395 protein-coding genes, 5 pseudogenes and 3 riboswitches (2 of these 403 only partly in view) are annotated in these 457,770 nt (G+C 72.4%); of the genes and pseudogenes, 195 read left to right on the top strand and 205 right to left on the bottom strand.

Annotated features, from left to right (window positions below):
• A protein-coding gene (locus GTY67_RS02740) for an ABC transporter permease (RefSeq protein WP_161277647.1) crosses the window boundary here: on the bottom strand, positions 1-841 show its 5' portion. It extends 137 nt beyond the left edge of the window; only the first 841 of its 978 coding nucleotides appear in the window; its start codon is at positions 839-841; its stop codon lies beyond the left edge, outside the window.
• A 117-nt stretch (positions 842-958) separates the two neighbouring features.
• On the opposite strand from GTY67_RS02740, the gene GTY67_RS02735 reads away from it, so the two are divergent.
• The 8 genes from GTY67_RS02735 to GTY67_RS02700 all read left to right on the top strand — a co-directional run bounded on the left by GTY67_RS02735 (position 959) and on the right by GTY67_RS02700 (position 8,006).
• The gene (locus GTY67_RS02735; protein ID WP_161277646.1) at positions 959-1,579 is read left to right on the top strand and encodes a TetR/AcrR family transcriptional regulator; all 621 of its coding nucleotides are present in this window, start codon (positions 959-961) and stop codon (positions 1,577-1,579) included.
• A gap of 139 nt (positions 1,580-1,718) precedes the next feature.
• Positions 1,719-2,021, top strand: coding sequence for an urease subunit gamma (locus GTY67_RS02730; protein WP_161277645.1), 303 nt, complete (start codon positions 1,719-1,721; stop codon positions 2,019-2,021).
• 13 nt (positions 2,022-2,034) lie between these two features.
• Complete coding sequence (locus tag GTY67_RS02725) at positions 2,035-2,346, top strand: urease subunit beta (protein WP_161277644.1); 312 nt, start codon at positions 2,035-2,037, stop codon at positions 2,344-2,346.
• Positions 2,339-4,060 carry an urease subunit alpha gene (locus GTY67_RS02720; RefSeq protein WP_161277643.1) on the top strand — a complete coding sequence of 574 codons (1,722 nt, stop codon included), beginning with the start codon at positions 2,339-2,341 and terminating at the stop codon, positions 4,058-4,060. Before GTY67_RS02725 ends, GTY67_RS02720 begins: the two co-directional genes overlap by 8 nt.
• Positions 4,061-4,075: 15 nt before the next feature.
• Complete coding sequence (locus tag GTY67_RS02715; protein ID WP_161277642.1) at positions 4,076-4,738, top strand: urease accessory UreF family protein; 663 nt, start codon at positions 4,076-4,078, stop codon at positions 4,736-4,738.
• Positions 4,739-4,799: 61 nt separating this feature from the next.
• A complete protein-coding gene (gene ureG, locus GTY67_RS02710) occupies positions 4,800-5,477 on the top strand; it encodes an urease accessory protein UreG (RefSeq protein WP_161277641.1) in 678 nt (225 codons plus the stop codon).
• A complete protein-coding gene (locus tag GTY67_RS02705) occupies positions 5,474-6,262 on the top strand; it encodes an urease accessory protein UreD (protein ID WP_161277640.1) in 789 nt (262 codons plus the stop codon). The genes ureG and GTY67_RS02705 overlap by 4 nt, the downstream gene beginning before the upstream one ends.
• Positions 6,263-6,422: 160 nt before the next feature.
• The gene (locus GTY67_RS02700; RefSeq protein WP_343238636.1) at positions 6,423-8,006 is read left to right on the top strand and encodes an alpha/beta hydrolase; all 1,584 of its coding nucleotides are present in this window, start codon (positions 6,423-6,425) and stop codon (positions 8,004-8,006) included.
• A gap of 33 nt (positions 8,007-8,039) precedes the next feature.
• Here the strand turns inward: GTY67_RS02700 and GTY67_RS02695 are convergent, their stop codons facing one another.
• The 7 genes from GTY67_RS02695 to GTY67_RS02670 all read right to left on the bottom strand — a co-directional run bounded on the left by GTY67_RS02695 (position 8,040) and on the right by GTY67_RS02670 (position 14,520).
• The gene (locus GTY67_RS02695; RefSeq protein WP_161279941.1) at positions 8,040-9,071 is read right to left on the bottom strand and encodes an NAD-dependent epimerase/dehydratase family protein; all 1,032 of its coding nucleotides are present in this window, start codon (positions 9,069-9,071) and stop codon (positions 8,040-8,042) included.
• An 86-nt stretch (positions 9,072-9,157) separates the two neighbouring features.
• Positions 9,158-9,874, bottom strand: coding sequence for a lysophospholipid acyltransferase family protein (locus GTY67_RS02690; protein WP_093694601.1), 717 nt, complete (start codon positions 9,872-9,874; stop codon positions 9,158-9,160).
• A 192-nt stretch (positions 9,875-10,066) separates the two neighbouring features.
• Positions 10,067-10,225, bottom strand: coding sequence for a hypothetical protein (locus GTY67_RS34425; RefSeq protein ID WP_015607149.1), 159 nt, complete (start codon positions 10,223-10,225; stop codon positions 10,067-10,069).
• Positions 10,226-10,290: 65 nt separating this feature from the next.
• Positions 10,291-11,238, bottom strand: a complete 948-nt coding sequence (locus GTY67_RS02685) for a cytochrome c oxidase assembly protein (RefSeq protein WP_093694600.1) — start codon at positions 11,236-11,238, stop codon at positions 10,291-10,293.
• Between the two features lie 111 nt (positions 11,239-11,349).
• Positions 11,350-12,375 carry a 6-phosphofructokinase gene (locus tag GTY67_RS02680; RefSeq protein ID WP_093694599.1) on the bottom strand — a complete coding sequence of 342 codons (1,026 nt, stop codon included), beginning with the start codon at positions 12,373-12,375 and terminating at the stop codon, positions 11,350-11,352.
• 143 nt (positions 12,376-12,518) lie between these two features.
• On the bottom strand, positions 12,519-13,247 hold the full coding sequence (locus tag GTY67_RS02675) for a glutamine amidotransferase (protein WP_093694598.1): 729 nt from the start codon (positions 13,245-13,247) through the stop codon (positions 12,519-12,521).
• A 34-nt stretch (positions 13,248-13,281) separates the two neighbouring features.
• Positions 13,282-14,520, bottom strand: a complete 1,239-nt coding sequence (locus GTY67_RS02670; protein WP_093694597.1) for a MurT ligase domain-containing protein — start codon at positions 14,518-14,520, stop codon at positions 13,282-13,284.
• Between the two features lie 114 nt (positions 14,521-14,634).
• On the opposite strand from GTY67_RS02670, the gene def reads away from it, so the two are divergent.
• Positions 14,635-15,186, top strand: coding sequence for a peptide deformylase (def, locus tag GTY67_RS02665; RefSeq protein WP_093694596.1), 552 nt, complete (start codon positions 14,635-14,637; stop codon positions 15,184-15,186).
• A gap of 162 nt (positions 15,187-15,348) precedes the next feature.
• Here def and GTY67_RS02660 read toward each other — a convergent pair whose 3' ends face one another.
• Complete coding sequence (locus GTY67_RS02660; RefSeq protein ID WP_093694595.1) at positions 15,349-16,023, bottom strand: TetR family transcriptional regulator; 675 nt, start codon at positions 16,021-16,023, stop codon at positions 15,349-15,351.
• Positions 16,024-16,209: 186 nt separating this feature from the next.
• Between GTY67_RS02660 and GTY67_RS02655 the strand changes: the two genes are divergently transcribed.
• Positions 16,210-17,436 carry an acyl-CoA dehydrogenase family protein gene (locus tag GTY67_RS02655; RefSeq protein WP_161277639.1) on the top strand — a complete coding sequence of 409 codons (1,227 nt, stop codon included), beginning with the start codon at positions 16,210-16,212 and terminating at the stop codon, positions 17,434-17,436.
• A gap of 54 nt (positions 17,437-17,490) precedes the next feature.
• Here the strand turns inward: GTY67_RS02655 and GTY67_RS02650 are convergent, their stop codons facing one another.
• Together GTY67_RS02650 and GTY67_RS02645 are read right to left on the bottom strand one after the other, a co-directional pair.
• A complete protein-coding gene (locus tag GTY67_RS02650; RefSeq protein WP_093694593.1) occupies positions 17,491-17,979 on the bottom strand; it encodes a glutathione peroxidase in 489 nt (162 codons plus the stop codon).
• Positions 17,980-18,028: 49 nt separating this feature from the next.
• Positions 18,029-18,553, bottom strand: coding sequence for a GNAT family N-acetyltransferase (locus GTY67_RS02645; protein WP_161277638.1), 525 nt, complete (start codon positions 18,551-18,553; stop codon positions 18,029-18,031).
• A gap of 97 nt (positions 18,554-18,650) precedes the next feature.
• Between GTY67_RS02645 and GTY67_RS02640 the strand changes: the two genes are divergently transcribed.
• Complete coding sequence (locus GTY67_RS02640; RefSeq protein ID WP_161277637.1) at positions 18,651-18,887, top strand: DUF6011 domain-containing protein; 237 nt, start codon at positions 18,651-18,653, stop codon at positions 18,885-18,887.
• A gap of 12 nt (positions 18,888-18,899) precedes the next feature.
• Here the strand turns inward: GTY67_RS02640 and GTY67_RS02635 are convergent, their stop codons facing one another.
• Complete coding sequence (locus GTY67_RS02635) at positions 18,900-19,766, bottom strand: acyl-CoA thioesterase II (protein WP_161277636.1); 867 nt, start codon at positions 19,764-19,766, stop codon at positions 18,900-18,902.
• Positions 19,767-19,800: 34 nt separating this feature from the next.
• Positions 19,801-22,374 carry a DEAD/DEAH box helicase gene (locus tag GTY67_RS02630; protein WP_202461293.1) on the bottom strand — a complete coding sequence of 858 codons (2,574 nt, stop codon included), beginning with the start codon at positions 22,372-22,374 and terminating at the stop codon, positions 19,801-19,803.
• A gap of 77 nt (positions 22,375-22,451) precedes the next feature.
• On the opposite strand from GTY67_RS02630, the gene GTY67_RS02625 reads away from it, so the two are divergent.
• Both GTY67_RS02625 and GTY67_RS02620 read left to right on the top strand, forming a co-directional pair.
• Positions 22,452-23,243, top strand: coding sequence for a metal-dependent hydrolase (locus GTY67_RS02625; protein ID WP_093694588.1), 792 nt, complete (start codon positions 22,452-22,454; stop codon positions 23,241-23,243).
• Positions 23,244-23,299: 56 nt separating this feature from the next.
• Positions 23,300-24,835, top strand: coding sequence for an ATP-dependent DNA ligase (locus GTY67_RS02620; protein ID WP_161277634.1), 1,536 nt, complete (start codon positions 23,300-23,302; stop codon positions 24,833-24,835).
• Positions 24,836-24,877: 42 nt separating this feature from the next.
• Here GTY67_RS02620 and GTY67_RS02615 read toward each other — a convergent pair whose 3' ends face one another.
• Together GTY67_RS02615 and GTY67_RS02610 are read right to left on the bottom strand one after the other, a co-directional pair.
• Positions 24,878-26,239: an NAD(P)/FAD-dependent oxidoreductase gene (locus GTY67_RS02615; protein ID WP_161277633.1), complete on the bottom strand. Its 1,362-nt coding sequence runs from the start codon at positions 26,237-26,239 to the stop codon at positions 24,878-24,880.
• A 125-nt stretch (positions 26,240-26,364) separates the two neighbouring features.
• Positions 26,365-27,228 carry an aminoglycoside phosphotransferase family protein gene (locus GTY67_RS02610; RefSeq protein WP_161279940.1) on the bottom strand — a complete coding sequence of 288 codons (864 nt, stop codon included), beginning with the start codon at positions 27,226-27,228 and terminating at the stop codon, positions 26,365-26,367.
• Positions 27,229-27,417: 189 nt separating this feature from the next.
• On the opposite strand from GTY67_RS02610, the gene GTY67_RS02605 reads away from it, so the two are divergent.
• Complete coding sequence (locus GTY67_RS02605; protein ID WP_161277632.1) at positions 27,418-28,956, top strand: fused MFS/spermidine synthase; 1,539 nt, start codon at positions 27,418-27,420, stop codon at positions 28,954-28,956.
• 15 nt (positions 28,957-28,971) lie between these two features.
• On the opposite strand, the gene GTY67_RS02600 is transcribed toward GTY67_RS02605, so the two are convergent.
• The 5 genes from GTY67_RS02600 to GTY67_RS02580 form a co-directional block, all read right to left on the bottom strand.
• A complete protein-coding gene (locus tag GTY67_RS02600; RefSeq protein ID WP_093694583.1) occupies positions 28,972-30,753 on the bottom strand; it encodes an ABC transporter ATP-binding protein in 1,782 nt (593 codons plus the stop codon).
• Positions 30,750-32,576 (bottom strand): ABC transporter ATP-binding protein, encoded by a 1,827-nt coding sequence (locus GTY67_RS02595; RefSeq protein WP_161279939.1) that lies wholly within the window; start codon positions 32,574-32,576, stop codon positions 30,750-30,752. Before GTY67_RS02595 ends, GTY67_RS02600 begins: the two co-directional genes overlap by 4 nt.
• Positions 32,577-32,741: 165 nt before the next feature.
• Positions 32,742-34,214, bottom strand: a complete 1,473-nt coding sequence (locus GTY67_RS02590; protein ID WP_161277631.1) for a Gfo/Idh/MocA family oxidoreductase — start codon at positions 34,212-34,214, stop codon at positions 32,742-32,744.
• 242 nt (positions 34,215-34,456) lie between these two features.
• On the bottom strand, positions 34,457-37,426 hold the full coding sequence (locus tag GTY67_RS02585; RefSeq protein ID WP_161277630.1) for an FAD-binding and (Fe-S)-binding domain-containing protein: 2,970 nt from the start codon (positions 37,424-37,426) through the stop codon (positions 34,457-34,459).
• A gap of 136 nt (positions 37,427-37,562) precedes the next feature.
• On the bottom strand, positions 37,563-38,072 hold the full coding sequence (locus GTY67_RS02580; protein WP_176727628.1) for a MarR family transcriptional regulator: 510 nt from the start codon (positions 38,070-38,072) through the stop codon (positions 37,563-37,565).
• Positions 38,073-38,178: 106 nt separating this feature from the next.
• Between GTY67_RS02580 and GTY67_RS02575 the strand changes: the two genes are divergently transcribed.
• Both GTY67_RS02575 and mltG read left to right on the top strand, forming a co-directional pair.
• On the top strand, positions 38,179-39,996 hold the full coding sequence (locus tag GTY67_RS02575) for an ABC transporter ATP-binding protein (protein WP_161277629.1): 1,818 nt from the start codon (positions 38,179-38,181) through the stop codon (positions 39,994-39,996).
• Positions 39,997-40,568: 572 nt separating this feature from the next.
• Positions 40,569-41,423, top strand: coding sequence for an endolytic transglycosylase MltG (gene mltG, locus GTY67_RS02570; protein ID WP_161277628.1), 855 nt, complete (start codon positions 40,569-40,571; stop codon positions 41,421-41,423).
• Positions 41,424-41,435: 12 nt separating this feature from the next.
• Here mltG and GTY67_RS02565 read toward each other — a convergent pair whose 3' ends face one another.
• The 5 genes from GTY67_RS02565 to GTY67_RS02545 form a co-directional block, all read right to left on the bottom strand.
• Positions 41,436-42,533, bottom strand: a complete 1,098-nt coding sequence (locus GTY67_RS02565; protein ID WP_343238635.1) for an NAD(P)-binding domain-containing protein — start codon at positions 42,531-42,533, stop codon at positions 41,436-41,438.
• An 80-nt stretch (positions 42,534-42,613) separates the two neighbouring features.
• The gene (locus GTY67_RS02560; RefSeq protein WP_161277626.1) at positions 42,614-43,822 is read right to left on the bottom strand and encodes an LLM class flavin-dependent oxidoreductase; all 1,209 of its coding nucleotides are present in this window, start codon (positions 43,820-43,822) and stop codon (positions 42,614-42,616) included.
• Positions 43,819-44,853 carry an ABC transporter substrate-binding protein gene (locus GTY67_RS02555; protein WP_161277625.1) on the bottom strand — a complete coding sequence of 345 codons (1,035 nt, stop codon included), beginning with the start codon at positions 44,851-44,853 and terminating at the stop codon, positions 43,819-43,821. Before GTY67_RS02555 ends, GTY67_RS02560 begins: the two co-directional genes overlap by 4 nt.
• Before the next feature lie 47 nt (positions 44,854-44,900).
• On the bottom strand, positions 44,901-45,725 hold the full coding sequence (locus GTY67_RS02550) for an ABC transporter ATP-binding protein (protein WP_161277624.1): 825 nt from the start codon (positions 45,723-45,725) through the stop codon (positions 44,901-44,903).
• Positions 45,698-46,588 (bottom strand): ABC transporter permease, encoded by an 891-nt coding sequence (locus GTY67_RS02545; protein WP_161277623.1) that lies wholly within the window; start codon positions 46,586-46,588, stop codon positions 45,698-45,700. Before GTY67_RS02545 ends, GTY67_RS02550 begins: the two co-directional genes overlap by 28 nt.
• A gap of 480 nt (positions 46,589-47,068) precedes the next feature.
• Between GTY67_RS02545 and GTY67_RS02540 the strand changes: the two genes are divergently transcribed.
• Both GTY67_RS02540 and GTY67_RS02535 read left to right on the top strand, forming a co-directional pair.
• Positions 47,069-47,491, top strand: a complete 423-nt coding sequence (locus GTY67_RS02540) for a YjbQ family protein (protein WP_161277622.1) — start codon at positions 47,069-47,071, stop codon at positions 47,489-47,491.
• Between the two features lie 110 nt (positions 47,492-47,601).
• Positions 47,602-48,006 carry an FKBP-type peptidyl-prolyl cis-trans isomerase gene (locus tag GTY67_RS02535; RefSeq protein ID WP_161277621.1) on the top strand — a complete coding sequence of 135 codons (405 nt, stop codon included), beginning with the start codon at positions 47,602-47,604 and terminating at the stop codon, positions 48,004-48,006.
• Positions 48,007-48,105: 99 nt separating this feature from the next.
• Here GTY67_RS02535 and GTY67_RS02530 read toward each other — a convergent pair whose 3' ends face one another.
• The 4 genes from GTY67_RS02530 to katG all read right to left on the bottom strand — a co-directional run bounded on the left by GTY67_RS02530 (position 48,106) and on the right by katG (position 54,724).
• Positions 48,106-48,750: a TetR family transcriptional regulator gene (locus GTY67_RS02530; protein WP_161277620.1), complete on the bottom strand. Its 645-nt coding sequence runs from the start codon at positions 48,748-48,750 to the stop codon at positions 48,106-48,108.
• 50 nt (positions 48,751-48,800) lie between these two features.
• Positions 48,801-50,819 (bottom strand): AAA family ATPase, encoded by a 2,019-nt coding sequence (locus GTY67_RS02525; RefSeq protein WP_237502693.1) that lies wholly within the window; start codon positions 50,817-50,819, stop codon positions 48,801-48,803.
• Between the two features lie 327 nt (positions 50,820-51,146).
• Entirely contained in the window at positions 51,147-52,214 is a 1,068-nt protein-coding gene (gene recA / locus GTY67_RS02520; protein WP_161277619.1) for a recombinase RecA, read from the bottom strand.
• A gap of 254 nt (positions 52,215-52,468) precedes the next feature.
• Positions 52,469-54,724 (bottom strand): catalase/peroxidase HPI, encoded by a 2,256-nt coding sequence (gene katG / locus GTY67_RS02515; RefSeq protein WP_161277618.1) that lies wholly within the window; start codon positions 54,722-54,724, stop codon positions 52,469-52,471.
• Between the two features lie 378 nt (positions 54,725-55,102).
• On the opposite strand from katG, the gene GTY67_RS02510 reads away from it, so the two are divergent.
• Together GTY67_RS02510 and GTY67_RS02505 are read left to right on the top strand one after the other, a co-directional pair.
• Complete coding sequence (locus tag GTY67_RS02510; protein ID WP_161277617.1) at positions 55,103-55,513, top strand: Fur family transcriptional regulator; 411 nt, start codon at positions 55,103-55,105, stop codon at positions 55,511-55,513.
• Positions 55,514-55,643: 130 nt separating this feature from the next.
• Entirely contained in the window at positions 55,644-56,912 is a 1,269-nt protein-coding gene (locus GTY67_RS02505) for a pyroglutamyl peptidase (protein ID WP_161277616.1), read from the top strand.
• Positions 56,913-57,187: 275 nt separating this feature from the next.
• On the opposite strand, the gene GTY67_RS02500 is transcribed toward GTY67_RS02505, so the two are convergent.
• Both GTY67_RS02500 and GTY67_RS02495 read right to left on the bottom strand, forming a co-directional pair.
• Entirely contained in the window at positions 57,188-58,966 is a 1,779-nt protein-coding gene (locus tag GTY67_RS02500; protein ID WP_161277615.1) for a siderophore-interacting protein, read from the bottom strand.
• Positions 58,966-59,952, bottom strand: a complete 987-nt coding sequence (locus tag GTY67_RS02495; RefSeq protein WP_161277614.1) for an ABC transporter substrate-binding protein — start codon at positions 59,950-59,952, stop codon at positions 58,966-58,968. Before GTY67_RS02495 ends, GTY67_RS02500 begins: the two co-directional genes overlap by 1 nt.
• Positions 59,953-60,091: 139 nt before the next feature.
• Between GTY67_RS02495 and GTY67_RS02490 the strand changes: the two genes are divergently transcribed.
• From GTY67_RS02490 to GTY67_RS02465, 6 genes are all read left to right on the top strand, one after another.
• Positions 60,092-60,838, top strand: a complete 747-nt coding sequence (locus GTY67_RS02490; RefSeq protein ID WP_161277613.1) for a helix-turn-helix domain-containing protein — start codon at positions 60,092-60,094, stop codon at positions 60,836-60,838.
• 176 nt (positions 60,839-61,014) lie between these two features.
• On the top strand, positions 61,015-62,076 hold the full coding sequence (locus tag GTY67_RS02485) for an iron chelate uptake ABC transporter family permease subunit (RefSeq protein ID WP_093694819.1): 1,062 nt from the start codon (positions 61,015-61,017) through the stop codon (positions 62,074-62,076).
• Positions 62,073-63,104, top strand: a complete 1,032-nt coding sequence (locus GTY67_RS02480; protein WP_161277612.1) for an iron chelate uptake ABC transporter family permease subunit — start codon at positions 62,073-62,075, stop codon at positions 63,102-63,104. The genes GTY67_RS02485 and GTY67_RS02480 overlap by 4 nt, the downstream gene beginning before the upstream one ends.
• A gap of 59 nt (positions 63,105-63,163) precedes the next feature.
• Positions 63,164-63,793: a class I SAM-dependent methyltransferase gene (locus GTY67_RS02475; RefSeq protein ID WP_161277611.1), complete on the top strand. Its 630-nt coding sequence runs from the start codon at positions 63,164-63,166 to the stop codon at positions 63,791-63,793.
• A gap of 152 nt (positions 63,794-63,945) precedes the next feature.
• Complete coding sequence (locus GTY67_RS02470; RefSeq protein WP_093694562.1) at positions 63,946-64,815, top strand: alpha/beta hydrolase; 870 nt, start codon at positions 63,946-63,948, stop codon at positions 64,813-64,815.
• 40 nt (positions 64,816-64,855) lie between these two features.
• Positions 64,856-66,817 (top strand): acyl-CoA dehydrogenase family protein, encoded by a 1,962-nt coding sequence (locus tag GTY67_RS02465; RefSeq protein ID WP_093694561.1) that lies wholly within the window; start codon positions 64,856-64,858, stop codon positions 66,815-66,817.
• Between the two features lie 50 nt (positions 66,818-66,867).
• On the opposite strand, the gene GTY67_RS02460 is transcribed toward GTY67_RS02465, so the two are convergent.
• The 3 genes from GTY67_RS02460 to GTY67_RS02450 all read right to left on the bottom strand — a co-directional run bounded on the left by GTY67_RS02460 (position 66,868) and on the right by GTY67_RS02450 (position 69,128).
• Entirely contained in the window at positions 66,868-67,050 is a 183-nt protein-coding gene (locus GTY67_RS02460) for a hypothetical protein (RefSeq protein WP_093694560.1), read from the bottom strand.
• The gene (locus GTY67_RS02455; protein ID WP_093694559.1) at positions 67,016-68,368 is read right to left on the bottom strand and encodes an OFA family MFS transporter; all 1,353 of its coding nucleotides are present in this window, start codon (positions 68,366-68,368) and stop codon (positions 67,016-67,018) included. The genes GTY67_RS02460 and GTY67_RS02455 overlap by 35 nt, the downstream gene beginning before the upstream one ends.
• Positions 68,369-68,522: 154 nt before the next feature.
• The gene (locus GTY67_RS02450; RefSeq protein WP_161277610.1) at positions 68,523-69,128 is read right to left on the bottom strand and encodes a helix-turn-helix domain-containing protein; all 606 of its coding nucleotides are present in this window, start codon (positions 69,126-69,128) and stop codon (positions 68,523-68,525) included.
• 105 nt (positions 69,129-69,233) lie between these two features.
• Between GTY67_RS02450 and GTY67_RS02445 the strand changes: the two genes are divergently transcribed.
• Positions 69,234-70,253 (top strand): oxygenase MpaB family protein, encoded by a 1,020-nt coding sequence (locus GTY67_RS02445; RefSeq protein WP_237502543.1) that lies wholly within the window; start codon positions 69,234-69,236, stop codon positions 70,251-70,253.
• Between the two features lie 126 nt (positions 70,254-70,379).
• Here GTY67_RS02445 and GTY67_RS02440 read toward each other — a convergent pair whose 3' ends face one another.
• Positions 70,380-70,673, bottom strand: coding sequence for a hypothetical protein (locus GTY67_RS02440; RefSeq protein WP_093694557.1), 294 nt, complete (start codon positions 70,671-70,673; stop codon positions 70,380-70,382).
• A 449-nt stretch (positions 70,674-71,122) separates the two neighbouring features.
• On the opposite strand from GTY67_RS02440, the gene GTY67_RS02435 reads away from it, so the two are divergent.
• Together GTY67_RS02435 and GTY67_RS34420 are read left to right on the top strand one after the other, a co-directional pair.
• Positions 71,123-73,678, top strand: coding sequence for an ATP-dependent Clp protease ATP-binding subunit (locus GTY67_RS02435; RefSeq protein ID WP_161277609.1), 2,556 nt, complete (start codon positions 71,123-71,125; stop codon positions 73,676-73,678).
• Between the two features lie 3 nt (positions 73,679-73,681).
• Positions 73,682-73,849, top strand: a complete 168-nt coding sequence (locus GTY67_RS34420; RefSeq protein WP_176727627.1) for a hypothetical protein — start codon at positions 73,682-73,684, stop codon at positions 73,847-73,849.
• 16 nt (positions 73,850-73,865) lie between these two features.
• Here the strand turns inward: GTY67_RS34420 and GTY67_RS02430 are convergent.
• The 3 genes from GTY67_RS02430 to GTY67_RS02420 form a co-directional block, all read right to left on the bottom strand.
• Positions 73,866-74,695, bottom strand: a protein-coding gene (locus GTY67_RS02430) for an IS5 family transposase (protein ID WP_343238740.1) whose coding sequence is annotated in 2 segments (ribosomal slippage) — positions 73,866-74,356 and positions 74,356-74,695 — 831 coding nt in all. Because the reading frame shifts where the segments join, the coding sequence is not laid out codon by codon here.
• A 107-nt stretch (positions 74,696-74,802) separates the two neighbouring features.
• Positions 74,803-75,915 (bottom strand): FAD-dependent oxidoreductase, encoded by a 1,113-nt coding sequence (locus GTY67_RS02425; protein WP_161277608.1) that lies wholly within the window; start codon positions 75,913-75,915, stop codon positions 74,803-74,805.
• A gap of 76 nt (positions 75,916-75,991) precedes the next feature.
• A complete protein-coding gene (locus GTY67_RS02420; protein ID WP_161277607.1) occupies positions 75,992-76,495 on the bottom strand; it encodes a GNAT family N-acetyltransferase in 504 nt (167 codons plus the stop codon).
• A 240-nt stretch (positions 76,496-76,735) separates the two neighbouring features.
• Between GTY67_RS02420 and GTY67_RS02415 the strand changes: the two genes are divergently transcribed.
• Positions 76,736-76,909, top strand: a complete 174-nt coding sequence (locus GTY67_RS02415) for a hypothetical protein (RefSeq protein ID WP_161213730.1) — start codon at positions 76,736-76,738, stop codon at positions 76,907-76,909.
• 66 nt (positions 76,910-76,975) lie between these two features.
• Here GTY67_RS02415 and GTY67_RS02410 read toward each other — a convergent pair whose 3' ends face one another.
• The 4 genes from GTY67_RS02410 to GTY67_RS02395 all read right to left on the bottom strand — a co-directional run bounded on the left by GTY67_RS02410 (position 76,976) and on the right by GTY67_RS02395 (position 79,439).
• The gene (locus GTY67_RS02410; protein ID WP_093694553.1) at positions 76,976-77,242 is read right to left on the bottom strand and encodes a DUF4235 domain-containing protein; all 267 of its coding nucleotides are present in this window, start codon (positions 77,240-77,242) and stop codon (positions 76,976-76,978) included.
• Positions 77,239-77,805 (bottom strand): DUF3618 domain-containing protein, encoded by a 567-nt coding sequence (locus tag GTY67_RS02405; RefSeq protein ID WP_161277606.1) that lies wholly within the window; start codon positions 77,803-77,805, stop codon positions 77,239-77,241. The genes GTY67_RS02410 and GTY67_RS02405 overlap by 4 nt, the downstream gene beginning before the upstream one ends.
• Complete coding sequence (locus tag GTY67_RS02400) at positions 77,802-78,242, bottom strand: phage holin family protein (protein ID WP_161277605.1); 441 nt, start codon at positions 78,240-78,242, stop codon at positions 77,802-77,804. Before GTY67_RS02400 ends, GTY67_RS02405 begins: the two co-directional genes overlap by 4 nt.
• Positions 78,243-78,392: 150 nt before the next feature.
• Positions 78,393-79,439, bottom strand: coding sequence for a YihY/virulence factor BrkB family protein (locus GTY67_RS02395; RefSeq protein ID WP_093694550.1), 1,047 nt, complete (start codon positions 79,437-79,439; stop codon positions 78,393-78,395).
• Between the two features lie 175 nt (positions 79,440-79,614).
• Here GTY67_RS02395 and GTY67_RS02390 point away from each other — a divergent pair, with 175 nt between their 5' ends.
• On the top strand, positions 79,615-80,478 hold the full coding sequence (locus GTY67_RS02390) for a SigB/SigF/SigG family RNA polymerase sigma factor (protein WP_237502542.1): 864 nt from the start codon (positions 79,615-79,617) through the stop codon (positions 80,476-80,478).
• Between the two features lie 69 nt (positions 80,479-80,547).
• Here the strand turns inward: GTY67_RS02390 and GTY67_RS02385 are convergent, their stop codons facing one another.
• A complete protein-coding gene (locus GTY67_RS02385; RefSeq protein WP_161277603.1) occupies positions 80,548-81,027 on the bottom strand; it encodes an ATP-binding protein in 480 nt (159 codons plus the stop codon).
• Between the two features lie 257 nt (positions 81,028-81,284).
• Between GTY67_RS02385 and GTY67_RS02380 the strand changes: the two genes are divergently transcribed.
• The 4 genes from GTY67_RS02380 to GTY67_RS02365 all read left to right on the top strand — a co-directional run bounded on the left by GTY67_RS02380 (position 81,285) and on the right by GTY67_RS02365 (position 85,265).
• Positions 81,285-82,154: a universal stress protein gene (locus GTY67_RS02380; RefSeq protein WP_093694549.1), complete on the top strand. Its 870-nt coding sequence runs from the start codon at positions 81,285-81,287 to the stop codon at positions 82,152-82,154.
• 231 nt (positions 82,155-82,385) lie between these two features.
• Positions 82,386-84,056 carry a GAF domain-containing sensor histidine kinase gene (locus GTY67_RS02375; protein ID WP_161213731.1) on the top strand — a complete coding sequence of 557 codons (1,671 nt, stop codon included), beginning with the start codon at positions 82,386-82,388 and terminating at the stop codon, positions 84,054-84,056.
• Positions 84,057-84,168: 112 nt separating this feature from the next.
• Positions 84,169-84,849, top strand: coding sequence for a response regulator transcription factor (locus GTY67_RS02370; RefSeq protein WP_093694813.1), 681 nt, complete (start codon positions 84,169-84,171; stop codon positions 84,847-84,849).
• 158 nt (positions 84,850-85,007) lie between these two features.
• Positions 85,008-85,265, top strand: a complete 258-nt coding sequence (locus GTY67_RS02365) for a hypothetical protein (protein ID WP_161277602.1) — start codon at positions 85,008-85,010, stop codon at positions 85,263-85,265.
• A 90-nt stretch (positions 85,266-85,355) separates the two neighbouring features.
• On the opposite strand, the gene GTY67_RS02360 is transcribed toward GTY67_RS02365, so the two are convergent.
• Positions 85,356-86,978 (bottom strand): NAD(P)/FAD-dependent oxidoreductase, encoded by a 1,623-nt coding sequence (locus tag GTY67_RS02360; RefSeq protein ID WP_161277601.1) that lies wholly within the window; start codon positions 86,976-86,978, stop codon positions 85,356-85,358.
• 45 nt (positions 86,979-87,023) lie between these two features.
• Positions 87,024-87,503, bottom strand: a complete 480-nt coding sequence (locus GTY67_RS02355) for an SRPBCC family protein (protein ID WP_093694545.1) — start codon at positions 87,501-87,503, stop codon at positions 87,024-87,026.
• A gap of 388 nt (positions 87,504-87,891) precedes the next feature.
• On the opposite strand from GTY67_RS02355, the gene GTY67_RS02350 reads away from it, so the two are divergent.
• The 3 genes from GTY67_RS02350 to GTY67_RS02340 all read left to right on the top strand — a co-directional run bounded on the left by GTY67_RS02350 (position 87,892) and on the right by GTY67_RS02340 (position 91,148).
• Positions 87,892-88,683, top strand: coding sequence for a SigB/SigF/SigG family RNA polymerase sigma factor (locus GTY67_RS02350; protein ID WP_161277600.1), 792 nt, complete (start codon positions 87,892-87,894; stop codon positions 88,681-88,683).
• A 191-nt stretch (positions 88,684-88,874) separates the two neighbouring features.
• Entirely contained in the window at positions 88,875-90,065 is a 1,191-nt protein-coding gene (locus GTY67_RS02345; RefSeq protein WP_161277599.1) for a zinc-dependent alcohol dehydrogenase, read from the top strand.
• A 36-nt stretch (positions 90,066-90,101) separates the two neighbouring features.
• Entirely contained in the window at positions 90,102-91,148 is a 1,047-nt protein-coding gene (locus GTY67_RS02340; RefSeq protein ID WP_161277598.1) for an NAD-dependent epimerase/dehydratase family protein, read from the top strand.
• Positions 91,149-91,295: 147 nt separating this feature from the next.
• Here the strand turns inward: GTY67_RS02340 and GTY67_RS02335 are convergent, their stop codons facing one another.
• Positions 91,296-92,090 (bottom strand): RNA polymerase sigma factor SigF, encoded by a 795-nt coding sequence (locus GTY67_RS02335; protein WP_161277597.1) that lies wholly within the window; start codon positions 92,088-92,090, stop codon positions 91,296-91,298.
• A gap of 441 nt (positions 92,091-92,531) precedes the next feature.
• Here GTY67_RS02335 and GTY67_RS02330 point away from each other — a divergent pair, with 441 nt between their 5' ends.
• On the top strand, positions 92,532-93,326 hold the full coding sequence (locus GTY67_RS02330) for a VOC family protein (RefSeq protein WP_343238634.1): 795 nt from the start codon (positions 92,532-92,534) through the stop codon (positions 93,324-93,326).
• A gap of 226 nt (positions 93,327-93,552) precedes the next feature.
• On the opposite strand, the gene GTY67_RS02325 is transcribed toward GTY67_RS02330, so the two are convergent.
• The 3 genes from GTY67_RS02325 to GTY67_RS02315 all read right to left on the bottom strand — a co-directional run bounded on the left by GTY67_RS02325 (position 93,553) and on the right by GTY67_RS02315 (position 95,125).
• A complete protein-coding gene (locus GTY67_RS02325; protein ID WP_161277595.1) occupies positions 93,553-94,218 on the bottom strand; it encodes an HAD family hydrolase in 666 nt (221 codons plus the stop codon).
• 66 nt (positions 94,219-94,284) lie between these two features.
• Entirely contained in the window at positions 94,285-94,758 is a 474-nt protein-coding gene (locus GTY67_RS02320; protein ID WP_093693733.1) for a DUF5709 domain-containing protein, read from the bottom strand.
• A gap of 40 nt (positions 94,759-94,798) precedes the next feature.
• A complete protein-coding gene (locus tag GTY67_RS02315) occupies positions 94,799-95,125 on the bottom strand; it encodes a plasmid stabilization protein (protein ID WP_093693732.1) in 327 nt (108 codons plus the stop codon).
• A 604-nt stretch (positions 95,126-95,729) separates the two neighbouring features.
• On the opposite strand from GTY67_RS02315, the gene GTY67_RS02310 reads away from it, so the two are divergent.
• Positions 95,730-95,969 carry a DUF5133 domain-containing protein gene (locus GTY67_RS02310; protein WP_093693731.1) on the top strand — a complete coding sequence of 80 codons (240 nt, stop codon included), beginning with the start codon at positions 95,730-95,732 and terminating at the stop codon, positions 95,967-95,969.
• A 67-nt stretch (positions 95,970-96,036) separates the two neighbouring features.
• On the opposite strand, the gene GTY67_RS02305 is transcribed toward GTY67_RS02310, so the two are convergent.
• Positions 96,037-96,768 carry a GAF and ANTAR domain-containing protein gene (locus GTY67_RS02305; RefSeq protein ID WP_093693730.1) on the bottom strand — a complete coding sequence of 244 codons (732 nt, stop codon included), beginning with the start codon at positions 96,766-96,768 and terminating at the stop codon, positions 96,037-96,039.
• A gap of 254 nt (positions 96,769-97,022) precedes the next feature.
• On the opposite strand from GTY67_RS02305, the gene GTY67_RS02300 reads away from it, so the two are divergent.
• The gene (locus GTY67_RS02300; protein WP_093693729.1) at positions 97,023-97,511 is read left to right on the top strand and encodes an STAS domain-containing protein; all 489 of its coding nucleotides are present in this window, start codon (positions 97,023-97,025) and stop codon (positions 97,509-97,511) included.
• A 611-nt stretch (positions 97,512-98,122) separates the two neighbouring features.
• The gene (locus GTY67_RS02295) at positions 98,123-98,857 is read left to right on the top strand and encodes a GAF and ANTAR domain-containing protein (protein WP_093693728.1); all 735 of its coding nucleotides are present in this window, start codon (positions 98,123-98,125) and stop codon (positions 98,855-98,857) included.
• 27 nt (positions 98,858-98,884) lie between these two features.
• Here the strand turns inward: GTY67_RS02295 and GTY67_RS02290 are convergent, their stop codons facing one another.
• Positions 98,885-99,484 (bottom strand): NAD(P)H-dependent oxidoreductase, encoded by a 600-nt coding sequence (locus GTY67_RS02290; RefSeq protein WP_093693727.1) that lies wholly within the window; start codon positions 99,482-99,484, stop codon positions 98,885-98,887.
• Positions 99,485-99,700: 216 nt separating this feature from the next.
• Between GTY67_RS02290 and GTY67_RS02285 the strand changes: the two genes are divergently transcribed.
• Both GTY67_RS02285 and GTY67_RS02280 read left to right on the top strand, forming a co-directional pair.
• Positions 99,701-101,017 carry an ATP-grasp domain-containing protein gene (locus tag GTY67_RS02285; protein ID WP_161277594.1) on the top strand — a complete coding sequence of 439 codons (1,317 nt, stop codon included), beginning with the start codon at positions 99,701-99,703 and terminating at the stop codon, positions 101,015-101,017.
• Positions 101,018-101,073: 56 nt separating this feature from the next.
• Positions 101,074-103,107 (top strand): CocE/NonD family hydrolase, encoded by a 2,034-nt coding sequence (locus GTY67_RS02280; RefSeq protein WP_161277593.1) that lies wholly within the window; start codon positions 101,074-101,076, stop codon positions 103,105-103,107.
• 27 nt (positions 103,108-103,134) lie between these two features.
• Here GTY67_RS02280 and GTY67_RS02275 read toward each other — a convergent pair whose 3' ends face one another.
• Positions 103,135-103,962 (bottom strand): pentapeptide repeat-containing protein, encoded by an 828-nt coding sequence (locus GTY67_RS02275; RefSeq protein WP_161277592.1) that lies wholly within the window; start codon positions 103,960-103,962, stop codon positions 103,135-103,137.
• 164 nt (positions 103,963-104,126) lie between these two features.
• Between GTY67_RS02275 and GTY67_RS02270 the strand changes: the two genes are divergently transcribed.
• Together GTY67_RS02270 and GTY67_RS02265 are read left to right on the top strand one after the other, a co-directional pair.
• The gene (locus GTY67_RS02270) at positions 104,127-104,699 is read left to right on the top strand and encodes a PadR family transcriptional regulator (RefSeq protein ID WP_093693723.1); all 573 of its coding nucleotides are present in this window, start codon (positions 104,127-104,129) and stop codon (positions 104,697-104,699) included.
• 78 nt (positions 104,700-104,777) lie between these two features.
• Positions 104,778-106,499 carry an acyl-CoA dehydrogenase family protein gene (locus GTY67_RS02265; protein WP_161277591.1) on the top strand — a complete coding sequence of 574 codons (1,722 nt, stop codon included), beginning with the start codon at positions 104,778-104,780 and terminating at the stop codon, positions 106,497-106,499.
• A gap of 9 nt (positions 106,500-106,508) precedes the next feature.
• On the opposite strand, the gene GTY67_RS02260 is transcribed toward GTY67_RS02265, so the two are convergent.
• The 3 genes from GTY67_RS02260 to GTY67_RS02250 form a co-directional block, all read right to left on the bottom strand.
• Positions 106,509-107,267, bottom strand: a complete 759-nt coding sequence (locus GTY67_RS02260; RefSeq protein WP_093693721.1) for an IclR family transcriptional regulator C-terminal domain-containing protein — start codon at positions 107,265-107,267, stop codon at positions 106,509-106,511.
• 145 nt (positions 107,268-107,412) lie between these two features.
• Positions 107,413-109,473, bottom strand: a complete 2,061-nt coding sequence (locus GTY67_RS02255; RefSeq protein ID WP_093693720.1) for a neutral/alkaline ceramidase — start codon at positions 109,471-109,473, stop codon at positions 107,413-107,415.
• A gap of 202 nt (positions 109,474-109,675) precedes the next feature.
• Positions 109,676-112,015 (bottom strand): FdhF/YdeP family oxidoreductase, encoded by a 2,340-nt coding sequence (locus GTY67_RS02250; protein ID WP_161277590.1) that lies wholly within the window; start codon positions 112,013-112,015, stop codon positions 109,676-109,678.
• Positions 112,016-112,293: 278 nt separating this feature from the next.
• On the opposite strand from GTY67_RS02250, the gene GTY67_RS02245 reads away from it, so the two are divergent.
• A complete protein-coding gene (locus GTY67_RS02245) occupies positions 112,294-112,938 on the top strand; it encodes a DUF1345 domain-containing protein (RefSeq protein WP_093693719.1) in 645 nt (214 codons plus the stop codon).
• On the opposite strand, the gene GTY67_RS02240 is transcribed toward GTY67_RS02245, so the two are convergent.
• The 20 genes from GTY67_RS02240 to GTY67_RS02145 form a co-directional block, all read right to left on the bottom strand.
• Positions 112,928-114,715, bottom strand: coding sequence for an ABC transporter ATP-binding protein (locus tag GTY67_RS02240; RefSeq protein WP_161277589.1), 1,788 nt, complete (start codon positions 114,713-114,715; stop codon positions 112,928-112,930). The two genes, GTY67_RS02245 and GTY67_RS02240, sit on opposite strands and share 11 nt — an antisense overlap.
• Positions 114,712-116,361 (bottom strand): ABC transporter ATP-binding protein, encoded by a 1,650-nt coding sequence (locus GTY67_RS02235; protein ID WP_161277588.1) that lies wholly within the window; start codon positions 116,359-116,361, stop codon positions 114,712-114,714. Before GTY67_RS02235 ends, GTY67_RS02240 begins: the two co-directional genes overlap by 4 nt.
• Complete coding sequence (locus GTY67_RS02230) at positions 116,358-117,425, bottom strand: iron chelate uptake ABC transporter family permease subunit (protein WP_161277587.1); 1,068 nt, start codon at positions 117,423-117,425, stop codon at positions 116,358-116,360. The genes GTY67_RS02235 and GTY67_RS02230 overlap by 4 nt, the downstream gene beginning before the upstream one ends.
• The gene (locus tag GTY67_RS02225) at positions 117,422-118,498 is read right to left on the bottom strand and encodes an iron chelate uptake ABC transporter family permease subunit (RefSeq protein WP_161277586.1); all 1,077 of its coding nucleotides are present in this window, start codon (positions 118,496-118,498) and stop codon (positions 117,422-117,424) included. Before GTY67_RS02225 ends, GTY67_RS02230 begins: the two co-directional genes overlap by 4 nt.
• Positions 118,499-118,523: 25 nt before the next feature.
• Positions 118,524-119,612: an iron-siderophore ABC transporter substrate-binding protein gene (locus GTY67_RS02220; protein ID WP_161277585.1), complete on the bottom strand. Its 1,089-nt coding sequence runs from the start codon at positions 119,610-119,612 to the stop codon at positions 118,524-118,526.
• Between the two features lie 145 nt (positions 119,613-119,757).
• Positions 119,758-120,621: an AraC family transcriptional regulator gene (locus GTY67_RS02215; protein ID WP_161277584.1), complete on the bottom strand. Its 864-nt coding sequence runs from the start codon at positions 120,619-120,621 to the stop codon at positions 119,758-119,760.
• A gap of 35 nt (positions 120,622-120,656) precedes the next feature.
• Positions 120,657-122,291 (bottom strand): alpha/beta hydrolase, encoded by a 1,635-nt coding sequence (locus GTY67_RS02210; RefSeq protein ID WP_237502541.1) that lies wholly within the window; start codon positions 122,289-122,291, stop codon positions 120,657-120,659.
• Between the two features lie 84 nt (positions 122,292-122,375).
• Complete coding sequence (locus GTY67_RS02205; RefSeq protein ID WP_161277583.1) at positions 122,376-123,713, bottom strand: HAMP domain-containing sensor histidine kinase; 1,338 nt, start codon at positions 123,711-123,713, stop codon at positions 122,376-122,378.
• On the bottom strand, positions 123,710-124,375 hold the full coding sequence (locus tag GTY67_RS02200; protein ID WP_161279935.1) for a response regulator transcription factor: 666 nt from the start codon (positions 124,373-124,375) through the stop codon (positions 123,710-123,712). The genes GTY67_RS02205 and GTY67_RS02200 overlap by 4 nt, the downstream gene beginning before the upstream one ends.
• Before the next feature lie 63 nt (positions 124,376-124,438).
• Positions 124,439-125,185, bottom strand: coding sequence for a maleylpyruvate isomerase family mycothiol-dependent enzyme (locus GTY67_RS02195; protein ID WP_161277582.1), 747 nt, complete (start codon positions 125,183-125,185; stop codon positions 124,439-124,441).
• A gap of 32 nt (positions 125,186-125,217) precedes the next feature.
• Positions 125,218-125,574, bottom strand: coding sequence for a PRC-barrel domain-containing protein (locus GTY67_RS02190; RefSeq protein ID WP_093693709.1), 357 nt, complete (start codon positions 125,572-125,574; stop codon positions 125,218-125,220).
• A gap of 149 nt (positions 125,575-125,723) precedes the next feature.
• Positions 125,724-126,503, bottom strand: a complete 780-nt coding sequence (locus tag GTY67_RS02185; RefSeq protein WP_093693708.1) for an FkbM family methyltransferase — start codon at positions 126,501-126,503, stop codon at positions 125,724-125,726.
• Positions 126,500-126,718, bottom strand: a complete 219-nt coding sequence (locus tag GTY67_RS02180) for a Trm112 family protein (protein WP_161277581.1) — start codon at positions 126,716-126,718, stop codon at positions 126,500-126,502. Before GTY67_RS02180 ends, GTY67_RS02185 begins: the two co-directional genes overlap by 4 nt.
• A 53-nt stretch (positions 126,719-126,771) precedes the next feature.
• The gene (locus GTY67_RS02175; protein ID WP_161277580.1) at positions 126,772-127,668 is read right to left on the bottom strand and encodes a hypothetical protein; all 897 of its coding nucleotides are present in this window, start codon (positions 127,666-127,668) and stop codon (positions 126,772-126,774) included.
• A 4-nt stretch (positions 127,669-127,672) separates the two neighbouring features.
• The gene (locus tag GTY67_RS02170; RefSeq protein ID WP_093693705.1) at positions 127,673-128,401 is read right to left on the bottom strand and encodes a class I SAM-dependent methyltransferase; all 729 of its coding nucleotides are present in this window, start codon (positions 128,399-128,401) and stop codon (positions 127,673-127,675) included.
• On the bottom strand, positions 128,398-129,699 hold the full coding sequence (locus GTY67_RS02165) for a condensation protein (RefSeq protein WP_161277579.1): 1,302 nt from the start codon (positions 129,697-129,699) through the stop codon (positions 128,398-128,400). The genes GTY67_RS02170 and GTY67_RS02165 overlap by 4 nt, the downstream gene beginning before the upstream one ends.
• Positions 129,696-134,057 (bottom strand): alpha-(1->3)-arabinofuranosyltransferase family protein, encoded by a 4,362-nt coding sequence (locus GTY67_RS02160; RefSeq protein WP_161277578.1) that lies wholly within the window; start codon positions 134,055-134,057, stop codon positions 129,696-129,698. Before GTY67_RS02160 ends, GTY67_RS02165 begins: the two co-directional genes overlap by 4 nt.
• On the bottom strand, positions 134,054-134,782 hold the full coding sequence (locus GTY67_RS02155; protein WP_093693702.1) for a class I SAM-dependent methyltransferase: 729 nt from the start codon (positions 134,780-134,782) through the stop codon (positions 134,054-134,056). The genes GTY67_RS02160 and GTY67_RS02155 overlap by 4 nt, the downstream gene beginning before the upstream one ends.
• Positions 134,779-135,948 carry a glycosyltransferase family 4 protein gene (locus tag GTY67_RS02150; RefSeq protein ID WP_093693701.1) on the bottom strand — a complete coding sequence of 390 codons (1,170 nt, stop codon included), beginning with the start codon at positions 135,946-135,948 and terminating at the stop codon, positions 134,779-134,781. Before GTY67_RS02150 ends, GTY67_RS02155 begins: the two co-directional genes overlap by 4 nt.
• Positions 135,949-136,215: 267 nt before the next feature.
• The gene (locus tag GTY67_RS02145; protein ID WP_093693700.1) at positions 136,216-137,199 is read right to left on the bottom strand and encodes a DUF3068 domain-containing protein; all 984 of its coding nucleotides are present in this window, start codon (positions 137,197-137,199) and stop codon (positions 136,216-136,218) included.
• Positions 137,200-137,386: 187 nt separating this feature from the next.
• Here GTY67_RS02145 and GTY67_RS34415 point away from each other — a divergent pair, with 187 nt between their 5' ends.
• Entirely contained in the window at positions 137,387-137,539 is a 153-nt protein-coding gene (locus GTY67_RS34415) for a hypothetical protein (RefSeq protein ID WP_176727596.1), read from the top strand.
• Positions 137,536-138,744, top strand: a complete 1,209-nt coding sequence (locus tag GTY67_RS02140; protein ID WP_093693699.1) for a PucR family transcriptional regulator — start codon at positions 137,536-137,538, stop codon at positions 138,742-138,744. The genes GTY67_RS34415 and GTY67_RS02140 overlap by 4 nt, the downstream gene beginning before the upstream one ends.
• 25 nt (positions 138,745-138,769) lie before the next feature.
• Here GTY67_RS02140 and GTY67_RS02135 read toward each other — a convergent pair whose 3' ends face one another.
• From GTY67_RS02135 to GTY67_RS02125, 3 genes are read right to left on the bottom strand one after another with little or no spacing between them, the layout of a single operon-like run.
• Positions 138,770-139,555 carry a 3-oxoacyl-ACP reductase gene (locus GTY67_RS02135; RefSeq protein ID WP_161277577.1) on the bottom strand — a complete coding sequence of 262 codons (786 nt, stop codon included), beginning with the start codon at positions 139,553-139,555 and terminating at the stop codon, positions 138,770-138,772.
• A gap of 5 nt (positions 139,556-139,560) precedes the next feature.
• Positions 139,561-140,943 carry an aldehyde dehydrogenase family protein gene (locus tag GTY67_RS02130; protein WP_161277576.1) on the bottom strand — a complete coding sequence of 461 codons (1,383 nt, stop codon included), beginning with the start codon at positions 140,941-140,943 and terminating at the stop codon, positions 139,561-139,563.
• A 31-nt stretch (positions 140,944-140,974) separates the two neighbouring features.
• Positions 140,975-142,339: a glutamine synthetase family protein gene (locus GTY67_RS02125; RefSeq protein ID WP_093693696.1), complete on the bottom strand. Its 1,365-nt coding sequence runs from the start codon at positions 142,337-142,339 to the stop codon at positions 140,975-140,977.
• Positions 142,340-142,487: 148 nt separating this feature from the next.
• Here GTY67_RS02125 and GTY67_RS02120 point away from each other — a divergent pair, with 148 nt between their 5' ends.
• From GTY67_RS02120 to GTY67_RS02110, 3 genes are all read left to right on the top strand, one after another.
• Entirely contained in the window at positions 142,488-143,222 is a 735-nt protein-coding gene (locus GTY67_RS02120) for an FCD domain-containing protein (protein WP_161279934.1), read from the top strand.
• 159 nt (positions 143,223-143,381) lie between these two features.
• The gene (gene eat / locus GTY67_RS02115) at positions 143,382-144,860 is read left to right on the top strand and encodes an ethanolamine permease (protein WP_093693695.1); all 1,479 of its coding nucleotides are present in this window, start codon (positions 143,382-143,384) and stop codon (positions 144,858-144,860) included.
• A 103-nt stretch (positions 144,861-144,963) separates the two neighbouring features.
• The gene (locus GTY67_RS02110; RefSeq protein ID WP_161277575.1) at positions 144,964-145,689 is read left to right on the top strand and encodes a gamma-glutamyl-gamma-aminobutyrate hydrolase family protein; all 726 of its coding nucleotides are present in this window, start codon (positions 144,964-144,966) and stop codon (positions 145,687-145,689) included.
• Here GTY67_RS02110 and GTY67_RS02105 read toward each other — a convergent pair.
• The 3 genes from GTY67_RS02105 to GTY67_RS02095 form a co-directional block, all read right to left on the bottom strand.
• Positions 145,660-146,430 (bottom strand): hypothetical protein, encoded by a 771-nt coding sequence (locus GTY67_RS02105; protein WP_161277574.1) that lies wholly within the window; start codon positions 146,428-146,430, stop codon positions 145,660-145,662. The two genes, GTY67_RS02110 and GTY67_RS02105, sit on opposite strands and share 30 nt — an antisense overlap.
• A gap of 88 nt (positions 146,431-146,518) precedes the next feature.
• Positions 146,519-147,100: a TerD family protein gene (locus GTY67_RS02100; RefSeq protein WP_161277573.1), complete on the bottom strand. Its 582-nt coding sequence runs from the start codon at positions 147,098-147,100 to the stop codon at positions 146,519-146,521.
• A 55-nt stretch (positions 147,101-147,155) separates the two neighbouring features.
• Complete coding sequence (locus GTY67_RS02095) at positions 147,156-147,731, bottom strand: TerD family protein (protein ID WP_093693691.1); 576 nt, start codon at positions 147,729-147,731, stop codon at positions 147,156-147,158.
• A gap of 237 nt (positions 147,732-147,968) precedes the next feature.
• On the opposite strand from GTY67_RS02095, the gene GTY67_RS02090 reads away from it, so the two are divergent.
• Complete coding sequence (locus GTY67_RS02090; RefSeq protein ID WP_093693690.1) at positions 147,969-148,478, top strand: BlaI/MecI/CopY family transcriptional regulator; 510 nt, start codon at positions 147,969-147,971, stop codon at positions 148,476-148,478.
• Between the two features lie 2 nt (positions 148,479-148,480).
• Positions 148,481-149,419 carry a M56 family metallopeptidase gene (locus tag GTY67_RS02085; protein ID WP_093693689.1) on the top strand — a complete coding sequence of 313 codons (939 nt, stop codon included), beginning with the start codon at positions 148,481-148,483 and terminating at the stop codon, positions 149,417-149,419.
• Positions 149,420-149,473: 54 nt separating this feature from the next.
• Here the strand turns inward: GTY67_RS02085 and GTY67_RS02080 are convergent, their stop codons facing one another.
• Together GTY67_RS02080 and GTY67_RS02075 are read right to left on the bottom strand one after the other, a co-directional pair.
• Positions 149,474-149,692 carry a hypothetical protein gene (locus GTY67_RS02080; protein ID WP_093693688.1) on the bottom strand — a complete coding sequence of 73 codons (219 nt, stop codon included), beginning with the start codon at positions 149,690-149,692 and terminating at the stop codon, positions 149,474-149,476.
• Positions 149,693-150,023: 331 nt separating this feature from the next.
• Positions 150,024-151,355 (bottom strand): geranylgeranyl reductase family protein, encoded by a 1,332-nt coding sequence (locus tag GTY67_RS02075; RefSeq protein ID WP_161277572.1) that lies wholly within the window; start codon positions 151,353-151,355, stop codon positions 150,024-150,026.
• Positions 151,356-151,773: 418 nt separating this feature from the next.
• Between GTY67_RS02075 and GTY67_RS02070 the strand changes: the two genes are divergently transcribed.
• Entirely contained in the window at positions 151,774-152,430 is a 657-nt protein-coding gene (locus tag GTY67_RS02070) for a hypothetical protein (protein WP_202461288.1), read from the top strand.
• A 22-nt stretch (positions 152,431-152,452) separates the two neighbouring features.
• Here GTY67_RS02070 and GTY67_RS02065 read toward each other — a convergent pair whose 3' ends face one another.
• Entirely contained in the window at positions 152,453-153,016 is a 564-nt protein-coding gene (locus GTY67_RS02065; protein WP_161277571.1) for a DNA polymerase ligase N-terminal domain-containing protein, read from the bottom strand.
• 315 nt (positions 153,017-153,331) lie between these two features.
• Between GTY67_RS02065 and GTY67_RS02060 the strand changes: the two genes are divergently transcribed.
• From GTY67_RS02060 to GTY67_RS02050, 3 genes are all read left to right on the top strand, one after another.
• Positions 153,332-154,231 carry a glycoside hydrolase family 16 protein gene (locus GTY67_RS02060; RefSeq protein WP_161277570.1) on the top strand — a complete coding sequence of 300 codons (900 nt, stop codon included), beginning with the start codon at positions 153,332-153,334 and terminating at the stop codon, positions 154,229-154,231.
• A 145-nt stretch (positions 154,232-154,376) separates the two neighbouring features.
• Positions 154,377-155,786 carry a chitinase gene (locus GTY67_RS02055; protein ID WP_161277569.1) on the top strand — a complete coding sequence of 470 codons (1,410 nt, stop codon included), beginning with the start codon at positions 154,377-154,379 and terminating at the stop codon, positions 155,784-155,786.
• Positions 155,787-155,893: 107 nt separating this feature from the next.
• Positions 155,894-156,886: an aldo/keto reductase gene (locus GTY67_RS02050; RefSeq protein ID WP_161277568.1), complete on the top strand. Its 993-nt coding sequence runs from the start codon at positions 155,894-155,896 to the stop codon at positions 156,884-156,886.
• Between the two features lie 22 nt (positions 156,887-156,908).
• Here GTY67_RS02050 and GTY67_RS02045 read toward each other — a convergent pair whose 3' ends face one another.
• The 3 genes from GTY67_RS02045 to GTY67_RS02035 form a co-directional block, all read right to left on the bottom strand.
• Positions 156,909-158,081, bottom strand: a complete 1,173-nt coding sequence (locus GTY67_RS02045) for a serine/threonine-protein kinase (protein ID WP_202461613.1) — start codon at positions 158,079-158,081, stop codon at positions 156,909-156,911.
• A gap of 225 nt (positions 158,082-158,306) precedes the next feature.
• A complete protein-coding gene (locus GTY67_RS02040; protein ID WP_161277566.1) occupies positions 158,307-159,023 on the bottom strand; it encodes an HAD family phosphatase in 717 nt (238 codons plus the stop codon).
• A gap of 24 nt (positions 159,024-159,047) precedes the next feature.
• The gene (locus GTY67_RS02035) at positions 159,048-159,533 is read right to left on the bottom strand and encodes an Lrp/AsnC family transcriptional regulator (RefSeq protein WP_161277565.1); all 486 of its coding nucleotides are present in this window, start codon (positions 159,531-159,533) and stop codon (positions 159,048-159,050) included.
• A 945-nt stretch (positions 159,534-160,478) separates the two neighbouring features.
• On the opposite strand from GTY67_RS02035, the gene GTY67_RS02030 reads away from it, so the two are divergent.
• Positions 160,479-161,987 carry an FUSC family protein gene (locus tag GTY67_RS02030; protein ID WP_161277564.1) on the top strand — a complete coding sequence of 503 codons (1,509 nt, stop codon included), beginning with the start codon at positions 160,479-160,481 and terminating at the stop codon, positions 161,985-161,987.
• A gap of 103 nt (positions 161,988-162,090) precedes the next feature.
• Positions 162,091-163,152 carry a lactonase family protein gene (locus tag GTY67_RS02025; RefSeq protein WP_161277563.1) on the top strand — a complete coding sequence of 354 codons (1,062 nt, stop codon included), beginning with the start codon at positions 162,091-162,093 and terminating at the stop codon, positions 163,150-163,152.
• Positions 163,153-163,300: 148 nt separating this feature from the next.
• Here GTY67_RS02025 and GTY67_RS02020 read toward each other — a convergent pair whose 3' ends face one another.
• The 4 genes from GTY67_RS02020 to GTY67_RS02005 form a co-directional block, all read right to left on the bottom strand.
• A complete protein-coding gene (locus tag GTY67_RS02020; RefSeq protein ID WP_093693676.1) occupies positions 163,301-164,224 on the bottom strand; it encodes a hypothetical protein in 924 nt (307 codons plus the stop codon).
• Between the two features lie 62 nt (positions 164,225-164,286).
• Complete coding sequence (locus GTY67_RS02015) at positions 164,287-165,450, bottom strand: BadF/BadG/BcrA/BcrD ATPase family protein (RefSeq protein ID WP_161277562.1); 1,164 nt, start codon at positions 165,448-165,450, stop codon at positions 164,287-164,289.
• A complete protein-coding gene (locus GTY67_RS02010) occupies positions 165,447-166,124 on the bottom strand; it encodes a uracil-DNA glycosylase (RefSeq protein WP_093693674.1) in 678 nt (225 codons plus the stop codon). The genes GTY67_RS02015 and GTY67_RS02010 overlap by 4 nt, the downstream gene beginning before the upstream one ends.
• 76 nt (positions 166,125-166,200) lie before the next feature.
• Positions 166,201-167,286, bottom strand: coding sequence for an exo-alpha-sialidase (locus GTY67_RS02005; RefSeq protein ID WP_161277561.1), 1,086 nt, complete (start codon positions 167,284-167,286; stop codon positions 166,201-166,203).
• Between the two features lie 211 nt (positions 167,287-167,497).
• Between GTY67_RS02005 and GTY67_RS02000 the strand changes: the two genes are divergently transcribed.
• Complete coding sequence (locus GTY67_RS02000) at positions 167,498-168,214, top strand: cupin domain-containing protein (protein ID WP_161277560.1); 717 nt, start codon at positions 167,498-167,500, stop codon at positions 168,212-168,214.
• Here the strand turns inward: GTY67_RS02000 and GTY67_RS01995 are convergent.
• Positions 168,202-168,747 (bottom strand): GNAT family N-acetyltransferase, encoded by a 546-nt coding sequence (locus GTY67_RS01995; protein WP_237502540.1) that lies wholly within the window; start codon positions 168,745-168,747, stop codon positions 168,202-168,204. The two genes, GTY67_RS02000 and GTY67_RS01995, sit on opposite strands and share 13 nt — an antisense overlap.
• 134 nt (positions 168,748-168,881) lie before the next feature.
• Here GTY67_RS01995 and GTY67_RS01990 point away from each other — a divergent pair, with 134 nt between their 5' ends.
• Both GTY67_RS01990 and GTY67_RS01985 read left to right on the top strand, forming a co-directional pair.
• The gene (locus tag GTY67_RS01990) at positions 168,882-169,286 is read left to right on the top strand and encodes a hypothetical protein (RefSeq protein WP_161277559.1); all 405 of its coding nucleotides are present in this window, start codon (positions 168,882-168,884) and stop codon (positions 169,284-169,286) included.
• Between the two features lie 91 nt (positions 169,287-169,377).
• Positions 169,378-170,106, top strand: a complete 729-nt coding sequence (locus GTY67_RS01985; RefSeq protein WP_161277558.1) for a class I SAM-dependent methyltransferase — start codon at positions 169,378-169,380, stop codon at positions 170,104-170,106.
• Positions 170,107-170,118: 12 nt separating this feature from the next.
• Here GTY67_RS01985 and GTY67_RS01980 read toward each other — a convergent pair whose 3' ends face one another.
• Both GTY67_RS01980 and GTY67_RS01975 read right to left on the bottom strand, forming a co-directional pair.
• Positions 170,119-171,486, bottom strand: a complete 1,368-nt coding sequence (locus GTY67_RS01980; protein WP_161277557.1) for an FAD-dependent oxidoreductase — start codon at positions 171,484-171,486, stop codon at positions 170,119-170,121.
• Positions 171,487-171,683: 197 nt separating this feature from the next.
• Positions 171,684-172,370 carry a DUF305 domain-containing protein gene (locus GTY67_RS01975; RefSeq protein WP_343238633.1) on the bottom strand — a complete coding sequence of 229 codons (687 nt, stop codon included), beginning with the start codon at positions 172,368-172,370 and terminating at the stop codon, positions 171,684-171,686.
• A 160-nt stretch (positions 172,371-172,530) separates the two neighbouring features.
• On the opposite strand from GTY67_RS01975, the gene GTY67_RS01970 reads away from it, so the two are divergent.
• Positions 172,531-174,024, top strand: a complete 1,494-nt coding sequence (locus GTY67_RS01970) for a hypothetical protein (RefSeq protein ID WP_093693666.1) — start codon at positions 172,531-172,533, stop codon at positions 174,022-174,024.
• A 226-nt stretch (positions 174,025-174,250) separates the two neighbouring features.
• Here the strand turns inward: GTY67_RS01970 and GTY67_RS01965 are convergent, their stop codons facing one another.
• The 4 genes from GTY67_RS01965 to GTY67_RS01950 form a co-directional block, all read right to left on the bottom strand.
• Entirely contained in the window at positions 174,251-174,430 is a 180-nt protein-coding gene (locus GTY67_RS01965) for a hypothetical protein (protein WP_093693665.1), read from the bottom strand.
• 90 nt (positions 174,431-174,520) lie between these two features.
• The gene (locus tag GTY67_RS01960; protein ID WP_161277555.1) at positions 174,521-175,213 is read right to left on the bottom strand and encodes a phosphatase PAP2 family protein; all 693 of its coding nucleotides are present in this window, start codon (positions 175,211-175,213) and stop codon (positions 174,521-174,523) included.
• An 81-nt stretch (positions 175,214-175,294) separates the two neighbouring features.
• Positions 175,295-176,230: a M56 family metallopeptidase gene (locus GTY67_RS01955; protein WP_093693663.1), complete on the bottom strand. Its 936-nt coding sequence runs from the start codon at positions 176,228-176,230 to the stop codon at positions 175,295-175,297.
• 97 nt (positions 176,231-176,327) lie between these two features.
• Positions 176,328-176,936, bottom strand: a complete 609-nt coding sequence (locus tag GTY67_RS01950; protein WP_161277554.1) for a DUF5134 domain-containing protein — start codon at positions 176,934-176,936, stop codon at positions 176,328-176,330.
• 233 nt (positions 176,937-177,169) lie between these two features.
• On the opposite strand from GTY67_RS01950, the gene GTY67_RS01945 reads away from it, so the two are divergent.
• A complete protein-coding gene (locus GTY67_RS01945; RefSeq protein WP_093693661.1) occupies positions 177,170-177,727 on the top strand; it encodes a GNAT family N-acetyltransferase in 558 nt (185 codons plus the stop codon).
• 22 nt (positions 177,728-177,749) lie between these two features.
• Here the strand turns inward: GTY67_RS01945 and GTY67_RS01940 are convergent, their stop codons facing one another.
• Positions 177,750-178,433, bottom strand: coding sequence for a glycerophosphodiester phosphodiesterase family protein (locus GTY67_RS01940; RefSeq protein ID WP_093693660.1), 684 nt, complete (start codon positions 178,431-178,433; stop codon positions 177,750-177,752).
• A 306-nt stretch (positions 178,434-178,739) separates the two neighbouring features.
• Between GTY67_RS01940 and GTY67_RS01935 the strand changes: the two genes are divergently transcribed.
• Genes GTY67_RS01935 through GTY67_RS01925 form a run of 3 tightly spaced genes read left to right on the top strand, consistent with a single transcriptional unit; the run spans position 178,740 to position 181,989 of the window.
• Complete coding sequence (locus tag GTY67_RS01935; RefSeq protein ID WP_093693659.1) at positions 178,740-180,137, top strand: DUF6421 family protein; 1,398 nt, start codon at positions 178,740-178,742, stop codon at positions 180,135-180,137.
• 26 nt (positions 180,138-180,163) lie between these two features.
• Entirely contained in the window at positions 180,164-180,931 is a 768-nt protein-coding gene (locus GTY67_RS01930; RefSeq protein ID WP_093693658.1) for an SDR family oxidoreductase, read from the top strand.
• Positions 180,928-181,989, top strand: coding sequence for a low specificity L-threonine aldolase (locus GTY67_RS01925; protein ID WP_176727597.1), 1,062 nt, complete (start codon positions 180,928-180,930; stop codon positions 181,987-181,989). Before GTY67_RS01930 ends, GTY67_RS01925 begins: the two co-directional genes overlap by 4 nt.
• 152 nt (positions 181,990-182,141) lie before the next feature.
• Here GTY67_RS01925 and GTY67_RS01920 read toward each other — a convergent pair whose 3' ends face one another.
• The gene (locus GTY67_RS01920) at positions 182,142-182,864 is read right to left on the bottom strand and encodes a lysophospholipid acyltransferase family protein (RefSeq protein WP_093693656.1); all 723 of its coding nucleotides are present in this window, start codon (positions 182,862-182,864) and stop codon (positions 182,142-182,144) included.
• A gap of 229 nt (positions 182,865-183,093) precedes the next feature.
• Here GTY67_RS01920 and GTY67_RS01915 point away from each other — a divergent pair, with 229 nt between their 5' ends.
• From GTY67_RS01915 to GTY67_RS01895, 5 genes are all read left to right on the top strand, one after another.
• Positions 183,094-183,420, top strand: coding sequence for a thioredoxin family protein (locus tag GTY67_RS01915; protein WP_093693655.1), 327 nt, complete (start codon positions 183,094-183,096; stop codon positions 183,418-183,420).
• 196 nt (positions 183,421-183,616) lie between these two features.
• Positions 183,617-184,123 (top strand): flavin reductase family protein, encoded by a 507-nt coding sequence (locus GTY67_RS01910; protein WP_093693654.1) that lies wholly within the window; start codon positions 183,617-183,619, stop codon positions 184,121-184,123.
• Between the two features lie 207 nt (positions 184,124-184,330).
• Positions 184,331-185,116, top strand: coding sequence for an electron transfer flavoprotein subunit beta/FixA family protein (locus GTY67_RS01905; RefSeq protein ID WP_161277553.1), 786 nt, complete (start codon positions 184,331-184,333; stop codon positions 185,114-185,116).
• A 60-nt stretch (positions 185,117-185,176) separates the two neighbouring features.
• Positions 185,177-186,139: an electron transfer flavoprotein subunit alpha/FixB family protein gene (locus GTY67_RS01900; RefSeq protein WP_161277552.1), complete on the top strand. Its 963-nt coding sequence runs from the start codon at positions 185,177-185,179 to the stop codon at positions 186,137-186,139.
• Between the two features lie 163 nt (positions 186,140-186,302).
• Positions 186,303-187,601 carry an aldolase/citrate lyase family protein gene (locus tag GTY67_RS01895; RefSeq protein ID WP_161277551.1) on the top strand — a complete coding sequence of 433 codons (1,299 nt, stop codon included), beginning with the start codon at positions 186,303-186,305 and terminating at the stop codon, positions 187,599-187,601.
• Between the two features lie 5 nt (positions 187,602-187,606).
• Here GTY67_RS01895 and GTY67_RS01890 read toward each other — a convergent pair.
• Both GTY67_RS01890 and GTY67_RS01885 read right to left on the bottom strand, forming a co-directional pair.
• Positions 187,607-187,834: pseudogene (locus tag GTY67_RS01890) on the bottom strand (hypothetical protein); the annotation flags it as partial.
• Positions 187,835-188,012: 178 nt separating this feature from the next.
• Entirely contained in the window at positions 188,013-188,561 is a 549-nt protein-coding gene (locus GTY67_RS01885; RefSeq protein ID WP_161277550.1) for a CGNR zinc finger domain-containing protein, read from the bottom strand.
• A 92-nt stretch (positions 188,562-188,653) separates the two neighbouring features.
• On the opposite strand from GTY67_RS01885, the gene GTY67_RS01880 reads away from it, so the two are divergent.
• Positions 188,654-189,478 carry an alpha/beta hydrolase gene (locus GTY67_RS01880; RefSeq protein WP_161277549.1) on the top strand — a complete coding sequence of 275 codons (825 nt, stop codon included), beginning with the start codon at positions 188,654-188,656 and terminating at the stop codon, positions 189,476-189,478.
• 143 nt (positions 189,479-189,621) lie between these two features.
• Here GTY67_RS01880 and GTY67_RS01875 read toward each other — a convergent pair whose 3' ends face one another.
• On the bottom strand, positions 189,622-190,650 hold the full coding sequence (locus GTY67_RS01875) for a LacI family DNA-binding transcriptional regulator (RefSeq protein ID WP_093694179.1): 1,029 nt from the start codon (positions 190,648-190,650) through the stop codon (positions 189,622-189,624).
• A 259-nt stretch (positions 190,651-190,909) separates the two neighbouring features.
• Here GTY67_RS01875 and GTY67_RS01870 point away from each other — a divergent pair, with 259 nt between their 5' ends.
• The gene (locus GTY67_RS01870; protein ID WP_161277548.1) at positions 190,910-191,839 is read left to right on the top strand and encodes an ROK family protein; all 930 of its coding nucleotides are present in this window, start codon (positions 190,910-190,912) and stop codon (positions 191,837-191,839) included.
• A gap of 320 nt (positions 191,840-192,159) precedes the next feature.
• Here GTY67_RS01870 and GTY67_RS34410 read toward each other — a convergent pair whose 3' ends face one another.
• Positions 192,160-192,336 carry a hypothetical protein gene (locus GTY67_RS34410; RefSeq protein ID WP_176727615.1) on the bottom strand — a complete coding sequence of 59 codons (177 nt, stop codon included), beginning with the start codon at positions 192,334-192,336 and terminating at the stop codon, positions 192,160-192,162.
• Positions 192,337-192,565: 229 nt separating this feature from the next.
• On the opposite strand from GTY67_RS34410, the gene GTY67_RS01865 reads away from it, so the two are divergent.
• On the top strand, positions 192,566-193,603 hold the full coding sequence (locus GTY67_RS01865; protein ID WP_161277547.1) for an NUDIX hydrolase: 1,038 nt from the start codon (positions 192,566-192,568) through the stop codon (positions 193,601-193,603).
• Positions 193,604-193,956: 353 nt separating this feature from the next.
• Here GTY67_RS01865 and GTY67_RS01860 read toward each other — a convergent pair.
• Both GTY67_RS01860 and GTY67_RS01855 read right to left on the bottom strand, forming a co-directional pair.
• A pseudogene (locus GTY67_RS01860) lies at positions 193,957-194,451 on the bottom strand (MBL fold metallo-hydrolase); the annotation flags it as partial.
• Positions 194,452-194,460: 9 nt separating this feature from the next.
• On the bottom strand, positions 194,461-195,825 hold the full coding sequence (locus GTY67_RS01855; RefSeq protein WP_161277546.1) for a dipeptidase: 1,365 nt from the start codon (positions 195,823-195,825) through the stop codon (positions 194,461-194,463).
• Positions 195,826-196,021: 196 nt separating this feature from the next.
• Here GTY67_RS01855 and GTY67_RS01850 point away from each other — a divergent pair, with 196 nt between their 5' ends.
• Together GTY67_RS01850 and GTY67_RS01845 are read left to right on the top strand one after the other, a co-directional pair.
• Complete coding sequence (locus GTY67_RS01850; protein ID WP_093694183.1) at positions 196,022-197,239, top strand: geranylgeranyl reductase family protein; 1,218 nt, start codon at positions 196,022-196,024, stop codon at positions 197,237-197,239.
• Between the two features lie 8 nt (positions 197,240-197,247).
• Positions 197,248-197,928 carry an alpha/beta hydrolase gene (locus GTY67_RS01845; protein WP_161277545.1) on the top strand — a complete coding sequence of 227 codons (681 nt, stop codon included), beginning with the start codon at positions 197,248-197,250 and terminating at the stop codon, positions 197,926-197,928.
• Here the strand turns inward: GTY67_RS01845 and GTY67_RS01840 are convergent.
• Positions 197,912-198,370, bottom strand: coding sequence for a nitroreductase/quinone reductase family protein (locus tag GTY67_RS01840; RefSeq protein ID WP_093694184.1), 459 nt, complete (start codon positions 198,368-198,370; stop codon positions 197,912-197,914). The two genes, GTY67_RS01845 and GTY67_RS01840, sit on opposite strands and share 17 nt — an antisense overlap.
• A 201-nt stretch (positions 198,371-198,571) precedes the next feature.
• On the opposite strand from GTY67_RS01840, the gene GTY67_RS01835 reads away from it, so the two are divergent.
• Positions 198,572-199,291 (top strand): TetR/AcrR family transcriptional regulator, encoded by a 720-nt coding sequence (locus GTY67_RS01835; protein ID WP_093694185.1) that lies wholly within the window; start codon positions 198,572-198,574, stop codon positions 199,289-199,291.
• Positions 199,292-199,337: 46 nt separating this feature from the next.
• On the opposite strand, the gene GTY67_RS01830 is transcribed toward GTY67_RS01835, so the two are convergent.
• The 3 genes from GTY67_RS01830 to GTY67_RS01820 form a co-directional block, all read right to left on the bottom strand.
• Positions 199,338-199,646, bottom strand: coding sequence for a DUF6332 family protein (locus GTY67_RS01830; RefSeq protein ID WP_093694186.1), 309 nt, complete (start codon positions 199,644-199,646; stop codon positions 199,338-199,340).
• Positions 199,647-199,956: 310 nt separating this feature from the next.
• Positions 199,957-200,742, bottom strand: a complete 786-nt coding sequence (locus GTY67_RS01825; RefSeq protein WP_161277544.1) for a maleylpyruvate isomerase family mycothiol-dependent enzyme — start codon at positions 200,740-200,742, stop codon at positions 199,957-199,959.
• Positions 200,743-200,780: 38 nt separating this feature from the next.
• Positions 200,781-201,905, bottom strand: coding sequence for an MFS transporter (locus tag GTY67_RS01820; protein WP_161277543.1), 1,125 nt, complete (start codon positions 201,903-201,905; stop codon positions 200,781-200,783).
• Positions 201,906-202,157: 252 nt separating this feature from the next.
• On the opposite strand from GTY67_RS01820, the gene GTY67_RS01815 reads away from it, so the two are divergent.
• Complete coding sequence (locus GTY67_RS01815; protein WP_161277542.1) at positions 202,158-203,372, top strand: ROK family protein; 1,215 nt, start codon at positions 202,158-202,160, stop codon at positions 203,370-203,372.
• Positions 203,373-203,430: 58 nt separating this feature from the next.
• Here the strand turns inward: GTY67_RS01815 and GTY67_RS01810 are convergent, their stop codons facing one another.
• A complete protein-coding gene (locus GTY67_RS01810) occupies positions 203,431-203,949 on the bottom strand; it encodes an ATP-binding protein (protein WP_176727616.1) in 519 nt (172 codons plus the stop codon).
• Positions 203,950-204,203: 254 nt separating this feature from the next.
• Positions 204,204-204,521, bottom strand: coding sequence for a hypothetical protein (locus GTY67_RS01805; protein WP_093694505.1), 318 nt, complete (start codon positions 204,519-204,521; stop codon positions 204,204-204,206).
• Between the two features lie 251 nt (positions 204,522-204,772).
• Here GTY67_RS01805 and GTY67_RS01800 point away from each other — a divergent pair, with 251 nt between their 5' ends.
• Positions 204,773-205,918 carry a PLP-dependent cysteine synthase family protein gene (locus GTY67_RS01800; RefSeq protein WP_093694191.1) on the top strand — a complete coding sequence of 382 codons (1,146 nt, stop codon included), beginning with the start codon at positions 204,773-204,775 and terminating at the stop codon, positions 205,916-205,918.
• A gap of 13 nt (positions 205,919-205,931) precedes the next feature.
• Here the strand turns inward: GTY67_RS01800 and GTY67_RS01795 are convergent, their stop codons facing one another.
• The 5 genes from GTY67_RS01795 to GTY67_RS01775 all read right to left on the bottom strand — a co-directional run bounded on the left by GTY67_RS01795 (position 205,932) and on the right by GTY67_RS01775 (position 211,627).
• Positions 205,932-206,411 carry an SRPBCC family protein gene (locus GTY67_RS01795; RefSeq protein ID WP_093694192.1) on the bottom strand — a complete coding sequence of 160 codons (480 nt, stop codon included), beginning with the start codon at positions 206,409-206,411 and terminating at the stop codon, positions 205,932-205,934.
• A gap of 58 nt (positions 206,412-206,469) precedes the next feature.
• On the bottom strand, positions 206,470-208,044 hold the full coding sequence (locus GTY67_RS01790; protein WP_161277541.1) for an SDR family oxidoreductase: 1,575 nt from the start codon (positions 208,042-208,044) through the stop codon (positions 206,470-206,472).
• An 82-nt stretch (positions 208,045-208,126) separates the two neighbouring features.
• Positions 208,127-210,115: a hypothetical protein gene (locus GTY67_RS01785; protein ID WP_161277540.1), complete on the bottom strand. Its 1,989-nt coding sequence runs from the start codon at positions 210,113-210,115 to the stop codon at positions 208,127-208,129.
• A gap of 130 nt (positions 210,116-210,245) precedes the next feature.
• On the bottom strand, positions 210,246-210,701 hold the full coding sequence (locus GTY67_RS01780) for an SRPBCC family protein (RefSeq protein ID WP_161277539.1): 456 nt from the start codon (positions 210,699-210,701) through the stop codon (positions 210,246-210,248).
• Between the two features lie 80 nt (positions 210,702-210,781).
• On the bottom strand, positions 210,782-211,627 hold the full coding sequence (locus GTY67_RS01775) for a DeoR/GlpR family DNA-binding transcription regulator (RefSeq protein ID WP_161277538.1): 846 nt from the start codon (positions 211,625-211,627) through the stop codon (positions 210,782-210,784).
• 254 nt (positions 211,628-211,881) lie between these two features.
• On the opposite strand from GTY67_RS01775, the gene GTY67_RS01770 reads away from it, so the two are divergent.
• Positions 211,882-214,320: a hypothetical protein gene (locus GTY67_RS01770; RefSeq protein WP_161277537.1), complete on the top strand. Its 2,439-nt coding sequence runs from the start codon at positions 211,882-211,884 to the stop codon at positions 214,318-214,320.
• On the opposite strand, the gene GTY67_RS01765 is transcribed toward GTY67_RS01770, so the two are convergent.
• The 4 genes from GTY67_RS01765 to GTY67_RS01750 form a co-directional block, all read right to left on the bottom strand.
• A complete protein-coding gene (locus tag GTY67_RS01765) occupies positions 214,290-216,716 on the bottom strand; it encodes a right-handed parallel beta-helix repeat-containing protein (RefSeq protein ID WP_161277536.1) in 2,427 nt (808 codons plus the stop codon). The two genes, GTY67_RS01770 and GTY67_RS01765, sit on opposite strands and share 31 nt — an antisense overlap.
• 195 nt (positions 216,717-216,911) lie before the next feature.
• A complete protein-coding gene (locus GTY67_RS01760; RefSeq protein ID WP_161277535.1) occupies positions 216,912-217,508 on the bottom strand; it encodes a hypothetical protein in 597 nt (198 codons plus the stop codon).
• A gap of 26 nt (positions 217,509-217,534) precedes the next feature.
• Entirely contained in the window at positions 217,535-218,359 is an 825-nt protein-coding gene (locus tag GTY67_RS01755; protein ID WP_161277534.1) for an MOSC N-terminal beta barrel domain-containing protein, read from the bottom strand.
• A 73-nt stretch (positions 218,360-218,432) separates the two neighbouring features.
• The gene (locus GTY67_RS01750; RefSeq protein WP_093694201.1) at positions 218,433-218,918 is read right to left on the bottom strand and encodes a DUF6643 family protein; all 486 of its coding nucleotides are present in this window, start codon (positions 218,916-218,918) and stop codon (positions 218,433-218,435) included.
• Positions 218,919-219,428: 510 nt separating this feature from the next.
• Between GTY67_RS01750 and GTY67_RS01745 the strand changes: the two are divergent.
• Positions 219,429-219,607 (top strand): annotated as a pseudogene (locus GTY67_RS01745) (2-phosphosulfolactate phosphatase); the annotation flags it as partial.
• A 163-nt stretch (positions 219,608-219,770) separates the two neighbouring features.
• Positions 219,771-221,105 carry a TerD family protein gene (locus GTY67_RS01740; protein WP_161279932.1) on the top strand — a complete coding sequence of 445 codons (1,335 nt, stop codon included), beginning with the start codon at positions 219,771-219,773 and terminating at the stop codon, positions 221,103-221,105.
• Positions 221,106-221,157: 52 nt separating this feature from the next.
• Here the strand turns inward: GTY67_RS01740 and GTY67_RS01735 are convergent, their stop codons facing one another.
• On the bottom strand, positions 221,158-222,357 hold the full coding sequence (locus GTY67_RS01735; RefSeq protein WP_161277533.1) for a glycosyltransferase: 1,200 nt from the start codon (positions 222,355-222,357) through the stop codon (positions 221,158-221,160).
• A 58-nt stretch (positions 222,358-222,415) separates the two neighbouring features.
• On the opposite strand from GTY67_RS01735, the gene GTY67_RS01730 reads away from it, so the two are divergent.
• From GTY67_RS01730 to GTY67_RS01715, 4 genes are all read left to right on the top strand, one after another.
• Positions 222,416-223,201 carry an aspartate/glutamate racemase family protein gene (locus tag GTY67_RS01730; RefSeq protein WP_161277532.1) on the top strand — a complete coding sequence of 262 codons (786 nt, stop codon included), beginning with the start codon at positions 222,416-222,418 and terminating at the stop codon, positions 223,199-223,201.
• Positions 223,202-223,295: 94 nt separating this feature from the next.
• A complete protein-coding gene (locus GTY67_RS01725; protein ID WP_161277531.1) occupies positions 223,296-223,871 on the top strand; it encodes a hypothetical protein in 576 nt (191 codons plus the stop codon).
• 118 nt (positions 223,872-223,989) lie between these two features.
• On the top strand, positions 223,990-225,579 hold the full coding sequence (gene lnt / locus GTY67_RS01720; protein WP_161279931.1) for an apolipoprotein N-acyltransferase: 1,590 nt from the start codon (positions 223,990-223,992) through the stop codon (positions 225,577-225,579).
• Between the two features lie 31 nt (positions 225,580-225,610).
• Positions 225,611-226,093: an NUDIX domain-containing protein gene (locus GTY67_RS01715; RefSeq protein WP_093694207.1), complete on the top strand. Its 483-nt coding sequence runs from the start codon at positions 225,611-225,613 to the stop codon at positions 226,091-226,093.
• Positions 226,094-226,096: 3 nt separating this feature from the next.
• Here the strand turns inward: GTY67_RS01715 and proP are convergent, their stop codons facing one another.
• Positions 226,097-227,596 (bottom strand): glycine betaine/L-proline transporter ProP, encoded by a 1,500-nt coding sequence (proP, locus tag GTY67_RS01710; RefSeq protein ID WP_161279930.1) that lies wholly within the window; start codon positions 227,594-227,596, stop codon positions 226,097-226,099.
• A 205-nt stretch (positions 227,597-227,801) separates the two neighbouring features.
• Between proP and GTY67_RS01705 the strand changes: the two genes are divergently transcribed.
• The 4 genes from GTY67_RS01705 to GTY67_RS01690 all read left to right on the top strand — a co-directional run bounded on the left by GTY67_RS01705 (position 227,802) and on the right by GTY67_RS01690 (position 231,039).
• A protein-coding gene (locus GTY67_RS01705; RefSeq protein WP_246570322.1) for an IS5 family transposase occupies positions 227,802-228,631 on the top strand; the annotation gives its coding sequence in 2 pieces (ribosomal slippage) (positions 227,802-228,141 and positions 228,141-228,631; 831 coding nt in all).
• Positions 228,632-228,688: 57 nt separating this feature from the next.
• On the top strand, positions 228,689-229,162 hold the full coding sequence (locus GTY67_RS01700; RefSeq protein WP_161277530.1) for a carboxymuconolactone decarboxylase family protein: 474 nt from the start codon (positions 228,689-228,691) through the stop codon (positions 229,160-229,162).
• Positions 229,163-229,201: 39 nt separating this feature from the next.
• Entirely contained in the window at positions 229,202-230,131 is a 930-nt protein-coding gene (locus GTY67_RS01695; protein ID WP_093694209.1) for an oxidoreductase, read from the top strand.
• 122 nt (positions 230,132-230,253) lie between these two features.
• Positions 230,254-231,039 carry an SAM-dependent methyltransferase gene (locus tag GTY67_RS01690; RefSeq protein ID WP_161277529.1) on the top strand — a complete coding sequence of 262 codons (786 nt, stop codon included), beginning with the start codon at positions 230,254-230,256 and terminating at the stop codon, positions 231,037-231,039.
• A 55-nt stretch (positions 231,040-231,094) separates the two neighbouring features.
• On the opposite strand, the gene GTY67_RS01685 is transcribed toward GTY67_RS01690, so the two are convergent.
• Complete coding sequence (locus GTY67_RS01685) at positions 231,095-231,760, bottom strand: HSP18 transcriptional regulator (RefSeq protein ID WP_093694211.1); 666 nt, start codon at positions 231,758-231,760, stop codon at positions 231,095-231,097.
• A gap of 128 nt (positions 231,761-231,888) precedes the next feature.
• Between GTY67_RS01685 and GTY67_RS01680 the strand changes: the two genes are divergently transcribed.
• The 3 genes from GTY67_RS01680 to GTY67_RS01670 all read left to right on the top strand — a co-directional run bounded on the left by GTY67_RS01680 (position 231,889) and on the right by GTY67_RS01670 (position 233,357).
• The gene (locus tag GTY67_RS01680; RefSeq protein WP_093694212.1) at positions 231,889-232,320 is read left to right on the top strand and encodes an Hsp20/alpha crystallin family protein; all 432 of its coding nucleotides are present in this window, start codon (positions 231,889-231,891) and stop codon (positions 232,318-232,320) included.
• Positions 232,321-232,428: 108 nt separating this feature from the next.
• Positions 232,429-232,824: a DUF2267 domain-containing protein gene (locus GTY67_RS01675; RefSeq protein ID WP_093694213.1), complete on the top strand. Its 396-nt coding sequence runs from the start codon at positions 232,429-232,431 to the stop codon at positions 232,822-232,824.
• Positions 232,825-232,922: 98 nt separating this feature from the next.
• Positions 232,923-233,357, top strand: a complete 435-nt coding sequence (locus GTY67_RS01670; RefSeq protein WP_237502539.1) for a DUF2267 domain-containing protein — start codon at positions 232,923-232,925, stop codon at positions 233,355-233,357.
• A 55-nt stretch (positions 233,358-233,412) separates the two neighbouring features.
• On the opposite strand, the gene GTY67_RS01665 is transcribed toward GTY67_RS01670, so the two are convergent.
• The 3 genes from GTY67_RS01665 to GTY67_RS01655 all read right to left on the bottom strand — a co-directional run bounded on the left by GTY67_RS01665 (position 233,413) and on the right by GTY67_RS01655 (position 236,790).
• A complete protein-coding gene (locus GTY67_RS01665; RefSeq protein WP_093694215.1) occupies positions 233,413-233,901 on the bottom strand; it encodes a carbonic anhydrase in 489 nt (162 codons plus the stop codon).
• Positions 233,902-234,082: 181 nt separating this feature from the next.
• Positions 234,083-235,552 (bottom strand): SulP family inorganic anion transporter, encoded by a 1,470-nt coding sequence (locus GTY67_RS01660; protein WP_093694216.1) that lies wholly within the window; start codon positions 235,550-235,552, stop codon positions 234,083-234,085.
• Between the two features lie 560 nt (positions 235,553-236,112).
• Positions 236,113-236,790 (bottom strand): class I SAM-dependent methyltransferase, encoded by a 678-nt coding sequence (locus GTY67_RS01655; protein WP_161277528.1) that lies wholly within the window; start codon positions 236,788-236,790, stop codon positions 236,113-236,115.
• A gap of 163 nt (positions 236,791-236,953) precedes the next feature.
• On the opposite strand from GTY67_RS01655, the gene GTY67_RS01650 reads away from it, so the two are divergent.
• Positions 236,954-237,214: a hypothetical protein gene (locus tag GTY67_RS01650; RefSeq protein WP_076966994.1), complete on the top strand. Its 261-nt coding sequence runs from the start codon at positions 236,954-236,956 to the stop codon at positions 237,212-237,214.
• A gap of 25 nt (positions 237,215-237,239) precedes the next feature.
• Here the strand turns inward: GTY67_RS01650 and GTY67_RS01645 are convergent, their stop codons facing one another.
• Entirely contained in the window at positions 237,240-239,129 is a 1,890-nt protein-coding gene (locus GTY67_RS01645; protein ID WP_161277527.1) for an ABC transporter ATP-binding protein, read from the bottom strand.
• A gap of 207 nt (positions 239,130-239,336) precedes the next feature.
• Here GTY67_RS01645 and GTY67_RS01640 point away from each other — a divergent pair, with 207 nt between their 5' ends.
• Positions 239,337-240,131, top strand: coding sequence for an SDR family oxidoreductase (locus tag GTY67_RS01640; RefSeq protein WP_161277526.1), 795 nt, complete (start codon positions 239,337-239,339; stop codon positions 240,129-240,131).
• Between the two features lie 110 nt (positions 240,132-240,241).
• Positions 240,242-240,955 (top strand): ribonuclease H, encoded by a 714-nt coding sequence (locus GTY67_RS01635; protein WP_161277525.1) that lies wholly within the window; start codon positions 240,242-240,244, stop codon positions 240,953-240,955.
• A 67-nt stretch (positions 240,956-241,022) separates the two neighbouring features.
• On the opposite strand, the gene GTY67_RS01630 is transcribed toward GTY67_RS01635, so the two are convergent.
• Positions 241,023-241,433 carry an ATP-binding protein gene (locus GTY67_RS01630; RefSeq protein ID WP_093694222.1) on the bottom strand — a complete coding sequence of 137 codons (411 nt, stop codon included), beginning with the start codon at positions 241,431-241,433 and terminating at the stop codon, positions 241,023-241,025.
• A gap of 168 nt (positions 241,434-241,601) precedes the next feature.
• On the opposite strand from GTY67_RS01630, the gene GTY67_RS01625 reads away from it, so the two are divergent.
• The 4 genes from GTY67_RS01625 to GTY67_RS01610 all read left to right on the top strand — a co-directional run bounded on the left by GTY67_RS01625 (position 241,602) and on the right by GTY67_RS01610 (position 244,414).
• The gene (locus GTY67_RS01625; protein ID WP_161277524.1) at positions 241,602-242,435 is read left to right on the top strand and encodes a Scr1 family TA system antitoxin-like transcriptional regulator; all 834 of its coding nucleotides are present in this window, start codon (positions 241,602-241,604) and stop codon (positions 242,433-242,435) included.
• Positions 242,436-242,504: 69 nt separating this feature from the next.
• Positions 242,505-243,629, top strand: coding sequence for a PP2C family protein-serine/threonine phosphatase (locus GTY67_RS01620; RefSeq protein ID WP_161277523.1), 1,125 nt, complete (start codon positions 242,505-242,507; stop codon positions 243,627-243,629).
• Positions 243,630-243,710: 81 nt separating this feature from the next.
• Positions 243,711-243,968, top strand: a complete 258-nt coding sequence (locus GTY67_RS01615; protein WP_093694225.1) for a WhiB family transcriptional regulator — start codon at positions 243,711-243,713, stop codon at positions 243,966-243,968.
• 92 nt (positions 243,969-244,060) lie between these two features.
• Complete coding sequence (locus tag GTY67_RS01610; protein ID WP_161277522.1) at positions 244,061-244,414, top strand: DUF1232 domain-containing protein; 354 nt, start codon at positions 244,061-244,063, stop codon at positions 244,412-244,414.
• A gap of 55 nt (positions 244,415-244,469) precedes the next feature.
• Here GTY67_RS01610 and GTY67_RS01605 read toward each other — a convergent pair whose 3' ends face one another.
• Positions 244,470-245,828: a DUF6777 domain-containing protein gene (locus GTY67_RS01605; RefSeq protein ID WP_161277521.1), complete on the bottom strand. Its 1,359-nt coding sequence runs from the start codon at positions 245,826-245,828 to the stop codon at positions 244,470-244,472.
• 179 nt (positions 245,829-246,007) lie between these two features.
• Here GTY67_RS01605 and GTY67_RS01600 point away from each other — a divergent pair, with 179 nt between their 5' ends.
• Positions 246,008-247,348, top strand: a complete 1,341-nt coding sequence (locus GTY67_RS01600; RefSeq protein ID WP_161277520.1) for a streptophobe family protein — start codon at positions 246,008-246,010, stop codon at positions 247,346-247,348.
• On the opposite strand, the gene GTY67_RS01595 is transcribed toward GTY67_RS01600, so the two are convergent.
• The 5 genes from GTY67_RS01595 to GTY67_RS01575 form a co-directional block, all read right to left on the bottom strand.
• Positions 247,345-248,361 (bottom strand): serine/threonine-protein kinase, encoded by a 1,017-nt coding sequence (locus GTY67_RS01595; protein WP_093694228.1) that lies wholly within the window; start codon positions 248,359-248,361, stop codon positions 247,345-247,347. The genes GTY67_RS01600 and GTY67_RS01595 overlap by 4 nt on opposite strands.
• 6 nt (positions 248,362-248,367) lie before the next feature.
• On the bottom strand, positions 248,368-249,009 hold the full coding sequence (locus GTY67_RS01590; RefSeq protein ID WP_161277519.1) for a hypothetical protein: 642 nt from the start codon (positions 249,007-249,009) through the stop codon (positions 248,368-248,370).
• A 9-nt stretch (positions 249,010-249,018) separates the two neighbouring features.
• On the bottom strand, positions 249,019-251,382 hold the full coding sequence (locus GTY67_RS01585) for an FHA domain-containing protein (protein WP_161277518.1): 2,364 nt from the start codon (positions 251,380-251,382) through the stop codon (positions 249,019-249,021).
• Positions 251,383-251,490: 108 nt separating this feature from the next.
• Positions 251,491-251,907, bottom strand: coding sequence for an ATP-binding protein (locus GTY67_RS01580; RefSeq protein WP_176727617.1), 417 nt, complete (start codon positions 251,905-251,907; stop codon positions 251,491-251,493).
• A gap of 98 nt (positions 251,908-252,005) precedes the next feature.
• On the bottom strand, positions 252,006-252,620 hold the full coding sequence (locus GTY67_RS01575; protein ID WP_161277517.1) for a sigma-70 family RNA polymerase sigma factor: 615 nt from the start codon (positions 252,618-252,620) through the stop codon (positions 252,006-252,008).
• A gap of 54 nt (positions 252,621-252,674) precedes the next feature.
• Here GTY67_RS01575 and GTY67_RS01570 point away from each other — a divergent pair, with 54 nt between their 5' ends.
• Positions 252,675-253,538: an alpha/beta hydrolase gene (locus tag GTY67_RS01570; RefSeq protein ID WP_237502537.1), complete on the top strand. Its 864-nt coding sequence runs from the start codon at positions 252,675-252,677 to the stop codon at positions 253,536-253,538.
• Between the two features lie 106 nt (positions 253,539-253,644).
• The gene (locus tag GTY67_RS01565; RefSeq protein WP_202461283.1) at positions 253,645-256,998 is read left to right on the top strand and encodes a LamG-like jellyroll fold domain-containing protein; all 3,354 of its coding nucleotides are present in this window, start codon (positions 253,645-253,647) and stop codon (positions 256,996-256,998) included.
• Positions 256,999-257,064: 66 nt separating this feature from the next.
• Here GTY67_RS01565 and GTY67_RS01560 read toward each other — a convergent pair whose 3' ends face one another.
• A complete protein-coding gene (locus tag GTY67_RS01560; RefSeq protein ID WP_093694233.1) occupies positions 257,065-257,445 on the bottom strand; it encodes a MerR family transcriptional regulator in 381 nt (126 codons plus the stop codon).
• A gap of 143 nt (positions 257,446-257,588) precedes the next feature.
• On the opposite strand from GTY67_RS01560, the gene GTY67_RS01555 reads away from it, so the two are divergent.
• Positions 257,589-258,545, top strand: a complete 957-nt coding sequence (locus tag GTY67_RS01555; RefSeq protein WP_161277516.1) for a dienelactone hydrolase family protein — start codon at positions 257,589-257,591, stop codon at positions 258,543-258,545.
• A gap of 134 nt (positions 258,546-258,679) precedes the next feature.
• On the opposite strand, the gene GTY67_RS01550 is transcribed toward GTY67_RS01555, so the two are convergent.
• Positions 258,680-261,031 (bottom strand): AbfB domain-containing protein, encoded by a 2,352-nt coding sequence (locus tag GTY67_RS01550; RefSeq protein WP_161277515.1) that lies wholly within the window; start codon positions 261,029-261,031, stop codon positions 258,680-258,682.
• A 58-nt stretch (positions 261,032-261,089) separates the two neighbouring features.
• The gene (locus GTY67_RS01545; RefSeq protein WP_161277514.1) at positions 261,090-263,534 is read right to left on the bottom strand and encodes an RICIN domain-containing protein; all 2,445 of its coding nucleotides are present in this window, start codon (positions 263,532-263,534) and stop codon (positions 261,090-261,092) included.
• A gap of 628 nt (positions 263,535-264,162) precedes the next feature.
• Between GTY67_RS01545 and GTY67_RS01540 the strand changes: the two genes are divergently transcribed.
• The 8 genes and pseudogenes from GTY67_RS01540 to GTY67_RS01505 all read left to right on the top strand — a co-directional run bounded on the left by GTY67_RS01540 (position 264,163) and on the right by GTY67_RS01505 (position 272,252).
• Positions 264,163-265,248, top strand: coding sequence for an ABC transporter substrate-binding protein (locus tag GTY67_RS01540; protein ID WP_109167089.1), 1,086 nt, complete (start codon positions 264,163-264,165; stop codon positions 265,246-265,248).
• A 132-nt stretch (positions 265,249-265,380) separates the two neighbouring features.
• Positions 265,381-266,991 (top strand): sugar ABC transporter ATP-binding protein, encoded by a 1,611-nt coding sequence (locus tag GTY67_RS01535; RefSeq protein ID WP_093694238.1) that lies wholly within the window; start codon positions 265,381-265,383, stop codon positions 266,989-266,991.
• Positions 266,988-267,962, top strand: coding sequence for an ABC transporter permease (locus GTY67_RS01530; RefSeq protein ID WP_093694239.1), 975 nt, complete (start codon positions 266,988-266,990; stop codon positions 267,960-267,962). The genes GTY67_RS01535 and GTY67_RS01530 overlap by 4 nt, the downstream gene beginning before the upstream one ends.
• A complete protein-coding gene (locus GTY67_RS01525; RefSeq protein ID WP_093694240.1) occupies positions 267,959-269,005 on the top strand; it encodes an ABC transporter permease in 1,047 nt (348 codons plus the stop codon). The genes GTY67_RS01530 and GTY67_RS01525 overlap by 4 nt, the downstream gene beginning before the upstream one ends.
• Before the next feature lie 59 nt (positions 269,006-269,064).
• The gene (locus GTY67_RS01520; protein WP_093694241.1) at positions 269,065-270,084 is read left to right on the top strand and encodes a LacI family DNA-binding transcriptional regulator; all 1,020 of its coding nucleotides are present in this window, start codon (positions 269,065-269,067) and stop codon (positions 270,082-270,084) included.
• Between the two features lie 29 nt (positions 270,085-270,113).
• Positions 270,114-271,208, top strand: coding sequence for an aldose epimerase family protein (locus GTY67_RS01515; protein WP_161277513.1), 1,095 nt, complete (start codon positions 270,114-270,116; stop codon positions 271,206-271,208).
• A 35-nt stretch (positions 271,209-271,243) separates the two neighbouring features.
• Positions 271,244-271,759: pseudogene (locus GTY67_RS01510) on the top strand (hypothetical protein); the annotation flags it as partial.
• A gap of 76 nt (positions 271,760-271,835) precedes the next feature.
• Complete coding sequence (locus tag GTY67_RS01505; protein ID WP_161277512.1) at positions 271,836-272,252, top strand: acyl-CoA thioesterase; 417 nt, start codon at positions 271,836-271,838, stop codon at positions 272,250-272,252.
• 67 nt (positions 272,253-272,319) lie between these two features.
• Here the strand turns inward: GTY67_RS01505 and GTY67_RS01500 are convergent, their stop codons facing one another.
• The 6 genes from GTY67_RS01500 to GTY67_RS01475 form a co-directional block, all read right to left on the bottom strand.
• A complete protein-coding gene (locus GTY67_RS01500; RefSeq protein ID WP_093694243.1) occupies positions 272,320-272,853 on the bottom strand; it encodes an EF-hand domain-containing protein in 534 nt (177 codons plus the stop codon).
• Between the two features lie 260 nt (positions 272,854-273,113).
• The gene (locus tag GTY67_RS01495) at positions 273,114-274,346 is read right to left on the bottom strand and encodes a cytochrome P450 (RefSeq protein WP_237502536.1); all 1,233 of its coding nucleotides are present in this window, start codon (positions 274,344-274,346) and stop codon (positions 273,114-273,116) included.
• 44 nt (positions 274,347-274,390) lie between these two features.
• The gene (locus GTY67_RS01490) at positions 274,391-275,584 is read right to left on the bottom strand and encodes an FAD-dependent oxidoreductase (RefSeq protein ID WP_161277511.1); all 1,194 of its coding nucleotides are present in this window, start codon (positions 275,582-275,584) and stop codon (positions 274,391-274,393) included.
• Positions 275,581-275,781, bottom strand: a complete 201-nt coding sequence (locus GTY67_RS01485) for a ferredoxin (RefSeq protein ID WP_093694245.1) — start codon at positions 275,779-275,781, stop codon at positions 275,581-275,583. The genes GTY67_RS01490 and GTY67_RS01485 overlap by 4 nt, the downstream gene beginning before the upstream one ends.
• Positions 275,778-276,446 (bottom strand): TetR/AcrR family transcriptional regulator, encoded by a 669-nt coding sequence (locus tag GTY67_RS01480; protein ID WP_161279925.1) that lies wholly within the window; start codon positions 276,444-276,446, stop codon positions 275,778-275,780. The genes GTY67_RS01485 and GTY67_RS01480 overlap by 4 nt, the downstream gene beginning before the upstream one ends.
• 50 nt (positions 276,447-276,496) lie before the next feature.
• Positions 276,497-277,711, bottom strand: a complete 1,215-nt coding sequence (locus GTY67_RS01475) for a cytochrome P450 (protein WP_161277510.1) — start codon at positions 277,709-277,711, stop codon at positions 276,497-276,499.
• 204 nt (positions 277,712-277,915) lie between these two features.
• Between GTY67_RS01475 and GTY67_RS01470 the strand changes: the two genes are divergently transcribed.
• From GTY67_RS01470 to GTY67_RS01415, 12 genes are all read left to right on the top strand, one after another.
• Positions 277,916-278,689 carry an AraC family transcriptional regulator gene (locus GTY67_RS01470; protein WP_161277509.1) on the top strand — a complete coding sequence of 258 codons (774 nt, stop codon included), beginning with the start codon at positions 277,916-277,918 and terminating at the stop codon, positions 278,687-278,689.
• A 228-nt stretch (positions 278,690-278,917) separates the two neighbouring features.
• Positions 278,918-279,958, top strand: coding sequence for an iron-siderophore ABC transporter substrate-binding protein (locus tag GTY67_RS01465; protein ID WP_161277508.1), 1,041 nt, complete (start codon positions 278,918-278,920; stop codon positions 279,956-279,958).
• A gap of 35 nt (positions 279,959-279,993) precedes the next feature.
• Positions 279,994-280,998 (top strand): iron ABC transporter permease, encoded by a 1,005-nt coding sequence (locus tag GTY67_RS01460; protein ID WP_161279924.1) that lies wholly within the window; start codon positions 279,994-279,996, stop codon positions 280,996-280,998.
• Complete coding sequence (locus tag GTY67_RS01455) at positions 280,995-282,068, top strand: iron ABC transporter permease (protein WP_161277507.1); 1,074 nt, start codon at positions 280,995-280,997, stop codon at positions 282,066-282,068. Before GTY67_RS01460 ends, GTY67_RS01455 begins: the two co-directional genes overlap by 4 nt.
• The gene (locus tag GTY67_RS01450) at positions 282,065-282,871 is read left to right on the top strand and encodes an ABC transporter ATP-binding protein (protein WP_161277506.1); all 807 of its coding nucleotides are present in this window, start codon (positions 282,065-282,067) and stop codon (positions 282,869-282,871) included. The genes GTY67_RS01455 and GTY67_RS01450 overlap by 4 nt, the downstream gene beginning before the upstream one ends.
• Before the next feature lie 166 nt (positions 282,872-283,037).
• On the top strand, positions 283,038-284,273 hold the full coding sequence (locus tag GTY67_RS01445) for a cytochrome P450 (RefSeq protein ID WP_093694514.1): 1,236 nt from the start codon (positions 283,038-283,040) through the stop codon (positions 284,271-284,273).
• A 19-nt stretch (positions 284,274-284,292) separates the two neighbouring features.
• Positions 284,293-285,426 (top strand): type III polyketide synthase, encoded by a 1,134-nt coding sequence (locus GTY67_RS01440; protein WP_343238739.1) that lies wholly within the window; start codon positions 284,293-284,295, stop codon positions 285,424-285,426.
• A 98-nt stretch (positions 285,427-285,524) separates the two neighbouring features.
• Entirely contained in the window at positions 285,525-286,715 is a 1,191-nt protein-coding gene (locus GTY67_RS01435) for a S8 family peptidase (RefSeq protein WP_161277504.1), read from the top strand.
• 230 nt (positions 286,716-286,945) lie between these two features.
• A complete protein-coding gene (locus tag GTY67_RS01430) occupies positions 286,946-291,235 on the top strand; it encodes a discoidin domain-containing protein (RefSeq protein ID WP_161277503.1) in 4,290 nt (1,429 codons plus the stop codon).
• Positions 291,236-291,355: 120 nt separating this feature from the next.
• Positions 291,356-292,363, top strand: coding sequence for a LacI family DNA-binding transcriptional regulator (locus GTY67_RS01425; protein ID WP_161277502.1), 1,008 nt, complete (start codon positions 291,356-291,358; stop codon positions 292,361-292,363).
• 171 nt (positions 292,364-292,534) lie between these two features.
• On the top strand, positions 292,535-292,852 hold the full coding sequence (locus tag GTY67_RS01420) for a cupin (RefSeq protein WP_161277501.1): 318 nt from the start codon (positions 292,535-292,537) through the stop codon (positions 292,850-292,852).
• A gap of 157 nt (positions 292,853-293,009) precedes the next feature.
• Positions 293,010-293,954 (top strand): YihY/virulence factor BrkB family protein, encoded by a 945-nt coding sequence (locus tag GTY67_RS01415; RefSeq protein WP_161277500.1) that lies wholly within the window; start codon positions 293,010-293,012, stop codon positions 293,952-293,954.
• On the opposite strand, the gene GTY67_RS01410 is transcribed toward GTY67_RS01415, so the two are convergent.
• A complete protein-coding gene (locus GTY67_RS01410) occupies positions 293,938-294,948 on the bottom strand; it encodes a zinc-binding dehydrogenase (RefSeq protein WP_161277499.1) in 1,011 nt (336 codons plus the stop codon). The two genes, GTY67_RS01415 and GTY67_RS01410, sit on opposite strands and share 17 nt — an antisense overlap.
• 64 nt (positions 294,949-295,012) lie before the next feature.
• Complete coding sequence (locus tag GTY67_RS01405) at positions 295,013-295,858, bottom strand: M12 family metallo-peptidase (RefSeq protein ID WP_161277498.1); 846 nt, start codon at positions 295,856-295,858, stop codon at positions 295,013-295,015.
• Positions 295,859-296,086: 228 nt separating this feature from the next.
• Here GTY67_RS01405 and GTY67_RS01400 point away from each other — a divergent pair, with 228 nt between their 5' ends.
• A complete protein-coding gene (locus GTY67_RS01400; RefSeq protein ID WP_161277497.1) occupies positions 296,087-296,941 on the top strand; it encodes an ABC transporter substrate-binding protein in 855 nt (284 codons plus the stop codon).
• Positions 296,942-296,962: 21 nt separating this feature from the next.
• Here the strand turns inward: GTY67_RS01400 and GTY67_RS01395 are convergent, their stop codons facing one another.
• Positions 296,963-297,388 (bottom strand): nuclear transport factor 2 family protein, encoded by a 426-nt coding sequence (locus tag GTY67_RS01395; protein WP_161277496.1) that lies wholly within the window; start codon positions 297,386-297,388, stop codon positions 296,963-296,965.
• Between the two features lie 126 nt (positions 297,389-297,514).
• Between GTY67_RS01395 and GTY67_RS01390 the strand changes: the two genes are divergently transcribed.
• From GTY67_RS01390 to GTY67_RS01335, 12 genes are all read left to right on the top strand, one after another.
• Positions 297,515-298,072: a PadR family transcriptional regulator gene (locus tag GTY67_RS01390; protein ID WP_161277495.1), complete on the top strand. Its 558-nt coding sequence runs from the start codon at positions 297,515-297,517 to the stop codon at positions 298,070-298,072.
• Between the two features lie 94 nt (positions 298,073-298,166).
• A complete protein-coding gene (locus tag GTY67_RS01385; RefSeq protein ID WP_093694261.1) occupies positions 298,167-298,781 on the top strand; it encodes a helix-turn-helix domain-containing protein in 615 nt (204 codons plus the stop codon).
• A gap of 41 nt (positions 298,782-298,822) precedes the next feature.
• Positions 298,823-300,181, top strand: a complete 1,359-nt coding sequence (locus GTY67_RS01380) for an MFS transporter (RefSeq protein WP_161279923.1) — start codon at positions 298,823-298,825, stop codon at positions 300,179-300,181.
• Between the two features lie 112 nt (positions 300,182-300,293).
• Complete coding sequence (locus GTY67_RS01375; protein ID WP_093694262.1) at positions 300,294-301,250, top strand: carbohydrate kinase; 957 nt, start codon at positions 300,294-300,296, stop codon at positions 301,248-301,250.
• 191 nt (positions 301,251-301,441) lie between these two features.
• Positions 301,442-302,476 carry a beta-ketoacyl-ACP synthase 3 gene (locus GTY67_RS01370; protein ID WP_093694263.1) on the top strand — a complete coding sequence of 345 codons (1,035 nt, stop codon included), beginning with the start codon at positions 301,442-301,444 and terminating at the stop codon, positions 302,474-302,476.
• Positions 302,460-303,716 (top strand): beta-ketoacyl-[acyl-carrier-protein] synthase family protein, encoded by a 1,257-nt coding sequence (locus GTY67_RS01365; RefSeq protein WP_093694264.1) that lies wholly within the window; start codon positions 302,460-302,462, stop codon positions 303,714-303,716. Before GTY67_RS01370 ends, GTY67_RS01365 begins: the two co-directional genes overlap by 17 nt.
• Positions 303,717-303,779: 63 nt before the next feature.
• Positions 303,780-305,834, top strand: a complete 2,055-nt coding sequence (locus GTY67_RS01360) for an acyl-CoA dehydrogenase (RefSeq protein ID WP_161277494.1) — start codon at positions 303,780-303,782, stop codon at positions 305,832-305,834.
• Positions 305,835-305,922: 88 nt separating this feature from the next.
• Positions 305,923-306,204, top strand: coding sequence for an acyl carrier protein (locus tag GTY67_RS01355; protein WP_256063377.1), 282 nt, complete (start codon positions 305,923-305,925; stop codon positions 306,202-306,204).
• Positions 306,201-307,424: a beta-ketoacyl-[acyl-carrier-protein] synthase family protein gene (locus tag GTY67_RS01350; RefSeq protein WP_161277493.1), complete on the top strand. Its 1,224-nt coding sequence runs from the start codon at positions 306,201-306,203 to the stop codon at positions 307,422-307,424. Before GTY67_RS01355 ends, GTY67_RS01350 begins: the two co-directional genes overlap by 4 nt.
• A 115-nt stretch (positions 307,425-307,539) precedes the next feature.
• A riboswitch (cobalamin riboswitch) is annotated at positions 307,540-307,727 on the top strand.
• A 60-nt stretch (positions 307,728-307,787) separates the two neighbouring features.
• Positions 307,788-308,837: an ABC transporter substrate-binding protein gene (locus GTY67_RS01345; RefSeq protein WP_161277492.1), complete on the top strand. Its 1,050-nt coding sequence runs from the start codon at positions 307,788-307,790 to the stop codon at positions 308,835-308,837.
• A 101-nt stretch (positions 308,838-308,938) separates the two neighbouring features.
• Positions 308,939-309,940, top strand: coding sequence for an iron chelate uptake ABC transporter family permease subunit (locus GTY67_RS01340; protein WP_343238738.1), 1,002 nt, complete (start codon positions 308,939-308,941; stop codon positions 309,938-309,940).
• A complete protein-coding gene (locus tag GTY67_RS01335) occupies positions 309,937-310,722 on the top strand; it encodes an ABC transporter ATP-binding protein (protein ID WP_161277491.1) in 786 nt (261 codons plus the stop codon). The genes GTY67_RS01340 and GTY67_RS01335 overlap by 4 nt, the downstream gene beginning before the upstream one ends.
• A 111-nt stretch (positions 310,723-310,833) precedes the next feature.
• Here the strand turns inward: GTY67_RS01335 and GTY67_RS01330 are convergent, their stop codons facing one another.
• Positions 310,834-311,844 carry a PRC and DUF2382 domain-containing protein gene (locus GTY67_RS01330; RefSeq protein WP_161277490.1) on the bottom strand — a complete coding sequence of 337 codons (1,011 nt, stop codon included), beginning with the start codon at positions 311,842-311,844 and terminating at the stop codon, positions 310,834-310,836.
• Positions 311,845-312,063: 219 nt separating this feature from the next.
• Between GTY67_RS01330 and GTY67_RS01325 the strand changes: the two genes are divergently transcribed.
• The gene (locus tag GTY67_RS01325) at positions 312,064-312,831 is read left to right on the top strand and encodes an adenosylcobinamide amidohydrolase (protein ID WP_161277489.1); all 768 of its coding nucleotides are present in this window, start codon (positions 312,064-312,066) and stop codon (positions 312,829-312,831) included.
• On the opposite strand, the gene GTY67_RS01320 is transcribed toward GTY67_RS01325, so the two are convergent.
• The 8 genes from GTY67_RS01320 to GTY67_RS01285 form a co-directional block, all read right to left on the bottom strand.
• A complete protein-coding gene (locus tag GTY67_RS01320; protein WP_161277488.1) occupies positions 312,824-314,083 on the bottom strand; it encodes a sulfite oxidase in 1,260 nt (419 codons plus the stop codon). The genes GTY67_RS01325 and GTY67_RS01320 overlap by 8 nt on opposite strands.
• Positions 314,080-315,279: a homoserine O-acetyltransferase gene (locus tag GTY67_RS01315; protein WP_161279921.1), complete on the bottom strand. Its 1,200-nt coding sequence runs from the start codon at positions 315,277-315,279 to the stop codon at positions 314,080-314,082. Before GTY67_RS01315 ends, GTY67_RS01320 begins: the two co-directional genes overlap by 4 nt.
• Entirely contained in the window at positions 315,276-316,637 is a 1,362-nt protein-coding gene (locus tag GTY67_RS01310) for a bifunctional o-acetylhomoserine/o-acetylserine sulfhydrylase (protein WP_161277487.1), read from the bottom strand. Before GTY67_RS01310 ends, GTY67_RS01315 begins: the two co-directional genes overlap by 4 nt.
• Positions 316,638-316,860: 223 nt before the next feature.
• Positions 316,861-317,376, bottom strand: a complete 516-nt coding sequence (locus GTY67_RS01305; protein WP_161277486.1) for a thioesterase family protein — start codon at positions 317,374-317,376, stop codon at positions 316,861-316,863.
• Complete coding sequence (locus tag GTY67_RS01300; RefSeq protein ID WP_161277485.1) at positions 317,373-318,365, bottom strand: 3-hydroxyacyl-CoA dehydrogenase NAD-binding domain-containing protein; 993 nt, start codon at positions 318,363-318,365, stop codon at positions 317,373-317,375. The genes GTY67_RS01305 and GTY67_RS01300 overlap by 4 nt, the downstream gene beginning before the upstream one ends.
• A gap of 41 nt (positions 318,366-318,406) precedes the next feature.
• The gene (locus tag GTY67_RS01295) at positions 318,407-319,300 is read right to left on the bottom strand and encodes a 3-keto-5-aminohexanoate cleavage protein (RefSeq protein WP_176727619.1); all 894 of its coding nucleotides are present in this window, start codon (positions 319,298-319,300) and stop codon (positions 318,407-318,409) included.
• A 132-nt stretch (positions 319,301-319,432) separates the two neighbouring features.
• On the bottom strand, positions 319,433-320,293 hold the full coding sequence (locus GTY67_RS01290; protein ID WP_161277484.1) for a TetR/AcrR family transcriptional regulator: 861 nt from the start codon (positions 320,291-320,293) through the stop codon (positions 319,433-319,435).
• 105 nt (positions 320,294-320,398) lie between these two features.
• A complete protein-coding gene (locus GTY67_RS01285; protein ID WP_161277483.1) occupies positions 320,399-321,274 on the bottom strand; it encodes an RNA polymerase sigma factor SigF in 876 nt (291 codons plus the stop codon).
• A gap of 625 nt (positions 321,275-321,899) precedes the next feature.
• On the opposite strand from GTY67_RS01285, the gene GTY67_RS01280 reads away from it, so the two are divergent.
• From GTY67_RS01280 to abc-f, 6 genes are all read left to right on the top strand, one after another.
• Positions 321,900-322,688: a GNAT family N-acetyltransferase gene (locus GTY67_RS01280; RefSeq protein WP_161277482.1), complete on the top strand. Its 789-nt coding sequence runs from the start codon at positions 321,900-321,902 to the stop codon at positions 322,686-322,688.
• 188 nt (positions 322,689-322,876) lie between these two features.
• On the top strand, positions 322,877-324,085 hold the full coding sequence (locus tag GTY67_RS01275; protein ID WP_161277481.1) for a PP2C family protein-serine/threonine phosphatase: 1,209 nt from the start codon (positions 322,877-322,879) through the stop codon (positions 324,083-324,085).
• Between the two features lie 78 nt (positions 324,086-324,163).
• Positions 324,164-324,871, top strand: coding sequence for a TetR family transcriptional regulator (locus tag GTY67_RS01270; protein ID WP_161277480.1), 708 nt, complete (start codon positions 324,164-324,166; stop codon positions 324,869-324,871).
• Positions 324,868-325,641 carry an SDR family NAD(P)-dependent oxidoreductase gene (locus GTY67_RS01265; RefSeq protein WP_161277479.1) on the top strand — a complete coding sequence of 258 codons (774 nt, stop codon included), beginning with the start codon at positions 324,868-324,870 and terminating at the stop codon, positions 325,639-325,641. The genes GTY67_RS01270 and GTY67_RS01265 overlap by 4 nt, the downstream gene beginning before the upstream one ends.
• A 102-nt stretch (positions 325,642-325,743) precedes the next feature.
• Positions 325,744-326,784, top strand: coding sequence for an NAD(P)-dependent alcohol dehydrogenase (locus GTY67_RS01260; protein WP_161277478.1), 1,041 nt, complete (start codon positions 325,744-325,746; stop codon positions 326,782-326,784).
• 336 nt (positions 326,785-327,120) lie between these two features.
• Complete coding sequence (gene abc-f / locus GTY67_RS01255) at positions 327,121-328,800, top strand: ribosomal protection-like ABC-F family protein (RefSeq protein ID WP_161277477.1); 1,680 nt, start codon at positions 327,121-327,123, stop codon at positions 328,798-328,800.
• Here abc-f and GTY67_RS01250 read toward each other — a convergent pair.
• The 4 genes from GTY67_RS01250 to dhaK all read right to left on the bottom strand — a co-directional run bounded on the left by GTY67_RS01250 (position 328,761) and on the right by dhaK (position 331,468).
• The gene (locus GTY67_RS01250) at positions 328,761-329,267 is read right to left on the bottom strand and encodes an NUDIX domain-containing protein (protein WP_161277476.1); all 507 of its coding nucleotides are present in this window, start codon (positions 329,265-329,267) and stop codon (positions 328,761-328,763) included. The two genes, abc-f and GTY67_RS01250, sit on opposite strands and share 40 nt — an antisense overlap.
• A gap of 124 nt (positions 329,268-329,391) precedes the next feature.
• On the bottom strand, positions 329,392-329,802 hold the full coding sequence (locus GTY67_RS01245; protein ID WP_161277475.1) for a PTS fructose transporter subunit IIA: 411 nt from the start codon (positions 329,800-329,802) through the stop codon (positions 329,392-329,394).
• Entirely contained in the window at positions 329,799-330,413 is a 615-nt protein-coding gene (gene dhaL / locus GTY67_RS01240) for a dihydroxyacetone kinase subunit DhaL (RefSeq protein ID WP_161277474.1), read from the bottom strand. Before dhaL ends, GTY67_RS01245 begins: the two co-directional genes overlap by 4 nt.
• 62 nt (positions 330,414-330,475) lie before the next feature.
• Positions 330,476-331,468 (bottom strand): dihydroxyacetone kinase subunit DhaK, encoded by a 993-nt coding sequence (gene dhaK, locus GTY67_RS01235; protein ID WP_161279920.1) that lies wholly within the window; start codon positions 331,466-331,468, stop codon positions 330,476-330,478.
• Between the two features lie 120 nt (positions 331,469-331,588).
• Between dhaK and GTY67_RS01230 the strand changes: the two genes are divergently transcribed.
• On the top strand, positions 331,589-333,070 hold the full coding sequence (locus GTY67_RS01230; RefSeq protein WP_161277473.1) for an amidase family protein: 1,482 nt from the start codon (positions 331,589-331,591) through the stop codon (positions 333,068-333,070).
• A gap of 14 nt (positions 333,071-333,084) precedes the next feature.
• Here the strand turns inward: GTY67_RS01230 and GTY67_RS01225 are convergent, their stop codons facing one another.
• The 5 genes from GTY67_RS01225 to GTY67_RS01205 all read right to left on the bottom strand — a co-directional run bounded on the left by GTY67_RS01225 (position 333,085) and on the right by GTY67_RS01205 (position 338,817).
• A complete protein-coding gene (locus tag GTY67_RS01225) occupies positions 333,085-334,050 on the bottom strand; it encodes a DUF5996 family protein (RefSeq protein ID WP_161277472.1) in 966 nt (321 codons plus the stop codon).
• A gap of 121 nt (positions 334,051-334,171) precedes the next feature.
• Positions 334,172-334,786, bottom strand: coding sequence for a TetR/AcrR family transcriptional regulator (locus GTY67_RS01220; RefSeq protein ID WP_093694290.1), 615 nt, complete (start codon positions 334,784-334,786; stop codon positions 334,172-334,174).
• Between the two features lie 155 nt (positions 334,787-334,941).
• A complete protein-coding gene (locus tag GTY67_RS01215; RefSeq protein WP_161277471.1) occupies positions 334,942-336,540 on the bottom strand; it encodes a succinic semialdehyde dehydrogenase in 1,599 nt (532 codons plus the stop codon).
• A 27-nt stretch (positions 336,541-336,567) separates the two neighbouring features.
• Positions 336,568-337,494: an acetoacetate decarboxylase family protein gene (locus tag GTY67_RS01210; RefSeq protein WP_161277470.1), complete on the bottom strand. Its 927-nt coding sequence runs from the start codon at positions 337,492-337,494 to the stop codon at positions 336,568-336,570.
• Between the two features lie 78 nt (positions 337,495-337,572).
• Positions 337,573-338,817 carry an NADH:flavin oxidoreductase/NADH oxidase family protein gene (locus tag GTY67_RS01205; RefSeq protein ID WP_161277469.1) on the bottom strand — a complete coding sequence of 415 codons (1,245 nt, stop codon included), beginning with the start codon at positions 338,815-338,817 and terminating at the stop codon, positions 337,573-337,575.
• 223 nt (positions 338,818-339,040) lie between these two features.
• On the opposite strand from GTY67_RS01205, the gene GTY67_RS01200 reads away from it, so the two are divergent.
• The 3 genes from GTY67_RS01200 (at position 339,041) to GTY67_RS01190 (ending at position 341,994) form a co-directional block, all read left to right on the top strand.
• Positions 339,041-339,754 (top strand): type 1 glutamine amidotransferase domain-containing protein, encoded by a 714-nt coding sequence (locus tag GTY67_RS01200; protein WP_161277468.1) that lies wholly within the window; start codon positions 339,041-339,043, stop codon positions 339,752-339,754.
• 242 nt (positions 339,755-339,996) lie between these two features.
• Positions 339,997-340,971 (top strand): alpha/beta hydrolase, encoded by a 975-nt coding sequence (locus GTY67_RS01195; protein ID WP_161277467.1) that lies wholly within the window; start codon positions 339,997-339,999, stop codon positions 340,969-340,971.
• A gap of 63 nt (positions 340,972-341,034) precedes the next feature.
• Positions 341,035-341,994 (top strand): NAD(P)H-quinone oxidoreductase, encoded by a 960-nt coding sequence (locus tag GTY67_RS01190; RefSeq protein WP_161277466.1) that lies wholly within the window; start codon positions 341,035-341,037, stop codon positions 341,992-341,994.
• A 50-nt stretch (positions 341,995-342,044) separates the two neighbouring features.
• Here GTY67_RS01190 and GTY67_RS01185 read toward each other — a convergent pair whose 3' ends face one another.
• From GTY67_RS01185 to GTY67_RS01170, 4 genes and pseudogenes are all read right to left on the bottom strand, one after another.
• Entirely contained in the window at positions 342,045-342,872 is an 828-nt protein-coding gene (locus GTY67_RS01185) for a tyrosinase family protein (RefSeq protein ID WP_161277465.1), read from the bottom strand.
• A gap of 52 nt (positions 342,873-342,924) precedes the next feature.
• On the bottom strand, positions 342,925-343,326 hold the full coding sequence (locus GTY67_RS01180) for a tyrosinase cofactor (RefSeq protein ID WP_093694297.1): 402 nt from the start codon (positions 343,324-343,326) through the stop codon (positions 342,925-342,927).
• A gap of 381 nt (positions 343,327-343,707) precedes the next feature.
• A pseudogene (locus GTY67_RS01175) lies at positions 343,708-344,439 on the bottom strand (reductase); the annotation flags it as partial.
• Between the two features lie 203 nt (positions 344,440-344,642).
• The gene (locus GTY67_RS01170; RefSeq protein WP_161277463.1) at positions 344,643-346,421 is read right to left on the bottom strand and encodes a cytochrome c biogenesis protein DipZ; all 1,779 of its coding nucleotides are present in this window, start codon (positions 346,419-346,421) and stop codon (positions 344,643-344,645) included.
• A gap of 237 nt (positions 346,422-346,658) precedes the next feature.
• On the opposite strand from GTY67_RS01170, the gene GTY67_RS01165 reads away from it, so the two are divergent.
• The 3 genes from GTY67_RS01165 to GTY67_RS01155 all read left to right on the top strand — a co-directional run bounded on the left by GTY67_RS01165 (position 346,659) and on the right by GTY67_RS01155 (position 350,463).
• Positions 346,659-347,303 (top strand): molybdopterin-dependent oxidoreductase, encoded by a 645-nt coding sequence (locus GTY67_RS01165; protein ID WP_343238631.1) that lies wholly within the window; start codon positions 346,659-346,661, stop codon positions 347,301-347,303.
• 184 nt (positions 347,304-347,487) lie between these two features.
• Positions 347,488-348,195, top strand: coding sequence for a M24 family metallopeptidase (locus tag GTY67_RS01160; protein ID WP_161277462.1), 708 nt, complete (start codon positions 347,488-347,490; stop codon positions 348,193-348,195).
• Positions 348,196-348,339: 144 nt separating this feature from the next.
• The gene (locus GTY67_RS01155) at positions 348,340-350,463 is read left to right on the top strand and encodes an ATP-binding protein (protein ID WP_161277461.1); all 2,124 of its coding nucleotides are present in this window, start codon (positions 348,340-348,342) and stop codon (positions 350,461-350,463) included.
• Here GTY67_RS01155 and GTY67_RS01150 read toward each other — a convergent pair.
• The 3 genes from GTY67_RS01150 to GTY67_RS01140 form a co-directional block, all read right to left on the bottom strand.
• Positions 350,434-351,741, bottom strand: coding sequence for a hypothetical protein (locus tag GTY67_RS01150; protein WP_161277460.1), 1,308 nt, complete (start codon positions 351,739-351,741; stop codon positions 350,434-350,436). The two genes, GTY67_RS01155 and GTY67_RS01150, sit on opposite strands and share 30 nt — an antisense overlap.
• 541 nt (positions 351,742-352,282) lie before the next feature.
• Positions 352,283-352,765 (bottom strand): molybdopterin-dependent oxidoreductase, encoded by a 483-nt coding sequence (locus GTY67_RS01145; RefSeq protein ID WP_161277459.1) that lies wholly within the window; start codon positions 352,763-352,765, stop codon positions 352,283-352,285.
• 165 nt (positions 352,766-352,930) lie between these two features.
• Positions 352,931-353,350: a TOBE domain-containing protein gene (locus GTY67_RS01140; RefSeq protein ID WP_093694302.1), complete on the bottom strand. Its 420-nt coding sequence runs from the start codon at positions 353,348-353,350 to the stop codon at positions 352,931-352,933.
• A 272-nt stretch (positions 353,351-353,622) separates the two neighbouring features.
• On the opposite strand from GTY67_RS01140, the gene GTY67_RS01135 reads away from it, so the two are divergent.
• The 8 genes from GTY67_RS01135 (at position 353,623) to GTY67_RS01100 (ending at position 373,859) form a co-directional block, all read left to right on the top strand.
• Positions 353,623-354,978 (top strand): lysine N(6)-hydroxylase/L-ornithine N(5)-oxygenase family protein, encoded by a 1,356-nt coding sequence (locus GTY67_RS01135; protein ID WP_161277458.1) that lies wholly within the window; start codon positions 353,623-353,625, stop codon positions 354,976-354,978.
• Between the two features lie 86 nt (positions 354,979-355,064).
• Positions 355,065-356,123: an iron ABC transporter permease gene (locus tag GTY67_RS01130; RefSeq protein ID WP_202461281.1), complete on the top strand. Its 1,059-nt coding sequence runs from the start codon at positions 355,065-355,067 to the stop codon at positions 356,121-356,123.
• An 11-nt stretch (positions 356,124-356,134) separates the two neighbouring features.
• Positions 356,135-357,223 carry an iron chelate uptake ABC transporter family permease subunit gene (locus tag GTY67_RS01125; RefSeq protein ID WP_161279918.1) on the top strand — a complete coding sequence of 363 codons (1,089 nt, stop codon included), beginning with the start codon at positions 356,135-356,137 and terminating at the stop codon, positions 357,221-357,223.
• A 64-nt stretch (positions 357,224-357,287) separates the two neighbouring features.
• The gene (locus GTY67_RS01120) at positions 357,288-358,151 is read left to right on the top strand and encodes an ABC transporter ATP-binding protein (RefSeq protein ID WP_161279916.1); all 864 of its coding nucleotides are present in this window, start codon (positions 357,288-357,290) and stop codon (positions 358,149-358,151) included.
• Between the two features lie 150 nt (positions 358,152-358,301).
• Positions 358,302-359,351 (top strand): iron-siderophore ABC transporter substrate-binding protein, encoded by a 1,050-nt coding sequence (locus tag GTY67_RS01115; protein ID WP_093694306.1) that lies wholly within the window; start codon positions 358,302-358,304, stop codon positions 359,349-359,351.
• A gap of 46 nt (positions 359,352-359,397) precedes the next feature.
• Complete coding sequence (locus tag GTY67_RS01110; RefSeq protein WP_161277457.1) at positions 359,398-361,185, top strand: ABC transporter ATP-binding protein; 1,788 nt, start codon at positions 359,398-359,400, stop codon at positions 361,183-361,185.
• A gap of 56 nt (positions 361,186-361,241) precedes the next feature.
• Complete coding sequence (locus GTY67_RS01105) at positions 361,242-372,149, top strand: non-ribosomal peptide synthetase (RefSeq protein ID WP_161277456.1); 10,908 nt, start codon at positions 361,242-361,244, stop codon at positions 372,147-372,149.
• A gap of 9 nt (positions 372,150-372,158) precedes the next feature.
• Entirely contained in the window at positions 372,159-373,859 is a 1,701-nt protein-coding gene (locus GTY67_RS01100) for an ABC transporter ATP-binding protein (RefSeq protein WP_161277455.1), read from the top strand.
• A gap of 36 nt (positions 373,860-373,895) precedes the next feature.
• On the opposite strand, the gene GTY67_RS01095 is transcribed toward GTY67_RS01100, so the two are convergent.
• Positions 373,896-375,005: an alpha/beta hydrolase-fold protein gene (locus tag GTY67_RS01095; protein WP_161277454.1), complete on the bottom strand. Its 1,110-nt coding sequence runs from the start codon at positions 375,003-375,005 to the stop codon at positions 373,896-373,898.
• A gap of 252 nt (positions 375,006-375,257) precedes the next feature.
• On the opposite strand from GTY67_RS01095, the gene GTY67_RS01090 reads away from it, so the two are divergent.
• Positions 375,258-375,935: a pyridoxamine 5'-phosphate oxidase family protein gene (locus GTY67_RS01090; RefSeq protein ID WP_161277453.1), complete on the top strand. Its 678-nt coding sequence runs from the start codon at positions 375,258-375,260 to the stop codon at positions 375,933-375,935.
• Between the two features lie 57 nt (positions 375,936-375,992).
• Here the strand turns inward: GTY67_RS01090 and GTY67_RS01085 are convergent, their stop codons facing one another.
• Positions 375,993-376,874: a universal stress protein gene (locus tag GTY67_RS01085; RefSeq protein ID WP_093694312.1), complete on the bottom strand. Its 882-nt coding sequence runs from the start codon at positions 376,872-376,874 to the stop codon at positions 375,993-375,995.
• A 196-nt stretch (positions 376,875-377,070) separates the two neighbouring features.
• Between GTY67_RS01085 and GTY67_RS01080 the strand changes: the two genes are divergently transcribed.
• A complete protein-coding gene (locus GTY67_RS01080; RefSeq protein ID WP_161277452.1) occupies positions 377,071-377,979 on the top strand; it encodes a universal stress protein in 909 nt (302 codons plus the stop codon).
• A 63-nt stretch (positions 377,980-378,042) separates the two neighbouring features.
• Here GTY67_RS01080 and GTY67_RS01075 read toward each other — a convergent pair whose 3' ends face one another.
• A complete protein-coding gene (locus tag GTY67_RS01075) occupies positions 378,043-379,032 on the bottom strand; it encodes a nitroreductase family protein (RefSeq protein ID WP_161277451.1) in 990 nt (329 codons plus the stop codon).
• A gap of 187 nt (positions 379,033-379,219) precedes the next feature.
• Here GTY67_RS01075 and GTY67_RS01070 point away from each other — a divergent pair, with 187 nt between their 5' ends.
• On the top strand, positions 379,220-380,089 hold the full coding sequence (locus GTY67_RS01070) for a universal stress protein (RefSeq protein WP_161277450.1): 870 nt from the start codon (positions 379,220-379,222) through the stop codon (positions 380,087-380,089).
• A gap of 124 nt (positions 380,090-380,213) precedes the next feature.
• Positions 380,214-381,971: a GAF domain-containing sensor histidine kinase gene (locus tag GTY67_RS01065; protein WP_093694316.1), complete on the top strand. Its 1,758-nt coding sequence runs from the start codon at positions 380,214-380,216 to the stop codon at positions 381,969-381,971.
• 148 nt (positions 381,972-382,119) lie between these two features.
• Here the strand turns inward: GTY67_RS01065 and GTY67_RS01060 are convergent, their stop codons facing one another.
• Complete coding sequence (locus GTY67_RS01060) at positions 382,120-382,812, bottom strand: response regulator transcription factor (protein WP_161277449.1); 693 nt, start codon at positions 382,810-382,812, stop codon at positions 382,120-382,122.
• A gap of 244 nt (positions 382,813-383,056) precedes the next feature.
• Here GTY67_RS01060 and GTY67_RS01055 point away from each other — a divergent pair, with 244 nt between their 5' ends.
• The 6 genes from GTY67_RS01055 (at position 383,057) to GTY67_RS01030 (ending at position 389,783) form a co-directional block, all read left to right on the top strand.
• Positions 383,057-384,394, top strand: coding sequence for a radical SAM protein (locus tag GTY67_RS01055; RefSeq protein WP_093694318.1), 1,338 nt, complete (start codon positions 383,057-383,059; stop codon positions 384,392-384,394).
• A gap of 270 nt (positions 384,395-384,664) precedes the next feature.
• Positions 384,665-385,426 (top strand): DeoR/GlpR family DNA-binding transcription regulator, encoded by a 762-nt coding sequence (locus GTY67_RS01050; protein WP_093694524.1) that lies wholly within the window; start codon positions 384,665-384,667, stop codon positions 385,424-385,426.
• Between the two features lie 151 nt (positions 385,427-385,577).
• Complete coding sequence (locus GTY67_RS01045) at positions 385,578-386,948, top strand: sugar ABC transporter substrate-binding protein (protein WP_161277448.1); 1,371 nt, start codon at positions 385,578-385,580, stop codon at positions 386,946-386,948.
• Positions 386,945-387,910, top strand: coding sequence for a sugar ABC transporter permease (locus tag GTY67_RS01040; protein WP_161277447.1), 966 nt, complete (start codon positions 386,945-386,947; stop codon positions 387,908-387,910). The genes GTY67_RS01045 and GTY67_RS01040 overlap by 4 nt, the downstream gene beginning before the upstream one ends.
• On the top strand, positions 387,907-388,797 hold the full coding sequence (locus GTY67_RS01035; protein ID WP_093694321.1) for a carbohydrate ABC transporter permease: 891 nt from the start codon (positions 387,907-387,909) through the stop codon (positions 388,795-388,797). The genes GTY67_RS01040 and GTY67_RS01035 overlap by 4 nt, the downstream gene beginning before the upstream one ends.
• The gene (locus GTY67_RS01030; RefSeq protein WP_093694322.1) at positions 388,794-389,783 is read left to right on the top strand and encodes a zinc-dependent alcohol dehydrogenase family protein; all 990 of its coding nucleotides are present in this window, start codon (positions 388,794-388,796) and stop codon (positions 389,781-389,783) included. Before GTY67_RS01035 ends, GTY67_RS01030 begins: the two co-directional genes overlap by 4 nt.
• 160 nt (positions 389,784-389,943) lie before the next feature.
• Here GTY67_RS01030 and GTY67_RS01025 read toward each other — a convergent pair whose 3' ends face one another.
• Positions 389,944-392,133, bottom strand: a complete 2,190-nt coding sequence (locus tag GTY67_RS01025; protein WP_161277446.1) for a discoidin domain-containing protein — start codon at positions 392,131-392,133, stop codon at positions 389,944-389,946.
• A 354-nt stretch (positions 392,134-392,487) separates the two neighbouring features.
• On the opposite strand from GTY67_RS01025, the gene GTY67_RS01020 reads away from it, so the two are divergent.
• Positions 392,488-394,221 (top strand): discoidin domain-containing protein, encoded by a 1,734-nt coding sequence (locus tag GTY67_RS01020; protein WP_161277445.1) that lies wholly within the window; start codon positions 392,488-392,490, stop codon positions 394,219-394,221.
• Between the two features lie 68 nt (positions 394,222-394,289).
• Here the strand turns inward: GTY67_RS01020 and GTY67_RS01015 are convergent, their stop codons facing one another.
• Together GTY67_RS01015 and GTY67_RS01010 are read right to left on the bottom strand one after the other, a co-directional pair.
• Positions 394,290-395,057, bottom strand: coding sequence for a dienelactone hydrolase family protein (locus GTY67_RS01015; RefSeq protein ID WP_161277444.1), 768 nt, complete (start codon positions 395,055-395,057; stop codon positions 394,290-394,292).
• A 204-nt stretch (positions 395,058-395,261) separates the two neighbouring features.
• The gene (locus tag GTY67_RS01010; RefSeq protein WP_161277443.1) at positions 395,262-396,227 is read right to left on the bottom strand and encodes a DUF3048 domain-containing protein; all 966 of its coding nucleotides are present in this window, start codon (positions 396,225-396,227) and stop codon (positions 395,262-395,264) included.
• A 250-nt stretch (positions 396,228-396,477) separates the two neighbouring features.
• On the opposite strand from GTY67_RS01010, the gene GTY67_RS01005 reads away from it, so the two are divergent.
• The 5 genes from GTY67_RS01005 (at position 396,478) to GTY67_RS00990 (ending at position 400,218) form a co-directional block, all read left to right on the top strand.
• The gene (locus tag GTY67_RS01005; RefSeq protein WP_161279915.1) at positions 396,478-397,041 is read left to right on the top strand and encodes a TetR/AcrR family transcriptional regulator; all 564 of its coding nucleotides are present in this window, start codon (positions 396,478-396,480) and stop codon (positions 397,039-397,041) included.
• Complete coding sequence (locus GTY67_RS34760; RefSeq protein WP_237502534.1) at positions 397,038-397,181, top strand: hypothetical protein; 144 nt, start codon at positions 397,038-397,040, stop codon at positions 397,179-397,181. The genes GTY67_RS01005 and GTY67_RS34760 overlap by 4 nt, the downstream gene beginning before the upstream one ends.
• The gene (locus tag GTY67_RS34755) at positions 397,178-397,450 is read left to right on the top strand and encodes a DUF6069 family protein (protein ID WP_343238737.1); all 273 of its coding nucleotides are present in this window, start codon (positions 397,178-397,180) and stop codon (positions 397,448-397,450) included. Before GTY67_RS34760 ends, GTY67_RS34755 begins: the two co-directional genes overlap by 4 nt.
• A gap of 144 nt (positions 397,451-397,594) precedes the next feature.
• On the top strand, positions 397,595-398,050 hold the full coding sequence (locus GTY67_RS00995) for a hypothetical protein (RefSeq protein ID WP_093694328.1): 456 nt from the start codon (positions 397,595-397,597) through the stop codon (positions 398,048-398,050).
• A complete protein-coding gene (locus GTY67_RS00990) occupies positions 398,047-400,218 on the top strand; it encodes an NB-ARC domain-containing protein (RefSeq protein ID WP_343238630.1) in 2,172 nt (723 codons plus the stop codon). The genes GTY67_RS00995 and GTY67_RS00990 overlap by 4 nt, the downstream gene beginning before the upstream one ends.
• Positions 400,219-400,228: 10 nt before the next feature.
• On the opposite strand, the gene GTY67_RS00985 is transcribed toward GTY67_RS00990, so the two are convergent.
• The 6 genes from GTY67_RS00985 to GTY67_RS00960 form a co-directional block, all read right to left on the bottom strand.
• The gene (locus tag GTY67_RS00985; protein WP_202461572.1) at positions 400,229-401,947 is read right to left on the bottom strand and encodes a hypothetical protein; all 1,719 of its coding nucleotides are present in this window, start codon (positions 401,945-401,947) and stop codon (positions 400,229-400,231) included.
• Positions 401,948-402,152: 205 nt separating this feature from the next.
• The gene (locus GTY67_RS00980) at positions 402,153-403,037 is read right to left on the bottom strand and encodes an ECF transporter S component (protein WP_161277441.1); all 885 of its coding nucleotides are present in this window, start codon (positions 403,035-403,037) and stop codon (positions 402,153-402,155) included.
• Entirely contained in the window at positions 403,034-404,704 is a 1,671-nt protein-coding gene (locus GTY67_RS00975; protein WP_161277440.1) for an ABC transporter ATP-binding protein, read from the bottom strand. Before GTY67_RS00975 ends, GTY67_RS00980 begins: the two co-directional genes overlap by 4 nt.
• Positions 404,701-405,882: an energy-coupling factor transporter transmembrane component T gene (locus GTY67_RS00970; RefSeq protein ID WP_161279913.1), complete on the bottom strand. Its 1,182-nt coding sequence runs from the start codon at positions 405,880-405,882 to the stop codon at positions 404,701-404,703. Before GTY67_RS00970 ends, GTY67_RS00975 begins: the two co-directional genes overlap by 4 nt.
• A 22-nt stretch (positions 405,883-405,904) precedes the next feature.
• Positions 405,905-406,804, bottom strand: a complete 900-nt coding sequence (locus tag GTY67_RS00965) for a hypothetical protein (RefSeq protein ID WP_343238736.1) — start codon at positions 406,802-406,804, stop codon at positions 405,905-405,907.
• 77 nt (positions 406,805-406,881) lie between these two features.
• Positions 406,882-409,653, bottom strand: coding sequence for a prenyltransferase/squalene oxidase repeat-containing protein (locus GTY67_RS00960; RefSeq protein WP_161277439.1), 2,772 nt, complete (start codon positions 409,651-409,653; stop codon positions 406,882-406,884).
• A 141-nt stretch (positions 409,654-409,794) separates the two neighbouring features.
• Positions 409,795-409,868, bottom strand: a riboswitch (cobalamin riboswitch).
• A gap of 151 nt (positions 409,869-410,019) precedes the next feature.
• Positions 410,020-410,098: riboswitch (cobalamin riboswitch) on the top strand.
• Between the two features lie 121 nt (positions 410,099-410,219).
• On the opposite strand from GTY67_RS00960, the gene GTY67_RS00955 reads away from it, so the two are divergent.
• Positions 410,220-411,638: a hypothetical protein gene (locus GTY67_RS00955; protein WP_161277438.1), complete on the top strand. Its 1,419-nt coding sequence runs from the start codon at positions 410,220-410,222 to the stop codon at positions 411,636-411,638.
• A gap of 28 nt (positions 411,639-411,666) precedes the next feature.
• Here GTY67_RS00955 and GTY67_RS00950 read toward each other — a convergent pair whose 3' ends face one another.
• Positions 411,667-413,151, bottom strand: coding sequence for a short-chain fatty acyl-CoA regulator family protein (locus GTY67_RS00950; RefSeq protein WP_161277437.1), 1,485 nt, complete (start codon positions 413,149-413,151; stop codon positions 411,667-411,669).
• 372 nt (positions 413,152-413,523) lie between these two features.
• On the opposite strand from GTY67_RS00950, the gene aceA reads away from it, so the two are divergent.
• The 5 genes from aceA to pgm all read left to right on the top strand — a co-directional run bounded on the left by aceA (position 413,524) and on the right by pgm (position 420,517).
• Positions 413,524-414,804, top strand: coding sequence for an isocitrate lyase (gene aceA / locus GTY67_RS00945; RefSeq protein ID WP_093694334.1), 1,281 nt, complete (start codon positions 413,524-413,526; stop codon positions 414,802-414,804).
• Between the two features lie 80 nt (positions 414,805-414,884).
• Positions 414,885-416,477, top strand: coding sequence for a malate synthase A (aceB, locus tag GTY67_RS00940; RefSeq protein ID WP_161277436.1), 1,593 nt, complete (start codon positions 414,885-414,887; stop codon positions 416,475-416,477).
• On the top strand, positions 416,474-417,352 hold the full coding sequence (locus GTY67_RS00935; RefSeq protein WP_161277435.1) for a 3-hydroxybutyryl-CoA dehydrogenase: 879 nt from the start codon (positions 416,474-416,476) through the stop codon (positions 417,350-417,352). Before aceB ends, GTY67_RS00935 begins: the two co-directional genes overlap by 4 nt.
• Before the next feature lie 245 nt (positions 417,353-417,597).
• Positions 417,598-418,665, top strand: coding sequence for a chitinase (locus GTY67_RS00930; RefSeq protein ID WP_161277434.1), 1,068 nt, complete (start codon positions 417,598-417,600; stop codon positions 418,663-418,665).
• Between the two features lie 208 nt (positions 418,666-418,873).
• Entirely contained in the window at positions 418,874-420,517 is a 1,644-nt protein-coding gene (pgm, locus tag GTY67_RS00925) for a phosphoglucomutase (alpha-D-glucose-1,6-bisphosphate-dependent) (RefSeq protein ID WP_161277433.1), read from the top strand.
• A 137-nt stretch (positions 420,518-420,654) separates the two neighbouring features.
• Here the strand turns inward: pgm and rho are convergent, their stop codons facing one another.
• From rho to GTY67_RS00895, 6 genes are all read right to left on the bottom strand, one after another.
• Positions 420,655-421,794, bottom strand: coding sequence for a transcription termination factor Rho (rho, locus tag GTY67_RS00920; RefSeq protein WP_237502533.1), 1,140 nt, complete (start codon positions 421,792-421,794; stop codon positions 420,655-420,657).
• A 349-nt stretch (positions 421,795-422,143) separates the two neighbouring features.
• Positions 422,144-422,374, bottom strand: coding sequence for a phosphopantetheine-binding protein (locus tag GTY67_RS00915; protein WP_343238629.1), 231 nt, complete (start codon positions 422,372-422,374; stop codon positions 422,144-422,146).
• Between the two features lie 5 nt (positions 422,375-422,379).
• Positions 422,380-423,012, bottom strand: a complete 633-nt coding sequence (locus GTY67_RS00910; protein WP_093694340.1) for an isochorismatase family protein — start codon at positions 423,010-423,012, stop codon at positions 422,380-422,382.
• A 48-nt stretch (positions 423,013-423,060) separates the two neighbouring features.
• A complete protein-coding gene (locus GTY67_RS00905; RefSeq protein WP_093694341.1) occupies positions 423,061-424,695 on the bottom strand; it encodes a (2,3-dihydroxybenzoyl)adenylate synthase in 1,635 nt (544 codons plus the stop codon).
• Entirely contained in the window at positions 424,692-425,897 is a 1,206-nt protein-coding gene (gene dhbC, locus GTY67_RS00900; RefSeq protein WP_161277430.1) for an isochorismate synthase DhbC, read from the bottom strand. The genes GTY67_RS00905 and dhbC overlap by 4 nt, the downstream gene beginning before the upstream one ends.
• Positions 425,898-425,993: 96 nt before the next feature.
• Positions 425,994-426,824: a 2,3-dihydro-2,3-dihydroxybenzoate dehydrogenase gene (locus tag GTY67_RS00895; protein WP_161277429.1), complete on the bottom strand. Its 831-nt coding sequence runs from the start codon at positions 426,822-426,824 to the stop codon at positions 425,994-425,996.
• Positions 426,825-426,926: 102 nt separating this feature from the next.
• On the opposite strand from GTY67_RS00895, the gene fhuB reads away from it, so the two are divergent.
• On the top strand, positions 426,927-429,272 hold the full coding sequence (gene fhuB / locus GTY67_RS00890; RefSeq protein ID WP_202461279.1) for a Fe(3+)-hydroxamate ABC transporter permease FhuB: 2,346 nt from the start codon (positions 426,927-426,929) through the stop codon (positions 429,270-429,272).
• Positions 429,273-429,286: 14 nt separating this feature from the next.
• On the top strand, positions 429,287-430,561 hold the full coding sequence (gene fes, locus GTY67_RS00885) for an enterochelin esterase (RefSeq protein ID WP_161277428.1): 1,275 nt from the start codon (positions 429,287-429,289) through the stop codon (positions 430,559-430,561).
• Positions 430,562-430,714: 153 nt separating this feature from the next.
• On the opposite strand, the gene GTY67_RS00880 is transcribed toward fes, so the two are convergent.
• The 3 genes from GTY67_RS00880 to GTY67_RS00870 are packed head-to-tail and all read right to left on the bottom strand — an operon-like array spanning position 430,715 to position 439,688.
• Complete coding sequence (locus GTY67_RS00880) at positions 430,715-432,178, bottom strand: DHA2 family efflux MFS transporter permease subunit (RefSeq protein ID WP_161277427.1); 1,464 nt, start codon at positions 432,176-432,178, stop codon at positions 430,715-430,717.
• Complete coding sequence (locus GTY67_RS00875; protein ID WP_161277426.1) at positions 432,175-432,372, bottom strand: MbtH family protein; 198 nt, start codon at positions 432,370-432,372, stop codon at positions 432,175-432,177. Before GTY67_RS00875 ends, GTY67_RS00880 begins: the two co-directional genes overlap by 4 nt.
• Before the next feature lie 5 nt (positions 432,373-432,377).
• On the bottom strand, positions 432,378-439,688 hold the full coding sequence (locus tag GTY67_RS00870; RefSeq protein ID WP_161277425.1) for a non-ribosomal peptide synthetase: 7,311 nt from the start codon (positions 439,686-439,688) through the stop codon (positions 432,378-432,380).
• A gap of 137 nt (positions 439,689-439,825) precedes the next feature.
• Between GTY67_RS00870 and GTY67_RS00865 the strand changes: the two genes are divergently transcribed.
• On the top strand, positions 439,826-441,034 hold the full coding sequence (locus GTY67_RS00865) for an amidohydrolase (protein WP_161277424.1): 1,209 nt from the start codon (positions 439,826-439,828) through the stop codon (positions 441,032-441,034).
• A gap of 84 nt (positions 441,035-441,118) precedes the next feature.
• Here the strand turns inward: GTY67_RS00865 and GTY67_RS00860 are convergent, their stop codons facing one another.
• Positions 441,119-442,132, bottom strand: coding sequence for an ABC transporter substrate-binding protein (locus GTY67_RS00860; RefSeq protein ID WP_161277423.1), 1,014 nt, complete (start codon positions 442,130-442,132; stop codon positions 441,119-441,121).
• 148 nt (positions 442,133-442,280) lie between these two features.
• On the opposite strand from GTY67_RS00860, the gene GTY67_RS00855 reads away from it, so the two are divergent.
• Complete coding sequence (locus GTY67_RS00855; RefSeq protein WP_161277422.1) at positions 442,281-443,072, top strand: ABC transporter ATP-binding protein; 792 nt, start codon at positions 442,281-442,283, stop codon at positions 443,070-443,072.
• A gap of 77 nt (positions 443,073-443,149) precedes the next feature.
• Here GTY67_RS00855 and meaB read toward each other — a convergent pair whose 3' ends face one another.
• Genes meaB through GTY67_RS00840 form a run of 3 tightly spaced genes read right to left on the bottom strand, consistent with a single transcriptional unit; the run spans position 443,150 to position 448,257 of the window.
• Positions 443,150-444,145: a methylmalonyl Co-A mutase-associated GTPase MeaB gene (meaB, locus tag GTY67_RS00850; protein ID WP_093694350.1), complete on the bottom strand. Its 996-nt coding sequence runs from the start codon at positions 444,143-444,145 to the stop codon at positions 443,150-443,152.
• A gap of 12 nt (positions 444,146-444,157) precedes the next feature.
• Positions 444,158-446,395, bottom strand: coding sequence for a methylmalonyl-CoA mutase (gene scpA, locus GTY67_RS00845; RefSeq protein WP_161277421.1), 2,238 nt, complete (start codon positions 446,393-446,395; stop codon positions 444,158-444,160).
• On the bottom strand, positions 446,395-448,257 hold the full coding sequence (locus GTY67_RS00840; protein WP_161277420.1) for a methylmalonyl-CoA mutase family protein: 1,863 nt from the start codon (positions 448,255-448,257) through the stop codon (positions 446,395-446,397). The genes scpA and GTY67_RS00840 overlap by 1 nt, the downstream gene beginning before the upstream one ends.
• A 291-nt stretch (positions 448,258-448,548) precedes the next feature.
• On the opposite strand from GTY67_RS00840, the gene GTY67_RS00835 reads away from it, so the two are divergent.
• Entirely contained in the window at positions 448,549-449,070 is a 522-nt protein-coding gene (locus GTY67_RS00835) for a DUF6325 family protein (protein WP_093694353.1), read from the top strand.
• A gap of 77 nt (positions 449,071-449,147) precedes the next feature.
• Positions 449,148-449,945: a tyrosine-protein phosphatase gene (locus GTY67_RS00830; protein WP_161277419.1), complete on the top strand. Its 798-nt coding sequence runs from the start codon at positions 449,148-449,150 to the stop codon at positions 449,943-449,945.
• 102 nt (positions 449,946-450,047) lie between these two features.
• Here GTY67_RS00830 and GTY67_RS00825 read toward each other — a convergent pair whose 3' ends face one another.
• Positions 450,048-450,710, bottom strand: coding sequence for a hypothetical protein (locus GTY67_RS00825; RefSeq protein ID WP_161277418.1), 663 nt, complete (start codon positions 450,708-450,710; stop codon positions 450,048-450,050).
• Positions 450,707-451,291 carry a hypothetical protein gene (locus GTY67_RS00820; RefSeq protein WP_093694356.1) on the bottom strand — a complete coding sequence of 195 codons (585 nt, stop codon included), beginning with the start codon at positions 451,289-451,291 and terminating at the stop codon, positions 450,707-450,709. Before GTY67_RS00820 ends, GTY67_RS00825 begins: the two co-directional genes overlap by 4 nt.
• A 220-nt stretch (positions 451,292-451,511) precedes the next feature.
• Between GTY67_RS00820 and GTY67_RS00815 the strand changes: the two genes are divergently transcribed.
• On the top strand, positions 451,512-452,006 hold the full coding sequence (locus tag GTY67_RS00815; RefSeq protein WP_161277417.1) for a GNAT family N-acetyltransferase: 495 nt from the start codon (positions 451,512-451,514) through the stop codon (positions 452,004-452,006).
• 10 nt (positions 452,007-452,016) lie between these two features.
• Here GTY67_RS00815 and GTY67_RS00810 read toward each other — a convergent pair whose 3' ends face one another.
• On the bottom strand, positions 452,017-452,397 hold the full coding sequence (locus GTY67_RS00810) for a VOC family protein (protein ID WP_093694358.1): 381 nt from the start codon (positions 452,395-452,397) through the stop codon (positions 452,017-452,019).
• A 228-nt stretch (positions 452,398-452,625) separates the two neighbouring features.
• Between GTY67_RS00810 and GTY67_RS00805 the strand changes: the two genes are divergently transcribed.
• Entirely contained in the window at positions 452,626-453,144 is a 519-nt protein-coding gene (locus GTY67_RS00805; protein WP_161277416.1) for a DUF6328 family protein, read from the top strand.
• A gap of 5 nt (positions 453,145-453,149) precedes the next feature.
• Here the strand turns inward: GTY67_RS00805 and GTY67_RS00800 are convergent, their stop codons facing one another.
• From GTY67_RS00800 to GTY67_RS00790, 3 genes are all read right to left on the bottom strand, one after another.
• A complete protein-coding gene (locus GTY67_RS00800) occupies positions 453,150-453,974 on the bottom strand; it encodes a VOC family protein (RefSeq protein WP_161277415.1) in 825 nt (274 codons plus the stop codon).
• 100 nt (positions 453,975-454,074) lie between these two features.
• The gene (locus GTY67_RS00795) at positions 454,075-454,989 is read right to left on the bottom strand and encodes a cation diffusion facilitator family transporter (RefSeq protein WP_093694361.1); all 915 of its coding nucleotides are present in this window, start codon (positions 454,987-454,989) and stop codon (positions 454,075-454,077) included.
• Positions 454,986-455,333, bottom strand: a complete 348-nt coding sequence (locus tag GTY67_RS00790) for a DUF6479 family protein (protein WP_093694362.1) — start codon at positions 455,331-455,333, stop codon at positions 454,986-454,988. The genes GTY67_RS00795 and GTY67_RS00790 overlap by 4 nt, the downstream gene beginning before the upstream one ends.
• Before the next feature lie 88 nt (positions 455,334-455,421).
• On the opposite strand from GTY67_RS00790, the gene GTY67_RS00785 reads away from it, so the two are divergent.
• From GTY67_RS00785 to GTY67_RS00770, 4 genes are all read left to right on the top strand, one after another.
• Entirely contained in the window at positions 455,422-456,387 is a 966-nt protein-coding gene (locus tag GTY67_RS00785) for an LLM class F420-dependent oxidoreductase (protein ID WP_161277414.1), read from the top strand.
• Positions 456,388-456,476: 89 nt separating this feature from the next.
• Positions 456,477-456,866, top strand: coding sequence for a hypothetical protein (locus tag GTY67_RS00780; RefSeq protein ID WP_093694364.1), 390 nt, complete (start codon positions 456,477-456,479; stop codon positions 456,864-456,866).
• An 87-nt stretch (positions 456,867-456,953) separates the two neighbouring features.
• Entirely contained in the window at positions 456,954-457,517 is a 564-nt protein-coding gene (locus tag GTY67_RS00775; RefSeq protein ID WP_093694365.1) for a 2Fe-2S iron-sulfur cluster-binding protein, read from the top strand.
• Positions 457,514-457,770: the beginning of a xanthine dehydrogenase family protein subunit M gene (locus tag GTY67_RS00770; protein ID WP_161277413.1), read on the top strand. It continues 754 nt past the right edge of the window; 257 of the gene's 1,011 nt are visible here — the first part of the coding sequence; its start codon is at positions 457,514-457,516; the stop codon falls past the right edge of the window. Before GTY67_RS00775 ends, GTY67_RS00770 begins: the two co-directional genes overlap by 4 nt.

Here is a 457,770-nt window from a genome sequence, read left to right as displayed (position 1 = left end):
AGAACGCGACCGAGCGCAGCAGTGACCCGCCCGCGCCCGGCGGCAGCGACTGGCCGATCGCGCCGACCGGTTCGGGGAGCAGCTGGGGAGCGCTGGTGACCCCGGAGAAGGAGTTGCCCAGCAGGATCATCAGCAGCCCGCCGACCCCGAGACCTCGTGTGCCCAGCAGGGCGCCGAGCCCCGCCACCGCCGCCCCGATGGCCAGGACGGTCAGGGCGATCGCGCCCGCCTCGGTCCACCAGTCGCCGGTGATCACGCCGAGCCAGCTGTGCGCGACGGCCGTGGCGGCGAGGCCCACCATGGCGGCCGCTCCGGTCAGCGTCAGCGCCGCCCGCGCCCCGCGCAGCCCCAGCAGGGTGATCGCCGCCCCGGCCCCCATCCCCGCCAGGGCCAGCGGCAGCACGCTCGCGCCGAGTGCGCTGCCGCGCGGGTCCCCGGAGGGCGCGGCGACCACATCGGTGACCCGGACCCGGGTGCCCTCCGGTGCCCCCGCCGTCACCGCCTCACGCAGCAGCTGGGCGACCACGGGGCTCGCGGCCGTCGCGGTGAGCACGTGCGGGCCCTCCGGTCCGGCGACCACGGCTCCGTATACGACCCGGTCCTCGATCGCCTCCCGCGCCGCCGCCTCGTCGGCGAAGCGGTGCACCTCGAAGGCGCCCTCGCGCTGCTCGAACCGCTGCTGGAGCTGACCGGCCGCGGGCGCCGCACCCGCGACGCCCACCGGGAGGTCGCGGGGTGCGATCCGGGCGGCGGGCCAGGCGAAGGACCAGAGGGCGAGCGTCACCACCAGCGGGATGAGCAGGACGACCGCCACCGCGCGGCGGTTGGGTGCAGTGGACATGGGGGCCTCGTTCCGGGTGGCGATCAAAAAGAAGGATCGTTCGTTTTTCGTACGGCCTCCACTGTCGGGACGGGGTGCTCTCTTGTCAAGAAGGAACGTTCGTTTTAGGTTGGGCCCATGGCTCGTGTATCCCAGGAACACCTCGACGCCCGGCGCCGCCAGATCCTCGACGGAGCGGCGCGCTGCTTCGCCCGCAGCGGATTCCACGGCACGTCCATGCAGGACGTCCTCAAGGAGGTGGGCCTCTCCGCCGGTGCGGTCTACCGCTATTTCCCCGGCAAGGAGGACATCATCGCGGCCATCACCGAGGAGACCTTCGCCGCCATCCGCGACGCGTTCGAGGAGGCCGGCCGCGTGGTTCCGCCGCCCACCCCGGACGTGCTGCTGAGCAGTGTCCTCGGGCGGGTGCTCTCGGGTGAGCTGCACGGGCTGGATCGCCGGACCTTCGCCGCCCTCGCCGTACAGCTCTGGTCCGAGACGCTGCGCGACCGGCGGCTCGCGGCGCAGCTGGACGAGGGGTACGCCACGATGCGCACCGCCTGGACCGGGCTGGTCGAGGCCTACCGGGACGCCGGGCTCCTGGGCGGCGACGTGGTGGCCGACCACATGGCGCGGACGATGATCGCCACCGCCCAGGGCTTCATCGTGCAGGAGGCCCTCTTCGGGGACGTACGCCCCGAGGTGCTGGAGGACGGCTTGCACGGGCTGATGTCCATGGGCCCGCAAAAGCCCAGTTAACGCAACGGAAAAACTTCCGCCCTAACGTGCAATACCTGGTCGCGAGAGCCGGGTTCCCCGTTCAACGAACTGTTGAACGGGGATAGGGTCCCGCTGCGCCCGGAGGCCGGTACCGGGCGGTAGACGATGAGGTGGAAGCGTGCAACTTACCCCGCACGAGCAGGAACGCCTGCTCATCCATGTGGCCGCCGACGTGGCCGACAAGCGCCGGGCACGCGGGCTGAAGCTCAATCACCCCGAAGCCGTCGCCCTCATCACCGCCCATTTGCTCGAAGGCGCCCGCGACGGCCGCACCGTCGCCGAACTCATGGCGTCCGGCCGCAAGCTGCTCACCCGGGACGAGGTCATGGAGGGCATCCCCGAGATGCTCCACGACGTCCAGGTCGAGGCCACCTTCCCGGACGGCACCAAGCTCGTCACCGTCCACGACCCGATCGTCTGACGGGGCCGCGCCGATGATTCCCGGAGAGATCCTGTACGGGAACGGGGGCATTGCCCTCAACGAGGGGCGTCCCGTCACCCGCCTCACCGTCCTCAACGCCGCCGACCGCCCCGTCCAGGTCGGCTCCCACTACCACTTCGCCGAGGCCAACCCCGGGCTGCGCTTCGACCGGGACGCCGCCCACGGGCTGCGGCTGCACATCGCGGCCGGCACGGCGGTCCGCTTCGAACCCGGCATCCCCGTCGACGTCGAACTCGTCCCCCTCTCCGGCCGGCGCATCGTCCCCGGCCTGCGCGGCGAGACCGGAGGTGCCCTCGATGGCTGACCTCGACAGGGCCGTGTACGCGGACCTCTTCGGCCCCACCACCGGCGACCGCATCCGGCTCGCCGACACCGACCTCTTCGTCGAGATCGAGGAGGACCGCTCCGGCGGCCCCGGACGCGCGGGCGACGAGGCGGTCTTCGGCGGCGGCAAGGTGATCCGCGAGTCCATGGGGCAGGCCCGCACCACCCGGGCCGAGGGCGCACCCGACACCGTCATCACCGGCGCGGTCGTCATCGACCACTGGGGCATCGTCAAGGCCGACATCGGCATCCGCGAGGGCCGCATCACCGGCATCGGCAAGGCCGGGAACCCGGACACCATGGACGGGGTCCACCCCGACCTGGTGATCGGCCCGGAGACCGAGATCATCGCGGGCAACGGCAAGTTCGTCACGGCCGGAGCGGTCGACGCGCACGTCCACTTCATCTCGCCGACCCTTCTCGACCAGGCGCTCTCCAGCGGCATCACCACCCTCGTCGGCGGCGGCACCGGACCCGCCGAGGGCACCAAGGCCACCACCATCACCCCGGGTCCCTGGCACCTTGCCCGGATGTTCGAGGCGCTGGAGACCTTCCCGGTCAACATCGGGCTGCTCGGCAAGGGCAACACCACATCCCGCGACGCCATGTACTCCCAACTGCGGGGCGGTGCCCTGGGGTTCAAGATCCACGAGGACTGGGGCGCCACCCCGGCCGCCATCGATGCCTGTCTCACCGTCTGCGAGGAGACCGGCGCCCAGCTCGCCATCCACACCGACACCCTCAACGAGGCCGGGTTCGTCGCCGACACCCTCGCCGCCATCGCCGGGCGTTCCATCCACGCGTACCACACCGAGGGCGCGGGCGGCGGGCACGCGCCCGACATCATCACCGTGGTCTCGGAGCCGTACGTCCTGCCCAGCTCCACCAACCCGACCCGGCCGCACACCGTCAACACCATCGAGGAACACCTCGACATGCTGATGGTCTGCCACCACCTCAACCCGGCCGTCCCCGAGGACCTCGCCTTCGCGGAGTCCCGGATCCGGCCCTCCACCATCGCGGCCGAGGACATCCTCCACGACCTCGGCGCCATCTCGATCATCTCCTCGGACTCGCAGGCGATGGGCCGCATCGGCGAGGTGATCCTGCGGACCTGGCAGACCGCCCACGTCATGAAGAAGCGGCGCGGCGCGCTGGCCGGGGACGGGGCGGCCGACAACCACCGAGTCCGTCGCTATGTCGCCAAATACACCATCAACCCGGCCGTCGCCCAGGGCCTGGACCGGGAGATCGGCTCGGTGGAAAGCGGGAAGCTCGCCGACCTCGTGCTCTGGGACCCGGCGTTCTTCGGGGTGAAGCCGCAGACCGTCATCAAGGGCGGCCAGATCGCGTACGCGCAGATGGGCGACGCCAACGCCTCCATCCCGACGCCCCAACCGGTGCTGCCCCGGCCGATGTTCGGCGCACTGGGCCGGGCGGCGGCACGCGGCTCCTTCAACTTCGTCACAGAGACGGCGATCGAGGACGGCCTGCCCGAACGGCTCGGCCTGGACAAGCAGTTCACACCGATCACCAGCACCCGGGGCGTCACCAAGGCGGACATGCGGGAGAACGACGCCATGCCGCACGTCCACGTCGACCCCGACAGCTTCGCCGTCACCATCGACGGCGAACCGGTCGAACCCGCACCGGCGGCGGAACTGCCCATGGCCCAGCGCTACTTCCTCTTCTGAGCCGGGGACCGAGCCATGTCACGCGCAGCCCTGCTCGTCCTCGCCGACGGCCGGTTCCCCGCCGGAGGCCACGCCCACTCCGGCGGCGCCGAACCGGCCGTCACCCAGGGCCGCATCCGCGACGCGGACGACCTCGCCGCCTTCTGCCGGGGCCGCCTGCACACCACCGGGCTCACGGCCGCCGCCCTCGCCGCGGCGGCCGCCCACGGCCTCGACCCGCTCGCGCTGGACGAGGCCGCCGACGCCCGTACGCCCTCACCGGCTCTACGGGCCACCGCCCGCAAGCTCGGCCGTCAGCTGATGCGGGCCGCCCGCGCCACCTGGCCGAGCCCCGAACTCGACGCGCTCGCCGCCGCCCGGCCGCGCGGCGCCCACCAGCCCGTCGTCCTCGGCCTCACCGCGAGGGCGGCCGGGCTGGACCCCGAGGACGCCGCGCACTGCGTCGCGTACGAGACGGTCAGCGGACCGGCCACCGCCGTGGTCCGGCTGCTCTCCCTCGACCCCTTCCACGCCACCGCCGTACTCGCCCGCCTCGCTCCCGAGCTGGACCAGGTGGCCGCTCAGGCCGCCGAGGCCGCCCGGCACGGCATCGACGCCCTGCCCGCCGCCTCGGCACCGCTCCTCGACATCACCGCCGAGGCGCACGCCGCCTGGCCGGTCCGCCTCTTCGCGTCCTGACCCGCAACCGATCGGCCTGCGAGCCGGACGTCCGCACACCCGCACCCCGACAGGAGCCCCCATGCACCTCGGCCACACCCACGACGGCCCCGCAGCCGTCAGCGCCGACGCCACCCGCCCCGACGGCACCCGGCGCGCCCTGCGCATCGGGCTCGGCGGCCCCGTCGGCTCCGGCAAGACGGCCACCGTCGCCGCCCTCTGCCGCGAGCTGCGCGACCGGCTCTCCATCGCCGTCGTCACCAACGACATCTACACCCGCGAGGACGCCGCCTTCCTGCTGCGCAACGCCGTCCTGCCGCCCGAGCGCATCCAGGCCGTCGAGACGGGTGCCTGCCCGCACACCGCGATCCGCGACGACATCTCCGCCAACCTCGAAGCCGTCGAGGACCTGGAGGACGCGGTCGGCCCACTCGACCTGGTCCTCGTCGAGTCCGGCGGCGACAACCTCACCGCCACCTTCTCCAAGGGGCTCGTCGACGCCCAGGTCTTCGTCATCGACGTGGCGGGCGGCGACGACATCCCGCGCAAGGGCGGCCCCGGCGTCACCACCGCGGACCTCCTCGTCATCAACAAGACCGACCTCGCCCCCTACGTCGGCTCCGACCTCCAGCGGATGGCCCGCGACGCCAAGGAGCAGCGCGGTGAACTCCCCGTACTCTTCACCTCGTTGACCTCCGCCGAGGGCGTCGGACCGGTCGCCGACTGGGTGCGGGCTCAGCTCGCCGCCTGGACCGCATGAGCGTCCACGCCACCGCCCGCCTCCGCGCCGAACCCGACGGCCGGGGCGGGACCGCGCTGCCCGTCCTGGAGTCCGCCGGGCCGCTCGCGCTCCGCCGCACCCGCTCACCGCTCCCCACCCACGCCCGGGCCACCGTCGTCGGCGCCATGAGCGCCCCGCTCAACGGCGACCGGCTGGCGATCGAGGCCGAGGCCGCCGACGGCGCACGCCTCACCGTCGACGCGGCGGCGGCCACGGTGGCGCTCCCGGGCGCACGGCCGGACGGCGAGCCCTCCACGTACGGCATACGCCTGACCGTGGGGGAGGGGGCCACCCTGCACTGGCTCCCCGAACAGCTCGTCTCCGCCCACGGCAGCGATCTGCACCAGACCACCCGCGTCGAACTCGCCCCCACGGCCCGCCTGTTGCTCCGCGAGGAGCAGATCCTCGGCCGCCACGGCGAACCCGCCGGCGCCCTCACCACCCGGCTCACCGTCCGCCGCGCTGGCCGCCCGCTCCTGGACCAGCAACTCGCCTACGGGCCCGGCGCACCCGGCGGCTGGGACGGCCCCGCCGTCCTCGGCGGCCACCGGGCGGTCGGCCAACTCCTCCTGGCCGACCCGTCCTTCGAGGACGCCCCGCTCCCCGCCCGCCTGCTCGCCCCCACCGCCGCCCTCACCCCGCTCGCCGGACCCGCCGTCCTGGTCACCGCGGTGGCCGCCGACGCCCGCCTGCTGCGCGAGATCCTGGACGAGGCGATGCGCGAACTGCTGGACGGGCTCAAAGCGGACACCGGTAACGGCTGAGTCCGCTCAGCGGACCTCCTTCACCGGTTATGGGTTCGGTAAAGAAACAGGTGTACGCCCTGGCCCCAGGAACCCCACAGACGAAAGGATCCCCGGAACGCTCCGATGGAGACCACGCCGCCACCGGCGGCGCATCGGACGACGATGGGGGAGGTTCCACGTGGGACGTACAGCAGTGCTCGGCGCGGCCGGCGCGCTGATCGCGGGCACGCTCGTGGCCGGAGCGATAACCGCGCCCGCCGCCAGCGCGGACGGCCGCCACCACGGCCGGGCGGGCGCCGAGGCGCGCGGAGTCAGGATCGCCGCCGAGCGGGCGGGCAGGGCCGGGATCGAGTGGAAGAACTGCCCGGAGGACTGGGGGCTGGCCGCCCCCATCCAGTGCGGCTGGGTGACCGTGCCGCTGGACTACGCCCAACCGGACGGCAGGAAGATCAAGCTCGCCGTCGACCGGCACGTCAGCACCGGCACCAAGGGCGAGCGCCAGGGCGCCCTGGTCTACAACCCGGGCGGGCCCGGCGGTTCGGGGATGCGCTTCCCCACCCGCATCACCACCAAGAACCCGCTCTGGACCAAGACCGCGAAGGCGTACGACTTCGTCGGATTCGACCCGCGCGGGGTGGGCCGCTCGGCGCCCATCTCCTGTGTGGATCCCCAGGAGTTCGTCAAGGCGCCGAAGGCCGACCCGGTCCCCGACAACGAGGCCGACAAGCGCGCGCAGCGCAAGCTCGCCCGTGAGTACGCCGAGGGGTGCGGCGAGCGCAGCGGCGCGATGCTGCCGCACATGACCACGCCCAACACCGCCCGCGACCTGGACGTCATCAGGGCCGCCCTCGGGGAGAAGAAGCTCAACTTCCTCGGCGTCTCCTACGGCACCTACCTGGGCGCCGTCTACGGCACGCTCTTCCCCACCCACGTACGCCGCATGGTCGTCGACAGCGTCGTCAACCCGGCGCGGGAGAACATCTGGTACCGGGCGAACCTGAACCAGGACATCGCCTTCCAGATGCGCTGGGACGACTGGAAGGCGTGGGTCGCGCAGCACGACTCCGTCTACGGCATCGGCGACACCCCGCAGAAGGTGGAGAAGGAGTGGCTGAAGCTCCGCGCGGCCGCGAAGAAGAAGCCCATCGGCGGCGTCGTCGGACCGGCCGAGCTGATCGGTTTCTTCCAGAGCGCCCCGTACTACGACTCCGCCTGGGCGCCCACCGCCAAGACCTGGAGCGCCTACCGGGCCGGTGACACCCAGGCGCTGATCGACGCCGCCGCCCCCGACATGGACGACCTCGCGGGCAACGCGGCGGCCGAGAACGGCAACGCCGTCTACAACGCCGTGGAGTGCGCGGACGCCAAGTGGCCCACCGACTGGCGCACTTGGGACCGGGACAACACCCGGCTGCACCAGAAGTACCCGTTCATGACGTGGGCCAACGCCTGGATGAACCTGCCCTGCGCCACCTGGCCGGCCAAGCAGCAGACCCCGCTCAACGTGAAGACCGGCAAGGGGCTGCCCCCGGTCCTCATCGTGCAGGCCACCCGCGACGCCGCCACCCCGTACGAGGGCGCCGTCGAACTGCACCAGCGGTTCAAGGGCTCGCGGCTCATCACCGAGAAGGGCGCCGGGTCCCACGGCGTCACCGGGCTGGTCAACCCGTGCGTCAACGAGCGGGTGGACACCTACCTGCTCACCGGGAAGACCGACCGCCGCGACGTGACGTGCACCCCGCACGCCACGCCGAAGCCGTAGGAGAGCCGTGAGGCGTACGACCGGGGCCCGGCCTCAGCGCCGGTCCCGGTCGTACGCCTCCAGCCACGCGTCCTCCGCCGCATAGCCGAAGAGCGCCTCCCCGTAGTTCCGCGCCATCTTCGGGAACGCCTCCCGCCAGTCCCGCCCCGCCAGCTCCCCGGCCAGCCACTCCACGGTCTCCGGGAGCGACTCCACGTACCCCGTCACCGGCCGGTACCCGAGCTCCCGCTCCGCCGCCGTCATGTCGTACACGACGGGATGCGCCCCGCTCCACGGCGTATCGCCCACGCCCCCCTCGGGCGCCGGGCCGTCGACCAGGACCGTCTCCGCCTCCCGTCCCAGCACCGCGTCGATCGCCGCCCCGATCTCGGCCACCGTCGGCGCCTGCGGGTCCGCCGCGTTGAGCACCCGCGAACCGGGGCGGCGGGCGGCGAGGCGGATCAGCTCGGCCGCGTTCGCGACATGCAGCGGGTGGAAGCGGCTCTCGCCGCCGTACGCGAGGACCCGGCGCCGACGCCCGTCCAGCAGCCGCTTCACGAAGTACAGCTCGCGCGGTGTGCGGCAGTACGGGCCGTGGACCGCGCCCGCCCGCAACAGGGTGACCGGCAGTGCGTCGCCCGCCGCCAGCAGCTCCCGCTCCAGCAGCGCCTTCCGGGTCCCGTACGTCGCGTCGCCCGGTGCCACCGTGCGCTGCTTCTCCGGCAGCGGCACGGGGTAGCGCGGGAAGCCGTCCGGTTCGGCCTGGGTGTCGAAGCTGCGGCCGCGGTCGTCCTCGTACACCGCACCGCTGGAGATCACGACCGCCGAGCCGACCCGCCCGGCGAGCGAAGCCAGCTGCCGTGCGTGCGTCCCGTCGAACGCCACCATGTCGACCAGGACGTCACAGCCCTCGCCGACCGCCTTCTCCAGCGCGCCTTCCTCGTCCCGGTCGAGGGCCAGCGCGCGGACCCCGTCGCCCCACCGCTCGTCCCGGCCGCCGCCGCGCGAGACGGCGGTCACCTCCCAGCCGTCCCGGGCGAGCGCGCTCACCGCCGCCCGCCCGATCTGTCCCGTCGCTCCCAGCACCCACGCGTGTCCCTGGTTCATGGGCACGACGCTAGGGGGAGCGGGACCGGCCGGACCAGCCCGCTCTGCCGGTGGCGAATTCGCCGTCAGCGTCGCAGCTTGGGGAACTTCCTCGGCGGCGCGGCCTCCTGCTCGGCGGCCTTCACCTTCGCCGCGTACTCGTCCACGTACTCCTGGCCGGACAGCTCCAGGATCGCGTACATGATCTCGTCGGTCACCGCCCGGATCGCGGCCTTCTGGTTCTCCATCCCCGCGTACCGCGAGAAGTCCAGCGGCTCACCGAACCGGATCGCGACCTGCTTGATCTTCGGGAGTTTCTGGCCGGGCGGCTGGATCTCGAACGTGCCGAGCATGGCGCACGGGATCACCGGCACCTGGGCGGTGATCGCCATGACCGCCACCCCGACCTTGCCCTTGTAGAGCCGGCCGTCGTGCGAGCGGGTGCCCTCCGGGTAGATCCCCAGCAGCTCGCCCTTGCTCAGCACGCCCAGGCCCTCGCGGATCGCCGCCTGCCCGGCGTCCTTGCCCGAGCGGTCCACCGGGATCTGGCCCGCGCTGCGGAAGAACGCGGCGGTGAGCTTGCCCTTGATCCCCGGTCCGGTGAAGTATTCGGCCTTCGCGAGGAAGGTGATGCGCCGCTTGATGATGGCGGGCATGAGGAAGTGGTCGGAGAAGGAGAGATGGTTCCCGGCGACGATCGCCGCGCCGTCCTCCGGGATGTTCTCAAGACCTTCGATACGAGGGCGGAACAGCACCCGCAGCAGGGGTCCCAGCACGACATACTTCAGGACGTAATAAAACACCTTGTGGGTGCTCCTCGCTCTGCCGGGCCGGCGTCAGGGCTGCGTTCTGCCAGGTCATGGTCGTGCCGGGGACCGTCAGTGTAGATCCCCGGCAGGACCGTGCGACCGTGGCGAACCGGTCACCCGGCTCGTACCCCGCCGCCGGGCCCGTCAGGCGTGTCCGCCGCGACGGTCGGTGTCCTGGTGGAGCGGTCAGGTGTCCTGGGTGGCCAGCATGCCGAGCGTGCACAGCCCCAGCACCACCCAGCCGAACCAGAGCCAGCCACTGCTGCCCAGCGCCACCGTGTACGCCGTCACCGTGACCAGTGCTCCGACGGTCAGATACCCCATGGTTTTCGTCGATCCGGACATGCGCGTCCCTCCTCGTCGGCCGCGCGGCCGTTCACCCCATGGTCGCCCCGGGAGCGCCCCCCGCGCTACTGTCGCGCCTGCAATGACGCGAGATAGGCGTTGTACGCCTCCAGCTCCTTGTCACCGTCGCGGTCGGCGGCCCGGTCCGAGCGCTTGGCCGTGCGCTGCTCGGAGCGATACCACTGGTAGACCAGCGCGATCAGCACCAGCACCGAGGGGATCTCGCTGAACGCCCACGCGATGCCGCCCGCCCAGTTCTGGTCGGAGAGCGCGTCGATGCCGAGGGACGCGGGCGGATTCTCGTACGTCTTGACCATCGGGGTGCTCGCCATCATCAGCGCGATCCCGAAGAACGCGTGGAACGGCATCCCGGCGAACAGCTCCAGCATCCGCATCACATAGCCGGGCCGGTGCGGGCCCGGGTCCACGCCCATGATCGGCCAGAAGAAGACCAGGCCGACGGCGAGGAAGTGCACCATCATCCCGATGTGGCCGGGCTTGGAGCCCATCAGGAAGTCGAAGACCGGGGTGAAGTACAGCGCGTACAGGCTCGCGATGAAGAGCGGGATCGTGAACGCCGGATGCGTGATGATCTTCATGTACCGGCTGTGCAGCAGCTTCAGGAGCAGCTCGCGCGGCCCGGTCCGGCCCCGGGCGGCGGGCGGCAGCGCCCGCAGCGCCAGCGTCACCGGGGCGCCCAGGAGCAGCAGGATCGGCGACAGCATGCTGATCACCATGTGCTGCACCATGTGCACGCTGAACATGACCATGCCGTAGTCGTTGAGCTTGGTGCACATCACCAGCGCGACACTCAGCACGCCCACGGTGAAGAAGACGATCCGGTTGACCGGCCAGCCGTCCCCGCGCCGACGCAGCCGCACCACGCCGTACCCGTACAGGGCGAGCGCCAGGAGGCAGCCGGTCAGGAAGAACGGGTCGGGCGAGAGCTCCAGCCCCCGTCCCAGCGTGAACGGCGGCAGATCCATGTTCATGCCGTGCCCGCTGTGATCCATCTGTTCACTCCCGATGGGGACACGTCCCCGTTTCGTGCCGGTTGTCCGGTACAGCGTAGAACTGCCCCCGGCCGCGCTCGCGGCCGGGGGCAGTTCTCAGGTACCTGGTGACTAGAGCACGCACTCCGCCTCGGCGTACCGCTCGGCCGGGACCGTCTTCAGCGTCTCGACCGCCTCCGCCAGCGGGACCATCACGATGTCGGTGCCGCGCAGCGCGGTCAGCATCCCGAACTCGCCCCGGTGCGCCGCCTCCACCGCGTGCCAGCCGAACCGGGTCGCCAGGACCCGGTCGTACGCGGTCGGCGTGCCGCCGCGCTGGACATGGCCGAGTATCACCGGCCGGGCCTCCTTGCCGAGCCGCTGCTCCAGCTCCCCGGAGAGCTGCGTGGCCACCCCGGCGAACCGCTCGTGGCCGTAGATGTCCTTGACGCCCTGCTCGAACTGCATGGAGCCCGCACGGGGCTTGGCACCCTCGGCGACCACCACGATGGCGAACTTCTTGCCCGCCGAGAAGCGCTTGCCGACCAGCTCGGTCAGCTCGTCGATGTCGAAGGGGCGCTCGGGCACCACGATCGCGTGGGCGCCGGCCGCCATCCCGGAGTGCAGGGCGATCCAGCCGGTGTGACGGCCCATCACCTCGACGATCAGCACCCGCTGGTGGGACTCGGCGGTGGTCTTCAGCCGGTCCAGCGCCTCGGTCGCGACCCCGACGGCGGTGTCGAAGCCGAAGGTGACGTCGGTGGAGGAGATGTCGTTGTCGATGGTCTTGGGGACGCCGACGATGGGCAGCCCCGCCTCGGAGAGGAGGTTGGCCGCCTTCAGCGTGCCCTCGCCGCCGATCGGGATGATGGCGTCCAGGCCGAGGTCGGCGACATGGCCCCGGGCCCGCTCCACACCGTCCCGCAGATGGGCCGGCTGGACCCGGGAGGAGCCGAGGATCGTGCCGCCGCGGGCCAGGATGCCGCCCACCGCGTCGAGGTCCAGCTTGCGGTAGTCGGCCTCCAGCAGGCCCTTCCACCCGTCGTGGAAGCCGATGACCTCGTCGCCGTGGTCCACCACCGCGCGGTGCACGACGGAACGGATGACGGCGTTGAGGCCGGGGCAGTCGCCGCCGGAGGTGAGTACGCCAATGCGCATGGCCCGGAAACCTTTGCAACGTTAAGTCGACGACCGGACCACGTCGTCCGGTTGGATCCCCGCCACCCTACCGGCGCAGGGTGGCGGGACCGAACCGTCCGTCCGCCTGCTGGACTCCGCTCAACCGAGCGGAAAACCCCTCATCAGGCGGGCTGTGTCGCCGATGCGATCCGCTCGGCGCGCAGCGCCTCGTACCAGCGGTCGTCCGTGGGCGGCAGCGCGTTGACGTCGAGGGCCAGTTTCAGCAGGTGGTCGGCGATCTGCGGGTTACGGGCCATCACGGGGCCGTGCATGTACGTCCCGAAGACCGTGTCGTTGTACGCCCCCTCCGTGCCGTCACCGGTGCCGTTGCCCCGGCCGAACCGCACCCGGGCGAACGGCCGTGCGGTGGGGCCGAGATGGGTGACGCCCTGGTGGTTCTCGAACCCGGTCAGCGCTTCGAGCCCGAGCTGCGGGTCGATGTCCGCCAGTACGTCGCCGACGCACCGGGCGCCCTCGCCGCGGGTGGAGACCACGTCGAGGAGGCCGAGGCCCTGCTCGCGCTCACCGAGGTCGTTGATGAACTCGTGGCCCAGGATCTGGTAGCCCGCGCAGACCGAGAAGATGATCGCGCCGTTGGAGGCGGCCCGGCTCAGCCCGCCGTCGCGGCGCAGCCGCTCCGCCGCGAGGCGCTGGGGCCGGTCCTCGCCGCCGCCGATCAGATAGATGTCGCCGGACGTCGGCACCGGCTGGTCGCTGCGCACGTCGACGCGCTGCACGTCCAGACCGCGCTGCCGGGCCCGCCGCTCCACGACCAGGGCGTTGCCCTGGTCGCCGTAGGTGCTGAGCAGGTCGGGGTAGACCCAGACCAGACGCAGACCGTTGTTGCTCATGCTTCGTCCTCTCCGGAGGTGGCCGGGGCCGGGGTCAGTTGCCGACACGACGGCGCAGATCCTGGAAGGCGGTGTAGTTGGCGATGACCTCGATACGGCCGGGCGGGGCGTACTGCACGGCCTCGTCGAGGTTCTCGCAGACCCGGAAGTCGAGACCGGCGACTTCGAGGCGGACCGCGAGGTCCAGCTTGCGGTCGCCGAGCACGAAGATCGGGTGGCCGGCCAGCTGGGTGTAGTCCACGTCCCAGAGCCACGAGGTGTCCGTGCCGTCGGCGCCGCGGGCGTTGACGGAGAGGATCACCGGCGTCGGCGGCGGGTCGATCAGCGAGAACGTCTCCAGCCAGCCGGCCGGGTTCTTCGCCAGCAGCAGGCGCAGCTCACGGTTCTGGAAGGTGACGACGTCATAGCGTCCGGCGACCGCCTGCACCTGGTACATCCGCTCCAGCGCGACCTGCGGCGGCACCCCGAAGACGGCGGCGACGGCGGCCGAGCTGGTGGCGTTCGCCTTGTTGGCGCGGCCGGGCAGCTGGAGGTGGATCGGCCAGGCCGAACCGTGCGGGTCCAGGACGTAGTCGCCGTTGAGCGCCCAGCTCGGGGCGGGGCGGCGGAAGCCGCACTGCCCGCAGAACCAGTCGTCGCCGGGGCGCTGCATCACACCGCCGCAGGACGGGCAGGACCAGGCGTCGTCCTTCCACGCCTGGCCGGCCGCCACCCACACCACGTTCGCCGAGGAGGAGGCCGCCCAGACGACCAGCGGGTCGTCGGCGTTGGCGATGATCACGGCCTTCGAGCCGGAGAGGCCCTCGCGCCAGTGCTCGGCCATCATCCGGGTCTCCGCCGCGCGGTCCAGCTGGTCGCGGGAGAGGTTGAGCAGTGCGATCGCCTTGGGGGTGGTGTCGCGGGCGACGCCCGCCAGGTACTTCTCGTCGACCTCGATCACGCCGAACTTGGCGTCCGAGCCGCCGGCCAGCGCCGAGGTGATGCCCGCGGGCATGTTCGCGCCGAGCGCGTTCGACACGACGGGCCCAGCGGCCCGCAGCGCCTCGGCGATCAGCCGGGTGGTCGTCGTCTTGCCGTTCGTCGCCGACACGAGGATCACGTCCAGGTGCTGCGCCAGCCGCCCCAGCAGGTCGGGGTCGAGTTTGAGCGCCACCCGGCCGCCGATCACCGATCCGCTGCCCCGCCCCGCGGCGCGTGACACCGCCGCCGCGGCCTTGCCCGCCGTCACGGCCAGCTTGGCCCGCGGCGACAACGGCTCCGTGTTGCCTGCCATCGTCCTAGATCCTCCTTGCATCGGTCCGCGCCCAGCCTATCGATGTCCGGCGCGGCGACCGCACCGCGGCACCACGGGAACTCCCCGGCAGCGGCGGAACGTACGCTTGCCGCCATGCGAAACCGCCCGATCCCCGGCAGTTCCGGACTCATCCGTGAGATGAGTCTGCTCGGCGACCCGTTGCTCCACCGTGCCTGTGAGGACGTGACGGAGTTCGGCCCGTCGCTCGCGAGGCTGGTCGAGGACATGTTCGCCACGATGTACGCCGCGCAGGGTGTCGGGCTCGCCGCCAACCAGATCGGCGTCCCGCTCAAAGTGTTCGTCTACGACTGCCCGGACGACGACGACGTCCGTCATCTGGGACACGTCGTCAACCCCGAACTGGTCGAGGCGGACGGACTCACCGTACGCGGACCGGAGGGCTGTCTGTCACTTCCGGGCCTGGAAGCGGGCACGGAACGCTTCGACCACGCGGTGGTCGAGGGCTTCACGATGACGGGCGAGCCGGTGCGGATCGCGGGGACGGGGTGGTTCGCCCGCTGCCTCCAGCACGAGTGCGACCACCTGGAGGGCATGGTCTACACCGACCGGCTGACCGGGCTGCGGCGCTCCCGCGCGCTGCGTGCGGCGCGGCGGGCGCCGTGGGCCCGCAAGGACGCCCTCTAGGGCCTGTCGTCAGACTGCCGTCTGCCGTGCGACGCCTGGCACGCACTTCCCCCAAGCTCTCGGCTTCGCTTGAGCAGGGGGCCCCTCCGGCGCCTTGCGATCGCACGCACCGGACGCCGCGCGGCCGCCCTTCGGGCGACGACGGCAGTCTGACGCCAGGCCCTAGAACCCCGGGCCGCCCTTGACGTCGCGGTCGCCCGCCTCCGCCAGCCGCCCCCACAGCAGGTCGGCCAGGCTGCGCACCAGCCGCTCGCGGGAGCAGGGCCGGTCGGCGAGCCACCAGTCGCCCGCCGCGTGCATCATGCCGACGATGCCGTGGCCCCAGATGCGGGCCATCTGCTCGCCGTCCGGTCCCAGGTCGACGCGTTCCACGATGACCTGGCCCAGCTCCTCGCCGAGCCGGCGCAGCAGCGGGGCGGAGTGGCGGCCGACGTCGAAGCCCTGCTCGGTGGAGAGGGCGGCCTCCGCGGAGGTGGCGGAGTCGTCGGAGGGGTGCATCAGGAAGCGGTAGACCTGCGGGCGGGCCTCGATCGCGGCGAGATAGGTGTCCAGGGTGGCCTCGACCCGGGCGCGGCGCTCGGCGGGGGCGTCCAGGGCCGCGCGCAGCGCGCTGAGCAGGGCGTCGGTGTGGCGTTTGGCCAGTGCGCGGTAGAGGCCGCCCTTGTCCCCGAAGTGCCGGTAGAGGATGGGCTTGGTGATCCCGGCCTCGGCGGCGATCGCGTTCATCGACGCCTGCGGGCCGTCCCTGAGCACCACCCGGTCCGCTGCTTCGAGCAGCTCGCGGCGGCGGGCCTCGGCCGCCGTCCGCTGTCGCTCGGCGCCGCGTGCGGTCTCCATGTCGTCTCTCCCACCCCTGGCCATGCAATTTCTTCACGTCTGCTTCTTCGCGCCTGCGCAACGTAACACCCTGTCCGGCGCCCCTGTCGATCAGCTCCGGGGCGGTTGACAGCGGCTACTGTCCGGTAACAGACTGCGGTTACCGCAAGTAACGCATGCTTTTCACGGCAGTGCATGGAGGGGAACATGGCCGAGTTCACACTCGATCTCAACGACGACCAGAAGCAGGTCCGTGACTGGCTTCACGGCTTCGCGGCGGATGTGATCCGCCCCGCGGCCTCGGAGTGGGACGAGCGTGAGGAAACGCCCTGGCCCGTCATCCAGGAGGCGGCCAAGGTCGGCATCTACTCCCTCGATTTCTACGCCCAGCAGTTCTTCGACCCTACGGGGCTCGGCATCCCCATGGCCATGGAAGAGCTCTTCTGGGGCGACGCGGGCATCGCCCTCTCCATCGTCGGTACGGGCCTGGCGGCCGTCGGCGTCCTCGCCAACGGCACCGAGGAGCAGATCGGCACCTGGATCCCGCAGATGTACGGCGACGCGAACGACGTGAAGGTCGCCGCCTTCTGCTCCTCCGAGCCCGACGCCGGCTCCGACGTCGCCTCCATGCGGACGCGGGCCGTGTACGACGAGGCCAAGGACGAGTGGGTCCTCAACGGCACCAAGACCTGGGCGACCAACGGCGGCATAGCCAACGTCCACGTGGTCGTCGCCGTCGTCGACCCCGGCCTCGGTTCCAAGGGCCACGCCTCCTTCATCGTGCCGCCCGCCACCCCCGGCCTCTCCCAGGGCCAGAAGTTCAAGAAGCACGGCATCCGCGCCTCGCACACCGCCGAGGTGGTCCTGGAGGACGTCCGCGTCCCCGGCTACTGCCTGCTCGGCGGCAAGGAGAAGCTGGACGAGCGCCTCGCCCGCGCCCGGGAGCGCGCCAAGGCGGGCGGCGAACGGGTGAAGAACGCGGCGATGGCCACCTTCGAGGCCTCCCGCCCGGCCGTCGGCGCCATGGCCGTGGGCACCGCCCGGGCGGCGTACGAGGTCGCCCTCGACTACGCCAAGACGCGCAGCCAGTTCGGCCGCCCCATCATCGACAACCAGGGCATCGCCTTCCAGCTCGCCGACATGCGCACCCGCATCGACGCGGCCCGGCTGCTGGTCTGGCGCGCCTCCTGGATGGCGACCACCGGGAAGCCGTTCACCTCCGCCGAGGGCTCCATGTCGAAGCTGTACGCCAGCGAGACCGCCAAGAGCGTCACGGCGCAGGCGATCCAGATCCTCGGCGGCAACGGCTTCACCCGCGAGTACCCGGTGGAGCGGATGCACCGGGACGCCGCGATCTACACCATCTTCGAGGGCACCAGCGAGATCCAGCGCCTGGTCATCGCCCGCACGCTCTCGGGCATGCCGATCCGCTGACGGAGACACGAAAAGAAGGGGGCCGTCCGTGGACGGCCCCCTTCATGTCACCGCTCAGCCGGGCAGCTGCGCCTCGATCGCCGCCACGACCTCCGCCGACTCCGGCTCGCTGCGCGGGCGGATCCGGGCCACCGGCTCACCGGCCGGGGAGATCACGAACTTCTCGAAGTTCCACTGGACGTCCCCGGCCTCGCCGTCCGCGTCCGCCAGCTTCGTCAGCTCGGCGTACAGCGGGTGCCGGCCGGCCCCGTTGACCTCGGTCTTCTCCAGCAGCGGGAAGGTGACGCCGTACGTCGTCGAGCAGAACGTCTCGATCTCCTCCGCGCTCCCCGGCTCCTGCCCGGCGAACTGGTTGCACGGCACACCGAGCACGGTCAGCCCCCGGTCCCCGTACGTCTGCTGCAACCGCTCCAGTCCCTCGTACTGCGGGGTGAGCCCGCACTTGGACGCCACGTTCACCAGCAGGACGGCCCGGCCGCTCCAGGCGCCCAGGGTGGTCGGCTCACCGGCGAGGGTGTGCAGCGGAATGTCGTGCAGCGTCATGAAGCTCTCCCCTGATCATCGCGTGCGTGGTGCTCATTGTGCCCGCCGCTCATGCGGCGGCGAGCTCCTTGTAGTAGAAGGTGGTCGGCTTGAGGCTGCCCGCGGGATCGGCCGCGTATCCCGGTACGGAGCCGACCTCCGTCCACCCCGCCTTGCAGTACACCTGCTCGGCCAGGCTGCCGCTCTCGGTATCCAGGATCAGCAGCGTGATGCCCTCGGCCTCCGCGTACGCCTCCACGGCGTCCAGCAGCGCCCGCCCGAGCCCCTGCCCCCGGGCGGCGGGGCGGACCATCAGCTTGGCGACCTCCGCGCGGTGGCGGGCGTTCGGCAGCGGCGCCCGGACCAGGGCGATGGTCCCGGCGACCCGGCAGCCCTCCCGGGCGATCCAGATGGAGACCTCACCGGACTCCACGGCGCCCGCGCGCTCCCGCCACCAGACGGCGGCCTTCTCCCGGTCCAGCGGCGCCAGGAAGCCCACCGATGAGCCCTCCTCGACGGTCTCCACCAGCAGCTCGGCCATCTCATCGGCGTACGTGACCAGCTCGGGGCCGGACACGTGGACGATCTCGGTCATGGGGTACGGGGTCCTTTCAAGCGGAACGGTCACGGTGCGGATGTCGGGCGCACCGGTCAGGGCCCGATACGGCTCCCGATGAGGAAGGATCTCCCCTGTGCAGTCTCCCGAACCTTTCCCCGAACCGCTGCCCGCAGTCGACCGCGAGGAGCATTCCGGTGACGCCCCGGCCCGCCGCCTGGTCCGCTGCCGCCTCTGCGGCCGCCCCCTCACCGGCGCCGACTCCCGCCGCACGGGCCTCGGCCCGTCCTGCGACGCCAAACTGCACCCCGCCCCGCCGGACATCCGCACCCGGCGGCACGAGGTGGAGCAGGACACCCTGCCCGGCACCTGATAGAGCCGCGTACTACAGCCGCCGGAACAGCCCCTCCTGCACCACCGACACCAGCAGCTGCCCCGAACGGTCGTAGATCCGGCCCCGCGCCAGACCGCGCCCGCCCGTCGCGATCGGCGACTCCTGGTCGTACAGGAACCACTCGTCCGCCCGGAACGGCCGGTGGAACCACATGGCATGGTCCAGGGACGCCATGTCGAAGCCGCGCGGCCCCCACAGCGGCTCCACCGGGATGCGCACCGCGTCCAGCAGCGTCATGTCGCTGGCGTACGTCAGCGCGCAGGTGTGCACCAGCGGGTCGTCGCCCAGCGGGCCCACCGCCCGCATCCACACCGCGCTGCGCGGATCGGCGTCCTTGATCTCGTCCTTCGTCCAGCGCAGCCGGTCGACGTACCGGATGTCGAAGGGCTGGCGCCGGGCCATCCGCTCGAACGCGTCCGGCAGCCCGCCCAGGTGCTCGCGCACCTCCTCGGCGACCGTCGGCAGCTCCTCCGGGTCCGGGACGATCCGGGCCGGCGGCAGCTGGTGCTCGAAACCGGCCTCCTCGGGGCGGTGGAAGGAGGCCGTCAGGTTGAAGATCGTCCGGCCCTCCTGGACGGCCGTGACCCGGCGGGTGGTGAAGGAGCGCCCGTCGCGCACCCGCTCCACCTGGTAGACGATCGGCACGCCGGGGCGCCCCGGGCGCAGGAAGTAGGCGTGCAGCGAGTGCACCGGCCGCTCCCCGTCGGTCGTGCGGCCCGCCGCCACCAGCGCCTGGCCCGCGACCTGCCCGCCGAAGACCCGTTGCAGGGACTCCTCCGGGCTGCGGCCCCGGAAGATGTTGACCTCGATCCGTTCCAGGTCGAGAAGGTCGACCAGGCGCTCGGCCGGATTCGTCATGCCGTACCTCTCCCGTCACGCCTCAGGGGCCGGTTCACAGCTGCCCGACCTCCGTGACCCGGACGACCGCCCGGCCCTCCTCGTCGGACGCGGCCAGGTCCACCTCGGCCTGGATGCCCCAGTCGTGGTCGCCCGCCGGGTCGGCGAACGCCTGCCAGACCCGCCACAGCCCGTGCGCCGGGTCCTCCTCGATCTTCAGCAGCTTCGGGCCGCGCGCGTCCGGGCCGGTGCCGATCTCCTCGTGCGCGTCCCAGTAGGCGTCCAGCGCCTCGCCCCACGCGTCCTCGTCCCACCCGGAGTCGCCGTCCAGCTCGCCCAGGTCGCGCACCCGGTCCAGCGCGGCCAGCTCCACCCGCCGGAACATCGCGTTGCGCACCAGCACCCGGAAGGCGCGCGGGTTGGCCGTGACCGGCTTGACCTCGTCCGCCTTCTCCTGCGCCTGCTCGGCCGTCTCCACCTCGGGGTTGGCCAGCTGCTCCCACTCGTCCAGCAGACTGGAGTCCACCTGGCGCACCATCTCGCCGAGCCAGGAGATCAGGTCCTGGAGGTCCTCGGACTTCACGTCGTCCGGGATCGTGTGCTCCAGGGCCTTGTACGCGCTCGCCAGATACCGCAGCACGATGCCCTCGGTCCGGGCCAGCTCGTAGTGCGAGGTGAACTCGGTGAAGGTCATGGCCCGTTCGTACATGTCACGGATGACCGACTTCGGGGAGACGGGGTGGTCGTTCACCCACGGGTGGCTCGTGCGGTACACGTCGTAGGCGTGCCACAGCAGCTCGCTCAGCGGCTTGGGGTACGTGACCTCCTGGAGCCGCTCCATCCGCTCCTCGTACTCGACCCCGTCCGCCTTCATCCGGCCCACGGCCTCGCCGCGCGCCTTGTTCTGCTGGGCGGCCAGGATCTGCCGGGGATCGTCCAGCGTCGACTCGACGACCGAGACCATGTCCAGCGCGTACGACGGGGATTCGGCGTCCAGCAGGTCGAACGCGGCCAGCGCGAACGTGGACAGCGGCTGGTTCAGCGCGAAGTCCTGCTGGAGGTCGACCGTCAGCCGCACGATCCGCCCCTCGGCGTCCGGCGTCTCCAGCTGCTCCACCACCCCGCCGTCCAGCAGCGAGCGGTAGATGGCGATCGCCCGGCGGATGTGGCGCAGCTGCGCCCGGCGCGGCTCGTGGTTGTCCTCCAGCAGATGCCGCATCGCCTCGAAGGCGTTGCCGGGACGGGCGATGACCGCGAGCAGCATCGTGTGCGTGACCCGGAAGCGGGAGCTCAGCGGCTCCGGCTCCGACTGGATCAGCTTGTCGAACGTGGTCTCCGACCAGGCGACGAACCCCTCGGGCGCCTTCTTGCGGACCACCTTGCGCTTCTTCTTCGGGTCGTCGCCCGCCTTCTTGACGGCCTTCTCGTTCTCGATGACGTGCTCGGGGGCCTGCGCCACCACGAACCCGGCCGTGTCGAACCCGGCCCGCCCGGCGCGCCCCGCGATCTGGTGGAACTCCCGCGCGCGCAGGGTCCGCACCCGGGTGCCGTCGTACTTGGTGAGCGCGGTGAACAGCACCGTACGGATGGGTACGTTGACGCCGACGCCGAGCGTGTCCGTACCGCAGATCACCTTCAGCAGACCGGCCTGGGCCAGCTTCTCCACCAGGCGGCGGTACTTGGGCAGCATGCCCGCGTGGTGCACGCCGATGCCGTGGCGCACGTACCGGGAGAGGTTCTGGCCGAACTTGGTGGTGAAGCGGAAGCTGCCGATCAGATCGGCGATCTTCTCCTTCTCCTCCTTCGTGCACATGTTGATGCTCATCAGCGACTGCGCCCGCTCCACGGCCGCCGCCTGCGTGAAGTGCACGATGTAGACCGGCGACTGCCGGGTGTCCAGCAGCTCGGTCAGCGTCTCGGTGATCGGCGTGAAGCGGTACTCGTAGCTCAGCGGCACCGGACGGGTCGCCGAGCGCACCACGGAGGTCGGGCGGCCGGTACGCCGGGTCAGGTCCTTCTCGAACATCGAGACGTCGCCGAGCGTCGCCGACATCAGCACGAACTGCGCCTGCGGCAGCTCCAGCAGCGGGATCTGCCAGGCCCAGCCCCGGTCCGGCTCGGCGTAGAAGTGGAACTCGTCCATCACGACCTGGCCGATGTCGGCGTACTTCCCGTCGCGCAGCGCGATGGAGGCCAGCACCTCGGCCGTACAGCAGATCACCGGGGCGTCCGCGTTGACCGAGGCGTCACCGGTGAGCATGCCGACGTTCTCGGTACCGAAGAGCTTGCACAGGTCGAAGAACTTCTCCGAGACCAGCGCCTTGATCGGCGCGGTGTAGAAGGTGACCTTGTCCTGGGCCAGCGCGGTGAAGTGCGCGGCCGCCGCCACCAGGCTCTTGCCCGAGCCGGTCGGGGTGGAAAGGATCACGTTCGCCCCGGAGACCACCTCGATCAGCGCCTCCTCCTGAGCCGGATACAGCGTGATGCCCTGGCTCTCGGTCCATGACGAGAAGGCCTCGAAGAGGGCGTCGGGGTCGGCGGTCTGGGGGAGCTGGTCGATGAGGGTCACGCCCCCATCTTGCCTGGCTTCCGCCCGGATGAGGGAACCGGCGGACACCACGAAGATCATGGACGATACGCTGCGCACTCAACCAGCCCACGCCGTACCGGTGATGGGCGCATGACGCACTGGGGGCGGAACAGACCATGATGGGACCGGCACACTCTCTGTCAGGGGCAGCGGCCTGGCTGGGGGTGGGCGCGGCGGCGGCCGCCGCGGGCCACACGATGCCCTGGCCGGTCCTGGTCGTAGGAGCGCTGATCTGCGCGGGCGCCGCCCTCGCCCCCGACCTCGACCACAAGTCGGCGACCATCTCGCGCGCCTTCGGCCCGCTCTCCAAGTGGCTCTGCGAGATCACCGACAAGCTCTCGTACGCCGTCTACAAGGCCACCAAGAGCAAGGCCGACCCCCGGCGCACCGGCGGCCACCGCACGCTCACCCACACCTGGTTCTTCGCCGTCCTCATGGGCGCCGGCTGTTCCTTCGCCGCGGTCAGCGGAGGGCGCTGGGCGGTCCTCGCGATCCTCTTCGTCCACCTGGTCCTCGCCGTCGAGGGCCTGCTCTGGCGGGCCGCCCGGGTCTCCAGCGACATCCTCGTCTGGCTGCTCGGCGCCACCAGCGCCTGGATCCTGGCGGGCGTCCTGGACCAGCCCGGCAACGGGGCGGGCTGGCTCTTCGACGCCCCCGGCCAGGAGTACATGTGGCTCGGCCTGCCCATCGTGCTCGGCGCCCTGGTCCACGACATCGGGGACGCGCTGACCGTCTCGGGCTGCCCGATCCTGTGGCCGCTGCCGATCGGCGGCAAGCGCTGGTACCCGCTCGGCCCTCCGAAGTTCATGCGGTTCCGGGCCGGCAGCTGGGTGGAGATCAAGGTCCTGATGCCCGCGTTCATGGTGCTCGGGGGAGTGGGCGGGGCCGCCGCACTGAACTACATATGACCCGTCGGCCGTGTTGCGGGCGGGCGGTCCGCCCGGCCCCGTAGCACCATGGCCGCATGCTGCTCGCCGAGCTCGCCCAGGTCTCCCTGGAGGTCGCCGCCACCTCCGCCCGCTCCAAGAAGGTGGCGCTCCTCGCCGAGCTCTTCCGGGACGCCGGACCCGAGGACGTGCCCGTGGTCATCCCGTACCTCGCCGGGCGGCTGCCCCAGGGCCGGATCGGCATCGGCTGGCGGAGCCTGGGGGACCCCGTGGAGCCCGCCGCCGAGCCCACGCTCACCGTCACCGGGGTCGACGCCGACTTGACCGAGCTGGCCGCCGTCTCCGGCACCGGCTCCCAGGCCCTGCGGCGCGAGCGCCTGCGCGCCCTGTTCGCCGCCGCCACCGCCGAAGAGCAGCACTTCCTGAAGGCCCTGCTCACCGGGGAGGTCCGCCAGGGCGCCCTGGACGCCGTCGCCGCCGACGCGCTGGCCCGGGCCGCCGAGGCCCCGCCCGCCGACGTCCGCCGGGCCGTGATGCTCGCCGGATCGCTCCAGGAGGTGGCCCGGACCCTCCTCGCCGAGGGCCCCGGAGCGCTCGCGGCCTTCCGCCTCACCGTGGGGCGGCCCGTCCAGCCGATGCTGGCCCACACCGCCGCCTCGGTCACCGAGGCCGTGGAGAAGCTGGGCCCCTGCGCGGTCGAGGAGAAACTCGACGGCATCCGGGTCCAGGTCCACCGGGACGGCGACCGGGTCCGCGCCTACACCCGGACCCTCGACGACATCACCGACCGGCTGCCCGAACTCGTCACCGCCGTCGCCGCACTGGAGACCGGGCGGTTCATCCTGGACGGCGAGGTGATCGCGCTGGGGGAGGACGGCAGGCCGCGCCCCTTCCAGGAGACCGCCTCCCGGGTGGGCTCGCGCCGTGACGTGGCCGCCGCTGCCGCAGGCGTACCGATCGTCCCCGTCTTCTTCGACGCCCTCTCCGCCGACGGCGAGGACCTCCTCGACCTCCCCTTCGCCGAGCGCCACGCCGCCCTGGCCCGGCTGGTCCCCGAGGCTCTGAGGGTCCGGCGCGCGCTCGTGCCCGACCCGGCGGACGAGGACGCCCGCCGGGCCGCCGAGGCGTTCCTCGCCGAGACCCTGGAGCGCGGCCACGAGGGCGTCGTCGTCAAGGACCTGGCCGCCGCCTACAGCGCGGGCCGCCGGGGCGCCTCCTGGCTCAAGGTCAAGCCGGTGCACACCCTGGACCTGGTGGTGCTGGCCGCCGAATGGGGGAGCGGCCGGCGCACCGGCAAGCTCTCCAACCTCCACCTCGGCGCCCGACGCTCCGACGGCAGCTTCGCGATGCTCGGCAAGACCTTCAAGGGGCTCACCGACGCCCTCCTGGAGTGGCAGACCGAGAAGCTGCGGGAGCTGGCGACCGAGGAGAACGGCCACGTCGTGACCGTACGGCCGGAACTCGTCGTGGAGATCGCCTACGACGGGCTCCAGCGCTCCACCCGCTACCCGGCGGGCGTCACCCTCCGCTTCGCCCGCGTCCTGCGCTACCGCGAGGACAAGACCGCGCAGGAGGCCGACACGGTGGAGACGGTCCTCTCACGGCAGCGGTGAGCCGCGCCCCGGGGTGACAGGGCGCGGCTCGGGCGCCGGGGGTCAGTGCTTGATGACCGTCGACTCCGTGTGCTCCTTGATCTGCTCCGGCGTCAGATAGGCGTCCGTGTACTCGAAGTCCCGCAGCGTCGCCGCCTTGCGCGACTGGAACCCGGTCCGTACGAAGTCGTCACCGGCGATCGCGTTGAGCATCCAGTTCGTCATGACCCGGGTCTTGGCGACGTTCGTCCGCAGCGCCGACCAGTGGTAGCCCCGCGCCACGGCCTGCGCGGGCAGCCCGTGCAGTTCGACGCCCAGCGGCTTGGAGACCGCGTCCTTGCCACCGAGGTCCACGACGAGCCCCAGGTCCTTGTGGACGTAGTCCTTGAGCGGCTGATTGCGCAGCGAGGCGATCAGGTTGTCCGCCATCACCTTGCCCTGGCGCATCGCGTGCTGAGCGGTCGGCGGGCAGACCGCCCCGTCGCCCTTGGCCAGGTCGGGCACCGCCGCCGCGTCGCCGAGCGAGAACACCCCGTCCTCGCCCGGCAGCCTCAGCTGCGGTGTCACGGCGAGGCGGCCGCGTACGGTCTCCGCGCCCAGCGTGGCGATCAGCGGGCTCGCGGCCACCCCGGCGGTCCAGATCAGCGTCCGGCAGGGCAGCACCCGGCCGTCGGTGAACGTGACCTCCTCCGCCCCGGCCTTGGCGATCGAGACCCCGAGCGACACGTCGATGTTCCGCTTGCGGAGCACGTCCAGCGCGGCCCGCCCCAGCTTGTCGCCCAGCTCCGGCATCAGCTTGGGCGCGATGTCGATCAGATGCCACTTGATCAGCTTCGGGTCCAGCCGCGGGTAGTGCCGGATCGCGTTGGTGGTGAGGCGCTGGAGGCAGGCGGCCGTCTCCGTACCGGCGTAACCGCCGCCGACCACGACGAACTGGAGCCGGGAGGCCCGCTCCGCCTCGTCCTGGCTGGCGTCGGCCAGATCCAGCTGGGCGATCACGTGGTCGCGCACGTACGCCGCCTCCGCCAGCGTCTTCATCCCGCGGGCGTGGTCCAGCAGCCCCGGGATGTCGAACGTCCGGGTCACGCTGCCCGCGGCCAGCACGATGTAGTCGTACGGCTCGTTGACGACCTCGTCCGTGATCTTCCGGATGACGCAGACCTTGGCCTTCGTGTCCACGCCGATCGCTCCGCCGGGGATGATCCGGGTGCGGTGGCGGCGGCTGCGGCGCAGCGAGACCGCGACCGACTGGGGGGTGAGCACGCCGGAGGCCACCTGGGGCAGCAACGGCAGGTAGAGCTGGTAGGAGAACGGCGTCACGAGCGCGATCTCGGCCTCGCCCGGAGCGAGTTTGCGCTCCAGGCGTTGTACACATTCGACACCTGCGAAGCCGGCGCCGACGACGAGAATCCTGGGTGGTGCCACGGTCTGCGTCCCTTCTCGGGTTTGCGTGGTTCTGCGCTCGCCTGCCCCGTATACCGGCCGATGCACTCCTCATCCTCACCGGATGCAACCGAGTCCGCCTCCTGGCAGGGGTCAACGGGGGCCGCTCACAGCGGCGGGCCGACCGCCGGCTCCCGCAGCCAGGAGGCCGCCTCGGCGCCCCCGGGGGCGTCCGGCAGCCGGGGCAGCACCTCGGGGCCGCAGCGCTCGAAGGCCGTACGGGCGGGGACCAGCAGGCTGTGGAAGGGGTGGCCGACCAGGGCGTCGCCCCGGTCGAAGAAGGCGTACCGGCCGGGTGCCGGGGCGAACAGCTGGCCCTCGTGCAGATCGGCGTGGTCCAGCGAGTCCGCGACGCCCGAGGACGCCAGCTCCTCGGACCAGTCGGCGACCCGGGGCCGCAGCGCAGCCGGCGCCACCCGGTCCTCCCGGGCCGGCGCGGTGTTCTCCGCGACCAGCCGGTCGAACAGCTCCGGCAGGGCGCGCGGGCCGGCCGCGGGCACCCCCAGCGCCTCGATGGCGTCGTCGTACGGGATGAGATCCCGCTGCATCGCGGCGTACCGGCGCAGCGGCTCCTCCCAGTACCCGGGGTCGGCGGGCTGCCCGTCCAGCGCCTCCCACAGCACCGGGCCGCCGTCCGGGAGGAGCATCCAGCCGCGTGCCGCCTCGACGGCGAGCGGGGTCAGCACATGGTCCGGGACCCAGCGGGCCAGGGCCTCGCTGAGCGGTGCCTCGAAGGCGGCGCCGGGCGGAACGGCCTTGAACCACACGGGCGCCCGCCCCGCGACAGCCAGCCGCACCAGCACCGACCACGGACGCAGCCGCACCCGCCGGGCACCCGTCTCCACGAGCCCGTGGGCGGCGAGTGCCCCGGTCACCCAGCCGAGGGCCTCCGCCCGCCAGACCGGGTCCTCCCAGGGGGTGACGGCGTCCGGGAAGCGCCCCCGGTCCACGGTCGTGTTCTCGGCAGCCAGGGTCGCGCCGGTCGCGGTCTCTTCGGCCAGGGTCTCGTCGTCGCAGGTCACCGGCTCATTGCAGCACCGGGCCCGGCGGGGACGCACCGGGATTTCCGGCCGCCGGGGGAGGGCCCGCTGCCTCCGGCCGTGAGGACAGCGGGGGTTCGGGCAGCGGGAGTCCGGTCGTCCGCATGCGAGGATGCTGCGGTGACCACACCGCCCTCCCCGCCCGTGGCCGACGACCCGCCCCGCGACCAGGGGCTGGGCCAACGCGCCGCAGCCGTCCTGGTGTTCGGCTCCTCGGCCGCGGTCCTGGTGGTCGAGATCGTCGCGCTGCGGCTGCTCGCCCCGTACCTCGGCCTCACCCTGGAGACCAGCACCCTGGTCATCGGCATCGCCCTCACCGCGATCGCCCTGGGCTCCTGGCTGGGCGGGCGCGTCGCCGACCAGGTCGACCCGCACCGGCTCATCGGCCCCGCGCTCGGGGTGTCGGGCGTGGTCGTCGCGCTCACCCCGCTGCTGCTCCGCACCACCGCGGAGTGGGCCGCGCCGCTGCTCCTGCTGGTCGCGGCGGGCACCCTCCTCGTGCCCGGGGCGCTGCTCTCCGCAGTGACCCCGCTCGTGACGAAGCTGCGGCTCACCAGCCTCGCCGAAACCGGCACCGTCGTGGGACGGCTCTCCGGTGTGGGCACCTTCGGCGCCATCGTCGGCACCGTCCTCACCGGCTTCGTCCTGATCTCACGGCTGCCCGTCAGCTCCATCCTGATCGGGCTGGGAACGCTCCTGGTGCTCGGTGCCGTCCTAATCGGCCGGCGGGCCCGCCGCTGGCGCCGGGCCTCGGCCGTGGCGCTGGCCGCCGTCGTGGCCGGTTCCCTCGCCACCGCGTTCGCCCCCGGCGGTTGCGACGCGGAGACCCGCTACCACTGCGCCCGGATCGTCGCGGACCCCGACCGGGCCACCGGCCGCACCCTGGTCCTGGACGGCCTGCGCCATTCGTATGTCGACGTCGAGGACCCGACGTACCTCCGGTTCGGTTATGTGCGCGCCATCGCGGCCGTCGCCGACACCGCCTTCCCTGCGGGCGAGCCGCTCGCCGCCCACCACATCGGGGGCGGCGGCCTCACCTTCCCCCGCTATCTCGCGTCCGTACGCCCCGGGACCCGCAGCCTCGTCTCCGAGATCGACGGCGGGGTCGTCCGCATCGACCGCGAACAGCTCAACCTGGGGGCCTCCAGCGGCATCGACGTACGCGTGGAGGACGCCCGGCTCGGCCTGAAGCGGCTGGAGGCCGACAGCCGGGACCTCGTCGTGGGCGACGCCTTCGGGGGTGTCAGCGTGCCGTGGCACCTCACGACCACCGAGGCGCTGAGGGACGTCCACCGGGCGCTCAGGAAGGACGGGCTGTACGCCGCCAACCTCATCGACCACGGCCGCCTCGCCTTCGCCCGCGCCGAAGTCGCCACGCTGGCCGAGGTGTTCGAGCACGTCGCCGTCATCGGCGCCCCCGTGGACATCGGCCTCGACCCGGCCGCGACCCCGGTGGGCGGCAACATGGTGGTGCTCGCCTCCGACCGGCCCCTCGACGCCCCCGCGATCCAGAAGGCCCTGGACGCCCGGGAGACCGGCTGGAGGATCGCCACGGGCGACACCGTGACGGCCTGGACCGGCGACGCCCCGGTCCTCACCGACGATCACGCGCCCGTGGACCAGCTCCTCCAGCCGCACCCCGTCCGAACGGCCCGGTGAACCCTTGAAGGGCCCTCACCCGTGCCAGGACCGCCACAGCGCCGCGTAGGCCCCGTCCGCCGCCACCAGCTCGTCATGGCTGCCCAGTTCGCTGATCCGGCCGTCCTCCACCACCGCGATCACATCCGCGTCGTGCGCGGTGTGCAGCCGGTGCGCGATCGCCACCACCGTACGGCCCTCCAGCACCCGGGCGAGCGAACGCTCCAGATGGCGGGCGGCCCGCGGGTCCAGCAGCGAGGTCGCCTCGTCCAGCACCAGCGTGTGCGGGTCGGCCAGCACGAGACGGGCGAGCGCGATCTGCTGTGCCTGCGCCGGAGTCAGCGCGAACCCGCCCGAACCGACCTCCGTCTCCAGCCCGTTCTCCAGCCCCTTCGCCCAGCCGTCCGCGTCGACCGCGGCCAGCGACGCCCACAGCTCGGCGTCCTGCGCCCCGTCCCTGGCCAGCAGCAGGTTGTCCCGCAGCGAGCCGACGAAGACGTGGTGCTCCTGGTTGACCAGGGCCACATGCTCCCGGACCCGCTCCGCCGTCATCCGCGACAGCTCGGCCCCGCCGAGGGTCACCTCGCCCGTGCGCGGGGCGTAGATACCGGCCAGCAGGCGGCCCAGCGTCGACTTGCCCGCGCCCGAGGGCCCGACCAGGGCGAGCCGCGTGCCCGGAGCCACGTCCAGCGACACCTGGTGCAGGACGTCGACACCCTCCCGGTACCCGAACCGCACCTCGTCCGCCCGTACGTCCCGGCCCTCCGGCCCGACCTCGGCGTCACCGGCGTCCGGCTCGATCTCCCGTACGCCGACCAGCCGCGCCAACGACACCTGGGCCACCTGGAGTTCGTCGTACCAGCGCAGGATCAGGCCGATCGGGTCGACCATCATCTGGGCCAGCAGCGCACCCGTGGTCAGCTGCCCGACCGTCAGCCACCCCTCCAGCACGAACCAGCCGCCGAGCAGCAGGACCGCGCCGAGGATCGTCACGTACGTCGCGTTGACGACCGGGAAGAGGACCGAGCGCAGGAACAGCGTGTACCGCTCCCACGCCGTCCACTCCGTGATCCGCCGGTCCGACAGGGCGACCCGGCGGTCACCGAGCCGGTGCGCCTCCACGGTCCGCCCGGCGTCCACGGTCTCGGCGAGCATCGCGGCGACGGCCGCGTAACCGGCGGCCTCCGAGCGGTACGCCGACGGCGCGCGCCGGAAGTACCAGCGGCAGCCGATGATCAGCACCGGCAGTGCGATGAGCACGGCCAGCGCCAGCGGGGGAGCGGTCACGGTGAGCGCGCCGAGCAGCAGCCCGGCCCAGACGATGCCGATCGCCAGCTGCGGCACGGCCTCGCGCATCGCGTTGGCCAGCCGGTCGATGTCCGTGGTGATCCGGGAGAGCAGATCGCCGGTCCCGGCCCGCTCCAGGACGCCCGGCGGCAGCCCCACCGACCGTACGAGGAAGTCCTCGCGCAGATCGGCGAGCATCTCCTCGCCCAGCATCGCCCCGCGCAGCCGCATGGACCGGGTGAAGACCGTCTGGACCACCAGCGCGACGGCGAAGATCGCGGCCGTGCGCTCCAGATGGAGGTCGGTGACCCCCTCGGAGAGGTCCTCGACCAGCCCGCCCAGCAGATACGGCCCGGCGATCGACGCGATGACCGCCACCGCGTTGGCGCCGATGAGGAGGGCGAAGGCCTTGCGGTGGCGCCGCAGCAGATGCCGTACGTAACTCCGTACGGTCGTGGGGGTGCCCACGGGCAGGGTGGTGGCCGACTCCGGGGCGGCCGGGTCGTACGCCGGTGGTGCGACGCCGATCATGCCCTCTCCTCGATTTCCTGGGTGCTGGTGTTCATGGCGGGGACCGTGACGTTGCCCGCCGCCGCTTCCTCGTCGGTCTCGCGGGTGACGACGGCCCGGTAGCGCGGCTCGGTGCGCAGCAGGTCGCGGTGGGTGCCCACGGCGACCACGCTGCCCTCGTGGACGAGGACGACCCGGTCGGCGACGTCCAGCAGCAGCGGGGACGAGGCGAACGCGACCGTCGTACGGCCCCGGCGCAGCCCCGCGACCCCGGCGGCGACGCGCGCCTCGGTGTGCGAGTCGACGGCGGAGGTCGGCTCGTCCAGGACCAGCGCCTCCGGGTCGGTGATCAGCGACCGGGCCAGTGCGAGGCGCTGGCGCTGACCGCCCGAGAGCGACCTGCCCCGCTCGGTGATCCGGGTCCGCATCGGGTCCCCGTCGTCGTCCGGGGAGGCCTGGGCCAGTGCGGCGAGCACATCGCCGCACTGCGCGGCCTCCAGCGCCTGTTCGGCGGTGACCAGGCCGGAGGACGGTACGTCCAGCAGCTCCTGGAGCGTGCCGGAGAGCAGCACCGGGTCCTTGTCCTGGACCAGGACGGCGGTCCGGGCGGTGTCCAGCGGGAGTTCGTCCAGCGCGACGGCGCCGAGCAGGACGGACGGTGCCTTCTTCGCCTCCTCGGTGCTCTCGTCGCCGGTCTGGGCGTGGCCGCCGAGGCGCTCGGCCAGCCGTCCCGCCTCGTCCGGGTCGCCGCAGACGACGGCGGTGAACTGCCCCTGGGGAGCCATCAGTCCGGTGGCCGGGTCGTACAGGTCGCCCGACGGAACGCCCGCCTCCGTCGCCGTCCGGTCACTGCGGCGCAGCGACAGCACCCGTACGGCGCGCTGTGCGGACGGCCGGGAGAAGGAGTAGGCCATCGCGATCTCTTCGAAGTGGCGCAAGGGGAACAGCATCAGCGTGGCCGCGCTGTAGACCGTGACCAGCTGGCCCACGTCGATGCGGCCCTCGCGGGCCAGCGTCGCCCCGTACCAGACCAGGGAGATCAGCAGGATGCCCGGCAGCAGCACCTGCACCGCCGAGATCAGCGCCCACATCCTGGCGCTGCGCACGGCCGCCTTCCTGACCTCCTGGGAGGCGCGGCGGTAACGGCCGAGGAACAGCTCCTCGCCGCCGATGCCGCGCAGCACCCGCAGTCCGGCCACGGTGTCCGAGGCCAGCTCGGTAGCCTTGCCCGCCTTCTCACGCTGCTCGTCGGCGCGCCGGGTGGCGCGGGGGAGCAGCGGCAGCACGGCGAGGGCCAGGACCGGCATGGCGACGGCCACCAGCACACCGAGGGTCGGGAGGTAGATGACCAGCCCCACGCAGACCACGACGAGCGCGATGGCGGCGGCCAGGAAGCGCGAGAGCGCCTCGACGAACCAGCCGATCTTCTCCACGTCACCGGTCGACACGGCGACGACCTCACCGGCGGCCACCCGCCGGGTCAGGGCGGCGCCCAGCTCGGCGGTCTTGCGCGCCAGGAGCTGCTGCACCCGGGCGGCGGCGGTGATCCAGTTGGTGACGGCGGTCCGGTGGAGCATGGTGTCGCCGACCCCGATGAGGACGCCCAGGGCCACGATCAGACCGCCGGCCAGCGCCAGGCGTGTGCCGGAGCGTTCGATGACGGCCTGGACGGCGACGCCGACGGTGACCGGGAGCCCGGCGATGCTCAGCTGGTGGAGCAGTCCCCAGCCGAGGGACTTGAGCTGTCCGCCGAGCTGATTGCGCCCGAGCCAGTACAGGAAGCGAGGGCCCGACCGTACATCGGGGTCGCCGGGATCCGAATACGGAAGATCGCGAATCTGCATGACGTCCCAGGGCTCGGTGTGCGCGAGGCCCGTGCGGGCCTCGGAGAACGGGGTGACCAAACCGTGCAAGGTTCGCTTCCCGTCCCCCTCAGGGGCAACCGGTTTTCTCCGCCCTGGAGGCCGCCTTCGGGGTCCCGTGCCGAGCCGCCCGGGACCCCGCGGCCGTCACGCGGCCGGCTTCTCCGAGTCCATGCCGGACCTGGCCTTCTTCCACGCGCCACGGGTGAAGTCCGGTATGGGGAGCGGGGCGCCCTTGGCCTTGATGGAGAGATGGCTGAGCGGCACCGGGGCCGTCCAGGTCGCCGCGTCGTACACGTCGAAGTCCGGGACCAGTCCCAGCCGCATGCACTGCATCAGCCGGAACACCATGATGTAGTCCATCCCGCCATGGCCGCCCGGCGGATTGGCGTGTTCCTTCCACAGCCAGTGGTCCCACTCGGCGTACTTCGAGAAGTCGGCCCACCGGTCGTCCGTGTGGTCGGGCTCGATGTAGATCCGCTCCGGGTAGTCCTCGAATACCCCCCGGGTACCACCGAGGCTGTTGATACGGGAGTACGGGTGCGGCGTCGACACATCGTGCTCCAGCCGGATCACCCGGCCCTTGGCGGTCTGCACGAGGCTGATCGTCCGGTCGGCGCCGATGTACGACTCCTTCCAGCTGGGGTCGCCCGGTGGCATGTGCTCCTTGCGGTACTCGGCGAGGCCGAGGGCGGGGGTGCCGATGCTGGTGATGGAGACGGCACGGTCGCCCCGGTTGACGTCCATGTAGTTGGCGACCGGCCCGAACCCGTGGTTGGGGTAGAGGTCCCCGCGCAGCCGGGTGTGCCAGAGCCGCCGCCAGGGGCCCTCGTAGTAGTCCGGGTCGAACATCAGCCCGCGCAGATCGTGGTTGTACGCCCCCGCCCCGTGCAGCAGCTCCCCGAAGAGACCCGCGTGCGCCATCCGGAGCACCCGCATCTCGTTCTTGCCGTAACAGCAGTTCTCCAGCTGCATGCAGTGGCGCCGCGTGCGCTCGGAGAGGTCGACGAGCTGCCACAGCTCTTCGAGCCGCATCGCGATCGGACACTCGACGCCGACGTGCTTGCCGTTCAGCATCGCCGCCTTCGCCATCGGGAAGTGCAGCTCCCAGGGCGTGGCCACATAGACGAAGTCGATGTCCCCGCGCCGGCAGAGGTTGACGTAGTCCTCCTCGCCCTTGGCGTAGACGGCGGGCGCGGGCTGCCCGGCCTTCGTCACCTTGGCGGCGGCCTTCTCCGTCTTCTCCCGGACCGGGTCGCAGACCGCCACGACCCGGACGCCGGGGACCGCGAGGAAGAGGTCGATCATGCTGTCGCCCCGGTTGCCGAGGCCCACGATGCCGACCCGCACGGTCGATCGCCGCTCGAAGGGGACGTCGGTCATCGTGCGGCCCTGGCGGGCGGGGGCGGCTGTCGCGGCCTGCACGGCCTCCGGCGTGGCGGCTTCGGCGGCCGACGCGGTGCCGCCCGTGAGCGAGCTGAGGCCGAGTCCGGCGCCGGCCACGCCCGCCGTGGTCCACAGCACCGAACGGCGGCTGGGATCCTGCCGGTCGGTGTCGTCGCCGGTCTGCTGCGGGGGGAGGTCCTGCGGTGCCTGTCCGGGCCGGGCGTCGTCGTTCATCGAGCCTCCAGGTGGGGTGTGGGGGTTCTGGACGTGCGCGAGCGGGGCCGGGTCCCGTAGGGGTGTGAGCGACCCCGGGACCGGGCCTCGGTAAGGACCCTGGACGGTGAGGCTGATGGTGCGCAAGGGAGCCAATTGGACTCTCGTCCTCAAACCATGGACTTTTCTTCCGGGCGCGCGAACGCCCCGACTGGTTCAACCAGTCGGGGCGTCTGACCTGCGCTGTCGGTCCCTCGGGGCAGTCAGCGGCCGGGCGGCCGGGTGGCGCGCTCCAGTGCGATCAGGGCCGAGCGGTACGGGTGCCCGGTGGCTCGCTCCATGCCGATCTCGCACATGCGGTTGGCCGACAGATAGGAGTCGTACGTACGGGAGTTGACCTCGGCCGCCTCCTTGGCCGTGGCCGCGGCGGTCAGCTCCTTGTGCAGCATGCCCCGGTCGCCCGCGAACGCGCAGCACCCCGCTCCGTCCGGGACGGTCACCTCCTCTGCGCACGCCTCGGCCAGCACCCGCAACTGCTCGGTGTCGCCCAGGTGTTCCATGGAGCATGTCGGATGGACGACGGCCGATCCGGCCCTCTCGGACACCGTCAGCTCCGGCAGGAGGTCACCGGCCGCCCAGACGAGCGAGTCCACCACGGTCAGCTCCCGGTGCAGGGCCCGGTTGTCCTCGGTGAGGTAGGGCACGACCTCCTCGGCGATACCGAGGGTGCAGGAGGACGCGTCCACGACCAGCGGCAGGGCTCCACCGGCCGTCCAGCCCCAGGCCGCCTCCACGATCCGGTTCGCCATGACCCTGTTGCCGGCGTCGTACCCCTTGGAGTGCCAGATCGTCGCGCAGCACGTGCCCGCGACGTCCTCGGGGATCCATACCGGCTTTCCGGCCCGCTCGGAGACGGCGACCACGGCCTCGGCGAGGGAGGGGCTGCGGCTGCCGTCGGGCCCGGCCTCCCGTCCCGTCTCCGGTCCGGCGAAGATGCGGTTCACACAGGCCGGGTAGTAGACCGCGCTCGCCCCCACCCGTGCGGTGCGCGGCAGCTTCCGGGCGGCGGAACCGGGGAGCTGGGGCAGCCACTCCGGTACGAGGTCGGGGCGGACGGCCCTGCGGGCGAGCCGCGTCACGGTTTGCAGCAGCCGGTCGCCGCCCCGCTCCCCGATGGCGTTCCCCGCTGCCACGGCGAGCCGCGCCGAGGCCTCCACCACGCGGAAGTTCTTCGCGGTGAGCGCGGCGATCCGCTCCTCGCGCGGGGAGTGCCTGAGATGCCGGAACCCCTTCATCATCGCCCCGGTGTCGATGCCGACCGGGCAGGCGAGCTTGCAGGTGGAGTCCCCGGCGCAGGTGTCCACCGCGTCGTATCCGTAGGCGTCGAGGAGACCGGCCTCCACCGGGGAGCCGTCCGCTTGGCGCATCATCTCCCGGCGCAGCACGATCCGCTGGCGCGGAGTGGTCGTCAGGTCCTCGCTGGGGCAGGTGGGTTCGCAGAAGCCGCACTCGATGCACGGGTCGGCGACCGCCTCCACCTTCGGAATGGTCTTCAGCCCCCGCAGATGGGCCCGCGGATCACGGTCGAGGACGATCCGCGGCGCGAGCACGCCTTCGGGGTCGATGACCTGCTTGGTCCGCCACATCAGCTCCGTCGCCCGCGCGCCCCACTCGCGCTCCAGGAACGGCGCGATGTTGCGGCCGGTGGCGTGCTCCGCCTTCAGCGATCCGTCGAAGCGGTCCACGACGAGCGCGCAGAACTCCTGCATGAAGGCGTCGTACCTCTCGACGTCATCGGGGCGCGCCGCGTCGAAGGCGAGCAGGAAGTGCAGATTGCCGTGGGCCGCGTGACCGGCGACGGCCGCGTCGAAGCCATGGCGCGACTGGAGCTCCAGCAGCGCCTCGCAGGCGTCGGCCAGCCGGTCCGGCGGCACCGCGAAGTCCTCGGTGATCAGCGTCGTACCCGAGGGGCGGGAGCCGCCGACCGCCGTCACGAACGCCTTGCGCGCCTTCCAGTACCCGGCGATCGTCCGCGCGTCCCGGGTGAACGCGTTGGTGACGGAGGCGGCCGGCACCACCAGGTCGAGTCCCCGCATCACCTCGGCGGCCGCTTCCTCGAACGCCTCTTGGCCCGCCTCGTCCGGGGCCCGGAACTCCACCAGCAGCGCGGCCGTCTCCCGGGGCAGCGCCGCCCAGTCCGCCGGGACGCCCTTCACGCTGACCGAGGCGCGCAGGGTGTTGCCGTCCATCAGCTCCACCGCGATCGCCCCGGCCTCGTTGAACCGGGGGACGGCGGCCGCTGCGGCGGTGAGGGAGGGGAAGAAGAGCAGGGCGCTGGTCACCCGCTTGTCCAGCGGCAGGGTGTCGAAGACGGTCTCGGAGATGAAGCCGAACGTGCCCTCGGAGCCGACCATGAGCCCGCGCAGGATCTGTACGGGCGTCTCCCCGTCGAGGAACGCGTCCAGCCGGTAGCCGTTGGTGTTCTTGATCGCGTACTTGGCGCGGATACGGGCCGTCAGCTCCTGGTCGGCCTCGATCTCCGCCTTGAGCTCCAGCAGCCCGGCGCACAGCCTCGGCTCCGCCCGCGCCAGCTCCTCGTCGGCGGCCGGGTCGGCGGTGTCTACGACGGTGCCGCTCGGCAGGACGAAGGTGAGCGAGGCGAGCGTGCGGTAGGAGTTGCGGGTGGTGCCGGCCGTCATGCCCGAGGCGTTGTTGGCGACGACCCCGCCGACCGTGCAGGCGATGGCGCTCGCCGGGTCGGGGCCCAGCAGCCTGCCGTACCGGGCCAGCGTGGTGTTGGCCCGCAGGACGGTGGTGCCGGGCCGGATACGGGCCCGCGCCCCGTCGTCCAGCACCTCGACGCCGGTCCAGTGGCGGCGTACGTCGACGAGGATGTCCTCGCCCTGCGCCTGGCCGTTGAGGCTGGTGCCCGCGGCCCGGAAGACGACCTCGCGGCCCTTGCCGTGGGCGTACGACAGGATCGCGGAGACGTCGTCGATGGAGTCGGGGACCAGCACGACCCGGGGGAGGAAGCGGTAGGGGCTGGCGTCGGAGGCGTACCGCACGAGGTCGGAGATCTTCCAGAGCACCTTGTCCGCGCCGAGCAGGGCGGTCAGCTCGGAGCGCAGGGGCTCCGGGGTGCCGGACGCGCTCCGGTCGGTGACCCGGTCGACGGCGGGTGCGCGCGCCGTACGGGGGCGGAGGGCTTCCGGGTCGGGCTCCAGCAGCGGCATGTCGGCATCCTCTTCGACGTTCGGTACGGTCCGGCGCACGGCCCCGGCGGTCCCGGTGGCTTCTACCCCGGTGCCGGCCCCGGCACCTGGTCCCCGTTGCCTTCCGGTTCCCGGGCTCCGGCTCCGGCGCGCGGGCTCAGCAGCGGCGCTCCGGCATTCCGTCGACCAGAGCGGAGAGCAGCCCGCCGAGCACCTCGCGCTGCTCGGCGGTCAACGGAGCCAGGATCTCCTCCGCGGCCGCCCGGCGCGCGTTGCGCAGGGAACGCAGCGTGGCGCGCCCCTCGTCGGTGATCTCGATGCGCACCACCCGGCGGCTGTCCGGATCCGGGGCGCGGCGGACCCGCCCGCTCGCCTCCAGGGCGTCGACCAGCGTCGTCACGGCGCGCGGGACGACGTCCAGGCGCTGGGCGAGATCGGCCATCCGGGGGGCGGCGTCGTAGCTCGCGACGGTCCGCAGCAGCCGGAACTGGGCCGGAGTGATGCCGATCGGCTCCAGCTGGCGGCTCTGGATGCGGTGCAGCCGGCGCGTCAGCCGCAGGAGCTGCTCGGCGAGCATGCCGTCGGGGTCGCGGTCACGATCGTGGGACCGCTCAGTGGCGGCCGCCGCATCCGCGGCATCGGCGTCGGGGGAATCTGAGGCGTCCATACGGGAACAATATCAGGACCCCGTTCATTGTGAGTACAGGTAACAATGAGCTAAGCTCTGAACGCCGGATATGTCCGGCCGTTCCTCACGCCCCACGAAGGAGCCCATGAAACCCGACGAACTCACGTGGACGCCCCCGCCCGATGCCCGCGCCGCCTCCGACCGGACGCCCGGCGAGGTGCGCCGCATCCTCCGCCTCTTCCATCCCTACCGCGGCCGGCTCGCCGTGGTCGGCCTGCTGGTCGGCGCCTCCTCCCTGGTGTCGGTCGCCTCCCCGTTCCTGCTGCGCGAGATCCTGGACACAGCGATCCCCCAGGGGCGCACGGGGCTGCTGACGCTGCTGGCGCTCGGCATGATCGCCACCGCCGTGATGAACAGCGTCTTCGGCGTCCTGCAGACCCTGATCTCGACGACCGTCGGCCAGCGCGTCATGCACGACCTGCGCACCGCTGTGTACACCCAGCTCCAGCGGATGCCGCTCGCCTTCTTCACCCGGACGCGCACGGGCGAGGTCCAGTCCCGCATCGCCAACGACATCGGCGGCATGCAGGCGACGGTCACCTCGACGGCGACCTCGCTCGTCTCCAACCTCACCGCCGTGATCGCCACCGTCGTCGCGATGCTCGCCCTCGACTGGCGCCTCACCGTCGTCTCGCTGCTCCTGCTGCCGGTCTTCGTCGCGATCAGCCGCCGTGTCGGCCGGGAGCGCAAGAGGATCACCACCCAGCGCCAGAAGCAGATGGCCGCCATGGCCGCCACGGTGACCGAGTCCCTGTCGGTCAGCGGCATCCTGCTCGGCCGCACGATGGGCCGCTCCGACTCCCTCACCAAGGGGTTCACCGAGGAGTCCGAGCGCCTGGTCGACCTGGAAGTCCGCTCCAACATGGCCGGCCGCTGGCGGATGTCCACCATCGGCATCGTGATGGCCGCCATGCCCGCCGTCATCTACTGGGTGGCCGGCCTCACCATCCAGCCGGGCGGGACCGCCGTCTCCATCGGCACGCTCGTCGCCTTCGTCACCCTCCAGCAAGGGCTTTTCCGCCCGGCGGTGAGCCTGCTCTCCACCGGTGTGCAGATGCAGACCTCCCTCGCCCTCTTCCAGCGGATCTTCGAGTATCTCGACCTCACGGTGGACATCACCGAGCCCGAGAAGCCCGTCCGGCTGGAGAAGATCCGCGGCGAGATCGCCTTCGAGAACGTCGACTTCAGCTACGACGAGAAGAGCGGCCCCACGCTCAGCGGTATCGATGTGACCGTCCCGGCCGGCAACAGCCTGGCGGTCGTCGGCCCCACCGGCTCCGGCAAGTCCACGCTCAGCTATCTCGTGCCCCGGCTCTACGACGTCACCGGCGGCCGGGTCACCCTCGACGGGGTCGACGTCCGGGACCTGGACTTCGACACCCTGGCCCGAGCGGTCGGCGTGGTCTCCCAGGAGACCTATCTCTTCCACGCCTCCGTCGCCGACAACCTGCGCTTCGCCAAGCCGGATGCCACCGCCGAGGAGATCGAGGCCGCGGCCCGGGCCGCGCAGATCCACGACCACATCGTCTCCCTGCCCGACGGGTACGACACCCTCGTCGGCGAGCGCGGCTACCGCTTCTCGGGCGGCGAGAAGCAGCGCCTGGCCATCGCCCGCACCATCCTCCGCGACCCGCCGGTGCTGATCCTCGACGAGGCGACCAGCGCCCTCGACACCCGTACGGAACACGCCGTGCAGGAAGCGATCGACGCCCTCTCCGAGGGCCGCACCACCCTCACCATCGCGCACCGCCTCTCCACCGTCCGCGACGCGGACCAGATCGTCGTCCTGGATGCCGGCCGCATAGCCGAACGCGGCACGCACGAGGAGCTGCTCGGCCGGGACGGGCGCTACGCCGCCCTGATCCGCCGCGACTCCCACCAGACCCCGGTCCCGGCCTCCTGACCGTGCGCCGCAGCAGGCCGGACCCCGACGCCACCCGCGCACGGCCCGCACCCGCTGACCCGGGTGCGCCGGACACTCGACGCGCTCGCGGAGGTGGTGACGGCCGACTCCGGGTTCACCGCGCGGCCGCCCTTCGCCGGACCGGGCGCGGCAAGGGGCTGAAGCCGTACGCGGGCTGTACGGCGCCCAGGCTCCGTACACGCAGCGGCGCCGCCGCTCCCGTGGGACGGGGAGCGACGGCGCCGGGCGGAGCGATGGTCAGACGAGCCAACCCACGAAGTGGACGATGCCGGCCAGCAGGTTGGTCAGGAAGTTCATCTGGTGCTTCTCCTTGTGCGTGATGCATGTGTGGGACGTGCGCGGTAGCGGTCTGCAGCCCGTTGACTGCGCTCTGCAATCATCACGCCCGGCGGGGAGGATCAGCAACGAATTCCCATACGATCACGCGTTCCAGCGAACACCCGATCCCTTGTTCGTGTGTTCTGGTCGTGCGGTACGGCGTTCGTGTCGCCCGGGCCGACGCCGCAGCCGGGCTACCGGCCCGGGGGAGCGGACCGGGTTAACGTGCCCGCATGGTGAACGAGTCCCCGGACGCCCGTCCCCGTCGCAGACTCCGCCCGACCCGCCGCGGAAAGATCGTCCTGATCGTCACCGCGCTGCTCGTCGTGTCGGCCGCCGTACTGATCCCGCTCTCCCTGCTCGGCTCGGACGAGGAGAAGAAGCAGGAGCGCCCGCAGAGCACCCTGGTGATCCCGGAGGGCTGGCGCGCCTCGCAGGTGTACGAGGCCGTCGACCGGGCGCTCGGCCTGAAGTCCGGCTCCACGGAGAAGACCGCGGCGACGGTGGACCTGGAGCTGCCCGAGCAGGCCGAGGGCAACCCCGAGGGGTACCTCTTCCCGGCCACGTATCCGATCGACTCCGCGACCGAGCCGGCGGGCCTGCTGCGCTACATGGCTGACACCGCCCGCAAACGGCTCGGCGCGGACCACATCACCGCCGGGGTGCAGCGCAACAACGTCACGGTCTACGAGACGGCCACGATCGCCAGCATCGTCCAGGCCGAGGCCGACACCGCCTCCGACATGGGCAAGGTCGCCCGGGTCGTCTACAACCGGCTGCTCAAGGACATGCCGTTGCAGATGGACTCCACCATCAACTACGCCCTCAAGCGCTCCACCCTGGACACCACGACCACCGACACCCAGCTGGACAGCCCGTACAACAGTTACGTACGCAAGGGCCTGCCGCCGACGCCCATCGGCAACCCGGGCGAAGAGGCGCTGCGCGCCGCGATCAGCCCCACGCCCGGCCCCTGGCTCTACTTCGTCACGGTCGCGCCTGGGGACACCCGGTTCACCGACAGCTACGACGAACAGCAGAAGAACGTCGAGGAGTTCAACCGCAACCGCCGCGCGGCCACGGGCTGACGGCCCCGGCCCTCAGCCGACCGCCCCGGCCTTCTCGTCCACGCTCCGTCGGCCACCGGTCTCCTCCAGCAGCCGCAGCACCGACCGTACGGCGGTGCGCCCGGCCCGGTTGGCGCCGATGGTACTGGCGGACGGCCCGTACCCGACGAGATGGACGCGTCGATCCCGTACGGCCCGGGTGTTCTCCGCCCGGATGCCGCCGCCCGGCTCGCGCAGCTTGAGCGGTGCCAGGTGGTCGACGGCGGGCCGGAAGCCGGTCGCCCAGAGGATCACATCCGCCTCGACGCTCCGGCCGTCGTCCCAGGCCACCCCGGTCGGCGTGATCCGGTCGAACATCGGCAGCCGGTCCAGCACTCCCTGCTCACGGGCGCGCCGCACCGCGTCGGTGACCGGCAGCCCGGTCACGGACACCACGCTCTGCGGCGGAAGCCCCTGGCGGACCCGCTCCTCCACCATCGCCACGGCCGCCCGCCCCCATTCCTCGGTGAACGGCTCGTCGCGGAAGACCGGTTCGCGCCGGGTCACCCAGAACGTCTCGGCGGCGTACTCGGCGATCTCCATCAGGTGCTGCGTACCGGAGGCGCCGCCCCCGACCACGATGACCCGCTGCCCGGCGAACTCCTCGGGCCCCGGGTAGTTCGCCGTGTGCAGCTGGCGCCCGCGGAAGGTCTCCTGGCCCGGGTAGCGCGGCCAGAACGGCCGGTCCCAGGTGCCGGTCGCGTTGATCAGCGCGCGCGGGGCGTACGTACCCTCGGAGGTCTCCACGAGCAGCCGTCCGCCGCTCCCCTCCCGTACGGCGCTCACCTCGACGGGCCGGTGCACGCGCAGCTCGAAGCGCTCCTCGTACGCCGTGAAGTATTCGCGGATGACCTCGGACGAGGGCCGGTCGGGGTCGGCGCCGGTCAGCTCCATGCCCGGCAGCGCGTGCATCCCATGGACCTTGCCGTACGTCAGTGAGGGCCAGCGGAACTGCCAGGCGCCGCCGGGCCGGGGCGCGTGGTCCAGCACCACGAAATCGCGGTCCGGTTCCAGACCGACGCGGCGCAGATGGTGGGCGGCGGACAGCCCCGCCTGCCCGGCGCCGATCACGACCACGTCCAGCTCGCGCACCCCAGTAATGTTCACGTTTCTACTAACTCGCGGGGCGCCCAGGATCTTCCCCGGACGCCCCGCTCGCCGCACCCTGGGGCTCAGCGCCCTCCGGCCAGCAGCAGCGGCGCCCCGCCGGAAGCCGGAGCCGTCCGCGATTCGGTGCCGGGCGCCCCCAGCCGCGGGGACGCCGGAACGGTCGACAGCAGCCCGCGCCGGGCCAGCTCGGGCGTCACGCCCTCACCGAACCAGTACGCCTCTTCCAGATGCGGATAGCCCGAGAGCACGAAGTGCTCCACCCCCAGCGCGTGGTACTCCTCAATCCGGTCGGCCACCTCCGCATGACTGCCCACCAGCGCGGTCCCGGCCCCGCCGCGCACCAGGCCGACGCCCGCCCACAGGTTCGGCGCGATCTCCAGCTTGTCCCGCGAACCGCCGTGCAGCGCCAGCATCCGCTGCTGCCCGACCGACTCGCTCTTCCCCAGCGCCTGCTGGGCCGCCGCGATCGTGTCCGCGTCCAGGTCGTCCAGCAGCCGGTCGGCCGTCGCCCACGCCTCCCGCGACGAGTCACGCGAAATGGTGTGCAGCCGGATACCGAACCGGACCGTACGCCCCTGCTCCTCCGCGAGCCCGCGAATCCAGTCGATCTTCTCCTTCACCTGGGCCGGCGGCTCACCCCAGGTCAGATAGACATCGGCGTGGGCGGCGGCCACCGGACCGGCGGCCGCCGAGGACCCGCCGAAGAAGATCTCCGGCAGCGGGTCCGGCGGCAGCGCGGTCAGCCCGCCCTCCACCTGGTAGTGCTCGCCGTCGAAGTCGTACGGCTGCCCGCTCCAGGCACCCCGGACGACCGACAGGAACTCCGCCGTGCGCGCATAACGCCGGTCGTGGTCCAAGTGGTCGCCGAACCGGCGCTGTTCGGTCGAATCGCCCCCGGTCACCACGTTGAGCAGCAGCCGCCCACGGGTGATCCGCTGGTAGGTGGCGGCCATCTGGGCTGCCAGCACCGGCGAGATGACCCCCGGCCGGAAGGCCACCAGGAACTTCAGCCGCTCGGTGTGCTGCGCGAGCGCCACCGTGGTCAGCCAGGCGTCCTCGCACCATGTGCCGGTCGGCGTCAACACGGCCTCGAAGCCCAGCTGTTCGGCCGCCTTGGCGATCTGCGCCAGATACTCGATGTCCGGGGCGCGCACCCCGCTCACCGGGGTGATCCGGTCGCGCCTGATCCCGCCGTCGGTGTACGCGTGCCGGTCCACGAGCGTCCGGCCGTCACCGCCGGTGGGCAGGAACCAGTGGAGATGGACGTTCATGAGGAGGCCTTTCCGTACGAGCGGGGTGCGGTGGAGGACGGCGGGAGGTTCCGGTTGAAGCGGGTGTCGACGTAGTCCTTGAAGTCGAACCGCCTTGGGATCAGCTTGAGTGCGGCGAACGTGTCGGCGATCTGCTGCTCGGAGGCGATGACGGCGTCGTCGATGGCCACGGGGACGCGGGTGCCGTAGGTGAGCTTCACGGCGTCCAGCGCCACCTCGTAGGGGAGCCCGGTCTCCTTGGCCCACACCTTCGCCCACTCCTCCGGGTGCTCGAAGACCCAGTTCTGCGCCCGCTCCAGCCGGACGAGCAGATCACCGAGGGCCTTCGACTTCTGCTTGTCCTTGAGCGCAGCGGGCGAAGCGACCTGGAAAGCGAGGCCGTTGACGACACCCTCGCCGGTCGTCAGCACCCGGGCGTTGCCCGCCCGCAGGATCTGCGAGGTGTACGGGTCCCAGATCGCCCAGGCGTCCACCTTGCCCCGGCTGAACGCGGCCAACGCGTCAGCGGGCTGGAGGTAGTTGAGCTTCACGTCCTTGATGGAGAGACCGGCCTCCTTGAGCGAGGCGACCAGCTGGAAGTGGGCCGAACTGCCCTGCGCCACGGCGACGGACTTCCCCTTGAGCTGCTCCGGCTTCTTCAGCGGCGAGTCCTTCGGGACGACGATGGCCTCACCGGCCGACGAACCGTGGCTCGCGCCCACGACGACGATGTTCGAGTCCGAACCGGCGGCGAAGACGGGCGGGGTGTTGCCCACCCCTCCGATGTCCACGGCCCCGGCGCTCACGGCCTCCAGCAGCGGTGGGCCGGAGGTGAAGGTGGACCATTTGACGCGGTAGTCCAGGTCGTCGAGTTCTCCGGAGGCCCGCAGGATCGCCTCGTAACCACCCTTCTGGTCACCGACGTTGAGCGTCACGCTGCCCTTGCCGTCGGTGCTGCCTCCGCCCGCCCCCGTGGACGAAGCGCCGCCACCGCAGGCGGCGAGGAGCAGGGCGAGCGGAAGGAGCAGGGCGGGCAGGGGGCGGCGTTTCATGGTGGTTCTCCGTGATGCTCGGGGAAGGGAGCGGGTGGTCAGGGGTGTCATACGTCCGAGTGCGCGGCGGCGGCCGTTTGCTGTTGCGGGTCTGCCTCGGCCTCGGCGTCGGCGGCACCGCCGTCCTCGACGCCGAGCTCGCTCAGCAGCCGCGAACGCAGGCCCGCGAAGCCGGGGGCGCCGACCCCGCGCGGGCGGTCCAGGCCGACGGACGTGTCGTACGCGATGCCGCCGTCCCGCATCACCAGCACCCGGTCGGCCAGCAGCAGCGCCTCGTCCACGTCATGGGTGACCAGGAGGACCGCGCAGCCGCGCCGCTGCCAGAGCTCCGCGACGAGCTGCTGCGCCTTGATCCGGGTCAGCGCGTCCAGTGCGCCGAACGGCTCGTCGAGGAGGAGCAGATCGGGCTCCCGTACCAACGCACGCGCCAGGGAGGCGCGTTGGGCCTCACCGCCGGAGAGCGTCTTGGGCCAGGCGCCCGCCCGGTCGGTCAGCCCGACCTCCGCCAACGCCTTCTCGGCCAGGGCCCGTTCGGGCTTCCCGGGCAGCCCCAGCAGGACATTGCGCCAGACCCGCTTCCAGGGCATCAGGCGCGGCGCCTGGAAGGACACGGCACGGCGACGGGGCACCAGAACTGTCCCCGCTATCTCGCGGTCGAGTCCCGCCAGCACGCGCAGCAGGGTCGACTTTCCGCAACCGCTGCGTCCCAGCAGCGCGGTGAACTCCCCGGCTTTCAGGGTGAGATCGAGACCGTCGATGACGGCACGCCCGTCGAAGGCCCGGGTGAGCCCTTCGACCCGTACGGCGGCTTCGGGCTCCCCGGTGGGGGAGGGGGCCGGGGCGGTCACTGGCCGGTGAAGGTCGGTCGCCATTGCAGCAGCAGCCTTTCGAGGGTCCGGACGATGACGTCGGCGGTGAGGCCGAGGAAGGCGTACACGACGAGGCAGACGACGATCACGTCGGTCCGGAAGAACTCCCGGGCCTGGTTCATCAGGAACCCGATCCCGGCATCGGCGTTGATGGACTCGCCGAAGACGAGCGCGAGCCAGGCGGTGGCCAGCGAGTAACGCAGCCCGGTCATGGCCCCGGGCAACGCCCCCGGCAGCACCACATGACGTACGAGCCCCCACCGGTTGAGCCCCAACGACTCACCGGCTTCGATGAGTTGGGCGTCGACACCCCGAATCCCCGCATACACATTGAGATACAGATGAAAGGCGACCCCGAGCGCGATGAGCGCCACCTTGGGCGCCTCACCGATCCCGAGCCAGATGATGAACAGCGGGATCAGCCCCACCCAGGGGACGGTGCGCAGCATCTGTACGGTCGCGTCGACGAGGTCCTCGCCGAGCCGCGAGAGCCCGGAGACCAGCGCGAGCGCCGTCCCGACGACCCCGCCGAGCACCAGCCCCACGGCCACCCGCTGGAGCGAGACGCCCATGGCGGCGGGAAGGGTCCCGTCGGCGATCAGATCGCCCCCCGCACGGGCGATGGTTCCGGGCGAGGCGAGCACATCGGGGTGCAGCACCCCCGTGGCGCTGAAGACCTGCCAGAGCGCGAGCAGCAGCAGCGGCCCCACGGTGCGCCGCAGCCACCGGGGCACGGACCGCAGCCGCGCCCGGCGCACGGATGCCGGGACGATCGGCTCCAGGTCGGGAGGCGTACGGCTGCTGCCGGAGGCCGGGGCCTTCTCCAGGCCGTCGGACAGATCGGGCGGTGCGTGGCTGATGGTCATGGGGGCTCCACGGAAGGTCGTACGGAGACGGTGATCGGCGACGCTGACACGGCTCACCACTCCGCCCGGCCCCACGACGGCGGCTGCGCCCGGCCCGCGGGCCAGGACACCAGGAACGCCCGGGAGTCCCGGCGCCCCGACCACGTCAGGAGACCGGTGGCTCGGAGGCGGCGGACCCCGGCTGTCGACAGGCCGAAGCAGCCCGGACGGACGCGTGACGGGGAAGGCGAAGGCGCGGCCGACAGGGGGCGGGAGCGGGCGGGGAGGCCCGGTCAGAAGAGGCGCGAAGGGCGCTGAGGGAACGTCAGCAGCCGCGACAACACGCGGCGGATGCCACCCGCAGCAGGTCGATGTGACCGCGCGAGGTGAGCAGAGCTGATCGGAACATGGCGATGAACGTAGTCATCCGGTCAGGACACGGTCAATGGCGTCTCGGAGGGTGGACGTGTGATCTCGCCCTCCGGAAGGGAAGATGGAGCCATGTCCGATTCCTTCACCACCACTGTCCTGAACATCACCACGGGTGCGAGCGAGCGCGTCCTGGACCTGACCCGGGAGTGCGAGGAGTTCCTCACCCGGGCGGCGCCCGGCCGGGACGGCCTCCTGAACATCTTCGTCCCCCACGCCACCGCGGGCATCGCGATCCTGGAGACGGGCGCGGGCAGCGACGACGACCTCCTGGCCGCCCTCCACCACCTGCTCCCGGCGGACGACCGCTGGCAGCACCGCCACGGCAGCCCGGGCCACGGCCGCGACCACGTACTCCCCGCCCTCGTCCCGCCCCACGCCACCCTGCCGGTGATCGGGGGAGCGCTGGAGCTGGGGACCTGGCAGTCGGTGTGCCTGGTGGACACGAACAGGGACAACCCGGAGCGCCAGGTGCGGTTGAGCTTCCTCGGTTAGTGGGACGGCGAAAGGCGACTCCGGCGTAGCGTGATCGTCTGCCGCATGGAAGGTCCGTGTGTCCGGTCGGCCTGTGCGAAGGGTGCCCGGTGGCGAGTGAGGGGACCGTGATGAGCGAACTGACGAAGCCGGTGGTCGAGGTTCCGGAGGGCGACGCGCCTGACGAACTGACGATCCGGGACCTCGTGGTCGGGGATGGGTCCGAGGCGCGGCCGGGCGGAGTCGTGCAGGTCCACTACGTAGGGGTGACGTTCGCGTCCGGGAGGGAGTTCGACTCCTCCTGGGAGTCCGGCCGGCCGTACAAGTTCGCCGTGGGCGGCGGCAAGGTCGTCAGGGGCCTGGACCGGGGGGTGAGGGGGATGAAGGCGGGCGGCCGGCGCGAGATCGTCGTTCCCCCGTGTCTCGGTTACGGCAAGCAGTCGCCTTCCGCGTCGATCCCGGCGCACTCGACGCTGATCTTCGTCGTGGACCTGCTCACGGTGGTGGGCGCCGCCCCGGGGCGGCGCCCGGCTTGACCGGCTGATCGACGAGACCGTCCCGTACGTCGACAACGCGCCCATCCGGGGAGAGCGGTTCCGCCTCCGGGTGGCGGCCCCCTGGCCACCGCGGAGGGCTCACTTCGGCGGGGCGGCCCCGGCCGGGTCGTGAGAGAGCAGGGCGTAGGCGTGGTCGGCGTCGGCCACCGCCTCGGGGTAGAGCTCGTCGGCGGACCGGCCGGCGACGATGCGCCGCCAGTTCACCGACGCCAGGATGCGCTCCGTGGCGATCACCTGGCCGGCCAGCAGGGCGGGGGTGATCTCGCGGACCGAATCGAGAGCGTCGGCCAGGGCCCGGGCCAGCGCCTCCTCGGCCTGGGCCAGGTATTCGCCGACGCGCGCGACCAGGCTCGGGGTTGAGTAGACGAGGCGGTGGAAGGCCAGGACCTCTTCGTCGTCGTTGAGCCCCGTGATGGGGTCCCGGGCCGCGAGCCCGTCCAGGAAGTGCTGGTGCAGGGCGGCGAGGGGGGACACCCCCGGCGGCCGCCCGGCCACGACGGCGCTGCTCGCTCCCTGGTGGTCGGCGAACCGATGGACGACCAGGTCCTCCTTGGTGGGGAAGTACCTGAACAGCGTGGGCTTGGAGACTTCGGCCACGGCCGCGATGTCGACGACCGAGACCTGGTCGAATCCATGCTCCAGGAAGAGCGCGATCGCCGTGTCGGAGATCGTCTCTCTCGTTCGCTGCTTCTTGCGCTCCCGCAAGCCCATGGGTGCATTCACCCGGCCACCGTAGCACCGTCCTTACTCGGGCAATCAGGTGACTGAGTTGCTTAAGTGGCTTGGTTGTGGAATGTGCGTCGGCCTTTGTCAGTGAGCGGTTCCGGTAGCGGCCGGGCGTGCAGGATGTCGAGACGGGACACCGCACGCGTCACCACGACGTACAGCCGGTGCAGTCCGCGCGGTTCGGATTCGACGATCGCGGCCGGCTCCACCACGACGACATGGTCGTACTCGAGCCCCTTGACGACCGTCGCCGGCAGCACGGTCACGCGGGCGGCCGTGCCGACCTCCTCGGCGGTCGCTGTCTCGACGCCCGCCTCGCGCAGGACCGCCGAGGTGGCGGCCACCGCGTCGTCGGCGGTGATGACGGCGACCGACCCTTCGCGATCGAGGGCCGCGTGGACGGCGGACACGGTGGCGGTCGCCAGGTCGTCGACCGCGCTGACCGTCAACTCGCCGTCGTGGCGCAGCGAACGGGCCGGCGGCACATCCACCCGGAGGGCGCCCACCAAACGGTTGGCCAGCTCCATGATCGTGGCCGGGACCCGGAAGCCGGTGGTCAGGGGGGTGACCGTGGCCTGCTCCTTGCCCAGGTACGTCAACTGCTCCTGCCAGCTCCGTGCCGACCAGGGCGCCGTGGCCTGGGCCAGATCACCCAGGACCGTGAGGGAGCCGAACGCGCTGCGCCGGGCGATCGCCCGGCATTGCATCGGCGACAGGTCCTGGGCCTCGTCCACCACCACATGGCCGAAGCCCTCGGGGCGTTCGATGAGCCCCGCGACCTCGTCCAGGAGCAGCATGTCCTCGACCGACCAGGTGGCACTCCGGTCCGACCTCGGGGGCTTCGCCCACAGCAGGGCCCGTTGCTCGGCGGCGTCGAACACACCGTCCGCCGCCTCCTCCATGACCGCCGGGTCGCTGAGCAGCGCGGCCACGACCTCCTCCGGACGCGCCACCGGCCACGCGGCCTCCAGCAGTGCCGCGATCGGCTTCGAACGGCCGATCTTCCGGGCCCACGTGACGCTCTTGGGGCCGGCCCGCCGCTCGGCCTGCTGCTGGATCAGTGTCACCACCCGCGAGCGCACATGCTCGCGGCCCACCCCGTACGGCACCCCCATGCCCCGCACCTCGTCGATGACCTGGGCCAGATCCCATGAGCCGACCCGCCAGCGGTACGAGCCGTCGGTGACCGCGATGGACTCCTCGGGGTGCCTGACCCGGGCGTACAGGGCGCGCTCCAGGACCGTGGCCATACGGTCGCTGTGCTTCAGGACGCCGACCTCCGTCCCGTCCACCCGCCGGACAGGGTGCCTGGCAACCACGTCCTCCACGGTGAGCTGGGCGATGCCGATCTCGCCGAGCGAGGGCAGCACCTCCGAGATGTAGCGCAGGAAGGTCCGGTTCGGGCCGATGATCAGCAGACCGCTGCGCTGCAACCGCTCGGGGAAGGTGTAGAGGAGATAGGCGGCGCGGTGCAGGCCGACGGCCGTCTTGCCGCTGCCCGGCGCGCCCTGCACGCAGACCGACTCGTTCAACTCGCTGCGGACCAGGTCGTCCTGTTCCGGCTGGATGGTGGCGACGATGTCCTGCATCGGGCCCAGACGGGGGCGCTCGATCTCGGCGGCGACGATGGCACTCGCCGCGCCGTCGTGGTCCCGGGAGTGGTCGAGGCGCTCGTCCTCCAGCCCGGTGAGGTCCTCCGGGGCGCCGTGGCTCCACGGCGCCCAGCCGAAGCGCCGCCGCACCGCCACTTCGCGCGGCTCCAGGGCGCTGGCCTGGTAGTACGTCCGTGAGACCGGCGCGCGCCAGTCGATCACCAGGGGCGGTGCGGCTGGATGTTCCGAGACCCGCCTGCGGCCGATGTAGTACCGCTGCCGCCGGTGGTCGCCCGCCTCGTCGGAGTCCTCGAAGTCGAGTCGGCCGAAGAACAGCGGGCTGTCGGGCTCCTCCGCCATCTGCCGTGCGCGGGTCCGCAGGTAGCGTCCGAGCGCCTCGGCGCTCGCACCGTCACCCGACACGTCCTCGCCCGCGACGACCTGGTCCTGGGCCTCGTCCACCTGATGGGTCATGGCCTCGCCGCACATCGCGACGTACGCGCGCTCCAGGGCGAGTTCGTCGTCGAGTCCGCCCGCCTCCTGGGTGCCGTACTCGTCCTGGACGTGTGGCGTCATCGATGGGGACCCTTCCGAAGTGACGGCCCTGCGCGCCGCCGGGGGTGGGGCGGCTGGTACCGGTGTTCCGGGGGCTCAGCATAACTGAACCGGGTTAACAGAGTGGCCGGGTTGCGTTATTGGGGGCGTTTGCTGATCCGTAGAGCAGTCTTGGTGCGCAGCGCCCGTCGCTTCCCGGCCCCGTCCTGCTCGCGGTGGTGGCCGGCCTGCCCGCCCCCCTGTCTGTCAGGCGGCGGTTCCCGCCGAGGGGCGGACGTCAACGGGGGCCGGGGCGGCCTCGGCGGACTCGGCCTCCGGGTGGACGCCGACGCCCAGCTTCTCGAGGATCTTCTTCTCGATCTCGTTGGCGAGGTCGGGGTTGTCCTTGAGGAAGTTGCGGGCGTTCTCCTTGCCCTGGCCGAGCTGGTCGCCCTCGTACGTGTACCAGGCGCCGGCCTTGCGGACGAAGCCGTGCTCCACGCCCATGTCGATCAGCCCGCCCTCACGGCTGATGCCCTGCCCGTAGAGGATGTCGAACTCCGCCTGCTTGAACGGCGGGGCCACCTTGTTCTTCACGACCTTGACGCGGGTCCGGTTGCCGACCGCGTCGGTCCCGTCCTTCAGCGTCTCGATCCGCCGGATGTCCAGACGCACCGAGGCGTAGAACTTCAGCGCCCGGCCACCGGTCGTGGTCTCCGGCGAGCCGAACATCACCCCGATCTTCTCGCGCAGCTGGTTGATGAAGATCGCCGTGGTCCTCGTCTGGCTGAGGGCGCTGGTGATCTTGCGGAGGGCCTGGCTCATCAGTCGGGCCTGGAGGCCCATGTGCGAGTCGCCCATCTCGCCCTCGATCTCGGCGCGGGGCACCAGGGCCGCGACGGAGTCGATCACGATCAGGTCGATCGCGCCGGAGCGGATGAGGATGTCGGTGATCTCCAGCGCCTGCTCACCGTTGTCCGGCTGGGACAGGATCAGGTTGTCGGTGTCGACGCCGAGCTTCTTGGCGTACTCGGGGTCCAGCGCGTGCTCGGCGTCGATGAACGCCACCGAACCGCCGAGCTTCTGCGCGTTCGCCACGGCGTGCAGTGTCAGCGTCGTCTTACCGGAGGACTCCGGCCCGTACACCTCCACCACACGGCCACGCGGCAGCCCGCCGACGCCGAGGGCCACGTCCAGGGCCGTCGATCCCGTGGGGATCACCTCGATGGGCTCGTTGGGCCGCTCACCGAGGCGCATCACCGCACCCTTGCCGAACTTCCGCTCGATCTGTGCGAGCGCGGTGTCCAGCGCCTTCTCGTGGTCCGTTCCTGCCATGCGGTTCACCCGGTCCGATTGAGAGGCCCGCCGCACGTCGGAGAACGTGGGCGTCTACTGCCGACAACGGACGTTTCGGAGATCCCAAAAACGAACATCCGATCGATTTACGTGTCAGTGAAAGGTACCAAACCGAGGGAACCGGGACGGGGCGGCGCGCAAAGGGCGGCTCCGGACACCGCCCGAGCCGCCCTTGTCCTGCGGAGGGGCTGAGGGGCCGGTGCGCGTATGCACCGGCCCCTCAGCCGGAGTGATCAGACCAGGTCGAAGCGGTCCAGGTTCGTGACCTTCGTCCAGGCCGCGACGAAGTCCGTCACGAACTTCTGCCGCGCGTCGTCGCTCGCGTAGACCTCGGCGAGGGCGCGGAGCTCGGAGTTCGAGCCGAAGACCAGGTCGGCGCGGGTGCCGGTCCACTTGACCTTGCCGGACGCGTCGCGGGCCTCGAACTCGTCCTGCGCCTCCGACGTCGACTTCCAGGTGAGCCCCAGGTCCAGCAGGTTCACGAAGAAGTCGTTGGTCAGCGTGCCCGGGCGGTCGGTGAGGACGCCATGCTTCGAGCCGCCGGTGTTGGCGCCCAGCACACGCAGACCGCCCACCAGGACCGTGGTCTCCGGGGCGCTCAGCGTCAGCAGGTTGGCCCGGTCCAGCAGCAGGTACTCGGCCGGCAGGCGGGTGCCCTTGCCGACGTAGTTGCGGAAGCCGTCGTACGCGGGCTCCAGGGCGGCGAAGGACTCGACGTCCGTCTGGTCCTGCGTGGCGTCGACCCGGCCCCCGGTGAACGGCACCTCGACCTCGACGCCGGCGTCCTTGGCCGCCTGCTCGACGGCCGCGTTGCCCGCGAGGATGATCAGGTCGGCCAGCGAGACCTTCTTCCCGCCCTTGGCGTTGAAGGACTCCTGGATGCCCTCCAGGGCGCGCAGGACCTGGGCCAGCTCGTCCGGGTCGTTCGCCTCCCAGCCGCGCTGCGGCTCCAGACGGACCCGGGCGCCGTTGGCGCCGCCGCGCTTGTCGCTGCCGCGGAAGGACGCGGCCGAGGCCCAGGCGGCCGAGACCAGCTGCGCCACCGTCAGGTCCGTGGCGAGCACCTGCTCCTTGAGGGCGGCGATCTCCGCGGCGTTCAGCGGCTCCTCGGTGCGCGCGGGCAGCGGGTCCTGCCACAGCAGCACCTCGGAGGGGACCTCCGGGCCCAGGTAGCGCTGGATCGGGCCCATGTCGCGGTGCGTCAGCTTGTACCAGGCGCGGGCGAAGGCGTCCGCGAACTCCTCCGGGTTCTCGTGGAAGCGGCGCGAGATCTGCTCGTACGCCGGGTCGAAGCGCAGCGACAGGTCGGTGGTGAGCATCTGCGGCTTGTGCTTCTTCGACGCGTCGTGCGCGTCCGGGATGGTCGCCTCTGCGTCCTTGGCGATCCACTGCTTGGCACCGGCCGGGGACTCGGTCAGCTCGTACTCGTACGCGAAGAGGTTGTGGAAGAACTCGTTGCCCCACTGCGTCGGCGTGCTGGTCCAGGTCACCTCCAGACCGCTGGTGATGGCGTCCCCGCCCTTGCCCGACTTGTACGAGCTGCGCCAGCCGAGGCCCTGCTCCTCCAGCGGGGCGCCCTCGGGGTCCGCGCCGACGCTCTCGGCCGGGCCCGCGCCGTGCGTCTTGCCGAAGGTGTGGCCACCGGCGATGAGGGCGACGGTCTCCTCGTCGTTCATCGCCATCCGGCGGAAGGTCTCGCGGATGTCGCGGGCGGCCGCGATCGGGTCCGGGTTGCCGTTGGGGCCCTCGGGGTTGACGTAGATCAGGCCCATCTGGACCGCGCCGAGCGGGTTCTCCAGCTCACGGTCGCCGGTGTAGCGCTCGTCGTCCAGCCAGGTGGTCTCGGGGCCCCAGTAGACGTCCTCCTCCGACTCCCAGACGTCCTCGCGGCCGCCGGCGAAGCCGAAGGTCTTCAGGCCCATGGTCTCCAGGGCGACGTTGCCGGTGAGGATCAGCAGGTCGGCCCAGGACAGCGCCTGGCCGTACTTCTTCTTGACCGGCCACAGCAGTCGGCGGGCCTTGTCCAGGTTGCCGTTGTCCGGCCAGCTGTTCAGCGGGGCGAAGCGCTGCTGACCGGCGCCCGCACCACCGCGGCCGTCGCTGATGCGGTACGTGCCGGCGCTGTGCCAGGCCATCCGGACCATCAGCGGTCCGTAGTTGCCGAAGTCGGCGGGCCACCAGCCCTGCGAGGTGGTGAGCACCTCGGCGATGTCCCGTTTCACCGCGGGCAGGTCGAGTGCCTGGAACGCGGCCGCGTAGTCGAAGTCCTCGCCGAGCGGGTTCGCCACGGCGGGGTTCTTGGCGAGGATCTTCAGGTTGAGGCGGTCCGGCCACCACTGGCGGTTTCCCCCGCCCTGAGTGGGGTGCGGCGCGCGGCCGTGGGCCACGGGGCACCCGCTCGCCTGCGCCTCGGGCACCTCCGGGACGGCCGTCTCAGGCGAATCCGGGGTGACGGGATCGAAGACATGCGACTCGTGGTTGTCGGTCATGAGAAATCCTTCCGGACCCGGCGGGTCGTGGAGCGCTGAACGGGGGAGGAGGATTCGGGCCGTGCAGAAGGGGCACGCTGTGGGGCAGGGTCTTGCCGCGGGCCGCTCGAACGCCTCGTGGATCACCGGACCGTCGGGTCCCTGGCGATGCGACGAGGACGGCGTGCGGCGTTGCGCTCTCGACCGGCGGTGTCCCGTCACGTGTCTCTGCTGCCGTACCGGAGTCTTCCTGTCTCTTGGATGTCGCCGGGATCGATCCTACGATGGACTTCGTCCAAGTCAAGAAGTGCGCTAAAACGATAACGACCGGGGCTCGGCGCGTCGGACCCTCCGGGGCCGCACGCACCCCCCCCGGCGGACCGGAGCAGGTGAGACGAGATGAGCGACCTCCTTCAGCGGCTGCGGAACTGTGGCTGGCGGCTGACCTCGCAGCGGCGCGTCGTCGCGGAGGTCCTCGACGGCGACCACGTGCACCTCACGGCGGACGAGGTGCATCTGCGGGCCGCCGCACGACTGCCCGAGATCTCCCGCGCCACCGTCTACAACACGCTGGGCGAACTCGTCACGCTCGGCGAGGTGCTGGAGGTCTCCACCGTGGGCCGGGCCAAGCGCTACGACCCGAACGCGCGGAACCCCCACCAGCACCTGGTGTGCTCCGGCTGCGGCACGGTCCGCGACGTCCACCCGGTCGGCGACGCCCTCGGCGACCTGCCCGAGACCGAGCGGTTCGGGTTCACCGTGGGCTCGGTGGAGATCACCTACCGAGGGGTGTGCCCGGACTGCGCCTGACCTCGGAGCCCGCCCGGCCGCGGGAGCGCGACGCAGGTGCCTCGACAGAGCTGACGCCCCATGGCGCCGCCCGAGGTGGTGCCGCGATACTGCGCGGGACCGACCGTTCTGCTCTGCCGAAAGGGCCCACGTGAAGCACCAGTTCCCCGCCATCACCCGGCTCGGCCTGGGGGGTGTGACGCTCCTGCTCGTCCTCGCGGGCTCCGCCCTTCCCGCCACCGCATCCTCTACCGACACCGCCCGCAGCGCCGCGCAGCCCACCGTCGAGGAGCAGCGCCTGGACCGGGCCGCCCCGCAGGAGATCCTGCGCCTCAGTGGGTTCGACGCCCTCGCCCCGCGCTTCGCCGACGACCTGGAGCGTTCACGTGGTTACGCGCAGGCGGAGCGGTCGGTGACCCGTCATGGCGCGGCGCTGTGGCGGCGCGCCGTGGACCGCGCCCAGGGGCGTGGACCCGCCACGGGTGACCTGAGCCGGGGCGATGACCGTCCGCTGTACTGGGCCCGGCTCGCGCTCAGCCGTGAACTCCGCGCCTGGACACCCCGGTTCGGGCTGGACGAGCGGCAGCGCAAGGCCCTGCACACCGCTCTGGAGACCTCTTCGCGCGGCCAGGAGGACATACGCCGTCCGGGCCGTCAGGTGAAGCGGGTCCTCGTCACCGGCTTCGATCCGTTCACCCTGGACAGGGACGTCCGGATCGGCAACCCCTCGGGCGCGAGCGCGCTCGCCCTGGACGGCACCCTGGTGCAGACCGCCGACGGTCCGGCCCGGATCGAAACCGTCGTCTTCCCCGTGCGCTGGGCCGACTTCGCCGAGGGGGCCGTGGAGCGGGCCCTCGCCCGGCATCTGCCGCACGTGGACCTGTTCACCACCATCAGCCAGGGCCGCCAGGGCCGGTTCGACGTGGAGCGCACCAACGGCGCCTGGCGCGGCGGCTTCCCCGACAACGAGAACGTGGCGTCGACCGGAACCGTGCCCGTCACCGACCCCGCCTCGCAGCCGCAGTGGACGTCCACGACCCTCCCGTACCGCCGGCTCACCGAAGCGGACACGGGCCGCTTCCCGGTGTACGACAACACCGAGGTCACCGAGATCCCGGCGGGCGCCACCCAGCCGGTGACCAGGCCGGACGGCCCCACCCCCGGGTCGACCGCGCGAGCCGGGGGCGGCGGCGACTACCTCTCCAACGAGATCGCCTACCGGGTCACCCTGCTGCGCGACCGGCTGGGGTTGCCGAAGCTGCCGGGCGGCCATCTGCACACCCCGGTCCTGCAGTTCGGCGCGGGGAACACCGACCCGGCGACGGGCGGGGTCACCGACCCGGAGTTCGAGCGCAACCGTTCGGACATCGTGAGTCAGGTGCGGGCACTGGTGAAGACGGCGGCGGGCACGGCCGGTTGAGGTCCCGGCCACGCCCGCGAATTTGGCTGGGGGGCCCTGGCCGCGCTTGCGGATCGCCTGGAGGGCGCCCGCCACGCCCGCGGATCGGTTGGAGGTCCCTGGCCGCGCCCGCGAATCGGCTGTAGAACCCCGGCCGCGCTTGCGGATCGCCTGGAAAACCCTGGCCGCGCCCGCGAATCGGCTGGGGGCCCTGGCCGCGCTCGCGGATCGCCTGGGGGTCCCCCGCCGCGCCCGCGCATCGCCTGAGGCCCCCGGCCGTCGCTCGTCTCCGGGTGTCAGGCCCGGTGCAGCACCGTCGCTTCCGTGCCCCAGCCGAGCGCGACGGTCCGGGCGACGGCCCAGCCCGACCGCCTCGCCAGCGCGGCGATGGCGGCGGAGTCCCGTAGAGGGCTGCCGGTCGCGGCGTACGCGTGCAGCGCCGCCTCGGCCGCGTGCGGGCTCAGGCCGTCGGGGCGGGAGGCCTCGACGAGGACCGCCGTACCGGTCCACTCCGCGAGCCGGGTGAGGAGCAGCGTGGCCTCCTCGTCGGTGCGGTACGCGAGAGCCTTCGCGGCCACGGCGACATCGGCGGGACCGGCCGTCCAGTCGATGCGGTCCGGCGCGGTGACGTGCCCGCGCAGGACCGACGCCGGTACGGCGTCCTCCGCGACCCGCAGCCGAGGCCGACGTCCCGCGTCGTCGAGAGCGGCGACCACCGAGGCGCTGCCCGGACCGGTCAGGAGGCAGGAGCCGACCCCCTCCCAGAGGGGGTCGGCCGTCAGACCGTCCAGCAGGAACACCAACTGCTCGCACTCCTCGACCAGTTCGCCGTAGCGTTCCGCGTCGCCCTTCACCGTCCCGTGCAGCGTGGCGCCCGAGGCGAGGCTCCACGGGGACGACGTACCGCCCCGGAGTGCCGGAGCCAGATGCGTGAGGGCGAGCAGCAGCTCGGCCTCTTGGCCGGTGTACTCCTCGCGCTCGTGGTCGGCCAGGAGTTCCTCGCCCGCCGGGCCCAGGCGCAGCCCGCCTCCATCGCCGTCGCCGACGACCACACCGTACGAGGCGAGCAGCGGCAGCAGTACGCCGATCCCCGGTCCGAGCACACCCAGGCGGGCCGCGAGCGCGTCGGCGGAGAGTCCCGGTGTGTCGGCCACCGCGTCCACGAGGCCGAGCCGCAACGCAGCCCGTGTGACCAGCCACGGCAGGGGCGACGGGATCGGACCGGCGGCAGGAGCGTGCGCACCGGCCTCGGCCGTGGCCTCCGCCTCCGGCGTGGCCGCCTCCTCGCGGTGCCAGTAACCCGTGATGTTCAGGCGGTCCTTGGGGAACTTGAGTTCGCGCTGGAGGTAGCGGCGTACGGGAAGCAGCGCCCGGCTCTCCGCGGCCGCCCAGGCGTACCCCTCACCCGCCGGAACCGGCAGCGCGCGGACGGCGGCCTCCAGCGCGGCCGCGTCACCCGGCTCCGAGACCACCCAGGTGACCGTGTCGCCGTCGCGCAGGGCCAGTTCCTGGCGTGCCGCGTCGTCCGAGACGGTCACCAGGACGTGCGCAGTGGCCTCGAGGGGGCGCTCGTCCAGGAAGCGGCCGATCGCGGGGAGCGCCGTCTCGTCCCCGATGAGGAGGATCCAGTCCAGCCCGTCCGGCAGCCGGAGCGACGACTTGGGTCCGACGAACCACAGCTCGTCGCCCTCCCGCGCCGACGCGGACCAGGCCTCCGCGGGCCCTTCGCCGTGCACCACGAAGTCGAGGTGCAGCTCGCCCGCGTCGAGGTCCACCCGCCGGGGCGTGTAGTCGCGGGTCAGCCGGTGTTCGGACGGCGTCCACTCGATGCCGTACGGCAGTTGGGCCGGAAGCGCCGCGCGGACGTCCCCGTCGGCGGCGAAGATCAGCTTGATGTGGTCGTCGAACCCGGGTGCGACGAAGGCGGGATGACCGGTTCCGTCGCGGGTGAACCCGGCGAGTTCGTCGCCGCCGAGGACGACCCTCCGCATCCTCGGCGTCACCTCGTGGACGCGGCGCACCGTGACCCGGCGCAGGACGAGCGGGTGCGTCGTGTACGCGCGTCGGGCGGCCATCAGGAGAACTTCTTCTCGATGAGGTCGAGGAGGGCCATCGACTCGTCGTAGTCGCCGCGCAGCACCCAGTACGGCAGGTCATAGGCGTGGTTCGTCTTGAAGGCGGGCAGCGCGCTGTAGACGGGGTTCTTCTTCAGGGTGGCGACGTCGGTCGTGTCGGCGTTGAAGCCCATGACGAACACGGACGGCTGGGTGATGGTCTGGCCCACCTTCTCGGTGGACAGCTCGAACATGTCACCGCCCTGCCCGTACACCTTGAAGCCGCCGTCGGCGAAGACCGGCGCCGGTTCGATCCCGACCTTCTTCAGCTCGTCGGGCAGGCCGACGCTCTCCACCAGGCCGTAGGCGGTGCCGTCGCCGGTGAGGGTGAGGAAGGACACCGGGCCGGGCGGCGGCGTGATGGCCGCCTTCACCTCGCCGATCCGCTTGTCGTAGGCGGCCACGTGCTGCTTGTACACGTCGGGCTTGCCGAACACGTCGTCGGCGAGGAAGGAGAACTGGCTCCGCCAGTCGCCGAGCTTCTTGCCGACGAGCACGGTGGGGGCGATGCCGGAGAGGTCGTCGTACACCTTCTCCGCCTGGAACAGCGGGAAGCCGATGCCGCCGCCCACGATGAGGTCGGGGTCGAGGGCGAGGATCGCCTCCAGGTCGAAGCCGTCGACGCTCCACGGCAGGAACGTCGTGCCGTCCTCCTTGGCCTCCTTCTCCCAGTACGGGGAGAACTCGCCCTTGCCGTCGGCGTCCTCGGGGATCGTGGCGTGCACCGGTACGTCGAGGTCGTAGAGGTACCCGGCGAGGGCGTGGTTCAGCACGACCACGCGCTTGGGCTCGGCCGGCACCTCGACCTTGCCGTAGTCGGTCGTGACGGTACGGGTCTTCGCGGCGGACGCCTTGTCCCCGTCGTCCGACGAGGAGGAGGCGGAGCAGCCGGTGAGGGCCAGCGCGGCGACGAGCGCGCAGGCGAGAAGGCGGGCGGGAGCAGACATGGGACCTCAGGTGACTGGGCAGGCCCGAAGGTTCGAGCCGTTGGTAAGGTGAGGCTAACCTCGCTGGTTCCGCTGCGCCGATCCGCGTGCGACATCGCTGGTGACGGAGACGACGCATCGCACACAACGGGAGGCACGCTTGCCGGTGACATCCCTCGGCACCGTGGTCGCCGAGAACGCCATCCGCTTTCTCGGCCACGACACGCACGAGCACGACGAGCCGCACCTCGTCTACGTGGTCAGCGGCAGCGCCCGCCTGACCGCCGACGGCGAGGAGTGGCGGCTCGGCCGGAACGAGGCCCTCTGGCTCGCTTCCCGGGTGCCGCACGCGCTGCGGATCGAACCGGGCGGCATGGCGCTCGGCCCCTTCCTCAACCCTTCTGACCAGCCACGATGCCGTGTTCAGCCGCTCGGGGTGGTCCCCGCGATCGTCGAGGTCATGACCACCACACTCGGCGCGGCACCGACCACGGCGGAGCAGATCCAGCCGTTCCGCCAGGCGCTGGGACGCGTGCTGGGAGGCATCTCCCGGCAGCACTTCCCGGTCGTCCTGCCCGCCCATCCGGTGGTGCGCGCCCTCGCCCGCGAGGCCCTGCGCACCCCCGCCAGAACGCTGGAGCAGCTGGCCGAACAGCACCACATGAGCGCCCGCCAGGTGCAGCGCGTCTTCCTCGACGAGACCGGACTGCCCTTCACACGGTGGCGCAACCGGGCCAGGATGAACGCCGCCGTCGAACACCTCCGCGGCGGAGGTGAGCTGACGGCGGCGGCCAGGGCGGCCGGCTACGCGACCCGGGCCGGGCTGCTGCGCGCGCTGAGCCGCGAGTCCGGCGTCCCGGTGAGCGCGCTCACAGCGGACGCGGTGGGGGCGCTCGGCGGTTGCTGAACCGTGCGCCCGGAAGCTGCTGGACCGGGCGCCCGCCGGGTGGGGCGAAGCAGTTCGGGTACGTCGGTGCAGTTGAGGTGCGCCGCAGCAGTCCAGGTACGTCGATGCAGTTCAGGTACGTCGATCACGCACGGCACTTCCGGCTGTCCGGGTGGCGGATCGCTCAGGGAGGTTCGATGCCACAGGCGCTCGCGAAGACGACCGCGCCACCACCGCCGGCCGCGCCGTCGTGGGCGTCGCGTCGCAGGACGCGCCGGCTCCTCGGCCTGGGTGTCGCCGTCGCCGTGCTCCTCGTCGCGGTGCTGCTCAGCGTCGCGATCGGCTCGGCGATGCTCCCCCTGGACGTGGTGTGGCAGGCGCTGACCGCCCCCGACGGTTCCGCCTCGCACGCCACGGTCAGCGGCGCCCGCGTGGACCGTACGCTGCTCGGCATCGCCGTCGGGGTCTCCCTGGGCGTGGCGGGGGCGCTCATGCAGGCGCTCACCCGCAACCCGCTCGCCGACCCGGGGGTCCTCGGAGTCAACGCCGGGGCCGGGTTCGCCGTCACCCTGGGCGTGGCCGTCTTCGGCGTCACGCGCATCGAGGAGTACCTGCCCTTCGCCTTCGCCGGGGCCGTCGCCGGTGCGGCGGTGGTCTACCTCGCCGCGAGCGGCGGCCGGGCCGGGCCCTCGCCGCTGCGGCTCACCCTCGTCGGGGTCGCCTTCACGGCGGTGCTGGCCGGTATCTCCCAGACCCTCGCCCTGATCGACACGGAGACCTTCGACCGTATGAGGTTCTGGGGAGCGGGCACCGTCACCGACCGCCCGACGGGCACCGCCGGTGACATCCTGCCCTTCGTCCTGGCCGGCCTGGTGGCCGCCGCCTGCTGTGCGCGCCCGCTCAACGCGATGGCCCTCGGCGACGACGCGGGGCGGGCGGTCGGGCTGCGGGTCGGCGCGACCCGGTGCGGTGTGGTGGTCGCGGTGACCCTGCTGTGCGGTGCGGCGACGGCCGCGGCGGGCCCGCTGATGTTCGTCGGCCTCATGGTGCCGCACGCCGTGCGATGGCTCACCGGGCCCGACTGGCGCTGGATCATCGCCTACTCCGCCGTCCTCGCCCCGGCGATCGTGCTGACCGCCGACGTCCTGGGGCGGCTGATCGTGGCCCCCGCCGAACTTCCGGTCGGCGTCATGATGCCGCTCATCGGCGCGCCCGTACTGATCCTTCTCGTACGCGGAAGCCGGGTGAAGGAGCTGTGAGCGGGATCCTCGTCCTCAGGGCAGGCACCCTCAGCCTGAGAGCGAAGCGCCGTACGGTCGTCGTGTGCGCGCTGCTGTGGGTCACGCTGCTCGCGCTCGCCCTGTGGGCGTTCACCCTCGGCAGCTATCCGCTGAGCCTCGGCGACCTGGCCGATGTCGTGTCGGGCGACGCCAGGAACAGCGTCCGCACCGTCGTCCTGGAGTGGCGGGCGCCGCGCATCGTCGCCGCCGTCCTGTTCGGGGCGGCGCTGGCCGTCGGCGGCGCGATCTTCCAGTCCCTGACCCGCAACCCGCTCGGCAGCCCCGACGTCATCGGCTTCACCACCGGCTCGTACACCGGTGTCGTCCTCGCGCTCCTCGCGGGCGCGAGCAGCTACTCGGCCCTCGCGGCGGGTGCGCTCACCGGTGGGCTCCTCACCGCCTTCACCGTCTATCTGCTGGCGTTCCGGCGCGGTGTGCGGGGCTTCCGGCTCATCGTGGTGGGTATCGCGATCGGCGCCTTGCTGCACTCGGTCAACACGTGGTTCCTGGTGAAGGCCGATGTGGACACCGCGCTGCGGGCGGCGGTGTGGGGCGCGGGCTCACTGAGCGGCATCGGCTGGCCCGCCCTGCTGATGGCCGCCGTTCTGACGGCGGGGGTCGCGCTGGCCGCGCCCGTGGCGCAACGCCGGATGCGCTGGCTCGAACTGGGTGACGAGACGGCGGCGATGCTGGGTATCCCCGTGGAGCGTACGAAGCTGCTGCTGGTCGTCCTCGGTGTGGCCGCGACCGCCGCGGTGACCGCCGCCGCGGGCCCCATCGCCTTCGTCGCGCTGGCCGCGCCGCAGATCGCCCGCCGCCTCACCGGGCGAGGAAGCGTCGACCTCGCCGGTGCCGCGCCCGTCGGCGCGCTCCTGCTGCTCGGCGCGGACATCGCGGCGCAGCACGCGATCCCGGGCGTGCTGCTGCCGACCGGCGCGGTCACCGTGTGCGTCGGCGGGGCGTATCTGCTGGTCCTGCTGGTACGGGAGTCCCGGCGCGGGTTCTAGGCTCTGCCAGGTGAGGGGCCGCCCGCACGGGGGCGGGGCTGACGGGAAGGCACACGGACATGACCGGCAAACGGGACCGCTGGGCGGAACTGACCGGCGGTGAGGCCGGGGAGCAGTACGCCCGGCGTTTCGCGCGGCTCGCCGCATCGGGGCACGACATCCACGGCGAGGCCACGTTCTGCGCCGCGCTGCTGGAGCCCGGCGCCCGGGTACTCGACGCCGGGTGCGGCACCGGGCGGATCGCGATCCGGCTCGCCGGGCTGGGCCACCGCTGCACCGGCGTGGACGTCGACGCCTCGATGCTCGCCGTCGCCCGCCGTGAGGCCCCCGCACAGGAGTGGCTCCTCGGGGATCTGGCCCGCACGGACGCCCTCGGCCTGGAGCCGGACTTCGACCTGGTGCTCGCCGCCGGAAACGTCATCCCCCTCCTGGCCCCGGGCACCGAGGCGGCCGTCATCGGGCAGCTGTCCGCCGTACTGCGGCCCGGCGGTCTGCTGGTCACGGGCATGGGGCTGGACGCCGCGCACCTGCCGCTGCCCGAAGCCCCCTTCGGCCTCGCGGAGTTCGACCGGTGGTGCGCCGGGGCCGGACTGACCCTGCGGCAGCGCTACGCCACCTGGAGCGGCGACCCCTACGTCCCGGGCTGCGGTTACGCCGTCAGCGTGCACGCCCGCCCGGACGGGAGCTGAACCCCGGCGGCACGGAATCGGGGCGGCCGGGGAAGCCGGCGGCCGGTGGTTCCCGGCGGCCACGGTATGCGGGCGGGGGCGTCCGCGAAACTCCGGTCGAGGCGCACCGTCCGGACCGATGAGTTCTGGGGCCGGGGACGGTCTGCCCTGGTATGAAGACCCACACGCTCACAACAGCCGACGCCGATCTCGTGTACGACGTCCACGGGCCGCTCCCCACCACCGACGGCCGCCCGCCGTTGCTGATGATCGGGCAGCCCATGGACGCCACCGGCTTCGCCGCGCTCGCCGCCCGCTTCCCCGACCGGACCGCGGTCACCTACGACCCGCGCGGACTGGGCCGCAGCGTCCGCAGGGACGGCCGGGCCGACCACACCCCCGAGACCCAGGCCGACGACGTGCACGCCCTGATCCAGGAGCTCGGCGCCGGACCGGTCGAGATGTTCGCCAGCAGCGGGGGAGCGGTCACCGCACTCGCGCTCGTGGCGAAGTACCCCGGCGACCTCACCGTCCTGGTCGCCCACGAACCGCCGCTCATCACCCTCACGCCCGACGGTCCCGCCGCCGTGCGGGCCCGCGCCGCCGTCCGGGAGGCGTACGAGAAGCGGGGGTGGGGGGCCGGAATGGCCGCCTTCGTGGCCATGACCTCCTGGGAGGGCGCATTCACCGAGGCGTACTTCGCACAGCCGGAGCCCGATCCGGCCGCGTTCGGGATGCCCACCGAGGACGACGGATCGCGCGACGATCCGCTGCTGTCCGACCGGTCCTGGGCGATCAGCAGCTACCGGCCGGACGCCGACGCGCTCACCGGCGCCCCCACCCGTGTGGTGATCGCGGTGGGGGAGGAGTCCGAGGGCGTCCAGACCGGGCGTATCGCCGTCGCGACCGCCGAACTGCTCGGCCGGCGGGTGACCGTGTTCCCGAGCCACCACGGCGGATTCCTCGACGGGGAGTTCGGCTACCCGGGGAAGCCGGACGAATTCGCCCGCCGTCTGCGTGAGGTACTCGACGGCGCCGCCTGAGGTACCGCGTGATCGCTGCCGGCCGGGGTAGCGAAAGGCTATGAGCACCGACAGAACACCCACTGCCCCCGACGGATACGCGCAGCCGGAACTCGATGTCCAGGCCCTCACCGAGGTCCTGGACGGCGAGTACGCCGAGATCCGTGACCTGGTCCGCACCAACCTGGTGACGTACGCCTCGGTCCTGGAAGAGGCCGACGAGCTCGGCTTCGACGCGTTCCGCGAACGGGTGCGCGACCTCGTGGTCGAGATGGCGGCGACGGGCCAGACCGGCATGGGCTTCCCGAAGCAGTACGGCGGAGGCGGCGACGTCGGGGCCTCGATCGCCGCGTTCGAGACGCTCGCCTTCGGTGATCTGTCGGTGCTGGTGAAGGTCGGTGTGCAGTTCGGACTCTTCGGCGGCGCGATCCTGCACCTGGGCACCGAACGCCACCACGACACCTATCTGCCGGACCTGATCACCGGGAAGCTGATGGGCTGCTTCGCGATGACCGAGACCGGGCACGGCTCCAACGTGCAGGCGCTCGGCACCGTCGCGCGGTACGACGCCGCCGCCCAGGAGTTCGTCATCACCACCGAGGGCGACCAGGCGCGCAAGGACTACATCGGCAACGCGGCCCGCCACGGCGAGCTGGCGGTCGTCTTCGCCCAGCTGGAGGTGGGCGGGGAAGGCAAGGGCGTGCACGCCTTCGTCGTACCGATCCGGGTCGGCGGCGAGGAGGCGCCCGGCGTCCACATCGAGGACGACGGCCGCAAGATGGGTCTCAACGGCGTGGACAACGGGCGCATCCGGTTCGACGGGGTGCGGGTCCCCCGCGAGGCGCTGCTCAACCGGTTCGCCGACGTCACCCCCGAAGGCGTCTACGAGAGCACGATCGACAACCCCGACCGCCGCTTCTTCACCATGCTCGGCACCCTGGTCCAGGGCCGGGTCAGCGTCGGCGGCGCCGGGGTCAACGCCGCCAAGGTCGCCCTCGCCATCGCCATCAAGTACGCCCTGCGGCGCCGGCAGTTCGCGGCGGGCTCCCAGGAGGAGGAGCAGCTGCTCCTCGACTACGGCCTGCACCAGCGCCGTCTGCTGCCGCTCATCGCGCAGACGTACGCGCTGCACTTCGCGCAGGATGTCGTCCGTACGCAGCTGCACGACGTCTTCTCCGGCGCTCAGGACGACCCGCAGGGGCGGCGCCGACTGGAGGCACGGGCCGCCGGAACCAAGGCGCTCGGCACCTGGCACGCCACCCGGGTGATCCAGGAGTGCCGGGAGGCGTGCGGCGGCGCCGGCTATCTCGCCGTCAACCGCTTCGCCGCCCTCAAGGCCGACAGCGACATCTTCACCACCTTCGAGGGCGACAACCACGTCCTGTTGCAGCTCGTGGCCAAGGGCCTGCTCACCGACTACGCGAGCGAGTTCGAGGACCTGGACCAGCTCGGCATGGTCCGCTACGTCACCAACCTCGCCGTCGAGACGGTCATCGAGAAGACCTCGGCCCACAAGCTGCTCGAACGGGTACGTGACCTGCTGCCGGGCGGCGACCAGTGGGACCAGGAGGCCGGCCTGCTGGACTCGGAGTACCAGCTGGCGATGTTCCGCTACCGCGAGGAGCACATGCTCGCCGGAGTGGCCCGCAGGCTCAAGGCAGGGGTCGACCGCAAGCGCGACCCGGGCGCGGTCTTCTCGGAGGTGCAGGACCACGTCATCGCCGTCGCCCACGCACATGTCGAGAGGCTGGTGCTGGAGGCGTTCGTCGAGAAGATGCGTACGCTGCCCGAAGGCGGCAACAAGGTCGCGCTGGGCCTGCTGTGCGACCTGTTCGCCCTGTCGACGATCGAGGCGGACCGGGCGTGGTTCATGGAGCACGGCCGGCTGACCGTCCAGCGTTCCAAGGCGATCACCCGTGAGGTGAACGACCTCTGCCGCAAGGTCCGGCCCCTCGCGGGCGACCTCGTGGACGCGTGGGGCATCCCGTCCGCCATGCTGCGCGCCCCGGACCTGGTGGGCTGACCGGCCGACGCCCCCTCCGCCGGGCCCGGTTCGCCGGGCCCGGCGGAGGTTCAGCCGGTGAACAGCTGGGTCGCCTTGCGGACCAGCTCGTACAGCCCGTAGGCGAGCGGCGTGCCCACCCACAGCCAGGTGAAGGCGATCAGCGGCCGCCGGTCCTCGACCCCGGGCGGCCGCTGCCCGCCGGTGCCGTCGTCCCCATCAGGCGGACTCTGACCGCTGGCGTCGTCGGACATCGGGCGCTCCCTTCTCCGGTGTGACCGCGTCGAGGTGGTGGGACGGGTGCACCGGCCGCACCAGCTCATTGGCGGCGAAGCCGATCACGAGCAGGCCCATCATGATGACGAGCGACGTCCCGTACAGCTCCGCGCCGTGCTTCCCGGCCTCCTCCTGCCGGTCGGCGATCCAGTTCACGATGAGCGGCCCCAGAACACCGGCGGTGGACCAGGCGGTGAGGAGCCGGCCGTGGATCGCCCCGACCTGATAGGTGCCGAAAAGGTCCTTGAGGTAGGCGGGGATCGTCGCGAAGCCGCCTCCGTAGAAGGAGAGGATGACCAGCGCGCACAGGACGAACAGGGGCTTGGACGAGCTGCCCACCAGGGCGATGAGCGCGTACATGAGCGTGCCCGCACCGAGGTAGACGCGGTAGATGTTCTTGCGCCCGATCAGGTCGGACGTGGAGGACCAGCCGATGCGGCCCGCCATGTTGGCCGCGGACAGCAGGGCGACGAACCCGGCGGCGGCGGTCGCCGACACGGGCGTGGAGGTGTCCGCGAAGAAGTCCGCGATCATCGGCGCGGCCTTCTCCAGGATGCCGATCCCGGCGGTGACGTTCATGCAGAGCACGACCCACAGCAGCCAGAACTGCGGGGTGCGCAGCGCCTGCCGCGCCGACACCTGGGGCCCGGCCGGCACCGCGGGACGACCGTCCGCCGCCCGCTCCTCGCCGGCCGGGCGCGGTACCCGTACAAGAAGGACGCCGAGCAGCATGAAGACGGCGTAGGACAGTCCGTGGACGAGGAAGGCCAGCGCGATGCCGGAGCTGTCGCTGCCGAAGGACTCCAGCATCTGGGCCGACCAGGGCGAGGCGATCAGCGCACCGCCGCCGAAACCCATGATGGCGATGCCCGTGGCCATGCCGGGCCGGTCGGGGAACCACTTGATCAGCGTCGAGACGGGCGAGATGTAGCCGATCCCGAGACCGATGCCTCCGACGAAGCCGTACCCGAACACGATCAGCCAGAACTGCTCGGTCGCGGCGCCGAGCGCGGAGAGCAGGAAGCCGGAGGAGAAGCAGATGAGGGCGACCGTCATGGCCCAGCGCGGCCCCCGGCGCTCCACGAGAGTGCCGCCGAAGGCGGCGGAGAGGCCGAGCATGACGATGCCGAGCTGGAAGGGGAGCGCGCTCTGCGTACCGCTGAGGCCGAGCGCGTCCTCCAGCGGTGGCTTGAACACGGACCAGGCGTAGGCCTGGCCGATGGAGAGGTGGATCGCGAGGGCGGCGGGGGGAACCAGCCAGCGACTCCAGCCCACGGGGGCGATGGGGGGACTCATGGGTCCCCAACCGTACTGAGTGGGAAAGTGGTTGAGAAGGTCGTTGTTTAATCTTTCACCGTGTTCGTTTTACGTGAGGGTGCGGCGCCCGTGCCTCGCGCGGGCGGACCGGCCGGACCTGCGGCCGCTGCCGAGTCGTCGCGCCGGGGGAGGCCTACGCCCGGGAGGCCGTCGCCGCCAGCACCAGCGCCACGCAGTGTGCTTCCAGCCGTTCGCGCGGCACGTCGAGTGTGCCGTGCAGCCACCCCGCGAAGAGGCTCGCCAGGCCGCCGACCAGGGCGTGCGCGGCCATCCGGCGGTCGATGTCGTCCCCCACCCTTGAGAGCTGGCCGCCGACGAGGTCCGTGAACACCGGCATGAGGCGGTGGCTGTGGGCCCCGAGCACCGGGTCGGCGAAGGGCTCCAGGAGGAGCAGCCGGCCCTTGTGCGGCGCGTCGAGGACGAGGGCGACGAAGGCGGAGACGGCGGCCCGGGCCCTGACTTCCTCCTGCCGCGGGTCGCTGAGCGCCACGGCTTGTTCCAGGGCGCCCCTGGCCTCGTCGGCGACCCGCTCGAAGGCGGCGAGGAGCAGGTCGTCGCGCCCGCTGAAGCTCTCGTAGAAGTAGCGGTCGGTCAGGCGCGCCTGCCGGCAGACGGACCGGACCGTGACGGCCGCGCACCCCTCCTCGCCGGCCAGGCGCTCGGCGGTGTCCAGCAGGGTCTGCCGACGGGCCGCGCGACGGTCGGCGAGCTTGGTGCCGCCCCAGCTCCGCTCGGCCAACTCGCCTTCCCCTCCGCTCTGTTGCCTGCCGGCCCATTGACGACGGCTGTCCTCACACTTTACCTTTCCATGTGATGACAGGTGTCCTCAGAAGTGGAGGCGCACATGGAGACATCAGCTGCCGGCCCGGCACCGGGCGGCCGGGGCCCGACCGATCCGGGAACCGTCGAACCGCTGGGCCCCGACTCCCTCACCTGGCGCTGGTTCGGCGACTGGAGGGGCCTCCTCCTCGCCCCCTGGGCCGGGTCGATGCAGAACATGCACCCCGAGCTGGGTGCGGGCGTCGCCGAACACTCGCGCTTCTTCGAGGAGCGCTGGGAGCGCCTCTTCCGCTCGCTTTACCCGATCGGGGGCGTGGTCTACGACGGCCCGCTCGCCGCCCGGACGGCCCGCGAAGTGCGCGGCTACCACGCCTCGATCAGCGGCGTCGACGAGCGGGGCCGCCCGTACCACGCGCTCAACCCGGACACGTTCTACTGGGCGCACGCCACGTTCTTCATGCTCACCGTCCAGGTGGCCGAGCGCTTCGGCGGCGGGCTCACCGAAGCGCAGCGGCGCACGCTCTTCGACGAGCACGTCCGCTGGTACGCGCTGTACGGCATGTCCATGAGGCCCGTTCCCGGCAGCTGGGAGGAGTTCCAGAGGTACTGGGACCACATGTGTACCGACGTCCTGGAGGACAACCGGCCGACCCGGGACGTCCTGAACATGCGACGTATCGCCCGACCACCCCTCCTGCGGCTGCTGCCCTCGCCGCTGTGGGCCCTCGCCCGGTTCCCGATGGTCCGGCTCACGCTGTGGATGACGGTCGGCATGTATCCGGAGGCCGTACGCGAACGCCTCGGGCTCCGCTGGACGCCCCGCGACGAACGGCTGCTGCGCGTACTGGGCCAACTGGTCCACCACGTCTGGCGGTTGGTCCCCGAGCGGCGCCGCTTCCACCCCCGCGCCCGCGCGGGCTGGGACCGCGAGCGGAACCGGCCGGCTCCCGGCCCGGTGGAGACACCGGCCCGGAACCTGCCGCCTGAGGAGCGGCGCGGGCTTCCCCAGCATTACGTACCGGCTGCTCCCCGTCCGGGGAGGTGGTCGCCGGGGAAAGGGAGATGGCCGGGGAAGGCGAGATGAACGTTTCTTCGGGGGCCGGGGCCGGGGCCGGCCAGGGCTGGGGCCCGGTTCGGGGCTGCGGGCGGGCCTGAGGCCTGGGTCGGGGCTGGACCGGGGCTGAGGCCCGTGGTCTGGTGCCTGGGGCGATCAGTCGACAGGAGCGCCCCAGGGGTGAGGGGAGGAGGAGCGTTTCTGCGGATGATGACCCGAACGCCCGTCCTGAGCTTCGCGCGGCGCGGTCCAGATGGCCTCGATCCCGAGGGGGCGGTAGTCGTCCTCCGGCGTCCACGCCGACGAGCTCGAACGTTCCTGCGTGGGGGTGTGCGCGAGGGGTGTCGGCAGGGCCTTGCGCTCGATGCCGCCCAGGCGCCGCTCGAAGTCGGCCTGTAGCCGGTTCATGGTGTCGAGGAAGTCCTCAAGCGGAATGCTTCCTTCGTACATCTGCTCCTCTTTTCCTGATTGACCGATTTCCTGCTTCTCCTGCGCCGTTTTCCCTCGCCGCACGCCGGAGCCGGGACATGGCGTGCGGCGAGGGAAAACGACGGGCGATAGGCGGAGGCGTGACCGCCGTCGCGGACACGGCCTCGAAGTCGTCACATGCGAAACGAAATGCGCTTTTCGTTGCCGCACTCCGCACAACGATCTCTTCCGCCGGGGGGAATGCTGCATTCGGGTGAACCGCTGAGGTGGCGAGGGGTGGCGGCGACGGCCGGCGCGGAGGCGAGGGGCGGATCGGTGAGCACCATGACGATCAGTGCGTCGGGCCAGTTCGCGGGCTCCGTGCCGACGCACCCGCTGCCCCCGAAGGTCGGGCCCGCCGCACCGTTTGCGGAGCCGGGAGCATCGGGTTTCAGTGGGTGGGACCGTCCATTCGCTCATCTGGAGCTGGCATGTCGATGGCATTCGGTTCTCCCCCCGGTTCGCCGGACCCCTTCAGCGACCTGCTGAATCGCTTCTTCGGCATGTCCCCGGCCTCGTCGCCCCCGGCCGTGCAACGTGTCCCCATCGGCCGGCTCCTCACGGAGTCCTCGCGCGAACTCCTCGACGCCGCCGGCCGCAGGGCCGCCGAGGACGGCACGTCCGACCTCGACACGGAGCACCTCCTGTGGGCCGCCACCCAGGTGGAGCCCACCCGCAGGCTGCTCGCCCAGGCCGGGGTCGACCCCGAGCGGCTCGGCGACCGGATCGCCGAGGTGCTGCCCCGGGAGTCGCAGGAGCCGTCGTCCGAGCCCGGCCTCACCCCGGCGGCCAAGCGGACCCTGGCCCTCGCCCACGCCAGGTCGCAGGCGGCCGAGGTCTCGTACATCGGGCCCGAGCACATCCTCGGCGCCCTCCTCGGCGACGCCGACTCCGGTGCCTCGCGGTTCCTGCGCGCCCAGGACGTGGACACCTCCAAGCTGAACGGCATGGCCGACGGGGCGGGCCGCAGGCCCGGCGCATCCGGCTCCGCGCAGCAGCCGTCCACCACCCTGGACGAATTCGGGCGCGACCTGACCGAGGAGGCCCGGGCGGGCAAGCTGGACCCCGTGGTCGGCCGGGCCGACGAGATCGAGCAGACCATCGAGATCCTGTCGCGGCGCTCCAAGAACAACCCCGTGCTCATCGGTGAGCCGGGCGTCGGCAAGACCGCCATCGTGGAGGGGCTCGCCCAGCGCATCGTCGCGGGCGAGGTGCCGGACACGCTGAAGGACAAGCGGGTCGTCTCGCTGGACCTGTCCGGCATGGTGGCCGGGGCCCAGTACCGCGGGCAGTTCGAGGAGCGGCTGAAGAAGGTCATCGAGGACGTCCAGGAGGCGAGCGGCGAGATCATCCTCTTCATCGACGAGATCCACACGGTCGTCGGAGCGGGTGCGACGGGCGAGGGTTCGATGGACGCGGGCAACATGCTCAAGCCCGCCCTCGCCCGCGGCGAGCTCCATGTGGTCGGTGCGACGACGATCGACGAATACCGCAAGTACGTCGAGAAGGACGCCGCCCTGGAGCGCCGCTTCCAGCCCGTCCTGATCCCGGAGCCCACCGTCGAGGAGACCGTACAGATCCTCGAAGGGCTGCGGGACGCGTACGAGGCGCACCACCAGGTCCGTTTCGCCGACGGGGCGCTGACGGCGGCCGCCGAGCTGTCCGACCGCTACATCAGCGACCGTTACCTGCCCGACAAGGCCATCGACCTGATGGACCAGGCCGGTGCCCGCGTACGGTTGCGCAGCGCCAACCGCTCCACCGAGGTCGTCAGCCGGGAGGACCGCCTCGCGAAGCTGCGCAGGGAGAAGGACCAGGCCGTCGCCGCCGAGGAGTTCGAGCAGGCCAAGGCGCTCAAGGAGCAGATCGCCGAGGTCGAGGGCGAGCTCGCCGGGATCGAGGAGCGCCGCGAGGGCGTCGTCTCGGTCACGGCCGCCGACATCGCCGACATCGTCTCCCGCCGCACCGGCATCCCGGTCTCCCAGCTCACCGCCGGTGAGAAGGAGCGTCTCCTCAAGCTGGAGGAGGAGATGCACGCCCGGATCGTCGGCCAGGACGAGGCCGTCACCGCCGTCTCCGAAGCCGTACGCCGCAACCGGGCCGGCATGGGGGACCCGAACCGGCCCGTGGGCTCGTTCCTCTTCCTCGGCCCCACCGGCGTCGGCAAGACCGAGCTGGCGAAGACCCTGGCCGAGCTGCTGTTCGGCGCGGAGGACCGGATGATCCGGTTCGACATGAGCGAGTTCCAGGAGAAGCACACGGTGGCCCGGCTCGTCGGAGCGCCGCCCGGATACGTCGGTTACGACGAGGCGGGCCAGCTGACCGAGAAGGTGCGGCGCAACCCGTACAGCGTGGTGCTGTTCGACGAGGTCGAGAAGGCGCACCCCGACGTCTTCAACACGCTGCTCCAGATCCTCGACGACGGCCGGCTCACGGACGGACAGGGCCGCACGGTCGACTTCCGCCACTGCGTCGTCATCATGACGTCCAACATCGGCGCGCACCGCATCCTCGCCCACGAAGGCGACGCCGCCGAGCTCAAGGACGAGCTGATGGAGGACCTGCGGGGGCGGTTCCTGCCCGAGTTCCTCAACCGCATCGACGACATCATCGTCTTCCACAGCCTCACCGAGGACGACCTGTCCGAGATCGTGGAGCACCTGCTGGACCGCAGCAAGCACCGCGTCCACGCGCAGGGCCTGACGCTGGAGGTCACCGAGGCGGCGAAGAAGCTCCTGGTGGCCCACGGCTACCAGCCGGCGTTCGGCGCCCGTCCGCTGCGCCGAACGATCCAGACGGAACTCGACAACCGTATCGCCTCCCTGCTCCTCGGCGGCGGGGCCGAACCGGGCGACACGATCGTCGCCGATGTGAAGGACGACTCCCTCCACTGCACGATCCGCAGGGGCGACGGCGCCGACGCCGGGAAGACGCGCGGGGCCGACGAGGCACCCGCGGCGACCGACCACTACGACGGCAAGGAGTGACCGATGGCTCACCACCACCACAAGTCGAACGAAGAGGTCGAGGGCGACCCCGACACCGGCCACAGCCGCGGTATGCCCCGCCGCCCGGACGAGCGGAAACTCGACGAGCGCCTGGAGAAGGACCGCGAGGAGGTACGCCGTCCTCCGGAGGACGACACCCGGGCCGACTAGGTCCTGTCGTCAAATGTCACGCCCACATCAGGAGTGACGCGAGCGTGACGGCCGCTTCGTAGGACTGGGCGGTTTTGTCGTAGCGGGTGGCGATGCCGCGCCACTGCTTCAGGCGGTTGAAGCACCGTTCCACGACGTTGCGGTGCTTGTAGGCCTCGCGGTCGAAGGCCGGCGGGCGGCCACCGCGACTGCCCCGCCTGGCCCGGTTGCCGACCTGGTCGGCACGCTCGGGAATCGTGTGAGGGATGCCGCGGCGGCGAAGCCAGGCGCGGATCGCTTTCGAGCTGTAGCCCTTGTCGCCCAGGACGTGATCGGGCCGGGTGCGGGGTCGCCCCGGTCCGATCCGGGGCACCCGGATCGCTTCCATCACGGCGGTGAACCGGGTGCAGTCGTTGGTGTTGCCGCCCGTGACGACGAAGCCGAGCGGACGGCCTCTGCCGTCACAGGCAAGATGAATCTTGCTGGTCAGGCCGCCCCTGGACCGCCCGAGGGCCGGGTCGCGGAGCCCCCTTTTCGAGCCCCCGCCCCATGCTGGTGGGCCCGGACGATCGTGGAATCGACCGACACCAGCCACTCGATGTCGCCCGCCGCGTCCGCTTCCGCCTGGGCGGCCCGCAGCATTCGGTCGAACGTTCCGTCCGCCGCCCACCTGCGGAAACGGGTATGCAGCGTGGCCCACGGACCATAGCGCTCGGGCACGTCCCGCCAGGCCGTCCCGGTCCGGAACTTCCACACGATCCCGTTCAGGACCCTGCGGTCGTCCAGCCGCTTCCGCCCCCGCAACGACACGGGCAGCAACGGCCGGACGAACTCCCACTCAGCATCGGACAGTTCATGGCGACGTATCACGACACCATGATCCACCAGCGATGATCATTTGAAGACACTGCCTAGGGCCCGCCGTCCTCCGGTAGGAGGACACCGGGCGCGACCGGCCGGCCCCGGGAGCGGGTTCAGCGCGCGGGGGCCGTCCGGCCGAGGGCGAACCGGGCGGTGCCCGGCCGGCCCTCGACCAGGTCGGCCGCCAGTTCGCCGATGGCGGGCCCGAACTTGAAGCCGTGCCCGGAGAAGCCCGCCAGCACGGTCACCGGGCCCTGCCGGTCGATCACGAAATCCTCGTCGGGCGTCGTGGTGTAGAGGCAGGTGAGGGGGGTCGGCTCGGTGCCGGCCACGCCGGGCAGCCATTCCTCGGCGTAGGCGCGGAGGCGTTCGACGGCTGCCGGGTCCGGCGTACGGTCGCGGTGGTCGGGGTCCACGACCGGCCCGACGCCGTGCAGCCCGATCTTGACGCCGTCGACGCTGCCCAGCCCGTACAGCCCGCCCGGCACGTTCCACCCGGCGCCCGGGTGGTGGATGAACGAGGGCCAGTCCAGCGCGTCCGGGACCGGGAAGTGCACCGGCTGCTCCTGGGTGACGCGCATCGGCGGCAGGCCGCTCACCACGGCCGGCAGGAACCCGGGCGCCCAGCCGCCCACGGCGACCACGGCCGCGTCCGCCGTCAGCGCCTCGTCGGTGTCCGTGACCACGGTGACCCCGCCTCCGGTACGCCCGGTGTCCCGGATCTCCGTCACCCGTACCCCGTGCCGCACCTCGGCACCCCGCTGCCCGGCCGCCTTGAGCAGGGCGGACACGGCGTCGTCGGCGTGCACCCGCCCGGCGTCCGGGTGGTACAGCGCGGTCGTGTCGGCCCGGAGCCCCGGCCACCGGTCGGCCACCTCACCGGGGGACAGGCGCCGCGCGGCCCGCCCCGCTCCGGCGAGCACATCGGCCAGCCGGTCCACCGCCTCGGGCAGCCCGTGGTCGACGGCCCCGGTGAGCGTCAGCACCGACTGCCCGCTCTCCTCCTCCAGCCGCCGCCACAGGGGCAGCGCCCGCAGCGCCAGCTCCGTGTACGAGGGCTCCGCGTACGCCAGCCGGAAGATCCGGGAGGTGCCGTACGAACTGCCGCGGTCGTGGCCCGGCCCGAAGCGCTCCAGCACGGTGACCTGGTGGCCGCGTACCGAGAGGCGCCAGGCGGCGGCCGCTCCCATCAGCCCGCCGCCGACGACGAGAACTCGAAGAGCCATGAGGTGTGTTCCTTTCGCGTACCGGACCCTGACGTCCACCAGGTGAGCATGGAGCCCTCGGGGGAGTGGCCCGGGGTCACGGCAACGAGCGCGTGAGCCAGGCGACTTCGCCGTTCTCCTCCATGGAGACGCGGTCCCGTTCGAACCCGAGCTTCTCCAGGACCCGGAGCGACGGTGTGTTCCATGTGCCGACGGTCGACCAGAGCCGTTTCCGCCCGGTCGCCACGGCGGCGTCGACCACCGCACCGGCTGCCTCGGTGGCGTAGCCACGCCCGTGCACGCGCCGGCACAACTCGTAAGCGATCTCGGGCTCTTCCAGGGTGGTGCGGCCGATGATCAGCCCGCAGTAGCCGATGAAGTCGCCTTCGTCGCGCCGCTGGACGGGCAGCAGGGCCATCCCCGTGGTCTCCGTCGCGGCGAGCAGCTCCCCGATGGAGGTCCGGCTGCGCTCAACAGTGGGAGTCCCCTTGCCGCGTTCGGAGAGGAGAGCGCTGAAGTCGGCGGCGTCCGACTCGGCCCACGGCCGCAGGACCAGCCGCTCGGTCTCCAGGTGGAAGGGCATCGTCTCGTACGGGGACATGCCCCTACTCTGCCGCACGGGCCGCCGAGGCCGCAGCGGGGGTGCGAAGGTCGGCCTGGTGCTCGGGTACTACGGATACGCGGAGTTCGGGCGGGCGGGGCGGGCAGCCCGGTCCTTCCGCTGGTGTGGTTCGGGCCGGCTCTCGTCGACGGTCCGCTGTCCGGCGCCGCGGGCTGGTGGCGGCGGCGCGGTTGGGGCCCGTTCGCCGGTCTCCGGGGGATGGAGGGCCTGCTGTAAGCGGTGGGCCTCCACCACATCCGGGAGGCGTACGCCTGTCCGGCGCTGGCTGTCCTGGTCCCGCAGCTGATGGCCCGTGACCACAAGGAGCGCGCCCTGACGCCGGGGGCCGCCGAGGCCTTCGCCCTGATCGCGTACGCCGCTGTCGTCGTCCCGCTCCGGATGGCCAGCGCCTGATCCGTGCCCTGAACCGCCGCCCGGGCGGTGCCGGACCCTCCTCGGGAGGACCGGCACCGCGGCGGATCAGGCCGGCCAGGTGCCCGTGACGCGCCGGGTCGCCTGGGCGCCCGAGCGCTCCACCGCGGCCTTGACCACGGCGAAGATCGCGCCCTGTACGGCGGCGGCGAGGAGGATCTGCTTCCACGGACGGTCCTCGTCGAGGGCGTCGGGGGCGTCGCCCTCGCCTTCGATGAGCTTCCACGTCTGCTTGAACGCGGCGCCCGCGATCATGCCTCCGACCGCGCCCAGGACGAGGCCGACCGGCTTGTAGGCGATCTTGGACCCCTTCATCGGTTACGCCCCCGGCTGCGGCGGATCAGCAGGAAGGCGACCAGCAGCGCACCGCCCGCGATGAGCGGGGTGCGGTTGGCGCGGGCGGCCGTCGCGGCCCGGTCCGCCTTCTCCAGCAGCGGGTCAGGGGTCTTCTCCGCCGCGTACCGCCGGGCCTGGGCCGCGCTCTCGCGCACCTGGGCGGCGGCCTGCGCCGTCTTCTCCAGCACGGCGTCCGGCGTCTTGTCCTTCACCAGCTGCGCCGCCTGCTCCGTCTTCACGCGGATCTGACCGGAGGCCACCGCCGCCTTCTCCGCGGCCTGTTCCCGGATCACCGCGGTCTTCTCGGCGGTCTGCTCCTTGACCACTGCCGCCTTCTCGGTGGCCTGCTCCCGGATCGCCGCCGTCTTCTCCGCGGCCTGCTCCTTCACCGCTGCGGTCTTCTGCTTCGCCTGCGCCTTGATGTCGGCCTTGGCCGCCAGCGCCTCGACGGTCTGCCCGAGTTCGTCGCGCGTCCGCTCGACCTGCTCACGCAGCTCCTCGGGGGTGGGCGTGCCCATCTTGTTCTGTGATTCGTCGTTCATCGGTGAGCCTTCTCCTTGACCTCGGCCAGATCGGCCTTGACGCTGTCGATGGTCTGTTCGGGTGCGGGGGTGCCCGCGCGGTCGATCTGCTTCTTCCCGGCCAGGGCGGCCACGCCGGCCACCGCCGCCAGCACCGCCGTGACGATGAGCGCCGCCGCCCACAGGGGCAGTACCAGGGCCAGGGCGACGATGCAGGTCGCCACCAGGGCCTGGGCCGCCAGGATGCCGACGAGACCCGCGGCGCCGAAGAGGCCGCCGCCCTTCCCGAACCGCTTGCCCTTCTGCGCCATCTCCGAACGTGCCAGCTGCATTTCCTCGCGGACCAGCTCCGAGATCTGCTGCGAGGCACGCGAAACCAGTACGCCCACCGGTTCGTCGGTGGTGCCGGTGGCGCCCGTGGTGCCGATGCCGTGGGCGTCCCGCTCTGCTGTGCTCATGATGAGGTCACCTTGCTCTCCTCGATCGGTCGGAATCGTCACGGGGACGGGGGCCGCCGCGACGGAACATCCTCGTCCGGATGTGTACGCCGTCGTCGTCCGGCTACCCAGCAAAGGCGGCGGCACCCGTCCGCGAAGCGCGGACCTGGCTCACTGCTCCATGCGCCGGCGGTCCCCGTCGCTCCAGGCGCGGGTGTCACGCGGCTCCACGTACGGCTCCTCGTCCGCGGGATGCCCGCCGGCGATCGCCCGCTGACGGACCATCTCCGCGTCGAACTCCAGCCCCAGCAGGATCGCCAGGTTGGTGATCCACAGCCACACCAGGAAGACGACCACACCGGCGAGGGCGCCGTAGGTCTTGTTGTACGAGGCGAAGTTGGCGACGTAGAACGCGAAGCCGGCCGACGCGGCCATCCAGATCACCAGGGCGAGGAAGCTGCCCGGGGTGACCCACTTGAAGCCGCGGCCCTTGGCGTTCGGCGCGGCCCAGTAGAGGACCGCGATCATGACGGTGACGAGCAGGACCAGGACCGGCCACTTCGCGATCGACCAGATGGTCAGGGGAGTGTCCCCGATCCCCAGGGCGGCACCGGCCTGCCGCGCCAGACCGCCGGAGAAGACCACAATGAGGGCGCTGGCACACGCCAGGACCATCAGCGTCACCGTCAGGACCAGGCGCAGCGGCAGGACCTTCCACACCGGCCGGCCCTCCGGCATGTCGTAGACGGCGTTCGAGGTCCGGATGAACCCGGCGACGTAACCGGAGGCCGACCACACCGCGACGGCCAGACCCACGATCGCCATGAACGAACCGACACCGGCGTTGCCCTGGAGCTGCTCCACGGCCTCGCTGATCACGTCCCGGGCCGAGCTGGGCGTCAGCTTTTGCAGGTTCTTCAGGACCTGCTCGGTGGCGGACTCGCCCGCGACGCCCAGCAGGGACACCAGCACCAGGAGGGCGGGGAACAGGGCCAGCACCCCGTAGTACGTCAGCGCGGCGGCCCGGTCCGCGAGTTCGTCGTCCTTGAACTCCTTCAGGGTGCCGCGCAGCACTGCCGTCCAGGACCGCCGGGGCAGCTCGGTCGGTCGGTCCGGTGCCCGCTCCTCCACCTGCTCATCAGGTCCCGCTTCGCTGTCGCGGCGTACGTTCCCGCTCGCGTCTTCATCGCCGGGTCCCGGCTTCGGTGTGTCCGTCATCCCCGGCGGGTGTCCGCCACGGCGGTACTCATGCCCGTGGGGCGCCAGTATCGGCGAATCCTTATCTCCGCGCTTCCGCAGGCGTGTTCCGCGCGAACGGGGGTAGGCGCAGCCACATGCAGGCGGGATTCCGCGGCAGCGTCTGGGGCAGGGAAGGTCCGTAATGTCGATATCCATGGAGACCACGACCGGGACGGCCGCGTCGGCGGTACGCGCGCCGGCGGTACTCCCGCAGATCGACGATCCGCAGAAGATCGCCCCGAAGGACGCCCGTGCGCTGGGCACGCTCTTCTTCGAGCAGTTGCAGGTCCTCGAGGAGGGCACGCACGAGTACCAGTACGCGCGCAACACCCTCATCGAGATGAACCTGTCGTTGGTGCAGTTCGCCGCGAAGAGGTACCGCAACCGCGGCGACGGCCAGATGGAAGACATCATCCAGGTCGGCACCATCGGCCTGATCAAGGCGATCGACCGCTTCGAGCTGTCGCGCGAGGTCGAGTTCACGTCCTTCGCGATTCCCTACATCGTCGGTGAGATCAAGCGCTTCTTCCGCGACTCCACGTGGTCCGTCCACGTGCCCCGTCGCCTCCAGGAGCTGCGGGTCACCCTGGCCAAGGCCAAGGAGGAGCTCACCTCCACCCTGGGCCGCGACCCCGGCGTCGCCGAACTCGCCGAGTACCTGGACATCGCCGAGGAGGAGGTCATCGACGGCCTCATCGCCTCCAACGGCTACACCGCGGGCTCCATCGACCTCCCGCTCGGCGGAACCGAGCAGGGCGCCTCCGACAGCGGCACCAGCTACGCCGACATCACCGGCGACTGCGACCCGGGCATGGAACTGGTCGAGAACCTCCACGCCCTGGCCCCGCTGCTGGAGACCCTGGAGGACCGTGACCGTGAGATCGTGCGGATGCGCTTCGGCCAGGAGATGACCCAGGCTCAGATCGGCGAACATCTGGGCATCTCCCAGATGCATGTCTCCCGGCTCCTGTCCCGGCTGCTCACCACGTTGCGGGAAGGCATGCTCACCCAGAACTGAGCCAGCGGAACCGCTCCATCGAAAGAACCCCCACAGCGCCAGCTGTGGGGGTTCCTTCCGTACGGAGACCTACCAGCCGGAGGGGCCGGCCGCATCGCCCTGCGGACGGTCGAGCAGCGAGATCTCCACGCGGACGCGCTTCCCCACGGGTTCGCGCCGCACCTCGAAGCTCTCGCAGACCGCGAGCACGATCTCCAGCCCGTGCTGCCCCGTCCGCGTCGGGTCGGCCTGCCGGCTCGTGGGCAGCACCGAACCCGAGTCCCACATCGTGATGCTCAGCATGCCGTCGCCCGCTTCGAGGTCGAGGAGGCACGGGCCCGGCGCGTACTTGCAGACGTTCGTGGCCAGCTCGCTCACCACCAGCTGCGCGACATCCATCGCCCGCGCCGACACGGGCAGCCCGTGCAGCGACCGCGCATCCGTCAGGAAGTCCCGGACGAAGCCCCGGGCCCGTGCGATCTCTCCCGAACCCATGTCGTACGCGGCACTGCCCAGCATGTTGCCCGTACCCGCCGTCTGCCGGTCCTGTTCGGTCCCTCGGTCCGCCATCAGCAGTTCCACGTCATTCCCCCCGTCGGTCAGCTGCACCACACAGCCCTCAAACGCAACCCGCCTACCCGCCACCACACGTTTCAGTCCAGGAAATGTCAGCTTCGGGCCACCGGCACGCCGCCGGCCGTACTCCGGGACCCAACGGGCCCCGGGGGGAGGGCCGATCGGCCCTCCCCCCGGACGGGCCCGCCCGTGATGCTGGTTCCAGCGGCCGGTCGAGGGGCCGGTTCGCACAGACGCACGGAGGCAGACCAGTGAAGAAGGCCGTAGTCGTAGGGGTGGACGGTTCGCCGGAGAGTCTGGCGGCGGCCGACTGGGCGGCGCGCGAGGCGGCCCTGCGGGGACTGCCCCTGCGCATCGTGCACGCCTGGCTCTGGCAGCCGCTGGACATCCCGCTCGTCCAGAACCGGGAGGCCGAGGCCCAGGCCGCCCGTGCCGTCCTGCGGGAGGCCGAGGAGCAGGTGGCCGGCCGGTACCCGGAGCTGTCCGTCTCCAGCCGGGTGCTGCCCGAGACGGCGGTCGTGGCGTTGCTGGCCGAGGCCGAGCGCTCCGCCCTGCTCTGCCTGGGCACCCGCGGCCACGGGGCCCTGCTCGGCTTCCTCCTCGGTTCCTACGGACAGCAGGTGATAGCCGGGGCGAACGGTCCGGTCGTCTCCGTACGCGCCTACGACGGTGAGTACCCGGTCCGGGAGAACGGCGAGGTCGTCGTCGGCCAGCAGGGGAGCCCGGAGGAGAGCGCGGATGTGCTCGGCTTCGCCTTCGAGGCCGCTTCCGTACGGGGCGTCCCGCTGCGGGCGGTCCGTGCCTGGAGCCTGCCGCCCGCCTACACCTGGAGCGCCTCCCTGGCCCTCGCCGACGCCGCGGGAGGGCTGGAGCCCTTCGAGCTCAACGCCCTCCAGGAGGCCCTGGCGCCGTGGCGCGAGAAGTACCCCGAGGTGCAGGTCACCGAACACGTCGAGATGGGCAGCGCCGGGCAGGTGCTGGTGGAGGAGTCGGCCGAGGCGCAGCTGATGGTGGTCGGCAGGCGCGCCCGCCGGGCCCCGATCGGCACCCGGATCGGCTCGGCCGCCCACGCGGTCCTGCACCACGCCCGCTGCCCCGTCGCCGTCGTCCCGCACGCCTGATCCGGCGGTCCCGGCCGTCGGCCCGTCCCCCGCGGGACCCCGCCCTGTCTCCCCACGGGGCGGGCTCCGGCGTACGGCGGCCGGGGCCGCCCGCCGACAGGCCGGGCACGTTCCCGGCCGTCCCGCCTCCCTCCGGATGACGGCAGCCCCATAGAGTGGCGCGGAAGGTGACGGGGCGGAGGGGAAGAGGGCGCTGTGGGGGATGAGCAGCCGCTGTCGCGGATGCCTCAGATGCGGCTGGACGAGCTGCTGGAGGAGTTGCAGGCCAGGATCAACGCGGCCAGGGGGACCCGGGACCGGGTGCACAGCCTGCTGGAGGCCGTCGTCTCCGTGGGCCGCGAACTCGATCTCTCCCAGGTGCTGCGGCGCATCGTCGAGGCCGGTGCGCAGCTCGTCGACGCGCAGTACGGCGCGCTCGGCGTGATCGGACCCGACGGGCGGAGCCTGTCGCAGTTCCTCACCTCGGGCATGACGCGGGAGCAGCGGGAGCGGATCGGGCCCCTGCCGGCCGGGCACGGCCTGCTGGGCGAGCTGATCCGCCACCCGGAACCCCTGCGCCTGAGCGAACTGGGCACGCACGAGGCCTCGTTCGGCTTTCCGGAACACCATCCGCCGATGCGTACGTTCCTCGGCGTGCCGATCCGTGTGCGTGACGAGGTCTTCGGGAACCTCTACCTCACCGACAAGCGGGACGGCCTTGACTTCGACGCGGAGGACGAGTCGGTGATCACGACCCTGGCGGTGGCGGCCGGAGTGGCCATCGACAACGCCCGCCTGTACGAGAGCTCGCAGCGCCAGCACCGCTGGCTCCGGGCGGGCGCCGAGGTCACCAACCAGCTGCTGTCGGGCGACGCCCGCCAGGACGTGCTGGAACTGATCGCGCGCCGGGCCGGAGAGATCACCGGCGCCTGCCTGGCGGAGGTGTCCGCGCCCGTCCCCGGCACGGACGACCTGGTCGTGGAGCTGTCCGTCACCCTCTCCGGGACCGACGGCGGCCTCCAGGGGCTGACCCTTCCGGCCGACGGCACACTGGCCGGCGCGGCCTCGGCGGCGGGCACCCATGCGGTCTCCACCTGCCTGGGCAAGGACCCCCGCTTCCGCACCGACCCCCATGTCGCCGCCGCCCCGGGTCCCGCGGTCGCCGTGCCGCTGGGGGCGGCCGGAGCGGCCGTCCTGCTGCTGGTCCGCGAGGTCGGCGAACCCGCCTTCACGGAGGCGGAGCTGGAGCCGCTGCTCACCTTCGCCGGACAGGCGGCACTCGCCCTGGAACTGGCCGTACGGAGACGGGACGCCGAGCACGTCGCGCTCCTGGAGGACCGGGACCGGATCGCCCGCGACCTCCACGACCTGGCGATCCAGCGCCTGTTCGCCACCGGTATGACGCTCCAGAGCACCGCCCGGCTGATCGAACACACCGGAGCGGCCGAGCGGGTGGCCCGGGCCGTCGACGACCTCGACGAGACCATCAAGATCATCCGGTCCACCATCTTCGGCCTGCGCGCCCGCGACGAGGGCCCCGCGTCCAGCCTGCGCGCCCGGGCCTCCCGCACGGTGGGCGACGCGGTCACCTCCCTCGGCTTCCCGCCCCGGCTCAGCATGGAGGGCCTCCTCGACACCGACGTACCCCTCGATGTGGCCGAACACGTGGTGGCGGCGCTCGGCGAACTCCTCAGCAACGCCGCCCGCCACGCCCACGCCACTCGGGTCGAGGTCAGCCTGAAGGCGACCGCCGACGAGGTGCGCCTGACGGTCGCCGACAACGGCAGGGGCATCCCGGAGCAGAGCCGCCGCAGCGGACTGGACAACCTCGCCGAACGCGCCCGCCAGGTCGGCGGGGCCCTGGAGGTGTCCACGCCCGACGGCGGAGGCAGCCGACTGCTCTGGCGCGCCCCGCTGCGCTGAGAGGCCGGCGGGCGCAGGAGGGCCGACCGGCCCTGTTCACCGGCACCGGCCGTAGGGCACGATCGTGACAGTCCACCGCGGTGGGCACGGACCAGAGATGACGGAGCGTGTGATGACGGACAGCGGTACGGGCGCCGACGGGAAGGCCCCGGTGACGGTCTTCCTCCTCGACGACCACGAAGTGGTGCGCCGGGGCGTGCACGACCTGCTGGACGCCGAGCCCGACCTGACCGTCGTCGGCGAGGCGGGCACCGTGGCCCAGGCGCTCGCCCGGATCCCGGCCCTGCGCCCCCAGGTCGCGGTCCTGGACATCCGCCTGCCCGACGGGGACGGCGTCAGCGTCTGCCGCGAACTGCGCTCCCGGATGCCCGACCTGGCCTGCCTGATGCTGACATCCTTCGACGACGAGGAAGCGCTGCTGGACGCCATCGTGGCGGGCGCCTCCGGCTACGTACTGAAGCAGATCACCGGCACGGACCTCGTCCAGGCCGTACGCACGGTCGCCTCCGGCCGGTCGCTGCTGGACCCCGGCGCCACCGCCCGCGTCATGGCCCGCCTCCGCGGCGACGCGTCCCAGGACGACCGGCCCTCGGGAGTCGCCGCACTGACCGCCCGGGAGCAGGACATCCTCGCGCTCATCGGCGAAGGGCTCACCAATCGCGAGATCGGCCTGCGGCTCCACCTCGCGGAGAAGACGGTGAAGAACAACATCTCCCGCATCCTGGCCAAGCTCGGCGTCGAACGCCGCGTCCAGGCCGCGGTCCTGGCGACGGAGGCACGACGGCAGGGCTAGCCGTCCTACGCCCCGGCCGGCGGGGTCGGAGCCCGTACGCGACCGTGCCGTACACGACGAAGGCCACCGCTCCCGTGGCCAGGACGCCGAGACGGACGGTGGCCGTCACCAGCCCCGCCCGGCGCCGGTGCTCCCGGCCGGGGCGGACCATGAGGGTCGTGACGGCGAGCGAGACGACCAGGAGGGCCGAGGCCGTCAGGAAGGGCGCGGCCTCGGCCGGATGCCGGGTCGCGGGCATGTCGTGGTCCTCCATGAACGCGGGTACCAGCGCGCCGATCCCGGCCAGGGCCGTGGCCGCCACGAGCGTGATGATGGCGTCGATCACCAGAGTGGCCGTCCACCCGCTGCCGAGTGCACGTGGCGGGTGGGAGGCCGATCGCATGGCAGTGACCACTTTCGACGGTTCGGGCGCGTGAGCGGAAGGTGTTTCCGGCGGGCCTCCCGGTGGAAGCGGCGCGTCGCCAGTCTGCCGTTCTTCAGCGCCACCTCCTGGCGTGGTTCACGCCTCAGGCCCGGCCGCCCCGCCCCCGGCGGCTCATCATCCGCTGGGCCGTGCTCAGCGCGGTGGCGGTGGCGTGGGTCGAACGCAGCGCCGCCCGGGCCGCGTTGGCGCCCGGGGCGCCGTGGACGCCGCCGCCCGGGTGGGCGGAGGCGGAGGCCAGGTACAGGCCCTTCACCGGGGTCTCGGGGCGGCCCGTGCCCGGCACCGGGCGGAACACCGCCTGCTGGTGCAGCGCGGCCGTGCCGCCGTTGATCGCGCCGTGGTGCAGGTTGCGGTCGGCCGCCTGGAGGGTGGGGGGTGCCAGGACGCGGCGGGACCGTACGCGGGTGCGGAAGCCGGGAGCGTACCGCTCCACCTGCTCCTCCACCCGGTCCGCCATCCGCTCCCGCTCGGCTCCGTCCCACGCGCCGGACAGGCCCTCCCCGCCCGCGTCCGCCTTCACGTGGGCGGGCACATGGGTGTAGGCCCAGGCCGATTCGGTGCCCCGGGGCGAGCGGGTCGCGTCCGCCGTGGTCATCTGGCCGAGGAGCAGGAAGGGGCGGTCCGGGATCAGGCCGCGGGCGATCTGGGAGGCCCACCGGCTGAGTTCGTCGACGCCGTCCGCCAGGTGCACGGTCCCGGCCGTGGCCGCTGCCGGGCTCTCCCACGGGACGGGCCCGTCGAGTGCCCAGTCCACCTTGAACGTGGCGAAGTCCCACTGGAACCGGCGCAGGTCGTCGAGGAGCCGGTCCGGCAGATGCTCCGCGCCGACCAACTCCCCGTACAGGCTGGGCGCGGACACATCGGCGAGTACCGCCCTGCGGGCCGGGACCGCGTCGCCGGAGGCCGTACGGACGCCTACGGCACGGGCCTGCCGTACGACGACCTCGGTCACCCGCTGCCCGCACCTCACCCTGCCCCCGCGTGACTCCAGCCGCCGCACCAAGGCCGAGGTGAGGGCACCGGCGCCGCCGACCGGGACCGGGAAGCCGTGGAACTGCCCCAGCATCGACATCAGCCAGCCGAAGCCGCCGCTGCCCGCCGCCTCGGGGGCCAGATCCGCGTGCAGCGCGTTGCCCGCCAGCAGGAGCCGTCCGCCCTCGCCGGCGAACTCCTCCTCGCCCAGTCTGCGTACGGGGAGGATGAGGCTGCGGGCCAGCCGCAGCCCGCCCGCCGCCCGCAGCCGGGCGAGCAGCTTGGTACCGGCGACGACGGGCGGGAAGGGGGAGAAGAGGGAGGCCACGATGTCGTCGCCCAGGCGGTCCCAGAGGGCGCACAGGTCCAGCCAGCTCTGCCCGTCGCCGGGGGCGAAGCCGTCCAGGCCCTCGGCGGTGACCGCCCGGTCGCCCTCCAGTACGGCACAACTGCCGTCCGGGAGTGGGTGGGCGAGGACCCGGGGCGCCCGGCTCCAGCGGAGCCCCTCCCGTTCCAGCTCCAGGGCCGCCAGCACCGGGGAGACCGCCGCCAGCGGGTAGAACGAGCTGAACAGGTCGTTGACGTAAGCCGGATCGACCCCCCGGTCGCTGCGGACCGCGCCGCCCGGCTCGTCCTGCTCCTCCAGGACCTCCACGGACCAGCCGGCGTCCGCCAGCACATTGGCGGCCACCAGGCCGTTGGGCCCGCTACCGATCACTACTGCGTCGACCATGGCATCGTCCTTCGCCCGGGAGCACGCCTGGCGGGTGGCCCGGGATCAGTCGGCGGGTGCGGCGACGCGCGGGCCGCCGTCCGGTTCTGCGGCCGTCACGCGTTCCACCAGCCGGGCGAGGCGCGCCAGCATGGTGCGGTGGCGGAGCTGGAGCAGGGTGTCCAGCAGCGGATTGTGGAGCGTGCCGCCCAGGCCGCGCAGCGGGTGTTCGTCGACGATCACGAGGGTCCGCCCGCCCCACGGGCGGATGTCGAAGGCGATCCGGGCCGTGCCCCAGGGGCCGCCCTCCGCCTCCAGCTCCAGCGTCCCCGGCCGGTCGATGTGCCGGACGACCGTGCGCCCCTCGAACCGCTTGGGCCCGACATGCACGTGGTACGTGATCGACGAGCCGGTCTCGGGCCAGTCGCCCTGCTCCGGGCGGGAGTCCGAGGTCCCGACCACCCAGTCCCCGTACCGGTACCCGTCCTCCAGGACCGCCCAGACGGCGGCCGGCGGACGGTCGATGAGGTGGTGACGTACAGCCATGACCCTCCTCGGTCGGCACGGCGGGCGGCCGCGCACGGTGGGTACTTCCGCACGGGGCTCCCCGTCCGGCGGACACTCCGTTCCCGCGTGCAATTCTGCCCCGGCGCGGGCGATCCCGCCGTTCGGCGAGCACCGCCGGGCGCCGGAGCCCGGCACCGCCGAACACCCACCGGGCGGGCGCGGGCGGGGGGCGGCCGCCCGGGTGAATGACAGGCCCGCCCGTTTTCGCGGCCGTCCCGGCGTGGCAAGGCCACGGAGTGCTTCGGAGGTGAGGTACGCCCCGGCGACGGCTGCCGTGCGGGTCGCGCTCGCTGACGTAACGACTCGCTCCGGCGCCCGCGCCTCCCGGCGACAGCGATCTTGTACGGCGAGGAGTTGAGCCGCCCCCATGCCCGAGGAAAGCCGGTACGCCGACGACCCCGACACGGCAGCGGATTTCCGGCGTCTCCTGGAGCTGCCCGGCGGGGCCACGCGGGAGCGGCTGCGAGGCGAGATCATCTGCGCCTGGCTGCCCATGGCCCACCGGCTGGCCGCCCGCTACCGCAACCGCGGCGAGACGCTGGAGGACCTGCGGCAGATCGCGGCGATCGGTCTCGTCAACGCCGTGGACCGCTACGACCCCGAGATCGGCCGCGCCTTCGCGCCCTTCGCCGTCCCCACCATCACGGGGGAGATCAAACGGCACTTCCGGGACCGCATGTGGTCGGTGCACGTCCCCCGCCGGATCCAGAACCTCCGCAACGTCGTCCGCCTCGCCCACGCCGAACTGGCCGCCATGGGCATCACCCCCTCGGCCGTCCGGATCGCCGAGCACACCGGGCTGAGTGAGGAGGACGTACGGCAGGGGAGCGAGGCGCTGCACGGCTTCAGCGCCCTGTCCATCGACGCGGAGACCGCCCCCGACGGCAGCGAGCTGCTCCTCGGGGACCGGCTGGGGGTGGTGGACGAGGCGTACGACCTGGTGCTGGACCGCGAGGCGGCGAAACCGGGCATCCGCCGGCTCGCCGAGCGCGAGAGGCGGGTGCTCTACCTGCGGTTCTTCGCCGGTATGACCCAGAGCGCCATCGCCGCCGAACTGGGCCTCTCGCAGATGCACGTCTCCCGGCTGATCACCGAGTCCTGCCGCCGCATCCGCGAGAGCGCCCGCGAGCAGCCCGGGGAGCAGCGCATTCTCGTGTGACAGCCGCCGGTCCGATGTGTCCGATGTGACAGGCCGGCTGTCACCCGCACGGCCCGCCCGCCCGTCCGCCCATCCGTCCCTCCGGCAGGACGGGACCGTGTCCGCCGTGCCGCACAGCGGTGTTTCACCAGGAGCCCCGTGGGAACCCGGCACTCGTCCATCACCCTTGGGGGGAAGCGAGGAGTGGCACCGTGCGCGCACTGACCTACCAGGGAAAGCGGGACGTCCGGGTGGAGACCGTTCCGGACCCGAAGATCCAGGATCCGACGGACATCATCGTCAAGATCACCTCCACCGGGATCTGCGGCTCCGATCTGCACCTCTACGAGGTGCTGGGCCCCTACCTCGATCCGGGCGACATCCTCGGCCACGAACCGATGGGCATCGTCGAGGAAGTGGGCCCCGAGGTGCACTCCGTCGCCCCGGGGGACCGGGTGGTCATCCCCTTCAACGTGTCCTGCGGGCACTGCTACATGTGCGGTCAGGGACTGCACTCCCAGTGCGAGACCACCCAGGTCCGCGAGCGCGGCTCGGGCGCCGCCCTCTTCGGGTACACCAAGCTCTACGGGCAGGTGCCCGGCGGCCAGGCGGAGTACCTGCGGGTGCCCTTCGGCAACGATCTGCCCATCAAGGTGCCGCACGGCCCCTCGGACGACCGGTTCGTCTACCTCTCCGACGTGCTGCCGACCGCCTGGCAGGCCGTGGAGTACGCGGACATCCCGCCCGGCGGCAGCGTCACCGTCCTCGGGCTCGGCCCCATCGGGGCGATGGCCGCACGCATCGCGCTCCACCGCGGCGCCGGCCTCGTCATCGGCGTGGACCTCGTCCCCGAACGCCTCGACCGGGTCAGCGCGTACGGGGCCACCTGCCTCGACCTGCGCCGGTACGACAAGGGCAAGGACCTCGGCGACGCGATCCGGGACCTCACCGACGGGCGCGGCACGGACGCCGTGATCGACGCGGTCGGCATGGAGGCCCACGGCGCGCCCGTCGCCAAGGCCGCCCACGCGGCGGTCGGCCTGCTGCCCGACAAGGTCGGCCGGCGCCTGATGGAGACGGCGGGCATCGACCGCCTCACCGCCCTCCACACCGCCATCGACCTGGTGCGCAGGGGCGGCACGGTCTCCATCTCCGGCGTCTACGGCGGCTCCGCCGACCCGATGCCGCTGCTGACCATGTTCGACAAGCAGATCCAGCTCCGCATGGGCCAGGCCAACGTCAAGCGCTGGGTCGACGACCTGCTGCCGCTCCTCGTCGACGGCGACCCGCTGGGCGTGGACTCCTTCGCCACCCACCACCTGCCGCTGGAGCAGGGGCCCCAGGCGTACGAGACCTTCCAGAAGAAGGCCGACGGCATGATCAAGACCCTGCTCGTCCCCTGACACCCCTGACCTCGACCCCGACGGAAGGAACCTTTCATGGAGACCACCGGACGGCCCGGCGGCAAGCGGATCGTGGTCACCGGCGCCACCGGCAACGTGGGGACGAGCGTCGTCCGCGCCTTGGCCGCCGACCCCGGGGTCGACTCGGTCCTCGGCCTGGCGCGCAGGCGGCCCGCAGCGGAGATCGCGGGGGTCGAGTGGGACACCGTCGACCTCTCGCGCGAGGACAGCGAGGAGCGGCTCACCGGCCTGCTGCGCGGCGCGTACGCCGTCGTCCACCTGGCGTGGCGCTTCCAGCCCACCCACGACCCGGTCACCACCTGGCGGAGCAACGTGCTCGGCTCCCAGCGGGTCTTCCGTGCGGTGGAGCGGAGCGGGGTGCCCGCCCTGGTGCACGCCTCGTCCGTCGGCGCCTACTCCCCGGGCCCCAAGGACGAGCCCGGCGTGGACGAGCAGTGGCCCACGCACGGCTGGCCGGACGCGGCCTACTGCCGGGAGAAGGCCTACCTGGAACGCGTCCTGGACACCTACGAGCTGCGGCACCCGCAGATCCGGGTGGTGCGGATGCGGCCCGGTTTCCTCTTCAAGGAGACGGCCGCGCCCGAACAGCGCCGCATCTTCGCCGGCCGCTACGTCCCCGGCAACCTCCTCCGCCCCGACCTGCTGCCGTTCGTGCCCGACCTGGAAGGGCTGCGGTTCCAGGTGCTGCACACCGACGACGCCGCCGAGGCGTACCGGCTGGCCGTCCTCAACGACGTACGCGGCCCCTTCAACCTGGTTGCGGACCCGGTGATCGACGCCCGCGCGCTGGCGGAGCTGCTGGACGCCCGGATCGTACGGATCCCCAGGGCGCTGGTGCGTACGGCGCTCGCGGGCGCCTGGCGGGCCCACGCCGTACCGGCCTCCCCGCACCTCTTCGACGCGGTGCTGCGGCTGCCCGTACTGGACTCCACCCGGGCGCACGAGGTCCTGGGCTGGCACCCGGCCCGTACGGCGCAGGAGGCGCTGAACGCGTTTCTGCACGGGGTGCGGGAGGGCAAGGGCGAGGACACCGCACCGCTGGCCGGCCGGAAGGTCGGCTGAGGCAGAGCAGGGGCAGGGCCTGGCGACGACGGCGACCTTCCGGGCGTCGCCCGGCTGCCCGAGCGGGGTGCCGGGCCGGTCCGTGCCCTCGGTCGACCAGGGCGTCGACCCGGCCCGGCGCGTGCACCACCCCGGCGGCGCGTCCCGTCACGCGGCTTCCCTGAGGGCCCCGGCGCGAACGCGCTCGCAGGATCGGCTGATCAGGCGGGAGACGTGCATCTGGGAGATGCCGAGGCGTTCGGCGATGCCGAGCTGGGTCATGTCGCGGAAGTACCGCAGATAGAGAATGGTCCGCTCGCGCTCCGGCAGCCTGCGCAGCTCCGGCTTGACGGCCTCGCGGTCGACGGCGACGTCCAGGGCGTGATCCCAGGAGCCCAGCCGGTCGGCCAGGGGAACTCCACCGTCGGCACCCGCCGGTTCGGCGTCCAGGGACAGGGCGCTGTAACTCTCCAGGGCCTCCAGACCGAGCAGCACGTCCTCCTCGGCGAGGCCCGCCTCCGTGGCGATCTCCGCGCAGGTCGGGGCCCGTCCGCCGAGCCGCTGGGCGAGATCGCGGCGCGCGGTGCGGACCCGGTTACGGAGGTCCTGGACCCGGCGGGGCACATGCACGTCCCAGGTGTGATCACGGAAGTGCCGCTTGATCTCGCCGGTCACGGTCGGCACGGCGTACGTCTCGAAGGCCTTGCCCCGGGAGGGGTCGTAGCGGTCCACCGCCTTCACGAGCCCCATCGCGGCCACCTGGCGCAGGTCGTCCATCGACTCACCCCTGCTGCGGAAGCGGGAGGCCAGCCGGTGGGCCATCGGCAGCCAGGCGCAGATGATGTCGTCCCGCAGCGCGTCCCGCTCGGCCCCCGGAGGAAGGGCGCTCAGCCTCTCGAACGCGTCGTCCGTGGGCGGGGTGCTCGCATCCGAGAGGAACCCGGGGGTAGGTGCAGCCTGCATGGTGGTCACTCCTCGACGGCTGAACGCTGACGATGCTCGGTCGCCGCAGGAGCACACATGACCGGACAGATGCGGCCCGGGACTCCCACGGGCGCCTCATGTCCGAAGCACGGTTCAGCTCATACCCGTATGGATCAGGTCCAAACGTGTGAAAACCGGGTGAGTAGGTCCCGAGGCTACGGTCATCTGCGGCATTCACGGTGTATGGCCCGGTCCGAAAGGGGTACCCGCCTCGGCTGAGCCACCCCACAGATCCCGGACGCTCGGAGGCCGAGCCGGCGGGCGGCCCCGGAGCCGTACCGCGCCGGCCCACCGAAGGGGACCACCCACGGGCGGCAGCCGGTACCTGAGGGCGGGCGGAGGGGGCCCGAGGCGGCTGCCGACAGGCGGCTCCCGATCCGCCGGCGCCGAACGGCCCACCGGCCCGAGGAGACGATGACCATGCCGATCACGACCGAGGCCCGGCCCGTGCGGGGCGCGCCCTGCTGGGTCAACCTGCTGGTGCGTGACCTCCCCGCCGCGCAGGCCTTCTACGCCGGCGTGCTCGGCTGGAAGTTCGACGACTCCGACCTGCTGGGCGAGGGATTCTCGGTCGCGCTCGCCGACGGGCGCCCCGTCGCCGGTATCGGGGCCCGCTCCCCCTTCCTGGCCGCCCCGACGGTGTGGACGCCGTACTTCGCCTCCGCCGATGTGAACGGGACCGCCGACCGGATCCGCGAGCGGGGCGCGACGGTCGCCGTCGGTCCGCTCGCCGTGGGGGAGGGGCGGGCGGCGATCGCCTCCGACCGGGACGGCGCCGTCTTCGGGATCTGGGAGGGCGCCGCGCCCCTCTGGTCGGGTGTCGCGGGCTCCCTGCCGTGGCTGGAGCTGTGGACCCGGGACGCCTTCGAGGCCGCCCTGTTCTACGGCGAGGTCTTCTCCTGGCCGCGCCCCGGGCCGGACGGCGTCGATGTCGCGTACGAGGAGGAGCAGATCGTGGCCCGGGTGGGCGGGCGGCCCATGGCGGTCCTCTCCGGCGGGGCCGTCGGCAGCGCCCCTGACCCGAGGATCCGCCCGCGGTGGATCGTCCACTTCCAGGTGGACGACGCCTCACGGGCGGCGGCCCAGGCGGACCGGGCGGGCGGAAAGACCTTCCCTTCGCCCGGTGTACGAAGCTCCGAGTACGTCGTCCGGGATCCGGAAGGAGCGCTGTTCACGGTGGCGGAGGAGGCGGGCGTCTCCGGGACCGGCACCTGACCCGGCCCGTCCGCCGAAGGCCCACCCCGGCGGCCTGCGGAGGCCCCCCGAGGCCTAGAGCCTGTCGTCGAACTGCCGTCTGCTGTGCGGCGCCCGGCACGCACTCCCCCCCCCAAAGCTCTCGGCTTCACTTGAGCAGGGGACCCCCTCCGGCGCCTTGCGATCGCACGCACCGGACGCCGCGCGGCCGCCCTTCGGGCGACGACGGCAGTTTCGACGACAGGCCCTAGGCGGACCCGAACGGGCTGTCGTCCAGGCGGGCGAGCAGCTCGGCGACGTCCCGGAAGACCGCGTCCGCCCCCGCCGCCTCCAGGTTAGCCCGCGGAATGCCGCCCGACAGCAGCGCCACCGACCGCACCCCCGCCCGGGACGCCGCCTCCATGTCCCACACCGTGTCCCCCACGAACACCGCCTGCTCGGCACCCACACCGGCCAGCTCCAGGGCCAGTTGTACGGGTTCCGGGGCGGGCTTGCCCTCGTCCACGTCGTCCGAGCTCGCCGTGTCCTTGATGGCCTCGTCCGCGTCCACCGCCCGCCGCAGGCCCGCCAGCTCCGGCCCGCTCGCCGAGGTGGCCAGGACGACCCGCCAGCCGCGCCCGGCCAGGGTCCGCAGCAGATCGCCCGCGCCCTCGAAGGCGGGGAGGCGGTCGACGTACGTCCCGTAGAGCGCCTTGTGCGCGGAGCTGATGGCGGAGTCCTGGCCGGGGTCCCGGTCCGTTCCCAGCAGCCGTTCGATCAGATCACCGGAGCCGAGGCCCACCGCCCGGTGGATGTCCGGCATCGGCACGGTGTGCCCGGCCTGCCGGAACGCCTCCCACCAGGCCACCACATGCAGATGGTTGGTGTCGGTGAGCGTGCCGTCCACATCGAAGATCGCCGCGCCTGCTGCCATGTCGCCCCTGGTTCCTTCGCTGCCGTGTGCCGCTGCCGTGTGCCGTATGGGCGGTCCGGAGGGTGGTCAGGCTTCCCGGCCTCCGCCGTCCTCCTCGTCGGCCACGTGCACGGCAGCCTCCTCGGCCGACGCGGCGCCGCCGTCGATGCCGACGTCCTCGGCGAAGACATCGGTGTTCCGGCCGGTCGCGTCGTCGGCCGCCGTGAGCCGTCCGGCCCGCGCGTCGCCGTCGATCCGGTCCTGCGGCTCGCCCTCGCCGTCGGTGACATCGCCGATGCCGTCACCGGCGGGCGGTTCGACATCCGCGACCTCCTGGGCGAGCCGCTGGTCGAGGGATTCGCCCTCGCGCTCCTCCGCGCCCGTGGTGCCGAACTTGTTCACACCCAGAGGACGTTCCGGAGGGGAGTACCCCTCCTCCATCTGGTCGTCCAGATCACGTTCGCCGAGCGTGTTCTCCAGGTCCAGCTCGTCGTTGGGCGGGTCCTGGCCGTCGTCGTCCTGCGGCTGGTACACATCGTCGCCGCGTGCTTGGTCGCTCATGCGTCCTCCTCTGCGTAGGGCTCGTCGGCTGTACGGAAGGTCAGCGTCCGAGGGCCTTCCGCAGCTCCGCCTTGTTCATCGAGGAGCGTCCGTCGATGTTCTTCTTCTTCGCCTCCGCGTAGAGCTGGTCCTTCGTCGGCCCCTGCGCGCCCCTGTGGGAGCGCTCACCACCGCGTTCGTAGGCGGACTTCGGGTCCTTCGTCGACGTCCTGCTCGCCGTCTCCGACTCACCGGACCGGGCCCGCTCCTTGTTCACCGTCCGGGCGGCGATCTCCTTGGCGCGCTTCTCGGAGGTCCCCCGCTCCTCCTGGCTCTCCTTGATGTGCTCGTACTGGCGTTCACGCTTCGCGTTGGATCCAGCAGGCATGAGGTACTCCTTCTCCGTATCGATCCCCCGAGGGACGCCCACCCGCGTTTCCCGTACGAGCCCCAATAAACAATGCCGTGAGGAAAGGGGCACGCCCGTCCCGGGGTTCCGCGTCCACTGGAGTGACGCCTGTTCCGCAAAGGGCAAGTTCCGCAAAGGGGCAGGACTCATTGCCCCGAACGGCGCCGAGGGCTGCTTTCCGAACCCGCCGGCGCCTGAGTTCCGCGTACGCCGGATACCTTGTAGGAGGAGTACCCATGGTCCGGACCGTAAACATGTGGTCGGACCGTGAGCATGTGGTCCGGTCGGCGAAGGCGGTCGGCAAAGCCCTTACGCTTGCATGAATCGCGTTCGGCTGGGCACAGTTATAGGGCAGAGGTCAGGAAGCGGCCGGCTCTCGTCCGTCCGCATTCCTCCAAGTGAGCCGTGCTGTCACCGGGTCACCCGCGATACCTCTCCCTTCTGTATTCGGCATTACCCCGGGCATGCGCGACGCGCCGCTGACGGCGTGCCGTCGTATGTCCGCTGCTCGTCCCAGGAATGCTTTCCGCGCCCGTCCGACCCCCGCGGGTGCCCTTGTGCAGTGAGAGAAAGGCAGAGCGCGATGCTGATGGCACACCCCGCGGTACTCGAGGAACTTCTGCGCCGCTACGAAGAACTCCGCGCACAGCGCGGCCAGGGCGGCGACGGGGTGGCCCGCAGGCTGGAGGACGTGAGCTACACGCTCTGCGTCTCCACCGGGACCCGTGAGATCGCCGCCGCGCTCGCCGCCGCCCGTGAGCAGCTGAGACGCCACGCCCCGGGACGGAACACCCCGGCCGGCACCACCTCGGTCCCCGCCTGAGGGTCACCGAAGGTCCCTGAGGATCTCCGAGGACGTCCCCGCCCGCGGATCCGGATCCGCCCGGGGATCAGGGTCGGGGGCGCAGCCGGGGGCCGCCCGGCGGCACGCCCCCCGAGATGGATCCGACGAGCTGCGCGCAGAGGTCGCGGAGCTTGATGTTGCGGTGCTGCGAGGCGCTGCGCAGCGTCTGGAGCGCCTCCTCGGGGGTGCAGCGCCGCTGGTTCATGACGATCCCGGCCGCTTGGTCGATCACCGTGCGCGACTGGAGAGCCGCCTGGAGGTCGGCGGTGAAGGTCTGGGTGTCGGAGAGCCGTTGGGCCAGGGCGATCGCCCCCGTCGCCTGGGCGGCCAGGTCGCGCAGACCGCCGAGATCGGCCTCCTCGAAGCCGTTCACCTTGGGCGAGTACAGATTCAGTGCGCCAGCGGTGTGGGAGTGGGCGGCGATCGGAAGCGAGAGCGACGACCTGGTCCCGGCGGCGACGGCGAAGGCCGGATAGCCGTTCCAGCGGTTCTCCACCTGCATGTCGCCGACGCTGACCTCGTGCCCCTCGCGCAGGGCTTCGAGACAGGGTCCGTCGTCCTGCCCGTACTGCGCCTCGTCCAGCGGCGGCGCGCTGATCCCCGCGCTGACCACGGTCAGGGGCCGGTTCTGCCGCTCCAGCGTGATGCCGCAGCCGTCGGCGCCCGGGGCCTTCACGAGCGCGTTCTCGGCCAGCGCCTGGAGGAACTCGTCCAGCGTGTCGCTGTCCAGGAGGAGGGAGACGAGGTCAGGCGTCCCGGGCGTGAGGGCGTCGGTCATGGTCGCTCCCTTCCGGGCCGGAGCCCTTGCAGCCAGCATGGCACGATACGGGAAGCCGCGTCGCGGCCCCACCGGGGACGGACCCGGGCCGCCCCGCACGGAGAACCCGAGGACCACGCCGGGTGAAGAAGCCCGGCGAGGAAACCGACGAAGAAACCCGGATCGAGGGGTGTCGAAGGCGGAGGCGGCGGGCAGGCGCAGACCAGAGGTCAGGAAGCGGCCTGCCCGTCGGCCTGCCTCCACGGAGTATCACGATGTCTTTGCTCAGCTACCGCCTGGACGAATCCCACCTGGTCGTCGAGTTGTGGGAGGTCGTCGACCTCGACAACGAACCGGCGATCGAACAGGAGCTTCTGACCCTGCTGCCCTGCTGCGGCCCGAACACGCTCATCGTCGACGTCCTCACCCCCCTGCTCACCCCGCGTGCCCTCGGCGTGCTGCTGCGCGTGCGCGGCGAGGCCGAACAGCGCGGCGTGTCGATCGCGGTGGTCGCCAGGCACGAGACGGCGCGCGAGGTCCTGAGCGCCGCGGCGCTCAACCGGGTCCTGCGCGTGGCGTACAGCCTCCAGGGCGCCGAGCTCCGCAGCCGGGGATGCCGCCCGGGCGCCGACGCACCCCGCAAGGGGAGACTGCGGCAGCGGCTGGAGCAGCGGATCACCCCCTCGGACCCGCCCCCGCCCCCGTCCCGCGCGGTCGGACCGTACGCCGACACGTCCCTGCCGCGCTTCCCCCGGAGGCGATGACGGCACGGGGCGTCAGGCCCCGGGCGCACGGCGGCACTTTCCGGCCGCGTCGGCCGGTGCTTACCGACGCCGGGCCGACCGTGGCGGCCGAGAGGGCATAATGAAGGGCTGGAGGTCAGGAAGCGGCCCTTGAGATTTCTTCCTGCCTCCTTGGAGTTTCTGTGAACCGCTCTCTCCCGCGTCGTGCTGTCGCGGCGGCCCCCGCCATCGGTGCTTCCGGCCCGGTGCGTACGCCCGCTCCGGCCGCCCGAAGTCGCCCGTCCGTGACGGGGCGGCGCGCTCCTCACAGAGAGCTCCACACCTTCCGCAGAGACCGGCCGACGCCCGCCCTCGTGACGACGGGCCCGTCCGCCGACGTGTCCCGTGCCCGTCGCACGACGCCGGGCCGGCCCCTTCCCCGCAGAACCATCAGCAGTCCTGTGACGACCGCCGGTGGCGCGCCCGCCCTCGCACGGCCCTCGCTCACCCACGTCTGAAACCCCCGCCGCACGCCCGGAGCCTGTCCCAGGCACCGGTGCGTCGGTGGAGGTTGCCCTGTCCCAGCGGCCCCGGACTGCGCCGCGCCAGCTCTGCCCCGCCCTTTCGGGAGGCGGGTCACCGCCCAGAACGAGATGATCATGACTGACAGGCCCGTGGCCGAGGCGCCGGACACGACCGCGCTGCTCCTGGAGACGAAATCGCTGGACGAGTTCCTCCACGCACTCGCCCGCAGCGCCCTGGCCCTGGTGGAAGCGGCCGACGGATGCGGCATCACCCTGGAGAGGCAGGGGCGCCCGGTCACCGTCTCCAGCGCGGGAGCCTCCGCCACGAAGCTGGACGAGGCCCAGTACGGGCAGGACGACGGCCCGTGCCTCCAGGCGATGCGCACCGGCCTGGAGGTCAGCGTGCCCGACACGCTCCGGGAGAGCCGCTGGGCCGACTACCCCGCCTACGCCGCGGTCTGCGGCGCCCGGTCCTCGCTCTCGCTGCCCATCGCCCCGCACAGCCACACCGCCGGAGCCCTCAACCTGTACGCGCCGCTCCCCAACGCCTTCGACGACGCCGACCTGACGGCCCTGCGGCTGCTCACCGCACAGGCCACCGGAGCCATCGCCCTGGCCCAGCGCATCGCCGACACCGAGGAGTTCGCCGCCGATCTGGAGGCCGCGCTCCAGTCCCGTACGGTCATCGACCAGGCGATCGGCGTGGTCGTCGGCCAGCAGCGCTGCACCCCGGAGAAGGCCTTCGAGGTCCTGCGTACGGCATCCCAGCACCGCAACGTCAAGCTCCGGGTGCTCTGCGCCGAGCTGATCGCCAGCATCACGGGCGAGACTCCCCCCGAGGCGCGCATCCAGCCCCGAGGGTGACGTGCCGTCGGGCGGCGGCACGTCGGATCAGGACGCCGGATAGGGGGCGTCGGCGAGCAGCCGGGCCAGGTGTACGGCGTTGGCGGCGAGCGCCTTCGTCGTCGAGGCGACGGCATCGGGCGTCCCGTCCAGGTCCTGGTAGTCGGTGCCCTGCATGGCCTCGCCGACCCAGTACGTGACCGCCTGGCCCGCCAGCGAGAAGCCCACGTCGTTCAGCCCCTGGAAGACGTCGGCGCTCACCTTGTGCGCGCCGTCCTCGTTGCCCACGACGGCCACGGCGCCGACCTTGCCGTAGACGAGCGGGCGTCCCTCGTCGTCGGTCTCGGACGACTCGGCGTTGAGCCGTTCCAGGACGCGCTGGCAGACGCTGGAGGGGTGGCCGAGCCAGATGGGTGTGGCGATCAGGAGGATGTCGGCGGCCAGCACCTTCTCCCGGATCGCCGGCCAGGCGTCGCCGTCGCCCAGGTCCACGCCGATCCCGGGCCGGACGTCGTGGTCGGCGACCCGGACGATCTCGCCGCGCACACCATGGCCCTCGAACTCGGCCATGACCTGTTCGGCCAGGTGCTGGCTGCTGGAGCGGGCGGGCGAGGCGTTCAACGTACAGACCAGGGCGAGTGCGCGCATGACGGGGTGTCTCCTTCGGGCTGACGGGCGGGGGAGGGGCGCCGCGCGGTGGGCACGGCGACACTGGTGCCCCGTCGAGCGGTCCGGTACGCACGGGCGTCGCGGAATGCCCCGAACGGAAGTGGCCCGGAATTCCCTGCCGTCCGCCGCCCCCGTTTGAACCCCCGCACAGGGGTAGACGGCGCAGAACCCCGCCGCCCTACGAGAGGAATCCCTGTGTCCCGGGATCAGCGCAAGAACGTTTTCATCATCGGAATGGACGAGGCCAATCTGCGCACCCTCGAAGCCGTTCCGGACGCCGACGGACTACGCCTCCACCCGCTCCTCAGCGTCAAGGAGTTGCAGGAGGACGCCACCACCGTCGACGAACTGCTGACCAGCGCGCGCGCCGTGCTGGACGCGCACGAAGGAAGTATCGACGCGATCGTCGGCTACTGGGACTTTCCGGTGAGCACCCTCGTACCCCTCCTGAGCAAGGAATACGGGACGACCAGCACCAGCCTCGAATCCGTCGTCAAGTGCGAGCACAAATACTGGAGCCGGCTGGAACAGCAGAAGGTCATCGACGAACATCCCCGCTTCGGCATCGTGGACCTGGAGAGCGACGATCCGCGGCCGCCGGAGGGGATGAGCTTCCCCATGTGGCTGAAGCCCGCCCTGGCCTACTCCTCCGAGCTGGCCTTCGGCGTCTCGGACATGGACGAATTCCGGACGGCGGTCGCCGAGATACGCGGGGGCATAGCCCGGGTCGGAAAGCCCTTCGAGGCGATACTCGACCGTCTGGAACTCCCGCCGGAGATGGCGGGCGTGGGAGGACAGGTCTGTCTCGCCGAGGAGACGATGACCGGCATCCAGGTCGCCGTCGAGGGATACGCGCACAAGGGCGAGGTCACCGTCTACGGCGTCCTCGACTCGATCAACTACCCCGACTCCTCCTCCTTCCTGCGCCACCAGTACCCGAGCACCCTCCCGGCCCCGGTCATCCAGCAGCTGCACGAGGTCAGCGAACGCACCATGCGCCAGATCGGCATGGACAATGCCACGTTCAGCATCGAATACTTCTACGACCCGAAGACCGGCGACATCAGCCTGCTGGAGATCAACCCCCGGCACTCCCAGTCGCACGCGGAGATGTTCCACTTCGTCGACGGTGTGCCCAACCACCACCGCATGTTCCGCCTCGCCCTCGGCGGCGACCCGGCCCTCCCGGCGGGCGGCGGCCGCTACAAGGTGGCCGCCAAGTGGTACTACCGCTGGTTCGGTGAGGGGCGCGTCCACCAGGTGCCGACCGCCGAGGAGATCGCCGCCATCGAGCGGGACATCCCGGGCGTATACATCGACATGGTCCCCGACGAGGGCCAGAAGCTCTCCACCGTCCGGGGCCAGGACAGCTACAGCTACGAACTCGCCCACATCTTCACCGGCGGGGACGACGAGGACGACCTGCGCCGCAAGTTCGACGCCTGTGTCGCCGCCCTCGGCCTGAGCTTCGACGAGACCGAACCGGGCGGGCGCGGCCGGAATTCTTCGTGACGTCCCGGGTACCCGCCCCCACCGGACCCGACGTCAGGAAGGACCCTGCCACCCGTATGCGATTCGTCGAACACCTCCCGTACGAGACCGAGGCCGAGGACCACGTCACCATCACCATGACCGACGGGGTACGGCTGTCGGCCAGGATCTGGCGGCCCGTCTCCTCGGACGCGGAACCCGTCCCGGCGGTCGTCGAGACCATCCCGTACCGCAAGAACGACCTCACCTCCACCCGCGACGCCATCCACCACCCGTACATCGCGGGCCACGGCTACGCCTGTGTCCGGGTGGACCTGCGCGGGACCGGGGAGTCGGAGGGCGTCCTGCTGGACGAGTACCTGGAGCAGGAGCAGCGGGACGCCGAAGAGGTGCTGGCCTGGGTCGCCGCCCAGCCCTGGTGCGACGGGAACACCGGCATGATGGGCATCTCCTGGGGCGCCTTCGCCGCGCTCCAGACGGCGGCGCGCCGCCCGCCGAGCCTGAAGGCCATCGTCATCGCCTCGTTCACCGACAACCGGTACGCGGACGACATGCACTACCTCGGCGGCGCCATGCTCTCCGACAACCTCGCCGAGGCCGGCACGATGTTCGCGTACGCCACCTGCCCGCCCGACCCCGAGGTGGTGGGGGAGCGGTGGCGCGGCATGTGGCAGGAGCGGCTGGAGGCCGCCCGGCCCTGGGTCCTGGAGTGGCTCCGCCACCCGCACCGCGACGCCTACTGGCAGCACGCCTCGCTCAGCGAGGACTACGCGCAGTTGCAGTGCCCCGTCCTGGCCTCCAGCGGCTGGGCGGACGGCTACTCCAACGCCGTCACGCGCCTCCTGGCAGGCGTCGACGTCCCCCGCAAGGGCCTCATCGGACCCTGGTCGCACAAGCTGCCCCACCTCGGTGAGCCCGGCCCTGCCATCGGCTACCTCCAGGAGGTCGTCAAGTGGTGGGACCACTGGCTCAAGGGCATCGACAACGGGGTCATGGACGGGCCGATGCTCCGCACCTGGATGCAGGAGAGCGTCCCGCCCTCCACGTCGTACGAGGAGCGCCCCGGCCGCTGGGTCGCCGAACCCTCCTGGCCCTCCCCGCAGATCAAGGAGGTGGTGCACCCGCTGCGGGGCGCCACCATCGTCACGGCGGACGAGGAGGAACCGCTGCCGCGCGGCCGTACGCGTACGGTGCAGTCACCGCTCTCCGTCGGCCAGTTCGCGGGCAAGTGGGCCTCCTACAACGCCCCGCCCGACCTGCCCTACGACCAGCGCGAGGAGGACGGCGGCTCCCTGGTCTTCGAGACCGAACCGCTCACCGAGCGCGTGGAGATCCTCGGCTCGCCCTCCGTCGACCTGGAGGTCTCCGCCTCCGCCCCGGTCGCCCAGATCACCGCCAGGATCTCCGACGTGGCCCCCGACGGCCGCGCCACCCGGGTCACCTACGGCGTCCTCAACCTGACCCACCGGGAGAGCGACGAGCACCCCGAGCCGCTGGAGCCCGGCCGCCGCTGCCACGCCCGCATCCCGCTGAACGGCGTCGCGCAGGCGTTCCCGCCCGGCCACCGCATCCGGCTCTCCCTCTCCACCTCGTACTGGCCCCTGGTCTGGCCGGCCCCGGAACCGGCCCTGCTCACCGTCCACGAGGACGGCGCCGCCCTGACCCTGCCGGTACGCCCCACCGAGGAGCCGGACGGCATGCCCCAGGTGTCCTTCGGCGAACCGGAGGGCTGCCGCCCGCCCCCCGTCACCCGGCTCACCGAGCCCGAGCAGGCCTGGAACGTCTCCAGGAGCCTGGTGGACTACCACTCCGCCCTCGACATCGTGAAGGACCGGGGACTCCAGCGGTACGAGGAGAACGGCATCGAGGTCGGGCTGCGGGCCTGCGAGCGGTACACCTCCGTGGCCGACGACTTCTCCTCCCTGAGCGGCCGTTCGGCATGGACGATGACCTTCTCCCGGCCCGGCTGGGACGTACGGGTCGAGACGAACACCGTCCTCACCTCCAATGCCGACGAGTTCACCGTCGACGCGACCCTGGACGGTTACGAGGGCGGCCGCCGGGTCTTCTCCCGCACCTGGAACGAGACGGTGCCGCGGAACCTGGCCTGACAGGGAAGCCGCAGCGGGCCCCGCCGCTCAGGAGCCCCAGTGTCCCGGCCGCCGCAGAGCGGCCGGGATCCTGGTCGCCGCGTCGCCCCGGGCCGCGTTGAGCTGCGGCTGGGTGAGGAAGAGGGCGCCGGTCAGATCGGCGCCGGACAGGTTCGCGTCACGCAGGTCCGCGCCGATCATGTCGGCGTCGCGGAGGTCGGCGCCGGAGAGGTCGGCGGCGATCAGGCAGGCGCCGCGCAGGGTGGCCCCGCGCAGCTTCGCGCCCCGCAGCCGGGCGCCGAAGAGGTCGGCGCCCCGGTGGTTCTTCTTCCTGCCCGGGACGGCGGCGCGGGCCAGCTCGCCGGCGCGCTGGAGATGGGTGTTCACCTCGGCGCGGAGGGCCGGTACGTCGACGGCGAGGAGGGCTTCGGCGGTGTCCCGGGTCAGTGCGTCGACCCTGTCGTAGGCGCGGCGCAGCTCACCGTGGGCCGCCTCGGCCGCCGGCAGGCCCAGGGCCTCGGCGGTGTACCGCAGCAGCTCGTGCAGCTGCCGCACCACGGGGAAGATCTCGTACATCGTGCGGGCCGAGTCCGGCTCGTCGCGCCAGCTGCGGCCCCCGAAGGTGACCTGGGAGACCTTCTGGCCCGCCCCGAAGCAGTCGAAGACCGTGCAGCCCTGGTAGCCGCTGTCGCGCAGCCGCTCGTGGATCCCGCAGCCGAAGTCCTCCTGGAGGTTGGAGCACGGGGTCCCGGCGGCCTTGTCCGCGGCGAAGTCCGCCGAGCGGGCGAAGGGCAGCGCCACGCAGCACAGGCCGAAGCAGTTCCCGCAGTCGGCCCGCAGGTCGGGGTGGCCGGCGTGCGGAGTGGGGTGGGACAAGGCGGTGGTTCTCCTGACGGGGCGAGGGGGCCGCTGGGCGAAGTTGTCCATTGTCCCTCCGGGGGGCGGGAGGCTCGGCGCGGGGGCGGGAGACCCGGGTGAGCCGTGTCTCACCACCGCTCCGCGACTTGTCTATGCAACGAGTTGCATAGAAGGATCGCGGTATGGCGCTCGAACACGCGATTCTCGTCTCCCTGCTGGAGAAGCCCGGCTCCGGCTATGAGCTGGCCCGGCGGTTCGAGCGGTCCATCGGCTACTTCTGGACCGCCAGCCACCAGCAGATCTACCGCGTCCTGGCCCGGATGGAGGCCGACGGCAGGCTCACCGTCCACGAGGTCGAACAGCAGGGCCGGCCGGACCGGAAGGACTACTCCGTCGCCGCCCCCGGCCGCGCCGCGCTCGCCGAGTGGCTGCACAAGCCGATCGAACCCGAGAGCCTGCGCCACGACCTCGCCGTCAAGATCCGGGGCGCCGCCTTCGACGACCCGGCCGCCCTGATCCGCGAGGTGGAGCGCCACCGCCAGGTCCACCGGGACCGGCTCGCCCACTACCTCGCCGGAGAGGTGCGCGACTTCACCGGGCCCGAGGCGCCAGCGCCCCCGGACGCGGGCCAGGAGCTCCAGCACGTCGTGCTGCGGGGCGGCATCGCGTACGAGCGCATGACGGTCGCCTGGCTGGACGACGTACTCGACACCCTCCACCGGCTCGCCGGGCGGACGCCTGGCCCCGGCGCCTGACGGCACCGGCCACCACCCCCGTAACCACCGCCTGAGTACCACCGAACACACCCTCGACCCTCCCGGAAGGCAACCTCCATGGCTGAGTCCGCGTCCCTGCTCTTCAACCCGCGCACCTACGACCCCCAGCACTTCGACCCGGAGACCCGCAGGCTGCTGCGCGCCACCGTCGACTGGTTCGAGGAGCGGGGCAAGCGCCGGCTGATCGAGGACTACCGCTCCCGCGCCTGGCTGGGCGACTTCCTCGCCTTCTCCGCCAAGGAGGGCCTCTTCGCCACCTTCCTCACCCCGGCCGCCGCCGCGGGCAACGGGGACCAGCGCTGGGACACCGCCCGGATCGCCGCGCTCAACGAGATCTTCGGGTTCTACGGCCTCGACTACTGGTACGCCTGGCAGGTGACCATCCTCGGCCTCGGCCCGGTCTGGCAGAGCGAGAACGCCGACGCCCGCGCGCGGGCCGCCGAACTCCTCGCCCAGGGCGAGGTGTTCGCCTTCGGCCTCTCGGAGAAGACCCACGGCGCCGACATCTACTCCACCGACATGCTGCTGGAGCCGGACGGCGGCGGCTTCCTGGCCTCCGGCTCCAAGTACTACATCGGCAACGGCAACGCCGCCGGTCTCGTCTCCGTCTTCGGCCGCCGCACCGACATCGAGGGCCCCGACGGCTACGTCTTCTTCGCGGCCGACAGCCGCCACCCGGCGTACCGCCTGGTGAAGAACGTCGTCGACTCCTCCAAGTTCGTCAGCGAGTTCCGCCTGGAGGACTACCCGGTCGCGCCCGCCGACATCCTGCACACGGGCCGCGCCGCCTTCGACGCCGCGCTCAACACCGTCAACGTCGGCAAGTTCAACCTCTGCACCGCCTCGATCGGCATCTGCGAGCACGCGATGTACGAGGCCGTCACCCACGCGAGCAACCGCATCCTCTACGGCCGCCCCGTCACCGCCTTCCCGCACGTGCGCCGCGAGCTGACCGACGCGTACGTCCGGCTCGTCGGGATGAAGCTGTTCAGCGACCGTGCCGTCGACTACTTCCGCTCGGCCGGACCCGACGACCGCCGCTACCTCCTCTTCAACCCGATGACGAAGATGAAGGTGACCACGGAGGGCGAGAAGGTCATCGACCTGATGTGGGACGTCATCGCCGCCAAGGGGTTCGAGAAGGACAACTACTTCGCCCAGGCCGCCATCGAGATCCGGGGCCTGCCGAAGCTGGAGGGCACGGTCCACGTCAACCTCGCCCTGATCCTCAAGTTCATGCGGAACCACCTGCTGAACCCGGCGGAGTACCCGGCCGTCCCCTCCCGCCTGGACGCGGCCGACGACGACTTCCTGTTCCGGCAGGGCCCGGCCCGCGGCCTCGGCGCCGTACGGTTCCACGACTGGCGCCCCGCGTTCGACGCGTACGCCGAGGTGGCGAACGTCGCCCGCTTCCGCGAGCAGACCGACGCCCTGTGCACCTTCGTCGAGACCGCCGCCCCCGACGAGGAGCAGAGCCGCGACCTGGACCTCCTCCTCGCCGTCGGCCAGCTCTTCGCCCTCGTCGTCCACGGCCAGCTGATCCTGGAGCAGGCCCGGCTGACCGGCCTGGACGAGGAGCTGCTGGACGAGCTGTTCGCCGTCCTCGTACGCGACTTCTCGGCCCACGCCGTCGAACTCCACGGCAAGGACTCCGCCACCGGGGCCCAGCAGGAGTGGGCGCTCGGCGCGGTCCGGCGTCCGGTCGTCGACACGGCGCGTTCGGCGCGGATCTGGGAGCGCGTGGAGGAGCTGTCGGGGGCGTACGAGATGGCCGAGTAGCCGGCCGGGTCACTCCGGGATCGTCAGCCTGCGGGTGACACGCCGGGCCGAGGACAGCAGCTCGGCCCTGACCTCGCTGGTCCGGTACATCCGGTCCGAGCGGAAGGAGATGCCGAGCGAGCCGACCTGGTCGCCGCAGTACACCCGTACGGCGATGCAGGTCGTGCCCCGCCGGTACTCCTCCCGGTCCATGGAGAGCGGTGCCATCGGCGACGCGTCCAGCTCCCGGAGCAACTCCTCGCGGTGCGTGATGGTGTGGGACGTGAGGTCGGCCAGGGGGTGGCGGGAGAGGTAGTTGGCGCGGGCCTCCTCGTCCAGCCCGCCCAGCACGCTCTTGCCCAGCGCCGTGGCGTGCCCGGCGTCCTCGAAGCCCACCCAGAGGTCGACCCGGGGCGCCTGCGGGCTGTCGACGATCTGGAGGACCCGGATCTCCCCCTCGTCGTACAGCGTCAGATAGGCGGCGGCGGAGAGGCCGTCGCGCAGGGAGGTCAGGAGCGGGCGCAGGCGCTGTGTCCAGGTCCCCTCGCCCTCGACGGCGTCCGGGGACGGGCCCCGGTCGGGCAGGGCGAACGCTCCGTCGTCCAGTTCCCGGAGATAGCCGTCCTGCACCAGCGCCCGCAGGTGCTCCTCGGCCAGGGGCGGCGCCAGCTCGGCCTCCCGGGCCAGCCGCTCCGCGGGCGCGCCCGCCGGATGTGCCCCAGCGGCCTCCAGCAACCGGAGGTCCCGCTGGACGGACACGGTGGGCTCGGGGCCGGCCTGGTCACCCATGCCACCAGCATGGACCCGGCGCCGGGGCGCGGCATCTCGGGTACGGAAACCCATGGCGGGCCCGGGTTCCGGCCGGTCGGAGCCGTGGTGCGGGCGGCGCTTCCGTGCCGCCCGCACCACGGTCCGTGACCTCAGGTGGACCCGCTCACCCCGTCACGGAGAACGTCGGGGACGTGCCCGTGAACGGTGTGATCTTCCCCAGCAGGTTCTTCGCGTCCCCGTGGTGCACGATCCGGTACGTGCCAGGAGCGGTGTCGGGCCCGATGTCCCAGGTGACCGTGGCCTTCGACGTACCGGTCAGACCGTTGAGCCGGGTCCAGCGGTACGTGGTGCGCCAGTCGCCGTCGTCCAGCACCCGCACCCACTTACCTGCCTCCAGCCGCTGGACCTCCAGGAAGGTCCCGCCCCGGCGCACGTTGTTCTTCGGGTGTCCGGTGGCGAACTCGACGGTCGCCGTGGAGCCGCGTGCGTACGAGGAGGCCGGAGCGGTCAGGACCGAGCCGAAGGACTTGCCGAGCGGCGGGTTGTCGTACACCACGCCCGTCTGGAACGTGAACTGCCGGGCCGACTCGTCCGGCGGTGCCGTGCCCCGGCCGATCGCGGTGCCCTGGCGCAGCGAGGCCGCGACCCGTGCGTACTCCTGCTGGTAGGCGGGGAGCGTGTTGCGGCCGTAGAGCGTGGAGCCGCCCTCGTAGTTCTGCGTGTCGTACTCCTCCGGCGTCGTCACGTACTGGCTGTAGGCGTTGGCGTACCCCTGGAGCAGCACCCGCTCCAGCGGCACCCCCAGCTCCTGCGCCACGGTCCGGCGGACCCGGAGCCCGGCCGTGATCGTGAACTCACCCGGGCCCGCCACCAGGTACAGCTCCCCGAGCTTCATGATCTGGAGCGGGAGGATCTTCGGGGTCACCGGGTGGACGTTGCTCAGCAGCCCCGTCGGGATCAGGCTCGCCTTGGGGTACTGGCAGGTCGCCAGCCAGGACGGGGTGTCGATCCGCAGCGCGTCGATGATGGACGCGACCGGGGTGCGCGTCCCCTCCTCGAAGCCGGGGATCGCCGGGCCGTCCTCCACACTGCCCGCGAGCGTCGAGGCGCCCACGACGGCGGGACAGGTGCGCTGCTCCTTGCCGTCGGTCGTGTACTCGCCGCGTACGGTGACGTTCTCCATGTCCACGTAGGTGAGGCGGGAGTCGACGCCGCCGGTCACCGGCCGCGCACCGGCGTAGACCTCGCGGGCCTTGTCCAGCTGGCGTTCACCGATGATGCGGGCGTTCTCGAACTCGTCCTCCGTGGGCCCCGATCCGGGCTTCAGATTGAGGTTCGGGGACATGTCCCCCGCGTTGGTGTTGGGGAACGCGGCGACGAAACCAGGGGTGTTGTCGAGATAGCGCACACCCTCGTGGTCGTGCTCCCACGCGTAGGCGGCATAGCCCTTGTTGTCGGGGCTGATGAGCGTGTTCGTGTTGGTGATCGAGGTGTTGTGGGTGGCGAACCAGCTGATCGCGCCCGCGTCCTTGTCGCCCTGCCGGAACCGCAGCACGGTCATCGCCGGGTCGATCCCACCGGGGAAGGCCGCCCGGTCGGCCGCCGGATTGCGGTCGAAGGCCTCGCGGGAGCGGTTGACGCTGGCATTGGTGAGGGTGCCGGTGCCCAGGCTGATGGTGCCGGGCTTCAGGTCGTCGTGGGCCTTGGCGACGGACTCGGCGATGCCGTCGACGATCGCCCGGTAGGTGCCGTTCTGGAAGCCGAGCACGGAGAGGTTGTACGCCACGTGGTGCGAGTAGCCGCCGGGGCCCGAGTGGGTGTGGGTGGCGGAGAGCAGCACGTTCTCGTCGCCGTACAGGCTGCCGTACCGCTCCTTGAGCCGGGCGATCACGCCCTGCTGCACCGACTGGAAGATCATCGCGAGGTCGGCGTTGACGTAGACCACGCGCTTCCCGGTCGCCCGGTCGACCACGACGTACGCGCGCGACCGCTGGCGCTGGTGGATGCCGGACGTCTTCTGGTCGAAGCTGGAGTAGCCCATCATCCCGGTCTCGGCGGCCTCGCCCGTGACATCGGCGATGCCGCGCCCGACGAGGTACTCCCCGTCGTCGGCGGCCGGTGCAGCCGACGCGGGGGAGGGGGCGCCGAGAGCCGCGGCTCCCAGAGCGGCGGCGAGTACGAGGGCGGAGAGCTTGCGGGGGGAGCGGCTGGGGGATGGGGGCATCGGACCTCCTGGGGCGGGAGACGTGCGGGACCCCGGAGCCCGGTCGGCGGCTCACCGACATCGGCGGGACCCGGAGCGCTGCCCCGACCGTAGAGGTGTGTGACCTGCATCGCATAGATCTCTACCGGCCAGTAAATGAGGATTCCTCAGAAACCCTGCCCGGCCTGGTGTGTTGTGCCCCTGATGGCCGCGAATGTACCGCTCAGGCGGCGGGCGCGATCGTCACCTTGACGTGCTTCATGATCGGCTGGTCGCTCTGGGTGCTGTAGTCGCCGAGCGCGCACAGCACGTTCATCTCCGGCATGTACCCGGCCGCGCAGCCGCGCGGGATGTCGTACGGGATCGCCAGATAGCCGTTGAGGTGGCGTCGGCTGCCGTCCTTCGCCGTGCTCGTGATGTCGACCGGGCCGAGGTCGGTGATCCCGCGTTCACGCATGTCGGCCCGGTTCATGAAGACGAGCGTGCGCAGGTTCTTGATGCCCCGGTAACGGTCGTTGTCCGAGTAGATCGTGGTGTTCCACTGGTCGTGCGAGCGCATGGTGCCCAGCGCCAGCGTTCCGGCGGCGGGCACGACATCGGGCAGCGCGGCGGTGGAGAACTCGGCGCGCCCGGACGGGGTCAGGAAGACCAGCTCACGGGCGGGCTGCCGGATGCGGAAGCCCAGCGGCAGGCGCACCCGCCGGTTGAAGTCCTCGAAACCGTCCAGGGCCTTGGCCATGGTGTCGCGGATGCGGTCGTAGTCCTCGATGTACCAGTGCCAGGGCGTCGCGCTGCCGGGCAGGGCGGCGCGGGCCATCCCGGCGACGATGGCCGGCTCCGAGAGCAGGCGCGGCGACGCCGGGCGCTTCATGCCGATCGAGAGGTGGACCATGCTCATCGAGTCCTCGACCGAGGTGGACTGCACGCCCTTGCGCTGGTGGTCCTTCTCGGTCCGGCCGAGACACGGCAGGATCAGGGCCCCGGCGCCGTGGACGAGGTGGCTCCGGTTGAGTTTCGTACTCACCTGGACGGTGAGGTCGCAGGAGCGCAGCGCCTCGAAGGTGGCCGGGGTGTCGGGCGCCGCCATGGCGAAGTTGCCGCCCATCGCCACGAACACCTTGACCTCGCCGCGCCGCATCGCCTCGATCGTGCCCACGGTGTCCAGGCCGTGTGCGCGGGGCGGGTCGATTCCGCAGGCGTCGGCGAGGCGGTCCAGGAAGGCGTCGGTGGGGCGGTGGTCGATCCCGCAGGTCCTGTTTCCCTGGACGTTGCTGTGTCCGCGTACGGGGGAGGGGCCCGCGCCCTCCCGGCCGAGGTTGCCGCGGAGCAGCAGCAGGTTGACGATCTCCCGTACGGTGTCGACGCCGTGCTCGTGCTGGGTGAGGCCCAGGCACCAGCTGACGATGGAGCGGTCCGCCTCGCCGTACACCCGGGCCGCCTGGAGGATGTCGGCGCGGCTCAGCCCCGACTGGGTCTCGATCTCCTCCCACGGCGTGGCCTCGCACAGCGCCCGGTACTCCGCGAACCCCGTCGTGTACCGGTCGATGAACTCCTGGTCCAGCGCCTTCGGATCGGACGCCGACTGCTCCAGGACCGCCTTCGCCATGCCCCGCAGCAGTGCCATGTCCCCGCCGATGCGCGGCTGGAGGTTGAGCGTGCTGGTCGGCGTCGGCTTGAAGAGCGCCATGTCCTTGAAGTCGTGCGGGACGATGGTGCGGGTGGCGGCCGCTTCGACGAGCGGGTTGATGTGCACGATCTGGGCGCCCCGCCGGTGGGCCTCGGAGAGGGCCGTGAGCATCCGGGGCGCGTTGGAGGCCGCGTTGACCCCCAGGATGAACAGCGCGTCGGCGCTCTCCCAGTCCTTGAGGTCGACCGTCCCCTTTCCCGTACCGAGGGACGCCGTCAGCGCCCGGCCGCTGGCCTCGTGGCACATATTGGAGCAGTCCGGCAGGTTGTTCGTGCCCAGTTCGCGGGCCATCAGCTGGTAGAGGAACGTGGCCTCGTTGCCGAGCCGGCCGGAGGTGTAGAAGGCCGCCTGGTTCGGATCGTCCAGGCCCCGCAGCGCGGCACCGACGACCTCGAAGGCGTCCTTCCAGCTGATCGGTACGTAGTGGTCCGAGGCGGGGTCGTAGACCATCGGCTCGGTGAGCCGGCCCTGGTTCTCCAGGTCGTAGTCGCTCCACCCGGACAGCTCGGTCACCGAGTGCGCGGCGAAGAACTCCCGCCCGACCCGCTTGCGGGTCATCTCCCAGGTGACGTGCTTGATCCCGTTCTCGCAGATGTCCAGGTGCAGGCCCTTGAGGTCGTCCGGCCAGGCGCACCCGGGGCAGTCGAAGCCGCCGTCCTCGTGGTTCATCTTCAGAATGGCCCTCGGGCCGTCCACCGGGGAGCGCTCGCGCGCCAGGAACCGGGTCACGCTCTCCGCCGCGCCCCAGCCGGCCGCCGGGTGGTGGTAGGGGCGGAACCGCGGATCGCCCTCGGGGACGGGGCCGACGCCGTGCTCCGGCGGGTCCTGCTCGGCGTGGTGCTCCGGGCGGTCCTGCTCGTGGTGGTTGGTGCTCACGGCTCTCGACCTTCCGACCCGGCCACATACGGTCTGCGACCTCTTTTTCGGGCATAAAGGGACGAAACAGGGCTCTTTGGCAGGCTATGCAGGGCCCTTCCCGTACGCCACTCGGCCTGCGGCGGGGTGCGGAGGATGGGCCGGGGGAGTGGGATGGCGGTCGTAAGCCGTACGGGAGCCGAACCGCCCGATACCCCGATCACCGATACCCCGATCACCGATTCACCGATCCCCGATCCCGGAACCGCCGATTCACCGAGCCGCCGAGGTGATCCCGCTTGAGCCCCCTGCACCACCGCACCGCGCTCTCCGCCGTCCCCCGGCTCCTCGTCGCCGGGGTGCTCGGGGTCGTCGCCGGGGTGGTCACCGGTCTGCTGACCCACGCTCCGCTGGGCATCCTCGCCGGGATCGCCGCCGCCGAGACCATCTTCGTCGTGGCCGGGTGGATCGCGCTCTGGCCCATGGACGCGGCCACCACCCACCACAACGTGCGCCGTGAGGAGTTCCGGCCCGTCCTCGAAGAGCTGGTCGTCGTCGCGGCCGCCCTCTGCGGGCTCGTCGGCATCGTGGTGCTGCTCCTGACCAGCGACTCCGACCTCAGCCACGCCGCCGCGGCCATCGCCCTGGGCGGCGTCTTCACCGCCTGGGCCTCGCTCCACCTGATGTACGCCACCCGGTACGCGTACCTCTACTACCTGCCCACCGAGGGCGGCATCGACTTCAACTCCCGGGACAGCCCGAAGTACGTCGACTTCCTCTACTTCAGCTACAACCTCGGCATGACCTACCAGGTTTCCGACACCAACGTCTCGACCACCGAGATCCGCGCGGTCACCCTCCGGCACTGCCTGCTGTCGTACGTCTTCGGCGCCAGCATCCTCGCCACCACCATCAACCTCGTCACCGGGATCGTCACGGGCTGACCGGTCCGCCGCCGCTGCCCCTCCCGGCGCGCTGGTAGGCCGCCCAGAGCGCCGCGTACGCGCCCCCGGCCGCCAGCAGCTCACCGTGCGTGCCCTGCTCCGCCACCTCGCCGCCCCGCAGCACCAGGACCCGGTCGGCCAGGCGCGCCTGCTCCAGCCGGTGTGCGACGACCACGGTGGTCCGGCCCGAGGTGACCCGGGCCAGGGCGCCCTGGAGGAGGGCGCGGGTCCGTGGGCCCGATTCGGCGGTGGCCTCGTCCAGGACGACGACGGGCGGGTCGGCCAGCAGGACCCGGGCCAGCGCCAGGTGCTGGACGGACCCGTCGTCGAGGGGGGTGCCGCCCGGGCCGAGGACGGTGCCGAGGCCGTCGTCCAGCTCCAGCGCCCAGTCGGCCCCGGCCTCGCGCAGGGCGTGGCGGAGCTGGTCGTCGGTGGCGTCGGGCCGGGCGAGCCTCAGGTTGTCGGCCAGGGTGCCCCCGAACAGGTGGACCTCCTGGGTGACGAGGTAGCGGGCCGGGGCGTCGGGGCCCTGGGCGCTTCCCACGGTGACGCTGCCCCGGTCCGGGGTGCCGATGCCCGCGACGAGCCGGGCCAGGGTGGACTTGCCCGAGCCGCTGGCACCGACGAGCGCGAGGCTGGTGCCCGCCGGGACGTGCAGCGAGACCTCGCGCAGGGCGGGGCGCGTGCCGTCGTACGCGTACGAGACGCCCTTGACGTCGATGTCCGGGCGCCCGGCCCCCTGCGCCTCGCTTTCCGGGCGTACGGGGTGGTGGTCCCCCAGATCGGTGACCCCGACCAGGCGCGACAGCCCCACCGTGGCCCGCTGGATATCGTCCAGGCTGCCCAGGAGCGCCCCGACCGGGCCGAAGAGCCGGTGGAAGTAGAGGGCGGCGGCGGTGGCGGCGCCGAGGGTGACGGCCCCCGCGCCGAAGAGCCGGAAGCCGGTGACCAGGACGGCGGCGAGACCGAGGAACTCCGCCGCGTTGAGCAGCCCCGTGAACCGGTTGCGCAGCTTCACCCCGTCCCGCTGCCTCTCGATCGCCCGGACGCTGCGCTCGGCCAGGTCGCCGAGGTGCTGGTCCTGGGTGCCGTACGCGACGATGGACCCGGCTCCCCGTACCGCCTCGATCACCGACTGCCCGCGCGCCGACTCCAGCCTCCGGATGTCCCCGTACACGCGGTGCGAGCGGCGGAGGAACTGCCGGGTGGCGTAGACGTGGACGGGCAGGCAGACGAGCCCGGCGAGTGCGAGGCGGACATCCAGGACGGCGAGTCCCACCAGGCTCAGGCCGATGGTGAAGCCCGCGTTCGTCACCTCGGGGAGCACGTCGGACGCCGCTTCCGAGACCGCCTCCACATCGCGGGTGACCCGCGAGACGACATCGGAACTGCCACTGCTCTCCAGGGTGTTGACGGGAAGGTGGACCGCCGTCTTGAAGACGTCCTCGCGCAGCCCCGCCAGCACCTCCTGCACCAGCGCCACCAGCATCCGGCCGCCCGCGTAGGCGAGGACGGCCCCGACGGCGGTCGCGGCCACCAGCGCGAGGCCGAGGGCCAGGACCCGGCCCCGCCCGGCCCCGTCGGCGACGGCGTCCACGATCCCGCCGAGCACCGGCGGAGTGGCGAGCGTGGCCGCCGCACCGCCGAGCAGGGTGAGGAGTGCCGCCCCGAGCCGGCGGCGGTGCGTACGGAGGCGGCGGAGGATCTCCGCGCGGGTCCGGCGGGCGTCGGCGACGGGGAGGGTGGTGCCGGGCGGAGTGGTCTGCTCGGGTGTCACCGGGGGAGTCCGTTCGGGTCGTGGCTGTCGTCGTCCGCCGCCCGGAGTTCGACCACCCGGTCGCAGGCGGAGAGCAGGATCGGGCTGGCGGTGATGAGGAGGACGGTGGAGGGCAGGGAGCGCAGTCCCTCGGCGATGCGCTGTTCCGTCACCGGGTCGACGGCGGTGGCGGGTTCGTCGAGGACGACGAGGTCCGCGTCGGCGTGCAACGCCCGTGCCAGCAGCAGGCGTTGCCGCTGACCGCCGGAGAGCCGGCGGCCGTGCTCGCCGACCTCGGCCAGGTCGCCGCCGACCTGTTCGCGTACGTCGTCGACCATGGCCGCCGCGGTGACGGCCGGGTCCACCGCGCCGCCCCGGGGGACCAGGTTGGCGTGCAGGGTGCCGGAGAAGACGGCGCCGTGGTGGGGCGGGGCGAGGATTCGGGCACGCACCCGGTCCGGTCCCAGGTCGACCGCGTCCACCCCGCCGATCAGGAGTTCGCCGCGGGGCAGGGGGACCCGGTAGCCGAGCCGGTCGCTGAGGTTCCGGGCGTGGGCGGGGTGGTGGGGGACGACGCCGACGAGGGTGCCGGGGTGCAGGTCGAGAGGCTCGCCGTGGCCGGGCGGGTGCCAGCGGAGGAGAGATGACCCGGGCTCGGGAGCGGTGTCGGTGGACAGCGGCTCTATCAGGGGCGGTTCGCCGATCAGTTCGCCGAGGCGGCGGGCGGAGGCCCGCTTGTGGATCCAGTTCGAGGCGAAGGTGCCTACGTGGGCGAGGGCGCCTTGGAGGAACTGGGCGAGCCCCAGCACCGTGACCAGCTGGCCGATGGTGATGTGCCCGTCCAGCGCCAGACAGCCGGACGCCGTCGCCAGCGCCGCGAGGAACACCCCCGACAGCAGCAGACTGAGACCGCTGTACGCCAGCACCGACCGCGCGGCGGCGACGGCACCGCGCCGCGAGGTGTCGCTCGCGGTCCGGTAGCGGCGGGCGGCTTCCGCCCGGGCGTTCATCCCGGCCACCACCCGTATCCCGGTGATCAGATCGGTGGCCACCTCACTGGCCCGCGCCGCCGACCCCTGCTCGGCCAGCCCCCGCGCCTCCAGCGGCATCGAGACCCGCCGCATGACGACCAGCATGAGGACGGTCCCGGCGATGACGCCCACGCCCAGCGGTACGGAGATCAGCAGCAGGGCGACGGACGCCGTGAGGATCGCGGTGAGCGTGGACGCCTGCTGGACGACGCTCCACGAGACCCCCGCCACCCGGTACGTGTCGGAGGAGACCAGTGAGAGCGCCTCGCCGGAACCGGGGCGGCGGCGCAGCGACAGCGGGTCCAGCAGCCGGGTCATCGCGCGCTGGCGCAGCTCGTGCTCCCCGTAGCCGTACACCGTGACCATCGACGACGACGCGCGCTGGTACGACAGCGACAGCACGACGAAGACCCCGCCGAGCGCGGCGAGCCACCAGACCAGGGCCTCCCGGTCCGCCGGGGCCATCGCCCGGTCGATGACGACGCCGATGAGGACGGGCACCAGCGCCTCGCACAGCTGGTGGACCATGAACGCCACGGTGGTGAGGCTGATCCGCAGGCCCCGCCCGTCCCGCAGCAGCGCCACCCGGAAGAGAGCCGCTACGGAGCCTTCTCCTGTCGGTCCGGCGTGGGTCATCGTCGGCCCCCCTTGTACTGGCGCGCCAGCAGCCAGGCCAGATAGGCCCCGCCGACGCACACCGTGACGACACCCACGGGCAGGTCCACCCGCTGGGCGATGAAATCGGCCGCGACCAGGACCGCCGCGCCGGTGAGGGCCGCCGGGGCGATCCGCAGGGTCGTGGAGCTCCGGGTCAGCCGCTGGGCGATCTGCGGTGCGGCGAGGGCGATGAACGCGATCGGCCCGACGGCCGCCGTCACCAGCGCGGTGAGCGCGACCCCGGTGACCGTGGCGGTGAGCCGGGCGCGCTGGGCGTTCACCCCGAGCGCCAGGGCGGTGTCGTCGCCCATCTCCAGGTGGACCAGGGGCCGCACCACCCCGACCGAGCAGATCAGCAGAACGGCGAACACGGCTGTCGTCACCCGAAGTTGTTCGAAGCCGAGCCCGCTGAGGGAGCCGGCGCCCCAGGTGGCGACCAGCATCGCCTTCTCCGGGCTGACGGCGAGCAGCAGCATGGAGCTGATGGAGGAGAGGAACGCGCCGACGGCGATACCGACGATGATCAGCCGGAAGGGGCGCACACCGCCCCGGTAGGCGAGCACGTACACCAGGAGCGCGGTCAGGGCCCCGCCGATCAGCGAACCCGCTGCGACCGCAAGGTAGTTGACGGTGCCGAGCACCAGCATGACCACGCTGGCGCCCGCGTACGAACCGGAGGTGAAGCCGATCACGTCGGGGGAGCCCAGCGGGTTCTTCGTCAGGGACTGGAAGAGCGCCCCGCTGACGGCGAGGGCCGCTCCGCAGACCACCGCGAACAGCAGCCTGGGCAGCCGCCAGGTGACGACGACCAGCCGGGTACGGGGCTCCGCGTCCGGGTCGAGGAGCGCGGAGAGCACCTGGACCGGGGTGAGCTGGATGGAGCCGGTGGCGAGGGTGAGCACGCCGAGGGCGGCCACGACCAGGACCAGGACACCGCAGACGAGGACGGACCGCCGCTCCAGGCGCAGCGACACCCCGCCCCGGCGCAGCGCCCACGTGCCCTGCTTGAAGTCAGTTCTTCCGGCGAGGGGTTGGGCGGTCACAGGGTGCTCACCTTCCGGCGCCGGACCAGCGCGATGAGGACGGGCGCGCCGACGAGCGCGGTGACCAGGCCGACCCGCAGCTCCCCGGAGGGCAGCACGATCCGGCCGACGATGTCGGCGGCGAGCAGGAACGCGGGGGCGGCGACGACCGTGACGGGCAGGATCCACCGCTGGTCGGGCCCCACGAACCAGCGCACGATGTGCGGCACCATCAGCCCCACGAACGAGATCGGCCCGGCGACGGCGACCGCTGTCCCGGCCAGTAGGGTGACGGCGAGGATCAGGACGACCCGGGTGAACGCCAGCCGCGTGCCCAGTGATCGGGCGAGGTCGTCGCCGAGGGCGAGGACGTTGAGGGAGCCCGCGCTGAGCAGCCCCAGCACGAGACCGGAGCCGATGAGCGGCAGCGCGATCGGGAGGATGTCCAGCGAACGGCCGCCGATGGAGCCGACGCCCCAGAACCGCATCACGTCGAAGGTGGCGGTGGACTTCAGCACCATGGCGGAGGTGAAGCCGCCGCAGACGGCGGTGAACGCGACACCGGCCAGGGTGAGTTTCACCGGCGTGCCCCGGTCCGCGCCGATCGACCCCAGGGTGTAGACGAGCACGGTGAGCCCGAAGGCGCCCGCCAGCGCGAACCAGATGAACTGGCTCGCCGCGGTGAACCCGAGCACGGCGACGGCGAACGTCACCGCCAGGCTGGCGCCCGCGTTGACACCGAGGATGCCGGGATCGGCCAGGGGGTTACGGGTGAACGCCTGGATCAGCGCCCCGCTCAGGCCCAGCGCCGTACCGGTGACGAGCCCGATCACCGTGCGCGGCACCCGCAGTTCGCGGACCATCACATGCTCGTCGGAGTTGTCGAAGTGCAGCAGCGCGTCCCAAACGGTCCCCGGTGCGATGGGCCGGGCGCCGACCATCACGCTGAGGACGGCCGTCACGCAGAGCAGGGCGAGCGCCCCGAGCAGGATCAGCGGGCGGTGCCGGTGGCGCCGGCGGACCGGACCCGCGCTGTCACGCGGGTCCGGCACGGCCTGCCCCGGTGCCGGGGGTGATGCGGTGGTGGTGGTCATCGTCTTCCCTGACGGGCGTGGCGGATCAGGAGCCCGCGCCGGTGCTGCCCTTGCCCGCGACGGCGTCGGCGAGCATCGGCACATAGCGTTCGAGACCCCACGGGATGGAGAGCACGGTCGGTCCGCTCGTCGCCATGGCCAGCTGCGGGTCCTGGACGAAGGCGTAGTGCTTGCCCGCGATCGGCTTCCAGCGGGAGAAGAGCGGGTCCTTGAGCGAGTACGTGACCTCGGCGGGGGCGTTCGCCCAGGCCACGACCACATCGGCCTCGACCGTGTCCAGCTTCTCCAGGCTGACGCCGCCGTACCAGTTGGTGCCCTTCGCCGTGGCGGCGATCGTGCTCATCGACGGGGTGTTCTTGAAGCCGATCTCCGTCAGGAGCCGCACCCGGGCGTCGTAGTCGAGATAGAGGCCGACCTCCGTCGACCCGGGGGTGAGGGCGACCGCGTAGGTGAACGTCTTGTCCTTGAACTCCGGGTGGTCCACGGCGACCGCCGCCAGCTGCCCGCCGACGTCCTTGACCAGGCTCTCGGCCTTCTTCTCCTCGCCCATGGCCTTGCCGATGGTGCGGGTCATCTCCTGCCAGGTCCCGCCGTCCCAGGGCTTCTTCAGATAGGGGAGCGTGGGGGCGATCTCGGCGAGGCGCTTGTAGTCGACGTCCGAGATGCCGGAGTACAGGCCGATGATGAGGTCCGGTTCGAGGGAGAGGATCTGCTCGAAGTCGATCTCGCCCGCGTCACCGTACTTCAGCGTCTCGGGCAGGGGCCCGCCGAGCTTCTCGACCTGGGTGCGGAACCAGGGGGTGTACCCGTCCTTGTCGCCGCCCCACTGCTCGTCCACGCCGACCGGCACGGTGCCGAGCGCGGCGACGACGTCCAGCGACATCCAGCTGAGCGTGACGATGCGCTTCGGCTTCTGCTTGATGGTGGTGGTGCCGTGGGCGTGCTCGATGTCCACGGGGAAGCTGCTGGACGCGCCGTCGGCCTTGGCCTCGGTGGTTGTCTTCGCGGACTCACCGCTGCCGCAGCCTCCCAGGACGAGTACGGCACCGACGGCGAGCGCCAGGACTCGGGCCAGCGGGCCCGTTCGGCGTCGGGCCGGAATGGATGGGGACACGTTTCTCCTCGGATCGGGACAGCGCACGGAGTGGCTTGGGTAACCCTTGCCTCGCTGAACGCTAGAAGGGCCGGAGGCCGAGGAGGGTCGCGTACGGGCCAGGGTGCGTCGCGAATCGGCCACGCGTGAGGCGCGTGGTGGGGTATCAGTGGCCGGCGGGGGCGAGCGTCGACTGCTCGCGCAGATACGCCGTCGGGCTGGTCCCCGTCACCCGGCGGAACGCCGCGGAGAACGCGCTCGTCGTGGAGTAGCCGCAGCGGTGCGCGACCAGATTGACCGGGCGGCCCTGGGCGAGCAGGGTCGTCGCCGCGGACATCCGGACCAGCGACCGCCACCGGGTGAACGACATCCCGACGTCCCGGGCGAACGCCCGCGTGATCGTCCGCACGCTCAGCGCGTGCCGGGCCGCCCACTCCTCCAGCGAGAGGTCGCTCTCCGGGTCCCGCATGATGTCCTCGGCCATGGCCCGGATTCGCGGGTCCTCGGGGACGGGGACCTCCATCGCCGCGTGCGGGTCCTCCTCCAGCATCTCGATGATGAGCCGCTGGGCCCGCAGCCGCCGGTCGTCGGGCATCGCGTTGGCGTCGAGGTGGAGCAGCATCTCCTGGAGCGCGCGCCCCATCCGCAGGGAGCGCGGGGCGTTCCAGCGCGGCGGGATCGCGGCCCGGGTCACATAGGTGTAGCAGGCCACGCTCCCCGGGTCGGGGTGGGAGGCGTGCGGGGTGCCCGGCGGCATCCAGGCGGCCTGACCGGGTACGAGGCGGCGCACCGTGTTCCGGGTGTGCAGGGTCGTGGTGCCGGTGTGCGGCCAGACCAGGAGGGCGTCGTCGTGGGTGTGCACCCCGCTCGCGGACGAGCCGGCGGGGGCGGGGCTGTCGAGGACGGCGGTGGTCAGCAGATACGGCGCCTCCACCACGGGCCCGCCGACCGACGGCTCGGCCCAGCGGAGCGGGGTCGCCGAGAGCGTCTCCGCGCGCCCGCGACCGGGGGAAACCACCGAGACCGACATGGTAGTTAGGGTAACCTAACCTCCATGTCGCCGGGTCAGCAGGTGGCCCCGGGGCGGATCCGCTCCAGCTTCACCAGGTAGGCGTCGACCTTCGCCGTGACGCAGGCGTCGCCACGCCCGTACGCGGTGTGGCCCAGCCCCTCGTACGTCAGCAGCATCCCCTTGGGGAACTGCTCCGCGAGGCTCACCGACTCCTCGTACGGCGTCGACGGGTCGCCCGTCGTGCCCACGACCAGGACCGGCGGCACCCCGTCCGCGTCGACCCGGTGCGGGCGCCGCCCGCCGGACGGCCAGTCACGGCAGGTGAGTTCGGCGGTCACCCCGGCGGTGCCGTAGACCCCGGCGGCCTTGTCGGCGGGGGCGAGGGCGTCCCAGTACGGGCGCAAGGAGCGGGGGTGCGGGATGTCGAGGCAGTTGACGGCGGTGAGTGCGGCGTCGCTGTTGTCGGCGGGGGGCTCGGGGGTGTCGCCCTCCTGCTCCTCCTCAGCGGTGCCGGGGGCCTCGGTCTCCTCCTCGGCTTCCTCGTCGTCCAGGGCGCCCAGCTTCGTCGCATCCCCTTGGTCCGCGTCCCGCAGCGCCTCCGACAGCGGCCCCCACTGGTCCTCCGGCGTGTACATCGCCATGGAGACCGCGTCGAGGACGGCGGTCGCGTCCATGCCGCCGTACTCCGCGTACGCACTGTCCTCCGCGACCGGCAGCGGCTCGCGCTCCGCCCGCTGGTAGAGGCGTTCGAGCAGGGCCCGTATCTCCTCGGGGCTCCGGCCCGGGCAGCTCTCCCCGGCGATCTCCGCGCACCGCTCGGCGTAGTCGTCCACGCTCCGCCGGAAGCCGGCCGACTGGCTGATCACCCGCTGCCGCCAGTCCAGCGAAGGGTCGATCGCGCCGTCCAGGACCATGGCGCGGACCCGGCGCGGGAACTGCTCGGCGTACGAGGTGCCCAGGCTCGTCCCGTACGACCAGCCCAGGTAGGTGAGTTCACGTTCGCCGAGGGCCGCGCGCAGGACGTCCAGGTCACGGGCGGCGTCCTCGGTGCCGACGTGCCGGAGGATGGGGCCGCTGTGCTTCTCGCAGTCCTCGGCGGCGGTGCGGGCGCCCGACGCGGCGGCCGAACGGTCGGCTTCCGTACGGGGGTAGAGGGGGGCCACGCCGGCGGAAGCTTCCTCCTCCGCCGGGTCCTCCTCCGTCTCGTCCTCCGCTTCCGCGTCAGCCGGTTCGCAGGTGAGGGCCGGAACGCTCCCCCCGACCCCGCGCAGGTCGAAGCTGACGATGTCGAAGCGGGCCCGCACCGCCGCGCCGAACGACTCGTCCATCCCCTCCTGGAGCGAGCTGACCCCGCCCGCACCCGGGCCACCCGGGTTGTAGACGAGGGAGCCGATCCGGTTCGCCGGACCGGTCGCGGCGGCGCGGGCGACCGGGAGCACGAACGTCCGGCCGTTCCCGGGGTGCTCGTAGTCCAGGGGGACCGTCAGCCGCGCGCACTCGTACCCGTCCGTCGCGCAGTCCGCCCACTGAAGCCGCTGGCCGTAGAACGGTTTCAGGTCGGGCCGTGACGCCGGGTCCGGGGCCTTCGCCGTGCCCCTGTCCGGGACCGCGCCGCCCGTGCAGGCGGTGAGGGAGAGGGCACCGAGGAGGGCCAGAGCGGTGGCGGTGGCAAGGGTGGCGCGGTTCAACGGAGTGCTCCCTGAAGAGGGTCGGGTGGTTCCGGCCCGAAGCATTCCTCGGCGATGCTGAGGTTTTGATGAGGCGCCGTACGGTCAGCCCTCGGTGGACGGTCCCCCTGGCGGCAGGCGCAGCACGAACCGGGCCCCGCCGCGCCGCCCGCTCTCCGCCGCGAGGCTGCCGCCGTGGGCGTGGGCGACCCAGGAGGCGATCGACAGGCCGAGCCCGGTCGACCCCGAGCCGCTGCGGAACCGGTCGAAGAGCGCGCCCGCCACCTCGGGCGGAAGCCCCGGCCCCGCGTCCTCCACCGTGACGGTCGTGGTGGACCCGTCGCCGCCGACGGTGACCTCCACTTCGGCCGGCTCACCGGGCAGGCGGCCGTGGACGAGCGCGTTGCCGACCAGATTGGCCACTGCCCGGCGTACGAGATCGGGGTCGGCGACCACCACCACGGCCCGCTCCGCCCGCACCGTCACCCGCTGCCCCTCGACTTCCGCGTCCTCGACGACGGCCTCCACCAACTGGTCCAGCCGCAGCGGCTCCACCGCGAGCACGGCCGTCCCCGACATCAGCCGCGCCCGGGTGAGCAGCCCGTCCACCAGCGTGCCCATGCCCTCCGCAAGCCGGAGCGTGCGCCGGTGCACATCGGTGGAGTCCGTCTCACCGCGCAGCGCGGTCTCGGCGAGCGTCCGCAGCGAGGCCGCCGGGGTGCGCAGATCGTGCGCGGCGTCGGCAAGGAACGACTCCTGCCGGTCCAGCGCCTCCAGCGCCGGCCGGACCGCCCGCCCCGAGAGCAGGTGCCCGACCCCGGCCGACAGCAGGACCAGCAGCGCGCAGCCGCCGGTCACCACCCAGGTCAGCCGCCGGTGGTCGGCCCGCTGCGCCGAGGCGTCCGCCACGGTGACGAGGACCCCTTGCGGCGAGGCGTCCTCCTCCGCGTCCGGCGGGTAGAAGGGCAGGGCGAACATCCGCACGGGCTCCCCGTCCGCCGTCCGCGCGTCCCGGGACCGGGGTTCGTCGGCCCGTACGGCGGTGGCTGCGGCCTCGCGTACGGAGGCGGCGGAGACGGTGAGACAGGGCCGACGAGGGGCGTGTTCGACGACCAGCTCACCGGGAGCGACGGCCGGTACCGAGAGCAGGAAGAGCGGCGGGCACGCGGTCCCGGCGTTGTCGAGGAGCACCTCGGTGTCCAGCCGCCCGTCCTCGTCCGTCTCCAGCAGACCCAGCGCCCAGTTGGTGTCGGCGCTCATGGTCCGGTCCAGCTGTTCGCGCCCGCGTACGCCGTCGCTGCGCACCGCCAGGACGGCCATCGCGACCAGACTCGCCGCACTGGTCAGCGCGAACAGCACGGTGATGCGCCGGCGCAGTCTCCGTACGCGAGCGGTCGGCGTCAGCGCGCGGGACGAGCGGAACGGCCGGCGCGGGGACCTCATCGGGCGGACTCGTCGGCCAGCCGGTAGCCGACGCCGCGCACGGTGTGGACGAGCGGCGGGCCGCCGAGCTTCCTCCGCAGCTGCGAGATCAGCACCTCCAGCACGTTGGACTGCGGCTCCGCCATCTCGTCCCAGCAGCTCTCGATCAGCTCCGCCCGGCCCACCGCCTGGTCGGCGCGGGTGGCCAGCACCTCCAGGACCGCGAACTCCCGGCGGGTGAAGGTCAGCAGGACGCCCGCCCGGCGCACCTGGCGCCGCGCGGTGTCGATCTCCACGTCCCCGACCCGCAGCACCGGTGGGCTGACGGCCGGAGCGCGTCGGCACAGGCTGCGCACCCGCGCGACCAGCTCCGGCACGGCGAACGGCTTGACCAGATAGTCGTCACCGCCCCGCGCGAACCCTTCCACCCGGTCGGCGACGGTGTCCCGGGCGGTGAGGAACAGCACCGGCACGGCCCGCCCGTCCCGCCGCAGCTCCTCCACATAGACGGCGGCGTCCCCCGACGGCAGCATCCGGTCGAAGACCGCGCAGTCGTACGCCGTGACGAACAGGGCCTCGTCGGCCTGCGGCAGGTCGACGGCCTCGTCGACCGCGAGCCCGGCGGCCCGCAGCGCGGCAGCCACCCCGAACCGGAGGTTGGCGTCGTCCTCGACCAGCAGCACTCTCACGGCGACACCCTAGTTGACCTGCGGAAGGCGGCCTGATCCGGTCGCTTGGGGGCCGGGTCAGATCCAGTACGGCGCGGTCGGCACCGTACCGCCGTCCGACGAGGCCAGGCCGGAGCCGCCGGTGCGCCCGGTCAGCCAGCCGAGGAGATCGGCCTGCGGGCCGCCGACCGTCGGCCCGCCGCTGCCCAGCTCGTGGGTGAGACCGGTGTCCGTCGCCTCGATGCGCAGGGGCGGTACGCCGGAGCGGCGGCGCTGGGCCGCCACGATGTCGTCGATGATCCAGCGGGCGGCCTCGGGCGGAACGTCGTCGAAGGTGTACCCGGCGGCCAGGTCGGCGTGGTGGACTTCGAGCTCCCGCAGCCGCGTCGGCACCAGCTCGGCGGCGGTGCGCAGTTCTCCGGTACGCATCCGGACCGGACGCTCCCAGGCCTCGGGCGACAGGGAACGTACGGCCTCGTCGAACCGTGCGGCGCTCTCGGCGGTGTCGGCCAGCAGCGCCGCGACGGGGCGGCCCGCGCCGCCCTCGATCTCCGCCGCGCGGGCGTCCATGCTCGCGTACTGCGGGGTCTCGACCCCCGTACGGGCCCATGTCAGCAGTCGGCAGAGGCTGTCGGCGGCCCGTGCCACATGGGTGATCACATGGCCGCGCGTCCACGGCGGGATCAGGGACGGGCCGCCCGCGTCGGCCTCCGTGAGCGCCTCGACGGTACGGAGGAAGCGGTCCGTCGAGGCGTCGATCGGACCCAGTGCGTCGGCGTGCCGTAGAGCGGCCCGTATCCCTGGGTTCTGCGAGTCATCCGTCATGCGGAATACGTTATCCGCATGGCGGTATCAGGTCAGCGGCGGGCCAGCACCCGTACGCCGTCGGCCGGGGGCAGGTACGGCAGGCCGAAGTAGGCGAAGAGCGCCGGCTCGTCCTCGGCGGGCAGGACGTCGTCCGTACCGATCGAAGGGCCGTCCTTCACCTTGCCCCGGTCATGGGCGACCTTCACATAGTCCGGGCCGACGACGGCCCCCGTCAGCGGTACGAAGACCAGCCGGTGGCGGGTCGGCAGGCCCACCACCACGGTGGCGAACGCCGGGGCGTCCGTCCCGGTGTCGACGTAGACGGATTCCAGCGACCCGATCCTGCGGCCGTCGGGGTCGACGACGTCACGCGTACGCCACTCACGGATGTCTGCGCTCTCGATCACGGCGGAACTCCTCGGGGTCGGCCAGGTCTTACGTGGCGCTCTCGGCGGGTCTGCCCGGTGGCCGCCCCCACAAGGGCGGCCGCCCGGCTCTCCTCTCCCACCTGCCCCGTAACCTCCCCTGTCAGCGCAGATCGCCCCGGTGGATTCACTCAGGCGGCCGATGAGCCCGGCACCCGCCCCTCGGGAAGGAACAGCACCGAGTTGATGTACCGGGTGCGCTGCGGCACGAACGCCCGGCGCAGCAGCCCCTGGTGGACGAGGTGTTCCGTCCTCGCCTGGTGGGCCGGCAGGTCGAACCCGGCCAGCGGGACCCAGTGCCGACCCGCCAGCACCCACCCCGCGTACCCCTGGTCCGTGAGCAGGTCGACCGCCGGGGCGATCGGGCCGAGCCGGCTCTCCAGTTCGACGAGCAGCGCCGGGCGGTCCCGCTTCAGCAGCTCCGCCGCGCCCCGCAGCGCCGCCACCTCCGCGCCGTCGACGTCCATCTTCACGAAGCCGACACCGTGCAGGTCCAGGCTGTCGATGGTGAGGGACTCCACCTCGACGCAGTGCGCGTGGATGTCACGCCGCTCCAGCGAGGAGACCCCGCGGTCGCCGTGGTCGCCCTCGGGGAACCAGAGCTGGACCGTGGAGCCGACCCGGTCCGTCGCCGCCCCCTGGACCACCCGCGCGTTCGGCGGCAGCGTACGGCGCAGATGGTCGGCCAGGTGCGGTACGGGCTCCACGGTGACGACCTCGGTGCAGCGGCGGGCCAGGCGGCGCGACCAGGGGCCGTACCAGCCGCCGATGTCCACGGCGGTACGGCCGGGCGGGCAGAAGTCGGCGAGCCGGCGCAGCTCCGGTTCGAAGCGCGGGTAGAGGGCGACGGCGGCGGAGGCGACCAGGCCGGTGGGCAGCCGGGACGCCACCGCCGCGGCGAACGTGGTCACGTGGCCGAGGCCTTCAGGTGCGCTACGTATCTCTCGTGGACATCGGCGTCCACCTTGCGGCCCGAGGAGGGCAGCAGCTGCGGGATGCCGTCCAGGATCGGGTAACTCAGGCGCAGCCGGGGGTTGTAGAGCGCCTCCTCGTCGGCCAGGAGGGACAGCGGGCCCTTGTCGAGGGGACAGGCCAGGATGGCGAGCAGCGGGTCGTCGGGGTTCATGGGGACTCCCTCGGTGGTGGGGACGGGACGGGGAACGTGGGCCGTGGCCGTGGTCAGGACGGGGCCGCCTCGGCGGGCGGGTCGTGGCGCGGCATGGCCAGCAGGACGGTGAGCGCCAGCGCGGTGCCGGCCAGCCGCAGGGTCAGCAGCAGCGGGTCGTCGGGGAGCGACTCCCCGAAGGCGAGGGTCCCGAGGACCGCGGTGAACAGGCAGGTCACCGTGGTGCACACAGGCACGATGAGGGAGGCCCGGCAGCGCTGGAGCGCCGTCTGCGACATCACGAGACCGGCCACGGCGGTGAAGAGCAGCAGATACGGGTAGGGCGAGCCGAACAGGGAACGGGCCGCCTCCCCCAGGTCGGTGGTGGTCAGCCGGCTGGAGGTGCCCTTGATGGCCAGCGAGCTGACGCCGTACAGCAGCCCGACCGCCACCCCGTAACCGATGCCGCTGGTCGGCACCCGGTGGCGCTTGGCCGACCGGCTCTCCACCCGGATGTAGAGCCAGACGCCCGCCGCCAGCGCCGGGACGCAGACCAGGAGCACCAGCATCCAGGGGGCACCGGCGCTCACCACGTCCTCGCCCTCGCGCACCGAGGCGACGACCATCAGCAGCGCCACCAGGACCCCGCCCAGCGCATAGCGTTCCCGGCCGGTCGACTCCTCGCCCAGGACGGCCGAGGAGAGCAGGAGCAGCAGCACCAGGCCGGAGACGAAGATGCCCTGCGCCGCCGCGATCGGCAGCGCCCGGTAGACGATCAGCTGGGCCGCGAAACCGGCCGCCAGCGACAGCGCGCCCACGATCCACAGCGGGCTGGTGAGCAGGACGAGGATCACGCGCAGCGGCTTGCCCGCGAAGAGCGCGGGCAGATTGCCCAGGGCCCGCTTCTCCACCACGAACCCCACGCTGTACAGCAGGTTGGCCACCAGCGCGGCCCCCACACCCCACCACATCGCGCTATCGCCGCCGAGCGTGGGCCAGCAGGATGGACGCCGCACCGGGCACCGCGCATGCCGCCCTGTCCACCAGCCGCAGCGGACGCGGCACCCCGTGGAAGGGGGCGCCGGTGATCTTCACGTCCTCGAAGCCGGAGGCCGTCAGGAAGGAGCGCAGCGCGCGGGCGGTGTAGAGCCGCAGATGGCCCACCACCTCCGAGCCGGGCCTGCCGTGGATCCCGCGCAGGCTCACCTCGGAGAAGACCGGCTGCACCCCGGCCAGCAGCAGCGCCCGGTTGTACCAGGCGGCCAGGTTCGGGGTGGAGAGCATCAGGTGGCCGCCCGGCTTCAGGATCCGCCGCAGCTCGTCCAGCGCCTGGTCCGGGTCGACCAGGTGCTCCAGGATCTCGCTGAACAGCACCGCGTCCGCGCACCCGTCGGCCAGCGGCAGCCCCCCGTGCTCCAGCTCGCCCCGGACCACCGAGCCCATCCGGGGGCGGGCCCGGCGCAGCGCGTCCTGCGACCAGTCGACGCCGATCAGCCGGTGCCCGGCGAGGATCGGCGCGGCGGTGGCGGCGGCCGTCCCGTCGCCGCACCCGACGTCCACGACGACCTGGCCCGTACGCCCCTCCAGGGCGGCGGCCAGCAGCCGCGCCTGACGTCGGCTGCGGCCGTCGCCGGAGGCCACGGGGACGGCCGGGTTCTCGTAGAAGTCCCGCAGCCCGGGCGGGGGAGAGACGGTGTCGGTCACGGGGCCTCCGAGGATGTCGCGGCCAGATGACGGGAGAACAGGCCGAGCAGCGCCTCGCCGTCCGCGTCGCCCAGCAGGGACCGCGACCAGCGCAGGGCCAGATGCAGCCGGCCGTCCGTGGACGCGGTGGTGAACGTCAGCCCTCTCGGCATCCGGGCCGGTGCGGAGATCCACAGGGCGGCGGACCTCCCCGCGTCGCCGAAGTCCAGCGGGTACGGGATCCGGCCGATGTTGCTGAGCAGCGTCGTCGACGTCCACGGACCCGCCAGTACCCGCAGCGCCCGGGTGTACGCCGCACGCGCGGCGACCGGCAGCAGCGGGGTCGTCAACAGTGAGGCCGAACGACCCAGTTGGGGGCGCGGCTGCGCCTTCAGGACCCGGGTGCGCTCGGCGGTCAGACGCAGCAGCGCGGCGATGTCCCTGCCGGACGCCACCTCCGCCGCGTCGAAGCCGACCTCGACCAGCCGGGTGCCGTTGCCGATCGGCATCTCCGGCCCCCGGGTGCGGTCGTCGACCGGCATGGTGATCCGCAACGGCCGCTCGGCCGCCCCCTGTTGCCGGTTCCAGTCGGCCACCGTCAGGGCGGTGGCCACCATCAGCTGGTCGTTCACGGTGTAGGGGGCGCCGGACTCCCGCCGGGGCACCGGGAGTTCGGCGAGCAGCTGCCCGTTGCCCGGTGCCCTGGCCGGGGTGCCCGCCGCCACCCGGGCCGGCCGAGCGAAGGCGGACGGACCGGAGTGCGGGGGCGGTGGTGCGTCGGCCGGGCGGGCCGGGGCGGACGGCTGGGGAGCGGACCGTCCGCTGTAGATCTCGGCGGCGGTGGCCACCAGCCGCAGACAGGCGGGCCCGTCGAGTGCGGTGTGGTGCACGGCGAGTACCAGCACGCACCCCTCCCTGTCCGGCTCCTCGACCACACCGACCCGCAGCGGAGGGGAGACGGTGAGCGGCGGGGCGGTGGTGAGGGACGCCGTCCGCGCCCGGTCGAGTGCGCCGGGTGCGGACGGCAGGAAGGTGACCGGTTCCCGGTCCGGGCCCTCCGTCAGCTCCCACTCGTACCGCCGTGCGAGCGGACCGCGCGGCCGCTCCCGCATCAGCGCCCGCGGATACCGCGCCAGCGACGCGGCGAAGGCGGCGCGCAGCCGGTCCTCCTCGACCCGGCCGGGCAGATGGATCTCGATGTGGATGGTGCTCGGCTCGGCGTCCTGGGCGCAGTGCCGGTCCACCTCGTCGACGACGGGGAACGGTATCCGGGGCAGCCGCCCGGCCGTCTCCGGCCGGGCGGGGTGCGTGGCGGTCATCCGGTGGGTCCTCCGCTGCCGGGCGGAGCCGTCGGGCCGCCCGGACCGCGTGCGGGCGGCTCGGTGTGCGGCCTCTTGGCGTCGGCGGAGAGGGTCCGGCCGGACGGCCGCACCGCCTGCTGCTGCGGGATCGTCGCGTCCGTGTCGTCCTCACCGGCCCTCGCGGGAGCGGGTTCCGTACCCCGGCCGGCCCGTCGCCTGCCCCGGACCGGGGCGGACCCGACCGTGACCAGTGCGGCGAACAGGGCGATCAGCGCCAGGAGTTGGGCCGTCGCCCCGAAGGCGCCCTGGTCCGTGGCGGTGTACTCCCCGGTGCCGACGGCCGCGACGACCCCGGCCCCGGCCATCGCCGCGAAGGCGACCGGCGCCAGCAACGAGGACCGGAAGTGGGCGAGTACGGCGAGCACGGGCACCACCAGGGCGACCGGCCCCGCGATCACGATGCCGACCAGGGTCAGCGCCACGGTGCCCAGGATCAGCCCCGGAGCCGGCGGCACGGCCCGCTCGTCACCCGCGTACGGACCCTCGTGCGCGCCCTCCGCCGGGCCGGAGCCCCGGCGGCGTACGAAGGCGAGTCCCACCAGGACCAGGAACAGCACCCCGGCCCCGATCAGCCCGGCCCGGTAGATCAGCGCGGGCTCGTACTCCAGGGTGACCGTGCCGCCCTCGCCCTCGGGGACCAGCCACGCCTGCTGCCAGCCGTCGATCCGCAGCGGCGTCAGCTCCTTGCCGTTCAGCGTGGCCTTCCAGCCCTTGTTGTGGTTCTCGTGGAGCTGGAGGTACGAGGCCTCACCGGCGCCGACCGCCAGCGTGCGGCGGTCGCCGTCGCTGTCCTTGACGTCGACCGTACGGGCGGTGGCCGCCGGGGCCTTCGTCTCGCCCGTGGAGAGCGTGACATCGGTGATGGCGAGCGGACCGGCGTCACCGGCCTCGACGGTGTGGGTCGAGGCGCTCAGCTCCACCTCGGACCGCTCGGAGCAGAGCGAGACCGCGATGGGCCGGCGCTGCGTCAGATCCCGGATCCGGCCCTCGGCCTTGGTCTCCATCAGCGTGCCGCCGATGGAGAGGACCGGACCCTGGCCGCAGGGCAGGCTGAACTCCTTCTCCGGGTCGGGCTGCGGCGAGCGGAACTGCTCCAGCGCCGGGATGTAGACCTCGCTCAGCCCGACCGGCAGCTGCAACTGCCCACCGGCGAACGGGTTGTGCACCGTGAGCGGCGCCTGACGCGAGATGGTGATGTCCATCCGGTCGGTGGTGATGGGCGAGAAGCGGGCCATGCCGTTCTCGTCCACCGCCGCCACCGCCGTACCGTCCGGCGAGCTGATCTGGACCTGCTCGGGCCGGGTGGAGATCCCGCCGGCCGCCGCGAACACGATCTCCCCGATCTCGGTCTTCTTCGGCCAGGACAGATGGAGTACGGGACGGTCGCCCGCGATCCACGCCGTGGTGAGGTCGCCGTCCGTCAGGTTGCGCGCGCTGAGGTTGGTGCCCAGCCGCGCCGTGGAGTCGGCGCTCACCAGGATCTTGTCGCGCTCGCCCGTCAGGTCGAACAGCAGCTTGTCGAGGGCCTCGCCCGGAACGGGCACCGCGCTCGCGGCGACCGTGTACCGGCCGGCCTGACCCGCCGTGAACTGGCGGTGCAGCCCGGTCTCCGCCGCCACCGCCGAGAGACCGCCCGGGTCGCTGCCGCGCTTGAGCGAGTAGACCGTCGAGTCGGCGCCCTCACGCGGTGCGTCGGAGGGCAGCTCCAGCATCCGGGTCACCTGCACCCCGGGGATGGCGATGTCGGTGAACCCGGCGCCGGTGAGACCCGGGCGCCCCTGCTGGGACTTGAGGATGGTCACCTTCAGCCACGAGGCAGGCCCGGCGGGCGCGGCCACCTCCTGCGGGGAGCCGTCGGGGCGGATCGGGCTGTCCTTCGAGCCGCGGTCCGTCTCGACCCGCACCTCGGTCGCCGCCGCCCGCACCCCGTTGCCGGGCAGCGGGGTGAGCTGCAACGAGCCCGGAAGCTCCTGCGTACCGGAGAAGTCGATCCGTACCCACTCGCCCTCGGGGGAGGCGGCGGAGCCCTCCGCCCAGGCGGTGTCCGGGTTGCCGTCGAAGGCGTTGGCCGGGTCGTACTGCGGCAGATGGAACAGCCAGTTGCCGATGGACGACGCGCTCACCGACTTCGCGCCGCGCAGCACCGCCGTGGTCTGGTGCTCCTTGCCTGACGTCGGCAGGATCTGGCGCGGCTCCGCACCCGGGTCCTGCTCCGACTCCGGCGCGTTGCGCTCGTCGGCCGTATAGGTGTGCGACGTATTGGTGTTGACCAGGCCGAACCGGGTGTCGGCCCGGCGCAGCCCGTCACCGGCCACGTAGAGGGACGGCTTCCCGACGCCCGGGTGGGCATCACCGGCCAGCACGGTGGGCCGGCCGTCCAGGGCACCGCTCGCCGAGAGCGGCAGCAGGGACTCCGGTCCGCCGCTGACGACGGCGGTCGAGGAGACGGGCGCGATGCTCGCCCGGCCGGGACGCTCGGTGCCGGCGGGCGGCTCGTAGATCTCCACCGCGCTCTGGCGCGGGTAGAGGCCCTCGACCTGGATGGGCGTGTCGTTGGCTATGCGCCCGCCGGTCATGACCGGGCCGAAGCCGGTGACCCGCTTGTAGCCGGAGGCCTCCAGGGTGCGCTTGACCGTGGTGGTGGGGACGTACCCCAGCTGGTCCGGGTCCAGGTCGTTGCGGACCACGACGTAGTGCAGCCCGGCCCGGTTCAGGTACTCGCTCAGCCCGGGGACCCGGCCCCCGGACGTCAGCGCCTGCTCCACGGCGTCCATCGCGCGCCGGTTGCCCGGCGTGCCGAAGGGGACGTAGTCGCGCTGGGCGTACGGCGTGTCGGCCAGCACGTCCAGCGGCTGGTCGATGGGGGAGCCCCAGGTGTAGATGCCGTGCGCGGTGGCCGGGACCACCAAGGCCCGGTCGTTGGCCGAGTTGTCCTTCAGCCAGCCTGCGGCCTTCGCCCAGTGGTTCGGGATCTCCTTGAACGAACCGGGCTGGAGGATCGACCCGTTGACGTACGGCCAGGCCAGACCCGGCAGCACCAGCACGGCGGCGATCACCGGAGCCAGCCGGCGGGCCCGCGCGGGCACCCGCTCCTCGCGCTCCGCCCGCAGCGAGGCCACGGCGGTGAGGTGCGCCAGGCCGAGCGCCAGGGCGAGGGCCAGACCCGTCTGGAACTTGTAGATGTTCCGGAACGGCACCAGCCAGGTGTCCAGCCACTCCTGCACGGTCCCGTGGAAGAGACCGCCCAGCGCACCGCCGTACCCGGCGAGTGTGATCAGCGCGACGGACAGCACGGTCAGCACCAGCCAGCGGCGCTCCGGCAGATCGCGCCGCGCCAGACCGGCCAGACCCAGGGCGGCGGCCAGCGCCGACCCCAGGATGGTGACGGTCGCCGTGGCGACGGTCCACCCGGCGGGCAGCCAGGCCTCGCCGAAGTTCAGATAGCCCACCCAGTTGCCCGCGCCGCGCAGCACCTCGGTCGCCGACATGGTCGTCGTCGTGGTGAACGAGGACTCCACGTACGGCATGAAGTTCTCACCGAAGGTGCCCAGCAGCAGCAGCGGAACGATCCACCAGGCGGTCGCGAGGATCACGCCCGGGATCCACCACAGCAGCAGCGCCCGCTTGCGCGGACCGGCGGGCCGGGACAGCAGATACAGCCCGACCGGCAGCAGCGAGGCCAGCGTCGACGCCGCGTTCACCCCGCCCATCAGCGGGATCAGCAGCGCGGAACGGGCGGCGGCGATACGCGGCGCCAGGCGCGGGTCCGTCAGCGGCAGCAGCACCCACGGCAGCAGCGCGCCCGGCAGGGCGGCGGCCGAGGTGGAGCCGATCACGATCGTGTACGTCGGCCAGAGCGCGTACACGACGGCGCCGAGCAGCCGGGTGGCCGGGGAGCCCACGCGCAGCCGCTCCGCCAGCCGCAGCGCACCCCAGAAGGCGGCCGCCACGATCAGCGAGAGCCACAGCCGCTCCGCCAGCCAGGTCGGCACCTTCAGCAGGTCGGCCAGACCGTAGTACGGCAGCATCGGCACGAGGTAGCCGATGTACTGGTCGGCGATCCCGCCGAACCCGGACCGGCTGTGCCACAGCTCGCCCAGGTCGCCGAGGAACCGCCCGGGATCCACGACGACACCGAGCTTGGTGTCGAACGTCATGCGCCCCGGCGACACCGCCAGGAACGCCACGAACACCGTGGCCCAGAACCCCAGCAGCCAGCGCCGCGAACGGGGCGCCGGGTCGTCGGCCGGTCTGCCGGGCGGCGGGTCGCCGCCGTCCGGGACCTGGTGGGGTGGGTGGTGGACTGCGCTGGTCATGAACACCGCCGGAGAATGAGGAGGAGGTTCCAGGTGGCGAATTCCCGCAGTCCGGGCACCCGGGTAACGAGTTCGGGCAGGACCGGCCAGTACCGCGACCGGGCGGACACCACGTCCACGTCGGTGCGGCCCCGCACATGGCGCAGCGTCGGGCCGACGCCGATCCTGAAGAGGTTCTCGCCCAGGCGGTGCTTGGCCGGATGGCCCGTGCGCCGCTCGTAACGGGCGCGGGCGCGCTCGGCGCCGGCGTAGTGCCAGGGGGCCCACTCGTGGCCGCCCCACGGCGAGTACCAGTTGGTGAACGAGACGTAGATCAGCCCGCCGGGGCGGGTGACGCGCGCCATCTCGCTGATGAAGGTGTGCGGGTCCGCGACGTGCTCCAGCACGTTGGAGGAGAAGGCGACATCGGCCGCCCCGTCCGCCAGGGGCAGCAGATAGCCGTCGGCGACGACCGTGTCCCGCGGCCCCTGCGGCTGCCGGTCGCCCAGCTCCCCGGGGTCCGGCTCGAAGAGGTAGCTGTGCGCGCCGCGCCGCCGGAACTCCCGGGTGAAGTAGCCGTTGCCGCCGCCGATGTCGACGACGACCTTCCCCTCCAGCGGCACATGGCGCTCCACCTGGTCCGCCGCGTCCCTGGCCAGCAGGGTGTAGACGGTGGCCGGGTCCTCCCCCTCGCGCAGGAAGGCGCGGAACAGGGTGAGGGAGCGGCGGAAGGACGGGTCTTTCACGAGCGGGCACCCGTCGGCCAGGACCGCGTACCGCTGATCGCCTCGGCGGCCACGGCCTCCAGCTGGGTCACGCTGCTGCTCCACCGGTAGGCGGCGGCCCGCTCGCGCGCCGCCTTGCCCATCGCCTCGCGGCGCTCCTCGTCCAGCGCCAGCGCGCACCAGGCCGCGGCGAAGGACGACTCGCCCCGGGCGAGGATGCCCGTGACCCCGTCCTCGACGGAGTCCCGCAGCCCGGGCACGTCGAAGCCGAGCGTCGGCGTCGACCGGGTACCGGCCTCGGTGACGACCAGCCCCCACCCCTCGACGGACGCCGGGTGCAGCAGCATCCAGGACGCGCAGAGCAGCCGGTGCTTCTCCGCCTCGGACACATGCCCGGCGAACTCCACGTCCGGCCCGGCCAGCCGCTCCAGCTTCTCCCGCTCGGGACCGTCGCCGACGATCACGAGCCGGCCGCCGGTGACCGGCCGGACCCGCTCCCAGAGCTGGAGCAGCAGATCGATGCGCTTGTAGTCGACCAGCCGGCCGAGCGCCAGGAAGAGCGGGGTCGCGGACCGTTCGCTCTGCGGCAGCGGCTCCTGGACGCCGTTGTTCACCAGCCGGATGCGCTCGTCCGGAACGCCCAGCTCCCGCAGGGCGCCCGCGGTGGACGGCGAGACGGCGATCATCAGATGGTCCCGGTAGGCCCGGGACAGCGCCCAGTGTTCGAGCTGACGCCCGGCGCGGGCCACCGGCGCCGGGAATCGCATCTCCCACAGGTCGGTGTGGACGTGGTTGACCAGGCACACGGTCGGACCCCGGTGCCACAGGGGCGCCAGGTAGGGCATGCCGTTGCAGACCTCGACGAGCAGGTCGCAGCTACCGACCTGCCGGGCGAACGCGGAGCGCGCGCCGAGGTAGTGCCCCAGCTGCGAGCCCGCGGAGACGACCCGGTAGGGCCGGCGCGCGGCCTGCCCGCCGCAGAGGAGGGTGACGTCATGGCCCCGTTCGGTGAGACCGAGGGCGAGCTGGTCGACGAGCAGCTCGGAGCCGCCCGCGGCCGGGTTGCCCAGGTCGCGGTGGGCGAGGAAGACGATGCGTCTGGGGGAGGCGGAAACCCTGGGGGAGACCTGGCCCTGACCCTGCGGCGCGGCTGCGGGAAGCAGCGGGGGAGGTACGTGCTGGGGCATGGGTGCTCCAACTCGGCTCGGGGGCGGGGGACTCGTGGCGGGGCTTGTGGAACACGGAGAGGGGACGGAGAGGAAAGCGGAGGAAAGGGGCGGGGCCGGGGCACTACGGGAGCGGGGCGAACGGATTCGGGTACGGGTGTGGAGAACGCGGCTGTGGGGCGCGCGAACGAGGGACGGGAGACCGGGGGCCGTGCTGTGGTGGGGATAGACAGTTTTCGGTACGGGTACGCCCCCGGCTACTCACCGATGCGACAACTTGCCGGTAACTCAAGTGGGCGAGTTCGTCATCATGTGAGTATTCGGGGCCTCCGGCTCCGTTCTGCGCCCCCGGACGACGAGCACGATGCCCACGGTCGCGAGTACGAGGCCCAGTCCGACCGCCCCGGCGGGCGCGGTCCCGGAGAGCAGCGCCAGCCGGTCGCTGTCCGCCGAGGCCAGCTCCACCTGCTTGAGCTGGGTCTCCTTGGTGAACTCGACCCGCTTGCTCTCCAGCAGCGTGACGGCGTCCTTCGACGAGCCCGGTGCGCGCAGCGTCTTCTTCGGGCCGATCGCCGCGTTGATGATCCGCCCGGTCCGCCGGTCCACGACCAGCTCGATCCCGCTGTTGGAGTACCACTCCTCGGCGAGGATCTGGGGCGTACGGGGCTTGCCCACGAGCACGCCGGGCACCTGGCGCACCCCGGTCCGGGTCGGCTCCACCGTGCCCTTGAACGCGTACCCCTCGTACCCCTGCACCTTCTTCCGGCCCGCGTACTCCAGCCGTACGACACCGCCGAGCGTGCCGTCCCACCAGCGGTAGGCGCGTCTTTCGACATCGAAGGGGAACTTCAGATACGCCTCCCCGTCGAAGGCCGGGGTCTCCTCGCAGCAGTGCACCGGCTCATTGGTCGACCGGTCGGTCACCCAGCGCTCCACGGTCCACTGGAGGGCGTCGCGCGGGTCGGAGGCGGGCAGGGTCCCCTCGTGGTCGACGGAGGTGGAGACGTCCCACACAGCGTTGCCGCTCTTGACGCTGTCGGCCACGTCCCCGCGCACCTGGCGGGTGATCGTGATCTCCTTGCCCTCGACCGTCTCGACCTTCGAGGTGTCGAAGTAGCTGCCGGTCCCGGTGAAGACCGTGGTCGTATCGATATCTATCGGGGTGCGCTTCGCCTGCGGCTGGACATACCAGACGAGCAGGGGCGCGAGGACGAGTAGAAAGACCCCTGCACCCAGCAGAAACAGTGACAGAGGTGAAGCATTGCGGTGCATCCGGGCACTCCTGGGTCGAATCTCTTCGCGGGAGGTGCACGGGCCCCGGGCCGGTCAGCCCTTGATTGGCGTGAACAGTAAGCAAGCCCTTGACGGCATGTCAATGGACTGTCGACACTGTGTGCCAGCCGGAGGGGCCCGGCCATACGGAGTAGCGGATCGACTCCAGCAAGGAGCTGACCCGACCATGCGCAGACTCATCACCGCCGCCGCCACCGCCCTGGTGGCCGCGGCGCTCGCCTTCGGTGCCGCCTTCGGCATCGTGGCGCTTCTCGACGCCACACCCGAGCAGCCGAACACACCCTTGATCAGTTACGACACCGAGCCGGCGGGCTCGTGAAGCCTGGCGCCTGGCAGGAGGTGCCCCGGTCGAAGGTGGAGCGGTTCGCCTCCATCGCCCTGGCCGAGGCGCCGGCGATCGCCCAGATGATCCTCACGGAGATCCGGCAGGACTACCCCTATCTCCAGCTGGTCGAGGACGAGTCCGGCGAGCCGATGGCGCTCGTCGGGATCCGCCGCGCCATCGAGGGGTTCGTACGCCACCTCGGCGCCGGGGCCGCCGACCCCCGGGTGCCGCCGGAGGTCTTCCAGGAGTTCGGCCGGGGCGAGGGGCTGCACGGCCGCAGCCTCGACTCGCTCCAGGCCATCTACCGGCTCGGCGTCCGGCTCACCTGGCGCAGGTTCGCCGAGATCGGCCAGCAGGTCGACATCGCCGCCCCCGCCATGTACGAGCTGGCCGAATCGGGATTCGAGTATCTGGACGGCCTCGTGGAACAGTCGGTACTGGGTTACGCCGAGGCGGCGGCCCGCCGCGCCAGCGAGCGGCTGCGCCTCCAGCGCCAGCTCATCGACCTCCTGCTGGTGGAGCCCCGGGGCGATTCGGCCAGGACGCTCGCCGAGCGGGCCGCCCGCGTCGGCTGGGAGCTGCCGGAGACCATCGCGGTGGGCGTGCTGATGCGCCCCGCCCGGGAGGCCGTGGCCCCGGCGGTCGGGCAGGGCATCCTGCTGGAGATGGAGAGCGAGCAGCCGCGCATCGTCATCCCCGAGCCGGAGACGGCGGGCCGGGCGGAGACCCTGCGCCGGGCCACCGCCGGCTGGTCCGGTGCGATCGGGCCGCCGGTGCCGCTGGCCTCGGCGGCGACCTCCCTGCGCTGGGCGGAGACCGCGGTCCAGCTGATCAAGAAGAACCTGCTGCCGCAGGGCGAGGTGCTGCACTGCACCGAGCGCACCGAGGAGCTGGTGCTCCTGCCGTCCCGGGAGCTGATCGACGCGGCCGCCCGCCGCTGCCTCGCCCCGCTGGACGGCCTCGGCCCGACCGCGGCGAAGCGGCTGGCCGAGACCCTCCTCGCCTGGATCGAGACGCCCGGCGGCGCGCCCGAGGTGGCCCAGCGGCTCGGCGTCCACCCGCAGACGGCGCGCTACCGGCTGCGCCAGATCCGCGAGCTGTGGGGCGACGCGATCGACGACCCCGACCAGCGCTTCGAGATGCTGCTGGTGCTCCGCTCGCAGCGGCTGAGGGGAGCACCGGCGCAGGGGGCGGAGTAGGAGCGGGCCCCCTGCGTGTCCGGGATCAGACCGGGGTGACGTACGCCCCGGCGATCCCGCCGTCCACCAGGAAGTCCGTCGCGTTGACGAACGAGGAGTCGTCGCTCGCCAGGAACGCGACGGCGGCGGCGATCTCGGTCGGCTCGGCGAACCGGCCCACCGGAATGTGCACCAGCCGCCGCGCCGCCCGCTCCGGGTCCTTGGCGAACAGCTCCTGGAGCAGCGGGGTGTTGACCGGCCCCGGGCAGAGCGCGTTGACGCGGATGCCGTCCCGCGCGAACTGCACCCCCAGCTCGCGCGACATCGCCAGCACCCCGCCCTTGGAGGCGGTGTACGAGATCTGCGAGGTCGCCGCCCCCATCCGGGCCACGAACGAGGCGGTGTTGATGATGGAGCCCCTGCCCTGGGCGCGCATGTAGGGGATCGCGGCCTTGCAGCAGAGGAAGACGGAGGTCAGGTTGACCTCCTGCACCCGGCGCCAGGCATCGAGGCCGGTCTCCAGGATGGAGTCGTCGTCGGGCGGCGAGATCCCCGCGTTGTTGAACGCGATGTCGACCGAACCGTAGGTGTCGAACGCCGCCTTGAAGAGGGCGTCGACCTGCTCGGCGTCGGTGACGTCGGTACGGACGAAGAGCCCGCCCGCCTCCTCGGCGGCGGCCTTGCCGCTCGCCTCGTCCACATCGGCGCAGAGGACCTGGGCACCCTCGGCGGCCAGCCGCCGCACGGTGGCCAGGCCGATGCCGCTGCCGGCTCCGGTGACGACGGCGGTGCGGCCGACCAGGCGGCGGCAGACAGGGGAAGTGTCGGTCATGGTGCTCAGGCCTCCGTGCTGATGAAGATGTTCTTGGTTTCGGTGAAGGCGGCCAGGGCGTCGGGCCCGAGCTCACGGCCCAGCCCCGACTGCTTGTAGCCGCCGAAGGGGGTCGAATAGCGCACGCTGGAGTGCGAGTTGACGGAGAGGTTCCCCGCCCGCAGGCCCTGGCCGACGCGGAGCGCCCGCCCGATGTCCCGGGACCAGACGGACCCGGCCAGCCCGTAGTCGGTGGCGTTCGCCAGGCGCAGGGCCTCCTCCTCGCCGTCGAACGGCAGGACCACGGCGACCGGCCCGAAGACCTCCTCGACGGCCGCCGGAGCGTCGGCCGCGACCCCGGTGAGCACGGTCGGCGGATACCAGAACCCGGGCCCCTCGGGGGAGTCGCCGAGGATGGCCCGTACGCCGTCGGCGCCCCGGTCCCCGTCGACGTAGCCCCGCACCCGGTCCAGCTGGGCGGCCGAGATGAGCGGCCCCATCTGCGTCTTCTCGTCCGCCGGGTCGCCCACCACCACGGCCTCGACGGCCGGGACGAGCAGCTCCAGGAACCGTTCGTACACCGGTCGCTCCACCAGGATCCGGGTCCGGGCGCAGCAGTCCTGGCCCGAGTTGTCGAGGAAGGACATCGGGGTGGCGGCAGCCGCCGCTTCCACATCGGCGTCGGCGAAGACGATGTTCGGGCTCTTGCCGCCGAGTTCGAGGGTGAGCCGCTTCACCCGTTCCGCGCACCGGGTCATGATGTGCTTCCCGGTCCGGGTGGAGCCGGTGAACACGATCTTCGCGACGCCCGGGTGGTCCACCAGGGCGCTCCCGGCGACCGGGCCCTCACCCGGCAGCACCTGGAACAGCCCCTCGGGAAGGCCTGCCTCCAGGGCGAGTTCGGCCAGCCGGAGCGCGGTCAGCGGGGTCGTCTCGGCGGGCTTGAGGAGGACGGCGTTGCCCGCGGCGAGCGCCGGGGCCAGACCCCAGGCGGCGATGGGCATCGGGAAGTTCCAGGGCGCGATGACGCCGATGACGCCCAGCGGTTCCAGGATGGTGAAGTCGATGCCGCCCGCCACCGGGATCTGCCGGCCGAGCAGCCGCTCCGCGCCGCCCGCGCTGTAGTCGAGGAGGTCGCGGACGTTGCCCGCCTCCCAGCGGGCGTTGCCGATGGTGTGTCCGGCCTCCCGCACCTCCAACCGGGCCAGTTCCTCGATGTGTTCGTCGACGGTGGCGGCGAACCGGCGCAGCAGCCTGGCCCGGTCGGCGGGTGCGGCGGCGGCCCAGGGGCGCTGAGCGGCGGCGGCGCGGTGGACGGCCGCGTCCACGTCGGCCGCCGATGCGGCGGGCACGGTGGCGATGACCTCGGCGGTGGCCGGGTTCAGGACGTCCAGGGTGGGCTGTGACACGTACGGACCTCGATCGGGAAGCAGGGGGTGGTCAGAGGCGTTCGAAGGAGCGGCGCAGCTCCCAGTCGGTCACCGCGGAGTCGTACGCGGTCAGTTCGACCTTCGCCATGTTCAGGTAGTGCGCCACGACCTCCTCGCCGAACGCCTCCTTGGCGATGGGGCTGGCCTCCCACAGCTCGGCTGCCTCACGCAGGGTCGTCGGCACCTGGTCGTACGCGGCGGTGTAGGCGTTGCCCGTACAGGCCTCCGGCAACGGCAGCCGGTGCTCCACCCCGTACAGCCCGGCGGCGACCAGTCCGGCGACGGCCAGGTGCGGGTTGACGTCACCGCCCGGCAGCCGGTTCTCGAAGCGCATGGAGCGGCCGTGGCCGACGACCCGCAGGGCGCAGGTCCGGTTGTCGACGCCCCAGGCGACGGCGGTGGGGGCGAAGGAGCCGGGCTGGAAGCGTTTGTAGGAGTTGATGTTGGGCGCGTAGAGGAGGGAGAAGTCGCGCAGCGCGGCGAGCTGGCCGGCCAGGAAGTGGCGCATCAGCTCGGACATGCCGTCCGGCCCGTCGCCGGCCATCACGTTCTCGCCGTTCTCGTCGGTGAGGGAGAGGTGGATGTGGCAGGAGTTGCCCTCGCGCTCGTCGTACTTGGCCATGAAGGTCAGCGAGACGCCTTCCTGGGCCGCGATCTCCTTGGCGCCGGTCTTGTAGACGGCGTGCTGGTCGCAGGTGGTCAGCGCCTCGTCGTAGCGGAAGACGATCTCGTGCTGCCCGGGGTTGCACTCGCCCTTGGCGGACTCGACGGTCAGCCCCGCCTGCTGCATCTCGTTGCGGATGCGGCGCAGCAGCGGTTCGATCCGGCCGGTGCCGAGGATCGAGTAGTCGATGTTGTACTGGTTGGCCGGGGTCAGCCCGCGGTAGTCGCGGTCCCAGGCCTCCTCGTAACTGTCCCGGAAGACGATGAACTCCAGCTCCGTGCCGACCTGAGCCGTGTAGCCCAGCGCGGCCAGCCGGTCCAGCTGGCGCCGCAGGATCTGGCGCGGCGCGGCGACGACCGGGCTGCCGTCGTGCCAGGCGAGGTCGGCGATCAGGAGCGCGGTGCCCTCGTGCCAGGGGACCGGGCGGAGCGTGGCCGGGTCGGGGACCATGCCGAAGTCGCCGTAGCCGTTCTCCCACGACGACATCGCGTAACCGTCGACGGTCCGCATCTCGGTGTCCACGGCCAGCAGGTAGTTGCAGCCCTCGGTACCGTGCTCCAGCACCTCGTCGAGGAAGAACCCGGCTGCGAACCGCTTCCCCTGGAGCCGGCCCTGCATATCGGGGAAGGCCAGCACCACAGTGTCTATCGACCCGTCCGCGACGCGTGAGCGGAGCTCGTCGACGGTGAGCGGGGGTGTGCGGTCTGCCACGGGATTCCTCCTTGGGTGAACCGGGAGGCTTAAGGTATGACAGAGAACCATTGCTTGGGAAGGGGATCCGCGAGTGGTCACCAGAAGGAGAACCGGCGGCACCCGTCCGGCGGCGGGCGAGGCCGGTGCCCCGGAGGTCCCCGAGGGCCTGGGCGGGGAGGCGGTGGAGACCGGCTCCGGGCCGCTGGCCTCCGTCCTGCGCCCTGTCCGCGCGGGCAACGGCTTCGAGGAGACCCTGGAGCAGGTCCTGCAACTGCTCCGCCTCGGCCTCGTCCCGCCCGGCGACCGGCTGCCCGCCGAGCGCGAACTCGCCCAGCACCTGGGCGTCAGCCGGGTGACCCTGCGCGAGGTGCTCAAGGTCCTCCAGGACCAGGGCATGGTGGAGAGCCGGCGCGGCCGCTACGGCGGAACGTTCGTCCTGCCGCGCACGAACGCCGCCGATGCAAGCGACGAACTGCGGCGCCGGGTGGCGGCCGTCGACGTGGAGGACACCCTGCGCTTCCGCGAGGTGCTGGAGGCCGGGGCCGCCGGGCTCTGCGCCGACGGGCTCCCGGCCGACGGCGCCGACCGGCTGCGGGCCGCCCTGGAGGCCACCCAGGGCGCCCGGCTGGAGGACTACCGCCGCCAGGACACCCTGCTCCACCTCACCCTCGCCGAACTCTCCGGCTCCCGCTCGCTCGCCGCCCGGTACGCCTCCGTACGGGCCACCCTCAACGAACTCCTGGACTGCATCCCGCTCCTGGTGCGCAACCTGGAGCACTCCCAGCAGCAGCACGCGGCCGTCGTCGAGGCCGTACTCGACCGGGACGCGGAGGCGGCGCGGGAGATGATGCGCGAACACTGCGCCGGTACGGCGGCGCTGCTGCGCGGCTTCCTGGCCTGAAGGGTTCCGGGGGCCGGGCGGGCGGCTGCGGGATGAATCCGTAACCACTCTTTAACGCAGGCCCCTTGCCTTTCGCGCCGACGTTCCACAAAGGTGTGCCGACGAACCTTTGATCGAAGCAGTTCCATCGACGATGTCGACAGAGATCTGGAGCGCCTCATGGCTCAGGGAACCGAAACACCCGCCGGACCACCCGATTCCACGAGCCCGGGGGCGACCGGTGCGACCGGCTCGGCCGCGTACCTGCGCCGCCGGACCCTGAGGCGGGGCAGCGCCGGCTGGCTGCTGCTGACCGGACTCGGCGTCGCCTATGTCGTCTCCGGCGACTTCTCGGGCTGGAACATCGGCCTCTCCAAGGGCGGCTTCGGCGGACTCGCCGTCGCCATGGTCCTCATGGGCGTCATGTACGCCTGTCTGGTCTTCGCGCTGGCCGAACTCTCCGCCATCCTGCCGACCGCGGGCGGCGGTTACGGCTTCGCCCGGCGCGCGCTCGGCACCTGGGGCGGCTTCCTCACCGGCACGGCCATCCTCATCGAGTACATCCTCGCCCCCGCCGCCATCTCCCTCTTCATCGGCGACTACGTCGAATCGCTCGGCCTGTTCGGGCTGACCTCCGGCTGGCCGGTCTACCTCGCCTGCTTCGCGATCTTCATCGGCATCCACCTCTGGGGCGTCGGCGAGGCGCTCCGCTTCAGCCTGGTCGTGACCGCCATCGCGGTCGCCGCGCTGCTGATCTTCGCCGTCGGCGCGTTCACCGAGTTCGACGCGGGCCGCCTCAACGACATCCCGGCCGACCCCACCGCCTTCGGCTCCAACTCCTGGCTGCCGTACGGGCTCCTGGGCATCTGGGCGGCGTTCCCGTTCGGCATGTGGTTCTTCCTCGGCGTTGAGGGCGTACCGCTCGCCGCCGAGGAGGCCAAGGACCCGGTCCACTCGATGCCGAAGGCCCTGGCCATCTCCCTCGCCGTACTGGTCTTCCTGGCGCTCATCACCTTCTTCTCCGCCACCGGCGCGCAAGGCGCCAACGCCATCAAGGAGGCGGGCAACCCGCTCGTGGTCGCCCTCCAGGGCAGCGGCGAGCCGACCGTCCTGAGCCGCTTCGTCAACTACGCGGGCCTGGCGGGCCTGGTCGCCTCGTTCTTCTCGCTCATCTTCGCCGGCTCCCGCCAGCTCTTCGCCCTCTCCCGGGCCGGCTACCTGCCGCGCTTCCTCTCCCTCACCAACCGCCGCAAGTCGCCCTACCTCGGCCTGCTGATCCCCGGCGTCATCGGCTTCACCCTGGCCGCCTGGAGCGGCAACGGCGGGCGGATGCTCAACGTCGCCGTCTTCGGCGCCACCATCAGCTATGCCCTGATGGCCCTCTCCCACATCGTGCTGCGCCGCCGCGAGCCCGATCTGCCCCGGCCCTACCGCACCCCCGGCGGTGCGCGCACCTCGGGTGTGGCCTTCGTTCTGGCATGCTCGGCGCTGGTGGCGACCTTCCTGGTGGACCGGGACGCGGCGTTCATCGCGCTCGGTGTGTACGCGGTGGCGCTCGCCTACTTCGCCTTCTACAGCCGCCACCGGCTGGTCGCGGCGGCCCCGGAGGAGGAGTTCGCCGCACTGGCGGCGGCGGAGGCCGAACTCCGGCGCGACTGAGCACGTCACGCAAGCGTGGCCGACGGCGTCACCGCGGCGCGACCGGCCACGTCCGTCGCACCGTCGTCGATCCCTCACGAGACAGCAGTTGAAGGAGCCGTCCATGTCCCGGCCCGTCATCGGCATCAGCACCTACCAGGACCCCGCCCGCTGGGGCGTCTGGGAGATGCCCGCGGTGCTCCTGCCCGCCGCCTACCCCCGCCTGGTCCGGGCGGCGGGCGGACTGGCGGTGCTGCTGCCGCCGGACGAGGCCGCGGACGCGGCCCGGGAGACGGTGGCGGCCCTGGACGGAGTGGTGATCGCCGGGGGAGCGGACGTGGAGCCCACGCGCTACGGAGCCACCCCCGACCCCCGTACGGGGCCTCCGGCCCGCGAGCGGGACGCCTGGGAGCTCGCCCTGATCGAGGCGGCGATCGACCAGGACGTACCGCTGCTGGGCATCTGCCGGGGCATGCAGCTGCTGAACGTCGCCCTCGGCGGCACCCTGCACCAGCACCTGGACGGCCACACCGGCGGCCACGCCGTCTTCGGCGGCCACCCGGTCGACCCCGTACCCGGCACGGCGTACGCGGCGGCCGTCCCGGAACAGACCACGGTGCCCGCCTACCACCACCAGGCCGTCGACCGCCTGGGCGAAGGCCTGATCGCCTCCGCCCACGCCCCCGACGGTACGGTCGAGGCCCTGGAACTCCCCGACCGCGAGAGCCTGGTGCTCGGGGTCCAGTGGCACCCGGAGATGGGCGACGACCCCCGCGTCATGACCGCCCTCGTCGAGGCGGCCCGCCGCCGCTCGCGTGCGTCAGCGCCGGGTGTCGGGCAGGTGCGGTGACCCGGTGTCAGGAGTGCCGTGGCCGGGGCCCGAGAAGCCCGGGCTGGTGAAGTCGGGGCCCGCGTAGGCGGGCGGGGTGAAGCGCGAGCCGTGGCCGGGTGCCCCGCCCGGGGCCGCCTGTGTGAGTTCCTGGAGCAGGAACGGGCGGACCGCCCTGTCGCGCAGGGCGGTCCGCCAGGCCTCCCGGGCCCGGTCCAGGTCGGCCGAACGGTCCACCCCGGGCGGCGAGGTGGGCACCGACTGGAGTGCGGCGGCGCGGTAGAGGGCGACGATGCTGATCAGGGAGGTGGCCGCCGCGATGGCGAGGCTGATCCAGCCGACCCGGACCAGGGTGTCGGCCAGGGCCCCCAGACTGCGGGTGAGGCGGAGCCCGTACCCCAGCAGGAGGAAGGTCGCGGCGGCGACGCCGGCCAGGATCGGGGTCAGCACCCCGAGGACCGCCAGCACCCCGGCGCCCGCCCGCTCCTGGCTCCCCGGCCCCGACAGGGAGGAGGGGCCGCTGTCGCGGTGCCGGGCGTGCAGCTCGCGCCGCAGGGCCGCGTACGCCCGGTACTCCGCCGCGGCGGCCGGAGCCGTACGCGCCACCGAGGCCAGGGCCCGGATCCGCAACTGGCCGCCGCCGGCGCCGGTTTCCTCCAGCAGCCGCTGGATCTCCGCCGAGGCGAGCACCTCGTCGACCACCTGCGCGTAGTCGGATCTGTCCTCGTCCCCGAGGTCCCCCAATGGGGAAAGCCTGCCCATACCGTCCCTCGATCGATGTGTCGCTGTGGGGCGGCCGCAGGCCCCGTGGGGTTCCTGCGGCCCCCGAGCCGCGATTGCGGCGCTGTGGCTACAGGTGCTGCGCGACGGCGGGCATCAGGTCCTGGAACGTACGCCCGTCGGCCGCGGCGCCGATGGCGGTCATCTGCCACCCCGAGCCGGCCCGCTGGACCTTGGCCATGATCTGCGCGGTGTGCCGCCCGCCGCCGGTCAGGGTGTACCGCGCCAGCTCCTGGCCGGTGCTCTCGTCGACCAGCCGGCAGAACGCGGCCTCGACCTCATCGAAGGTCTGGCCGGTGAACGAGTTGACCGTGAAGATGATCTGGTCGACGTGGACCGGCACGCGGTGCAGGTCGACGACGATGGACTCGTCGTCACCGCCCTCGCCCGCACCGCCGACCCGGTTGTCACCGGTGTGCTGGACCGAGCCGTCGTCGCTGGTGAGGTGCTGGAAGAAGACGACGTCCTGGGGGTCCTTGCCCGCGAAGAGCACGGCCGAGGCGTCCAGGTCGATGTCACGGGCGGTCAGCCGGGCCAGGAAGCCCTTGCGGGGCGCGGACTTCCAGCCCAGCCCCATCCGGACGACGCCGAGTTCGCCGCCGCCGGACTTGGTGAGGCTGACCTGCTGGCCCTTGGAGAGGTTGATCGTCATGCTTCCGCCTTCGCTGGTTTCGGTGGGGTGGTGCGTCCGGACCGGTGGAGCGAGGTCAGAGACCCACGCCGAAGTCCGCGACGATGCCGCTCAGCCCGGAGGCGTAACCCTGCCCCACCGCACGGAACTTCCACTCGGCGCCGTGCCGGTACAGCTCGCCGAAGACCATCGCCGTCTCGGTGGAGGCGTCCTCGCTGAGGTCGTAGCGGGCGATCTCCGCGCCGCCCGCCTGGTTCACCACGCGGATGTAGGCGTTGCGGACCTGGCCGAAGCTCTGGCCGCGCCCTTCCGCCTCATGGATCGAGACGGGGAACACGATCTTGGCGACCGTACCCGGCACCGCGGAGAGGTCGACCTTGACGATCTCGTCGTCCCCCTCGCCCTCACCGGTGAGGTTGTCGCCGGTGTGCTCGACCGAACCGTCCGGGCTCTTGAGGTTGTTGTAGAAGACGAAGTGCTCGTTGGAGAGGACCTTGCCCGACTCGTCGCAGAGCAGCGCGCTCGCGTCGAGGTCGTAATCGGTGCCGGTGGTCGTGCGGACGTCCCAGCCGAGGCCGACGAGGATCGCGGACAGCCCCGGGGCCTCCTTGGTCAGCGAGACATTTCCGCCCTTGGCCAGGCTCACGCCCATGGTGTTACTCCCTTGTGTGGTGACGGGTGCGCAGGTGCTGCCCCACCCCCACGGGTGACGGTGCGGACACTCTGCGGCTACACCACAAAATCTACAACACTGTAGATTTTCCGGGCCAGGTGGGAAGCGGCCAGACGTCACCGGAGGTCCGGCGGCTGGATACGATTTCCCGGCGCGCGGCAGATGAACGGCAGGGATCTGGCGGCGGAGGAAGCAGAGCGAGAGGGGGGCCGGACGGTGGACGCCGAAGGGACCGGTGGCGAACGGGAAACGCCCGCCCGCAGGCGGGGCCAGGGCGAGCTGGAGGCCCAGGTGCTGTCCGTGCTGGGCGAGGCGACCGAACCGGTGACCGCCGCCTGGGTGCTGCAACGGCTCGGCAGCGGCCTCTCGTACAGCACCGTCATCACCATCCTCACCCGCCTGCACGCCAAGCAGGCCGTCACCCGGACCGGGCCGGGGCGCCCCGTCCTGTGGCAGCCCGTGGCCAACGAGGCCGGCCTCGCCGCGCTGCGCATGCGCCGCCTCCTCGACAAGCAGAGCGACCGGGACGCGGTGCTCTCCAGCTTCGTCTCCGTCCTCTCGGCGGACGACGAGGAGCTGCTGCGCTCGCTGCTCGCGGAGAGCGGCCCCGGGAGCGATCACGGCGGCCTCGGGGGCGACCAGGGCGGCTCGGGGAGCGACCACGGCGGCCCCGGGAGTCGCCCCGTCGGCCCCGGCGCGGCGCCGACGGACCGGCCGGAGGACTGACGATGGGCGTCTTCGTGTATCTGCCGCTGGTCCTGCCCCTGACCGCGCTGCCGATCGCGCGGCTGGCCGAGCAGCACCTGCACCCACGGAGAGCCGCACGCCTGCTGACCACCGTCGCCGTGATCCTCGCCTCGTGCAGCCTGGTCTGTCTCGCCCTGCTGGTGGTGGTCGGCACCGCGCAGCTGCCCGGCAACCCGCTGCCCGACGGCTGGTCCGACGAAGAGGTACGGGACGCCGTCCCGCACGACGCCTTCGCGGGCAAGGCGTCCATCCTGGCGCTCGTCGCCGTCACGACGGCCTGCGGCTTCACCGTCCACCGCCACTACCGCTTCCGCGCCCGCGCCCACCGCACGCTCGCCGGTCTGCCGGGCGGCGGCGACCTCGCCGTCCTGCCCGACGAGGTGCCGTACGCCTATGCGCTGCCCGGCTCACCGGGCCGGGTCATGGTCTCCACCGCCATGCTCGCCGCCCTGGACCCGGCGGAGCGCCGCGCGCTGCTCGCCCACGAACGGGCCCACCTGGACGGCCGCCACCACCGGCTGCTGCTCGCGACCCGGCTGGCCGGGTGCGTCAACCCGCTGCTGCGGCCCCTACAGGCGGCCCTCGTCTACTCCACCGAGCGCTGGGCGGACGAGGAGGCGGCCCGGGCCACCGGCGACCGCCGGCTGACGGCCCGCGCGGTCGGCAAGGCGGCGCTCATCTCCGGCCCGGCCCCCCGGGCCGCCGCTGTGGCCCACTTCGCGGCCGCGGGTCCGGTGCCCCGCCGGGTGGCCGCCCTGCTGGGCCCGGTCCCACCGGACCGGGGCTGGCCGCCCGCGCTCACCCCGGCCGGTGCCGCCGCGCTCGTCGCCGCCGCCGGGACGACCGTCTCCGCGCTCTCCGCACTCAACGCGGCCGTCGCACTCTTCCTCGTGCTGGAGGCGGCGACGACGCCGCTGTGACACCCACCAGGTGCCCGGCCCGCCGGATCGCTCCGGCGGGCCGGGCCCGTCAGGTCAGGACGAGGTGTCCAGCGCGGCCAGTGCCTGGGCCCAGCGGGCGTACTTCAAGTTGGCCAGATCTGCCACCGTCTTGACGTTGAACGCCTCCTGGAGCAACTCGCCGTCGCGGTCCGAGACCCCCTTCAACGCCGAGACGGGAGCCGCGAGGATGGTGGTCAGGTCCTTGTCCGCGTAAGCCTTGTCGAGGACCTTGTCCAGGTCGATCTGGGCCACTGCTGCCTCCTGAGAGCTCTGCTCCTCCGCCATGACGGCGGCCGGTCCCGGTCGGGACCGCCAGCACAACTGCCTGGGACGGCAGGGGAGTTCCCGAAGGCCCGCGCACCCTCCGAAATCCGGCCACGCCGGGCACCGGCACCGCCACGACCGCCGGACCCGGCTCAACCCCCGGGGAGCACCCGCACGGTGGCGTCCGGGAGATCGCTGACGGGCTGCGCAGGCAGGCGCCGCCCGATGTGTTGGAGGACGCCAGGGAGGCATTCGCCGCAGCCGCACAACGGTGTCTGCGCCCCCGGCCAGCAGATCGATGCCGCACGGCTGTGCGCCCTCACCGCCTCCGGGCGTGTCCCGGCCTCGGCGCCGGGACGATGCGGAACGCGGTGTTGAGGACGTGGTCGATCACATCGCGCGAGGGCTTGTCCGTGAGGTCGGTGAGCAGGCGGGCCAGGGTGTTGAGGAGGAACGGCGAGTTCATGACGTACCGGTTGAGCACGGGCTGGAACCCCGAGCGGCTGAAGACCACGTCGGCCGCCGCGTTGCCCAGGCGGTAGTAGCGGCCCCAGCGGCGGTTCATCTCCACCGGGTAGCCGCGCAGCACCTGTTCGCGCCGTGGGCCCTCCGGGTGGGCCAGGGCGAGCGCCGCGGTCTCGGCGGCTACCTCGCCCGCCTCCAGGGCCTGGCCGATGCCCTCGCCGTTCCAGGGGCTGACCATGCCGCCGGAGTCGCCGACCAGCAGGAGTCCGCGCGCGTACAGCGGATGGCGGTTGAAGCCGAGCGGTAGCGCGGCGCTGCGGACCGGGCCCTCGGCGTTCTCCTCGCGCAGCCCCCACTCCTCCGGCGTCCGGGCCAGCCACTGGTCCAGGGTGGCCCGCAGGTCCGCCTTGCCGTGCCGGCGGTGGGGGAGCGCCCCGAGGCCTACGTTGACCCGCCCGTCGCCCATCGGGAAGATCCAGCCGTACCCGGGGAGGTACGGTCCCTTGTCGGGGAACCGGAGGTCGGCCCAGAGCTCCAGGTACTCCTCCCGCGAGCGCTCCGGGCTGCGGTAGTAGCGGCGGGCCGCCGTGGCGATCTGCCGCCGGGGGTCCCGCTCCAGCCCCAGCGTCAGGGCGAGCCGGGCGGAGGCCCCGTCGGCGGCGATCACGACCGGGGCGCGGAAGTCGACGGGCCCCGGCACGTCCGGGGAGTCGGATACCGCGGCGACCCCCGTGACCCGGCCCGCCCGGTCCGTCAGCGGCCGCTCCGCCTTCCAGCCGCTGTACAGCCGGGCCCCGGCCGCCACGGCGTGGTGCGCCAGGATGTCGTCGAAGTCGTGGCGGCTGCGGGAGAGCCCGAAGTCCGGGTACCGGCCCAGCGCGGGCCAGTCGATGTGCACCCGGTGCTCCCCGGCCACCCAGCGCATCCCGCGCGAACGCGTCCAGCCCGGCGCGGAGATGTCGACGCCCATCCGGATCAGCTGGTGCACCGCGCGCGGGGTGAGGCCGTCTCCGCACACCTTCTCCCGGGGGAAGCGGGCCTTTTCCAGCAGGATCACGTCCACACCGGCCCGGGCCAGGTGGTACGCGGCCGACGAACCGGCCGGCCCCGCCCCCACCACGACCACCTGGGCGTCCTCACCCGCACGCCCGTCGGCCGGTGCCGGATCCGATGCCGTTTCCCGCATCACAACGCCTTCTCCCGCATCAGAACCCCTTCCACGGACGGCGGCTGGTGCTGTGCCCGGGGTGATGGCCCCGGGCAACCGACATCATCGACCAGGAGGGGCTGCGACGGAACCAGGCCTCGGCGTGCGACGGACGGCGCTGGGGCTGGGGCTGGGGCTGGGGCTGGGCCTTGACGGTCTGTGACCGAACCAGGCTCGGGGGCCTCGACGGCCGGAGCGGAACCAGGCCCCGGCCTCGACAGGCCGAGGCCGAACCGGACTTCGGGTCTCGACGGCCAGGGCGGAACCAGGCCCCGGACCGTCCGGACCGCCCGTACCGCCTCGGTCCGCCCATGCCGTCCGTACCGCCTCGGTCCGCCCAGGCCGTCCGGACCGCCCCCTGCTGCGTACGCCCGAACTGGACCGCGTACGAGGGAGGTTGCGCGACGAGGGCCGCGCGGCCCTGGCCGACCGCCTCGTCCTCGTGGCGGGCCCCCTGCGTGGGCCGGACGGCCACGCAGAGGATGCCGCCGCCCTCGACACCCTGCGCGCCCCCGCCCCGAACGCCCCGGCGGCCCGGGTCCACCGCCCGGCCCTGCCGGAACTCCCCGACCGGGCCCGCACGGGGACGCCCGAAGAGATCCGCCGTGCCCTCGGCCGTCTCGTGGAGGAGCACACGCCGACGCCTGGCAGCGAGCCGGACCCGGCGCTGCGGGCGGTGATCGCGGAGCTGCTGCGCCACCCGCGCGCCGGGGTGCGCCTGCACGCCCACCGGGTCTCGCGCGCCCTCTTCGACCGGGACGCCCATGCCCGGTCGACGGCGGTCCTGCTCTCCGAGCCGCTTCCGGAGGTGGTGCGCATGGCGGTGCGGACACTCGGACGGCTGGCGTGGAAGCCCGCCCTGCCGGAGCTGATCAGCCTCCTCGGCCACCCGGAGCTGCCGTCCGCAGCGCCGCGCGCGAAGCGGTCACCGGATTCGGCGCGGCGGCGGTCCCCGCGCTGCGCAGGGCGGCGGCGCACGCCCGGCCCGACCGGCGATCGCGCTACACGGATCTTCTCGCCCGGCTGGCGGAATCCGACGCGAGCACGTAGCTGAGCGCCCGCGACCCAGCCCTCCCTCAGCCCCCGTCCCCCCGCGCCGCCGCCACAGCGACCTGGTGCAGGGTCCGTCCCGTACGAGCTGAGCGGGCGTGGTACGGGTCGGGTGAGCCGGGCCGGTCGCGTACGGCGAGGCGGTCGTTGGCCTTGATCAGCAGCCATGCCTCCTGGCCGCCGCTCTCCGGCTCGTCGCCCACCCGGAAGCGGGTGAGCGCGAACTCGCCGTGCAGCTTGGAGCCGTGGAGCCGGAACGTGGCATGGCCGAGCGCCAGCGACTCCGCGAAGGGGACGGCGTCGCCCTCCCTGTCGTGGCCGAGCGGTTCGTAGGTGCCCTGGTCCCAGACGATGACCGTGCCGCTGCCGGACTCGCCCCGCGGGATGACCCCTTCGAACTCGCGGTACTCCAGCGGGTGGTCCTCCGTCTCCACGGCGAGGCGCCGGTCGCTGGGGTTCTCCGAGGGGCCTCGGGGGACCGCCCAGGACTTGAGTACGCCGTCGACCTCCAGGCGGAAGTCGAAGTGCATGCGCCGCGCGTCATGGATCTGCACGACGAAAGAGGGCCGCGGTACGCCGTCGTTCCGCATGCTGTGCTCCCTCCGCCCGCACCGCCCGGTCCCGCCTCACTGTCCGGTGCAGCTCGGCCGCGTCGCCGGGTCGATATATCTCCACTCTGCCGCTGTCCGGAGGGAACCGCACGGCGGGCCCCGTTGCCTTCAGGCGCATATGCCTGTGGCATGGTCCGTTCGCTCTCCGGTCTGGACCAGGTTATTGACGGCTCTTGCGGCACTCCCTTAAATCAAGAATTGAAATATGCACCCGAGGTGTTCGCCCCAACCGTTCACCTCTCGGTGTTGATCTGTCATGCGCATGCCCTACACGTCCCCCCACGAAGCGATGTGATGACCGTGCACCTCCCGCACAAAGCCGTCCCCACCCACTCCCGGCGCCGCCGCACCGCGCTCTACGCGGCCTCCCTGCTCTGCTGCTCCGCCCTCCTCGCCACTCTCCCCGGCGGGGCCTCCGCGGCACCCGGCCCCGTGCCAGCCCCCGGCGCGGCGGCCGTCTCCTTCGAGGACAACTTCGACGGACCGGCCGGAGCGGCGGTCGACGGCTCCAAGTGGCAGCTGGAGACCGGCGACAACGTCAACAACCACGAGCGGCAGTTCTACACCGGGGGCAACGACAACGCCGCCCTCGACGGCCAGGGCAACCTGGTGATCACCGCCCGCAAGGAGAACCCCGGCAACTACCAGTGCTGGTACGGCACCTGCGAGTACACCTCGGCCCGGCTCAACACGGCGGGCAAGTTCGCCGCCGCCTACGGACACGTCGAGGCCCGGGTCAAGGTCCCGCGCGGCCAGGGCATGTGGCCCGCGTTCTGGATGCTGGGCGACGACTTCGGCAACGTCGGCTGGCCGCAGAGCGGTGAGATCGACGTCATGGAGAACGTCGGCTTCGAACCCGGCACCGTCCACGGCACCCTGCACGGCCCGGGCTACTCCGGCGCCGACGGCATCGGCGCCGGCTACACCCTGCCGAACGGGGCCGCGTTCGCCGACGACTTCCACACCTTCGCCGTCGACTGGGCGCCGGACTCCATCACCTGGTCCGTCGACGGCAATGTCTTCCAGCGGCGCACCCCCGCCGACCTGGGCGGCAAGGAGTGGGTGTTCAACAAGCCCTTCTTCCTCATCCTCAACCTCGCGGTCGGCGGCTACTGGCCCGGCGACCCCGACGGCTCCACCGCCTTCCCGGCGGAACTCGTCGTCGACTACGTCCGCGTGACCACCAACGACTGACCGCCGCCGACCGTAGGCGGTCCGCACGGACGAGGGACCCGATCCGCCGGCTGCGGTGAACCAGCAGCCCCGGTGCCTGTGCGCGGGGTCCTCCACGCACAGGCACCGGCCCCATCCCGCTCGACCCCCAACGGACGGAGACCTCATGACCGACACCCCGCGCCCGAGACCCGGAATCCTCGGGCGGCTCCGCAAGCTCGCCCTGCCGGGCCTGTCGCTCATCGCCATGGCCGCGTTCCTGAGCCCGGGCGCACCCGCGAGCGCTGTGGAGATCACCGCCGTCGGGCAGATCACCGGCATCGGCGGCAAGTGCGTCGATGTGGCGGGCGCCTCCTCGGCCAACGGCACCGCCGTCCAGCTCTACGACTGCAACGGTACGAACGCCCAGCAGTGGGACGTCCGCTCCGACGGCACCGTCCGGGCACTGGGCAAGTGCCTCGACGCCAAGGACGGGGCCACCGCCAACGGCACCCTCGTCCAGCTGTGGGACTGCAACGGCACCGCCGCCCAGCGGTGGGGCATCTCCGCCGCCCGCGACATCGTCTCCGTCCCCGCCGACAAGTGCCTCGACGCCACCGGCAACAGCTCCGCCAACGGCACCCGCCTCCAGCTGTGGACCTGCACCGGCGCCGCCAACCAGAAGTGGACCGCCCCCTCCGGCGGTGGTACCCCCGACCCGGGCGGCCCCCCGATGGCCGTCGCGCCCTACCTCTACAACGGCTGGGGCAGCCCGCCCTCCCCGACGACCGTGATGAACGCGACCGGCGTCAAGTGGTTCACCCTCGCCTTCGTCCTCAGCAACGGCTACTGCAACCCCCAGTGGGACGGCGGCCGCCCGCTCACCGGCGGCGTGGACCAGCAGACGATCAACACCGTACGGGCCGCCGGTGGTGACGTGATCCCGTCCTTCGGCGGCTGGAGCGGCAACAAGCTGGAGAGCTCCTGCGGCAGCGCCGGTGAACTCGCCGCCGCCTACCAGAGGGTGATCAACGCGTACGGGCTCAAGGCCATCGACATCGACATCGAGGCCGCCGCGTACGACTCCCCGACCGTCCAGCAGCGCACGGTCGACGCGCTGCGGACCATCCGCGCCAACAACCCGGGCATCAAGCTCTACATCACCTTCGGCACCGGCCAGAACGGCCCCGACACCAGCCTCATCAACCGGGCCGCCCAAGCCGGGCTCACCGTCGACAGCTGGACGATCATGCCGTTCAACTTCGGCGGCAACGGCCAGAACATGGGCACCCTCAGCGTCCGCGCCGCCGAAGGCCTCAAGACGGCCGTCAAGAACGCCTACGGCTACAGCGACGACCAGGCCTACCGGCACACCGGCATCTCCTCCATGAACGGCACCACCGACGTCGGCGAGACCATCACCGTCGCCGACTTCCGCACGATCCTCGCCTATGCCCAGCAGCGGCACCTGGCCCGGCTGACCTTCTGGTCCGTCAACCGCGACCGCCCCTGCACCGGTGGCGGCGCCGACACCTGCTCCGGTGTCGGCCAGCAGCCGTGGGACTTCACCAGGGTCCTCGCGGAGTACCGGGGCTGACCCCCGGCCCGCCCCCTGAAGGGCGGCCCCAGAACGGTGGACGGCGGCAGAGGTGCTCCTGCCGCCGCCCACCCCTTTCATCTTCACGACGTGAGAAGCGGAATAGCATGATCCTCATGGAACAGCGCACACTCGGCAGGACCGGCCGTGACGTCTCGGTCGTCGGACAGGGCACCTGGCAGCTCGGAGGCGACTGGGGAGAGGTCGAGGAGAGCGACGCCTTCGACGTCCTCGACGCGGCCGTCGACTCCGGCGTCACCTTCTTCGACACCGCGGACGTGTACGGAGACGGCCGCAGCGAACAGCTCATCGGCCGCTACCTCAAGAACCGCCCCGACGCGAACGTCTTCGTCGCCACCAAGATGGGCCGCCGCGCCGATCAGGTGCCGGAGAACTACGTCCTGGACAACTTCCGTACCTGGAACGACCGTTCCCGCGCCAACCTCGGGACCGACACCCTCGACCTCGTACAGCTGCACTGCCCGCCCACCGGCGTCTACTCCTCCGACGCCGTCTACGACGCCCTGGACACCCTGGTCGACGAGCAGCGGATCGCCGCCTACGCGGTGAGCGTCGAGACCTGCGCCGAGGCGCTGACCGCCATCGCCCGCCCCGGCGTCGCGAGCGTGCAGATCATCCTCAACCCGTTCCGCCTCAAGCCCCTGGACGAGGTCCTTCCGGCGGCCGTCGCCGCAGGCGTCGGCATCATCGCGCGCGTCCCGCTCGCCTCCGGGCTGCTCTCCGGCAAGTACACCAAGGACACCGTCTTCGGCCCCGACGACCACCGCACGTACAACCGGCACGGCGAGGCGTTCGACCAGGGCGAGACGTTCTCCGGGATCGACTACGCGACCGGGATCGCCGCCGCCGCCGAGTTCGCCGAACTGGCCCCCGAGGGCGCCACCCCCGCGCAGACCGCGCTGCGCTGGATCATCCAGCAGCCGGGCCTCACCAGCGTCATCCCCGGCGCACGCTCGGTGGAACAGGCCCGCGCGAACGCGGAGGCCGCCGCGCTTCCCCCGCTGCCGCAGGCCACGCTGGACGCCGTACGGGAGCTGTACGACCGCTCCATCCGCGCGGAGGTCCACGACCGCTGGTGACCGGCGGCCGGGCGAGCGGGACTCAGTCGTCCTGCTCGTCGTCCTCTTCCTGATCCTGCTGCTGCCCCTGCTCCTCCGGCTGCCCTCCGCCGTCCTGGACCTCCTGCGAGGCCGGTCCGGAGGAGGGTCCGGGGGCGGGGGTGTCGGCCGAGCTGGGGTCCGGCGAGAACAGGATCATTCCCAGATAGACGGCCGCCAGGAACGTCGCCGTACCCGCGATGGCGCTCGCCACCCTGGGACGCCGGCGGATCGCCTCCCGCGTACTGCGGCGGCGGGCCGGGGCGGACCGGGACGTGGTGGAGCGTCTTCGCCCCGTCGGCTGCGGCAGCCGGTACGACGAAGGGCCCATGGGGGCGGTCGGGGCCGACGGCGAAGGGGCGGGGGAGGGGGCGGCCCGGCGGGACGCCGGCTTCGGCATCGGCAAGGGCTCCGCGCGGCCGCGCCAGGCATCCGTACGGAACCAGTCGGAGACCTGCTGCGCCGTGGGCCGCTCCTCGGGCTTCTTGGCGAGCAGGCCCAGGAGGTACGAGTCGAACGCGGCCGAGATGTCCACCCCGCGCTGCCGCAGCGGGACCGGCGGGGTGTCGACATGCTGGTACAGCGTGGCGGTCGCCGTGTCGGACTTGAACGGCGGCTCTCCGAGCAGCAGTTGGTAGACGACACAGCCCAGCGAGTACATGTCGGAAGCGGAGTCGGCGGTACGTCCCAGAGCCCGCTCGGGCGCCAGATAGAGGCTGGTGCCCACGATGTGACCGGCCGTCGTCAGCGCCGTCGACGGGTCGTCGACGAACTGGGCGATCCCGAAGTCGCCGATCTTCACCGAACCGTCCGTGTCCAGCATCAGGTTGCCCGGCTTGATGTCCCGGTGGACGATGCCCTGGCGGTGCGCGGCGGCGAGACCGGCCGCCGCCTCTCCCGCGATCCGCGCGACCTGCTCGGGATGGACCCGCTCCTGGGCGGCCAGCAGATCACCGAGGCTCTGCCCCTCGACCAGCTCCATCACCAGGAAGAAGCGGTCCTCCCAGGCCCCGAAGTCGAAGACGGCCACCAGGTGCGGGTGGCTCAGCCGGGCGGCGGTCTGGGCCTCCAGCCGGAACCGGGCGGTCGACGAGGCGTCCGCCTGGTCCCCCAGCAGCAGCTTCACCGCGACGGCACGGCCCAGCACCTCGTCCGCGGCGCGCCACACCTCACCCATGCCGCCCCGGCCGATGGGGGATATCAACCGGTACCGACCAGCTACCAGCACCTGTTCACCTATCTCGAATCGCGGCCCGCTCCGACTGCCGGTCCACCGCGCGGCGGCCTGTTCCCTGAGGGACCCTGCACGGCGGAGTGAACGACATGATCAGGATATCGGTCCGCAGGGCCGCCGGTGTCCCGACGGCCCTTCATCGAGGCGCGGCTGACGGCCCGGCACGTTTCAGGAGCGGCCGCCCGGTCCCGCCTCGCCCAGCAGCCAGCTGTACGCGGCCTCCGCGGTGAAAGCCGACTGCCCCTCCGCGAACAGCAGATCCGCCGCCTTGAACGCCGGGTCGGAGGCGGTCGCGGGCACATAGGGGACGGCGACGCACCGCATCCCCGCAGCGTGCGCGGCCGCGGCCCCCGGCGGCGCGTCCTCCAGCACCACGCAGTCGCCCGGCTCCGCCCCCATCCGCCGGGCCGTCTCCAGGAACACATCCGGCTTCGGCTTCCCGTGCGCGACCTCCTCGGCGGAGACGTACAGCGGGATGTACGCGTCAAGCCCCGTGACCGCGAGCACCGCCCCGATCGCCGCCCTGGAGGAGCCGGAGGCCACCGCCATCGGCACCCCGGCGGCGTACAGGCGCTCCACGAAGACCCGCATCTGCCCGAACACCTCGGTGGAGGCTCCCGCCAGCTCCAGGTACAGCGCGTTCTTCCCGGCGAGCAGCTCGTCCACCGGGGCGTCGATCCCGTACTCGGCACGCAGGGCGGTGAGGGTCTCCCGGGTGCCGATCCCGATGAAGCGGGTGTGGTCCTCCCAGCCGAAGTCGCGCACCCCGTACCGGGCGAGCAGCCGGCGCCCCGCCTCGTAGTAGTTCGGTTCGCTGTCCACCAGCGTGCCGTCGAGGTCGAAGATGACATGGGGGCCGGGACGGGAGGTCATGGCCTCCAGCATGCCGCAACGGACCCGGCCCGCCGGTCAGCCGGCCTGGCCGCCCGCCGCCCGCCCCAGGGATTCGACCAGCGGCAGCACCCGGTGCGCCACCCGCTCGCGCAACGCCACGTCCGTCCGCGTCCGCACGACGCCCGGCAGCTGGATCAGCCGCTGGATCACATCCTCCAGATGCCCGTTGTCCCGGGCCACGACCCGGGTCAGCAGATCCCCGCCGCCGGTGGTCGAGAACGCCTCGATGATCTCGGGGACGGCCGCCAGCGCGTCGCCGACCTCCACCAGATGCCCCTGGGTGACCTCCAGGTGGACGAAGGCGAGGACGGGGTGGCCGAGGGCCGCGGGGGAGAGGGTCGGCCCGGTGCCGGTGATGACCCCGTCCCGCTCCAGCCGGTCCAGCCGCGCCTGGAGGGTGCCACGGGCCACCCCGAGGATGCGCGCGTACTCCCGCACGCTGGTGCGCGGCTGTTCGATCAGCAGCCGCAGGATCCGGGTGTCGAGAGCGTCCACGGCCATGGTCCGTCGGCCTCCTTCTGGTCCGTCCGATGCCGTCCCGACTGTACCGATGGCCCAGCGCGTGCCCCACATGTGAAGGAAATGGAGGGCCGGAGACCTGATCGCCACCACCGGCGCCGGCGGGGACGTGGTCCTCCAGCTAGCCAACCTGCGCGGTGCGGTCGGGAACTGGCTCCCGCTGGTGGACGGCACCCCCCCGTCGTGAACGCCTACGACGAGTACGGCAACGCCCTGCCCGGCACCGACCCCAGCCGCCACGGCCGGCTCGGCGCCGAGCAGCGCTCCGCCGGTACCCCCAGCCGGGTCACTCTCATGGGTGTCCGCTGTACGACCTGGACGGCAGGAAGGTCCAGGCCGAATACAGCAAGAACTCCAGGAGCTGTTCCTTCCGGCACGGCCGGTTCACCATCAAACTGAGCCGGGTCCGGGACTGGAAGGCCTCCTGGAACATCATCGGCGGGGCGACCGCCCGGGGCGTACCGGCTGCCCTGTTCGGTGTCACGTTATTCGCCACCCTGGCCGGATCGACTGCCGGTGGGATGGTCGAGGAAAACCTCCGCACCGTCCTTTTCGTCACGAATGCGGCGTGGGCGCTCCTATTCCTGGTCGCGCTCACCCGATTTGCCGGCCGCACGCTGCGGACGGCCGAGGCCGTGGCGCTCGCGGTCCCTGTCGCCGTCCTCTCCTTCCTCATTCATGGGCGCCCTCGGGTAGGGCTTCACGGGCGCCTCGGGCGGAGCCCGCCCCTCCCGGGTGGTCCAGTGGCCCCCTCCTGGCCCACCGGGTGCGGAGAGGGATGTGCCATTGGCCCATGGTTTTCGCCCTCGTTTGATCCATAGGCCCCCTGGATGCTCTTATGGTCCTGTCGATGGCGCTGCGGATCTCCGCGGCGCCTTTTTCATGCCGAGCGCGCGGAGCCCACGGGGGCCGTGGAAGGGGAGCAGGGTGCTGAAGAGGGTGTTCGTCGCGCCGGACCCGGGGAGGGTGCGGCTGCGCTTCGCCGGCCGGGCCGTCATCGGGATCGGGCTCGCGGTCGCGCTGTGCGGGCTCGTCGGGCACTCGCTCGTCGCGGCCATCACCGGCGGCCTCGCGGCGCTGCTCGCCCTCTTCACGGTCACCGACGCCACCGTGCGGCAGCAGGCCGTCACGACCGCGCTGCTCCCCGCCGCCGGGCTCCCCGTCCTCGCCCTCGCCGCCGTGCTGCACGACCAGCCCGTCGCCCGCGACCTCAGCTTCCTCGCCGTCATGGGCGCGGGCGTCTACGCCAGGCGCTGGGGGCCGCGCGGCCACGCGCTGGGCGTCTTCGCGTTCATGACCTTCTTCGCCGCCCAGTTCCTGCACACCGTGCCGCAGCAGCTGCCCGAGCTGTACGCCGCCGTCCTGCTCTCCCTCGCCGCCTCCTCCGCCGTCCGCTTCGGCTTCTGGTGCTACGAGCGACGGCTGCCCCCTGTGGTCGTGCCCGCCCCGCCGGAGGGACGCGGGCTGGCCCGCATCACCACCCGGCAGGCGGTGCAGGCCACCCTGGGCGGCGCCTTCGCGCTGGGGCTGGGCCAGGTCCTCTCCGACCAGCGCTGGTACTGGGCCGTCGGCGCCACCTGGTGGGTCTTCGTCAACACCACCTCACGCGGCGAGACCCTCGTACGCGGCTTCCGCCGGGTCCTGGGGACCGTGATCGGTATCGCCGCCGGCTTCTTCGTCGCCATCCCGCTGGAGGGCGCCGGGGCGCCGACCGCCGCCATCGTCGCGGTCTGCGTCTTCGGGATCTTCTACACCGCGGCGGTCTCGTACAGCTGGATGATGTTCTTCGTGACCGTCATGGTCGGCGTGCTCTACGGGGTCCTGGGCGTCCTGGACGCCTCCCTGCTCTGGCTGCGGGTCGCCGAGACCGCCGTCGGCGCGCTCGGCGCGGTGCTCGCCGTGCTGCTGATCCTGCCCGTCACGACCCACGCCATCACCGACGCCTGGATCCGCAAGGCCCTGCGGTGCGTCCACGCCTGTACGGCCGAGGCCGCCGAGCGCCTCGCCGGCTCGCTGAGCGCCGACCCCGGCCCCCGCGTCGCCGAACTCGACGTGCTGCTCGGCCGGGTCCGGCTCTCGCTCGCCCCGCTGGTGCACCCCCTGAGCCCGCTCAAGGCCCGCAAGGCGCGGGCGCGCCAGGTCCTGGCCCTGCTGGACGACTGCGTACGCGAGGTGCGCGGGCTGGCCTCCATCGCCGCCGACCCGGCCGCATCGCACGACGCCCGGCTCTCGGCCGCCTGCTCCCGGGTGGAGGAGGCGGTGGAAGAGCTGCTGCGCCAGGAGAGCCGGCAGGCGCGGGGAGCCGAACGCGCGGCCGCGCAGCCCGGCGCCGCTCTGGACCACCCCGCCCTGGCCCACCTGCACGGCCTGGAGCGCGCGCTGGGCGACCTCGCCGCACCCCTGCACAGCTCGCCGAGGGCCCCGATCGCCGCCTGAGCCCGCCCTTTTCCCGCCGTCCCGCAGATTGGTCCAGACCTGAGGTGGGGCGCCTGCTACCGTCGGCCGGAAGATCACGGCGACGGTGAAGTGGGGTAGTGCGATGGGCGGCAGCAGCACCGGACGGGCATTCATGGGGTCGTTCACCTCGGCGGGCGGCCTGGGCGTCACCGTCGCGGAGGTCGACCGGAACACCGGAGCGCTGACCGTGCTCGGCTCCTCGGACGCCCTGCCCGACCCTTCCTTCCTCGCGCTCGGACCGGGCGGAGAGGCCCTGTACGCCGTCGGCGAGAGCGCCCCGGGCTCCGTGGCCGCCTTCGACGTCAGCGGCGATGTACCGGCCCTTCTGGGCCCCGTACGCCCGGTCGACGCCGATGGCCCCACCCACCTCGCGCTCGCCGCGGGCCACCTGGTCACCGCCAACTACGGATCGGGCAGCGTCACCGCCCTGCCCGTGCTCCCCGACGGATCGCTCGGCGAGGTCTCCTCGGTCGTCCAGCACGAGGGCGGCGGCCCCGACAGCGAACGCCAGGAGGGCCCGCACGCCCACCAGGTGCTGCCCGACCCCTCGGGCCGCTGGGTGGTCAGCGTGGACCTCGGCACCGACTCGGTACGGGTCGGCGTCCTGGACCCCGCCACCGGCGCCCTGGAGCCGCACGGCGAGACGCCCCTGCGCCCTGGCACCGGACCGCGCCACCTGGCCTTCCACCCTTCGGGCCGCTACGCCTACGTGCTGAACGAGCTGGTCACGACCCTCACCGTGTGCCGCTGGGACGCCGAGGCGGGCCGTTCGGAGCCCCTGGGGGAGGTGCCGGTGCTGCCCGAGTCCGAGCCCGGGTCCGCCGAGGCCTCCGTACGGGCCTACCCGTCCGAGGTGGTCGTCGCGCACGACGGGCGCTTCCTGTGGACCGCCAACCGGGGCCACGACAGCATCTCGGTCCTGACCCTGGACGAGACCGGCGAGAAGGCCGCCCTGGTGGCCACCGTCGGCTGCGGCGGCCGCTGGCCCCGCGACCTCACCCTCGACCCGAGCGGCCAGTGGCTGTACGCGGCCAACGAGCGCTCCGGGAACGTCAGCTGGTTCGCCGTGGACGCCGAGACGGGCATCCCGCAGCACGCGGGCTCCGTCGAGATCCCGGCGGCCTCCTGCGTCGTCCTCGGCTGACCCTGGGGACGTACGGCCGGAAAGCCGTACAGACAGCCGGAAGGCCGTGGCCCGGGCCGGAGGATCCGTTGCAGATCCGTCCGGCCCGGGCCGCGGCCTTCGTACGTCCTGGGCTTCCGTGCGTCCGTGCCGCCTCCGCGAACCCGGGTCAGTGCGCCTGGGCGCCCTGCGGGGTGGCGGGCGTGATGCCCAGCGCCGTGGCGTACAGCGACAGCACGAGCTTGCCGATCGCCGGGTAGGCGCCCAGCGGCTCGGCGGTCGCGCAGCCCGCCTCCTTGGCGGCGGCGTCCAGCAGGCCGGGGTCGACCTCCGGGCCCACCAGGTACGGCGCCAGCGCGAGCTGTGCGGAGCCGGAGCCCTGGAGCTGCTGCGCGATCGAGGCGACCGAACCCTCCACGTCCAGCGCGGCGGCCATCACCGGCACGGCGAGCCGGGCGGCCAGCAGCATGCCGGTGATCCCGGCGGCCTGCACGGCCTCCTCGCCGCCCACCGTAACCAGCACGATGCCGTCGGCGGCGGTGGCGACGGTGAACAGCCTGGCGCGGTCGGCCCGGGCCAGTCCGGCCTCCGAGAGCCGTACGTGCAGGGCCTCGGCGAGCAGCGGGTGCGGACCGAGCACGTCGGTCAGCTCCACCTGCGTGCCGCTGTCCATCACGGCCTGCCGTATCCGCCGGATCAGCTCGCTGTCGGGCCCCGCGAGCAGCGGGACCACGATGGCGGCCGGCCCGGTGGGCTCGGTGGCCTCACGGCCCACGGCGACGGCCTGCTCGTAGCGCTGGACGCGCTCGGCGGCGGAGTGGGTGAGAACGGTGGCAAGAGCGGGGTACTCGGCGTCGTCACCGTCGAGGTAGCCGATCCGGGCGTTGAGGCCGGGCAGCTCGGAACGGGCGATGCTGATCACCTCTTCGGCCAGACTGCGCGTGGCCGAGGAGGGGGTACCGGGAACGGCGAGAACGAGCGCGGCAGCGCCCTCAGGTGCGACCACGGGCTCCGGGCGGCGGTGCCGTCCGGACTGGCGAGGTCGCGGCATTCGTACAGGCAGGCCGGAAGCGGGCCCAGTGGGGGTGCTCATGGCGCCGCATGCTACTGGTTTTGGATGCCCCTCTGTTCGGGGAGGGTCCGGTCGCGCGTTAACTATCCGCTTATGTCCGATGAGTGGCCTACCGGTGAAGTGTCCGTGTCTGTCGGCCTGTCCACCGGCCCGTCAGCCGATACGCCGCCGGGTTCCCGCTCCCCGTTCCGCACCTCCGCCGCCCCGCCTGCGGAGCGTTCGCCTCCGGTCGGTACGAACAGCATCGTCGGGTGGTACGGAAGCCGCAGACCGTCCGTGGCCAGGGCGCGCGCGATCCGGAGTGCGCCGGTCAGCGGATCGCCCGTACCGGTGGTCATACGGGCCTGCGGGACCAGCCGCGCCAGCTCCTCGCGGACCGGTCCGAGCAGGGGCTCGCCCATCCGGAACAGCCCACCGGTCAGGGCCACTTCGCAGCCGCTACCGGCCTCGGACCCGGCCGCAGGACAGACGGCCGCGGCCGCCTCGGCGATGTGCGCCGCCGCCTCCCGCAGAATGCCCGCCGCGACCTCGTCCGCTCCGGCGCACGCCGCCACTTCCGGGGCGAACGAGGCGAGCACGGCAGGGCGGTCGGAGCGTGGATAGAGCAGCCCCGGCAGCTCCTCGGCGGGGCCGAACACGGCGTGCAGCCGGGCCAGCAGGGCGGGGGAGCCGCCGCGCCGCCCGTCGTGGGCGCGCATCGCCGCGTCGAGTCCCGCCCGGCCGATCCACGCGCCGCCGCCGCTGTCACCCAGAAGGTGACCCCAGCCGTCGGCCCGCTGCCACGCCGTGAGATCCGTACCGAGCGCGATCATGCCCGTGCCGCCCGCGACGACCGCTCCGGGACGCTGCCCGACCGCCCCCGCGTACGCCGTCACCGCGTCGGCGGCCAGCGCCATCCGCCGTACACCGAGCGCTTCCGCGAGCGCACCGGGCAGCTCCGCCCGCAACCGCCCACCGAGCGTGGCCATTCCGGCCGCCCCGATCGCCAGCGCGGCGATGTGTCCGGGGGAGCCACCCGAACCACGGAGACCGGCCCGCTCCAGCAACTCCGCCACCGCGGGCAGCAGTTGTTCCAGCAGATGGGCCGCGTCGATCCCCCCGGCCCCCGTCCGCACCGGCTCGGCGCAGACCGTCGTGAACAGCGGCCCGTCCGCGTCCACCCCGCCCAGCGCCACCCGCAGCCCCGACCCGCCGGAGTCGACCCCGAGGACGTACGCCCCAGGGGCGGGGGACGCGGCGTCCGTCACGGCAGACGCCAGTCCACCGGCTGCGCCCCCTGGCGCTCCAGCAGTTCGTTGACCCGGCTGAAGGGCCGCGAGCCGAAGAACCCGCGGTCGGCCGACATGGGGGAGGGGTGCGAGGACTCGATCGCCGGAAAATTGCCCAGCTGCGGGCGGAGATTGCGGGCGTCGCGTCCCCACAGCACCGACACCAGCGGTGTGCCCCGGGCCACCAGCGCCTTGATCGCCTGCTCGGTCACCTCTTCCCAGCCCTTGCCCCGGTGCGCGGCGGGCCGCCGAGGCGCGGTGGTCAGCGCCCTGTTGAGCAGCAGCACCCCCTGCTTGGTCCACGGCGTGAGATCGCCGTTGGACGGCCTCGGCAGACCGAGGTCCGCGTGCAGCTCCCTGAAGATGTTCTCCAGGCTGCCCGGGAGCGGCCGGACATCGGGTGCCACGGCGAAGCTCAGCCCGATCGCGTGCCCCGGCGTCGGGTAGGGGTCCTGGCCGACGACGAGGACCCGCACCTCCTCGAACGGCTGCTGGAACGCCCGCAGCACGTTGGCCCCGGAGGGCAGATACGTACGTCCCGCGGCGATCTCCGCGCGGAGGAAGTCGCCCATGGCGGAGATGCGTTCAGCGACGGGTTCGAGGGCGTCGGCCCACCCCGGCTCAATGATTTCTTTCAACGGTCGTGCTGCCACGCGCCGCACTCTACTGGTGATACGACCACTCCGATCAACTGCCGTCGGCCGAGGGCCACCGGCCCTGCCCGGCCACTCAGCCGAGAGCCACCGCCCGTACGCAGAGCACGTCCGGCAGATGCGAGGCGAGCTGCTGCCAGCTGTCGCCGTCGTCCGCGCTCGCGTACAACTCGCCGTTGCGGTTGCCGAAGTAGATCCCGGCGGGGTCCGCGTCGTCCGTGCAGAGCGCGTCGCGCAGCACCGTGCCGTAGTGCTCCCCGCCCGGCAGGCCCACCGTGAGCGGCTCCCAGGTGCGCCCCGCGTCGCGCGTCCGGAAGACCCGGCAGCGGTGCTCCGCCGGGACCCGGTCGGCGTCGGCGTTGATCGGGAAGACGTACGCCGTGTCGCCGCGGTGCGGGTGCGCCACGGCGGCGAACCCGAAGTCGGAGGGCAGGCCCGCGCCGATGTCGCTCCAGCTGTCGCCCGCGTCGTCGCTGCGGAAGACGCCCCAGTGGTTCTGGAGGTAGAGCCGGTCCGGGTCGGCCGCGTCCCGGGTGACCTTGTGGACGCACTGGCCGAACTCCGGGTCCGGATCCGGCAGGAAGACCGCGGAGACGCCCTTGTTGGCCGGGTCCCAGCTCTCCCCGCCGTCCTTCGTCCGGAACACGCCCGCCGTCGAGACCGCGACCAGCACCGCACGGGCGTCCCGGCGGTCGGTGAGGATGGTGTGCAGCCCCTCCCCGCCGCCGCCCGGCTCCCACTTCGAGCGCGTCGGGTGCTCCCAGAGCGGGCGGACCAGCTCGAAGGACTCGCCCCGGTCCTCGGAGCGGAACAGCGCGGCCGGCTCGGTGCCCGCGTAGACCACGTCCGGCGCCTCGGGGCCGGCCGGCTGCAACTGCCAGACCCGCTCCAGCGACGCCCCGGTGGACTCGGGGAACTTCACCGCCGGACGCTGCGGCTCCACCCAGCTCTCGCCCAGGTCGTCGGAGTGGAAGACGGACGGCCCCCAGTGCGCGCTGTCCCCGCCCGCCAGCAGCCGGGGCGTGGCCCCGCGGGTGTCGACGGCGACCGAATAGATCGCCTGCGCGTTGAAGTGCGGCCCCTCGATCTTCCAGTTGCCCTCGCGTCTGCGGCCGATGAAGAGACCTTTGCGGGTGCCCACGGTGAGGAGTACGTCGGTCATGGCGGAGACCTCCCGATACGCCGTTGTGCCGGATGTGAGCCAGTCTGCACCCGACCACTGACAGCGGCTCGCGGACGCGCTCCGCACCTCCGGCCACCGGCGTCCCGACGGAGGCGGCACCCTTGACCGCCGTCCGGCGGCGGACCTAGCGTTCACCTGCCCTAGAAAGCGCTTGCGGTCCGCCGGCGGGCCCCGAGACCCTGGAGCACCCGTGGTGACCTTCGAAGGACTGCCCGGCGCCGTCGCCGTCTCGCACCTGACCGTCTACGACTGGCCCGCCGCCGACGGCCTGCGCGGCGGCACCCCGCACCTGCACCTCACCTGCTCCGAGGGGTACGTCGTCGTCGGCGGCACCGGCTCCGTGCAGACCCTCACCGCGACCGGGTTCCGGCAGACGCCTCTGGACCCCGGGGCGCTCGTCTGGTTCACCCCGGGCACCATCCACCGGCTGGTGAACGAGGACGGGCTGCGCGTCGTCGTCCTCATGCAGAACAGCGGCCTGCCCGAGGCCGGTGACGCCGTCCTCACCCTGCCGCCCGCCCTCCTCGCCGACCCGGACGTCTACGGCGCCGCCTCCGCGCTGCCCCCGGACGGCACGGAGGCCGAACGGGAGCGCGCCGCCCGCGCCCGGCGGGACCTCGCCGTGGAGGGGTTCCTCGCCCTGCGCGACGCGGCGGAGGCAGGCGATCCGGAGCCCCTGGCCGCGTTCCACCGCGCCGCCGCCGCGCTCGTCCGCCCCCGCGTCGAGGAGTGGCGCACCCGCTGGGAGCAGGGCGCGGGCCTGGCCGCCGTCGCGACCGCCGCCCAGCTGGACGCGCTGGGGCGGGGCGAGTGGGACCATCTGGCCGGGGCCCGGGTGCGGGAGCAACGGCCGGTGGAGCGGGGGCGGTTCGGGATGTGCGGCCGGCTGGACGTCTACCGGGCCTGAGCCCGCGCCGCGTTCTCGGCGGGCACGGCCGTACGCGGGCAGGTCAGCAGTCGCGTGGTGCTGCCGTCGTCCTCCTGGATGTCCCGGACGTGGACGAAGCCGATCCGGCCCAGCACGGCCAGGGAGGCGCCGTTCCCGGCGGCCACGGTCGCGTGCACCTCCGTCAGCCCGAGGGTGTCGAACCCGTGCCCGAGGAGAGCGAGCGCCAGCTCCGTACCGAGGCCCCGGCCCCAGGCCCTGGGGGCGAGTGCGTAGATGATCTCGTGTCCGCCGGACGCCTCGGTCGGCTTGATCTCGGCGTGCCCCACGAGCTCGCCGTCGGCCTCGACCGCCCAGACCTCGAAGCGGTTCCCGGCGTAGACCTCGGTGAAGATCCGGCCGAAGAGCGCCCGGTCCTCGGCCTCGGTGGACGGCCCGTCGCCCATCCACCGGGAGACCGAGACGTCCTGGAAGAGAGCGACGAACTCCTCCTCGTCGGCGGGCGTGTACGGGGTGAGCAGGAGGCGGTCGGTGCGCAGCAAAGGATTCGGCAAGGGGTTCACAGGGCGTGAAGCTACGGGCGGCCACAGACCCCGCACAACCGAATTCCGCTGGTCAGCGGTCCTCGGTGCAGCTGAGATGCTGGAGTCGCACACACCGTGGAACCGGGCACGAGAGGGAGCAGACGATGGGCAGCGGCATCACGGACGCCGACGGTCACGACGTACCGGTGGCGGTGGTCCCGGGGCAGGCCGGGCCCGACCCCCGTGTCTCCGTGACCCTGTCGCCCCCGGCGGGCGAGCTGCGCTGGTCGTGCACCCCGGCCGGCGCACGGGAGCTGGCCGCCGCGCTGGTCCGGGCGGCCGAGGAGACGGAGAACGCGTCCGCCGACGGGCCCGTCACGGTCCCGGCGGGCGAGCTGCGCCGAGGTGACGTACGCGACGGTGACCGGGCCATGACCGTGGACCGCGTACGGACCGACGGGTCCACGGCCCACATCACCTGGAGGTCCGGCGCGGGCCGCACCTGGAGCCAGAGTTACGACGTCAACACGGCGATCACCCTCCGGCGCCGACTGCCCGGCAGCCGCTGAACCCCGGGGCCGCAGGTCCGGCCGCTGTCGTGCCGCCGGAAGCGGCAACTCCGGTCCCCGGCAGGCCTTCCGCCTCGGTAGGCTGGCCGCGATGTTCACCAAACAGGGCCCCACCCTCCGCGAACTGGCCGTCCAGGCGCTCTCGTCGACCGAGCGCGGCTACGACCTCCTCGCCCCGAAGTTCGACCACACGCCCTACCGGACCCCGGACCGGGTCCTCGACAGCGTCACCCGCGCGCTGGAGCAGCTCGGCCCCTTCTCCACCGGCCTCGACGTCTGCTGCGGGACCGGCGCCGGTGTGGGCGTCCTGCGCCAGGTGTGCCGGGAGCGGGTGGCCGGGGTCGACTTCAGCGCGGGCATGCTCGCCGAGGCCCGTGCGGCGCTGCCGCCCCGGGACGGCGGACCGGTGGTCGACTGGGTGCGGGCGGACGCCCTGGCGCTCCCGTTCGCCCCGGCCTTCGATCTGGCCCTGAGCATCGGCGCGTTCGGCCATTTCCTGCCCGCAGACCGCTTCGGGCTCTTCGCCGAGGTGTACGGGTCGCTCCGGCCGGGCGGCCGGTTCGTCTTCCCGATCGGCGCCCCGCCGGCCGTGGGGTCGCGCACCTACTGGTCGCTCCTCGGCTTCGACGCGGCGATGCGGGTGCGCAACGCCCTGTGGCGCCCGAAGTTCATCATGTATTACCGCACGTTCCGGCTCTCCGACGTCCTCGACGACCTCACCGACGCCGGATTCAGCGTGCGGCTGATGGCCCTGGCCGACCTGGGGCAGCGCCCCGACGGCTCCCCGCGCGCCCGCCTGGTGGTGGCCACCCGGGAGTGACGCGGCGGGGTATCAGCCACTCTCGCCGCGCGCCGCCGCCAGCAGCCCCCGCCAGTCGGGGATCTTCACCGGCCCCCGCCCCAGCGAACGCCCCAGCGCCTCCTCCGCGCGCTCTATCGACAGCCAGCCGTCCCACTCCACCGGCCGCAGCCCCCACGCCCGCAGCACGGCCAGCGGGTCCTCGGCGGCCGGCCGGCGGGCGAGCAGCGGCACGTCCTCGATCAGCGAGGCGACGGTCTCCTTGGCGCAGGACCGGTTCGAGCCGATCACCCCGGTCGGCCCCCGCTTGATCCACCCCGCCACATACTCACCGGGCGAGGGCGCCCCGTCCCGCAGGACACGCCCCGCCGCGTGCGGCACCGTCCCGCGCACCGCGTCGAACGGCAGGCCGGGCAGCTCCACGCCGCGGTAGCCGACGGCCCGCAGCACGAGCTGCGCCTCCACGTCCTCGTACACACCGGTGTCCTGTACGCCCCCGGCGCCGTCCGGAACCGTACGGGCGAACCGCACCCCGGCCACCCGCCCGCCGCGCTCCAGCAGCTCCACCGGCCGCAGGAAGAACCGCAGCCGGATGCGGCGTACGGCATCGGCCACCCCGGGCTCTCCCAGCGCCGACCAGCCGCGCAGCACCTCAAGGTTCCGCCGCACCACCGCGGGCAGCGGGAGCCCTTCCTGGGCCGCGTACGCCGGGTCCTGCGCCAGTTCCGCCGGGTCGACCACGATCCGGGCGCCGGGCAGCGCCCCCAGCTCCCGCAGCTCCTTGGTGGTGAACCGGGCCTGGGAGGGGCCGCGCCTCCCCGCGATGTGTACCTCGCGCACCCGGCTCCCGGCCAGCGCCCCGAGCGCGGCCCTCGGCACATCGGTGGCGCGCAGTTCGTCGGCGCCGCGCGCCAGGATCCGGGCCACGTCGACGGCCACGTTGCCCACCCCGATCACCACCGCCGAGCGGGCCTGGAGCGCGAAGCCGTCGGGGGCGATGTCCGGATGCGCGCTGTACCAGGAGACGAATCGGGTGGCCGAGTAGCTCCCCGGCAGCTCCTCGCCCGGCACCGACAGCGGGCGGTCGGCGGCGGCCCCGACGCAGTAGACGACCGCGTGGTACAGCTCCGCCAGCCGGGCCGGCGGGACACCGTCCGCCCCGCCGATCTGCACGTTGCCGACGAAGGCGACCCGCTCGTCCTCCAGGACGGCCCGCAGGCTGTTCTGGAGCGACTTGATCTTCTCGTGGTCGGGGGCGACGCCGTACCGCACCAGGCCGTACGGGGTGGGCAGCCGGTCCAGGACATGGACGCGGACTTCGGGCACGAGCGACTGGTTCAGCAGGGCCTGGGCGGTGTAGACCCCGCTGGGCCCGGAACCGACGACGGCGACACGGAGCACGGCGCACCTCTTCCCGGAGGGTGCTTCCAGCATCGCACCGACGGCCGGGACGCGGGATGTCCGCGATCGGGTCAGGGCCAGGCGGGATGTGCGCAGGTCACGGGTGGGCGGGCCGTGCTCACGGGCAGGAGGGGTGCGCGCAGGTCACGGAAGGGCGGGCCGCGCGCGAGCCATGGAGAGCCGGGGTGCGCGGGCCGTCACGTCATCATCGCGCGCATCCGGTTGATCTCCACCGTCTGCTGGGCGACGACATCGCTCGCCATCTCCTCGACGAACACGTCGTTCCCCTCGGAGAGCGCCTCCGTGGCCATGGTGATCGCCCCCTGGTGGTGGGTGATCATCAGCTCCAGGAAGAGCTTGTCGAAGGCCTTGCCCTTCGCCGCGCGCAACTCCTTCAGCTGCGCCTCGGTCGCCATACCGGGCATCCCGCCATGGTCGTGGGGCTGTTTACGGTCCTCGCCACCGTTCCTTTTCAGCCAACCCTCCATCGCGCCGATCTCCGGCTTCTGGCCTGCCGATATCCGCTCGGCGAGCCTCTTCACCGGCGCGGCGGACGCCCGGTCCGGTACGAGCTCGGTCATCACGAGGGCCTGCGCGTGGTGCGCGATCATCATCTGCGCGTAACGGAAGTCGGCCGAGTTCGCGGTGTCCCTGCTCGCCTCCTTCGCCGCCTCCTCGGCGGTGAGCGTCCTGGCCGGCTCGCCCGGTCTGCCGGGGGCCACCACGCCCGGACCTGCGTCCTTGCCCGCGGCCGGTTTCGTATCGCCGCCACCGCCGTCGCAGCCGCCGAGGGCGAGTACGGCGGCTACCGCCGCTGCCGCGAAGGCGGTTGCGCGGGGACGCGCGGACGGACGGTGGATCAACACGGCGACCTCCTGTGCCACGTGGGGGAGTTGCAGACCGTTCCTAGCACGCTTGCGCGGGGGCAAAGATCAAAAACTTCATTACGTCTCTGTTGCCATCTGTTGATGTGTACATGGGAGGGACGATACTGCCGGGGTCCGTGAACCGTTCGAACCCCGAACGGATACAAGGGAGGACGCAGTGATCTCGTTGCACACCACCCGCGTGCGGCGCAGACGTCTGGGCGTGGCGGCAGCCGCGGCCGGGCTCTTCGCCGCGCTGCTGACCGCCGCACCCGCAGCGGCGACGCCCGACCCGGGCGACGCCCCGGTCGAGCGCGGCTCCGTGACCACCAGTCAGCAGGCGGAGGCCCGCGCGGCGATCCGCGGCGGCGACATACCCGGCGTGGACGAGATCGTCCACAGCTCCAACATCAAGCACCTGACGAACGTCCCGAAGGGCGCCCTGAAGGGCACCAACACGGACCTCGCCTTCCAGGGCAAGTACGCCTACGTCGGCAACTACGACGGCTTCGTCATCTACGACATCAGCAACCCGAAGAAGCCGAAGACGGTCACCGAGGTCCTCTGCCCCGGCTCGCAGAACGACATCTCGGTCTCCGGGAACCTGCTGTTCCTGTCGACCGACTCCTCGCGCAGCGACGACTCCTGCTCCAGCTCCACCCAGCCCGCCACGGAGAAGTCCTCCTGGGAGGGCATGAAGATCTTCGACATCAGCAACAAGCGCCACCCCCGGTACATCGCGGCCGTCGAGACCGCCTGCGGCTCGCACACCCACACCCTCGTGCCGGACGGCAAGAAGAACATCTACATCTACGTCTCCTCGTACTCGCCGAGCGAGACGTTCCCCGACTGCCAGCCGCCGCACGACGGGATCTCCATCATCAAGGTGCCGCTGAAGGCGCCCCAGAAGGCCAAGCTCGTCAACTTCACGAACCTGTTCCCGGACGGCGGCAACCCGGGTGCGCCCGAGAACCCGGGCGTCTCCAAGACGACGGGCTGCCACGACATCACGGTCCTGCCCTCCAAGGACCTGGCCGCCGGTGCCTGCATGGGTGACGGCCTGCTGTTCTCCATCAAGAACCCGGAGCGCCCGAAGATCATCGACCGGGTCCAGGACAACGTGAACTTCGCGTTCTGGCACTCGGCCACCTTCAACCAGGGTGCGAGCAAGGTCGTCTTCACCGACGAGCTCGGCGGTGGCGGCGCGGCCACCTGCAACGAGCAGATCGGCCCCAAGCGCGGTGCCGACGGCATCTACGACATCGTGGGCAAGGGCGACAAGCGCAAGCTGGTCTTCCGCAGCTACTTCAAGATCGACCGCCACCAGGCCGACGTCGAGGTCTGCGTCGCCCACAACGGATCGATCATCCCGGTGAAGGGCCGCGACCTGATGGTCCAGGCCTGGTACCAGGGCGGCATCTCCGTCTGGGACTTCACCAACTCGGCCAAGCCGAAGGAGATCGCCTTCTTCGAGCGCGGCCCGGTCACCCTCGACCAGGTCACCACGGCCGGCCCCTGGTCGGCGTACTACTACAACGGCCACATCTACTCCAGCGACATCGCCAAGGGCTTCGACGTGCTGAAGCTGAACGACCGGCGCACCGACCCGGCGGACCGGGTCAAGCTGGACGAGCTCAACGTGCAGACGCAGCCGGACTACTTCGCCCGCTGATCCAGCGGCAGGCGAGGTCCCCGCTCCGTCCCGCACAGACAGGGCCGGCGTCCGCCGGGCGGCTCTTCCCGCCCGCCGGACGCCGGCCCCTGTGCGCACGCGCGTCGCAGACTGTTCATTGACCGATGAGCCGGGCCGGGACATGCTGTATGCCGCGCCTGGATCCGGCGACGCGGGGGATCGCCGGAGTCAGGTGTGTTTCCCGGGACCGGATCCGGTCCGGGGCTCAGGCGGGGGTACGGGCGTTGCCGCCGGTCGCGGCGGCCCACTCCACGAGCAGCCGCTGGTACTCCGCCTCGTCCTGCGGGGACAGGTAGCCGCCCGAGCGCTGCCACAGGCCGCGGATGGCCGCGTTGATCTCTGTGGCGGAACGCGTGGAAACGGACGACGACGACATCGGGGACATGGATACAAGGCTACGGCCCCGATCCGATGATCCGACCCCTTGCGGGACGGGATATCCCTCACACAGCGGGTGTTCGGGGCGGGATATCCGTCACACTCCGGGCTCCGGAGCCCGCCGGGCCGCGCTCCAGGCGTATCCGGCGACGGTGAACGCCACCACCGCCGCCCCCAGCAGCGCCCCGCCCACCACATCGGTCAGCCAGTGCACCCCCAGGTACACCCGGGTCACCGCCGCCCCGAGCGCCGAGACCACCGCCACGGCCACCGCACCAGCCCACAGCGCCGGGCCCGCCCCGTACAGCCGCAGCAGCCACAGGAGCAGCCCGCAGCTCACCACGGCCGTCATGGCGTGCCCGGAGGGGAAGGCCGCGAAGTGGGCGGTGTCCACCGGGTCGGGCCAGCGGGGGCGCTCGCGGTTCACGGCGGCCTTCAGCCCCTGTTGGAGGAGGGAGCCGAGCAGGCTGGCCGCCGCCACCCACAGGGCGAGCAGCCGGGCGCCGTACCGCCACAGGGCGATCACGGCCACCGCGACCAGGGCCCGCATCGTCCACGGGTCCCAGAACCAGTCCGTCAGTACCCGGTTGGCCCGGACCAGCCCCGGGTCGGCCACCGCGTGCCGGTGCAGACTCTCGGCGACCGTACGGTCCAGGGAGATCAGGGGCTGCCACTGGGCCGCGACCAGGGTGAGCAGCACCACGAACAGTGCGGCGCCCGCGGTTCCCGCTGCCAGGGCGGCCATCGGGCGGGGGGAGGGGGCCGGCCGGATGGTGTGGGGGGAGTGCATGGGGCGATCCTCGCGGACGCCACCGCCGCGTGGCCAACGCGGAGCGCGGGATTCCGGCCGTGTTGCGGCGTTCCCCCAGGCTCAGCCCAGCGCGCGGAGCCCCGGGACGAAGGCCACCACGAGCGGGACGACCGGGACCAGCGCGGCCGCCGCCGTCAGGCGCAGCCGACGGCCCGCCGTCAGCCGGTCGACCGGGGCCAGCAACCGGTTGACGCGCAACGGCACTTGGGCGTCCGGCGTGGGGCAGGGGCCGAAGACCCCGCGGTCCTCGTTGAGCCCGACCAGGGCGAGCGCGGTCGTCAGCCGGCCGAAGCGGCGCGAGGCCACATCGTCGGCGGCCAGCTCCACCAGCCGGTGCATCTCGTCCCGGAACGCGGCGAACACCGGGATCTGCGGGAAGCCGACGGCCAGCGCCGATGAGCAGTGCAGCAGCCAGTCGTGGCGGGCCCGCGCATGGCCCTGCTCATGGGCGAGCACGGCATCCAGCTGACGGCCCTTCAACCGCCCGAGAGCGGCGGTGGTGATGACCAGTTGGGGCGCCGCACCGGGCAGCCACCAGGCGTCCGGGCGCTCACCCTCCAGCACCACGAGCCGATCGGGACCGGGCTCCTCGCCCGGCAGCAGGGGGGAGCGGACCAGCAGCTCCGCCCGGCGCTGCTTGCGGCGCCGCCGCGCGCGCCGGACCTCCCGCAGGAGCATCGCGCCGCTCCACAGGCCGCCCAGCGCCAGCAGCACCGCGATCACCGCCGACCAGGGACCGTACGCGGCCAGGGCGTACGCCTCGACCACGGCGTGCGGGGCGGGGGCGAAGACATGGCCACGTACCGCCTGCCAGGCGGCGGCCGCGCTGAACGTCATGGAGAGCGCGAACGACACGAGCACCCCGGCCACCACGCACTGCCACACCCACAGCGCCACCACCGGTTCCCGCTCCGGCCACCGGGCCCGGGCCATCAGGCGCGGGGTCACCAGAGCGGTCAGTGCACCGAGCAGCAGCAGCGCGAGGGAGACCAGCATGGCGTCAGCCTATGAGGGGCGGGCGATCCGGGGGTACGGCTGCGCCCGGCAAGTGACGTAGACCACGGCGGGGAAGGCCTCTGTCCCGCGATCCGTCTCACAGAGTGAGAAGCATGGCGAGCATGGCGATGCCCATCGTGAGCCGGCAGGCCATCGTCAGCTCGTTCCCCCCGCCCGCCGCGCCGCCCCCGCCGCCGCGTACGACCCCCTCCGCACTGCCGCCCGCGAAGCTCGCGACGCCCGTGCCCGCCGGTATGAGGTGTCCGGCGGAGCGCAGCACGTACAGCGCGTAGTAGAGGAGCAGCACCCCCGTGAGCAGCGGCACGCCCCCCGCGCCGCCCGCCGCCGCTCCGTGCCCGGCATGCCCGCCCGCGCCCGCCGCCCCCGGGGCCATCGCCACGGCCATGTAGACCATCGCCAGCGAACCGACCAGGTGGTGCAGATGGTGGGCGCCGCGCCGGGCCGACCGGAGCGCCCGCAGCGCGGCGGCGCCGAAGACCACGCCGTACACCGCCCAGGTCCCCTCCGGGAGCGTCAGGACCGCCGCGGGCAGGGCCATCGCCGCCATGCCGAAGCCCATCAGCGCCTCACCGCGCGCGGTCCCGCGCTCCTGCGGGGTGCCGGTGCGGGTGCGCAGCAGGCAGTAGGCGCCGCTCACCGCGCACAACGCCACCATCAGCCAGCCGGCCAGGACCCCTCCGTGCACGCGAAACCTCCCCCCCCTCGGACGTACAGCCGGGCGTACCGCGCCGTTGGAGCGGCGTACGGCACCGCTGTAGTCGATGCCCGAGCGCGAGCCGTCGAACCCGGCGCGCAGGGGCGTGAAGGGGGTGCGCCGGGGCCCGGAAGGGGCGCTCCGGGTCGCGTTACCCTCGACCCGCACGCGTGCACGGCACGTGGAGAGCAGCAGAGAAGCAGCAGAGAACGGAGCGTTCCACCATGGACACCGCCACGCCCCCCGGCTCGGCCCGCCTGACCTTCCGCGACGCGACCGACGCGGACGCGCCCGCGCTGGTGGCGCTCATCGAGTCGGCCTACCGCGGCGACTCCAGCCGCGCAGGCTGGACCACCGAGGCCGACCTCCTGGAGGGGCAGCGGACCGACGAGGACGGTGTGCGCGCGGTCATCAACGCTCCCGCGGGCCGGCTGCTGGCGGTGGAGCGCGACGGCGAACTGATCGCCTGCTGCCAGCTCGAACGACGTGGCGAGGCCGCGTACTTCGGCATGTTCGCGGTCCGTCCGGGCGCCCAGGGCGGCGGCCTCGGCAAGGTGATCATCGCCGAGGCCGAGCGCACGGCCCGGGAGAGCTGGGGCGTGGCCGAGATGCACATGACGGTGATATCGGCGCGTGAGGAGCTGATCGCCTGGTACGAGCGGCGCGGCTACCGGCGTACGGGGCAGCTCACGCCGTTCCCGTACGGCGACGAGCGCTTCGGCATCCCGCAGCGGGACGACCTGGCCTTCGAGCTCCTGGTCAAGGACATCGCCTCGGCCTGAGGCCTGACAGGGGCCGGGGGCCTCACGCGGTGAAGCGGCCCGTGCGGCGGATCTCGGGGAAGTCGGTGGTCGCTCCGTCCAGGTTCAGCGCCCGGGCGAGCCGCAGCTGGTCCTGGGTGTTCACCACCCAGCCGATCACCTTGACGCTCTCCGCGTGGGCCAGCTCCACCACCTCCAGCGTGAGCCGGCGGATGTTCAGCGCCAGCGTCGCCGCGCCCGCCGCCTTGGCCCGCTCCACGATGTCCCCGCTCCAGCGGCTGGCGATGAGGACCGTACGTACCCCCGGCACCAGCCGGGCGATCTCGGTGACCGCCTCGTCGTGGAACGAGGAGACCTCCACCCGCCCCACCAGATCGCGCGCCAGGATCACCTCCGCCAGCGCCCGGGCCGCCGCCACGTCCTTGATCTCGGCCTGGAGCGGGGCCTCCACCGCGTCCAGGACCTCCTCGAAGACCGGGATCCGCTCCCCCTTCCCGGCGTCGAGTTCCCGCAGCTCCGCCAGGGTCTTGCCCGCGATCGGCCCGGTGCCGTCGGTCGTGCGGTCCACGTCGGCGTCGTGCATCACGGCGAGCGCGCCGTCCTTGCTGAGGTGGAGATCCAGTTCGATGGCGTCCATCCCCGCCTCCTCCGCGCGGACGAAGGAGCGCAGGGTGTTCTCGGGCTCTACGCCCATCACTCCACGGTGACCCAGGGTGAGAAAGGACAAGGCGACCTCGTTTCCGTCGGCGGCTGACCGCCAACTGCTCCTGCCCGCACGGAGATACGGACGGAGATCCGGCATCACGGCACTGGGGAGGGTAACGGCCGGGGCCGCGGATGTCTGCCGCTGTGCGGGCCGGGTCGGCCGGACGCCGGAACGACTGATGGAACTGTGCGCCTACCCGGCGTACGGCAGGAAAAACAGCGGTGACCATAGGGGTTCGGCAGGATAATTTTCGGGGCTTCACTTGTGTGAAGTAACCCCGCGCGGCTACGGTGACTGAACGCGAGGTTCTCCCGTGGAGGAAGTGTTATGACGGAAATTCTTGTGCACGATGCCGCCGACGGCGCGATAGCTGCTGCCCCCCGGGTGGTCGAGCACCCGGCGTGGCCCGCGCTCAGGGATGCCGTCGAGGAGATCCGCCCCTGGCAGTCCAAGGACGGCTCCATCGACTTCGAGGCCGAGGACGCCCCGTCCCCCGCGACCGTCGAGCGGGTCCTGGAGCGCGTGATCGGCGCGGTGGAGGAGCTCTCCCCGCTGCTGCCGCACGACGCCGCCTACCACCGTGCGCTCGTCACCGACCTGCGCCGCTGGGCCGCCGACGGCTTCCGCGTGCCGGACTTCCTGGACTCGCTGCTCGCCTTCCAGCCCGCGCAGAACCGTGTCGACGGCCTCCAGCACCTGGTCGTCTTCGCGATGTACACGCAGAACGGCAACCCGGACCGCAACCTCGAAGCGGTCGTGCTGAAGATGGTCTGGCCCGAGTGGCTCGCCGGCCTCGAAGCCACCCGCTACGACAACCCGCTCTTCTGCGGGATCACCTTCGAGGACTTCACCGCCGGTTACGACACCAACTCCGCGGTCCTCTTCCCGGAGACCATCGCCGTGCGCGAGGCCCCCGAGCGCTTCACCTGGGGCGGCATCTTCTGCGACCGCGAGGCCGCCCGCTTCCGCCGCGTCACCGAGGCCTCCGTGGAGCTGCTCGGCCTGGAGCTGCCCGAGGACATCCGCGAGATGATCGGCGACCAGAGCCGCTGCGAGCAGGCCTTCGTCCTGTGGGACATGGTCCACGACCGCACCCACAGCCACGGCGACCTGCCGTTCGACCCGTTCATGATCAAGCAGCGCCAGCCGTTCTGGATGTACGGCCTGGAGGAGCTGCGCTGCGACCTCACCGCCTTCAAGGAGGCCGTGAAGCTGGAGGCCGAGGGCAACGCCCACGGCCGCGACGTCCAGTACGCGGTCCTCTTCGACCGGATGTTCCGCTTCCCGGTCACCGGCGAGCGCGTCCGCAACTACGACGGCCTCGGCGGGCAGCTGCTCTTCGCCTACCTCCACAAGCACGACGTCGTCCGCTGGACCGACAACACGCTGAAGATCGACTGGGAGCTGGCCCCGCAGGTCACCAACCAGCTCTGCGCCGAGATCGAGAAGCTCTACCGCGACGGCATCGACCGCCCCAAGCTGGTCCACTGGTTCGCCGCCTACGACCTGGTCTCCACCTACCTCGCCCCGCACCCCGGATCCACCTGGGCCAAGGGCCCCGACGCCCTGGACCTCACACAACCCCCTCGCAAGCTCGTCGACGACGTGCTTCCGGACGAGTTTCCCCTGAGCATGTTCTATGAGGCGCTCGCCAAGAAGCTGAAGCACGTGATTGCCTCCACCAAGGGAATTACCGCCGCGAGCGCCGAGCAGGCAGCCGCGTGAACGCATCTCCCGAGGAGGCGGTGGCCATGAACGGAATCGGCAAGGGCGAGGGGACGGGTGTGCTCGAAGGGGCTGTGATCGCGGTCGCCGGAGCGGCGGGGCCCGCGGGCCGCGCGACGCTGCTGCGCCTCGCGGAGGCCGGCGCGGTCGTCGTCGGCTGCGACGCCAACCCGGAGCGGCTCGCCGAGGCGGTGGACGCCGCCCGCTACGCCCACGGCGGGGCGACCGTCACCGGGGAGACCGTCGACCTGTTCGACCTCGACGCCGCCCGGGACTGGGCCAAGCGGACCGAGGCCGAGTTCGGCCGGATCGACGGCCTGGTCCACCTCGTCGGCGGCTGGCGCGGCAGCCCCAGCTTCCAGGAGACCAGCCTCGCGGACTGGGACACGCTGGAGAAGCTGCTGATCCGCACCGTCCAGTCCACCTCACTGGCCTTCCAGGAGCCCCTCCAGCGCAGCGACAAGGGCCGCTACCTGCTGATCAGCGCGGCCGGCGCGGGCAAGCCCACCGCGGGCAACGCGGCCTACTCCGCCTCCAAGGCGGCGGCCGAGGCGTGGACCCTGGCGCTCGGGGACGCCTTCCGCAAGGCGGGGGGCGAGGACGGCCCGGCGGCAGCGGCTGCGATCCTGGTGGTCAAGGCACTGGTGAACGACGCCATGCGCGCCGAGCGCCCGAATGCGAAGTTCGCGGGCTTCACCGACGTCACGGAGCTGGCCGAGGCCATCGCCGGCGTCTGGGACAAGCCCGCCCCCGAAGTGAACGGAAAGCGCCTGTGGCTGACCCCGCAAACGTGAGGACCGACGCGCGCCGCCACCACGACCCGCAGGTGCGCGGGTTCGCGAGCGACAACTACGCCGGTGCGCACCCCGAGGTCCTCGCGGCCATCGCCCTCGCCAACGGGGGCCACCAGGTCGCCTACGGCGAGGACGACTACACCGGCCACCTCCAGCGCGTCATGCACAGCCACTTCGGCCCCACCGCCGAGGCCTTCCCGGTCTTCAACGGCACCGGCGCCAACGTGGTGGCCCTCCAGGCGCTCACCGACCGCTGGGGCGCGGTCATCTGCGCCGAGTCCGCCCACATCAACGTGGACGAGGGCGGCGCGCCCGAGCGGATGGGCGGCCTCAAGCTCCTCACCGTACCCACGCCGGACGGCAAGCTCACCCCCGAGCTGATCGACCGGCAGGCGTACGGCTGGGACGACGAGCACCGGGCCATGCCGCAGGTCGTCTCGATCACCCAGAACACCGAGCTGGGCACCGTCTACACCCCGGACGAGATCCGCGCCATCTGCGACCACGCCCACGGGCACGGCATGAAGGTGCACCTCGACGGGGCCCGGATAGCCAACGCCGCCGCCTCCCTGGACGTGCCGATGCGGACGTTCACCAACACGGTCGGCGTCGACGTGCTGTCCTTCGGCGGCACGAAGAACGGCGCCCTGTTCGGCGAGGCCGTCGTCGTGCTCAACCCGGACGCTGTCCGGGCGATGAAGCACCTGCGCAAGCTCTCCATGCAGCTCGCCTCCAAGATGCGCTTTGTCTCCGTCCAGCTGGAGGCGCTGCTCGCCAAGGATCTGTGGCTGCGCAACGCCCGCCACGCCAACGCCATGGCCCAGCGCCTCGCCGAGGGCGTGCGCGCCATCGACGGCGTGGAGATCCTCTACCCGGTCCAGGCCAACGCCGTCTTCGCGAGGCTGCCGCACGCGGTCAGCGAGCGGCTCCAGAAGCGCTTCCGCTTCTACTTCTGGGACGAGACCGCCGGTGACGTCCGCTGGATGTGCGCGTTCGACACCCGGGAGGACGATGTCGACGCCTTCCTCCAGGCGCTGAAGGAAGAAATGGCGCGGTAGCAGCAGCTAAACCTGCGTATGAGTATGCGGCCGACCGGAAATCGATGGATCTCCGGTCGGCCGCTTCGTGCGCTCAGGGGCCATGGAGCCGACCGGGCGGAACCCCGACGTGAGCCCCCGGCGGCACACGCCGGGGGCTCAGGGGGGTTCGGTCAGCCGAGCTCGCGGACCTGGGCCGGGGTCGGGGCCGTACCGCCGAGATGGGCGGGGACCCACCACGTGTCACTCGCGTCCTTCGGGCGCACCGGGTACGCCCGCTGGGCGGCCTCCAGCAGCTCCTGCACGCGCTCCCGCAGCCGCCGGGTGATGGCACCCGCGTACTGGTCGGCGGGCGCCTCCACGGGCTCGCCGACCCGGATGGTGATCGGGATGTGGCTGCGCTTGAAGTTGCGCGGCCGCCCCTTGGTCCAGATCCGCTGCGTGCCCCACAGCGCCATCGGGATCAGCGGAACCCCGGCCTCCTGGGCGAGGCGCGCGGCACCCGACTTGAAGCTCTTCAGCGTGAACGACTGGGAGATGGTGGCCTCGGGGAAGACACCGACGATCTCACCGGAACGCAGCGACTCCAGGGCGTGCGCGTACGCGTCCTCGCCCTGGTTCCGGTCGACCGGAATGTGCTTCATCCCGCGCATCAGCGGACCGGAGACCTTGTGCCGGAAGACCGACTCCTTCGCCATGAAGCGGACGAGCCGCTTCTGCGGCAGGGCGCCCAGGCCGGTGAAGATGAAGTCGAGATAGCTGATGTGGTTGCTGACCAGCACCGCGCCACCGGTCTTCGGGATGTGCTCCGAACCCTGAGTGTCGATCTTCAGGTCGAGCGCCTTGAACAGTGTGCGAGCGGCGCCGATGACCGGTCGATAGACGAGTTCTGCCATCTGGAGAAGACCCTTCTTCAGCGCCTGGGGAGGGTTCTCCCGGCGGAAGTTACGCAGCCGTAGGTTTTCGGCATTGTGGCGATGGTGCCCCATGCGCGGGCCCGTGGCCAGTCCCGGTGGGCCTCGGGCGCGAGATTCTCGTCACGTGCGCGCCCCCTCCAAGCTGCGGGAATGTCCTGCCCCCGGCCGGTGCTGACTCTTTGCGAAGAGCTCTGATCAGGAGGCGACAGTGGACGGCGGAACACCCGGGCAGCGTCTCGACGCGGCCCAACTCGGCGCGGAACTGGGGGAACGGGCGACCCTCGTCCAGTTCTCCACCGCCTTCTGCCAGCCGTGCCGGGCCACCCGCCGCACGCTCGTGGACGTGGCCGCCATGGTCGAGGGGGTCGCCCACATCGAGATCGACGCCGAGGCGCATCTCACGCTCGTACGCGAACTCGGCATCACGAAGACGCCGACCGTGCTCGTCCTCGACCGCGCGGGCGAAGTGGTCCGCCGCGCGTCGGGACAGCCCCGCACCGCCGACGTCGTCGCGGCGCTGGGACGGGCCATATGACGGGCCGTGACACATCTCCCACATTCCGGGACGCACTTGACTGCACCCGCCACGCATCGTCAGTCTGACGCTATGCCGCCAGAACTCCTTCTCTACGGCCGGGTCCATGTGGACCTCGCACGCCACGCGAGTGCGCGCTGTCCGGGTGCCTGAGCAACCACGGCCCCGTACGCCCCTCCCGCAGAAGGACACCTCCATGACGGCATCGCCCGAACTCGCCTCCTCCCTCACGGCCTCGCCCGAGCTCCTGCGCTCCGTCTTCCGCCGCCATGCCGCGGGCGTCGCGGTGATCACCGCCACCGGCGAGCGGCCGGTCGGCTTCACCGCCACCTCGCTCAACTCGGTGGCCGCCGAGCCCCCGCTGATCTCCTTCGGCATCGGGACGTCCTCCTCCAGCTGGCCGGTGCTGGCCGAGGCCGAGCACGTCGGCGTCCACATACTCGGCGAGCACCAGCAGGAGCTCGCCACCACTTTCGCCCGCAGCGGCGCCGACCGCTTCGGCCCGTCCACCGACTGGAGCAGCGGCCCCGAGGGCGTTCCGCTGCTGGCCGGCGTCTCCGCCTGGCTGGTCTGCCGGGTCGTGGCCCGCATCCCGGCGGGCGACCACCGCATCGTCATCGCCCAGGCGGTGGCCGGCGACCCGTCGGGGGCCGGCCGGCCGCTGGTCTACCACCAGGGGCGGTTCACGGCTCTGCGAGACTGAGGGCGAGCGGGCGAGGGCGGTGCAGGGACGTTTCCGCCGTTGGCAAGGTCACAGTGCCGAGCGCTTGCTCAGGGGTAAGAGACTGGGTGTACTGGCGAGTAATATCGGCCGGGAGCCCGGTCGGCCCGACCGGAAACGGCCCTGTAAGGCGCCTATGCTGCGTGCAACAAGGCAGCCCAGAAATGACGATGCAGTAGGAGAGCCGGCGTGAGCTTGAGGATCGTTGTCTGTGTGAAGTACGTGCCCGACGCGACCGGTGACCGGCATTTCGCCGATGACCTGACGCTGGACCGTGAGGATGTCGACGGTCTGCTGTCGGAGCTGGACGAGTACGCGGTCGAGCAGGCGTTGCAGATCGCGGATGCGGCGGACGATGCGGAGATCACCGTGGTGACGGTGGGTCCCGAGGATGCCAAGGACGCGTTGCGCAAGGCGTTGTCGATGGGTGCGGACAAGGCTGTTCACGTCGAGGACGACGATCTGCACGGCACCGATGTGATGGGTACGTCGCTGGTGCTGGCGAAGGCGGTCGAGAAGACCGGTTACGACCTGGTGATCTGCGGGATGGCCTCCACCGACGGTGTCATGGGTGTCCTGCCGGCCCTGCTGGCCGAGCGTCTGGGCGTCCCCCAGGTCACCCTCCTGTCCGAGGTCGCGGTGAACGGCGGTGTGGTGACCGGGCGCCGTGACGGTGACACGGCCTCGGAGCGGCTTGAGGCGTCGCTGCCGGCGGTGGTGTCGGTGACCGACCAGTCCGGTGAGGCGCGTTACCCCTCGTTCAAGGGGATCATGGCGGCGAAGAAGAAGCCGGTTCAGTCGCTGGATCTGGATGATCTGGGTCTGGAGGCGGACGAGGTCGGCCTGGCGGGTGCGTGGACGGCCGTGGACTCGGCGACCGAGCGGCCGGCGCGTACGGCGGGCACGATCGTGAAGGACGAGGGCGAGGGCGGCAAGCAGCTCGCCGAGTTCCTCGCGGGCCAGAAGTTCATCTAGGCCCGCACGCTCGGCCCACCCCTTCTCTTCTCTTCCTCTTCTCGTCTGGAGTGCGTTGTCATGGCTGAAGTTCTTGTTCTGGTCGATCACGTGGACGGTGCGGTCCGCAAGCCCACCCTGGAGCTGCTGACGCTGGCCCGCCGTATCGGTGACCCGGTCGCCCTCGCCCTGGGGGCTGGTGCGGAGGCCGCCGCGTCCGTGCTGGGTGAGCACGGTGCGGTGAAGGTCCTGACCGCCGACGCCCCGGAGTTCGCCGACTACCTCGTGGTGCCGAAGGTGGACGCTTTGCAGGCGGCGTTCGACGCGGTGTCCCCGGTGGCGGTGCTGGTGGTGTCCTCGGCCGAGGGCAAGGAGATCGCCGCCCGCCTCGCGCTGCGCATCGGGTCGGGCATCATCACCGACGCCACCGACCTGGAGGCCGGCGACCAGGGCCCGGTCGCCACGCAGGCCGCGTTCGCCGCCTCGTACACCACCAAGTCCCGTGTCTCCAAGGGCGTCCCCGTCATCACCGTCAAGCCCAACTCCGCCCCCGTCGAGCCCGTTGCGGCCGCGGGTGCGGTCGAGGCGCTGTCGGTGTCGTTCAGTGCGGGTGCCACGGGTACGAAGGTGACCGCGCGGACCCCGCGTGAGTCGACGGGGCGTCCGGAGCTGACCGAGGCCGCGATCGTGGTCTCGGGTGGCCGTGGGGTCAACGGGGCGGAGAACTTCCCCCTCATCGAGGCGCTGGCCGACTCCCTGGGTGCTGCGGTGGGTGCCTCGCGTGCTGCGGTGGACGCGGGCTGGTACCCGCACACATCCCAGGTCGGCCAGACCGGCAAGTCCGTCTCCCCCCAGCTCTACATCGCCTCCGGTATCTCCGGGGCGATCCAGCACCGGGCCGGGATGCAGACCTCCAAGACCATCGTCGCGATCAACAAGGACGCCGAGGCCCCGATCTTCGACCTCGTCGACTACGGCGTCGTCGGCGACCTCTTCACCGTCGTCCCCCAGCTCACCGAAGAGATCAACACCCGCAAGGGCTGAACAACACCCAGCAACACCCGCCCTGGGCCGCACGGTGCACCCCACCGCGCGGCCCAGCGCCGTTCCGGGCGACCATTGACGCAGGTCGAGTGGCCTTATAACTTCACTATACGGATTGTTGATTCCGGGAAGCGGAAACGGCGAGAGCGTGGAGGGTACGGTCATGGGTCAGCAGGAGAAGGTGGCAACGAGCCTCGCCGGTACGGTCAGCGAGGAGATCAGCGCCTCCCTCACGGCGGTCGACGCGGAGCTCGCGCGCCGCTACCCGGGCGACCCCGGCACCCGCCAGCCCGTGCACACCGTCTATGTACCCGGTGACGTCTTCGAGCCCGGCACCCTCCGCTCCTGGGGCGACCAGGCGCTGGCCGCCCTCGACGAACACGCCCCCGACGCCGCGTCGTTCGCCGCCGTCCTCGGCATCCCCGAGGAGCTGGCCGGGCCGGTCCACGACCGCGTACGCGCGAAGCTGGGCCGTGAGCCCGTCGAGGACCTGCGCATCGACTTCGAGGACGGCTACGGCCCCCGCCCGGACGCCGAGGAGGACGAGGCCGCCGCCCGCGCCGCGCGCCTGGTCTCCGAGGCGTACGCGAACGGCACGGCGGCCCCGTACATGGGCATCCGGATGAAGTGCATGGAGGCCGGCGTACGTGACCGGGGGATCCGCACCACCGACGTCTTCCTCACCGGCCTGATGGCGGCGGGCGGGCTGCCCGAGGGGCTCGTGCTGACCCTGCCGAAGGTGACGTACCCCGAGCAGGTCACCGCCTTCGTCCAGCTCCTCGAAGCCTTCGAGAAGGCCCACGGCCTCGACGAGGGCCGCATCGGCTTCGAGATCCAGATCGAGACCAGCCAGTCCATTCTCGCCGCCGACGGGACCGCCGCCGTCGCCCGCATGATCGACGCGGCCCGGGGCCGGGCGACGGGCCTGCACTACGGCACCTTCGACTACAGCGCCTGCGTCGGCGTCAGCGCCGCCTACCAGGCCAGCGACCACCCGGCCGCCGACCACGCCAAGGCTGTCATGCAGGTCGCCGCCGCGGGCACCGGCGTACGCGTCTCCGACGGCTCCACCAACGTCCTTCCCGTCGGCCCGACCGCGCAGGTCCACGAGGCCTGGCGGCTCCACTACGGCCTCACCCGCCGCGCCCTGGCCCGCGCGTACTACCAGGGCTGGGACATGCACCCCGGCCACCTGCCGACGCGTTACGCGGCCGTCTACGCCTTCTACCGCGAGGGCCTGGAGCCCGCCGCCGCCCGGCTCGCCGCGTACGTCGCCAAGGCCGGCGGTGACGTCATGGACGAGCCCGCCACCGCCAAGGCCCTCAGCGGCTATCTGCTGCGCGGCATCGACTGCGGCGCGCTGGACACCGCCGAGGTCGCCCGGCTGACCGGCCTGACCCGCGCCGACCTGGACGCGTTCGCCTCGCCGCGTCGGGGCGACCTGACCGTCACGGCTCCGTAGGCCCGTCAGCAGCCGTCGCGCCCCGGCGGCGGCAGGGCGGCAAGCCCGGCCGGGGTGTGCAGGCCCGCGACGGGCAGCGTCCGCTGACCGCCGCCGCGTACCGGCAGCGCCACCACCCGGTCGTTGTCGAAGTCCGCGACGTACAGCGTCCCCGCAGGGTCGACGGACGGCCCGTACGGGGAGTTGAGCCCGGTCACCGGAACGGTCCGCCGCGGTCCGCCGTCGGCGGGAACGGGGGATGCCACGGAGGCGACGGCCCGTCGTCCGGGCGGGCCGGAGCGTGCCGTACGGGCCCGGGGGCGTCAGTGGTCGACGTCAGGAACCGTCCCCGCCGGTCCGGCGGCACCACGCCCCCCGAGAGGCCCGGTGGCCACCCCAACGGCCCCGACGCGGGGTTGAGCGGCCACGGCCTCAGCCGTCCCGGCGGGCGGCGGCACCCGTACGGGCGCGGTAGGCCCGCATCTTGTGCCGGGCGCCGCACACGTTCATGTCGCACCACTGGCCGTTCGACGACGGTGCCCGGTCGTAGAAGACCCAGCGGCACTCCGGCGCCGCGCAGGCCTTGAGCCGCGTCGCGTGACGCCCGGTCAGGCCGTCCCGCAGCAGGGCTTCGAGCACCGTTCGTACGATCTCCGCCACCGGCTCGTCGCCCGCCGGGCGCAGCGCGAGCGTGCCGTCCGGGCGTACGGCCGGGGCACCCGCCACGGAGCGGATCAGCCGGTTGAGGGCGTCGAGGGCCTCGGGGGAGGTCCGCTCCACCAGGAACGCCCGTACGGTATCCCGGGCCTTCATGAGCGCCGCCCGTTCGGGCGGGGCGACCGCCTGCGGATAGCCGCGCGCCCGCAGCCACGCGCCCGCCGTCTCCGGCCGGGCGAACTCGTCCCCGCCGTGGAGAAGGGTTGCCGTGTTGCAGAACGCCTCGACCGGTTCGAGTTCCGCGGGTGCCGGGTTCCGTCGCATGATCCCCACTTTACCAACGTTACCGGCAATCGGCTTGCTCTAGTAACGTCGAGAGTCCGGCAGGTTCTGCACCCGACAACAGGAGGCGTGTCATGAACGGACAGCTGACCAGGACATTCGAGACCCCGGACGGGACGGTCCGCTGGGACGTGCTGGGGGAGGGCGACCCGGTCGTCCTGCTCCACGGCACCCCGTTCTCCTCGCGCATCTGGCGCGAGATCGCACCGGCGCTCGCCCAGGACCACCAGGTCTACGTCTTCGACCTGCTCGGCTTCGGGCAGTCGGAGCAGCGCGAGGGGCAGGATCTCCGTCTGCCCGCGCACACAAAGGTGTTCACCGGGCTCCTGGACCACTGGGGGCTGGAGAGCCCGAGGGTGATCGCCCACGACATCGGCGGGGCGGTGGCGCTGCGGGCGCTGCTGCTGGAGGGTGCGCGGTACGCCGACCTCACCCTGGTCGACTCGGTGGCCTGCGGCGACTGGGGGACCGGCCTGTTCCGGCTCGTACGCGAGAACACGCCCGTCTTCGAGCAGCTGCCTGTCTACGCCCACGAGGCGCTGGCCGAGAGCCACTTGCGCTTCGCGAGCCACTCCGGCTACCGGCCGGACGTCCTCGCCGCCCACCTCGACCCGTGGCGCGGTGAAGAGGGCAGGGCGGCGTACTACCGCCAGTACGGGCAGCTGGAGCAGGCCGCCACCGACGAGTTCCAGCATCTGCTGGCGTCCGTACCGGTGCCGACCCGGATCATCTGGGGGCGCGAGGACGGCTTCCTGCCGCCGCCCTTCGCCGAGCAGCTGCACGCGCTGATCCCGCACTCCGAGCTGCACTGGCTGGAGGGGGCGGGCCATGCGACCCCCGAGGACGCGCCGGCACGGCTCCTGGCGCTGCTGAGGCGGGAGTTCCGCGCGGAGGCCTGAGGCTTTCGTGCGGGGACTGGAGGGTTCCGCGCGGGGGCCTGACGGCCTCGACCGGACTCAGGCGTTCCGTACGTGGTCCGACAGGGCTCACCTGGCGGGGCTCGGGAGTTCCGTGCGCGGGGCCGACCGGGACCGGGCGGTGCTCAGGCGGGCGGCAGTTCGCCCGAGCCGCGCGGGATGAGGGTGGTCGGCAGCTCCACCCGGGCGGGGGCGTGGTCGGCGCCGTCGAGGCGGCGGAACAGGTGCTCGGCCGCGGTCCTGCCGACGGCCGCCGCGTCTTGCGAGATGACGGTGATCCCGAGCAGGTCGGCCAACTCGATGTCGTCGAACCCGACCAGCGCCACCGGCCGCTCCTGCTCCGCGATCACCCGGACCGCCGTCACCGTCACCCGGTTGTTCCCCGCGAAGAGCGCGGTGACCGGCTCGGGCCCGCCGAGCATCGCCTCGGCGGCCGCCCGGACCCGGCCGGGGTCGGTGGTGCCGAGCGAGACCCAGGAGTCCTCGACGGTGATCCCCGCGTCCGTCATGGCCGCGTGGTAGCCGCGCAGGCGCTCGGTGGCGGTGTGGATGCGGGGCTGGTCGCCGATGAACCCGATCCTGCGGTGGCCGTGCGCGATCAGGTGGGCCACGCCCTCCCGGGAGCCGCCGAAGCTGTCGGAGAGCACCATGTCCGCGTCGACCCGGCCCGCCGGGCGGTCCACGAAGACCGTGGCGATGCCCGCCTTGATCTCCGGCTCCAGATAGCGGTGGTCGTCGCCCGCCGGGATCACGATCAGACCGTCCACCCGGCGGGCGCACAGGGCGAGGACCAGCTCCTGCTCGCGCTCGGGGTCCTCGGCGCTGGAGCCGTTGATGAGCAGGGCCCCGTGCGCGCGGGCCACCTCCTCCACGGCGCGGCTCAGCGGGCCGTAGAAGGGGTCCGCCAGATCCTCCAGGACCAGGCCGATCGAGGCCGTACGCCCCTTGCGCAGCACCCGGGCGCTGTCGTTGCGGCGGAAGCCCAGGGCGTCGATCGCCTCCTGCACGCGGCGCTCGGTGTCGGGCGTGACGCCGGGCTCGCTGTTCACCACCCGGGAGACCGTCTTGAGGCCCACTCCGGCACGGGCGGCCACGTCCTTCATGGTCGGCCGGTTGCCGTAACGGGTCTCGGAATGGCGGGTGGTCCGGTCCACAGTGCGCTGTCCTGTCGTCGGATACGGGCGAGACGTCGGATTTCGAGGGGGCGGGTCGGGGTGACGGTAGGGGATTCGGGCGGCGTTCGGGCGGCAAACGGGCACCTCCGGACGGCCCGCGGAGCCTGCTGCGGAGACGAACGGAGGCTGTGGCTTCGAGCATAGGCCCTGGACAACGTTGTCAACCCCAGGGAGACTGTGCAGACTATTGACTGAACCCGCAGGTCCCGCCCTTCACTCATCCGGAGAAGCCACACCGATGCATACCGACCTCGTCGCCGCACTCGACATCGGCGGCACCAAGATCGCCGGCGGCCTGGTCGACGGGGACGGAAACCTCCTCGTACGGGCGCAGCGGCCGACGCCCGCCCGGGAGGGTGCCGAGGCGGTGATGGGTGCCGTGGACGAGGTGCTCGGCGAGCTGACGGCCTCACCGCTGTGGGACCGTGCGGGCTCCGCGGGGATCGGCAGCGCGGGCCCGGTCGACGCGGGTGCGGGCACGGTCAGCCCGGTCAACGTACCCGGCTGGCGCGACTTCCCGCTGGTGGAGCGGGTGCAGAAGACGATCGGCGGGCTGCCCGTGGCCCTGGTCGGCGACGGGGTCGCGATGACCGCGGCCGAGCACTGGCTCGGGGCGGCGCGCGGCTACGACAACGCGCTCTGCCTCGTCGTCTCGACGGGCGTCGGCGGTGGCCTGGTCCTCGGCGGCACGCTGCACCCGGGCCCCTCCGGCAACGCCGGTCACATCGGCCACATCAGCGTCGACCTGGACGGCGACCCGTGCCCGTGCGGTGCGCGCGGCTGTGTGGAGCGGATCGCCAGCGGCCCGAACATCGCCCGCCGGGCCTTGGAGGGCGGCTGGCTCCCCGGCCCGGACGGCGACACCACGGCCGCCGCCGTGGCCGCCGCCGCGCGCGCCGGGGACCAGGTCGCCATCGCCTCGTACGAGCGGGCGGCCCAGGCGCTCGCGGCCGGCATCGCCGCCACCGCCACCCTGGTCGAGATCGACATCGCGGTGATCGGCGGGGGAGTGGCGGGCGCGGGAGACGTGCTCTTCGCGCCGCTGCGCCGCAGCCTGGGCGACTACGCGACGCTCTCGTTCGTCCGGGGCCTCACGGTCGCGCCCGCCGTGATGGGCACGGACGCGGGGCTGGTCGGCGCGGCGGCCGCGGCGATCGCGCTGCGTTAGCGCGGGCGCGACTGCCTTCGGTGGGCGCCCCGTTCGTCAGGCGGGGCACCCACCGAGGGTCACCAGGCGCCGAGTTCCCCAGGTCGAGAACCCAATCACGGTCGTCGCGAGCCGAGTTCGTCAGGCGGGGCACCGCCGAAGGCTGTCGGGCGCCTCGTCCGTCAGGCGGGGTCCACGGAGGCTGCCGGACACCGAGTCCGTCCGGCGAGCATCCAGCACGGCCCGCCGGGCACCCCGTTCGTCAGGGTGAGCGCCCGTCACAGGCTGCCGGAAGCCCCGTCCGCCAGGCGGGCAACCACCACAGCCCGCCTGGCACCCCGTCAGCGCCCCGCGTCCGCGGGCTGCTGTGGTACGACCACCAGGAAGACGTCCTGGTCCAGATTCATCACGACCTCCGCCGCCAGGCCCTCGCCGCGGCGGGCGGCCGCGAACTCCTCGGCCGCCCGGCTGCCGCGGGGATCTCCTGCCGGGAACCGTTCGAGAATTGTCCGCCGCACGGCGCACCCCCAGTTGTCCTGTGCCGCCGGCCCATGCCGTAGGCCTGGCGATTACCTGCTCAACGAGCCTTGTCCGTCATGGATACGGCTGCCCCCGAACCCGGCTTCGTACCATCGGACCCCCAAACCGGCCCGGACCCTCTCATTCCGGCGACGCCGTCGCCACGGCGGGGTTTCCCCGGCAGGGTGTTGCGGGCAAGCCACAGGGGGCTACGGAAGAGGGGGAACCGTGATCGTCTGGATCAACGGTGCGTTCGGCGCGGGCAAGACCAGCGTCGCGGGCGAACTGATCGATCTGATCCCGAACAGCACCTTGTACGACCCGGAACTCACCGGGGCCGGACTGCGCGGGCTGCTGCCCCAGAAGAAGCTGGCAGAGGTGGGCGACTTCCAGGACCTGAGGATCTGGCGGCGGCTCGTGGTGGACACGGCGGCCGCGCTGCTCGCCGAGGCGCCCGGGGTGCTGGTGGTGCCGATGACGCTGCTGAGACAGGAGTACCGGGACGAGATATTCGGCGGGCTCGCCTCCCGGCGCATCCCGGTCCGGCATGTGCTGCTCTCACCTGAGGAAACGATCCTGCGCAGCCGGATAGCGAGCCGGGTGGAGTACCCCGGGGACCGCGAGCAGAGCGAGCGGGTCAACCGGTGGGCGTACGACCACATCGGGCCCTACCAGGACGCGCTCGGCTGGATCACCGAGGACGCCCATGTCGTCGACAACGGCGCCCTCACCCCGCGCGAGACCGCCGAGCGGATCGCCGAGGCCGTCCGCACCGGCGCCGCCGGACCGTGCGAGATCGTCCAGAGCCCCCGGCCGACCGCCGCGACCGTCGCGGCCGGGGTGCTGCTCTTCGACGAACAGGACCGGGTGCTCCTCGTCGACCCGACGTACAAGCCCGGCTGGGAGTTCCCCGGCGGGGTCGTGGAGGAGGGCGAGGCCCCGGCCCAGGCCGGGATACGGGAGGTCGCCGAGGAGACCGGGCTCCGACTCGACCGGGTCCCCACCCTGCTTCTCGTCGACTGGGAGCCGCCCACCCCGCCCGGCTACGGCGGGCTGCGCTTCCTCTTCGACGGCGGGCTGCTGCGGACCGAGGACGCCGGCCGGCTGCTGCTCCCCGGCTCCGAGCTGCGCGGCTGGCGCTTCGTCACGGAGCGGGAGGCGGCGGGGATGCTTCCCCCGACCCGCTACGAGCGGCTGCGCTGGGCCCTGCGGGCGCGCGAGCGGTCCACGGTGCTCAACCTGGAAGCGGGCGTCCCGGTGGGCTGACGGGCGGCCCGCCCGCCCAGGCGCGACTTACCGGATTCACGGGCAAGGGCGCTGGTGCCGGAGGAGAAGCCCGACATGAGCATTGATGAGCAGCCATCCGATGTCCTGGTGCCTGCCACGGTGCTGGAGTTCTCCGACGACCTGCGCTTACGTGGACGTCGACCCGTTGCGCCACGTCCTGGAGGCCCGGCCGGCCGAGGCCGCTGCCGCACTGGACGAAGGCGGTGCCCCGCACTTCCTGATCACCAGGCTCCTGGACGCCACGCGGACCGCATGCGTGTCCCTGGCCGACGGACTCAGCGCATCACCTCCCCGACGCCCGCCACACAGTCCCCGGTGAACAGGACCCCCTAGCGCGGCAGATGGAGAGCGATGGACCCCGGCGTGTGACCGGGCGCGTGCACCACCCGGGCGCCACCGCCGAACGGCAGCACCTCACCGTCGGCCACCTCGCGGTCGACCCGGGTGGGCGGCGGATCGGGGACCGTCAGCCCGTGCTCGTACAGCGGCCGTTCCCAGTCGAGGAGGTCCGGTTCCGGTACGGGGACCTCGCCCCGGATCACTGGCGCGTCCAGCGGGTGGGCGAGGATCTCGGCGCCGTGGCGGTCCGCCAGTTCCTGGGCGGCGCCGTAGTGGTCGCGGTGGCCGTGGGTGAGGACGATGCGGCCGATCCGGCCGGGGTCGAGGCCGAACCCACGTACCGCGTCCTCGATCGCTTCCGCCGCCTCGATGTCACCCGCGTCGATCAACGTCAGGTCGGCGCTGTCACTGTCGCCGTCGCACGAGAGATAGCCCGAGGGCGTAGCCGCCCCGGACGGGTGCCCCCTGTCGGGGTCGGCAGGGGGCATCCGCGAGGTTCAGGCCTTCTTCGACTCCGCGTAGTTGCGCAGGAACAGAGCCTCGGTGACCGACATCCGCTCCAGCTCCTCCGGCGACACGCTCTCGTTCACCGCGTGGATCTGCGCCTCCGGCTCGCTCAGGCCGATGAGGAGGATCTCCGCCTCCGGGTAGAGCGACGCCAGGGTGTTGCAGAGCGGGATGGAGCCGCCCATGCCGGAGGACTGCATCTCCTGGCCCGGGTAGGCGTCGCGCATCGCGTCCGCCATCGCCGTGTACGCCGGGCTGTCCATGTCGGCGCGGAACGGCTGGCCCTGGCCCACCTGCTCCACCGTGACCCGCGCCCCCCAGGGGGCGTGCGACTCCAGGTGGGCGGTGAGCAGCTTCGCCGCCTCGGCGGCGTCGTGGCCCGGGGGCACCCGCAGGCTGATCTGCGCCCGGGCGCTCGCCTGCACGGACGGTGTGGCGCCGACCACCGGCGGGCAGTCGATGCCGATGACGGTGACGGCGGGGCGCGCCCAGATCCGGTCCGCGACCGTGCCCTTGCCGATCAGCTCCACGCCGTCCAGCACCTTGGCGTCCTGCCGGAACTCCGCCTCCGGGTACTGGAGTCCGTCCCAGTCCGCCTCGCCGGTCAGACCGTCGACCGTCGTCGTCCCGTCCGCGTCGCGCAGCGAGGCCAGCAGCTGGATCATCGCGGCCAGCGCGTCGGGGGCGGCGCCGCCGAACTGCCCCGAGTGCAGGTTCCCTTCGAGGGTGTCCAGCTGCACCCGCAGCATCGTCATGCCGCGCAGTGTCGCCGTCACCGTCGGCAGCCCGACCCGGAAGTTCCCGGTGTCGCCGATGACGATCGTGTCCGCCGCCAGCAGCTCCGGGTGCGCCTCCGCGTACCGCTCCAGACCGCCGGTGCCCTGCTCCTCGGAGCCCTCGGCGATCACCTTCACCGAGACCGGGACACCGCCGTTCGCCTTCAGGGCGCGCAGCGCGAGCAGGTGCATGATGAACCCGCCCTTGCAGTCCGCCGCGCCCCGGCCGTACCAGCGTCCGTCGCGCTCGGTCAGCTCGAACGGCGGGGAGAGCCACGCCGACTCGTCCAGCGGCGGCTGCACGTCGTAGTGCGCGTAGAGCAGTACGGTCGGGGCACCGGCCGGGCCGGGCAGGTAACCGTAGACCGACTGCGTGCCGTCGGGGGTGTCGAGGAGGGCGACGTCCGTGAAGTCCTCGGCGCGCAGGGCGTCCGCGACCCAGTTCGCCGCGGCCTCGCACTCGCTCTTCGGGAACTGCGCCGGGTCCGCCACCGACTGGAACGCGACCAGCTCGGCGAGCTCAGCCCGGGCACGGGGCATCAGCGAGGCGACGGTCTCGGAAATCGGGCGGGCGGTCATGGGCACGCTCCTCGTGGGTGCGACGTTATGGGTAGGGCACGGTGTGTACGCGCCCGTCCGCGACACCGTGGATGCGGTGCCGCGAGGCAGGACGAAATCATGGCCGATCCTCCCACAGAGGGGCTCGGTCACCACGCGCCGTAGGATGCCGTGAGCAGCTTGGGGCCACTGGTCGGATCGGGAGCAGAAGCACATCGTGAGCAGCGAGAACGCAGACGCCGGGCGGGAAAACGAAGAGTCGTCGTCGGTGTGGGACGTCGTCGTCGTCGGCGCCGGACCGGCCGGCGCATCGGCGGCGTACGCGGCAGCCGTGGCGGGCCGACGGGTCCTGCTGCTGGAGAAGGCGGAGTTGCCGCGCTACAAGACCTGCGGCGGCGGCATCATCGGGTTCTCCCGGGATTCCCTGCCACCGGGGTTCGAACTGCCCCTGAAGGACCGCATCCACGCCGTCACCTTTTCGCTCAACGGGAAGCTCTCCCGCACCCGCCGCTCCCGGCGCATGCTCTTCGGGCTGATCAACCGCCCGGAGTTCGACGCCGGGCTGGTGGAGGAGGCGCAGAAGGCCGGCGCCGAACTGCGTACCGGCGCCTCGGTGGTGCGGGTGGAGCAGCACGGACCCGCCGTGCCCGACCGGCGTACGGTCGCGGTCGTGCTGGCCGGCGGTGAGACCGTGCTGGCGCGGGCGGTCGTCGGCGCGGACGGCAGCGCGGGCCGGATAGGAGCACACGTCGGGGTCAAACTCGACCAGGTGGACCTCGGCCTGGAGGCGGAGATCCCCGTTCCGGCGACGGTGGCGGAGGACTGGGCGGGCCGGGTCCTCATCGACTGGGGCCCGATGCCCGGCAGTTACGGCTGGGTCTTCCCCAAGGGCGACACCCTGACCGTCGGGGTCATCTCGGCGCGCGGCGACGGCGCCGGCACCAAGCGGTATCTGGAGGACTTCATCGCCCGCCTCGGCCTCGCCGGGTTCGAGCCGTCCATCTCCTCGGGCCATCTGACCCGCTGCCGCAGCGACGACTCCCCGCTCTCCCGTGGCCGGGTCGTGGTCTGCGGCGACGCGGCGGGGCTCCTGGAGCCGTGGACCCGCGAGGGCATCTCCTTCGCGCTGCGCTCCGGGCGGCTCGCGGGCGAATGGGCCGTCAGGATCGCCGAGGCGCACGATGCGGTGGACGCCCGCCGCCAAGCCCTCAACTACGCCTTCGCCATCAAGGCCGGTCTCGGCGTGGAGATGGGCGTGGGCCGCCGCATGCTCAAGCTGTTCGAGCGCCGCCCGGGGGTGCTGCACGCCGTGCTGACCGGCTTCCGCCCGGCCTGGAAGGCGTTCGCCGGGATCACCCGGGGCACGACGTCGCTCGCCGAGCTGGTCCGTACCCACCCGCTGGCCCAGCGGGCGCTGAGCGCGATGGACCGCTGAAGGGGCCGGTGCGCGGCGGGGCGGTCCTCGTCCATGGGCTCTACCACCGCCCCGGACACTTCGCCGCGGTCGCCGACGGCCTGCGGGCGCGGGGGATCAAGGTGGTCGTTCCCGAGCTCCACCGAGGGTCCCTGGCGGCTGATACGGCAGCGGTCCAGGCCGCCGTCGATGCGCTGGACCGGCAGCCGCTGTTGCTCGGCCACTCCTACGGCGGGTCGGTGATCACCGGGGTGCGCGGAGCGTGCCACCTGGTCTATCTGTCGGCCTTCGTACCGGACGTGGGCGAGAGCGCGGCCGCTCTCGGCGGGGCCTCCGCGCAGCTGCGTGACGCGGTCGTGCCGGGGGAGGGGCCTGACGGCACGACACATCTGGATCCCGGCCGGGCGGCCGATGTCCTCTACGACGACTGCCCCGGGCCCCTCGCCGCCCGTGCGGTCGGCCTGCTGCGGCCGCAGGCCCCGGGGTGCGGACGGGGCGTCCCGGTGCACCACAGCTGGAAGCTGACCCCCTCGACGTATGTCGTCCGCGCCGGGGACCGGGCGATCGACCCCGCCCCGCAACGGGCGCTGGCCGCCCGCTGCACCGGTGTACGCGAGTGGCCGACGGGGCATTCACCGTTCGTGTCCCGGCCCGCGCTCGTGGTGGACCTGGTGGCGGAGCTGCTCGGCGCGGTCAGCTCTCGAACGTGAGGCGGAAGACCGGGTGGTCCGGGCAGGCCGCCAGGAGTTCGGCGTCCGTGGACTTCGCGGTGACGCCCTGGAAATACTGGTTGACCTCCCAGCCCCACCGCTTCAGATAGGCGCGGAGGATCTCCGCCTTCTCCGCGTCGTCGGCGATCTCCACGGCGGTGAATACCCGGGTTCTGCGCCCCACGCGCAGCTCACCGCCGCCCGCGACGCGCATGTTCCGCACCCACTGGGAGTGGCCCCGGGCCGAGACGAGGTACTGGGCGCCCTCGTAGGAGTGCGGGTTGACGGGGATGCGCTGCATCCGGCCGCTCGTCCGTCCTCGTACCGACATCTCGGCGGAGCCCATGAGGCTGAGGCCGTGCCGGGCGAGACGGCCGATGACGTTGTTGAGGCGGGTGGCGGTGGCACCGGCCCGGAGGTAGTACGGCTGCGGCTGCGACATGGCGATCCCCAGAGGCGTGGACCAGTGGACTGATCGAGGACCAGTGGACTGATCGAGATGATCCCGGTGGTGGAGAGCGGCGCTCTGATTTTGTGAGCAGTGCTCTCGCTTGAGATCAGTGTGCACGGAATCGGTGCTCAAAAGCAAGAGCACTGCTCTCGTTGTGGTTCGGTGCTCTGAACGCGTGGCAGACTGATCACCATGAGCACCATCCGAGGGGCCAGGGAGCGCGCCCGCGCAGAAGTGACCGCCGCCATCAAGGACGAGGCCAGAAAACAGCTGGCGGCGGAGGGCGCGGCCAAGCTCTCCCTCCGCGCCGTTGCCCGCGAGCTGGGCATGGCCTCCTCGGCGCTCTACCGCTACTTCCCCAGTCGCGACGACCTCCTCACCGCGCTGATCGTCGACGCGTACGACGCCATCGGCGAGGCCGCGGAGACCGCCCGCGCCACCGCCGACCGGGCCCGTCCCCGCCCCGCCCCGTACGCCGACCGCTGGGTCGCCGTGGCCGGTGCCGTACGGGAATGGGCGCTGGCCCACCCCCACGAGTACGCCCTGATCTACGGCTCACCCGTCCCCGGCTACAGCGCCCCCATGGACACGGTGGGCCCCGCCTCCCGGGTCGGCATGGTCCTCATCGGCCTCATCCGCGACGCGTTCCAGGACGGCGGGCTGGCCCTGCCGCCGCTCGCGCGGGAGCTGCGCGCCGAGGCCGATCGGCTCACCGCCGACATCGCACCGGACCTCCCGCCCGCCGTCGCGCCGGCCCTCGTCGCCGCCTGGGCCCAGCTCTTCGGCCTGATCTCGTTCGAGCTCTTCGGTCAGTTCAACCGGATGGTCGAGGCGCGCGAGGAGCTCTTCCGGCAGGCCGCGGGGGAGCTGGCCCGCTCGGTCGGTCTGCGCGGGGGCCCGGCCACCGGCTGAGTCGCGGGATGCGCCGTCCATACGTACGGGAATCGGATGCGCCGTGCTACGTAACGGAGTCGGCGGTGCCGGAGCGGGTCGGCCTGTCCGGGGCCGGGCCGCCCAGGCGGCGGCCCTCCCGCCGCGGAAAGCGCCACAGCACATGGGCGACCCGTGTGGCGAAGGCCAGTACGGCGGCCGCCGCTGCGAGGCCGAGGACCACCGTCCGTGCCGGGCGGCCGAGGTCGAGGAGAAGCAGGGCGGGTGCGGAGATCGCCGAGAAGGTGAGGCCGGCCAGTACGGCGGAAGTGGCCAGCGCGTAACCGATCTCGACCGTCATCGCGTCCCGCTCCGCCTGCGTCCGCCGTTCCCCCATGGCCGCAGTCTCACAGTCCGGCCGCGCGCCCGGCAAGCGTGCGGCCCCGTGCCTGGCCCGCACCGGGGCACCGGGCCCCATGGCTCATGCCCCGTGCCTGGCCCGCACCGGGGCACCGGGCCCCATGGCTCATGCCCCGTGTCCGGCCCGCACCGTCATGCCCCGCGTCCGGCTCGCATCGGCGTCCGGCCCGCACTCGCTGCTGGCTGGCCCGCACCGGCCGCCGGGCATGCACCGGCCCCCAGGCCCCGGGCCCCGTGCATGGCTCCCACCGGCTGCCCGACCCACCCCCCCCCGGCCCCGCCCAAGTTCACCAGGTGACCGCTGAGTTGTCCGTCCAGAGCCTGGCCACCGAGCGGTCGCCGCGCAACGTGACGGCGGTGAGCGGCAGGCGGTTCCAGAGGGTGAGGTAGAGGCCCTCCGCCGTCCCGCTCAGCTCGCAGTCCGCGCGGCCGCCGCCGCCGTCCGGGCCCGGTCCGCCGTCCTCGGCCTCGGCGCCGACTGACGTACGTACGGCCTGCGGCGGTTCCTCCGAGATCCGTACGGTCCACACCGCGTCCGTGTCCACGGCCCGCACCCGCAGCGTGCGCGGGGTGGAGGAGCGGACCCGGCTCTTGGGCCGGGCGTGGAAGCCGCTGAGGAGTTCGTCGATGCCGTCGGCCGCCCGGTCCGCGTCCACCGTCGTCAGCGGCCCGCCGAGCGCGGACTCCGCGTCCACCCGGTGCACGGTCGTCTCGTTCAGCTGGCGGCGGGACCAGAACGCCAGGGGTGAGGGGGCGGGCAGGAAGGTCCAGCACTCCAGGTCGGCGGGGGCGGCCTCCAGCGACCGGACCAGGTGGCGGTGGCCCGCCCGGAACCAGTCGAGGAGTTCGGCGCCGTCGAGGTCCGGTTCACCGCCGTCCGGCCGGGGCGTGGTGTGGCCCTCGGTGATGAAGTCGGCCGCCCAGCGGTGCACCATGCCGGTGTGGCGCAGCAGGTGGCGTATCTGCCAGCCGGGACAGGTCGGGACCGACGCCCCGGGGCCCGCCTGTTCGGCGGCCGCCGCGAGGAGCCGCCCTTCCTCGGACAGGGACGCGATGTGCTCGGTGATCTCCATGGCCGGATTGTGCCAGGGGGTGGGCAGCGGGCCGCCGTTCAGGCGTGCGTCGCGTTGCGGGCCCCGTACCCGAGTACGGCCGCCCCCGCGGCCAGCAGGGCCACCGTCGTCAGCGCCACCGGCAGCGAGAACCAGTCGGCCAGGAAGCCGATCGCGGGCGGGCCCAGCAGCATGCCCCCGTAGCCGAGCGTCGAGGCGGCGGCCACCCCGCTCGGTCCGGCCAGTTCACCGGCCCGGCCCACGGCGACCGGGAAGATGTTGGCCAGCCCCAGGCCGGTGACCGCGAATCCGGCCAGTGCGAGCCAGACGGTCGGGGCCAGCGAGCCCAGCAGCATCCCGGCCGCGGCGACCGCACCGCCGAGGACCAGGGTGCGGGTCTGGCCGAGCCGTTCCAGGAGCATCGTCCCGGTGAGCCTGCCGATGGTCATCGTCAGGGCGAACAGCGCGTATCCGGCGGCGGCGAGGCCGGGGTGGGCGTCCAGGTCCTGTTCCAGGTGGAGCGCGCCCCAGTCGGCCAGCGCGCCTTCCCCGTACGCCGTGCACAGGGCGATCACACCGAAGAGCACGACGATCCGGCGGGCCCGCGGGTCGAGTTTCCGCTGGGGCTGCCGCTGAGTCGTGCGCGGCTCGGGCGCCGTACGGGCCGGGCGGTTGCGCAGCAGCGCGGGTCCCGCGAACGCGGTGACGAGCAGGCCGATACCGGCCAGCAGGAACAGGTGCGTCGAGGCGGAAAGGCCGCCCGCGACCAGCCCGCCGAGTCCGGCGCCGACCATGCCGCCGAGGCTGAACGCGGCGTGGAAGCTCGGCATCACCGGTCGGCGGAGCTGGGCGACCAGGTCGACGGCCGCGCTGTTCATCGCCACGTTCATGCCGCCGTACGCCGCTCCGAAGACGAGCAGGACGAGGCCGAGCGAGAGCGCCGAATGGGTCTGCGCGGGCAGGGCGATGCTCAGCGGGAGCAGCACCCCGCAGGCCACGGTCACGGCGTGGCTGCCGTAGCGGCGGCAGAGGCGGCCGGTGAGCATCATGGTGATCACGGCGCCCGCGGAGACGCCGAGCAGGGCGAGGCCGAGGGTGGAGGCGGAGGCGCCGGTCTGCTGCTTGATGGCCGGGATACGGACCACCCAGCCGGCGAAGAGGAAACCGTCGAGGGCGAAGAACACGGTCAGCGCGGTACGGAGGCGGGCCGACGCGGGTGGGGCGGTGTCTCCGCCAGGTCCCCCCGGTAGGGCCGTCCGCAGTTTGTTTAGTTGCGGCACAAAATCAGCATAGGGGTGGGCGGAGCGCGGGCGCAAGACGGCTGACAGGCACGGGTGCGGCCCGTCCCTGAGGGCCCCCATGCCGTCCGGCGCCACCCGTCCCCGCCCGCTCCCTCCGCGTCCGGGACGCCCCCGGATCATGGGAGACTCGCCCTCATGAACGGCAAGGCGACCACCACCCGGACGAAGTTGGAGAGGGGCCGCAGCGCGCTCGGGCCCGCACTGGAGCTGGTCCACACCGGGCGCGCTCCCACGCGCGCCGTCCTCACCTCCGAGCTCGGCGTCACCCGGGCCACCGCCGGGGCGGTCGCCGCCGAGCTGGAGGCGCTCGGGCTGATCCGGGTCGACTCCAGCCCCGGTTCCGCGGCCGGTTCGCAGGGCCGTCCCTCGCACCGGCTCTCCGTCCTGGAGACCGGCCCGGTCGTCCTCGCCGCCCAGGTCCACGCCGACGGCTTCCGGGCCGCCCTCGTCGGGCTCGGCGGCCGGATCGTCGCAACGGCGCCCGGCTGCGTCGCCGTGATGGCCGACCCCGCCCAGGTGCTCGGCGAGGTCGTGGCCGCCGGGGCGGAGCTGCTCCGCGAGAGCGGGCTGCGCTGCGTCGGTGCCGGGCTCGCCGTCCCCTCGGCGGTCGCCGAACCCGAGGGCACCGCCCTCAACCCGCTGCACCTCGCCTGGCCCGCGGGCTCGCCGGTCCGGGACATCTTCGCCGCCTGCGTACGGGAGGCGGGCATCACCGGCCCCGCCTTCACCGGCAACGACGTCAACCTCACCGCGCTGGCCGAGCACCGGCATGGCGCAGGACGCGGCGCCCAGCACCTCCTCTGCGTCGCCACCGGCCACCGGGGCGTCGGCGGGGCCCTGGTCCTCGACGGCCGCCTGCACAGCGGGAGTTCGGGGCTCGCGCTGGAGGTCGGTCACCTCACCGTGAACCCCGAGGGGCGCCCCTGCCACTGCGGCGGACGCGGCTGCCTGGACGTGGAGACCGACCCGCTCGCCTTCCTCACCACCGCGCGCCGCGACCCGGGCCCGGAGGAGTCGCTCCTCAAGCAGGCCGGGGACCTGCTGCGTACGGAGTACGGGGACGCCGACGTACGCAACGCGGCCGAGGCGCTCATCGACCGCCTGGGGCTGGGCCTCGCCGGGCTCGTCAACATCCTCAACCCGGACCGGATCATCCTCGGCGGGCTCCACCGCGACCTGCTGGAGGCCGACCCGGAGCGGCTGCGGGCCGTCGTCGCCGACCGCAGCCTCTGGGGCCGCAGCGGCAGCGTGCCGATCCTGCCCTGCACGCTGACCCACAACAGCCTCGTCGGCGCCGCCGAACTGGCCTGGCAGCCGGTCCTCGACGACCCGCTCGCCGCCCTCGCCTGAACCGGGCACGCCGGCGCGGCATCACACTCGCCGCACCGCCGCACCCAGGCCGTTCCCGTCAGCCGACCACGGCCGACCGGGCAGGGGCCGCCGCGACGGCCTCGGGGCTGATGGGGACGGACCCGAACGGCCCGTCCGTCGTCGACCCGTAGACCGCGAGCGGTGGCAGGGTCGAGGTGTCGCAGGTCGCCGGCAAGGTGAACCAGACGGCCTTTCCGGCCGCGCCGCTCGGCCGTACGCCCCAGCTCTCGCTGACCGCGGCGATCAGGGCCAGACCCCGGCCCGAGGTGGCGAAGGAATCCGCCTCGTTCACCGTGGGGACACGGGGGTCATGGTCGTGGACGGAGACCGTCAACCGGTCGAGCAGCAACTCGATGTCGACGGTGCATGACTTGTCCGGCTGTGCGTGCCGGTGGACATTGGTCAGGAGTTCGGTGACGCCCAGGGCTGCCTGGTCGATCAGAGGATCGAGATGCCAGTAGCGCAGTTGCGCCGAGATGATTCTGCGGACCTGACCGATCCGCGACGGCAGGGCTTGGAGCTCCACCGTGCAGTGCCTGCTTGGCTCGCTGATCACGGCTGCGACTCCCCGAAATAGGTCCGGAAGAAGAAGACGGACGAACGGAGCCGGCGGACGACTGACTGCCGAATCCGCTCTGCTCTTGTCGTGTCTGCTCATGTCGCACGATCCGGTCCCGCAGCATTCCGTACGAGCGGATCGCTCTGTCACCGATGATGCACCTTCAGTGACGTGGGTCCAGCGTGGCCCAGCCCGTGCGGCTCCGCAACTCGCGGAGCCGCACGCGGTGCCCGGGGGAGCGGCCCCGGGGCTCAGCCCCGACGGCCTCCCGCGCTCCGCAGCGCCTCCAGGAAGCGGCGCAGCGGAGCCGCCCCGTCGCGTCTGCGGCTGCGCTGTCCCATCGTCAACCGGTAGCGCACGCCGTTCACCCGGGCGATGGCCGAATCCGCCGCGAAGAACCACCGTTTGCCCGCACTCACCGTGGTCACCGGGGCGCTGTCGATCTCCCGCCCGTTGCTCATCAGCAGGGACAGCCGGCCGTCCTTGACGACCACCTGACCGGCCCTGGTCAGCGACCGGGTGAACCTCTCGATCCTGACCCCCGACGCACTGAACTCGGCGTCCGCCATCGCGGCTTCGCCCCCCTTCGTCACCACTTCTCCTGTTGCAGTGTGCCCGGCCGCGCCCCCGACCGCCAGAGGGCGCGGAAGCCCGCCCCGCGCTGCTCGCACCGCCCGCCCCAACTGCCCCCGCCGACCCTGCTCAAAGGCAGGGCTATGGACCATCAAAGTCAACGTTTGTGCAGGTCGGGGGCATATCGTGGAGGCAGGAGCACCGGCGGAAGAACAGTGCGGACAGCGGACGAACAAGGAGCACGGCGATGGACACCGATGAGCTGGGACGTGACCGTGGGGCCACCGGGGCGGCCATGGGGACGGTGGACATCGACCGCAGCGACCCGGAGTACCGGGCCTGGCTGAAGGAAGCCGTACGCAAGGTCCAGGCCGACGCCAACCGTTCGGCCGACACCCATCTGCTGCGCTTCCCGCTGCCCGAGGAGTGGGGCATCGACCTCTACCTCAAGGACGAGTCGACCCACCCCACCGGCAGCCTCAAGCACCGGCTCGCCCGCTCGCTCTTCCTCTACGGGCTCTGCAACGGCTGGATCCGCCCGGGCAAGCCGGTCATCGAGGCGTCCAGCGGATCGACCGCCGTCTCGGAGGCGTACTTCGCCAAGCTGATCGGCGTGCCGTTCATCGCCGTGATGCCCCGCACCACCAGCCCGGAGAAGTGCCGGCTCATCGAATTCCACGGCGGGCAGTGCCACTTCGTCGACGACTCCCGCAAGATGTACGAGGAGTCCGCGTCCCTCGCCGCCGCGACCGGCGGCCACTACATGGACCAGTTCACCTATGCCGAGCGGGCCACCGACTGGCGCGGCAACAACAACATCGCCGAGTCGATCTACCAGCAGCTCAAGCTGGAGCGCTACCCCGAACCCACCTGGATCGTCGCCACCGCCGGGACCGGCGGCACCTCCGCCACCATCGCCCGCTACGTGCACTACCTCCAGCACGACACCCGGGTCTGTGTGCCCGACCCGGAGAACTCCTGTTTCTTCGACGGCTGGACGCGCAACGACCCGTACGCGAGCAGCGACTGCGGCTCCCGGATCGAGGGCATCGGCCGCCCCCGTATGGAGCCCAGCTTCGTGCCCGGCGCCATCGACCGGATGATGAAGGTGCCCGACGCGGCGAGCGTCGCCGCCGTACGGGCGCTGGAGCGGGCCATCGGACGCAAGGCGGGCGGCTCCACGGGCACCGGCCTGTGGAGTGCCTTCAAGCTGATCGCCGAGATGGTGGAGCAGGGGGAGACCGGCAGCGTCGTCACGCTGCTGTGCGACCCGGGCGACCGCTACCTGGACAAGTACTACTCCGACTCCTGGCTGGAGGAGCAGGGCCTGGACATCGCCCCGTACACCGCGGCGATCGACAACTTCCTCGCCACCGGGACCCTGACCGGCTGAGGTCCGGGGAGGTTCAGGCCGCCGGTGCGGTCAGCCGCCCGTCGAGTCGCCGCACCGCGTCCCGGAAGGACCGGCCCATCCCTAGCCGCCCGACCCCCAGCACCGAGCGGAACGGGCCCGTCCCGTCGGCGGCGAAGGTCCACTGCACCCGGGTCCCGGTGCCGTCCGCGGTGAGCCGCCACTCCTCCACCAGGGCCCGCAGGCCCGGGGCGTTGGTCTCGTCGACCCGGTAGGCGTACCGCTCGCCCGGCTCGGCGGCCACGATCGTCTCGCGGAAGCGGACCCCGCCCCGCAGCCGCACCTCCCGGCCCGCGCCCCCGTCGGTGGGCGTGGCCCGGGTGACGGCGGTGAACCAGGAGGGCCAGGAGGCGACGTCCTCGGCGAGCGCCCGGTAGACCACGTCCGGGGGCGCGGACACCTCGGCGGCGAACACCAGACGTATCGGCGCCGAGTCGGTGAACTCCAGTCCTACGGTACGGAGTCGGCGTGCCATCCTGTGCACCTCCCGGCGAGCTGCGCTTATGGGGAGGCACACCATAGCGGCCGGGACGTCAGTTGTCTGTACCACTGCCGGCCACCGGTTCCCGGCCCTCCTTCCGCGCCCTGGCGGCGGTCCTGGCGGCCTCGGCGATGTTGCGGGCCATCCCGCCGAACACCACCGCGTGGAAGGGCGAAACCCCCCACCAGTACGCATGGCCGAGCAGCCCCTGCGGGTGGTACAGGGCGCGCTGGCGGTAGAGCGTGCGCCCCTGGTCGTCGGTGCCGGCCGACAGTTCCAGCCAGGCCGCGCCCGGCAGCCGCATCTCCGCCCGCAGCCGCAGCAGTTCGCCCGGCACGATCTCCTCCACCCGCCAGAAGTCCAGCGAGTCCCCGACCCGCAGCCGGTGGGCGTCCCGCCGCCCGCGCCGCAGCCCGACCCCGCCGACGATCCGGTCGATCCAGCCGCGCACCGCCCAGGCGAGCGGGAAGGAGTACCAGCCGTTCTCGCCGCCGATGCCCTCGATCACCCGCCACAGGTCCGCCCGGTCCACCGGCACCACCAGCTCCCGCTCATCCCGGTAGAGGCTGCCGCCCGACCAGTCCGGGTCGGTGGGCAGCGGGTCGCTCGGCGCACCCGGCAGCGAGGCGGAGGACCACCGGGTGTCCACCTGGGCGTCCTTGATCCGCTGGAGGGCCAGCCCCAGGGCCCGGTCGAAGCCGATCGGCCCCTCCGGCGGATCGGGGACGTACCGCGTGATGTCGTGCTCCCGGCAGACCACCTCATGGCGCAGCGACTCCGCGAGCGGCCGGGCGATCGACCGGGGGACCGGGGTCACCAGCCCGATCCAGTGGCTGGAGAGCGTCGGGGTGAGCACCGGGACCGGCACGATCACCCGCCGCGGCAGCCCCGCCACCCGCGCGTACCCCTGCATCATGTCCCGGTACGTCATGATGTCCGGGCCGCCGATGTCGAAGGTCCGGTTCACCTCGGACGGCAGGGTGGCGCTCCCCACCAGATACCGGATCACATCCCGTACGGCGATGGGCTGGATCCGGGTGGAGACCCAGCTCGGGGTCACCATCACCGGCAGCCGCTCGGTCAGATAGCGCAGCATCTCGAACGAGGCCGATCCGGAGCCGATCACGATCGCCGCCCGCAGCACCGCCGCCGGCACCCCGGAGTCCAGCAGGATCCGCCCCACCTCGGCCCGCGAGCGCAGATGCGGCGACAGCTCCTTCTCCGGCACCCCCTCGGGCGTCAGCCCGCCCAGGTAGACGATCCGCCGCACCCCGGCCGCGCGCGCCTTCTCGCCGAAGTTCCGGGCGGCCCGGCGGTCGGTCTCCTCGAAGTCCTTGCCGGAGCCCAGCGCGTGCACCAGGTAGTACGCCACGTCGACGTCCCGCATCGCCTCGGTCAGCGAGTCGGCGTCGGTGACATCGCCGCGCACCACCTCGACCCGGTCCGCCCAGGGGTAGTCGCGCAGCTTCTGCGGCGTCCGGGCCAGCGCGCGGACCCGGTGGCCGGTGTCGAGGAGTGCGGGCACCAGTCTGCCGCCGATGTAGCCGGTGGCGCCGGTGACCAGGCAGCGCAGCCGGGTCTCGTCGGGGACATCACGTACGCCGGGTTCTTCAGGAAGATCCGTCACCTGTCCGAGTCTCGCACCCGATCGCGTACGAGGCCGGGACGAGGACTCCGTACGGCGGAGCGCGCGTTGTCAGCGGCTTCGCTCAGTGCACCGCCGCCAGCGTCCCGCCCCCGCGCAGTCCGGCCGTCAGCTGTACGGAGGCGTCGCGCGGCGCCCGTACCGCCAGCGTCGGGCCGCCCGCCGTGCCCCGCACCTGCCCGGCGGCCTCGATCCGGTTGACGGCCCGGCTGCCCGCCGCCAGGACGTACCACCGGCCGGAGGCGGCCTTCCAGTGCGTGCCCGCCAGGATGTGCTGGCCGAACCGGCTGCACAGGGCGGTGTCGTCCCGGTCGGCGACCACGGCGGCCGGAGTGGTGGGGGAGGCGGCGGGCTGGAGGAACTGCACCAGCACCCGGCCAGGGCCGCGCCAGGTGTCGGCGCGGGTGCAGAGCCACTGGGCCGCCGCCTCGCCCTCGGGCAGCTTCTGCTCGGCGAACGCCCAGTTGTTCACCGCCCGCACCCCCGAGCCCGACAGCGTCCGCAGCGAACACGCCGTACGCGCCCAGGCGAGCAGCGCCTCCGGGCCCGTCGCCTCGCGCGGCTGCCGGGCGGGTGCGCCGCTTCCCGGCTTCGGGGTGTACGTCAGATGCGCCGGGGCCAGGTCGCCCAGGTCGGTCACCAGGAACGCGTGGTTCTCCACGATCCGCTCGGAGGAACGCAGCTGGAGCACCGGCCACGCGTCACAGGCGCCGCCCGCCGCCGGACGCTCCACCAGGGCGGTGACCCCGTCCGGGCCCACCTCCAGCGGCCGGCCGGGCGTGTTCGGCGCGAGCAGGTCGCGGGTCGTGGTCTCGGAGATCCAGGGGGCCAGCAGGAACCGCGCCTTCTCGCCCGTACGGCTCACGACCACGGCCGCGCCCGTCGTCACATCCGCGTCGTCGGTCCGGGCGAAGTCCAGCGCCGCCCCGCCACCGCCCGCCAGCGGCTCGGCGTACCGCACTACCCGGACCCCGCCGTCGTGGAACAGCACCACGGCCGCCCCGTCCACCTCACCCGCGAACAGCAGCCGGGGCGGCTGCGCGGGCGGTACGTCGACCGTGTCCGGGGTGGTCGACACCCGGACGGCCCCCGACGGCTCGGACCAGGCCCGCAGCGCCCGGCCCAGCAGCTCGCCGTCACCCCGCCGGTCACCGCGTGCGGGCCAGGCGGTGAAGTCGATCCGTGAGGTGTCCGCCCACTGCTCGGCCGCCGTACGCAGCAGGGCCGCAGGGTCGAGGGCCGGGACCGTCACCCCGGCCCCCGGCGCTTCGTCCCGTACGCCCTTCTCGGCGGCCACCGCGAGCGCGCCCGCCACCACGCAGAGCGCCGCCGCGAGGGCCACCGCCCGCATCCGATGCCGGCGCCGCAGCAGATCGCTCGGCCGGGTCTGCACGGTGCACGGGTCGAACTCCCCGGACCGCAGCAGCACTTGGGCCCCCGCCCGGTCCGGCCTCCCCAGCCGGGCGGCCCGGCGCACCGCCCCCGCCGGATCGTCCGCCCCCGCCTCGGCCAGCAGCTCCCGCGCCCCGGAATCCGTCATCCCGTCCAGCAACTGGAGCGCGAACGCGGCCCGTACGGCACCGGGCACCCCCGACAGGGCCCGGTCCAGGGCGAGTTCGTCGACGCCGCCCGCCCGGGGGAAGAGCCGCAGCCCCCACACCACCGGCAGCGTCGGCCGCAGCGCGGCGGGTGCCGGGAGGCGCCCGGGCCACCAGCGGGGCCTGCGCTCGTACGCCAGGGCCGTCCGCAGCACCCGCAGCCGCATCCACGCGTACGGCGCGCTCGCAGGGGCCTCCGCCGCCTCGGGGGAGCGGCGGGACTGGGCGGGCACCCGCAGCCGGTCCGGGGAGGTCCTGGCCCCGGGTAGCGCCCGCTGCACGGCCCCGTGCGCGGCCAGGACGCGGCGGTGGCGGCCCAGCGCGGGCGGCAGCACGACATAGGCGAGCCGCACCAGGCGCGGGTAGTGCTCCACGAGGGCGGCCTCGGCCTGCTGTACGCCCAGGGTCTCGCTCGGTGCGGCGTCGGGGCGTTGCTGCGGTGGATAGATCGGCATGGGTTCGGTGCCTTCCGAGGCCGTGGCGGGCAGGTGTCATACCGACAAACGAGTCAATCGTGTGACGGTCACATCACCCGCTGCGGACCGGCCTCCCGGCCGCCGCCGACACCCTGGCCCCGGCCGTCCTTCAGCCGTTCGCCCGCCCGCCCGGCGAGGCCAGCAGCTGGTCCAGCACCCCGCCGAACAGCCGCCGCCCGGCGGAGGCCAGCAGCGGGTCGCCCCACCGGGGCACCAGCCGCACCCGCAGCTCCTCCACCCACACCACATGGGAACCGGAGTGCGTCGGCAGCACATCGATCGAGGCCCGGCCCAGCACCACGGACCCGCGCTTCTCCAGCAGGCAGATCCCGGCCCGGCCACCGGCGGGCGGCGTCCAGCGGACCACTTCCATCGGGTCGTCGAAGGCCAGCGGGCCGATCCCCGTCCGCGCGGTGAACACCGTGCCGACCCTGGTCGGCGCCCCGCCCGCCACCGAGATGGCGGTCAACGGGACATGCTCGGCGTGCCGTTCCCAGTCGGTCACCCGCCGCCAGGCCTCGGCTGCGGGGAGAGGGGAGAAGCGCTCGATCCGGAAGACGGCCATGCTGCGATCCTAGGACGTCACGGCCGTACGGCGACTCGAACGGAATCCGGACAGCCGGGCCCGGAAGAGCCTCGGCCCGGTCAGCCGGGGGAGACGGTCTCCTCGGGCGACTCGCCCGCCACCACCAGGCCCGGCAGATGCTCGCCGATCTCCTCGCGCGCCCCCGGGGCCAGCCCCGCGTCCGTCACGAAGGTGTCCACCTCGTCCAGCGTGGCGAAGGAACTCAGGCCCACCGTCCCCCACTTGGTGTGGTCGGCCACCACCACGACCCGGCGCGCCGACCGGACGAAGCGCCGATTGGTCTCCGCCTCGGCGAGGTTGGGCGTGCAGAGCCCGGCCTCGGCGGAGATCCCGTGCACGCCCAGGAAGAGCAGGTCGAAGTGGAGCGAGTCGATGGCCCGGTCCGCGACCGGCCCCACCAGCGAGTCCGAGGGCGTCCGCACCCCGCCCGTCAGCACCACCGTCGCCGTACCCGGCCGCGCCCCACGGCCGGGCGCCGGGCGCTGCGCGTCGTGGAACACATCGGCCACCCGCACCGAGTTGGTCACCACCGTCAGATCCGGTACGTCCAGCAGATGCCGGGCCAGCGCGTACGTCGTCGTACCGCCCGAGAGGGCGATCGCGCTGCCGGGCTGGGCCATCGCCGCCGCCGTCCGCGCGATGTCCTCCTTGGCGCTCAGCTCCAGCGCCGACTTCACCTCGAAGCCGGGCTCGTGGGTGCTCGCCTCGACCACCGGAACGGCACCGCCGTGGACCTTCTCGATGACCCCCTGCCGGGCCAGCGCGTCCAGGTCCCGACGGATCGTCATGTCGGAGACGTTCAGCCTGCGGGTCAGCTCGTTGACCCGGACGCCACCGCGCCTGCGGACCTCGTCGAGGATCAGGGCACGTCGCTGCTCCGCGAGCAGGTTCTGATTCTCGCTCAACGCGGTCGCCCGGTCCTTCCCTCTGCCGTACGGTCCGTCCGCAGCGGCCTGCGGGACACGCTCATCCTGCCACGCAGGCATGTCCGGCGTGCCACCTGGGGAGATTCCGTGAGACCGCTCACGCACCCGCCCCGCCTCCGGAATTCTGAGGCCGGGCCACGGGCCGGAGTCCACGGCTCCCGGAGTCTCCCGCCCGACCCCTGCCATGTCTCCGCCGGCCCGTGCGGCCGGCGCGCCCGAGAGAGAGTTCCGCCTTGGCTCCTGCCATCCCGCCCCCGCCGCCACCCCCGCAGAACACCGGGGCGGCGCTGGAACTGCTGGTCCACGGCGTCGGAGGCGCCACCCCGCAGGAGATGCTCGGCGACCCCCGTACCGTCCGGGTCACCGGGGACGCGACCGCCGCCGTGTACCGGCGCACCGAGGACGCCCACGGCGAGAAGCACCCCGAGCGCTACCGGGACGAGCCCGTCGCCGAGGCGTACTGCTGGTCCGGACTCACCTCCGGCAACGGCTCCCGCGCCCTGTGGCTGCTGCTCCTGCCGTTCATGGTGGTCAACCTCGCCCACTGGATGCGCCCCACCGCCTCCGGCCGCACCCGCGCGGTCCGGCTGTACGGCGTCGTGGTGCGGCTCGTCGCGCTCAGCCTCACCGTGCTGCTCACCGCCGCCGCCTGCGAGGTCGCGCTGGACCTGGTGGCCTGGCAGTGCGCGGGCACCCCCGACTGCTCCGCGCGGCGCTCCTGGCTGGGCTTCCTGTCGAGTCATCAGGGCGGCTGGTGGTCCCAGCCCGGGCGGCGGCTCGCGCTCGCCGCCGTCGTGCCCGCCGCCCTGGTGGGGCTCCTGTGGTACCTCTCCAACCGGACCTGGAGCGCCTACGAGTCCCAGAGCCCCCTGGACGCCACGGACGCCGACGCCTGCGACCCGGACGGGACGGAGGAGGCCCACGGGCCGGGCGCTCCGGACAACGCCGACGACCCGGAGTCCGCGCGCCCGGTGCCGCCCGCGCTCAGCAGGCCCGGCTTCTGGTACGGCCGCCGGCTCGTCGCCCGGCTCCGCGCCGCGCACACCGCCGCGGGCTTCCTCACCGTCGCCGCGGCCGTCACCGGCGCCGCCGCCCGCCACGACCGGACCACCGACAGTTCGGTGCCCCTGGTGTTCGGCGCGGTCATCGAAGCGGCCATCGTGCTCTGCGCGGTGGTGGCCGTCTGGGTGGTCTGCCGCCGGGGCCGCAGCGAGAGCGTCCGGGACAACCGCGTGGACGGCGCCCTCATCACGTACCTGCCCGGCTCCGCGCTCACCGTGCTCGGCCTCGCCGTCCTGCACGCGGGGTGGTCACGCCCGGAGTGGGTCTCCTCCGGCAGCCTGCCCGGCGAGACGGCGTTCCGGCTCCTCGCCCTCGGCCAGGGCCTCCTCGTCGTGATCCTCGCCCTGGTCGCCCACAGCCTCTACCGGCGCACCCCCGAACCCCGCACCACGCTGTACGGGTTCGGCGGCCCGTCCGTCGCCATGCTCGCCTGCGCGCTGGGCGGGGTGATGACCGGCGGCGTGGCCCAGCGCGTCGCCGACTGGCTGGACGGCCCCGGCACCCCGGGCATGGGGCGCGGCTCCATCATCGAGGGCCCGCCCGTCCTGCTCAGCTGGCAGGCCTCCGTCATCCCGGTGCTCCTGCTCCTGCTGCTCGTCCCCGTCCTCTACCTGGTCGTCCGCACCGCCCGCCGGGCCCGCCGCATGGGACCGGACATCGAGGCGGAGTACGCCCCCGAGCCGCCCGACACCGCCCGCACCCGGCGCATCGCCCGCATCCGCGCCACCGCCGCCCTCACCGACTCCGCCCCCTGGATCGTCGGCGTGGTCTCGGCCGCCACCCTGTTCCTCGGCGCGGCGGCCGTCGTGGGCTCCTGGGTCAGCGGCGAAGTGCCCGGCCTCGCGTCGGACGGGGCCGCCGCCCCCGTCGAATCGCTCGCCCAGGCCGCCCAGTCGACCGGCTCCTGGCTGATCGGCTTCGGCTTCATACTCTTCGTCGCGAGCGGGCGCCGCGCCTACCGGGACGCCTCCGCCCGGCGCACCATCGGCATCCTCTGGGACGTGGGCACCTTCTGGCCGCGCGCCGCCCACCCCTTCGCGCCCCCCTGCTACGCCGAACGCGCCGTCCCCGACCTGGCGTCCCGGATGTGCGCCTGGACGGCCACCACCAAGGGCCGGCTCATCATCTCGGGCCACTCGCAGGGCAGCGTCCTGGCGGCCGCCGCGGTCTGGCAGCTCCCCGACGCCGCCCGCCGCCGGGTCGGGCTGCTCACCTACGGCTCCCCGATCGAGAGGCTCTACGGGCGCTGGTTCCCGGCCTACTTCGGCGCCGTACCCCTGCTCGGCCTGCACCGCTCGGTGCACTGCTGGCGCAACCTCTACCGGGCCACCGACCCGATCGGCGGGCCCGTCCGGCTGAGGGCCGCCCCCGACGCCGGCGTCGACCGGGGGCCGCTGAAGGACCCGCAGGCGTACGGACGTACCACCGCGCTCCCACTGCCCGAACCGATCCTCGGCCACTCCGACTACCAGGCCGACCCGGTCTTCGCGAAGGAGCGCGGCGCCCTCCTCGAAGAGCTGGGCCCCCGGCTGCCCCGGCAGGCGGAAGGCGGGCACACGCTGGACAAGGGGCAGAAGGGTCAGAAGAGTTCGGGGAGGTCCTCCGGGTAGAGCAGGGTCAGGTCGTCCGTGCTCGTCTCGGCGAGCTGGGCGACCCGGCCCGCGTGCCGCTCCACCATCGACTCGAAGGTCTGCCGGGCGGTACGGCCGTTGCCGAAGGCGGGGCCCTTGGGGAGCGCGGTGAAGTACTTCAGCAGCGCCTCCCCGGTCCCCTCCGCCAGGCTGTACTCGTGCTCCTCGGCCTGCTGCTCCACGATCCGCAGCAGCTCCTCGGGCAGGTAGTCGCTGAAGGTGATGGTCCGCGAGAAGCGGGAGGCCACACCGGGGTTGACGGTGAGGAACCGCTCCATCTCGTGGGTGTACCCGGCGACGATCACCACCACCGCGTCCCGGTGGTCCTCCATCAGCTTCACCAGCGTGTCGATGGCCTCACGGCCGAAGTCGCGCCCGGAGTCCTCGGGGGAGAGCGCGTACGCCTCGTCCACGAAGAGCACCCCGCCGCGCGCCCGGTCGAACGCCTCCTGGGTCCGGATCGCCGTCGACCCGATGTGCTCCCCGACCAGGTCCACCCGGGACACCTCCACCAGGTGGCCGCGCTCCAGCACCCCGAGCGAGGCCAGGATCTCCCCGTACAGCCGGGCGACCGTGGTCTTGCCCGTACCGGGGGAGCCGGTGAAGACGAGGTGGCGCCGGACGGAGGCGGCCTTGAGCCCGGCCTCCTGGCGGCGGCGGCCCACCTCGATCATGTCGGTCAGCGCCCGCACCTCGCGCTTGACGCTCTCCAGCCCCACCAGCGCGTCCAGTTCACCGAGGACCGCCGCTGAGTCCCGGGCGGGCTCGGCGGCCGGGGCCACCGGTTCGGGCTCCACGGCCCGCTGCCCGGGCATGGTGGAGAGCAGGCCGGGCGTGGACTGGGTGGCCGTCAGCACGGCGGGGGCCGGAGCCGGTGCCGTACGCAGACCGCTCTCGTCGCTCGTGCAGTCGGTGACCGCCGGACCGGACGCCCCCGACCCGTCACCCCCCTCGGCGAACTCGTAACCACCGCGCGCGCACCGCTCGGTGCGGCAGCGGTTCAGCGTGGTGCGGCAGCCGTCCATCACATGGAAGCCGTACCCCTCGCTGCCCGTCACCCGGCAGCTGTCGAAGGTGCCGCGCCCCTCGGCGGAGACGTAGAACCCGGCCTCGGCGGGGTTGGTGACCGTGCACCTCTCGATGACGGGGTCGGCGCCCTTGGTCACGATGACCCCGGTCTGCGCCGTGTCGATGGTGCAGTTGTTGAGCGTGCCGCCGCTGCCGTGGTCGCGGAACCAGGCGCCGGTGGAGGCCTCCCGGATCCGGCAGTCGTCCAGCTGGGCGGTGGCGCCGTCGCTCACGGAGACGGCGGTGTTGCGGATCTGGGAGAGGTCGCTGTCCACCACGTCGGCGCGCGAGCCCCGGTCGAGGACGAAGAGGGCGTCGGGCACGTCGTGGACCCGGCAGGCGTCCAGTATCACGGTGGCCCCGTCGCTGACCCAGACCGCCGGGTAGTCGCCCGTACTGTCGTGGATCTCGCACTGGTTGGCGTCCACGCGGGTGCCCGGGTCCCAGACCGAGAGGCCGTTGCGGCCGAAGCGGCGGACCGTGGAACGGGTCAGCGTCAGCACCGAACGCGACCGCAGGTCGATCGCGTTCTCCGGGATGTCGTGGATGTCGCAGTCGGCGAGCGTCAGCACCGCGTCGGTGTCCAGCGTGACCCCGTCGCCCGAAGTGCGGTGCACGGTGCAGTCGGTGAGGTGCGCGGTGGCGCGGGCGGTCACCTGGACACCGCTGCCCTTGACCTCGTACACCTCGCAGCCGATCGCCTCCAGCCCGCTGCCCTCGCCGGTGACGCCGATCCCCGCGCCCGAGGCGTGGTGGATGCGGCAGCGGTCGAGGCGGGGGTGGCCGCCGTCGCGGACCGAGACGCCGGACTGCCCGGCCGAGACGATCTCGCACTCCTCGAAGACCCCGCCCGCCCCGTCGAGTACGGCGATGCCGACCCCGGCCGGATTGTCGACGGTGCAGCGCCGCACGGTGGGCCGGGCCGCTCCCCGTACCTCGATGCCTGCGGCGGACCGCGTCACGATCCGCAGATCCGCGAACTCGGGGGTGCCGTCCTCGACCAGCACGGCCGGGGCGGCGGAGTCCTGCCCCTCGATGTGCAGGTCCTGGACGATCGCGGAGGCGCGCACCGTCAGCGGTACGCCGTCGACCGGCGCGATCCGCACGGAGCCGACCGAGCCTTCGGAACCGCGCAGGGTCACCGCGCGGTGGAGGACGAGGTTCTCCCGGTAGGTCCCGGGCGCGACGGTGAGGACGTCCCCGTCGGCCGCCGCTTCCAGGGCCGCGGAGAGGGAGGCGTACTCGCCCGTGCGGCGGCGCCATCGCGAAGTTCCGGTGTGCGTCACCTGGACCGTGCCCTGTGCCATGGAGTTGCTCTGCCCCCACCTCGTGCTGTGCTGCCTCGGGTCGTGCTGTGGTGCCCCTGGGTCCGTCCGCTCGCTCGTCGAGGAAGCGGACGCGGTCGGACCACCGTAGCGCGCGGGAGAGGCGGGAGTTGACGACTCGGGCCGCCGGGGCGCTGTTGCCGCCTGTCGTACGTGGCCGGGGGCAGCGGCCCGTCGTCAGCTGCCGGTTCCGGCCCGGCCCCAGTCCGGGCCCGCTTCGGCCCACTCCCGGTCCCACAGCGCGTACCGCCGTCGCACCATCCGCCCGACGATCAGCCGCCTGCCCGCCTCGACGCACCCGGCGGCGAGCAGGAAGGCGCCGACCCCGCCGAGCACCGCGTGGGTACGGGCCGCGCCCGGGTCCATCGGCGGCGGTACGGGGACGCCCGCGCCGTCCGTCCAGATCCGCACCGGCGCACCGGGCTCCCGGGCCGCCCCCGGTGCCGTGGTGACCTCCCCGGTGCGCGGGGTGCCGTCCGGTGCCCGCCAGGCCGCCACCACCGAGCTCCGCCCCGGCCCGGCGTCCGGGTCTCCGGCGAACCGCCGCGCCTCCGGCACCGGGCCCACCACGACCCCGGTGACGGCCCGCCGCTTCTGGTGCTGGGCCCGTATCTCCTGCCGGAGCGAGGCCTCGGCGAGCGAGCCGCCCGCCCAGCCGGCCGCCGGTGCCCCCACGGCCAGCAGCACCAGCGCGCCGAGCGTCACCCACGCCTCGCGGCGGTCGGTGGCGCGCCACAGCGGACTGCGCCGCCACTTGAGGACTTCCACGCCCATGCTCCCCCCCCCGGGTCCTCACGTTCTCAGTCGAGGATCTTGACGGGGTCCCCGACCCGGATCACCCCGGTCCCGTCCGGAATCAGATTCTGGCCGAAGAGCAGCTGATTGCCGACCCGGCGGTGGCGGGCCAGTGTGAGCAGCGGCTCCTTGCCGCGCTCGGCGGTCCGCTGGTCGGTGGTGGTGATCACGCAGCGGCCGCAGGGCTTCACCACGGAGAAGGGCACATCGCCGATGGCGATCCGCCGCCAGCCGTCCTCGGCCCACGCCTCGGTGGCGTCGACGACGACGTTCGGCCGGAAGCGGTCCATCGGCAACGGCCCCTCGTGCGGCCGGTCGCCCGCCGCGACCAGGGCGTTGAGGGCGTCGAGGGAGGCGGTGGTGGTCAGCAGCAGCGGATAGCCGTCGGCGAAGGAGACCATGTCCCCGGGGCGCGCGTACGCGGGGTCGACGGGTCTGCGGTGCGCCGGGTCGTCGAGGTGCACGAGCCGGGCCTCCGACCCGAGGAACTCGCTGAACCACTCGTGCGCCTCGTCCGCGGCCTCGGCGACCGTGACCGTGTCCCGGTGCAGCTCCACATCGACCAGGCGCTCCGGCCCCGGCACCGCCACCCGCAGCGGCGGACGGCCCGGGGCGGAGAGGGCGATCCCGCCACCGGACAGCAGCACCGCGGAGATCCGCGCCAGAAACGGCTGCTGTCGTTGGGTGATCACCCGCGGTGCCTTGTCGACCAGCATCCAGCGGCGGTCGCCGCCGAGTCCCCATGGCTCGACGGCAACTTCGTCGGATGTCTGGGCGGCCAGCGATTTGACCGGATACACGTGGACGGACCGGAGCACAGGAGAGGCCATGCGGCCATCCTGCCAGTCACCTATCCGCGCGTACGCACGGTTTGTTCGCGGAGCCCGCGCAGGTGCGGACGGGTCAGTACCCCCGGCCCTGGTACGGCCGGTTGTACGGGTCCTCGTACGGCGACGGGGCCGGCGCGGGACGCGGCGAGGCCGGGCGCATCGACTCGTACCCGGTGCCGGGCGCGGGGCGCTGCGGCTGGGTCTGCTGCGGATAGCCGCGGACCGCCGAGGGCTGCTGCGGGATGTACGGCGCCGGTGCGCTCTGGAGCCCGGCCGGGTACGCGGGCACCTGCTGCGCGGGCGCCTGCTGGTACTGCGGCATCGGCTGCTGCTGCGGGTAGCCGTAGGAGCCGACGGGCTGCGAGGGGGCCGCGGGAAGGGCCGGCAGCGCGGACGGCAGGGCCGGCAGATAGCTGCTGGACGTGTCGTACGCGGCAGGGACGCGGATCGGGGCGATCTGCGGGGTGCCCCGCTCCGCGACCAGGGAGTCGTAGATCGGAGTGTCGGGGAACGACGCGGCGTAGTAGCCGCCGCCGAAGGCGGAGCGAGGGGAGGTCATGGCACCTAAGTTAAGCCCACGATGTGCTGGTTGGGGAGCCCCAATCTTAGGGTCATCAGTTTTTACGCAGGTTCCGTCGGCCCGGACCGTCAAAACCTCGCTAAGCCCTCCCTTATCAGCGGCATTCCCGGCCGGGCCGGCATTGTTAACGAGAAGTGGCGGGCGGGCTACAAAGGGCGACCCCTGAGTGCCGGGGGCCAGGACACGGCGCTTCGGCGGTGAGGGCCGGGCACCGTGCCCGGAATCCGCGGCGGACGGCATTTCTCGTGGTAACGCGGGACCCGGACGGCAGGAGTCACACGGCGTCGTACCAGGGCTTGCGCGCCGCCCGGTGGCGCGCCCCTGCCGGCGGAGGGCGGACCGCCTCCCACTCGCATGCCGGGACGCCTTTGCCTTTGTCTCCGTCCCCGACTCCGTTGTGCTCCTGGCCGGTTGAATGCCGCTGTGGTGAACCGGCCGCCGAGGTAATGCTGTTGAGGGGGTGGGCCGGGATGGCGCGATCATCACCGGATCAACACACGTTTCCTCTCCGTACCCGAACTGTCCGAAGTTTCGTCCGTGGCCGTCGTGGTCGATGCCATGCGCGCCTGCACGGTGGCCGCGTGGGCCTTTGCCGGGGAGCGGAGAAGATCGTTCTCGCCGGTTCGCCGGACGAAGCCCTCGCACTCAAGGCCCGCCACCCGGATTGGGGAGGCGTCGCCGGTCCTGTGCGCGGGCGGCCTTGGAGGACTCCCTCGTGGTCCTGCGTCCCCACACGTCGACAGGTGACCGGCAGCCCCCGAACCCTTCCCGCTGGCGGCTCGGTGGAGGGATTAGGTTGTGGAGCAAGGCCTGCGGGCAGCCGGAACCGTGATGGGGGCGAGCATGACCATGCAAAAGGGAACCAACGTTCCGGTGCCTGCGGGCACCGTGCGCGTCGAACTGGGGTGGCGGGCCGCCGCGGGCACCCCCGATGTCGACGGCTCCGCACTCCTGCTGGTGTCCGGGAAGGTCCGCAGCGACGCCGACTTCGTCTTCTACAACCAGCCGGCCCACGCCTCCGGGGCCGTCCGCCACGAGGGCAAGCGGACGGTTGGCGACGGGGTCACCGACACCCTCCACGTCGACCTCGGCCGGGTGGAGCCCGCCATCGACCGCATCGTCGTCGCGGGTTCGGCGGACGGCGGCAGCTTCGGCCGGGTCGGTGGCCTGTACGTACGGGTCGTGGACGCGGCGAGCGGCGCCGAGCTGGCCCGCTTCGACTCCACGGACGCCACGATCGAGACCGCGTTCATCCTCGGTGAGCTCTACCGGCGCCAGGGCGCCTGGAAGTTCCGCGCGGTGGGCCAGGGCTACAGCACCGGGCTCGAAGGACTGGCGACGGACTTCGGCATCTCCGTCGACGAACCGCAGCAGGCCGCCCCCGCCCCCGCACCGTCGTGGTCGGCCACCCCGGCGCCCGCACCGGTCGCCCCCACGCCTCCTCCGGCCCCCGCCCCCGTCGTCCACGCCGCCCCGCCCGCCCCGGTGGCACCTCCCGCACCGCCCGCCCCTGCGCCCCCGCAGCCGGTACGGCTCTCCAAGGTCACGCTCACGAAGGAGGCCCCGTCCGTCTCCCTCGCCAAGCAGGGCGGCTCCTCCGGCACGCTCCGCGTCAACCTCAACTGGGAGGTGCGCAAGCAGTTCAAGGGCTGGGGGGCCAAGCTCGGCCGGGCCGTCGCGATGCACGGTGACCTCGACCTCGACCTCTGCGCTCTGTACGAACTCACCGACGGGCGCAAGGGCGTCGTGCAGGCCCTCGGCAACGCCTTCGGCTCCCTGGCCCAGCCGCCCTTCATCCACCTCGACGGCGACGACCGCACCGGTGCGCTCTCCACCGGCGAGAACATGACCGTCAACCTCGACCGCAAGGACCTGCTCCGCCGCGTACTGATCTTCGTCACCATCTACGAGGGCGCCCGCAGCTTCGCCGACCTGCACGCCACGGTCACCCTCCAGCCGCAGAACGGCGCGGCGATCGACTTCTCCCTCGACGAGTGCACCGTGCCTTCCACGGTCTGCGCGCTCGCCCTGATCACCAACAACGGCGGCGACCTCACCGTGCAGCGCGAGGCCCGCTACCTCGTGCCCGAGCGCGGCGTCAGCCCGCAGCGCACCATCGACGCCGCCTACGGCTGGGGCATGAACTGGACCCCCGGCCGCAAATGAGCCGGAAGTGCCCCGCCCCGCCCGCCCGGCCGGACCCGGCGCCTCCGTGGAGTCACCGGCCGGGCGCGGCGTCGGGCGTCCCGTCCGGATCGGGCCGCGCATAGGTGCGGCCCTTCCAGGCGGCCCCGCGCCCCCGGTGGTGCTGCACCGCCGAGTCCACCGTCATCAGCAGGTACAGCACCGCCGTGACCGGAAGCAGCGGCCCGAGCCACGGCGACTGCCGGTAGTACGCCAGCATCGGCAGGTACGTCGCCGTCATCACCGCCCACGCCGCGCCGCCCGCCCAGGCCGCCACCCCGTCGCCCGTCGCCAGTCCGGCCACCAGGGTCGCGGGCGGTGCCACGTACACGAGGAGCAGCCCCGGCACCGTCCCCGCCAGCAGCAGCGGACTGTGCCGCAGCTGCGCGTACGCGCTCCGCGCCACCATCCGCCACAGATCCCTCAGCCGCGGATACGGCCGCACGCTGTCCACCCGCTCCGCCAGCCCCAGCCAGATCCGGCCGCCGCCGCGCCGCACCTCCCGCGCCAGCGACACGTCGTCGATCACCGCCTGCCGGATCGACTCCGGGATCCGCGCCCGCTCGGCCGCCTCCGTCCGCAGCAGCACACAGCCGCCCGCCGCCGCGGCCGTACGCGAGCGGGCCCGGTTCACCCGGCGGAACGGGTAGAGCTGCCCGAAGAAGTAGACGAACGCGGGCACCACCAGACGCTCCCAGAAGCTCTCCACCCGCAGCCGCGCCATCTGCGACACCAGATCGAAGCCGTCCGGCCCCTCGGCCCCGGCCGCCGCCACCAGGTCCCGCAGGCTGTCCGGCTCATGGGCGATGTCGGCGTCGGTCAGCAGCAGGAAGTCCGGCTTCTGGAGCCGGGCCAGCGCGATCCCGTGCCGCAGCGCCCAGAGCTTGCCCGTCCACCCGGGCTCCGGCTCCCCGGGCTCCACGACGGTCAGCGGCAGACCGCCGAAACGAGCGGCCAGCTCCCGGGCCAGCTGCCCGGTGCCGTCGCTGGAGCAGTCGTCCACGAGGATGATCCGGGCGTCCCCCGGATAGTCCTGGACCAGCAGCGAGGGCAGGCTCACCGGCAGCATCTCCGCCTCGTCGCGGGCCGGTACGACCACCGCCACCGACGGCCAGCGAGCGGGATCGGTGCGCCGGGGGAGCCGCTGGTCGGTCCGCCAGTAGAACCCCTGCCCCAGCAGCAGCCACACCCACGCGATCAGCGAACCCACGGCGATCCAGGCAACGGCGCTCATTGGCCGCAGTCTGCCCCACAGCGCCCGGTCCGCAAGGGGTGTCGGCTAGGGTGACCGGGTGAAGATCGCGCTCATGGACTCCGGAATCGGCCTGCTGGCGGCAGCGGCCGCCGTTCGCCGACTGCGGCCCGACGCCGAACTGGTGGTCTCCTCCGACCCCGGCTCCATGCCCTGGGGCCCGCGCACTCCCGAGGACGTCACCGCCCGCGCGCTGGCCGTGGCCCGCGCCGCCGCCGCCCACCGGCCGGACGCCCTGATCGTCGCCTGCAACACCGCCTCCGTCCACGCCCTGCCCGCGCTCCGCGCCGCACTGGAGCCCGCGCTGCCGGTCATCGGCACGGTCCCCGCCATCAAGCCCGCGGCGGCGGGCGGCGGCCCGGTCGCCATCTGGGCCACCCCGGCCACCACCGGCAGCCCCTACCAGCGCGGGCTGATCGCCGAGTTCGCCGGCTCCGTCGACGTCACCGAGGTCCCGTGCCCGGGCCTCGCCGACGCCGTCGAACACGGCGACGAGGCCGGCATCGACCGCGCCGTCGCCGCGGCCGCCGCCCTCACTCCGCCGGGCGTACGGGCCGTCGTCCTCGGCTGCACCCACTACGAGCTGGTCGCCGACCGCATCCGCGCCGCCGTCCAGCAGCCCGGCCACCCGCCGCTCGTCCTGCACGGCTCCGCCGGGGCCGTCGCCGCCCAGGCGCTGCGCCGGATCGGCGCCGAGGCCGCCCCGACGGCCGAACCGTCCGGCACGCTCACCGTCCTGCTCGCCGGCCGGCCCGGCACCCTGCCGGAGCCCGCTCTGGCCTACGCGGAGGGCCGCGCCCTCCAGGCCGCAGCACCCGCCCGCTGAGCTGCGGTTTTCCGGCGATCCCCCGGGCGGGGAACCTCCGTACGGCGGTCGGCCGCCCCGGGCCGGGCGGCCCGATGGTGGGTACGCTGCGAATATGACGGACCACCCCGAGAGCGCGCACCACGGCTCGTCGCAGGCCCCGTCCACCGTATGGACCGGCCGCGCGACCAACCGCATCCAGTGGGTCCTGGCCCTGGCGGGCGCGGGGTGCATGGCTCTGGGCATCGAGCTGGCCGTCGGCTCGCCCTGGGCCTCCGGGTTCGCCCCGCTGCTGATGTCCGTCATCGGCTGCCTCGCCGCCGGACTGCTCATCCTCTTCGGCACGCTCGCCTTCGTCCATGTGGCCGTGAGGGTCGACGGCGACGCCCTGGAGGTCCGCTGCGGCCATGCCGGGCTGCCGCGCCGCAGGATCCTGCTCACCCATGTGGTCGGCGCGGAGTACGTCGCCAAGGTCAACCCGCGCGACTGGGGCGGCTGGGGGTACCGCTGGCGCCCCGAACAGGGCACCGCCGTCGTCGTACGCAAGGGCGAGGGCATGGCCCTCCTGCTCGGCGACGGCCGCACCTTCACCGTCACGGTGGACAACGCGGAGTCCGCCGTACGGTTCATCCGGCGACGCATGCACCTGCCCGCCCGCGCGGAACGGGACCGGAGCCGGGGCCGGGACTGAACGTACGCAGGCCCGCGAGGGCCCTGGACCGGCGCCCCCGGCGGAACCGCCCGGCCCCCGCAGACCGGCGCCCCCGTACACAGCCGCCCACCGTAGACTCCGCCAGGTGAGCGCCACTATGACCCCCGTCGACGACCCGCGGCCCGCGCCGACGCCCCCCGCAGCCGGACTCCTCCAGCGGCTCCTGCGTCCGGCCGCCGCCGCCCTCTCCGGGGTGCTGCTCTACGCGAGCTTCCCGCCCCGGCCGCTCTGGTGGCTCGTCCTGCCCGGCTTCGCCCTGCTCGGCTGGGTGCTGCACGGGCGCCGGCTGCGTGCCGCCTTCGGTCTCGGGCTGCTGGCCGGGCTCGGGTTCATGCTCCCGCTGCTGCACTGGACCGGCGAGGACGTCGGCCCGGTGCCGTGGCTCGCCCTCGCCACCGCCGAGGCGCTCTTCATCGCGGTGGGCTGCCTCGGCATCGCCGCCGTGACCCGGCTCGCGTACTGGCCGTTCTGGGCCGCCGCCGTCTGGACCCTGGACGAGGCGGTCCGCGCCCGCATCCCGTTCGGCGGCTTCCCCTGGGGCAAGATCGCCTTCGGCCAGGCGGAGAGCGCGTTCCTGCCGCTCGCCGCGCTCGGCGGCACCCCGCTGCTCTCCTTCGCCGTCGTGCTCTGCGGCTTCGGGCTCTACGAGGCCGTACGCCGCTTCCGTACGTACCGCTCCACCGGCGAGATCCCCCGCGCGGCCGTCGCGGGTGCCGCCGTCTGCGTCCTCGTCCCCGTCGTGGCCGCGCTCGCCGCGCTCCCGCTGGTCGACGACTCCGCCGAGGACGGCACCGCCACCGTCGCCGCGATCCAGGGCAACGTGCCCCGCCTCGGCCTCGACTTCAACGCCCAGCGCCGCGCCGTCCTGGACAACCACGCCAAGCGCACCACGCAGCTCGCAGAGGAGGTCAAGGCCGGGAAGGCGAAGCAGCCCGACTTCGTCCTCTGGCCGGAGAACTCCTCCGACCTCGACCCCTACCTCAACGCGGACGCCCGCCAGGTCATCGACGACGCGGTGAAGGCGATCGGCGCCCCCACCGTCGTCGGCTCGGTGGTCGAGAAGGGCTCCGACAGCCTGCGCAACACCCTGATCGAGTGGGACCCGGACAGGGGGCCCGTCGACACCTACGACAAGCGGCACATCCAGCCGTTCGGCGAGTACATGCCGATGCGCAAGGTCGCCCGCTTCTTCAGCGAGGACGTCGACCGGGTGCAGCGCGAGTTCGTCCCCGGCACGAAGGTCGGTGTGTTCGACCTCGCCGGTACGAAGGTGGGGCTCGTGACCTGTTACGAGGCCGCCTTCGACGACGCCGTACGCGACACCGTGGTCCACGGCGGCCAGATGATCGCCGTGCCGAGCAACAACGCGACCTTCGGCCGCAGCGAGATGACGTACCAGCAGCTCGCGATGTCCCAGGTCCGGGCCGTCGAACACGGGCGGGCCGTCGTCGTCCCCGTCACCAGCGGGGTCAGCGCGGTGATCCGGCCGGACGGCACCATCGTCGAGAAGAGCGGCATGTTCACCCCCGACGCGCTCGTCGACGAGGTCCCGCTGCGCTCCTCGCTCACCCCGGCCACCCGGATGGGGCCGCTGCCGGAGGGCATCATCGCCCTGCTGGCCGTGGCGGGCCTGGGCTGGGCCGGCGTGTCGGCGGTACGGGCCCGGAGGGAGCGGGGCACCGCGTAGCGGCCCGGAACGGACACGTAGGCTCGGATCCATGGCGACTCCCGACTTCATCCGCACCATCCGCGCCACCGCCGGACACCAGCTCCTCCTGCTGCCCGGGGTGACCGCCATCGTCTTCGACGACGAGGGCCGGGTGCTGCTGGGGCGGCGCGCGGACACCGGCAAATGGTCGGTGATCGGCGGCATCTCGGAGCCGGGGGAGGAGCCCGCGCTGACGGCCGAGCGCGAGGTGCTGGAGGAGACCGGCGTGCACTGCGTGGCCGAGCGGCTGGTCCTCACCCAGGCGCTCCAGCCCGTGCAGTACGCCAACGGCGACCGCTGCCAGTACCTCGACATCACCTTCCGCTGCCGGGCGACCGGCGGCGAGGCCCGTGTCAACGACGACGAGTCGCTGGAGGTGGGCTGGTTCCCGCTGGACGGACTGCCGCCGCTCCCCGAGTTCGCCCTCTTCCGGATCAAGCAGGCGCTCACGGAGGGTCCGGCCTGGTTCCAGCCGACGTCGGCCGGGGCCTGAGCCCTACTTGTCCGGCCCCCGCCACAGATGGCGCACCCGCAGCCAGACGTCCCGCGCCTGCCGCCCCGCCGTCGTACGGCTCCGCGCCACCAGCTGCCGGGCCTGCTCCGGCGTCTCCACCATCGGCCCCGAGCCGCGCAGCGGCCGCCCCGCCGTCTCGTGGAGGAAGAACGTGGCCACCAGACCGATCACCCCGGCCACCATCAGGTAGTACGCGGGCACCATCTCGTTGCCGGTGGCCTCCACCAGCCCCGAGGCGAACAGGGGCGTGGTGCCGCCGAAGAGCGAGACGGAGATGTTGAAGGCGATCGACAGCGCCCCGTACCGCAGCCGGGTCGGGAACAGGGCGGGCAGCGTCGAGGCCGCCGTACCCGCGAAGCAGACCAGGAGCAGCCCCAGAATCGCGCAGCCGAGGGCGGGCAGCAGGATCCCGCCCTGCCGGATCAGCAGGAACGCCGGTGAGGCCAGCACGATCAGGGCCACGCTGCCCGCCATGAACACCGGTCTGCGGCCCCAGCGGTCCGAGGTCCGGCCGACCGTGGTGATGGTCAGCACCACCAGCAGCATCGTGCCCAGGACCAGCAGCTGGGAGGTGGTCTCCGGTTCGCCGAGCGTCTGGGACATGTAGGTCGGCAGATAGGACGTGACCATGTAGTTGGTGACGTTGTAGAGCAGCACCAGCCCCATGCAGATGAGGACCGCCTGCCAGTGGCGGGTGAAGATCTCCTTGAGCCGCCCCTTCCCCGACTGGCGCGCCTCCTCCACCGGATCGTTCTCCGTGCGCGCCTGCGCCTGGGCCTCCTCCTCGCGCTGGAACGCCGGGGTCTCCTCCAGCTTGAGCCGCATGTAGAGCCCGATGAGACCCATCGGGCCCGCCACGAAGAACGGGATGCGCCAGCCCCAGTCGATCATCCCGTCGGTGCCGAGGACGGCGGTGAGCACGGTGACCAGGCCGGAGCCGAGCGAATAGCCGACGAACGTGCCGAAATCCAGCCAGCTGCCGAGGAAGCCGCGCCGCTTGTCGGGGGCGTACTCGGCGATGTACGTCGTGGCGCCCGCGTACTCCCCGCCGGTCGAGAAGCCCTGCACCAGGCGGCAGACCAGCAGCAGGAGCGGGGCGGCGAAGCCGATCGCGGCGTACGTGGGGAGGAAGCCGACGGCGAACGTGCTGGCCGCCATCATGATCATGGTGAGCGCCAGTACCTTCTGGCGTCCCACACGGTCGCCCAGCGGCCCGAAGACCAGTCCGCCGAGCGGGCGCACCAGGAAGGCCGCGGCGAAGGTCGCGAAGGTGGAGACGACCTGGGCACCCGGTGAGCTGGAGGGGAAGAACACCTTGCCGAGCGTCCCCGCCAGATAGGCGTAGACGCCGAAGTCGAACCACTCCATGGTGTTGCCGAGGGCGGCGGCCGTGACGGCCCGGCGCACCTTCGGCGGGTCGGTGACGGTGACGTCCTGCTCGCGCAGGGACCTCTTCCGTCGGCGGATGACCGTACGGACCATCCGTTCCACTGCGGCGTTGTCGTTCCCTCGGCGCGGCACCTTCCGATTCTTGGGCCCCCGCGCCCGCGCGGCCTCCCGGGCGGCCCGCACGGGTGACCCGGCCACCCGTGCATCCGTGTGACAGGCCGCGTGTCACATCCCGGCGGGCCCGTCCGTCCTAGGCAGTGTCTTCAAATGATCATCGCTGGTGGATCATGGTGTCGTGATACGTCGCCATGAACTGTCCGATGCTGAGTGGGAGTTCGTCCGGCCGTTGCTGCCCGTGTCGTTGCGGGGGCGGAAGCGGCTGGACGACCGCAGGGTCCTGAACGGGATCGTGTGGAAGTTCCGGACCGGGACGGCCTGGCGGGACGTGCCCGAGCGCTATGGTCCGTGGGCCACGCTGCATACCCGTTTCCGCAGGTGGGCGGCGGACGGAACGTTCGACCGAATGCTGCGGGCCGCCCAGGCGAAAGCGGACGCGGCGGGCGACATCGAGTGGCTGGTGTCGGTCGATTCCACGATCGTCCGGGCCCACCAGCATGGGGCGGGGGCTCGAAAAGGGGGCTCCGCGACCCGGCCCTCGGGCGGTCCAGGGGCGGCCTGACCAGCAAGATTCATCTTGCCTGTGACGGCAGAGGCCGTCCGCTCGGCTTCGTCGTCACGGGCGGCAACACCAACGACTGCACCCGGTTCACCGCCGTGATGGAAGCGATCCGGGTGCCCCGGATCGGACCGGGGCGACCCCGCACCCGGCCCGATCACGTCCTGGGCGACAAGGGCTACAGCTCGAAAGCGATCCGCGCCTGGCTTCGCCGCCGCGGCATCCCTCACACGATTCCCGAGCGTGCCGACCAGGTCGGCAACCGGGCCAGGCGGGGCAGTCGCGGTGGCCGCCCGCCGGCCTTCGACCGCGAGGCCTACAAGCACCGCAACGTCGTGGAACGGTGCTTCAACCGCCTGAAGCAGTGGCGCGGCATCGCCACCCGCTACGACAAAACCGCCCAGTCCTACGAAGCGGCCGTCACGCTCGCGTCACTCCTGATGTGGGCGTGACATTTGACGACAGGACCTAGGGGTGTAGCGACCGACAACGGCGAAGGAGCCGAAAAGATGAACGCCCGTTTGAACGTCCTCGGCAGCCCGACCACGGCCACGATCCTCAAGCACCTGACGGCGGCGGGCCGGGCGGTCTCGGAGACGGGGCTGTCCACCACGACACAGGAGCTGGTGAAGATCCGGGCCAGTCAGATCAACGGCTGCGGGTTCTGCACCGACATGCACATCAAGGAGGCCGAGGCCGCCGGTGAGACGTCCCTGCGCCTCAATCTGGTCGCGGTGTGGCGGGAGGCCACGGTCTTCACCGACGCCGAGCGCGCCGCCCTGGAGCTGACCGAGCAGGGCACCCGTATCGCCGACGCCGCCGGCGGGGTCCCGGACGAGGTCTGGGCCCGGGCCGCCGAGCACTACGACGAGGACCAGCTCGTCGCGCTCGTCTCCCTGATCGCCCTCATCAACGCCTTCAACCGGCTGAACGTGATCGTCCAGCAGCCGGCGGGCGACTACAAGGTGGGCCAGTTCGGCTGACCGGTGTGTGACCCGGCCCCCGCCGGGGAGGTGTGCGGCATGCACTCCTGGAATCTCCACGACATGCCCGACCTCTCCGGCAGGACCGCCGTGGTCACCGGCGCCAACAGCGGCATCGGGGCCGTCACCGCGCTCGCCCTCGCCCGTTCCGGCGCCCGCACGGTCCTCGCCTGCCGCGACCCCGAGCGGGGCCGACGGGCACTGGAGGCCGTCCGCCGCGCCGCACCGCGCTCCGACACCCGGCTCGTCCGCCTCGACCTGGCGGACCTGGCCTCCGTCAGCGAGGCGGCCGACACCATCGCGAAGGAGGTCGACGGCCGCCTCGACCTGCTGGTGAACAACGCCGGAGTGATGGCCCTGCCGCTCCTGCGCACGGCGGACGGCTTCGAGATGCAGTTCGGCACCAACCACCTCGGCCACTTCGCCCTGACCCTCCGGCTGCTGCCGCTGCTCGGAGTGGCGGGACCGGCCCGGGTGGTGACGCTCTCCTCGCTCGGCCACCGCATCGGCCGCATCGACCTCGACGATCTCAACGCCGAACGCGGCTACAGCAAGTGGGGCGCCTACGCGCAGTCCAAGCTGGCCAACCTGCTCTTCACCGCCGAACTCGACCGGCGCGCCCGCGCCTCCGGCCGCGACCTCCTCGCCCTCGCCGCGCACCCCGGCCTCGCCGCGACGGAGCTGGGGCAGGCGGGCCCGAAGCTGTCCGGCCGGAACTGGGCGGCCAAGCTGGAGCGGGCCTCGCGGATCTACACCCAGCCCGCCTCCGCCGGCGCCCTGCCCACGCTGTACGCGGCGACGCTTCCGGACGCGCCCGGCGCCTCGTACTACGGCCCCCGCCACCTGGGCGAGACGCGCGGAGCCCCGGGCCCGGCCCGCAGGTCCGCGCGGGCGCGGGACATGGAGACGGCGCGGGCGCTGTGGGAGGAGTCGGCGCGGCTGACCGGGCTGGATGCCGGCCTGGTATGAGCACGCGGAATATGCCGACGCGCCGCTGCGTACGCGCAGATGGCGATGTACGGTCAGCTCAAGGCTCTCACCGGCGGTTATGCGGTCAACGGCCTTGCACGGACAGTGAGTAGAGGAGAGACATGAGCGTCGACGACGTTGAGTTCCGCCGCAGGATCCGCTCCGACGTCCCGCACTCGGCGAGGGTGTGGAACGCCTGGCTGGGTGGCAAGGACAACTACCCCGTGGACCGCGAGCTCGCCGACGCGGTGAGCGCGGCCTACCCGCAGATGGTCGACATCGCGCGCGCCTCCCGCGCGTTCCAGGCCCGCGCGATCCGGCACCTCGCCTCGCTGGGCGTCCGTCAGTTCCTGGACGTGGGCACCGGCCTGCCGGTGGCGAACAGCACCCACGAGGTGGCGCAGAGCATCGCGCCCGACGCGCGGATCGTCTACGTGGACAACGACCCCATCGTCCTCGCCCACGCCCATGCCCTGCTGACCAGCGCCCCGGAGGGCCGGACGGAGTACGTCGACGCCGACCTGTCCGACACGGACGCGGTGGTGGACGAGGCGGCGAAGACCCTCGACCTCTCCCAGCCCGTCGCCGTCCTCCTGCTCTCGACGCTGGGGCACCTCACCCCGGCCGATGGCATCGATGTCGTCCAGCGGTACATGGCCCGGATGCCGTCGGGCAGCTATCTGGTGCTCTGCGACACGGTGAAGACCCCGCAGACGCTGGCCGCGCAGGAGGCGTACGACTCCGGCGAGAACCCGCCGTACCTGGTCCGGGAGCCGGAGGAGATCACCGGCTGCGCCGAGGGCCTGGAGATCATCGAGCCGGGCTTCCTGTCGATCGCGCTGTGGCGTCCCGAGGAGAACGACCCGGTGCTGGTCGACCAGTGGGGGCTGGTGGCCCGCAAGCCGTAGGCGGTGAGCGGGAGAGCGTGCTGAGCGGCGGAGGGCTCCCGGAGCCCTCCGCCGCTCAGTTGTTCTGCCGCCGGGCCGCGGTGTCCTCGCGCAGCTCTCCGGTGCGGCGGGTGAGCGAGTCGATCCGGTCGGCCAACTGGCCCTGGCCCGGCGGAAGATGAGGCCGGACCGCCGCAAGAGGGGCGACCAGGAGCGCGGCGTCGTCGGCGGCGAGGGCCCGGCGCAGGTGGTCCAGCGGGGAGTCGGCGGGGGAGGGGAGGCCGGTGAGGGCGGTGACCTGGCCGGCGAGCGAGCGCAGGTCCGCCGCGTTCTCCCGGGCCCAGGTGGTGATGGTCCGGTCGGCGGCCCGGCGGTCCCGGGTGGCCTTGACCCGCTGCTCCCCGGTGGACCCCAGGGAGCCGGGGCGCAGCCGCAGATAGCGCCGCTCGGCCGCCTGCCGACTGGCCACCCCGAGCGGGTCCGCCAGGTCGGCCCAGCTGGCCCCCGCCGCACGGGCCGCCTCGATCAGCCCGGTCTCCCACCCCGCGAGCCGCTCCCGGACCTCCCGCAGCAGCTGGAGCGAGGCCAGCGCCTGGGCTCGGTCGGGATCGGCCGCCGAACCGTCGGGCTGGTCCGCCGTGGCGGCCCTGGCCCCACGGACCGCGTCGTCGATGACCCCCAGGGCCGCTGCGGCGGCGAGGAGGGATACGGCGTCCGGATCGGGCTGCTCCGCTGCTGGCACGGTGGCTCCTCCGTCGTGGTTGTCGTCCTTCCGGTGACATTTCATTTGTCATCGAATGGATGACATGCTACAACGGATTCAGGTGAAACGCGCGGGCTACCGCCCGACCGACTGGAGGTGTTTCCGCAATGCTCATGCGTACCGACCCCTTCCGTGAACTCGACCGGATCACCGAGCAGATCCTGCGCCCCGGCACCTGGTCGCGGCCCTCGGCGATGCCGATGGACGCGTACCGCGAGGGCGAGGACTACGTGGTGGCCTTCGATCTTCCCGGCGTCTCGCCGGACGCGATCGACATCGACGTCGAGCGCAACATGCTGACCGTCCGGGCCGAGCGCCGGCCGGCCGTCAACACGGACGACGTGCAGATGGAGCTCTCCGAACGTCCGCTGGGCGTGTTCTCCCGCCAGATCGTCCTGGCGGACACGCTGGACACCGAGCGCATCGACGCCGCCTACGACGCGGGTGTACTGACCCTGCGCATCCCGATCGCCGAGCGGGCCAAGCCCCGCAAGATCTCCATCGGCGGCGGCTCCTCGCGCAAGCAGATCAAGGGCTGAACCGGTACGCCCGTCCGTGACGGGGGCCGGGCCGGATCTCCCCTTCTCCCCCTCCCGGCCCGGTCTCCGTCCCCGCCCCAGGGGGGACAACCCGAGGGAGCGGTCACCGTGACCCTGCGATGGGAAGCGTTCCTGGACCGGGTCCAGGAACGCGGCACGTACGACACCCGGGAAGAGGCCGAGCGCGCCGCACGCGTCGTGCTGGCCCTTCTCGGCGCCCACCTGGTGGGCCGGGAGCGGGCCGAGCTCGCCGCCCGGCTCCCGGAGACCATGGCGCTTATCCTGCTCAACCCGCTCCAGGCCGCCGAACCGCTCTCGCCCGAGCGGTTCGTCCGCGCCACGGCGGCCTGGATCGAGGGCGCCACCGAACGAACGGCGATGTGGGACGTAGGGGCCGTCCTCAGCGTCGCCGCCGACGCGGCCGGCGAGGAGCTGCTGCGCCGCATCCTGCTCCAGCTGCCGACGGGGTATGACCTCCTTTTCGGCCATCCGCAGCCCCTGTGACCCGTCGAATACCCCCCAGGGGGTGTACGGCGGCGCTTTTGGAGAAGAAGCCAGAGACAACCGACACCCGCACGACGACGAGAAGGGCTGCCGCCGCCATGATTCCTGAGCCTCGGACCATCGCCGCCCCGAAGGCCATGACGTTCGACCGGCTGCTGGAGAAGATCAGATACGAGGGCGCCTACCCCACCCGGGAGCGGGCCGAGGAAGCCCTCCGCGCCGTACTGGGCGGGCTCGGGGCCCAGATCACCGGCGAGGAGCGGGTCGCCTTCGCCGCCGCGCTCCCCAGGGAAGCCGCCCTGGTGTTCACCTCCGAAGCGCCCGGTATCACCCCGGCCCCGGCCGCCCGTTTCGTGGACGACCTGGCCGCGCGGACCGGTGGCACGGCGGCGACCGCCCGCTGGGACGCGGGCACCGTCCTGGCCGCGGTCGGCGCGCTGATGGATCCGGCCCTGGTCACCCGGATCATCGAGTCCCTGCCGACCGGCTACGCCCTGCTCTTCGGCCGCGCACAGCTCACCACGGCGGCGTGAGCGCACCGGCCCGGTCCGCGGCCGGCGCCATGGGCGGCGGCAGCCCCACCGGCCGTCAGACGACCTCGTCGAGGCGGCCGGTGGCGACGTCGAGGACGAAGCCGCGGACCTGGCCGGTGTGCGGGATGAACGGACTGCTCGTCACCCGCCGCAGGGACTGCCGTACGTCGTCGGCCGCGTCCGGGAACGCCTCGGCGGACCACGGCGGCCGGATACCGGTCTCCTTCTCGATGCCCTGGCGGAAGGCGTCGTCGGAGAAGGTCACCATGCCGCAGTCGGTGTGGTGGATCAGCACGATCTCCCGCGTGCCCAGCAGCCGCTGACTGATCGCCAGGGACCGCACCACATCCTCGGTGACCACGCCTCCCGCGTTCCTGATGACATGCGCGTCGCCCTCGGCGAGACCGAGGATGCCGTACGGGTTCAGCCGTGCGTCCATGCAGGCGACGACGGCCGTCCGGCGGGCGGGGGGAAGCGGAAGGGGACCGTCGAACGTCGACGCGTACACCTCGTTGTGGGCGAGGAACTCTTCGGTCACGCTCATGGCTGCTCCAGGTGCTCGGCGCGGGGGAGCCCCGAACCTACGCAGCCCTGCGGGCAGGGCGGAAGCCTGTCGCCGGGCCCGCCATGAGACCGCAACGCGCCCGCATCACTCCATTTCGTACGCACGTTCCGGTCCTGCTCCTGGTGGGACGTATCCGCCCCACCAGGAGCAGGATCCCCGGCTACCGGCGGATCGTCACCGGGTCGGTCTCCGCGTCGTTGTGCCGGCGCGCCCAGTTCTCCAGCGCCACCCGGCAGGCGTGGTCGAGATGGCGCAGGCCGCTGAGGTCCAGCTCTATGGGCTGATCCTGCGGCAGCTTCTCCAACTGCTCCAGGATGCGCGGCAGTCGGAGGAAGGTCGCGTTGCCCGTGAGGGTCACCACGACCCGGCCGCCGGTGAGTTCGCGGGTGGAGAGCTGTACGTGGGAGGTCTCCCAGGCCGACTTGACCACGGCCAGCAGCAGACCCAGCACCACACCCTCGAAGAGGTTGGTCACCACGATGGCCAGCGCGGTGACCGCCAACAGCACGGCCTCACCCCGGTGTTCACGCCACAGCGGGCCGAACTCCTTCACGGGCACCAGCTTGCACCCGGCGTGCACCAGGATCCCGGCGAGCGAGGCGAGCGGGATGATGCCGATGGCGGCGGGGAGCAGCGCCGCGAAGAGCAGCAGCCACAGCCCGTGGGCGACCCGGGAGAGCGCGGTGGTGGCCCCGGCCTGGACGTTGGCCGCGCTGCGGACGATGACGGCGGTCATCGGGAGTGCGCCGAGCGCCCCGCAGATCGTGTTGCCCACGCCCTGCGCGACCAGCTCCTTGTCGTAGTCCGTACGGGGGCCGTCGTGCATCCGGTCGATGGCCGCCGCGCTGAACAGGCTCTCGGCCGAGGCGATGAGGGCGAAGGCGAGGACCGTACCGATCACGGCCACGTTGGCCAGGTTGCCGAATTCCGCCGCGCCCGGGAGGTCGATGGCGTGCAGCAGCCCGTTCACATCGGCCACCAGCGGCCGCAGCCCGGCGAGGGCGGCGACGGCGGTGGCCAGGCCGACCGCGGCGAGCGGCGCGGGCACGATCCGTACGGCGGCGGGGAGCTTCGGCCAGAGGAGCAGGACGGCCACGGTCCCGGCGCCGAGGCCGAAGGCGGTCATGGCCTCGTTGTTCGTGACGATCTCGACGGCGAGGCCCGGGAGCCCGGCCAGCTTGGCGAGGGCGGTGCCCGGCTGTTCGGTGTCGGCCATGGCGTACAGCTGGCCCAGCACGATGACCAGACCGATGCCCGCGAGCATGCCCTGCACCACGGAGACGGAGATGGCGCGGAACCAGCGGCCGAAGCGCGCCACGCCCAGCACCACCTGGAGCAGACCGGCGGCCAGGACGATCGGCCCGAGGGTGGCGAGGCCGAACTCCGTGACCGCCTCGTAGACCAGAACGGTGAGGCCGGCGGCGGGTCCGCTGACCTGGAGCTTGCTGCCCGGCAGCATGCCGACGACCAGGCCGCCGACGATGCCGGTGACCAGGCCGAGTTCGGCGGGTACGCCGGAGGCGACGGCGACGCCGACGCAGAGGGGGAGGGCGACCAGGAAGACGACGAGTGAGGCCAGCAGGTCACGTCGTACGACGTGGGGGTTCTTGAGTTCCTTCACGGAGATCACGGGTGACGATTCCCTTGAGGGTGAGGTCCGCGCCCCGGCGGGGCCGGGGCGCGGACGGGTGGGGGGCGGGAAGCCGTCAGAGGCGGCCGCACGACGGGCCGTTCTCCGGCCGGTGAACGCTGATGGAGCCGGGGTGCACTACGCCGCGGCTCACGCGGAAAGGTCTCGGGGGCCGGGCGTGTGTGGGGAGCCCGGCCTCCTTTGCGTTCGCGGTGTCGTGCTCGGTGAAAGTCCGGGCGGATACGGCAAGGGACTTCATGGGTGGCCTGCCTCCTGCATCCGGCGGGGCCGGGGAGCGGTGTGGTCGGGTCATATTGACGAATGCGCTGTCTCTATCCGTATGAATGTTCGGAAGTGAGGGTGTGTTCCACCTCGTGTTCTCCCGAACATTCGGCCCGTCCGGACGCGCGGTCGGCGCCCGGACGGATACGACTACAGCTCAGCATATAGACCAGAACTTTGCTATCGCATTACCTTCTTGTGAAGGAACGCGAATGCGCCATTCTTGTCATTCATTCGGCTTGTTCTTTGTGATTGCGAAAGGCTTTGGGGCAGGGGCGTCAGCTGCGACGGCCGTGCAGGAAGAGGTGCGGCTCGGGTGCGCCCGCCGGGTGATCCGGGGTGAACAGCACGCTGTGCCGCTCCTCCACCGCGAACCCCGCCCCGGCCACCACGGAGGCGAACTCCTCCTCGCCGAAACTCGACACCACCACCGGCTGCCCCATGAAGACGGCGCTCACGTCCGCCACGTCCACCGGCACGGTGGCCACCACCAGCCGGCCGCCCGGCTTCACCGCCCTCGCCAGCCGCCCCAGCAGCTCCCGCTGCTCCCCGCGCGACAGCTGGAGCAGCGAGAAGTAGACGCAGACGGCGTCGAACTCCCCGTCCGCCCACGCAAGCTCCCGGATGTCGGCGCACCGGAACTCGGCCTCCGGCACCTGCCGCGCCGCCAGGGCGGTCATCACCGGGGAGACGTCGACGCCCACCACCCGGTGTCCCGCCCCGGCCAGCCGCCGCGCGGTCGGGACACCCGTACCGCTGCCCACGTCCAGGACCCGGCTGCCCGGCGCGAGGTGCTCAAGGAGCCGGTCCAGCGAGGCGTGGTGGGCGGCCGAACCGGCGAACGCCCGCTCGTACTCGGCCCCCAGCGCGTCGAACACCGTCGCGGCGGCGAGGCCGTGGGCCTCGCTCGGGGCCCCGTCCGGGCGCTCCGCCGGCTGTCCCTGGTGCTCGCTCATCGGCGTGGTCCTTCCGCTGGTCCGGCGGCCGCTCCGCGGCCGTGGCCCCGCGGTCCGGGGCCGCGTCCCCAGCGTCCCCGTACGCGCCTCTGAGTATGCGCGGCCGCCACCGCTGAGTACCTGCCCCGATGTTCCGCCGTCCGGGCGCTGTTCGAATGAGGCCATGGACTCCGCAGCGCAGCGCCGCCCCCGCATCCAGCACGTCACCACCGCAGGTACCGCCCTGGCGGTCACGCTGCTGCCGCTGGTGGTCGGTGTGCTGCTCGCCAAGTCCATGGCGGCGGACCCGATGACCTCGGTGAACGCGCTCGTCACCAACGGCACCAACCGCCCCCGGGTCTCGCCGAAGCAGTGGCGCAGCTGCGGCGGGGACGCCCTGCGGCGCCTGCGCACCACGGAGCGTCTCCGCCTCGTCCGCCGCTGACGGGCGCCTGGCTCGGCCGACCGGTTCAGCCGACCGGCTGGGCCTCGTCCGCCGACGGCCGGTCGAACTGGGTGCGGTACAGCTCCTCGTAACGTCCCCCGGCCGCGAGCAGTTCGCCGTGGGTGCCGCGCTCCACGATCCGGCCCGCCTCGACGACCAGGATCTGGTCGGCCGCCCGTACGGTGGAGAGCCGGTGGGCGATCACCACGGCGGTCCGCCCCTCCAGCGCCTCGGCCAAGGCCTCCTGGACGGCGGCCTCGGAGGTGGAGTCGAGGTGCGCGGTCGCCTCGTCGAGGATGACGACCCGCTGACGGGCCAGCAGCAGCCGGGCGATGGTGAGGCGCTGACGCTCACCGCCGGAGAGCCGGTACCCGCGCTCGCCGACCACCGTGTCCAGACCCTCCGGCAGCGAGGCGATCAGCCCCTCCAGCCGGGCGCGGCGCAGCGCGTCCCAGATGTCGTCCTCGGAGGCGTCGGGCCGGGCGAGCAGCAGATTGGCGCGTACGGACTCGTGGAAGAGGTGCCCGTCCTGCGTGACCATGCCCAGGGTGTCGCGGATGGAGTCGGCGCTCAGGTCGCGTACGTCGATCCCGTTCAGCCGTACGGAACCGGAGTCCGCGTCGTACAGCCTCGGCAACAGCTGCGCGATGGTCGACTTGCCCGCGCCCGACGAGCCCACCAGGGCGATCATCCGGCCCGGTTCGGCGCGGAAGGAGACCTCGTGCAGGACCGGGGTGCCGCCCCGGTTGTCCAGCGTCGCGACCTCCTCCAGCGAGGCGAGGGAGACCTTCTCCGCGGACGGGTAGCCGAAGGAGACCTTGTCGAACTCGACCGACACCTGACCCTCCGGCACCTGACGGGCGTCCGGCTTCTGGGCGATCAGCGGCTTGAGGTCCAGCACCTCGAAGACCCGCTCGAAGCTGACGAGCGCGCTCATCACCTCGACCCGGGCCCCGGCCAGAGCGGTCAGCGGGGCGTACAGCCGGGTCAGCAGCAGGGCGAGGGAGACCACGGCCCCCGGCTCCAGCGTGCCGCGCAGCGCGTAGTAGCCGCCGAGCCCGTAGACCAGGGCGAGCGCGAGGGCGGAGACCAGGGTGAGCGCGGTGATGAACACGGACTGGGCCATGGCGGAGCGGACCCCGATGTCCCGCACCCGGCGGGCCCGCTCGGCGAACTCGGCGGACTCCAGCGACGGGCGGCCGAAGAGCTTGACGAGGGTGGCGCCGGGGGCGGAGAACCGCTCGGTCATCTGGGTGCCCATCGAGGCGTTGTGGTTGGCCGCCTCCCGCTGGAGCCCGGCCATCCTGGCCCCCATCCGGCGGGCCGGGACGACGAACACCGGGAGCAGGACCAGCGAGAGCAGCGTGATCTGCCAGGAGATCGTGAGCATCACGGCGAGCGTCAGCAGCAGGGTGACGAGGTTGGAGACGACACCGGAGAGCGTGTTGCTGAACGCGCGCTGGGCGCCGATCACATCGTTGTTGAGGCGGCTGACCAGGGCGCCGGTCCGGGTGCGGGTGAAGAAGGCGACCGGCATCCGCTGCACATGGTCGAAGACCGCCGTCCGCAGATCGAGGATCAGCCCCTCACCGAGGTTGGCCGACAGCCATCGGGTGAGCAGCCCGAGCCCGGCCTCGGCGACCGCGATCAGGGCGATCAGCAGGGCGAGCCGGGTGACCGTCCCGGAGTCCGCGCCCCGCACGATGGCGTCGACGACCCGCCCCGCGAGGACCGGGGTGGCCACCGCGAGCAGCGCGGTGACGGTGCTGAGCAGGAGGAACCGGTTGATACGGCCCCTGTGGGGCCGGGCGAAGACCAGGATGCGGCGTAGCGTCGCCTTGGAGAAGGGCCGCCGGTCCTGCTCGGCGTTCATCGCGCTGTGCAGCGATGTCCATGCGGTGACTTCCATGTCCATGGGGGCGCTCCGAACTCTGCTGACCTGGGTGTGCGGACTGCTGAGAACGCTAGGACCTCAAGTTTGGTTGAGGTCAACAGGGTGTGCCGCACTCCGCCGGGCGCCGGCCGTGGGCCGGTGCGAATCTGGGGGTGCATACGGCGGCCCCGGGGGCAACCGGCTGACAGGCAGAGGGAAACGATCAGAGCGAGCAAGGGGAGAAGCGGCGTGCGCATCGAACTGACGGGCAAGAACGCGGTGGTGACCGGATCCTCGCAGGGCATCGGCCTCGCCATCGCCACCGGACTGGCGGCGGCCGGCGCCGAGGTCGTCCTGACCGGGCGCGGCCGGGAACGGCTGGAGGAGGCGGCGCGCTCACTGCGCGCCGAGGTGGCGGGGGCGGCCGTCACGACGGTGGCCTGCGACCTGACCACGGAGGAGGGCGCCGCCGAGCTGTACGCGGCCGTCCCGCGGACCGACGTCCTCGTCAACAACCTCGGCATCTTCGGCTCCCGCCCGGCCCTGGAGATCACCGACGAGGAATGGCGTACGTACTTCGACACCAATGTGCTCAGCGCGGTGCGGCTCATCCGCCACTACCTGCCGTCGATGACCGGACAGGGGTGGGGCCGGGTGCTGAACATCGCCAGCGACTCCGCGATCGTCATCCCCGCCGAGATGATCCACTACGGCATGTCCAAGACCGCGCTCCTCGCCGTCTCCCGCGGCTTCGCCAAGGAGGCGGCCGGGACGGGCGTGACGGTGAACTCCGTGATCGCCGGGCCCACCCACACCGGCGGGGTCGAGGACTTCGTCCACGAACTCGTCGACAAGGACCTGCCCTGGGAGGAGGCGCAGCGTGAGTTCATGCGGCTGCACCGCCCGCAGTCGCTGCTCCAGCGGCTCATCGAGCCCGAGGAGATCGCCAACCTGGTGGTCTACCTCAGCTCCGCCCAGGCGTCGGCGACGACCGGGGCGGCGGTACGGGTCGACGGCGGATACGTCGACTCGATCGTGCCCTGAGGGTGGATCGTGTCCTGAGGCGGCTGGGGCGTGTCCTGAGGTTCGATCATGCCCGGAGCGCGCCTCGGCCGGCGGTCCGGGCGGTCATGCGGGGCTGGCATGATCGAGGGATGAACGAGAGCATCATCGCCGCGTGTGACGGGGCGTCCAAGGGAAACCCCGGACCGGCCGCCTGGGCCTGGGTCGTCGCCGACGCGCAGGGCACCCCCGAGCGCTGGGAGGCGGGCCCGCTGGGCACCGCGACGAACAACGTCGCCGAACTCACCGCACTGGCCGAACTGCTGGAGTCCACCGACCCGGCGGTCCGCGTCGAGGTGCGGATGGACTCGCAGTACGCCATGAACGCCGTGACCAAGTGGCTGCCCGGCTGGAAGCGCAACGGATGGAAGACCTCGGCGGGCAAGCCGGTCGCCAACCGGGAGCTGGTCACCCGCATCGACGCGCTGCTCACCGCCCGTACGGTGACGTTCCGCTACGTGCCCGCCCACCAGGTGGACGGCGACCCGCTCAACGCGCTCGCCGACCAGGCCGCCAGCGAGGCGGCGGTGGCGCAGCGCCCGGCCGGTACGGCGCACGGGGCGACCGCCCTGCCCGTACCCGCCCAGGCGCGCTCCACGAAGGGGCGTACGGAGGCGGGCGGCAGCGCGGGTGAGGCGAAGGCGAAGAGTGCGGGGGGCGCGTCCCGGGCGGGGCGGTCCAACGGCACGATCAAGGCGCGGTTCGCAGGGCGGTGCCACTGCGGGAAGACGTACGCGGCCAAGGAGTCGATCGCGAAGAACCCGAACGGCTGGGGTCACCCGGAGTGCCGTACCGCCCCCGCCTGATCACCTGGGGGAGGCCCGCCTCCTCGTCGTACGGGGGGAGTCCCGGCCCCTGATCACGAGGGGAGCATCAGACGTCGGCCCAGACGAGCCGGCCGGCCAGCGCCGCGCGCGTACCCCACCGGGCCGCCAGGGCGTCCACGAGAAGGAGGCCTCTGCCGTCCTCGGTCAGGCAGTCGAGTGAATCGTCGCCGTCGGGGCCGTCCGCCGGTGGAGCCGCCTCGACGGGCAGCCCGGCGGAGTCGGCCGGGGACGCCGGCGCCGGGATACGGGCGCGGCCGCGGTTCCACACGCAGATCCGCACCCCCTCGGCCGAGCGGAGAAGCCGACAGCGGATCCGGCGGGTGCTGGTGTGCTGTACGGCGTTGGTGACCAGTTCGGTCACTATCAGGGCCGCCGCCTCGATGCGTTCCGCGGGTTCTCCCCACGCGTGCATCGCCTCCTGCACCCGGTGACGGGCTTCGGGAACGCCCCCGGGCAACCGGGGGACCCACCAGCTGTGTGCACCTCTGACTCCCCCGCCTTCCGGAGCGCGTTCCGCGCAACTGACTATTTCCGACATGTATGTACTCTCGGCGCAAAGTGCATACTTTGCAAGCGACAGAGTGTCCACGGCTCCGCCCCGGGGCTCGACGAACGAGGTACGAGCATGCGACCCCGCTCCGGTCCCACGGTGCAGCACCGCGTCCTGGCGGCCCGGCTGCGGATACTGCGGGAGCAGGCGGGCGTCTCGCTGCGGGCCGCCGCCGACGCCTTGGGCGCCCACCCCGCGACCGTACGGCGGATCGAGAGGGCCGAGACCGGCCTCGACGCCCGGCAGGTCGCCGAGCTGCTGCGCTGCTACGGCGCCCCGCCCTCCGTCGCCGAGCCCATCCTGGCCGGGCTCGGGGCCGCGAACCTGCCCGGCTGGTGGCACCGGTGGCGGGACGCGATGGAGAGCTGGCAGCAGGACGTCATCGGCGTCGAGTCCTCGGCCAGCCTGATCCGCACCTGGCACCCCGCCCTCGTGCCCGAGCTGCTGCGCACCTCCGCCTACGCCGCCGGGCTCTACCGGATGCAGTACCCCGACGACAGCCCCGCCCTGCTGGAGCGCCGCCTGGAGCTGCTGCGGGAGCGGCGGCGCCGGCTGAGCGAGCGCGGTACGGCCCTGTGGGCCCTGTTCCCGGCCGTCGCCCTGCACACCCGGGTGGGCGACCCGGGGACCATGGACGGGCAGCGTCGCGCACTGGCCGAGGCGATGGACCAGCAGCACCTCACCGTCCAGGTGGTGCCGCTGGACCACCCGCCGCACCCCATGACCGCCATGCCGCCCCTGCACCTGCTGCGGGTGCCCGCCCCGGAGATCGGCGACCAGGCCGTCCTGGAGACGCCCGGGGTCCGCGTCGACCTCGTGGACGACCCGGAGGCCGTGATGGCCCACCGCATCCGCCTCGACGCCGCGTGCGCCGCCGCCCCGCCCCCCGGCACCCCGCTGCCGCTCTGACGGCCCGCCCGGCGCCCGCACGGCCGCCGCCGGGATGCGGTCCGCCCCCGGGCCGTACAGCGTGGGGGAGTGGTGCAGCTGCGCAGGGCCCAGTGGATCCCGGTGGGGGTCATCGTGCTGGCCGTCGTGATCGACCTGGCGACCCCGACGGACGTGACCTCCGCGCCTCTGCTGATGGCCGCCCCCGTGGCCGCCGCACCCCTGCTGAGCCTGCCCGGCATCATCGCGATCGGCGTCCTCTCCATGGCCGTCCACGCGGTCCTCGCCTGGGTCGACGAAACCTTCGGCTGGCACCGGGGCGTCGCCAACCAGCTCACCCTTCTGGCCGTGACCGTGCTCGCCGTCCTCATCCACCGCGCCCTGGAGGGCCAGAGCGCCCGGACCCGGCGCGCCCGGCAGGTCGCCGCCGTGGCCCAGGCCGCCGTACTGCCCCGGCCCCCGTCACGGCTGGGCGACCTCCGTATCGCCGCCCGCTACGTCCCCGCCGAGGACGAGGCCATGATCGGCGGTGACCTCTACGTCGTGCAGGACACCCCGCACGGGGTGCGCGTCATGGTCGGGGACGTCCGGGGCAAGGGGCTGGGCGCCGTCAGCGCGGTCTGCGCGGACCTGGGGGCCTTCCGGTTCGCCGCCGACGAGGCGGAGGACCTGCCGCGCCTGGTGACCGCGCTGGAGGGGGCCCTGCTGCGCGAGGGCGGCCGCCGCGGCGGCCAGGAGCAGGACGAGGGGTTCACCACCGCGCTGATCGCCGAGTTCACCGCCGGCCTCGACACCGTACGCATCGTCAACCGCGGCCACCCGCCCCCGCTGCTGCTGGCCGCCGACGGCACGGCCACCGCCCTCGAACCGTCCCAGGAGGCGCCCCCGCTCGGCATGGCCGCCCTGGGCACCTGGTCGTTCCCGGTCGACACGTTCACCTTCCCGCCCGGCTCCACGCTCCTGTGCTACACGGACGGCGTCACCGAGGCCCGGGACGAGGCCGGGGTCTTCTACGACGCGGCCGTACGGCTGCCCCGCCTGCTGCGCCACCGCTCGCTCGTCGGCGACCCGCCGGCCCCCGCGCAGATCCTCCAGCTGCTCATCGAGGACGTCGGGCGCCACACCGGCGGCCGGATCCAGGACGACCAGGCCCTCCTCGCCCTGCACCGACCCGCCCCGGCGACAGATCCAGTTCCCCGGCGCCCACGTGTTTGAGGCGCCGATCGTCGGTCACCCGCACGGTACGGCCGTACGGCAGGCGCCTACGGCACGCATCCGACACCGGGAGTGAGCAGCATGGAGAACTGGCGCACGCACGCGGCCTGCCGCGAGGAGGACCCGGACCTGTTCTTCCCCATCGGGACGTCCGGCCCCGCCGTCGTCCAGGCCGCGGAGGCCAAGGCGGTCTGCCGGACCTGCCCGGTCCAGGCCCAGTGCCTGGAGTGGGCTCTGGAGAACGGCCAGGACTCCGGCGTCTGGGGAGGTCTTGCGGAGGACGAACGGCGCGCGCTGAAGCGCCGCAGCCGCCGGCGTACCAAGAACACCGCAGGCTGAGTCACGCGACCACCGCCGACCGGCTTCCGCGCAATACCGGCCGACTTCCGCGTAATCCCGTCATCGGCGGCCGAGTGGGTAGACGATGAGCCATGGACACCACCGTTTGGCTCGTTGTCGCCGCCGTCGCCGCACTGATCATGCTGGCCCTGGCCGCCGTACTGCTGGTGCGCGTCTTCAAGGCCAGGAAGCTCCTGGTCGACGCCGGGATCCCGCTGCGCAACAAGGCGCTCGTCTGGGCGGCCGTCGTCTACACCATCTCCCCGGTCGACCTGATGCCGGACCCCGTCTACCTCGACGACATCGGATTCCTGCTGCTGGCGCTGCGCTCCCTGCACGCCGCCGCCACGTCGGCCGGACTGGGACGGGCCAAGGGGGCCGGTGCCCCGGTGGAGATCCCCGAGCTGGAGAAGACGGCCAAGCCCCGTCCGGACGCGGTGCGTTAGGCGTTCGCGCGTGCGCTATGTGTTCGCGCGGCGCGTTGGACGTTCACGCGCGCCCCTAGGAGTTGGGCTGTTGCTCCTGCGGCTGCTGTTCCTGCGGCTGTTGCTCCTGCGGTGGCGCGGGCTGGGAGCCGGACGAGTCGCCAGGCGGGGGAGGCTCGCTGGAGGTCGGGTTGTCCGGAGGAGGTGCCGTCGTCCCGTCATCGGCCGGGGGCGGGGAGTCGCCGGGCGGCGGGGAGCCGTCCTCGGCGGGCGATTCGCCCTGGCTCGGGCGGCAGGAGTCGTTGTCGCCGGAGCCCGGCGGGCAGGGCGAATCGGACTCGTCCTTCTCCTTGTCCTTGTCCTTGTCCTTGGGCGGATCGGTCTTCTTGTCCCCGCCGCCGGTGTCTCCCGCCGGACGGGTGAACCAGTCACCGTTCGAAGGGTCGACCATCACGAACTCGTCCACCGGCTTCGACGCCGGCTGGACCACGACCACGTCCGACGCCCGGTACCCCGGCCAGGCCTTCCCCTTCTGCTCGGGGGTGCTCTTCTGGGCCACGGGCGGCAGCAGCGGATTGCCGCAGGCACAGCGCACCCGGGGCACCCCGCGGTCGTCGACGAGGACGGCCGTACCGGCCTGGAGCACCGCCTGATAGGCCGTCGCCTTCCCGTCCCGGAAGCCGTGATTGGTCACGCGGGTGTCCATACGCAGCTGTACGGGGGTGAGGGAGCGCAGATAGTCGGGTACGGCCGAGGGTTCGATGTCCTGGACCGAGGCGAACGCCCGGTTCTTGTCCGGAGCCGCCCGCAACGTGCTGATCTGCTTCTCCACATCGCAGCTGGCGACCTTGCGGGTGCCCCCGTAGAGACCGGGTTCCGCGCCGTCCACCCCGCGCGTCACCTGCGACCCCGTCGCCGAGGCGCTCGGGACGGCGGACGGGGACGCGGTCCCCGGCTCGGTCTCGCTCTTACGCGCCGTGGACTCCGTGAACGGGTCCGGCCCGGAGGAGCCTGCCGCCTGGAGGAACACCTCGCCGCCGCCCGCCTTCGTACCACCGCTGTCGTCGGGACGGGTCAGGAAGACGACCAGCACCACGGCCACGACCACCGCCGTCGTGATCGCGGCGATCCGGGGCGCGGAGCGCCACCACGGGCGCCCGGGACCGGACCCGGGGGCGGCACCCGAGCCGCCGCCCGAACCGGCGCCGGAGCCGCTGCCCGGGCCGCCCGAGTCTCCCGGTCCGCCCCGGCCGTCACCTGAGCCCCCGGAGCCGCCAGGGCCCAGCGGACCGCCGTGGTCACCGCCGCTCGGCGGGCCGGGCGGCGCGCCGGAAACGGTCGGGGGCGGGGGCGTGGGGCCGGATGGGGAGGGGCCCGAGAGCGGACCGGAAGGCGGTCCCGTGGGGCGGCCGGACGACGGCGGTTGATCACTCACGGGCTCTGCTCCCGAGGTTGGGACCCGCCCCGGAGCCCCGCCCCCGCATCTGGGGCATGTAGGGGTAATCCGGGCCTTATCGACCTCATTGTGTGTACCGCCCGCGTGCTCCCCGCAAGCGGAGGGAGCGACCGTTTCCCCGGGGAGCGGAGCGCCGTACCACTGCTTAGCGTGGCAGCGTGAACGCCCGGGCGAGGAACGTCAGGAACAGCGCGACACGCGCACCGCACGGCTGGCGCGACGCCCTCGTGGCGGTCCTGGCCGGGGCCCTGGCCATGCTGGTGACGGCCGCCCTCGGACTGTGGGCCGCCGGTGCGGCCGGACTGCCCGACGGCGGCTTCCCGCTGGTGGTCGCGGCCGTCGTCGTGATGGCGGCGGGCGGCTCCGTCGGGCTGGCGGGCGACGCCGGTTCCCTCGTCGGGGCGCAGGCGGGCCTCTCGGTGCTCCCGCTCTCGGTGACCCTGGCGGGCGCGCTGCCCATCGCCTACGGGTTCCTCCGCCCCCTGCGCCACCGGGCCGTCGCCGGGGGCCGCGAGCTGGCGGGCTGGGCGGGCCGCGTGGCCGTTCTCTGGGCCGTGGTGCTGGTGGTCCTCTCGCTCCTGGCCCGGCACACGTTCACCCTCCCGGCCGAGAACCTCACGGGGGACGGGAGCGGCGACGGAAGCGGGGACGGGAGCGGGGACGGCGCGGGGGACGCCTTCGGAGACGTACTGGGCGACTCGGCCCGGGTCGGATTCCGGGCCGACATCCCGCTGACCGTGGTCATCGGCCTGCTCTGGCTGGCCGGTGTCCTCGTGCTCGCGCTCCTCGTCTCGCGCCGAGCGCCGCTCCCGCCCCGGCTGGTGCGGTTCCAGGAGACCGTGCGGCCCGCCGCGTCCGCCGTGGTGGCGCTGCTCCTGGTGTCCGTCGCCCTGGGCGTCGTCGCCGGGCTCGTGGTGATGGTGGTACGCGGCCACCCCGCCCAGACCCTGGCGGTGATCCTCCTCGGCCTGCCCAACCTGGTCTGGCTCGCGTTCACCGTGGGCCTCGGCGCCTCCTGGGAGGGCAAGGTGCAGGGCCCCTTCGGGCTGCCGATGCCCCAGGTACTCGACTCCGTACTCCGTACACCGGACCTCTCCACCGTCAACCTGCGCACCCTCGCCGCCCAGGACGGGCGCGTCTGGTGGCTGCTCGTCGTCTCCGCCCTCCTCGTGCTCGGCGCCGCCTTCCTCATGGCGGTCAGGTCGCCCGCCCGTACGCGGCCCTGGCAGCACGCCCTGCACCTGGCGGTCGCACTCACCCTGACCGTGCTGCTCATCGGCCTGACCGCCGCGCTCTCCGCCCGGTACGGCCTGTCCCTGCTGGGCATCGGGGACCTCGGCGGCGGCCTGAGCGGCGAGGTCGCGCTGCGCCCGCGCCTGTGGAGCGCGCTCGGCATCGCCTTCCTGTGGGGCTTGGCCGCCGGCTTCCTGGGCGCGCTCGCGGCCTCCCGGGTGCACCACCGGCACGGCGAGGCCGCCCCGCCGGAGGAGGAGGCCTAGGCCTCCGGAAACACCGGGAGGGCCCAGCGCGGCGGCCGGGGCGGCGGCTCAGGCGTCGCGGACCACGAACCGGCCCGGGCGTCCACCCGGGTCGGTGCGTGACGCCCCGCCGGAACCCCGGACGCGGCCGCCCGCAGCGCCGCGATGAACCGCAGACACGTCTCGTAACGGTCGTCCGGCGACTTGGCCAGCGCCTTCGCCAGTACGCCGTCCACCGCGCCCGGCAGGTCCGGCCGCTGCCCGCTCGGCGGAGGCGGCGGATCGTACTGGTGGGCCCAGAGCAGGGCCATGTCGTCGTCCCGCCGGAAGGGCGGCGCCCCGGTCAGGGTCTCCTGTACGACGCACGCCAGGCTGTAGACATCGCACCGGCCGTCCACGGGCTTCCCCGAGATCTGCTCCGGCGCCACGTAGTCGAGGGTCCCGACGAACTGGCCGACCGTGGTGAACCCTGTCAGCGACAGCGACTTCTTCGTCAGCCCGAAGTCCGTCAGATACACATGCTCCGGATGGTCGCTGTCGGTCCCCGCCGCCACCAGGATGTTGCCCGGCTTCACATCGCGGTGCACCAGATCGTGGTCGTGGGCCGCGTCCAGCGCGGACGCGACCTGCCCGCCGATCCGGACGGCCGCCGTGAGATCGAGGGGCCCGCGCCGGTCGATCAGGACGCGGAGATCGGCGCCCGCCACGAAGCGCATGGCGATGTAGAGGAGCCCGTCCGTCTCACCGGCCTCGAAGACCGGGACGATGTGGGGGTGGTCGATCGCGGCGGCCACCCGCGACTCGTGGGTGAACCGCTGACGGAAGGTGTCGTTGCGGGCCAGTTCCGGGGCGAGCAGCTTGAGCGCGACGACCCGGTCCAGCCGCAGATCCTTGGCCCGGTAGACGACCGCCATGCCCCCGCGGCCGATCTCGGCCTCCACCAGATAGCCCGCGATCCGCTTGCCGATCAGCTCGTCGTCGCGGCCGGCCGGGAGCCCGGCATCGTGCGACGGGGGAGGCGGCGGAGGCGCCATGACCCGTCACCGCCCGCCGTCCGGCGAGCCGTCCGCCGTGTCGTCGGGGGCCACGACACGCGTCGGTTCGGGCGCCACGACCTGGGTGGGTTCGGGCCCGTCCACGGCAACCACCCGCGTGGGCTCGGGCCCCGCGCCCGTGAACGCCGTACCCGATCCCGGCCCCGACTCCGCCGCGTACGTACTGAGCTGTGTCCCGTCGCAGAAGACCCACCGCTCGTGCTCCGCGTCGTACAGCCAGACCGACTCCCCGTCCACGACCATGCCCACCCGCAGCCCCCGGGTCCGCTGCTGGAAGGTCTCCCCGTCGCTGCGGCCCTCGGCCAGATCCTGGGCCGCGCGCCGGTACTGGTTCAGGGCCTCCTCCGCCCGGGCCAGCAGAGGGCGCGGGTCCGCCGTGCGGGCGAGCGGCTGACCGGCGGCCGGGGGAGTGCGCGGTACGGAGACGAGGAGCCGCCCGTCGACCCAGGCCGCCCAGCCGTTGGAGCAGACGACATACGCCCAGTCCCCGCGCCGCTCCGCAAGCCGCACCGGCAGCAGGGCGTCCAGCGGGTCGGTGGGCCGGGCCGCGTCGGGCGCCTCCCAGGCGGGCAGCCCGCCCGGGGGGACGACGTGGGTGGGGCGGAATTCCGGGGTCGGGGTCGCCATGGAACCGCCTTACTTCCGCATGACCGCGGGCTCATGGCGCCGCAGCAGCTTCGCGACGACGTAACCGAAGGCGGCGGAGAGGACGACCAGCATGCCCATGTTGAGCAGCCAGACCCCCGCGGAGTGCCCGAAGAGCGGGTCGGACGTCAGCTCGCCCGGCACGATCCGGGCCAGATCGACCGTGCCGGCCATCGCGCCCAGCGCCCACCGCGACGGCACCAGCCAGGACAGCTGTTCCAGCCCCGGCACCCCGTTCAGCTTCAGCAGGGCCCCGCAGAAGACCACTTGGACAATGGCGAGGAGGACGAGCAGCGGCATCGTGACCTCCTCCTTGCGCACCAGGGCGGAGACCAGCAGACCGAGCATCATCGCGGTGAACGACAACAGGGCGACGGCCAGGGTGATCTCGACGAGCGGTGGCAGGAACACCCCTTCGCCACCTGGTGCGTTGAGGTCCACGCCCACCAGTCCGACCAGGGTCAGCACGACGGCCTGGAGGATCGTGATGGTCCCGAGCACCACGATCTTCGACATCAGGTACGCGGATCTGGAGAGGCCGACGGCTCTCTCCCGCTGGTAGATCACCCGCTCCTTGACCAACTCCCGTACGGCGTTGGCGGCCCCGGTCAGCACGCCGCCCACACACAGGATGAGCAGCGCGTTCATCGCCGTCTCCTGGGTGAGCCTGCTGCCCGCCAGGGCGCGGGCCATGGCGCCCATGACGAAGGGCAGCGCGATCATGATGATCAGGAACGTGCGGTCGGCGGCGAGCGCGGAGGCGTACCGGCGGACCAGGGTGCCCAACTGCGCACCCCAGTTACGGGTCTTCGGCGGCGGCGCGACGGACGCCCCGGGCGAGGCCGGGGGGAGCTGGGGCTGTGCCGAGGCGTTCACGATGTACTGCCGGTGGAAGGGCGAGTCGGCGTACGTGGCCGCCCAGTCCCGGTCCCGGTCGTTCTCGAACGCCTCGAACGCCTCCGGCCACTCGTCGAAGCCGAAGAAGGCGAGCGCGTCGTCGGGCGGGCCGTAGTAGGCGATGCGGCCGCCGGGTGCGAGCACGAGGAGCCGGTCGCAGACCTCCAGGCTCAGCACGCTGTGCGTGACGACGACGACCGTACGGCCGTCGTCGGCGAGGCCGCGCAGCATGTGCATGACGGAGCGGTCCATTCCCGGGTCCAGTCCCGAGGTCGGCTCGTCCAGGAAGAGCAGCGAGGGCTTCGTGAGCAGCTCCAGGGCCACGCTCACCCGCTTGCGCTGGCCGCCGGAGAGGCTGTGGATCGGCTGGTTCGCCCGTTGTTCCAGGCCGAGTTCATGGATGACCTCAAAGACCCGGGCCTGCCGCTCCTCCTTCGCCGTGTCCTGCGGGAAGCGGAGCTCGGCGGCGTACCCGAGGGCTTTGCGTACGGTCAGCTGCGAGTGGAGGATGTCGTCCTGCGGGACGAGGCCGATGCGCTGGCGCAGCTCGGCGAAGTCGCGGTAGAGGTCACGGCCGTCGTAGAGGACCGTGCCGGTGTCGGCCGGGCGCAGCCCGGTGAGGGCGTTGAGCAGTGTCGACTTCCCGGCGCCGCTGGGCCCGACGACGCCGAGCAGGCACTTCTCGCCGACGGGGAAGGAGACCCCGTCCAGCAGCGTCTTGCCGCCCTTGCCCGCCTTGCCGACGGTGACCTCCAGGTCCTGGACGTCCAGCGACACCTCACCGGTGTCCACGAACTCCTGGAGCACATCGCCGACGAGGCTGAACGCGGAGTGGCCGATACCGACGATGTCGCCGGGGCCGACGACCGCCCGGCCGACGGGCTGGCCGTTGAGGAACGTGCCGTTGTGGCTGCCGAGGTCGACGATCTCGTGCCGGCCGTCGGGGAGCGCCCGCAGTTCGGCGTGGCGCCGGGAGACCACGAGGTCGTCGATGACGAGGTCGTTGCCCGCGTCGCGGCCGATGCGGACGGACTTCGCGGGCAGCGGCCGTACGGTGGTGGGCTGCCGGAAGGTGCCGGTGGCGGCGGGCATCGAGACGGCGGACGGCCGGTCCGCCGCGGCCGGGCGGGCGGGGGGCTCGCGGCCCAGCAGGACGGCCCGGGGGCCGTCGCTCGGATTGCCGAAGTGGATGATGCTGCCGGCGCCGACGTCCGATTCGTGGATGCGGTGGCCACCGGTGTACGTGCCGTTGGTGCTGTCCTCGTCCTGAAGCGTCCAGTGCCCGGCCTCGGGGTGGAGGACCGCGTGGTGCCAGGAGACCCGGGCGTCGTCGATGACGATGTCGCTCTCGGGGTCCCGCCCGACGTGGTAGTCCCGGCTCGGACTCATGACCGTGGAGCCGATATCGGTCTCCAGGACGAGCTCGGGCGCCGTCGGCGCTGCGGGCCGCTGTGCCATGTCCGAATTCTATCGAGACGTCACGATCGGCGCCCGTCGCGGCCGGGGTTGCTCACTCGGCGGGGTGCCGGCGCGCCGTGCAGGCTTTCGCCGTGCGGGCTTTCGCCGTCAGCGGAGGACGGTGGCGAGGATGACCTTCCCGCCGTCCGGCGACTCGCGGACCGTGACCTCGTGGGCCAGCCGCTGGACCATCGGCCAGCCGAAGCCACCGGTGCGGCCCGTGAGGTCGGGCGTCCGGTCCTGCGGGTGCGCCGGGCTCGGGTCGGTGACCCGGACGTGGACGCCCGTGCGGTCGGCGGTCAGCCAGAGCGCGGTCACCGCTCCGGCGTGCCGGACGGCGTTGGTGACCAGCTCCGTCACGAGGAGCAGCAGATTCTGCACCACGTGCGCGGCCGGTGCCGGGTGCAGCCGGGCGACGAAGCTGGTGACCGCCTCCCGTGCGTCGGCGGCCTTCTCCGGTCGGCAGACGTAATCGGTGCGGGTCTCCCCGTCCGGTGAAAGTGTCATCAGCATGCGGTCGTTCATTGCGGTCACCCCGTCGCGTGAGCTTTCTGGCTGAACTCCGGATACCCCCGGAACGGCATTTCATGGAAAAAGGACGCGAGAATAGGTGAACCCGCTGGTCACGCCTCAGTCATCGCCCCGAGCCGGTCCCGCTGGATGCGGTGGGCCAGGGTGCGGCGCACCGAGGCGGACCCGGCGGCGGCGGTCGCCCGCGCGGGAAGGTCGAGGCCCCGGCTGATGGTGTCGTACGCCGCCCGGCAACGGGTCGGGAGCTCCTGCCGGTGCAGCCTCAGGTCCTCCTCGACGAGGCGTCGCAGCGCGTCGACGTTCTCGGGGGTGAAGCGCTTCCTCCCCCGGCCGAGGGCGTCGACGAAGCGGGTGCAGCGGGCCTCGTGGCCAAGGGCCTCGGAGATCGCCTCGGCCAGGCCCCACAGGCGTCCTTCGAGCCAGGGCGCGTCGTACTGGTCGAGGGCGAGCTCAGCCGGGGGCGGCGGGCTGCCCGGCCCGTGTTTCGCCACCTGCTTGGAGACGGCGGGCTGGCTCATGCCCGTGAGCCGGGCGATCCGCTCCTGGGTCCAGCCGGCCCCGGCGAACAGCGCGACCATCTCGCTGCGCAGCTGCCGCATCTCCTCGCCCGCCCGGATGACCTCGTTCATGGCGGCGAACATGCGTACTGCCTGGTCCTCGCCGAGGAAAGGGGAAGGGGGGCGGCCGTCGTCGTCCTTGTCTGTCATAGCTCGGTTATACCGCACGATCCAGTTCCTATAACCAGGTTGTACAACCATGTTATGGCGCCCATCATGGCGGCCATGACCTCCTTCTTCACCGCACCTGACGGAACCCGGCTCGCCTACCGCGTCACCGGGGGCGGCGACCCGGTGATCTGCCTCCCGGGCGGGCCCGCCGACTCCCGCTACCTGGGTGATCTCGGCGGCCTCTCCGCGCACCGCCGGCTCGTCCTCCTCGACCCGCGCGGCACCGGCCGGTCCGCGCTGCCCGAGGACGCCGCCTCCTATCGCTGCGACCGCCAGGTGGCGGACGTCGAAGCCCTGCGGGAGCACCTCGGCCTCGCCCGGGTCGATCTGCTGGCCCACTCCGGCGGCGCGAACCTCGCGATGCGGTACGCCGCCCGGCACCCGCAACGCCTCGGCGGGCTCGTCCTGGTCGGCCCCGGCCTGCGGGCGGTGGGCGTGGAGATCGACGGGGAGACGCGCCGCGCGCTCGCGCTGCGGCGGAAGGGCGAGCCGTGGTTCCCCGCCGCCTTTGCCGCGCTTGAGGCCGCCATCGAGGGCGCCGACGCCGACCGGGATGCCATCGCGCCCTTCTTCTGGGGGCGTTGGGATGCTGCCGCCCGGCTCCATCACGCCGCCGGTCGGCCGGTCAACGGAGAAGCAGTCGCCCACTTCGGGGACGAAGGCGCCTTCGATCCGGAGGTCACCCGTACGGCGCTCGCCGCCTTCGAGGGTCCGGTGCTGCTGCTCGTCGGCGAGTTCGACCTGAACAGCCCGCCCGTGGCGGTGGCGGAGTGCGCGGAGCTGTTCCCCCGCGCCACGCTGGTCCGGCAGCCCGGGGCGGGGCACTATCCGTGGATCGACGACCCCGACCGGTTCGTGGCGACGGCATCGGCCTTCCTGGGGTGGGGGCTTCGGTGAGGGGCCGGGGAGCGGGCCCGGCGTGCGAGGCGCGGTCGTACACCGATTTCTATCGTTGAAAATTCTGCGTGCACGACCGTTGTGCAGTGTTTGGTGTTGTGGCTCAATGTTCGACTATGTGCAGTACCTCGGCGGTTCGAGGTACTCCCGGCTCTTCGACGAGGACGACGCCTTGACACGACAACACCCGCGCCCCCGTGCCCTGTTCAGGGCTCTCACCTGTGCCGCCGCGCTCCTGATACCGGTCGGCGCCACTCTTGTCCCGACGGCCGCCGCCGCGCCCGCCACCCCTGCACCGGCCACCGCCACCGCGTTCACGGCCGACGACCCGGTCACCGACGTACGCGGGCTGAAGGGCGAATACTTCAGCATGTCCGCCCCCGGCGCCCGCGACTTCGCCGAGCTCGGGGCCACCTCTCTGGACCCGGACATCAACTTCCCCGGTCTCACGGGGACGTTCGAGTCGGCGACCGGCAGGACCGAGCACACCACCGCCCGGTGGACGGGACAGCTCGAAGCGCCCGAGACGGGCTCGTACACCTTCTCCGCCATCGGCGACAACGGCTTCCGGCTCTTCCTCGACGGCAACGTTGTCATCGACCACTGGGAGCCCGACTGGGACAACGAGCAGCACAGCGCGCCGATCGCCCTGAAGGCCGGCGAGAAGCACGACTTCAAGCTGGAGATGTTCCAGGACGTCGGCGGCGCCAGCATGTTCCTGCGCTGGCAGAGCGACACGCTCAAGAAGCAGATCGTGCCCGAGTCCGCCTTCACCCCGCCCGCCGACTTCGAGGTCTACCCGGTCGCCCTGAGCGTCGCCAAGAACGGCAAGCGCCTCCAGGCCACCTTCAAGGACCGGGTCGCGAACTTCGGCAAGGTCAAGGACCACTTGAAGATCGAGGTCGACACCTCCCCGATGCCGGTCAAGTCGGTGAGCCGCGCCTCGGACAACCCCCGCGCGCTGATCGTCGACCTCGCCGCCCCCGTCCTCAAGGACCAGCGGGTCAAGGTCGTCTACGACGGCAGGAGCGGGCTGACGTCGGGGAGCGAGACCGTCCCGGAGATCGGCCGCACGGCCAGGAACCTCTCCACGCACCGCCTCACCACCACCTGGGGCGACAAGCTGGACGTCGACAACCCGCTGCCCGAGTACCCGCGCCCGCAGCAGGTCCGCGACAAGTGGAAGAACCTCAACGGCCCCTGGGAGTTCGCCGGGGCCACCGAGGGCGAGAAGCCGGTCTTCGGCAAGAAGCTCGGTGAGCGGATCATCGTGCCGTTCCCGGTCGAGTCCCAGCTCTCCGGCCTGGAGCGCGACGAGGACCACATGTTCTACCGCAAGCTCGTGACCGTGCCGAAGAACTGGTCGGTCGGCAAGGGCACGTCGGGCAAGAACCAGCGGCTGAAGCTCAACTTCGACGCCGTCGACTACCGGTCCACCGTCTGGGTCAACGGCACCAAGGTCGCCGAACACACCGGCGGATACACCGGGTTCAGCGCCGACATCACCGACGCGCTCAAGGGCACCGGCCCCCAGGAGATCGTCGTCGCCGTCACCGACAGGACCGGGCCGAACCAGCCCAAGGGCAAGCAGTCCACCAACCCCGGCGGCATCGTCTACACCCCGACCTCCGGCATCTGGCAGACCGTCTGGATGGAGCCGGTCGCACCCGCCGCCATCGACTCCCTGACCACCACCCCGAACATCGACACCGGCCGCCTCGCCGTCACCGTCAACTCCGCGAAGGCGTCGGCCAATGCCCGTATCACCGCCGTGGCCCGCGACCACAAGGGCAAGGCCGTCGCCACGGTCACCGGCCCCGCCAACCGCGAGCTGAGCCTCCAGCTCAAGAACCCGCGCCTCTGGTCGCCCGACGACCCCTACCTCTACGACCTCGACGTGTCGCTCACCGACGGCCGCTCCAAGGACAGCGTCGAAAGCTACTTCGGCATGCGCCAGTTGAAGGTCGCAGAAGTCGGCGGCTACCAGAAGCTCGTCCTCAACGGGAAGCCGTTCTTCTCCCTTGCCATGCTGGACCAGGGCTTCTGGCCCGACGGCCTCTACACCCAGCCCAGCGACGCGGCCCTCACCTTCGACCTCAAGGCCCAGAAGGACCTCGGCTTCAACGCCGTACGCAAGCACATCAAGGTGGAGTCGCCGCGCTGGTACTACCACGCCGACCGGCTCGGCCTGCTGGTGTGGCAGGACTTCGTCAACGCCGACATCGACAACGACACCGGCAAGAACGCCTTCCTCACCCAGGGCAAGGAGTTGATGAAGCAGTTCCACAACTACCCCTCGATCAGCGGCTGGATCGTCTTCAACGAGGGCTGGGGCGAGTGGGACCGGACAGAGACGGGGAAGATCGCCGAGGACGTCAAGGCGCTGGACCCGTCCCGCGTGGTCAACGCGCACAGCGGGGTCAACTGCTGTGCGTCCAAGGGTGATTCCGGCAAGGGCGAGATCATCGACCACCACGACTACGTGAACGACGACCCGGCCTTCCCGGACGACCGCCGCGCCGCGATGGACGGCGAGCACGGCGGCTTCACGCTCCGGACTCCGGGTCACATGTGGCCCGGGGCCCCGGCCAACATCTACTCCGGCGTGGCGGACAAGGCCGCGCTCACCGCGAAGTACGTCGACAACACCCGTACGTACTACCTCGCGGCCGCCGGCGCAGAACTGTCCGGCTCCGTCTACACCCAGGTCAGCGACCTGGAGAACGAGCTCAACGGGCTCTGGACGTACGACCGTCGCGAGATCAAGGTCGACCCGAAGAAGGTCCGCGAGATCAACCGCCAGGTCATCGCCGCCGGAGCCAACGCCGGTCAGCGCGACGAGCTGAAGGGCGGCGGCTCCTGGTCGCTGGACGAGAACAAGGGCACCACAGCCCGCGACAGCGGCCCCAACAAGGCCCACCTCACCTTGGAGGGCGGAGCGTCCTGGACGCCGGGCGTCAAGGGCTCGGCGCTGAAGTTCAACGGCGAAGGCCAGTACGCGCAGAGCACCGGTCCCGTCGTGGACACCACCAAGGACTACACGGTCTCCGCGTGGGCCTCGCTGGACGCCCTGCCCGGCAACTACGCCACCGTCGTCAGCCAGGACGGCCGGCGCACCGAGAACCCCTTCTACCTCCAGTACGGGCAGGGCGCGTTCGCCTTCTCCACCCCGGGCGGCAAGCGCGCCCGCCTGGAGATCACACCGGAGACCGGGAAGTGGTACCACCTGGTCGGCGTCCGGCAGGGCGGTGAGGTGAAGCTGTACGTCGACGGAAAGCTCGCCGCCACCACCGAGGCCGGGCCCGCCGATGTGAGCACCGGCCCGCTCTCCGTCGGCCGGGCCCAGTACGCGGGGGCGAAGGGCGACTTCTGGAACGGCTCCGTCGACCAGGTCGGGGTGTACGACAAGGCCCTGACCGCCGACGAGGTGACCGCACTGTACGGCAGCCGGAAGCCGTAGCGGCACACAGCAGAGGTCCGCTCCCGACGCCGGAAGCCTCGGCGCCGGGGGCGGGCCTCCGCCCGCTCACCTTCCGGTCTCCGGTCGGCAGGACCGGCCGGAGACCAGGTTGTCGGAGGCGGCGGTGATGACGGAATCCAGCCGGTTCCGGGCCCGGGTCAGGTCGGCGAGGCGCTGATCGATCCGGTCGCGCTCGGCGGCCAGTCGCTGGATGAGTCCGGGGGTGGCGCTGCCGTCCACGACGCACGGCAGCAACGCGACGATGGTCCTGCTGGAGAGCCCGGCGGCGTAGAGCTGCTGGACCAGCTCCACCCGCTCGACCGCGCTCTCGGGATAGCGGCGCTGGCCGCTGGGGCTGCGGTCGGAGACCAGCAGGTCCTGTTCCTCGTAGTAGCGCAGGGCCCTGGTGCTGACGCCGGTCCGGGCGGCGAGTTCTCCGATGCGCATCCGATTTCTCCCTCTCCACCCCGTCGGCCGGCGCCTCGGCGGGCTTGCCCTTGACGTCAACGTCAGGTTTTAGCGTAACGCGTGTACGTCTCCACGAGAGACGCACGCCGTCAGCGCAACGAACCTGGGAGAGGCACGGAACCATGACCCGCTCAGCCCCCGCGAAGACCGAAGCACTTGAGGCCGAAGCTCCCGCCGCCACCGAGATCGTCTCCGTGAAGCCGATCGTGCTGCCCGCACCCGGACGAGGTGCGGATCTGCGTGTACGCGTATCCGCCCCGGTTACGGGGAAGGACCTGCCGGTCGTCCTCTTCGCGCACGGGTTCGGCTCGAACCTGGACGGCTACGCACCCCTGGTCGACCACTGGGCCGCCCACGGGTTCGTCGTGATCCAGGCGGACCATCTCGACTCCCGGCGGCTGAGCCTCCCGGCGGACGACCCCCGCAGGCCGCAGCTGTGGCGCCACCGGGTGCGGGACATGAAGCGGATCCTCGACGAGCTGGACGCGCTGGAAGCCGCCGTCCCCGGCCTGGCCGGGCGGGCGGATCACGGCCGGGTCGTGGCCGCCGGGCACTCCTTCGGCGGGCAGACGGCGGGCCTCCTGGCCGGGCTGCGGGTTGCCGACCCGGACACCGGGATCGCGGAGGATCTGTCCGACCCCCGGGTCGGGGCGGCCGTCCTGCTGGCCACCGCCGGCCGGGGCGGGGAGAGCCTGACCCCTTTCGCCCGGAAGAACCTGCCCTGGCTGCGGGACCAGGACTTCTCCCACATAGCGGCGCCGACCCTGGTGGTCGCCGGGGACGCGGACGAACTGCCGCTCTCCACCCGTGGCCCGGCCTGGACGACCGACCCGTACATGCTGAGCTCCGGTGACAAGCACCTGCTCACCGTCTTCGACGGTGAGCACTTCCTCGGCGGCATCTCCGGCTACGCGTCGGCGGAGACCACCGACGAGAGCCCTGAGCGGGTGGCCCTGGTCCAGCGGGTCACCCTCGCCTACCTGCGCCATGTCACCGGCCTCGACAGCGGCGCCTGGACAGCGGCCCGAGCCGCCCTCGCCCGGGACACCCACCCGCTGGGGAGGCTGGAGTCGAAGTGACCCGCCCCGACGGCCCGGGGCGGAATGATGCCGGGCCCGGCAGTGACGGCCAAGGGGCGGAACGATGACGGGCCCGGCACCGACGGAAGGACGCTCCGCCGCTGCCGGGCCCGCCGGTCACCGTCCTTCTGAGGTCACGGAGCCCAGGGAGCGTCCACCGCCCACGTCGTGTCCTCGGTGAACAGGGCCGGGTTGTCGAAGGCCCGGCCGCCGCCCGGGGTGGCCAGCCACACCTCCGAGTCGATGTGGCGCAGATAGCTGCCCGGCAGGTTGGCGCTGGTGAACCGCACCCCGCCGTTGCCCGCGACCGCGCACCAGGTCGCATCCGCCTTGAACAGCGCGGAGTTGTCGTTGGCGTCGCGCCGGACCCGGAAGTCCCGGTGGCGGAGGAACTCGCCGGGGTAGTTCCGGGACTCGAAGGAGTAGCAGTTGCTGTTGGCGAGGCCGGTGACGATCTTCCAGGTGGCGTCCGCCTTCAGCACGGCCGGACTCCCGCTGTTCACCACCTCGGTGAAGGCCAGGGAGTCGTAGTGGCGCAGGTGCTTGGTGGTGTGTCCCGGCGTCGTGACCCGCAGGGACGTGAACTGGCCGGTGGGCAGCGTCACCGGGGGAGCGGGGGTGCGGGACGCCTGGATGAGGGCCTGGTTGGCGGCCTTGACCCGGGCGGTGTCGACCTTGACGACCTGGCGGTCGTAGGTCAGCAGTCCGTTCGCCTCGTTCTCGACGTCCGTGATCTCCGTGTAGACCGACGCGGAGAGCCCGGCGGGGAGCTGGCCGATCCGGATGGCGTCGAGGAGGCCGACGAAGCGGTTGTTGAGGGCCGCGATGCTCGGCTGGTCCTCGTAGCTGAACCCGCCGCCCGGGTACCACTCGTGGCCCGGCACCTTGTAGCCGAGACCGCCGAACTCGCCCAGCACGGCGGCCCTGGTGGCGGTCGGGGCGGTGTTGCCGGGGCCGACGTAGATGTGGTTGTCGACCACGTCACCGTTGCCGCCGTCGACCGAGCCGCAGCAGTTGACCCCGCTCATGTTGTTGACCAGGCGCGAGGGGTCCTGCGCCTTGACCTCGTCGGCGATCCGGGCCTGGTCGTACTGGCCCCACCCCTCGTTCTGGTTCACCCACATGACCACCGAGGGCGAGCTGCGGTGCTGGTCGATGACCGCCCGGTACTCCGCCTCCCACTGGGTGCGCGACGGCCCGTCCGGGACCTTGCCGGTGTCCATCGACGGCATGTCCTGCCAGACCAGCAGCCCCAGCCGGTCCGCCCAGTAGAACCACCGCTGCGGCTCCACCTTGATGTGCTTGCGGACCATGTTGAACCCGAGGTCCTTGTGCGCCTGGAGGTCGTACCTCAGCGCCTCGTCGCTCGGCGCGGTGTAGATGCCGTCCGGCCAGTAGCCCTGGTCCAGCGTGCCGGTCTGGAACACGAACTTCCCGTTGAGCACCGGCCGCAGGATGTTGTCGACCTTGGCGAGGCCCACCGACCGCATACCGGTGTAGCTGCCCACCGTGTCGGTGACGGCCGAGCCGTCGAGGAGGTCGGCCCGCACGTCGTAGAGGAACGGGTCCTCGGGGCTCCACAGCCGCGGGTTCGGAACCGGTACGGAGATCTCCCCGCCCACCGGGCCGGTCGCCGAGCCCACCACCGTATCGCCGTTGGAGACGGTGATCCGGGCGCTCCGGCCCGCCGCACCGGCCGTCTGGACCCGCACCCGGAGCGTGCTGTTGCCCAGGTTCGGCGTCATGTCCAGGCGGGTGATGTGGGCGGAGGCGACCGGTTCCAGCCAGACCGTCTGCCAGATGCCGGAGGCCGCGGTGTAGAAGATCCCGCCGCCCGGGTGCGGCTTCACATCGCTGATGCGCTGCTTGCCGACCGCCTGGCCGCCGGTCTGGCTCGGGTCGTAGACGGAGACCACGACGGTGTTCGTACCGCCGTTGAGCTGCGGTGTGATGTCGTACGCGAACGAGTCGAAGCCGCCCTTGTGCGCGCCGACCTGGGTGCCGTTGACCCAGACCGTGGTCTGCCAGTCGGAGGCCCCGAAGTGGAGCTTCACCCGGCGGTTGTTCCAGTTGGCTGGGACGGTGAAGGTCCGCTTGTACCAGAGCTTGTCGTTCTCGGTGATCCGGCGCTGGATGCCGGAGAGCGCGGACTCGGCGACGAACGGGACGCGGATCTGCTCCGGGAAGGTGGCGGGCTGCCCCGCGTCACGGCCGGTGACCGCGAAGTCCCAGATGCCGTTGAGGTTCGTCCAGTCGGGGCGGGTCAGCTGCGGGCGCGGATACTCCGGCAGCGGCTTGTCCACCGGGACCTGGTTCGTCCACGGCGTCGTCATGGGCGCCGGCTTCGGCGTCCAGGCTGCGGGCGCGGCGGCGGCCGGGGAGGTGCCGCTGGAGACGAGAGCGGTGGCCACCAGGGCGAGGAGGCCGGTGGTGGCCGTTAATCTCCGCCACCAGGTGCGGGGGCGGGGTGCGGGTGCTGGGTGCATGGCTGAACATCCCTTCTTCGGTTGTACGGGGAGGGGGTGCGGTACGCCGGGGGAGGTCTCAGAGGAGCCGCCACAGGTGGTCGGCCGTTCCGTTGTCGTCGTACTGGACGACATGGGCGCTGTCGGCCGTGGACATCCCGTCCACGCCGAGCACCTTGTCCGAGTTCCGGTTGCGGACGCGGTACCAGCCGCCCCCGTCCGGAACGAGCTGCCAGAGGTGGTCGGCGGTGTCGTTGTCGTCGAACTGCACGACGTGCGCGCTGTTCGCGGTGGACATCAGGTCGACGCCCAGCACCTTGCCGGAGTGCCGGTTGCGGATGCGGTACCAGCCGTCGCCGTTGGCCACCAGCCGCCACAGGTGGTCCGCCGTGCCCGTGTCACCGAACTGCACGACGTGGGCGCTGTTGGCGGTGGACATGCCGTCCACGCCGAGCACCTTGCCGGAGTGGCGGTTGGCGATCCGGTACCAGCGGTCCGCCAGCCACGGTTCCGCGTCCGGCGCGGCGGTCGGGAACGACGTGATCCGCAGCCGCGCCGCGCCCATCGGGACGAGCGTGACCTCCTCGACCGGCTCCGTGGAGCGCGCCGGGCTCGGCTGGAGGGGCGCGACCACGTGCTCGTCGTCCGCCGTCCACTCCGGGATTCGGCGGGCCCGGGCGGTCATGCTGAGCGGGGTGGTCTCCGACGTGAACGGGTTGTCGCCGGGGGCGCGGCCCGTGGAGCGGTGGCGCAGGTCCGCGGTGGGGCGGTCCGGATCCAGGACGAGGCCGTAGTTCCAGGGGCTCGTGGCGTGGACCGCGTACTCCGGGAACGTATCGCTGCCGCCGATCCGTTCGTACCGCTCACCGATCCGGAGCGAGTACGTCAGCGGCCCGTGGTCCACGCTGACGGAACCGTGGTTCTCCGCCCAGGCCCGTACGGCGGTCCGCTGCGGCAGCCGCAGGGTGACCCGGTCGCCGCCGGACCAGGTGCGGTCGATCCGGGTGAAGGCCGGGCCGGCGGGGGCGGCGACCCGCTGCCCGTTGACGCGGATCTCGGGGGCCGCGCACCAGGCCGGGACGCGCAGGACCAGGGGGAAGCGCAGCGGCTTCGGCGCGGTGAGGGAGAGGGTGACCGTGTCCGTGAAGGGGTAGCCGGTCTCCTCGGTGAACGTCACCTCCGTGCCGTCCGCGACCTTCGCGCTCACCTCGCTCGGCGCGTACATCGCCGCCGCGAGCCCGCCGTCCGGGGTGGCGAGCCACAGCTCCTCGGTGAAGTAGGGCCAGCCCATACCGTAGTTGTGCGGGCAGCAGCGGTACTGGTCGACGCCCGGCAGGTACGCCAGCATCGCGAACGGGTTCTGGAACTGGCGGTCGCGCTTGGGGGCGTTGTCCAGGTCCACGCTGTTGGCGCAGGTGATGTAGTGGACGGCCTTTCCCGATGGATCCAGCGACGCCGGGAGGGAGTTGAACGCCAGCTCCTCGCACCGGTCCGCCCACAGCGGGTCCCCGGTGATGCGGGTGAGCAGCTGGTGGCTGGCCATGAACTCGACGATCCCGCAGGTCTCGAACCCCTGGCGCGGGTCGCCGTGGCCGGGCCGGGCGTTCTCGTCCCCGGCGAACCCGCCGCCGGGGAACTGGCCGTAGGTGTCCATGGCCTTCGCGTACGTGCCGTAGGTGTTGCGGGTGTCGGTGGCCGAGCCGCTCCGCAGCGCGAACTGGGCCGGTTCGCGGAAGCCCTGGGCGATGTTGACGTTGTGCGGGTTGGCCAGGTTGTCGCCCCAGTCGGCCCCGTACCGGTGGATCTTGTCGATCAGGCCCAGGAGGAAGGCGTCGCCGGTCCGGTTGTAGAGCCACATCGCGCTGTCCAGGCCGTCGCCCCAACGCAGGGCGATCCAGCTGGTGTTGAAGGCGCCCGGACCCTGGGCGTCCATGTAGCGGAAGAAGCGGCTGAGGAACGGGATGATCCGGGTGTCGCCGCTGTACTCCTGCCAGGAGCGCAGCGTCTGGATCAGCGGCAGGAACGGCCAGAAGTCCGGGCCGCCGTTGAGCGAGGTCCGCAGCGTCTTGGGGCCGAAGAAGCCGTCGCTCTGCCCGGTGGCGAGGATCGCGTCCATCCAGCGGCGGGTGGTGGCCAGGGCGGCCTCGTCCCCGGTGACGATCGCGAGGTCGGCGTATCCGCGCAGCCAGTACGGGACCTCCTCCCAGCCGCTGCGGTCGGGGCGGACCCAGCCGGTCGCCGTGAAGTCCAGGAAGTGCGAGAACTCCTCGTACCGGCCGCACAACCCCTCCAGCTGGAGCCGGAGTTGACCCGCCAGCCAGCCGCGCGCCTTCACCTTGCCCGGCGGCAGCTTGAGGAACGCGGTCGGATGGAGGGGAGCGGCGTTGGGGGAGTAGTGGCCGCCGGGGGCAGCCGCGATCCGGTGGCGCCCGGGCGTCGCGGCGGTGGCCCACCGGCTCGTCGTGCCGGTGGCTACGGCGGTGGCCACGGCGGTGGTGATGAGCTGCCTGCGGTTCAGGGGCATCGGTACGGCTCCTGCTCTGAGCCGGGGGCCGCCTGAGCTGCGGTCGGCTCGGTGGGGGTGGTGGCCGCGCGCGGTGCGGGTGCGCGGGGCTGGTGCAGGGCGGGGCGTGCGGGGCGTGGTGCGCGAACCTGGTGCGGGGGCCGCCCGGCCGGGGGAGCGGCGGGGCGGCCGGTCGGGCGCGAGGAGCGGACGTGCGGTGAGCGCATGCCGAAGGTCGCCGTGGCGCGGGCGGTCCGGCGTACGGCATCCGTTCTTGCAACGTTGGAAATATGGCGTCCGGCGGTATGACAGCACGGTGCCGGGCGGCTGTCCAGAGGGTGCGCAGGACCCGTTGCCGTACGGCGGGTCGATTGCCGTACGGGCCCCGTCGGGGCGCCCCGTCGGGTGGCCGACACATTTTGGAAACGCACCGGCCCCACTCTTGCCGCCCGTGCCGCACCGCATATATAACGTTGTAAACCGAGCCGCCGACAGCCCGACCAGGCTCTCGCGACCGCTGTTCCCGCACGTCGGAGCAGGGCCGTGAGGAGTGCAGTGGCAGCAGCCGCCGCGCGGCCCATGCCTCGTCCCGCATGCCCGACCGCACGCCGCCGCGCGTGCCGTCAACCCGCCAAGGAGCGTTCCGCGCATGATGATCCAGCGTCGACCCCGTACCCTCGCCGTGGCCTGCCTCCTCGCCGCCACCGCCACGCTGGCCGCCGCCGGCTGCGCCAAGTCGGAGACCTCGAACAACGCGGGCGGCGACAGCAGCCAGGGCGCCCAGGAAGCCAAGTCCCCCGACTCCACCTCCGGTTCGGGCTGCTCGCTGGAGACCTACGGCGCGCCGAAGCTGGACCTGAAGAACGCCGTGGTCGGCTTCTCCCAGTCGGAGAAGGAGGCCAACCCGTTCCGGATCGCCGAGACGCAGTCCATCAAGGACGAGGCGAAGAAGATCGGCGTCAAGAAGCTCCTCACCACCAACGCCCAGTCCCAGCTCTCCAAGCAGATCAGCGACATCCAGGACATGCTGTCGCAGGGCGCCCAGTTCCTCATCGTCGCGCCGCTCAACTCCGACGGTCTGGAGCCCGCGTTGAAGGCGGCGGCGGCCAAGAAGGTGCCCGTCCTCACCATCGACCGCAAGGTCAACTCCACCGCCTGCAAGGACTATGTGGCCTTCCTCGGCTCCGACTTCGTGGAGCAGGGCAAGCGCGCCGCCGACGCGATGATCAAGGTGACCGGCGGCAAGGGCAAGGTCGCGATCCTGCTCGGCGCCTCCGGCAACAACGTCACCACCGACCGCACCAAGGGCTTCGTCGACCAGGTCAAGGCCGAGGCCCCCGGCCTGGAGATCGTCGCCCAGCAGACCGGCGAGTTCGCCCGCGACAAGGGCCAGCAGGTCATGGAGCAGCTCATCCAGTCCAAGCCCGACATCACCGCCGTCTACGCGGAGAACGACGAGATGGGCCTCGGCGCCCTCACCGCGATCAAGGCCGCCGGGAAGAAGCCCGGCAAGGACGTCAAGATCGTCTCGGTCGACGGCACCCGCAACGCCGTCCAGGCCCTGGCCAACGGCGAGTACAACGCGGTCATCGAGTCCAACCCGCGCTTCGGCCCGCTCGCCTTCGCCACCGCGCAGAAGTTCTACGCCGGTGAGGAGATCCCGGAAAACGTGATCATCACCGACCGGGAGTACGACGAGGCCAACGCCAAGGACTCGCTCGGCGGAGCCTACTGACCCCGACCGGACGGCCGGCCGCCGCGACGCCCCGCGCGCTCACGGCGGCCCGGCCCCCGTTCCCGTACCACCGGAAGGCCGCCGTCCCTGGCCTCCCGTAAGACCGGAAGCAACACCGGAAGGCCAGGATCCATGGCACCCACCGAAGCGACACCCCGGCACGCGGAGACCGCCGTCGCGGACCCCGTGCTCGAAGCCCGCTCGGTCAGCAAGCGGTTCCCCGGCGTCGTCGCCCTGGACGACGTCTCCTTCTCGCTGCGCGCCGGGGAGACCCACGCGCTCGTCGGCGAGAACGGGGCCGGCAAGTCCACCCTCATCAAGGTGCTGACCGGCGTCTACCAGTGCGACGAGGGCGAGGTGCGGGTCGCGGGTACGCCCGTCCGCTTCGCCCGGCCCTTCGAGGCACAGCAGGCCGGGATCTCCACCATCTACCAGGAGGTGAACCTCGTCCCGCTGATGAGCGTGGCGCGCAACATCTTCCTGGGCCGCGAGCCGAAGAACCGTTTCGGCCTCATCGACTTCGCCCGGATGAACCGCGAGACCACCGAACTCCTCGACGGCTTCGGCGTCCGCGTCGACCCCAAGCGCCCCCTGCACACCCTGGGCATCGGCACCCAGCAGATGGTCGCGCTCGCCCGCGCCGTCTCCGTACAGGCCCAGGTCGTCATCATGGACGAACCCACCTCATCCCTGGAGCCCCGCGAGGTCGAGACCCTCTTCCGGGTCATCGAGAACCTGCGCGGCCAGGGCATCGCCGTCCTCTACGTCAGCCACCGCATGGACGAGCTCTACCGCATCTGCGACCGGGTCACCGTCCTGCGCGACGGCCGCCACATCCACACCGGCGACCTGGCCGACCTGGACCGGATGCGGCTCGTCTCGATGATGCTCGGCCGCGACCTCGCCGAGGTCCGCCGCGAGGGCCTGACCAGCTTCGACGCCACCGGGCACGACGTGGCCCGCACCCCGGTCCTCACCGCCACCGGCCTCGACCGCCGCCACCAACTGCACGACATATCACTCCAGTTGTACGGGGGTGAGGTGCTGGGACTCGGCGGGCTGCTGGGCTCCGGGCGCAGCGAGACCGCCAAGGCGCTGACCGGCGCGCTGCCCCTGGACGGTGGCGAGATCACCGTCGACGGCAAGCGCATCGGCCGCCCCACCCCGGCCGCCGCGATCCGCGCGGGCATCAGCATGCTCCCCGAGGACCGCAAGGCGGAGGGGATCATCCCGCAGCTCTCCGTACGCGAGAACATCGTGCTCGCCGCGATGCCCCGGCTCTCCCGCGCCGGGATCGTCTCCCGCGAGAAGCAGGACCGGATCGTCGACATCTTCATGGAGAGGCTGCGGATCAAGGCATCCAGCCCCGAGCAGAAGGTCGGCGAACTCTCCGGCGGCAACCAGCAGAAGGTGCTCCTCGCCCGCTGGCTCTGCCTGGAACCCAAGGTGCTGCTCCTCGACGAGCCCACCCGGGGCATCGACGTCGGTGCCAAGGCCGAGGTGCAGAGCCTCATCGACGACCTCGCCCGCGAAGGCCTCGCCGTGCTGCTGATCTCCTCCGACATCGAGGAGCTGATCGAGGGCGCCGACCGCATCGTCGTCCTGCGGGGCGGCGCCGTCGCCGGTGAACTCGCCGGTGACGAGGTGGAGGAGAGCCGCCTCCTCGAAGTGCTCGCCGACCACACGCCCGCCGCCGAGCCTGCCGACCCCAGCCACGCGGCCGGCCAGGAGGACCCCCGATGACCACCCAGGCCACCCTGCCACGCCCCGCGAAGCCCCTGGCCCGGCTGCGCGACCCCGCCTGGTACCAGGAGTACGGCGTGTACGCGGCCGTCGCCGTCGTCCTGCTCTTCAACGCCCTGTTCACCGAGCACTTCATGACGGCCGACAACCTGCGCACCCAGCTCGTCCAGGTCGCCCCCATCGTCATCGTCGCGCTCGGCATGGCCCTGGTCATCGGCACCGAGGGCATCGACCTCTCCGTCGGCTCCACCATGGCGCTCGCGGCCGCCCTGCTGCCGCTCTACCTCGGTTACGGACTGGTGCCCGCGCTCCTGATCGCCCTGCTGGCCGGAGCGGTCGTCGGCGCGATCAACGGGACGCTCGTCTCGCTCGTCGGGCTGCAACCCATCGTCGCCACCCTCGCCCTGTTCGTCGGCGGCCGGGGTCTGGCCCTCGTCATGGCGGACGGTCAGCTCAAGCAGATCGTCAACCCGGACATCCTGGCGCTCGGCACCGGCTCCTTCCTCGGCATCCCGTTCGTCGTGCTCATCGCGGGCGTGCTCGCGCTGGCCGTCGCGTTCCTGGTGCAGCGCACCACCTTCGGCCGCCAGATCGTCGCCATCGGCGGCAACCGGGCTGCCGCCGGGCTCTCCGGACTGCCCGTCAAACGCGTCCTGATCGGCGTCTACATCCTCTGCGGCACGATGGCCGCGCTCGCCGGGATCCTCGCCACCGCCCGGCTCACCGCCAGCGACCCGTCCTCGCTCGGCACCCTCATGGAGCTCTCCGCCATCACGGCCGTCGTCGTCGGCGGCACCCCGCTCAACGGCGGCTCCATCCGGGTGCTCGGCACCGTCGCCGGCGCCCTGCTGATGCAGCTGCTGCGCGCCACCCTCGTCAAGCACGACCTGCCCGACTCCACCGCACAGATCGCCCAGGCGGCCATCATCATCGCCGCCGTCTACGTCGCCCGGGAGCGTCGGTCCCGATGAAGAACACCACACCCGCCGCCCCGGCCCCCCAGGTGCCGGCGCCGCTCAAGAACGCCCCCTCGCGCCCCGAACCCCGGCCCGAGCGCTCCACCGGCTCCCGCATCGGCGAACTCGTCCAGCGACAAGGCGTCCTCGCGGTCCTGCTGACCGTGATCCTCATCGCCTCGTTCGTCTACCCGACCTTCGCCAGCGTCGACAACGCGCGCGGCGTCACCGTCCAGGCATCCTTCCTCGCCATCGTCGCCCTCGGCATGACGCTGGTCATCATCACCGGCGGCATCGACCTCTCCGTGGGCTCCGTCTTCGCCCTCGGGGGCGTCCTGGCGGCCTGGGCCTCGCAGTGGGGCTTCCTCGCCGCGCTGCTCGTACCGCTCGTGGTCTGCGGGGCGATCGGGCTGGTCAACGGCCTCCTCATCGCCCGCGCGAACATGGCGCCCTTCATCGTCACGCTCGCCTCCCTCCTCGCGGCGCGCGGCATGCTCCTCGCCTTCACCGACGAGGGCGCCACCACCTACCTGGTCCCCAAGGACTCCGCCTTCGCCGAACTCGGCCAGGGCAGCGTCTGGGGCTTCGGCTATCCGATCCTCATCGCCCTCGTCCTCTTCGGGGCCGGCGGGCTGCTGCTCCAGCGGACCTCGTTCGGGCAGACCCTGTTCGCCGTCGGCGGCAGCAGCGACGCGGCCACCCTGATGGGCCTGCCCGTCGCCCGTACGAAGATCCTCGTCTACACCCTCAGCGGACTGCTCGCCGGGCTCGCCGGAGCACTGAACGCCGCCCGGCTCTCCTCCGGGGTCACCATCGTCGGCGTCGGCATGGAGCTGGACGCCATCTCCGCGGTCGTCATCGGCGGCACGCTCCTCATCGGCGGCGCCGGGTCCATCAGCGGCACCCTCTGGGGCGTCCTGCTGCTCGCCGTCATCCAGAACCTCATCAACCAGATCGGCTCGCTCAACTCCTCGTACCAGTCGGTGGTCAGCGGTGGCTTCCTTATCGTTGTCGTGGTGGCGCAGCGTTACCTCGCGCGCAGCCGGAGAACCACCTGAACCGGACGGGACCGTACGGACCGGGTCAGCGACGAGTCGAACCGAGTACAAGGAGTGCCGTGGGCGTCAGCCTCAAGGACGTAGCTCAACGGGCGGGCGTGTCCATCAAGACCGTGTCGAACGTGGTCAACAACTACCAGCACGTCACCCCCAAGATGCGGGCCAAGGTGCAGCAGGCGATCGACGAGCTCGGCTACCGGCCGAACCTCACCGCCCGCCATCTGCGCAAGGGCCGCACCGGGATCATCGCGCTGGCGGTGCCCGAGTTCGGCAACCCGTACTTCGCGGAGCTGGCCGGTGAGGTCGTCGACGCGGCCGCCCGGCACGACTACACGGTCCTGGTCGACCACACCGGCGGCCTGCGCGAGAAGGAGCTGCTGGTCAGCCAGGGGTTCCGGTCCCACGTCATCGACGGGCTCATCCTCAGCCCCATCCACCTGGAGACCGAGGACCTGATGGCCCGTACGGAGACGGCACCGCTGGTGCTGCTGGGCGAGCGGGAGTACGAGGCGCCCTACGACCACATCGCCATCGACAACGTGGCCGCAGCCCGCGAGGCCGTCGCCCACCTCATCGCCCTCGGCCACCGCCGGATCGCCTTCCTCGGCTCCCGTACCGGACAGGAACGCCAGCCCGCCCACCTCCGGCTGCGCGGCTGGCGCGAAGAGCTGGCCGCCTCCGGCATCGCACCCGACGAGTCCCTCGTGGTCGTCACCGACGGCTACGGGAGGGAGGACGGCGCCGCCGCCATGGCCTCGCTCCTCGACCGGGGCGAGCGGCCCGACGCCGTGTTCGCGTACAACGACATGATCGCGATCGGCGCCATGCGCACCATCACCGAACGCGGCCTCACCATCCCGGGCGACATCGCCGTCGTCGGCTTCGACGACATCGAGGAGAGCCGTTACGGGACCACCACCCTCACCACCATCGCGCCCGACAAGGCGGCCATCGCCCGGCTCGCCGTCGACAGCCTCGTCGAACGTCTCGCCGGCACCCCGGTCGCCGAACCCCGGCGGCCGCGCCCCGGCTACCGCCTCGTCGTCCGCGAATCCACCGGACCCCGCCAGTCCCGCTAGACGTCGTCCGCACCCCCCAAGGACTCCTCATGCCCACCGTGCACCGCAAACCGTTCGGCCGCGCCCACGGGCAGAGCGAGACCGACCTCTGGACCCTCGACTCCGGCACCGGCGTACGGGCCGAGATCCTCAGCTACGGCGGTGTCCTGCACAGCCTCACCGTGCCGGACACCGCCGGCGTTCCCGGCCCGGTGGTCCGCTCGCTGCCCGCCCTCGACGACTACACCGACAAGAACCCCTACTTCGGGGCGATCGTCGGCCGGTACGCCAACCGCATCGCCCACGGCCGCTTCACCCTCGACGGCACCACGCACCACATCCCCGCCAACGACCGGGGCCACGCCCTGCACGGCGGCCCCGAAGGCTTCCACACCAAGGTCTGGGCGGCGGCCCCCGACCGTACGGACTCCGCCGCAATCCTCCGCCTCACCCTGCACAGCCCCGACGGCGACATGGGCTTCCCCGGCGCACTCGACGTCACCGCCACCTACACCCTGGACACCGACGGCACGCTCGCCCTGGAGTACACGGCCGTCACCGACCGGCCCACCGTCGTCAACCTCACCAACCACGCCTACCTCAACCTCGGCGCCGACGACATCCTCGGCCACACCCTCCAGGTCGACGCCGACCACTACCTCCCGGTCGACGCAGGCTCCATCCCCGAAGGCCCGCCGGCCCCGGTCACCGGCACCCCGTTCGACCTCACCACCCCGCAGCCGATACGGAACGTCCTCTCCCGCCCCCACCCCCAACTCGCCCTGGCCGGAGGCTTCGACCACTGCTGGGTGCTGCGCGACCAGGCCCCCGGCACCCTCCGCCGCGCCGCCCGCCTCACCGCCCCCGGCGACCGGCGCACCCTGGAGCTGTGGACCACCGAACCCGGTCTCCAGGTCTACACCGCCAACCAACTCGACGGCGCGTTCACCGACGGCACCGGCCACCGCCACGAACGCCACGGGTCGCTCTGCCTGGAGACCCAGCACCTGCCCGACTCACCCAACCGCCCGGCCCACCCCAGCACCGTGCTGCGCCCCGGTGAAACCCTGCGCAGCCGCACCGAATGGCGCTTTCCACATCTGCACGGGAAGGCAAGCCGGTTGCGGCCCTCCGCAGCCCTCTGATCCACTCCCCGCAAGCCGCACAACGACGAACTGCCGACGCCCTGATCGACGGCGTGAGTACCCTGCTGCCCGCCGCCACGGGGGACCCGGAAGCACCCGCCCGGGGCACGGTGTTCAAGGTCGACCGGACCGCTGGCCGACATCCGCATCGGCGACGAGGTGTCCCTCTCGCTCTACGGGGAGGTGCAGAAGGAGGTCATCCAGGCGACCCGGGCCGACGAGTTCGGCGTGGACGTCACCCTCCGCGAGACCGCGACGATCTGCCTGGAACGGCCCGTCGGTACGGGGGCGGCCGCCGAGTCCATCGACACGGACCCCAACCCCTTCCTCGCCACCGTCGGCCTGCGCGTCGACGCGCTGCGCCGGGCCGGAACCCAGGTGTACGAGCCGGTGCACCGCTTCCGCCTGGAGCTGCCCACCGACACCTTCGGCGCCCTGGCCCTGGTCCTCGCCCGGTGACCGGCCCGGCCCCGGACCGCCCGCGCACCGACCACGACCCGCCGCACCGCAAGGAGTACCTGCTGCGCACGGTGCGGCGGGTCGCGGGGTGAGGCGCCTGCGGGTGAACACCGTCGGGCAGGACCGGATCATCGGAATGGACCGCCGGGCGGAGGCGTTCGCACGGGCATGACCTTCTCCGTTGACGTGACCGTGCGCGGCTACGAACTCGACACCCAGGGCCATCTCAACCAGGCCGTCTACCTCCAGTACGCCGAACACGCCCGCTGGGAGCTGCTGCGGGCCGCCGGGCTCCCCCAGGAGAAGCTGCTGGCCGACGGGGTCGGCCCGGTGCAGCTGGAGGTCACCGTGAAGTACCTGCGCGAGCTGCGGGGCGGGGAGCGGGTACGGGTCACCTGCCGCTTCGACTACGGCACCGGGAAGACGTTCACCCTGGAGCAGCAGATCATCAAGGAGGACGGCACCGTGGCCGCCGAGATCACCGGGGTGGCCGGCGTCCTCGACCTGGCCGCACGCCGCCTCGTCCCGGACCCGCAGGGCCGTCTGGCCGCGCTGGCGGGCAACCCGGACCTGCTGACCGGCTGACGTGCGGACGGGAGCGGTGGACGCCCCGCCCTCAAGGGCGGGGCGTCCACCGGTCAGGGGCGTGCGGTCATACGGGGGTGCCGACGACCAGGTGGTCGCCGGGGATGCCGGCCTTTCCGGGTGCGTAGTAGTCCTTGATCCCGGCGACCCACGTCTCCACCCGGATCCGGTCGCCGTCGGTCGGCTCGAACGCGTCGAAGAGGGCGTCGATGTTGGCGGGCTCGAACCCGATCGCCTTCATCAGCGCCATGAACAGGGGCCTTTCGATCAGGCCGTCGCCGTCCGGGTCGCCGAGCGCGGCCAGCGCCTCGGCGAACACGGCGACCGTCGCGTCGAACCGCTCCGGCGACAGCACGCAGGCGCTGAACTCCTCGAAGCTGATCTCCCCGTCCCCGTTGGCGTCGAGTTCGGTGAGCAGGGTCGTCCAGTACCGCCGGAACGCCGCACGCATCGCGTCCTTCGCCGCCTGGTCCGACGCATGCGCCTCCCGCACGACGCGTTCGGCCATGAGGTCGAAGTCGTCGGCCTCCAGGACGCCGTTGGCGTTGGCGTCGAACAGGGAGAAGACGAGCGCGACCCGCCGGGTGGCCTCAGTGGTCATGAATCCGTCAGCTTTCACCGTACGGTCCCGCCGACCGGAGCCCGGTCGGCCCACCCACTGTCCGGCCGAAGAGCCCCGGGCACGGCGAAAGCGGTAGCCCTTTCACCTGAAGGACGGAACTGCCCGCGCCTAAACGTCGAGTTGAGGCAGACGCCGGAACGCCGCGCTCCCGCACGCCCCGGTGCGGGCGGCGGGAGTGCGGTCGGCGCTTCCGTACAGAAGGAGACCTCGCTCCTGTACGGAAGCAGACCTCGGCGTCGCTACCAGGTGACGGGCAGCGCGTGCAGGCCGTAGACGACCGCGTCGTACTTGAAGGGGATACGGTCCCTCTCCTCGGCGGCCCGCAGGGTGGGGATCCGCCGGAAGAGCGTCGGGTAGATGACCTGGAGCTCCATCCTGGCCAGGGGCTGGCCGACGCAGTGGTGGGTCCCGGCACCGAACGCCTGGTGCAGGCGGGCGTTGCGGGTGATGTCGAGCCGGTCGGGGTCGGGGAAGACGGCGGGGTCGCGGTTGGCCAGCTCGCCGAGGAGGATCACCCCGTCACCCGCGCGAATGGTGGTGCCGCCGACCTCGATGTCCTCCACCGCTGTCCTGCGGCGCCCCAGATGGACGATGGAGAGGTAGCGCAGCAACTCCTCCACGGCGGTGGCGACGACGGACGGGTCGTCGGTGTCGCGGATGCGGGCGAGCTGGTCGGGGTGGTCCAGGAGCAGCAGCGTGCCGAGGCTGATCATGTTGGCCGTGGTCTCGTGGCCGCCGAGGAGCAGCAGGACGCCCATGGTGGCGGCCTCGGCACGGGTCAGCTCCCCGGCCTCGATCCGCCGGGCGAACGCCGAGAGCAGGTCGTCCCCGGGCTTGGCCTGTTTCTCGCCGACGAGCTGGTGGAGGTAGTCGACGAGGCTGCGGTGGGCCAAGCCGCGTTCCTCGGCCGTCGCGACGGCCGAGACCAGGGTCTTGCTGTTGGTCTGGAAGAACTCGTGGTCGCTGTAGGGGACTCCGAGCATCTCCGAGATGACCAGGGACGGGATCGGCAGGGCGAGGGCCGTCACGAGGTCGGCCGGGTTGGGGCCGGCCAGGAGCCGGTCGATGTGGTCGTCGGCCATCCGCTGCACGAGGGGGCGCATCGCCTCGACCCGTTTGACGGTGAACGCGCCGCTGACCATGCGGCGCAGGCGGGCGTGTTCGGGGTCGTCCATCCCGACGAAGCTGAGGTCGGTGCCGCCCGCGTGCGCGTGCCGCGGGTCGACGGGGCTGGGGAAGCCGGGGCGGGAGAACTCCGCGCTGAGCCGGGGGTCCGAGAGCAGGGCCTTCTGCTCGGCGTGGCCGGTCACCGCCCAGGGGGTGGTGCCGCCCCACGACCGGACCCGGGTGAGGGGGCCGTGGTCGCTCAGCGCGCGCATCTCCGGAGAGGGGTCGAAGGGGCACTTGGCCGAGCGGGGCTGGGGGAAGTCGGGGAGCCCGGTGGGGGCGGTGGTCGTGGAATCGGTGGTCAAGGTCTTCCTCCGGTGCGGTGGGGGGAGAGGTGCGGAGGCACCTCTCACAGCGGGGTCGGTGCGGAGGGGCGGACGTACCGCTCCAGGAGCGTCTGCCGGTGGAGGCGGGCCTGCTTGGGCATGTTCCAGCCGAGCACGCCGACGGTGGCGTCCCCCTGTGTGAAGCGGACGACGAACCGCCCCTCCTCGGGGGAGCCCTCCACGACGTGCGCCTCGGCCTCGGGCGTCGGTGCGCCGTAGACCTGGATCTTCACGTCGAACTGGTCGCTCCAGTAGTAGGGGACCGGCGTGTACGGGCGGTCCTCGCCGAGGATGTTCGCGGCGACGACGAGGGCCTGCTCGGCCGCGTTCGTCCGGTTCTCCAGCCGGAGGGAGGTACCCAGCACCTCGTGGTGCCAGCGGGCCACGTCCCCGACCGCGTAGATGCCCTCCGCCGCGCGGCAACGGGAGTCGCACACCACCCCGTCCAGGGCCCGCAGGCCGCTGCCCGTCAGCCAGTCGGTGGCCGGAGTGGAGCCGACCGCCGCCACGACGAGATCGGCCGGGACGCTCTCGCCGGAGACCAGCCGCACCCCGCGCACCCGGCCGCCCTCGGTGACCAGCCCGTCCATCAGGGTCCGGCCGCGCAGTTCGACCCCGTGCCTGTGGTGCAGAGCGGCGAGGTGTTGTGCCGTCGAGGCCCCGATCTGGGCGGCCATGGGGGCCGGTTGAGGCCCCACCAGCGTGACGGCGGGCCCCATCTGCCGTACGGTCGCGGCGACTTCACTGCCCAGGACGCCGTCGCCGACCACCACGACAGCGGACGCGGTGAGCAGCTCGCCGCGCAGCGCCTGCGCGTCGGCCAGGGTCCGCAGCACATGGACGCCGCCGACTCCCGCCGCTCCGGGGAGCGTTCGCGGGCGCAGCCCGGTCGCCAGCACGACGGCGTCCGCGCCGAGCGTCCGCCCGGCCGAGGTGGTCACGGTCCGCGCGGCCGCGTCCAGGGAGACCGCCGCCTCGCCGAGCCGGAAGTCGGCGTCCAGTGCGTCGAGTGCTTCCCGCGTACGCAACTGGGCGCGTTCGGCGTCCCACGTTCCGGCGAGCACCTGCTTGGAGAGCGGCGGCCGGTCGTACGGAGCTGGGCCCTCCGCTCCCAGTACGGTGATCCGGCCCGCGAAACCCTTGCGGCGCAAGGCCTCCACCGTGGTGAGCCCGGCGGCCCCGGCACCGGCGACCAGGACGGTCGAGGGCGGGTTCACGAACCCTCACCGATGTGGATGGCGAGCGCGGGGCAGACCTCGGCGGACTCGCGGACGGCGGCGTGCTGGTCCGCCGGAGGCTCGGCGTCCAGGAGGATGACGATGCCGTCGTCCTCACGCTGGTCGAACACCTCGGGCGCGATCAGCACGCACTGGCCTGCGCCGCAGCACTTTTCCTCATCGACCGTGATCTTCATGCGGGGTCCTGCTTCCTTGGGTGGGGGGAGCTCTTCGGGGTGGGGGAGCTCTCGGGACGGAGGGAGGTGACGGGGGCGGTGAGCAGTCCGGTGATCGCGTCGCACAGCGCGTCGGCCGTCTCCTGCCAGGAGGTGGCCGAGGACGGTACGAGCCCGTCGGCCTGGGCGCGTTCACGTTCCGCGCAGGTGTGGGTGATCAGATGGCGGGCCATGGTCCCGCGATCGGCCCGTACGGGGGAGGGAAGGCCGTCGTCCAGGCAGCGGCCGAGTCCGTCGAGGGTCTGGAGCAGATGAGGGCGGGTGAGGGCCTCGTCGGTGACCAGGGCGCGCATCAGGGGGTCCGTCATGACCTGGACGGCGAACCGCGCCTGCCAGGAGGGGGAGCCGAGCGAGGCCAGGTGCTCGGTGACCGGGCGGACCAGGCAGCTCACCCAGACCCGTACGTCCGCCCCGTTCCCTCCGGCCGAAGCGGCCGACACATGCTGCCCGCGGATCAGCTCCACCTGCTCGCCGTGCTTGGTCATGATGGCGCGGACGAGTTCGGTCCGGCTGCCGAAGTGGTAGCTGACGGCCGTCACATTGCCCTGGCCCGCCGCCTCGGCGATCTGGCGGTTCGACACGGCGGACAGCCCCTGCTCCGCGAAGAGCCGCTCGGCCGCGGCCATGATCGCCTCGCGGGTCCCGGCCGCCCGCCCGGTGCGGGCCGCTGCCCGGCTCACCAGCGCACCGGCAGTTCACGCAGGGGCGTGGTGAGCATGCCCTCGTGGCGTTGCAACTCGCCCGGTTCGACGGCGAGTTCCAGAGTGGGCAGGCGCCGGAGCAGCACGCCGAGCACCGCCTGCAACTCGGTGCGGGCCAGCGGCTGGCCGAGACACGAGTGGGGTCCCGCGCCGAAGGTGAGATGGGGGTTGGGGGAGCGCCCGAGGTCCATGGAGTCCGCGTTCTCCCAGGCGCGCTCGTCCCGGTTGGCCGAGGCCATGCTGCACACCACGGTGGTGCCGCGCCGCACCGTGCCACCCGCCAGTTCGATGTCCTCGTGCACATAGCGGAGCATGCCGAAACCGCTGCCGTTGGCGTCGTAGCGGAGCACCTCCTCCACGGCGGAGCGGATCAGCGACGGGTCCGCCAGCAGCCGTTCCCAGCGGGTCCGGTCGGAGAGGAGGTGGGCGGTCATCATCGAGATGAACCCCGCGGTGGTCTCGTGCCCCGCCAGCAGCAGCGCCTGCCCGGTGGCCACCAGGCCGTCGTGGGACATCGGCCGGCCGTCGGCGTCGGCCCCGTCCATGAGCCGGCTGAGCAGATCGTCGCCCGGCGCCTCGCGCTTTCGGGCGATGAGACCCCTCATGTACTCGGCGAACGCGCCGTGCGCGGCCTCGGTCTCCGGGCGGGTGTACTTCGTCATGTTGAGGAAGGTGTCCGACCACGCCTTGAACAGGTCACGGTCGCTCTCCGGCACACCGAGCATGGCGCAGATGACGTAGACCGGCAGCGGAAAGGCGAGGTGCTCCACCAGGTCCGCCGGGGAGCCGTGGTCCAGCATGTCGTCGACCATCCGGTCCGCCATGGCCTCCATGCCGGGCTTCAGTGCCGCCATCCGCCTGGCGGTGAACCACTTGCCGACCATCCGCCGCCAGCGCTCATGCCCCTCGTCGTTGAGGGCCCTGGCCATGGGGCTGCTGAAAATGCCCTCCGCCTCACCGGCCGACACCCGTGCGGCGTCCGGCGAGGCCAGCCCTTCCCGGCTCAGCCTCGGGTCGGAGAGAGCCGCCCTGACGTCCTCGTACCGCGTCAGCAGAGCCGCCTCGTCGCCGCTGGGGAACGTCACCCGGGCGACCGGGCAGGTGCTGCGCAGCTCCTGCCACTCCGCGGGCGGGGCAAGGGCCTCCGGAGCCGCGATGGGGTAGCTGATGGCATCTCGCACATCGGTCACACATGCCTCCTCGGATTCCGTGCTGGCGAAGATCAGCCAAGTGCATTCCCGCAGTTAAGTCAATCGACTGACTTAAAAGTATGGGTGAACGGCTGGGATCCGCCGGACGGCCTTCTAGGCTGGGCGGATGCGAGAGACATCCGCCGCGACCGGCCCCCGTACGACCGGGTCCCGCGCCGCCCGACCGGCCGGGCCGGGACGCCCATGACCAGGGAGACCCGCTCGCTGCCGGCGCACGCGCCCGGATCGGTCGACACCCCCTTCGTCATCCAGCCCTACGACGAGGTCGTCTCCCACGACACCCTCTGGGACGCGCACTCGCACCCCTTCCACGAACTGCTCTGGAACGAGCGGGGCGCCTCCTCGGCGGTGGTCGGCGAACGCATCTGGACGATCACCCCCGCCCTGGGCCTGTGGATGCCCGCCGGGACCCTGCACTCCGGATCGGCGACGGCGGGGACCTGGTTCCGCGCGAGCTTCTTCGGCTTCCGTACGACGTCGTCGATCTCCGACACCCCGGTCGCCGTCGAGATCACCCCCCTGCTTCGCCTCCTCCTGGAACGGCTCGGCGAACCCGGCCTCGCCCCCTCCTCCCGGGCCGCGACCGAAACGCTGGTCCTCGACGTCCTCGCCCCCTCGCCCCGTGAGCTGCTCGTCCAGATCCCCACCTCCGACCTCCTGCGCCCCGTCGCGGACGCGGTACGCGAGGATCCCGGCGACCAGCGGACGCTGGCGGACTGGGCGGCCGAACTGGGGGTGAGCACCCGTACGATCACGCGCGCGTTCAGCGCCGAGACGGGCACGAGCTTCGTCCGCTGGGTGGCGGCGGTCCGCGCCCAGCGCGCGATCGACCTGCTGACCCGTGGCTGGGACGTCGAGTCCGTGGCCGAGGAGGTCGGCTACCGCTCGGCGAGCGCCTTCGGCGCCGCCTTCCGGCGGACGACCGGGCTGACGCCGGGGGCCTTCCGGGCGGGGTGAGCCGCCGGGCGGGCGACGGGAGCACAAGCGACGCTTTCGGGTGTCCTTATCGCTACAACGGCTGTCTCAAACGGTTGATTGCGACACGGCCCCCGACTCTCATAAAGTGCGAAGGCAAGCCTTACCTAAGCCGCTCTGCCTCCGCAGCGCACCCCTCCACGACGGCGACCCACGCCCGGACGTGCGGGAAAGCGGCGCCCCGACCTCCGGAAAGCCGGGTACTCACCCATGTCCTCACACCGCCTCCGCCTGCTCGCCGTGGCAGCCGCCCTCGTCTCCGTCGCCGCCTGCGGCGGGAGCGGGAGCGGTGACGCCGAGAACAACAAGGGCGAGGGGAGCGCCGCCGGCGGCTTCCCGCTGACGGTCGAGCACGCCCTGGGCAAGACCACCATCCCCGCCAAGCCGAAGCGCGTCGCCACCGTCAACTGGGCCAACCACGAAGTGCCGCTGGCCCTCGGTGTCGTGCCGGTCGGCATGGCCGCCGCCAACTTCGGCGACGACGACGGCGACGGGGTGCTGCCCTGGGTCGAGGAGCGGCTGACGGAGCTCAAGGCCAAGACGCCGGTGCTGTTCGACGAGACCGACGGCATCGACTTCGAGGCCGTCGCCGACACGAAGCCCGACGTCATCCTCGCCGCGTACTCCGGGCTGACCAAGAAGGACTACGACACCCTCAGCGAGATCGCCCCCGTCGTCGCCTACCCGGACGCCGCCTGGGCGACCCCGTGGCGCGAGATCATCCGCACCAACAGCGAGGCGATCGGGCTGGCCGACGAGGGTGAGAAGCTGATCACGAAGCTGGACGGGGACATAGCCAAGACCGCCGCCAAGTACCCGCAGCTCAAGGGCAAGTCGGCGATGTTCATGACGCACGTCGACCCCAACGACGTCAGCGAGATCGGCTTCTACACCACGCACGACACCCGGACGCAGTTCTTCGAGGACCTGGGCATGACGACCCCGGGCAGCATCGCGAAGGCGTCCGAGGGGACGAAGAAGTTCGCCCTCACCAAGAGCGCCGAGCAGATCGACGCGTTCGACGACGTCGACATCATCACCGGCTACGGCGACGACACGGGTGACCTGCTCAAGGCGATCACCAAGGACCCGCTGCTCTCCAAGATCCCCGCGGTCAAGCGCGGTTCGACGTATCTCCTGCCCGGCAGCTCGCCGCTGGCCACCGCCGCCAACCCGACGCCGCTGTCGATCAGTTACGTGCTGGACGACTACGCCGCCGCCCTCGCCGAGGCCGCGGACAAGGTCAAGTGACCGCTTCCACCGACCGGCGCCCGCCGGACGCCACCATGGCCCGGCGTCCGGCGGGCGTCCGCACGCTCTGGCTCCTCGCCGCCCTCCTGGTGCTGGCCGCCGTCATGGTGGCCTCCGTCGCCTTCGGCTCGCGCGACGTCCCCTGGGCCGACGTCCAGGCGGCGCTCGGCGGAGCCGACGAGACCCTCGGGCAGGCGGCGGCGACGAAGCGCATCCCCCGTACGGTCCTCGCGGTCGTCATCGGCGCCGCGCTGGGCCTCGCCGGGGGAGTGATGCAGGGCGTGACCCGTAACCCTCTTGCCGACCCGGGCATCCTCGGCGTCAACATGGGCGCCTCGCTCGCCGTCGTCACCGCCGTCGCCTTCTTCGGGCTCTCCTCGCCGACCGGCTACATCTGGGTCGCCATCGCGGGCGCCGCCCTCTCCGCCCTGTTCGTGTACACCGTCGGGACGCTCGGGCGGGGCGGGGCCACCCCGCTCAAGCTCGCGCTCGCCGGGGCCGCCACCTCCGCCGCGTTCGCCTCGCTCGTCAGCGCCGTCATCCTGCCCCGCAACGACATCGCCGGAAGCTTCAAGCTCTGGCAGATCGGCGGGGTCGGCGGTGCCTCCTTCGAGCGCATCGGACAGGTGGCCCCGTTCCTCGCGGTCGGCTTCGCCATCTGCCTGCTCTCCGCGCGCGCCCTCAACTCCCTCGCTCTGGGAGACGAGTTGGCGGCCGGGCTGGGCGAACGGGTCGCCGTCGCACGGGCGGTGGCCGCGCTCGGCGCCGTACTCCTGTGCGGAGCGGCCACCGCCGTCGCCGGGCCCATCGGCTTCGTCGGCCTCGTCGTCCCGCACACCTGCCGGCTGCTCGTCGGCGTCGACCACCGCTGGCTGCTGCCCCTCTCGGCGCTGCTCGGCGCGGTCCTGCTCACCGCCGCCGATGTGGCCGGGCGGATCGTCGCGCGCCCGGCCGAGATCGACGTGGGCATCGTGACCGCGCTGATCGGCGCCCCCTTCTTCATCTACATCGTCCGCCGACAGAAGGTGCGTGCCCTGTGAGCGCCCCCGCCCTCACCCGGCCGGCCCCCCAGGAGGCGTCCCCCGCATCCGTCGCGGCCGCCACCCGCCGCCGTATCCGGGGCGCCTCCCGCAGGCGCCTGGTGATCCTGGTCCTGGCCGTCCTCGTCGCCGCCGCGTTCGCCGTGACGCTGATGGCGGGCCGGACGTTCTACCCGCCCGGCGACGTCTGGCGGGTGATCCTCGGCGAGCAGGTGCCGGGCGCCACCTTCACCGTCGGGCGGCTGCGGCTGCCGCGCGCGGTCCTCGCCCTGGTGGCGGGGTTCAGCTTCGGCCTGGCCGGTGTCACCTTCCAGACGATGCTGCGCAACCCGCTCGCCAGCCCCGACATCATCGGCATCAGCTCCGGGGCGAGCGCCGCGGCGGCCATCGCGATCGTCACGCTCTCCCTCGGCGAGGTGCAGGTCTCCGTCCTCGCCATCGCCGCCGGACTCGGGGTCGCGCTGCTCGTCTACTCGCTCGCCTTCCGGGGCGGAGTCGTCGGCACCCGGCTCATCCTCATCGGCATCGGCATCTCGGCGATGCTGGACAGCGTCACCTCCTACGTTCTCTCCCAGGCCGCCGAATGGGACCTCCAGGAGGCGATGCGCTGGCTGACCGGCAGCCTCAACGGCGCCACCTGGGACCAGGTGTTGCCCGCCCTCGCCGCAGCCGCCGTCCTCACCCCGCTCCTGCTGGGCCAGGCCCGCAACCTCTCCGCGATGCAGCTCGGCGACGACACCGCCTCCGCCCTCGGCGTACGGGTCGAACGCACCCGGATCACCGTGATCGTGGCCGCCGTCGGGCTGATCGCCTTCGCCACGGCCGCCGCCGGGCCCATCGCGTTCGTGGCGTTCCTCTCCGGACCCATCGCCGCCCGGATCGTCGGCGCGGGCGGCTCCCTGCTGGTGCCCGCCGGACTCGTCGGCTCGCTCCTGGTACTCGTCGCCGACTTCACCGGCCAGTTCGCCTTCGGCGAGCGCTACCCGGTGGGCGTCGTCACCGGCGTCCTCGGCGCCCCCTACCTCGTCTATCTGATCATCCGCACCAACCGGGCGGGAGGCTCGCTATGACCACCGACCACCAACTGACCGCCGAACACCTCACCCTCGGCTACGGCGACCGTACGGTCGTCTCCTCCCTCGACTTGGTCGTACCGCCGGGCAGGATCACCGTCGTCGTCGGCGCCAACGCCTGCGGAAAGTCGACCCTGCTGCGTTCGATGTCCCGCCTGCTCGCACCCCGCGAAGGCCGGGTCGTGCTGGACGGCAAGGAGGTGCACCGCCTCCCCGCCAAGGAACTGGCCCGTACGCTCGGCCTGCTGCCGCAGTCCCCGGTGGCGCCCGAGGGCATCACCGTCTCCGACCTCGTGGGCCGCGGCCGCCACCCGCACCAGTCGATGTTCTCCCGCTGGAACGAGAAGGACGACGCCGCCGTCGCCTCGGCCCTGGAAGCGACGGCCACCGAACCGCTGGCCGACCGCGCGGTGGACGAACTCTCCGGCGGTCAGCGCCAGCGCGTCTGGATCGCCATGGCCCTGGCCCAGCAGACCGACCTGCTCCTGCTGGACGAGCCCACCACGTTCCTCGACGCCAGCCACCAGATCGAGGTCCTCGACCTGCTCACCGACCTCAACCGCTCACGCGGCACGACGATCGTGATGGTGCTCCACGACCTCAACCTCGCCGCCCGGTACGCCGACCACCTCATCGCCCTCGCCGACGGCACCCTGCACGCCGTCGGCTCCCCGGCCGAGGTGCTGACCGAGGAGACCGTCCGCGCGGTCTTCGGCCTGGAGAGCCGCGTCATCGAGGACCCTGTGTCGGGCCGGCCCCTGATGCTCCCGATCGGCCGCCACCACGTCCTGGCGGGGTGACCGGGGGGAGCGTGCGCCCCCTCTGATCGGCTGACTGCGGAACGTGAGTGACATGTTTCGCGGCACCACGGGGGACACAGGGGAGGTCTGTTCCCGGGCCCTGAGCCGGGACGCCCTGAAACCCCCGAACCGGTCATTGGGAGAAACCTCGGTGCAGAACGCCCCGGTGCACGACGCCTCGACGCAGGCCCCCTCGGTCCACGACAAGGAAACCGTACGGAGCTGTCCGTTCGACTTCGCACAGCAACTGGAGTTCGACCCCCAGCTCAAGGAACTGCTCACCGAGGAGCCCGTCTCCCGCATCCGCATGGCGTACGGGGAGGGCGAAGCCTGGCTCGTCACCCGGTACGAGGACGTCCGCACGGTCACCACCGACCGGCGCTTCAGCCGCGGCGCCGTACTCGGCCGGGACTTCCCCCGGATGACCCCCGAGCCGATCGTCCAGGCCGAGTCCATCAACCTCATGGACCCGCCCGCCAGCAGCCGGCTGCGCAGCCTGGTCGCCAAGAGCTTCACCCCGCGCCGCGTCGAACAGATGCGGGAGGGCACCCAGCGGGTCGTGGACCGGCTGCTGGACGGGATGGAGGACGAGGGCTCACCCGCCGACTTCGTCGCCCGGATCTCCTCGCCGCTGCCGCTGATCACCATCTGCGAGGCCCTCGACATCCCCGAGGCCGACCGCCCCTGGCTGCGCGCCCACGCCATGACGATGATGAACGTCGGGGCCGCGGGCAAGGAGGACGCGGTACGGGCCAAGGCCGAACTGCGCGGCTACTTCACCGAGCTGACCGCCGAGCGCCGCCGCTCCCCGGGCCAGGACCTCATCAGCACCCTGGCCACCGCCCGCGACGGCGACGAACTCCTCGACGACAAAGAGCTGGCCGTCATGGCGATGGTCCTGCTCATCACCGGCCAGGACACCACGACGTACCAGCTCGGCAACATCGCCTACACCCTGCTCACCCGGCCCCAGCTGCTGAAGACGCTCCAGGCCGAACCCGAGCGGCTGCCCCGCACCATCGAGGAGCTGCTGCGGTACATCCCCTTCCGCAAGGGCGTCGGCATCCCCCGGATCGCCATGGAGGACGTGGAGCTGAGCGGGGTCACCATCAAGGCGGGCGACATCGTCCATGTGTCGTACCTGACGGCCAACCGGGACCCCGCCAAGTTCGACCGCCCCGACGAGCTGGACCCCGACCGGCCCTCCATCCCGCACATGACGTTCGGCTGGGGCGCCCACCACTGCCTGGGTGCGCCGCTCGCCACCATGGAACTCGAGGTCGCCTTCTCCACGCTCCTGGCCCGCTTCCCGGCGCTGCGTCTCGACGCGGAGCCCGAGGACATCCGGTGGAACACGACGTCCATCTGGCGTTACCCGCTCGCCCTGCCCGTCACGTGGTGACGAGAGCCTCCGCTCCCAGATACGAGGAGAACCCATGGCGACCCTGTGCCGACCCGCCATCGCTGTGCCCGAACACGTCATCACGATGCAGCAGACCCTGGAGCTGGCCCGGGAGACCCACCACGGGCACCCCCAGCGCGACCTCGTCCTGAGGCTCATCCGGAACACCGGGGTCCAGACCCGGCACCTGGTGCAGCCGATCGAGGAGACCCTCAAGCACCCCGGCTTCGAGCTGCGCAACCAGGTGTACGAGGCCGAGGCCAAGACCCGGGTCCCCGAAGTGGTGCGGCAGGCCCTCGCCAACGCCGAGACCGACCCGGCCGACATCGACCTGATCGTCTACGTCTCCTGCACGGGCTTCATGATGCCCTCGCTGACCGCCTGGCTCATCAACACCATGGGGTTCAGACCCGAGACCAGACAGCTGCCCATCGCCCAGCTCGGCTGCGCGGCCGGCGGCGCGGCGATCAACCGGGCGCACGACTTCTGCCGGGCCTACCCCGACTCCAACGTCCTCATCGTCTCCTGCGAGTTCTGCTCGCTCTGCTACCAGCCCACCGACATCGGCGTCGGATCGCTGCTCTCCAACGGCCTGTTCGGGGACGCCATCTCCGCCGCCGTCGTCCGGGGGCAGGGCGGCACCGGTATGAAGCTGGAGCGCAACGGCTCCCACCTCGTGCCCGACACCGAGGACTGGATCTCCTACGCCGTCCGCGACACCGGATTCCACTTCCTGCTGGACAAGCGCGTGCCCGGCACCATGGAGATGCTCGCGCCGGTCCTCCAAGACCTGGTCGACCTGCACGGCTGGTCGGTGCCCGACATGGACTTCTTCATCGTCCACGCGGGCGGCCCGCGCATCCTCGACGACCTCTGCCACTTCCTGAACCTGCCGATGGAGATGTTCCGCTACAGCCGGGCCACCCTCACCGAACGCGGCAACATCGCCAGCTCCGTCGTCTTCGACGCGCTCGCCCGCCTCTTCGACGACGGCGGCGCGGCCGAGTCGGCGCAGGGCCTGATCGCCGGATTCGGGCCCGGTATCACCGCCGAAGTGGCGGTCGGCAGCTGGACGAACCAGGCCCCCGGCACCGACCCCGACCGGGAACTGGCCGACCTGGAGCTCACGACGGGCGTTGCGCTGTCCGGCTGAACGGCTGAGGCGCCGCACGGGCGGGGGCCGCGGAACGGGTATTCGCTCTTCGCGGATGCGTATCCGCTCCGCGAACACCCCCACCCGAGGAGACCTGCATGCGCCTGCGTGCCCGATGGGCCCCGGCCGCCCTGCTGCTGATCGCACCGCTGATCGGCACCACCACCCCGGCCACCGCCGACACCGGACCGGAAGGGGTCCCGGTGGAGCGGTCCGCCCGGGCCGTACCCGGGCAGTACATCGTCACCCTGGAGCCCGAACTCTCCCCGGACACCGTCCTGGAGGAGTTCGGGCTCCGCCCGTTGTTCACGTACGGGAATGTCCTGCACGGGTTCGCCGTCACGCTCACCGCCACCGAACTGGAGGCGGTGAGGGCCGTCCCCGGGGTGCTCGCCGTCGAGGAGAACGCCGAAGTGGCCGTGGAGGCGCCCCGGACCGGCGGCCTCTTCCGGGCCCCTGCCGCCACCTGGGGCACCGACCGGATCGACCAGCGCGCCCTGCCGCTGGACGACACCTTCACCACCACCGCCACGGGCGAGGGCGTGAAGGTGTACGTCGTCGACACCGGGATCGACGCCGCGCACGCCGAGTTCGGCAGCCGGGTCGTCAAGGGCTACGACGCGGTCGGCGACGGCCGTGACGGGCAGGACTGCAACGGCCACGGCACCCATGTCGCCGGGACCGTCGGGGGCTCCACCTCCGGGGTGGCGAAGGATGCCTCGCTGGTCGGTGTACGGGTCCTGAACTGCCAGGGCCGGGGCACCTGGGCCGGCATCATCGCCGGGTTCGACTGGGTGGCCAAGGACGCGGCGGCCGGGTCCACCCCCGCCGTCCTGAACGCCTCGCTCGGCGGGGCCCGCTCCCGCGCCGTCGACGTGGCCGTCGAAGCCGTCGCCGACGCGGGTGTCCTGCCGGTGGTGGCCGCGGGCAACGAGGACCAGGATGCCTGCGACGTCTCCCCGGCCGCGGCCGACGGCGTGGTCACGGTGGGCGCGAGCGACCGCCAGGACCGGGAGACCTCGTTCAGCAACTGGGGCTCCTGCGTCTCGCTCTACGCCCCCGGCGCCGACATCGTCTCCGCGAAGCTCGGCGGCGGCACCGTCTCCCTGAACGGCACCTCCATGGCCAGCCCGCACGTCGCCGGGGTCGCCGCCCTCTACAAGGAGGAGAACCCCTCGGCCACGCCTGCCGCCGTCACGAGCTGGCTGACCGGCACCGCCACCCCGGACGTGCTCTCCGGCCTCGGCCAGGGCTCGCCCGACCTGCTCCTCTACACCGGCGGCCTCTGACACTCCGCCAGGCGGGGCCGGTGAGCGGCGGGCGAGGCGCCTTCCGCTCACCGGCCTCCGCTGCGTCCGGCTGTTGCCGGAACAGTGGACGGTCTCTCATTTCTCTGCAACTCTCTGACCGCACAACGCAAAACCGAGCCGTAGTGCGTGCAGAATCGCGTGTTTCCTGACTACGGATCCAGAGCCGCGCTCTCGGTGCGCCGTGCGCCGAGGCCGAAGATCGGGGAGCTATGAGAGCCCAACGCTGGAGATGGCGGGCGATATCCGCCTTGGTCACGACCAGTCTTCTGATGATCGGCTGGCCGTCGCTCACCGCTTCGGCGGCCGACGGCCCCAACCTCGCCGCGGGCCGGGCCGCGGCCGCCGGCAGCGCGCATGCCGAGTACCCCGCCCCCAACATCACCGACGGCAACGCGTCGACGTACTGGGAGAGCGCGGGCGGCAACCTGCCCCAGTGGGTCCAGACCGACCTCGGCTCGGCCAACCGCGTCGACGAGGTGACGCTGAAGCTCCCGCCGTCCTGGGAGAGCCGTACACAGACCCTGTCCCTCCAGGGCAGCGTGGACGGCACCAGCTTCGCGACCCTGAAGAGTTCGGCCGCCTACTCCTTCAGCCCGGGCTCCGCCAACACGGTGAAGGTGACCTTCCCGGCCACGCTGACCCGCTTCGTCCGGGTGAACATCACCGCCAACACCGGCTGGCAGGCCGCCCAGCTCTCCGAGCTGGAGGTGAGGGCGGCAGCCGGCTCATCGGGCAACCTCGCCGCCGGGAAGACCCTCAAGGCCAGCAGCAGCAACGGGAGTTACGTCGCCGCCAACGCCAACGACGGCAACCGGGCCAGCTACTGGGCGAGCCGCGAGAACGCCTTCCCGCAGTGGATCGAGGCCGACCTCGGATCATCCGTCCGCGTGGACCGGGTCGTCCTGCGGCTCCCCGACGGCTGGGCCGCGCGCAGTCAGACGCTGAAGCTCCAAGCCTCCGCCGACGGAACGGAGTTCACCGACCTCACCGCCTCCAAGGACTACCGCTTCGACGCGGCGGGCGGGCAGTCGGCGACGATCTCCTTCGACCCCACGACCACCCGGTACGTCCGCGTCCTGGTCACCGCCAACACCGGCAGCCCCTCGGCGCAACTCGCCGAGCTGGAGGTCTACGGCCCCGCGACCGGCGACACCCAGGCCCCGACCGCACCGGCCGACCTGGCGTTCACCGAACCCGCCAGCGGCCAGATCCGGCTGACCTGGAAGGCGTCCACGGACAACACCGGTGTCACCGGCTACGACGTCTACGCGAACAACACCCTGCTGGCCTCCGTCGCGGGCAACGTCACCACGTACACCGACACCCGCCCGGCCGGGCAGACCGTCTCCTACTACGTGCGGGCCAAGGATGCGGCGGGCAACGTCTCGGCCAACAGCAACACCGTGACCCGCACCGGTGACACGGGCGACACCCAGGCACCCACCGCCCCCACCGCACTCGCGTTCACCGAGCCGGCCGCCGGGCAGATCCGGCTCACCTGGCAGGCGTCCAGCGACAACAGGGGCGTCACGGGCTACGACGTCTACGCCAACAACGTGCTGCGCGGCTCGGTCGCGGGCAACGTCCTGACGTACACCGACACCCAGCCGGCCACCGCCACGGTCTCCTACTTCGTCCGGGCCAAGGACGCGGCGGGCAATGTCTCGACCAACAGCAACACCGTGACCCGCAACGGCTCGACGGGGGCCGCCTCCAACCTCGCGGTCAACAAGCCGATCACGGCCTCCTCGGTGGTGCACACCTTCGTCGCCGCCAACGCCAACGACAACAACACCGCCACCTACTGGGAGGGCGCGGGCGGCAGTTACCCCAACACGCTCACCGTCCAGCTGGGCTCCAACGCCGACACCCAGAGCGTCGTCGTCAAGCTCAACCCGGACAGCAGCTGGGGTCCGCGCACCCAGCGGATCGAGGTCCTGGGCCGCGAGCAGAGCGCCTCGTCCTTCAACTCCCTGGTCGCCGCGAAGGATTACGCCTTCAGCCCGGCGAGCGGCAACACGGTGGCCATCCCGGTCTCCGCCCGGATCGCCGACGTCCAGCTGAAGTTCACCGCCAACAGCGGCTCCGGCGCCGGTCAGGTCGCGGAGTTCCAGGTGCTGGGCGCCCCCGCGGCCAACCCCGACCTCCAGGTCACCGGCCTCACCGCGTCGCCCGCCACCCCGGTGGAGTCCGACACCATCACCCTGACCGCCACCGTCCGCAACGCGGGCGCACTCGCCGCACCGGCCAGCAAGGTCGAGTTCCGGCTCGGCGGCTCCAAGGTCGCCACCGGCAGCGTCGGCGCCCTGGCCGCCGGCGCCTCCACCCAGGTCAGCGCGGCCATCGGCGCCCGGGGCGCGGGCAGTTACCTCCTGAGCGCGGTCGCCGACCCGGACAACGAGGTCATCGAGCAGAACGAGACCAACAACACCTACACGGCCGCCTCCCCGCTGGTCGTGCAGCCGGTCTCCAGCTCCGACCTGGTCGCGACACCCGTCACCACCTCGCCCTCCGCCCCGGCGGCGGGCAACACCGTCACCTTCTCCGTCGCCATCAAGAACCAGGGCACCATCGCCTCCGCGAGCGGCAGCCACGGCATCACGCTCACGCTGCTCAACTCCCAGGGCGCCACGGTGAAGACCTTCACCGGCGCGCACACCGGGACCATCGCGGCGGGCGCCACGACCGCACCCGTCTCCCTCGGCACCTGGACCGCCGCCAACGGCTCGTACACCCTGCGCACGGTCCTCGCGGCCGACGCCAACGAGCTCCCGGTCAAGCGCGAGAACAACACCTCCACCGAGTCCCTCTTCGTCGGGCGCGGCGCCGACATGCCGTACGACATGTACGAGGCGGAGGACGGCACCACCGGCGGCGGCGCCCAGGTCGTCGGCCCCAACCGGACCGTCGGCGACATCGCGGGCGAGGCCTCCGGACGCAAGGCCGTCACCCTCAACAACACCGGCAACTACGTCGAGTTCACCACCAGGGCGGCCACCAACACCCTGGTCACCCGGTTCTCGATCCCGGACTCCGCGGGCGGCGGCGGGATCAACTCCACGCTGAACGTCTACGTGGACGGCACCTTCCTCAAGGCCGTCGACCTCACCTCCAAGTACGCCTGGCTGTACGGGAACGAGGCCGCACCCGGCAACTCCCCGAGCGCCGGGGCGCCCCGCCACATCTATGACGAGGCCAACGTCATGCTGGGCAGGACGGTCCCGGCCGGCGCCAAGATCCGGCTCCAGAAGGACGCCGCCAACTCCACCACGTACGCGATCGACTTCATCAGCCTGGAGCAGGTCGCACCGGTCGCCAACCCGAACCCCGCCACGTACACCGTGCCGACCGGATTCACCCACCAGGACGTGCAGAACGCCCTGGACAGGGTCCGCATGGACACCACCGGCACGCTGGTCGGTGTCTACCTCCCGCCGGGGGAGTACAGCACCGCCAGCAAGTTCCAGGTGTACGGCAAGGCCGTGAAGGTGGTCGGCGCCGGGCCCTGGTACACCCGGTTCAACGCCCCCAGCACACAGGACAACACCGACATCGGCTTCCGGGCCGAGGCCAGTGCCAAGGGGTCCTCGTTCGCCGACTTCGCCTACTTCGGCAACTACACCTCCCGCATCGACGGGCCGGGCAAGGTGTTCGACTTCGCCAATGTGTCGGACATCGTGATCGACAACATCTGGAACGAGCACATGGTGTGCCTCTACTGGGGCGCCAACACCGACAGCATCACCATCAAGAACTCCCGGATCCGCAACATGTTCGCCGACGGCATCAACATGACCAACGGGTCCACCGACAACCTCGTCACCAACATCGAGGCGCGAGCCACCGGTGACGACAGCTTCGCGCTCTTCTCGGCGGTCGACGCCGGGGGAGCGGACATGAAGAACAACCTCTACGAGAACCTGACCTCGATCCTCACCTGGCGCGCGGCGGGCGTGGCCGTCTACGGCGGCTACGACAACACCTTCCGCAACATCCACATCGCCGACACCCTGGTGTACTCCGGGATCACGGTCAGCTCGCTGGACTTCGGCTACCCGATGAACGGCTTCGGGACCCAGCCGACGAAGATCGAGAACGTCTCGATCGTCCGGTCCGGCGGCCACTTCTGGGGATCGCAGACCTTCCCCGGAATCTGGCTCTTCTCCGCCTCCAAGGTGTTCCAGGGCATCCGGATCTCGAACGTGGACATCGTCGATCCGACGTACAGCGGCATCATGTTCCAGACGAACTACGTCGGCGGACAGCCGCAGTTCCCGATCAAGGACACCGTGCTCACCGATGTCTCGATCTCCGGTGCGCGCAAGAGCGGTGACGCCTTCGACGCCAAGTCCGGCTTCGGTCTCTGGGCCAACGAGATGCCGGAGGCGGGGCAGGGTCCCGCGGTCGGCGAGGTCACCTTCAACCGGCTGAGGCTCAGCAACAACGCCCAGGACATCCGGAACACCACCTCCACCTTCAAGATCAACATCAACCCGTAGCGAGGAGGCGGGCAGAACGGAGGAAGGGGCGTCTCCCGTTGGCCGGGAGGCGCCCCTTCCTCGTATATTCCTTGCATCGAGAAGTCGGAGACTTGCATTGCTTACGTTAGCCTTGCGGTCATGACGCGACGACTTGCTCAGGTTGCCAAGAAGGTTGGGGTCAGCGAGGCCACGGTGAGCCGGGTGCTCAACGGAAAGCCCGGGGTCTCCCGCACCACCCGGCAGTCCGTGCTCACGGCGCTGGACGTCCTCGGCTACGAGCGCCCCACCCAGCTGCGCGGCGAGCGGGCCCGGCTGGTCGGCCTCGTCCTGCCCGAGCTTCAGAACCCGATCTTCCCGGCCTTCGCCGAGGTGATCGGCGGCGCACTCGCCCAGCAGGGGCTGACCCCGGTCCTCTGCACCCAGACCAAGGGCGGCGTCTCGGAGGCCGACTACGTGGACCTCCTGCTCCAGCAGCAGGTCTCCGGGGTGGTCTTCGCCGGCGGGCTCTTCGCCCAGGCCGACGAGGCCCATGAGCACTACCACCGGCTCGCCGAGCGGCGCATCCCCGTCGTGCTCATCAACGCCCCCATAGAAGGACTCGACTTCCCCTGCGTCTCCTGCGACGACGCGGTCGCCATCGAACGCGCCTGGCGCCACCTGGCCTCCCTCGGGCACGAGCGCATCGGCGTGGTGATCGGCCCCTCCGACCATGTGCCCTCCCGCCGCAAGCTGGCGGCGGCCCGATCCGTCGCGGCGGCCACCGGAGGGCAGCTGCCCGAGGAGGACATCGAGAGGTCGATGTTCTCCCTGGAGGGCGGCCAGGCCGCCGCCTCCCGGCTGCTGGAGCGCGGGGTCACCGGCATCATCTGCGCCAGCGACCCCCTGGCACTGGGCGCCGTCCGGGCGGCCCGCAGGCGCGGCCTCGGAGTGCCCTCCGACGTCTCGGTCGTCGGCTTCGACGACTCGGCCTTCATGAGCTGCACCGAACCCCCGCTCACCACGATCCGCCAGCCCATCGAGGCGATGGGCCGGGCCGCCGTCGAACTGCTCTGCGCGGGCATCCAGGGCGGTGCGGTGCCGCCCGGCGAGCTGCTGTTCGAGCCGGAGCTGGTGGTCCGCGGTTCGACCGCGAAGGCACCCCGCTGAGGCGCGGCACAGCCGGATCGCCGACTTGTGCGTACAGTCGTCCGCTACTTGCGTAACATGAGGGAAATTCTGCGTTCATCCGGCGGGCCCGCTCCAGGCTCCGCGATCCGTCCTGTCGTCCCGCGTCCGGCACGATCGCGGTGCGGCAGGCGCTGCGGCAGAGTGGGCACCATGGACGACCTGAACGCACTCGCCGAGGAGCACCTGACCGCCGCCCGCACCTCCGCGCACGGCCGCAGCGCGCACCTCCTCATCCAGGAACCGCCCCTGCGCCAGACGGTGATCGCGCTCACCTCCGGCTCGGCCCTCGACGAACACAACGCCCCGCCCGCCGCCTCGCTCCTGGTCCTGCGCGGCACGGTCCGCCTCACCGCCGGCTCCGGCGACGCCGACCTCCCGGCCGGAACCCTGCACCCGATCCCACAGGAGCGGCACGGGCTGATGGCCCTCCAGGACGCGGTGGTCCTCCTCACGGCCGTCAACGACTGACGGCCGTCGGCGAGGACTCGCGGAACTCCCGGAAGCCGTAAGACCCGGACAGGTGTGTCCGGCCGGAGACGTGGCAGGAGAGGATCGAGGGAAGCCGGGGCGTCCGTCGGACGAGCACCCCGCCCGCCGCGTACGACCACGTCCCCGGAGAACCAGCTTGCCCACCCAGACCGCCGCAGCCGCGGAACGCACCGCCCCCGCCGCCGGGCGCACCCGCACGCCGCGCAACTGGCTGACCGCCCTGCGCCGCACCCCCGTGTCGCTGTGGAACGACGACATCACCGACTGGGCCGCCGCGCTCACCTACTACGCCATCCTCGCGCTGCTCCCGGCCCTCCTCGTCACCGTCTCCGTGATCGGCCTCGCCAACCCCGACGCGACCACCGCCCTCATCGCCGACATCACCGCCTTCGCCCCCGCCGAGTCGGGGGAGGCGCTGCGCCGCCCGCTGGAGGCGGCCACCGAGAAGCGCTCCGCCGTCTGGCTGCTCGTGGGGACCGGGTCCGTCAGCGCCGTGTGGTCCGCGTGCAGCTATCTCGCGGTCTTCCGCCGCGCGATGCACGCCATGCACGGCGTCCGGGACAACCGCCCGCCCCTGCGCCAGGCGCACATCATCGTCGTCTCCGCGATCGGCCTGCTCGTCCTCCTGATGACCAGCGCCTTCGCCCTCGTCCTGACCGGCCCCCTGGCCCGCTGGCTCGGCCGCCGCGTCGGCCTGCCGCACGAGGGCGAGACCCTGTGGGTGGTCCTGAAGTGGCCGGTGCTGCTCTGCCTCGTCGCCTGCCTGATCATGGTCCTCTTCAGCACCGGCCCCCGCTCCGCACGCGGTGTCCGCAGGGGCCTGCCCGGCGGGGTGCTGGCCGCCTTCCTCTGGCTCACCGCATCCGCTCTCTTCGCCCTCTACGCCACCCAGGTCGGCAGCTACAGCAGGCTCTACGGCTCCCTCGCCGGACTGGTGGTCTTCCTGATCTGGGTCTGGTTCGCCAACCTCTCCCTGCTCGCCGGTGCCCAGTTCAACGTGGAGCTGGACCGCCCGGAACCGGTGAAGGCACCGGACCCGGAGCCGAAGCCGAAGGAGGACCCCGCTACGGCCGCAGGATGAGGCGGACCGGGTCGCCCTCCTTGGTCTCCATCCGCCGCACCGCCACCGCCGCCTCCTCCAGCGGCAGTACGTCGGTGATCGACCGGGAGAAGTCCAGCCGCCCGCCCTCGGCGAGCCGGACGAGCTGCGCCACATGGTGCTCCTCGGAGCCGTAATGCCCCAGGATCCGGTGCTGGAGGTAGCTGAACCGGGTGGAGTGGGCGACCGTCAGCGGCTGGTCGCTCAGCCCCACCAGCACCAGGCGCCCCTTCGGTGCCAGCACGCTCAACGCCTGCTCCCGGACGGCGGGTACGCCCGCGAAGTCGAAGGCCGCCTCCAGGCCCGCGCCGCCCGTAGCCCCGAGGACCTGCTCCCGCAGCAGCGGGTCGCCGGAGTCCAGCGCCAGATCGGCCCCGAAGTGCAGGGCCCGGTCGCGGGCGGCGGGGGCCGGGTCCACCGCGATCACCGGGTACGCGCCCACCGCCCGCAGCAGCTGCACGGCGTGCGCCCCGAGCCCGCCCGCGCCCCAGACCGCGACGGCCTGCGCCGGGCGTACGTCACCGGTGACGGTCACCGCCGCCCAGGGGGTGGAGACCGCGTCCGGGATGATCGCCGCCTGGTCCAGGGGGAGCGTGAGGGGCAGGGCGACGAGGGTGGTGGCCGAGGCGACGGCGTACTCCGCCCAGCCGCCGTCGTAGTCGACCCCCCGCGTGTGCGTCCGGCCTCCGCGCCGCTCGCCCGCCTGGAGGACCACCCGCTGCCCGGGCGTCCAGCCGCCGACACCGGGCCCGAGCGCGTCGACGGTCCCGGCCACCTCATGGCCCAGGGTGACGGAGTCGCCCTCCGGATACATCGGCGTCAGCGTGCCGTCCACGAGATGCACATCGGAGAGACAGACCCCGGCCGCGCCCACCTTCACCAGCACCTCGCCCGGACCGGGCACCGGCTTCGCCACCTCCTCGACGGAGAGCGTGCGGGTGGGAAGGTGCAGGCGCACGGCGCGCATGCGGTCCATGGCGGGGTCCTTGTCGTGGCGGTGTGACGGTACGGCCCGGTCGCGGGCCACGGGACCCGGCCGGTCAGGCCTTCGAACGGTAACCGGCCACGATCGGCATCGTCTCGCGCAGCACCCGCACACTGTCGTTCGACGCGTCGCCGAGCCGGTGCCCCTGCCACTTCCCTTCCGCACTGGAGAACCGGCTGATGCGCTTGCAGTGGGTGCCGCACGAGGCCCGGTACGCCATGAGGGTGTAGTGCCGCCTGTCCTCGGTGATCCAGCCGGTGTTGTACGGGCGGGTGCGGCTCACGTTCATCGACCCGCCGGTGTCCGACGCCAGCGTCGTACGGTCGTGGGCCAGGCCCAGGTTGTGCCCGATCTCGTGGCTCGCCGAGTCCAGTTCGATCCCGTCGACCTCGACGACGGCGTACGCGTACTCATGGGTGGAGCTGTCGAGGGCGGGCGTGTAGTCCGCGGTGCCGCCGCCCCGCTCGGCCCGCTCCACGACGAGCGTCACCAGATCGGCGCCGTACCGCTCGCGCTGCTCGTGCACCTGGCGCCCGAGCCCCGACGTGTGGTCCTTCAGCAGGGCGTACGCGGCCCGGAACTCCTCCGAACCGTCGTAGCCCTTCGCCGTGTACGGGTGGACGACCCGGATGATCCCGCAGAGCCCGTCCGCCGCCAGCGAGCGGTTCATCCGGGTCGCGATCCGCTGGGCCGACGCCGGGACCCGGTGCTCGCCGCCCAGCCGCCGGGCGGCCTTGGGCGTGTGGACCACCAGCACATCCACGACAGGGCAGCGCACCGCTCCCGAAGCCGCCGCCGGAGCGGCCGGGGCGCTCGCCGACGTATCGGTGAGGAACGGGGCGGCGCAGAGGGAGGCGGCGAGGCCGACGGCCAGAGTCACTTTCAAGAGGGGTGCGCGCATGGGGAGTTGTCTCCATCCGGAGAGGGCGGGCGGAGGAAGGCCGCCCCAGATCACTGAACGTGTCCTCTTTCTAACACTGAGTGACCTCGACCGCTCGTCGCGCCGGATACCGGGTGGTACGAAGGTTGGTGCCGGGTCGAGGGGTGTGGCGGTGAGCAGGTGGGCAGGTACACGTGTACGAACTCGCACAAGCGGTACGGCAGTCGGTGGCAGAGGGGCGTGTGTGACGTGACGGAACAGAGCGAATGGCGGTTCTCCGACGACCGGGGTCAGCTGTCGACGGCGGTCCGGCGGCCCGAGCGGGTGCTCGCCTATGTCCAGGCCGGGGCGACACTGTGGGGCCTCGGCATACGGCCGCAGGGAATCTTCGGCTCCGACCACGACGGCCCCGAGCCCGACCGTGAGAAGACCGGCACGCTTCCGCTGGACGAGGTCGCGTACGTCGGCGCCGGGAGCGGGCTGGACGTGGAGCGGCTGCTGAGCGGACGGCCGGATCTGGTCGTCGCGGTGAGCTACGGCAACGGCCATGTGTACGGGCTGGCGCCGGAGACCGCCAAGCCGCTGGAGGAGCGGGTCCCGGTCGTCGTCATCGATGTGAGCCAGGCCCGGACGTTCCAGGAGATCGGCGACCGGTTCGCCGAGCTGGCCCGCTCGCTCGGCGCCGAGGCCCGCGCGGACGCCGACGCCGATCTCGACGCCGCCCGGGAGCGGCTGCGGGCTGTGGCCGCCGCCGGTTCGGCCGACACGCCCCGCGTGCTCGCCCTCTCCCCGGCCGGACCCGACCAGGCCCATGTCGCCCGCCCCAAGATGTGGCCCGAGCTGCGCGTCCTGACCGAACTCGGCGTCAACCTGGTGGAGCCGGCCCCCGGCCCCGGGGCCAACTGGTCCACCCTCGACCGGGCCGCGACCTTCGCGCTGCGCCCCGATGTGATCCTCACCGACATCCGCGCCCACGCCGCCCCCCTCGACGAGCTGGGCTGGGACGGCGGGGAGCCGGTCGTGCCGTGGAACCCGGAGCCCCTGTACGGCCCCCGCGACCACGCCCGCTTCCTCGGCCTGGTCGCGGACGCGCTGGGGGGCTAGGGCCTGTCCTAGGCGGTGGGGCTATTCCGTCGGGACCAGTCCGTCGGCCACGAGCCCGGCGAGGACCGCCTCGCCGAGCGCGTGCACGGCGGACTGGGGGCGGACCATCACGGTGAACTCCTTGATCCGCCCGTCCTCGGCGAGGTGGACCAGGTCGATGCCGTGGATCTCCTTGCCGTTCGCGGTCGCCCGGAAGAGCAGGACCGCGGCCGGGGCCTCGGCGCCGTCCACGCTGGTCTGCGCCGTGCCCGCGAACTCACCGACGTAGCGGAAGTCCTCGAAGGTGCGCAGCAGCACCCCGAAGAGTCCCAGCACCATGGGCCGGCCCTCGAACGGGGTGAACTTCACCGGGCTGTAGAGCCGGATGTCCTCGGTGAACAGATCGTCCAGGGCGCTGAGGTCGCGGGTGTCGACGGCCGTGCGGAAGCGGTCCACTGCGGTGGTCATGGCGTCTCCTCGAAGGCTGGTGCTCATGAAAGTGACTACTCATAAATATGAGTAGTCACTTTCATGACTATCATGGACCGCGTGCTCCTGGACAGGGGTGGGTGGACACGGGAGGGAGGCGGTCCGATGGCCCTGCGCCACGCCGTGCTGGCGGCGCTGCTGGACGAGGAACTGAGTGGATACCAGCTGGCCAAGGCCTTCGACATGGGCGTCGCCAACTTCTGGCACGCGATGCCCCAGCAGTTGTACGCCGAGCTGGCCAAGCTGGAGAAGGAGGGCCTGGTCGCCGGGCGTGAGGTCGTGCAGGACGCCCGGCCCAACAAGCGCCTGTTCCGGGTCACCGACGACGGTCTCGCCGAGCTGGAGCGGTTCGCGGCGGACGCCGCCAAGCCCTCGTTCATCCGGGACGACCTGCTCGTCAAGGTCCAGGCGGCCGACCATCTCGACGCCGGTGAGCTGATCGCCCGGCTCACCGAGCGGGCGGAGTTCGCCGAGGCCAAGGCCGCGCAGTTCGAGGCGCTGCTGAAGGGGATGCGCGGCGAGCGGCCGGAGGAGGAGTTCCTGCGGTACGGGGAGCGGATCGGCCCCTATCTGACCTGCCGCCGCGGGCTGGACTTCGAGCGTGCCAACCGCGACTGGTGCCGGGAGGTCGCCGAGGTCCTGCGGGCGCGGTCCGCCGGCTGACGGAAGCCGGCCTGACGGGCGCCTTCACAACTCTCCAAAAAATATTCTGCAAAAATACTTTGGGAAAGCGGGTGGGCCGCCCTACGCTGCTGCCATGACCAGCGAACCCACCCGCCGCGTACTCGATCCCGACCGCGACGGAGCCGCGCTCAAAGCCCTCACCCACCCCCTGCGGATCGAGTTGCTCGGGCTGCTGCGCCAGCACGGCCCGGCCACCGCCAGCGAGCTGGCCGCGCGGACGGGCGAGTCGTCGGCCTCCACCAGCTACCACCTGCGGGTGCTCGCCAAGTACGCGTTCGTCGCCGAGGCCGACCACCGCGACAGCCGGGAACGCCGCTGGAAGGCCGTGCACACCCTCACCTCGTGGAGCAACGAGGCCATGCACCGCGCCCCCGGCGGCCGGGCCGCGCTCAGCACGATCCGCCGCCGCCAGCTCGAACACCTGGAGCGGTCGCTGGTCCGGCACGAGGCCGACCTGGAGAGCGGCCGGATCGACAGCGCCTGGCAGGAGCCGTCAGGCCTGAGCGACGCTCTGCCCCGGCTGACCCCCGAGTCGCTGACCGAGCTGTGGGAGGCGGTCGCGGCCAAGACCGCCGAACTGGCCGCCCGCGACGCGGACGACCCCCGCGCCGAACAGGTCGTGGTCTTCACGGCCGGGCTTCCGCTGGCACCGGAGCCCGCCCCCGACACGGAGGGGGACGCCTCGTGAGCGGCAGAGCCGCAACCCCGCAGCCCGGCGGCGCCGCGCCGATACCGAGCCCGCCCGCTCCCGCCGGGCGCGGCCTCGACCCGCTGACCGCGCGCCGCCGGTTCGCCACGGTCTCGTTCCTCTTCTGGCTCCCCATCGGCATGTCCATCGCGACCGGGGTGCTCCTCTTCACCGACCGGGGCATGGGCCTCGCCGCCATCGCCGGGTTCTTCGCCGTGCACTCCCTCACGGCCGCCGCCATGGAGCTGCCCACCGGCGGCCTCTCCGACGTCATCGGCCGCCGCACCGTCCTGGCCACCGCCGGGCTGCTCAACTGCACCGCCTTCACCCTCTTCGGCCTCGCCGGAGCGGCCTGGGCCATCACGCTCGGCATGGCCCTGATGGGCTGCGCCCGCGCCCTCTCCAGCGGGCCCGCCGAGGCCTGGTACGTCGACACCGTCCACGCCCACGCGGGCCCCGGCGCCGACATCCGTACGGGACTGGCGCGCGGCAGCTCCGCCACGTCGGCCGCCCTCGCGCTCGGCACCCTGCTCGGCGGCGCGGTGCCCTGGCTGCTCGGCCTCGGCACCGGCGTGGGGGAGTGGCCGGCCGACGCGACCGGCGGGCTCGTCATCCCGCTCTCCGTGCCCGCGCTCCTCGGCGCGCTCGTCGAGATCGTCTTCGTGCTGTATGTGCTGAGCGCCCTGCCCGAACCGCCCCGGCCCCCGGCCACCCTGCGAGGCGTCGTCGGCGGTGTGCCCGCCGCCATCGGTGCCGGGCTCCGGCTCGGCGCCCGGGACGCCCTCATCCGGCGCATCCTGCTCACCGCGAGCGCCGCCGGGGCCGCGCTGGCCGCCGTCGAACTGCTCACCCCGGGCCGGGCCGCCGCCCTGACGGGGGCGGCCGAATCCGGCGCGCTGCTCTTCGCCGGGCTCGCCTGCGCCGGGTTCCTGTGCTCCGCCATCGGCAGCCAACTCGCCCCGCTCGCAGCCCGGTCGACCCGCAGCAGTGAGCGCGCGGTGCTGGCCGGCGGGGGAGTGGTCGCGCTCGGACTCACCCTGCTGGGTGTCACCACCGGCGCGACGAGCCCGCTCGCCACGGCGGCCGCCGTCACCGGCTACGGGCTGGTGTACCTGGGGCTCGGCGTCGCGGGCCCCAACACCAACGACCTGCTGCACCGCCGGGTCGACGCCTCGGGCCGCGCCACCGCCCTCTCCGTCCAGTCGCTCGCCCTCCAGCTGGTGGCCGCAGGGGCCGGACTGACCGCCGGGGCCCTGCCGCTCGGCCCGCTGCCCTGGCTGCTGGCCGCCGCCGTCGTGCTGGCCGTCGCCCTGCTCTGGGCGCGCCGGGACGACGGGCGCCCGCAGGGGGACCTGGCCCCCGCGCTGTCCGTTCCGGCCGGATCGGCGTCCGAACGGTGACCGGGCGGTGCCCGATGCCCGGGGTGGCTTCCGCCCGGGGGGCCGGATCGGGCTCAATGGGGGCACAGGCCGGGGCACCCCCACGTCACCGCAGTTGAGGAGATCCACCCCCATGCTCGACCACAGCGAACTGCTGGTCGTCGGCGAATGCGTCGCCGACATCGTCCGGGAGCCGGACCAGGAGGACCGGGTCCACCCCGGCGGCAGCCCCGCCAACGTCGCCTACGGCCTGGCCCGCCTCGGCCACCGCGCCACCCTCCTCACCCAGCTCGGCCCCGACCCGAACGGGCGGCTCATCCGGGACCACCTGGCCTCCGCCGGAGTCACCGTCCGTACCGACCACTCCGCGACCGCCACCCCGTCGGCCGTCGTTACCCTCGACGCGGCAGGGCAGGCCTCGTACGCGTTCGACATCGCCTGGACCCTCGCCCCGGTGCCCGTCGACCCCGCTCCGGGCCATGTGCACACCGGGTCGATCGGGGCGGTGGTGGAGCCGGGGGCGGCCACGGTCCTGGACATCGTGCGCGCCGCCCGGGCCACCGCGACCGTCAGCTACGACCCCAATGTGCGGCCCGCCCTCATGGGCGACCACGCGGCGGCCGTGGCCCGGGTCGAGGCGTGCGTCGCGCTGAGCGACCTGGTCAAGGCGAGCGACGAGGACCTGGCGTGGCTGTATCCGGGGGAGGGGCCGGAGAAGGTCGCCGCCCGCTGGCTGGAGCACGGGCCCGCCGCCGTCCTCGTCACCCGGGGCGGTGACGGGGCCCTGGCCGTGCTGCCCGGCGGGCGGATCACCGTGGAGGCCGCGCCGGTCGAGGTCGTGGACACCGTCGGCGCGGGCGACGCGTTCATGTCGGGCACCCTCCACGCGCTGGCCGCCCACGGGCTCCTCGGCGCCGGGGCCCGGGAGCGGCTGCACGCCGTGGACCGGGACACCCTCACCGACGTACTGCGCCACGCGGTTGCCTCCGCCGCTGTCACCGTCTCGCGGGCCGGAGCCAACCCGCCCGACGCGGCGGAGCTCAGGGAGGCGCTCGGTCGTGACGGAGCCCGGGGAGGCGCTCGTACGTAACTGACAAACCGTCATGACCCGTTCGGCCCAGTCGAACGCACCCTCGCCAGGCGTCCCGCCGTTCGTCAACCGTTCGCAGTATGACAACGGGATCGGGGCAGCGGGTGGCGAGCAGACGGGCAGTGGGCAGCGGGCCGGGGCCGCAGGCGCAGGAGCGCGCCTTAGCGGACGGTGGCGGCGGCCGCACGGCGGTGCTGGAGAGCGTGGCGGGCTGGGTGCCGGGCGAGCCGGTCCCCAACGACCGGCTCCCCGCCGCGTGGGGTGTCGACGACGCCTGGGTCCGCCGCCGTACGGGGATCGGCAGCCGGCACCGCGCCGGACCCGGGACCGCCACCGGGGACCTCGCCTACGAGGCGGCCTCCCGGCTGCTCGCGGGCTCCCCGGCGGCGGGACCCGTGGACGCGGTGGTCCTCGCCACCGCCACCCCCGACCACCTCTGCCCCGGCACCGCGCCCGCCCTCGCTTCCCGGCTCGGGCTCGGCACCGTACCGGCGCTGGACATCGCCGCCGTGTGCAGCGGCTTCGTCTACGGGCTCGCCCTGAGCCACGGGCTCGTCGCCTCCGGCCTCTACGGGCGCGTCCTGCTGGTCGGCGCCGACGTCTACTCGACCTGGCTGGACCCCGACGACCGCTCGGCCGGAGTCGTCTTCGGCGACGGGGCGGGCGCGGCTCTGGTGGCGGCCGGGCGGACCGGTGACCCCGGTGAACTGCTCGCCTTCGACCTGGGCAGCGACGGCACCGGCCACGACCTCATCACCGTCCCCGGCGGCGGGGCCCGCGCCCGGGCCGAGGGAAAACCGCCCGCGCTGACGGACGCGTACTTCCGGATGCAGGGCCAGACCGTCTACCAGCACGCCGTGGAGCGGATGACCGGCTCGTGCCGGGTGCTGCTGGAGCGGGTGGGCTGGGACCCGGCCGAGGTCGACCACTTCGTGCCGCACCAGGCCAACGCCCGGATCCTGCGCGCCGTCGCGGACCGGGTCGGCATCGGGCCGCAGCGCTGCGTCACCCATGTGGAGCGGGTCGGCAACACCGGCGCCGCCTCCATCCCCCTCGCCCTGGCCGACGCGGCGGGCCGGGGGGTGCTCCGGGGCGGGGACCGGGTGCTGCTCACCGCGTTCGGGGGCGGATTGACCTGGGGTTCGGCGGCACTTCGGTGGCCGGGGACCCCGCAGACCAACTCGACGGATTCTACGGAAGGAACACAGCATGTCGCAGTCCGCTGATCAGGGCACCGGAGCCGCCACCGGCACCGCCATCGCGGTGACGGGGGTCGGCCTGGTGACACCCGCAGGGGCTGACGAGCACAGCTTCTGGGAGGGGCTGTGCTCCGGGCACTCCACCGCCCGGCGACGGCCGGAACTGGCCGGTCTCCCGGTCGACTTCGCCTGCCCGGTCGACTCCGTCGACCTGGACGAGGCGGTGGGCGGCCGCTCGGTGTGGCGGATGGCCCGGTTCGTGAAGCTGGCCGTCGTCGCGGCCCGGCAGGCCGTCGCCGACGCCGGTCTCGACCCGGCGGTGTGGGACGGCGGCCGGGTCGGCGTGGTGCTGGGCGTCGGCGTCGGGGGCGTCTCCGTCCTGGTCGACAACGCCGCCAAGCTGGCCGCCTCGGGGCCCGAGGCGGTCTCGCCGCTGCTCGTCCCGATGATGATCCCCAACGCGGCGGCGGGCGAGGTCGCCATCGCCCTGAAGGCGGGCGGCCCGTCCCTCGCGCCCGCCACCGCCTGCGCCTCCGGGGCCACCGCGATCGCCGTCGCCCGCGATCTGCTGCTCGGCGGGAGCTGCGACGTGGTGGTGGCCGGGGGCGCCGAGTCGGTGCTCACCCCGCTGGTGGTGACCGCGTTCGCCCGGATGGGCGCGCTCTCCACCCGTACCGCCGATCCGGCGGCAGCATCCCGGCCGTTCGCCGCCGACCGGGACGGGTTCGTGATCGGCGAGGGCGCCGCCATGCTCGTCCTGGAGCGCGAGGAGGCGGCCCGGGCCCGGGGCGGCCGGGCCCGCGCCCTGCTCACCGGGGCCGGCTCCAGCACGGACGCCCACCACCCCACCGCCCCGGCCCCCGACGGGCGCGGCGCCCAGCGCGCGGTGCAGGCCGCCCTCGACCAGGCGGGCTGGGCGGCCGACGAGGTCGACCACATCAACGCCCACGGCACCTCCACCCCCCTCAACGACGCCATGGAGACCACCCTCATCTCCCGGCTCTTCCCGCACCGCCCCTCGGTCACCGCACCCAAGGGCGTCGTCGGCCACACCCTCGCGGCGGCGGGCGCGATCGAGGCGGTCGCCACGGTCCTGACGCTGGAACGTTCCCTCATCCCGCCGATCGCCAACCTGGACGCCCTCCCCGACGCCTTCCCCCTCGACTGCGTGGTGAAGGAACCCCGCCACCAGCGGGTGGAGCGCGCGGTGAGCCACTCCTTCGGCTTCGGCGGGCACAACGTGGCGCTCGCCTTCCAACGCACCTGACCCCGCAGGGCCGTTCGGGAACGGCGGGGGGTGTCCTCGCCGTTCCTTGATCGTTACTCTGTCGTGACCGTATCCACGCATGAACCACCCAGTCCCTCCACGAACGATCTGCTCACCCGAGTGCTCTACGGCGACAACTTCCGCCAGGAGCACGGGTTCTGGCGACGGCTGCTCACAACAGAACCGTTTCGCCGGTCCGGTGGGGGCACCCCCGATGAACGGCTCGCCCTCTCCTACCACCGGCTCCGCATCCTCAACAACGCACTGGACAGCGGCGCGAGGCTGGCCGCCGACCCCCGCGCCCTGGCCGCCCTGCACGAATGGCTCGGCCCGGTCGACCCGGCGCTGACCACCGTCGCGGGCATCCACTACAACCTCTTCCTCGGCTCCCTCCTCGACCACGACCCGGGCACGCTCCGCGACCTCTCGGACTTCCTGGAGCTGCGGCGTATCGGAACCTTCCTCTGTACGGAGGTGGCCCACGGCAACGACGCGGCGGCCGTCGAGACGACCGCGACGTACGACCGCGAACGCGACGGCTTCGTCCTGCACACCCCGAACTCCGGGGCCCAGAAGTTCATGCCCAACACCAGCCCCGCAGGCGGTCCCAAGGCCGGTGTGGTCGCCGCCCGGCTCCTCGCCGACGGCACCGACCACGGGGTCTTCCTCTTCCTCGCCCCGCTCACCGACGCCATCAGCGCCCTGCCCGGCGTACGGGTGCGGCGGCTGCCCGCCCGCATGGGCTCCCCGGTCGACCACTGCCTCACCTCCTTCGACCGGTACTTCGTCCCGCGCGAGGCGCTGCTCGCCGGGGAGCAGGGGCGGATCGGCGCGGACGGGCGGTTCACCAGCGAACTGGCCAACCGCAGAAGGCGGTTCCTCCTCTCCATCGGCCGCGTCACCCCCGGCAAGCTCTCCATGAGCGCCTGCGCGGTCGGCTCCGCCCGGGTCACCCTCGCCATCGCCATCCGGTACGCCGGTCACCGGCTGGTCTCCGGATCGCGCGGCTCGCGCCGGGTCCCCGTCTACGCGCACCGCAGCCACCACGGCCCGCTCGCCGGGGCGATGGCCACCGTCTTCGCGATGAGCCTGCTGCACCGCAGGGCGCTGGACCGCTGGGAGTCCGCCCCGGCCGCCGACCGGGCCGAGGCCGAGCGGCTGGTCGCCGTCGCCAAGGGGTGGATCACCTGGCAGGCGCGCGGCGTCATCGTCGAGTGCCGGGAGCGGTGCGGGGCGCAGGGGCTGCTGGAGAACAACGGCATGACCGAGCTGTTCACCGGCATCGAGGGCGCCATCACCGCCGAGGGCGACAACCTCGCCGTCCACGCCAAGGCCGCCGCCGAGATGCTGTTCAGCGTCACCGTCCGGGACGAGGAGGAGACGGAGGGCCCCGGCGACCTGGACGACCCGCGCTTCCTGGGCCGGCTGCTCGCGGCGGTGGAGGACATCTGGTTCGACCGCGCCCGGGAGCGGATCAGCGCCGCCCCGCCCGGCGACCCGCTCGGCCGGTGGAACGCCGCCTCGGGCCCCGCCCTGCGCGGGGTGGAGGCGTACGGCTACCGGCAGGCGAGCGAGGCGTACGAGCAGGCCACCGCCTCACTGCCCGCAGGTCCGGCCCGCGAGCGGCTGACCGAGCTGCACCGGCTCTTCGCCCTCCAGTGGATCGCCCGCAACAGCGGTGACCTGCTGGCCTCCGGACGGCTGACCGCCGAACAGGTGTCCTTGCTCCCCGACTTGGTGGAGCGGCTCATCGCGACCGTGGCCCGCCACGCCCCCGAGCTGGTGAAGGCGTTCGCGCTGCCGGAGCGCCTGATGTCGGACTGGCCGATCGCCGGACCCGGTTACGCGGACGCCTACGACGATCCGGAAGGGTCCTGGCACCGGGACCGCAGGCCGGGAGGGGCGGTGGGGCGCAAGGCGGGCGGAGCCGGGCGCCGTACGGCGGATTTCCGGCGGCCCGCCTGCGGCAGCAAGCGGCGGCGCCCGCTGCGCGAGAAGGTGGCGGCGCTCGGCACCCGCGGTGTGCTGCTGGCGTACTGGGGAACCACGTCGGTGCTCTCCCGGTGGTTCGAGAAGCCGCAGGTGAGCGTAGACGAATCGGTTCGCCCCAAGGCGTAACCGGAGGGGCACCCTCCAGTTATTTCGGCGGTGGGTCCGTGCATATCGCCACCCGCCGTCCAAGAGGCCGCCGATGAGAGGAAACACCGTGACGACCCAGACCATCCACCCGAAGATCACCGAGGTGCTGACCGAGACGTTCAAGGTGCCCGCAGCCGAAATCCTGCCGGAGTCCACGATGGACAGCCTGGAGATGGACTCCCTGGCGGTCGCCGAGTTCGCCGTCATCATCAAGGAGACCCTGGGAGTCGCCGCCGACTCCGAGAAGCTCTACAAGGACGCCACGCTGGCCGACATCTCCGCGTTCATCGACGCGGCCGTCGGCGGCGAGGCGGCAGGCAGTGCGGTGCCGGTGAGCAACACCCGATGAACCGACCCGCCATCGCCGTCACCGGCCTGGGGATGATCACCCCGGCCGGCCACACCACCGACACCACCTGGGACGGGGTCTGCCGCGGGGAGTCCTTCGCGCGCACCGTCCCCGAACTGCACGGCTGCGCCGTCGACTTCGCCTGTACGGTCTCCGGCATCGACCTGGACGACGCAGTCGGCGGCCGGACCGCCTTCCGCATGGGCCGGTACGTCAAGTTCGCCGTCCTCGCCGCACGGGAGGCGGTGGCCGACGCCGGACTCGACCCCGCCCACTGGGACGGCGCCCGCGTCGCCGTCGTCGTCGGCACCAGCAGCGGCGGATCCGCCGGACTCACCGAACAGGCCGTCGCCCTGGAGCGGCGCGGCCCCGAGGCCACCTCGCCCTCGGGCATCCTGCTCACCATCCCGAGCATGCCCGCGGCCGAGATCGCCATCCAGATGAAGGCCACGGGCCCCAGCCTGGCCCCCTGTACGGCCTGCTCCTCCGGGGTGACCGCCCTCTCCGTGGCCCGCGACATGCTGGCGCTCGGACAGTGCGACATCGCGATCGCCGGAGCCACCGAGTCGATCGTCTTCCCGGTCGCCATGACCGGCTTCGCCCGCTCCGGCGCGGCGGCCCCGCGGGACGGGGACCCCGCCCGCCTCTGCCGCCCCTTCGCCGCCGACCGGGCCGGACTCGTCATGGGCGAAGGCGCCGCGATCATGGTCCTGGAGCGGGCCGAGGACGCCCGGGCCAGAGGAGCGGCCCCCCGGGCGCTGCTCGCCGGTACGGGCGCCACGACCGACGCCCACCACCCGACCTCCCCGCACCCCTCCGGGGCGGTCGCCGAGGCCGCCGTCGACGCGGCGCTGGCCGACGCGGGGTGGCGCTCCGAGGACGTCGACCACGTCAACGCGCACGGGACCTCGACCCCGCTGAACGACGCGACGGAAGCCGCCCTCATCGGCCGGGCCTACCCGCACCGGCCGCCCGTCACCGCCCCCAAGGGCGTACTGGGCCACTGCATGGGCGCGGCCGGGGCCATCGAGGCGGGGCTGACCGTCCTGACGCTCCAGCACGGCGTCGTCCCGCCGATCGCCAACCTGGACGCCCCCGACCCCGGGTTCGCCATCGACTGCGTCACCAAGACCCCCCGTGAGCTGCCCGTACGACGGGCCGTCAGCCACTCCTTCGGCTTCGGCGGACAGAACGCGGTGATCGCGCTCCAGGCTCCGTAAGGCGCTCCGCCGGCCTCACGGCAGCCGGCCGGGCCGGTGCGGCGGGACGATCCCGCGCCGCACCGGCCCCCCGGGGAGCGGCCCGTACACCGGCTCTGAGCTGCACGAAGACCCGTGATAGCTTGCCGGGGCCAGTCGAACCCCGGCGACGGGGTCAGGGAATCCGGTGCGAGACCGGAACTGACGCGCAGCGGTGAGGGGGACGGACGGGGCCACGGCCACTGGAGCGCACACGTGCTCCGGGAAGGCGTCCCGCCCGGACGAACCCGAGTCCGAAGACCTGCTGGCACCCGCGCCCCGCACCGGGGCACGGGAACCGTACGACGGGCTCCGCGGCTGGGCCCAGAGACACCGAGGTCCTCCGTGCTGTCCAAGGCCACCCCCGCCCCGATACGCACCGCCGCCCTGTTCGCGGCCGGCGTCGTCCTGCTCACCGCCTGCGGCGGCGGCACCACCGCCTCCTCCGCCGAGGGCGGCGACAAGGCCGACGGCTTCCCGCTCACCCTGAAGAACTGCGGGCGCACCGTCACCGTGAAGGCGCCGCCCCAGCGGGCCGTCTCGGTCGACCAGGGATCGACGGAGATCCTCCTCTCGCTCGGCCTCGCCGACCGGCTCGCGGCCACCGCGACCTGGAGCGACCCGGTGATGAAGGGCCTGGAGAAGGCCAACGAGGGCGTGGAGCGCATATCGGAGAACCGGCCCTCCTCCGAGAAGGTCCTCGACAAGGAGCCCGACTTCCTCTCCGCCTCCTTCGCCTCCACCCTCGCCAAGGGTGGCGTCGCCCCCCGCGAACAGTTCGAGAAGCTGGGCGTCCCCACCTACATCTCGCCCGCCGACTGCGTCGGCAAGGACAACAGCGGCGGCGGTGACGGAGCCCGCACCGCACCCCTCACCATGGACAGCGTCTACACCGAAGTCCGTGAGCTCTCCCAGGTGTTCGGCGTCCCCGAGCGCGGCGACGCCCTGGTGAAGAAGCTCCGGGCGCGGGTGGCGAAGGCCACCGCCGGCATCGACGGATCGAACGCATCGCTCCTCTACTGGTTCTCCGACTCCAAGGCCCCCTACCTCGCGGGCTGCTGCGGCGCCCCCGGTGTCATCACCCGGGAGCTCGGCGCGAAGAACGTCTTCGACGACACCCACGACGAATGGCCCCAGATCAGCTGGGAGACCGTCGCCGACCGGAACCCCGACGTCCTGGTCATCGGCGACCTGAGCCGTACCATGCAGACCGCCGAGAGCGCCGAGAAGAAGATCGAGTTCCTGGAGTCCAACCCGGTCACCAGGACGATGGACGCCGTGAAGAACCGCCGGTACGTGCTGCTCAGCGGCCAGGCGATGAACCCCACCATCCGGACGGTCGAGGGACTGGAGCGCGTCGCCGCGGGGCTGCGCGACTTCGGGCTCGCGGGGTGAGCGGCGGGAACCCGACGGTGAAGGAGTCCGTGGCCCTGAAGGAGACCGCGGACCGGAAGACATCGGCCGCGCCGGGCCCGGTCCGGGGCAGCGGCCCGCTCGTGGCCCTGCTCTGGGCCGGCGGACTCGCGCTCCTGCTGCTCTCCGTCGCCGTCGCCGTCACGATCGGGCCCGCCCGGATCTCCGTCCCCGACGTCTGGTCCGCCGTCGCCTCCCACCTGGGCTTCGGCGCCTCGGAGCTGAGCCCGATCCGGGACGGCATCATCTGGAACCTGCGCATGCCCCGCACCCTGCTCGCCGCCGTGTGCGGCGCCGGGCTCGCGGTGTGCGGCACGGTGATGCAGTCCCTGCTGCGCAACCCGCTCGCCGACCCCTTCGTCCTCGGCGTCTCCTCCGGAGCCTCCACCGGGGCGGTCGTGGTGGTCGTCCTCGGCGTCGGCGGGGGAGCGGTGTCCCTGTCCGCCGGGGCCTTCGTCGGGGCCATCTGCTCGTTCGCCCTGGTGCTGCTGCTCAGCCACACCCTCGGCTCCACCACCGACCGGGTGGTGCTCTCCGGGGTCGCCGCGATGCAGCTCTTCTCCGCGCTGACCTCGTTCGTGGTGATGACCTCCGCCGACGCCGAGCAGACCCGCGGCGTGCTCTTCTGGCTGCTGGGCTCGCTCAGCGGGGTCGGCTGGAGCGAGGTCGCCCTCTGCACCGCCGTCCTCGCCGTCTGCCTGGTCATCTGCCTGGCCCACGCCCGTACCCTCGACGCCTTCGCCTTCGGGCAGGACGCGGCGGCCGCGCTCGGCGTGAACGTCGCCCGCACCCGGATCGTGCTGCTGTGCACCACCGCCCTGCTGACCGCCGCCCTCGTCAGCTCGGCGGGGGCCATCGGCTTCGTCGGCCTGGTGCTCCCGCACGCCGCCCGCGCCCTCACCGGCTCCGGGCACCGGCGCCTGCTGCCGGTCACCGCGCTCGCCGGGGCGATCTTCCTCGTCTGGGTCGACACGCTCGCCCGCACGGTCCTCGACCCGCAGGAGGTGCCCGTCGGCGTCGTCACCGCGCTGATCGGCGTCCCCGCGTTCGTCGCCGTCCTGTACCGCACCCGGAGCACGCCATGAGCCTCATCGAGAACGGCGGCCTGCGCGCCGAGCGGGTCGGCCGGGCGGCCGGTGGCCGGCTCATCCTCGACGGGGTCGACATCGCCCCGCCGCCCGGCGCCACCGTCGGCCTGCTCGGCCCCAACGGCTCCGGCAAGTCCACCCTGCTGCGGATCCTCGCGGGCCTACTCGCCCCGGACACCGGCACCGTCACCCTGGACGGCGACCCCCTCGCCGCCCTCGGCCGCCGCACCGTCGCCCGCCGGATCGCCGTGGTCGACCAGCACGCCGTCACCCAGGTCGACCTCAGCGTCCTCGACGTCGTACGCCTCGGCCGCATCCCGCACCGCCGCGCCTGGTCCGCCCCGGACCGTCGCGACGAGGAAGCGGTCGCCGACGCCCTGCGGCGCACCGGGCTCACCGACCGGGCCGCACAGCCCTGGCACACCCTCTCCGGCGGCGAACGCCAGCGCGTCCAGATCGCCCGGGCGCTGGCTCAGCAGCCCCGCGAACTCCTCCTGGACGAGCCGACGAACCACCTGGACATCCAGCACCAGCTGGACCTGCTCGCCCTGGTCGCCGAACTGCCCCTCACCAGCGTCATCGCCCTGCACGACCTCAACCTCGCGGCGATGTTCTGCGACCGGATCACCGTGATGAAGGCGGGCCGGGTGGTCGCGGGCGGCACCCCGGCCGAGGTCATCACCGAGGAGCTGATCGAGGACGTGTACGGGGTCCGCGCGGTCGTCACCCCGGAGGGGCCGGACGGACGTCCCTCCGTACGGTTCCTGCCGCGCCGCTGACCCGAAGGGACACGGCCCCCGGACAGCCCTCCGGGCGGACCCGTTCGCACGGGCCCGCCCGGAGGCCGAGGACATGGGAGCGGCCTTCCGGCCGCCGAAGGGGATGCGCCGTCAGCGGCGGCGTCCCTGGCCGAACTCGCCACCGGTGTCCTTGCCGGTGTCCATGTCCTTGCCGTCGCCGTAGTCGATCTTCTCCTTGCGGACCTCGGCGGAGACTTCCTTCTGCTCGGTGACCTTGTTGGTCTCCAGGCGGACCCGCTCCACCGGGACGGCCTCCTTGCGGACCGTGGCGCGCTCCGCGTGCAGCGTGACCTCCACGTCCTGCTCGCCGAAGTCCGTCGTCCCGGTCACCTTCTCACCGGGCCGCAGCGGCTCGCGGACCACCCGCACCTCCTCGTGGGAGACGGGCACGGACCGGGTGACCTCCTCGGTCACCACGTACTTGTGCAGCCTCGCCCGGCCGCTCTCGTACTCCTCCGTACCGACGTGCAGCTGCTCCTCGGAGCGGATCATCTCCTCCTTGCCGCTCATGTCGGCGGCCCGGGTCCCCGCTCCCGCGCCCGCCAGCGGGCGGGACGTGGCGGAGGCGTCGGTGTCGCGGTGCTTGCCGGTGCCGGCCGTGCCCGCGGCTCCGGCGCTGGTGGTCCTGCCGGTCGCCTGGGCGTTCGGCGGCGTGCCCGTGCCACGGGCCGCGCCCGCCGCACCCGCACCGGCCGCGCCCATGGCGCCGGTCCCGGCGACGGTCCGGGCGTCGCCGCCCGTGCCGGCGGCCTTGCCGGTGTCACCGAGGTTGCCGGACTTCCTGGTCAGGCCGTAGTGCCGGTAGAGCTCCTCCTCCTCGGCGACGGACAGATGCGCGTCCGCGTCCACGCGAGGCGCTTCCTTGACCGTGTCCTTGGAGTGCGAGACATGCAGGTCGGAGCCCACTCGACGGGCTCCGGCGAGCGGTACGAAGCTCTCCTTCATGCCGAACAGGCCGGTCTTGACCGTGACCCAGTCGGGCTTGCCGGTGTCGTCGTCGACGTACACCCGGCCCACGCTGCCGACCTTCTCGCCTTCGTTGTCGTACACGGTCAGACCGTCGAGCTCTCCGGAATCCGTGAAACCGTCAGCGGCTCCCATAACCGAACCCTCCTCGCTGGGCGCGCCCTGTGGGTGGCTCCACCAGATGTAGGCACGTCCGGCTTCCATCGCGCCCCACCCGGTTGGACGCTGCAACCGCCCGGCCACCCGTCCGACGGGGCCCTGGAGGCCCGACGGTCCCTGCTGGCCCCGTACGAGCGCTCTCGGCGGCCCCCGGACCAGTTAGGCCAATCGGGTGAGCGGGGGTGGGGGCCGCATATGATCGCCGGAGCACGGCAGCCCCGGGAGGACGGGCCACCGCCGGTCCCGCCGAGCCACCAGGGGTGCGCCATCGATTCCGTACGCGTCCACCTGCCCGCCCGGCGCGGCGAACTCCGCGACCGGCACGAGGACGGCCACCACCTCCACCACCTCGTGTGGCGGCTGGGCCCCGGCGTGCAGGTGTGCAGCAGCGCGGTGCTCGGCGGCGGCATCGGCCCCCGCGCCTGGATCCTCAACGCCCAGGTCCCCGGCGGGTACCCGCGCCTCGACCCGGACCGCCACCTCGCCGAGATCGCCGCCGCCGAGGGGCTCACCGGCCCGGGCGCCGGGCTGATGACCGCCGCCGACGTCGCCGCGTACACGACCGGCCACGACGGCGGAGTCACCGCGACCGTCACGACGGGCCTCGGCGTGCGGGGCTGGGCGGCCGCTCCTGACGCGTCCGCGCGCCGAACGGCCGCCCCCGGCCCCGCCGTCCGCGCCCCGCACCGGCCGGGGACGGTCAACATCGTCGTCACGCTCCCCGCCGCACTCTCCGACGCCGCCCTGGTCAACGCCGTCGCCACCGCCACCGAGGCCAAGGTGCAGGCCCTCCTGGACGCCGGACTCGACTGCTCGGGCACCCCCACGGACGCCGTGTGCGTCGCCGCCCCCGAACCGGGGCCCGACGGCGGCGAACCCTTCGCCGGACCCCGCTCCCCCTGGGGCGCACGCATCGCCCGGGCCGTGCACACCGCCGTACTGGCGGGAGCCCGTCTCAGCTGACGGTCACCGGGTGCCGCACCACCGCGTCGAAGAGATACCCCTGCGTGTTGTGCGCCGTCGTCTTCGGCTGCGTACGCCCCGACCGGTCCATGGCCCGGGCCAGCAGCTCCGTCGCGCCCTTGACCGTCGGCACCCAGTCCACCGACCACCGCACCCAGCTCCCGGCCCGGGGCGCGTCGTGCAGCCGGGCCCGCCGCCAGTGCCGCCCGCCGTCGGTGCTGACCTCCACCGACCGCACCGGCGCCCCGCCCGACCAGGAACGGCCGGTCAGCACCGTACGGCGGTGGGCGGGGAACGAGGCGCCCTGCACCAGCTCGAAGGCGCTCTTCAGGGTCTGCCGGGTCAGCGGGGCGCTGCCCTCCGGCGGGTACCCGGGGCCGAACAGCCGGTAGAGGCCGGTGTTCCACGGGGTGAGCAGCGGCCCGGCGCTCACCTCGATGTCCCCGACCCACTTGAGGTTGGCGATGCCCACCCACGACGGCGCGATCACCCGGACCGGATATCCGTGGTCCGGCGGCAGCGGCTCGCCGTTCATCTCGTACGCGAGCAGGACGTCGTCCAGCGCCTTCGCCACCGGCAGCGGCCGGCGCACCCGCCCCAGGTTCACCCCGTCCGTGACGACCTCCGCGTCCAGCCCGCGCGGCAGCACGTCCACCGCGTGGCGCCCGATCCCGGCCCGGCGCAGCACATCGCCCAGCCGCACTCCGCGCCACCGGGCCGCCCCGATCGCCCCGAGCGTCCACGCCGTACCGCTGACCGCCTGCCCCTGCTGCGAGGCGAAGAAGCTGCGCCCGTTGCCCGCGCACTCCACGAACCCGGTGCGGCTCACCGAGGGCAGCCGCAGGAGATCCGCGTGACCGAACTCCACCGGACCGCCCTTGAGCCCGTCGCCCCAGACCGTCAGCTTCCAGGTGTCCCGGTCGATGTGCGGGGTGGCGGTGTGGTTGCGGACGAAGAACCGGTCGGCGGGGGTGAGCGGCCCGGTGCCCTTGAGCGCGGCGAAGTTCGTCTCCGCGTTGGTGCCGCGCAGCGTGAACAGCTCCGGGGGCAGCGGCTTGACCACACCGGGCAGTCCGTCGGCCGCCCGGGCGGGGGCGGCGACCGAGGCCAGCGGTACGGCCGCCGAGGCGGCCGCGACGAGCTTCAGCAGATCGCGGCGGTCGATCCCGGCGGAGCGCGCCGCCCCGGCGGACCACTGCCGCAGCCGTATCCGGTCGTAGGCGTCCTCGGACGGCGGGGGGAGCGGGCTCATGGAAGCTCCTTGCTGAGGGCGGGGGAGGGGAGGGGGGTGGGCGCCGGCGGGAGCAACTCCCGTACGAACGCGCCCACCTGGCCGGTCTCGATGAGGAAACCGTCATGTCCGTACGGTGAGTTGACGATCCGCAGGCCGTCGGCGCCCGGCAGCAGTGCCGCCAACTCCTCCTGCTGGGACGGCGGATAGAGCCGGTCCGAGTCGACGCCCACGACCAGCGCGGGCAGGTCCGCCCGGCGCAGCGCACGGGCGATGCCGCCCCGGCCCCGGCCGACGTCGTGCCCGTTCATCGCCTCGGTGAGCGCCACATAGCTGCCCGCGTCGAAGCGGCGCACCAACTTGTCCGCGTGGTGGTCGAGATAGGACTCCACCTGGTAGCGCCCGCCGCGCCCCGGCTCCTCGCCCGGCTGCGGCGCGCCGCCGAACCGGGAGCCGAGCTCAGGCTCGCTGCGGTACGTGATGTGGGCGATGCGGCGCGCCTGGCCCAGGCCCCGGTGCGGACCGCCGCCGGGCGGCGCGCCGTGGTAGTCGCCGCCCCGCCACCCAGGGTCGGAGCGGATGGCACCGATCTGCACCGAGCCCCAGGCGATCTGCTCGGCGGAGGCGGCGGCCGGAGCGGCGAGCACCAGCAGCGAACCCGTGCGCTCCGGCCTGCTCACCGCCCACTCCAGGGCCCGCATCCCGCCCATGGACCCGCCGACCACAGCCGCCCACCGGCCGATGCCCAGCGCGTCGGCCAGCGCCGCCTCGGCCGCCACCTGGTCCCGTACCGTCAGATACGGGAACCGGGACCCCCAGGGCGTGCCGTCGGGCCCCGGGGAAGAGGGGCCCGTACTGCCCTGGCAGCCGCCCAGCACGTTCGGGGCGACGACGAACCACCGGTCGGTGTCCAGCGCCCGGCCCGGTCCCACCAGCGCGTCCCACCAGCCGGGGGTGGGGTGGCCGGGACCCGCAGGTCCGGCCACATGGCTGTCGCCCGTCAGCGCGTGCAGGACCAGCACGGCGTTGGAGCCGTCCGCCGCCCGCTGCCCCCAGGTCTCGTACGCCAGGCGGACCCCCGGTAGCCGGACGCCGGACTCCAGGGGCAGCGGGTCCTCGATCGTCACCCAGCGGCGACGACCGGGCGGGTCCCCCTCCCGCCGGCCGCCGGAGGCCGGCGGGAGGGGAAGTGCGGCGGGCGCGGCGCCACGGTTCAGGACGCCGCCTTCGCGGCCCGGAACCCGGCCTCCAGGTCGGCCTTGAGGTCGTCCACGTTCTCCAGGCCGACCGAGAGCCGCACCAGGCCCGGCGTGGCACCGGTGGCGACGAGCTGCTCCTCGGTCAGCTGGCTGTGCGTGGTGGAGGCCGGGTGGATGATCAGGCTCCGTACGTCACCGATGTTGGCGAGGTGGCTGAAGAGTTCGACCGCGTCCACGAACTGCTTGCCCGCCTCGGCCCCGCCCTTCAGCTCGAAGGCCAGCACCGCCCCCGCGCCCCGGGGCAGATAGCGCTGCCCCGCCTCGTACCAGCGGCTGGACGGCAGACCCGCGTAGTGCACGGTCTCCACCTCGTCCCGCTGCTCCAGCCAGCGGGCCAGCTCCAGCGCATTGGAGGTGTGCCGCTCCAGCCGCAGGCTCAGCGTCTCGACCCCCTGGAGCAGCAGGAACGCCGAGTGCGGGGAGAGCGCCGGGCCCAGGTCGCGCAGCAGCTGGACGCGGAGCTTGATGGCGAAGGCGCTCGGGCCCAGGTCCGGCCAGTAGCGCAGCCCGTGGTAGCTCGGGTCGGGCTCGTGGAACTCGGGGAAGCGCTCGGCGTGGGCGCCGAAGTCGAAGGTGCCGCCGTCCACGACGACCCCGCCGATGGTGGTGCCGTGGCCGCCGAGGAACTTGGTCGCGGAGTGGATGACGATGTCCGCGCCGTGCTCGATGGGCCGCAGCAGGAAGGGCGTCGGCACGGTGTTGTCCACGATCAGCGGGACCCCGGCGGCGTGCGCGGTGTCGGCCACCGCCCGGATGTCCAGCACGTCGCCGCGCGGGTTGCCGAGCGTCTCGGCGAAGAACGCCTTCGTGTTGGGCCGGACGGCCGCCTGCCAGGCCTCCAAGTCCTCGGGGTCCTCCACGAACGTCACCTCGATGCCGAACCGGGGCAGCGTGTGGCGGAAGAGGTTGTAGGTGCCGCCGTAGAGCGAGGGCGAGGAGACGATGTGGTCGCCCGACCCGGCCAGCGTCAGCAGGGCGAGGGTCTCGGCCGCCTGCCCGGAGGCGAGCGCCACGGCGGCGACCCCGCCCTCCAGCGCGGCGATGCGCTGCTCGAAGACGTCCTGCGTGGGGTTGTGGATGCGGGTGTAGATGTTGCCGGGCTCGGCCAGCGAGAACACGTCGGCGGCGTGCTGGGTGTCGCGGAAGACGAACGACGACGTCTGGTAGATCGGCACCGCGCGGGCACCCGTCGTCGGGTCCGGGGCCGCCCCGGAGTGGATCTGCTTGGTCTCGAACGACCAGGAGGCGCCGGGTTCCTGGCGGTCCGCGTCCTCGGGGGTGTGGCCTGCGGTGACGGAGTCGAGGGGCTGGCTCATATGGTTCCTCGCACGTGGTTCGGTCGCCGTACGGCGTACGTCCGCCGGTCGGCGGAAGCCCGGGGTGGCGACGGGCTGATTACGGACCGTAGGACGTGCCGGACCGGCCCGGAAGCGTGTCGCCCCCTTGGCCACGAACCTGCAATACGGCGGCAACGCAGAGGCCGGCCCCGGGGTCCGGACCGGCCTCTCGCCTCTTGTACGTCTTGCGCGCCGCCGGGGTTCAGCGGGGCGCGGGAACCTCCACGATGGAGCGCCCCGCCCAGGCGGGCGCCTCCTCCGTCAGCTCGTCCAGCCGCTGCCGCACCGCGTCCGGGAACGGCGTCGTGCGGCCCGCCCGCTGGTCCACGTGCAGGGCCAACAGCTCGCTGGTCGCGATCGGTTCGGCCGCCGGATCCGGTACATCGTCGGGCGCGCCGACCACGTACATCTCGTGGGCGAAGCGCAGCTTCTTCGCGTCCGCGCCCAACAGGCGGGTACAGACGACGAGATGGGCGTCGACGGACACGTCACGGAGATAGCGGAGGTGCGATTCGACGGTGTAGAGCGAGCAGCCGGTGGATTCGCGGTAGCCGGCGTGCAGACCGGTCTCGATCATCATCGAGTCGGTGGCGTACCCGAAGACCAGGACGTAGAACGCCTCGCTCATATGGCCGTTGTAGTCGATCCACTCGGGCCGTACGGTCCTGCGGAAGAGGGGGAGGCCGGTGTCGTCCGAGGCGTTGGTGTTCTCGCTCATCGCATGGCCTCCCCGGCAGCGCCCGGCAGCCGGCCGGTCGCCCGCAGCACCTCGATGACGCCCCGGTCGCGCTCGGCGACCAGATCCGCGATGGTCCGGCCCTCCGCCGCCTCGTCGCAGCCCGCCACCACCGCCTCGTACAGCGCGCGGTCCAGTTCGGGTGCTTCCAGCCGGGTCCAGGGCGACTTCAGCGACGGGCCGAAGTGGTCCAGCATGTGCGCCATGCCGCCCTCGCCGCCCGCCAGCGCGAACGTCAGCATCGGCCCCATCACCGCCCACCGCAGCCCGGGGCCCTCGGTGATCGACGCGTCTATCTCCGCTACGGTCGCCTCGCCGTTGGCCACCATGTGCAGGGCCTCGCGCCACAGGGCCTCCTGGAGCCGGTTGGCGATGAAGCCGGGCACCTCGCGGTCCATGGTGATGACGGACTTGCCCGCCACCTCGTAGAACCGTGACGCCCACTCCACCGCCGCGGGCGCGGTGAGTTCACCACCGACGACCTCCACCAGCGGGATCAGATAGGGCGGGTTGAAGGGGTGGCCGACCACGAGCCGTGCGGAACCTGCGGTCGCCGGCTGCATGTCGGTCATCGGATAGCCGGAGGTCGAGGACGCGACCACCGTACCGGCGGGCGTGGCCGCGTCCAGCCGGGCCAGCAGATCGCGCTTCAGCTCCAGCTTCTCCGGTGCGCTCTCCTGGACGAACTCGGCCCCGGCCACCGCCTCTTCGAGGCTCCCGGCCACGGTCAGCCGGTCCTGCGAGGCTCCTTCGGCGAGACCGAGCTGTTCGAGCGCGGGCCAGGCCGCAGCGACCAGCCGGCGCAGCCGGACCTCGGCGTCGGGCGCCGGGTCCCAGGCCGTGACGTCGTAGCCGCGGGCGAGGAAGTGGGCGGCCCACCCGCCGCCGATCACTCCGGCCCCGACGCACGTGACACGGCCTACGTCCTCCGGGGCGCAGGGAGCGGGGGGAAGAGCAGGGGGAGAAGGCATGGGAGGGGCTCCGGGAACGTCGGGAAGGGGGAGGCGGGCGGTCATGTGCGCGGCCGGAGGCCGAGCTGCTGCCGCGCCTCGTCGGGGGAGGCGACCCGGGAGCCCAGGGCCTCGGTGATCTGTACGGCGCGCTCCACCAGCTGGCCGTTGGTGGCCTTGACGCCCTTGCCCAGATAGAGGTTGTCCTCCAGGCCCACCCGGACGTGCCCGCCGAGCAGGATCGACTGCGCGACCCAGGGCATCTGCATCCGGCCGAGCGCGAAGCTCGCCCAACGGGCTCCCGGGGGCAGCATGTTGACCATCGACTGGAGCACGCCGGGATCGGCGGGCGCGCCCCACGGGATGCCCATGCAGAGCTGGAAGACCGTCGGGTCGTCCAGCAGCCCCTCGGCGAGGAGCTGCTTGGCGAACCACAGCTGGCCGGTGTCGAAGATCTCCAGCTCGGGCCGGACCCCCAGCTCCTGGATGCGCTTCGCGCCGGTGCGCAGCATGTCGGGGGTCGAGACATAGAGGTTGCTGCCGTCGCCGAAGTTCAGCGAACCGCAGTCCAGGGTGCAGATGTCGGGCAGCAGGTCCTCCACGTGCGGCAGCCGCTCCAGACCGCCGACCAGATCGGTTCCCGGCAGCTGCTCGAGCGGGGCCTCCGGGTCGATCACCAGGTCCCCGCCCATCCCGGCGGTCAGATTGATGACGACATCGGTGCCCGTCTCCCGGATCCGCTCCACGACCTCGCGGTAGAGGCGCGGGTCGCGGGAGGGCGCCCCGGTCTCCGGGTCGCGGACGTGGATGTGCACCACGGCGGCCCCGGCCCCGGCGGCCTCCACGGCGGATGCGGCGATCTGCTCGGGTGTCACGGGGACATGGGGACTTCTGCCGACGGTGTCACCGGCTCCGGTGAGGGCGCAGGTGATGATGACGTCCTGGTTCACGGGCATGCGGGGGTGTCTCCTCGGGGTGGGGGGAGTGGGGTACGCGATGGGCCTTGCAGCAGCGCTGACGTAACGGCGTATGGGGTACGGCGCAGAGGTACGGCCTCCGCGCCGGTCGGCGGGCCGCCCGGCGCACGGTCAGGCAGTCGGTGCGGTCAGGCAGGTGTCGACGTGGGCGATCAGGGCGTCGTGCATGGCCTGGGCGCCGGTGCCCGTGCCGGGTCTCCCGGGTGCGGTGGCCAGGACCTGGGAGGCCAGTCCGTCGATCAGCGCGGTGAGGGTGAGGGCCGCGCTCTCCGGGTCGACAGGACGGAAGACGCCCTGGTCGATCCCGCGCCGGATCACCTCGGACACGGTCGCCCGCCACTGGCGGTAATACTCGCGGTGGAGCTGCCCGACGGTGGTGGAACGGGCCGCCTCGGCCCAGAGGTCCAGCCAGACGCACCACTGGCGGCGCTGCTGCTCGGTGCGGGGCGTCTGGAGTTCGAGCAGGAGGCGCAGCTCGTCACCCGCGTGCTCGGTTCCGGCGGTGGCCGCCGCCCGGCGACGGGTGTCCTCGTCCATGCACCAGCGCACCGCCGCTTCGAGCAGTTCGTCGCGGCCGGGAAAGTGGTAATGGATCGCGGCGGTGCTCGTACGGCAGGCCGTGGCGATGTCCGAGACCCGGACGGCGTGGAACCCGCGCTCGGCGATGAGACGGACGGTCTCCCGCACGATCTGGAGGGGTCTGCCGCCCTCGGGCGCAGGCGCGGGAGGGAGCGGGGGTGCCGGGGCGCCCGGCGGTGAGTTCTCGGCGGCCGAGCCCAGCAGCCAGCCGGCGTCCACGCCGCCGATGTCGGCGATCCGGGCCAGCTCCGCGGCGGTGAAACGACGGGAGCCGTTCAGGGAACGGGACAGCTTCGACGGATCGATGACGATCCGCCGGGCGAACTCGCGTGCGCTGACTCCCGCCGCGTCGATCACCTGACGGACCCGCGCGGCCACCTCGTACTGCTGCATGGTCGGCAACCGTAACGATGTGTTGAGCAAATCTCAACACAGGTGAGAGAAGTTGCCCTGCAACAAGCGCATTGAGAACCTGACTGATGAGAAAGTCAGGTCCTGTCACTCCTGGGTGAGCATCCCGCTGCGCAGCTTGTCCAGCATCCGGCTCAGCAGCCGCGAGACATGCATCTGGGAGATCCCGAGCTCGGCACCGATCTGTGCCTGCGTCAGCTCCTGGCCGAAGCGCATGTCGATGATCCGGCGCTCCCGCTCGTCCAGTTCGCCCAGCAGCGGTGCGAGGGCGTGCAGGTTCTCCACGGTCTCCATGGCGGGATCCGGCCCGCCCAGGACATCGGCGAAAGTCCGCCCGGCGCTGTTCTGGGGACCGGACTCCGAGGAGTCGGTGGGCATGTCCAGCGAGCCCGCCGTGTAGCCGTTGGAGGCGACTATCCCCTCGGTGATCTCCGCCTCGTCCATCCCCAGGTGCTCGGCCAGCTCCTGCACCGTGGGGTCCCGGTCGAGGTCGCCCGCCAGCGACTCCTTCGCCTTGGCGAGGTCGACGCGCAGCTCCTGGAGGCGCCGGGGCACGTGCACGGCCCAGCTGGTGTCCCGGAAGAACCGCTTGATCTCCCCGACGATGTAGGGGACGGCGAACGAGGTGAACTCGACCTCGCGGGACAGGTCGAAGCGGTCGATCGCCTTGATCAGCCCGATCGTGCCGACCTGGACGATGTCCTCCATGTCGCCGCTGCCCCGGTTGCGGAAGCGGTTGGCGGCGAACCGGACCAGCGACAGGTTCATCTCGATGAGCGTGTTGCGCGCGTACTGGTACTCGTGCGTGCCCTCCTCCAGAACCTGGAGGCGGTCGAAGAAGAGCCGCGACAGCCGCCGCGCGTCCATCGGGGCGATCTTGCCGGCGTCCTCGATCCAGGGAAGGTCCTCCGTGCTGCCCGTCGCCTGCTCCGTACCGGTGGTCCGCGCGGTGTGCGCCGTCATCTCGTCACGCTCCCCTGGTCGTAGGCCATCAGGTCTACTCGCCTGCCCGGCCGTCCGGCCCGCATGCGTACGGAAAGGACGAGATCCGGCCGACCGTCGTGCATCGGCCGGAAACAGCTGGAAAGAGCCGGAAACAGGCGGAGTTCGGCCCTGAAACCCCGTCAGGGGGCGGGCCGGGCCACAGGGGGCGCACAGAACCGCCCCACCGGTACGGGGGAGCCCGGTGGGGCGGTCGCCACCAGAGTGCCACAGCTGGAAGGCAGTTGGGACCGGACCGGCGCGTATTGGCCGACGGATGAGTCGAATTCGCCGCTCCTCCGGGCGGGCGCACGCCGGTTTGCCCCGTGCTCCGGAACCTCTCCGTCCGGGCCGTGGAGCCGGTCGGTCGCGCCCGTTGATTGCGGCATCGTGAACAGTTCCCCGGCACGGAATACGCCCTGCGCGCATCGGCTTTTCGCGGGTGGCGGGCGCGCGGCGCCAGGGCACCGGGGTGCCCGCCGGGAGCAACCGCGCGATGGACCGGAACGAGGGAGAAGATGCGCAAGCCGTACGCGTACGAAGAGCGCCGCGGAAGGGCGGCACGGGATGCGGCCGAACGGCCCGATCCGATCGCCGAGGTGCGCCCATGAGCACCCTCGGACCCGCGACACGTCAGCCGGCCGCGCCCCCCGCACGCCCCGCCGCCGACCCCGTCGCACCCCACCCGCTGGACAACCCGGCCCTCTCCTCGCTCACGGGCCCGCACGCCCACTTCGCCGAGCGCCGCGGCCGGATCCTGCGCTACCCCGTCGACATCACCCCCTGGACCGCCCACCCCGAGGTCCCGGACGCGCGGGACTGGGCCGATCTCGCGGCGCTCGCCGGTCCGGGCGGAACCATCAGCCTGAACACCCTGCGGGAGGAGCCGCCGAAGGGCTGGGAGATCGTCCACCGGGTCGCGGGCGTCCAGCTCGTCGATGTGTCGGTGGCCCCCGAGCCCGACCCGGAGGCCGTACGGCTCGGCCCGGCGGACGTGCCGGAGATGCTGGACCTGGTGGCGCGCACCCGCCCCGGCCCCTTCCTGCCGCGCACCGTGGAACTCGGCACCTACCTGGGCATCCGCCGGGGCGGCGCGCTGGTGGCGATGGCGGGGGAGCGGCTGCACCCGCCGGGCTGGACCGAGATCAGCGGGGTCTGCACCGACGAGTCCGTACGGGGGCAGGGGCTGGCGAGCCGCCTGGTCCGGGCGGTCGCGTACGGGATCCGGGAGCGCGGCGAGACCCCGTTCCTGCACACCTCCGCCGCCAACACGGTGGCGATCCGGCTCTACGAATCGCTCGGCTTCCAGCTCCGCGCCCACCCGGAGTTCCTCGCCGGCCTGGCCCCGGTGGCGCTCCCGCCGGCCGACGGAACCCGCCGGTCCGCGCGGCGGTGACCAGGCCGCGGGCGGGACCTCCGGCCCTCGCGCCAGGGGCCGAAGGTCCCGGGCCGAACGTCCCGACCGGGACCTTCGGCACCGCCTCCGGGCCCTATGCCCCCCTGCGCCAGGGCCCGGATGCCGGTCAACTGGAAGGGACTGCCCGAACCTCGGGCGGCACCGAGGAGTGAGCGGGAGGAGAGCGCGTGTCCCTGGGGATAGGGCGCAGGGAACGGGACCGGACGGCGGTCCAGCCCGGTACGGACACGGGCGCGGCGGCCACGGGCCGGATCGGGAACTGGCCGCTGGCCGGACTGGTGCTGCTGCTGAGCGCGCTGGTCGTCCTCGTCGACGTGGCCACGGGCGAGGACCTTCGGGTCATCCCCCTCCTCGTGGTCGGCCCGGCCCTGGCCTCAGTCTTCTGCACCCTCCGGCAGACCGTCTGGGTGGCGGTCTGGATCACGGCGGTCGTCGTCGGCTCCGGGCTCGGCAGGGACGGCACCTTCTGGGACTTCGTCTTCGGCATCGGCTTCACCGTGCTGGTCTGCGCCCTCGGCGTCGCCGCCTGTGCGGCCCGCATACGCCACGCCACCGAGATGGACCGGCTCCGCTCCGCCGCCGTCGCCCTGCAACGGCAGATCCTGCGCCCGCTGCCCGTCGTCACCGGCCAGGTCTTCGCGTACGGCCTCTACGAGCCGATCGAGGAGGACCGCTTCGTCGGCGGTGACATCTACGAGGTCGTCGAATCGTGGTACGGGACCCGTGTGATCATCGGGGACGTCCAGGGCAAGGGGCTCGCCGCCATAGGGGCCGGGTTCGCCGCGATCGCCGCGTTCCGCGAGGCGGCGGTCCGGGAGCGGACGCTGACCGGGGTGGTGGAGGCCCTGGAGGCCGCCGTCGTCCGGCACAACGCGTTCTCCGCCCAGACCGGCGAGGCCGAACGCTTCGTGACCGCGCTGGTCCTCGGGTTCGACGACGAGGGCGGCGTACAGGTGGTGAACTGCGGCCATCTGCCGCCGAGGCTGCTCCATGAGGACCGCGCCTCGGCCGTACCGCTGGAGCGCACCTACGTCCCCCTGGGCCTGGCCGGCCTCAGCAGGGAGACCCGCGCGGAGGAGTCGTTCGCCCTCCCGCCCGGCGCCACCCTCCTGGTCGTCACCGACGGGGTGACCGAGGCTCGCGACGCGGCCCGCGCCTTCTACCCGCTGGACGAGCGGCTGGACGGCTGGACCGGGCACGATCCGCGCGAGCTGCTGGACGCGCTCCACCTCGACCTGGAGAAGTTCACCGGCGGCATCCGGCGCGACGACGTGGCCGCGCTCGCCCTGTGCCGGGCGCCGGGCGACGCGGAACCGCCGCCGATGACGGCCGCCGCGGAGGACGTCCGTCCGGTCGCGGGAGCGGTGAGCGACTGAGCGGCCCGTACGCATCGCAGTGAATGTCCCCATGAGACGAATGTCGCGTGGGGACATTTTCAGGTGTACGGTGCAATTATGAGTCCGGAAGAGAAGATCCCGGAGCGTGGGACACCGGAGCGGAAGACGCCGGAACGGCGCAGCCGCAAGGCCCGCCGCACCCGCGACACCCTGGCGCAGGCCGCGTTCGAGCTGGTGCTGGACCGGGGGCTGCGGAACGTCACGGTCGAGGAGATCGCGGAAGCCGCCGACGTCGACCGCCGCACCTTCAGCCGGTACTTCGCGAGCAAGGAAGCCGCCGCCCTCGACTCCCTGCGCGGCGACGGCGACCGGATCAACGAGGCCCTGCGGTCCCGCCCGGCCGGGGAGCCCCCGCTCCTCGCCTACCGGCGCGCCGTCCTGGCCTGGCTCGCCGACCCCGAAGCGGAGCCCTGGCACCGCCGCCCCCGGATCTTCGACCTCCTGGTCGTCGCCGAGGAGGAGCCGGCGCTCTACGCGGCCTTCCACCACATCAGGGTGGACGCCCAGGAGGACTCGGTCGCCATCCTCGCGGACCGGCTCGGCGTCGACCCGCGCCACGACATCCGCCCCGCCGTCACGGTGGCGGCAGGAGCGGGCGCCCTGCTCGCGGCCCAGGCCGCCTGGGTGCGGGGCGGACGCCCGGACGCCCTGCCCGCGCTGGTCACCGAGGCGTTCGACGCCCTGGCGGCGGACCTGCTCACGGCACCGGGCCGGGACAGCACCACAGAACAACCCACAGCAGAAGCAGAAGAGGCAACCTCATGAGCACCACCCCCACCACCCCCTCGGCCGAGTTCGCCGGCCGGACCGCCCTCGTCACCGGCGGCGCCTCCGGCATCGGCCTCGCCGTGGCGCGGCTGCTCGCCACCGCCGGCGCGGCCGTCGTCGTCGCCGACTACGACGAGGAGAGCGCCCGCAAGGCCGCCGCCCAGCTGGAGAGCGCCGGTGCGCGGGCGGCCGCCGTACGCATGGACGTCACCGACCCGGCCTCCGTCGAAGCCGGTGTGCGGTTCACCGTGGAGACCTTCGGCGCCCTCCACCTGGCCGTGAACAACGCGGGCATCGCCGGTCCGGCCGCCCCCACCGGCGACTACCCCGTCGAGGACTGGGACCGCGTCGTCGCCACCAACCTCAGTGGCGTCTTCTACTCCATGCGCCACGAACTCCCCGCCATCGTCGCGGCGGGAGGCGGCGCGATCGTCAACATGTCCTCGATCCTCGGCACCAACGGCTTCGCGGGCTCGCCCGCCTACGTCGCCGCCAAGCACGGCGTCGTCGGCCTCACCAAGACGGCGGCCCTCGAATACGCCGCGCAGAACGTCCGGATCAACGCGGTCGGCCCCGGCTTCATCGACACCCCGCTCCTGCGGAACGCCGACCCGAAGGCCCGCGAGCACCTGATCTCCCTGCACCCGGCCGGCCGCCTCGGCACGGCGGAGGAGGTCGCCGAACTCACCGTCTTCCTCCTCTCCGACAAGGCCTCCTTCATCCACGGCAGCTACCACCTGGTGGACGGCGGCTACTCCGCCCCGTGACGGCGCCCGGGTGGCGGACGGGGGAGCCGCGGGCGACAAAGGACATTGCGGGACCACGGGGGCCGACAACGAGAACCAGGCAGCGAAGAAGCGAGGAGACCCATGAAAGCCGTCCAGTACCGGGCCGTCGGTGCAGCCCCCGAGGTCGTCACCGTGCCGGACCCCGAGCCCGGCCCCGGCCAGGTCCTGCTGAAGGTCACCGCCGCCGGTGTCTGCCACTCCGACATCGCGGTGATGAGCTGGCCCGCCGACCAGGTCCCCTTCCCGCTGCCCCTCACCCTCGGCCACGAGGGCGTCGGCACCGTCGCCGCCCTCGGTGACGGCGTGGACGGCCTCACCGTCGGCGAATCCGTCGCGGTGTACGGGCCCTGGGGCTGCGGCATCTGCGTGAACTGCGCCGAGGGCAAGGAGAACTACTGCCTGCGCGCCAAGGAGCTGGGCATCATGCCGCCCGGACTCGGCGCGCCCGGCGCCATGGCCGAGTACATGATCGTCGACGACCCCCGCCACCTCGTGCCGATCGGCGACCTGGACCCGGTGAAGACGGTGTCGCTCACGGATGCCGGACTCACCCCGTACCACGCGATCAAGCGGTCCCTGCCGAAGCTCGTGCCGGGCGCGACCGCCGTCGTCATCGGCACCGGCGGCCTCGGCCACGTGGCGATCCAGCTGCTGCGCGCCATGACGGCCGCGCGCGTCATCGCGCTGGACGTCACGGAGGAGAAGCTGGAGCTGGCCAGGTCCGTCGGCGCCCACGAGGCCGTCCTCTCCGACGAGAAGGCGGCGGCCCGCGTCATGGAGCTGACCGGCGGACTCGGCGCCCATGTCGTGCTGGACTTCGTCGGCGCCCCGCCCACCGTGGAGACCGCCGGAGCCGTCGCCCGGGTCGACGGTGACGTGACGATCGTCGGCATCGGCGGCGGCGCGCTCCCCGTGGGCTTCGGGACGCTCCCGTACGGCACCAACGTCAGCGCCCCCTACTGGGGCTCGCGCAAGGAGCTGGCCGAGGTCCTCGACCTGGCGCACGCGGGGGCCGTCGACGTCCACGTGGAGACGTACTCCATCGACGAGGCACCGCTCGCCTACGAGCGGCTGCACGACGGCCGGATCAACGGGCGTGCGGTCATCCTGCCGAACGGCTGAGCACGCCTCCCCGTGGGCCGGGGGCGGGGCCGGGTGGAAAATGCCCGGTCCCGTCCCCGGCCCACCGTTACACTCGGTGCCATGCGTTCGTACTACTACTTCCGCTGATTCCCGGCCCGGACAGCCGCCGCGCGACGCCTGACGTCACCGGCTGAGGCTCACCGGCCGACCGCCGAGCACCGCCCGTGACCGCACCGGGCGGCGTTCGGCCGTATCCCGGCCCCGGTGCGCCGCTGTCCCTCCGCCGTCCGGACATCCACGTGTCACGCCCCGCCCCCGCGCGTCCCCGCACGCGCCGCCGCGGGCCGTCACCCAGGAATCAGGGGAAAGGCACCCATGCACCCCCAGCACGACCGCGCCCAACTGACCATGAAGGACGTCTCCAAGGCGTACGGGGACCGCTCCGTACTCGACCAGGTGACGCTCACCGTCCGCCCCGGCGAGAAAGCCGCCGTCATCGGCGAGAACGGCTCGGGGAAGTCCACCCTCCTCCGGCTCCTGGCCGGGGCCGAACGCCCGGACAGCGGCGAGATCACCGTCCGCTTCCCCGGCTCCACCGGCTATCTCGCCCAGACCCTCGCTCTCGACCCGGCCGACACCGTGCAGGACGCCGTCGACGCGGCCCTGGCCGAACTCCGCGCCCTGGAGCTGGCCATCCGCGAGGCGGAGGAAGGCCTCGCGGAGGGGGAGCCCACGGACGCGGAACTCGCCGTGTACGGAGACCTCCTCACCGCCTACGAGGAGCGCGACGGCTACCGCGCCGACGCCCGCACCGAGGCGGCCCTCCACGGCCTGGGCCTCGCCCACCTCACCCGCGACCGGGCGCTCTCCACCCTCTCCGGCGGCGAACAGTCCCGGCTGGCCCTGGCCTGCGTCCTGGCCGCCGCCCCCGAACTGCTGCTCCTGGACGAGCCGACCAACCACCTCGACGTACGGGCGGTGAACTGGCTGGAGGAGCACCTGTGCGCCCACCGGGGCACCGTCGTCGCCATCACCCACGACCGGGCGTTCCTGGAGCGGGTCACCTCGGTGGTCCTGGAGGTCGACCGCGATCTGCGCACGGTCACCCGGTACGGGGACGGGTGGGACGGCTACCGCACCGCCAAGGCGGCCGCCCGTCGCCGCTGGGCGCAGGAGCACCAGGAGTACCTGAGCGACCTGGCGCGCACCCAGGAGCTGGTGGAGGCCGCCGGGCAGCGGCTCGCGGCCACCGGCAAGGACCCGAAGCAGGGGTTCGGCAAGCACCGCCGCTCCCACGAGGCCAAGCTCTCCGGCCAGGTCAGGGCGGCCCGCACCCGGCTGGAGGCGCTGCACCGCTCTCCCGTACCCGCCCCGCCCAAGCCGCTCGCCTTCACCGGCCGTCCGGCCCTCGCGGGGGAGACCGGCTCCGGCCCCTTGGTGGAGCTGGCGGACATCTCCGTGGGCGACCGGCTCCACCTCCCCGCCCTGCGCGTGGAGCCCGGGGCCCGCCTGCTGGTCACCGGGGACAACGGGGCCGGGAAGACCACCCTGTTGCGGGTCCTCGCCGGGGAGCTGGCGCCCGACACCGGGACGGTCCGCCGTCGCGCCCGGGTCGGCTACCTCCCGCAGGAGCTGCCCGCCCGGCCGACCCGGCGCACCCTGCTCACCACCTTCGCCGCGGGGCGGCCCGGCTTCCCGGACGAGTACGCGGACGAGCTGCTGGAGCTGGGCCTGTTCCGCCCCGAGGACCTCGGGGTGCCCGTCGCGTCCCTCTCCATCGGCCAGCAGCGCAGGCTCGCCCTGGCCCGGCTGGTGACACGGCCGGCCGACCTGCTGGTGCTGGACGAGCCGACGAACCACATCGCCTTGGCCCTGGTCGAGGAGGTGGAGGCGGCCCTCGCGCAGTACCCGGGAGCCGTCGTGGTGGTCTCGCACGACCGCAGCTTCCGGGCCCGCTTCACCGGTGACGTACTGGAGTTGCGCGTCGGCCGCCCCATCCCACCGTCGGAACCGGCCTACGCCTCCGGGGAAGCGGCGGCCTCCCCGCGTACCTGAGCGCGCAACCGCTTCACGAAGATCCGCTGGCCGACGATCAGCCGCTCGGCGGCCTCCTCCGGCGTGCACCAGGCGAACCGGTCCATCTCCGGGAACTCCTGCTGCACGCCGGAGCCGCGCGGCCACTCCATCGTGAACACCCCGGGCACCACGGAGGCCACGTCCAGATCGGCCTGAACCGCCCACACGGTCACCGTCTTCCCGCTGCGCTGGCGCGACTCGCCGAGCGGCAGCCAGACCCCGTCCGGCACCGGCAGCCCCAGCTCCTCCTCGAACTCCCGCCGCGCGGCCGCCGCCGGTTCCTCGTCGGGGCCGTACTCACCCTTCGGCACCGACCAGGCCGCCTCCTCCCGCCCGGCCCAGAACGGCCCGCCCATGTGCCCGATCAGCACCTCGACGTCCCGCTCACCCCCGGTGCCCGTGGTCCGGAAGAGGAGAAGCCCCGCACTGCGCTTGCCTGCCGACATGTCGCCAAGTCTGCAATCGCGGTGGGCTCCATGCCAGCGGAGGGGCCGGGCGGAGACGGAGGGGCCGGGCAGAAGAAAAAAGGGGCGGCGCCGCATCGCGGACACCGCCCCCCCCGCCGTACGACTACGTCTTGCGATACCCGTACGCCTCCGAGGCCGCCGCCTCCACCGCGCCGATGTCCCCGCCCGACGACGCGGTCACCACGGCGGCGACCGCACCCTCCACGAACGGGGCGTCGACCAGCCGCGTGTTCTCGGGGAGTTCGTCGCCCTCGGCGAGCATCGCCTTCACCGTGAGGACCGCGCTCCCCAGGTCGACGAGGACCGCGACGCCGACGCCCCGGTCCACCGAGGCGGCAGCCCGGCCGATCAGCTCGGCGCTGGTGCCGAGCCCGCCGTTCGGCAGCCCGCCCGCCGCCGCGACCGGGGCCGTCACGCCCCCGGCGGCGAGGCCACGGGCCAGTTCGGCGACCGATTCCGCGACCGGACCGCTGTGCGAGACCAGCACGATGCCCACCTGCGGCTCCTCGCTCATGCCTCCGCACCCCCGTCCTTTGCGGTGCGGGCCAGCGCCTCGACCAGCAGGGCCGCCGAGGTCGCCCCCGGGTCCTGGTGGCCGATGCTGCGCTCGCCGAGATAGCTGGCCCGCCCCTTGCGCGCCTGCAACGGCACCGTCGCCTCGGCGCCCGCCCGGGCCGCGTCCGCCGCCCCCTGGAACGACGAGGCCAGAGCCTCCGCCGCCGGGAGCAGCGCGTCCAGCATCGTCTTGTCCCCGGCCTGCGCCCCGCCGAGCTGCCCCACCGCCGCGACACCCCCGGCGAACGCCTGGGCGAGCTGGTCCCGCGTCACCTCGGCGTCCTCGCCGAGCGCCTTGCCCGTACGGCGCAGCAGCGTCCCGTACAACGGCCCGGACGCCCCGCCGACGGTGGAGATCAGCTGCCGCCCCGCCAGGGTCAGCACCGCGCCCGGGGTCGCGGGCGCGTCCTTCTCCACCACGGCCGCCACCGCCGCGAAACCGCGCTGGAGGTTGCTGCCGTGGTCGGCGTCCCCGATCGCCGAGTCCAGTTCGGTCAGTCGGTCCGCCTCACGGTCCACGGCGGCCGCGGTGGCCGCCATCCAGCGGCGGAAGAAGTCGGCGTCCAGCACATGATCTCCTGTTCCCCGGGCCTGTCCGGCACGGTTCGTACGAGTACGGTCGGCGCGGAGGCTCAACGGCCCCAGCGGAGCGCGGGCGTCTCCACGGGCGCGTCCCACAGCCGCAGCAGCTCCTCGTCGACCTGGCACAGCGTCACCGAGCAGCCTGCCATGTCGAGTGAGGTCACGTAGTTCCCCACGAGCGTACGGGCCACCGGCACACCCCGTTCGGAGAGCACCCGCTGCACCTCCGCGTTGAACCCGTACAGCTCCAGCAGCGGCGTCGCCCCCATCCCGTTGACCAGCGCCAGCACGGGGCCGGTCGGCCGGAGGTCCTCCAGCACCGCGTGCACCGCGAAGTCGGCGATCTCGCCCGAGGTCATCATCGGCCGCCGCTCCCGCCCCGGCTCGCCGTGGATCCCGATGCCCAACTCCAGCTCCCCGGCGGGCAGATCGAAGGTCGGGCTGCCCTTCGCCGGGGTGGTGACCGCGCTGAGAGCCACCCCGAAGCTCCGCGAGGACCCGTTCACCTGCCGGGCCACCGAGACCACCCGCTCCAGCGGCGCGCCCTCGTCGGCGGCGGCCCCCGCGATCTTCTCGACGAAGAGCGTCGCCCCCGTACCGCGCCGCCCGGCCGTGAACGTGCTGTCGCTCACCGCCACGTCGTCGTCCACCACGATCTGGGCGATTTGGATGCCCTCGTCCTCGGCCAGTTCGGCGGCCATCTCGAAGTTCAGCACGTCACCGGTGTAGTTCTTGACGACGAAGAGCACCCCCGCCCCGCTGTCCACCGCCGCGGCTGCCCGCACCATCTGGTCCGGCACCGGCGAGGTGAACACCTCCCCGGGACAGGCGGCCGACAGCATCCCCGGCCCGACGAACCCGGCGTGCAGCGGCTCGTGCCCCGACCCGCCCCCCGAGACGAGCGCCACCTTCCCGGCCACCGGCGCGTCCCGCCGTACGACGACCCGGTTCTCCACATCGACGGTCAGTTCGGGGTGGGCGGCGGCCATACCCCGCAGGGCGTCGGCGACGACGGTCTCGGGGACGTTGATGAGCATCTTCACGGCTGTCTCCTTGTCGGTCCATCCGCCCTGGCCGGGGTTCCCGGCCAGGGGTCCGGTGGCGGGCAGCTGCGGCGTACAGTCCGCAGACATCGGGTTTCCAGTTCTTGAGGGAGTGTCCCAGTGGACTATGCCGAATACCGCCGCTACGACGCCGTGGGCCTGGCCGAGTTGGTCGCGGCGAAGGAGGTGTCGCCCGGCGAGCTGCTGGAAGCCGCGATCGCCCGGGCCGAGGCCGTCGACGGGCGGCTGAACGCCATCGTCCGGCCGATGCACGACCTCGCCCGCGCCCGTGCCAAGGAGCCGCTGTCCGGACCGTTCGCCGGGGTTCCGTTCCTGGTCAAGGACCTGTTGCAGGATTACGCGGGGGTGCCCACCGGGAGCGGCAACCGGGCGCTGAACCGTCGGCCGGCCGAGCGGCACAGCGCCGTGGTGAGCCGCTGGCTGGATGCCGGGCTGGTGGTCTTCGGCAAGACCAACACCCCGGAGTTCGGCGCCAAGGGCATCACCGAACCCGAGGCGAACGGCCCCACCCGCAACCCCTGGGACCTCACCCGGACCCCGGGCGGCTCCTCCGGGGGATCGGCCGCCGCGGTCGCGGCCGGCATCGTGCCCGTGGCGGGCGCCAACGACGGCGGCGGATCCATCCGCATCCCCGCCGCCTGCTGCGGCCTCTTCGGCCTCAAGCCCGGGCGCGGCCTCGTCCCCGCCGGACCGGCCGTCGCCGAGCATCTGGAGGGAGCCGCCACCGACGGCGTGCTCTCCCGCAGTGTGCGCGACAGCGCGGCGATACTCGACGTGCTCACCGGCCGGCCCGACCCGGGCGGCCCCTACCTGCACGCCCGGCCCTCGTCCCCGTACGCCGAACTCGCCCGCCGCACCCCGCAGCGCCTGCGGATCGGGTTCACCACCCGCTCCCCGATCGGCGCCGGGGCCGACCCGCAGGCCGTCGCCGCGGTGGACGACGCCGTCGAACTGCTCACCCGCCTCGGCCACCACACCGAACCCGCCGAGCCCGGCATCGACCAACGGCAGCTCGCCTTCGACTTCCTGGCCATGTGGGCCACCCGGATCGCCCACACCATCGACGGGATCAGGCGCCTGCACGGCGCCCGTGCCGGCGACTTCGAACTCGACACCCATATGCTCGCCGCCGCCGGACGTGCCCTCAAGGCGCCCGACTACTACGCGGCCCGCGAGCGCTGGAACACCTACAGCAGGCAGCTCGCCGCCTTCCACAGCCGCTACGACCTGCTGCTGACCCCGACGCTGGCGCGCCCTCCCGTACGGATCGGCGAGCTGGACACCCCCGGCCCGGTGCGCGCCGTCGGCGGTGTCCTGCGGCGCCTGGGCCTGCTGGGCGCGCTGGCCGGGACGAAGGCGTGGGACCAGGCGGTGCTCGCCAACCTCGCCCCGGTCCCCTTCACCCAGCTGGCCAACATCACCGGACGCCCCGCGATGAGCGTTCCCACCTACCGCACCCCGGAGGGCCTGCCCCTGGGCGTCCAGTTCGTGGGCCCCCTCGGCGGGGAGGCCACCCTCCTCGCGCTCGCCACCCAGATCGAGGCCGAGCGCCCGTGGGCCCATCTCGAACCCGAACTCTGACCGGGGCTCCGGGTTCAGTGCTGCCGGGCCTTCTCCGCCGCCCGTACGCGCTCGGGCGGGGTCCGGCTCATGTACCAGCCGTCGACCCGGGGCCCGGAGAGGTCGGCCGGCCATCCCGCCAGGTCGACGGCCGCCTGGTAGACGGCGTCGCCGAACGCCACGACGGCCCGGTGCGGGTCGGCCGTCCCACCGAGCCTGTCCCACGGCAGGCGCACCAGACCGGCGTCGGCATGCCAGGCCGCGCCGTCCACACCCCAGGACCGGCCCTCCAGCCCGTCCGGCTGCGGCCAGATGTAGGCGTACATCCCCGCCTCCGGTGCCGAATCGCTCCCGAAGGCGAAGCCCACCGCCACGTACGCGGAGAGCTGGGCGTTCCGCTGGAACGCCGGGCGGTGGGGCGGCGGCTCCGTGGGCCGCGTGCTGTGCCGCGTCGCCGACAGGTCGAAGCCGCCCCACATCACGCCGACCCGAGGACGGTTCCCGAGGAAGGGCGCCTGCCACGCCTCCAGCCCGCCGGCGGCGAGATCCCAGGCCTCCCACATCAGCCGCGCCGCGCGGGGATCCCAGGTGCGTTCGACGTCATCGTGCTGGAAGGTCGGCGCGCAATCCGGGATCTCGCATACCAGCGCGGTGCGAGGCGGGTCGATGCCCAGCTCGGCCACCGCGTCGCAGAACTCCTCGAAGAACGAGGCGACGGACCTCTGGACCAGCGAAACGGTCCGCGATCCCGTGTCCGCCTCGATGAGGACGTCACCGTCCAGCAACCGGTAGTGCACGCTGAAGGTCACCCCCGGCTGCCGGAACGTCGGCGTCCTGAGCCCGCGGGGGCTGACATCGAGGACGATGTTCCCCCAGCCGACCTCGAAGGGCGCGTCGAGGGTGTACTTGCCCGCGACCTGTACGACCCGGTTCACGTACCCGACCATGGGTGCCAGATCGTCATGGACCAGCGTGGGCCACGTACGGAGACGTTCGCTCATGGGAAGCTCCAGGGCTGCGCGCGGCGAGCGGAACGCCCTCGGAGCGACGGGCAGAACGCCCTCGGATAGGCCATTTTCGCCCGCTGCGCGAAGCGGGGCAAACGGAGTCGCCGGTCGGAGCCTAGACCGCGGGCTGGGCGGCCGCCGCCGTGCCGGACATCGCCGGGGAGGCGGTGAACAGCGCGTGTACGGCGGAGCTGACCTGGGCGGCGACGGCCTCGGGGGTGGAGGAGTCCAGCTTGCCGTCGAGGTGCAGGAACGCGAGGCCGTGGACGAGGGCCCAGACCGTCGTCGACAGGGCGTCCGCGTCCGCACCGGGGAAGGTGGCGGCGACGATGGTGCGGACGTACTGCGAGATGGCCTCGGTCGCGGCGACGCGCTCCTCGCTGGTGGGGTCGCAGGGCTCCGCGAACATCGCCCGGAACAGGGCCGGGTGCTCCAGTGCGAACCGTACGTAGGCGACGGCGACGGCGGCGAGTTCATCGGGTGTCGAGGGCGCGGGGTGGGCCTGCGCCAAGGAGGTGGCGAGCTCCCGGTACCCCTCGGCGGCCACCGCCGAGACCAGGGCCTCGCGGTCGGCGTAGTGGCGGTACGGGGCGGTCGCCGACACACCGGCGCGCCGGGCCACCGCGCGCAGCGAGAGACCGGCGCTGCCGTCCTCCTCCAGGAGCTCGCGCGCGGCACGAAGGCAGGCGGCGCGCAGATCGCCGTGGTGGTAGGTGCTGCTCCGGGCCATGGACCGTTCTCCTATGTTCGCCATGTCCACATCTCCTCCCGGATGTGAACGATGTATACATCTTAGGTGATCGTGAAGGGGGAAGAAACCGGGACGGCCCGCCCGCTCCGCCTGGCGTGGGCCGTCCGGCTCTGCTGCTGTGACGCGGCCGCTGTTCAGCGGAGGCCGGCCGCCTTCAGGACCTTGAGCCCTCCGGTCAGGAGGGCGGCCCAGGTCTCGGGGCTGATGCCGGCGGGCGGGGTGAAGCCCTGGAGGCGCTGATGGGCGACGGTCTGGGGCTCGGTGTACTTGAGGATGCCGTCGGCACCGTGGCGGCGGCCGAGTCCGGAGTCGCCCATGCCGCCCATCGGCGCGTCGACGCTTCCCCAGGCGGCGGCGAAGGCCTCGTTGACGTTGACGGTCCCGGCGTGCACCCGGGCGGCGAGGGCGCGGCCCCGGGCTCCGTCACGGGACCAGACGCTGGCGTTGAGGCCGTAGGCGGTGGCGTTGGCCCGCGCGACGGCTTCGTCGTCGTCCCGGAAGGTGTAGATCGAGACGACCGGGCCGAAGGTCTCGTGGTCGTACAGCGTCATGTCCGGGGTGACGCCGGTGAGGACGGTCGGCTCGTGGAAGAGCGGGCCGAGGTCGGGGCGTGCCCGGCCGCCGGCGAGGACGGTGGCGCCCTTGGCGACGGCGTCCTCGATGTGCTCGGTGACGGTCCTGAGCTGGGAGGAGGTGGTGAGGCTGCCGACGTCCACGCTGTAGTCGTACGCGGCGCCGATCTTGAGCTTCTCCGTCCGCGCGGTGAACGCGGCCACGAACTCGTCCCGGATCGACTCGGCGACGTACAGGCGCTCGATGGAGACGCACAGCTGACCCGCGGAGGGGAAGCAGGCGGCGACGGCACCGTCCGCAGCCTTCTCGATGTCGGCGTCGTCCAGGACGATCATCGGGTTCTTGCCGCCGAGTTCGAGTGAGGCGCCGATGAGGCGCCGGCCCGCGGCGGCGGCGATCTCGCGGCCGGTGGCGGTGGAGCCGGTGAACATCATGTAGTCGGCGTTGTCCATCAGCGGGTCGCCGATGGAGCTGCCGCGGCCGATGGCCATCTGCCAGACGTCCTGGGGCAGCCCGGCCTCGTACATGAGGTCCATGGACCACAGGGCGGTGAGGGCCGTCTGCGTGTCGGGCTTCTGCACGACGGCGTTTCCCGCCATCAGCGCCGCGATGGTGTCGCTCGCCGCCATGCTGAGGGGGTAGTTCCAGGGCGAGATGACGGTGACGACGCCCTTGGGGTGGCGCAGTTCGGTGGTGTGGGTGAGCAGGGGGATCGCACCCCGGCGGCGCTTGGGGCTGAGGTACCTGGCGGCGTTGCGGGCGTAGTACCGGGAGACGATGCCGATGTCGACGATCTCCAGGAACGCGTCGCGGCGGGTCTTGCCGTTCTCGGCCTGCATGAGGTCCAGGGCCTCGTCCTGACGGGCCAGGACGAGGTCGTGGTAGCGCAGCAGGATCCGCTTGCGCTCGCTCAACGGGGTGGCCGCCCACCCCTTCTGCGCGATCCGGGCACGGGCGAACGCGGCCTCGACGTCCTCCGGCGTCGAGATGGGGAGGCCGGCCAGGGGGAGGCCGGTGTACGGGGCGCTGGTGGTGACCCGGGCGGCGTCCGGGGCGGCCGAGACCTGGGCGGTCAGCCGCCTGAGCAGCGCCGGGGTGATGGACGCGGGCAGGGCCGCGGTGCGGGCGGTGGTGGGGCGGGTCGCGTGTTCGGTGGCCATGGCGGGGCTCCTTGCTTGCCTGTCGGCTTACTTGTTCCGGCGCGGGACCGAGGTGGGGACCGGCATGTGCAGGGCGAGCTGCCCCTCGCTCATCACGTCGAACTGCATGGTCCGCTTCGGCTTGAGCGAGCGCAGGTCGTCCGCCATGCGGCCCTCGCCGACCCGGAGGCTGATGCCGCTCGTGCCGCGCGTCGTACCGGCGTTCAGCACGTTCGTCTGGCTCAGGGTGGAGTGCCAGGCGCCGTTGATCGACGTGTACGAGGTGAGGGAGGAGACGCGCTCCCCGCTGGGGTGGGCGGTCTGCTTCGGCGTGGCCGCCGAGAGCGCCAGGTCGACACCGCCGGCCTCGTTGGCCACCCGGGCGGTCGTCCGCCGGTCGTCGATGCCGACGTCGAGGCCGGTGACCCACTTGGGGAAGCCGTAGCCGTCGTGGCCCCGGACCTGCGCGATCTCCGTACTCACGGGCAGGGACAGCACATAGGAGTCGAGGTCCTCGTTCTTCAGCCCGGAGACGAGGTCGAAGAAGCCGAGCCTCCCGTGCCGGGCCGGCTTGACGGCGATACCGACGGCGGCCTCGGTGTAGAAGTCGATGTCGCACACGTCGTAGCGGAAGAACATCACCGAGACCAGCCCGAGGCCGGGGACGAGCTCCAGCGGTGCCAGCTCCTCGGGCAGCCGGGCGCGGATCGCGCGGGACGGCGCGAGCATCGTCAGCCGGGCGGTGGAGATCGTGTAGTAGAAGTTCGGGGTGAGCGTGGGGCCGATCGGGGAGTCGACCTTGATCTTGGGCAGCTGCCGGAAGAAGTCCACGCCGCTGACGCGCGGGTCGCGGGCGATCGCGTCGAGGTCGGGGTCCATCCGGTACCGGTCGTACAGACCGCCCTTGGGGACCGTGACCTCGCGGCCTCCCAGGTCGACCTTGACGGTGTCCTTGTCCTTCTGCGGGGAAGACATGGTGTGAGCTCCTGTCATGTAGTGGGCGTATGCGTCACTGCGGAGGTGCGGAGTCCGCACCGGCCGGGGTGTCGGCCCTCAGGCCGCGCTCCGGGGCTTCGACAGCCAGGCGCGGTAACGCCGCAGGGCGGCGCGCTGCCTGCGCTGTTCGGAGACCAGGGCGACGGCCGGATGCGTACCGGGCCTGGGGCTGCCGCCGCGGGCGAGGCGGCGCATCTGGTGGCGGACCTGGGCCATGCTCGCGGCGGAGGCGAGCGCCTTGTCGGACCACTTCACCGGACGCATGGAGCGGTCCGCCTCACCGCTCCGGCGCCAGCGCTGGGGCAGATCGGGGGTGACGGCGAGCGCGGTGCCCATGCCGATGACCGCCACACCGCTGTCGAGGACCCGCTCCGCCGTCGGGCGCCGGGTGATGCCGCCGGTGAGCATCAGGGGGAGCGGACTGGTCTTCACCAGATCCCTGGCCAGGTCCAGGAAGTACGCCTCGCGGGCCTGGGTCCGGGTGTCGGCGGAGCGGCCGGTCATGGCCGGGCTCTCGTAGCTGCCGCCGGAGAGTTCGACCAGGTCGACGCCGAGGGGTTCGAGCATCTCGATGACCTGGCGGGCGTCGTCGGCGTCGAACCCGCCGCGCTGGAAATCGGCGGAGTTGAGCTTGACCGCGACCGCGAACGACGGTGAGACGGCTGCCCGTACGGCCTTGACGATGTCCAGCAGCATCCGGGCGCGGTTCTCCAGGGGGCCGCCCCAGTGGTCGGTGCGCTTGTTGACCAGGGGGGAGAGGAACTGCGACAGCAGGTAGCCGTGCGCGGCATGGATCTCGACCCCGTCGAAGCCGGCCTTCTCGGCGCGGTGCGCGGTCACCGCGTACCGGGTCACGGTCTCCTCGATCTGCCGCGCGGTCATGGCGGTGGGGCGGCCGAACCGGTTGCTGTGCTTGCCCAGGCTGACGCCGATGTCGGACGGGCCCCACACGACGCCGGGCATTCCGGAGGCGACCTGGCGGCCCGGGTGGTTGATCTGCATCCAGATCGCGCCGCCGCCGGACCTGCCCGCCTCGGCCCACTCGGTGAAGGGCTCGAGCGGTGCGTTCTCGTCGAGTACGACACCGGCGGGACCGGTCAGGGCCTCGGCGTGGACCATGACGTTGCCGGTGATCAGCAGCCCGGTGCCGCCGGCCGCCCAGCGCCGGTAGAGCGTGAACAGCTGCTTGTCGGGCAGCTGGCCGTCGCCGGCCATGTTCTCCTCCATCGCCGCCTTGGCGATCCGGTTCTTCAGCACCTGGCCGGAGCGCAGGTGCAGCGGTGAGAACAGCTCGCTGGTCATACGGATTCACTCTTCCTTCTTGATCACCTAAGATGTGTGCACCACTTACATTAGCGCGAAAATGTAATCACCGTAAACATCGAGAGTGTGGGGTGCGTCGCACGAGGCGACCGGTCGCCCGGGTGTCCCACGCGGCAGATGATGGTTCGAGGCTTCGCGGTGGATATGGGCTGATGTGTACGCAGGCGAAGGCGGACCCGTTTCCGCAGGAGGAGGGGTTGTCGTGACCAAGGTGCTGTTCGTCGTGTCGGCGGCCGACCGTTGGACGCTGAAGGACGGGGAGGTCCATCCGTCGGGGTTCTGGGGTGAGGAACTGGCGGTACCGCACAAGATCTTCAGCGAGGCGGGGTGGGAGATCACGATCGCCACGCCCGGCGGGAAGGTTCCGACGCTGGACCGGCTGAGCATGTCGCGGACGGCGGGGTGGCCGTCGACGTTGCGTGAGGTGGCCGCGTATCTGGACAGGATCGACGCGGAGCTGAAGCACCCCCGGGTGCTGGGCGAAATCGATCCGGACGACTTCGACGTGGTCTTCTACCCGGGCGGGCACGGGCCGATGGAGGACCTGTCGGTGGATCCGGTGTCGGGTGCGCTGCTCACGCGGGTGCTCGCTTCGGGCAGGCCCCTCGCGCTGCTCTGTCATGCGCCGGCGGCGGCGTTCGCCGCGAAGGCCGAGGACGGGTCATGGCCCTTCACCGGGTACCGGATGACGGGGCTGTCGAATCTGGAGGAGAAGTTCAACAGTTTCGGCCGAAAGGCGATCTGGCTGCTGGAGGACCGGCTGCGGGAGAGCGGGGCGCGGTATACGAAGGGCCGTCTGCCCCTGCGGCCGTACGTGGTCGTGGACCGCAACCTCTACACGGGGCAGAACCCGGCCTCCTCCGAACGCCTCGCCCGGCGCATCGTCGCCGATGTGCACGAGGCAGCGGCGCGCTAGCGGTATGCCCGACGTGCAGACCCCGCCGGGAAGGGCTGTGCACGGGTTGCAGGGGACGAACGGGGCGCGAAGGATGGAACCGCTCATTGCCGACTGGGGTGTGCATGGCTTCAGCAGCCGATGGGACCACATGAACAGGGCACACGTACGTGCTGTGAGCAGAGCGGACAGACCTGCCGTGAACAGGGCGGACAGGTGTGCCTCGGACCGGGCACATGGTGTGCCCGCGACAGGGAGTCGACATGACTGATCTACCTCCTCCGATCACCCCCTACCTGGAACCCGCGGCGAAGGAGTTGTGCGAGGCCACGGACCCGCATCCGCGGATCTACGAGGTCCCCCCGGAGAAGGGCCGGGACATCCTGCTCGGCCTGCAGAGCGACGAGAGCGTGCCCCGTCCCGAGGTCGACGAGGAGTGGGTCGACGTGGACGCGGGCGAGTGGGGCACGGTCCGCACCCGCATCATCCGGCCCAAGGGAGCCACCGGGCAGCTGCCGGTGGTCTTCTACATCCACGGCGCCGGCTGGGTCTTCGGCGACGACCGGACCCACGACCGCCTCTTCCGCGAACTCACCGTCGGCGCCGGTGCGGCGGGGGTCTTCCCCGTCTACGACCGCGCACCCGAGGCCAAGTACCCCACACAGGTGGAGCAGAACTACGCCGTGGGCCGGTGGGTCCTGGAGCACGGTGCGGAGCACGGCCTGGACACCTCGCGGATCGCCGTCACCGGCGAGTCGGTGGGCGGCTGCATGTCGGCCGTCTTCGCGCTGATGAACAAGGAGCGCGGCGGGATCGACCTCAAGGCGCAGGTCCTGCTGTACCCGGTGGCCGACGCCGACTTCGACACCCCGTCGTACCTCCAGTTCGCCGAGGGCTACTACCTCACCCGCGACGGCATGAAGTGGTTCTGGGACGCCTACACCACCGACCCCGCCCAGCGCACCGAGGTGTACGCCTCCCCGCTCCGGGCCTCCCTGGAGCAGCTCAAGGGCCTGCCCACCACCCTCGTCATCACCGACGAGGCCGACGTCCTGCGCGACGAGGGCGAGAAGTACGCCAACAAGCTGCGCGAGGCCGGTGTGGACGTGACCTCCGTCCGCGTGGCGGGCATGGTCCACGACTTCCTGCTGCTGGACAGCCTGCGCGACACCCGTGCGGCCAACGTCGCCCGCAAGCTCGCCGTCGACGCCCTCAGGACGGCCCTGCACGACAACTGAGGCGTGTGGAACGGGAACTGGGACGTGTGGACCGGGCTCGTACGCCGCTGGGAACGGAGTGTCATGAAGGCAGTGTCGATCAAGGAGCCCGGTGGCCCCGAGGTACTGGAGTGGATCGAGGTCGAGGACCCCGGGCCCGCCGCCGGAGAGGTGGTCGTCGATGTGGTGGCCGGCGCCCTGAACCGCGCGGACGTCATGCAGCGGATGGGGCTCTACCCGCTGGCGCCGGGCACCTCGCCGTACCCGGGTCTCGAAGTCTCCGGCAGGATCGGCGCCCTCGGTGACGGGGTCACCGGATGGCAGGTGGGCGACGAGGTGTGCGCCCTGCTGACCGGAGGCGGTTACGCGCAGAAGGTCGCCGTCCCCGCCGGGCAGCTGCTGCCCGTTCCGGCGGGCGTCGGCCTGACCGACGCGGCGGGCCTGCCGGAGGTGACCGCCACGGTGTGGTCCAACCTCGTCATGACCGCGGGCCTCAAGCAGGGGGAGACCCTTCTCGTGCACGGCGGGCTCGGCGGCGTGGGCTCCATGGCGATCCAGGTCGCCAAGGTGCTCGGTGTCCGCGTCGTCACCACGGTCGGCGGTCCGGAGAAGGTCGCACGCGTGCGGGAACTCGGTGCCGACGTGGCCGTCGACCACCGCACCGAGGACTTCACCGAGTACGGCCCCTTCGACGTGATCCTCGACGTCATCGGCGGCGACTACCTCGAACGCAACATCCGCTCACTGGCCGCCGACGGGCGCCTCGTCGTCATCGGCCTGCAGAACGGCCTCGACGGCACGCTCAACCTGGCCGACCTGGTCTTCAAGCGCCTCTCGGTGTACGGCACCACTCTGCGTACCCGGTCCAAGGAGCAGAAGGCCGCCATCGTGGCCGAAGTCCGGGACCACGTCTGGCCGATGATCGAGAACGGGTCCGTCCGGCTGCTCATCGAGGACCGGCTCCCCATGGAAGAGGCCGCCGAGGCGCACCGGCGGATGGAGGCCGGCGGCCACACCGGAAAGATCCTGCTGGTGAACGAGTAGGGAGCCGCACAGGACGGGCCCCGGGCGGAGCGCCCGGGGCCCGCGCGGTGCTACGCCATCGTGTCGAAGGTGTAGAACTTCGTGTGATCCAGCATCTCGGCAGGCGTCACATCGTTCCAGGGACGCATGACGTCGTTGAGGCTCACGACGTTCCGCGTCCCCGTGGCGGGCAGATAGGCGGAGCGGGGGTGGCGTGCCTGCCACTGCGCCCAGAGCCGGTCGATGAACGCGTGGTGCAGCCAGAAGACCGGGTCGTTGGGCGAGGCGCCGGTGGCCATCTGGCCTCCCACCCACACGTGCACGCGGTTGTGGAGATTGACGCCGCGCCAGCCTTCGAGGTGGTTGCGGAAGCCGTCCGACGCGCTGTTCCAGGGCGCGGTGTCGTACGTGGGCATGGCGAGCACCGAGTCGACCTCGGCGCGGGTCGGCAGCTGCGGTACGCCGGACCCGAGGGCGCGGCGCAGGAAACCGCGCCCGTCGACCGTCACGGTGACCGGCCATCTGCCGCCGTCGACGGCGAACGGCCCCTCGGTGACCTGCCCGTCCCTGCTCCGGCCGCTACCTCCGAGGAAATCGGGTGCCCACAGGGAGGCCGATGCGGTGCGGTCCGCCGTCCAGTCCCAGTAGGGCAGGGCGACGGCGGGATCGATGGCCTGGAGCGCCTGTTCGAACTGTATGAGGAATCTGCGGTGCCAGGGCAGGAAGGACGGCGACCGGTGGCCCACCCGGTCGCCGCTGTCGGTGTCGCTCATGATGAAGGCGTTGTGGGTGGTGACGAACGTGTCGTACCGGCCGGTGCGCTTGAGCTCCAGGAGCGCGTCGACGAAGCCGCGCTTCTCGGCGGCGGTCAGGCTCGCCTGGTTCTTGCGTACGGTCATGAGGGTGCTCCCCGGTTCAGGAAATGGTCGGCGGAATCGCGCGGGCGGAGGATCAGGCCAGGGGTACGAGGTCGGAGCCCTGGAGGTCGATCACGGCTGCCCGGGCGACCGCGCGCGGGGTGGGGAACGTCTCGTAGTGGTTGATGACGCTGACCCAGGTGCTGTCCGCGTTCTGCATCACGTGCAGTTCCTCGCCGTCGATCTGCACCGCGTAGCCGCCGTGATGGCCGTCGCCGTGCGACGGCGCGCCCTCGATACGGCGTCCCTGGAAGGTCTCGCTGAACGGCTGCGGGCCTGCGTGGCCCGCGTGCGCCGCGTGCCCCTCGTGCTGCTTCGTACCTGCGGTCGCAGGTTCGGACGACGCCCCTGCCGTCCGCGCGAAGCCGGTCAGGACGAGGCCGGTCAGAGCGGTCGCGGCGGCCCCGAGGGCGCGACGACGGGTGAGTTGAGACATGGGAAAGTCCCCCAAGTGCGGCGGTGGTGAACGGGAATCGAAGGCAGATGCCTCCGGGCTCCCCTGAAGTGACGGCGCATCACCGGTAGGGCGCTCGGCTGGGTCAGGGTCGGCGCGTCCGGCATGCCGTTCTGGAATATGCCTACAGCCACATGCGCGAGAGGCAGTAGTCGCGCCGGGGCGGTTGGCCGCCATACGGACAGGGTGGAGAGGGCGATGCAGCGTTCAACGATGTTGATCTTGCTGTTCGGGTGATGAAACGGGACCGAAGCAGGAGTTCTTGAAGGAGAATCGCCAGCTTCGTGAAGAATTTACTGTCAAACGCGGAAAAGCATGGCCTCGCTCACAGCCCGAAGCTGTCCGGAAACCCCCGCGTGGTGGTCAGCAGACGTCGCGGACGTAGCGCCGGTCCGAGGCCAGACGCCGCACGTACACGGACGCCTCGTCGGCGTCCATGCCACCGTGGGCGGCGGCGATGTCCCTGAGCGCCTGGTCGACGTCCTCGGCCATGCGGGAGGCGTCGCCGCAGACGTAGAAGTGGGCGCCGTCCCGGAGCCACTGCCACAGGCGCGGGCCGTGTTCGCGCATGCGGTCCTGGACGTAGACCTTGTTGCGCTGGTCGCGGGAGAAGGCGAGGCCGAGTCGGCCGAGGTGGCCCGCTGCCCGGTACGCCTCCAGCTCCTCGCGGTAGTAGAAGTCGGCGGCCCGGCGCTCTTCGAGGAAGCCGACGAAGGGGGCCACACCGGTTCCCGGGCCGGCCATGGCCATGGGTGTGGCCGGGTCGGAGGGCGGCCGGAAGTGCGGTGAGCGCTGTACGAAGACCTGGACCGGGCCGTCGTCGGCGTGGTCGGCGAGGTAGGCCGGGCAGACGCCCGTGCGGTCCCGGCCGAGATTGTTGGCGTACCGGACGACGGAGACCGTGAGCCGGACCTCGCCGGGGTGGGCGAGCGGGCTGGAGGAGATGGAGTACAGCCGGGGCCGGAGGCGCTTGAGGACGCCCGCCCACTCCGCCGCCGATCCACGGACGGGGTACGCGGCGACGACATCGGCGGCCTGGCGCCCCCGACTCCATTTCGCCGGGGCGTCCTTGTTGTCGGAGCGCAGCAGCCGCCGACCGGCGCCGAACCCCCGCCTTCCGGCCTGCGAACCACCTCGGTCGGCCCGCGCGGTCGGCGGCGGGCGGCCCTCCGTCCGACACGGTGGGAAAGCCGGGTTTCCGCCCCGCCACGCTCCGGGAACGCGGGGGATCACACCTCCCGCACACGCCCCCGCACCAGCATGTGAGGCCGTCGCCCCGCCCTGGGCGGGGCGACGCTCTACCCGAAGGTGAAGACGTACGCCTGGAGGCCTTCGCCGACGCGCAGTTCCAGGCGTGCGGTGCGCGCGTCCCGGTCGTCGGTCAGGCGGTACAGCGTCGGCGAGCCGGACACCTCGATCGTCTTGGTGACCTCACCGTTCACGAGGACGGTGACCTTGCCGGTGCCGGCGAGGACGAGGTTGGCGTTCTTCGCGCGGTAGGTGAAGGCCAGGCGGGCGTCGCGTCCGGCGGTGAAGTTCTCGTACCCGGCGGTCCAGGTGCCGTCCAGCGAAAGCTTGTTGAGGGGCAGCGTGCCCTTCGGGAAGCGGTACGCGGTCGGCTTGTCGTCCACCAGGGGGGTGCCGGTGTATCCGCGGACGCGCAGGTTGCTCAGATAGGTCTCGGGCGTCCGGTCGGCGGCCAGATCGTCCATGGCGCGGTCCGTGGGCTTCGGCAGGACGACGGTCGGGTCCGCCTGCCGGAGCAGCTCGCGGATCATCTTCTCCGTCCGGTCGTACTGGCCCTCGCCGAACTTGAAGTACCGGACCGTGCCCTCGGCGTCGATCAGATACTTGGCGGGCCAGAAGCGGTTGCGGTAGTTGTCCCAGGTGGTGAGGTCGTTGTCGAGGGCGACGGGCCAGGTGACGCCCAGCTTCTCGGCACCGGAGACGACGTTGCTCCGCTTCTTCTCGAAGGCGAACTCGGGGGAGTGCACCCCGATGATGCGCAGCCCGGCATCCCGGTAGGTGCGCTCCCAGTCACGCAGATGCGGCACGGCGCGCTGGCAGTTGATGCAGGAGTACGTCCAGAAGTCGACCAGGGTGACCTTGCCGCGCAGGCTCTTGAGGTCGACGGGCCGGTCGCCGGGGGTGTTGAACCAGGAGTCGATGCCCTCCAGCGCCGGGGCCTTCCCGCACGAGCGCAGTTCGTCGGCGCCGTCCTCGCACCGGGACAGCTCCTTGTTGGAGTCGTCGTACAGACCGGACAGCTGCTGCCGGGCGGCGTCGCTGTCCTCGATCTTCTTCTGGACGCCGGAGGTGTAGTCGGGCAGGGCCCGCTGGATGGCCGCGGTGACGTCGAAGGCCAGACCCAGGGCCAGCACGATCATCAGGGATCCGGCGGCGATCCGCAGCCCCCGGGCGCGCCGGCGGAACGCGGTGACCCGGGCGGCGACCCGGCGCCCGGCGAGGGCGAAGACGAGCAGCGGTACGGCGGTGCCGACGGCGAACGAGAGGGTCAGCACCACGATGTCGGAGCTGATCTCGCCCCGGGCACCCGCGATGGTGATCGCCGCCAGGACCGGACCGGCGCACGGCACGTACAGCAGGCCGAGGCCCAGACCGAGCGCGAACGCGCTGCCCTCCTTGTTGACCTGGCGCTGCGGGATACGGGCGAAGGGCTTCTCCAGCAGGCGTTCGACGGGCGGGAGGATCAGGCCCAGCCCGATCAGGACGAGCAGCGCCAGGCCGACGTAACGCAGGATGTCCTGCGGCAGGCCCAGGGCGGAGATGATCGTCACGCCGAGCAGGGTGAAGAAGGCGAAGCTGACGACGAGCCCCGCGACCACGGCGTACGGGCGCCGGTTGCGGGGCTCGCGTACGGGAGCCGCCGGGGCCGGGGCGGTCGCCACCCCGCCGCCTTTGGCTTGGGCGCCTTTCGCGCCCGTGGCCGACGTGGCGTCGTCGTCCCCCCGCCCGGTGCCGCCGGCCAGGAACACCACGGGCAGGACGGGCAGGATGCACGGCGATACCGCCGTGATCAGCCCTCCCAGCACCCCGATCAGCACCAGCGTGATCATGACGTACCGCCTCTCGCGGGGAGAGCGGCACAGTCCGCAGCCCTCTACCTCCTATTCGGTGCGGGGGGACCACCGGATTGGCGGTGAGGGAGTGGCGGACAGGGAGAGTCGACAGGCACCGCGTCCGACACCCCGGGGGAGCGGCACCTGCTCCGGCCCCGGCCACCCTGCGGGAGAATGTTTGTGCGAGGGCGTTCCGTCTCTCGCCGTGCCGACCACGCAGGGAGATGATCGTCAGTGGGCAGCGACCACCTGGCCCCGCCGCCTCCCCGGCCGCGGACCCCGCGACAGCTGCCGCCGGGGCAGCAGGGGGTGGCCGGCTGGCCGGTCTCCCACTACGGTCCGGTTCCCCGGTTCCGGCCCGAACGGTGGGACCTGAAGATCTTCGGTGCCACGGCCCGGGACATCACCTACAGCTGGTCCTGGGACGAGGTCACCGCCCTCCCGCGCACCACCGTCGTCGCCGACCTCCACTGCGCGCAGGGGACCACCTCGACCGACCACGAGTGGTTCGGCATCCCCGCCGGAACGCTGCTCCGCCTGGCACCACCGGCCGCCGAGGTCACCCATGTGATGGCCTGGGCCGAGTACGGCTACAGCGCCAACCTGCGCCTCTGCGACTTCACCGCCCCCACGACGCTCCTGGCCACCCACCGAGGCGGCGAACCCCTCACCGCCGAACACGGCTCCCCGCTGCGCCTGGTCGTGCCGCACCTCTACGGGTACAAGAGCGCCAAATGGCTCCGGGGCATCGAGTACCTCACCGCCGACCGCCCCGGGTTCTGGGAGGAGCGCGGCTACCACAACGTCGGCGACGTCTGGACCGGGAAGCGCTACAGCTACCAGGACGACGACCACGACACCCCGGCTACCGGCCGCTGACGTACGCCGCCAGGTAGCGAAAAAACCCGCAGATATGAGCCTGATGATTGTCTAAGGTGGCAGATGCGATGTTCCAGCAGTACGGGGAACGGAACGGACGCCACCCCAGGACCGGCCGGTTCCGTGCCGGCCGGCCGCCGGCCCGGCGAGGGGTGCCAGGACACGGAGGACGCGGGGGAACGACATGACGTCTGAACTTTCCGGACCGGACGAGAACCGGCGGGCGGCGGGCCTGGTGGCGGCGCAGGAGAAGGCGATCGCCCTCTTCGCCGAGGTGGAGAAACGCGAACTGGTCACCCCCGGCGTCGGCGAGCGGGAGGTCAGCGACCGCATCCGGGACCTGGCCAACGAGATGTTCGGGACGACCAAGCACTGGCACAAGCGGATCATCCGGTCCGGCCCGAACACACTGCTGCCCTACCGGGACAACCCGCCCGACCGCGTCATCGGCGAGGACGATGTCGCCTTCGCCGACTTCGGCCCGATCTTCGAGGAGTACGAGGCCGACTTCGGCCGCACCTACGTCTTCGGCGACGACCCGGACAAGCACCGGCTGCTCCAGGACCTGCCCCGCGTGTTCGACGCCGGACGCGCGGCGTTCCAAGCGAACCCGGACATCACCGGCAAGCAGCTCTTCGCCGAAGTCGAACGGCTGGCGGCCGAGGCCGGCTGGGAGATCGGCATCTGGCACGCCGGGCACCTCGTCGGGGAGTTCCCGCACGAGACCAACGACGGAGCGAAGGCGGAGTCCTACATCACCCCGGAGAACGCCACACGGCTGCGCCGCACCGACCGTGCGGGACGGGTCTGCCACTGGATCCTGGAGCTCCACTTCGTGGACAGGCGGCGCGGGTTCGGCGGCTTCTACGAGCAGTTGCTCGACCTCGCCTGACATCCGGCCCCGGCGAACCGGCCCGCCCCCATCTCGCCGCCCGCACCGACGCATGCGGGTGGGCCGAAATGAACCCCCTCGCCCCGGCCGCAGCGATACAGTCCGGCCAAGGCGGATCGGGGACCATCAGGGGGAGGGGCCGACGTGCTGGAGGTCGTGGCGCTCAGCGCGCTCACCGCGTTTCTGGGCGCGGTGGGGAACGGCGCCGGCGGGGAGATGGGCAAGCAGTTGCTCCTCTCCACGGGGGCACTGGCAAGCAGGACGCTGGGGCGCGAGACACCGCTGCCGACCGGCGTCGACGGGCTGGAGACCCTGGCGAGCCAGGTGCACGCCCGGATCGGCGACGATCCGCGGCGGGCGGCCGAGTGGGCCTCGCTCCTGCGGAGCGCGCCGGCTCAGGAGCAGATCTCGCTCACCCCCGGCACCCTGCCGCCCGCTCCCCGCCACTTCACCAACCGCGAGCGTGCCGTCAGGCGGCTGAAGCGTGAGGCGACCCGTCCCGCCGCCGGGCGGCCGCGCTGCGCGCAGCTGTCCGGCCCGCCGGGCATCGGGACCACCGCCGTCGCCCTCCATGTGGGCGCGGTGCTCCACCCCCGGTTCCCCGACGGGCAGTTCTACGTCGACCTCCGCGACGCCGCCGGTGAGAACGGCCCGGAACCGGCCGCGGTCCTCCAGCGCCTCCTCCAGGAGATGGGCGTGGAGCACGACCGGATCCCCCCGACGGGAGCGGGCCGGGAACAGCTCTACCGGCGGCTCACCTTGGGACGGAGGGTGCTCGTCGTGATCGACCACGCCTCCTCGGTCGCCCAGGTCCGCAGCCTCGTCCCCTCAACCCCGGACGTCTTCCTGCTGGTCGTGGTCTCCGGCAGGCCCTTCACCCTGGACGCGCTCCCCGTCGCCGTACCGCCGATGAGCGACCGTCACGCGCTGAAGATGCTGAGGAAGGTGGCGGGCCGGGAGCAGATCGCGCGGGTCAAGCATCAGCTGCCGGCCCTGCTGAACCGGTGCGCAGGCAACGCTTTCGCCCTGCGGGCCGCCGCCCTCCGCCTGCTGACCGAGGAAGCCCCCGTCACCGACCCGACGTCCGAGCCGCCGGCGGGGGACCATCCGGTACGGGAGGCGACGCGGAGCGCCTGCGACCGGCTCCCGCCGGAGACGGCACGGCTCTGCCGGCTGACCGCCCTGGGCGGCTGGCCCTCGATCGACGCCCGCCTCGCCGCGGCCGCCGCAGGCACCGACCCCGCGCAGGCCGCCCGGATGCTCGCCGAAGCGGTGGATGTCCAGCTGCTGGAGCCGCTGCCCGACGGGCGCCACCGCTTCCGCCCCGAGATCCGCCGCTACCTGGCGGACACGGCGGGCCCGGTCCACGGCATCGCCGAGTGCTCCGCCGCCATCACGCGTGTTCTCGACGCCCTGCTGAACCGTGCCCTGCATGCCGCACACGCCGCGCTGCCGCAGAGCTGGCGCACCGAGCCGGCCCCGGAGAGCGGGGCGGCGTGCCGCGACGAGGCCGACGGCGTGGCCGTGCTGGCGGCGGAGGTCCGCAACGTCGTCCGGGCCGTCTCCGTGGCCGAGGAGTACCAGCACATCGACACCGCGCTGCGGCTGGCCCGGGCCCTGTGGCCGCTCCAGCTGAAGGCCGGGTACTGGGACGACGTGCTGCCCGCCCTGCGGCTCGCCGCCCGGTGCGCCGACGAACACCGGCCCGACTCCCGGATGGCCGGCGCGCTGCACTTCCAGCTCGCCCACTGCCTGGGCGAACTCGGGCGCGAGGAGGAGGCGGACCGTGCGGCGGCCGCCGCGGTGGCCTGCGAGCGGGCGGGAGGACACACCCGGGGAGAGGCCTCGTCCGTCGAGTTGCAGGGCTTGCTGAGCATGCGCCGCTGGTCGTACTCAGCGGCCTACGAGCGGTTCGTCGAGGCCGAGTCCATCTACCGGGCGATCACTTCCGGCCAGGATGAAGCGGTGGACCTGCCGCGCGCCTTCGCTCTGGTCCGGCGTCACCAGGGGCGTGCACTGCGGGGGATGGGGCAGCTGACGGAATCACGGGCCCTGCTGGAGGCCGCGACCACGTACTTCGAGGAGCAGGGGGAGGCGTACAACCAGGCCCGCGCCCTCACCGACCTCGCCGAGGCCCTTCACGACGCGGGCGAGAACACCGAGGCGCTGGCGAAGATCACCCTGGCGGAGCGCCTGCTGGACCCGGCCGCGACCCCGCACCTGATGTATCTGGCAGGCCTACGGCTGCGCTGCGAGGCCGTCGCCTAGGACCTCCACGGTCACCGGGTGGACCTCACCGGCCGTGTGCACGCGGAGTGTGGTGCCCCCTGTCGGCACCCTTCCGCCGTTCGCCAGCCACGCGTGGAACGCCGAGGCGTACGCCGCCGGGTCGGCGTCCGCGCCCGGCCCGGCGGAGAGCCGGAACAGGCCGTGCCGCACGGCGCGCACGGTGCAGGTGTCGGGCCCGCTCACATACGCGGCGACCGAGCAGTGCGGATGGCGGCGCAGGACGTCCGCCGTCCAGCCGTCCGGGCCGCCCAGGCGCGGGTCGTCCGGCGGCCCGTCGCGGGTGATCACGTCGGCCGACTCCAGGTCGCCGGGGTCGCGCGTCTCCTCGTGCACCGCGAGGTGGGCGTCGCCACCGCTCCCGTACGGATGCTCCGTCGACCGCTCCACCACCACGTCGGCTCCCTGGACACGGGTCAGCACGCGCAGCGGGTGTGTGCGACGCGGAGGGTTGTACGGGGGCAGCGGCAGCGGTTCCAGCAGCGCGGGGGCCGGGGGTTCGGGCAGGTCCATCAGCGTGTAGAAATGCCGGCGCAACAGGGCCGCCGAGGAGCCCGGGGCCGAGGTGACGAACGCGGCGGGACCCGCGAGCGGGCGGTGACCGGCCAGCACCTTCTCCACCTGTTCGCGCAGGGGCGCGCGGACGTCGAGGCGCGGGGCTTCCCGTACGAACGCGGCGAGGGGTGCGTCGGGGTCGAGTCGGTCCTGCTCGGCGGCGGCCAGGAGCACGGGGGCGCCCAGAGCCGCCGCGTAGTAGGAGACCGCCCCGAAGTCCCCGACCACCAGATCCGCGGCCACGAGGGCCTGCCGCCACGCATGGACGGGGTCGATCAGGGACAGCCCGCTGCGGCGGGCGCGGTCCAGCCAGGCCCGGATCTGCCCCGGCCCGTGGCCGTGCCAGATGTTCGGGTGGAGCACGGCGGCGATGCGGTACCCGTCGGCGGGCAGCTCGGCGGCGAGCCTGGGGAGGAGACCGGGGAGGAGGTCCTGGTCACCGCCGTCGCCGAAGAAGCCCTCCGGATTCCAGGTCGAGTTCAGGACGACGAGCCGCTGGCCCCGGCGTACGCCCAGGGCGCGCCGGAACCGGTCCCGGTACGGACGGGCGGCGAGCATCCGGTCGAAGCAGGGGTCCCCGGCGAGCACGGACGCCCCGACGGCCTCGGGGCAGACCTGGCGCAGCCGGGCCAGCTGCTCGGGATGAGACAGCACGAGACCGTCGACGAACGGTCTGCCGCCGGAGAGCAGCCACTCCGGTGACAACCCGAAGGTCGGCTCCCGGCTCCCGGCTCCCGGCTCCCGGCTCCCGGCTCCCGGCTCCCGGCTCCCGGCTCGGCCATTTTCTTAGTATATCCGACACCATGCGAGAGAACCGACAACTTGCCCTGAAGCAGGTCGATTTGACCGCCGAAGCTGGCGGAGATCGCCAGATCCACCGGAGTGGACAGCGCCTGCTCCCAGGGCACCACGGGCAGGCCCGCGTCGGCGAAGAGCTCGCGGACACCCCCTTGGAAGGGGGAGGACCCCGTCGAGGTGACCAGGAGCTGGACCCGGAAGTCGTCGTGGAAGAGCGGGAGCACATCCAGCAGGCGCCCGGCCGAAGTGACGTTGTGTACCACCAGCAGCACCTTGCGGTGCGATGACCGGCTCGCCCACCGCTCGGAGCCTTCCCCGACCGGCACGCGGATCGGCTGGTGTCCGGTCGGCCCCATGCGTCACTTCCTGAACGGGCGTGGTGTCATCGCGTGATCACTCTAGCCCGGCGGTGAGGCCGGTGGCCCCGGTCCGGTCCCGTCGCCGCCCGCTACCGCGCCCCCGCCCAGGCGCCGACCCAGACCCGGTTGATGGCGCTGATGTAGCGCGCCCCGCACCGGTCGACCGGCACCACCAGCTGGCTGCCGGCCGCGTCCAGGTCCTCACCGTCCAGCCGGGTGGCCAGGAGGACGGGGGCGTTGCCGAAATCGGCGTCGATCTCCGCCCAGGCCAGCACGGTGTGGTGGCCGTCGCCGCCGGACACCGCCAGGGCGAACCGGGACCGGTCCTTGCGCCGGAGGGTGTCGAAGAGCGGCTGCGAGGCGAGGGCGACCTCGCGCAGCAAGGGGCCCTCGAAGACGTGCCGCTGCGGCCCGCTGGTGGCACAGTCGAAGACGACCTCCGCCCGGTGCTGCTTCCATCCGTCGCGCAGGTCACGCACCGTCAGGGTGGTGGGGCGGCCGACATCGCCGAGCAGGGCCAGCGACGCGAGCTGTGCGGCAGGGGCACGGCGTGGCGCACCGAGTCGGCTCATGGTGGTCCCCCATTCGGACGGCCCGCGGGGCGGCTGCCAGAGAGGTATGCCCGGCGACCGGGCCGGTGAACCGTGGATGCGAGGCCGTACGGTTCTTCGGCCTGGTTTCTGTGAACCCGTCCCGGGTTTCGTCCTACCATCCGCCGGTGGAAGGGGCGGCCGACGTCAGCGCTCTCGGGGCCGGCTTCCGAGGCGGTCGATGTGCACGTTGGTCGACTTCACCCGTGCCGTCGCCAGAACGCCCACTTCGAGACCGAGTTCCTCCACGGACTCGCGGCTGATCAGCGACACCAGCCGGTGCGGGCCCGACTGGATCTCCACCTGGGCCACGATGTCGTCCATCGTGACGGCGGTGACGATCCCGGCGAAGGAGTTCCGCACCGACGTCAGAGCCCCGCCGCCGGGCACCGGGTGGAGGCCCGCGGCGCGCTCCGTGGCGAAGCCCGCCAGGCTGACGCCGTCGATCAGCCGGTTCCCCGAGCTGTCGCGGTCCATCGCGAGGTGACCGCCGTCCGCCCAGCGGCGAACGGTTTCCGGGCTCACGGCCAGCAGCTCTGCGGCCTGGCCAATGCTGTACGAAGGCACCCCCGCACTCTAGGCGAAGGGTGCCCGGCGCCACCGCCTCACCCGCCGTGGTGACAATATGTGACACGTGACTCACGGGCGCCCACAACAGGGCAGGTCGGTGCGTCAATTGACAGGCCGTCAGGGCTCCGATATCCGCTTTGCCCTATCGACATCCCCGATCGCATTAGCTTAGGCTCACCTAAGTCGGGCTGGGCCGCTCTGTCGGCGTGCCCAACTCGCGTACCTTCCCCGGCGCCTGACAGGCGGCTTTCCCGCACGATGGGAGTGACATGTCACAGGTTCATCCTGGCGACGCACCACTGATCCATGACCTCATCGGGATCGGCTTCGGTCCCTCCAATGTGGCCATGGCGATCGCGCTCAGAGAGCACAACACACGCGTCGGCGGGCAGGAGCCGGTCACCGCTCACTTCTTCGAGCAGCAGCAGAGCTTCGGCTGGCACCGCGGCATGCTGATCGACGACGCCACGATGCAAGTGTCGTTCCTCAAGGACCTGGTGACACTCCGCAACCCGGCCAGCGAGTACAGCTTCCTCTGCTATCTGCAGAGCAAGAACCGGCTGATCGACTTCATCAACCACAAGAACCTCTTCCCGCTGCGCGTGGAGTTCCACGACTACTTCGAGTGGGCGGCGGCCAAGGTCGACGACATGGTCTCCTACGGACACGAGGTCGTCTCCGTGACGCCCTTCGTCCACGACGGCACCGTGGAGTACCTGGACGTCACCGTCCGGTCGGGCGGCGGCCTCGAAGTCCACCGGGCCCGCAACCTCGTCATCGGCACCGGGCTGCGCCCGCTCCTGCCCGAGGGCGTGCGGCGCGGCGACCGCGTCTGGCACAACTCCGATCTGCTGCGCAAGGTCGACGGCCTGGAGGGCACCTCGCCCTCGCGGTTCGTCGTCGTGGGCGCCGGGCAGAGCGCCGCCGAGAACGTCGCCTACCTGCACCGCCGCTTCCCCGAGGCCGAGGTCTGCGCCGTCTTCTCCCGGTACGGCTACAGCCCCGCCGACGACAGCAGCTTCGCCAACCGGATCTTCGACCCCGGGGCGGTCGACGAGTTCTTCGCCGCGCCCGACAGCGTCAAGAGCAAACTGATGGCCTATCACGGGAACACCAACTACTCCGTGGTGGACATCGACCTGATCGACGACCTGTACCGGCAGATGTACCGCGAGAAGGTCCTCGGCACCGAGCGGCTGCGCTTCCTCAACGTCTCCCGGGTCACCGCCGTGGAGGAGCGGCCCGACAGCGTACGTACCACCGTGAAATCCCTCGTCACCGGCGAGGAGACACCTCTGGACGCCGACATCGTGGTCTTCGCCACCGGCTACAGCCCCGCCGACCCGCTCGGCCTCCTCGGCGAGGTCGCCGACCGCTGCCTGCTGGACGACGAGGGCCGCGTCCGGGTCGAACGCGACTACCGGATCGCCACCGACCCCGCCCTGGACTGCGGAATCTATCTCCAGGGCGGTACGGAGCACACGCACGGCATCACGACGTCCCTGCTCTCCAACACCGCGATACGCGTCGGCGAGATCCTGGACTCCCTGCTGGACCGGAGCGTCAAGTCCACCTCCGACGAGGCGCGCCCGGTCACCGACGGCACCGGCAGCGCCGTCGCCTAGCAGCCGTAAGGGCGCACCCGGACGCGGGTGCGCCCCTCCGGCGGACCATGACTTCCCGGTGATCAGTAGGGATAACGTACGTCCACATGAGCACGACTGCAGTTGAGCGCCCCGTGACCCGGGGTGCAACAGAGGTCCGCCGCGGGCGGGTTGTGGGGCTGGGCACGCTGGTGGCGCTCCTCGCGCTCGCCGCGACCCTGTCGTTGGCCGTGGGAGCCCGGGCGCTCAGCCCCGGCGAGGTCTGGCACGGGCTGTTCGCGTCGCCGGACCCCGACCAACGGCTCACCGAGATACGGCTCATCGTGCAGACCGTCCGGGTGCCCCGTACGGTCCTCGCGATCGTGGCCGGCATCGCGTTGGGCGTCGGCGGTGCCCTGATCCAGGGGTACACCCGTAACCCCATAGCCGACACAGGGCTGTTGGGCGTGAACACCGGTGCCTCGTTCGCCGTCGTGACGGTGATCGCCGTGTTCGGGTTCACCGACCCGTTCCAGTACGTCTGGTTCGCCTTCCTGGGGGCGGCCCTCGCCGGTGTCGTCGTCTTCGGCCTGGCGAGCATCGGCAGGGGAGCGGGCAACCCGCTGACGCTCGCCCTGGCCGGGCAGGGGATCACGGTCTTCCTCATGGCGATGACCACCGCGGTCGCCCTGACCGACCAGAAGTCGCTGAACGCGCTGCGGTTCTGGAACGCCGGATCGGTGGCCGGGGTGGGGTTCGACGTCATCTGGCCGGTGACCTGGTTCATCGGCGTCGGGCTCCTGCTGGCCCTGAGCGCCCTGCCCTCCCTCAACCTGCTGAACCTGGGCGATGACGTGGCGCGCGGGCTGGGCGTGAACATCGTGCTGAGCCGGGCCATCGGCATCGTCGCCATCACCCTGCTGGCGGGGGCTGCCACGGCGGCGTGCGGTCCCATCGCCTTCCTCGGGCTCATGGTCGCCCATGTGGCCCGCTATCTGACGGGCCCCGACTACCGCTGGCTGGTGCCGTACGCGGGTCTGCTCGGCGCCGTCATCCTGCTGGTCTGCGACATCGTGGGGCGCCTGGTGGTGCGGCCCGGTGAGCTGGAACCGGGTGTCGTGGTCGCCCTCATCGGCGCCCCGTTCTTCGCGGTCCTGGTGTGGCGAGGAAAGTTCAAGAGCGCATGAGCAGAACAGAGATGAATCCGACGGACGCCGACGCGGCGGTTTCGAAGACGCCGTTGGCGGCGGGTCTGCGGATCGGGAAGGTGTCGTTCGTCTGGCGGCCCTGGCTCGTCCTGGTCACGCTGGTGCTGGCGGCCGCCGCCTTCCTGGTGTTCTGCCTCTCCATCGCCGTCGGGGACTTCCCCATCGGCCTGTCGCGGGTGATCGCCACGCTGCTGGGCCAGGGCGAACAGGTCGACGAGTTCGTGGTGATGGACCTGCGGATGCCGCGCGCCCTGGCCGGCCTCGTCGTGGGCATCGCGCTCGGTGTGTCCGGGGCGATCACGCAGTCCGTCGCCCGCAATCCGCTCGCCAGCCCCGACATCCTCGGGATCACCAGCGGGGCCAGCGCCGTCGCGGTCTTCCTGGTCACGGTGTCGGGCGGGGCCGCCGCCGCGGTCGTCGGCTCGGTGGGCCTGTCGGCGGCGGCGCTCCTGGGCGGCCTCGGCACCGGGCTGCTGGTCTACTTCCTGGCCTGGCGGCGCGGGATCGACGGCTTCCGGCTCATCCTCATCGGCATCTCGGTGAGCGCCGTGATGCAGGCGATCACGACCTGGCTGCTGGTGTCGGCCGACATCAGGGACGTGGCCCGGGCCCAGGCCTGGCTGGTCGGCTCGCTGGACGGCCGGTCGTGGGACGAGGTCGAGGTGGCGTTCTGGGGCGGGCTGGTCCTGCTCGTGGTGGTGGCCGCCGCCGCGTTCCAGTTCAAACCGATGCACCTCGGTGACGACGTGGCCGCCGGGCTGGGCGTCCGGTACACCAGGGTGCGGGCCGTCCTCCTGCTGTGCGCGGTGCTGCTGGCCGCCGTGGCGGTGAGCGCGGCGGGCCCCGTTCCGTTCGTCGCGCTGGTGGCGCCCCAGGTGGCGATGCGGCTGGCGAGGTGCCCGACGCCGCCGATGGTGGCCTCCGGGCTGCTGGGGGCGCTGCTGCTGATCGGCTCGGACCTCATCGCGCGGACGGCGCTGCCGGTCACGCTTCCGGTCGGCGTGGTCACCGCCGCGATCGGCGGCCCGTTCCTCGTCTATCTGCTGGTACGGGCGAACCTGCGCCGGTCCGGTCCGTGACGGCCTGAGGCGAACTGCCTCCGAAAGCAATAAGGTTAGGCGAGCCTAAATTCAAGGGGTGCTTGTGGTCGCGCAGTTCATCACCGAGACCCGGTCCGAGGTCAAGGACGTCGCACGGCTGGCGGCGAAGGGCGTCACGGTCGGCTACGGCGGACGGGCGGTCATCGACGATCTCGACGTGGCGATCCCGCCGGGGGTCGTCACCACGATCATCGGCCCCAACGGCTGCGGAAAATCGACGCTGTTGCGCACCCTGACCCGTCTGCTCAAACCGGCCAGCGGGAGGGTCGTGCTGGACGGCGAGGACATCGCCAAGCTCAGGACCCGGGACGTGGCGAAGAAGCTCGGACTGCTGCCGCAGGCGCCCGTGGCGCCCGAGGGGCTGACGGTGGGCGACCTGGTCGCCCGGGGGCGCCATCCGCACCAGAGCTGGCTGCGGCAGTGGTCCTCGGACGACGCCGGAGTCGTGGAGCGCGCCCTGGCCATGACCGGGGTGGCCGACCTGGCCGACCGTCCGGTCGACTCGCTCTCCGGCGGCCAGCGCCAGCGCGTCTGGATCTCGATGACCCTGGCCCAGGGCACCGACCTGCTGCTGCTGGACGAGCCGACCACCTATCTGGACCTCGCGCACGCCATCGACGTACTCGATCTGGTCGACGACCTGCACGAGTCGGGGTGCACCGTGGTCATGGTGCTGCACGACCTCAATCTCGCCACGCGCTACAGCGACAACCTCATCGTGATGCGGGCGGGTTCGATCCTGGCGCAGGGGCACCCGCGTGAGGTGATCACCGCCGAGCTGCTGCACGAGGCCTTCGGGCTACAGGCCAAGGTGATCGAGGACCCGGTGGGCGACCGGCCGCTCATCGTCCCGATCGGACGTACGCACGTCCGGCTCGAACCGGTGAGCGACTCGCCTGTGAAGTGACCCCTGAGCGGCGGAAATTGGCCGGTCGGCCACTCGTCCCGGTAGAGGGAAAGTTTCAAGTAAGGCTAGGCTCGCCTCACTTGGGCGGGATAAGGTTTGCTCGCCCTCAATCAGGGGCGCAGTGGACAGCGCGAAAGCAAGGGATTCCGGATGCTTCTCCATCGAACGACGCAGGTGCAGCCGTGGCGGCGGCTGGCCGCGGCACTTTCCGTCGCGACCCTCGGCGTCGGCCTCCTCGCCGGATGCGGTTCCGACACGGAGGCGAAGAAGAGCGACGACGCCCCGGCCGCCGAAGCCGGCGCGTTCCCGGTCACGGTGGAGCACGCGTTCGGAACCACGAAGGTCGAGAAGGCCCCCAAGCGGGTCGTCTCCGTCGGCTACACGGACGACCAGGCCATCCTGGCGTTCGGCATCAAGCCGGTCGGCATGGTCGACCAGTACCCGAACCCGGTGGGCCAGACCCCCGACATCAACACCCAGTGGCCGTGGGTGAAGGACAAGTGGGGCGACACCCGTCCCGAGGTCATCATGAACAACGGTGACTCGGGCCCCAACTACGAGAAGATCGCCGCCCTGCGGCCGGACCTGATCATCGCGGTCTACTCCGAGGTCGACAAGGCCGCCTACGACAAGCTCTCCAAGATCGCCCCCACCGTCGGCCGCACCAAGGCCGAGAAGGAGCCCTTCAGCGCCGCCTGGCAGGACAACGCGGTCCACATCGCCAAGGCGCTCGGCAAGGAGTCCGAAGGCACCGAACTGGTGAAGGGCATCCAGGACAAGCTGGACGCCGCCAAGAAGGACAACCCCGCCTTCGCCGGCCAGAAGGCCGTCGCGCTCTCCTGGTACAAGGGCGCGGTCTACCCGTTCACCTCCACCGACGTGCGCGGCCAGCTGGTCACCGGTTCCGGCTTCGGCTACCAGACCGAGATCGACAAGATCGCCGACGGCAAGTTCTCCACCGAGCTGTCGCCCGAGCGCATCGACCTGATCGACGTCGACCGCATCTTCGTCATCAACGACAAGGCGGACACCGAGGCGCTCAAGAAGTTCGAGCTCTTCGCCAACCTGCCCGCCGTCAAGAACGACAAGGTCTCCTACCTCCTGGACAGCGAGGGCCCGGCGATCGGTGCCGCCATGTCCCAGGGCACGCTGCTCTCCCTGCCGTACGCGATCGACGAGCTGGTCAAGGCGGCCAAGTAGCGATGACGGCCGAACCGCCCTCCCCCCACCGAGAACTGGCGATCGCGTGACTGTCACCGACACCCCCCCGGCCCCGACGAAGCTGCGTACGGCGACCGGGAGGGAGGCCACCGGCTGGGTGGCGGCACACTGCCGCCGGGCCCCGTGGCTGACCTTCTCCACCGTGCTCACCACCGTGGCCGGAGCGGCCCTCCAAGTGGTCCCCGTGCTCCTGCTGGGCCGGGTGGTCGACGGGGTGGTCGGCGGCGAATCACGCTCGGTGCTCGTCACGGTCGGGGTGCTGATGGGGGCCGCCGCGCTGTTCGGCGCGGCGGCCACCGCGGCCTCCACCTATCTGATCGGGCGGCTGGGGGCGGAGCTCCTCGCCCAGCTGCGGGAGAGCGCCGTCCGCGCCGTGCTGGGCATGCCGAGCGCCCGCGTGGAGCAGGTCGGCCGGGGCGATGTGCTCTCCCGCGTCGGCGACGACGTGGCCGTCCTGTCCAAGGGCATCCGGCAGGCCATCCCCACGGTGTTCTCGGCGGGGGTGCTGGTCGCCATCGCCACCCTCGGCATGTTCGGCCTGGACTGGCGGCTCGGCGTGGCCGGCGCCTGCGCCCTGCCCGCCTACGCGCTGGCGCTGCGCTGGTACCTCCCCAGGTCCGCACCGCTCTACCGCAAGCAGCGCATCGCCCAGGCCGACCGGGCGCAGGCGCTGATCAGCGGCCTCAACGGGATCGACACCGTCCGGGCGTACCGCCTGGAGGGCGACGTCCGCGAGAAGGTCACCGCCGAGTCGTGGCGGGTACGGAACCTCGGCGTCGAGGTCTTCCGGTTCTTCGGCCGGTTCGTCGGCAGGGAGAACCGGGCCGAGTTCATCGGCCTCGTCCTGATCCTCGTGGTGGGGTACGCCCTGCTGGAGGCCGACGCCGCCACCCTCGGCGAGGTCTCGGCCGCCCCGCTGATGTTCCACCGGCTGTTCACCCCGCTGGGCGCCATCATGTTCACCTTCGACGAGGCGCAGAAGTCCGGCGCCAGCCTCACCCGTCTGGTCGGGGTGCTGGGGGAGCCGTCGGAGGAGCGGCTGGTGGGCGACGAGTCCGTCGCCCGCGCCGAGGCCGTACCGTACGCCGTGACGGTCCAGGACCTCACCTTCAGCTACCCGGACACCGACGAGCCGGTCCTGCGCGATGTGAACCTCTCCATCCCGGCCGGCGGCTCGCTGGCGCTGGTGGGCGCGACGGGTGCGGGCAAGTCGACCCTGGCCGCGCTGATCGCCGGCATAGGGACCCCGCAGTGCGGGGCCGTACGCATCGGGTCGCGGGAGCTCGCCGGACTCGACGAGGCCGAGGCGCGGTCCCTGGTGAGCATCCTCACCCAGGAGACGCACGTCTTCTCGGGGCCGCTCGCCGACGATCTGCGCCTCGCCGCACCCGAGGCGAGCGACGAGGAGCTGATGGAGGCGCTGCGTACCGTCGGCGCCGACGGATGGGTCGAGTCGCTCCCCGGCGGACTGCACGCCATGGTCGGCGAGGGCGGTGAACGCCTCGATGTGACGAAGATCGCCCAAGTGGCGCTGGCCCGGCTGGTGTTGAGCCGATCGCCGGTGGTGGTCCTCGACGAGTCCACCGCCGAGGCGGGCAGCGAGGGCGCCGCCGAGCTGGAGCGTGCCGTGCTGGCCGCGTGTGCGGGCCGCACCACGCTCTTCGTGGCCCACCGGCTGACCCAGGCGATGGCGGCGGACCGGATCGCCGTCCTGGACGCGGGGCGCGTGGTGGAGGAGGGGACGCACGAGGAGCTGGTGGCTCTGGGCGGCATGTACGCGCGTCTGTGGCGCGCTTGGCGCGAGGGTAGTTAGGTCAACCTCAGTAAGGTTAGGCTAACTTGCAAACCTTGGAAGGGTCTGAGTCTTCGATGACGGAACCGTCTGCTCCTCACGTTCTGCTCTCTCCCACCCACTTCGCCGATGTGCGCAGGCGCATCGGCGACTACAGCGACCGGACCGTCGCCGAGGCGTGCGCCATCGGGCTGGCGTACTGGGCGACGGGCAACGGCCCCGAAGGCATCGACCTCACCCCCGGGACCTCGTTCGCCGACGTCCTCGGCTGGGTCGACAACGGCGGTGGCGGAAGCCGGGGTTGGGAGGTCGGTACGGACGGAGTGAGCATCACGGTCCCCGACGGCGTCCAGGTGGCCGACGCGCAGCTCGCCCTGGACGATCTGGCCGACTTCCCGGACCGGCCCGTCGGCACCATCGGCCCCTCCAGCATCGCGGCACGGATCGAGACCCTGGCCGGCTGGAACGACAACCGCGCCGACCGCGTCCGCCCGACCGTCGTGGAGCTGTTCCGCGAACAGGCCCGCGCCAGGCCGGACGCCGTCGCCATCGTCGACGAGCACCGCACCCTGACCTACCGTGAGGCCGCCGAGAGGTCGGCGCAGCTGGCCCACCACCTGATCGGGCGCGGCCTCGGCTCCGAACAGGTCGTCGGGATCTCGCTCGGCCGCTCCGCCGAGATGGTCATCGGCCTCCTCGCCGTGCTCCAGGCCGGCGCCGCCTTCGTCCCCCTCGACCCGCAGTGGCCCGCCGCCCGCAGGGCCGTCGTCATCGAGGACGCCGGGGTCGTGCTCCAGCTCAACGGCTCGGGCGTGTCCGACGCACCCGAGCCGGACGCCGTCGCCGTCGACCTCGGCGACTGGGCGTTCGGCTCCCACCCCGTGGAGGCGCCCGAGACGGCCGTCCACCCCACCTCACTGGCGTACGTCATCTTCACCTCCGGCTCCACCGGCCGCCCCAAGGGCGCCATGATCCGCCACGAGGCGATCAGCGAGCGCCTGCTGTGGCAGCGGGAGGAGATCCTGCGGTTCGGCCACGACGACGCCTCGCTGTTCAAGGCGCCGCTCTCCTTCGACATCTCCATCAACGAGATCTTCCTGCCGCTGGTCTCCGGCGGCCGGCTGGTGATCCTGCGGCCCGGCGGCGAACGCGACCCGCACCACCTGCTGAGCGTCATCGCCGAGCAGCGCGTCACCTTCACCTACCTGGTCTCGTCCATGCTGGACGTCCTCCTGGAGATCGAGGCCGGATCCGGCCGCCTCGACAGCCTGCGCCACGTCTGGTGCGGCGGTGAGGTGCTGACCCCGGAGCTGTACGAGCGGTTCCGCACCCGCCTCGACATCCCCATGTACCACGGCTACGGCCCCGCCGAGACGACCATCGGCGTCTCGCACGTCATCTACCGGGGCGAGGCGGAACGCCTGTCGACCTCGATCGGCAAGGCCAACCCCAACACCCAGCTCTACGTCCTGGACGACGAACTGCGCCCGGTCCCGGTCGGCGTCGGCGGCGAACTGTACGTCGGCGGACTCCTCCTGGGACGCGGCTACGTCGGTGCGCCCGGCCTCACCGCCTCCCGGTTCGTCGCCAACCCCTTCGCCTCCGACGGCTCCCGGCTCTACCGGACCGGCGACCTGGCCCGGTTCGCCCCGGACGGCTCGCTGGACTTCCTCGGGCGGGCGGACAACCAGATCAAGATCCGCGGGATGCGGCTGGAGATCGAGGACGTCGAGGCCTCCCTCGCCGAGCACCCCCGCGTACGGCACACCTGTGTCGTCGCCCGGAAGAACAGCGCGGGCGGCACCTACCTGGTGGGGTACGTCATCCCCTCCTCCGGCAGCGAGGAGCTGACGGCCGACGAGGTCACGGCCTGGGCCACCGCCCACATGGTCGAGTACATGGTCCCGGCCCACCTCGTCGTCCTGACGGAGTTCCCGCTCACCGCCAACGGCAAGATCGACCGCGCCGCCCTGCCGGAACCCGCCCGGCCCACCGGCGGCCTCGTGGCGCCCGCCACCGAGAACGAGCGCCTGGTGTGCGCGGCGGTCGCATCGGTGCTGCGGGTGGAGGACATAGGCGTCGACCAGGACTTCTTCCAGCTCGGCGGCGACAGCATCCTGGCGATCTCCCTGCTCAGCGCCCTGCGCGAGGTGGGCCTCCATGTGACGGCACGCCAGATCTTCACCAACAGCACCGTCGGAGCACTGGCCGCCGTGGCGAGCCGCGACGACGTCTCCACCGTGGACCACGCCGACACCGCCACCGGCTCGGTGGTGGGATCACCCATCGTGCAGTGGCTCGGCGAGACCACCGACGCGGTCGACGGCTTCGTACAGTCGGTCGTCCTCAACACCCCGCCCGATCTGACCGCCGACGCTCTCACCACCGTCCTCACCGCCGTCCTCCACCGCCACGACATGCTCCGCGCCCGGCTGGTACGCGGCGAGCGCTGGAGCTTCGACATCCCGCCCGCCGGGACGGCCACCGTGGGATGGCAGGAGAGCGACGCCCCGCTGGAGGAGTGCGTCGAACGCGCCACCGAGGCACTCGACCCGGACAACGGTGTGATGCTGCGTGCCGTCTGGCGCCGCGCGGAACGCCAACTGGTCCTGGTCGCCCACCACGTGGTGATCGACGGCGTGTCCTGGCGGATCCTCATGGAGGACCTGGCCACGGCCTGGCGGCAGTACGCCTCGGGCGCGGACATCGAACTCCCGCCCGTCGGTACGTCGTTCAGGCGCTGGACCCAGCTCCTCGGGCGTGCGGACTTCGCCACGGACCGTACGTACTTCTCAAGCGCCCTGCCGGGGGAGGACGCGCCGATCGGCAGGCGCCCCCTCACCGAGGCCGACACCGTGGCCCGGGAGCGGACCCGGACGCTCTCCGTCGGACCCGAGGAGACGGCCGCACTGCTGGGCGAGGTCCCCGCCAGGTTCCACGCGGGCGTCAACGACGTCCTGCTGACCGCGCTGGCCGTCGCCCTCGCCCGCTGGCGGCGCGACCACGGGCAGGAACAGACCTTCGCCCACATCGAGTTGGAAGGACACGGCCGCGAGGGGCGGTTCGTGGCCGACGCGGTCGGCTTCGAGCCCGAACTGTCGCGTACCGTCGGCTGGTTCACCACCCTGTTCCCGGTGACCGTCGACCCCGGCGCCGCCCCCGACCTCACCGACCCCGCCTACCTCGCCGCCGCCCTCAAGGCGGTCAAGGAAGACCTCGCCCGGGTCCCGAGCAACGGACTCTCCTACGGCGCCCTGCGCTACCTCACCGACACCGGACCGACCACGCCCGCACCCCAGGTCCTCTTCAACTACCTGGGCCGCTTCGACGCGGGCTCCTCCGGGGAGTGGCAGCTCGCCGGCACCACAGGGCAGTTGGGCGAGAAGCGCGACCCCAGGATGCGCCTGCCGCGCGCCCTGGAGTTCAACGCCATCGCCGAACCCGACGCCGACGGCGCGTACCAGCTCGTCACCACCCTCTCGTGGCCCGAGGGCGTCTTCACCGACGAGGACACCGCCACGCTCGCCGCGTACTTCGGCGAGGCCCTGTCCGCCCTGGCCACGCTGGAGGAGGGCGGCCACACCCCCAGCGACTTCCCGCTGGTGCCACTGACCCAGGCCGACGTCGACGACCTCGAAAGCCCGGCGCTCCGCGACATCCTGCCGCTGACCCCGTTGCAGGAGGGCCTCTACTTCCACTCGGTCTTCGACGACGACGCCACGGGCAGCTACGTGGAGCAGCAACTCCTCACCCTGGACGGCGAGGTGGACGCCGACCGGCTCGCGGCGGCGGCCACCCGGCTGCTCGCGCTCCACCCCAACCTGGCCGCCCGCTTCACCGCCCTCGCCGACGGCCGGGTCGTCTCGGTCCTGGAGAGCGGCGTCCGGGCGCCCTTCACCACCCTGGACCGCCCCTCCATCACCGACGACGAGATCCGCGACCTCGCCGAGCGGGACCGCCGCGCCGGGTTCGACCTCGCCACCGGGCCCCTGATGCGCTACACCCTCATCCGCGCCGGAGTCGGCCGCACCGTCCTGGTGCAGACCGTGCACCACATCATCGCCGACGGCTGGTCGGTGCCGCCGATGCTCCGCGCCCTGCTGGCCGAGTACCACGCACCGGGCTCCGTGTACCCGATCGGCGGCTACCGCGACTACGTCGGCTGGCTCACCCGACAGGACCAGGACGAGAGCGACCGCGTATGGCGCGAGGAACTCGCCGACCTGCCCGGACCCTCCCTGGTCGCCGAAGACCACACCCCCTCCGAGCACTTCGCCGACATCGCGGCCGAGCCCGCCGAGGACATCGACATCGCCGCACGGTCGGCGGGCGTGCCCCTGAGCGTGGCCGTCCACAGCGCGTGGGCGGTGACGCTGGGAGGCATCCTGCACGGCCGGGACGTCGTCTTCGGCTCCACCGTCTCCGGGCGCGACGCCGAGGTCCCCGGCATCCGGGACATGGTGGGCCTCTTCATCAACACCATTCCCGTACGGGCCCGTTGGGCCGCCACCGACACCGCGTACGACCTGCTCACAGCGGTGAAGGAGCACCAGAGCGCGGTCCTGGCGCACCAGCATGTGTCGCTGGCGAGGATCGGCCGGCAGAGCGGCGCGGGCTCCCTCTTCGACACCCTGGTGGTCTTCGACGTCGCGACCGACGTGGACGCCCTGCGCCGCCCGGACGACACCCTCGCCGTCACCGGCATCGTCAACGAGGGGGCTCCGCATTACCCGTTGACGCTGGTCGTGGAGCGGGCACACGACGGCCGCCCGCGCTTCAACCTGATCTACGACGGGGAGCTGCTGCGGAGGGAGAGCGCCGAGGCGATCCTGCACACGTTCACCCGGACCCTCACCGAGCTGCTGAGCCGCCCGGACGCCCGGGTCGACGAACTGGCCCCCGCGACGGACAGGGCCCCCGAGCGGGTCGCACCGACGACCCTGGGCGCGCTGTTCGACACCGCCGCACAGCGCGACCCGGCGGCCACCGCCGTGACCCAGTGTGCCCTGGACGGCGGTACACGGTCCCTGGCGTACGGCGAACTGGCCACCGCCAAGGACACGTTGGCCTCCGCCCTGCGCGCGGCCGGAGTCCGCCCCGGGCAGCGGGTCGCCGTCGCCGTGCCGCGCTCCCTGGAGCAGGTCGTCGCCCTGGTCGCCGTCGTCACCGCCGGAGGCGCGTACGTGCCGCTGGACCTGGCGTACCCGGACGAGCGGCTGGAGTACATCCTCGCCGACTCCGCCCCGCAGGTCGTCCTCGTGGACCGGGACCAGCGCGACCGCTTCACCCGGCTGCTGGAGAGCGCCGGGGTGGAGGCCCGTGTACTCGTCCAGGGTGACGACCTCCCGCCGGCCGACACCGCCGCGCCCGAGGTGAGCCCGCAGGACGCGGCGTACGTCATCTACACCTCCGGCTCCACCGGCCGGCCCAAGGGCGTCGTCGTCCCGCACTCCGCCGTGGCCACGCTCCTCGCCAACACCCGGCCGGACATGGACTTCGGGCCGGACGACGTCTGGGTCCAGTTCCACTCCTTCTCCTTCGACTTCGCCGTCTGGGAGCTGTGGGGCGCCCTCGCGCACGGCGGCGAACTGCTGGTCCCCGACTACGCGTTGACCCGCTCGCCCGTCGACTTCCACCGGCTGGTCCGCGAGCGCGGGGTGACCGTGCTCAACCAGACCCCCTCGGCCTTCCACCAGTTCATCGAGGCCGACCTGCACGCCGACGAACCGGTCACCGCGCTGCGCCGCATCATCTTCGGCGGCGAGGCGCTGGACCTCGGGCGGCTGCGCGGCTGGGTGGAGCGGCACGGCACCGCCACGCCCGAGCTGGTCAACATGTACGGCATCACCGAGACCACCGTCCACGTCACCCACCGGGTGCTGACCGACGAGGACTTCGCCCGGGGCGGCGACATCAGCCCGATCGGCGGCCCCATCCCCGGTCTGGCCACCTATCTGCTGGACGACCGGCTGCGGCCGGTCCCGCCGGGCCGGGTGGGCGCCATCTACGTCGCGGGCGACCAGGTCTCCCTCGGCTATCTGGGCCGACCGGCGCTCACCGCGAGCCGCTTCGTGGCCGACCCGTTCGCGGGCGACGGCTCCCGGATGTACCACACGGGCGACCTCGCCCGCCGGACCCTCGACGGGGAGCTGGAGTTCGCGGGCCGCGCCGACGACCAGGTGCAGCTGAAGGGGTTCCGGGTCGAACTCGGCGAAGTCGAGGGAGCCGTCAGGGAGTTGGACGGTGTCGTCGATGTGGCCGTCACCGTGGCGGAGAGCGGCGACCACCTCGTCGCGCACATCGTGGGCCAGGCGCCCGCCGATCTCACCGCCCTGCTCTCCGCCAAGCTGCCCGTCCACATGGTGCCGGGCCGCGTGCTGCCGGTCGACGCGCTGCCGCTGACGGTCAACGGCAAGCTGGACCGCCAGGCGCTCACCGAGCGGGCCGCGCAAGAGGACGGCCCGCACCACGAGCAGGCCACCAGCGGCTCCGACGCCCTCACCGCACTGACCGACATCTTCGCCGGGACGCTGACCGGCGCCACCGTGGACGCCGACACCGACTTCTTCGGCGCCGGGGGCGACAGCATCATCGCCATCACCGTGGTCAACCGGGCCCGCGCGCTCGGCCTGCCGATCGCGCCCCGGGACGTGTTCCTCCGCAAGACCCCGCGCGCCCTCGCCGACCACCTGGCCACCCGCGCCCCGCAGACCGCACCGGCACCCCTCACCCGCCGTGCGGACGGCCCGCTGCCGCTCACCCCGATCATCCTGCGCCGACGGGAACTGGGCGGCTCGCTCGCCCGGTTCGCCCAGGCCAGGGCCCTGGAGGTCGCCGACGGCACGGGCCTCGCCGACATCCGGCGCGCCGCGAACGCCGTGGTGGCCGCACACCCGGCGCTCCGGCTGCGGCTAGGGACCGAGCACGGCGTCTGGACCCTGCGCACCGAACCCGCCCGCGAGACCACCGTCGCCACCCCGGACACCACCGACGCGACGGCCGCCGCGAACGAGGCCGCCGGACGGCTGGACCCGGAGGCCGGGGACGTCATCGCCTTCTCCTGGCTGGCGGCGACCCGCACCCTGGTCGTCACCGTCCACCACCTCGCCGTCGACGCGGTGTCCTGGCTGATCCTCCTGGACGACCTGGCCACCGCACTGACCGGCGCCGCCCTGCCCCCGCCGACCACGTCGTACGCGGAGTACGCCGAGGCCCTCGCCGTACGGTCGGCGGAGTCGGCGGACGGCCTCGGCCACTGGATCACCGCCCTCCAGGCCCCGCCCCTGGTGCCCACGCCGACGGACACGCCCACAGAGCTGCGCGAGACCACCGCCGTACTCCCGCCCGACGTCAGCGACCTCGTCACCCGTACCGCCCCCGCCGCCCTCGGCACCGGCCTCACCGAGCTGCTCTGCGGCGCCCTGCGCACCGCGCTGACCCATATCCAGCCCACCCCCACCGACCTCGCGATCGACCTGGAGCGCCACGGCCGCGTCCCGGCCGAGGAGCACCACGACTACACCCGTACCGTCGGCTGGTTCACCTCCATCGCCCCCGTGCGGCTCACCCCGCACACCGACCCCGTCGCCGCGGCCCGCGAGATCGCCGACCGCCAGCCCGACGAGGAGGGGCACGTCGCCTACGGCCGGCTCCGGTACCTCAACCCGCAGACGGCCCCCCTCCTGACCGCCCGCCCCCAGGTGCTCTTCAACTACCTGGGCAGGGGCGGCGAGTCGGAGGCCCTGAGGATCACCGGTGGCGGCGAGGGCGACAGCCCGTACGCCGTCGAGGTCAACGCCTGGACCGACGAGGCCACCGGCAGCCTGCACGCCGCCTTCACCCTCGCCGCGGGCATACCCGACACGCTCACCGACCACTGGCTCACCGCCCTGACGCAGATCGGGAACGCCTCCGCCACCGCCGAGCGCACCGCACCGGTCACCCCCCTCCAGCGCGGCCTCTTCTTCCAGGCCCAGATGGCGGGCGCGGCCGGGCACTACGTCGCGCAGAGCTGGTTCACCTTCGACCGGCGCCTGGACACCGACGCACTGGCCGAGGCGATGGCGTACGTCATCACCCGCCACCCGGTCGTCGGCGCGGGCTTCACCACCGACGACGACGGCAACCCGGTCCAGCTCCTCAAGGCGGGCCGCCGGGTCGCCGTCCGCACGGTGGAGCTGGCCACGGACGCCGAGGTGGAGGCCCTGCGCACCCGGGACCGCGAGAGCGGCTTCGACCCGGGCGAGCCGCCGCTGATCCGGCTGACCGTGGTGCGGCTGCCCGACGGCCGGGACGGGCTGCTGCTCAGCTACCACCTGCTGCTCTGGGACGGCTGGTCCCGCGAGATCCTGCTGCGCGACCTCTTCGACGCGTACGAGGCCGTCGTCGCGGGCGAGCCGTGGGACGCCGCCCCGGCCGTGCCGGGCTTCGAGGAGTACGCCCGCGAGCTGGCCGCCAAGGACCCCGCCGTGGCGGAACGCTTCTGGGCGGACCACCTGGCCGGCCTGTCCGGGCCGACGCTGCTCGCCGGACCGGCCCCGGACCTGAGCGAGGAGCTGCCGCAGCCGCTGGTGCACACGCTCTCCGCCGAGCTGACGGAGCTGCTGCGGGAAGCCGCCCGGGTCCACGGTGTCACCCTGAACTCGGTGCTGACCGGCGCGTTCGGCCTCCTGCTCGGGGCCCGCACCGGCCGCAGCGACGCCGTCTTCGGCGTGACCGTCTCGGGCCGGGAGGGCGAGGGGCACGGCGACATCGTCGGCGTACTGCTGAACACCGTGCCCATGTGGACGCGGGCACGGCCGGAGGAGACGGTCGGCGCGTATCTGTCGGCCGTGCAGGCGGCCCGGGTGGCTGCGATGGACCACGAGCACCTGGGACTCGGCGAGATCCAGCGGGCCAGCGGGCACGACACCCTGTTCGACAACCTCTTCGTGCTCCAGAACTTCCTGGACCTGGACGCCTTCGCCGCGATGAACGCCCGCCACGGCATCACCTCCGTCCGGGCGGACGACTCGACGCACTACCCGTACACCTGGGTCGTCACCCCCGGCGACCGGCTCACCGTCAAGCTGGAGCACCGCCACGGCGACCCCGAGGCCGCCCGCCGCCTCCTCGACGACTACCTGCGGGTGCTCGAAGACGTGGCGCGGTCGACCGGGCCGATGGGGAGGCTGCGGGGGCTGGGACCGGACCCCGAGCCCGCCGAACGTACCGACATCGGTACGGACACCGTCGTCGACCGCTTCGACCTGGCGGCCGACCGGCACCCGGAGCGGATCGCGCTCGTGGCCGACGGTGCGACGATGACCTTCGCCCAACTCCGGGACCGCAGCCGGGCCGTGGCGGGTGTGCTCGCCGGGCGGGGGATCGGTCCGGAGACGGCCGTGGGCCTCGCGATCCCGCGCTCCCTCGACTGGATCGCCGCGCTCTTCGCCGTACTGCGGGTCGGTGCCGCCTACGTACCGCTGGAGCTGGACCACCCGGACGAGCGGATCGCGACCATCGTCGAGGACGCGCGGCCCGAGGTGATCCTCACGGTGAGCAGCGTGTCGCCCCGGCTGAGCGGTGAGCTGATCGAACTGGACCGCCCGCTGCCGGAGGCCGAGCCGTACGTCACCTTCGCCCCCGGCGACCCGGACCGGCTGCGGCACCCCGCGTACACGATCTACACCTCCGGATCGACCGGCAAGCCCAAGGGTGTGGTCACCGAGTACGCCGGGCTCACCAACATGCTGATCAACCATCAGCGCCGGATCTTCGAGCCTGTCCTCGCCGAGCACGGCCACCGCACCTTCCGCATCGCGCACACCGTATCGTTCGCCTTCGACATGTCCTGGGAAGAGCTGCTCTGGCTCGCCGACGGCCATGAAGTCCACATCTGCGACGAGGAGTTGCGCCGCGACGCGCCCCGGCTCGTCGAATACTGCGGCGAGCACGCGATCGACGTCATCAACGTGACCCCGACCTACGCCCAGCAGCTGATCGCCGAAGGGCTGCTGGACAACCCGCGACAGCGGCCGCCGCTGGTCCTGTTGGGCGGCGAGGCCGTCACCCCGACGCTCTGGCAGCGGCTCGCCGAGACCGAGGGCACGGTCGGCTACAACCTGTACGGGCCCACCGAGTACACCATCAACACCCTCGGCGTCGGCACCTTCGAATGCCAGGACCCGGTGGTGGGCGTGGCCATCGACAACACCGAGGTGTACGTCCTCGACCCCTGGCTGCGACCGCTGCCCGACGGGGCCCCGGGCGAGCTGTACGTGGCGGGCGTCGGCATCGCCCGCGGCTATCTGGGGCAGAGCGCCCAGACCGCGCACCGGTTCGTCGCCTGCCCGTTCGGCGCCCCCGGCGAGCGTATGTACCGCACCGGGGACCTGGTGGTCCGCCGGCCGGACGGGAACATCGTCTACCTGGGCCGCACCGACCAGCAGGTCAAGATCCGCGGCCACCGGGTCGAACTGGGCGAGGTGGAGGCCGTCTTCGCCGCCCATCCGGCGGTGCGGTTCGTCGCCGCGGTCGCCCAGCCCGACCCGCAGGTCGACGGCGCCTACCGGCTGGCCGCCTATCTCGTGCTCGAAGGCGCGGAGTTGGCCCAGGTCGCCGGTGAAGTCAGCGCCGGGCTGCCGGACTTCCTCCGCCCGACGCACTTCGCCCAGGTCGACAGCATCCCGCTGACCGTGAACGGGAAGGCTGACACCAAGGCGCTGCCCGAGGCCCGGCCGCTCGGTGCGCTGACCACGGCGGGGGAGCGCGGACCGGCGACGGAGACCGAGACCGTGGTCTGCGAGTTCTTCGCCGAGGCACTGGACCTGGACGACGACGAGGTGAGCGCGGTGAGCGACTTCGTGTCCCTCGGAGGACACTCCATGCTGGCGGTCCGGCTGATCGGGCTGCTCCGCCGCGAGTACGGTCCAGTGGTCACCATCCGTGATCTGTTCACCCTGCGCACCCCGGAAGCGATCGCCCGCCACCTCGATGAGAACTGACACCCCTTGATGAAAACTGACACGCAGCGGCCCCGCCCGGGCGCCGCCATCCTGCGGACCGCTCTGCGCCGCAACATCGGCGCCATGATCGCGGGCACCGTCCTCATGGGCCTGTACCAGGCGGCGGAGACCGCGTTCCCCATCGCGCTCGGGTTGATCGTCGAACACACGATGCAGGACCGCAGCCTCGGCTCGCTCGGGGTGTCGATCGGCTCGCTCGCCGTGATCATCACGACGGTCTCGCTGTCGTGGCGGTTCGGCATGCGGGTGCTCCAGAAGGCCAACACGACCGAGGCGCACCGCTGGCGCGTCCAGGTCGCGGCCTGCGGGCTCCAGCCGGTGGCCAGGGACGTGGACGGCCTGAAGTCCGGCGAGATCCTCACCATCGCCACCGAGGACGCCGACCAGACCGCCGACATCATCGAGGTGGTGCCGCTGCTGGTCAGCTCCCTGGTCGCGGTGGTCGTCGCGGCGGTCGCGCTGAGCCTGGCCGACATAAGGCTCGGCCTGCTGGTGATCGTGGGGACCGTCGGCATCCTGTCGATCCTCGCGGTCATGTCCAAGCGGATCGGCTCCAGCACCCAGGAGCAGCAGGCCAAGGTGGCGCGGGCCGGGGCCAAGGTCGCCGACCTCATCATCGGCCTGCGCCCGCTCCACGGCTTCGGCGGCAACCACGCCGCGTTCGGCTCCTACCGCAAGGTCAGCACCGACGCCAAGCGCCAGGCGATCACCGTCGCCAAGGTGAACGGCGCCTACGCGGGCACCGCGCTGGCCCTGAACGCGGTCCTCGCCGCCGCCGTCTCCCTGACGGCGGGCTGGCTGGCGTTCGGCGGCCAGATCTCCATCGGTGAACTGGTCATGGCCGTGGGCCTCGCGCAGTTCATCATGGAACCGCTGAAGATGTTCTCGGAGATGCCCAAGTACGTGATGATCGCGCGCGCCTCCGCCGAGCGCATGGCCTTGGTGCTCTCCGCCCCGCCGGTGGCGACCCCGGGCCCCGAACGCCCGTCCCCGGGCGGCGATCTGGAGATCGAAGGTGTCCGGCACGGCACCCTGCAAGGGGTGAAGTTCCAGGTCGCCGCAGGGGAGTTCGTGGCGATCGCCCCCTACCAGCCGCGTGCGGCGGCCGACCTCGTCGCGGTGCTCGCCGTGAACGTCGCGCCGCCCGCGTACGAGGGAGTGGTGCGGCTCGGCGGGCAGGAGCTGGCGGACCTGTCGGTCGAGGCGGTCCGGGAGCACATGCTGGTGAATCCGTACGACGCGGAGATCTTCGGCGGCACCCTGCGGACCAACATCGACCCGTCGGGCACCAGCCGTACGCTCCCCGAGGCCGTCGAGGCGTCCATGCTGACCGACGTCGTCGCCCTCCACCGCGACGGCCTCGACTACGCGGTCCGCGACCGGGGGGCCAACCTCTCCGGAGGGCAGCGCCAACGGCTGTCGCTGGCGCGGGCGTTGGCCGCCGACACCGACGTACTGGTGCTGCACAACCCGACGACCGCCGTCGACGCGGTCACCGAGCAGCTCATCGCCCGCAACATCGCCAAGCTGCGGCGAGGCCGGACCACGCTCGTGATCACCAGCAGCCCGGCGCTCCTGGACGCGGCCGACCGGGTGCTCGTCCTGGACGAGGGGATCATCACCGCCGAGGACACCCACCGCAACCTGCTCGCGGGCGACGAGGCGTACTGCCTGGCCGTGGCCCGGTGAGCCACCGGCGGGGGCGGTCGCCGCCCCCGCCGGTGCTCAGCCCAGCGCCCAGGCGACATCCCTCAGCAGGGCCTGCCGCCAGCCCGCCCGGTCGTGGTCCGAGGCGGACCGCGAGACCCGCACGGCCGCACCGGCCCGCTCGGTGAGCGACTCGGCCAGCTCGCAGTGCGGCAGCATCCCCGTCTCGTGCTCGCCCACGTCGAACGCGCAGCGCAGCCGGGACAAGTCGGCACCCTCGCGCAGGAGTTCCGCGATCGTCCCGCCGACAGGGCCGCCCAGCGGGTCCGCCGACCCCTCGGCGCCCGGAGTCCACCAGAACGACCCCGACTGACAGGCGATACGGGAGACCAGCTCCGGGAACTTGAGCGCCGCGTACAGCGCGCTCAGCCCGCCCAGGCTCTGCCCCGCCACCACCAGCCGGTCCAGGTCCGCCCGTACGCCCGACCCGGCCACCAGCGGCAGCAGCTCGTCCCGCACCGCCTCCCACAGCCCGGGCGCGCACCCGAACTCCGCCGAGCGGTCCTTGGCCGGGAGGAAGACCAGCGTGACGGGTTCCATCTCGCCTGCGGCCACGGCGGACGCGAAGGCGTTCATCGCCGGGTGGAGGTAGAGCCAGTCGTCCCCGTCCAGCAGCAGGACCACCGGCCCGCCGCCCGCGACCGGATGGACACCCACGGTCCGCCGCCCGCCGAGCCGCTCGCTGCGCCAGCGCAGCCGGGTGTCCGGGAGGGGCAGGATGTCGTCGGGGCCGACGGCCGGCCAGTGCGGCTGGGGCGGTGCGTCCGGGGTGGCGGCGATGGAGCGGTCGCCGCCCGCCCCGACCGGGTTGAGGGGGTCCGCGCAGGCCTCGCCGTCCACGAGGAACCGGTAGGTCACCCGCAGCCGCGCGGGCATGGGCACCTCGGCGTACCAGCAGTCCGTCTCCGCCCACCGCCGCAGGGACAGGGGCCCCGACCAGCTCTCGAAGTCGAGGTCGGCCGGAGACCCCCGCCACAGGAACAGCGTCACCCAGCCGTCGTCGGCGGGAACCGGCAGGGGCGCCCGGGCCGCCTCCCAGAACGGGTCGGTGCCGGGCTTGCCGGGAAGGCCGAACGAGGCGAAAGGGCTCTCCGCGTCGGCCGCGGGACCGGGTCCGGGGCCGGTCATGGCCGGCCCCGGAGGTCGAGGGCCGGGTGCCGGATGAGCAGGCGCATGAACATCTCCTGGTGGGAGGGGAGGGGCTCGCCCTGGGTAAGGCGAGCCTAACCCGGCGATCTTCACGCTTCCAGGGGTCCACCGCATCGCGAACTCCCCGTGGCCGAGGAGAGGTACGTCCCCGGCTCCGCACTGCGAGCCGTACGGGCCCTCGCTAGCGTGGATGGTGCAGAGCCCCGCCCCGACGAGCAGAAGGACCTCACGATGGACCGACCCCCGCATGCGGCGAGAGGCGACATCGGCCGACGCGTCGCGGCGCGGCGCCTCCAGCTGGACCTGTCCCGGCAGGACGTGGCCCTGCGGGCGGGCGCCGCACCCGGCTACATCCAGTACGTGGAGGAGCAGTCCGCCACCCCCGGCATCGGCTTCCTGCTCCGGCTCGCCGACGCCCTGGAGACCACCGTCCAGGAGCTGACCGGCGGGACCGTGGACCTGCCGGGCGGGCTCGGCCGGGCGGCCCGTGAGGCCCGGATGGTCGAACTCGACGAGACCGAATGCCGGGCCCTGCTCGGTGACCACGGCGTGGGGCGGGTGGCGCTGAACGACGGCGACGGGCCCGTCGTGCTGCCGGTGAACTACCAGGTGCTCGACGGTGAGGTCATGTTCAGCACGGGAAACCGCTCCCCGCTCGCCGGAGCCGACGGCACGGAGATCGCCTTCGAGACCGACCACATCGACGATGCCTTCAGCAAGGGCTGGAGCGTGCTGCTCGTGGGAACCGTCCGCACCGTCGAGGACGAGGACGAAGCGCGCCGGCTCAGGGAGACGGCGTATTCAAGCCCCTGGGCCGGTGAGGGACGTGACCGCGTCATGATCCTCGCGCCCCGCCGCCTCACCGGTCGCCGGATCATCGTGGACGACGCACCGGGCGAGGCCGGCTGAACCGGTGACACCGGGCCGGGGCCACTGAACAGGACGTACGGATAGACGACGTACGGCTCACTCGAAGGGCACGACCGCGACCGGGGCCGGGCTGTGATGGATCACGGCGTGGGCGACATGGCCCAGGTGCGGGCCCACCGGGGAGCGCCGGCTGCGCCGCCCCACGACCAGCAGCCCGGCGCTCCGGGACGCGTCGACGAGCTCGGCCGCCGCGGGCCCGACCGACACCCGCTCGGTCACCCGGACCGCCGGGAACTTCGACCGCCAGGGCCGGAGCATCTCGGCCAGCCCATCGGCTGCCTTCCGGCCGAGGCCGCTGCCGACGCCCGGGTCCAGGATCGCCGTGTATCCGAAGGCCGGGGACGGCGACCAGCTGTGCAGGACCCGCAGCTCCACGTCCCTGCGGGCGGCCTCGCCGAAGGCGAAGGCGAGCAGCGGGTCGCACGGGGAGTCGATGTCGACCCCCAGCACGATGCCCGAGCCCGCGCCGTCGGCACCCGCAGCGGAGGCGGGCGGACCGGCGGCGGGCGACCGTACGAGCACCACCGGCCGCCGGGCCCGGCCGACGACGGCGAGCGACACCGAGCCGATCAGGAAGCCGACGACCCCGCCGAGCCCCCGCGACCCCAGCACGGTCACCTCGGACTCGTTCGCGGCGGCGGTCAGCTCGGCCGGGGCCCTCCCGCGCGCCATCTCGGTGGTCACATCGAGGCCGGGACGCTCGCTCCGGACCCGGTCGGCGGTGGCGCGCAGCAGGGTCTCGTACCGCTCCACCAGCGATTCGGCGGAGAGCACCGGCACCTCCGCCGTGACCGGCCACTCCTCCACATGGATGAGGCGCAGCCCGACACCCAGCAGCGAGGCCTCCTCCGCGGCCCACAGCGCCGCCGCCAGGCTCTCGGGGGACTCGTCCATTCCGACGGTGACATGCGCGGTCATGGCCAGGCCTCCTCGGTGTACGGGCTCCGATGCGGAACCCTGCGTCCAGCCTCCTCGCGGCGGCGCCCGCCGGGCGAGGGGCCGAGAGGGCCGGATCGGGGCCGAAGGGCCCATGCGTGGCGGCGGTGCCCCGGTGCGACCGTGGAGGGGTAGCCCCCGGCCACCCCGAGCCCCGGGCCACCCCCGAGGAGGAGCCATGACCAGCGACCTTCCCGACCCCGCGGAACTCGGCCCCGTCGTCGTCGGAGTCGACGCGTCCCCGCAGGCGCGGGCAGCGGCCCTGTGGGCCGCCGCCGAGGCGGACCTGCGCGGGCAGCCGCTCGGCATCGTCCACGCCGCCGACCTGGAGGGGCGTTCCGTCCTCACGTCGGCCGAGACCCTCCAGGCCCTGCGGGACACGGCACGCGACCTGCTCGCCGAGACCGCCGACGTGGTACGGGAGAAGTACCCGGACCTGATCGTGACGAAGGAGCTCAGCCGTGGCGACGCGGTGGCCGGACTGCGCGAGGCGGCCGGCGACCGGGGCACGATCGTGGTGGGCAGCAGGGGGCTCGGCGGCTTCGCCGCACTGACGCTCGGTTCCGTCGGACTGGGGGTGGCCGGGCGCACCGAGGTGCCGGTGGTGGTCGTACGGGGAGAGCCCGACCGGCCGGCGGCCGGGGTGGTCACGGCGGCCGTGAACGGCACGTCCGACCTCGACTGGCTGCTGATCGCCGCCGCGGAGGCGCAGGTCCGCAAGGCGTCGCTGCGGCTGCTGAGCGTAAGCAACGTGCTGGCCTACGTCGGCAGGTTCACCACCATGCTGGACAGCATCGGGGAGGTCACCGAGGAGAAGGTGCACGAGACGGCCGCCGTGGCCGAGCGGATACGCACGGCTTACCCCGGCCTCACCGTCACCCACGACGTCGAGACCGGGACCAGTGTGCCGGGCATCCTCGTCGAGGCCACCGCCCTCACCGACCTGCTGGTCATGGGCGCCCGGCGCCGGGTGATCGGGTCCGGGACCGCGCTGGGCCGGGTGACCCACGCGCTGCTGCACCACGGGCACTGCCCGGTCCAGATCATTCCGCCGGGTTACGCGGGGTCCGGCGACGGCGGCAGCTGAACCACGACGAAGCCCCGGACCACGGTGGTCCGGGGCTTCGCGATGCCGACGCCCCGTGGCCCGTCACTCCACGGTCAGGACCTCGTCGACCGGCCGGCGCGGGGTGGCGACACCCCGGGGCCCGTACCCGAACCGGAACACCATGTGCACGAAGCCGGTCGGGGAGCCGGGTTCGCGGGTCAGCGAGCGGAGTTCGGGCCACTCCAGGGGCTGCGACATCAGCGAGGTCGACAGCCCGTCGAGGGTGGCTTGCAGGAGTACGCGCTCCATGGCCTGCCCCGCCCGCAGCCAGTCGGCCGGGGAGTCGTCCAGCGTGCCCAACAGCGCGATCTGCGGCCGCTCCTCGAAGGCGGCGACGGCCCGGCCCGGCAGGTCGCGCGGCGCGTCGAAGTCCCGTGCGGGGGCGGTCACCCCGTACTGGCGGGGGCCGAGCGCGTACGACGGGATGCCCTCGGTGGCAGGCCCCTCACCGGTCTTGCCCGTACGGGTCCAGGAGGCGATCTCCTCGCGCAGCGCGGCATCGGCCGACTCGAAGAGTTCGGCGTCGCGCACCAGGTCCAGGACGGCCTCCGAGTGCCAGGTCCCCGGCACGATCAGCCGGCACCCCTCCAGGAGGGCGGCGCCACGGAGCCCGTCGACGATCTCCTGCGGAATCCGCTCGTCGGAGAAGGGGAAGCGGCTGGTGTGGCGCTGCCGCAGGGCGGGGTACAGCTCCGCCGGACCCGGTTCCGCCGGGTCGGGCTCCTGGAGCACGACATCGGCCAGGTGCCAGGGGTCGCGGGGGTCGGGGAGCAGCTCGGTGGCGGCGTCCCACCCGTGCTCGGCGGCGGAGACCCGCAGGTTGAACAGGGCGGCACCGCATCCCAGGTGCAGCCCGCGCCCGTCCGGGTCTCCGGCGGGCAGCGAGCGCGACGGGTCGCCGTACAGGGCGAGCGAACGGGTGCCCGCGCGGTGGACGAACCTCCAGGGCTGGGCGTTGTGCATGGACGGTGCGGTGACGGCATCCTCGACCAGCGAGGTCACGGTCTCCACGAGCTGCTCTGTGGTGGGCATGGCTTCCTCTCCGGTGCTCCCTCGGCTCCAGCTTCCGCCGGGACCGCCCGGCACGGGGAGGGGCCGAACGGCCCTGCCCCCGGACCGACCGGGGTCCCTTTCCGCCCCCTGCGGCCCCTCACCGCCGCCACATCCCGATGCCAGTCTCGGAGGAGAGCCAGGCTTCGGACAACAGGAGGACCCCCTTATGAGCGGTACGGCGAGTGGCCAGGACATCGTGGTCGGTGTCGACCCCCGTGCGGACTGGCATCCGGCCGTCGGCTGGGCGGCGGACGAGGCCCGTCTCCACGGGCTCGGGCTGCGGCTCGTCGTCGCCGTCCCGCCGCTCCACGAGCCCCGGCGCCCCGGCGACGCCCCGCGCCACCGGGAGGCCGAGGACGCCGCCGTACAGGCACTGGCTGCCGCCACGGCCTGGGCACGGGAGCGGCAGCCGGGCCTGCGGACCACCGCCTCGCGCCTCGAAGGGCTCCCGGCGCCGGTCCTGGCGGGCCTGACGCGCGAGGCCCGCATGGTGGTGCTCGGCTCCCGGCACCTGGGCCGGCTGGAGGAGTTCCTCAGCGCCGGCTCGCTGGTCGTCCCGGTCACCGCGCAGGCGCACTGCCCCGTGGCCGTCGTGGGCGGGACCGGAGGCAGCGCCGAGCAGCCTCCGTACCTGGTGGTCGGCGTCGACGGCAGCGAGCCGTCCAAGGCGGCGCTCGCCCTGGCGTTCGAGGAGGCCGGTGTACGGGGCTGCGCCCTGCGCGCGGTTGCGGTGTGGCAGCCGCCGGTGTTCTCGTTGCGCAGGGGTGACACCCCGCTGGAGGACGAGCGCCGTCTGCTGGCCGAGACCGTGGCGGGGTGGGCCGAGAAGTATTCCGACGTCCGGCTGGACCACGAGGTGGTGACCGGATCCCCGGTCGAGGCGCTGGCGGAGGCCGCCGAGCACGCGGTCGCCCTCGTGGTGGGCCGCCGGGGCCGGGGCGGCTATACGGGGATGCGCCTGGGCTCCGTCGTCCACGGGCTGCTGCACCGCGCCCCCTGCCCGGTGATCACGGTCCCGGCCGTGGCGGAGCGCTGACCGCACCCCCACGGTGGCGCGGCCATGATCACGAACGCCTCGACATGAGCGGGCGCGGTGCGGCGGCTACGTTGGGAGGAGCGGACACCAGCGGTCCGCGCCCTCGACGCCGTCGGAGGTATCCATGGGCGGCGACGGCCGTGAGACCGAACGGGCCAGGCTCCCGCGCCTGAGACTCGACGAACTCCTCGACGAGCTCCAGGGCCGTATCGACGAGGCCCGGGGAACCCGCGACCGGCTCAACGGCCTGCTGGAGGCCGTCATGTCGGTGGGGCGGGAACTCGCCCTTCCCCAGGTGCTCCGGGGGATCGTCGAGGCGGCGGTCGTGCTCGTCGACGCGGAGTACGGGGCGCTGGGCGTGATCGGCGACGACCAGAAGCTCGCCGAGTTCCTCCCCATCGGCATCAGCGACGAGGTACGGGAACAGATCGGCGACCTCCCCTCCGGCCACGGCATCCTCGGCGAGCTGATCCGGCACCCGGAGCCCCTGCGGCTGGGCGAGCTCTCGGCCCACCCGACCTCGTACGGCTTCCCGCCCCACCATCCGCCGATGCACTCGTTCCTCGGCGTGCCCATCAGGGTCCGCGAGGAGGTGTTCGGCAACCTCTACCTCACCGAGAAGCGCGGCGGGGCCGACTTCGACGCGGAGGACGAGGCCGTCGTCTCCACGCTGGCGGTCGCGGCGGGCATCGCCATCGAGAACGCCCGCCTCTACGAGGAGGGGCGGCTGCGGGAGCGGTGGCTCGCCGCCAGCTCCGACTTCACCAGCGCGCTGCTCTCCGGCTCGGCGGAACCGGAGGTCCTGGAGGGGATGCTGGCCCGGGCCGTGGACATCGCCGGCGCCGACCTGGGCGTCTTCCACCTCGTGGAGCCGGACGGTGAGCTGAGCGGATCGCTCGCCCAGGGGGAGGGGGCCGAGGCCCATCGCGGCCTGGCGCTGCCGACCACCCGGGGCACCCTCGCCGGTGCCACGCTCGCCGCCGACGCCCTCATCACCGTCCCCGACGTGGGCAACGATCCCCGGATCACCGTACGGCCCGAGCGCTGGGAGGGGTTCGGCCCGGCGGTGGCCGTCGTCGTGGGGACCAAGGAGAAGCTGAGCGGGGTCCTCATCCTCGCCCGGCTCCAGGGCGGGGCCCCCTTCGCAGGCCCGGAGATCGCCTCGCTGCCGGGGTTCGCCGGGCAGGCCGCGCTGGCGCTCGAACTGGCCGAGCGCCGCCGTGCCGCCGAGCAGGTGAGCCTGCTGGAGGACCGTGACCGGATCGCCCGTGACCTCCACGACCTCGCGATCCAGCGGCTGTTCGCCACCGGGATGACCCTCCAGAGCGCCCGCCCGTTCGTCGACCACCCGGAGGCGGCCGAGCGGCTGGGCCGGGCGATCGACGACCTCGACACCACCATCAAGATCATCCGCTCCACCATCTTCGGCCTCCGCGAGCACGAGCCGACCGGAGCCGCCCCCAAGCTCCGGAACAGGGTCGTCGAGGCGGTGGACACCGCCGCGCCCGCCCTGGGGTTCCCTCCCGCGCTGCGGATGGAGGGGCTGATCGACACGGACGTGCCGCAGGACGTGGCCGACCAGGTGATCGCGGTGATCGTGGAGGCCCTGAGCAACACCGCCCGGCACGCGGGGGCGCGGGAGGCGGAGGTGTCGGTCGTCGCCGACGCAGGTGTGCTGACGGTGACCGCGACCGACGACGGCGCGGGCCTCCCTCCCGGCGCCCGGGGCAGCGGCCTGCGGAACCTGACCGAACGGGCCGAACGGCTGGGCGGCACCTTCTCCGTCGAGAGCGGCCCGGCCCCGCGCGGCGGCACCGTACTGGAGTGGCGGGTCCCGCTGCCCACGGGGCGCGGGGGAGGGGCGTACCGGGGGGCGGGGTGACCGCGCCGTCCCCGCCGGCAGCCCGGCCGGACGCCGGGGTGACCGCGCCCTCTCACTTCGTGCGCCGCCCGGGCCGGACGTCAGGTGATCGCTGTCCAGGCCGGACGCCCGGGTGCCCCGCCTCACCCCGTCAGCCGCCCGGGCCCCCTCACCCCTCCTGCTGCCCGTGCTCCCGCACCTCCGTCGCGATGACGGCCGCCTGGACCCGGCGCTCCACCCCGAGCTTCCCCAGCAGCCGGGAGATGTGGTTCTTGACGGTCTTCTCGGAGAGGTAGAGCCGCTCGGCGATCTGCCGGTTGGTCAGCCCCTCGCCGATGAGGTCCAGCACGGAACGCTCCCGTTCGGAGAGGACCGACAGCCGCTCGTCCTCCACGGGACCTGCGGGCTCCGGCGCGCGCAGGGTGCGCATGAGCCGGGCCGTGGTCGCCGGGTCCAGCATCGACTGGCCCGTCGCCACCGTCCGTACGGCCGACACGAGGTCCGACCCGTTGATCTGCTTCAGTACGTACCCGGCCGCCCCGGCCATGATCGCGTCCAGCAGGGCGTCCTCGTCGTCGAAGGACGTCAGCATCAGACAGGCCAGCCCCGGCATCCGGGAGTGCAGCTCACGGCAGACCGTGATGCCGTCCCCGTCGGGCAACCGCACATCGAGTACCGCGACATCGGGCCGGAGCGCGGGCCCCCGGGCGAGCGCCTGGGCGGCGGTGGACGCCTCCCCGACGACCTCCAGACCGGGCTCGGCCCCCAGCAGGTCGTGCAGCCCCCGGCGTACGACTTCGTGGTCGTCCAGCAGGAAGACCCGGATCGGCGCCCCGGCTGCTGCGGTCGGTGTGCCGGACATGTGCGGCCCCCGGTGGTCGGTCGGCTCTCAGGGCTTTCGGCCAGGGCTCTCGTAGGGGTCGGGCCCCGGCTCTCGTCCTACCCGCATTGTCCCAGGGGCGCGGCCCAAGGGCCCCCTGGATCCGTTTTCCGCTGGTCAGTGCGGGTGGCGGAAGGGGTTGGCGTAGGCTTGCCAGCCTGACTGGACAGACCTGCCCACCCGTGCGCGCGCAGTTGCGGTGGGGTGACTACGGAGGTTCGCGTACATGCCGAGCAGCAGTCGTACGGCACTGGTCGAGGACCTGATGGGGCGTTTCCCCGAGGTGCCCCGGGAAGCCGTCATCAAGGAGGACCTGCTGCGCGGCGGCATGGCCTTCGACGAGTCCGCGCTCAGCGGATCGGTCGGCGGAGCCACCGGTGACGTGAAGCCGAAGTCGTACTTCATCTTCTCCTTCGACCACCGCACCCTGCCCGAGCTCGGCGCCGCCGCGCTCAACCGGCCGCCCGAGGAGGTCGTGCTCACCGGCGGCCCCTACGGACTGCGCCGCACCGTCGTGTCCGTGCGGGTCAACCCCGACTCCCCGTACGTCGTGCGCGGCGGCGAGGACGGGTCGCTCGGCCTCTACCTGGACGGGGCGCGGATCGCGGACGTCGGGCTTCCGCCGATGCCGGAGTACTACCGACACCAGCTGTCCAACGGCAAGTCGGTGATGGAGGTCGCCCCGACCATCCAGTGGGGCTACCTCATCTATCTGACGGTCTTCCGGGTCTGCCAGTATTTCGGCGCCAAGGAGGAGTGCCAGTTCTGCGACATCAACCACAACTGGCGCCAGCACAAGGCGGCCGGCCGCCCGTACACCGGAGTCAAGCCGGTCGAGGAGGTGCTGGAGGCCCTGGAGATCATCGACCGGTACGACACCGCGGGCGTCTCCCGCGCCTACACCCTCACCGGCGGATCGATCACCTCCCAGGTCGCCGGGCGTGACGAGGCCGACTTCTACGGGCACTACGCCAAGGCCATCGAGGAGCGCTTCCCCGGCCGCTGGACCGGCAAGGTGGTGGCGCAGGCGCTGCCCCGCGAGGACGTGCAGCGCTTCCACGACTACGGCATCCGGATCTACCACCCCAACTTCGAGGTGTGGGACCGCCGGCTTTTCCAGCTGCACTGCCCGGGCAAGGAGCGGTACGTCGGCCGCGACGAGTGGCACCGCCGGATCCTGGACTCCGCCGAGGTGTTCGGGCCGCGCAACGTCATCCCCAACTTCGTCGCGGGCATCGAGATGGCCGAGCCGTTCGGCTTCACCAAGGTGAGCGAGGCCATCGACTCGACCACCGAGGGGCTGCGGTTCTTCATGTCCAACGGGGTCGTGCCGCGCTTCACCACCTGGTGCCCCGAGCCCACCACCCCGCTCGGCAAGGCCAACCCGCTGGGCGCGCCGCTGGAGTACCACATCCGCCTCCTCCAGGCGTACCGCGCGACGCTGGAGGAGTTCGGGCTCAACTCCCCGCCCGGCTACGGTCCCGCAGGCCCCGGCCGCGCCGTCTTCTCGGTCAGCTCCTTCATGGACAGCCTCGAAGGCCTGGAGGAGGAGCCCGCCGTCTGAAGATCGCCGGGGAACGGGCACCGTTCCCCGGGATCGGGCACGATCCGGGCGCGCACACCGGCATAGCGGGCGCCGGTGGCGCCCGGAAAGCCCACCGGTACGGGTGTGACCAGCGGCGGTTCGCCCGAGGAAGCGGGCATGAACGGGCAGAGGGAATCTCGCGAAGAGCCTGGTCGAGGGGCTGACCCTGCTTGTAAAAACGTCACATGGGCCCGAACGGACCGGCCCACCGCCTGAACAGCGCCACCGCAAGAGCCAGGGATGTGTGTCGTGGACACCGACGAACGCCGCAGAGGAATTCTCGACACCGCCCGGCGGGACGGGTCGGTCGAGGTGAACGCCCTGGCGGCGCTGTTCAAGGTGGCCAAGGAGACCGTCCGCCGCGATCTGCACGTACTGGAGGAGCACGGTCTCGTCCGCCGCACCCACGGCGGCGCCTACCCGGTGGAGTCGGCGGGCTTCGAGACCACGCTCGCGGTCCGCACCACCCGTAACGTCCCGCAGAAGTCGCGGATCGCGGCCGCCGCCGCGGACCTCCTCGGCGACGCGGAGACCGTCTTCGTCGACGAGGGCTTCACCCCCCAGCTCGTCGCCGAGGCGTTCCCCCGGGACCGGCCGCTGACCGTCGTCACGGCGTCCCTGGCCGTCGCCACCGTCCTCGCGGACGCCGAGAAGATCTCCGTCCTGCTGCTCGGCGGCCGGGTGCGCGGATCCACGATGGCCACCGTCGACCACTGGGCCTCCAAGATGCTCGCCGGCTTCGTCATCGACCTGGCGTACGTCGGTGCCAACGGCATCTCCCGCGAGTACGGCCTCACCACCCCCGACCCGGCCGTCGCCGAGGTCAAGGCCCAGGCCATGCGCAGCTCCCGGCGCCGCGTCTTCGCCGGGATCCACTCCAAGTTCGGCGCGGTGAGCTTCTGCCGCTTCGCCGGTGTCGGCGACTTCGAAGCGATCGTCACCGACGCCGGGCTCTCCTCGGCGGAGGCCCAGCGCTACTCCCTCATGGGCCCCCAGGTCATCCGCGTCTGACCCGCCGCCCCGGTCCCGTACCGGGCGCACCACCCCCGGACCACCGCGCCCCGCCCCCCGTCGGGGCGCGGTTCGCCCTGCCCCCGCGCCGCCCCCCGGCGCGACCAGCACGACCCGATCACCGAGCCGCTACGACTGATCAGGAGTCCCCATGCGCCATCACCCCCGCCGCCGACACGGCCCACGCCGCCTGCCGCGCACGGCCGCCACCGCCGCGGCACTCGCCCTCCTCGCCACCGGCTGCGCCGGGGCCGGCGGGACCTCCTTCGGGGGAGGCGACGCCCTCAACGTGCTGATGGTGAACAACCCGCAGATGGTCGAGTTGCAGAAGCTGACCAAGGAGCACTTCACCAAGGAGACCGGCATCACCGTCCACTTCACGGTGCTGCCCGAGAACGACGTCCGCGACAAGATCAGCCAGGACTACTCCAACCAGGCCGGTCAGTACGACATCGCCACCATCTCCAACTTCGAGCTGCCGTTCTTCGCCGAGAACGGCTGGCTGCGCCCGCTGGACCAATACGTCGACGCCGACCCGGACTTCGACCAGCAGGACATCCTCCCGCCGGTGCGCGAATCGCTGACCCACAAGGACGGCAAGCTCTACGCCCAGCCCTTCTACGGCGAGTCCTCCTTCCTGATGTACCGCAAGGACGTCTTCGAGAAGGAAGGGCTCACCATGCCCGCCAAGCCGACCTGGAAGGAGGTCGCCGAACTCGCCGCCAGGACCGACGGGTCGCAGCGCGGGATGAAGGGCATCTGCCTGCGCGGCCTGCCCGGCTGGGGCGAGGTCATCGCCCCGCTCACCACCGTCGTCAACACCATGGGCGGCACCTGGTTCACCGAGGACTGGCAACCCCAGCTCACCTCACCGGAGTTCAAGAAGGCGACCAAGTTCTACGTCGACCTGGTACGCAAGCACGGAGAGCTCGGCGCCCCGCAGTCCGGCTACGCCGAGTGTCTCAACAACATGACCCAGGGCAAGACCGCCATGTGGTACGACGCCACCGCCGGCGCCGGATCGCTGGAGGCCAAGAACTCCCCGGTCAAGGGCAAGATCGGCTACGTACCGGCCCCCGTGGAGCAGACCAAGAGCTCCGGCTGGCTCTACACCTGGGCCTGGGGCATGCAGAACGCCTCCAAGAAGGCGGATGACGCCTGGAAGTTCATCTCGTGGGCCTCCAGCAAGGAGTACGAGGAGCTCGTCGGCGCCACGAGCGGCTGGTCCAACGTCCCTGCGGGCAAACGCGCTTCGACCTACGCCAACCCCGACTACCGCAAGGAAGCCGGGGCGTTCGCCGACGTCACCGAGCAGGCCATCTCCGAGGCCGACCCCAACAACCCCGGCACCCAGCCGCGCCCCACGGCGGGCATCCAGTTCGTCGGCGTACCGGAGTTCACCGACCTGGGCACCAAGGTCGCGCAGGAGATCAGCGCCGCCATCGCGGGCCGCCAGTCGGTGGACGCCGCACTCGCCACCTCCCAGAAGCTGGCCGAGAAGGTCGCGGAGGAGTACCGATGACCACCACCACCGCCGTACGGCCGACCCCACCCCGGCCCGGCCCGCCCTCCAAGCGCCCCACGGGCAGCAGGGCGAAGGCCTGGGCGACCCGCGCGCCGCTTCTGCCCGCACTCGTCTTCCTGATCGTGGTCACCCAACTGCCCTTCGTGGCCACGCTGGTGATCTCCTTCTTCGACTGGAACTCGCTCAAGCCCGACCAGCGCCACTTCACCGGCTTCGCCAACTACGGCTCCGTCTTCACCGACCCCGCCCTGCGGGAATCGGTCCTGACCACCGTCCTGCTCACCGCCACCGTGGTGATCGCCAGCGTCGTCCTCGGCCTCGCCTTCGCCCTGCTCCTGGACCGCACCTTCTTCGGCCGGGGCTTCGTCCGCACCCTGCTCATCACCCCATTCCTGATCGTGCCGGTCTCGGCGGCGCTGCTGTGGAAACACGCCCTCTACAACCCCGAATACGGCCTGTTCAACGGTGTGTTGACGTGGTTCGGGAACCTGTTCGGCATCGAGTCGATCGCCCAGCCGGAGTGGACCTCCGAGATGCCGCTGATGGCGGTCGCCGCGGCCCTCGTCTGGCAGTGGACCCCGTTCATGATGCTGATCCTGCTGGCCGGACTCCAGAGCCGCCCCGCCGAGATGATGGAGGCCGCCCGCCTCGACGGCGCGGGCCCCTGGCAGATGTTCCGCTTCCTGACCCTGCCCCATCTGCGCCGCTACCTCGAACTCGGCGTCCTGCTGGGCTCGGTGTACATCGTGCAGAACTTCGACGCCGTGTTCACCATCACCGCGGGCGGCCTCGGCACCGCCAACCTCCCGTACACCGTCTACGAGACCTTCTACCGGGCGCATGAGTACGGGCTGGCGTCCGCCGTGGGCGTGGTCGTGGTGATCGGCACCGTGATCATCGCGACCTTCGCGCTCCGGGTGGTCTCCTCCCTCTTCCGTGAGGAGGCGAGCCGCGCATGAGCGCCTCGACCGCAGCACCGAACCGCACCCGCGCCACCGCGAAGGCCCCCGCACCGACGGCCGGCGCCCGCAGGCGCACCACTTTCGTCGGCCTGGCCGCCTGGGCCGTCGGCATCGTCTTCTGCCTGCCCGCCCTGTGGATGGTGCTGACCTCCTTCCACTCGGAGGCCGACGCGGCGACCAACCCGCCGTCCCTGGCCGCCTCGCTGACCTTCGACGGCTACCGGACCTTCTTCGGCGGCGACGGCGGACCGACCCCCTGGCCCCCGCTGGTCAACTCCCTCACGGCGTCGCTGTTCTCGACGCTCCTGGTGCTCCTGCTGGCGCTGCCCGCCGCGTACGCGCTCTCCATCCGCCGGGTGCGCAAGTGGACCGACGTGATGTTCTTCTTCCTCTCCACCAAGATGCTGCCGGTGGTCGCCGGGCTGCTGCCGATCTACCTGTTCGCCAGGAACACCGGGCTGCTGGACAACATCTGGCTGCTCGTCCTGCTCTACACCTCGATGAACCTGCCGATCGCGGTGTGGATGATGCAGTCCTTCCTCGCCGACGTCCCCGTCTCCATCATCGAGGCCGCCCAGGTCGACGGGGCGAAGCTGCCCACCGTGCTGGGCCGGGTCGTCGCCCCGGTCGCCGCCCCCGGCATCGCCGCCACGGCCCTGATCTGCTTCATCTTCAGCTGGAACGAGCTGTTGTTCGCCCGGGTGCTGACCGGCGTCGTCGCCGGGACCGCACCCGTCCACCTGACCACCTTCGTCACCAGCCAGGGCCTCTTCCTCGCCCAGCTGTGCGCGGCGTCGGTGGTCGTGTCCCTGCCGGTGCTCATCGCCGGCTACGCCGCCCAGGACAAACTCGTCCAGGGCCTTTCCTTGGGAGCAGTCAAATGAGGGCAGCCATCGTCGAGGCCCCCGGCAAGGTGTCCGTGACCACGGTCGAGGACCCCACGCCAGGCCGGCGGGACGTGGTCGTGAAGGTGGCGTCCTGCGGTCTCTGCGGCACCGATCTCCACATCCTCCAGGGCGAGTTCGCCCCCACCCTGCCCATCGTCCCCGGCCATGAGTTCGCCGGAGAGATCGTCGCCGTCGGCAGCGACGTCACCGAGCTGGCCGTCGGCGACAAGGTGGCCGTCGACCCCTCGCTGCACTGCCACGAGTGCCGCTACTGCCGCTCGGGCCGGGGCAACCTCTGCGACAACTGGGCCGCCATCGGCGTCACCGTCCCCGGCGGTGCGGCCGAGTTCGCCGTCGCCCCGGTCGCCAACTGCGTCAAGCTGCCCGAGCACATCGACGTACGGGACGCGGCCCTGATCGAACCGCTCTCCTGCGCGGTGCGCGGGTACGACGTCCTCAACGGCAACCTGGGCGCGGAGGTGCTGATCTACGGCTCCGGGACGATGGGCCTGATGATGCTGGAGCTGGCCAAGCGCACGGGCGCCGCCTCGGTGGAGGTCCTGGACGTCAACCCCCAGCGCCTCCAGACCGCGACGCTCCTGGGCTGCACGGGGGCCGCCTCCCGCGCCGAGGAGTTCGACCGGCCCGGCGGCTGGGACGTGGTCATCGACGCCACCGGCAACGCCGGGGCCATCCAGGACGGCCTCGGCCGGGTCGCCAAGGGCGGCACCTTCCTCCAGTTCGGGGTGGCCGACTACGCCACGACCGCGGTCATCGAGCCGTACCTGATCTACAACCGGGAGATCACCATCACCGGTTCGATGGCGGTCCTGCACAGCTACGAGCGGGCCGCCGCGCTCTTCGCGAGCGGGGTGCTGGACCCGGCCGTCTTCATCAGCGACCGGCTGCCGCTGGAGCAGTACCCGGAGGCGATCGACCAGTTCAAGGCGGGGGTGGGGCGGAAGATCGTGGTGCAGCCGTAGCCTCGGCCGACACGTGGCCGGGCGGCGAGCCGGTGACGTGCCGCGCTAGAGCCCTCCGGTGGACGGTTCCGTCCACCGGAGGGCTCTCGCTGTCATGGCTGGGTGGGCCGGTCCGGGCCGCCGGACACCGGACCGGATCGCCGGCCGTACACCGGCTGGATCAGGGGAAGTTGACGACCGTCGAAGGGATCGTCGACGTTCCCGAGGTCGGGGAGCCGATGTTGTTGATCACGTGCTGGTACTGCCCGTTGCCGCCCAGCGAGACGACCAGCAGGTTGTGGAACTTCACGCCCGGCTTGACCGGTGCCTTGAAGCCGTGTTCCTGGATGATCGTCGGGTCGACGTTGTAGTAGCAGTAGCTGCCCAGCCCCCAGCCCTCGTGCTGGTTCACCGAGTCGTCGACCCGGTAGGCCGCGTACCCCTTGGTGCTGCCGTTCTGGATGGCCGCCTGGTTGGGGGCGTCGTACGCCTTCTCGTTCTGGAAGAAGATCGTCCGGCCGCGCTCGCCGAACCACTCCACGTCGTACTTGTTGAAGTGTTCGACGAAGAGTCCGGTGGCCAGGACGTCGGCGCCGTTGACGCGGAGGCCGTAGTCGGCGCGGTTGGTCTCCCAGCCCCAGCCCTCGCCGTGGTCGGCGCGCCAGAGCCAGGTGTGGTCGATGATCGTGTGGTTGCTGTTGACGACCAGGCTGGTGGTCGCCTTGCCGGGACCCGCGCCACCGATGCGGATGAACACGTCCTGGAGGGTGGTGGGGTTGACCGAGTGGTTGGCGGAGGAGCCGGGCGGGCCGACCTCCAGGAGGGTCGGCGAGTTGACCCGGCCGGCGTCGATGAGGAAGCCGGCCAGCTTCACCCCGTCGACATCGGCGACCTTCATCGCGGTCACCCCGTTGTCCGGGATGATCGTGGCGAGGCCGAGACCGAGGACGACGGTGTTGGCGCGGTTCACGTTGATGGTCTGGTCGATGTGGTAAACACCGGGCGTGAACAGCAGGTTGAGTCCCTGGGCGAGCGCCGCGTTGATCGTCGCCGCGGTGGCGCCCTGCTTGACGACGTAGAAGCGGTTCAGCGGGATGGACTCACCCTGCTGGTTCCCGCCCTCCCAGGAGACGCCGCGCGCGTTGACGCGCTTCGCCGGGACGAACACCTTGTACTCGTTGCCGTCGAGGTAGAGGAACGGCTTCTCGCGCGAGACCGGTGTGGTGTCCAGCGTGGTGTACGGCGGGTTCGGGTAGCTCGTCGCGGGCGCGCCCTGGACACCGGAGAAGGTCATGTTCCAGACGGCGTTGGTCCAGCCGCCGACCGAGCTGTCGCGGGTGTACCACTGCTGCTGGGAGTACGGGCCCACGGTGCCGTCGATCTTGCTGTCCGCGATGTAGCCGCCGCTGGCCCAGCCGTATCCGTCGGGCGCCAGGTTGAGTCCGCCCTTGACGTGCATCCGGCGGAAGGGCGCGGCCTGGGAGACGGCCCAGCGGTTGGTGCCGTTGACCGGGTTGAGGGTGAGGTTCTCCGCCGAACGCCAGAAGTTCTGGGTGGCGTTCCCGTTGAACCAGCCCGCGTCCACGGTCACATCACCGTTGAACGTGGTGGCGTTGGGGTTGAGGCCGAGACCGGCGATCTGGGTGTAGAACCCGATCTGCGCGTTGATGTTGTTGTACGTACCGGGCTTGAAGAGCAGCGCGTGCCGGCCGTTGCCGAACTGCGCGGACTCCTGCTGCCGGAAGATCTCGTCGACCTTGCCCTGGATGTTCGGCGTCGAGGGGTCGAAGACATGGACGTTCGGGCCGAGGTCACCGCCGCCGGGAATCTGCGGGCCGCCGCCCCCGTCCCGCGTACCGAAGACCTTGAACTCCCAGAGGGAGTAGCCGTATCCGGTGGCGCGCTGGGTTCCGGTCAGGCGTACGTAGCGGGCCTCGCCCGAGACGGTGAGCGTCTCGTTGCCGCCCTGGCCCGCCGTGGTGCTGTACGCGTTCGTCCAGGTGGTGCCGTTGGTGGAGACTTCGATGCGGTAGCTCTTCGCGTACGCGGCCTCCCAGGCGAGCTCCACCCGGCTGAGGGCGGCCGGGGAGCCGAGGTCGATCCGTATCCACTGCGGGTCGGAGAACGCGCTGGACCAGCGGGTGCCGGGGTCGCCGTCCACGGCGTTGGCGGCGGTGAAGGGGCCCTCGGTGCTGGAGGCGGTCGTCGGGCTGCCCTGGGAGAGCAGGACGGGCGCGGCCTGTGCCGGGGCGGCCTGGGCCACCCCGAGCAGGGCCGCGACCAGGGCGGTCACCAGCGCGAAGCCGATCGCGCGCCATCGGTGGAGTGCGGCCACCGGGGGCCGCGAGGGTCTGACGAGGGCAACAGACATGCCTGATCTCCTGAGGTGTCATACGTGCGGGGGCGGAGGCGGGGGGTGGGCGCAAGCTCCCACCGAAGGGAGAGAGCGCTCTCTCGGTAGCCGAATGATTCTCCCGCGTTTCGGCCGCGTCAAGAGTTGTGCACAGGATCGCTGGGATCGGCCCCCGAGTGCGTTCGATGTTTCATCTCCTGAAAGCACAAGGGCAGTTGGTGGAGATCTGACATGACAAGTCGGGCGGGGCGCTGGTGGCGGTCGCGCCAACTGCCCCGCGACCCCTTGACGGTTGGTGCCGCTCCCGCCACGCTCCCCACAGCGGGGGGAGCGCTCTCTCGGACCGAACCCGCTACAGAGCAAGGAGTTCACATGAATGCCCGTGGAACACCACGGCTTCGAGGCGCCCTGGCTGTCATGGCCGCGGTGGCCCTCCTGTTCACCCTCTCGGTGGCGCTCGCCCCGGAACGGGCCGCCGCCGCGGCCGTCCTCGTCTCCCAGGGAAAGCCGGCCACCGCCTCCAGCACCGAAGGCCCCTTCACCGCCGCCAACGCCGTGGACGGCGACCCCGGCACCCGCTGGTCCAGCGCGTTCAGCGACGACCAGTGGATCCGTATCGACCTCGGTACGAGCACAGCGGTCGGCCAGGTCGTGCTCAACTGGGAGGCCGCGTACGCCAAGGGCTACCGGATCCAGCTCTCCGCCGACGGGCAGCAGTGGACGACGATCCACTCCACCACCACCGGCACCGGCGGCGTCGAGACCCTCACCGTCTCGGGGACCGGCCGCTACATCCGGCTGCTCGGCACCGAGCGCGCCACCCCCTGGGGCTACTCCCTCCACGAGTTCCAGGTCTACACGACCACCGGCGGCAACGAACCCGGCGGCGACGTCCTCCTCTCGTACGGCAAGCCCGGCTCCGCCTCCACCTCCCAGCATGACGGCACCTGCTGGGAGTGCGGCCCCGACAAGGCCTTCGACCGCGACCCCGCGAGCCGCTGGGCCACCAGTCCCGAGGGCGGCTGGACCGACCCCGGCTGGATCGCCGTCGACCTCGGCGCCCGCGCCGAGATCCACAAGGTGGTCCTCCAGTGGGACCCGGCCTACGCCCGCGCCTACCGGATCGAGGTCTCCGACAACGGAACCGACTGGCGGACGATCCACCAGACCACCACCGGCACCGGTTTCAAGGAGACCCTGAACGTCACCGGCACCGGCCGGCACGTACGTCTGTACGCCACCCAGCGCAGCGGCCAATACGGCTACTCGCTCTGGGAGTTCCAGGTCTGGGGCACCGGCGGAGCACCGATCCCCGCTCCGCCGCTGCCCGCCGACCCCACGTACGACCGGCTGGTCTTCAGCGACGAGTTCAACGGCCCCGCCGGCGCCGCACCCGACCCCGCCAAGTGGGTCCCGGAGACCGGAACCGGCCCCAACAACGAGCTGGAGTTCTACACGAACAACAAGAACGCCGCCCAGGACGGCAACGGCAACCTCGTCCTGGAGGCCCGCCGCGAGCCCACCCCGGGCTCGGCCTGCCCGCCCGATCCGCTGAGCGGGAGCACCACCTGCCAGTACACCTCGGCGCGGCTCAACACCTACGGCAAGTTCCAGTTCACCTACGGCCGGGTCGAGGCGCGCATCAAGGTCTCCGGCACGCAGGGGCTCTGGCCCGCCTTCTGGATGCTGGGCGCGGACTACTTCGACAAGGGGCGCCCGTGGCCCTACACCGGTGAGATCGACATCATGGAGCACGTCGGCAAGGAGCCGAAGACCGCCTACTCCACCCTGCACGCCCCCGCCTACAACGGCGCGGCGGGCTACGGAGGCCCCCACACCCTGCCCGGGGGCGCGGACTACGCCGACGACTTCCACACCTTCGCCGTGGACTGGAACAGCACGGGCATGACCTTCCGGGTCGACGGCCAGGTGTCGTTCCGGGTCGACAGGGAGGAGCTGGAGCGCACCCGCGGACCGTGGGTGTTCGACCACGACTTCTTCCTGATCCTGAACAACGCGGTCGGCGGCGACTGGCCCGGCCCGCCGGACACCACCACCCGCTTCCCGCAGAAGCTGAGCGTCGACTACATCAAGGTCTGGCAGTAGCCGTTCGCCGATACGCGGCCCGGGCCACAGCCGGTGGCCCGGGCCGCACCCAGGAGGGGAGCGGACTGTCAGCGCCCGGCGCCGGCCTGCTCACCCGGGTCATGCCCCAGGTCCTCCGTCACCGGCAGGCACTCGGCGAGCAGGTCGAGGACATCGCGCCAGGCTCGCTGCGCGTGCTGCGGGTGGTGGCCGACGCCGGGGACCACGGGGTGGTCGACCGGCGGGTGGTGGAAGGCGTGCAAGGCGCCGCCGTAGACCGTGAGGCGCCAGTCGACGCCCGCGGCCTGCATCTCGGCGGTGAACGCGTTCCGTCGCGCGGGCGGCATGATCGGGTCTTCCGAACCGACCCCGGCCCACACCGGGCAGCGGATGCGCGCCGCCTCGCCCGGCCGGCCCGTGGTGGTCGCGTTGACCGTCCCGATCGCGCGCAGGCTGACGCCGTCGCGGCCGAGCTCCAGCCCGACGGCACCCCCGGTGCCGTAGCCGACGGCGGCGATCCGGTCGGGGTCGGTCCGTGGTTCGGTGCGCAACACATCGAGTGCCGCATGGCCGATGCCCCGCATCCGGTCGGGGTCGGCGAGCAGCGGCAGGCAACGGGCCAGCATCTCCTCGGGGTCGCCCAGATAGCGCCCGCCGTGAAGGTCGAAGGCCAGCGCCACATAGCCCAGCTCGGCGAGAGCGTCGGCCCGGCGGCGTTCGACGTCGCTGAGCCCCACGCCTTCCGGTCCGAGCAGCACAGCGGGCCGACGGCCGGCCCCGGCCGGGAGCGCGAGGTGCCCGGCCATCGTCAAACCGTCGGCCGGATACGCGACCGTACGCGTCGTGATCGTCGTCATGGGACGGGACTGTAGTGATCGTCGAGTCCGGTCCGGCCGGTGTTCTGCCGCTGGCAGAGCGGCGCGGCCACCTCCTGAAATGCACGGCAGGATTCGGGGGTACACCGACCCTCTCTGGTGAAGGATCCTCCAGGTCGACCTCCCCGAGAAGGACCGGCCCCGCATATCCGCGTGCACGGGTGGCCCGGGCCGCACCCAGGGGCCTCAGCGGGCCGCGTACACGATCCAGAGAGGCCCCTCGGCCAGATCGATCCGCTCGCCGTCCGGCGTGGTGAACCGCGTGTCCGCGTCCGCCGAGGTCCGCGCCCACCGGGCCTCGTACGCCTTGCCGTCGCGCAGAACCTGGGCGGTGCCCGAGCCCACGGTCTCCGTGAACGGGGTGTTGTTCCCGGACCGGTCACCGAAGGCCGACGGGCGTACGGTCACGTCCTGCACGATCACCGTGGCGGCCCCGAGCGGCCCGCCCTCGCTCGTACGGGCGGGGGAGCCGTCCATGGAGACCAGCCACCGCTCGCGCTCGGCGGACCAGGTGAAGGTGGTGCGCGCGGACGGGAAGCGGACCGTACGGCTCTCCTCGGCCCTTCCGCCCGTCGGCGCGGGGCCGAACCTCAGCCCCAGCGTCTCGACAGCATCGGTCCCGGAAGCGCTGTACGGGATCCTCTCCGGCCGCAGATAGAGATTGTGCGGGGCAGGCCGCTCGGCACCCCGGAAGTACGCCCGGGGCGCGGCCGGCGGCGGTACGGCGTCCAGGGGCGCCCGGTCGATGGCGGGCAGGAGCCTGCTCTGGGCGCCCGAGAAGGCGAGCACCGGCCGGTCGAACTGGCGCAGCAGCTCCAGATCGGTCTCCCGGGCGCTGCGGACCGGGCCGATGACCGGCGGAACGTCGGAGGAGTAGACCGCGAGGAGACGGCTCAGCCCGGCCTCCACCTGCTCCACATAGACGATGTCGGCCCGCTCCAGCCCGGTCTGCGGCCGGGCCGGTGCCACATTGTCGATCTTCACCGCGAGCACTTTCGCGTCCGTCCCCGGCGGGCTGCTGCTCCGGCTCTCGGACCCCGAACCGTCCCCGCCCGTGCACCCGGCGGCGAAAAGGACAAGGAGGAGCGCGGTGAGCAGCGCGGCGGCCGGTGTCCTCGATCGGGCTGATGCGTTCGACCGGGCTGTGGACATGGCGACCGCCCTTTCCGGGGCACCGGCCGGCCGTCCCGGCGGAGCGCTGCCGTGTCGTTGCCTCTTCCCCCATCATCACGCGTCCGGCCGGTTCGCGGTTGCGTCGGACATCGGAGCGGTCGGAAGGGGGCCCGGGAAGGGCGGGCCCGTCGATGGAGTGAGTGCTCACTCCGTAAAGTCCGGCGGTATGACAGAGAAACCGGTGACCCGCCGTCGTGCCGCGGGGATGAACCCCGAGCAGCGCAGGGAAATGATCGTGAAGGCGGCGATTCCGCTGATCGCCGAGTACGGCGCCGCCGTCACCACCAGCAAGATCGCGCGCGCCGCCGGGATCGGCGAGGCGACGATCTTCCGCGTCTTCACCGGCAAGGAGGAGCTGCTGGACGCCTGCACGGCCGAAGCGATGCGCCACGACCACGCCGTACGCGAACTGATGTCGATCCCCTCCGACCTCCCGCTGCCGGACCGGCTGGCCGAGGCCGCCGATGCCCTGGAAGCCCACCTGGACCGGATGGGCGCCATCGCCGGATCGCTGCACGCCTCCGGCCACCGCCGCCGCGACACCCCGACGGATGAACAGCGCCGGGGCATGGGGCGCGAGGAGTCGATGGCGGCCATCCGCAGCGCGGTCGCCGACCTGCTGGAACCCGACAAGGCGAGCCTGCGCCTCCCGGCCGACCGGATCGCCGCCCTCTTCATCGGGCTGCTGTTCACCCGCCCGCGCCCCGACGACGAATCCCGCCTCACCGCCCAGCAGTTGGCGGACGTCTTCCTCAACGGGGCGCTCGTCCACGCCGAGGAGGCCGACCGATGACAGCCCCCTACCGGCGCCGCCGCGACGCCACGGTCCTCGTCGCCGTCCTGGCCCCCGGGCTCATCTGGCTCGTCACCGAACCGCTCCTCGGCCACCGGCTGCGGAGCACCGACCCGGAGGCGGGGGAGACCCTGGAATAGGCCTGTCACCGGTCGCGGCGCTCGCCCTGCTGATCTCGCTGCTCGGCCGGGCGCTGCTGGCGGCCCTCGAACGGTTCACCCGGCGGCCGGGCCTCATCTGGACCGTGGCCGCCTGCGCCGTCCTCCTGCTGTCGTTCCTTCCGCTGACCGGATCCGGGATGACCACCGGGACGCGTACCTCCCTCGCCCTGATGCATCTGGCGGTGGCGGCGGCGCTCATGACCGGCCTGCCCGGCCGCAACACCGCTGTGCGGCACCGCGCGCCGTGACGCGGCCCGGCCTCGGCCGACATGGCTGGAACTGCACCGCGCCGCGCCCTCGATTCCGCTTCCGATGGGACCGTTCGCTCTCTACGGTTGCACCAGTGGCGGGTTACGTGCCCGTACGGTGACAGGTGAGACAGAGGGGGGCCGATGGAAGCCGAGTTGGCGGCACTGGCGGCATCGGGTGCGACGACGTTCGTGGGGCTGATGGCGACCGAGGCCTGGTCGCAGGTGCGCGGGCGGCTGGCCCGGTTCCTGGCACGGGGCGAGGACAGCGAGGCCGTGGACGCCGAGCTGGAGGAGTCCCGCGAGGAGCTGGTCGCGGCGCGCCGCAGCGGCGACGAGGAGAGCGCCGAGGACATCGCGGCCGCATGGCGGGTCAGGCTCCGCAGGGCCCTGCGCGACAACCCGGAGGCCGCCGGGGAGCTGAGGGACCTGCTGGACGAACTGGCCCCGCACCAAGCCCCCGGCCCCACCGTCACGGTCAACAACAGCACCAACGGGGGCACCTATTACGGCCAGGTGATCCAGGGGCACGACATCTCGGGCCTGACCTTCAACGGCGGGGGTACGGCAGCGCCCCGGCCGGAACCGGGCACCGCGTGAGCACCCCGGGCCCGGGCCACGGCTCCAGGCACATCGCCGCGCAGAACGACCTCTCCGGCACCGTCCACGGCCCGGTCGTACAGGCCGCCACGATCCACGGCGGCATCACGTACACCGTCCAGCAGGCGCCCCCGACCGGCGTACGGGTCACACCCGACGAGATCCCGCCACTGATGGTGCCGTTCATCAACCGGAGGGAGAGCCTCGCCGCCCTCGACGGCTGGCTGACGCCCGAAGAGCACAGCGCCGGTGTCGGGTTCGCCGTGCTGCACGGCCCGCCCGGCGTGGGCAAGACCGCGCTGGTGACCCGCTGGGCGGAACAGGGGCGCGAGCGGTTCCCGGGCGGACAGATCTACGTGGACTTCGCGAGCCTGCGGGGAGAGACGGCGGGAGCCGATATCTCCGAGGCGGTCCGGTGCTGCCTGAGATCCCTCGGCGTCGACGAGGCCTACATTCCGGCCTCGATCACGGACCGGGTCCGGCTCCTGCGGAGCCTTTCCGCCGACCGGCGGCTGCTGATCTTCCTGGACAACGTCTCCCAGCCCGGCCAGGCCGCCGCGCTGATCCCGAAGGGGAAGGGCAGCTTCCTCGTGGTGGCCGGCGGCAGCGGGCTCGGAGAACTCACCCTGGACGGCGCCCGGTTGATGGCCGTGGAGCCGCTGGACCGGGAGAGCGCCCTGGAGCTGCTCGCCGACCGGTGCGGGGCGGAGAAGATCGCCGCCGACCCGGCATCGGCCGAGCGCCTGGTGCAGCTCTGCGACGGGCTGCCGGTGGCGCTGCACGTGGTCGCCGGGCGGCTGGCGGCCCGGCCGCGCCTCACCCTGGAGGCGCTCGCGGAGGAGCTGGCCGCGGAGCCGCGCCGACTGGCAGGAATGTCCCTCGGAAAGGATCGGTCCGTGTCCGCCGCATTCGACCTCGTCTACCGCGAACTTCCCCCGGAACCGGCCCGCCTCTACCGCCTGATGGGCTGGCACCCGGGAGCCACCTTCGACGCCGGAGTCGCCGCGGTGGCGGCGGGCCTGGACCCGGGGCGTACCGCCGAAGCCCTGGAAGCGCTGACCGGTGCCAGCCTGCTGGAGGAGACGCCGGACGGCCGCTTCCGCTTCCACGACCTCGTACGGCTCCACGCCGGCGACCGTGCGACGGAGGAGGAGGGACCGGCCGAGCGGTCCGCCCTTCTGCGACGGGTGACGCTGCACTACCTGGCCCTCACCGCCCTCGCCGACCGGGCGATCCGGCTGGACCGGCTGCGGATCGCCGACCTCGACCAGCTGCTCGCCACGGTCCCCGACCCCTTCGCCGCGCCGGGCGCGCCCCGGCCGGTGGACTGGCTGGAGGCCGAGCACCGCAACGTCCTCGGTGTGCTGCGGGCCGCCGCGCGGGAGGAGGCGCTACAGACGGAGGTCTGGCAGCTGGCGGAGGCGTTCACGGTCCTCTTCCTCCACCACCGGCACCTCGGCGACTGGCGGGAATCGCTCGAACTCGGGGCGGCCGCCGCGGCCGAGGCCCTGGTGCCCGCGGCCGAGGCCAGGCTGCGCAGTCTCCTGTCGCGCCCGCTGATGGACCTCGGTGAGTACGACGCCGCCCGGCGCGAGCTGGACACCGCCCAGGCCTGCGCCGAGGTCTCCGGCGACCTGGTCGTCCGCGCCTCCGTGCAGGAGTTCTCGGGACGGTACTGGGACCGCAACGACCCGGTCCGGGCCATGGAGGCCTACCGCAGCGCCCTGGACCTCAACACCGCCGCGAACGAGGGCCGGGGCGCCGCCATAGCGGCCTACTTCCTCGGCTGCGCCCAGGACGCGGCCGGTGACCCCCGCGAGGCCCTGGACACCCTGCGCGGAGCCCACGACCGGCTCCTCGCCCGCAAGGACCTGCGGATGGCGGCCCGTGTCCGGGTGGCCATCGGCATCGCCCACGACCACCTCGGCGAGACGGACGAGGCGGTTCGAGCCCTGCGGGAAGGGGCGGCGGCCCTCCGCGACCAGGAGGCGACCCACTACGAGGCCCACGCGCTCGTCGCGCTGGCCGACATCCAGACACGCTCGCAGGGCGACCCCCAGGAGGTGCGCACCCACCTGGAACGTGCCCTGGAGGTCTACGAGGCCGGGGGCAGCCCGCGCGTACAGGAGCTGCGGCAGCGGCTTGCCGGAGGCGACGCGGCGGGGTGAGCGGGGCGCCTCAGCGGAGTGCGGAGCCGGGCGACGGCGACGTACGGAGCCGAAGCGCCACGTCCTCCTCACGTGCCCCTACCCGCAGGGCGATCAGCACGTCGTCCAGCGGGGCTGCCGCGCGCAGCAGTGTGTAGACGGCCGCGGCCGGCAGCCCGGGGTCCATCGGCGGCCCGGTCACGGATGCCTCCACGATCCGGCCGTTCCGCAGCCCCACGAGAAAGCCGCCTCCTGCCAGCGAGGTCGCCGCGAGCCGACAGCCCGGAAGGCGGTCCAGGGTCTCGCCGATCCACCCGAGCCCCGCAGCGGCGGAAGGCGCGGGGGCGCCGCACAGCAGCACCGAGGCGTTCTCCACCACCCGCCGGTCGGGCTCCCGCTCGTCACAGGCGAGATGGCGGTAGCGCCCGGTGGCCGGGTCCTCGTCGGCGTCGTCCCACGGAACCGCCGCAGGACGTCTGCGTACGGTCACGGCGTCCGGACCACCGCCCGTCGAACCGGTGGTGATGACCTGCCAGGAGGTGACCCGTGTGCCCGTCTCCTCGGGCTCGGTCAGAAACCGCTCCTGCGGGGGAGCGGGTGCCGGTTCGGCCAGGCCGAGCAGGTCGTACAGCGCCGTACGCAGTCGGGGGAGCGCCCGGCCCGGCTGGTCGAAGGCACCCTCGGCGACGGTGGTGAAGTGCTCCGGCCGCTGCGTCGCGAGGGCCGACGAGATCTGCTCCCGTACGTCACCGTGCGGGTCGAGGCGGGGAGCTACCCGGCCTAGCGCGGCCACCGCCGTACCGGGGACGGCCTCGCTCCCGTAGGCCCCCAGCAGAACCGGCTTGCCGAGCGCCGCACCGTACAGGGTCACCGACCCGTGGTCGCCCACGACCACGTCCGCCGCGACCAGCGCCGATCGCCACGCGTGGATATGGGGAACGAGCATCAGCCCCGCGTCCAGGGCGGGCGCCAGGAGATTGCGGATCTGCCAGGAACCGTGCGCCGACCAGACATTGGGATGCACGATCGCCGCCACCCGGAACTCGTCGTACGGCAGCGCGGCGAGCACACGGGCCGCAAGCCCTGGGTACTGCCCGAACAGCGACGTCGGCCCCCAGGTGGAGCTGAGCACCACCAGCCGGTGCCCGTCGGGCACGCCGAGCGCGCGGCGGTAGGAGCCCGCCCGGTCCGCACTGCCCAGCAGTTCGTCGTAGCACGGGTCGCCCACCAGCAGCGTGCGCCCGGCCGCCTTGGGGTGCGAGGAGAGCAGCTGATCCTCCTGTCCCGGGTGCGAGATGGCCAGCCAGGCCCGGCCGGACTCCAGCAGGCTGTCCGGCACGACCCCCGACAGCCGGACGCCGGGGGCGCGGGAGTCCGGCACCTGCTTCTGGAAGCCGATGCCGTGGGGCAGCACGAGTACGGGGCAGTGGCCGTCCGGTACGTCGATGTTCTCGCTGGCGGTGAGGATCAGATCGGGCTCGGCGTGGCCCATCTGCTCCCAGGGGATGACCCGGCAGCCCGCGTCGTGCAGCAGGTCCAGCACGCCGTCGTTGAAGGCGGAGGTGGGGTCATGGGCGAACACGACGGTGACCCGGCCGTCCCCGCGGAGGAGGGCGGGCAGGCATTCGAGGACCCGGACGGTCGAGGTCACCGTACGGGCCGCTACGACCAGGGTCTTCTCACCGCGAAGGGTGCTCCACCGCCCGGCGTCGGTCCCGACGGGGACGCGGAGAGGCTGGCTAGCGTGCATGGCCACCCCGAAAGGCTACGGGCACACCGCCCATACGCGGCTCGCGGCTCGCGGCTCGCGGCTCGCGGCTCGCGGCTCGCGGCTCGCGGCTCGCGGCTCGCGGCTCGCGGCTCGCGGCTCGCGGCTCGCGGCTCGCGGCTATTGTCGGCTTATCGCATCTCAAGTTGCGCTGCAACCGTTTCGGGGTCGGACGGAAAAGTAGCGGTCATATTGTACGTTCATCGTCACTGGTCAGGCGTGCCGACGGCGGAACGGCCGGGCGTTCCCCGGACTTCGGGCCCACGAACCGCACCGGAGCCCGGAAACGTGCCTTCCGGGCCGCCCGGCGGAACGTGGTGAGTACGGCGGGGCCGGCCAGCATGATGCAGATGAAGTTCGTGACAGCCCGTCCGGTGTCCCAGCCGAGCGACGTCGCCAGGTCGAAGGCGAGGTACCGCTGCCACTGCTCGGTGAAGGGGAGCCCCGGCAGATAGGCGATGGAGCTGTTCGGGTCCACCGAGAACGGCCAGAAGGACAGGTTCAGCAGGAAGCCGAAGAGATAGCCGGAGAGCGAACCGTAGACCGCGAGCATCACCACCTCGCGGCGGCCCGTGGCGCGGGGCAGCAGGCCCGCGAGCATGCCGACGAACGCGCAGCCGAACATCTGGTACGGCATCCACGGGCCGACCCCGCCGGTGATCAGCGCGGACGCGAAGAGCGAGGTGCAGCCCAGCGTGAAGCCGAAGCCGGGACCGTAGACGCGGCCCGCCAGGACCAGCACGAAGAACACCGTCTCGATCCCCGCCGTGCCCGCACCCAGCGGCCGCAGCGCCGCGTTGACGGCGGAGAGCACCCCGAGCATCGCCAGGGCCTTGGAGTTGATGCCGCCCTCGGCGATCTCGGAGATCACCACGCACAGGACGAGGACCAGCAGGACGCCGAAGATCAGCGGCGGGGCGTAGTTGGCCCCCAGGCGGCCCGGTGCGACGAGGAACGGCCAGAAGAAGGCGACCAGGCCGAGGAAGGCGGCCAGGGCGATGACGATTCCGGCGCGTGGGCCGATGCGGATGGCGCCGGCCGAGCGCCCGTCGAGTCCGGGGAGTTCTTTCACGCTCCCGCCTCCTCGGCCGGGAGGGAGCCGATCACCTGATCTACCGTCAGGTACGGGAGCGGCGCAAGGATCTTCGCCACCTGCGGGGCGAAGACGGGGGAGGCGACGATCACTTCCGTGGTCGGGCCGTCCGCGACGATGTCCCCCTCGGCCATCACGACCACCCGGTCCGCCGCACGGGCCGCGAACTCGACGTCATGGGTCGAGATCACCACCGACCTTCCCTCGGCGGCCAGTTCGTCGACCATCGCGATGAGCTGGGTCTTCGCCCGGTAGTCCAGTCCCCGGGTGGGTTCGTCCAGCAGCAGCACCCGGGGCGCCGCCGTCAGCTGGATGGCGAGGACCAGCGCCAGCTTCTGGCCCTCGGAGAGGTCGCGCGGGTGCGTGGCGCCGTCGATGCCGGGCGCCAGCCGGTCCAGGATCGTGCGGGCGGAGAGGCCATGGCCCTCACGTACCGCCGACTCGGTGTCCGCCTGGTCCAGTTCCTGCTTGACGCTCTCCAGGTAGAGGAGGTCGGTCGGGGTCTGCGGGACGAGACCGACGAGCGCTCTCGCCTCGGCGGCGGAGAGGCTCTTGGGGTCGCTGCCCTTCGCCGGGGTGCGGGCGCCCTCCCCGGGCCCCCGATCGACGCGTACCGTACCGGACTTGCGCGGCCCCGAGCCCTGGAGCGCCCACAGGAGCGACGACTTGCCGGAGCCGTTGCGGCCCATCAGCGCGGTGATCTCGCCGCCCCGCAGATCGAGGTCCACCTCGCGGACCGCCGCCACGCCCCGGTACGCCACCGTGACCCCGCGCGCCGTGAGCAGGGCCGGGCCCAGCTCCTCCGGCACCGGGCGGACCGGCGGGGGCGGGGTGGCCGCCAGGGCGGTGCGCAGCGGGGCGGCGGCCCGGCGGGCGTCGCGGACCGAGAGCGGGAGCGGCGACCAGTGCGCGGCGCGGCCCAGCTCCACGATGGGCGGCGCGATCGATGACGTGGTGAAGATGTCGGCCGGTGCGCCCGAGACCACGCGCCCGTCGCCCGGGAGGTGGATGACCCGGTCCGCGTACTGCACCACCCGCTCCAAGCGGTGCTCGGCCAGCAGCACCGTCACCCCCAGGTCGTGGACCAGGCGGGTCACCGCCGCCAGGACCTCCTCCGCCGCCGTCGGGTCCAGGGCGGACGTCGGCTCGTCCAGCACCAGGACGCGGGGGTGCGCGGTGAGCACGGAGCCGATGGCCACCCGCTGCTGCTGCCCGCCGGAGAGCTCGTACAGCGCCCGGTGGCGCAGATCGGCGAGCCCGAGCAGATCGAGGGTCTCCTCCACTCGCTTGCGCATCACCGCCGGGGAGATCGCCAGCTGCTCCATCGCATAGGCGAGTTCCTCCTCGACCGTGTCCGTGACGAAACCGTCCAGCGGGTCCTGGCCGACCACGCCCACCACATCGGCCAGTTCGCGGGGCGGATGGTCGGCGGTGGAGCGGCCGTCGACGGTGACCGTGCCGTACAGCGTGCCGCCGGTGAAGTGCGGCACGAGCCCGTTGACCGCGCCCAGCAGTGTCGACTTGCCGACGCCCGTATGGCCCACCACGAGGCAGAGCTCGCCCTCCTCGACCTCCAGGTTCACCTCCCGCAGGACCGGCTCGGCGGCCCCGTCGTACTCGACGGTGACCTGGTCGAAGGTGATCATGCGGTGTCCTCGGTGCGCGGTGCGGAGACGTACGGGAGCGGCCTGCTCGGCGGCGGGGCCAGGAACCCGGCCGCCCCGGCGAGCAGGATGGCGGCGGCAGGGACGAGCGGCAGCGTCGGCCAGCTGAGCGGGTAGATGGACGGGTTCAACTCGGCCGGGTCGTAACCCACGTTGACGAGCAACAGCACCGCCGACAGCACCCCGCAGCAGGCCACCGCCCACTCCGCGAACCGCCATGGATCCGGCCGGTACGTCGTCCGCGTGACCCGGCGCCCGCCGAGCCGCAGCCCCGCCAGGCAGAGCACCGAACCGGCCGCCAGCGCGGGCAGCCCGAGCAGCTTCGGCGCGGTCGGGTCGAGGAGCCCGTACGCCCCTGCGCAGAGGCCGCACATGCCCAGGAGCATCAACGCCCCCGTCAGACGGCGCGAGCCACGCGTCGCCGAACCGGCCCGCCCATAACCGCGCGAATCCATCGCGGCGGCCAGCCGCAGCGACCGCTCCAACGCGTCCTCCAGCACGGGCACGACGATGCCCCGCAGAGCCTTGAGCCCCTTGTTACGGCCGGCCCGCAGACGACGGGCGCGGGCCACCCGCTGGACGCTCTGGACCAGTTGTGGGGCCACGCTGATGGAAACCGTTACGGCGACGCCGAGTTCGTACAGTGCGCCCGGCAGTACGCGCAGTGCCCGCTTCGGGTTGGCAAGGGTGTTCGCCGCGCCGATGCAGCACAGCATGCAGGCGAGCCGCAGCCCGTCCGTGGCGGCCGACAGCAGCGCCTCCAGGGAGACGGGGCCCCCGAGTTGGATGCCTGCATACCAGTCCGGCGTCGGAATGTGCGGGAGTGAGAAGAGGTGGTGGTCGGTCGGCCGCATCCCGGTGGCGAAGACCGCCCGGAAGACCACCCTGATCGCGACGACCGTCAGCGCCAGATAGAGGTAGTACTTGAAGCCGCGCGCCCAGGGGGCCTCGGTGCGGCGCATCGTGATGACGTAACCGAGCACCGCCAGCACCAGGAAGAGCAGCAGCGGGTTGTTGGTCCTGCTCACGGCGGTGGCGAGAGCGAGCGCCCAGATCCACCAGGCGAGCGGATGCAGGGTGCGCGGGAGCCGCCTGCCGCCGGTGTCCGGCCCGGGGACGTACACCGGCGTGCCCGCTCTCCCGGCCGGGCCGGCTTTCACCGGGGTACGCGGCACGCGGGCGCTACTCCGCACGGCGGCGGCGCTTCGCGGCGTACACGGCCGCGCCACCGATCGCCGCAACGAGACCGGCCGTCGCCGCGACGGGCACCACCGAGCCCGAGTCGTGCTCGGCGTCCGGCGCCGGTGCCGCGTCCACCACCTTCGCCGTGCCCTCCGGTGCCGCCACCACCTCACCCGGCGAGGCGGAGGAGGCGCTGGGGGAGGGGGACGGAGAGGCGGACGCGGACGGGGAAGCGCTTGCGGTGGGAGACGGCGAAGAGGACGCCGTCACGGTCTCCGACGGGGCCGCGGCGGGAGGCGGTGGTGCCTGGCCGCCCCCGTTCGGCTGCTGCGGAGTCGTCCGTACGGGATCGGGCTTCGGCTTCGGCTGCGGTGCCGGATCGCCGCCCGTGGGACGGGAGTTGTGGGCGCGCAGCTGGTTCGGTGTGAGCGTCGGGCGGCCCTTCGTGCCCTCGATGTTCGTCCCGCCGAAGATCCACAGGTCCACGCTGCCCGGCTGGGGCTTGTAGCTCATGGCCCCGAGCTGGCTGTACTCCCAGGTGTTCTCCCCGGGGTCGGCGTGCCAGTACGACCAGTAGGCGGAGGCGGGCGGGGTGAGGACGCAGTCCTCCTGCTGGGGCGTCGGGTACTGCTTGCCGCCCTGGTGGCCGCTGTAGCCGATCCGGCAGATGAACGCCGGCCCGTCGTGGCCGGTGCCGGTGGTCTGCCAGCCGCCCTGGTTGAGCAGCTCGTAGCCCGTGGTCGGCGTCGTACCGCACGAGCGGTAGACGGGACCGCCCCAGTGGCTGAAGTCGACGGCCAGGACGACGCCCGAGGAGGTCGTGCACCGGCCGATCGGCTGCGGGGCCGCCGCTGCCGGGGAGGCGGGCGCGAGGAGGGCCGCACCGGTGAGGCCGAGCACGGCAAAGGCGTGGCCGACGGCCCGCCGGAAGCGGCCTGCGGCCACGGCATGGCCGACGGCCCGGCGTATGCGGGACCTCACAGGTCACTCCCCGCGGTCGTACGCCGCTTGCGCGCGGCCACGACCGCGCCCCAGCCCGCCAGGACCAGCACGGCGGCCGCCGCGGCGAGGCCCAGCGCCTGCCCACCGGTCGAGGCGAGACCGCCACCGCCGCTGCCCGGACCGCCCGCGTTCACGACACCCGGTCCACCGGCGGAGCCCGCGCTGTCCCCCGGCGTGACGATCTCCGGGGCGGTGGAGGAGGACGGCACCGGGTTCGGCGTCGTACCGACCAGGGAACGGGTCAGCACACCGAACGAGATGCCGGTCGAACCGCCCACCGCCTGCGTCGAGGCGCGCAGGTCCGAGCCGCGCTGCCCCTCCTTGGCCACGTTGAAGCCGCCGTCCGTATTCTGCTGCGAGGCAAGGAACTTGAGCGCCTTCGTGATCTGCTTGCCGTACTTGTCGGCGTCCAGGGACAGGCCTTGCACGGCGAGTGCCGCCGAGTTCACCGAGTTGCCCGCCGCCCCCGGGAAGCCGCCGTCCTTCAGCTGCTTCGAGGCGATCCAGGCCAGCGCCTTGTCCACGGCCGCCGCGTGGGTGTCGCCGGGGACCAGGTCCAGGGCCATCGCCGCCATCGCGGTGGAGTCGACGTCCGCGTCACCCGTCGGCGGGACCAGACTGGGCCAGGCGCCCGAGGAGGGGCGCTGGAGCCCGGCCAGATAGCCGATCGGGGCCTCGGCCGCCTTCGTCTCGCCCGCCCGCACCTGGGCGATGACGCCGAGGGACTGGCCGAAGACGGACATGGCGTAGGTGTAGGCGCCCTTGTCGGCGCAACTGCGGTCCGGCGCCTCGCTCTTGGCCGTGCAGACCGCGTCGGCCAGACCGGCGATCAGGTCCTTGCCGCCGAAGTCGCGCGGGTCGCGTTCGACGACCTGGGCGAGCAGCGCCGCCTTGCCCATGGAGCCGCCCATCGCGTGCGCGGAGCCGACGTTGGTCCAGTCGTGCACCGTACGGGCTTCGCCGTCCTTGCCGCCCTGGTCCAGGAAGTCCACGACCGTGCGCAGCGCGTCGTTGTCGTGGCCGGTCGCGGCTAGGGCGAAGGCGCCGTCGACGGTGAGGCCGAAGTCGGCGCGCCCGGTGGGCCCGCCCGCTGTGTAGTAGCGGCCCTGGTGGAGGTTGGCGGGGCTGGTGAGGTAGGCGACGCCCTTCTTGAGGTCCGGGCCGCCACCGGACGGAGGCGTCGTGGGCGGAACGGTCGGGGGAGTGGTCGGCGGGTCCGTGGGCTCGGGCACCTTCGTGGTCAGGGTGACCAGGCTGGTGCCGCTGCCCGCCAGCACGGCAGGGGCCGTCGCGTAGAGCGCGGGGTCCTCGGCCCCCTCGTCGAACCCGAAGCCGCCGTCGGCGAGTTGCTCCCGCGACAGCCACCAGATCGCCGCATCGGCGGCACGGACCTCACCGAGCGCGCGCAGGGCCTGCGCCGCGTAGGCGGTGGCCGGGACGGAGCCGGTGGTGGACCCGTTGTACGCGGGGAACGCGCCGCTCCTCAGCTGCGCCTTCTTCAGGTACGCGACGGACTTGGCGACGGTGGAGTCGTGGCCGCCCGCCTCGTCCAGCACCAGCGCGACCAGGCCGGTGGTCATCGGGTCGCCGTCGCAGAACTCACCGGGGCCGATGAGGATGCTCGTCACCGAGCCGTCCTCGCAGACCAGTTGGGTCAGCCGGGTCACGGTCTCGGTCGGCGGTACGACCCCGCCGCGCAGCAGCGCCAGTACGGCCAAGGCCTGCCCGTCGCCGTACGATGCACCCTGGAAGTCGCCCTTGGCCGTGCACCCCGGGCCGGGGCCCGCCTGGCAGACGTTCTTCTCCAGGTCGCCGAGCAGGTCGTGCCCGCCGAAGTTCCGCGGGTCGCCCTCCGTGATCGCCGCGACCAGCGTCAGCCGGGCCGCTGCGGTGGCGTCGGGCGCTTCCTTCGGGCCCGCAGCATAGGCGTACTCCGTGGCGCCGGAGGCGAGGCGGGCCACCACCTTGTCCAGCGCGGGGCTCCTGCCCCCGGCGGCGGCGAGTGCGTAGGCGGCCTCGGTGGTGAGGAAGTAGTTCGGGGTGTCGGCGCCCTCGTCCACCACATGGCTGCCGTCGTGCAGCTGCTGGTTCACCCAGCGGGCGGCGGCCGGTACGTCGATCTTCCCGACCGGCGCGCCCGGGCCGTCCGTCGGGGTCTCCGACGGGGTGGGCGTGGTGCCGCCACCCGCGCGGACATCGTCCGGGGTGAAGGTGGGCCGCCCGGTGGTGCCGCCGACGTCCGTTCCGCCGAACACCCAGGCGTCCACGTCGCCCGCCTTGGGCTTGCGGTCCATCGCGCCGAGCGGGCTGTAGGACCAGCTCGCCTGGCCGGGCGAGGCGATCCAGTACGACCAGTACGCGGTGGCCTGCGGGGTGAGTACGCAGTCCTCGGCGGCCGGAGTCGGGTACCGCGTACCGGAGTTGAAGGAACCGTTGCCGATGCGGCAGATGAAGCCGGGCCCGTCGTGCTGGGTGCCCTCGGTGGTGAACCCGCCGTCGCGCAGGAGCTCGTACCCGGTGGTCGGGGTGGTGTCGCAGCCGCGCACCACGCCGCCGCCGAACGGGCCGAAGTCCACCGCCACGATGGCGCCCACGGTGGGCGTGCACTGTTCGATCGGGTCGGCGGCCGCCGGAGCCGCGCCGGTGACGAAGGCCACGCTCGCGGCGAAGGTCACCGCTGCCGCCGAGAACAGCGAGAGGAGTCTCTTCCCGGCTGTGCGCCGGTCATGTTGCTGTGCGGTCCCCACCACGGCCCCTCGTGTCGTCCGGGCGGGCCATGCGTGGCAGACGGCTCCCCGGAGACACGGCCGTGAAGGGGCCGCCCGCAGGGAGCTGTTCGAACCACGCCGTAGTCCGCGACGGCGTTTCTCGCTGAAATTCCGTGCCCCAGGCATTCCGGCTCGCCCGCGCGGTGGCGGGCCTACGGTTGCGGGTCAGCGCCGGATTTCGACCGGCTTCCCCTGAGGGCTGAGTGCTTATCAGGCGGATTGGAACACGCTCTCGAAGCGACCGTCAAGGTGGGCCGTGTCTCCTTCCCTTCGCGCCCCCCCCGCACGCCCCCTGCCGTCCCTGGCGCGCCCCTGCCGCCTCCGGTAGCGTCCTGGCCTGCCACGAGGGGGAACCCGGTGCGAATCCGGGGCTGACGCGCAGCGGTGTGGGACGGCAGGGGGCCGCTCCCGAGCCCGAATGCCCTGCTGGCAGCTGTACCAGCCAAGCCGTACCCACGCGTTCGGGCGCCGGCCACCCACCTCTGCCCTCTCGGTGTACCCGGGGGCGTGCGGTGCCGTGCGCCCCTCATTCCAGGAGCAGGCACATGCCCCGTTCTGTCACCTCTCGTACGTCTCGCCGCCTCGCCGTCGTGGTGCCCGCCGCCCTGGGGGCCTTCGTCCTCACCGCGCTTCCGGCGGCCGCGACCTCCACCCCCGCCCAGATAGCCACCTCGAAGACCAACGGCGTGGCGTACCTCAAGTCCCTTCAGGCCGCCGACGGTTCGTACGCGGGCTCCGGGCTCTCCAACGAGTGGGCCTTCAGTGCGTTCGCCGCCGCCGGAACGGCCGCCGTGGACGTGACGCCCGGCGGTGACGCGACGAAGAACGCCCGTACCGTCTACCGCAATCTGCTCTCCACCCCCGGCTGGCCCTCCGCAACGCCCGTCGTCACCGACTACCAGCGCGGCACGCTCAACGCGTACGCCGCCGGGATCGACCCCGCCCGGGTCTCCGCATCGCGCAACCTGATCGCCGACATCTACGGCTACTGGCAGAACGCCGAGGCCGGGTACTTCGGCCCGTCCGCCAACTACAACGGGACGGTCTTCGCCGCCCTCGCGCTGGGCGGCGCCAGAACCCAGGCGGGCGCCCAGCGTGTCCCGCAGGCGCTCGTCGACAAGGTCGTCGCCCGCGTCCGGGCCAACCAGCACAACGACGGCGGCTGGACCTACAGCAAGGCCGAGGGCAACGCGACCGAGCTGGCCAAGCCGGGCGACATCGACATGACGGGCGCCTCGATGGCCGCGCTCTGCGTCTCCGGCGTCCCCAGCACCGACCCCGACATCGTCCAGGCCAAGGCGTTCCTCAAGAGCAAGCTGGTCAACGCCTCCGGTGCGTTCAACGCCATGTACGGCATCAACACCAGCTCCAACGGCTGGGCGATCTCCGGCCTCAACGCCTGCGGCATCAACCCGCAGACCGGCGACTTCCTCACCCCGGCGGGCAAGACCCCGGTCGACTTCCTGATCGCCAACCAGTTCAACCCGGCCGGCGGCTTCAAGTACCAGCCCTCGGACACCGCCCCGTCCGCCTACTCCTCCACCGACGCCCTGCGCGCCGTCGCCGGTGGCGGCTTCACCGCCGCCCCGCCCACCCCCGTCACGGTCGGCGCGCCCACCTGGGTCGCGGCGAGCGGCTTCACCTCCGGTACGGCGACGAAGCTGGCGCTCACCGTGGACGACGGCACCGGCACCCTGAAGGTCTGCAACGTCGCCTTCACCCCCACCGGCACCACGACCGACCTCGGCACCGTCCTGGCCGCCGCGTCGACCGCGTCCACCCCGGCGGGCTGCGTCACCTCTGTGGTCCCCGCCTCCGGGACGGGCACCATCACCTCCATCAACGGCAAGGCCAACACCGGCTCGGCGACCTGGAAGGTGTCCGTCGACGGTTCGGCGTTCGCCGGGGCCACCCGTAACAAGGTGATCGGCGTGGGCGACACGATCGCCCTGCGCTTCTCCTGACCGGGCCCGGTGAGGGGGCGCACACCGGCTACTCGGGCGCCCCCTTCACCGGGTACGGAACGAACGTGCTGCTGTTCTCGTCGATGGCCAGCGGCTGCCCCAGCGGCGGCACCGCGCGCTGCGGGCAGTCCAGCCGCTCGCAGATCCGGCACCCCATCCCGATCGGCGTCGCCGCCGAGGCGTTGTCCAGGTCGAGGCCGTCGGAGTAGACGAGCCGCCCCGCGTGCCGTATCTCGCAGCCGAGCCCGATCGCGAACGTCTTGCCGGGCTCGCCCCAGCCGCCCCGGTGGCGCGTCACGGCCCGCGCGGTCCACAGATAGCGCTGCCCGTCGGGCATGGACGCGATCTGTACGTGGATGCGGCCCGGGGCGGCGAACGCCTCGTACACGTTCCACAGCGGGCAGGTGCCGCCCGCGCGCGAGAAGTGGAACCCGGTCGCGGACTGCCGCTTCGACATGTTCCCGGCCCGGTCGACCCGGACGAAGGAGAACGGGACCCCGCGCAGCCGGGGCCGCTGGAGCGTGGAGAGCCGGTGGCAGACCGTCTCGTAACCGAGCCCGAAGTGGTCGGTGAGGCGTTCGATGTCGTACCGGACCTCCTCCGCCGCCGTATGGAAGGCGCGGTACGGGAGGATCAGCGCGCCCGCGAAGTAGTTGGCGACCCCGATCCTCGCCAGCGGCCAGGTCGCGGACCCCTCGCCGTAGTCCTCGGACGCCAACTGCGAGATCTCGCGGCCGTATTCGAGCAGCGCCAGTTGAGTGGCCATCCGGAACGCCTGCTGCCCGGGGCGGAGCCGGCTGGAGAGGTACAGCACCCGCGCGTCCGGGTCGAAGTGGTGCAGCCGGCCGGCGCCCCTGCCGCTTTCGTCGCTGCCGTGCCTTGCCGTACGGCGGACCGCCCCGCCCCCGCCCCGCCCCCGCCGGTCGTCGGCGGTGGCCAGCCTGATCCCGTGCCGCTCGGTGAGCCGCCCCGACAGTGCCCGTACGACCTCACCGGGGCGCACCCCGATCTCCGCCGCCAGCTCCTCCGCCGCCAGGTCCGCCTCGTGGAGGTAGTTCTGCCGCCGGTAGAAGAACTCGCGGATCTCCTCGTGCGGGGAGCGCGGCAGGTCGGGCCCGCCGCCGCCCCGCAGCTCGGCGGCCTCCGCGAGCCGTCCGGCCAGCGCCTGGTTGCGCCGCCCCAGGTCCAGCAGCACGTTGGCGACGCCCGGCAGCCGGGAGGCCAGCTCGGACAGTTCGGCGGCCGAGACCCGCGCCGCACCGACCTCGTCGGCGAGCGCCTCGCGCAGATCCGCCAGCACCCGGGTCGTGTCGCGCTCCGAGAAGAAGCCCGGGTCCACCCCGAACGCCTCGGTGAGCCGCAGCAGCACCGGCACGGTGAGCGGGCGCGAATCGTGCTCCATCTGGTTCAGATAGCTCGGCGAGATCGCCAGCATCCGGGCCAGCTCCGCCTGGCTCAGCCCGCGCTCCTCACGCAGCCTGCGCAGCCGCGCGCCCGCGTAGGTCTTGCTCATGCCGGGACCCCTCGCGCCGTGGTCAACATGTCGACAACCCTAGCCGCGATACGGCCGCCGGAGGCCTTCGCAACCTTGGCAAAGTGCGCGGAAAGATTCGCAGAACTTGGCATGCGTCCCCGGTTGATGGCACTCAGTGCCACTGCCAGTGTTGTTCCTGCGGCCCACCGGACACCGGCTCCGAACCGGGTTACCGAGCACGATTTCACGCCCTGACGTCGTACTCCTCGGGATCCCGGACCGGTTCGCCGGGCGCATTGCTTACCGTTCCACCTCGGAGGTCCGGTGGGCCGCATCAGAAGTCGCGTCACTCGGTGACGCAGGCTTCGCACCGTTCACACGATCGACCCACACGACTTCGGGAGTAACGCCATGGCGCAGGCAAGGACGACGGCGGAAGAGCTGGCGCAGCGGTGGGCGAGCGACCCCCGCTGGAAGGGCATCGAGCGCACCTACAGCGCCGAGGACGTGGTCCGGCTCTCCGGCAGCGTCCGCGAGGAGCACACCCTCGCCCGGCGCGGCGCCGAGCGGCTCTGGCGCCAGCTGCACGAGCAGGACTACATCCACGCGCTCGGCGCCCTGACCGGCGGCCAGGCCGTCCAGCAGGTCAAGGCCGGCCTCCAGGCCATCTACCTCTCCGGCTGGCAGGTCGCCGCCGACGCCAACCTGGCCGGCCACACCTACCCCGACCAGAGCCTCTACCCGGCCAACTCCGTTCCCAGCGTGGTCCGTCGGATCAACAACGCCCTGCTGCGCGCCGACCAGATCGCCACCGCCGAGGACGCCGGAGACACCACCGACTACCTGGCCCCGATCGTCGCCGACGCCGAGGCCGGCTTCGGCGGCCCGCTCAACGCCTTCGAGCTCACCAAGGCGATGATCGAGGCCGGTGCGGCCGGTATCCACTACGAGGACCAGCTCGCCTCCGAGAAGAAGTGCGGCCACCTCGGCGGCAAGGTCCTCGTCCCCACCGCCCAGCACGTGCGCACCCTCAACGCGGCCCGCCTCGCCGCCGACATCGCCGATGTGCCGACCCTGATCGTGGCCCGCACCGACGCGCTCGCCGCCAACCTCATCACCAGCGACGTGGACGAGCGCGACGCGCAGTTCATCACGGGCGAGCGGACCGCCGAGGGCTTCCACCGCGTGCAGAACGGCATGGCGCCGGTCATCTCGCGCGGCCTCGCCTACGCCCCGTACGCCGACCTCATCTGGGTCGAGACGGGTACGCCGGACCTCGCCCAGGCCCGCGAGTTCGCCGAGGCCATCCACGCCGAGCACCCGGACCAGATGCTCGCGTACAACTGCTCACCCTCCTTCAACTGGCGGGCCGCCCTGGACGACGACCAGATCGCCAAGTTCCAGCGGGAGTTGGGCGCCATGGGCTACCGCTTCCAGTTCATCACCCTGGCCGGCTTCCACTCCCTCAACCACGCCATGTTCGACCTGGCGCGCGGCTACGCCGAGCAGGGCATGACCGCCTATGTCGACCTCCAGGAGCGGGAGTTCGCCGCCCAGGCGCAGGGCTTCACCGCCGTCAAGCACCAGCGCGAGGTCGGCACCGGCTACTTCGACCAGGTCTCCACCGCCATCAACCCCGCCTCCTCGACCACGGCACTGACCGGGTCGACGGAGGAGGAGCAGTTCCACTAGAAGTCCCGGCCGGTCGCGGGGACCACCCATCCCCGCGACCGGAGTCCGCCACCGCCCACGCCCCCGCTGAGGAGACCCGCATGACCACCCTTGTCACGACCGGCCGCGTCCAGGTCCTCGGCGTACCGGGCGACCGGCACGAGGAGGTACTCACCCCCGAGGCCCTCGACTTCATCGCCCGCCTCGACGCGGCCTTCACCGCCCGCCGCTTCGACCTGCTGACCGAACGCCGCCGCCGCTCCGCCCTCCTGCGCGGCGGCACCCCCCTCGACTTCTCCCGCGCCACCAAGTCGATCCGCACGGACCCCGACTGGCGCGTCGCCCCGCCCGCCCCGGGCCTCACCGACCGGCGGGTGGAGATCACCGGGCCGCCCGAGCGGCGGATGGCGGTCAACGCCCTCAACTCCGGGGCCCAGGTGTGGATGGCGGACTTCGAGGACGCCACCTCGCCCACCTGGGAGAACATCGTCCAGGGCCAGTTGACCCTGATCGACGCCATCGACCGGCGCATCGACTTCACCAGCGAGGCGGGCAAGGAGTACCGGCTCACCGGCCGGCCCGCCACCATCATGGTCCGGCCGCGCGGCTGGCACCTCACCGAGAAGCACCTCGTCATCGACGAACGGCCCGTCCCCGCCGCCCTCGTCGACTTCGGCCTCTACTTCTTCCACTGCGCCCGCCGCCAGATCGACGCGGGCAGCGGACCGTACTTCTACCTCCCCAAGCTGGAGAACCGGTACGAGGCGCGCCTCTGGAACGACGTCTTCCTCCTGGCCCAGGACCTGCTGGACATCCCCCGGGGCACGATCCGCGCCACCGTCCTCATCGAGACGATCACGGCCGCGTTCGAGATGGAGGAGATCCTCTACGAGCTGCGCGAGCACAGCGCCGGCCTCAACGCGGGCCGCTGGGACTATCTCTTCAGCCTGATCAAGAACTTCGCGCACCGCCCCGACTTCGTCCTCCCCGACCGGGCGACCGTCACCATGACCGCCCCCTTCCTGCGCGCCTACACCGAACTCCTCGTCCGCACCTGCCACAAGCGCGGCGCCCACGCCATCGGCGGGATGGCCGCCCAGATCCCCGGCGGCGGCGAAGGCGCGCAGGAAGCGGCGCTGGCCAAGGTCCGGCTGGACAAGGAGCGCGAGGCGGAGGACGGCTTCGACGGCTCCTGGGTCGCCCACCCCGCCCTGGTCCCGGTCTGCCGGACCGTCTTCGGCGAGGTGCTCGGCGACCGGCCGCACCAGCTGGAGCGCACCCGCGACGACGTCCATGTCACGGCCGAGGAGCTGGTCGCCGTACGACGCACGGCGGGGCGCCCGACCCCGGAGGGCGTACGCGACAACATCGCCGTCACCCTCCGCTACTACGACGCCTGGCTGAACGGCCAGGGAGCCGTCGCCCTCAACGGCCTGATGGAGGACGCGGCGACCGCCGAGATCGCCCGGGTCCAGATCTGGCAGTGGCTCAAGCACAAGGCCGTCGACCGCGAGAGCGTGGAGCGCCTCTTCGAGGAGGAGCTGGCCACGCTCGGCGCCACGTACCCCTGGGCCCGCCTCGACCAGGTCCGCGACCTCTTCGAACGCACCGCCCTCGCCAAGGAGCTGCCCGCCTTCTTCACCACGGAGGCGTACGCCCGCCACCTCGTCGGCCGACCGGCGGTGCGGGCATGAGCGCCCCCACCGCCCGCATCACCAAGGTCGGCGTCGTCGGCGGCGGCCAGATGGGCGCCGGGATCGCCGAGGTCTGCGCCCGGGCCGGTCTGCACACGATCGTCTGCGAGGCGGACGCCACCGCCGCCGACCGGGCCCGCGAGCGGGTCGCGGTCTCCCTGGAACGGGCGGTGCAGCGCGGAAAGCTGGACCGCCTGACCGCCGAGGACGCGCTCAACAGGCTGGTCTTCACCGGTGACCTCGACGCCCTGGCCGACCGTCAGCTGGTGGTCGAGGCCGTCGTGGAGAACGCCGAGGCCAAGACGGAGGTCTTCACCGCCCTGGACAAGATCGTCGAGGACCCGGAGGCGATCCTGGCGACCAACACCTCCGCCATCCCCGTCATGCGCCTGGGCATGGCCACCCACCGCGCCGACCGCGTCCTCGGGCTGCACTTCTTCAACCCGGTGCCGGTCCTGCCCCTCGTGGAGGTCGTCCCCTCCCTGCACACCGCGCCCGCCACCGTCGCGGCGGCCGAGGAGTTCGTGACGGCGACGCTCGGCAAGACCGCGGTCCGCTCCCAGGACCGGTCCGGCTTCGTCGTCAACGCGCTGCTCATCCCGTATCTGCTCTCCGCGATCCGGATGGCCGAGTCCGGCTTCGCGACCGCCGCCGACGTGGACGCCGGGATGGAGCTGGGCTGCGCCCACCCGATGGGCCCGCTCAAGCTCGCCGACCTGATCGGCCTGGACACGGTGGCCTCCATCGCCGCATCGCTGTACGACGAGTTCAAGGAACCGCTCTACGCCCCGCCGCCGCTGCTCCAGCGGATGGTGGAGGCGGGGCTGCTCGGCCGGAAGACCGGCCGCGGGTTCCACATGTACGACCGGGGCTGAGGGGCCCGGGTTGGGGCCGCGGTTGAGGGACCGCGGCCGGTGCCGAGCGGGGTGCGGAGCAGTTGACTGTGCTGCTTCCACCCCGCCGCGGTGTTTTCGCGCCCCTCTGTCGGGCCGCCTGGTCCAGACCTCTTGACCGAAGGTCTGGACCATTCTACGGTTTGACAGGGTCACGACACTGGGCGGGTCGGGGCGAACCCTTCGCGCCGTCGGCGGTGGACCCGGGCAGGAAGGACCTACGGATCATGGGCCGTACATCACGGCTGCTGGGCCTCGGCCTGGCCGCGGCGCTCGCCGTACCGATGCTGGTCGGAGCCGCCCCGCCGCAGACCGCCGACTCCCGAGGTGCCGCCGCCGAGACCTGTGCGGTCAAGTCGAAGCCGACCGGCAAGGTGCTCCAGGGGTACTGGGAGAACTGGGACGGCGCCGCCAACGGCGTGCACCCGCCGCTCGGCTGGATCCCGATCACCGACTCCCGTATCACCCAGCACGGCTACAACGTCGTCAACGCGGCCTTCCCCGTCATCCGCTCCGACGGCACCGTCCTGTGGGAGGACGGCATGGACAACACCGTCAAGGTCGCCACCCCGGCGGAGATGTGTCAGGCCAAGGCCTCCGGACTCACGCTCCTGATGTCCATCGGCGGGGCGACCGCCGGGATCGACCTCAGCTCCAGCACGGTCGCCGACCGGTTCGTGGCGACCGTCGTCCCGATCCTGAAGAAGTACAACTTCGACGGCATCGACATCGACATCGAGACCGGCCTCACCAGCAGTGGCAACATCAACCAGCTCTCCGCGTCGCAGGCCAACCTCATCCGCATCATCGAAGGCGTCCTGGCCGCCATGCCGTCGAACTTCGGCCTCACCATGGCTCCTGAGACGGCGTACGTCACCGGGGGCAGCGTGGTCTACGGCTCCATCTGGGGCGCGTACCTGCCCATCATCAAGAAGTACGCGGACAACGGCCGGCTCTGGTGGCTGAACATGCAGTACTACAACGGCAGCATGTACGGCTGCTCCGGCGACTCGTACTCCGCCGGTACGGTCGCCGGGTTCACCGCCCAGACGGACTGCCTGAACCGGGGGCTCGTCATCCAGGGCACCACCATCAAGGTCCCCTACGACAAGCAGGTCCCCGGCCTCCCCGCCCAGCCCGGCGCGGGCGGCGGCCATATGTCCCCCTCACTCGTCTCCCAGGCCTGGAACCACTACAACGGCTCCCTCAAGGGGCTGATGACCTGGTCCCTGAACTGGGACGGTTCCAAGGGCTGGACCTTCGGCGACAACGTGAAGGCGCTCCAGGGCCGCTGAGCCGAGCGTGCCGCGCCCCCCGGTCCCGCCGTGGACCGGGGGCGCGGTGGCGTCCGGTTCGGGGCGCGCGGCGAGGACGGCGTGAACCCGTCACGCACCGATGCGGGGCAAGGGGACAGAATCGGGTACGGATCGGGGTGATCGTCCGCCCCGGGACGGCGGCCCGTTCCCCCGGGCCGGTGATGACGAAGAGGCAAGAGGAGACCCGATGGTGCACGCACGGGCCGGGCAGCCGGCGCAGTCAGCGGACCTGGTCGACGTGGCACGGCTGGTGACGGCCTATTACGCCCTCCACCCCGACCCGGCCGAGCCCGCCCAGCGGGTGGCCTTCGGCACCTCCGGCCACCGGGGCTCCGCCCTGGCGGCGGCGTTCAACGACGACCACATCGCCGCGACCACCCAGGCGATCTGCGACTACCGGGCCCGCCAGGGCACCGACGGGCCGCTTTTCCTGGGTGCCGACACCCACGCCCTGTCCGAGCCCGCCCGGGTCACCGCGCTGGAGGTGCTGGCCGCCAACGGCGTCACCGCCCTCATCGACAGCGACGACGGCTACACCCCGACGCCCGCCGTCTCGCACGCCATCCTCACGTACAACCACGGGCGCACCGAGCACCTGGCCGACGGCATCGTGGTCACCCCGTCGCACAACCCGCCCGCCGACGGCGGCTTCAAGTACAACCCGCCCAACGGCGGACCGGCCGCCTCGGACGCCACCTCCTGGATCCAGGACCGGGCCAACGCCCTGATCGAGGCCGGGCTCGGAGAGGTCCGCCGCATCCCGTACGCCCGCGCGCTGGCCGCCGACACCACGGCCCGGTACGACTTCCTGACCACGTACGTCGACGACCTGCCCTCCGCCCTCGACCTGGACGCCGTACGGGACGCGGGCATCCGGATCGGCGCCGACCCGCTGGGCGGCGCCTCCGTCGCGTACTGGGGGCGCATCGCGGAGCGGCACCGGATCGACCTCACGGTGGTCAACCCGCTCGCCGACCCCACCTGGCGGTTCATGACGCTGGACTGGGACGGCAAGATCCGCATGGACTGCTCGTCCCCGCACGCCATGGCCTCGCTGATCGAACAGCGCGACGCGTACGCCATCGCCACCGGAAATGACGCCGACGCCGACCGGCACGGCATCGTCACCCCCGACGGCGGTCTGATGAACCCCAACCACTATCTGGCCACCGCCATCGACTACCTCTACACCCACCGCGAGGGCTGGCCCGCCGGAACGGGCATCGGCAAGACGCTGGTCTCCTCCTCGATGATCGACCGGGTCGCCCATGACCTCGGCCGCACCCTGGTGGAGGTCCCGGTCGGCTTCAAGTGGTTCGTCGACGGGCTGTACGACGGCAGCCTCGGCTTCGGCGGCGAGGAGTCGGCCGGCGCCTCGTTCCTGCGGCGCGACGGCCGGGTCTGGACCACGGACAAGGACGGCATCCTGCTGGCCCTGCTCGCCTCGGAGATCACCGCCGTCACCGGCTCCACCCCGTCCCAGCGGTACGCCCAGCTCACCGCCCGCTTCGGCGACCCGGCGTACGCCCGCGTGGACGCGCCCGCCACCCGCGAGGAGAAGGCGGTCCTGGCCCGGCTCTCCCCGCAGCAGGTGAAGGCCGACACCCTGGCGGGCGAGCGCATCACCGCCGTCCTCACCGAGGCACCCGGCAACGGAGCGGCGATCGGCGGCCTCAAGGTCTGCACCGACAGCGCCTGGTTCGCCGCCCGCCCTTCGGGCACGGAGGACGTCTACAAGGTGTACGCGGAGAGCTTCCAGGGCCCCGAACACCTCGGCCAGGTCCAGGAGGAGGCGCGCGCCCTGGTCTCGGAGGCGCTGGGCAGCGCCTGAGCTTCTTCACGTACGCGTACGAGGGCCGATCCCGCACATGCGGCGGGACCGGCCCTCGCAGGTGTGCGGCCGGACGGACGAGGGCGCCCCCCGGCAGGACGGACGAGGGCGCGCCCGGCCGGACGGGCGAGGGCCTCTCAGGCGCCCGGCACCGCGGGCTGCACCTGGCGCAGGAACGTCGCGTTGTCCGGGGTGCGGCGGACCTTGTCCAGCAGCGCCTCCAGGGCGCCGTGACCGTCCCGGGCGTGCAGGGCGCGGCGCAGCGCCCGTACGGTGGTCAGCTCGGCGGCGTCCGTCAGCAGCTCCTCGCGGCGGGTGCCCGAGCGGGCGATGTCGACGGCCGGGAAGACCCGCCGGTCGGCGAGCGAGCGGTCCAGCCGCAGCTCCATGTTGCCGGTCCCCTTCAGCTCCTCGAAGAAGAACTCGTCGGCGCGGGAGCCCGTCTCGACGAGTGCCGTCGCCAGGATGGTCAGCGAGCCGCCCTCCTCGGCGGAGCGCGCCGCCCCGAACAGCTTCTTGGGACCGGCCAGGGCCGCCGCGTCGACACCGCCGCTCAGCGTGCGGCCGCCCGATCCGGCCGCGTTGTTGTGGGCGCGGCACAGCCGGGTCAGGGAGTCCAGCAGGATCACCACGTCCCGGCCCTGCTCCACGAGGCGCTTGGCGCGCTCCACGGCCAGGTCGGCGAGGGCGATGTGCTCCTTCGCGGGCCGGTCGAAGGTGGAGGCGTACACCTCGCCGCGCACCGAGCGGCGCATGTCGGTGACCTCCTCGGGGCGTTCGTCCAGGAGGACCACCATCAGATGGCACTCGGGGTGGTTGGTGGCGACGGCGGCGGCGAACTGCTGGAGGAGGACCGTCTTGCCGGTCCTGGGCGGTGCGACGAGCAGACCGCGCTGGCCCTTGCCGACGGGGGAGACCAGATCGACGATCCGGGGCGCGGGGCCGCCCTTCTCCGTCTCCAGCCGCAGCCGCTCGGTCGGGTGGACGGGGGTGAGGTCGCGGAAGTGGGCGCGGCCGGCCAGGGTCTGCGGCGCGAGGCCGTTGACGCGGTCGACGGTGGCGAGGACGCGCGGCCGCTCGCAGCTTCCTTCCACCGCGTCGCCCTTGCGCAGGCCGTACCGGCGGATCAGTGCGGGCGACACCTGGATGTCGCCGGGGGAGGGGTGGCCGCCCTGGACGCGGAGCAGGCCGTGGCCGCCCGTGGTGGTGTCGAGGAGCCCGGCGGCCCGGACAGGGCGCGGCTCACGTACGACGGGGCGTTCGAGTGTGGTGGTCATGGGAGGGGTCCTTTCGCGGACATGGCGCATCAGGGACCGGCGTACGGAGGGGCGGCATCGTCACGCCCGCACCGGGGCACGGAAGCCCGGCAGCCGGAAGGAGAGACAGCGGAGAACGCTGGGAGAGAAGCTGGATCGCCGGTCGGATGACGACGGGCGCAACAGCGATGGAGAGAGAATCAGCACCGGTGCCCGACGAAGGGGCATCCACGTGTGCTCATCGCACTGTAGCACGGCTCGACGGGGACATGCGTCGAGGGCGGTGCGGACCCGGTACTGCCGGGTCCGCACCGCCCTCGGAAGAGCCGCCGGAGAAACTGCCGGAAGGCTGTCTACTACCGCCGTCCGCTCAGCCGGTCACGCCGAGCAGCGGCGCCCAGGCCTCCAGGGCCGGCTTCTCGGCGAGGTCGGCGAAGGCCACCTCGATGCCGTGGTCGCGGCGCCAGGCCGCCGCCAGGGACATCAGACGGACGGAGTCGAGTCCGTAGTCGACGAGGTTCTCGTCGAGGGGGATCTCCTCCGGCTCCTCGCCGAGGATGTCGGCGACATCGGCACGCAGCCGTTCGAGCGTCAGGGCCACAGTGGTCACTTCCCTTCGAAGACGGCTCGGGCGGTGGTGACGACGGCGCACTTCCCGGCCGCCCAGCGCAGCGCCATCGCGTGGTCGTCGGCGGAGAAGTCCGCCACCGCGTCGGCCACCACGAACGCCTGGATGTCCTGCATCCAGGCGTCGCACGCGGTCATCAGGACGCCGATGTGGGCGTAGACACCGGTGATGACGATCTGGTCCCGGCCCTGTTCGCGCAGCCGCTCCAGCAGATCGGTGCGGACGAAGCCGCTGTACTTCCACTTGGTGAGGACGGTGTCGCCGTCGTCGGGCGCGACCTCGTCCGCGATGGCGGCCGCGTGCTCGTCGGCGGGCAGGCCGGGGCCCCAGAAGTCCTGCTGGAGCCCGCGCTCCTCGGCGCTCTGGCCGCCGGGCTGCGCGGTGTAGAGGACCGGCACGCCCAGGCGCGCCGCCTCCTTCTTCAACTCGGCGACATGCGCGAGGAGTTCGGGCACGGGCGCGGCCTGCCGGTCGTACGCCGACAGGAAGTAGTTCTGGAGGTCGTGGACGAGCAGCACCGCGCGCGCCGGGTCGACGGTCCAGTCGACCCGGTTGGCGGGCAGCTCGTCGGCGGCCGGCATGGGGTAGGGGGTGATGGCGGGCAGGGCCATGGTGGAGAGGGTTCCGTTCGAGAGGTGCGGGGATGTGCGGAGGAGGCGTCAGGGGGCGGGGACGGCGGTGCGGGCGGCCGCGTTGCGCAGGTCCTTCTTGGAGACCTTGCCGACCCCGGTCTGCGGGAACGCGTCCACGAACTCGACCCGGTCCGGCACCTTGTAGGCGGCCAGGCCCCGTTCGCGTACGAAGCGTTTGATCGCCACGGCCTTCAGCGGGCCGGCGCCCGAGCGCAGGATCACATACGCGCAGACGCGTTCACCCAGATACGGGTCCGGCTCGGCCACCACGTTGGCGTCGTGCACGGCCGGGTGGGCGAGGATGTGGTTCTCCACCTCCTCGGCGGCGACCTTCTCACCGCCCCGGTTGATCTGGTCCTTGGCGCGCCCCTCCACGACGATGTGCCCGCTCTCCGTCACCCGGACGACGTCGCCGGTGCGGTAGAAGCCGTCCTCGGTGAAGGAACGGGCGTTGTGCTCGGGTGCGTTCCAGTAGCCGCGGATCGTGTACGGGCCCCGGGTCAGCAGGTGGCCCGTCCCGCCCGGCGCCACCTCGCGGTCCTCGTCGTCGACGACCAGGATCTCGTCGTCCGGGGAGATGGGGCGGCCCTGCGTGGTGACGATGGTCTCCACCGGGTCGTCCAGCCGCGTGTAGTTGACCAGCCCCTCCGCCATCCCGAACACCTGCTGGAGCGTGCAGCCGAGCGCGGGACGCACCCGGCGCGCCGCCTCCTCGCTGAACTTGGCGCCGCCCACGAGCAGTACGTCCAGAGTGCTGAGGTCGTGCGCGGAGCCGGGCGCGGCCTCGGTCCACAGCAGGGCCAGCGGCGGCACCAGCCCGGTGATGGTCACGCCCTCGCTCTCGATGAGCGGGAAGGCCACCTCGGGGGAGGGCTGCGGGCACAGCACCACGCGCCCGCCGGCGTACAGCGTGCCGAGCGAACCGGGGGAGGAGAGCGGGAAGTTGTGGGCGGCGGGCAGCGCGACCAGGTAGACGCTGTTCTCGTCGACCCCGCAGATCTCGTTGGAGCCCCACAGCGAGTAGATGTAGTCGTCGTGGGTGCGCGGGATCAGTTTCGGTACGCCGGTGCTGCCGCCGGAGAGCTGGAGGAAGGCCAGGTCGTCCGGGCGCGGCCCGCCGTAGCCGACCGGCTCCTCGGCCACCTCGGCCAGCGCCTCGAACTCGCCCGGGTCGCCTTGGGCGACGAACACATGCTTCAGCGTGGGCACTTGGGCGCGGGTCTTCGCCGCCAGCTCCCGGTAGTCGTAGCCGCCGTGCTCGGCCGCGACGACATAGGCGACCGCCTCGGTGAACTCGCAGAAGTAGGCGATTTCGGTCTCGCGGTGGGCGGGCAGCGCGAAGACGGGCAGCGCGCCGATCCGGAACAGCGCGAAGATCACCTCGAAGAACTCGGCGATGTTGGGGAGTTGGACCACCACGTTGTCGCCCTTGGCGATGCCCCGGGCGAGGAAGCCCGCGGCCAGCCGGTCGGCGCGCCGGTCGAGATCGGCGTAGCTCCACCGGCTCCCGGCCACCGGGTCGACGATCGCGATCCGGTCCGGGTGCTCCTCCGCGCGCTGCCGCAGCATCTCGCCGAAGGTCTCCCCGCGCCACCAGCCGGCCGCCCGGTACCTCTCGGCGAACTCGGCGGGCCAGGTGGGAGCGGCTTGCGTACCACTCACAGCTCGGCTCCCACGGCGCTCAGGAAGGTGCGGAACTTGGCGCCGGTCTCGGCGGTCTCCGCCTCGGGCTCGGAGGCGGCGACGATGCCCGCGCCCGCGTAGAGGCGCAGCGTGCGCTCCTCGGCCTCGGCGCAGCGGATGGTGACGACCCATTCCCCGTCGCCGTCGGCGTTCCCCCACCCGACGACACCGGTGAAGAAGCCGCGGTCGAACGGCTCGGTCTCCGCGATGACCTGACGGGCCGTCTGCGTCGGCGTGCCGCACACGGCGGGCGTCGGGTGCAGCGCCATCGCCAGGTCCAGCGCCGAGGTGCCGGGGGAGGTGAGGGTGCCGGTGACCGTGGTGGACAGGTGCCACATGGTGGCGGTACGGATCAGCGTCGGCCGGGCCGGGACGGTCATCCCGGTGCAGTGCGGGGCGAGCGCCTGGTGGACGGCGTCCACGACGACGGCGTGCTCGTGGAGGTCCTTGACGGACTCCAGCAGTGTCGCGGCGCGGCGGACGTCCTCGGCGAGGTCGTCGCTGCGCGGGGTGGACCCGGCGAGCGGGTTGGCCACGACCTGGTCGCCGTGGCGGGAGACGAGCAGCTCGGGGCTGGCGCCGATCAGGGTGCTCGCGGGGCCGGTCGGCAGCGCGAAGGTGTAGCCGGAGGGGTCGCGGCGGGCCAGGCGCTGGAGCATCGCGGGCAGGTCCAGCGGGGCGCCGGAGGTGAGTTCCAGGGTGCGGGCCAGTACCACCTTGCTGAACTCGCCGCGCCACATGCGGGCCACGGCTGCGGCGACGCCCTCCCCGTACACCTCGGGCGCGGGTACCGGCCGGATCTGCCAGTCGGCGGTGGCGGAGGGCCCGGCGGGCAGGGCGATGAGCGGGTCCGAGGCGAGCGGCGCGGCGGTGCGCACCGAGGCCGGGACGGCGAGTGCGGCCGGTGCCGTGTGGTCGAACGGGATGGCGCCGATCACCACGGGCGCCTCCTGTCCGGCGGCGACGGCCTCGGCCAGGGTGGTGTTCACCCGCTCGGTCAAGGGTCTCTCGTCGTGCGGGACTTGGCGTCCCGCTCCGCGTGCGAGCAGGGTGCGCCCGGGCGTCGCGAGGAAGTGGTCGCCCGGTGCGTAGGCGTCCAGGAGCGAGGTGGCCGCTCCTACGGCGGGGTGGGCCGGATCGGCCGGGGGGACGTGCGTGGCGACCTGGGATGCCGTCGACACGGGGACTCCATTCTCGATGGTCCCGTCAGCGCGTGCGGGTGCGGGGGGCTGGCTGGGAAGGTGAAGGGTTGCGGAGGGAACGTGCGGGGCCGCCGGTCAGCGCAGGGTCGCGCCGCCGTCGACGTACAGCTCCTGGAGCGTGATGTGGCGCGCGCGGTCCGAGGCGAGGAACGCCACCGCGTCGGCGATGTCGGCGGGTTGGGCGATCCGGCCGAGCGGAATGCCGGTGCGGTACGTCGACGGGTCGCCGTCGATCACCCGCGCCTCGGCGCCCGGGTCGGTCCACAGCGCCCGCTGCATGGCGGTGTCGGTGGAGCCGGGGGCGACGACGTTGCAGCGTACGCCGCTGCGGGCGAGTTCGAGGCCCAGACACCTGGTGAACATGGCGGCGGCGGCCTTGGACGCGGCGTAGGCGGCCATGCCGGTGCGCGGGATCCCGGCGGCGTTGGAGCCGACGGTGACGATGCAGCCGGTCTTCCGGGCTGCCATCAGGGGGGCGACGGCCTGGGAGACCTGGAAGACACCGGTGGTGTTCACCGCGAAGGTGTCCGCCCAGTCCTGCGCGGAGAGCGTGGTCGCCGGGCCGGTACGGAGGATGCCCGCGACGTTCACCAGGATGTCCACCGGGCCCAGTTCGCGTTCGACGCGGGCCACGGTGTTCTCCACGGCGACGCGGTCGGTGACGTCCATCACATACTGTTCCAGGCGGCCCGCGGAGCGCTCGCCCGCCGGCAGTTTCTCCTGCCGTCGGGGCCAGTCGGCGGCCAGCGCCTCGATGCTGTGGCTCGCGCGGTCGGTGGCGGCGACCTGGGCGCCGAGGTCGGCGAGCAGTTCGGCGACAGCGGCTCCGATGCCTTGTCCGGCGCCGGTCACCAGGGCCGTGCGGCCCTCGAACTCGCCACTTCTGCCCGGTATGTGCTCAGGCATGACACTACCTCCCCCTGCTTGTTAGGTAAGGGTAACCTAAATTGATTCGACCGCCCAGAAGGGTGTTGAGCCGTCGATATGCGGTTAGGTTAGCCTCACCTTATGCAAACGCCGCGCACGGGGACCACGGCCTCGGCCCCCGAACATGACTCCTCGACCGCCCAGTTGGACGGAGGGGAGAGCGAACGGAGGGTGACGAGACCGCCCGCCGCAGCGGAGGAATCCGGCTCCAGACCCGGTCCCGTACCCGGTACGGAGATATCCCCGGGTACGGAGGCGGCCTCGGGCGCGCCCTCGAAGGGCGGCCGCACCGTGGCGCTCGCCGTCGCCGGTCTCACCGCCGCCGTCCTGCTGCTCAGCGGCCTCTCCCTCTCCATCGGCGCGGGCGAGGTCGGCGCCGGCGGAGTGGTCGACTATCTGCTCAACCGGGACGGGGCCCGTGACAACGCCCGCCTCGCCCTCGTCGTCGGCGACCTGCGTCTCCCGCGCACCCTCACCGCGCTGCTCGTCGGCGCCGCCCTCGGTGTGGCCGGGTGCCTCCTCCAGGCGGTCACCCGCAATCCGCTCGCCGAGACCGGTCTGCTCGGCGTCAACGCGGGCGCCTCCCTCGGTGTCGTCGCGGGCATCGCGCTGCTCGGCTTCGATTCCGGTTACGCCTACCTGGTCTGCGCGTTCGTCGGCGCGGTGGTCGCCAGCGGTCTGGTCCTCCTCATCTCCGGACGGCGCGGCGGCGGCTCTCCCATGCGGCTGGTGCTCGCCGGTGCGGCGCTCGGCGCCACCTTCGGCGGGCTCACCAGCGTCATCGTTGTCAACTCCGCCGAGACCTACGACCGGTTCCGCTTCTGGGTCCTCGGCTCCCTCGCCGGGGTCGAGGGCTTCGGCGAACTCGGCCGCCTGGCCCCCGTCCTCGCCGTCGGCTTCCTCGTCGCCCTGCTGGTCGCCCGCCCGCTCTCCGCCCTCGCGCTCGGCGACGACCTGGCCCGCAGCCTCGGCCACCGGCCGCCCGTCATCCGTACGGTCGTCGCCGTCGGCGTCACCCTCCTCACCGCCTCCGCCGTCGCGCTCGCCGGGCCCATCTCCTTCCTCGGCCTCCTCGCCGGATTCCTCGCGCGCGCCATCGCGGGCACCCGGCTGGCCGCCCGCCTGCTGCTCGCCGGACTCATCGGCGCCTGCGTCCTGGCGATCTCGGACGTGGCCGCCCGCGTGGTCTCCCGGCCCTTCGAGGCCCCCGTCTCCGTGATCGTGGCCCTCATCGGCGCCCCCGTCCTCATCGCCATCGTCCGCTCCAAGCAGCTGGCGTCGATGGGCATGACGGAACCGGCCACCGAGGAGCGCGCGCCCGACCGCCCGCGCCGCTTCAAGCTCACCCTGCCGCGCCCCAAGTCCCGTACGCCCAAGGCCGTACGCGTCCGGCCGCCCGACACCCTCGTCGTCCGCCGCGGCCCGGTCTCCCTGCTGGTCACCCGGCGTGCCGCCCTCGCCGCCATCGCGCTCGCCGCGGCCCTCCTGCTCGCCGTCGTCCTCTCCGCCTACGCGGGCCAGAGCGACATGGGAGTCGCCCGCACCTCCCGCGCGGTCCTCGGCCAGGGCGACCGCTTCGACGTCCTGCTCGTCCAGAACTTCCGTCTCGGCCGCATCGTCGCCGGACTCACGGCGGGCGCGGCCCTCGGCCTCGCGGGCTGCCTCACCCAGACCCTGGCCCGCAACCGCCTCGCCACTCCCGAACTCCTCGGTGTCAACGACGGGGCCACCGCCGCCGTCCTGCTCTCCGTCACCCTCAGCGCCACCGGAACGTTCGGCGCCTGGTGGGCCGGACCGATCGGCGCCCTGGTCGCCGTCATCGTCGTGACCACCGTCTCCGGCGGCCTCGGCCAGCGCGGCTACCGCGTCCTCGTCGTCGGCCTCGCCATGTCCGCCCTGGCCTCCGCCATCACCCAGGTCGTCCTGTCCCGCCGGTCCCTGAGCTCCGCCGGCTCGCTGTACGTATGGACCTCCGGCAGCCTCAACGGGCGCAGCTACTCCGTCGCCGTACCCGTCCTCATCGGCCTCGCGGTCCTGGTCCCCATGAGCCTCGCCGTCGCCCGCCACCTGGGCGTCCTGCGCTTCGACGACGCCACCGCCTCCTCCCTCGGCTCCGCCCCCGGCCGGTTCCGCGCCCTGGCCCTGCTGCTCGCCGTCGGCCTCGCGGGTCTCGCGGTCGGCATCTGCGGACCGGTCGGCTTCGTGGCGCTCGCCTCACCCGTCATCGCCTCCCGGCTCGCCGGCCCCCTGCGGGTCCCGCTGGTCGGATCGATGCTCACCGGCGCCGTCCTCGTCGTCGCCGCCGACACCCTCGGCCGGATCGTCTTCGACGGCGTCGAACTCCCCGTCGGCATCGTCACCACCGTCCTCGGCGGCCCGTTCCTGCTCTGGGTCCTCCTCGGCCGCTCCGCCGCCACCCGCGTCTGAAAGGCGGCCCGCACATGACCTACCCTCCCCGCCACAACCCGCCCGCCCCGCCTGCGGGAGCGACCCGAACCGAGGTGACAGCCGTGCGAAGCCCCCTGCTGCGTACGCTCCTTGAGGCTGTACGGGCGGGCAAGCCCGGCGCCGAGGAGGCGTTCTGGCAGTACGTGGCCGCCACCGGCGCCCCCCTCGTCGAACCCGACCCCGAGGGCGACCCCGGCCACCGCCTGGTCACCTTCGTCCGCCGCGAGGACCCGGCCCGCCCCGCCACCCACGTCCTGGCCCTGGTCCACACGGTCACCGACAAGGACCGGCACGCCGGAGACCTCGCCCCGCACCTGATGGAACGGGTCGAGGGCACCGGGGTCTGGGCCATCAGCCACCGGCTGCGCACCGACCACCGCGCCTCGTACCAGTTCCATGCCACCTGCGGCACCCGCGAGGACGCCCTGCGCGCCGACCGCCCCGCCTGGCTCCGGGTCCTCGACCACGCGGAGCCCGACCCGCTCAACACCGAGGCCCCGCTGCCCTCCCGCGACGGCCGCAACCCCGCCTCCGTACTCGAACTCCCCGAAGCCCCCGACCAGTCACGCACCCGGCGCCGCGACGACGTGGCCCGGGGCGAGACCGTCGACACCGAGGTGGACGGCCGCCGGATCACGGTCCACCTCCCGCCGGGACACCGCCGGGGCGGCGGCCCGTACGCGCTCGCCGTGCTCCTGGACGGCGAGATGTGGGGGCCGGTCCTCGGCGTCGGCGACATCTTCGACAACCTGCACGCCGACGGCGAACTCCCGCCCACCGTCGCGGTCCTGGTCGACACCATGGGCCGCCGCATGCAGGACCTCGCGTGCAGCGCCCCGTTCGTCGACTGGCTCGCCGACACCCTGCTGCCCTGGACCGAGCAGGAGTACGGGGCCGGGGCCGACGCGGCCCGTACGGTCGTCGCGGGCCAGAGCGCGGGCGGTCTCACCGCCGCCTTCGCCGCCTTCCGGCGGCCCGACCGCTTCGGCCTCGCCCTCTCCCAGTCCGGCTCCTTCTGGTGGCCCGACGACGACCGCGACGGCGAATGGCTCACCGGCCAGTACGCGTGGGCGGAACGCAGGCCGGTCACCCTCCACCTGGAGGTCGGCCGGCAGGAGTGGATGCTGCTGGAGGAGAACCGCCGCTTCCGGAACATCCTGCGGGCCCGCGGATACGACGTGCGCTACCGGGAGTTCAACGGCGGCCACGACTACGCCTGTTGGCGCGGAGGCCTTGCGGACGGGCTGGCGGGGCTACTGGGCCCGTAGCGCGTCCCCGCCCCCTGGCGCATCACAAAGGGGCGGGGCGGCATCCCCCCTCCGGATGCCGCCCCGCCCCTTCGCCGTGCCTGCTCGGCCCCTGAGGAGCCGTGCCCGCTCAGCCCTAGGACCTCGCGCTCTCAGCCCTAGGGCCTCGCGCTCTCAGCCCTTGACGGCCGGAGCCTCGTCCGCCGCCAGGCCTTCGCCCGGCGGCGGCGCGTCCTCGTCGCCGAAGGGCGGCGGCTGCGGAGCCTGACGCGGCAGCCGCAGCGCGATCAGCGCCCCGGCCGCCACAAGCGCCGCCGTCACCCACACCGCCGTACGGTACGGGCCGGGGTCGGCGGCGGCCTCCGTCACGTGGCCGCCCCCGATCACCGCCGCACAGGCGGCGATGCCCAGCGCCCCGCCGAGCGTGCGGACGATCTGGAACAGGCCCATCGCCTGGCCCATGTCCGCGGGCCCGATCGACTCGAACCCGGAGATCTGCACGGTGAGCACCGCCGTACCCAGCACCAGACCGATCAGGAACATCAGCCCGCGCACGCTCCACGCGTTCTCCGCCACACCCGGGACCGCCAGGGTCGCGAAGACCGCCGCCGCGACCAGCAGCGCCGGCACGGTCAGCAGCCGGGGACCGAGCCGGGGCAGCAGCCGGTCCACCACCTGCGAGGCCAGCATCAGCCCCACCGCCTCCGGGAAGACGCTCAGCCCGGCATCAAGCGCCGACGCGCCCAGGCTCGCCTGGTAGAGCAGCGGAAAGACGAACAGCACGCCCATCAGCCCGGCCGCCGTGACCCCGGCCAGCGCGGACGCCGACCCGTAGACCCGGTCGGCGAGCAGCCGCAGCTTCAGCAACGGCGTCTTCGCCCGCACCTGGTGCAGCACCGCCGCCACCAGCAGGACGGAGCCCAGGGCCGCGCTGACGGCGACGGCGGGCCGGGTCCAGCCCTGCGAGGGGCCGAAGCCGAGCGCGTACGTCAGCAGACCCAGCGCCGGAGTGGCCAGCCAGAAGCCGACCGTGTCGAACTTCCCTTCCGGGCCCTCGACATGCTCGCGCAGGCCGAAGACGCCCAGCAGCACCGCCGCCGTACCGATCGGCACGTTGACGAAGAACAGCCAGTGCCAGGAGAGGTGTTCGGTGAGCAGGCCGCCCAGCGGCGGACCGAGCGCGGGCATCAGAGCTGTCGGCACGATCAGCACCTTGGCCAGCTTCATCCGCTCGTGCGGCGGGAACGCCCGGAACAGCAGCGTCATCCCGACCGGCGTCAACAGCCCGCCCGCCAGGCCCTGTACGGCCCGCGCGACCACCAGCGTGTTCAGGTCCGGCGCCAGACCGCAGACCGCCGAGGCGAGAGTGAACGCGGTCAGCGCGCCGAGGAACACCCGCTTCGTCCCGAACCGGTCGCCCAGCCACCCCGCCACCGGCAGCCCCACCGCGAGCGCCACCAGGAAGGCCGTCTCGACGGTGTTGGCAGCGGACAGAGGGCGGCCGAAGTCACCCGCGATGGTGTAGAGCGCGGGGTTCACGATCGTCGAGTCCAGGCCGTTCATGCACATCGCGGCCGTGTAGACGAGGACGACGGCGACCCGGGGACGTATCCGTGGCCGGATCAGCAGCCCGCTCACCGGGCGGCGAGGGGGCCGGACCAATGGGCGCCGATCCGGTCCAGCGCCTCCTGGCGGGCGCACGGGCCGTGAGCCGTCGACCAGCCCACGGGCACCGGAGCGAAGAGCGGCCACAGCGAGTGCTGCCCCTCGTCGTTGGTCAGGACGAGGAACTCCCCGTCCGTATCGAAGGGGTTGGCGGGTGCGTCACTCATCGGTGTCACTTCTCCAGCTCGGTGAGTCGGTCGGCGACCACGCGGGCGATGTGCGCGATCGGTTCGGGCAGGGTCATGTCCTTGTGCGAGCAGGCGACGTTCGTGTTGTCGATGCGCCCGCTCACGTACGGCGTCCAGGTCTCGGGCGTCAGGGTGTCGTCGATGGTGTCCACCGTGGCCCGGAAGAACAGCACATCGCCCTCGAACACCCGGTGGTCGTAGGCCCGTACGAGGTCGTTGGTGTTGAGGTACACCTCGCCGAGCGCCTCGATCTTCGCGGCGGAGAGCGCGGCGAGCGGTGAGCCCTCGCGGCGCAGGACCTCCACCACGTTCGCCGTCGTCAGCTCCTTGTCGCCGAGGCTCTCGGGGCCGTAACCGCCCATGGTGAGCAGCGATTCGAGCGCCTCGGCCCGGTCGGGCACCGGCAGACCGCGGAAGCCCTCGGCGGGGTACGCGTCGAGGATCGCCAGCAACTCGACCTCGTGGCCCCCCTCTTGGAGGACCGCCGCGATCGCGTGGGCGATGATGCCGCCGGTCGACCAGCCGAGCAGCCGGTAGGGCCCCTCCGGCTGGACCTCGCGGATGCGGGAGGCGTAGTGGGCGGCCAGCTCCTCCAGCGTGGTCGGCAACGGCTCGTGCGCCGTCGCCTCACCGACGCCCTGGGCCTGGAGCCCGTAGATCGGCACATCGGCCGGGAGGTGCCGGATCAGCCCCGCGTAGCACCAGCTCAGACCGCCGGCCGGGTGCACACAGTGGACGGGGGAGCGGTCGCCGGCGCGGGCGGGCCGCAGCGGCAGCAGCACATCCAGCGGGTCCTCCTCGCGCGAGACGTCCAGCGCCGTGTCCAGCGCGGCGGGCGTCGGCGCCTGGAAGACCGTGCCGATCGACACCTCGATGCCGAACGCGGACTTGATCCGCCCCGCCAGGCGCACCGCGAGCAGCGAATGGCCGCCCAGGTCGAAGAAGTTGTCCTCCACCCCGGCCGACGGCAGCCCCAGCACCTCCGCGAAGATGGAGCAGAGCTGCTCCTCGCGCACGGTGCGTGGCGCCCGCCCCCCACCGCTCACCGGAGCGCCCGGCGCGGGCAGCGCCTTGCGGTCCAGCTTGCCGTTGCCGGTCAGCGGCAGCCGGTCCAGCACCACCACGGCCGAGGGCACCATGTGCACCGGCAGCGTGGCGGCGGCATGCTCGCGCAGTTCCCCCGGGACCGGGTCGGCGCCGGGCGCCGGAACCACGTACCCGACCAGCCGCTTGTCGCCGGGCACATCCTCACGCACGACGACCGCCACATCGGCGACCTCCGGATGCGCCGCCAACACGGCCTCGATCTCGCCGAGTTCGATACGGAACCCGCGGATCTTCACCTGCTGGTCGCCACGCCCGAAGTATTCGAGAGCCCCGTCGGTACGCCGCCGGGCGAGGTCACCCGAGCGGTACATCCGGGTCCCGCTCTCCCCGAAGAGATGGGCGAACGGGTCGGCGACGAAACGCCCCGCCGTCAGGTCGGGCCGCCCCAGATAGCCGAGGGCCACACCCTGACCGGCGACGTACATCTCGCCGGTCACCCCGGGCGGCACCGGCTGGAGCCGGTCGTCCAGCACATAGACGCGCAGGTCGGGGATGTTGACCCCGATGGTGCTGGAGACGGCGGAGGCGGCCGTCGCCCGGTCCAGCGCCAGATAGGAGACATGGACCGTGGTCTCGGTGATGCCGTACATGTTGACCAGCGTCGGCGCGTTCTCGCCGTGGCGGGTGTACCAGTCCGCCAGCCGCCCGAGCTCCAGCGCCTCACCGCCGAACACCACATACCGCAGCGCCAGGTTGTGCCCCGGGGCCTCCCGGTCGGCGGCGGCCAGCTGGTAGAACGCGGACGGCGTCTGGTTGAGAACGGTCACCTGCTCGTCGGCCAACAGCCGCAGGAAAGCCTGCGGGTCACGGCTCGTCAGATGCGGGACGACGACGACCTTGCCGCCGTACAGCAGCGCGCCCCACAGCTCCCACACCGAGAAGTCGAAGGCGTAGGAGTGGAACAGCGTCCACACGTCGTCCGGACCGAACGCGAACCAGTGCTCGGTCGCCGTCATCAGCCGCGTCACATTGTGCTGCGTGACGACAACTCCCTTGGGACGCCCGGTGGATCCCGAGGTGTAGATGACGTACGCCGGGTCCTGCGGACTCAGCGGCCGCGTCCGGTCGGACTGGCTCAGCGGCCCGTCCGGGTGATCCGCCGCCTCGTCCACCGTGATCAGCGGCAGCTCGTGCGCGGGCAGCCGGTCCGCCGTCGCCGCGTCCGTGATCAGCGCGGCCGGACGGGCGTCCTCCAGCATGTACGCCAGCCGGTCCGCCGGGTAGTCCGGGTCCATCGGCAGATACGCGGCGCCCGACAGCGACACCGCGAGCAGCCCGGCGACCAGGTCCAGCGAACGCGGCAGCGCGAGCGCCACGATGGAGCCGGGTCCGATGCCCCGGGCCGCGAGCAGCCGCGCCAACGACTGCGCACGGGAGGAGAGCCGGGCGTACGTCAGTGACTCGCCCGCACAGCTCACGGCCACGCGCTCCGGGTGACGGCGCGCCGCCACCTCGTAGACCTCCGCGAGCGTGAGCGGCACCGGGCGGTCGGCGGGCACGCCGTTGGCCTCGACCAGGGCGCGGTGCACCTCGTCCGCACCGAGCACGGGCAGCAGACCCACGGGGGTCTCGGGCTCCCTGGCCGCAGCGGTCAGCAGCCGGGCCAGCCGGTCCGCGAGGGCCTGGGCGGTGGCCCGGTCGAAGAGGTCCGTGCGGAACTCCAGGAACCCGGCGATCCCCCCGTCGGCCAGCTCGCCCGCGTTGAGGGTCAGGTCGAACTTGGCGGTGCCCGACGGTACGGCGGCGAGCCGCGCGGTGGCGTCCGGACCGAAGGCTGCGGGCCCGTCCGCGATCGACTGCCAGGCCAGCATCACCTGGAACAGCGGGTGCCGGGCCAGCGAGCGCGGCGGGTTCAGCGCCTCGACCAGGTGGTCGAAGGGCAGAGCGTCGTGCTCGTACGCGGCGAGCGTCGTCGCCCGCACCCGGTCCAGCAGAGCGCCGAAGCCGGGGTCGCCGGAGGTGTCGGTGCGCAGGACCACGGTGTTGGTGAAGAAGCCGACGAGCCCGGCCGTGGTGTCGTCGTCGCGGCCGGCCACGGGGGTGCCGAGCGGGATGTCGGTGCCGCAGCCGTGCCGGGTGAGGAGGGCGGCGAGGCCCGCCTGCACGGTCATGAAGACCGTCGCGCCGTGCGACCGGGCCAGCCGGCGCAGCGCCTCGTGGGTGGCCGCGTCCAGGGCGAACGGCACGGTGTCACCGGCCGAGGTGGCGACGGGCGGGCGGGGCCGGTCGGTGGGCAGCTCCAGCTGGTCCGGCAGCCCGGCCAGCGCCTCGCGCCAGTGGGCGAGCTGGGTCTCGGCGAGCGCGGTCGGCTCGGCGGGGGTGCCCAGGACCTCCTGGAGCCGGGCGGCGTGGTCGACGTACTGGCCGGTGAGGGGCGTGAACTCGGGGGCGCGGCCGGCGAGGCGGGCGGTGTAGGCCGTGGCCAGGTCGCGGGCCAGCGGAGTGGTGGACGCGCCGTCGCCCGCGATGTGGTGGAGCAGGAGGAGCAGGGTGTGGTGGTCCGGGGAGTCGCTGAACAGGACCGTGCGCAGGGGCGGCTCGGCGGCCAGGTCGAAGCAGTACCGCACGGCCTCGGTGAGGTCGCTGCCGGGCTCCGCGAGACGCAGCACCGGACGGGCCGCCTCATGGCCCGGAGGAAGAATGACCTGGTGAGGGGTGTCGTCCCCGGCGGCCCCGGAGGCGTTGTCAGTGGGCGGATATACCGTTCTCAGTGTCTCGTGACGGTCCACCAGATCGTGCAGGGCGAGCTGGAGCGCGTCCCGGTCGAGGGGGCCGTTGACGCTGAGGACGAGCGGGATGTTGTAGGTCGGGCTGGGGCCTTCGAGGCGGTGGAGGAACCAGAGGCGCTGCTGGGCCGGAGAGAGAGGGAGGGGACCGGTGCGGGGGAGCGGGGAGAGCGGTACGGACGCGGTGGCCGCGCCGCTGCGGGTGCGGACCTGCGCGGCGATGGCGGCCGCGGTGGAGTGGCGGAAGACGTCGGCGATGGAGAACGGGACGCCGAAGTGCTCGCGGACGCGGGCGGCCAGCCGGGCGGCGAGCAGGGAGTGCCCGCCGAGGTCGAGGAAGCCCGCCTCGGCGGCCGGGGGCTCCGCGATACCGAGCACGTCGGCGTAGAGCCCCCGCACGATCTCGGTGTGCGGGCCGCTCTCACCGACGACCTCCGCCCCGATGGCGGGGGCGAGTGGTTCGGGGTCGGGCAGCGCTCGGTGGTCCAGCTTGTCGTTGGCGGTACGGGGGAGGGCGTCCAGCAGCGTCACGGTCGCGGGGACCATGTGCTCGGGCAGGGCGGCGGCCAGGTGGTCCCGGAGGGCGTTGGGGGTGGGGGGCGCCGTGTCGCCCTTCTCCGGGACGGCGTAGGCGAGGAGGCGCTTGCCGTGACCGGTCTCCCGGGCGATGACGGCGGCCGCCGCGACCTGGGGGTGGGCGGCCAGCCGTGCTTGGATCTCCCCGAGTTCGATGCGGAAGCCGCGGATCTTCACCTGGTCGTCGCTGCGGCCCAGGAACTCCAGCGTGTGGTCCTCGCGGCGGCGCACCAGGTCCCCGGTGCGGTACATCCGGCCCCCGGGGGTGCCGTGCAGCTCACCGAACGGGTCGGCGACGAACCGCTCGGCCGTCAGGTCGGGGCGGCCGAGGTAGCCCAGGGCCAGGCAGGGCCCGGCGACGTACAGCTCACCGGTCACCCCGGCGGGCACGGGACGCAGGGAGGAGTCCAGGACATGGACCCGCGATCCCCGCACGGGTCTGCCCTCGGGCAGCTCGGCGGAGACCCCGGGGAGCCAGTAGTAGGCGTCGACGGTCGTCTCGGTCGGCCCGTAGAGGTTGACCGGGTGCACGCCCTCGGTGGCGGTCAGCCGCTCCCACAGGGCCGGGGGCACGGTCTCGCCGCCGACGACGACATGGGCGGGGTGGTGGCGCCCCTCGTCCAGCAGGCCTTCGGCGATGAGCGCTTCGGCGTAGGAAGGGGTGACGTCGAGATAGTCGACACGGTGGCTGTCGACGTACGCGGACAGGACCGCGGGGTCCCGGTAGGCGGCGTCGTCCAGCAGATGCAGCTCATGGCCGTGGACCATCCACAGCAGCGGGTCCCAGGAGGCGTCGAAGGCGAACGAGGCGCTGTGTGCGACCCGGAGCCGCTCCCGGCCGGTGCGGGCGACGGCCGGGGCGATGTGGTCGGCGAGGTGGCCCGCGCCGAGATTGGCCAGCGAGGCATGGCTGACGAGGACGCCCTTGGGGCGCCCGGTGGAACCGGAGGTGTGGATGAGATAGGCGGGCTCACCGAGGGAGGGTCCGGTGGGGAGCGGCCCGTCGGGGCAGGCGGCGAGGGCGTCGGCCGTCGCGGGTTCGTCGAGTGCGACGGTGGCGAGGCCGTGCGGCGGCAACGCGGCCAGCGTCGTCGCCGTGCCGATGACGCAGAGCGGCCGGGCGTCCTCCAGGACGGCCAGCGTCCGGGCGGCGGGGTGGCCGAGGTCCAGCGGCTGGCAGACCAGGCCCGCTTTGAGCACGGCGAGCAGGGCCACCACCATGTCGGCGGTCCGGGGCAGGGCGAGCGCCACCGTGCCACCGCTCTCCGCCCGGCCCCCGACCCCGGCCAGGAGGTGGGCCAGCCGGTCGGACGCGGCGTCCAGCTCGGCGAAGGTGAGGACGGCCCCGGCGCTTCCGGAGCCTTCCGCCTCCTCAGCGCCCTCCGTCGCCCCGGCGCCCCGGAACGTGCCCGCGAGGGTGGAGCGTACGGCGACGGCCCCGGGCGTCAGCGCGGCCTGAGCGGAGAACGTCTGCGGGACGGTCAGGGCGACGGCCGGCTCGGTGCGGCCCGCCGCCGCCTCGCGCACCTGGTCGTCGCTGAGCAGGTCCAGCGTGGCGACGGGCCGGTCCGGCTCCGTGAGCAGCAGCTCGGCCAGCCCGTCGAGATACCGCAGCCAGGTCTCCTCGTGGGCGGCGAGCCCCGCCTCCCCGTACGCGGCGGGGTTGGCGTCCAACGTGAGGCGCAGCCCGCCGTCCGGTCCCGGCGCCGCGCCGACCGCCAGGCTCTCCACGGGGCCCGCCGCGAGGTTGCGCACGGTGCCGGGGAGTCCGGCGAAGTCCAGGGCGGTGTCGAAGGCCTTGATGTTGACCACCGGGCCGGTCAGCGGTGCGTCCGCCGACTCCAGCGCCAGATCGCGGCGGAGGTCGGCCTGCGGGTAGCGCTGGTGGCGGCGGACCGCCCGGATCTCCAGCACCACCCGGCGCAGCAGCTCGGCCCCCGTGTCCTGCGGGCGCACGGTGATCCGCAGCGGCAGCACGTTCACCGTCATGGCGGGGGTGCGCAGGGCGGCCGGGCCGCGCCGGTTGGTCAGCGGCAGTCCCAGCACCACGTCCTCGGTCCCGGTGAGCCGGTGCAGATGTCCGGCGGTGGCTGCGACGACGAGCTCGGCCCAGGTGGCCTTCGCCGCGCGCGCCGCCCGGGAGAGCCGGTCCAGGGTGCTCGCGGGGAGATCGGTGATCCGGTGGAGGAGGCCGCCGTCGGCCGGGCCATCGGCGCGGACCGGTGCGGCCTCGGGGGAGTACCCGGCCATCCGCTCCGCCCAGAAGGCACGGTCCGCCTCGTACTCCTCACCGGACAGATACGCCGCCTCGTCGTCGGTCAGCTCGCTCAGCGGGGCGAACCGGCCCTCGGGCGCGGGCTCTTGGGCGACGGCCGCCGAGTAGAGCTCGGCGACCCGCTGTCCGATCAGCGAGAGCGCGTAGGCGTCGACGGCTATGTGGTGGACGCGCTGGTACCACCAGTGGCGGGTCTCGCCGACGCGGATCAGCGCCTGCGTCATCAGCCCGTCGGCGGAGGCGAGGTCCACCGGGCGGGCCAGGTCCTCCCGCATCCACGCCTCGGCCTGTTCCTCCGTCAGGTCCAGGCGGTGGACCACGGGTTCGGGGTGGGAGACGTGCTGCACGGGTGTGCCGTCGGCCTCGGAGACCCGTACGGCCAGTGTGTCCGCCTCGCCCACGGCCCGCCCGAGCGCCTCGGTGAACAGGTCCGCGTCGAGTGGCCCGTCGATCTCCACGCAGTCGGCCGTGTTGAGCTCCGTGCCGAGGGGCGCCAGCTGGTGGGCGTAGTAGATGCCCGCCTGGGAGGTCAGGAGGGGCAGAGCCCGGGAGGGAGGGCCACCGGGATGCGCTGCCGAAGAGCTGGTCGGGCGGTTCGGACGCTCATGCATGTGTGTGACGACTCCCCTGAAGGACAACGGACACCGGGTCACCAGACTCCCGACGCGTACTTAGGTAAGGCTAAGTTAACCTATTTCCGACAGTGCAGGCGACCGTCCCCGGACGGTCCGGAACGCCAGGAGAGCCCATGACCGTCCCCGGAACCGACCGTGCCGCCACGCAGGGCGGCGAGGTGGCCGAAGAGCGTCTCGACGCCCTGAAAGCCGCCGTCCGGGACACGGTCATGAAGAACGCCGAGGCCTTGGTCGGCCTCAGCAGACGCATCCACGCCGACCCCGAGACAGCCTTCGGGGAACACCGCTCCGCAGCGCTCTGCGCTCAACTCCTGGCCGCGCGCGGGTTCGACGTCACCGCGCCCGCCCACGGCCTGGAGACGGCGTTCCGGGCCACGATCGGCTCAGGGCCCGTCACCGTCGCGATCGCCTGCGAGTACGACGCGCTGCCGGGACTCGGCCATGCCTGCGGCCACAACCTGATCGCCGCGGCCGGGGTCGGCGCGGCGCTCGGCCTGGCCCCGTACGCGGACGAACTCGGCCTGACGGTGCGGGTCCTGGGCACACCCGCCGAGGAGCGTGGCGCGGGCAAGGCGCTGCTCCTGGAGGCCGGGGCGTTCGACGGGGTGGACGCCGCGATGATGGTCCACCCCTGCCCCTTCGAGCTGGCCGACTTCCGCTCGTTCGCCCTCGGCACCCTCGACGTCACCTACACCGGCCGCTCCGCCCACCCCAGCCTCAACCCGCACGAAGGCCGCAACGCCGCCGACGCGCTCACGGTCGCCCAGGTCGCCCTGGGGCTGCTGCGCCAGCAACTGCCGCCCCAGTGGCGGGTGCACGGCATCACGACGGCGGCCGGCACCTCGCCCAACGTGATACCCGACCGGGCCACCGCCACGTACGAGATCCGCGCGCTCGCCGCCGAGGACCTGCGGGAGCTGCGGCAGCGCGTCGAGGACTGCTTCCGGGCCGGTGCGCTCGCCACGGGGTGCGAAGTGACCCTGGAACAGCCCGAACCCGACTACCTCGACTTCCGGGGCGACGCGGAGCTGCTCCGGTTCTGGACCGCCAACGCCCGCGAGCTCGGCCGCGCCGAGTCCGTGGAGCGCCCGCCCTTCGCCTGCACGGACATGGGCAACGTCTCGCACGTGGTGCCGTCCATCCACCCGGTGCTGGACATCAGCGGGGGAGCCTGCGGGCCGCACGAGCCCGAGTTCGTCGCCGCCGCCGTCTCCCCGGCGGCCGAACAGGCCCTGCTGGACGGCGCGGTGGGCATGGCGTGGACGGCGGCGGACTTCGCGGCGGCCAGGACGGCCGCCGGAACCGCCGCCCCGGCGGACTGATCCGGCCCGCAGGCCTGCGGCCCGGCCCGGAGACTCCGGGCCGGGCCGGACGGCGTGGTGGCGTAGGGCTGTTCGGCCGTACGGCTACTTGGCGGAGAGCGCCTTGACGTAGTCCTCCATCACGACGTCGGCCGCCAGCGGCCCGCCGCGCGTGGACCACACCGAGCCGTCGACCGTCACGACGTGCTTGTTCTTGACGGCGCCGAGCTCCTTGTAGGCCGGCTTGTCCTGGACGTCCTTGAGCGCCTTGGCGCCGTCCGAGGTCAGCGTCGACAGGAACAGCCAGTCGCCGTCGATCTCGTTGATCTTCTCCAGGCTCAGCGACGGCGTGTGCGCGTTGCCGTCCTTGTTCTGGGACTTGGGCCGCTTCAGCCCCATCTCCAGCGCGACACCGCTGGCGAACTGCTTGTTCTCCATCCAGCTGGGCCCGTCCGGGTTCCAGCGGACGATGGAGACCTCGGCGCCCTTGTTGGCGCCGAGCTTCTCACCGGCGGCCTTGGCGGCGGCCTCGTGGTCGGTGATGAACTTGTTGGCCGCGTCCAGCTTGTTGACGGCGTTGCCGATACCCCGGAAGAACAGCTTCCAGTCGTCGGTCGGCGCCATCGTCACCAGCGTGGCCGGGGTGATCTCGCGGAGCTGCTTGAGCACCTGCTCGTCCTGCATGTCACCGGCGAGGATCAGGTCCGGCTTCGCGGCGACGACCTTGTCCATGACCGGCTGGAGCAGGTTGCCGACGACGTTGATGCCCTCGACCCTGTCCGCCAGGTAGGCCGGCGGCTTGTCCAGGCCCTGCCCGTTGGTGATGCCGACCGGCTTGATGTCCAGCGCGAGCACCGCGTCCAGGTCCTCCTGGGTGAGCGTCACGATGCGCTTCGGCTCCGCGGGAATCTCCACGGCCGCCCCCGTGGCGTCCTTGACGGTCCGCGTCTTGGCCGAGGAGGAGTCCGCCTTCGCGGACTTCTCGCCGGACGGCTTGCTGTCGGCAGAGTCGGACCCTCCTCCGCAGGCCGTCAGGAGCAGGACCGCGGCCCCGAGCGTGGCGACGGCCTGGGCCGCTCTTCGGGAGGCGGTGCGGACGGGGCGGTGGTGCAGGGTCATCAAGGGCTCCGGAATCAACGGGACATGAAGCGGCGAAGGTCTTTCGGCAGCACGGGGCCACCGACGACCTCTCGGCGAGCTAAGGTTAGCCTTACTTTAGTGGCATCGAGCAAGGTGATGCCCCATTTCTTCGGAAAGGCCGGTCCTCGTGGACATCCGTGTTGAACAGCTCACCGCTGGATATGCCGGTCATACCGCCGTGGACCGTGTCGACCTGACCGTCGGATCGGGACAGGTGGTGGCGATCGTCGGCCCCAACGGCTGCGGGAAGTCGACCCTGCTACGCTGCGTCGCCCGCCTCCACCAGCCGCGCTCGGGCCGGGTGTTCGCCGGTGACGCCGATGTCTGGCAGCTGCGCCAGCGGGACGCCGCGCACCGCATCGCCCTGCTGCCCCAGGCCCCGCAGGCCCCCGAGGCGGTGACCGTCGCCGGACTCGTACGGTACGGACGCCACCCGCACCAGGGGCTGTTCCGCCAGTGGTCGCACGAGGACGAGGAGGCGGTCACCCGCGCCCTGGAGGCGACCGGTACGACCGGCCTGGCCGACCGCCGCCTCGACCAGCTCTCCGGCGGCCAGCGCCAGCGGTGCTGGCTCGCCATGGCCCTCGCGCAGGAGACCCCGATCGTCCTCCTCGACGAGCCCACCAGCGCCCTCGACATCGGCCACGCCGTGGAGGTCCTGGACCTGGTGCGCGAGGTCGCGGCCCAGGGCCGGACCATCGTGATGGTCGTCCACGACCTGGCCGGGGCCGCCCGGTACGCCGACACCCTGGTCGCCATGCGCGCGGGGCGGATCGTCGCCTCCGGGCCGCCGCGCGAGATCGTCGACGCCGACCTCGTACGAGAGTTGTACGGCATCGAGGCCGAGATCCTCACCGCGACCTCCGACGGCGCCCCCGTCGTCGTGCCGACCGTGAGCGCGCCCCCGGTCGCCGCCTGACGCACAGTCGGCCGCCGCCCCCGAAAACGCCGATGGGCCCCTCCGTCCAGGGGCCCATCGGTCTGTTCAGGTGCGGCTCAGGCGGGCTCGTCGCCCCGGAACGCGTGCAGGATCTCCTCGGCGGCCAGCGTCGCCGTCAACGTCCCCTCGCGCACCCGCTGTTCGAGCTCGGGTGCCAGCTTCCGTACCGCCGGGTGGTTGCGCAGACTGTCCAGCAGCTCGTCGCGGACCATGGTCCAGGTCCAGTCCACCTGCTGGTCGCGGCGCTTGGCCGCCAGCCGTCCGGTGGACTCCAGGACCGTACGGTGCTGCTCCAGCCGCTCCCACAGGGTGTCCAGGCCCGTCGACTCCCGGGCGCTGCACGTGAGCACCGGAGGCGTCCAGGCAGCGTCCACCGGGTGCATCAGCCGCAGCGCGCCCGCCAGTTCACGCGCCGCCGAGCGGGCGTCGCGCTCGTGCGGGCCGTCCGCCTTGTTCACCGCGATGGCGTCCGCCAGCTCCAGGACACCCTTCTTGATGCCCTGCAACTGGTCGCCGGTCCGGGCCAGGGTCAGCAGCAGGAACGTGTCGACCATGTTGGCGACCGCCGTCTCCGACTGCCCGACCCCCACCGTCTCCACGAGCACCACGTCGTACCCCGCCGCCTCCATCACCACGATGGACTCCCGGGTCGCCTTCGCCACCCCGCCCAGCGTCCCGGCGGTGGGGGAGGGGCGCACAAAGGCGGCCGGGTCCACCGCCAGGCGCTCCATCCGGGTCTTGTCACCCAGGATGGAACCGCCCGTACGGCTGGAGGACGGGTCGACGGCCAGCACCGCCACCCGGTGGCCGAGCCCGGTGAGCATCGTGCCCAGCGCGTCGATGAAGGTGGACTTGCCCACCCCGGGCACCCCGCTGATCCCGATCCGCCGGGCGTTCCCGGCGTGCGGCAGCAACCGGCTCAGCAACTCCTGTGCCAGCACCCGGTGTTCGGCCCGCGTCGACTCGACGAGCGTGATGGCGCGCGCCACGAACGCCCGCTTGCCGTCGAGCACTCCCTGCACATAACTGTCGATGTCGATCTTGGCAGCCATCCGGTCAGCGGCTCACAGCTCGTGGCCGAGCGCGGCGCCGAGCCGCGTCACCAGGTCGTGGGCCGCGTCAGGGATCACCGTCCCCGGCGGGAAGACCGAGGCCGCGCCCGCCTCGTGCAGGGCCTCGACGTCCTGCGGCGGAATCACCCCGCCCACCACGATCATGATGTCCTCCCGGCCCTCGGCGGCCAGCTCCTCCCGCAGCGCCGGCACCAGGGTGAGGTGCCCGGCCGCCAGCGAGGAGACGCCCACGATGTGCACGTCGGCCTCCACCGCCTGCCGCGCGACCTCGCCCGGCGTCTGGAACAGCGGGCCGACGTCCACGTCGAAGCCCAGGTCGGCGAAGGCCGTGGCGATCACCTTCTGCCCCCGGTCGTGGCCGTCCTGGCCCATCTTGGCGACCAGGATGCGCGGACGGCGCCCCTCCGCCTCCTCGAACGCGTCGACCAGTGCGCGGGTGCGGTCCACCGAAGGGGAGTCCCCTGCCTCTTTGCGGTACACACCGGAGATCGTACGGATCTGCCCGGCGTGCCGCCCGTACACCTTCTCCAACGCGTCCGAGATCTCCCCGACCGTGGCCATCGCCCGCGCCGCGTCGACCGCGAGCGCCAGCAGGTTGCCCTCCAGGCCCGGGCCCGGGTCGCGCTCCGCTGCCGCCGTCAGCGCCCGCAGCGCCTCCTGGCACGCCACCTCGTCGCGCTCCTCGCGCAGCCGCCGCAGCTTCTCGATCTGCTGGGTGCGCACCGAGGAGTTGTCGACCTTGAGCACATCGATCTTCTCGTCGGTCTCCACCCGGTACTTGTTCACCCCGATCACCGGCTGCCGCCCGGAGTCGATCCGCGCCTGCGTACGGGCGGCCGCCTCCTCCACCCGGAGCTTGGGGATGCCCGCGTCGATGGCCTTCGCCATCCCGCCGGCCGCCTCGACCTCCTCGATGTGCTGCCAGGCCCGGTCCGCCAGGTCGCGCGTCAGCTTCTCCACGTACGCGCTGCCGCCCCACGGGTCGATGACCCGGCAGGTCCCGGACTCCTGCTGGAGCAGGAGCTGGGTGTTGCGGGCGATCCGCGCCGAGAAGTCGGTCGGCAGCGCCAGCGCCTCGTCCAGCGCGTTGGTGTGCAGCGACTGGGTGTGGCCCTGTGTCGCGGCCATCGCCTCCACACACGTACGCGTCACATTGTTGAACACGTCCTGCGCGGTCAGCGACCAGCCCGAGGTCTGCGAATGGGTGCGCAGCGAAAGGGACTTGGGGTTTTTCGGATCGAACTGCTTGACCAGGCGCGCCCAGAGCAGCCGGGCCGCCCGCAACTTGGCGACCTCCATGAAGAAGTTCATCCCGATCGCCCAGAAGAAGGAGAGCCGGGGCGCGAACGCGTCGACGTCCAGGCCGGCTTCCTGCCCGGCGCGCAGATACTCCACCCCGTCGGCCAGCGTGTACGCCAGCTCCAGATCGGCCGTCGCACCCGCCTCCTGGATGTGATAGCCGGAGATCGAGATGGAGTTGTAGCGCGGCATCTTCTGCGAGGTGAACGCGAAGATGTCGGAGATGATCCGCATCGACGGGGTCGGCGGATAGATGTAGGTGTTGCGGACCATGAACTCCTTCAGAATGTCGTTCTGAATGGTCCCGGCCAGCTTCTCGGGCGGTACGCCCTGCTCCTCGGCGGCCACGATGTACAGCGCCAGTACGGGAAGCACCGCGCCGTTCATCGTCATCGACACCGACATCCGGTCCAGCGGAATGCCGTCGAACAGCTGGCGCATGTCGTAGATCGAGTCGATCGCCACCCCGGCCATACCGACATCACCGGTCACCCGGGGGTGGTCGCTGTCGTACCCCCGGTGGGTCGGCAGGTCGAAGGCGACGGAGAGGCCCTTCTGCCCGGCCGCGAGGTTGCGCCGGTAGAAGGCGTTGGACTCCTCGGCCGTCGAGAACCCGGCGTACTGGCGGATCGTCCAGGGCTGGTTGACGTACATCGTCGGGTACGGCCCGCGCAGATACGGTGCGATGCCCGGGTAGCTGTGCAGCGCGTCCAGGCCCTCCAGGTCCTCGCCCGTGTAGAGCGGCTTGACCGTGATGCCCTCGGGGGTCTCCCACAGCGGGGCCTCGGAGCCGTCGGCCGCCTTGGCCACGGCCGCCTGCCACTCCTCGGCGGAACCGGCCGGGGGAGCGGGGGACTCCAGCGCGACCTCGGAGAAGTCGGGAACGGAGGGTTTCCCGGCGGATTTCTGTTCCGTGGGCGATGTCTGCATCACGCCACTCCCATGCGGTCGAGTACGGAGGTGAGAACGGCGACCGCGTCGCAGCCCGCGAAGACGTAGGAGTCGACACCGGCGTACTCGCCGGGGCGTCCGGCGAGGAACACCTGCGCCGCGCCCGCCGACTTCAGCGCCCCGGCCACCTCGGCCGCCTGCTCGGCGTACAGGGCGTCCGACGAACAGAGACAGGCGACGCTCGCACCGGAGGCGGTGAAGGCGTCGGCGGCCGTCGCCGCGTCCACCGACACCGGCTGGTGCACCGCCTCGATCCCGCCCGCCCCGAAGAGGTTGACGGCGAACGAGACCCGTGCGGTGTGCGCGGCGGCCGGACCGATCGCGGCGATGAACACCTTGGGCCGCTCGCCGGTCGCGGCGAGGTGCGCGTCCGACCGGGCCCGCAGCGCCTCGAACGCCTCGTCGCGCCGGACCCGGGGCAGACCGCCCGGGGCACCCGCGTACGGATCGGGCGCGGGCTCGCGCTCCACCGGCCGCTCGGACGGCATCGGGAACTCGCTGACCCCCGTCACCGGCTCCTTGCGGCGGGCCAGCTTCGCGCTGCGCGCCGCCCAGGTGGCGGCCAGCCGCTCGGCGACCATCCCGGAGCGCAGGGCTGCGGGCAGTCCGCCCGCCCGCTCTGTCTCCTGGAAGAACGCCCAGGCGGAGGCGGCCAGTTCATCGGTGAGCCGCTCCACGTACCAGGAGCCGCCCGCCGGGTCGATGACGCGGGCGAGGTGCGACTCCTCCATCAGGATCGTGGAGGTGTTACGGGCGATCCTGCGGGCGAACGCGTCGGGCAGCCCCAGCGCGTGATCGAACGGCAGGACGGTGACGGAGTCGGCGCCGCCCACCCCCGCGCCCAGCGTGGCGAGCGTGGTGCGCAGCATGTTCACCCACGGGTCGCGGCGCGTCATCATCACCGGTGAGGTCACGGCGTGCTGGCGCTGTCCGCCCGCCCCGGGAGCCCCCGACGCCTCGGCGACCCGCGCCCACAGCCGGCGCGCGGCCCGCAGCTTGGCGATCGTCAGGAACTGGTCGGCGGTGGCCGCGTAACGGAACTCCAGCTGGGCACAGGCCTCTTCGACGCCCAGCCCGGCAGCCGTCAGCGCCCGCAGATAGGCGACGCCGGTCGCCAGGGAGAGCCCCAGCTCCTCGGCGGCCGAACCCCCGGCCTCGTGGTACGGCAGCGCGTCCACGGCGATCGCCCGCACCCCCGGGTACTCCGCGCCGCAGACCTTCGCCCAGCGGACGGCGGCGGTGAGGTCCGCCTCGACGCCGGTCCGGGCATCGTGGCCGAGCGGATCGGCGCCCAGGGTCCCGCGCGCCTCGCCCTTGGCGACGCCGCGGTCCTCGTACAGCCGCAGCAGCTCGGTGGCGGCGGCGTCCAGGTCGGCCGGGGCGTCCAGGACGATGGGCGCGAGGTCCAGGTAGACGCCGTCCAGTGCGCGGGCGAGGGAGCCCACGGGGATGCCGGCCGGGCCGCCCACGGTGAGCCAGAGCGAGGTGACACCGTTCTCCAGATCGCCGAGCACCGCCTCGTTGAGCCGGGCGGGGTCGCTCAGGGCGTGGCGTTGGCGCACGTCCCAGCCGCCCGCCGCGTTCCCTTCGGCCCTGCTGCCCCGGGTGAAGGGCGCGAAGCCGGGAAAACCGGTGTCCGGAGAGACGTCGTTCGCGGTGTAGAGGGGCCGGGTGGTGAGCCCGTCCTCCAGTGTGGTGGACAGCGCTTCCTCGGCGGCCGAGCCCGAGACTTCCTTGCCCGACTTGCGCAGAACGCCTTCGACGAGGCTCTGCCACTGGTCGTGGGAGGGGTCGGGGAACGCGGCGGCCGGAGAGAGCCCGTCAGCAGGCTGGACCGTCATGGTCAGATGCTAGGCCAGCACGGGCCACGCGCAGCAGGGGCACGTGCTGTGACCTTGCCCTCTCCGGTCCGCATGTGATCGCTCACTTAACGTCGCGTTACCGGACCGACGCCGCCACGCAACCGGAAGCCGGGTCGAGTGGGGCGCAACACGGCCATTGTCGACAACGGGGTGAATTCGACGGTTGATGCATATTATGTGCGAAGTTTTCCCGTTTCTTACGTAATCCCTGGAATGCCCGTATCCACCCCGGAGCCCTCACGGCCGCCGGGATGCGGAGAGGACGCGACCGTGGCCGTCGGACCTGTGGAACACCTCGTCATCGCCTTCCCCGGCAGCGGCTTCACCGGGGCCGTGGTGCCCGTCCTCGCCGATGCCGTGGCATCGGGCGCCGTACGCGCCTCCGATCTGGCCTTCCTCCGCCGCGCCGAGGGCGGCGCGCTGACCCCGGTGGAGCTGCGCGACCTGGACCCGGAGGGGACCGTTCCCGTCGGTACGGAGGAGAGCGGGGCGGCCGTGGCGCTGGACGCCGGGAACGTCGAGGTGCTGGAGGGGAGCGTGCCGCAGGGCGAGGCGGTCGCCCTCGTCGTCCGGGAGGACCTGTGGACCTCGCAGCTCGCCCGCGCCTTCCGGGAGGCGGGCGGAGTCTTCGTCACCCATGAGCGCTTCGGTACGGCCGGTGCGGTCGCGGACGACACGGCCGAGGGGGACGACATCATCACCCGGCTGGAGCGGCTCGCCGAGCTGTGGCGGCGGGATGTGCTCACGGACGCGGAGTTCGCGGAGCAGAAGGCGAATCTGCTGGCGGACTGAGTTCCGGCCGGTGGGCCGGTGGGTCGTTGGGCCGATGGGGCCCTAGGCGTTCTCATCAGGGAAAGAGGCAGTTCATCGTGCAGACCGCCCGGACCGTTCCGGCCGCCACCGTTGTCAATCTGCGCGACCTGGGGGGTATCTCCCTGGGCCGTGACCGCCGGGTGCGGCAGGGCGTGCTGTTCCGTTCGGGGCAGCTGAGCGAGCTGGATCCGGAACGCGACCGTGCGGTGGCCGCACTCGGTATCCGTACGGTCGTCGATCTGCGCACGGCCGACGAACGGCAGTGGTCCCCGGACCGGCTCCCCGACCGGGCCCGGCTCTTCGTCGCCGATGTCCTCGGCGACCACCCGGGCGTGGCGCCGGCCAGGCTCAAGGCGCTGCTCGCCGATCCGGCCGAGGCGGAACGAACGCTGGGCGGCGGCCGGGCCGAGGAGCTGTTCGCCGAGACCTACCGCAAGATGGTGCTCTCACCCGGCGCGGCGGCCGCCTACCGGGCCTTCCTGGAGACCGCCGCGGACGCGGCCGCGCGACCGGTGCTCTTCCACTGCACGGCGGGCAAGGACCGCACCGGCTGGGCGGCGGCCGTCCTGCTGATGATCCTGGGAGCGTCCCGGGAGACCGTGCGGCAGGACTTCCTCGCGGTGAACCCGGCGGTGCGGGCCGCGTTCGCGCCGTACGTCCAGAAGTTCCTGGACGGCGGCGGCGACCCGGCCGTCGCGGCGGCGATCGTCGAGGTCCGCCCCCGCTACCTCGACATGGCCCTCGACGCGATGGACGAGCGGTGGGGCGGTCTCGACGGCTACGTACGCACAGGGCTGCGCATCCCCGAACCCGCGCTGGACCGGCTGCGCGAGGGACTGGTGATCACCGGCTGAAGACCGATGGCATCGGAGGGGCGGGGCCGTACGCCGCAAGGGGCGGTCCGACCGGTACCCGGTCGGGCCGCCCCTTGCGTGCGGGCATCGTGCGGTCACCGCTCAGAGGCGGACGAGGCGTTCCGTCAGATCGCGGTACTGCTGGAGGGCGATCCGCAGATCCTCCGTCCCGGCCTCGGACCGCTCACCGTCGCGGTCGGTGCGCAGCAGCCGGGACCGCTCGGCCAGGGCCTGTGTGAGCCCGGTGACGACCTCGTCGAACGTGGCGTCGGCCTCCTGCACCGCCTGGCGCGGGTTCTCCACGAAGCCGGCCACCGCCTGGTGGATGCGGGCGTCGAACTTCTCCCGCTCCTCGGCGGCGAACAGCGGGCGGCCGTTGGCCTTCGCCGTGTCCGTGCCGCGGGAGTGGGAGGACTCCGTCGTACGGCCGGTCTCCCGGGGCGCGTCCACCCGGTCGGAGTCCACACGAGCGGAGTCCGGACGAGCGGAGTCCGAACGGGCGGTCTCGGTAAGGCCGACGTCGGTACGGTCGGTGTCGGTACGGGCGGTGTCCGTGTGCGCCTTGTCGGCCGTGGCGGTCGACGCCGGATCGGACGCGCCGGTCGTCGGCGGGGAGCCGGAAGGCTTGGCGGCCGTCGGCGGTACGGGCGTGCCGAGGGCGTTGCCGGGAGGCGTCACCGGCTGGACGCGCTCGGACCCGATCGACGGCGTGGGCCTGTTGGGCGTGCTGCCGGTGTTCCCGGTGGTGTTCGGAGTCTGCGTCATGATGTGCCCCGTCCCTTCGTGAGCTGTCGGTTGCTGTGGTCGCGGGTCGCCGGACCGTCCTCGAGGAGGGCGTCGAAGAGGCCACGGGCCTCGACGAACGCTTCGCGCATCTCCTCGGTGCCGGTGCCGTCGTTCCTCGCGGTGTGCACCCTGCGGTAGCCCTCGACATGACGGGCGTGGTGGACGGAGAGCGCGGCGGTGCGGTCCTCGAAGCTCTCACCGGCCGGGAAGCCCCGGTCGCGGGAGAGGTCGGCGAGCAGCGCGTCCGCCTCGTCCAGCGCCTGCTGCGGCGACTCGACGAACTGCTCCTGGGTGCGGGCCCAGCGGGCGGTGTAATCCGCGCGGGCCGCCTCGGTCAGCGGCCGCTTCTCCAGGTCACCGTGGAGCTTCACCCGCTCATCGAGCTCCTGCTCGGCCGCCTTGGTGTCGCCGTTGTGCCGGGCGACCACCCGGTCGTACTCGGGGCCGAACCGGCTGCGCAGGCTGCGGCCCCCGCCGACGGAACCTCCGCGCACCAGGAAGAAGTAGACGGCGGCGGCCACCACGAGGGCCACGGCGATGATGATGATCACTGTTGTCACGGTTACCGCCCCCACCGCTCATCGGCCGGTACGCAGCTTCGTCGTCGCACAGTGGTCAACCCCTTTCGGTCCGGGCCCGGTGGAGCAACCACCGGGCGAGGTGCAGGGGTCCGTGTACCCCCGAACCGCCGTTCATGCGCCGCGGCCCCGGGGAGTGCTCCGTGTACCGTGCATGAGTCGTGCGCGCCGGGCGTCCGCCGCCGTACGTAATACTCGACGTATGAGATCAGGCATTACGCGCTCCGGGCGCGGCCCGCACCGCCCGGACCTCCTCGTCCGCCGGGCGACGGCACGTGACGCCCGTCGGCTCACCCGGCTGGTCCGGACGTCACGCGCCTACGAGGGCCCGTACGCCCCGATGGTCGCCGGATACCGCGTCGGACCGGACTACATCGAGGCGCACAGGGTCTTCGTCGCCGCCGGCCGCGACGACGACCGGGTCCTCGGCTTCTACGCGCTGATCCTCCAGCCGCCCGAACTCGACCTGATGTTCGTCGCCGACGAGGCGCAGGGGCTCGGCGTCGGCCGCCTCCTCATCGGCCATCTGCGTGAGGAGGCCGGGCGGGCGGGACTCACCGGAATCCGGATCGTGTCCCACCCGCCCGCCGAGGGCTTCTACCGCGCTGTCGGCGCCGAACCCGTCGGCACCGTCCGTGCGAACCCGCCCGCGGTCATGTGGGACCGCCCCGAGCTCCTGCTCGCCGTCGGGCCCTGAACGCCCTCGCTCAGCCGCCGTAGGGGCGGGTGATGAGCTCCATGCCGTGACCGCTCGGATCGGGGAAGTAGACGCCCCGGCCGCCGTCGTTGTGGTTGATCTCGCCCGGGAGCTTCCGGTGGGGATCGGCGTAGTACGCGATGCCCAGCTCCTGGATCCTGCCGAACGCCGCGTCGAACTCCGCCTCCGAGACGAGGAAGGCGTAATGCTGCGGCGTGATCGATTCCTCGGGAATCGTCGCGAAGTCCAGGGTGACGCCGTTCGCGAGGACGACGGGGATGAACGGGCCCCACTCCGGCCCGACTTCCAGGCCCAGCAGATCCGCGAAGAACTCGGCGGACTCGCGGTTGTCGCGGGAATGAATGATGGTGTGGTTCAACTCGACCGACACGGTGGAATGCCTCCAACGGGCATCTCACGGGCTACCTCCACGCCTCACCCGGACGGTGACCGACGCGCGATGCCGTGGACGTGATCCTAGGCGGACGGAGTGGTCCGGTCGAGTGGGAATCGCGCGCCTCACCGGTGGGATTGAGCCCGTGCGGCCGGGGCACCAGTAGTCCCGAATCGAATGGGTGTATCAGTGCTCCCGGTCGCGTCGAAGTCGAGGAGAGTGTCCGTGTCAACGACCTATGGCAGAGGCCGCGAGGAGACCGAGGAGGAGCGGGCGGACCGGCAGTGGTCCGAACTGCTCCAGGAACTGCGCGTCGCCCAGACCGGCGTGCAGATCCTCTTCGGCTTTCTCCTCGCCGTGGTGTTCCAGCCGCGGTTCACCGGCCTTTCGGAGGTGGACCGCGACATCTACGTGGTCACGGTGGTGCTCGGCTCGGCGACCGTGGCCGCGCTCATCGGCCCCGTCACCTACCACCGGCTGCTCACCGGCCGCCGGATGAAGCCGGAGACGGTCATCTGGGCCTCACGCATGACCGTCGTCGGGCTGGTGCTGCTGTTCCTGACGATGTGCTCCACCCTGCTGCTGATCCTGCGGGTCGCCCTCCACAACACGTTCGCCCTCTGGCTGGTCGGCGGGATAGCGCTGTGGTTCCTGGTCTGCTGGTTCGTCTTCCCCGTCTGGGCGCTGGCCCGCGGCCGCTCCGGACCGCGCGCGGACGACCCGCCCGCCGGCCCGAAGGACTGAGCGGCTCAGCTCTCCGGACCCACCGGACCCCGCACGGCGGTCACCGTGAACAGTGCGCCGTCGGGGTCCCGCAGGGTGGCTTCCCGGCCGCCGAGGAAGGTCCGTTCCTCGACGAGGGAGCCGCCCTGGCGCTTCGCCTCCGCGACCGTGACGGGGACGTCCTCCACCGGGAACTGCACCTGCCAGTGCGGGCGCACCAGCGGGTCGACGGCGGCCTCCACCGCCCCGGAGCTGATCCGGGCCAGCGGCCGCCCCTCGCACCGCACGATGACCTCGTCACCCTCGTACGCGACGTCACAGCATCCGGGACGTCCGCTCGCCCAGTCGAGTACCTCGCCGTAGAAGATCGCCGCGTCGAAGGCGTTGCGGGTCCGCAGCCGCAGCCAGGCGTGCGCGTGGTCGTCGGGGGCCGGCGGGGAGGTGGCCGGTTCGGTGCGCTCCCAGAGGCCGAACGGGGCACCGTCCCGGTCGGAGGCCAGGACGCCGCGCCCCTTGCCGAGCGTCAGCGGCCCCACCGCCACCGTCCCGCTGCGCTCCCGGACCCGGGCTGCGGCCACATCGGCGTCCGCCACCGCGAAGTACGGCGTCCAGGCCACCGCGACCTGGTACGCGGTCGACACGGCGAAGATGCCCGCGACGGGGATGTCGCCGCGGCGGGCCACGGAGAACTCCGCGCCGAGCTTCCCCGGGCGGAACGACCAGCCCAGGACGGCGGCGTAGAACCGCTGGGCGGCTTGAAGGTCCCGGGTCATCAGGGTGACCCAGCACGGCGCGGCGGAGCCGGTCAGGGGCGCCGCCGAGGGGGCCGTACGGGGATTGCTTCCGGTCATGGTCCACTGCCTTCTCACGGGTGTGCGGCGCGGGGGGCGGCCGCTGCGGTCCAGCACCCACCCTCGGGCGGCCCGTGCGGCGGCGCAACGCGGGCGGCACTCACAGACCGATGCGCGGCGGGGCGTTCGTGATGTCCAGGAAGACCTGGTCCGCCTGCGGCCACCGCTCGCACATCGCGTGCCGGATGCGCATCGAGACCTCCTCCACCCGCTCGCTGTCGATCCCGGGAGCCAGGTCGATGCGGGCCGCCACCAGGACGGAGTCCATGCCCAGGCGCATGGTGAGGAGTTCGGCCACGTTGTCGATCTCGCTCTGGCGCATGAGGAAGCCCACCAGCTCGCGTCGGAGCACCGGGTCTACGGACTCGCCGATCAGCTGGTCCCGGGCGTCCCGGCCGAGCCGGAAGGCCACGTAGACCAGGAGCAGTCCGATGCCCAGGGATGCCGCCGCCTCCCAGACCACGCTTCCGGTGGCCAGGTGCAGGGACATCCCGGCGATGGCCAGGCTGACCCCGAGCACCGCCGTGCTGTCCTCCGCGATGACGGTCCGCAGCGCCGGGTCCAGGGCCGCGCCCTTCTCGCCCCGCGCCTGGTGCAGGGCCCGGGCCAGCGAGGTGCTCTCGGCGACGAGGGCGACGCCGAGGACGATCAGCCCGGCGACATAGCCGCTGCGGGACTCGTGGTCGCCCCCGCGCAGGGCCGAGAGCCCCTGGTAGAACGAGAAACAGCCGCCCATCACGAAGATGCCGACGGCCGCGAGGAGCGCCCAGAAGAAGCGCTCCTTGCCGTAGCCGAACGGGTGACGGGCATCGGCGGGGCGGCGGCTGCGCCGGAGGGCGGCGAGCAGGAAGATCTCGTTGAGGCTGTCGGCGACCGAGTGGGCCGCCTCGGACAGCAGAGCGGGCGAGCCGGAGATCAGCCCGCCCACGGTCTTGGCCGCCGCGATCACCAGGTTGGCCGCGAGCGCGACCAGGACCGTGACGCGTGTTCGTCGGTCGGCGGCCGGCCGGTTCATCGATCCGTGTCGGTGCGCGGCTCGTCCCGGTGGGGCGGGAGCGGCTCGTTGCCGTGCCCGTCCAACTGGTGCGGATTGAGGGCGCTGCCGTCATCGGGGAAGCGGTCGGATGCGTGCGGGTCGTGCGCGTCGATGTGCGTGTGCCCCTCCGGCTTCGTCGGCTGCTCGCCGGGGAGGGGCGGGGGCAGTTCGGTGTCCTTCTTGCGCTTGCCCAGCACGAAACCGCCGATCAGCAAGCCCACCACGGCGAGCGCGGCGATGGGGAAGATGACGGCCGCCAGCGCGCCCGTGCCGTCGGCGAGAAGGGCGGCCAGTGACTGCGTGGATCCGTTCGATACGTCCATGGTTGCCGCATACCCCGGGGGAAGGCAGTCAGTCGGCTGTTCACATCAATTCATGTTTTATGAGGATCTCAGGGGAAAAGCGTTTCGCATGGTGCGAATCGGCTACACGATGATGACCGAACAGACCGGACCGCGAGAGCTCGTACGGGATGTGGTGGCCGCCGGAAAGGCGGGATTCGACTTCTCCGTCACCTCCGACCACTACTTCCCCTGGCTCCGGGAACAGGGCCACGCACCGTACGCCTGGGCGGTGCTCGGCGCGGCGGCACAGGCCACCGAGACCATCGGCCTGATGACGTACGTGACCTGTCCGACCACCCGCTACCACCCCGCCGTCGTCGCCCAGAAGGCCGCGACACTCCAGATCCTCGCCGAGGGCCGGTTCCGGCTGGGCCTCGGCTCCGGCGAGAACCTCAACGAGCACGTCGTCGGCGCCGGCTGGCCCGCCGCCCACGTACGGCTGGAGATGCTCGAAGAGGCCGTCGAGATCATCGGCGCCCTCTTCGACGGCGGGAACGTCAACCACCACGGCACCCACTTCGACGTGGAGAACGCCCGGCTGTGGGACCTGCCCGGGACCCGGGTGCCGATCGGCGTCGCCGTCTCCGGCCCGGCCTCCTGCGCGCTCGCCGGACGCGAAGCCGACCTGGTGATCGCGACCGAGGCCAAGAGCGGGCTCCTCGACGACTTCGACCGGCACGGAGGCGCCGGGAAGCCCCGGGTGGGCCAGCTGCCCGTCTGCTACGACCCCGACCGGGACGCCGCGATCGCCCGCGCCCACGAACAGTTCCGCTGGTCGGTCGGCGGCTGGAAGGTCAACTCCGAACTCCCCGGACCGGAGAGTTTCGCCCAGGCGACCGAACTCGTCCGCAAGGAGGACGTCGCGTCGGCCATCCCTTGCGGACAGGACGTCGACACGTTCGTCGACGCGGTGCGCGCCTACACCGAGGCGGGATTCACCGAGATCGCACTGGTCCAGGTCGGCGGGGAACACCAGCAGTCCTTCATCGCATGGGCTGAGAAGGCCCTCCTGCCCGCTCTGCGGGAGCTGTAGCCCTCTTCGGCCCTCCCGTGTCGCCGTCGGCCCGGCGCGGGGTGAGCCTGGAGTGGACCCGAAGGCCGGCATCCGACGGAAGGAACCCCGTGAACAGCACCCCCGAACGAAACGGCGACGACTCCACGTCCGGCCAGGAGGTGCTGGTGTCGCTGAGCCGGTGCGATCTCGCGGACGCGCGCAGCGTGTTCGGCGTGCTCGGCAGCGCCTTCGAGTCCGACCGGGACGCGGACGACGCGCCGGAGACGACGAGCGGCCCCCGCCCCACCGTCTGGGTCACCACCGTCGACGTCTCCGAGCCGAAGGCCGCCGCCGAACCCGTGACGCTGACCGCCCCGGTCACGGTGGACGCCCAGGGCGGCTACTGGGCCGTCGACCGGCTGCGGGACCACCTCACCGGCGCGTTCACCGTCCGCGTCGTCGGTACGGCCGCGGGGGACCAGGAGCAGGAGGTCCGGCTGCGGCTGGAGAACCGCTGACGCCGCCGTGGCCCCTGACGGGGGCCGCGTACGCCGAAGAGCCTGTGAACAGGGTCAACAGGGGCCCGTAGTGAAAGGTGTTCGAGCATGGATTCCCTCGCCCTGGAAGCGGTCACCGCACCGGAACCGGTCACCGTCGAACGGTCCACCGTGACCCTGTACGTCAACGGGGAAGAGACCGAGGTGACCCTCGACCACCGCACCACGGTCCTGGACCTGCTGCGCGAACAGCTCGGCCTGACCGGCGCAAAGAAGGGCTGCGACCACGGCCAGTGCGGCGCCTGCACGGTCCTCGTCGACGGCCGCCGCACCAACAGCTGCCTGCTCCTCGCCGTCGCCCAGGACGGCTCGGCGATCACCACGGTGGAGGGTCTCGCCGACGGCGACACCCTCCACCCTCTGCAACAGGCGTTCGTGGAACGCGACGCCCTCCAGTGCGGCTACTGCACCCCCGGGCAGATCTGTTCGGCCGTCGGCATGCTCAAGGAGGCCGCCGACGGCCATCCGTCCCACGTCACCCCTCCGGACGCCCTGACCGAAAACCCCGCCCCCCTGGACGCGGACGAGATCCGCGAGCGGATGAGCGGCAACCTGTGCCGGTGCGGGGCCTACCCCCGGATCGTCGAAGCCATCGAGGACGTGACCCCGTGAAACCGTTCGGCTACCAGCGACCCACCACCACCGCCGAAGCCGTACGGCTCTGCGCGGAGGGGACCGGAGCCCGGTTCCTGGGCGGCGGCACCAACCTCGTCGACCTCATGAAACTGGGCGTCGAGGAACCCGGCCTCCTCATCGACGTCACCAAGCTCCCCCTGGACCGGGTGGCCCCGAGCCCCGACGGCGGCCTGCGGATCGGCGCCACCGTCCGCAACAGCGACCTCGCCGCCCACCCCGACGTACGACG

It is taken from the genome of Streptomyces sp. SID8374, assembly GCF_009865135.1.
GTDB lineage: Bacteria > Actinomycetota > Actinomycetes > Streptomycetales > Streptomycetaceae > Streptomyces.
This window is presented reverse-complemented; position numbering and strand designations above follow the sequence as displayed.

Bases quoted from the DNA above. Each gene is read 5' to 3' on its own strand.
- GTY67_RS02735 (WP_161277646.1), top strand. From the start codon at position 959: ATGGCTCGTGTATCCCAGGAACACCTCGACGCCCGGCGCCGCCAGATC.
- GTY67_RS02725 (WP_161277644.1), top strand. From the start codon at position 2,035: ATGATTCCCGGAGAGATCCTGTACGGGAACGGGGGCATTGCCCTCAAC.
- GTY67_RS02720 (WP_161277643.1), top strand. From the start codon at position 2,339: ATGGCTGACCTCGACAGGGCCGTGTACGCGGACCTCTTCGGCCCCACC.
- GTY67_RS02715 (WP_161277642.1), top strand. From the start codon at position 4,076: ATGTCACGCGCAGCCCTGCTCGTCCTCGCCGACGGCCGGTTCCCCGCC.
- ureG (WP_161277641.1), top strand. From the start codon at position 4,800: ATGCACCTCGGCCACACCCACGACGGCCCCGCAGCCGTCAGCGCCGAC.
- GTY67_RS02705 (WP_161277640.1), top strand. From the start codon at position 5,474: ATGAGCGTCCACGCCACCGCCCGCCTCCGCGCCGAACCCGACGGCCGG.
- GTY67_RS34425 (WP_015607149.1), bottom strand. From the start codon at position 10,225: ATGTCCGGATCGACGAAAACCATGGGGTATCTGACCGTCGGAGCACTG.
- GTY67_RS02685 (WP_093694600.1), bottom strand. From the start codon at position 11,238: ATGGATCACAGCGGGCACGGCATGAACATGGATCTGCCGCCGTTCACG.
- GTY67_RS02680 (WP_093694599.1), bottom strand. From the start codon at position 12,375: ATGCGCATTGGCGTACTCACCTCCGGCGGCGACTGCCCCGGCCTCAAC.
- GTY67_RS02675 (WP_093694598.1), bottom strand. From the start codon at position 13,247: ATGAGCAACAACGGTCTGCGTCTGGTCTGGGTCTACCCCGACCTGCTC.
- GTY67_RS02670 (WP_093694597.1), bottom strand. From the start codon at position 14,520: ATGGCAGGCAACACGGAGCCGTTGTCGCCGCGGGCCAAGCTGGCCGTG.
- def (WP_093694596.1), top strand. From the start codon at position 14,635: ATGCGAAACCGCCCGATCCCCGGCAGTTCCGGACTCATCCGTGAGATG.
- GTY67_RS02660 (WP_093694595.1), bottom strand. From the start codon at position 16,023: ATGGAGACCGCACGCGGCGCCGAGCGACAGCGGACGGCGGCCGAGGCC.
- GTY67_RS02655 (WP_161277639.1), top strand. From the start codon at position 16,210: ATGGCCGAGTTCACACTCGATCTCAACGACGACCAGAAGCAGGTCCGT.
- GTY67_RS02650 (WP_093694593.1), bottom strand. From the start codon at position 17,979: ATGACGCTGCACGACATTCCGCTGCACACCCTCGCCGGTGAGCCGACC.
- GTY67_RS02645 (WP_161277638.1), bottom strand. From the start codon at position 18,553: ATGACCGAGATCGTCCACGTGTCCGGCCCCGAGCTGGTCACGTACGCC.
- GTY67_RS02635 (WP_161277636.1), bottom strand. From the start codon at position 19,766: ATGACGAATCCGGCCGAGCGCCTGGTCGACCTTCTCGACCTGGAACGG.
- GTY67_RS02630 (WP_202461293.1), bottom strand. From the start codon at position 22,374: ATGATCTTCGTGGTGTCCGCCGGTTCCCTCATCCGGGCGGAAGCCAGG.
- GTY67_RS02625 (WP_093694588.1), top strand. From the start codon at position 22,452: ATGATGGGACCGGCACACTCTCTGTCAGGGGCAGCGGCCTGGCTGGGG.
- GTY67_RS02620 (WP_161277634.1), top strand. From the start codon at position 23,300: ATGCTGCTCGCCGAGCTCGCCCAGGTCTCCCTGGAGGTCGCCGCCACC.
- GTY67_RS02600 (WP_093694583.1), bottom strand. From the start codon at position 30,753: ATGATCGGCGTCGCACCACCGGCGTACGACCCGGCCGCCCCGGAGTCG.
- GTY67_RS02595 (WP_161279939.1), bottom strand. From the start codon at position 32,576: ATGCAGATTCGCGATCTTCCGTATTCGGATCCCGGCGACCCCGATGTA.
- GTY67_RS02590 (WP_161277631.1), bottom strand. From the start codon at position 34,214: ATGAACGACGACGCCCGGCCCGGACAGGCACCGCAGGACCTCCCCCCG.
- GTY67_RS02585 (WP_161277630.1), bottom strand. From the start codon at position 37,426: ATGCCGCTGCTGGAGCCCGACCCGGAAGCCCTCCGCCCCCGTACGGCG.
- GTY67_RS02580 (WP_176727628.1), bottom strand. From the start codon at position 38,072: ATGGACGCCTCAGATTCCCCCGACGCCGATGCCGCGGATGCGGCGGCC.
- GTY67_RS02575 (WP_161277629.1), top strand. From the start codon at position 38,179: ATGAAACCCGACGAACTCACGTGGACGCCCCCGCCCGATGCCCGCGCC.
- mltG (WP_161277628.1), top strand. From the start codon at position 40,569: ATGGTGAACGAGTCCCCGGACGCCCGTCCCCGTCGCAGACTCCGCCCG.
- GTY67_RS02560 (WP_161277626.1), bottom strand. From the start codon at position 43,822: ATGAACGTCCATCTCCACTGGTTCCTGCCCACCGGCGGTGACGGCCGG.
- GTY67_RS02555 (WP_161277625.1), bottom strand. From the start codon at position 44,853: ATGAAACGCCGCCCCCTGCCCGCCCTGCTCCTTCCGCTCGCCCTGCTC.
- GTY67_RS02550 (WP_161277624.1), bottom strand. From the start codon at position 45,725: ATGGCGACCGACCTTCACCGGCCAGTGACCGCCCCGGCCCCCTCCCCC.
- GTY67_RS02545 (WP_161277623.1), bottom strand. From the start codon at position 46,588: ATGACCATCAGCCACGCACCGCCCGATCTGTCCGACGGCCTGGAGAAG.
- GTY67_RS02540 (WP_161277622.1), top strand. From the start codon at position 47,069: ATGTCCGATTCCTTCACCACCACTGTCCTGAACATCACCACGGGTGCG.
- GTY67_RS02535 (WP_161277621.1), top strand. From the start codon at position 47,602: ATGAGCGAACTGACGAAGCCGGTGGTCGAGGTTCCGGAGGGCGACGCG.
- GTY67_RS02525 (WP_237502693.1), bottom strand. From the start codon at position 50,819: ATGACCCATCAGGTGGACGAGGCCCAGGACCAGGTCGTCGCGGGCGAG.
- recA (WP_161277619.1), bottom strand. From the start codon at position 52,214: ATGGCAGGAACGGACCACGAGAAGGCGCTGGACACCGCGCTCGCACAG.
- katG (WP_161277618.1), bottom strand. From the start codon at position 54,724: ATGACCGACAACCACGAGTCGCATGTCTTCGATCCCGTCACCCCGGAT.
- GTY67_RS02510 (WP_161277617.1), top strand. From the start codon at position 55,103: ATGAGCGACCTCCTTCAGCGGCTGCGGAACTGTGGCTGGCGGCTGACC.
- GTY67_RS02500 (WP_161277615.1), bottom strand. From the start codon at position 58,966: ATGGCCGCCCGACGCGCGTACACGACGCACCCGCTCGTCCTGCGCCGG.
- GTY67_RS02495 (WP_161277614.1), bottom strand. From the start codon at position 59,952: ATGTCTGCTCCCGCCCGCCTTCTCGCCTGCGCGCTCGTCGCCGCGCTG.
- GTY67_RS02485 (WP_093694819.1), top strand. From the start codon at position 61,015: ATGCCACAGGCGCTCGCGAAGACGACCGCGCCACCACCGCCGGCCGCG.
- GTY67_RS02475 (WP_161277611.1), top strand. From the start codon at position 63,164: ATGACCGGCAAACGGGACCGCTGGGCGGAACTGACCGGCGGTGAGGCC.
- GTY67_RS02470 (WP_093694562.1), top strand. From the start codon at position 63,946: ATGAAGACCCACACGCTCACAACAGCCGACGCCGATCTCGTGTACGAC.
- GTY67_RS02465 (WP_093694561.1), top strand. From the start codon at position 64,856: ATGAGCACCGACAGAACACCCACTGCCCCCGACGGATACGCGCAGCCG.
- GTY67_RS02460 (WP_093694560.1), bottom strand. From the start codon at position 67,050: ATGTCCGACGACGCCAGCGGTCAGAGTCCGCCTGATGGGGACGACGGC.
- GTY67_RS02455 (WP_093694559.1), bottom strand. From the start codon at position 68,368: ATGAGTCCCCCCATCGCCCCCGTGGGCTGGAGTCGCTGGCTGGTTCCC.
- GTY67_RS02445 (WP_237502543.1), top strand. From the start codon at position 69,234: ATGGAGACATCAGCTGCCGGCCCGGCACCGGGCGGCCGGGGCCCGACC.
- GTY67_RS02440 (WP_093694557.1), bottom strand. From the start codon at position 70,673: ATGTACGAAGGAAGCATTCCGCTTGAGGACTTCCTCGACACCATGAAC.
- GTY67_RS02435 (WP_161277609.1), top strand. From the start codon at position 71,123: ATGTCGATGGCATTCGGTTCTCCCCCCGGTTCGCCGGACCCCTTCAGC.
- GTY67_RS34420 (WP_176727627.1), top strand. From the start codon at position 73,682: ATGGCTCACCACCACCACAAGTCGAACGAAGAGGTCGAGGGCGACCCC.
- GTY67_RS02425 (WP_161277608.1), bottom strand. From the start codon at position 75,915: ATGGCTCTTCGAGTTCTCGTCGTCGGCGGCGGGCTGATGGGAGCGGCC.
- GTY67_RS02420 (WP_161277607.1), bottom strand. From the start codon at position 76,495: ATGTCCCCGTACGAGACGATGCCCTTCCACCTGGAGACCGAGCGGCTG.
- GTY67_RS02410 (WP_093694553.1), bottom strand. From the start codon at position 77,242: ATGAAGGGGTCCAAGATCGCCTACAAGCCGGTCGGCCTCGTCCTGGGC.
- GTY67_RS02405 (WP_161277606.1), bottom strand. From the start codon at position 77,805: ATGAACGACGAATCACAGAACAAGATGGGCACGCCCACCCCCGAGGAG.
- GTY67_RS02400 (WP_161277605.1), bottom strand. From the start codon at position 78,242: ATGAGCACAGCAGAGCGGGACGCCCACGGCATCGGCACCACGGGCGCC.
- GTY67_RS02395 (WP_093694550.1), bottom strand. From the start codon at position 79,439: ATGACGGACACACCGAAGCCGGGACCCGGCGATGAAGACGCGAGCGGG.
- GTY67_RS02390 (WP_237502542.1), top strand. From the start codon at position 79,615: ATGGAGACCACGACCGGGACGGCCGCGTCGGCGGTACGCGCGCCGGCG.
- GTY67_RS02385 (WP_161277603.1), bottom strand. From the start codon at position 81,027: ATGGCGGACCGAGGGACCGAACAGGACCGGCAGACGGCGGGTACGGGC.
- GTY67_RS02375 (WP_161213731.1), top strand. From the start codon at position 82,386: ATGCGGCTGGACGAGCTGCTGGAGGAGTTGCAGGCCAGGATCAACGCG.
- GTY67_RS02370 (WP_093694813.1), top strand. From the start codon at position 84,169: ATGACGGACAGCGGTACGGGCGCCGACGGGAAGGCCCCGGTGACGGTC.
- GTY67_RS02360 (WP_161277601.1), bottom strand. From the start codon at position 86,978: ATGGTCGACGCAGTAGTGATCGGTAGCGGGCCCAACGGCCTGGTGGCC.
- GTY67_RS02355 (WP_093694545.1), bottom strand. From the start codon at position 87,503: ATGGCTGTACGTCACCACCTCATCGACCGTCCGCCGGCCGCCGTCTGG.
- GTY67_RS02350 (WP_161277600.1), top strand. From the start codon at position 87,892: ATGCCCGAGGAAAGCCGGTACGCCGACGACCCCGACACGGCAGCGGAT.
- GTY67_RS02340 (WP_161277598.1), top strand. From the start codon at position 90,102: ATGGAGACCACCGGACGGCCCGGCGGCAAGCGGATCGTGGTCACCGGC.
- GTY67_RS02335 (WP_161277597.1), bottom strand. From the start codon at position 92,090: ATGCAGGCTGCACCTACCCCCGGGTTCCTCTCGGATGCGAGCACCCCG.
- GTY67_RS02330 (WP_343238634.1), top strand. From the start codon at position 92,532: ATGCCGATCACGACCGAGGCCCGGCCCGTGCGGGGCGCGCCCTGCTGG.
- GTY67_RS02325 (WP_161277595.1), bottom strand. From the start codon at position 94,218: ATGGCAGCAGGCGCGGCGATCTTCGATGTGGACGGCACGCTCACCGAC.
- GTY67_RS02320 (WP_093693733.1), bottom strand. From the start codon at position 94,758: ATGAGCGACCAAGCACGCGGCGACGATGTGTACCAGCCGCAGGACGAC.
- GTY67_RS02315 (WP_093693732.1), bottom strand. From the start codon at position 95,125: ATGCCTGCTGGATCCAACGCGAAGCGTGAACGCCAGTACGAGCACATC.
- GTY67_RS02310 (WP_093693731.1), top strand. From the start codon at position 95,730: ATGCTGATGGCACACCCCGCGGTACTCGAGGAACTTCTGCGCCGCTAC.
- GTY67_RS02305 (WP_093693730.1), bottom strand. From the start codon at position 96,768: ATGACCGACGCCCTCACGCCCGGGACGCCTGACCTCGTCTCCCTCCTC.
- GTY67_RS02300 (WP_093693729.1), top strand. From the start codon at position 97,023: ATGTCTTTGCTCAGCTACCGCCTGGACGAATCCCACCTGGTCGTCGAG.
- GTY67_RS02295 (WP_093693728.1), top strand. From the start codon at position 98,123: ATGATCATGACTGACAGGCCCGTGGCCGAGGCGCCGGACACGACCGCG.
- GTY67_RS02290 (WP_093693727.1), bottom strand. From the start codon at position 99,484: ATGCGCGCACTCGCCCTGGTCTGTACGTTGAACGCCTCGCCCGCCCGC.
- GTY67_RS02280 (WP_161277593.1), top strand. From the start codon at position 101,074: ATGCGATTCGTCGAACACCTCCCGTACGAGACCGAGGCCGAGGACCAC.
- GTY67_RS02270 (WP_093693723.1), top strand. From the start codon at position 104,127: ATGGCGCTCGAACACGCGATTCTCGTCTCCCTGCTGGAGAAGCCCGGC.
- GTY67_RS02265 (WP_161277591.1), top strand. From the start codon at position 104,778: ATGGCTGAGTCCGCGTCCCTGCTCTTCAACCCGCGCACCTACGACCCC.
- GTY67_RS02260 (WP_093693721.1), bottom strand. From the start codon at position 107,267: ATGGGTGACCAGGCCGGCCCCGAGCCCACCGTGTCCGTCCAGCGGGAC.
- GTY67_RS02255 (WP_093693720.1), bottom strand. From the start codon at position 109,473: ATGCCCCCATCCCCCAGCCGCTCCCCCCGCAAGCTCTCCGCCCTCGTA.
- GTY67_RS02235 (WP_161277588.1), bottom strand. From the start codon at position 116,361: ATGACCCACGCCGGACCGACAGGAGAAGGCTCCGTAGCGGCTCTCTTC.
- GTY67_RS02225 (WP_161277586.1), bottom strand. From the start codon at position 118,498: ATGACCACCACCACCGCATCACCCCCGGCACCGGGGCAGGCCGTGCCG.
- GTY67_RS02215 (WP_161277584.1), bottom strand. From the start codon at position 120,621: ATGTCGGTCTCGGTGGTTTCCCCCGGTCGCGGGCGCGCGGAGACGCTC.
- GTY67_RS02205 (WP_161277583.1), bottom strand. From the start codon at position 123,713: ATGAGGTCCCCGCGCCGGCCGTTCCGCTCGTCCCGCGCGCTGACGCCG.
- GTY67_RS02195 (WP_161277582.1), bottom strand. From the start codon at position 125,185: ATGACGGATGACTCGCAGAACCCAGGGATACGGGCCGCTCTACGGCAC.
- GTY67_RS02180 (WP_161277581.1), bottom strand. From the start codon at position 126,718: ATGAACCCCGACGACCCGCTGCTCGCCATCCTGGCCTGTCCCCTCGAC.
- GTY67_RS02175 (WP_161277580.1), bottom strand. From the start codon at position 127,668: ATGTGGTGGGGTGTGGGGGCCGCGCTGGTGGCCAACCTGCTGTACAGC.
- GTY67_RS02165 (WP_161277579.1), bottom strand. From the start codon at position 129,699: ATGACCGCCACGCACCCCGCCCGGCCGGAGACGGCCGGGCGGCTGCCC.
- GTY67_RS02160 (WP_161277578.1), bottom strand. From the start codon at position 134,057: ATGACCAGCGCAGTCCACCACCCACCCCACCAGGTCCCGGACGGCGGC.
- GTY67_RS02150 (WP_093693701.1), bottom strand. From the start codon at position 135,948: ATGCCCCAGCACGTACCTCCCCCGCTGCTTCCCGCAGCCGCGCCGCAG.
- GTY67_RS02145 (WP_093693700.1), bottom strand. From the start codon at position 137,199: ATGCACCGCAATGCTTCACCTCTGTCACTGTTTCTGCTGGGTGCAGGG.
- GTY67_RS34415 (WP_176727596.1), top strand. From the start codon at position 137,387: ATGCGCAGACTCATCACCGCCGCCGCCACCGCCCTGGTGGCCGCGGCG.
- GTY67_RS02135 (WP_161277577.1), bottom strand. From the start codon at position 139,555: ATGACCGACACTTCCCCTGTCTGCCGCCGCCTGGTCGGCCGCACCGCC.
- eat (WP_093693695.1), top strand. From the start codon at position 143,382: ATGGCTCAGGGAACCGAAACACCCGCCGGACCACCCGATTCCACGAGC.
- GTY67_RS02110 (WP_161277575.1), top strand. From the start codon at position 144,964: ATGTCCCGGCCCGTCATCGGCATCAGCACCTACCAGGACCCCGCCCGC.
- GTY67_RS02105 (WP_161277574.1), bottom strand. From the start codon at position 146,430: ATGGGCAGGCTTTCCCCATTGGGGGACCTCGGGGACGAGGACAGATCC.
- GTY67_RS02100 (WP_161277573.1), bottom strand. From the start codon at position 147,100: ATGACGATCAACCTCTCCAAGGGCCAGCAGGTCAGCCTCACCAAGTCC.
- GTY67_RS02095 (WP_093693691.1), bottom strand. From the start codon at position 147,731: ATGGGCGTGAGCCTGGCCAAGGGCGGAAATGTCTCGCTGACCAAGGAG.
- GTY67_RS02085 (WP_093693689.1), top strand. From the start codon at position 148,481: ATGGGCGTCTTCGTGTATCTGCCGCTGGTCCTGCCCCTGACCGCGCTG.
- GTY67_RS02075 (WP_161277572.1), bottom strand. From the start codon at position 151,355: ATGCGGGAAACGGCATCGGATCCGGCACCGGCCGACGGGCGTGCGGGT.
- GTY67_RS02065 (WP_161277571.1), bottom strand. From the start codon at position 153,016: ATGCGGAACGACGGCGTACCGCGGCCCTCTTTCGTCGTGCAGATCCAT.
- GTY67_RS02060 (WP_161277570.1), top strand. From the start codon at position 153,332: ATGACCGTGCACCTCCCGCACAAAGCCGTCCCCACCCACTCCCGGCGC.
- GTY67_RS02055 (WP_161277569.1), top strand. From the start codon at position 154,377: ATGACCGACACCCCGCGCCCGAGACCCGGAATCCTCGGGCGGCTCCGC.
- GTY67_RS02050 (WP_161277568.1), top strand. From the start codon at position 155,894: ATGATCCTCATGGAACAGCGCACACTCGGCAGGACCGGCCGTGACGTC.
- GTY67_RS02045 (WP_202461613.1), bottom strand. From the start codon at position 158,081: ATGGGTGAGGTGTGGCGCGCCGCGGACGAGGTGCTGGGCCGTGCCGTC.
- GTY67_RS02040 (WP_161277566.1), bottom strand. From the start codon at position 159,023: ATGCTGGAGGCCATGACCTCCCGTCCCGGCCCCCATGTCATCTTCGAC.
- GTY67_RS02035 (WP_161277565.1), bottom strand. From the start codon at position 159,533: ATGGCCGTGGACGCTCTCGACACCCGGATCCTGCGGCTGCTGATCGAA.
- GTY67_RS02025 (WP_161277563.1), top strand. From the start codon at position 162,091: ATGGGCGGCAGCAGCACCGGACGGGCATTCATGGGGTCGTTCACCTCG.
- GTY67_RS02020 (WP_093693676.1), bottom strand. From the start codon at position 164,224: ATGAGCACCCCCACTGGGCCCGCTTCCGGCCTGCCTGTACGAATGCCG.
- GTY67_RS02005 (WP_161277561.1), bottom strand. From the start codon at position 167,286: ATGACCGACGTACTCCTCACCGTGGGCACCCGCAAAGGTCTCTTCATC.
- GTY67_RS01990 (WP_161277559.1), top strand. From the start codon at position 168,882: ATGGGCAGCGGCATCACGGACGCCGACGGTCACGACGTACCGGTGGCG.
- GTY67_RS01985 (WP_161277558.1), top strand. From the start codon at position 169,378: ATGTTCACCAAACAGGGCCCCACCCTCCGCGAACTGGCCGTCCAGGCG.
- GTY67_RS01965 (WP_093693665.1), bottom strand. From the start codon at position 174,430: ATGTCCCCGATGTCGTCGTCGTCCGTTTCCACGCGTTCCGCCACAGAG.
- GTY67_RS01960 (WP_161277555.1), bottom strand. From the start codon at position 175,213: ATGCACTCCCCCCACACCATCCGGCCGGCCCCCTCCCCCCGCCCGATG.
- GTY67_RS01955 (WP_093693663.1), bottom strand. From the start codon at position 176,230: ATGCTGGTCTCCCTCGCGCTGCTGCTGCTCGGTGCACTGACCGCTCTG.
- GTY67_RS01945 (WP_093693661.1), top strand. From the start codon at position 177,170: ATGGACACCGCCACGCCCCCCGGCTCGGCCCGCCTGACCTTCCGCGAC.
- GTY67_RS01935 (WP_093693659.1), top strand. From the start codon at position 178,740: ATGACGGAAATTCTTGTGCACGATGCCGCCGACGGCGCGATAGCTGCT.
- GTY67_RS01930 (WP_093693658.1), top strand. From the start codon at position 180,164: ATGAACGGAATCGGCAAGGGCGAGGGGACGGGTGTGCTCGAAGGGGCT.
- GTY67_RS01920 (WP_093693656.1), bottom strand. From the start codon at position 182,864: ATGGCAGAACTCGTCTATCGACCGGTCATCGGCGCCGCTCGCACACTG.
- GTY67_RS01910 (WP_093693654.1), top strand. From the start codon at position 183,617: ATGACGGCATCGCCCGAACTCGCCTCCTCCCTCACGGCCTCGCCCGAG.
- GTY67_RS01900 (WP_161277552.1), top strand. From the start codon at position 185,177: ATGGCTGAAGTTCTTGTTCTGGTCGATCACGTGGACGGTGCGGTCCGC.
- GTY67_RS01895 (WP_161277551.1), top strand. From the start codon at position 186,303: ATGGGTCAGCAGGAGAAGGTGGCAACGAGCCTCGCCGGTACGGTCAGC.
- GTY67_RS01885 (WP_161277550.1), bottom strand. From the start codon at position 188,561: ATGCGACGGAACCCGGCACCCGCGGAACTCGAACCGGTCGAGGCGTTC.
- GTY67_RS01880 (WP_161277549.1), top strand. From the start codon at position 188,654: ATGAACGGACAGCTGACCAGGACATTCGAGACCCCGGACGGGACGGTC.
- GTY67_RS01870 (WP_161277548.1), top strand. From the start codon at position 190,910: ATGCATACCGACCTCGTCGCCGCACTCGACATCGGCGGCACCAAGATC.
- GTY67_RS01855 (WP_161277546.1), bottom strand. From the start codon at position 195,825: ATGACCGCCCGCCCGATTTCCGAGACCGTCGCCTCGCTGATGCCCCGT.
- GTY67_RS01840 (WP_093694184.1), bottom strand. From the start codon at position 198,370: ATGTCGCAGCCGCAGCCGTACTACCTCCGGGCCGGTGCCACCGCCACC.
- GTY67_RS01835 (WP_093694185.1), top strand. From the start codon at position 198,572: ATGAGCACCATCCGAGGGGCCAGGGAGCGCGCCCGCGCAGAAGTGACC.
- GTY67_RS01830 (WP_093694186.1), bottom strand. From the start codon at position 199,646: ATGGGGGAACGGCGGACGCAGGCGGAGCGGGACGCGATGACGGTCGAG.
- GTY67_RS01825 (WP_161277544.1), bottom strand. From the start codon at position 200,742: ATGGAGATCACCGAGCACATCGCGTCCCTGTCCGAGGAAGGGCGGCTC.
- GTY67_RS01815 (WP_161277542.1), top strand. From the start codon at position 202,158: ATGAACGGCAAGGCGACCACCACCCGGACGAAGTTGGAGAGGGGCCGC.
- GTY67_RS01805 (WP_093694505.1), bottom strand. From the start codon at position 204,521: ATGGCGGACGCCGAGTTCAGTGCGTCGGGGGTCAGGATCGAGAGGTTC.
- GTY67_RS01800 (WP_093694191.1), top strand. From the start codon at position 204,773: ATGGACACCGATGAGCTGGGACGTGACCGTGGGGCCACCGGGGCGGCC.
- GTY67_RS01795 (WP_093694192.1), bottom strand. From the start codon at position 206,411: ATGGCACGCCGACTCCGTACCGTAGGACTGGAGTTCACCGACTCGGCG.
- GTY67_RS01785 (WP_161277540.1), bottom strand. From the start codon at position 210,115: ATGCCGATCTATCCACCGCAGCAACGCCCCGACGCCGCACCGAGCGAG.
- GTY67_RS01780 (WP_161277539.1), bottom strand. From the start codon at position 210,701: ATGGCCGTCTTCCGGATCGAGCGCTTCTCCCCTCTCCCCGCAGCCGAG.
- GTY67_RS01765 (WP_161277536.1), bottom strand. From the start codon at position 216,716: ATGGCACAGGGCACGGTCCAGGTGACGCACACCGGAACTTCGCGATGG.
- GTY67_RS01760 (WP_161277535.1), bottom strand. From the start codon at position 217,508: ATGGGCGTGGAAGTCCTCAAGTGGCGGCGCAGTCCGCTGTGGCGCGCC.
- GTY67_RS01755 (WP_161277534.1), bottom strand. From the start codon at position 218,359: ATGGCCTCTCCTGTGCTCCGGTCCGTCCACGTGTATCCGGTCAAATCG.
- GTY67_RS01750 (WP_093694201.1), bottom strand. From the start codon at position 218,918: ATGACCTCCCCTCGCTCCGCCTTCGGCGGCGGCTACTACGCCGCGTCG.
- GTY67_RS01740 (WP_161279932.1), top strand. From the start codon at position 219,771: ATGGGGGCGAGCATGACCATGCAAAAGGGAACCAACGTTCCGGTGCCT.
- GTY67_RS01735 (WP_161277533.1), bottom strand. From the start codon at position 222,357: ATGAGCGCCGTTGCCTGGATCGCCGTGGGTTCGCTGATCGCGTGGGTG.
- GTY67_RS01725 (WP_161277531.1), top strand. From the start codon at position 223,296: ATGACGGACCACCCCGAGAGCGCGCACCACGGCTCGTCGCAGGCCCCG.
- lnt (WP_161279931.1), top strand. From the start codon at position 223,990: ATGACCCCCGTCGACGACCCGCGGCCCGCGCCGACGCCCCCCGCAGCC.
- GTY67_RS01715 (WP_093694207.1), top strand. From the start codon at position 225,611: ATGGCGACTCCCGACTTCATCCGCACCATCCGCGCCACCGCCGGACAC.
- proP (WP_161279930.1), bottom strand. From the start codon at position 227,596: ATGGTCCGTACGGTCATCCGCCGACGGAAGAGGTCCCTGCGCGAGCAG.
- GTY67_RS01700 (WP_161277530.1), top strand. From the start codon at position 228,689: ATGAACGCCCGTTTGAACGTCCTCGGCAGCCCGACCACGGCCACGATC.
- GTY67_RS01695 (WP_093694209.1), top strand. From the start codon at position 229,202: ATGCACTCCTGGAATCTCCACGACATGCCCGACCTCTCCGGCAGGACC.
- GTY67_RS01690 (WP_161277529.1), top strand. From the start codon at position 230,254: ATGAGCGTCGACGACGTTGAGTTCCGCCGCAGGATCCGCTCCGACGTC.
- GTY67_RS01680 (WP_093694212.1), top strand. From the start codon at position 231,889: ATGCTCATGCGTACCGACCCCTTCCGTGAACTCGACCGGATCACCGAG.
- GTY67_RS01670 (WP_237502539.1), top strand. From the start codon at position 232,923: ATGATTCCTGAGCCTCGGACCATCGCCGCCCCGAAGGCCATGACGTTC.
- GTY67_RS01665 (WP_093694215.1), bottom strand. From the start codon at position 233,901: ATGAGCGTGACCGAAGAGTTCCTCGCCCACAACGAGGTGTACGCGTCG.
- GTY67_RS01655 (WP_161277528.1), bottom strand. From the start codon at position 236,790: ATGAGCGAGCACCAGGGACAGCCGGCGGAGCGCCCGGACGGGGCCCCG.
- GTY67_RS01650 (WP_076966994.1), top strand. From the start codon at position 236,954: ATGGACTCCGCAGCGCAGCGCCGCCCCCGCATCCAGCACGTCACCACC.
- GTY67_RS01645 (WP_161277527.1), bottom strand. From the start codon at position 239,129: ATGGACATGGAAGTCACCGCATGGACATCGCTGCACAGCGCGATGAAC.
- GTY67_RS01635 (WP_161277525.1), top strand. From the start codon at position 240,242: ATGAACGAGAGCATCATCGCCGCGTGTGACGGGGCGTCCAAGGGAAAC.
- GTY67_RS01625 (WP_161277524.1), top strand. From the start codon at position 241,602: ATGCGACCCCGCTCCGGTCCCACGGTGCAGCACCGCGTCCTGGCGGCC.
- GTY67_RS01615 (WP_093694225.1), top strand. From the start codon at position 243,711: ATGGAGAACTGGCGCACGCACGCGGCCTGCCGCGAGGAGGACCCGGAC.
- GTY67_RS01610 (WP_161277522.1), top strand. From the start codon at position 244,061: ATGGACACCACCGTTTGGCTCGTTGTCGCCGCCGTCGCCGCACTGATC.
- GTY67_RS01595 (WP_093694228.1), bottom strand. From the start codon at position 248,361: ATGGCGCCTCCGCCGCCTCCCCCGTCGCACGATGCCGGGCTCCCGGCC.
- GTY67_RS01590 (WP_161277519.1), bottom strand. From the start codon at position 249,009: ATGGCGACCCCGACCCCGGAATTCCGCCCCACCCACGTCGTCCCCCCG.
- GTY67_RS01585 (WP_161277518.1), bottom strand. From the start codon at position 251,382: ATGGCACAGCGGCCCGCAGCGCCGACGGCGCCCGAGCTCGTCCTGGAG.
- GTY67_RS01580 (WP_176727617.1), bottom strand. From the start codon at position 251,907: ATGAACGACCGCATGCTGATGACACTTTCACCGGACGGGGAGACCCGC.
- GTY67_RS01575 (WP_161277517.1), bottom strand. From the start codon at position 252,620: ATGACAGACAAGGACGACGACGGCCGCCCCCCTTCCCCTTTCCTCGGC.
- GTY67_RS01570 (WP_237502537.1), top strand. From the start codon at position 252,675: ATGGCGCCCATCATGGCGGCCATGACCTCCTTCTTCACCGCACCTGAC.
- GTY67_RS01565 (WP_202461283.1), top strand. From the start codon at position 253,645: ATGTTCGACTATGTGCAGTACCTCGGCGGTTCGAGGTACTCCCGGCTC.
- GTY67_RS01560 (WP_093694233.1), bottom strand. From the start codon at position 257,445: ATGCGCATCGGAGAACTCGCCGCCCGGACCGGCGTCAGCACCAGGGCC.
- GTY67_RS01555 (WP_161277516.1), top strand. From the start codon at position 257,589: ATGACCCGCTCAGCCCCCGCGAAGACCGAAGCACTTGAGGCCGAAGCT.
- GTY67_RS01550 (WP_161277515.1), bottom strand. From the start codon at position 261,031: ATGCACCCAGCACCCGCACCCCGCCCCCGCACCTGGTGGCGGAGATTA.
- GTY67_RS01545 (WP_161277514.1), bottom strand. From the start codon at position 263,534: ATGCCCCTGAACCGCAGGCAGCTCATCACCACCGCCGTGGCCACCGCC.
- GTY67_RS01540 (WP_109167089.1), top strand. From the start codon at position 264,163: ATGATGATCCAGCGTCGACCCCGTACCCTCGCCGTGGCCTGCCTCCTC.
- GTY67_RS01535 (WP_093694238.1), top strand. From the start codon at position 265,381: ATGGCACCCACCGAAGCGACACCCCGGCACGCGGAGACCGCCGTCGCG.
- GTY67_RS01530 (WP_093694239.1), top strand. From the start codon at position 266,988: ATGACCACCCAGGCCACCCTGCCACGCCCCGCGAAGCCCCTGGCCCGG.
- GTY67_RS01525 (WP_093694240.1), top strand. From the start codon at position 267,959: ATGAAGAACACCACACCCGCCGCCCCGGCCCCCCAGGTGCCGGCGCCG.
- GTY67_RS01515 (WP_161277513.1), top strand. From the start codon at position 270,114: ATGCCCACCGTGCACCGCAAACCGTTCGGCCGCGCCCACGGGCAGAGC.
- GTY67_RS01505 (WP_161277512.1), top strand. From the start codon at position 271,836: ATGACCTTCTCCGTTGACGTGACCGTGCGCGGCTACGAACTCGACACC.
- GTY67_RS01500 (WP_093694243.1), bottom strand. From the start codon at position 272,853: ATGACCACTGAGGCCACCCGGCGGGTCGCGCTCGTCTTCTCCCTGTTC.
- GTY67_RS01485 (WP_093694245.1), bottom strand. From the start codon at position 275,781: ATGAAGATCACGGTCGATGAGGAAAAGTGCTGCGGCGCAGGCCAGTGC.
- GTY67_RS01480 (WP_161279925.1), bottom strand. From the start codon at position 276,446: ATGGCCGCGGCCGAGCGGCTCTTCGCGGAGCAGGGGCTGTCCGCCGTG.
- GTY67_RS01470 (WP_161277509.1), top strand. From the start codon at position 277,916: ATGACCAGGGAGACCCGCTCGCTGCCGGCGCACGCGCCCGGATCGGTC.
- GTY67_RS01465 (WP_161277508.1), top strand. From the start codon at position 278,918: ATGTCCTCACACCGCCTCCGCCTGCTCGCCGTGGCAGCCGCCCTCGTC.
- GTY67_RS01460 (WP_161279924.1), top strand. From the start codon at position 279,994: ATGGCCCGGCGTCCGGCGGGCGTCCGCACGCTCTGGCTCCTCGCCGCC.
- GTY67_RS01450 (WP_161277506.1), top strand. From the start codon at position 282,065: ATGACCACCGACCACCAACTGACCGCCGAACACCTCACCCTCGGCTAC.
- GTY67_RS01435 (WP_161277504.1), top strand. From the start codon at position 285,525: ATGCGCCTGCGTGCCCGATGGGCCCCGGCCGCCCTGCTGCTGATCGCA.
- GTY67_RS01430 (WP_161277503.1), top strand. From the start codon at position 286,946: ATGAGAGCCCAACGCTGGAGATGGCGGGCGATATCCGCCTTGGTCACG.
- GTY67_RS01425 (WP_161277502.1), top strand. From the start codon at position 291,356: ATGACGCGACGACTTGCTCAGGTTGCCAAGAAGGTTGGGGTCAGCGAG.
- GTY67_RS01420 (WP_161277501.1), top strand. From the start codon at position 292,535: ATGGACGACCTGAACGCACTCGCCGAGGAGCACCTGACCGCCGCCCGC.
- GTY67_RS01410 (WP_161277499.1), bottom strand. From the start codon at position 294,948: ATGGACCGCATGCGCGCCGTGCGCCTGCACCTTCCCACCCGCACGCTC.
- GTY67_RS01405 (WP_161277498.1), bottom strand. From the start codon at position 295,858: ATGCGCGCACCCCTCTTGAAAGTGACTCTGGCCGTCGGCCTCGCCGCC.
- GTY67_RS01395 (WP_161277496.1), bottom strand. From the start codon at position 297,388: ATGACCACCGCAGTGGACCGCTTCCGCACGGCCGTCGACACCCGCGAC.
- GTY67_RS01390 (WP_161277495.1), top strand. From the start codon at position 297,515: ATGGCCCTGCGCCACGCCGTGCTGGCGGCGCTGCTGGACGAGGAACTG.
- GTY67_RS01385 (WP_093694261.1), top strand. From the start codon at position 298,167: ATGACCAGCGAACCCACCCGCCGCGTACTCGATCCCGACCGCGACGGA.
- GTY67_RS01375 (WP_093694262.1), top strand. From the start codon at position 300,294: ATGCTCGACCACAGCGAACTGCTGGTCGTCGGCGAATGCGTCGCCGAC.
- GTY67_RS01365 (WP_093694264.1), top strand. From the start codon at position 302,460: ATGTCGCAGTCCGCTGATCAGGGCACCGGAGCCGCCACCGGCACCGCC.
- GTY67_RS01350 (WP_161277493.1), top strand. From the start codon at position 306,201: ATGAACCGACCCGCCATCGCCGTCACCGGCCTGGGGATGATCACCCCG.
- GTY67_RS01335 (WP_161277491.1), top strand. From the start codon at position 309,937: ATGAGCCTCATCGAGAACGGCGGCCTGCGCGCCGAGCGGGTCGGCCGG.
- GTY67_RS01330 (WP_161277490.1), bottom strand. From the start codon at position 311,844: ATGGGAGCCGCTGACGGTTTCACGGATTCCGGAGAGCTCGACGGTCTG.
- GTY67_RS01325 (WP_161277489.1), top strand. From the start codon at position 312,064: ATGATCGCCGGAGCACGGCAGCCCCGGGAGGACGGGCCACCGCCGGTC.
- GTY67_RS01320 (WP_161277488.1), bottom strand. From the start codon at position 314,083: ATGAGCCCGCTCCCCCCGCCGTCCGAGGACGCCTACGACCGGATACGG.
- GTY67_RS01310 (WP_161277487.1), bottom strand. From the start codon at position 316,637: ATGAGCCAGCCCCTCGACTCCGTCACCGCAGGCCACACCCCCGAGGAC.
- GTY67_RS01305 (WP_161277486.1), bottom strand. From the start codon at position 317,376: ATGAGCGAGAACACCAACGCCTCGGACGACACCGGCCTCCCCCTCTTC.
- GTY67_RS01300 (WP_161277485.1), bottom strand. From the start codon at position 318,365: ATGCCTTCTCCCCCTGCTCTTCCCCCCGCTCCCTGCGCCCCGGAGGAC.
- GTY67_RS01295 (WP_176727619.1), bottom strand. From the start codon at position 319,300: ATGCCCGTGAACCAGGACGTCATCATCACCTGCGCCCTCACCGGAGCC.
- GTY67_RS01290 (WP_161277484.1), bottom strand. From the start codon at position 320,293: ATGCAGCAGTACGAGGTGGCCGCGCGGGTCCGTCAGGTGATCGACGCG.
- GTY67_RS01285 (WP_161277483.1), bottom strand. From the start codon at position 321,274: ATGACGGCGCACACCGCGCGGACCACCGGTACGGAGCAGGCGACGGGC.
- GTY67_RS01280 (WP_161277482.1), top strand. From the start codon at position 321,900: ATGAGCACCCTCGGACCCGCGACACGTCAGCCGGCCGCGCCCCCCGCA.
- GTY67_RS01270 (WP_161277480.1), top strand. From the start codon at position 324,164: ATGAGTCCGGAAGAGAAGATCCCGGAGCGTGGGACACCGGAGCGGAAG.
- GTY67_RS01265 (WP_161277479.1), top strand. From the start codon at position 324,868: ATGAGCACCACCCCCACCACCCCCTCGGCCGAGTTCGCCGGCCGGACC.
- GTY67_RS01260 (WP_161277478.1), top strand. From the start codon at position 325,744: ATGAAAGCCGTCCAGTACCGGGCCGTCGGTGCAGCCCCCGAGGTCGTC.
- abc-f (WP_161277477.1), top strand. From the start codon at position 327,121: ATGCACCCCCAGCACGACCGCGCCCAACTGACCATGAAGGACGTCTCC.
- GTY67_RS01250 (WP_161277476.1), bottom strand. From the start codon at position 329,267: ATGTCGGCAGGCAAGCGCAGTGCGGGGCTTCTCCTCTTCCGGACCACG.
- GTY67_RS01245 (WP_161277475.1), bottom strand. From the start codon at position 329,802: ATGAGCGAGGAGCCGCAGGTGGGCATCGTGCTGGTCTCGCACAGCGGT.
- GTY67_RS01225 (WP_161277472.1), bottom strand. From the start codon at position 334,050: ATGAGCGAACGTCTCCGTACGTGGCCCACGCTGGTCCATGACGATCTG.
- GTY67_RS01220 (WP_093694290.1), bottom strand. From the start codon at position 334,786: ATGGCCCGGAGCAGCACCTACCACCACGGCGATCTGCGCGCCGCCTGC.
- GTY67_RS01215 (WP_161277471.1), bottom strand. From the start codon at position 336,540: ATGGCCACCGAACACGCGACCCGCCCCACCACCGCCCGCACCGCGGCC.
- GTY67_RS01210 (WP_161277470.1), bottom strand. From the start codon at position 337,494: ATGTCTTCCCCGCAGAAGGACAAGGACACCGTCAAGGTCGACCTGGGA.
- GTY67_RS01205 (WP_161277469.1), bottom strand. From the start codon at position 338,817: ATGACCAGCGAGCTGTTCTCACCGCTGCACCTGCGCTCCGGCCAGGTG.
- GTY67_RS01195 (WP_161277467.1), top strand. From the start codon at position 339,997: ATGACTGATCTACCTCCTCCGATCACCCCCTACCTGGAACCCGCGGCG.
- GTY67_RS01190 (WP_161277466.1), top strand. From the start codon at position 341,035: ATGAAGGCAGTGTCGATCAAGGAGCCCGGTGGCCCCGAGGTACTGGAG.
- GTY67_RS01185 (WP_161277465.1), bottom strand. From the start codon at position 342,872: ATGACCGTACGCAAGAACCAGGCGAGCCTGACCGCCGCCGAGAAGCGC.
- GTY67_RS01180 (WP_093694297.1), bottom strand. From the start codon at position 343,326: ATGTCTCAACTCACCCGTCGTCGCGCCCTCGGGGCCGCCGCGACCGCT.
- GTY67_RS01170 (WP_161277463.1), bottom strand. From the start codon at position 346,421: ATGATCACGCTGGTGCTGATCGGGGTGCTGGGAGGGCTGATCACGGCG.
- GTY67_RS01160 (WP_161277462.1), top strand. From the start codon at position 347,488: ATGACGTCTGAACTTTCCGGACCGGACGAGAACCGGCGGGCGGCGGGC.
- GTY67_RS01145 (WP_161277459.1), bottom strand. From the start codon at position 352,765: ATGAGCCGACTCGGTGCGCCACGCCGTGCCCCTGCCGCACAGCTCGCG.
- GTY67_RS01135 (WP_161277458.1), top strand. From the start codon at position 353,623: ATGTCACAGGTTCATCCTGGCGACGCACCACTGATCCATGACCTCATC.
- GTY67_RS01130 (WP_202461281.1), top strand. From the start codon at position 355,065: ATGAGCACGACTGCAGTTGAGCGCCCCGTGACCCGGGGTGCAACAGAG.
- GTY67_RS01125 (WP_161279918.1), top strand. From the start codon at position 356,135: ATGAATCCGACGGACGCCGACGCGGCGGTTTCGAAGACGCCGTTGGCG.
- GTY67_RS01115 (WP_093694306.1), top strand. From the start codon at position 358,302: ATGCTTCTCCATCGAACGACGCAGGTGCAGCCGTGGCGGCGGCTGGCC.
- GTY67_RS01105 (WP_161277456.1), top strand. From the start codon at position 361,242: ATGACGGAACCGTCTGCTCCTCACGTTCTGCTCTCTCCCACCCACTTC.
- GTY67_RS01100 (WP_161277455.1), top strand. From the start codon at position 372,159: ATGAAAACTGACACGCAGCGGCCCCGCCCGGGCGCCGCCATCCTGCGG.
- GTY67_RS01095 (WP_161277454.1), bottom strand. From the start codon at position 375,005: ATGACCGGCCCCGGACCCGGTCCCGCGGCCGACGCGGAGAGCCCTTTC.
- GTY67_RS01090 (WP_161277453.1), top strand. From the start codon at position 375,258: ATGGACCGACCCCCGCATGCGGCGAGAGGCGACATCGGCCGACGCGTC.
- GTY67_RS01085 (WP_093694312.1), bottom strand. From the start codon at position 376,874: ATGACCGCGCATGTCACCGTCGGAATGGACGAGTCCCCCGAGAGCCTG.
- GTY67_RS01080 (WP_161277452.1), top strand. From the start codon at position 377,071: ATGACCAGCGACCTTCCCGACCCCGCGGAACTCGGCCCCGTCGTCGTC.
- GTY67_RS01075 (WP_161277451.1), bottom strand. From the start codon at position 379,032: ATGCCCACCACAGAGCAGCTCGTGGAGACCGTGACCTCGCTGGTCGAG.
- GTY67_RS01070 (WP_161277450.1), top strand. From the start codon at position 379,220: ATGAGCGGTACGGCGAGTGGCCAGGACATCGTGGTCGGTGTCGACCCC.
- GTY67_RS01065 (WP_093694316.1), top strand. From the start codon at position 380,214: ATGGGCGGCGACGGCCGTGAGACCGAACGGGCCAGGCTCCCGCGCCTG.
- GTY67_RS01060 (WP_161277449.1), bottom strand. From the start codon at position 382,812: ATGTCCGGCACACCGACCGCAGCAGCCGGGGCGCCGATCCGGGTCTTC.
- GTY67_RS01055 (WP_093694318.1), top strand. From the start codon at position 383,057: ATGCCGAGCAGCAGTCGTACGGCACTGGTCGAGGACCTGATGGGGCGT.
- GTY67_RS01045 (WP_161277448.1), top strand. From the start codon at position 385,578: ATGCGCCATCACCCCCGCCGCCGACACGGCCCACGCCGCCTGCCGCGC.
- GTY67_RS01040 (WP_161277447.1), top strand. From the start codon at position 386,945: ATGACCACCACCACCGCCGTACGGCCGACCCCACCCCGGCCCGGCCCG.
- GTY67_RS01035 (WP_093694321.1), top strand. From the start codon at position 387,907: ATGAGCGCCTCGACCGCAGCACCGAACCGCACCCGCGCCACCGCGAAG.
- GTY67_RS01030 (WP_093694322.1), top strand. From the start codon at position 388,794: ATGAGGGCAGCCATCGTCGAGGCCCCCGGCAAGGTGTCCGTGACCACG.
- GTY67_RS01025 (WP_161277446.1), bottom strand. From the start codon at position 392,133: ATGTCTGTTGCCCTCGTCAGACCCTCGCGGCCCCCGGTGGCCGCACTC.
- GTY67_RS01020 (WP_161277445.1), top strand. From the start codon at position 392,488: ATGAATGCCCGTGGAACACCACGGCTTCGAGGCGCCCTGGCTGTCATG.
- GTY67_RS01015 (WP_161277444.1), bottom strand. From the start codon at position 395,057: ATGACGACGATCACGACGCGTACGGTCGCGTATCCGGCCGACGGTTTG.
- GTY67_RS01010 (WP_161277443.1), bottom strand. From the start codon at position 396,227: ATGTCCACAGCCCGGTCGAACGCATCAGCCCGATCGAGGACACCGGCC.
- GTY67_RS01005 (WP_161279915.1), top strand. From the start codon at position 396,478: ATGATCGTGAAGGCGGCGATTCCGCTGATCGCCGAGTACGGCGCCGCC.
- GTY67_RS34760 (WP_237502534.1), top strand. From the start codon at position 397,038: ATGACAGCCCCCTACCGGCGCCGCCGCGACGCCACGGTCCTCGTCGCC.
- GTY67_RS00995 (WP_093694328.1), top strand. From the start codon at position 397,595: ATGGAAGCCGAGTTGGCGGCACTGGCGGCATCGGGTGCGACGACGTTC.
- GTY67_RS00985 (WP_202461572.1), bottom strand. From the start codon at position 401,947: ATGCACGCTAGCCAGCCTCTCCGCGTCCCCGTCGGGACCGACGCCGGG.
- GTY67_RS00975 (WP_161277440.1), bottom strand. From the start codon at position 404,704: ATGATCACCTTCGACCAGGTCACCGTCGAGTACGACGGGGCCGCCGAG.
- GTY67_RS00955 (WP_161277438.1), top strand. From the start codon at position 410,220: ATGCCCCGTTCTGTCACCTCTCGTACGTCTCGCCGCCTCGCCGTCGTG.
- GTY67_RS00950 (WP_161277437.1), bottom strand. From the start codon at position 413,151: ATGAGCAAGACCTACGCGGGCGCGCGGCTGCGCAGGCTGCGTGAGGAG.
- aceA (WP_093694334.1), top strand. From the start codon at position 413,524: ATGGCGCAGGCAAGGACGACGGCGGAAGAGCTGGCGCAGCGGTGGGCG.
- aceB (WP_161277436.1), top strand. From the start codon at position 414,885: ATGACCACCCTTGTCACGACCGGCCGCGTCCAGGTCCTCGGCGTACCG.
- GTY67_RS00935 (WP_161277435.1), top strand. From the start codon at position 416,474: ATGAGCGCCCCCACCGCCCGCATCACCAAGGTCGGCGTCGTCGGCGGC.
- GTY67_RS00930 (WP_161277434.1), top strand. From the start codon at position 417,598: ATGGGCCGTACATCACGGCTGCTGGGCCTCGGCCTGGCCGCGGCGCTC.
- pgm (WP_161277433.1), top strand. From the start codon at position 418,874: ATGGTGCACGCACGGGCCGGGCAGCCGGCGCAGTCAGCGGACCTGGTC.
- rho (WP_237502533.1), bottom strand. From the start codon at position 421,794: ATGACCACCACACTCGAACGCCCCGTCGTACGTGAGCCGCGCCCTGTC.
- GTY67_RS00910 (WP_093694340.1), bottom strand. From the start codon at position 423,012: ATGGCCCTGCCCGCCATCACCCCCTACCCCATGCCGGCCGCCGACGAG.
- GTY67_RS00895 (WP_161277429.1), bottom strand. From the start codon at position 426,824: ATGCCTGAGCACATACCGGGCAGAAGTGGCGAGTTCGAGGGCCGCACG.
- fhuB (WP_202461279.1), top strand. From the start codon at position 426,927: ATGCAAACGCCGCGCACGGGGACCACGGCCTCGGCCCCCGAACATGAC.
- fes (WP_161277428.1), top strand. From the start codon at position 429,287: ATGACCTACCCTCCCCGCCACAACCCGCCCGCCCCGCCTGCGGGAGCG.
- GTY67_RS00875 (WP_161277426.1), bottom strand. From the start codon at position 432,372: ATGAGTGACGCACCCGCCAACCCCTTCGATACGGACGGGGAGTTCCTC.
- GTY67_RS00870 (WP_161277425.1), bottom strand. From the start codon at position 439,688: ATGCATGAGCGTCCGAACCGCCCGACCAGCTCTTCGGCAGCGCATCCC.
- GTY67_RS00865 (WP_161277424.1), top strand. From the start codon at position 439,826: ATGACCGTCCCCGGAACCGACCGTGCCGCCACGCAGGGCGGCGAGGTG.
- GTY67_RS00860 (WP_161277423.1), bottom strand. From the start codon at position 442,132: ATGACCCTGCACCACCGCCCCGTCCGCACCGCCTCCCGAAGAGCGGCC.
- meaB (WP_093694350.1), bottom strand. From the start codon at position 444,145: ATGGCTGCCAAGATCGACATCGACAGTTATGTGCAGGGAGTGCTCGAC.
- scpA (WP_161277421.1), bottom strand. From the start codon at position 446,395: ATGCAGACATCGCCCACGGAACAGAAATCCGCCGGGAAACCCTCCGTT.
- GTY67_RS00840 (WP_161277420.1), bottom strand. From the start codon at position 448,257: ATGACGGTCCAGCCTGCTGACGGGCTCTCTCCGGCCGCCGCGTTCCCC.
- GTY67_RS00825 (WP_161277418.1), bottom strand. From the start codon at position 450,710: ATGACGCAGACTCCGAACACCACCGGGAACACCGGCAGCACGCCCAAC.
- GTY67_RS00815 (WP_161277417.1), top strand. From the start codon at position 451,512: ATGAGATCAGGCATTACGCGCTCCGGGCGCGGCCCGCACCGCCCGGAC.
- GTY67_RS00800 (WP_161277415.1), bottom strand. From the start codon at position 453,974: ATGACCGGAAGCAATCCCCGTACGGCCCCCTCGGCGGCGCCCCTGACC.
- GTY67_RS00795 (WP_093694361.1), bottom strand. From the start codon at position 454,989: ATGAACCGGCCGGCCGCCGACCGACGAACACGCGTCACGGTCCTGGTC.
- GTY67_RS00790 (WP_093694362.1), bottom strand. From the start codon at position 455,333: ATGGACGTATCGAACGGATCCACGCAGTCACTGGCCGCCCTTCTCGCC.
- GTY67_RS00785 (WP_161277414.1), top strand. From the start codon at position 455,422: ATGGTGCGAATCGGCTACACGATGATGACCGAACAGACCGGACCGCGA.
- GTY67_RS00775 (WP_093694365.1), top strand. From the start codon at position 456,954: ATGGATTCCCTCGCCCTGGAAGCGGTCACCGCACCGGAACCGGTCACC.